Origin of the sequence: Ketobacter alkanivorans, from assembly GCF_002863865.1 — a bacterium.
In the GTDB taxonomy this organism is placed as follows: Bacteria; Pseudomonadota; Gammaproteobacteria; order Pseudomonadales; family Ketobacteraceae; genus Ketobacter; species Ketobacter alkanivorans.
The window spans coordinates 3651343-4112715 of record NZ_CP022684.1; the positions used below are offsets into that span (position 1 = coordinate 3651343).

Genomic DNA, 461373 nt, shown 5'->3' on the forward strand with positions numbered 1-461373 from the left:
CGGTGTCAATGAATGAATCACATGCGTTCCCAGCAAGCGAAACGATGACGACCTCATGGCCTCTGCTCTTTATACCTTGAGCCAAGGTTTCTACAGAACGTTCTGCACCACCAAGATTCCAAGGATAATAATAATTATTAAATATTAAGATTTTCATGCTTTTAACTGCGTTTACCTATTTCTCGAGCAGGAACACCAGCAACTATACAATAGGGGGCGATATCCTTAGTGACCACTGCTCCTGCACCTATCACCGCGCCCGTCCCAACGTGTACCCCTGGAAGAATGACGGCTGATGTTCCTATCCAGACGTCATCATTTATAATAATTGGTTTAGAAATTGACGCCTGATCTTTTATGAGTGCGGAACGTGCAATGCCATGATTGCCTGCTTGTATACTAACTTTGTTTGCAATGCGAACGGCGTTTCCAATAGTGATATTGCCCGATAAAAAACTGAATTCATGAACGGAGCAGTGATCACCTATCGTTACGCAACCCTTAATGACGGTGTAGGGAAAAACTACGCTGTGTTTGCCAAGGCCCTTTAATCCTTTATGCTCAGACGTCAAAGCTATCCTGCTTGTTGCCTGTCTAAATCGAATTATAGAATTCAGGATTCTCATTAAGGATATAAGTTTTCTAAACATTAGTCAGTACCTGCTAAAACATAGCGATGGACTTCGTTTGAAACCTTGTTCTTCAGGTGTGCCATGGGTAATCCAGATACGAACGCTTCTGGCCGGGCTAATGCTAAACTGCTTGCGTAATGAGCAACGGCTACGATGCGTTCCTTGCCCAATTTGGTGACCCTGCTACCGTAGTGAAAGCAGCGGCTGGTATCTCCAAATACCATTGTACCTTTAGGTGCGGTGAGTGTCTTGATGCAAGAGCTGCCTATTGTATCCTCAACTTCTTGATCCGAGACTCGATATCGTTTGGTTGTCCATTTGTAATTAAGTTTCTTTCTGAGCGCTGAAGATTTAGTGGCATCTATAAGAGTCAATGGGCCGTCGTTGATTGACACATCTGTGGCATAAATAAACACCTTAAGTTGAGTGGTATCTAGGTTATCGCAGTGAAAAAGCTGGCTACCTGATGCTTGCTCTGGAGAAAAAGAAGATCTCCAAACACCCAGATTAACTAATAGCGGAACAGCTTGAAAGTATTCAGTAGCGATACTGAGTATGTTCTCATCTAAAGCAAATTTTAGTAGTGGGTGATCTATACCAATTTGATCGTAAGGGACTAGTCCAGTATTAAGATAATCTTTTTCACTGCAGACATTGGGTCCGCAATTTTTGCAGGTGTTAAGTGAAAACTTGATTACTTCATTACAGTTAAAAACGTCGCCATTATCGACAACCAAAAAGCCTTTGTCATGAGGGACTTTAGCTGTATCCGGCTTGATTGCCGTGTGTGCTAGCTTTCGTCTTATTCTGTAGCTAGGGCTGAATGCATTGTAAAGAAGTGAATATAGGTGTCTGATACCTGCGCTTTGTGTCCTAAATATGCTGGCGGGATCTGATATGAATTTTCGTAAAGTTGGTGATGCCATAACGATGATTTCTCTAAATGTGCCCTTGCTTCTTAGCATGATAAAAAGATGCTATCCAATTTCTTGTTTGACAAGAGGTGAAATATTACTGCTTTGAAAATGATCGAACTAATAACGGCTAAACAAACTATGGTAAGCGATTGGTTGGTGTTGAGTATTAGGATTAGAAACCCCATACAGCAGATAATCAGTATGACTATCACGCCTACTATTCTATCGAAATTCGATAGAAAAGCTTGCAAATATTGCTTTGGACCCAAGGTGCTTGTGATTAGATACCCCAAGGCTATTGGCAGGATCAGATAGGATATTCCGCTATATTCTGGGCCTAACGTATACTCAAGAAAAAATGAATATCCAATAGACAGCAAAAGTGACGCAAGCCCATACATTCTAAGTTGTGACGCCGCTTCATTTGAGTTCTTTAGGAAGCCGGATTTATCTTTTGCATCGACATTCCTTAACATTTTGGGGAGATATTGAGTGAGGATGGATTGATGGGCTGTTTTATATAAGATGGATACCTTCAAGCCAATAACCAACCATGCTGCAAATTTTTCTTGTGAGGCCAGATTGGCCATTGGAATGAAAATTTGGGGTATAAGAGTTAAAGTTGCTCCATATATCATGTATGTAGAGTGGGCTAGTATGGGGGGGGGTGACCAATTATCTGTATTACTTGTAACGCGATTTTTTCTAAGTGTAGAAACCTTGTCCGTGGTTAGAACAACATAGCTATATACAAAGCTAAGTAATCGACTTAATGCAAGGCATAATATTGCATTAAAAAGATCGAGTGGAATTACTAATATTAACCCAAAAAAACCTATCTGAGGTATTACGCTGTTAGCAATTGTAGAATGAACAGGCATCAATGTGCCTTTTGTGGCTTCTGCTGTAAACTTTGAGAACGCCCAGGCTGTAACTGTGAGAGCAATTAGAATTGAGACTCCATCGCCATTAATGAGGTGAACTAGTAAGCCTATGACTACAATAAGAATTGATGAGGTAGCAATTTTTTTTAGGAGCGAGAAGAATAGAATGGACCGGCTTTCCACATCTCGGATAGATGGAGCTTCTCGAACGATTATTCCGCTACAGCCCAAGTCAACAAATAACACTACAATTGAGATCAGAAAAATGGTGCTGCCATAATCTGCCATATGATTGAGCGTAAGGCCTCTTGCTAGAATGATCGTGTTGATATACCCAAATGCAACACCAATAATTCTTAGCGCCAGTAAAATATTGGTTTTTGTAAGAACTTGATTAATCAATTTGGTGTTCTCACAGAAAGTTTATAATTGAAAGGGTTTTGCCTGCATGCAATCCACAGAAGGTGCATAGGGATACACCATAGTATGAAGAGAATGGGGGTTTGAGCTATTATCCCTCCAAAATGAAGAGTTAATATAAATCTAACTGCCATACTTAGGGGGTCTTTCTTTAATTGATTTGTATGTGTATTTAAAGATTTATAGAATATTCCTGACAGAAACCCTCCTAATATTACGCCAAAAAAATGATAGTTTAAGTACCATTGGCCGTGGGCAGCTATAGGCCATCCTCCTTCACTTTCCGGTCTGTAATGTTCTTGAAACCAGTGACCTGGATGTATGTATGTAGGTTTTTCTTTCCAAATTGCACGTGGGATAACACCTAAAGTACCGTTTACAAAATCCTCTCCATATCGCATGTTTCCCTGAGTTGCCCAATCCCTGTATACCAAAAGCATGAAGTCAAAATTATTCAGGTTTAGCCCTTTAGTTAAAGATCGGGCCAGTGATGAATATTTTTGGGTAAGATCTGTTTCGGACTGCCCTGTTGCAAGGTTTCTTGCCGCGTGTAGTCCAAGCGGTAAGCTAACAAAGAATATTCCAGCAACTATAAAAGAGAATATTCTCTTCCTGTTTGTAAGACGTAAGCTTAGACCAAAAAAAAGTATAACCATGGGAAAAACAACACCAGATCTGTCCCCTGTAACAAGCGTCAGTAGAATATTTAGGGGGAATATTATTAATGCGAGAGCTAATAATTTTCTATCAAGGTTTGTTTTGTGCAGCAGAATGAGAAGTAACGTAATAGCACTCAGATAATTGCTTAATAGTGGAATGGCTTTCAGGAATTTAAAATCACCAAACAAGGTTCCTTTTATTCGGATTTCAATCATTGCTTGAATGAAACCGCCGGCACTTATAACCGCCTTTGATATCATAAACAAAGAGATGGAAGTGAGTAGGACCGAGGCAATTATTATTGGATACACAGAGTAGTTTCGATTTATGCTTGGGAAAATGGGAAAGCACATCTGGGCTGTTTCACTCTTGATCAAATATCCCGGGATAAATGAAAGCAGCCAAACTACGGTTATAAGACATACTCCTATAAATTCATCATAATAACCGTCGAGAAAAAGTGATTCTGGAAAAGGGGTATCCATCGAAAACGCGATAAAGGCAGGGCGAACCCCGAAATCAAGAAAGAAAAAAAAGAAGTAAAAAAAAGCCGCATCGAAGTGCTCTTTAACGCAGACGCGATAAAAGAGTAGAAAAGCGGCAGCTAAAGACAATACAGACAGTATCATTTATATCAACACGGCTTTTTTCGCAGTTTCACTGTAGATTGCCTCAGCTATGCTATAAATCGGATCGTTTACTATATATTGCTTTAATTCTTCCTTCTTCGGCTTGTCTTTCGCGGTATGATGAGGGTTGTTGCGAGTCATGGTAAATACGATATCTTCTTGGTCTTTGCTCCAAGGAACTAGTTCCAGATTAATATTGTACCGGCTATTAATCTTTGCGATGACTTCGGAAGGGTTGTGAATTACGTCCTCGAATTTAAAAATCAGTATATTCTTAGGCTTCTTTAGTATTAATGAATAGAAGCTGATATACGCTTTTAAGCATAGGCTGGTGGTGAGCCATGCTTGTCTGTTCATGGCACCGGCGATTGCATCTTCAGGCCTCCGAACTAGTATAACGGTAGGGATTGACCTTTCAGCGCTGTAGATAGCTTGCATGGGAATATGAAGATGATGTGCAATAGCAATTTCTGGATTCCAGCTTTTCACGACTTTATATAGGAACGTGTTAGATGATCTTGGAAATCCTTCGATGCAAAGTTGAGTTCCACTCTGAGCAATTCGGTTGTTTTTCCAGAAAGGCCATATTCTCATTAGAAAAAAGGCGATCCGGCTAGATCCAAGTAAGTTTCTGAGTTTGTAGCGTGTTCGATATGCTGAGTCGATTAATTGCATAGGAAGTCAACCGTCGTTTTGTAACTGGGCACTGGTCTGCAACTAACAAGAGATCGAAGAGCGTATAAGTAAAAACCGGTGTAGATGAGTGCTGTATCTTTCAGTGACAAGGACTTGCGCCATGAACGATTTTCTCTTAGATGTATGCCGGATTCTTTTTTGCTGGCTGTTTTTACTACTGTTTTTCTACCGAGCAATGTTGGCTCATAGAATATTGGTTCTTCGGGGATGTTAAGGTAGGCGCAGATTTTTCGTATTGATTGTTTGCTGGACGTATTTGTCGTTAGTGTCTCGTAGGTAAAAAAATAGGCATGATTTTTTCCTATCTCTATATACCTAGAGAGTTGTCGCCAGGCTATATAGGATTCTTTGATTTTCGTGAGGGCTGATATCGTTATCCCACGTCTTTTACGATCATTGAGTATGCTTGCGGTTACATGAAACGGGTTGCGTAAAATAACAACGATTTTCCCTTCAGGGAACATGTTCTTAAAAAAAGGAAAAATTGTTATCGGGTCACCACCAACCTCTTTTATACCCCACATTTTGGGAGCGTATCTTTGTTCGCAAGCCTCGACAAATGACGTAATGTCAATATATAGCAAATCCCTCAGCGAATGGAGTTTAGAGTTGGACAGCTTCTTGCCGCAGCTTTTAATGTAAGTGTCCAACTTAAAGCCATCCAGGCTTTCATTGTTGAGGGCTGTGCCTTTATTTCGCCATTGTTTTATCGAATCACCTTCAATGGAAAAATAGCGGGAACTTAAATCGTCAAAGCCATTTGGGATGTGGGTGGACAGATACTTCAGTTTCAGTTCATATGGGTATACAGGAAGATATTCGGATCCATCGAATAGATTTTGAAGTAGCGTGGTCCCAGACTTTCTTGAGCCATAGAACAACACGGGTGATTCAAACCATGGTGTGTAATTCATCAGTGAGTTTGTTCCTGAACTTCGACTAAATTGCCGTACTTGGTTTCTGTTAGATGATACTTGAAATCGAAATTTTGGTATTTGCTGGACAAAAATCTGTTAGTAACTTGCAGTATAGTATCGCTATCAAAATATTCTGGTGAGTTCTCCCACTTCAACTGCGCATTTTTTACTCTTTGTAGCAGGGTGTTTTTTATGCCAATTGAAATGCAGGCCGTTGATATTATGCCCGCAACATTCTTTAACATATGTTGAAGTATGAAGTTGTTGGATCTAATTTTGTCCTGAAGAATCGGTGTCGAGAAAGTGTTTTTTGATATGGAGAGAATGTGAGACAGTGCTGCCGCCGATCTAAGAATAGAGTCTCCCTTGTCCGCTGAAAACAGTTCATTGATGCATGTGTCATCTACTTCATAACTGGATTGAGAATTGTCTAAATAATTTTTGGCAGTGGACTCGAAGTCTTTTTGCTTAACAAAGTTATAGTATTTAAAGTAATTGCGGTGATGGGTACCCCACTGCTCAACAAGATCGAGGCAGATCACTGGCTTTCCTAGATAGATAGATTCAAAGAATGATGTCGAAAGAAATTGGACTATAAGATCTGCTTTTACTGCACTTTCAATAAATGGAGTACCTATGTCTATCTCAACATTATTAAGTTCTGATAAGGAGCGGTACGCTTCTTGCGATTCGCCAGGGTGGGGCCTGAGAACTACGTCTATATCTGGGTTCGATATCGAAAATTGGTGTGCCGTAGCGATAAATTTATCAAGTGCAGTTTTGTAAAAACCCTGAAAATCGTCTTCTGGCCTAATTCCATATTTTTTGAGAGCCCAGTTGTATTGGTTTTGAGGCATTGTTGCCCAAAGAAAATCAGAAACAAAGAGAACCTTTTTATTGTTTGGAGTATCTCTACTTACAAGTTTGTCTCTGTCAATTAAGCTTAGCTTTGGACATCCTACTATGTAGATTCTGTTTTTAGGTACTCCGGCAACTTCATGTAAGAGTTTGGCGAATTCTTCGCCCCATACCAGATGATACTCTACATCTCTATCATATTCTAAAGAGCAAGTAGTGTTTAGCTTCTCTTCATAAAACCTTGGATCAATTAGTTGTTCGCTATGAAAGTGAACTAATTTAGAGTTGCTGCGGTGTTTCCATGCAAGAGTATTTAACGTACGTTTTGCGTTATATGATGGAGTAACCAGAAGGTCGCACTTTTGCTTCGAGGTTTTGAAGAATGAGCTTGTTCCGTTGCACCATATAGGATCTTGAGGCAGAAGGCTTATCTCAAGATCGAACTTGTTTTCTAAGATAGTTTTCAATATCGTGAGATATGGGAGTTCTCGGGTGGCAAGGTCAATTTGTATATTAATATGGTCTGTCATTTAGTTGGCTAACTCCCAAAGTTTTAGCGTGCGTCGTTCTGTATGCATGCTCGCTTTCCTCGTAAGCTTAGATTAACTTGTTTTTTTAAGTCTAATGCTTGAGGAGCTTTAATGATGAGGTTTCACTTCAAAGAATAGATTCACTATTAGCTACCATTGTGTGTTTCGTCGTTAAGCATCGGGTAGGTTCTGGTTGGTTTTTTGTTTCTCCAATGATAAGTGCTTGGAAAGTATTATTAACAAACCAATTACAAATCCGAAAAGTAAGCCAGAAATTACAATTAGAGTTCTATTGGGTCTGGACTTCTCTTGCGGAACAACTGGTGGATCGAGAGTAGTGAATGCAAATTCATCCTTTATATTGGCCAGCACAATTGTTTGCATTTGGTTTTCGATCAAGCGATAAAATACGCTTTGCATATCTACCAATGGAGTTTGTTCAATGCTCTTTTTCAAGTAGGTGATGCTTTTTTCCGCTTCAGCCTTTTTTTCCTCTCTGATTTTTAGATTTAGGTCTCGTATGATGTTGTGTGTCCATGTTTTCGCTAATTCAGGGTCATAAGATGATACTCGGATGGTTATTAACCCTGTCTCCATGTCTTCAGATACGTTTAAACTGTCAGTGATAAATATTTTATACGCATCCCAGTCTGAAGGCTCCAGACACTCTTGTTCTGGCAGTGGGTGGGAGCGAAATAAAGACATTGCAGATTTTTTAAGCCTGGACAGGCTGGAGGGGGGCTTCCATTGTTGCGTGGTATGGTCCCAAGAGTCTATGAAAAGATGGCGCTTAATGTCGTAATTGTTAATGAAGTTGTTGATGAACTTTCTCGATTTAAGGATTGCTATATACGTTGTGCTTTCATCCGCTCCGTTGCCTAGGTTGATTCCGGCGAGGCTGGCGATGCTTCCTATCTGGCCACCCAAATTAGAAAGGGGGTTGGTTTTGGAGGCCAATGCAGGTGCTAGAACAGAACTGCTTTGATAAACATCAGGCGTATTCAGAGCATAAATGATTGCTATTATAAAAAGTGAGCACGAGCATAGCGCAATAGTCCTTTTGCCGCTCCATAGCAGCTTCGCTAAGACTGAAATGTCGATGTTTGTATTTGAGTCGTTTGAGATCATGTTAGTTGTTTGTATTGTCTAGTTAAAAACTCGCAACCGCAGCTGCGCCAAGGGCGATTTGGTAAAATACTTGGGAGATGCTTGTCCAAAGTGTTAATGGTTTGATGCGATCAGCATCTAGAGGAACGACAACTGTATCCCCGGGTTCCACTTTATAGTTGTTCGCTTTGAACCATCCCGAATGCTCTGGAAGAAAAACACGACCGTTTGCTTTTACTACATAGATTCTTTTCTTGTCTGCTTTTTGCGTGATGCCACCGCTCATTTCAATGTATTTTTCGCTGTCGGCATTTGATTCAAAAATGTGTGATGTTGGGAATTGTACTTCTCCCACAACCGTAACTGCTTGCTTTTTCCTAGGGATCGTCAATGTATCGCCATCTTTTAACTGGATTGGTTGTGCTGCATCGTTTATAGCTGCTTTCAGGTCGATAACCATTCTGCCTAAAGGTCGTACTGCATTTAGACTCTCTAATAAATCTTGAGCTTCGTTTACGGCAATTTTTTCGTGTTCTGTTTGTGTTTCTAGGTTGGCAGCAGCGATTTCACCTTCAAGTTTGTCGCGTAATTCCTTTAAGCGCTGCGCTTCGAGCGCTCTTAGTTCTTCCCGGGTAAAAATTGCAGCCTCTGGGTAGGCCCATTCATTCAGCCCGCCAGCGCGCTCAATCACCTGAGCCAATGTTTCTCCCCTTTTGATTTTATATTGGCCGGGGAATTTCACTTCACCTTCGATAGTGACCGTTTCTTGGTCCATCCAGTTGGGTAGGCGCTTGATATGCAGCTGGTCTTCTTCTTTCAGTGCGGTGCTGCCGCTATTGGCTAGGTCAACGTTAATGTGTTGGATGCTTTGTTCTTCTGTCTCACTGTATGTGATGCGTGTGATCTCTCCGCGCAGCCCATAAGCGTTTTGAGTGAGCCCGCCTGCCAGCATTACCATATCCTTGGCGGACATGCTGGGATTTAGCGGGTATTCACCGGGGAACCGCACATACCCCGATACATTGACAGTTTGTTTGCGCAGCTGTTTGTTTGCTTGTACTTTTAAGCGAGCAACCAGATCTTTAAGTTGATCGCTGCGTGGGGTCTCAAAGTTAAATACATACAACTTGTCGCGTGTTTTTAGCTCTATGTTTTCAGCGCTGGCTGGGTTTTTCAGGGCTTCGCCTAAGCTGAAGGTGAGCACTGTTTTCTCTCTGGTTGGTTGGGTTTCCCGTTCGATCAGTGCCACGTTTAGATCAGGAAACGGCAGCAGCTCTTCAGCGCTATGAATGATATCAGTCACTCTCATGCCTGGATGCCAAGCGAAGCCCCCTGGGCGTTCCACGTGGCCTTCCAGCATAACCACGTCTTCCATTGTTTCCAGAACTGAAAACACTTTGATCATGTCGGCGTCTTGTACCTTGGTGTTTTTGCCGCTTTGTTTGGTTAGGTCGGCATCCACCAGAGTCCGATTGCCTTTGGCATCTATGCGCTCAATGCGTGTTACGGCTGGGTAGGCTGTTGGCGTGTAACTGCCAGCTAGCTCGATAACTTCGGCGGCATATTTCTCTTTTTTCAGCTCATATATGGCGGGGCGCTTTACTTCGCCACTCACGCCGGCCGTTGCGCCTATGGGAGGGATAAAAATAACATCACCGGGCAGTAAGCGAGCGTCTTTGCTGGTATCGCCGTTTAGTAGGAGATCATATAGATCCAAGGAGGTGATGAGTTTGCCTTGTCGTTTCAGCTGGATGTTGCGTAAAGAGCCGATTTTGCTGATGCCGCCTGAAGCAAATAGGGCGTTGGTCATGGTGGACAGAGAGCTGACGGTGTAGGAGCCGGGTTGCAGCGCTTCACCCAGCACAAAGATACGAATTGAGCGGAGTGTGCCCATGGTGACACTGGCTTTGACGCCAATCATCTGTTGTTGCACAGTGTCTGCAAGCAGTGCGCGGGCGTCAGTAAAGCTTATGCCTGCAAGTGTAATGGGGCCGATCTCGGGTAGCTGGATTTGGCCTTCTCGGTTGATGGTCAGGCTGTAACTGTTGTTTTCTTTACCGTAAAGCTGAACCACCAGGTTGTCCCCTGGGCCTAGCACGTAGCTGTCAGGAGGAGGAATGTCGCTGGCGGGGGTGAAAGCATCCGGGGTGCCGCTGAATAGGTCGTAGCCGAATTGTTTTAGCTGTCCTTTTGTAGTGGTGTCGCTGGCTGACTCATTCAATTTATCGGTTTGAATGGTTTTGTTGGCTGCATCTTCCAAGGTGGTGTTATCTTGAGCGGTGGTGCGCGTTACTGTCTGGTTGGGTTGCAGGTTGGGCTGAGCTGGCCCGCTTGCAAGCCCCATCTGATTCAGATCCACGCCGTACTGGCTGGCCAGTGCTCGCTGCTGTTCTGGTGAGAGGCTTTTGAACATCTCAATCTGTTGTGTCGTAGGGGTAAAGCCAAAGGCAAGGCTGCCCCAAAGGGCGCCCAACAGCAGGATTATCGCTAAACGCAGTGTATAAAAGGTTTGCCGCTTGTTCGTTTTCATAGGTTTGCTATTTACCATCTCGCTTCCCAGGCAAAATAGGCTCCGGCACCGCCGATGGTTTCTTTTGCGTAGGTTAGGTCTTCACTTTGATAATCCAGCCCAAAGGTGAGCTGCCAAGGGTTGAATAGGATGCTGTAACGCGCATCTGCCAACCATAAATCAGTTCTAATCTCTCGGCTCAGGGTGTTGCCGCCTCGGTTGGGTTGATCGGTGCCATCCCGGTTCAGTTCCACTTTCGATACCGACCAGCTTATTTGCAGATCATCCCCCACAAACATGTCGTGCGCAAAGGTTAGCATGCGAGTGTCGTTGTCGGTACTGGCACCGATCGCACGATTGCGGTAACGATAACCAGTTTGGTAAATACTGTGCTCGTAGGCATAGTTGGGGCGATCGCTTCCTTCCCCTTTGAAGCCCTCTGCCGTGGTGTCGCTGTATTCAAGATAGAGGCGCTGGTGGAGCTGTTCACTAATTATGCTGGCATCCAGGCCCATTAGCATGGTGAAGCGACTGGGGAGGGCCCCTGATTCATCTTCGCCAACCCACTGGCCGTAAAACCCTACGCCAGTTTGTTCAAATAGTGTGCCACTTAAGCGCCAATCAATGCCGCCGAGCTGGTTGCCTGGTTCGTTGCTCTGGTCGACTCCGTCATCGCCTCGGTTATCGCGACCTAATAATAGATCAACGAATGTACTGAAGCTCTGCGGTCGGCCTTCGCCGCCCCATTGAGCGGTGCGGGTCAGTCCGATTTCAAGCGGTTGTATGGGGCGAAAGCTGAAGCGTGCGCCCCATAGCAGGGCGTTGCTTACGTATCGGTTGCTTTCAAGTTGGGCCATGAAGGTTTCAAAATGCCAGGGGCCGATCCAACTGAGCCAGGGTGTTTCGAACGCTGCGGAATGGTTGCGCTGTAGGCTTAAGCTGGGGGCAGGGCGTGCGTTGGTGCCCAGTATCAGGTTGTTTTGCCAGCCGGGGCCCCACCAGCGCTCTACTGCACCGGCGCTAAAGGCCCAGTTGCCCAGTAGCAGGCTGACATAGGAGCCATCGAGTTTCCCATTGGAATCGCCGTTGGCGTCGTCGGTGTAGGATATTTTCAGGCGGCCAGTAAGGTTTTGGCTCATCCAGTCTGCACTGAGGCTGGTTTGGGCCTGATCTCGTTGGCTGTCGCCGAAGTCAGTAAACAAGTGAGGGCTTTGGCGTAGGTCGCCACGCCACTGCAGGCGTACGTCGTCACTGGTATCTCTGCGTAAGGCGAAACGCACGTAGTTGAGGGACAGTTGTTGCCCTGGGGTGAGTCGCTCAGCCTTGGCCGTGTCCATATCGTGTTTTATGCCGCTCCACATGAGGGGCCAAGTGGTGACTGGGGTACTGATGATGCCAGCATCAGAGAGAACTTGTATATGGTGGCGCAAGGTCTCGTCGCCGGGGTTGATCCATGGCCCGGCGTGAGCAGCGTTGGCCACCATTACGCCCAGCAGTGAACCGGTAAAGGTTGCGACCATGCGTCGGATTCGTTTTTGCTTGTTTCCCTGCACGGTGACGATGATCCATTTCTCCTGTTGGTTCGGGGGCTATTTTGCAGCGCTGATAGGGGGGATGCAAGAACAACTGGATGATTTTTAACAAGGATTTTGACTGCGCCTGACTTTGCCGGTTTGTAGTTGTGATTGAGTTGCATTACTGTTGCTGGCCTATAACAAATCAAGGATTGAGGTTGGTGATGTCATTTTCAATATTTCAAGTGGATGCTTTTGCTTCTCGCCCATTCGAGGGCAACCCTGCAGCTGTTGTGCCTCTTGATCAGTGGTTGCCTGATGATGTGATGCAATCCATTGCTGCCGAGAACAACTTGGCAGAGACGGCGTTTTTCGTACCTGAAGAAGATGGCTTTCGTATACGCTGGTTTACGCCGACAGTGGAGGTGAAGCTCTGTGGCCACGCCACTTTGGCGGCTGCTTTTGTGTTGTATGAAAAGCTCCACTGGGATCAGGCTCAGGTTGTTTTTCAATCGCTGTCTGGGCCGCTGACCGTGGTTAGGAGTGGCGGACTGCTGACGTTGGACTTCCCAGCCCAGCCCGGCACCCTATGTGATGCACCAAGTGCCTTGGTGCGAGGGTTGGGGGTTCAGCCTCGGGAATGTCTGGCGTCAGAAGACTATATAGTGGTATTGGAGACTGAGCAGCAATTGGCCGGTTTAGAGCCTGATATGGTTGCTCTTATGGAGTTGGATCTGCGTGGGGTGGCAGTGACGGCGCCTGGTGAGCATAAAGACTTCGTTGTGCGTTTTTTCGGGCCCCGCTGTGGTATCCCGGAGGATCCGGTGACTGGGTCGGCTTATACTCAATTGGCGCCTTATTGGGCCCAGCGCTTGGGGCGGGATCGAATGGAGGCTCGTCAGATTTCGGCCAGAGGCGGAGATGTTCGTTGCGAGCTGGCAGGAAAGAGGGTCAAGATATCCGGTTCTGCGGTGTTGTTTCTGGAGGGTGAAATACAGACCTAGGTGCTGACTTTGCAGTCACCGATGCTGCCTTCTATAGTTAAAGGCCACGTATTACGGGCCTTGTGACCATTATTCACGCAAAAAATACCGGTTATACGATCTATTGATTTCATTTATGCAGGAGTGGTCATTAGAATGCCCACCATCTGCAGTAAAGCTCGTACTTGCTGCGATACCAAATTCCTAAACGTAGAGGATCAACCATGTCTAACTACTCCACTTTTACTGACGAAGCAGCGTCTGTAATCGCCGCTAACGGCCCTACCTGGGGCGCGATCAATCCTGAGTCGGTAGCTCGTATGCGTCTGCAGAACCGTTTCAAAACCGGTCTGGACATCGCCAAGTACACTGCCAAAATCATGCGCGAAGACATGGCTGCTTACGATGCTGATTCCGCTCAGTACACTCAGTCTCTGGGTTGCTGGCACGGTTTTATCGGTCAGCAGAAGATGATCGCTATCAAGAAGCACCTGGGCAACACTAAGCGTCGTTACCTGTACCTGTCTGGTTGGATGGTTGCTGCTCTGCGTTCTGACTTCGGCCCTCTGCCTGATCAATCCATGCATGAGAAGACGTCTGTTTCTGGCCTGATCGAAGAGCTGTACACCTTCCTGCGCCAAGCTGATGCGCGTGAACTGGGCGGCCTGTTCCGTCAGTTGGACGCTGCTCGTGAAGCGGGTGATTCTGCCAAGGCTGACGAAGTGCTGAGCCAGATCAACGGTTTCGAAACTCACGTTGTGCCTATTATTGCTGATATCGACGCTGGTTTCGGTAACGCAGAAGCCACTTACTTGCTGGCCAAGCAGATGATCGAAGCGGGTGCTTGCTGTATCCAAATCGAAAACCAGGTTTCTGATGAGAAGCAGTGTGGTCACCAGGACGGTAAAGTAACCGTTCCTCACGAAGACTTCCTGGCTAAGATCCGCGCTGTACGTTACGCGTTTATGGAGCTGGGTGTAGACGACGGTGTGATCGTTGCCCGTACTGATTCCTTGGGTGCTGGCCTGACCAAGCAAATCGCTGTAACCAAAGAGCCGGGTGACCTGGGCGACCAGTACAACAGCTTCCTGGATGGTGATTACATCGAAAGCGCCGACGACATTGCTAATGGTGATGTGGTTGTTAAGGCCAACGGTAAATTGTTGAAGCCCAAGCGTCTGCCTTCTAACCTGTTCCAGTTCAAGAAAGGCTCTGGTGTTGATCGTGTTGTTCTGGACTGTATTACTTCTCTGCAAAACGGTGCTGATCTGCTGTGGATCGAAACTGAGAAGCCCCACGTTGGTCAGATCGCTGAAATGGTTAACCGTATTCGTGAGACTGTTCCAAACGCGAAACTGGTTTACAACAACAGCCCATCTTTCAACTGGACTTTGAACTTCCGTCAGCAGGTATTTGATGCGTGGAGTGAAGCTGGTAAGGACGTTTCTGCCTACGATCGTAACAACCTGATGAGCGTTGAGTATGACGAAAGCGAACTGTCTAAAGAAGCCGATGCCAAGATTCAGGCGTTCCAGAAAGATGCCTCACGTGAAGCGGGTATTTTCCACCACCTGATCACTCTGCCGACTTACCACACTGCTGCGCTGTCCACTGACAACCTGGCTAAAGGTTACTTCGGCGATCTGGGTATGCTGGCGTATGTTGAAGGCGTTCAGCGTAAAGAGATCCGTCAGGGCATCGCTTGCGTTAAGCACCAGAACATGGCCGGTTCCGACATGGGCGACGATCACAAAGAGTACTTCTCTGGTGATGCGGCTCTGAAAGCCTCTGGTAAAGACAACACTATGAACCAGTTCTAAGGTTGATGTGTTAAACAGATAAGATTATTTATCTGATAAAAAGGGCCGGTTGGAAACAACCGGCCCTTTTTTTGTGAGTTTTTTGTGCGCTGGTTTTGTACGTTGTAATTGTGCAACAGGTCAAACGCTGGCGATCAGTGCCTTTAGCCGTGCAGCCTGCCTCCAAGCGGGTGCATCCAGCAGGAATAATGGTGAGCTGGGGGAGATGGCTTTCAATTGCAATGCAGCCGCGCGCCGTTGTGCCTGACAGCCGTGTTCCAATACTGCCAGACAGTTGTGCTGGGTGGCCTCTTTTCCTGCCAGGTAGCGGCTACCGGCTTTGAAGGCGCTGCCGTGATTTGTCCACCATGCTACCACTTGCTGTTGATTGGGCCATGGCAGGTCTTCGTCAGGATCGCTGTCTACGGCGTCGTCGTCCGGGTCATCGTTGGGGCCGCCGGTGAGGTCTTCCGGTGGAGCTTGCTCCAAATCGTTCTCTACCAAATCCAGCCCGGTGATGATGCAGAATGCATGTGCTGCCAGGCGGCTTAGGGTCTTATCCTGCATGAGGCGTAACAGCGCGGGTACGCTGGCGGGGTCACCTAGTTCTCCTGCCATGTGTATTAACAGGCGGCGATCGGGGTTCTGGCTGGCCAGGGATGACAAAAACAGGTGTGCTTCTGGCAGGGGCATAAAGGCGGCCAGTAGTGCCAGTGCTGACTTTGTTAGTGGGGATGATAGCGAGCCAGGCTCCAGAGCGATCTGTCGAAGGTACGCCAATGAGCGCTCTCGTTCACCCAGCATTGCGCAGCTGCGAGCGGCCATAAATCGAATGTCGGCACGTTCATGGTTTAGCAGGGCCAGGCAATGGGGCAGTAGATCCAGCATTCCGATTTCACCCACCGCTTGTAGCGCGCATGCAAGCATGCTCGGCTCCTGTTGGGTGATGGCTCGTTCGAATTCGGTGTCGGCGTGAATTTGATGTTGTCGGTACAGGTGCAGCCCCACCTGGCGGAAGAATGTGGAATTGAATGCCAGCAGGTGGGGGATCAGTGGTTGTGTAAAGCTCAGTGGCACCCAGGAAAACGCATCCAGCAGGCCTTTTTGAAGGTCGCTGTCTGTTTCTGCCAGGGCCAGCAGCTGCTTCAGTCGAGGAGTGTTTTTCGATTCCAGGGTCAGAATACAGGTAAGAAACAGAAGCTCTGGGGAGGGCTCTTCCAGTGCCTGCATTACGATCTGAGCCGATGGGTTGGGGCTGACACGGAGTCCGTCCAATAATGCGTCAATCCGCAGATCCAGCAACATGTTGTCCTGCAGGGAGCGACTCGGGCCACTGATCAGGTCCTGCCGTTGTGTATATAGAAAGGCGGCTTCCAAGTACTGTTCGAGCACTTGGGGCAGTTCTTGCGGATGCCTATAAGTATAGGATTGGGCGTTGTTGGTTGGGGCCAGTATCACGGTCACACCTTTATTCGTCGTCGGACATGTCCAGTTCGGCCAATTCGAGGTATTCCTCCACGGAATCCTCAAGCCATTCAATGAAGCTGGGAACCTCTGCTTCTATCTCGTGATGGTATTGCAACAGGGGCCATTCTCCATCTTGAGAGGCTGCGACGGGGTCCAGCAAATATTTGGTTGCGGTGATGAGTGAGGCGCCGATTACCAGGCTGCGGGCGGCAACGTCGTCGCCTGAGTCAAGGGCAGACTGCTTCCAGGCGCTGAGGTCGTGCTCGTTGGTGATACCCAGAAGCTCTTCAAGTGGAACCAGGTCGACGCCGCCATCGATTTCTTTCCAGCCATTGTGGAGCAGCAGAAACGCGCGGTAGGAGGGCGGTAACGCTGTGCCCAGTATGCTTTCCAGTTTCTGGATGCTGGCTTCTGCGGCGGGCTCTCCCAGTTCCTGTTCTGCGTCCAGCTCTATGCTGTCGTAGTAGCGTTGGCGTGCTTGGATACCTTCGGTTATGGCTTTTTCCAGTCGCTGTTTTAATGCTTCCATGGGGTGTCTCACTCAGTGTTAGCAGTCGGCTTCAAACCCGGTTGGGTCGGGGTTCTTTTTAAGTTTTTCTTTGATTTGTCGGCCGCTGGCTTCGTTCACTTCTTTGTCGAGCCAGAGGAAGGGGCCTTGGGCGTTGCCACCCAGTTGCATTTCGTGAACGTGATCGGCCTGCATTTTCTTGGCTTTTGGATCATTGGTTTTGGCGCAATCGTCGTAAAATTGGGCATCCTGCTTGGCGGGGTTGTATTTGTCGTTCCAGCCGGAGGGCGCAGGTTTATTCCAGTCCCTGGCGTATTTGGCGGCCCAGCCGTTCCCGTTTTTTCGGGCCAGGGTGGGCTTGCCGTTGGCGTAGGTGTTGCGTGGTTTCATTTTGTTCTGTTTGGCGAGCGCATCCAGCTTTTTGGCTTTGGCCTGCATCTGTTTCTTTTGGCAATCATCCCAGCCTTCATCGCATTTTAACGTGATGGTGCCGGGTTTGCTTGAGCCCTGATCCAGTCCGGTCATGGTGGCGCCGGTATTGGGCGGCATGCCACTGGCAGCGCAGTTGTTCAGCATGGGCTCACCCAGCAGGTGTACGCTCTTGCCCTGAATTTTAACGGTAATGGAGCCGGGGGTAATAAACTTGGCGGGGCCATGGGTGTTGGCCGAAATCAGTCCGCCACCGGTGCCTTTGCTGGCCATGTCGCCCATGCTTTTGAAGGTGCTGCCACGGATGGCAACGTGGTTGCCTTCGATCTTCACGGTGGTGGAGTAGCCCTTTGGCGACATTCCGGATTTGGCGATGTTAGGTAAGGGCGAGGGCACAAAGGGGGCGGGAGGCCCCGGCATTTTGCAGACATTGGGAATGGTGGCTTTGGCAATGCCCATGCTGCCTTTGGTAACAGGTGTTTTGGGTGGGTGAATAGAGACGCTGGGCATGGCGATGTATCAACCTCGGAATGGCGTGGGGGTGATGTTGGTTTCAACCAGCGCAGCGGCGCGCAGGCCTTGCTCTGAGCTGGCCCAGAGCAGGTTGCGCGTGCCTTGCGCATAACCCCGTTGTGCCGCTTGGGTGGCTAACACCATGAACAGGGCTCCTGATGCTGCCCCCATGTCACCCCAGCAATCTGCCGGGCTGCAATAGCCGGTTGGGTCATCAAAGTACTGGGCCAGTTTCAGGCAGGTAAACCCCCACTCTTCACCTCGATAGCGTTCGCCGTTGATGTCGCAATAGACGGCATTAATAGGCGGTGCTGAGGGCGCAGAGCCCTGTACGGTGGCACGTATGGTGTGGGTCAATCCTTCTCCCAGGTTGATGTCCTGGGTTTTGATCAGTTTGGATTCCCATGCTGTGGCGGTGCTGGATATGGTGGCCATGGGCGTGCTGTTGTTAAAGTGCTGCATGCCTTTCAGGTTTGCCAATAAACAAAAACCGGCACCTTCTCCGGGAACGAACCCGGAGCGGGAGCGATCGCCTGCCAGTTGGCGGTTCTGATCGAGCCATTGCAGGGTGTCTGGATGGAAATAACTGTCGACGCCACCGACGATGCAGGCGTTGTATTTTCCTTGGTTCATGTCGTCCATGACCTGATCCAGCAGGGACAGCACTGCGCTGTGGCCTGCCATGAAGGCGCAGCGGTCGCCTATTTTGACGGGCAGTTCGGTTTCTCTTATCAGGCGTTGGCAGATTTGCTGGGCGTCTTGCTCGCTAAAGCCGGGCCTGGGCTCCGGTAATCCTAGCCATAAAGGGATGGTTGGCGGAGCAGGGGTGTGAGCAAAGGGCAGGGTGGCTTCTTGTAGTGCAGTTTGCGCCATAGCCAGCATGCGCTCATTGCAATTCAGGCGCGCATCCAGCACTGCGTCCATCGAGGCTGCCATGGGATCGCCGAGTAGATCCACCATAAAGGGGTGCTCGCTGCAGCTGCTGATGGCGGCCCGCACGGCGGCGGCAGTGGCCGCTGAATGTAGTCCGAGGGGGGTGCGTGCACCGGTAGCCACTACAAATAAAGGGGTACCCATCATTGGTACCTTTTCTGTCGGATAATGGTTTGATCCAGATAGTCGGCTTCGTTGCGACACAGCAGTGAGGTGGTCCATACCATTTTGAGCTGACGTTGATCCGGTTCAATGATCACGCTGGATAATTGCGCGCGATGCTCCTCTATACGGTTATCGATGTAGGTGGTGAAGGCGAGATAGACCCGTGGCAGTTGAAACTGCAGTTTTCCCTGCGGGGTTAGATGGATCAGCTCAATGGTTTCGCCGCCTCGCAGCGGCTTTTCACTTTGCTGATCTTTGGGAGCGCATTGCAGGCAGCGGCTGTCCCAGTCCAGAGGCAACAATGGGTGCCGCTGTTCTTGCCAGGCTTTATCGTAAGTGCCGGTTAATTCACGCCGAGGGCTCCAGAAGCTGTCGATGGCACCGAAGCCTGCGGGGCCAGCCTTTTTGGGGTCGCCTTTCAAATATTCAAATTGATGCAGGGGCATCCCCTGTTGAGCGGAGAGGGTGTCCAAGGCGCTGGCCACCACGCCGCAGCCAACCGGGTTTCGCGGATCCCATGTATGCTTTTTGGGGTTGGGGTGGCTGTGGTCGTAGCCACCAAAAGCCCGTTCGTAGCGAATGGGGGCCGATAGAATGGGGCGTGGCGTGGAGGGTTTTAACCCCATTATGCCCTGTTCCCAATGGCGCTCACCCAGCACTTTAAGCGCTTTTTGTTGGTCATTGATGCGCAGCGCTACGGCGAATTCCACGCTGGGTTTGCCGCCCGGAGCATGGGCTGTGCCGTTGACCAGGATGTCGGTGGCGGGTTTGCCCGCAACGACATCGGCATCGTATTTGAGGCTGGATTGGCCTGGTTCTCCAAAATATTCCGGCGCCAGCAGGGCCGGTGACTGCTCTTCCGCTAGGGATAGTGTCCCGGTTTCGCTGATGTCGTAAGTGCCTTTAACGGCCACCAGCCATTGGTGCCATCCGTTGATGTCCCGCCCCCAGCTTTTGCCCACTGCGAAAGGCGTTTTGTTGTTCAGCTCCCACATCAGGCATGCCCTGCGGTTGCAGAGTGCAAGTCAGCTGTGACGCGCTGATGGCTTGCCGTGGTGAAGTAGCCGCCCCATTGCAACTCCTGCTGATTCAATGGGTTCAGTTGCGCGCTGTCAGGCGGCAGACGCGATGCTTCAGGCAGCCGCAATTCCACCAGCCCGTTATTATGCAGTAACAGCAGATCCTCCATGATGCTTTGACTTTGATCCAGTATGGTGGCGATGGGTGCGCTGGCGGGCCACAGTCGAAACAGGTGCTCCAGGGCGATGGCCAGCTGAGCGTTTTTGACCTCCACCTGATAGCCGTTGGGGTGCTGATACCAGTGCGGCTGCACCGGCTGAAGGCAGGATGCCACATGGAGATCAATGAGTGAGCTTGTCTCCATGCTGGGGTGTGCCGCTTGCTGTTTGCTGAGTATGGGGGTGTGCAGCTGTCGGTAGCTGATTAGATCCACGCTATCTTCCAGGCTTGGCCCCGTTAACGCCTGACTTAAGAGTTGTTGAGGCAGGGCTGCATCCACTTTGCCGGAGGGATAATTATAATCGGCGTCGGCTATTGGATAGAGTCCGTAATGCTCTGCCAAGGCCATAAATTCGCTGCGCCAATACGCTTTGTTGTGCTCTGCCAAGAACTCGTGGGCCACATAACTGTAGTGGTTTTCACATACGAATCGAAATTCGTTTGCCAGTAACGTGGAAAACGGATGGGCTTCACTTGCCTGTGGCTGGGACAGTAATTGCGCCATCTTGCTGGCGGTGTGTTGTGCTTGCAGCGCTCTTTGTTGCAGTGTGCCGGTTTTACCGGTGTGCGCCAGCAGGTAATCCCGAACCATGCCTCTGATGTTCCAGCCGGGTTTGGTGTTGTAATTCAGATACAGCAGGCCGTTGTCGGTAAGGCGTTTTTGACACAGCACAAAAAGCGCGTCGCGAACGCTGTCAGGCACCCAGGAAAACACGCCATGTACGATGATGAAATCGAACTTGCCTTCCAGGTGATCGTCCGCCTGACAAAAATCCAAGGGAAAAAACCGGATGTTGTCCTGCTTTAGCTGCGTTTGTCGGTGTTGTGCCAGGTCGATTTGTGTTGCCGCGCTATCGATACCATAAAACTCAGACTGAGGGCGGTAGTACGCCATGGGCAACAGGTTGCTGCCATCGCCGCAGCCCAGCTCCAATACCCGATATTGGCGCAGATCTGGCGCGGGCCCGCCGTGCAGGCGTGATGCAAGCGCCAGTCGTTCCGGAGCCGTCCATTCTATGGGCTGACAGCGATAGGGCAGATGATCGTAGGGTGTTTGGTTCATGTCAGTTGATCTGCACGCAGCCGCCTTTGATGCGCTGGGTGCCGGTGGCGTGGGTGGAGACGTAGTTTCCCTTGATCAGAACCTTGCCTGCTCGGGTGAGGGTGATGCTGGCTTCGCCGCAGCGCAGCACGATTTGCTGTTTGGCTTGGATGTGCAGGTGTTGGCCGTCAGCATCCACGTCCAATTGCTGCCCATCCAGCTCGGTGGTCCATTGGGTTGGATCTTGGATGACACCGAGCACGACGGGCTTGGTTACGTCACCCTGATCAAATTGCAGCAACACCTCGGCTCCGAACGGAACCCGCGCAAGGTTCGCTATGGTGCGCGCAGGCAATGCCGCCGTACCTTCCTGACCCGGAAAAATCGTCAGTGGTTGGTGTTGCTGATTATAGCCAACAAACTGTCCAGTAATCACGCCATAGACTGGGCTGCGTAGCAGAGCGATGTCAGGGCTTTCGAATGCTGTCATAAATCATTCCTTCTTATTCAAGTCCTTCTGTTGATGCAGCTTAATTGATGCCCACTTTACTGCCCTTGACAACGACATCGCTGCTGGCTTTGATATTGATCTTGCCGCTGGCTTTGAGTTGAATGTCTTTTCCGCTGATTTGAATGGTGCCATCTTTTTTCATCGACAGGCTGGCTTTGCCTACTTTGATGATGAGTTCATCGTCTGCGGAAATCTGAATTTTTTTCGCTTGATGGCTGCTGGAGTCGCCGACGGAAATGCTGCGGTTTTTGCCCACGTTTTCGGACATGTTGACGGCGACCATCACATTCTTGCTGGCACCAACTTCTTCGGCTTTCACTGCGCCGACGGTCTCATTCATGGCGCCCCCTACCGTGACCTGATACAGGCCGCCCACGGTTAGTTCCTTGGCGGCTCCGACGGTTTCAGCGCTGTTGATGGAGACGGTGGTGGTCTGGTTCTGGCCCACCGAGGTGGACTGATTGCTGGCGACGGTTACCGATTGGTTGCCCTGTACCGTTTCAGTGTGATTACCCTGCACGGATTCAGTCTGGTTGCCGCCAACCGATTTGGTTTCGTTGGCATTGACGGTGACCCCGCGGTTGTTTTGAACGGTCAGGGCCTGATCGTTTTGGACTTCGCCGGTTTCATTGTTGGCGATAACAAAGTTCATGTCTTTGCCAGCCTTGAGGTAGATCTCTTCGGCCCCGCCAGCGTCATCAAAACGCAGCTCATTGGCGTCACCGCTTTGCGTGAGAAAGCCGGACTGGGTCGAGGTGTATTTTGGGCCCTGGTTGTCTTTGTTGTACATGGCACCCACGACAATGGGGCGATCTGGATCTCCGTTAATGAAATCCACCAGTACTTCCTGGCCTTCGCGAGGCACAAAGCTTGCGCCCCAGCCGCTGCCTGCATAGCTTTGCATGACGCGGAGTTTGCAACTGTTGTGATCGCTATCCCATGGAAACTGCACCTTTACCATGCGCTGAGGGTCGGCGTCCGCCGAGGAGCCGGAGGCGCTCAGGGTTACAACCTTCGCTGTTTGCGGGCCTGCCATACGCTGCTTGTAGTGGGGTTTGGCTGGGCGAGGAGGAATGGTCGCCGGGATGCAGGAGAACTGATTCTCATATCGGCTTGGGCTATCGATATTGTTGTTGGCCCGATGACTCACTTCCCATAACAGATAGCGGCCTGACTCCGAGCTTGCGTTATGGGCAATCTCAAAGCGCCCTCCAGGGTGAAAACTAGGGCAGTTGCTGACACCTTCTGCCATATTGTGGCGAGTTTCCTGCTCTTCCATGCGGTTTTGTGTAATGCGCTTGTTGTAGGCGGAATCAAAGTCATGACAGCTGTCGCTGCCGGTTTTAAAGTTGTAGCAGCCAAATCCCACCAAGGTATCAACGGGGGGCGTTTGTGAGAACGATGAGGTTGTTGGCACGCGCTGTTTATAAAAGTTTTTCGGCGTGTCCTGGTTGTAGTCCAGTAGTTGATATGCCTGGGGGTGATAATTCAGAGCCCGGCTCCATTGACGAATCACGGCACCTTCGGTGCCTTCCTGTCTGGATAGCCCCCGCTTCACAACCTTGTATTGGGAGCAGTCCACGAAGCCGTTGGTTTGGTCGGTGAGCACCAGCGTATGGCTGCTTTTAGAAAACGAGAAATAATAGGAAATGCCGTCTTCTGCCAATAGCCTTTCCACAAACTCAAGATCACTTTCATTAAACTGAACGCAATATTCTCGCTTAAGGTAAGTGCCGCTGGTTTTGGTTTCCAGTTCACAAAAAGCACCATAAGCGCCGATGATTTCTTCTGCGATTTCAATGCTGGTTTTGTTTTCGAAAATGCGGTTGTGGTTAGCTTGTGATAGAAACCAAAGGCCGGGCACTACGTGGATCTGGTAGTAACGCACGCCGTTTTCGCTGACATCGTCCAGCACCAGTCGATTCACTCGCCCGTGTCGATAAATGCCTTCTGTTCGGCCCTGATCATGAATGGCGATGGCAACCTTTTGCCCGATTACCGCATCGCAGGAAAGATCCAGCTTCTCCGACAGAAACTTGATACGAAATTCGTAGGGTGTGGAGAGCGCTTCTTTGCCTTCCATCTCCACAGCTACGCAGGACTCGTCAATGAAACTGCCTGACAAGCGAATTAAACGGGTGTCTTGTGTCATATCTCTTTGCACCCGTTTAAGGGTGCTTTCCCTGAGTGCTTGCTAAGGCACTGTTAGCCTAACGGTAACCCATAGTTTCTACGCGCAAGCCTGCGTACTGTCAATGAATTGGACCACACCGAAAGTGTGATTAATTGTTGGGTTTACACGGCCCGATCTGTTCCCAGCCTGTTGCGATGTGTTTAAAAGAGCTGTTCCGGCAGGGTGCCACCATCGGTATGAGGGTTCACCATGTCGTCGTCGACTTCCTGGGCCGGTACGTTCTCTTCTCTGAAGTATTCAAAGATCGCATTGGGTTGCCCTGGCTTGGCTCGTTTGCCCGTTTCTGGATCGATGCGAACGGTGGTAATGCCGTCGGGGATCTTCAGTGGGGTTTGGGGGGAGTCCTTGAGCGCGGTTCGCATGTAGTCAATCCAGATGGGCAGTGCTGCGGTGCCGCCGTATTCGCCCCGGCCCAGATTGCGCGGTTGGTCGAAGCCTACCCACACAGTGGCCACAATGTCGCGGTTGAAGCCGGAGAACCACGCATCCTTCTGATCGTTGGTGGTGCCGGTTTTCCCCGCGATATCAGATCGATTCAGTACGCGGGCCTTCACGCCGGTGCCGCGCTTGATAACGTCTTGCAACATGCTGGTAATCAGAAAATTGATGCGTGCATCCTGCACCCGCTCGGCATAACGTACCGGCTTGTCGTCGCTCTCGCTGTTTGCGCTGTCTGGTGTGTCGTTGGTTTCGGGTTCTGGGCTGGCCTCCTGCGCCAACAGCGTGGCAAAATCGAGGCCTTCGCTATCGGTCGCCGCCTGCTGCGCTTCCCGTTGCTGGATACAGGTCTCATCGCAGATCACCATAGGATTGGCTTCAAATAACGTGGTGCCGGTGTTGTCTTCAATACGCTGAATATACCAAGGTTCCATCAAGTAGCCGCCATTTGCCAGCACCATGTAAGCCGAGGCGATCTCCCAAGGGGTGAGGGCTGCACTGCCCAAAGCCAGGGATAAATTGTTGGGTAATTTGCTGGTATCAAATCCAAACCGGCTGGCGTGTTCAATCGTATGGCGGATGCCGATTTGTCTCAACACTCGAATGGATACAAGGTTTCGTGATTTGTATAGCGCTTGCCGCAGGCGGGTGGGGCCGTAGAAACGACCGCCGGAGTTCTCCGGACGCCAGGTGCTCTCCAGGCTGGAATCCTCGAACACCACCGGGGCATCGTTGATGATGGTGGCGGGCGTTAAACCCTTTTCCAAGGCCGCACTGTAGATAAACGGTTTGAAGCTCGAGCCCGCCTGCCGCCCGCCCTGGATGGCACGATTGAATTTACTGCTTTGGAAGTCAAAGCCGCCCACCAAGGCCAGCAGTGCACCGTTTTTCGGGTCAAAGGAGGTCATGCCACTTTGTGCAATGGGTTTTTGAGCAAGTGACCAGCCTTCTTTCTCCTGGGTTACTCGTACGATCTGGCCAGGTTGAACCACGTCGCTGACCTTTTTGGGCTCGGGGCCACGGTCAACGTTGTCGATGTAACGGCGTGCCCATTTCATGCCATCCAGAGTCAGAGTGATGGTTTCGCCGGTTTTCAGTAATGCGTCGGCGGATTCATCGCTGGCACTGGTGATGATTGCGGGCTGTAGGATGCCAATAGTGCGGAAGCGTCGCAGCTCGGCCAGCAGGTCAGAGTTGGTAACCTCTTCAAGCGGAAAACCCAATTTCGCTTCCTCGCCCCGATACCCGTGGCGGCGATCATAATCGATCAGACCCTTCAGGGTGGCGGTGTTGGCGGCGGTCTGCAGATCTGCCTTCAGTGTTGTGTATACCCGATAGCCATCGGTGTCGGCGCGATCACCGAAGCGCTGAATCATGTCGCGGCGAACCATTTCCGCGAAATAGGGTGCCTCCACTTCTACCGGTATGCCATGCAGTTCAGCAGTCTCTAGCTCGGCGACGGCCGTATCGTGCTGTTGCTGGTCGATATAACGGAGTTCCAGCATTCGCGACAGAATCCAGTTGCGGCGAGAAAGGGCCCGTGCCGGGTTGGTCACCGGGTTATAGGCTGAGGGAGCCTTGGGAAGGCCGGCAATGGTGGCCAGTTGTGCCAGTGTCAGTGCCTGAACGGGGTTGCCGTAATAGACTTGAGCCGCTGCCTGAATGCCGTATGCCCGGTGTCCCAGATAGATCTTATTGATGTAGAGTTCCAGAATTTGCTCTTTACTGAGCTTGCGTTCCATGTCTAGAGAGAGCAGTATCTCATTGAATTTTCTTAAAAAAGTTCTTTCTCTGGAAAGAAAGTAGTTCTTCGCGACCTGCATGGTGATGGTGCTGCCACCGGTCTGGATGGAGCCTGTGGTTACCAGTTCCAGGCTGGCGCGAACCAGCCCTTTGATGTCGACACCATGATGCTTGAAGAAGCGGGCGTCCTCTGCTGCCAGTACGGCGTGAACAAAGTCCTGGGGGATATCCTCATAGAGGATCGGCGAGCGCTTCTTTTCACCAAACTCTGCGATTAGCTTGCCTTCACTGGAATAAATGCGCAAAGGCGTCTGTAATTGTATTTCAAGGATCTGCTCAACTTCAGGCAGTTTTGGGCCGAGGTAAAGTAGCGTTCCGGTGAACACGATGGATCCCGCACTGATGGCCAGCAGTAAAAGCCACAGTGAGACACGTAAAATCGGGTGAGTTTTAAGCATGTTTTAGGTGTAACGTCGGTCAGAGTGAGTGGTCGGATATGGTAATAAAATGTTCAGAGTGTGAATTATACGACGATATTGTAGGCGTGATCTAATTGCGTGTTCTAATATTGTGGTATTTAATGTAAATAGACACATTGTTTTTGTAAGTGTGCATAACTGCACAAAAATTCATAAATAAAGCAGAACTACAAAACAGGACAGGAAGATATGCTGCCCTTCCTCAGTAAGAAGGCTTCAACAGCCAAGTTGGGAATCGATATCAGCTCGACATCGGTCAAATTGCTCGAGCTCAGTCGCAGTGGTAATCGCTACAAGGTCGAGGCCTATGCGGTAGAGCCATTGCCAGCCAACGCCGTAGTCGAAAAGAATATTAATGATGTGGAGGGTGTTGGCGAAGCCATCGCCCGCGTCGTGGCTCGAGCCAAGAGTGGCGTTAAAAACGCTGCGGTGGCTGTTGCTGGCTCTTCGGTGATCACCAAGGTCATCGAAATGGACGGCAAACTCTCCGAAGACGAGATGGAGAGCCAGATCAAGGTTGAGGCCGACCAGTACATTCCCTATCCACTGGATGAAGTTGCCATCGATTTCGAGGTGCAAGGCACGGTCGAAGGCTCTGCTGATCAGGTGGAAGTGCTGCTGGCAGCCTGCCGCAACGAAAACGTCGAGTTGCGGGTAGATGTCCTGGAGATCGCCGGACTTACCGCCAAGGTGATGGATGTTGAGGCCTACGCCATGGAGCGTGCCTTCGGTTTGGTAGCGGATCAGATCGATGGCGGTGAAGAGCAGACGGTAGCGATTGTTGATATCGGCTCTACCATGACCACCCTCAGCGTTCTGCATGATGGCCGCACTATCTACACTCGAGAGCAGTTGTTCGGCGGTAAGCAGCTGACCGAAGAAATTCAACGTCGTTACGGGTTGTCCTTCGAAGAAGCGGGTCTGGCCAAGAAACAAGGCGGTCTACCCGATGACTACGAGACGGAAGTCTTGGAACCCTTCAAGGAAGCCGTTGTACAACAAGTAACCAGATCCTTGCAGTTTTTCTTCTCCTCCAGCCAATATAACGATGTGGATCACATCCTGCTGGCAGGGGGCACAGCCTCAATTCCCGGCCTGGCCGAGATGGTGCAGGATAAAGTAGGCACCACCACTTCCATAGCCAACCCGTTTGTGGACATGGCTCTTTCCTCGAAGGTAAACGCGTCTCTACTCAGCGCCGATGCGCCATCACTGATGATCGCCTGCGGCTTGGCGTTAAGGAGTTTTGACTGATGACAAAGATTAACCTCTTACCCTGGCGCGAAGAGCGGCGCCAGGAGCTGAAACAACAGTTCTTTGTGATTCTGTTCGGCGTGCTCCTGATCGGTGCAGGTTGCGTGTACCTGGTCGACATGAACGTTCAGTCCCAGATTGATTACCAGAACCAGCGTAATCAGTTCATCGTAAACGAAACCAAGAAGCTGGAGCAGCAGATCAAAGAAATTGAAGATCTGAAGAAAAAGCGCGAGTCCCTCGTTGAGCGTATGAAAGTCATCCAGGATCTGCAGGGCAATCGACCTGAAATCGTCAAGGTTTTTGATGAGATGGTTCGGACTGTACCCGATGGCGTATTCTACAAGCAGATCAAATTGACTGATGAAACAATCAGCATGACTGGGTTTGCCGAAAGTAATAACCGGGTATCCAATTTGATGCGAAATCTTGATTCCTCGGAGCTGTTTGACTCTCCGAACCTGTCCAAGGTTCAGGCTGCGTCCAAAGATAAGGCGGTTAATGAGTTTGATCTAACCGTGAAACGTCAGAAACGCGCCACGGATGAGGAGGGCTGATTATGGACATTAAAGAGTTTTTTGAGTCCTTCAATAACCTCGATCCGGAAAATATTGGTGGTTGGCCGCTTCCGATCAAGGTATTTATTTGGGTTGTGGCCTGCGTAGTGGCGGGTTTCTTGGTGTTTCATCTTATGCTGTCGGATTCTTTGATGCAGCTCGACAAGGTCTCCTCTGAAGAGGGAACCTTGATGAAATCCTACGAAGAAAAAGCCTTCAAAGCCTCTAATTTGGATGCTTATAAAGAGCAAATGAAGGAGATGGAAAGCACCTTTGGTGCTTTGCTGAGACAGCTGCCCAGCGATACAGAAGTACCAGGGTTGCTGGAAGATATCAGTCATACGGGTTTGACAGCGGGGCTGACTTTCAACAGTATCCAGCTCGCACCGGAAAGCTCAAAGGAGTTCTATGTAGAGCTGCCTATTGATATTGAAGTAAAAGGTGGTTTTCATGCCTTTGGCTCTTTTGTCAGCGCTGTTGCTGCGTTACCTCGCATCGTGACGCTGCATGACTTCGATATAGCTCCCGCAAAAGAGGGTACCTACGAGCTGGTGATGAAGATTCGCGCCAAAACTTATCGCTATAAGGAAAATTGATATGAGAAGCGTAAGTTTTATTGGAATAGCCTTGATCGGTATTTTGATGGCAGGTTGTGGTGGTGATACCCAGTTCACCGACATTAAGAAAAAAATGGCGGAAGTTAAGAGCCGGCCGAAAGGGCGGATTGAGCCTCCACCGGAATTCAAAGTGTACAAGGCCTTCTCGTACAGTGCTGCGGCCCTGAGAAGCCCGTTTGACAGGCCTCTTGAAGTCGAAATGACTGCTTTGCCGCAAAAGCGCAGCAACGTGAAGCCGGACTTTAATCGCCCTAAAGAAGTGCTCGAGCAGTTTGGTATCGACTCTTTGGGGATGGTGGGAACGCTAAGTCGTCCAGGGGCTTCTTTGTTTGCGCTGGTCAAGGATCCCGATAACGGTTTGCACCGGGTGAAGGAAGGCAATTATTTGGGCCGAAATTTTGGCAAGATCACTGCGATCACTCCCAGTAGGGTAGATGTCATTGAGATAGTATCTGATGGCCAGGATGGTTGGGTTGAGCGTCCACGCACATTAGTGTTGCGTGAAGACTGAAGCGTGGGAGACAATTCATGAAAAGGTTTCAGACTTTCATACAAACGATAACAAGCAAGCAGGTAGCTGCAATGAAATTTAAGTTCTGTTGGGGCGCTGTGTTTGCCCTGCTGTCCACTCCGCTTTTTGCCGCACAATTGACCGGCGTAGAGTCTGCCGCTCTACCTGGGGATGGCATCGAAATCAAACTGAAATTTGACAGTGCGCCACCTGAGCCTTCGGGTTACACCACTGATTCACCGGCGCGGATTGCAATAGATCTGGATGGTGTTAGCAATGGGTTAACTGAAAAGTACATAACCTTGGGCAACGGTAATGTGCGCAGTCTGACTGTAATGGGGGCCGGCACTCGCACCCGCCTTATTGTTAACATGAGTTCACTGGTTGGGTATACAACGACGGTGAGTGGTAACAACCTGTTGTTACGCGTTGGTGATGCCGCGCCGTCGACTACTGCGGGTGCCAAGCCGGTGTCCGGTGTTGAACGGGTAGCGTCAGCGCCCGCGAAGGCTAGGGCTGACGGTGTTCAAGAAATCGATTTTCGTCGTGGCGAGCAGGGTGAAGGGCAAGTAGTAATTACATTGTCTAATCCTAATGCTCCAGTGGACTTGATTGAGGAAGGTGGCAAGATTGTGGCTGAGTTTGTTGGTGTCACCTTGCCAGACCAGCTTCATCGCAGACTGGATGTGATGGACTTTGCTACACCTGTCAAATTGATCGATGCCACCACGGCATCTGGAAACGCCCGCATTGCGGTGACACCTACCGGTGAATACGAGTACATGGCCTACCAAACTGATCAGACTTTCACCATTAGCGTGAAGCCTATCAGTACCGTAGAGCTTGAGCGCAAGCGCAAAGAGAAATTCCAGTACACCGGTGAGAAGCTGTCCTTGAACTTTCAGGATATCGAGGTGCGCTCGGTACTGCAGTTGATTGCCGATTTCACCGAGCTTAACTTGGTTGCCAGTGACACTGTGCGCGGCCGGATCACCTTGCGATTGCAGAATGTTCCCTGGGATCAGGCCCTGGATCTGATTTTGAAGACCAAAGGTCTCGATAAGCGTAAAGTCGGCAACGTTATGCTGGTTGCTCCTGCTGATGAAATAGCGGCGCGAGAAAAGCTCGAGCTGGAAAGTCAGCGTCAGGTTAAAGAACTGGCGCCTTTGCGTACAGAATACCTGACTGTTAATTATGCCAAAGCGGGTGAAGTGGCTGAGCTGGTGACCAATTCAGGCTTCCTCAGTGAGCGTGGAACCATAACGGTGGATGAGCGTACCAACGTTCTGCTGATCCAGGATACCTCCGGCAATATCGATGAAGTTCGCTTTATGTTGGAGCAGTTGGACATTCCTGTACGACAGGTGATGATCGAGGCTCGTATCGTGATTGCCAATACAGATGCGGTAGAGGAGCTTGGTGTTCGCTGGGGCTTGGGCGCATTCAATATCGGCAGTGATCGTCTGTCATATTTGGGTGGTAACGCGAACGGAGCCGAAGGCAATATTGCCAATATCGTGAATGGCGATGATTTTGAGATCGGCACTGGTACGCTGGCTTTGGATTTAGGTACGGTTTCTGATTTGGCAGCAACATCTGCCAGCCGTATTACCTTCGGCTTCTTTGATGCAGATAACGGGCTTATTGATCTTGAGCTGTCCGCCCTTGAGTCGGATGGTCGGGCTGACATCGTTTCCCAGCCGAAGGTCATGACTGCGGATCAGCAAACAGCCAAGATTCAGTCTGGTACAGAGGTTCCTTATCAGGAAGCTTCCTCCAGCGGTGCAACCTCAACTTCATTTAAAGAGGCGGTGCTGTCTCTGGAAGTGACGCCACAGATCACACCGGACGGACGGGTCATTATGGATCTGAAAGTTAACCAGGACTCTGTAGGTGACATATTCAATGGTGTGCCTTCTATCGAAACCAATGAGATCGAAACCAGTGTCATCGTAGACAATGGTCAGACGGTAGTGCTGGGTGGTGTGTTTAGATCTCAGGAAGTCCATGAAGTGGTTAAAACCCCTTTCCTGGGTGATCTCCCTGTGATCGGCCGCCTGTTCCGTCGAACGCTGGAGTCGTCAGAGAAAGCAGAGCTGCTGGTGTTCATCACTCCACGTATTGTGAATGATGTGTTGGCTGCCCAGTAGTCTATGTCAAAACACGGTAATGTGATTCTGGTTGGCCCGATGGGAGCAGGAAAGAGCACCATCGGGCGTCAGCTTGCCCAAGCCCTGAGCTATGAATTCGTCGATTCAGACCACGAAATAGAAGCCCGTACCGGTGCCGATATTCCGTGGATTTTTGACGTGGAAGGCGAAGAAGGCTTTCGCCGCCGCGAGGAAACGGTGATTGATGAGCTGACACAGCGGGACGGCATTGTGCTGGCCACTGGCGGTGGAGCCATAACCCGAGAGGCTAACCGCCGGGCTATTTCTGCCCGCGGTATTGTGGTTTATCTCAAAACATCCATTGAGCAGCAGTTGGCGCGAACCGCAAAGGATCGTAAAAGGCCGCTGTTGCAGCATGCTGAGCCGCGTAAAGTGCTTACCGAGCTGATGAAAACTCGGGAGCCGCTCTATTTGGAAGTGGCAGACCACGTGGTGGACACCGATGCGTCGAATATCAAGGATGTTGCCTTAACCATTTCTGATCTGGTCACCCAGGCCATTTAATTTTTTTCTCCGTCACTGGTTCTATTGTATAGATTACACCCACGTTCTGGTGTGCTGGTGCCTGTTGCCCGTACAATAGCGACCTTTCAGAATATGAGTCTCAGGAGTCTTCATGGAAACTCTCAGCGTTGATCTGGGTGAGCGCAGCTATCCGATTTACATTGGTTCGGGTTTGTTGGATAACCTGTCAGGCCTGATCCCCAAATTGGCGGGCAAACAGGTTTTGGTGGTGACAAACAGCACTATCGCTCCCTTATATCTTGATCGGGTGATGGCGGGCCTGAAGGGCTTGCAGGCCTCCAGTTTGATTTTGCCTGATGGGGAGCAATTCAAAACCCTGGACACATTGAACCAGATATTTACGGCGCTGCTGGAGCGAAAGCACAGTCGTACCACCACCTTGATCGCTCTCGGTGGTGGAGTGATCGGCGATATTACAGGATTTGCCGCAGCAGCCTATCAGCGCGGCGTGGACTTCATCCAGATTCCCACCACCCTGTTATCTCAGGTGGACTCCTCGGTGGGCGGTAAAACTGGCGTGAATCACCCGCTGGGCAAAAATATGATCGGAGCCTTTCATCAACCCAAGGCGGTTATTGCTGATACGGATACCCTGAACACATTGCCTGAAAGAGAGATGTCGGCAGGCTTGGCGGAAGTCATTAAGTATGGCCTGATTCGTGATGTCGCTTTCTTGGAATGGATGGAGGCCAATATGCCGAGCCTGGTGGCTCGCGATGCACAGGCACTCACGTATGCCATCAAGCGCTCCTGTGAGGTGAAGGCCGAAGTCGTGGCCGCGGATGAGCGCGAAGGTGGTTTGCGTGCGATCCTGAACCTAGGACATACCTTTGGGCACGCTATTGAAGCGGCTCAGGGTTACGGTAAGTGGTTGCACGGGGAAGCCGTTGGTGTGGGGATGGTGATGGCTGCGGATTTATCCTCACGATTGGGCTTTATTTCAGAGCCGGACGTAGCGCGCAGTCGAGCGATCATTGCTGCGGCCGGGCTGCCAGTACTTGGGCCTTCAGACATGTCGGTGGATACTTATCTGGATAAGATGGCCGTGGATAAAAAAAATGTGGATGCCCGCATTCGGCTGGTCTTGCTCAAGTCGGTTGGTGATGCGATAGTGACTGCGGAATTTGACCAAGGAATGCTTCGAGCCACCCTGAATGACTGCACTGAATCAGCCTGATATTGAACCGAAACTCGGTGATGACCTGCATGAAGATGAGCCTGCCTTAGGGGCCGCGTCTCCGTTTGACGACGGGGATGTGGAGGGCTTGTTCTTTCCTGGTGGCGGGCGTCAGGAGCTGCTGGATCAAATTGCCCATTTATTGCGCTATGGCCCGAGTTTGTTATTGCTGTATGGCGATCAGGGGGTGGGTAAGCACTACTTGATTGATCGTCTGTTAAGTCAGCTCGATCCTGATTTATTCGATGTGGCGCTGGTACAGGCCGATGTGTTGATGAATCCAGAGGTGTTGCTTGCTGGATTGTCTGGGCCTTGGCACAGCAGAGCCCCATTTAATGTCGCCAGTTTGCAGCCACAGTTGGTAGAGTGTGCCAGTGCGGCGGATGATGCCTCCCGTGTGCTGCTGCTGGTGGTAAGCCACAGCCAGTTTTTGGATGACGGCAGTGTCGAACTGCTTTCTATCATGCTGGCATCTTGTGCGGGGTTGCCGGTCAAGGTGGTGTTGGTGCTGGATGCATCTGACCCAGAAGATGTCATGCAGTTGTCGCCGTTGTTTGATCAGGTGCCCGATCATTTTCGCGCACTGCTCGCGCCATTGACCCGTGATGAAACCGCCGCCTATCTTGCGTATCGACTGCATACGGGCGGTCTCGGTCATGTGCATTTCAGTGAGGCACACGTCGATCAGATTTTTAATCACAGTCTCGGCAATGTCGTGCGAGTTAATCAGATAGCGGCCGAGCTGCTGTTGGCGTCGCTGCCCGCAAAATCCAAATCACGAATCAAAACAGACCTGCCCTGGATGCACCTTGGTGCCTTGGTGTTGGTGGTCGGTCTGCTGCTGTTTTTGGTGTTGAGTAGAGACAACGCAACCGGCCACAGCCCAGCGCTCGATGCGGGCTCCAGCGTGACAACTGACCTTGCCTCCGGGGCGCGGTTAAGCAGTGAGCCTGCCGTCAATCAGAGCCCATTAGCCAATGAACCCTCCGCCATACCAGAGCCGTCTACAAGCAAAACGCAGGCAGAACCGATTAAAGCTGAGCCCGTTGTCAGTGAATCGGTGAAGGCGTCTGAAATTGAGCAGGCTGCTGAACCTGTTTCTAAACCTATAAAGGAAGAAACAGCCGCCTCTGAGGCGAAAACAGCATTAGCTGCAAGCGATAAGCCCCCAGCAAAGGCCGAAGCAGTGAAACAGCCTGAGGCAGTGGTTGTGCCCAAGCCGAAGGAGGCACCCAAGCAGACGCCCAAGTCGGCGGATGCGCGCACTGCGTGGATATTGTCGCTGCCGCCAGAACATTATGCTTTGCAGCTCTTGGGCGCCAAGGAAAAAAGCACCGTAGACAAGTTTCTCGCCATGTATCCCAGTGTCCAGAAGCTTTCCTATTATAAGACTCAACGAAATGGTGCGCCCTGGTTTGTCGTGGTGCAAGCCAGCTTCCCAAACTATGAGGCGGCCAAGGCTGCGGTGGCGAAATTGCCTCAAAAACTGCAGAAACAGGGTCCGTGGATCCGAAAAATCGAAGCAATTCAAAAAGATCTAAAAAACTAGGCAGTCATCGTTAACTTATTCATTTCTGGACTGTTTTTTGCGTGTTTAAGACGACTGAGACAGGTAAATGCCATGTAGAATGGCCCCTGTCCATACGGTTGGGTTTGTTCAAACAGGGGTTCGCATGTAAAATGGCTCTCCATTTTTGCCCGCCTGTACCATTGGGCCTGCGAGAATCACTAATAACCTATTGAATTCACTGGAAAAAGGGCTTTCGCTTGTGATGAGTGTACAGAGTGGTGGGCTCTACCATCCTGACCAGTTTAGAGACAACTGCGGCTTTGGCTTGATTGCCCATATGAAGGGCGAGGCCAGTCATAACCTATTGCAGACTGCGATCGAATCGTTGACCTGCATGACGCACCGTGGCGGTATTGCTGCGGATGGCAAGACCGGCGATGGCTGTGGCTTGCTGCTTAAAATGCCGGAAAGTTTCTTCCGTTCTGTTGCCAAGGAAACCTTTGGCAAACAGCTGACGGCGCATTTTGCTGTGGGCATGACGTTCCTGTCCCAAGACGTCGACAAAGCGGCATTTGCCCGCTCTGCGATGGAGCAGGAAATCACCAAGCAAGGCTTGGAAGTAGTAGGCTGGCGCACTGTTCCTGTGGACAGCAGCGTCTGTGGTCGTATTGCGTTGGAGAGCCTGCCTACCATCGAGCAATTGTTCATCAACAGTGATGGCATATCGGGTCAGGAGCTGAACCGACGATTGTTCTTCGCTCGCCGTCACGCAGAAGTGGCCCTGCAGGAAGACAGAGACTTTTACATTACCAGTCTGTCTGCCTCTGTGGTGTCCTACAAAGGTCTGGTGATGCCGGCGGATCTGCCAGCGTTCTACCTGGATCTTGCCAACAAGGATATGGGAACAGCGATCTGTGTTTTCCACCAGCGCTTCTCAACCAATACCTTGCCACGCTGGCCTTTGGCCCAGCCGTTCCGTTACCTGGCCCACAATGGTGAGATCAATACCATCATGGGTAACCGTAACTGGTCGGTGGCGCGTACCAGCAAATTCAAATCCGATCTGCTGCCTTGCCTGGATGAAATCACCCCGCTGGTAAACCGTACCGGTTCCGACTCTTCCAGCCTGGATAACATGTTGGAGCTGTTGTTGGCGGGTGGCGTGGATATCTATCGTGCCGTGCGCATGATGGTTCCCCCTGCCTGGCAGAACGTAGAAACCATGGACGCGGATCTGCGTGCGTTCTATGAATACAACTCCATGCATATGGAGCCTTGGGATGGCCCTGCCGGTCTGGTTATGACCGATGGCCGTCACGCAATCTGTATGCTGGATCGAAACGGCCTGCGTCCGGCGCGCTGGGTGATCACCAAAAATGATTACATCACACTGGCCTCAGAGATCGGTGTGTATTCCTACAAGCCAGAAGATGTAGTGGCAAAAGGTCGTGTTGGCCCCGGTCAGATTTTAGTGGTAGACACCGAGACTGGCGAGCTGCTGCACACCGCTGATGTGGATAATCGCCTCAAGACCGGTCAGCCCTACAAGCAGTGGCTGAAAGACAACGCCATTCGCATTCAGGATACTCTCACCGATGAGACCCGTTCCATCGAGCAGCTGGATCCTGCAGCCATTAAGACCTACCAGAAACTGTTCCAGATCTCTTTCGAAGAGCGGGATCAGGTAATTCGACCTATGGCCGAGAATGGTCAGGAAGCGGTAGGTTCCATGGGTGACGATACGCCGATGGCAGTGCTGTCAGCCAAAGTGCGCCCCCTGTATGACTTCTTCCGTCAGCAGTTCGCGCAGGTAACCAACCCGCCGATCGACCCGTTACGTGAATCCATCGTCATGTCGCTGGAAACCTGTGTCGGTGCCGAGCGCAACGTATTTGAAGAAACCCCGGAGCACGCCGATCGCGCGATTCTGACGTCGCCTGTGTTATCACACAGCAAGTTCCAGCAGTTGCTTTCCATTGAGCGCAAAGGCTACGCGGTGCAACGCATTTCATTGAACTATGATGCGACTATCAGTCTGCGTCAGGCGGTGCAGAATGTGTGTAAGCAGGCAGAAGAAGCTGCCCGTTCCGGCAAAGTGATTCTGGTGCTGAGCGATCGTGACATTGCCGAGAACAAACTGCCGATTCCTGCGTTGATGGCAACCGGTGCTGTGCATCACCACCTGACCAATAACGCGCTGCGTTGCGATAGCAACATTGTAGTTGAGACGGCCAGCGCCCGAGATCCTCACCATTTTGCCTGTCTGATCGGCTTTGGTGCTACGGCGATCTACCCCTATCTGGCATTTGATGTGATCTGCGATTTGGTGCGTACCGGTGAAGTCCTGATGGACCCCATCGACGCCCAGAAGAATTTCCGCAAGGCCATCGATAAGGGCCTGCTGAAGATCCTGTCCAAGATGGGTATCTCAACCATCGCATCCTATCGTGGTGCGCAGCTGTTTGAAGCCGTGGGTATTGCGAACGAAGTGGCTGATAGCTGTTTCTGTGGAGTGCAAAGTCGCATTCAAGGTGCCGGTTTCGCTGATTTTGAAGCCGATGCCAAGCGCCTTGCTGCCGATGCCTGGAAAGCTCGCAAGCCAATCGAACAGGGCGGCATCCTGAAATTTGTACACGGTGGCGAATACCATGCGTTTAACCCTGACGTAGTGGGCGCGCTGCACAAAGCTGTACAGTCCGGAAATTTCGAAGACTATCGTGAATACGCTGCCCTGACGCAGGATCGTCCGGTGGCGGCGATTCGTGATTTGCTCGGCCTCAAAACCGACGTGAATCCGATCAGTATTGATGATGTTGAGCCCATGGAAAGCATCTTGCCGCGGTTTGATTCTGCCGGCATGTCCCTGGGAGCATTGAGCCCCGAAGCCCATGAAGCCATTGCAATGGCCATGAACCGCTTGGGTGGGCGCAGCAACTCTGGTGAAGGTGGTGAAGATCCAGCGCGCTTTGGCACCGATAAAGTATCGAAAATCAAGCAGGTGGCCTCCGGTCGCTTTGGTGTAACACCGCACTACCTGGTGAACGCTGAAGTATTGCAGATCAAGGTTGCTCAGGGCGCCAAGCCCGGTGAAGGTGGCCAGTTACCCGGCGGTAAGGTGAACGATTTGATTGCTCGCCTGCGTTATTCCGTACCGGGTGTGACCCTGATTTCGCCGCCGCCGCACCACGATATCTACTCCATCGAAGATCTGGCGCAGCTGATCTATGACCTGAAGCAGGTTAACCCCAGCGCACTGGTTTCTGTGAAGCTGGTGTCAGAGCCTGGTGTGGGTACGATTGCTGCTGGTGTAGCCAAGGCGTACGCTGACCTGATCACCATATCCGGTTACGACGGTGGTACCGCCGCCAGTCCTCTCACGTCTATTCGCTATGCGGGTTCCCCTTGGGAGCTGGGCTTGAGTGAAGCCCACCAGGCGCTGCGTGGTAACGATCTGCGTGACAAGATTCGTCTGCAGACCGACGGCGGCCTGAAAAATGGTCTGGATGTGGTGAAAGCCGCCATCCTGGGTGCAGAAAGCTTCGGCTTCGGTACCATTCCGATGATCGCGTTGGGTTGTAAGTATCTGCGTATTTGTCACCTGAACAACTGTGCGACCGGTGTTGCTACCCAGCAAGACAAGTTGCGGGAAGATTACTTCATCGGTGCGCCAGAAATGGTCATGAACTTCTTCAAGTTCGTGGCACTGGAAACCCGTGAGTGGATGGCCCGTCTGGGCGTGAGCAAACTGGAGGACCTGGTGGGTCGCACCGATCTGCTGGATCTGCTGGATGGCGTGACCGAAAAACAGCGTAATCTGGATCTGTCACCCATTCTGTCCAGCTCCCATGTGCCGCAAGATAAGCCCCATACCTGTCAGGTGGACAAGAACGCGCCATTTGATAAAGGTGAGCTGGCGGAGCGCATGGTGAAGGAAACCCTGTCCACCATCGAAGCTAAGTCCGGTGGTGAGTTTGAGTTCCGCATCACCAACTGCGATCGCTCCATCGGTGCCCGCCTGTCTGGTGAGATTGCCAAGCGTCACGGCAATCAGGGTATGGCCGAAGCACCGATCACCATCCGCTTTAACGGCACAGCCGGTCAAAGCTTTGGTGTCTGGAATGCCGGTGGCTTGGACATGTATCTGGAAGGCGATGCCAACGATTACGTGGGCAAAGGCATGACCGGCGGCAAGCTGGTGATTCGTCCGCCCAAAGGCAGCCCTTTCAAGAGCCAGGAAACGTCCATCATCGGCAATACCTGTCTGTATGGTGCGACGGGCGGCAAACTGTTTGCCTCCGGCCAGGCTGGTGAGCGCTTTGGCGTTCGCAACTCCGGTGTTCACGCGGTAGTGGAAGGTGTGGGTGACCATGGTTGCGAATACATGACCGGCGGCTTGGTTACAGTGTTGGGCCGAACCGGCTACAACTTCGGTGCCGGTATGACCGGCGGTTTCGCCTATGTGCTGGATGAAGACAAAACCTTCGTCGACAAGTACAACCACGAACTGGTGGAAATTCAACGCATTAACAGCGAAGAAATGGAAGCCTATCGCAACCACCTGGTGGGTGTGATCGAAGAGTTTGTGGCCGAGACCGGCAGCACCTGGGGTCAGCATATTATTGATAACTTCGATGACTATGTTGGTCAGTTCTGGCTGGTGAAACCAAAAGCCGCCAGCGTGCAGAAACTGCTCAACAGCATCAGACACCGTCCCGAGTAATCACTGTCCCAGTATGATGGATGCGAGTGGGGCTGCGGCCCCATCCATAGAAGAGGTTTAACATGGCAGAACGTTTAAATAACCACTTCCAGTTTCTGGATGTAGCCCGTGGCGATCCCGAAAAGAAGGAGATCGGGGTAAGACGTTCCCAGTACGTTGAGATTTACAATCCATTTGAGCCAGAGCAGGCGTCCAGCCAGGCCCATCGTTGTCTCGAGTGCGGAAATCCCTACTGTGAATGGAAGTGCCCGGTGCACAACTACATTCCTAACTGGCTCAAGCTGATCTCGGAAGGCAACATCCTTGAAGCGGCTGAGTTGAGTCACCAGACCAATACGCTGCCAGAAGTATGTGGCCGCGTGTGCCCGCAGGATCGTCTTTGCGAAGGGGCCTGTACCCTTAACGACGGTTTCGGTGCGGTAACCATCGGTTCGGTAGAGAAATACATCAGCGACACCGCGTTGGCCATGGGCTGGCGCCCGGATATGTCGGGTGTGGTTGCCACTGATAAGAAGGTTGCCATCATTGGCGCTGGGCCTGCCGGTTTGGGGTGCGCTGACATCCTGGTACGCAATGGCGTAAAACCGGTGGTGTTCGATCGCAATCCTGAAATTGGCGGTCTGCTTACCTTCGGTATTCCGGAATTCAAACTGGAAAAGCCGGTCATGCAGCTGCGCCGTGAAGTGTTTGAGGGTATGGGTATTGAGTTCCGCCTGAACACCGAGATCGGCAAGGACATTTCCATCGATGATCTGTTGAGTGAATACGATGCTGTGTTCATGGGAATGGGTACGTACACCTACATGAAAGGCGGCTTCCCCGGTGAAGACCTGGATGGTGTGTACGATGCGTTGCCCTATCTGGTATCCAACGTAAACCGCAACATGGGCTTTGAAAAAGACGCTGCCGAGTTTATCGGTATGAGTGGCAAGAAAGTGGTGGTGCTGGGTGGTGGTGATACCGCCATGGATTGTAATCGCACCGCCATTCGTCAGGGCGCCGAGCAGGTTACCTGTGCTTACCGTCGAGATGAAGCCAATATGCCAGGCTCCCGCCGTGAAGTGGCCAATGCCAGAGAAGAAGGCGTGGAGTTTCTGTTCAACCGTCAGCCTATTGCCATCATCGGTGATACCAAGGTTGAAGGCGTGAAAGTGATTGAAACCCAATTGGGAGAGCCCGATGCTCGCGGTCGTCGCAGCCCTGAGCCGATCCCCGGTTCCGAGCAGATTCTGCCTGCGGATGCCGTGATCATCGCTTTCGGTTTTCGCCCCAGCCCCCAGCCCTGGTTTGATACTGCTGGCGTAAACACCGATGATGGTGGTCGTGTGGTGGCTCCGGAGCAGGGTCAGTTCCAGTTCCAGACTTCCAACCCCAAGATCTTTGCCGGTGGCGACATGGTGCGTGGTTCGGATCTGGTGGTAACCGCTATCTGGGAAGGCCGTAAGGCGGCAGAAGGCATACTGGACTATCTGGACGTATGATCCGGTTATAACCTCTGCGCACAGAACATTGACATCGTTGAAACGGGTGGGGTAATGGCGAGCGAATCGTTGTAAACTTCACCCGTTTTTTCATTTCTACTGATTTTAAAGGCTTAACATGTCCGAGTTGAAGAACGACCGTTTTCTGCGCGCACTTTTGAAACAACCTGTTGATGTCACCCCGGTGTGGATGATGCGTCAGGCGGGACGTTATTTACCGGAATACAAGGCCACTCGAGCCCAGGCTGGCGATTTTATGTCCCTGTGCAAGAACGCTGAATTGGCCTGTGAAGTTACCCTGCAGCCGCTGGAGCGCTTTGAGCTGGATGCCGCTATTCTGTTCTCCGATATTCTGACCATACCCGATGCAATGGGGTTGGGTCTGTACTTCGAGGAGGGAGAGGGCCCCCGTTTCAGGAAAACCGTACGCACCGAGCAGGATGTGGCCGATCTGCCGGTACCGAATGCCGCGTCTGATTTGGATTACGTGATGAATGCGGTGCGCACCATTCGCGCTGCATTGGGTGGGCGGGTGCCGCTAATTGGTTTCTCCGGCAGCCCCTGGACCCTGGCGACCTATATGGTGGAAGGCGGATCCAGCAAGGATTTCCGTACCATCAAGCGCATGATGTACGCCCAGCCGGAAGTACTGCACGCCTTGCTGGATAAGCTGGCGGACAGCGTCATCGATTATTTGAATCAGCAGATTCTGGCGGGTGCCCAGGCGGTGCAGATTTTTGATACCTGGGGTGGTGTGCTCAGCACCCAGCATTATCAGGCGTTCTCATTGAATTACATGAAGAAGATCGTTGCAGGCCTGATTAAGGAGCACGATGGCCGTGCGGTGCCCAGTATTCTGTTCACTAAAAACGGTGGCCAATGGCTGGAATTGATCGCAGAAGCCGGTGCCAATGCGGCAGGCTTGGATTGGACCATTGAAATAGGTGATGCCCGCAAGCGTGTCGGCGATAAACTCACCCTGCAAGGCAATATGGATCCCTCGGTGCTGTATTCGTCACCTGCTGCTATTCGTGCAGAGGTAGCTCGAATTCTGGAAAGCTTTGGCGCAGGGGAAGGTCACGTTTTCAATTTGGGCCACGGCATAGCATTGGATGCCGATCCGGATCATGCCAAGGTGTTTGTGGATGCAGTGCATGAGCTGAGTGCGCAATACCACCGCTAAAGGCAATCGCTTCCGAGTAATTAGTGGTGTCAGGGTAGTAAAGGGCGCGGCTGCATACACCACGGGGTGGATCAGATAAAGCGCCGGACACCAATACGGTCCAGCGCTTTTGCTCAATCAGATATGATTACCGGCCGTGGGCGCGAGCCTGGTAGCGGCCAGTGGTTACCGCACACACCACGCCGTCTTCGTCCTTGATCTCCTGTTCCAGGATGTAGACGGATTTTCCATTCTCTTCAACTTCACGGGTGATGCGCTCGATCTCTTCTTCGCTGATGCGAGACTCCACCGTAACGGCGGTCTTGGCGGGTTTGAGGAATTTAATGTTCATCTCAGTGACAATGGGATAGCATTTGCTGACATCAAAGGCACTGAAGAACAGAGCGCCACCAGGCAGTTCCCCGATGGTGAATAGCGAGCCCGCGTACATAATGCCGATGTGATTGATGTTGGGGGCGAAGGGGATACGCATTTTTACGTAGCCACGCTCTAGCTCTACTACTTCCGCTTCCACGAATTTGGCCAGTGGAATGGTTCCGGTGGTGAGTTCGCTTACTTTGTCTTTATCAAATTGCATCGGTACACCTTGGTTATGTTGGATGAATCAGTTTAGGATAGTTGTCTGATTCATGCGTTTCTCTGAGTCCGTTGCAGGATAATACCAATCCCTTGAGAGGTCGACCACATGGTCATTCGAGCTTTTGCCGCTTTGTTGTGTCTGGTGAATGGGTTGTCAATTGCGGTTCATGCCCAGGCCGATACTGCTGCGATCAACGCCCATCATGGTGTGATCCTGCAATATCACCACATTTCCAATCGTACCCCTGCTTCCACTTCTCTGGCGCCAAAGGTGTTTCGTCAGCATTTAGAGATCCTTCGAGATGAGGGCTACCGGGTGAAGCCTTTGCCGGAGTTGGTGGCAGCACTGCAACAGGGCAAGCCTCTGCCTGATCGCACTGTGGTGATCACCTTTGATGACGCTTACGACGATATCGTTAAGACGGCGGCCCCAATGTTGGCGGAATTTGGGTTTCCGTTCACGGTATTCATCAGTACAGACTTTGTGGATCGCCACCAACCAGGCTATATGAGTTGGGATCAACTGCGGACGCTGCAGCAGAGCGGCGTCACATTAGCCAATCATACCCGCAGCCATTTGCATCTGCTGCGTCAGCCCGAAGGGGTCAGCGACCGGCAATGGCTGGACACTCTGCGGGGTGAGGTAGACGGTGCCGAACAGCGTATTAAAGATGAGACAGGTGAGCACTGGCGTTACTTTGCTTATCCATATGGCGAGGCAGACGATGCTATCGTGAAAGCGATACAGTCCTGGGGGTACGTGGGGTTCGGCCAGCAGTCCGGCGCGGTGGATAAGCGTTTGCTGGCATCCGGCATGGCACCCCGGTTCCCGTTTAATCAGATGTATCAGGATCTGGCTGATTTTCGTCTCAAGGCCAGCAGCTTGCCTTTGCCGGTGTTGGAGGAGCGTGCGCCGGGAGTCGTGTTCGATGTAGCGACAGTGCCGGAGTTGGCATTGACGCTGGCACCCCACCAGCGCACGCTCACCTGCTTTGCCAGTGGCCAGGGTGCTATTAATGCAATCAAGCAGAAGGACGGGCGTTACCTGATTACCGGGAACCGCCCTATTGAAGTGGGGCGATCCCGCTATAACTGCACCCTACCGGTGGCAGGGCAGCCGGGCCGCTTTCATTGGTATTCCCGTATGTGGATTCGCAAACAGAATGACGGCAGTTGGTATCCAGAGCCCTAGGCTTTAGCGATAAACTCCGCCCACACCCCAAAAGGTTTCCATAAGGTATGCAAATCCCGCTGTGCGGTGTTAGCGTCCTCCCGTAAGACTTGCGTGCGATAGCGAAATATGAATGCTGATACCCGCATGTTGGCGGCACAATGTACGAATATCTTTTCCTGTTTGGCTGCATCGATGGCGTCGCAAAAGCGCTTGAAGTCTGCTTCGGTGGGGTTGTCGAAAGCAACCGGGATGTGCAGATACTGCATGCCCTGTTGCTGTACCAATTCCGCTTCGTTGGGTAGCGCGTTTTCTGCTCCGTGAGGTGCCAGGTTGATCACCGTGGTAAAGCCTGCCGCCCGAATTAATGGAAAATGACCGGGGCTGGGCTGGCCCGAAGTCACGATCTGCTCCGAGATGGGGTGATAATTGAAAATGCCCTGGAGACCATCGCGTTCAATGGCGGCACTGTCTTCACCGTTTCGAAACAGGCTTTTCACAAAGCCCAGACTGGTACGAGTGGTGCTGGCGGAATTGAAAAAGCGCAGATCCGTCAGTCCGATCATTTCCCTGATTTTATCCAATGTATTCATGCTGTCCTCCTTGATAGGGTGTTTGCTTGTTCAATCAATGCTGCGGGAAGAAAAAGGAATCGCTTCTTTCTTCTGATTACGCTGCACAGAAATACGCTGGTTCTTGGTGCCCATTACTTTGCGTTGCCACAGGCGTTCGGCTCGCAGCGCAGCGCCATCCAGCGCACGCCAGGCATCCTGCAGCAAAAACTTGGCAGCGGCCACAGAGTCTGGTGAGCGTGCGGAAATTTCTGCGATCAGAGCCTGAGCGTGTTGCATGGGGTCGTCGCTGATGTGGGTAATTAATCCCAGCTCTTGAGCTTGAGCCGAGCTGATGATACGGCCGGTCATGGTGAGTTCTTTGGCTTTATCCAGTGGCATCAGCTCGCGCATCAGCGCCACGCCGCCCATATCGGGCACCAGCCCCCACTTGGCTTCCATCATGGACAGTTGGGCGTCCGGGTGGCAAATGCGGATGTCTGCCCCCAACCCCAGTTGCAGCCCGGCGCCAAAACAATTGCCGTGCATCAGCGCGATCACCGGCACGCCCACGCTGCGCCAGCCGATACTCCACGTCTGGAAATCATTCTGCATCGGGCTCCATAACTGTAAGTAGCTGGTGAAGGCCGTCAGCGGTTTGGAGAGCACACTTTTAAAATCCAGTCCGGCACAGAAAGAGGGGCCGTCCCCCTGCAGAATGACCGCTCGAATATCTTTCATCTTGCGCACTTTCTTTTGGGCGGCGATGACGCCCCGCAGCATGTCCAGATCCATGCCGTTGTGTTTGTCGGCACGGTTGAGGGTGACGGTGGCAATCTGATTGTCGACAGTAACGATAACGCGGTTGCTCATAACGGCTCCTTAAGCAGGTTTAGAACGCTAAAGTACTGGTTCGGAGCGGCATTGTGAACAGCGCGGCGAGGCCTTTTTGTAACCTGAATGAAGAGTCTATGGGCCTGCCTGAACAGCGCCGAACAGAATGTTCATGATTCGCTGCGTCTGTTGTTGGGGGGAAACATCGGCTTCTGTCAGCAGGGTCCGCACGCCGGGCAGGATCAGGGGGAAGAACGTCAGACTGAGCAATGCCATGAAAAAGGAATCGTTGGTGTATTGTTTGAGCGGCTCACACTGACTTTGCGCCCGCTGGAATAGAATGCCGATGGGGCCGTGCAGGCTGAGGAAATTGGCTTTTACATACGCTGAGCGCGCATTGTCGGTATGGTTCTCACCCATCAGCAGTTTGGCAAACAGGGGGTTGCTGTAGGAAACATCGATAAACGTCTGTACCACTTGCTTGAATCCATGCAGGGGATCTTGCTGTTGGCCTGCCGCCACCACCGTTGGCAAAAGACGGGTTTGATAATGCTCAAGCACCGTGTCTGCCACCGCTTCCCATATATCCAGCTTGCTGCCGAAATGATGCCTGAGGGTGCCATGGGTGAGCTGTGCCGCCTGGGCAATCTCACGCACCGATGTGGCCTCATAGCCCTGTTGGGCAAAGCACTCGGTGGCGGCCTCAATGATAGCAATGCGGGTTTGAGCGGCGCTTTCGGCGCTTTGCTTGCCCCGTTTTTTAAGGTTTTCGGTCACGATGGTCGAAGCTTCCCACTCAGGAATCAGAGGAAGGAGTATAGCGATGGAGAACACCTGAATGAACCGGCAATTCGCCTCTATTGCATTATATTATCCATATGGATAATATAATCAACAAACCAAGAACGCTGAGAATGTTGCAATAAGGGGTGACCTAATGACGAATTACCTGTTTCGGGGCGTGGTGCTGTTGATGTTGGCCTGTTCATGGCCCACCCAGGCCCACCTGCGTGATGTGATGGTTTCACAGCAGGAGCAGCAGACCGTGATCGTAGTGGAGCAGGAGCTGCAGGGCTTGCGCCCGGAGATGCTGGATTGGTGGTGGAATAACCTAGGGCGGGACGGCTTCTTTCAGCGCTGGAATCCCCAAGCTCATGTTGCTTTCCAATGGTTGCAGGCCCCGGCTTCCCAGGAGCAACTGGCGGTAGCAGTGGGTGCGGTGCAGGATATAACTCTGAACCTTGGTGGCGTTACCTTGAATAGCCAGCTGCGTTATCTACAGCCAGGGGCGCGTTGCGTTGGTGATGATCATCGCCTGGTGGCGGAGCTGAGCTTCCCTGGCCATGAGGCGCTGGGCACCGGCCTGGTGCGTTACGACTATACCAACAGCGGGCGTGGCGAGGGCTTGTTGCTGCGCACCACCTACAGCATGCCCGACGGACTTGCTGAGCTGTACCCCGATTATGTACAGGCGTTGTCGGCCTACGTGGAAGCGAGCATGGTGAACCTGCAGACCTTTTTAGGGGATGAGTTCCAGGCCCTGTATGTGGAAGACGCGCTGTTGCCCTGGGGCAGTTATGAGATTGTGCCCTCCGGCTGGCTGACCAAAAAAGTCATTGTGAATCAGGAAATCCTGGGCATAACCCCGGACATGCTGGATTGGTGGTGGGATAACATCGACACCACCAATCGCTATAAAGGGTGGCACCCCACCGCCCACGTCAGTTTTGGCTGGCGGGTGCCCCCCAGCCAACCGGATCGACTGGAGTATTCGGTGGGTGCCGTTCAGTTGGTGACGGAATACATCGGGCCCTATAAATCCAATTTGTTGATCACCTGGCTGGATCCTGAATTGGCTGAGGACGTGGTGGAATACCAACACTGGATCGTGGCGAAAACAGATCTGAAGGAATTGAGTGGCATCCTGCCCCAGCGCTTGATCCACGAATATCAAACAAATGAGACCGGTGATGGCATCGTAATGCGTTCCACGTTCACCGTGCCGATCTTCTTTGATTGGATCATGCCGGGCTTTTCCCAAAGTTTGGGGGAGCATGCGATCCAGGAAATGCATTTCCTGCCGAACTTCTTGCCCGCCATGTTCAAGCAGGAATATGAAAAGAACACAGAAGGCTGTGGGCAGTGTCAGGAATAATGCACCGTCGATTGACTGTGGTGACTGGTTGCCCTGATTTCACAAGCAATGCGGAGAGCTTTCTCAGGGGATAGACTGTGCTGAAAGCCAATGCATTTGGGAGTCATCTATGTGGACAAGGACGTCGTTTACCTCAGTATCAGGCCATGTTTGTAATATGTATGTCGCCGAGGGCGGCCGTGGCAGCGTTATTTTCTTGCACGGTTGGGGCGATCATGGCGGGCGTTATCATGCCATTGGTGAGTTATTGCACAAGCATGGCTTTCGCGTCCTGATTCCGGAATTCCCCGGCCATGGTTTGTCTTCAGGCCCGCGGGCGCGGGTAAATGATTTTGATGTGTTAAAGCAGGATCTGCACACCATCATTGCTAAGCAATCAAAACCGGTTTTTCTGGTCGGGCATAGTATGGGCGGGTGTCTCGCCTTCCATTATGCGGTAGAGCATCCCCGGCAATTGGCAGGCGTGGTATTCAACAGTGCAGCCTTGGGGGTGAGTCCGAAAATTGCGAGTTGGAAAAAGTGGCTCACCCGCGCCTTGGGCACTGCGTTCCCGTTTAAGAAGCTGGTGAACCTGAAAGCCGCCTGGATGATGACCTCGTTACCTGCAGAGCAAGCCGCCTATGACGCTGATACACTGCTGTATCACGGTAAATTGGAGTTAGGCACTGGCTTGGCATTAATGCGAGCCAATCAGTGGTGCAGTGCGCATAGGGATGAATTTACACTGCCCATGTTGGCATTGCAGGGGCGCGAAGACGAATTGGTGGATCCGGCGGCGGCAGAGCGATTGTATGAAGCCCAGAATCATCCCGCCTCCAAGTTAAAGCTCTACGATGCGCGGCATGATTTGTTGCACGACTACGTTGCCGAGGACGTAACCCGGCAGATAGTCGAGTGGTTGGAAGCGCAAGTGTCTGCTGCTTGATCACACCCGCTGGATCAGGCTCAGCTCTTCCTCGTTATCCTTTTCGGGCGTTTTCTTTTCGATGCCGTTGGCACCACACTTGATGGTGTCCATGACGGTATTGTCCTGCACCGATTCCAACACCACATCAAACTTCCACAGCCGATGCAGGTGTTTTAATACTTCTTCTGCGGACTCGTTGTCCAGCGGACGGCGATTGTGGCGTACATGGCGCATGGTGAGTGAGCGATCCCCGCGAATATTCACGTTGTACACCTGAATGTTGGGTTCGTTCATGGAGAGATTGTACTGTTTGGAAAGCGCCTCGCGGATGTCCCTATAACCGGGGTCATCGTGGATATTGGTAATGTGCAATTCTTTCTCTTTATCATCATCCAGTATGGAGAAAAACTTGAAATCGCGTATTACCTTGGGCGACATGAATTGCTGAACGAAACTTTCATCTTTAAAGTTTTGCATGGCAAAGGTCAGGGTTTCTTTCCAATCACTGCCTGCGATCTCGGGGAACCAGATCTTATCTTCTTTGGTGGGCTTTTCGCAGATGCGGCGGATGTCCTGCATCATGTTAAAGCCCAGAGCATAAGGGTTGATGCCGCTGTAGAACCGACTGTCGAACGATGGCTGGTACACAACGGAGGTGTGGGACTGCAGGAACTCCATCATGAAGCCATCAGTGACCTTGCCCTCGTCGTATAGCTGATTCAGAAGTGTGTAGTGCCAGAACGTGGCCCAGCCTTCATTCATCACTTGAGTTTGGCGTTGCGGGTAAAAATACTGAGCGATCTTGCGCACAATACGCACCACCTCTCGCTGCCAGGATTCCAGCAGGGGCGCATTTTTTTCAATAAAATACAGCAAATTCTCTTGAGGCTCTTCGGGGAAACGACGGGTAAGATCGGCCCCTTTCTTGCCGCCCATTTGCGGAATAGTCTTCCACAATTCGTTAACCTGCTTCTGCAGGTATTCTTCCCGCTCTCGCTGTCGCTGCTTTTCTTCAGCAGCAGAGATAGGGTAAGGTCGCTTGTAGCGATCCACGCCATAATTCATCAGGGCATGGCATGAATCCAGAATCAGCTCAACCTCATCCACACCATAGCGTTCCTCACACTTCATGATGTAGTTCTTGGCAAATACCAAATAGTCGATGATAGAGGTGGCATCGGTCCAGGTGCGAAACAGGTAGTTGCCTTTAAAGAACGAATTATGGCCATAGCATGCGTGGGCAATTACCAGTGCCTGCATGGTCATGGTGTTTTCTTCCATCAGGTAGGCGATGCAAGGGTCAGAATTGATAACGATCTCATAGGCCAGGCCCATCTGCCCGCGGCGATAATGCTGCTCATTGCTGACAAAATGCTTGCCGTAGGACCAGTGGTTGTAACCGACGGGCATACCCACAGACGAATACGCATCCAGCATTTGCTCGGCTGCGATGATTTCAATTTGATTAGGGTAGGTGTCCAGCCCGAAACCTTCGGCGATACGGCCGATTTCACGGTCGTAATCCTGAATCAGTTCGAAGGTCCAGTCAGACCCGGTAGAGATTGGCGTGCGTTCAGTCATAGGCAATCATCAGTTGTGTTAACTGGCCCTTTTCGTTTCCTTGCGCTGGAACAGTTCGCGGAACACGGGATAGATATCGCCGGGGTCGCTGATCTGTTGCATTGCAAAGTGTTCAACGGTGGCTTCAATGGTTTCATATTCACGCCATAGAGCCTGATGTCGACGCGGGTTAATCTCAATATATGAGTAGTACTGCACCTGGGGCAAGATGTCCTTGATCAGAATCTCACGGCAGGTGGGGGAATCATCGTTCCAGTTGTCGCCGTCTGAGGCTTGGGCTCCGTAGATGTTCCATTCATCTGCAGGGTAGCGTTCCTGCATGATGTCGCGCATCATTTTCAGCGCGCTGGATACGATGGTGCCACCGGTCTCACGGGAGTAGAAGAATTCTTCTTCATCCACCTCTTTAGCACTGGTGTGATGGCGAATAAACACCACTTCAATTTTTTCGTAATTGCGCTTAAGGAACATATAAAGCAGGATGAAAAAGCGCTTGGCCATGTCTTTCATGGCCTGGTTCATGGAGCCGGACACATCCATCAAGCAGAACATTACCGCTTTTGAGGTGGGCTTGGGTTGCTTCAGGTGCAGGTTGTAGCGCAGATCAATGGTATCTACAAAGGGGATCTTCTTGATTCGGCGTCGCAACTTGGCGATCTCTTCTTCCAGCTCCTGCTCTTTGCGTTTGTCACGTAATATGGAATCCTGTTCTTGCAGCGCTTGTAATTGCTGCTCAAATATCCGTAGCCGACGGCGGCTGGATGAGGTGAGAGCAATGCGGCGGCTGGTGGCCTGGCGCATGGATCTGACAACGTTTATTTTGGCAGGGTTGCCTTCGTTTACGACGCCGGCGCGCACAAACTTGAAGGACTCTATCCCCTGTAACTGACGCTTTACCAGGTTTGGCAGCTCCAGATCCTCAAACAAAAAGTCGAGAAACTCATCCTGGCTGATCTGAAACACAAACTCATCGACACCTTCGCCACTGTCACTGGCGTCACCATCACCGCCACCACCACCGCTGCCGCCTTGTGGGCGTTGTACGCGGTCACCGGACACAAATTCCTTGTTGCCGGGGTGTATCATCTCGCGCTTGCCACCTTTACCGTGGTGGAAAAACGGTTCTGAGATGTCTTTGCGCGGAATGGAAATGCTTTCCCCGCTGTTCAGATCTGTGATGCTGCGCTTGGTAACGGCCTCATCCACCGCTTTTTTGATGTGCTTACGGTAGCGGCGCAGGAACCGTTGCCGGTTCACTGTGCTTTTGTTTTTTCCGTTCAGGCGGCGATCAACAATATACGACACTGTTTCACCCTTAGCGGACTTCCCGCGTTACTGGGACTTGCGAACCCGAAGATACCATTCAGACAGCAGGCGCACCTGTTTCTCGGTATAGCCACGTTCCACCATGCGCACCACGAAGTCTTCGTGTTTCTTCTGATCCCCTTGAGAGGCTTTGGGGTTGAAAGAAATCACAGGCAATAAGTCTTCGGTGTTGGAGAACATCTTTTTCTCGATGACTGTGCGCAGTTTTTCATAGCTGAGCCAGGACGGATTTTTTCCCGCGTGATTGGCCCGTGCTCGAAGTACGAAGTTGACTACCTCGTTGCGGAAGTCTTTCGGGTTGCTGATGCCCGCTGGTTTTTCGATTTTTTCCAGCTCATCGTTGAGCGATTTGCGATCGAAGATCTCACCGGTGTCAGGATCGCGATATTCCTGATCCTGAATCCAGAAGTCAGCATAGGTGACATAGCGGTCGAAGATGTTCTGGCCGTATTCAGAGTAGGATTCGAGATAGGCCGTCTGAATTTCTTTGCCGATGAATTCCACGTAACGAGGAGCTAAAAACTCTTTAATGAAGCGCAGGTAGCGCTCTCGGGTTTCTGGCGGGAACTGTTCTTGCTCGATGGAGTTTTCCAGTACGTGTAACAGGTGCACAGGGTTGGCTGCGACCTCGGTATGATCATAGTTGAATACTTTTGACAGTATTTTGAAGGCGAAGCGGGTGGATAATCCATCCATGCCTTCATCAACACCTGCTGCGTCTTTGTACTCTTGATAAGACTTGGCTTTGGGGTCGGTGTCTTTCAGGTTTTCGCCGTCATAGATGCGCATCTTTGAGTAAGTAGACGAGTTCTCTGGTTCTTTGAGACGCGACAGTGCAGAGAACTGCGCCAGCATGCGCAGAGTGTCGGGAGCGCAGTGGGCGTTGGACAGGGAGCTGTTTTGAAGTAGCTTCTCGTATATTTTAATTTCTTCGGTGACACGTAAACAGTAGGGGACTTTTACGATGTAGATACGATCGATAAAGGCCTCATTGTTTTTGTTGTTACGGAATGCTGTCCACTCAGATTCGTTAGAGTGCGCCAGTACAATGCCATCAAAAGGTATGGCACCCATGCCTTCGGTGCTGTTGTAGTTGCCCTCTTGGGTTGCAGTCAGTAACGGGTGCAACACCTTGATGGGGGCTTTGAACATTTCCACAAACTCCAGCAGCCCTTGGTTGGCTTTGCATAGCCCGCCGGAGAAGGCGTAACAGTCGGGATCGCTTTGGGCGAATTCTTCCAGTTTGCGAATATCGACTTTGCCCACCAGGCTGGAAATATCCTGATTGTTTTCGTCGCCGGGTTCGGTTTTGGCAACGGCGATCTGATCCAGTATGGATGGGTAGAGTTTAACAACTTTGAATTGGGAAATGTCGCCATTGAATTCATGCAGGCGTTTTACTGCCCACGGGGACATGATGCCTTTCAAGTAACGGCGCGGGATGCCATATTCCTCTTCAAGAATGGCGGCATCTTCTTCTGGCGCGAACAGGTTTAGAGGCGATTCATTGACTGGGGAATCTTTTATGGCATAAAACGGAATGTGTTCAATCAGATGTTTTAATCGTTCTGCCAGTGAAGATTTGCCACCACCAACTGGGCCCAGCAGGTAAAGAATTTGTTTCTTTTCTTCCAGGCCTTGGGCTGCATGGCGGAAGTAGGAAACGATTTGCTCGATGCATTCCTCCATGCCATAAAATTCGCTGAAGGCTGGATAGCGTCGAATGATTTTGTTGGAGAATATACGGCTAAGTCGAGGGTCTAGAGAAGTGTCGATTAATTCGGGTTGGCCGATAGCTTCCAGCATGCGTTCTGCTGAACTTGCGTACGCCTTAGGATCGTTCTTACAAATCTCCAGGTATTCCTGCAGAGTGTACTCTTCCTGTTGCGTAACTTCGTATCGGTTTTGGTAGTGACTAAACAGGCTCATAGGTCTACCTCTTTCTAACCGGTGATGGTCTTTACAATTTGAGTTTTAGTGACAACTTTGGTTCCAATATATGTTCTAAAAAGGTTTGTGGCATCGGCCAAACCGATCCCAGACAAAATTTCTGCTTACTTATTATATTAGTATGAAAATGTAAAAACGGTTGAAAGAAAAGAACTTATTTTTGTTTTATGGAAAAAGTTTCATTTCTGTAGAGATTGTTCGGATGAGCTAGTGACAGCGGAGAAAATACGCTTTAAGCTTTTTTGGCTTGGGATTTTTTCAGTGGTAAATCCCTTTTTCATATGCTTTTTGATGCCTGCAGGCGTTTTTTTAGAACGTTTTCAGCGATGAAGGGTGTTGGGTAAGGTGGGAGACTGGACAGGGATTAGTGGCCACATTGGCAACGGGTCCATTCACCGCTTTCAAGGCAATAGGCGCTGAGCTTGTTACCCCAGACGCAGCCGGTGTCCAGGCCGATGATGTGATCACTTTGGGTGTTGCCTTCCAATGAAGCCCAGTGGCCAAACAGAATTTTCTTATTTAATGGCTTGCGCTGTTGCCACTTAAACCAGGGGCTGAAACCTTCAGGTGCCCCGGCAAGTGATTCCTTGTATTTAAAATCCATGTTGCCGTTACTGTCGATCAGGCGCATGCGGGTAAAAAAATTGGTGATGGTGCGCCAGCGATCTGGCCCTGTCAGGCCCTCTTCCCAGTGGGCCGGTTCATTTCCATACATATTGTCAAAGAATTCATGCCTTAGGGTGTTGTCCTGCAATACGGATTCCACTTCACGGGCGCAGCGTCTGGCGGTAGCGAGATCCCACGCTGGGTAGACTCCAGCATGGCACAGTACCCAGTCATCGTTTTCATGCATAAGCGGACATTGCAGCAGCCATTGCGCTAAATGCTCTGTCTTGGGAGCATCCAGAATGTCGTGGAAGGTGTCTTTACGCTTGGGCGGCAGGCTGCCGTGGAGCACGGCCAGCAGATGTAAATCATGATTACCCAGAACGGTGATGAGGTTATCCCTCAGGTCATAACAGTGTTGCAGGGTTTTGAGGGAGGCCGGGCCCCGGTTGATGAGATCTCCGGCCAGCCACAGCTGATCCCGATCGGGGTTGAAATTCAGTTTATCCAGCAGACAGATAAAGGCGTCATAGCAACCCTGAAGGTCACCAATGGCGTAAGTCGCCATCAGTGCAGTGCTCGAGGGGAAGCCAGGGTGAAGACCGGGATGGATGCATCAAAGCGCAGGCCGGTGGCATCAACCATCTGATAGCTGCCTTGCATGCTGCCTACCGGGGTTTGCAGTACGGCGCCGCTGCTGTATTCGTAACTTTCCCCAGGCATGATGGTGGGTTGTTCGCCGATCACGCCATCGCCTTTGACTTCCTGCACTTTCTGATTGCCGTCTGTGATGATCCAGTGTCGAGACAGTAGCTGCGCAGGCAATGTGCCGCAGTTTTCAATGGTGACGTGGTAGGTGAACACGTAGCGGCCTTCGTCCTGGCTGGACTGATCCGGTACGAATTCGCTTTTTACCTGCACTTGTATGGCGTTGGGATCCTGTGGGCTGTGCATAATGTGTTTGGCTCCTTAAGCCTGAGGTTCGGGCTGGTCTGTCGCCAGGACGAGATCCGTCAGGCGGGCAAATTGGGCCAGTGAGACTTGCTCTGGGCGTACCTCGGGGCTGATTCCAGCTTGCTCCAGTAATGCGTCATCTGCTACTGATTTTAAGGCATTTCGTACGGTTTTGCGCCGCTGGGTGAAGGCGGTGGTCACTATTTTGTTGAGGCTGCGGGTGCACTGGGTGGTGATTGGCAGGGTTTCATGGGGCACCAGCCGTACGATGGCGGAATCCACCTTGGGGGGTGGGTTGAAGGCGGTGGGAGGCACCAGAAACAGGGGCTCCACGCGACAGTAGTATTGGATCATGATGCCTAGGCGGCCGTATGAGTTCTCTCCGACCCCTGCTGCCAGCCGGTCTACGACTTCTTTTTGCAGCATGAAGTGCATATCGGCAATTTGATTTTGGTAGCTGATCAGGTGGAACAGCAGTGGGGTTGAGATGTTGTAGGGCAGGTTGCCCACAATGCGCATTTGTTCGCCGCCAAGATCGCTGGGGATGCGGTTGTAGTCGAACTTGAGGGCATCTCCCTCGTAGATGTGGAAATTGTTGCGGGTGGCGAAGCTGATGCGCAGGTTGGGAATGAGATCCCGATCCAGTTCCACCACCGCCATCTGGCCCACTTGGTCGACCAGGTGTTCTGTGATCGCGCCCAGACCGGGGCCTATTTCCACCATTAAGTCGTTGTTTTGCGGCGCAATGGCACTGACGATGTGGTCGATGATGCCGGGATCTTCCAGAAAGTTCTGGCCGAATCGCTTGCGGGGTTTGTGCTGGCTGAAGCTGGGTTTTCTGCCCTTAGCCATGGTTGGCTCCTGTGGCGTTTTGAGTGGCACCGAGTGCTGTTTGTGCCATGGCTTGTGCGGTGTGGATGGCTGTGAGCAGGCTGCCGGTGTCGGCCTTGCCGGTTCCGGCGAGGTCCAGGGCGGTGCCGTGATCCACCGAGGTGCGGATGATGGGCAGGCCGAGAGTGATATTGACGGCGTTGCCAAAGCCCATGTGTTTGAGCACTGGCAGCCCTTGATCATGATACATGGCCAGAACAGCATCTGCCTGCTGCAGGTATTTGGGGGTGAACAGGGTGTCGGCGGGCAGGGGGCCCATGAGATCCATGCCTTGCTGTCGCAGCTGTTCGAGTACGGGGATGATGGTGTCGATCTCTTCGTGGCCCAGATGGCCTGATTCCCCGGCGTGGGGGTTGAGGCCGCATACCAGTATCCTGGGTTTAGGAATGCCAAATTGTTGTATCAGGCTGCTGTGGGTGATGTACAGCACCTGCTCCAGGGTCTGACCGGTGATGGCGTCGGCAACGTCCCGCAGGGGCAGATGGGTGGTGGCCAAGGTAACCCGCAGGCCCGGTGTGGCCAGCATCATGACCACTTTTTCCACGCCACAGCGTTGCTGTAAATATTCAGTATGGCCGCTGAAGGCTATACCGGCTTCGTTGATGATGGATTTTTGTACCGGACAGGTGACCATGGCGGCGAAGCGACCATCCCGACAGCCGTCAATGGCGACGTCCAGGGTGTTGAGCACGTAGCGGGCATTGCGGTGATCCAGTTGGCCCGGTTGCGCCGGGTTGTCCAGCTGAACGGGCTGGATGCGCAATCGGCCGGGGGCAGGGGCTGCCTGCCAGTCGGTCATGTCAAGGCTGAGCCCGAGTTGTGCTGCCCGTTGTTGCATCAGGCCTGGATCGGCGATCACCACCCAATGGCTGCAATCCTGTTGGCTGGCCAGCTGCAGAACCAGATCCGGTCCGATGCCAGCAGGTTCGCCAGGGGTGATGGCAATGTCCATGCTAGAGTTTGATCTCGACGTAGGCGTTCTGGCGGGTTTCACGCAGCCAGCCGTCCAGTTCTTCGTCGAAGCGTCGTTTTTGCAGCATTTGGCGGGCGCGACCACGGCGGAATTCCTCGCTCATGTCCTGGCTGCGACGTTCGGTGACCTGTAAGACATGCCAGCCGAAATTGCTGCGAAATGGCTCGGATATGGCGCCTATTTCGGCCTTTTGCATGCGTTCTTCAAATTCAGGCACCATTGAACCGGGGTTGACCCAGCCCAGATCCCCGCCTTGCAGCGCGCTGCCGGGGTCGTCGGAGTAGGTTTTGGCCAGGGTTTCGAACTGATCGGAGTCTTTCTCCAACTGTTCGTGGATATCGTTGATAAGCTTGAGGGTTTCCTGCTCGCTGCGGATTTCGTTGGGTTTTACTAGAATGTGGCGGGTTTTGGTCTGCTGCACAATCTGTTCGGTGCCGCCTCTGAGTTCCAGAACTTTGATGATGTGGAAGCCGCTGGCGCTGCGTATAGGGTTGGATACCTCGCCCTGTTTCATTTCCAATACGGTGTCTGAGAACAGCGTTGGCAGCTGGGCTGCTTTGCGCCAGCCCAGATCGCCGCCGGAGAGGGCGGTTTCACCGCTGGAGTACTGTGCGGCCAGGGCGGCAAAGTCCTGGTTCTGCTGCAGTTTTTGGTAGACCAGCAGGGCGGTTTCTTCGGCAACTTGGGGTGAGGTGCCGTCATCAATGGCAATCAGGATGTGGCCCAGGCGGTAGTCCGGTGCCAGGTTGGTCTTGGCAATTTCAGAGTTGAGGAAGTTGTTTACGTCCTGGTCGGTGATTTGGATGCGACCGCCCACCCGCCGCTGGCGCAGTTGGTTGACGGTGAGCTCACGCCGTACCTGATCCCGCAGTGCTGGCCAGGACATACCCTCGCTGAGGACAGTTTCGCGAAAAGCTTCGGTGGTCATGTTGTTCTGACGGGCGATGTTGGCCAGAGTGTCATTGAGCTGGTTGTCGTTGACGCGGATACCGGCTTTTTCCGCCAATTGCAGTTCTATGCTCTCCATGATCATGCGCTCCAGTACCTGCGACATGAGTACATCCGTGGGGGGCAGCTGGGTGTTTTGCTCTCGCATGCGCATGCGGATGCTGGCGGCGCGTTCCACCAGCTCTGATTCCATGATGATGTCGTCGTCCACCACGGCAACTACCCGGTCCAGCGGGGTAGGAGCTGCCAGCAGGCTCCCGGAGAGGGTCAACATCAGGCCAACCAGCAAGGCGTGGTGAAGGCGAAGGGTGAATCGGTTGCTCATTATGCTCATGTCGGTGTTTGATCCGGTTGATGTTTGCTCAGTGTGTTCGGTTTAGGGTGCACGCTTATCATTGAAAATTGGGTGGTCTGGCTTTTTCGCGTTCACGATAGCCCGAGATGGCGTCGTCCAGCATGCTGTCAACCGAGCCGCCGAAGCCGCCAAGACCTTTCAATTCAAATTGCAGGTAGATGCCTTGTGAGGGCTCTACTACCGCGTTAGCATCATTGGACTCTTTCAAGTAGCGTCGGTTCACCAGGCGCGCGCGCCAGCAGCAGCTTTCGTACTCCAGCCCTACGATGTTGTCGTAGGAGCGCTGTTGAACCAGGTCGAAGCCCCAGCGACCAATGACGCCCCAGCGTTGATTCAGGCTCCACACGAAGGAGACATCGGACTGTTTGATGTCTTCAGATTCGGGGTCTGCGATGATAGCGCCACTGTCATAATAATTGAAATTCAGGTTGAGCAGGTTGCGGTGTTCATCCCGGTAGCGGAATCCGGTGACGGCGCTGTCCAAATTGCTTTCCTGGGTGTCGAGCTGGGTTTCGGCGCGCCATGACCAGTGCCGGTTGATGAGCCAGCTCATGCGGGCCACAAAGGGCGACAGGGTGGTGTCTTCAATTTCGTCGTCTTCGGAGAGTTGCACTTCACGATCCCTGAGGTAAAAGATTTGCCCCAGGCTGACGTTGATTTCTTCTTCGCCAGTGTCTTGGTTGATCAGGCGGGAGGTCAGGCCTACCGAGACTTGGTTGGCGTCGCCAACGCGATCACCGCCGGTGAAGCGGTTTTCCCTGAACAGCTGTTCGTAGCTGAAGCTGGTTTTGGCGGTATCAAACAGGGGGAGGCCGTTTTGATCTCGATAGGCTGAATACAGATAGAAGACCCGTGGCTCAAGGGTTTGCAGAAAGTTGGTTCCGCGAAACTCAAAAGGTCGATCCAGGTAGAGGCCGCTGTCGAGGCTGAAGATGCTGTTTTCCAGATCCGATTCATTTTCATTCAGGTTGACCTGATTCAGATCGTAATAGCGGTAATAGAACGACAGTTTAGGGACCACAAAGCCCCAGGGGCGACGGTAGTTGTAGGCGGCGGATGGCACCAGCCTTACCCGTTCTGCACTGGTGGGGCCATCCACGATATCTTCTGGGTGATCAAAGTAGGTGTACTCAGCACCCATCTGCAACTGCAATCTGCTGTTGTCGATGGGAAACCGGCCCAGGGTGCGTAGCTGAGGCAGCATCCGATAGGGCAGGTCTTCGTCGACAATCAGGTCATCGATGGTTTGGAACTGTTGCAATAATACGCTGCTGGTCCAGGTGTCGCCGTAGTAGCGCAGGTCGGTTTTCTGATCCAGGTGAGTGGCGGAGCTGGTGTTGAGGGTTGTGTCCAGATCAAGAAAATGATCACTGTCCCCGACGCGGGTGTAGTCTACGGTGTTGACCCACTTGTCATAGTGGCCGTTGTGGTGCCATGTGACCAGTGAACGGCTGTCGCCATACTGCTGATCGTCGGGCATGTAGCCCAGGCCCAGGTCGCCGGTGGTGTTGTCGCTCAGGTAGCGCAGTTCACCCTCCAGCATTTCCCCTCGATCTGCCAGGTAGCGTGGGGTAATGGTGGCATCGTAATTCGGTGCCAGGTTGAGGTAGTACGGGGTGGACAGATCAAGCCCGTTCTCGCCGCTGCCAATACTGGGAAACAGAAACCCTGACTGCCGTCGGTCATCAATGGGGAAGGTCCACCAGGGCAGGTATACGACCGGTACGCCGCCCACCTCGATGGTGGCACCCGACACTTCACCCCAGCCGGACTCCTGATCCAGGCGGATCTCCTCGGCTTTGATCATCCAGGCGTTGCCGCTGGGCTCGCAGGTGGTGTAGGTGCTTTGATCCAGTACCAGTACGCGCTCTTCCGGGTTGTAGATGCGGCCGGCGCTGCCGTGGACGTGAATATTGTGGATCACGTATTCGGTATTGCGTACGTCGAGTTTTTTCTCATTAAGGTTGACCTCGGCGCTGTCCCCAAGAATCAACATGCCTTGCTGGCGAATTTTCACGTTGCCCTTTAATGATGATTCCCGTGTGGTGCGGTTGAGGCGTACTTCGTCGCTGTAGAGTTCTCTGTTGGCCTGTTTTAATTCCACGCTGCCGCTGAGCACACTGGTGCCATCGGCGAGGGTATCAAACCGGTCGGCAGATGCATGAACGCGCGCGTTGCCAGGATCGCCCCCGGCAATGGCGGGCGCAAAGTAGATGCCCTCGCAAATGCCCGAAAACGACGGCCTCTGGTGTATCGGCATGGCTGCAATTTCTTCCGCCGTGACCCAGTCCAGATGGCCGTATGGATTGGCGGGGGCTGGGTTGACGGAATCTGACTCAGAGCCTGGGTTTGAGGGGGCGGACTGATCCTGGGCTACAGCGGAGGTTTCATCTGCGTTATCGGCGGCGGCATCGTCTGCAAACACAACGGCTGCATTGGTCACCATCATCGCAAAGGTGACAAAAATTCGTTTCCAATTCATGAACTAAGGTTCGGAATGTGATTAGAGCGCTTGACCCTGTTTTAAGTCTGGTGTGATGATACACGATCACTTGATACGAGTCACAAATTTGCCACTTCCCTATGGATCTACAATCGGATCAACGCCTTGCCGGGCTCACCGCCTGGGCTAATCAACAGCTTTCGACACTGCAGCTTTATCAAGGGCCTTCACTGCCATTGCAGTCTGTGTCCGGTGATGCCAGCTTTCGCCGTTATTTTCGTTGCCGTTTTGAAGGCAAAACGGCGCTTAATACCGGGCTTCAATCACTGATTTGCGTGGATGCCCCGCCTGATAAGGAAAACAACCCCGCCTTTATGCGTGTGGCGCGAGGGTTTGCCGCCGCGGGCGTGCCGGTGCCACAGTTGTTGGCGGTGGATCTGGAGCAGGGTTATATGCTGCTTTCCGACCTGGGCGATTGCCTGTTGAAAACGGTGTTAAACCCGCAGACGGTGGAGCAGTATTTCGGTGTTGCCCTGCGCGAACTTACCCATATTATGCAGGCTGATTTTTCGGCTGACCCACTGCCCCATTTTGACAGCGCCTTGTTGCAGCGTGAAATGGAGCTGTTTCGGGAGTGGTTTTGCGATCGCTTCCTGCAGCTGGATCTCAGCCAGAGCGAGCATGAATTGCTAACCGAGGTGTTCGCCTGGTTGCAGCAGCAGGCGCTGGCTCAGCAACAGGTGCCGGTGCATCGGGACTACCACACCCGCAATCTGATGGTGCTGGAGGATGGACGCCTGGGGGTGATTGATTTTCAGGATGCCGTGCTGGGGCCTGTAACGTACGATCTGTTGTCCCTGCTGCGGGATGAGACCTTCCCAACCTGGGATCAGGCCCAGGTGAAGTGCTGGGTGGCTGGTTTTGCTGCCCAGCTGCGACAGGCTGATCTATGTAGTGTGGATGACGAGCGCTTTTGGTGGGACTTCAATGGCATAGGCGCACAACGCCACCTTAAGGTGGCCGGAATCTTCGCCCGTTTGAAGTATCGCGATCACAAGCAGGGTTATTTGGAGCATACGCCTCAGTCCTTGCAATATATTCTTATGGAAATCAATGAATTAAAAGCGCGCGCGCCGGACTGTATTGGCCGTTTTTATGATTGGTTGCTGGCCCGGGTGGTGCCGCCGCTGCTGGTTAAATTTCCCAACAGCGATGCCCTGTTTACACCGACTGCCTTGGCACCCGTACCGTGAAGGCGATGCTGCTGGCGGCAGGACGCGGAGAGCGGATGGGCGCTCTCACGGCACGCTGCCCCAAGCCTCTTTTGTCGGTGGCAGGTAAACCCCTGCTGCGACACCATCTGGAGCGGATGAGTCAGGCCGGCATCCGTGAGGTGGTGGTGAATGTTTCCTACCTGGCGGATCAAATCGATCAGTATCTGCAGCAGCAAACCGACTTACCGCTTTCCATTCAGGTCAGTCGGGAAGCAGAGCGGCTGGAAACCGGTGGAGGCATCCACAATGCGCTACCCTTATTGGGGGAGGCGCCGTTTCTGCTGATAAACAGCGATGTGTGGAGTGATTATCCTTTGCAGCAGCTGCCAGCGAAACCTGACGGCATGGCGCATCTGATATTGGTGAGCAACCCGCCCCATAACCCGAACGGAGATTTTGGCCTGGACGGGGGCAAGGTGATGGCGCAAGGTGAGCCCCGTTATACCTTCAGCGGCATCAGTGTGCTCAGCCCCGAATTATTTAAAGGCTGTGAACCCGGCTGCTTCCCCTTGGCACCCCTGTTGCGCCAGGCTATGGAGCAGGGCACAGTGCACGGCGAGCACTACTCGGGTTGCTGGGTTGACGTAGGCACGCCGCAACGGTTGCAGGTGGTAGAACAGATTCTTCAGGAGCAAAGGCAGTGACATCCTTTATTTGGATAGGCCCCTTGGTGGGGTTGTTTGTAGGCTATTTTCTGGCCGGTGGCGGTGTTGTCGGTGTGGTGGGATCTTGTCTGGGTGGCTGGTTGGGCCATCAGTTTGACGTCATCATTCAGCTAAGCAGCAGCGTCTACCAGTTTGCGCAGCCTAAACCCAAGGGGCGCGATTCAGCCATTCAGGCTGCTTTTTTTCAGGCCACATTCGTAGCGCTAGGCCGTGTTGCCAAGTGTGATGGTGCGGTATGTGATGCGGAAATCCAATGGACCACTGCGGTGATGAATCGCATGGGGTTGTCGCCGGAGAAAAAGCGGGAAGCTGTTGAGCTGTTTGATCGCGGCAAGACCAGCAACGATATATCCGAAGAGCTGATCGCGCTCAGGAATGCCTGTGGCCGCCGCACCACGTTGCTGCAAATTTTTATGGAGATCCTGGTGCAGGCTGCCTTGGCCGATGGCAAGCTGGATCAACAGGAATGGGCGACTTTGTCGCATATTGCGCAATCCATTCGCTATCGCCTTTCTTTTTTGGAAAAGGTGGTGCGCAGTGCCCAGGCCTATCAGGAATTCAGGGCCGCCGGTTCCCAGCAGCCCTTATCAGAGCGCGATGAGCTGGTGCGTGCTCACGATATTCTGGGTGTAAGCCCGGATGCCACCGTGCAGGAAGTAAAGCGGGCCTATCGTCGCCTTATGAGCCAGCATCACCCAGACAAGCTCATCGCCAAGGGCATGCCAAAGGAAATGCTGGACATGGCTAAAGAGAAGTCGCAGGCCATTCGCGCCGCTTATGAGATCATCACATCCACGCGTAAAAAGTGATGTACTCAGGGTTTGAAGAGCGTTTCTCCCCAACCGCGGATGGCCTTGAGTAGGACCCGTTCGTAGCCAGTGAAGTCCTGGCTGCTGCCGGGAATAACCCGCTGCTGGTAGCCCTGATGTTGCAAGCGGGTTGCGTTCTGCTTGCGGGTTGCGGGGTTGGAGCGGGCATAAAATTCCGGCGCGATGTCCAGCACCGGTATGCGCAGATCCGTCATGTCTTTGGATTCATCAAACCCCTTCAGTTCTGGCAGTGGGGCTGGGTCGATGATCACCAGTCCGCTAATATCCTGCAGAAACAGCGTCTGTGCTTGTTTGGTTACCAGCGTCGCGCTGCTGCCCAGAGCAATGATTACCAATGGCAGAGGGCTTTTCCCTGCTAAGTATTGGGTGGCGCTGCGGACTCTGGAATCCAGTTTTTGCGGCACGTCCTCCGCCTTGATTTCCGCGTCAGAGCCAGCCTTTGAGTCTCCAGGGGGTTCATAGGAAGGCATCATGTCCGGTGGTTCGGTGGCCTCCGTGTCCAGCTCGGCTGCGTCATTCCCCATAGCCTTTCCCTCCGCGTCGGCATCGGTTGTGGCCGTGCGGGGAGGAATTTTCTGGATGGGGCGATAATCGGGCACGGCGATGCTCAGCGTATTCCAGCCTTTTGCCGCCAGCTGCTGGCGTAAGGTGCGCACTACCCCGGGCCAGTCCGGATTCTGAAGGTTGTCATGTAAAATCAAGGCATTAGCGAAAGTCTCGCCGCTGTGATCCGCTCGGTACAGGGCCAGAAAACGATCCTTGCCACTGCCCAGCCACTGGCTTTCCGTTGCCGAATCGGTGCTTGCCAGCAAAGCGGCTACCGACTCATTGCGCAGGGTTTCATTGCGTTCGACCGCAGCCTTTGGCTGATCGGCTGGCTGGCTCTGCGCTGCTGGGGGTGCCTCAGTTTGCGCCAGGCTAGCTGACTCCGGGTACCAGAGCGCGGCGAGCGAACACACCAGTATCGACAGGGTTGGGGCTTTTAATCCGAACATAGGCGTTGTTAATCAGCTTAGGCAAATTCTCAGTTGCCTTCAGTATAGACGGTGAGTGCAGTACAATGCGCGCTTCCTGCAAGCCGACCCGGAACTCTTTTACGGAAACACGCTATGACCGATTACCTGATTGCCCCCTCCATTCTTGCTGCTGACTTTGCCCGTTTAGGCGAAGAAGTGGACTCCGTGCTGGCGGCGGGTGCCGATGTTGTTCACTTTGATGTGATGGACAACCACTACGTACCCAACCTCACCATCGGCCCCATGGTCTGTAAAGCGTTGCGTAATTACGGTGTCACTGCCCCCATCGACGTGCACCTGATGGTGAAACCGGTGGATCGTATTATCGGTGATTTTATCGAAGCCGGAGCCACCTACATTACCTTTCATCCCGAAGGCAGCGAGCACATTGATCGCAGCCTGGCCATGATCAAAGAAGGTGGCTGCAAGGCCGGGCTGGTCTTTAACCCGGCGACCTCACTGGCCCATGTCGAGCACGTCATGGATAAGCTCGATATGATCCTGCTGATGTCCGTTAACCCCGGTTTTGGTGGCCAGAAATTTATTCCCCAAACCCTGGAAAAACTGCGTCAGGCCCGCAAACTCATTGATCAGAGTGGCCTGGATATCAGGCTTGAAATTGACGGTGGTGTGGGTGTGGGCAACATTCGAGAAATTGCCCAGGCCGGTGCCGACACCTTTGTGGCAGGGTCTGCCATTTTCGGTAAAGAAGACTACAAAGCCGTGATCGACGCCATGCGCGCCGAGCTGGCGCAGGCCTGAAATGCTGATCAAGCTGACCGGCCATTTTCAGGGCCACTTGCCGCAACTGATCGCTTTCGATCTGGATGGTACCCTGGTGGACAGCGTGCCGGACATTGCTGCCGCCACTGACCGCATGCTGGTGGCGTTGGGGCACCCGGCCGCCGGTGAGCAGCGCGTGCGCAGCTGGGTGGGTAACGGCGCGGGGCTGCTGGTTAAGCGTGCCTTGGCCGACAGTTATGATCCCGCGGCTGTGGCCGCTGTCAGCGATGCTGAATTCGATCCAGCCATGGCCGCCTTTCGTGAATACTATGCCGAGGAGAACGGCCGCCTGACCCGGTTGTATGCCGGTGTATCGGATGTGCTGAATGCCTTTTACGACCTGGGTGTGCCAATGGCCGTGATCACCAATAAGCCCAAGATCTTCGCCGATCCGTTGCTGGCAGAGCTGGATATCGCCCGCTATTTTGAATTGGTATTGGGCGGTGAATGCCTGCCTCAGAAAAAGCCCCACCCCATGCCACTGGAGCAGGCGTCCCGACAGTTTGGAGTCAGCTCAGCCCGCAGCTTGATGGTTGGAGACAGCCGCAATGATGTGGAAGCAGCCAAGGCCGCCGGGTGGGTAAGCGCGGCCCTGACCTATGGTTATAACCACGGCGAACCGGTGGCCAACAGCGAGCCGGACTGGTTGTTGGATGATTTTCGGGAGTTGATACTGTAGGCATTTGTGAATTTTGAGGGTTGGCAGAATCCTGCGCCTGGTGTAATGTTGGGGAATATTCGAATCAAATCCGTGTGCAAATAAAGTGAACAACATATTTTCGAATCAACCTTCCTCTCTGATCACCGATCTGCGCTGGCGATGGCGTTGGTGATACTCGTCTTCGGCTGGCTGTAACTTAAGCCCGGCCACCCCCATTGGTAACACGTTAAAAACGATTTCTGTAAGTTTTCTGTAACAACAGAACGTTAAGCATATCGGTCACTTGTGTTTTTGGGCACAAGGGGCGCAGCAAGAGCGGAACACTATGACACCGGACACGTTTAAATCATTGGCCGAACAGGGCTACAACCGCATCCCCCTGATGCGAGAGGCGCTGGCGGATCTCGAAACCCCCCTGTCTACCTACAAAAAACTGGCGGGCCAACCCTACACTTACCTGTTTGAATCTGTTCAGGGCGGTGAAAAGTGGGGCCGTTACTCCATCATTGGATTGCCATGCAGCACTCGCGTCATCGTGAGAGATCGCGAAGTGACCGTGCAAGAAGGGGATCGCATCCTCGAGCAAGTAACCGTCGACGATCCCTTGGCGTTCATCGAGTCGTTTCAGGGCCGGTATAACGTGCCCAATATCGAAGGGTTGCCCCGCTTTAACGGCGGTCTGGTGGGATACTTCGGCTATGACATCGTGCGTTATATCGAAAAGCGATTGGATAAACCGGCCAAATCAGATCCCATTGGGACCCCGGATATCATGCTGATGGTGTCTGATGATATTGTCGTGTTTGATAACCTGCGTGGCTCACTCTACGTGATAACGCATGTCGATCCTGCACAAGCGGATGCTTATGATCGTGGTCAGGCGCGGCTGGATGCCATCATCGAGCAGCTCAAGCAACCGTTGCCGCCGCAACCGGCCCCGCAGCGGTTTACCGTGCAGGAAAGTGATTTCAAATCCAGCTTTCCGCAGCCTGCCTTTGAACAAGCGGTGGATGACATCAAGGAATTCATTCTGTCAGGGGACATCATGCAAGTGGTGATCTCCCAGCGTATGAGCATTCCCTACCAGCTTCCGCCGCTGGATCTTTATCGCGCATTGCGCTGCCTAAACCCGTCCCCCTACATGTACTTTCTCGACATGGGCGACTTCCAGATCGCAGGATCTTCGCCGGAGATCTTGGCAAGGGTGGAGGAAGGCGTGGTGACGGTGCGACCTATCGCCGGAACCCGCCGTCGCGGTAAGACTCACGAAGAAGATCTGGCCATGGAGCAGGAACTGCTGGCTGACCCTAAAGAAATCGCCGAGCACCTTATGCTCATCGATCTGGGGCGTAACGATGTGGGGCGTATCGCAGAAATTGGCACCGTGGCCCTTACCGACAAGATGGTGGTGGAGCGCTATTCCCATGTTATGCACATTGTCTCCAATGTCGAAGGTCAGCTTAAACCGGAGCACAGTTGCATCGATGTATTGCGGGCCACTCATCCGGCAGGCACGTTGAGTGGTGCACCAAAAATTCGCGCTATGGAAATTATTCACGACATCGAACCGGTAAAACGGGGTGTCTATGGGGGGGCGGTAGGTTACCTCTCCTGGCACGGCGACATGGACACTGCAATCGCTATTCGCACCGCGGTTATCAAGGATGGTCAGCTGCACATCCAGGCCGGCGCCGGTGTAGTGGCGGATTCAGTGCCCAGACTGGAATGGAAAGAAACCCAAAACAAGGCTCGGGCAGTATTTCGGGCGATGGCCATGGCGGCCAACGGTCTGGTTCCGGTGGAGGAGTAAACCATGTTGCTGATGATTGATAATTACGATTCGTTCACCTACAACCTGGTGCAGTATTTTGGTGAGCTGGGTGCTGATGTAGTGGTAAAACGCAACGACGAAGTCACCCTGCAGGATATTGAAAACCTGGCACCGGAGCGGTTGGTGATTTCACCTGGCCCCTGTTCCCCCAACGAGGCGGGCATCTCCATGGATGCCATCGCCCACTTTGCTGGCAAGCTACCCATTTTGGGCGTGTGTCTGGGCCATCAAAGTATTGGGCAGGTGTTCGGCGGTAAGGTGGTGCGGGCCGATGCCGTAATGCACGGCAAAACCTCACCCATATACCACCGGGATGAAGGAGTCTTCAAGGGCTTGGCTAATCCCTTTGAGGCGACGCGCTATCACTCTTTGGTGGTGGATCGTCAGACCTTGCCCGAGTGTCTTGAGATCACCGCCTGGACCCAAGGGCAGGATGGTTCGATAGACAAGATCATGGGCATGCGTCATCGTGAATTTAAGATCGAGGGGGTTCAGTTTCATCCGGAATCCATCCTCACCGAGCAGGGCCATGATCTGTTGAAAAACTTTCTGCAACTGTAGAACCCGACAGTGCGCCCCGGCTTTCGGGCCGGGGGATCGTGCGGCGAAATGTGCTAGCATGGCCGCGAACCAAATGAAGGATTTACCATGAATATTCAGACCGCACTGAAGGCCATAGTCGAAGGCCAAAACCTGAGCGAGAGCGATATGTCCACCGTCATGGAGCAGATCATGACCGGTCAGGCCACCCCGGCCCAGATCGGCGGATTCTTGGTGGGGCTGCGCATGAAAGGCGAAACCGTCGATGAAATCACCGGTGCCGCCCGAGTTATGCGGGCGCTGGCGACCCCGGTATCGATCAAAGCGGAAAACCTGGTGGATACCTGTGGCACCGGCGGCGATGGATCCAAAACCTTTAACATTTCTACCACTGTGGCGTTCGTTGTGGCGGCCGCTGGCGGCAAAGTGGCCAAGCATGGCAACCGTTCCGTATCCAGCGTCAGTGGCAGTGCCGATGTGCTGGAAGCGGCCGGTGTGCATTTGGGGCTAAGCCCTGAACAGGTGGCCCGCTGCGTAGAAAGCATCGGCGTTGGTTTTATGTTTGCTCCCGCCCATCACAGCGCCATGAAGCATGCCATCGGCCCGCGCAAGGAAATGGCCATACGCACGGTCTTTAATTTATTGGGGCCGCTCACCAACCCCGCCGGTGCCAAGCGCCAGGTGATGGGTGTGTTCGCCAGGCAGTGGGTGCGCCCCATTGCCGAAGTATTGCAGCGCCTGGGTTGTGAGCATGTTTTAGTGGTGCATTCTGCCGATGGTATGGACGAAATCAGTATTGGTGCCGAAACCTTCGTAGCAGAGGCAACGCCTACCGAAATCACAGAATACAGTATTCAGCCTGAGGATTTCGGCATGACTCGGGCTGCCATCTCGACTTTGGCAGTAGACAGTGTGGAAGACAGCCTGGCCATGATCAAAGACGTATTGAGTAAAAAGGATGGGCCAGCAGCAGACATTGTGGCTTTGAATGCCGGCGCTGCCATCTATGTGGCCGGGCTTGCCTCTTCCATAAAAGAAGGTGTGGCGCTGGCCCAGGATGCCGTTGGTAGCGGACTGGCGCACGCCAAGCTGGGGGAGCTTGCGCAATTGAGTAAAGTGCTTCAGCAAGAAAATGCCGGTGAGTAGGTGAATAAAGGTATGAATGATAATAAAGGTGAAACCGCGAGCCACAGCCAGCACAACGATACACCCACTGTATTGAAAAAAATCGTTGCCCGTAAGTGGGAGGAAGTTGCCGAACGCAAACAGCAGCAATCGGAAGCGGCGCTGTTGGATAAGATCAGGCAGGCTGATGCGCCCCGTGGTTTTGTGAAATCCATGCAGGCCTCGTTGGCAGCAGGTCGATCCGCTGTCATCGCCGAAGCCAAAAAGGCATCCCCCAGTAAGGGCGTGATTCGTGAGCACTTCGATCCTGCAGCCATCGCCCGTTCCTATGAAGAGGGTGGAGCCTCTTGCATGAGCGTGCTCACCGACCGTGACTTTTTCCAGGGCCACGAAGATTATCTACAGCAAGCTCGGGCAGCCTGCTCGTTACCGGTTATTCGCAAGGATTTCATTGTCGATCCCTATCAAGTCATGGAAGCCAGAGCCATCAACGCCGACTGCATTTTGTTGATCGCCGCCTGCCTGGCTGATCAACAAATGGCAGAATTGGCCGCAGCAGCCACTGAGCTGGGGATGGATGTGTTGATCGAGGTTCATGACCGTCACGAATTGGAGCGATCACTGCCTTTGAACCAGACCTTGGTGGGCATCAATAATCGAAACCTCCATACGTTTGAACTGAGTCTTGATACTACGTTTGAGTTGTTGCCACACATCCCTCGGCAGCGGATTGTGGTAACAGAAAGCGGTATACTGGGCCATTCTGATGTTGAGCAGATGCGCGAGCATGGCGTAAACGCCTTTCTGGTAGGTGAGACCTTTATGCGGGCAGAGCGGCCAGGGCAAAAACTCCAGGAATTATTCTTTTAACGCCCAGCCTATTAGTTTTATAAGTGGGCGATCTGTGGACGCATTCAGAATAAAAATTTTGGTTATCGGTGTATACTAAGCTATTGGGTTGTTGATTCTGGTCAGTTTCAAGGCAAGTCAATCTGATATGGTCACAGTCAGTAGTTGTGATGCACAATAACGAATGGAATTGAATAACGGGGATAACACATGCAATTAATCGCAATTCTGGGTGTACTGGTAGCCGTCAATCTTGGCATTGTATATGTCGGGTCCGAAGCGGTAGACGAGAGCCAGCCTCAAGTAGAAGGCGTGGTGGAAGTGGAGGCGGTGGAAGCCAGCGCTCCTGAGCAACCCGCGGTGGACGTTAAAAGCGAAGCCGAAGCGCAATAGCCCAGACTGACAAGTCACTAATAGTGCAGTGATATTATGCCAAAAACCGCTGTAATTGGCGCTCTTGGCTATGGTATGTGCGCTGTATGTAGAGTACTTTGAGGGCGTTTTGCAAAGCAGCATCTAATAGGAGAGAGTTATGGGATCGGTTATCGCAATCTTCGGAACATTGATTGCCCTGAACCTTGGGTTCGGTTACTGGTTGTCTGAACAGAACGATATTCAACAGCCAGAAGAAGGCGTGGTTGAGATAGAAGAAGTATCTGTTGAAGAACCCGTTGAGCCACCAGAAGGCCAATAAGTCGCTCCTGTCGTAATCGGCGCGCCTAAAAACCCTGATCGTCGCATCAGGGTTTTTTGTTTTAGTCCCGATCAAATGACCACAAAAGATCGAACGCGTTACTTTTTCCACTGATCACTTCAGCGTACAGGTTTTTTCTGATGCGGTATTTCAAGGTCAGTGTATTAACCGCCTCAAACATGCCCACACCATAGCGAATCATCAAATCTGGCGTAATGTAACCGCTCAGCCCCACTTCACTGCGGTTCTCGGTGGAGCCGGTGCTTAATGTCAGATCCTGGATGCCAAGGGTTTCCCCTGCCTTGCGGGTCAGTGCACCGCTTCTGGCCTCCAAAGCCATGGAAACAGCCGCCTCTGCGGCCACGCTGGAAGAGTCCTGAGTGCTGTCGGTATTGGGCGCCCTGCCAGTGATCAAATAATAAAACTTCTCTTGTTGCGGCATTTCAGGAATCGAGAAGATGGCTATGTCCGGGCTACGGGCGCGCCCGGTTACCCGGATACCCACCACCACATTGTCGCTGATATTGTTACGTGTGGCAGACAAGCGCAGCTGCGGGTTTTCCAGATCATCGATAAAGATCAAATCACCATCAGTAATACTGAGGGACTGTCCGTAGGCCTGATAGGTGCCGTTCTTGAGTCGGATGATGCCCTTTGACTGCAGCAGGTCGGAACGATGCTGGCTGATGGTCATCTGCCCTGTAACGTCGGTTTCCAGCCCATAACCTTTAAAGCGCACATCATCCCCCAATGTCAGATTCAGGTTGCTGGAAATCTGCAATGCTGTGCCGTCTTCTGATTGGCTGCCTTCAATTACCGTATCCGGCGATACGGTAACCGCCTGCTCTGGTAGCGATTTCAAATGAATGCGTGCTTTAGGGATGTGGACATCACCGTTGATCGTGAGGGATGTCGGCGTCAGGTTGAACGCAATATCAGGTTTCAGGTAAACCAATATATTTTCTTCCGGCCGATAGGCCAGGGTTTCAGACTGAAAAGATACCTTGCTCCACCAGTCTTCCTGCTGCCAGTTGAAGGTGCCATTAAGCTGGCCCGGTTTGTCACCCACCAAAAAGCTGCCCTCTAAGTCAGCAATACGCTGCTCGGTGGTGAGGTTGATGCTGATATCGGTAATGGGAAGCGGCAGCATGGCGGTGTGAATTTCCCCCTGCACCAGGCTGGCTTTGCCCGATAACGTTGGTGACGCCAGAGTGCCTCCCAAATTGAAGTCTCCAGACAATGTGCCGTGCAAGTGATCACCTTCATCCACCAACAGCCAATGGGAAAAAGGGGATACGATGAAGTTGTCCACGAGCACTTCACCGGACAGTTGTTCTTCTTGCAGCCTGAGCTTGCCGTTACTGTTGCCGATGCTGGACTGTAACAGCCATTTGAAGGCGAGCGTGTCCTGGGCGAGATTGGCTGATAACTCAGCATGGTTGAGATCCAGCGTCATGGATTGTGCTGTGTTGTGGAATAGAACGATATGACTGTTCTCGCTGGAGGCGCTGGCTTGAATGGTCAGGTTTGGTAACAGCTGAATGATGGCATCAAGGTCTGCTGAACCATGAAGGACCGCATCATTGGGCAGCCAGGGTTGCAGCCAGGCCAAGTTCAGGTTGCTGGCTGCCAACTGCACGGGGGTTGCTGCATCAACGCTGGCGCGCAGGGTTTTTTGAGTACACAGCGTGCTGTCGAGATAGCTGTAGCACAAGGGTGATACGGTTATCTGATCCAGGTTTTTCAGCTCTAATTTAAACGGTTTCTGTAGCTTCCAGGTTTGCGCGGGTTGCAGATAGGTTGTTTGAATACGGCTGCGATTGCATTGAGCTTGCCAGAGATCGGTATCAATCGTGGTGGCACTCAGGGGGAATTCGCCATGACACTGAACACTGAACTGGTTCGCCTGGTTATCTTGTATGCGAACGGAGGCGATATGATGCATTGCATTGCCTTCGATGGTTGCCAGGCCATCCAGAACGACCTGCTCGGCGATGCGTAGATCATCAAATCTTAATTGCAATTGATTGTGTTCACCGATCAACGGCTGAATGTTTACGATCGCCTGTGCGCTGGTCAGGGTGATGTCGTCGTAGGCTATGTGCTCGGCTTGCAGTGTGCCCTTGATCGCCGGGTGTTCCAGCCGGTCGCTAAGCGTGAGCTCTCCCTGCACCGAGCCTGCCAGCTTCGGCGCAATCAAATCGAACTGCTTTATATTCAGCGTGAGCTGCAGGTTGCTTTTTCCATTCAGGTTCAATGTGCCATTGGCTTTCACGTAATTGCGGTCTTGCAGTATTTCTACGTTGTTTACGTGTAGCTGTTCTTCAGCAAACGCCACATCCCCGTTCATTTCCCAGGGGGTGTTGTGCAGAATTCCATTGAGCTGATCCAGCGATGCGGTGATTAACACCGAATGCTCAGATAATTGGCCGCTATGGTGGATGGTTCCGCTTACCTCTCCCTGTATGGAGTCTTCAAAGGGTTGCAGGCTGACCTTACTGAGGTCGGTAACGGCGTTCCATGTTAATTCGGGTTCGAACAGCAGCTCTCCGTGGCTGCGCAGTTTGCCTTCGGGCAGCGTTATGATCAGATCATCCAGCTGCAAGCGTTCCATCGTCAGCAGGGAGCTGCTGCTTAGCTGTAGCGGTGAAGGGAACAGGGGGCTGCTGAGCTTGCCCGACAGCGTTAACGTCAGGCCGTCAAGATCACCTTTGCCTGCAACGTTTGCTTCCAAAGCGGTGATAGTGGTGTCATCGATAGGGTAAATAAACGGCTCTGACAGCTTCAGTTTGAAGTCAACAGGCAGCGTTTCGAGCAGAGGCTGTAAGGTCATATCCAGCTGGCTGGCTAATGGCCCATAGCTTTGCGCCATGATCGACAGTTTATCCAGATCGCCTTGTGCATGCGCGGTCAGTTTGCTCAGCGGGTATAGCTCGGTATCGCATGTTGCGCGAACATCAATGGGGTAGCGCCGCGTGAGCCGGATCATGCCACTGCCTTGCCACGTGCAATATTCATCGCTTGCATTGAGGTTTAGAATATTGATTCGATGATTGATGCCAGAGGCCCTGAACTGGATGCTGCTGGCGTGATACAGCGGATCGCTGGCCATTCGCACATCCAGCTCGCCAACTCTCACCAGATCTACGCTTACGGGGATCGGGATAACAATCTGTGGCAGTTCCAGTGTATCGCTGGGTTCATCCGTATCGATGGCATCGTTCACGATGACGTTTACACGGTCAACTTGAATTGAGCGAACACACAACTCGAACCGTAAGAAGCAACGGGGCTTTATTTGCAGATGAGCACCGGTCAAGGCAACGGATACATCCTCATCGTTGTAACTGAAATCAAATTGCAACCCGTCTGCCAGCGAGCCTTGTATGTGATTGAATTGTACTTCTGGAATCTCCTCAGACACTGTATCTAACAGCAACTGGTGTAATTTGGGGCTGAAGCTCGCCCACATCAATGCACCGGTGACTATCAGAAACAGTGCCAGCAGGGTGCCAAACAGGCGGATGGAAAAAGCTGCAGCGCTTTTCATAGCAGCATTCCCAGATAGATATGCAAGCGCAGGGATTTGTCTTCTTCGGCGGTGACCGGTTTTGCAATGTCGAATGAGAACGTGCCCACAGGTATCGTCCAGCGCAAACCGACACCAGCACCGGAATGGAACGGATCATGACTGGATATAAATGTTCGCCCGGTATCGGCAAAGGTGGCCAGCTGCCACTCTTCATTAAGTCGGTAGCGATACTCCAGGCTGAATACATTCAGGAATTGGCCACCTTGCAATTCGCCGTTTTCATCTTTGGGGGCAAGGGAGTTATATTTATAGCCGCGTACCGTTTGATCGCCACCAGTATAAAAACGCTTGGATAGCGGCACAGAATAGAAATCATCGGTCATGATGCCCCCCAACGCAAAGCGAGTGGAAATGGCATCCTCTGAGGTCAGATCCAGGGTGTAGGATGCGCCGATCTCGCCGGATAAGAACAGGGTGTTGTCCGATAGCACATTGAAACCCAAAGAACTGTCGATCCAATATTTTAAAATAGCGGTTGGATTGTTGCTGCTCCCATAAACAAGACGCTCGATAAAGTGATAGTTGGGCAAAATGTAGGTGATGGTTTCTTCCGGGTTGTTGCCCTGTCGATAGGTTTCGTTTTCAAGGTTCACCCCGACACTGTATTGCCACTGCTTGCGCTGCGAGCGCTTCAGCGCGATACCGGTACTGAGCTGAGCTGATTCGCGATCGGTGGTTTCTTCTCGTTTCCAGCCGGTGTCCCAGCTCAGGTAGCGTTCCAGTGGGTGGGGCCAGGGGATGTGATACTGAACAGTGACCTCCTCGCCGATTTGAGAGACCTGCATATTGCTGTAGATGTTGTCACCGCGAGCGTTTACCTTTGGTCGCGTCCAACCCAGCTTGCCGCGCATGCCGGTGTCTGTTCCGTAACCTATACCCGTGGTGAATTGATCCTTAGGCTGATCTTCCAGTTCGATATTCAGTGTCGCCTGATTCGGTGGCGTTGATTCAACGTCGATTATTGCATTCTTAAAATAACCGCTGCTAAGCAGGTTTTCGTAGATGATGCCTACTTTGTCGGTGTCATACCACTCACCGGCGTGAGTATTCACCAGTTGTCGTGATGTTTTGTCAGACAGGTCACTACCTGATATTTGGATATCATTGATGCGATAGCGTTGCCCCAGTGTCATATGCAGAATGACCACCGCCGTGTGCTGGTCAAGGTTCACCTGCAGCGCGCTTTGAGACCAGTTGGCATCAAGATAACCCTGTTGTCGCAGGGATAGCAGCAGTTCCTTTTTGTAGTTGTCGTACAGCTGGTGTCGCATCGGCTGGCCGACAATAAACGGGGGCGTTTGGATTAATTTGAGTGCTTTTGGTTTTAACCCTGATTCAGGCTGTGGAACATTGATGTCGCTTTTACCCCACACAACCACCGGGCCAGGTTCAATGTGGATATCCAGAGACTGGTTGCCCCAGCTGATCTTAATGCTGGCTTCGTAGTAACCAAACGGCTGCAGGGCATCGCGCACAGAGGAGCGGATGGCTTTGCGTATGCTGTCTTCATCACCCTCTGGAATGGCGTCCCAGTTTGAAAGATGCAAGCTCACGTTTTCTTTCAGCCCGTTATCGACACCCACGACATTGATCTTCAACTTGGCTTCGGCCAGCTTGGGCATAAATATTATTAATATCAACAGGATGCAGTTGACACTGGAGCGCGCGTTACGGTGTCTCAAGGCTGTATACCGGGGATCCGAGAAGGCGAGGGAATGGAGCACATGTTGATGATGAAAATAGCACAGCCCTGTGTTGAATGTTAAGCGGCCATATAAGTGGATAGCCTGGCCAAACGTTGCTTATCTGTCTGCCATTTTAATGTGTGGCCGATAGCATGTACACGGATGTCCTGATTAATACAGGGCTTACAACAACAAAGACAATGAGGTTGGAGCATGAGAGCGGAAAATTGGGGTGGTACCTTGCAGCGTTGGCTGGGGGTAGTGGCATTAACATCGGCCTGTGTGTTAGCCAGTGGTTGCCATGACGAATTGCATGTGAAGGTTAAGACCGGCGGCTGGGTAACCGGTAAGTGGCATGGAGAAACAGAAGAGGGGGCCCGTGTGTTTTTGGGTATTCCTTATGCAAAACCTCCGGTGGGAGAGCTGCGGTTTCAGCCTCCTCAGCCTGCAGAGCGATGGCAGGGTGCGTTGGATGCAAGCGAGTTTGGAGCGTCCTGTATGCAAAACCCTGGCGCATTGTCGGCGGTTGGAGATCTGAGTGAAGATTGTCTGACCCTGAATGTCTTCAGCCCCGAGAGTCCTGCAAAAGGCTCGCTGCCTGTCATGGTGTTCATTCACGGCGGAGCGTTTGTGGCCGGGGGCAGCAACCAGTATGACGGTTGGCGCCTCGCAGAGGAATATGGCGCGGTTGTTGTCTCAATGAACTATCGTCTGGGAGCGCTAGGGTTCTTGTCTCACCCTGAACTGGATCAAGAAATGATGGCCTCTCAGTCTGGCAATATGGGGCTGAAAGATCAGCAATTGGCCTTGAATTGGGTGCAGCAGAATATTCGGGCGTTTGGTGGTGATCCTGACAGGGTCACGCTATTCGGTGAGTCTGCGGGCTCTATGAGCACCTGTGTGCACATGGTGGCACCGGGTAGCCAGGAATTGGCCGATCAATTCATTCTGGAAAGCGGAGTGTGTGTAGGTGGTCTTCCGGTGAACACTAAGGAACAGTCAGATGGAATTGCAGAGGCGATGCTGCAGACTTTCTGTGCTGATGCACCTGACCGTTTGGCCTGTTTGCGGGATGTGCCTGCGGCGGATCTGATGGCCTGGGGCGCGGATGCAGGTATCTTTGGTGCCGGATGGTCTCCAACAGTTGTGCCCGAGAGCGAGATATTACCTGCGCAACCGGTTCAACTTATAGCCAGTGGTCAATACAACATGGGGCCAGTGATTGTTGGCACCAATCGTAATGAGTGGGGCCTGTTTCAGCTGATTGGAGCTGGTGAGACGGTTTCGGACATTGCAGGTTTCAATCAGCTGGTGGATGCGACCTACCCTGCGCCATTGGCGGGAGCCATCAAAGTAGTATACGCCCCTGCTTCAGATCAGCAGGCTAACTATAAATTGGTGGAATTGTTAACCGATCAGGTATTCCGTTGCCCCACCCGTGGTTTTGCTCGTTTGTTACAGGCTGCGGGATCAAATGTCTGGCTATATAGCTTCGACCATTTGCCTGCCTACCATGCCATGGAATTGCCTTATGTTTTCGGAAACCCCAGTGCGACATTGGCACCGGTGTTAAATGAACCCGTGCGTGAGGCGGTACAGGGTTACTGGAGCGGGTTTGCCTACAATGGCACACCGAATCAGGAAGCGTTGCCTGAATGGCCGCAGTACGATGCAGTATCTGATCAAAACATGAGCCTGGCTGAGGTGTCTTCAGTACAGCAGGGCTTGGCACAAACCACCTGCGATTTCTGGAGCAGCTTGGGTATTTAGTGTGGGTGTTGTGTTGAAGAGAGTTTGAAGAAAGCACAAAAAAACCGGCCAATGGGCCGGTTTTTTTGTGGCTCGAAAGCCTGTGTTACTCAGCTGCTGCTACAGCCACCTCAGTGGTGAAGTTCACAACAGGGCAAGACAGTTCACGCTTCAGCAATGGAGTACGTGAGCAGATTTCCACATTATGCTCGCCTGCCAGCAGACGGCTCAGGTGGATTTCGCTACGACGCTTCCAAACTGACCAACCACCACCGTCTACACGGAAGCGATATTCCAGCAGACCCAGGCTCGGGTTGGGGTTGACGCCATCAATGTCGATGGTGACTTCACCGTTGTTAACGGTAACGGCGCTGCTGGAGACGACACCGGCTGTATCAACAGACTCAACGGCAACGGTTACGTCGGCAGTTTCGACGCCCGCAACATTAGTGGTAGGCGCAGGGGCTGCGGCAGTGACGCTAACAGGAATCAGGTCGCCGGCCAGAGACAGGTTGTTGTTACCGGAGCCAGCAATCCAGAAATCACGCATATAAAGAGTGTGCTCGTAAATGCGTGGCAGTGGCACCACTTTCAGTTTCTCTGCCAGACGCGGCATTACCGCAGGCATGAAGAAGTCCAGGGTAGAGTTGATGAAGCCCGGTGGTATCAGAATCATACCGGAGGCATCGGTCTGGCTGATGTAGATAGTTGGCAGCTGCTCGATACCAATGCTCAGGAAGCCGTCTTCAGTGGAGTTGACTTCGAAAGGCACTTCCAGGTTGAACGTTACACCAAAGATAGTGCGGTACTCGCCCCACTCAGCCTTGTACAGATCGAAGGTCAGTTTCACGTCATACCAGGCAAATACACCGGCGGCTCCGTCAGCGGGCATCAACTTGATGTAAGGAGCAGAAGCAGGCTCAATACGCATGCCGATTTGGTCGGCTTCATCGATTTCGGAGTCGCTAGGTGTGTACACAGCAATACCGGCTGGGGTTGCGTTGGCGTAGAAACCTGGGCTGATGTCCATGGTGGTTACACCGGCTTCATGGGCTGCAAACAACGCCTGGTTAATCACGTTAGAGGAAATGGATGCACCGAAGTGGAAGGGCTCGCCATCAGGCGTGGTGGCACCCATGGTTGGGGTGTCGCCTTCAACATACAGTGAGCCTGGAGCACCGGGAATTCCAGCTGGAGGCTCAGGAGCCCAGATGCGGGTGCCCAGATCAACAGATACACCGTTTTCCTTAGAATCCAGGAAGAAAGGCAGTGCACGGATATTCAGAGTTTCACCATCATCCAGCGTTACCAGCTGCAGTGTGATGGGGATATCTTTAATGAAATCAGACACGATAGGAATGATGATCTGTTCCAGAATGTCGATGAACAGGTTTTCGAACAGCGGCGCCAATACCGCAACGATAGCGCTGGTAATGCTGTCGAAGATGTTCAGGATGCCGTTAGTGTTGGTGAAGTCGATATTAGGGAAGGTGTGATTGATTTGCGTGCCGGACAGGTTGATGTCCAGATCCGCGCCAACAATATCAAGCAGCAGGTCGGTGCCCAGATCCACTTCATCAAACTGCAGAGTACCACCGCTGCTGTAAGGAATCAGGAAGCCGATGGTGCCGTTCAGGTTAATACCAAAAATGAAGTTGTCGACGTAAATGTCAGTATCCAGGCGTTCGTTGTCCAACACTACCAGATCGATGTCGATATTGTCGAAATTGAAATCGGTGATTTGCAAGTTCAGGTTAAACAGGCCGAAAGTATTGATCAGCGGGATATTGCCGATACCGCTTACGATGCCTTGGAAGTCAGCACCATTCAGTTCGTTTTCAAGTACGCTGATCAGGAAGTCGAAGCCGCCCTGGTTCAGACGAGCTGAGATGCCAACGAACTCGTTGTCTCCACGGGCAAACTCGGTGGTGTTGGTTTGGCCAAACCCATCGACAGCAACAAAGGTGTTAAATGGCTGGTCGGTAAATGCGGTTTCAAATGAGTTGCCAGCCCCCAATTCGACAGCAACTCCATCCAATGTAACGCTCTCTACACCGCCGGGGTCAGATACGTACCCGGTAATAGTCATGGCGTCACGATCCGTATCGAGAATGTGGATCATGGGGCCTTCGGTGTCGTAATAGAACACAACCTGCTTAATTTGGTTGTAGCCCTTTACGCGGAAAATGTTGCGACCAGAAAACACGTGATCTGCCAGCAGAGCGCCATCAGCGTTGGCGGTCAGATCCGTTACGGTGAACAGGTCAGTCACGTCAACGGTGTTGAGCTGAATTGCCAGATCAGATGGTGCAACGCTGCCGGTGAAGGCGATGGCAAAGTTAAGAGGTTTTTCGGTAGCCACTGAATTGTTGCTGGGAGCCACAATGTTGGCCTGCTCACAGGCAGCCAGCCCCAATACCGCAACTAAAAAGAGTATGCGTTTTATAATATTCACAATGTGTGCCTCGATACTTTAAATTATTGGAATACAAACTTGTTTTCTTGTTATGTGCGTTTTCGCTCTTGTTACTTCCTTTGGCAAATCCGCGACAGGCAATCCCAAACCTGACTTCCAAGGATACCATCATCCCATCCTACTAGAATAATCCGTACAGTAAATAGCCTTTTTGTATATTGATAAACCTATTCATGTATATTCTATGGTGAATGTTAACGAACTGTAACCGAGTCCACTTTGGTTTTATTGAACTCTAAATTCAGAAGCCTTAAAGTTCGGGAAATTTACTAATTTATTAATGTGATACTTTGTTTTGGTTTTGTTGCAATGGGATTGCCTGTCGCAGCGCGGCGATCTTGTTATCATGGAGAACTTCCCGCGCGCGCAGACATCAAGACCGTTCTGATGCGAACAATAACGCCAAGACAGAAGAGGCCACCATGGACAAGCAAACTGAAATAGAAGCCGCTGTATTTCGTCGGCTGATACAGCATCTGGATAACAATAAGCAGGTACAGAACATCGAGCTAATGAACCTGGCGGGTTTTTGCCGTAACTGCCTGGCCAAATGGATGGTGGCCGCTGCTGAGGAGCAGGGTGTGGCGTTGGATTATGATGGTGCCAGGGAGCAGGTGTATGGCATGCCCTATGATCAATGGAAGCAGCAATATCAAATGGAAGCGACCCCAGAGCAGCTTGCTAAATTTAACAGTAAGAATCCGTAAGCGGTGGAAGCCATCATGAATCGCAGACAATTTGTTACCCTGACCGGAGCATCCCTTTTGTCTATTTCAGTTGTTCCTGCCGTGAATGCGGAGCCGGTAAGTAAAGTGTCCGGTTTGACCGTGGCGGATGCTTTACAGGCGTTGGATCAGCTGCAGAAGGCCGAGGTTTCCACGTTGGGAAAATGGAATTTGTTTCAGGTCTACACCCACCTTGCGCAGAGCGTTGAATACTCTATGACAGGCTACCCAGAACAAAAGTCCTGGTTGTTCAAAAGCACTGTCGGCAGTTTGGCTTTTTCTGTGTTCAGCGGAAAGGGATCGATGAATCATGGGCTGGATGAGGCCATACCGGGGGCTCCGGCGCTGTCGGAGGAGGGTGACCCCCTGCAGGCATTGCAGCGTTTGCGACAATCGCTGTTGGATTTTATTGCTTTCGACGGAGACCTGCAGCCTCATTTCGCCTATGGCGAATTAAGCAAGGCTGAGTACGAACAGGCTCATGTTATGCACCTGAACAATCATCTGGATGAGTTCGAACTGGGTTGATACTCCCCTCAGTCTGGGTAGTCCTCTCGGAACACACTGAATTCGTTGATGTTATCCAGCAGAATGTCCACCAGCTTGGGGTCGAATTTAATGCCTGACAGAGCGCGGATCTCTTTTTGGATCTCGTCGATCGGCCACGGCTCTTTATAGCAGCGTTTACTGCCCAGTGCATCGAATACGTCCGCCAGGGCAGTAATGCGTCCAGCTATGTTTATCTGATCACCAGATAAACCGTTGGGATAGCCGGAGCCATCCCAGTTTTCGTGGTGCTCCCTGGCGATGATGGCGGCCATATTCAACAGTGGCTTTTTGGAGTTGGATAACATCTCATAACCGATGTGGGCGTGGGTTTTCATGGTCTCCCATTCGCTGGGTTCGAATTTACCCGGCTTATTGAGGATGTCGTCTGGAATGGCGATTTTTCCGATGTCATGCAGGGGTGAAGCCAGCTTTATATGGTTGGACACGATATCATCCATGCCATATTTTTGTGCCAGCAGCTCCGATATCAGTGCCACACGTTTTACATGCCCTCCCGTTTCTCTTGAGCGTTTTTCTACGGCTTCTCCCAGTCGATAAATCAGTTCACGCTGGGTGGATTCTATCTCCTGGTGCAAATTGCGGTTTTCCAATGCAATGGCAACGTTGTTGGAATAAATCTCCAGCAGGTGCAGCTCAAGTTCGCTCAGGTTGTTGCCGGGGCATACATACAGTAAGTGCTCGTTACCTTGCTTAGTAATAAAGTAACCAAAGAAGCAATTGTTGATGTACATGCTTTTTTGGGCGCTCAGCACTTGATCGAAACCTTTCACTATATCATCGGGAATCGCATGGTTGGAGGACTTGGCCATCATCTCAGCGATATTGCCGGTAGTGGCGATAACTTCATAACTGTCGGCGTTTTTGCCGTGGCTGGCTGCCATGGCTCTCACGGCAGAGGCATAAATTGAATCGTGTTCGATATACAGCAGATTACTGATTTGCTCCAGAACCGCAGAGGCAAACGATTCCATCGAGAAGTTTTGATAGATTGTTGAGGTGGCGGTGATGACCCGTTCCAGCCCACGTCGGCTGCGCTCAATGGTGATGATATCCCGATATGAGCGCAGCGCAGCATACATCAGGGTTTTCATTTTTATGTCGGTGAGTTCGGTTTTGTCTTTGTAATCATTGATGTCGTAATCTTCGATCACTTGGTGCTCGGGGGCCTGCCCGGGCTGCCCGGTTCGTAACACCAGTCGCGTTTGGGTGTTGCGCAGCTCTCGGCGAATCCAGGTCACCAGATCCAGGCCGGCGTGGTCCGTTTCCATAACCACATCCACCAAGGCAAGGGCGATATCATTCCGTGACGACAAAATGGCTTTTGCCTCGGTGGCAGAATAGGCGTGGAGAAAATTCAGCGGGCGTTTGTCGAAGCGAATCTTGCCTAACACCAATTTGGAAACTTTGTGGACTTCCTCTTCATCATCAATGATCAAGATGTTCCACGGTCTAATCGGCGATTCTTCAACGTTTACCGTGGCGGGCGTTGGTTCATCCTCTGCAAACAGCAGGCTGTCGTCCGTCATAGAGCTTCCTTGTTGATTTAGCTGTTGTACTTATTCTAGAAGAATAGTCAGAAAGCAGGAACCAACCAGTCCGCCCGTCTATAATCCTATTAACTTATGAGTGGGAAATTACCAGGGAAATGGGGTCGTTCTTGTGGCAAAGGAAGGCGATTAATCAATGCGTTGGCGTTGTGGTTCTGGGTGCAAGCCTGAATCTGGCCCGAGTTGTGTTGTTCTATGCCATGCCACTTTCGGCTTATGCCGCGCAATCCATTGATTTTTCTGCTTATAACAAATTACAAGCAGCTTACATATATAAGATCGCCAGTTTGGTTAGCTGGCCCCAAGGTATTGAGGCATCTTCGTTCACCATCTGTGTTCTCGATGCGGATGGTGTGCTGAGTGGCGCGCTGAGGCGGGCGACATCGGATCGTACGATCAAAAACATCCCCATATCGGTTATCAGGCTGGGTGTAGATGACTTGAACACATCATCCTTCAGTAGCAAAGATTGCCATATGGTTTATATAAATCAGGATGTTACGGTTGCTGAGGAGGAATACGGTCCGGCATTTGAGGAGTTGGGGCGCGACGTGCTTTGGGTGGCGTCCCCTTTGGTTAACTCTCCATCTGTTTCACTGTTCGATCTAGTGCTGGAGGAAGACAAGATCGTAATTTATATAAACACGGAGCGGATGGCTGCCAGTCACTTTGTGGTTGCCTCGCCCCTACTGTATTTTGCCAAGCCAAGGTGATTGATGCTGAATCTTAATTTCGGACAGAAAATATTTTTCAGTGTGCTTAGCGTGGCGGGCGTCAGTGTGTTGTTAATCTCAATGCCAATGCTTTATAACTCCGCGAATCATTATGGTGAGATCGCCACAGATCATGCCCGTACAGACAGTCTAATGCTGTCCAACATGGTGGCGCCCGCGTTGGTATTCGAGCGCGAGGACATGGTGGAAGGTATTTTGGAAATACTGGACCAGTCACCAGACGTTGTGTCAGCGACAGTGTTTGCGCTGAACCCCCTGGATGGCAGCCTGGTAGAATTCGCAAATTATGGGGACACCTCGGTAACTGCGCATATTGCATTGGACGATATGTTTGGCTCACAAGTACAGCGCTATGATGGCTTTTTGGTTTCGGTGGCACCGATTCTGTCCGAGCAGGAGGTAGTGGGTTATATACGATTGGTGGTTGCGTTAACCAGTGTGCGGGAGCATTTTCAGGAGACACTCATCTATGTGTTGATTGCGGTGGTGGTTTCATTATTCGTAGCTAGTTACTTGGCGATGACATCGCGCCGGGCCATTGTTAAACCCATTAAAGATTTGAATCAGGTGACACAGCTGATTGCTGAAACCAAAGATTACAGTAGCCGGGCTGTGGCGGTATCCGAAGACGAAGTGGGCGATCTTATCCAGTCTTTTAATGCCATGTTGAGTGTTATTGAGGAATATGATTCTGCACGCAAAGAAAAGGAAGCAGAGATCTATCAGCTGAATCAAGATCTTGAGAAAAAGGTGGATGAGCGCACCATTGAATTGCAGAACAGTATGAATGTGCTGAACAAAACCATTTCAGATTTGCGTGAGACACAAAACAAATTGGTTGAGCAGGAGAAAATGGCCTCGTTGGGGAGTCTGGTGGCGGGTGTAGCCCATGAAATCAATACTCCTATTGGAGTGGGTATTACGGCGTCATCGCACCTCAGTCAGTCTGTTGCAGACTTGCAGAATAAGTTCCTGCAAGGCAGCCTGACCAAGCGTGAGTTTTCTGAGTCGGTTGACGAAATGCGGGAAACCGTATTGATGATCGTGAAGAACCTCGAGCGCTCAGCGGCTTTGGTCAAGAGCTTTAAAATGGTGGCCGTAGATCAATCCTCTGATGATCTGCGCAGCTTTAATGTTAAAGAATACTTTGAAAACGTGCTGTTGTCTCTGAAGCCCAAGCTGAAACGTACCCGGCATGTGGTGCTGTTGAATGTGCCCGAGGATCTGATTTTGTACAGCTCACCAGGGGCAATGTCCCAGATCATTACCAACCTGATAATGAACTCACTTATTCATGGCTTTGAATTCATGGAGGCAGGTGAGATTGAGATTAATGCCCAGCAGAATGGGGCGGAATTTATACTGGATTACTACGATAACGGCAAAGGTATCCCCGAGGAAATTCAGGGCAGGATTTTCGACCCGTTTGTGACCACTGCACGTAACAAAGGGGGCAGCGGGTTGGGCACGCATATCCTTTACAACCTGGTTACTCAGGTGCTGGGTGGCGTGGTGGAGTTGAAGCAGGGAAGATCTGCTGGGGTTCATTTCCAAATTCGTTTGCCGATCAATTCTCAGGGAACGATGGAATCAGTAACAAGGGTAGGTGCACAATGATCTTCGTTTCCAATGTGATTAATTTAGATTCTCCGTTGTTTGGTGATGAGGATAATGACACTCCCGCAGAAAAAAAAGACAACGCCAGTTGGAAAGTTCTGGTGGTGGATGATGATGAGGATGTGCTGGCAGTGACCAAATTGGTGTTCTCATCCTTTCGCTATGAAGATCGTCCTGTGGATGTAATGACGGCTACTTCAGTCAAAGCGGCGATGCAGATACTTGAAGAACACGCCGATATAGCCGTAGCTTTTATCGATGTGGTGATGGAGTCAGATCATGCGGGCCTGGATTTGGTGCGCGAAATTCGTGAGGGGCAGCGTAATGATGAAATCCAGTTGATATTGCGAACCGGTCAGCCGGGCTATGCCCCAGAAATGAAAGTGATTTTGGAGTACGGTATTAACGATTATCGTACTAAAACGGAATTGGATAATGTGAAGTTGCTGTCCTGCCTGGTGGCGGGTTTACGCAACCACAAAAACATTGTCGGGGCTCGTCGAGCAGCATCCCGTGAAGCGATTGCTTCTGAATTAAATGAGGCAAAAAGCCTGTTTTTTGCCCAGATGAGCCATGATCTGCGTACGCCGTTGAATAGCATATTGGGGTTCTGTCAGTTATTGGAGCTGACTGATCTGAATGCTGAACAGGCGGAGCAAGTGAAGTTGATCGGCAGCTCTGGAAAGCATTTGTTGGCTCTGGTGAATGATATTCTTGATCTGTCTAAAGGTGAGGCGGGTAAGATCCAGTTGGAGCATATAGGCTTTTCACTTCATGAATTGGTGCGTGAAACGGCAAAGCTTTTAAAGAATCAGGCAAAAGAGGGAGTGGCTTTCGAATGTGATTTGGATGCGTCAGTGCCTGATTGGGTGTTGGGTGATCCTGTAAGGGTGCGTCAAATACTTCATAACCTGTTGAGCAATGCCCTTAAATTCACCAAACAAGGGTTCGTGAAATTGCTTGTAGAGCCTGTTTCGGATCAGCAGGTTCAATTTACGGTTACCGATACCGGAATGGGGATTCCCAGCGATCAGCTCAGTGCGTTGTTTTCAGCCTATGAACAGGCCGATGCGTCGGTCAACCGTTCTCATGGTGGCACTGGTTTGGGTCTATCCATATGCAAGCAGCTCGCGGAACTGATGCAGGGTTCGGTGACGGTTAACAGCGCAGAGGGCAAGGGTTCTACTTTTACGGTGGTGCTCATGCTTCCACCGGCGCCTGAGCATGAGGAGGCTCCCGTGCAGGCTGTTGCTGCCGTACGCAAACACCATTACGCACGCATTCTGGTGGTGGATGACGATAAGGTAAACCGAATGGTTTTGCAGAAAATGCTGGAGCGGCGTGGGTTGGCGGTGCAGTGTGCAAACAGCGGGGAGCAAGCGTTGGAGCTGGCTCATGCCAGCTCGTTCGATATGGTGTTGATGGATTTTCAGATGCCTGGTATTGGTGGGGCCGAAGCCGCCCGCCGCATGCGGCAGATTAAGCGCTATTCAAAGGTGCCCATTGTGGCACTAAGCGGCAGTGGGGAAGAGGATATGGCCATGTGTTTCAGTGTCGGCATGAATGATTTCATGAGTAAACCAGTAGACATGGATGAGCTGGGGGAGATGGTCTACAAATGGTTGGGTTTTCGTACCATGCTGCAATAGGTGGCACGCTTACCCATTTAACCACCCCAATCCTCATCGCCCGTGCAAACGCTCAGTGTCCTTAATCATAGGGTAGTCTTTGATTGCCCCAATGACATTTTCCTCCTTCGCAAACAGAGGTTTAGACAGCATATACTGAGCCAGTAAATGCGAAACAGAGGTAAGGGATCGCATATGGACTCGCTCCCAGCCATGTGATGCATCAAGGCCAAAACAAACCAGTGCTGTGCGGATATCATTACCTGCTTCCAGAGCAGCCGCTGCGTCACTTCTGTAATAGCGAAATACGTCACGGCTGAATTCGATTTCGTTAGATTTGCAGAGATTGATCAGATGCTGGGTTAGATGGCGGTCGAATGGGCCGGTGGAATCCTGCATTGATATGGTTGCGCCAAATTCACAGGTGTTTTGATCCGGGGCAACTGTGCCATTATCTACCGAGACCATCTCGGCCACATCGCCACGTAGAATGTGCGACGCACCTACGCCGACTTCTTCTGATATAGTGAAAAGAAGGTGGCTGTCTAGTTCTGGTTTGAGGTCGGAGCTGATTATTGCTTTAGCAGCAGCGAGAATGCTGGCGACACCCGCTTTATCATCTAAATGCCTGGCGTTAATGAATCCGTTCTCGTGGAAATCCGGTTGTGAATCCACTGATACAAAATCACCAACGCGAACCCCGAGCTCCCAAAGTTCGTCGATGCCAACACTGGGGGTGTCAATGCGAATTTCCAGATTATCCCAGTCCGAGATTTGAGTGTCGACTTCCTTGTTATAGGTATGCCCTGAGGCTTTCAGGGGAAGAATGGTGCCACGGAGAATAGAGCCGTTTTCGCAATGGATCTTCACACGGGCGCCTTCAGCAAAACGTGCATTCCAGTGACCGATTGCAACGACCCGCAAGCGTCCGTTGCGCTTTAGGCCTTTGACCATCGCCCCCAAAGTATCTAGGTGTGCAGCGATTGCTCGACGGGGAAACGCCTGATGTCCCGGAATGGTTGCACGAATTGCTCCGCGTCGGGTTAGTTCATAGGCGATCTCCAACTTGTCAAGTTCGGAGCAAACAAACCGAACGACTTCATCGGTCATGCCGGATGGACTTGGAGTGTTTAGCAATGTGTTTAAAGTTTGCTGCAGATAATCTGTATCAATGGGTATACGCATAATGGTTCTTTATTCATGTTCCTGGGTTTTAGTGTATGGGAATAGCAGATCCACGAAGCGTTCCACTGTGGGCTGTGGTTCATGATTGGCAAGGCCAGGCCTTTCATTGGCTTCGATGATGACATAATCAGGGCCACTGACACTGGGAACCAGAAAGTCGAGGCCTACAACCGGGATCTGCAATACTTTGGCCGCACGTATGGCTGCTGTTTGGATGACTGGATGCAAATGTGGTGTTACATCATGGATGGTGCCACCGGTATGCAAATTGGCTGTCGTCCGTACCTGTATTCGTATGTCTTTGGGAAGTATAGTCTCCATTTCATAGCCAGCCAGACGAACACAGCGTTCGGTTTCTGCGTCAATGGGTATCGTGCTTTCGCCGTGTGTAACAGAGGCTCGATGCTGGCTTAGTTTCTCCACCAATGTTTTAATGCTGTCTTCTCCTGTGCCGACGATGTGCGGTGGTCGGCGTACTGCAGCGGCGACGATGCGGTAGTCGATCACCACCACGCGCAAATCTTCTCCGTCTACGCATTCTTCCAATAATACTTTATCGCAATAATTCGCAGCTTCGTTAATGGCTGCTTGCACTTCAGAAAGCTCTGTCAACCCAACTTTGATACCACGCCCTTGCTCGCCGCGGGCGGGTTTGACCACTACTTTTTGATGAAGGTTAAGAAATGCATCGACCTTGGCTGGATCGTCGCTGGGTATTTGTTCAGGCACGCGCAGGCCTTCACTTTCTAGAACCCGACGGGTGACTGCTTTGTCGTCGCAGCGACTCATTGCAATGGCGCTGGTTAGTTCGCTGAGGGATTCCCTGCAGGTAATGGAGCGGCCTCCCAGCGCAAGTTTGAAAAAGCCACCTTCGGCATCAAGGATTTCAACACTGATGCCCCGGCGTCTTGCTTCCTGAGTAATGATCTGGCCATAGATATTCAGGTTTTCTTCCTGATCTTCGCCGACGAACCAGCGTTCGTTAATAGGGTTTTTCTTCTTAATGCAATAGACGGGCACTTGCCTGAAGCCAATTCGTTCATAAAGGCCAATGGCTCTGGTATTGTTGTGCATCACCGATAGATCCATAAACTCTCGGCCAGCACTATGCAGTTTTTCGATGAGCGCCCGAGTTAGCCATTCACCAATACCCGGTATCTGAGCTTGATGATCCACAACCAGTGCCCATAGGCTGCAACCGTTATCCGGATCATTGAACGCAAGCTTGTGATCCACACCGGTCACTGCTCCTACGATCTCCCCTGTGCTGGAATCCTCTGCAACCAGCATGGTCAAGGCAGGAATCTCCTGCAGCTTGCTATAAAAACCATCGTAGGCAGGCACCATGTTGTGCATCATGTACAAACGATCGATATCGCGTTGGTTATCCTGCTCTGAAAACGGTCTGATGATGACAGCATCAGGTCGCCCTGAGCGTGGTGTGTATTGCTCGAAGTCAAGGCGATAGGTCAGTGATGGGTCAAGGAAAAGTTCTTGAGGAGAATAGGAAAGAATAATATTCGGATCACGCACATAGAGCGCAATATCGCGCTGCCCTTTCTTTTCCCTTCGTATGATTTCGGCGACTGCTTGGGGGTTTTTAAAGGTTTGCCCGAACACCAATCGGCCCCAGCCACAATCCAGCGTGACTTCGTTGCCCATAGGTTGGTCGCTGTCATTTTCAAGTGGATCTCCCCAGTGCTTAAGTGAAGCCATGGTGGAAAGATCCATTGGGTCTACTCGCTTTTTCTTGCCAGCTTTGCTGGTAGGCTTTCCTTCATCGATTTTAGTCATGGTTAAACTCCGTGAGTTTGTAACCACATCTCAAGCATGGCGACTTGCCAAAGCTTTGAGCCTCGTAATGGTGTAATGTGATCCCGGGGAGTATTCATTAGCATGTCTAAGTAGGGGCGTTGAAATAACTCTCGTTGACGCGATGTGTCGTTGTCCAGATAAGTTCGCACAAAATCAAGGTATGGGCCTTCAATGTACTTTAGGGCGGGCACTGGAAAATAACCTTTGGGCCGATCAATCACCTGGTTCGGAATGATCTTACGTGCGACTTCTTTCAGTATGTGTTTGCCACCCTGGCCAACTTTAAGGTTGGCCGGAATGAGACCTGCGAGCTCCACGACTTCATGATCCAGAAAGGGTACTCTGGCCTCCAGGCCCCAGGCCATTGTCATGTTGTCTACGCGTTTTACCGGATCATCCACCAGCATTACGTTTGTGTCGATGTGCAGTGCTTTATCTACAGCGTAGGGCGCTTTGATTGAGCTAAAGTACTGTTCAACAAATTGCCGACTGTAATTGTCTGCAACAAAGCGTGGGTGCACCGATTTGGCGTATTCATCTTCGCTACGATCAAAAAAATACTGACAGTAGGTGTCGACCGGACTTTCGCTGTCCAGCATCGGTGGATACCAATGATACCCTCCAAATACTTCGTCTGCACCTTGCCCACTTTGGACGACTTTCAGGTGCTTGGATACTTCATGTGACAATAAATAGAAGCCCACATTGTCGTAGCTGACCATAGGTTCCGACATGGCTGCGAACGTTTCCGGCAGTGTTTCCAGTAGTCGGTTTGATGGCACGCGAATTTGGTGGTGGTCGGTGTTGTAGTGCTTTGCAATGATGTCCGAGTAGACAAACTCGTCACCCTTTTCACCTCCGGCGGCTTCAAAGCCAACTGAAAAGGTATGCAAGTCGGTTTGACCTTGCTCTGCTAATAAGCCGACGATCAAGCTCGAGTCCAGGCCGCCCGATAACAATACCCCAACGGGTACATCGGCGACGGATCGTCGTGCGACGGATCGTTTCAGCTCGCTTAGCAATTCATCTTGCCAGTCCTGTTCTGTTTTCTGTTCGTCATTGCCTGTGGTTTCTATATTCAGAGACCAGTACGTAGTGTCCTGGATTTCACCTCCGGCAGAAATTTCCCGGACGGTTGCTGGGGGCAGTTTACGTATCCCCATCAGTATGGTGTGTGGTGGTGGCACCACGGCATGCCATTGCATGTAGTGATGCAAAGCAATCGGGTCAATATCGGTATTAATGCCGCCACTGGCTAATAGCGCAGGAATAGACGAGGCAAAGCGAATTCCGCCATCAATTTGTGATAGATATAACGGTTTGATGCCAAAGCGATCGCGAGCGAGGATGACCTTGCCACTGTCTCGGTGATGGATGGCAAAGGCAAACATGCCGTTGAAATGTTTTACACAATCCTTGCCCCAGGCATGGTAGGCCTTCAGAATAACTTCTGAGTCACCGCTGGAAAAGAATTTGTAGCCTTTGGCCTGGAGCTCGGCACGCAGTTCTTTGTAGTTATAGATGCAGCCGTTAAAGGCCAGCGTCAGCCCAAGATCGGGATCGTGCATCGGTTGTTGTGCGTGTTCACTGAGGTCAATGATTTTGAGGCGACGGTGACCGAAAGCCATATTGCCTTGGGCGAAAAATCCACCAGCGTCGGGCCCTCGAGGAATCAGTTTGTTTGCCATGCGTTCGACGGCAGAGAGAGATGGAGAGTGACCGTGAAAACGGATTTCTCCGCAGATACCACACATATATAACCCTCTATTTGCTATTGATCTTCGCTAATACCCGGTTCTAAAGTCGGAAGATTTGTCAGGTATTTTCGCTGTCAGTTTGCAGTCTTGACGGTAAAGGAAAAATTGTTCGTTTGAAGTGGCGTAATCTCAAACTACTTATATCAACCTGTTTCAATATCAGTGGGGGAGTTTAAACAGAATCACGTAATACCGTGATTCTGTGCGGAGCAATAGCGTTGTTTATTGCTCTCATTTGAAAATGTCTTAACCACTTTAACATGATGGGCAGTCCATGCAAACCGGCCTTCGCTGGTATCCGTCGGTGCTTTAGATTGCGCTATCTCCGTATACAACGGTGCAATTTTTATTGGCAGGGAAGTACCACAAGCCGGTTTGCATGGCCTGTCTATATGAGTATCTTAATGTTCTTGCCAGATCTTTTGTTACCGTCGCGCACCCGGACAAAATCAGTGTAATCCATAAAACCATTAACGTTTTCATTGTCTTCTCCTTTGAAAGAAAACAAGATTTTAATGATTCAGCGCTTTGAGGGTATGCGTTTCAATGGAGTCCTGGTTGGTGAGGCCAGCGGTATCGCTACATGATACGTTGGCCCATCCTGTTTCGTTGAGCCAAAAAAAAGGGTCTCATCAGAGACCCTTTTTCATTTAGCTGTGATGCTTATTACTTAACAGCGTCAACTGCTTTTTGGATCGCAGCTTTGGCTTCGTCAACGCCAGCCCAGCCGTCTACTTTCACCCATTTGCCGGGTTCCAGATCTTTGTAGTTTTCAAAGAAATGTTCGATTTGCTTGATCAGCAGCTCGGGCAGGTCGGTGTAGTCTTTCACGTCTTTGTACAGAGCGGTCAGCTTGTCGTGTGGCACGGCCAGGATTTTTGCGTCAGAACCGGCTTCGTCAGACATGTTCAGAACGCCAACTGGACGGGCGCGGATAACGGAGCCTGGTACAACCGGGTAAGGGGTGACCACCAGTACGTCCAGTGGGTCGCCGTCTTCGCCCAGGCTGTTGGGTACATAGCCGTAGTTGGCTGGGTAGAACATGGGGGTGGCCATAAAACGGTCAACAAATACGCAATCGCTGTCTTTGTCGATTTCGTATTTGATGGGGCTGCTGTTAGCAGGGATTTCGATGGCAACGTAGATTTCGTTGGGGATGTCTTTTCCAGCAGGAACGGAATTAAAGCCCATGGTTAAACCTTTAAGTCAGTAGGGTGAATGGATCAGGTTAAAAAAGTGGGCGAATTATACCTGAAGCCAGCCGGTGCGCATAGATCAGCAGGAATTCCTAAATGGTTTTTGCCGGTTCGGTGGAATTGCGTTGGGGGCGGGCGATTCCATACTCGGTAAACAGCCGGGATACCCGTACTACGATGTCGGATTGAAAGGCTTTTTCGTAATGCACATCCAATACATAGGCCTTGGCCCGGACCTGTATGGCTAGCCGTTCGGCTACTACTACTTCGTTGATGGCGAAGGAAACGGGCTTTTTCAGGTAAACAAAGCGGCTGGTGACAATGGCTTCGTGGATCAGGGCCTGGGCTTGTTGCAGGTCTGCGTCCAGTGCTACGTGGAAGTCGCATACCACCATCATGTCCAGCGCGCCGGCGTTTCCGGAAGAGACGACTTCAGTAATGAAGCGGCTGTTAGGGATGGTTACCAGGTTGTCATCCAGTGTGCTCAGGCGCACTGAGCGCAGGCCAATGCTGACGATTTCGCCATAAGTGTCGCCGAAGCTGACTCGATCCCCTACTTGGAAGGGGCGGTCAAACAGCAGTATCAGGCCAGCAATGATGGAGGCAGCCACGTCTTTCAAGGCAAAGCCAACGGCAACCGCGGCGCTGCCTCCTAGTGCCAGCAGCATTTCGCGGGGTGGTTGCAGGATGCCTACGATCATCCAGTAGGCACCGCCGAAATACCATAGAAATGAAATCAGTGTTGAGGTTTGCAGGATCAGAAACCGCTTGGAGGGAATGGTTTCCATGAGTTTCTGGCTTAAGCGGTGCAGCAGGTCGCTGACCAGCCACAGGAAGATGGCCGCAGCCAGCAGCATGAATATCTTGTTCAGGTCCAGCAGGTCGCTGAGGGCTGCCAGTTCTTCCAGGGCTTGATTATCCATTTAGAGTTCCCACTGCAGGTTCTTGCTGATCAGGAAGCCGTTCAGGGTGCCTTGCCAGCTGGGGTGGATGCGGTAGCGTTTGGTGTCATCCCGCCACAGCAGCCCTAGATTCAGGCCCTGTTTGAGGGTGTGACGTACGATTGCTTCAGGAAAATGGGTGACCAACATGATTTCTTCGCTGGAGAGGGATTTGTGGGTCACGATGGCGGAGAAGACGAAACAGAGATCATCTTTCATGTCTTTGAGTGCGTTGCCGGAAGGCTTGCCGGGTACGCCCAATTCAACGGTCTGCTCTTTGCTGCGGGCGGCTGCCAGCCATAGTTGAATGGCCACCTGGGGGATGCCTCCGCTTTGTTCCCAGAGGATGTTAAATACCCGTGAGTCGGCAGCTCGCACGCTGCTGGATTCGCTGCCTGCGGATGCGGAAAGCAGTAGTTCATCGTAGCGGATGCGGCGACGGCTGCCTTGGTGGCGTGACAGTATCAGTTTGCGGATGTCTGCCGGAGACCAGCGCGGCATCCTGAATATGTTGCTAAAGCGTACTTCGCGGTTGAATACGCAGTTGAGGTAGCTCCAGCTGGGCGCGTGCATGACGACGATCCAGAAGATATTGCGAAGATGGGCATTCAGGCATTGATTCAAGGCTCGATAGGCATCCAGGCAGCCTACTTCTGACAGGAACAGGTTGTGAGTGTTGTCCAGTACGATGATCTGGGGTTCCAGGGTTTCATCCATTTTTACCAGTTGTGCGACATCGGTCAGATTGGGAATGCAGAGGTGGCTGCCAACCATGGGCAGGATCGCCGCCGGGTCGGTGGTTTTGGCGGGTATATTCAGCACGCTGATGGGGGTATCGGTCCAGGTCGTGGTGAGGCGGTTGATCAATGCGGTTTTGCCGCTGCCTTGGTCGCCTACCACCAGGAGCACGTTGTCTTCGCTCTTCTCTTTCTGCCAATTCTGCAGGGGTTTCAGCGCATTGCTGATATCGTAGGCTTCGATCCAGGTTTTGTTATTGCGCAGCATCCAGTCTGAATAGCTTTCGTCCGGTAGCGTGTCGTCTTCCTGGGTTGCGTCTTCATCTCGCGCCTCTGCGGCCAGCCGAATCCGTATCAGTTTTACGGAGGTTGAACGATAGGTGTCGAAAATTAATAGCTTTTGGTGCAGATGCACGATGATGTCGCTGACTTGAGCCACGGCGAACAGTGCAGGCCAAACGGGCAGCATCCACCAGCGTTGTGCCTGTTGTGGATCCAGCTTTTTGTTGGTGCCTTTGCCCGCAGCATAAAGAAGGAAACGGGCCACTTGGGTGCTGTAACGCCGCAGCAGCCAGGTCATGGTGCCCCAGACGATGGCAGCGATAATCAGGATGGTAAAGAACATCAGGTAGCCACCGCCGGTGCCTTTCACCAATACCCAGCTCAGAAAACACATTACGAACACCCAGGCGACCCGGTGGGCGTCTGCGGCTTGCTGCTGGGCCATGTGGCTGGATACGAATTGCCCAGAGCGAGTGAAGGTGCGTGATATGACCCATTCCAGGATCACCCGGGCAGCGCGAAAAGCGGCGTACAATGAGCCGATTGGTGCCAGCCAGTTCAGGATGATCCAGCTTTCGGGCAGGGAGCGGCTTATGCCGTTGGCCCCCAGTAAAACCACCACCCAGGGGGCGTTGGGTTTAATGAACCACAACAGGGCGGCATTGAACTGGATCAAGCCCCGGTTTTGCAGGGAGATAAGCAGCTTTTGTTGCGCGAGGGAGAGTAGTTGTGGGGTGAAGGCTGCGAGCTTCAGTAGTGCGGACATAATGGCAATTAATGCCAGTATCTGCAGGAACCAGCTGGAGAGCATTTCGCCACGTTTGTCTTGTTTGATGGCGCGACGGTATTCCCTGATGAAGGGGCGTGTAACGGCGTCTATCAGGTTGGTTGGGGCGCTGCGGATTTCCGTTTTCAATTGTGGCCAGAATTGGCTGGGGTGGCTCATGTCGCGGAAGAAGTTAAGCCAGCCCAGGGACCAGATATGTTGATTGCGCCATTTTCCCGATTCCCGCAGCAATGCCCGGTGCGCTTCTTCTAATGTATCCAGCCAGTCCAGCAGGGCTGGATCTGATTCTGCGTTAATGTGCTCTGGTAGCTCGGGGTTCCAGTTGATGGCGCTTGCTGGATGGGGCACCTGCAGGGTTTCTGTCCAGACCTCGTTGGTACTGATGCCTTGGGGTTTGCTGGCGAGCAGTTGACCCAGCCAGATGCGGGTGGAGCCTCGCCAGTAATTGATCCAGTTGGTGATTTCCTCGTTGACCGCTTGTGCTGCGGGTAGGTCGGTGTGCTCTCCTGACCAGTTGGCGACTTCAGATTGCAGGCCGTTCAGTGTTTGCCATTGGGTGGTCTCCCGAACCAGTGCCAGCCTGGAATTGCGCGGCAGCTGGTATAAATGCAGTAAATGCTGGTTGATGATTTGTTGCTGCGAGCGCAGTTGTTTTTCCAGCCCCAGCCACTGAGCCTGCTGCTCTGGGCAGCCTTCGAAGTCAGGTGGCACCTGCAATAGGGTGGATTCCTGAGCCAGTTGTTTCTCCAGGGACAGCTTGGCTCGCAATAGTTCCAGGCTCATATCCAGGGGGGCATCTACGGTATCGGCCAGCACAAAATCGTCCGGAATCTGACCCTGAATCAGGTTGTCCAGCGCGTTGCGTTTTTGTTCCAGCGCTGCAAGATTGAGACTTTTGCGGGACAGCTGGCTTTGTAGTGCATCGCAATTGGCGGCACCATAGGCGATGGGGCTGGCGGCCAGAAGGCCAAGGCTCAGTATTGCTAAGAGAATTCTGACGTTCATTGTGTTGGGTGAGTGATCCCTGATTCATTTTTATTGTGACTTTATAGCATGCTCCTGCGTCTAAAAGCCAAGACATGCATGACCTTATGATAGACTTCAGAGCCGACGTGAGCAGGTAATTAAATTTATGGCCAGTGAGCAGGAAAACGAAACATTAGCGGGGCGGGACCCAATACAGGATCTGTTACAGCAATCCGCCAAGGATGGGATGGAAACCTATGACCCGGATCAATCCTTGCGTCGGGTGCTGTCACACGCTCGGCAGCAGACCGCTACCCGTGATATTGCCAGTTTTTTTGTGAGCTGGATCTGGATGCTGTTTGCCGGGTTTGGTGCATCCATGTATCAGGCTAATCAGCGCCGACACCCTCCGGCGCGCCCTGTTCGGCCTGCGCCCCGTCAAGCAAAGCCATCGCCTGAATAATATCCAACACCAACAACGGAACAAGGGGATAATCCGTGGACATCGAACTCTGGACTCAGAACATCGTTAACGCTACCGCCAGTTTCTGGAACAAGATAGCGGCATTTCTACCGAATTTGGCGGCTACCATTGTTATTCTTGTGGTGGGAATTGTGTTGGCCAAGCTGTTATCGCGCTGGTCCGGCAAGTTGTTGGCCAAGATCGGCATTGATGCTCTGTGTCAGCGCATCGGTATTACCGAATCCATGGCCAAAGCCGGGATGGAAAAGGCTCCCAGTGATCTGCTGGCCAAGTTTATTTACTTCTTTATTCTACTGGTCGTGACGCTTTCTGCAGCTGAAACCCTGGGCCTGGAACGGATTACCGCCATCCTGGATGATTTCGTGCTGTACCTGCCCAAGGTACTGGGTGCTTTGTTTGTGATTCTGGTGGGCATGTTTATTGCCCATGTTGTGAAGCAAAGCATTCATGCCGCGGTGGACAAAATGGGGATGGATTATGCCTCCTCAGTATCCCGGCTGGCCCAGATCATTATTTTCATCACTACTTTCTCTTTGGCAGTAGGGCAACTGGAGATCGAAACCCAGATGCTCAATATCGTCTTTGCCATCGTGCTGGGGTGTTTGGGGGGTGCTGCCGCTATTTCCCTGGGGCTGGGTACACGGGCTGTTTCCAACAATATTATATCCGGGGTATATGTGCGGGAGCAGTTGCAGCCGGGGGATGAGGTCACCATTGGTGATTTTACTGGCTCGGTGCTGTCGGTGGGCACGGTAAATACCATTTTGGAGAACGCTGAGGGAGAGTGCCTGTCGGTGCCGAATCAGCAGTTGATCAGTCGTAGTTTTAAGTTCCAGTCCTGGTCTGAAGACGAAGGCTGAAGCGGCGTAGCTTCGCCTCTTCCTATCCTGCAGCTATCGTGAACAGACCCGTGTCAAAACGGCCGGTTCGTGCGCAACTCGCTGAAAAGAGCGATGAACAGCTGGTGGCCATTGCCCGCAAGCAATTGCCCCACGTAACCTTGGCCTACGAAGTGCTCATGCGACGTTATCAGGATGCCCTGATGCGCACCTGTACCCGTTATCTGGGTTCGATGCACGATGCTGAAGAGATCGTGCACGAGGTCATGCTGCGGGTATTTCATGGCCTTGCCCGGTTTAAGGGGGAATCCAGCTTCAAAACCTGGTTGTATCGTATTGCCTACAACGAGTCCATGAGCCAGTTACGCAAACGCCGGGATCAGGTGGATTTGGATTCGGTGAGCGAAGACGAGCACCTGTCCACCGATCAGCAAAGAGTGGAACAGGATGTGATGGCGATGCGACTGGATCGATGGATTAGCCTGCTGGATCAGGAAGATAAAACCATCGTCGTGTATCGGGCCATTGCCGAGCTGGAATTCAAGGAAATTGCCGATATTGTGGGCATGAATCTCAGTGCGGTGAAAATGCGTTACCAGCGGGCGCTGGAAAAGCTGAAGCAGCATTACGAATAAGCGCGGTTCTTGTGTAACGACCCTCTTTTAAATAAAAAATGTGACTTTTCCTGAGGTTGCTGCGTCTACCTTCAGACAGCATCGCCGCAGGAGAACCTAACATGTACGACGAAGCTCTATTTACCTGTGTAATGGAAAAACTGCCCCAGCCAGAAGAATCGAAATGGGAGCCGTTTCAGGTAGTTCGCCACTTTATTGATGGAGAAAGCGATGTCTTGTCAGAAGGCTGCTACTACGCATGTCGATCGTCTATTGATCGTTACTATCGCTATCTAAGCCGCCAGGAAGCGACATACTCCGTGTATTGGCGTAATGAAACCAGTTTCGAAGTGCATGAAAATCGTATGTCGAATTGCGCTTGATCAAATTATGCCTTAACTTTTGCAGTAGTCTAAGAAGTTCACATGGCATCAGGAGGTTAAGGTATGGTTTCTTACAGTCGTATATTGTTGGCCGTTCCACATCGTTGGGCGAATGAGGAAACCATTCGACATGCCGTTGAGGTGGCTCGAGCGCATAATGCTCATCTTACCCTGTTCGGCGTGGTTGAGGCTGTGGAAAAAGAGTACGAAAGCTGGCTTACCACCAAGCTGCCGGAAGACCTGGAAAAGAGCATGCGGGATAAACAGACAGCGGCACTGCAGCAGCGCGTGGACGCAATTAAGCCTGAGTATGCCAACGTGGATGCAGCGGTGGCCCAAGGCATTCCATTTGTTGAAATCATAAAGCAAGTGCAGCGTGGTGCTTACGACCTGCTGATTGTTGATGCTGTTTCTACCAAACCCACCCGCAAGCGTTTTATGGGCAGTACTACCAAACATGTGCTGCGCAAGTGTCCGTGTGCTGTTATGTGTTTGCGCGGTAATGATAAGCCTGCGCGGGTGCTGGCTGCGGTGGACGTGTTTGCATCCACCCCTGACTCTCAGGCACTTAATCTCAAGGTGTTGGCTCATGCTGATGCTTTGGCGAAAAAGGAGGGCGCTAAACTGCATGTGGTTTATGCCCAGCAACCTATCGGGGAGCCTATGCTGTCCTCTTGGGGCATAGGCAGTGCGGATATGCTCGACGGTATGGAGGCTGACTTGATTGCCAATGCCGATAGCAAATTACTTAAACTGGTGGAAGACGTCTGCGGCAGCCCCAAAGGAATCGTGTTGCAGACCCTGCTGGGCAATCCAAGGGATGCAGTGCCTTCGTATGTGCAGGAGCAAGACATTGACCTGATCGCCATGGGCACGGTCTGTCGTACCGGTATCAAGGGCTTTTTGATCGGTAACACCGCCGAATCCATCCTGAGTGAAGTTGAATGCTCGGTGTTGGCACTGAAACCGGATGGTTTTGTCAGCACGGTCGAATAACACCCAGGATAGAATCGTTGTATTTTTGAGCGGGATAGGGTGCCTTAAAGGGTGTTCTATCCCGTTTTCTGTCGTAGTTCGCTCCCATAATTGTGAAAAGTACCATTTCATCATTTCGATGTGACCTCACAGCTATTGCCCTCGTCTACCTCTGCAGAGATTCATTTTTTGTTACGAAAAACTGCCTGAGGAACGTCCATGAAAAAGGTATCGGTCTTTAATTGTCGAATACGCCGCAAGCAACGAACCGCTCAATACGGGGATCTGTTTGAACTGGTGCGTGAATACGTTGTGGGAGATGATGACGTGTTATTGCAGGGAAGCTACCAGACTTGCCGGGATGCCATGCAGCGATATTACGGCAGCTTGATCAGCGATCCTGAGCAGTATGTGGTGCAGTGGTGTGATGAATTCGGGTTTATTGTGCATCAGCTGGTTGATGCTGATGTGTACCAGACCAAATTGGCATCGGCCCGATAGGTGGCTGGCCCAGCAGCAAATGGAAACTACCTTCAAGGGTATAAAGGGGAGTTCGGTATCGCTTGTTCCCATTGTCGTGTTCATATTCGAACCCGACGTATGCTGCTGTCCAACCTTGAGTCAGCCTTCTGTCATGACGACTTCAGGCATGAGTCAAGCAACGCCTCGTTGGCAAGAACGAGGCGTATCAGAACGGGGTAAGGCCAATTACCCCGGACTGACTCTTGTTGTGCTTCTGGTTAGCCCAGAAACACTTCCACTTTCCCGGCGTTTTCACGAACTTTGTATACCGGGATGTGGGTATCTTCTTCCAGACACTTGCCTGTCTCCAGGCAGAAGTGATGCTTGTATATTGGGGATGCCACCACGTTGTAGCCTTTCAGATCGCCAACGATGCCACGTGAAATGACGTTGGCCTTGCTGAATGGATCGTGGTTGTCGATCGCGTAGAGGCTGGTTTTACCCTGTTCTGCAACTTTGAATATGGCCACCTGGCGATCAGCGATTTTGGCGCACACGCCGACGTTGGTGAGTAAGTCATCCAGTTCGCACACGGGCACCCAGGACAGTTCTGCTTTTGCGTTCATGCTGCGCTCCTTATTTCAGTACGTTAGGTTGATTACACTGCGACAGTTTCAATGCGCTTCTCTTCATCGCGAGCAGGGCGAATTTGGCCGCGCTCTTTGACAAATACAACGTTGCTGTCTTTTTCATCCGAGTTGACGAAGTGGCGGAAACGCTTCATCTTCTGTGGATCTTCGATAGTGGCTTTCCACTCGCACTGATAGGTTTCAACCAAGTGCTGCATTTGCGCTTCCAGTTCTGCGCCTATGCCCAGGGAATCGTTGATCACCACATCTTGCAGATACTTTAAGCCGCCTTCCAGGTTGTCCATCCATACGGATGTGCGTTGCAGGCGTTCAGCGGTTTTGATGTAGAACATCAAGAAGCGATCGATGTACTTCACCAGGGTTGCATCGTCCAGATCCGAGGCAAACAGATCCGCATGGCGAGGCTTCATGCCGCCGTTGCCGCACAGATACAGGTTCCAGCCTTTCTCTGTTGCGATAACACCGATGTCCTTACTCTGTGCTTCGGCGCATTCGCGGGTGCAGCCTGACACCGCCAGCTTGAATTTATGCGGTGCACGAACGCCGCGATAGCGCTGCTCAACCTGAATGGCCATGCCTACGCTGTCCTGCACGCCATAGCGGCACCAGGTGGAGCCAACACAACTTTTGACGGTACGCATTGCTTTGCCGTAGGCGTGGCCACTTTCGAAGCCCGCGTCGATCAGTTCTTTCCAGATCAGCGGCAGTTCGTGGGCCTGCGCACCAAACAGGTCAATACGTTGCCCGCCGGTGATTTTGGTGTACAAACCATATTTCTTGCCTACTTCACCAATGGCGATCAGGCCTTCCGGTGTGATCTCACCACCGGGCACTCGTGGTACGACAGAATAGGTGCCGTCTTTCTGCATGTTGGCCATGAAGTAATCGTTGGTATCCTGCAGCCCGGCCAAGGCCGGTTCGATAACATGGTCATTCCAGCAGGAGGCGAGAATCGAGGCGGTGGTGGGCTTGCAGATGTCGCAGCCTTTGCCTGTGCCATGCTTGGCGATGAGTTCTTCGAAGGAGCGAATGCCTTCCACGCGCACTAAGTGATACATTTCCTGGCGTGAATATGGAAAGTGTTCGCATAAATCCTTTTTCACCTCAATGCCCAGTTTTTCCAGCTCGGCATTCATGACCTGACCCACCAGAGCAGTACATCCACCACAACTGGTGGCGGCTTTAGTGGCGGATTTCAGTTCGCCCAAATCGGTGATGCCGTTCTGTACGGCGCAGCAGATGTCGCCTTTGCTCACGTTGTTGCAGGAGCAGATTTGTGCGCTGTCAGGCAGTTTATCCACGCCCATGGCGGGAGCAGCAGCTCCGTCGCGTTGAGGCAGAATCAGGGAATCAGGGAACTCCGGCAGTTCAATGTTATTCAACATCATCTGCAACAGGGTGCCATAGTTTTCGGCTTCACCAACCAACACAGCACCCAGTAGGTATTTGCCGTCTTCACTGGTTACTATTTTTTTGTAGACTTTGTTGTGTTCGTCGGTGAAAGAATAGCTTTGAGCACCTTTGGTCATGCCGTGAGCGTCACCGATGCTGGCTACGTCTACGCCCATGAGCTTCAGCTTGGTGCTCATGTCGGCACCGACGAATTCAGAATTAAAGTCACCAGAAATCGCGTCAGCGGCCACTTGGGACATTTGATAGCCCGGCGCTACCAGGCCAAAGATGCGGTTGTTCCATAAAGCACACTCGCCAATGGCGAAGATGTCTTCGTCTGAGGTTTGGCAGAAATTATTGACCGATATACCGCCACGCTCACCCATGGCCAGCTCTGCTTGTCGTGCCAGTTCGTCTTGTGGACGGATACCGGCAGAAAACAGAATCAGATCTGTATCCAGATGGCTGCCATCAGCAAAGTTCATGCGCAGGGTGGTTTCGTCACCGTCGACGATTTCCTGGGTGTTCTTGCCGGTGTGTACTTGCACGCCGAGCTCTTCAATCATGCTGCGCAGCATGCTGCCGCCGCCTTCATCAATCTGCACCGCCATCAAGCGGGGCGCAAATTCAACCACGTGGGTTTCCAATCCGAGATCTTTCAACGCTTTGGCTGCTTCCAGACCGAGCAGACCGCCCCCGACGACCACACCAACGCGACTTTTGGCTGCGGTGGCTTGTATGGCTTCCAGGTCTTCAATGGTTCGATAAACCAAACATTCGGGGCGATCTTTGCCTGGAATAGGTGGAACAAACGGATAGGATCCCGTGGCTAGCACGAGCTTGTCATAAGAGATGATGTCGCCTTTGGCTGACTTCACTTCTTTGTTCTTGCGGTCAATGGCAACGGCTTTGTCACCCAGACGAATATCGATCTGGTTGTCACCGAAGAAGCCGTCTTCTACCAGGGACAGGTCTTCTGCAGTCTTGCCAGAGAAGTATTCTGAAAGATGTACGCGATCGTACGCCGCGCGAGGCTCTTCACAGAATGTAGTGATATGGAAATCGGCTGCTTGCTCTTTAGCTGCAAACTGCTCCAGAAATTTTTGGCCTACCATGCCGTTACCGATAACGACTAATTTTTGCTTGCTCACGATTGGACTCCACTCTATCTAACAACTCACCGTCGGGGCGATACTCCCGACCTGGCCCGATAGTAATTACTCTCGAATCCTATAAAGCAGCTAGTGTGCCAAAGTGATAAATTTATCGATTAATAGTGAAATTGAGGTGTGCAGAGGGCAAAAACAGCTCCAATTGGCAAAAATGCATTATCGTGGTTCGGTGTGCACCATGCATGGCACAATAACGGTGCTTAATGGGTTGTTGGTGCTTTGATAAAAAGCGCACATATGATGCGCACGGTTGGCGTGAGTGGGTTAATGTGGTGCGAAAATTTCAGCTCATAAATAGAGTGGATAAACGTGGGGAAGGGGAGGTTCAAAAATGAAGTTAGGTTGGCTGACGGATTCTCTATTATGCCTGTTATCGGTTCGCGTTTGAGGCCGGAGCGCCCCTATAGCGCCCCTGCATAGTTGCGGTGCATCGTCAGGGGCTGTTAGCGGCAATCAGTGTTTTGATTTCCGAAACGCAGGAGCCGCAGTTGGTGCCGGCTTTTAGGTGTTTACCCACTTCACTGGCGTCAGTCAGTTTGTGCTGCCGGATGGCTTTCAGAATGGTGTTTTCCCCTACGCCAAAGCACGCGCAGATGGTGCGACCACAATCCTCAACACCGGCTGGGCTTTTGCCCGACAGCAGTGCTTTCCGCTCCAGCGTGCCTAGGGTGCTGCTGGTGAACAGGCTGGCGAGCCAGTTACGATCTGCGCTGCTGACGGAGCGGCTTGAACCGGGGCCAATGTAGAGGCAAGTTTTCAGGCCTGCCTCATCCAGCCAGGCGCAACGCAGGCTTTGCTGTTGTGCGTCATGGTATCGAATAGTGGGTTCTTGCTGCGCATGGGCAAGGGTGGCCATCATTTCTTGTGTGGTGTCCAGGGGGTTGTCGCCCGCCAGTTCATAACGATAAAACGCCTGCCCTTTTATCTTTGCGGCGTATTGGCAATCAGGCAGGGGCAGGTTCTCCCTGGAGAGCATGACTGCACTCCATTGGGGGTGCCAGGGTTCGATTCGGCAGGGGGTGTGTTTGGATTCAGGTTGGCCGGATATGGGGTCAACCGCGGGGTTGACCAGCTCACCGATGCGGGCTCCACGGGCCCACTGGTTATTCCAATGCATGGGTACGAATAATTCGCCGCAACGCACGCTGTCGGTGACGTTTATTTTAAGAATGGCTGTGCCCCAGGGTGACTGGATGCGGGCCAGCTGGCCGTTGATTAATAAAAGCCGAGCGGCATCGTTGGGGTGAACTTCGACGAACGGCTCCGGTTTATGGGCGTTCAGTGGGGGAGCCAGTGCGGTGCGGGTCATGGTGTGCCATTGATCCCGAATTCGGCCACTGTTCAGTGCCATGGGCCATTCAGGGGTAACCGGATGGCTCACGCCCTGGCAGCGTACGGCGGTAAAACGTGCTTTGCCGTTATCGGTGCTGAATCTGCCATCCCCGTATAGGCGAGGCGTACCTTGACCCGCGCGGATAGGCCATTGTTGAGGTTGCAGGTCGTCATAGGCCTGATCTGTCAGGTCGGCTAGCTCCCCTAAATCAAACAAGCGCGGGCTGTTACGATTCTGGTGGCTCAGTTTTGCATGTTCTCGAAATACATCGGCGGCGCGCTTATAGGGGAAGTGCTCGCCAAAGCCCATGGCGTGAGCCACATCGGTAAGGATGCGCCAGTCCTGGCGTGCTTCACCGGCCGGGTCCACGCTGCCACGTTGGCGTGACAGGCGGCGCTCGGAGTTGGTGACGGTGCCGTCTTTCTCTCCCCAGCCGGTGGCAGGTAGCAGTACATGTGCATGTTGGGTGGTGTCGGTGCTGGCGATGCAGTCCGATACCACAACCAATTCTGCCCGTTGCAGGGCTCGTACTACCAAGCTGGCGTTGGGCAGGCTGACGGCAGGGTTGGTGCCTATTATCCACAGGGCTTTAACGGTTCCGGCTTCGATGGCATTGAACAGATCGACGGCTTTAAGCCCAGGCTGGCGGGCGAGGTTAGGCGATTTCCAAAACTCACGCAGTTGATCAATGTGCTGATCATTGAACTCCATGTGGGCGGCCAGCTGGTTGGCGAGCCCCCCCACTTCTCGCCCTCCCATGGCGTTAGGTTGTCCGGTGAGTGAGAAGGGGGAGGCGCCGGGCTTGCCCACCCGCCCAGTGGCCAGGTGGCAATTAATGATGGCATTGCCTTTGTCGGTGCCCTGGGAAGATTGGTTAATGCCTTGGGAGAAGCAGGTTACGGTGCGGTCGGTTTCTGCAAACCATTGATAGAAGCGGTTGATATCTGCTGTGGGCAGGTCGCACCGTTGCGCGATCTGGTTCAGGCTGGCTCCATCGTTGCGGGCGCTGTTAATGGCAGCATCGAAGTTGTCGCAGTGTTGTTCTATATAGTGGCTATCGGTTTTCCCTTGTTCATGCAAGAAGCTCAGCAGGCCGTTGAACAGGGCAACGTCGGTGCCGGGTTTGATTGGCAGGTGTAAATCGGCGATCTCGCAGGTGGCGGTGCGGCGTGGATCAATCACCACCACCTTCATGTGGGGCCGCTGCTGTTTAGCGGCTTTAATGCGCTGGAACAGGATGGGATGGCACCAGGCTGTGTTAGAGCCAGTCAGAATAATGAGGTCTGCCAGTTCCAAGTCTTCATAGCAGGCGGGAACGCAGTCTTCCCCGAAGGCGCGCTTGTAGGCGGATACTGCCGAGGACATGCACAGGCGTGAATTGGTGTCGATATTGGCGCTGCCGATAAAGCCTTTCATCAACTTGTTGGCAACGTAGTAATCCTCTGTCAGAAGTTGCCCTGATACATAGAAGGCAACGGAATCGGGGCCGTGTTCTTTGATGATGCGCTTAAATTCGCTGGCAACGTAGTCGGTGGCTTGGGGCCAGCTGGCCCGCAGACCATTGATCATGGGGTGCAGCAGGCGGCCTTCCTGGGTTAGGGTGCGGGCAAGGTTAGTGCCTTTGGAGCACAGTTTGCCAAAGTTGGCAGGGTGCAGGTTGTCGCCTTTTACGCTGTGGCTACCGTTGGTATCGGTATGTATTTCAATGCCGCAGCCTACTCCACAATAAGCACAGGTACTTCTGTTCATCATCGGGTTGTTTGCCATGTTTGAGTGGTCAAGCGGCTGCGGGCAGGTTCTCGGCCTGCGTCGGCCACTGACAGAAATCCTTGCCGAAAATAAGTTGATCGCGAATGGGGTTGATGTTCGTTTGCTGTTGTATCAAATCAAAGAACCAACCGCCATCCTGAGTATCGCCATAAAGAACCGCCCCTACCAGCTTGTTGTCTTTTATTACCAGTTTTTTGTAGTGATCCAGCTCGGTGTCAAAATACGTTATGACCTGATTATCGTCGGTTTCTTTGAATTGACCGGCAGAAAACGCGTGAATTCCGGTTATTTTTAACTGCGTGGCCTGCGCTTTGGGTATGTAGCGGGCGATGCCCATTTCCGCCAGATGGTTTGCGCATACCCGTGCCTGTTCGAAGGTGGGTGCAACCAAGCCGAATAGTTGCCCCCGATGCTGTACGCACTCACCTATAGCGTAAATGGCGGGGTCAAAGGTTTGCATTACATCGTTGACCAGTATGCCTTTTTCGCAATGTAGGCCACAGCTTTTTGCCAGACCGATGTTGGGTGTGACGCCGGTGGCCATTACGACCATATCGACTTGCAGGCTGGAGCCGTCTTTGAACCGTAAGCCGGTTACTTCGCCCAGTTCATTACCTTGAATGGAGTCGGTGGCGGTGTTCATCAAAAAATGGATTCCGCTTGCACGCAAGGATTTCTGTAGCAGGCGGGCGGAAGTCGCGTCCAGTTGTCGATTCAGCAGGGTGTCTGCGGTGTGAACAACGGTTACGTCCATACCTTGTTTACGTAGACCGTTGGCAGCCTCCAGGCCGAGTAAACCACCGCCGATGACCGCTGCCCGTTGTTTCTGTTGGGTAAGTTCCAGCATGGCGTTGACATCTTTAATGTCCCGAAAGGTCAGCACATTTTTAAGGTCGTGGCCTGGCACAGGGATGCGAAATGGCACTGAGCCGGTAGCCAGCACCAGACGGTCATAGGGGATTTGTTTGCCGCTTGCAGTAGAGACGATCCGTTGTTTGCGGTTAATGGCGGTGGCTTGCTCTCCTTTATAGAAGGTGATGCCATGATGCCGGTACCAGTCTTCATCGTTGAGCATGATGTTTTCAATGGTCTTTTCGCCTGCCAGTACAGGGGACAGCATAATGCGGTTGTAGTTACCAATGTGCTCTTCGCCGATGACGCTGATGTCATACTTGTCGGCATTCAGTTTGAGCAGTTCCTCAATGGTGCGGGTGCCAGCCATGCCGTTACCCACAAACACCAGCTTTGGCTTGCTGCATTCAGTAATCGCTTTCATAGGCCAGGCCTCACAACAGTACGATTGAATTAACAGGATATGAGCAAGCCTTGTGCCAGCAGGGGAAGGGCCCCGTTGAGCCGGGGTCTATTTCCTGAAATGCACTCATATGGTGTTTGCAGGCATCAATAGTGTCTGTTGCTGGTGCGTTGTGATGATTTTGCAATTTTTATTAGGCGGCAATATGGTGCGATTTTGGTTGTTGGTCGCACTTATAGTGAACGTTTTTAGGTTGCTGGCTTGCTCTAAGCGCCCAAATAGATGCGGTTTAGCCTTAATTTGTGCACTTTTCCAGTGATGGCATGGCGGTTGCTTCGTGCTGCTCGTCAATTTATCAGGAGTGGATGATGAGTAACGGAAAATTGAATGTGCTGGACTTTAGAGATCCCAGCATTCGTACGTTGCACCTTACATGGGTGGCGTTCTTTATTTCCTTTGTTGTGTGGTTTAGCCATGCGCCTTTGCTGGCAGCCATCAAAGAAACCTTTGATCTGACCCAGCAGCAGGTTAAGGCATTAATGATTTTGAACGTGGCATTGACCATTCCTGCGCGGATCGTTGTGGGCATTTTGGTGGATAAGTTTGGCCCCCGTCATGTGTACAGTGGTTTGTTGATTGCGTCGTCATTCATCTGCTTTTTGTTTGCTTCTTCTACCAGCTACGAAATGCTGGCGCTGAGCCGGTTTCTATTGGGCTTTGTTGGTGCCGGTTTTGTCATTGGTATCCGCCTGGTAAGCGAATGGTTCCCGGCTAAGCAAGTGGGCCTGGCAGAGGGCGTGTACGGTGGTTGGGGTAACTTCGGCTCTGCCGCTGCAGCGATGACCCTGCCAACGTTAGCATTGTTATACGGTGGGCCTGAAGGTTGGCGCTATGCGGTTGCGTCTACCGGTGCAATTGCATTGGTGTACGGTGTATTTTTCTATTTCCGTGCGCGCAATACTCCGAAGGGCTCTACTTATTTCAAACCCAAGAAGTCAGGCGGTTTGGAAGTGTCTTCTAAAAAGGACTTCTATTTCTATCTGCTCATGAACGTACCTATGTATGTGGCGTTGGCGGTACTGACCTGGAAGTTGGGGCCAGATAATTTGAAACTGCTCAATGGCGGCACTTCAATTGCGTTGTGGGTTGGCTTGGTTGCACTGTTTATATTCCAGGTAACACAAATCTATAAAGTGAACAGCCATCTGTTTACCGATCCACAGCCTCAGGATCAGGCTCAGGGCTATAAGTTCAAGCAAGTTGCTGTATTGGATTGGGCCTACTTCGTTACCTTCGGCTCAGAGCTGGCGGTGGTATCTATGCTGCCCCTGTTCTTTATGGATACGTTTGGATTGGATGCAGTGAAAGCGGGTTTGTTGGCATCAGGCTTTGCCTTTATGAACCTGGTAGCACGCCCTGGTGGTGGTTGGATCAGTGACAAATTCGGTCGCAAGAAAACCATGAGCATTTTGATTGCAGGGTTGGCCGTGGGCTATCTGGTTTTAAGTCAGATCGATGGCGGTTGGTGGATATGGGTGGCGGTAGCGGCCACCATGTGTTGCTCCTTCTTTGTGCAAGCCGGTGAAGGTGCAGTGTTTGCCATGGTGCCTTTGGTGCAGCGTCGCATGACTGGGCAGATAGCCGGTATGGCCGGTGCTTACGGTAACGTGGGAGCGGTAACCTTTTTGACGGTACTTTCGTTTGTAGATGCCTCTACGTTCTTTATGGTGATTGCAGGTTGTGCTGCGTTGGTGTTCATTCTGGTGCAGTTTGTGGAAGAACCGGAAGGGCACATGACCGAAGTATTGCCCGATGGTACTGTGCAGCTGATTGAAGTAAGCTGATTCGGTAACAGGTTGTACTGAGTTGATTGTGCGGGCCGCCTGATAGCGGCCCGCTTTGTATTGGGATTTACGTTGTGACGACTACGTCGACGAACTGAACGCTTTCGTGAGTAAACCACCACCATGACGCTGGAACAGATCAAGAATCAGTTGGTAGTTACCGCTGCGCAACACACCACTGCGGGGGTAAAACCGCAAAATGAAGACAGCATGGCGATCCAGATACCAGAAGGCTCGATGTTGTCTCGCAAGGGCATTGTGGTGGCCATCGCTGATGGTGTTAGTGCGGCAGAGGCGGGCAAGGAAGCTTCTGATATCGCTGTCACCAGTTTTATCAATGATTATTATTCTACGCCGGATTCCTGGAGTGTTAAGCAGTCCGCTCACAAAGTTCTGACAGCGCTTAACCGCTGGCTGTACGGCCAAGGCCAGAAATTTCTGAATGCTGAGAAAGGCTATATCACGACCTTTAGTTGCGTGATCTTAAAGTCACGTTCTGCCTATGTGTTTCATGTGGGGGATTCCAGAGTCTGGCGTTTGCGCGATGGCAATCTTGAACAGCTAACCCGCGATCACACTGCGCGCATCTCCTCCTCGCAAAGTTATCTGGCACGAGCCTTGGGTATTGATCTGAATTTGGATGTGGATCTGAAGGTGGTAGACATTCTGCCTGGTGATCTGTTTTTGCTGACGACTGATGGCGTGCACGAATTCATTGATCCGCGCAATATGCGTGATGTTATGCTCGCCGATGCCGCGGAGCTTGAGGTGACCGCTGCTGAATTGGTTCGGCGTGCCCTTGATAATGGCAGCACAGACAATCTGTCCTGTCAGTTGGTGCGAGTGGATAAGTTGGGGCAGGAAACCAATGAGGACGTGCTGCATACCTTGCGCTTGCTGCCCTTTCCGCCTGAGTTGGAAGTGGGGTTGAAACTGGATCAGTGGCGGGTGTTGGCACAGATCCATGCCAGTCAGCGCAGTCAGTTGTATCGAGTGCGGAATGAGGAGTCAGGCCAGCTGGCGGTGATGAAGACGCCATCAGTAAATTATGTGGACGATGTGGCCTACATCGAGCGCTTCATTATGGAAGAGTGGGTGGGGCGCCGCATTGACAGCCCTTATGTGGTGAAAGTTGTTGAGTCAGACAGCAATCGCCATTTTCTGTATTACCTTACCGAAGACCTGCCCGGCCCTTCACTGGCTGCATTGATTGAGAAAGAGGGGCCTCTGGATGTGGGTTGGGTGGTGGATGCTGCCGTTAAACTGGTACAGGGCTTACGCACATTCCATCGTCGCGAAACTCTGCATCAAGACATCAAGCCCGATAATATTGTGATGAAAGGCGATGACCCCGTCATTATTGATTTTGGCTCGGTTTATGTGGCGGGGGTGGATGAAATTGCCACCAGTTTTGATCGGGAGCGGGCTTTGGGTACGCTGGATTACTCTGCGCCGGAGTATCGTTTGCAGCGGCCCCGCTCAGAAAAAAGCGACCAATTTTCGTTGGCGATGGTGCTGTATGAAATGCTGACAGCGCATCATCCATTCGGAGAGCGCTTCCAAAAGGCCAGTACCGTATCGGACTTTCTGGATTTGGTGTACGTTCCTGCGTACAAGCGCAACCCAATGGTGCCGGTGTGGCTGGATGGCGCCCTGCGCAAGGCACTGCAAACCAATGCCGATCTGCGTTACGAATCGCTGTCGGAATTCGTGCATGATTTGAAGCATCCCAACCCCGCGTTTCTTAGTGTGGAGCAGCGCCCTTTGCTGGAACGTGACCCGGCCCGCTTCTGGCGCTGGTGTGCCTTGGGGCTGGTGCTGACCAATTTGGTGACCCTCACCCTGTGGCTGAGATAAGAAACCGTATATACTGGCGCACCCTAGTGTAACCAGTCAGTCAGTGATCATGGAACAATCCTATCGCCTTGTAATCCGTTGCCCAGACCGGGTAGGCATCGTCGCCAAAGTCAGTGAGTTTATCAGTGCTCACCAAGGTTGGTTGACTGAGGCCAGCTATCATTCAGAGCCAGCCAGCTCGGCGCAACAAACCGGCTGGTTCTTTATGCGCAATGAGATCCGTGCAGATTCCCTCAATGTGAGTCTGGATGAATTCAAGAAGCGCTTTGCAGTGCTGGCGGATGAATTCCAAATGAGCTGGTTTGTTACAGACTCCTGCGTGCGCAAGAAAGTGGTGATTCTGGCCAGCCACGCTTCCCACTGTTTGGCGGATCTGTTGTATCGTTGGCACAGTGGTGAACTGCATTGTGATATTGCTGCTGTTATTGCCAACCACGATAACCTGCGCAGCATGGTGGAATGGCACAATATTCCGTTTCATCATGTACCGGCAGACAAAACCGATAAATCACCCCATTTCCATAAAGTGGATGAGCTGTTGCAGCAATATGCAGCACAAACCATTGTCTTGGCCCGTTACATGCAAATTCTGCCGGGGGAGATCTGCAACCGCTACTCAGGCCAGGTGATCAACATCCATCACAGTTTTCTGCCTTCGTTTGTAGGGGCAAACCCGTATTACCAAGCCTATGACCGAGGGGTAAAACTGATCGGTGCCACTTGCCATTATGTAACAGAGGATCTGGATCAGGGCCCTATCATTGAGCAGGATGTCGGGCGCATCAATCATCGCCACAACAAAGAGGATCTGGTGCGGTTGGGTAAAGATGTGGAAAAAATCGTGCTGGCGCGGGGTTTGCGTTACCATTTGGAGGATCGTGTGGTGATTCACGGTAACAAGACCGTTATTTTCGACTAGAATCTAGCATTGCTCCACGTGCATATAATGATAATAAACAGCGACAGTACAGAATAGGAATGTTTCAGCGTGAATCTTGAGATACCTGCAGCCCTGCTAAAAGAGGATGAGGACAGCACTAACCAACGGATTCTGGATAGCGCCCGATCACTATACATTGAATACGGCTTACGCCGCACGACCATGGAAGATGTGGCCAAACAGGCGGGGATGGGCAGGGCTACTCTGTACCGTCGCTTCAGTGAGAAAGACCATCTGTTCAAGGCGGTAATACTGCGTGATTTGCAGCGCCATCTGGTGATCATTGAAAACGCCATCAGAGATATGAATTCTGCATTGGATGGGCTGCTGGAGGCGTTTGTGCAGTTTTGTGGCCTGATCAATGCCAACGAGTTGTTGCAGCGTCTGCTTAAATCCGAGCCTGATCATGTGCTTCCGTACCTCACCACCGACTTCGAAGCCATCATGATGTTCGCTCGACAATACCTTTCCATGCAGCTGCAGCGCGGCCAGAAACTGGGCCACATCAAGGCCAGTGACCCGGCAATTACCGCTGAAATGCTGCTGCGTCTTACCCAGTCGTTGATGCTGAGCCCCAAGGGTGTAATTGATCCTGCCAGCGAAAAGAGTCTGCGTCAGTTTGTTGAAAATTATCTTCGCCCACTTCTAACTCCCTGATTTATATAGTCTAAACTAGATATCAATATCTTGGCAGCCTGATCGGTTTGCCGAGATATTGCTGCGCGCGCGATATGAGCTTGAGTCGGTGGCCGCCAAGAAAAGGCTTGATTTTCGATTCCATAAGACATAATTTGTATTTTGTCTCGGTAATCGGTTTTCGTAATGGCTTTTGAGGAGGGAACAGTGAATCAAGCTGCCCAGGTACAGGAAAAACAACATAAAAACGCCCCGCAACCACTGGGCCCGGAATCCAGCACGTGGCGGGATTTTGGATCATATCTGTTTCACTTGATGCTACCTCAGGCCTTTGTCTTGCAGTCGGCGCATCCAGTTATAGACGCTGCCGTCTCCAAGGATAAAAAATACAAGTACGATCCCTGGGGGCGAGCCAAGGGTTCGGTAAAGCTGTTGTGGCCTGTTGTTTATTCGCGCCCGGAGAAAGCCATTGAGATGGGCCACCGTCTGCGGGAGATGCATCGTCAGATCAAAGGCGTCGATAAAGACGGCAACAAATACCATGCCTTGGATCCCGAGGCCTATTCCTGGGTTCACATCACAGGCTTTGATGCCACGCTGCGGATGTTCGAATATTTCGGTCGTCCGGTCAGTCGTGAAGAGCGGGCGAGGATATTTGATGAATGGAAGCAGATGGGGTCTTTGCTGGGCATTCCCGATCGCAACATTCCCCAAACCGAAGACGAATACTGGAAGCACTTCGACTACATCATTGAGGAACGCCTGATCTGGGGCGAGGTGCTGGACGATCTGATGGATCCCGCTTTCTATGGAAACTATCCACGCCCGGAAGAAATGAAATACCTGCCCATGCCTATTTTCAGGCTGTTGATGGGCACCATGGGGTGGTTGATGCATAAGGTGACTGTGGCGACTTTGCCGCAGAATTTCCGCCGCAAGTTTAATGTCGAATACACTAAATCCGATCAACGCTTCTTTAAGTTGTTTGCTTGGGCTGTGCGTACCTTCTACCCGTTGGTGCCTGAGCGCATGCGTTACATCCCGCTTGCCTGGAAAGCCATTAAGGATTCCCGCAACCATCCGGATGCGTATGAGCATGACTATACCGATACCAATACCAATGAGTTGGTGATCTCGTAATTTTAGTAACTGCAGAGGAATGATGATTATGCCGTATCCTCGGCCTTGGCTTTCAACCTATGAGCGGTTGGGTGTGGATTGGGAGGCGTTGCCACCGGTTCCGGAAATGACGTTGTCGGATTACATCCGGGTTTATGGTCAGGAGTATGCTGATCGCATTGCGTTAGTGTACTTTGGCGTCACCATTTCTTATTCCGAACTGGATCATCTGGCGGATAAGCTGGCCCACGGCTTGCTGGCGACGGGTGCCGGGAAGGGAGATGTGCTGGCGATTCAGTTGCCCAACACGCCGCAGTATGTGTTGGCATTGATTGCCGCTGCCCGTATCGGTATGAAAGTCACCAGTGTGTCGGCGTTATTGACGCCGCCAGAAGTGATTCACCAATGCAACGATGCCAAAGCCAAGGTTTTACTGACTCTGGATGCCATCTTTAACGCAACTCAGGCTGCGTTGGCGGGTAAGATCCCCAGCTTGCAAGCGGTGATCGTCTCCAGTGCGACGGAGATGTTGCCGGGTATGCCGAATGCAACACTCTGCACAACTCAGTTGGGTGATGCTGCGGTGGAGGGATTGGACGCTGTGCTGGCCCGGGCGGACACTGGCCATATACGGGTAGCAGTGGATCTGGATGACGTGCTGTATCTGCAGTATACCGGTGGCACCACGGGTAAACCCAAAGGTGCACAATTGTCATCCCGTAATATCCTTGCCAATAATATTCAGGCCGATGTGTTTTACGGTTACCGCAAAGGTAAGGAAACGGTGGCCTCTGCGTTCCCGTTGTTTCATATCGGTGGTGCGGCAGTGTTGTTTAATGCCTTGTGTACCGCATCGACATTCTTAGTGATTGCAGATCCCCGCAACATTGAACAGTTTTGTCAGGAGATGAAATCATTTCCGCCCACTATTTTGGCGAATGTACCTGCGTTGTTCCAGATGCTGGTGAACGCTCCAGCCTTCCAGCAGTTGGACTGGTCGTCGCTGCGGGTGGCGGTTTCCGGTGCAGCGCCATTCAGTGTTGATGAAATAAAACGTCTGGAAGCGGTGGTAGGAGCGGGAAAATTCTGCGAAGTGTACGGTATGACGGAAACAGCGCCGGTGCAGACTCTGAACCCGGCCAGTGCCTTCAAACCAGGATACGTGGGTATTCCTCTGCCGGGTACCGACTTGCGCATTGTTGATCCCGAAAGCGGTGAGAATCTGCCGTTAGGAGCCCCGGGTGAGGTGGTGGTGTCTGGCCCTCAGGTGATGTCCGGTTATCTGGCCATGCCAGAGGCGAGCGCTGAATCCCTGCGCGAGTACGAAGGCAAGCGCTGGATGCACACGGGGGATATAGGGTTTCTGGATGAAGAGGGCTATCTGAAAATCTGCGATCGGAGTAAGGATATGCTGATCGTTGGTGGCTACAAGGTGTTTTCTGTGGAGCTGGAATCCAAGCTGCAGTCTCTGCCTTTTGTGGAGATGAGTGCGGTAGTAGGGCGGCCGGATCAGGAGCGACCCGGCAACGATGTGGTGCAGGTGTATGTGCAGCGCAATGACGCCGAGCCACGGAACGATGCTAAGCAAAAAGCGGCCATCATTGAGTTTTGTCGCGCCAATATGGCGCCTTACAAAGTGCCCAAGGAAGTGTTCTTTGTCGATGCCATCCCGCTTACTTCCGTGGGCAAGATAGATAAGAAAGCACTGCGGGTAACCTAGTGCTTTCTAGATGCTGAAATGGGTGTTCAGCACCTTATCCACTTTTATCTTTTTCATCTTGGCGATCATGGGAATACCGTTTTTATAAGGGGGATAGGATTCCCCCTGTATCAGCGGTAACAGATAGTCACGACACTTGGGCGTAATATCAAACCCGCACTCGCTGATGAAGTCGCGTGGCATTTTCTGTTCCACGTTGGCTACATCCGCCAGGTTAGCTTGCCCAACGCTCCATGAATATTCTTCGCCAGGGTTGCGCACGATGATGGGCATGATGGCGTTCTTACCTTCAATGGCGAACTCAACTGCAGCCTGCCCCATGGCATAGGCGTGATCTACATCGGTGGCCGAGGCAATGTGGCGGGCCGCCCGTTGCAGGTAGTCTGACAGGGCCCAGTGGTATTTATACCCCAGCTCTTTCTTGATCAGTTGCGCCAGATAGGGGGCTACGCCACCCAGCTGTGTATGCCCAAAGGCATCTTTGCCGCCTGAATCCGCCAGAAAGGTGCCATCCCGACGCTGGGCGCCTTCGGATACCACTATGGCGCAGAAGCCATCCCGTTTTACCGAGTGTTTCACCTTTTCCAGAAAGGCCTCCTGCTCGAATGGAATTTCGGGAAATACGATAATCTGTGGTGCGTCTGCCGATTCCTCCCGTGCCAGAGCGCCGGACGCTGCGATCCAGCCCGCATGACGGCCCATTACTTCCATGATGAATATCTTGGTGGAGGATTCGCACATGGAGGCTACGTCAAGGGCACCTTCACGGATCGAAACGGCTACGTATTTGGCAACCGAGCCAAAGCCGGGGCTGCAGTCGGTGAAGGGGAGGTCGTTGTCGACGGTTTTGGGGATGCCGATGCAGGTGATGGGGTAACCCATTTTTTCGGAGATCTGGGAGACCTTATGAGCTGTGTCCTGAGAGTCGCCGCCGCCATTATAGAAAAAGTAACCAATGTCATGGGCTTTGAATACCTCCACCAGGCGCTCGTACTCGCGCTGGTTTTCTTCAAAGCTGCGTAACTTGTAACGACAGGAACCGAAGGCACCGCCGGGGGTGTGTTTGAGGGCGGCGATGGTGTCATCGCTTTCATGGCTGGTGTCGATCAGGTCTTCAGTCAGGGCGCCGATGATGCCATTATGACCGGCATAGACCTTGCCGATTTTGTCCGGATGCTTGCGTGCGGCTTCAATTACCCCGCAGGCGCTGGCATTGATCACGGCAGTGACGCCACCGGACTGAGCATAGAATGCGTTTTTCGTCGCCATGAATTCTCCCAAGCTAACCTTTTTTGTTTGAGACCTGTGGCCTTTCAGGCCTGCAATAAACGCGGCATGATATAGGAAATGGAAGCTGTTTTCATGTTGTGTTGCTGAGTCATCACGGCTTTTGGCACAATGCACCACTGTTTGTTTGCCCACCGTTCTTGCCCGTCGGGCTTAGGAGTCAATTTGAAGCCGTTGTTTGTGCTGTTCTGGCAGCTGTGTCGTTTCCAGAAAGGGCCGCAGGATGTGCCGTATTCCCAGGCGCTGATGGTGGTTTTGCTGTTGGCCAATGTATCGTTGGGGCTGGGCAGCATGCTGGTGCTGAGTGCGGATTATTTGGTTGAGCAGGCCATGGGGATGCTGCTGGCGCTGGCCGTGTGGATGGCCATGATATGGGGTATTTTAGGGTTTAAGGGCCAGAAAGCGCGTTTTGTACAAACCTGGACAGCTTGTCTGGGTACGGACCTGTTGATGAGCTGCCTGGTTTTACCGCTTCAGGTGTTTATTGTGACCAATCCGCCAGTGGAGGGTGAGGGATCGATATGGCGCTTGGTGATGCTGTTGGTGCTGATTTGGGATATTTTGATCAAGGCTAGAATTTACAGCGTATCTATGGGGTTGGGGCGCTTGCAGGGAAACCTGTTGTCCATCAGCATCTGGCTATTGGTGTTTTTACTGAACTTTTCGTTTCTGCCGCCGGAAGTCATGCAGCAGGCAGAGCAGCAGTCCAGTGCCGGGGTGGATCAGGCTTATTCCGAGCGCCAACATAACACATCTAATTAAGCGCTGAATTGCTAGCGTATACGTCGAATCAGGGTTAACTATGCATCTTCATTTTCTGGGAATCTGTGGCACGTTTATGGGTAGCCTGGCGCTGCTGGCCAAGGCGCAAGGGCACCGGGTGACGGGCTCTGACGCCAATGTTTATCCACCCATGAGCACACAACTGCAGGAGCAGGGCATTGAGCTGATCGAAGGCTATGACCCTGCACAGCTAGAGCCGAGCCCTGATCTGGTGATCATCGGTAATGCCATGTCCCGTGGCAACCCGGCGGTGGAATATGTGCTGGATCGAGGGCTGCCTTATACCTCCGGCCCCCAGTGGCTGCGGGATCATGTGCTACAGGGGCGCTGGGTGATCGCGGTGGCCGGCACTCATGGCAAAACCACTACTTCGTCTATGGTGACCTGGATTCTGGAGCACGCAGGGTTGGAGCCTGGTTATCTGATTGGTGGGGTTCCCATGAACTTTGAGGTGTCGGCCCGTTTGGGTAAAGAGCCTTTTTTTGTGATTGAGGCGGATGAGTACGACTCGGCCTTTTTCGATAAACGTTCCAAGTTTGTTCACTATTTGCCGCGAACTCTGGTGCTTAACAATCTGGAATACGATCACGCGGATATTTTTGAGGACATTAAGGCGATCCAGAAGCAGTTCCATCATGTGGTGCGCACGGTGCCGGGCAACGGGCTGGTAATACATCCCCAGTCGGATGTGTATCTGGCAGAGGTGCTGGCCAGTGGCTGCTGGACGCCGGTTCAGGTGATTGGTGAGCGGGGCTGGCAGGCCCACCTCCTGAAAGAGGATGGCTCCAGCTTTGCGGTGTCTTTTGAAGGTAAAGCCTTTGGCACGGTGAACTGGGGGCTTACCGGCCTGCACAATGTGAACAATGGTTTGGCAGCCCTGGCTGCGGCGCGTCATGCGGGGGTCACGGCGGAGCAGGGCGTGGAGGCTCTGTGTGAATTTGGCGGTGTGAAGCGCCGTATGGAGCGGCTTGGGCAGGTAGGGGGCATCACGGTTTACGATGATTTTGCCCATCACCCGACGGCGATAAAAAGCACCCTGGATGGGTTGCGCAAGCAGGTGGGTAGTGGCCGCATCATAGCGGTGATTGAACCTCGCTCGAACACCATGCGTCTTGGTGTACACAAGCCCCATCTGGCACCCGCTACGGCCCCGGCGGATGAGGTGATCTGGTATCAGCCTTCAGGGATGAACTGGGATCTGGAGCCGGTGGTGCATGCCAGCCCTGTACCTGCGAGGGTTATGGAAGATGTCGATTTGATTGTGGAGGCGTTGGTGCAGGATTGCCAGGCAGGCGATCATGTGGTGATTATGAGTAATGGCGGTTTTGGTGGAATACACCAGAAGCTGCTAACAGGGTTGCGAGCCAAATTTGGTTAGGCTTTTTTGTGGGATGTAAAAAAAGCCGACGTGAGAGTCGGCTTTTTTATTACTGCATGTTATTAGGCTTTTTTGGACTTGCGGCGGGCAGCGCCCAGACCGATCAGACCCAGGCCCAGCAGAGCGATTGAAGTAGGCTCAGGCACTGCAGCAATTTCGAACTGATAACGGTAGCCACCTTCGAATGGGTTGTAGGTAACCAGAGCATCAGGGTTGTTGAAATCCCCACCGATGAAGATGCCAGTAGCGGCTTCAGCTGCTTCATCCAGGTAGTTGATGTCATCAGCAGTCAGAGTGAATGCGCTGGAACCCAGAGAGAAGCCCATCAGGTCGAATTCGTCGCTCAGGTAGAAATCGATACCGTCGATGCCGCCAGTGTTGTTGGTCGCAGCAGTGAAGCTCACGCCGTCACCAAAACCCAGGAATGGGTTGTTGTAAGTTTCGTACAGGCTGTCGCCATAAACGCCGCCAGTTTCGAATTGATATTCAGTGGCATCACCCAGGTCGCTGTTGGCGAAAATGATGGAGCCGTACCAGGAAACCGGGTTCTGCGGTACGCCAATACCGGTCCAGCGGATGTGCCAGCTGGTGGCGGCGCTGCCAGCGTCGCTCCAGATGTAGTAACCGGCAGTGGTCAGGTCACTGTTGGTCAGGCTAGCGGAGGTTACGCCAGTATATTGGGGGGTAGCAAACGCGCTAGCTGACAGCAGAGCCGAGCTAAGGGCGATGGAACCGAGTAATTTGTTCATGGGTAAACTCCAAGTCAATCGTTTCAATTTTCAGAATTCAGGCAGGTCATCGAATTACTTCAGCTGACCGTTCTACTGCTGGATTAGTAAGCAGAAACCGGGCCAACTATGAATAGAGCCCAGAAAACAGGCGCTTAGGCTGGTTATCGACTGCTCGGTTCGAAAGTGATGTAAAATTGTCCGACACAAAAATTGATTAGGATTTGGCCTGTTTTGCCCTGTTGTGTGTGCAAAATGGGTTACCGGGAGCGGTTTGTCACAGTATTATTGTGAGTCGTATCGAAGTAACAGGTGGCGATAGTCATGGCGGATTTGGATGATGATGCTCTGTTCAAGCAGGAGCTTGAGGGTGTTAAGCCGCTGGTGCAGAACCGGGTGTCCACTCGAGCTTCTGGCCAAGGCCCGGCCAGCGCAGGCCCAACGGAGGCCCAATTGGCCCGTCGGGAGGCGGCGGCCAGTGAGTTGAAGCGGGATGAAAATCTACTCACCACTGAATATGTGGAGATGGTGGGGCCTCACGATATTCTGGAATACAAGCGAGATGGCGTTCAGGAGGGGGTTTATCGCAAGCTCCGGTTGGGTAAGTACAGCGTGGACGCCGTGCTGGATCTGCACCGTAAGACGGTGGAGCAGTCTCGTCAGGAGGTATTTGGTTTTATTAAGGACTGCACACGCTTGGGGTTGCGCACCGTGATGATCCTGCATGGCAAGGGGGATCGCAGTCAGCAACCGGCGTTGCTAAAGAGCTACGTCAATAAGTGGTTGCCGAACCTGCCACAGGTTATGGCCTTCCATAGTGCTCAGCGTCAGCATGGCGGCGCAGGGGCTGTTTATATTTTGCTGCGTAAGAATGAGGAGCAAAAGCAAGCCAACCGCGAACGCCATTTACGAGGCCGTTAAGGCTTGGCTTAGAGCATTGAAATTGGCTGGATTTTTCAGGCGCTGCGGCTGGCGGGGTCGTCTGAGATCAGAAACTCGATCAATGTTTCCTGGACGGTGAGCAGTTCGACAGGCTTGGGGATGTGAGCATCCATACCGGCCTCCAAGGCTCGGGTCTTATGTTCTGGCATGGCGTGAGCGGTCAGCGCAATGACCGGAGTGGGCGGTAGGTTCAGTTTTGCTTCATGCTCTCGAATCTTACGGCAGGTGCTGTAGCCGTCCATCACCGGCATTTCGCAATCCATAAATACCAGGTCGAAGTGGTTGGCCCGTTGTGTAAACAGCGTCAGCGCCTGCTCTCCGTTGTCTGCCACTTCACACTTCAGCCCCAGTTTTTTCAGCATCCCCACAATCACCAGCTGATTTACGCTGTTGTCTTCGGCTACCAGTACGGTTTTGCCATTGAAAGCAGTGCTCAGTAGCTGCCCATTGGTGGCCTGCGGCTCGGTGCGGCCTTGCAGCAGGTTCAGTATCGCTTGGCGCAGGGCGTGGGCAGAGGCTGGCTTTTTCATGGCGATATCGATGCCGGCTGCCTCCAGTTCCGGTTGAGACGGGGTGGAATTCATGGCCGTGAGCAGTATGCAATAACAGTTGGCAATGTCACCGGCGGCGTGAATTTGGCGGGCGCATTCAAGGCCGTTCATGCCCGACATGTTCATGTCCATAGTGATAACGTTGAACGGCGCTCCGGCCGCAGTGGCGGCTTTCAGTTTTTCCAGCGCCTGCTCGCCATAGTGCGCCACTTCCGGGTGAGCACCCCAGGCTGCGGTTTGCTCCTGAAGCACATGGGTAAACTCCGGCGAATCATCCACAATCAGTAACTTTAAGGCTCCCAGCGATGTCAGGGGGACAATATGCTGCCTGCTGAACTGAGCATCCGCCGGTTGGCACTGTATGGTGAACCAAAAACAGCTGCCCTCACCCTGGCGGCTCTCAACCCCAATTTGGCCGCCCATCAAATGGGCCAGACGCTTTGATATGCTTAACCCCAGCCCTGTGCCCCCGTATTCACGGGAAACACTGTTGCCTAACTGGTTGAAGGCGCTGAACAGCATTTGTTGTTTTTCCGGCGCGATGCCCACGCCGGTGTCGCGCACTTCAAAACGCAGGGTGAGTTGACCTTCGCAGAGGGGATCCTGCTGCATGACGCGCAGACTGACGTGGCCGGTATTGGTGAATTTAAATGCGTTGCCCAGTAGGTTGATGATGATTTGGCGCAGTCTGGATGGATCTGATTTTATGAGCGCAGGGGTGCCCGGTTCCAGTGAGGACACCAGCTCCAGGTGCTTACGTTCGGCAGTGAGGGAGAAAACCGAGGCGCATTCCAGGCACAGCTGATCCAGATCGAAATCGATTTGCTCGATCTCCATCTTGCCTGCAGTGATTTTGGAGTAATCCAGGATGTCATTGATGATATTAAGCAGCGCCTTGCCAGAGCTGGAGACGACGTTCAAATAATGGCGCTGGTTTGGATCAAGGTGCGTTTCCCTGAGCAGTTCAGTCATACCCAGCACGCCGTTCATGGGGGTGCGAATTTCGTGGCTCATGGTGGCCAAAAACTCACTTTTGGCCTTGCTTTCTGCCTGGGCCTGAATGATTTCCTGGCGGGTTTTCAGTTCATCCAATTCTTTCTGATATTTCAATTCCAGGTAGCGGCTGGCTTCATCGCTGGCGCGCTTCTCACTTATTATGGCGAGCTGTTCGGCTTTGCGTTTGGCGGTGCGCTCCTGATTAATGCGATCAGCCATCGCAAAGGACAACAGGATCACTTCCAGCGCCGAGCCGTATTGCAGCGAGTGTTCGATAAAATGAGAACTGGGAATCACGCCGGCTTTACTGAGGGCAGTGAGGAACAAAGCCCCAAACAGGCATGACCAGGCCAGCAGATAAAAACGGGCAATACGATGACCTTTAAGAAAGAGATACAGGCCGGTATAGGTGCCCAACAGGATGCTGCACACTCCCACCAGCATCACAATGCGAATGGTGCTGTGATATGGCATGAAGAACAGGCTGATCAGCGTCAGACTATAACCGACAATAATGCCCAGTTTGAGCTTGTACAGGGTGGGTGCGGTGGTGGGCATATTCAGCAAAGTGATGGAGAACAGTTTAGAACTGATACCAAACACGGCGATGCTGGCAGGTATGGATACAGCATTCAGCTCCGGCCAGGATGCCCATACAAATTGAAAGCCCAGTCCCTGCATAGAGGCATTAATGGTGGCACAGGCGAGTGCCGCAACGGTGTAATAGAGGTAGGTAATGTGGCGGATACTGATGTAGATAAACAGGTTGTACAGAATCATCACCAGCATGATGCCAAAGTACAGCCCATGGGCCACCAGTGCGGGTTGTTGTTTCTCAAAGAAATGATCCATATCCCATAGAGTGATGGGGGCTTGTAAAGTCCCTTCTGTGTCGATACTCAGATAGAGGGTGATGGTCTCGCCCGGTGGCAGTTGAAAAGGCACGATGAAATTGCGGAAGTCCACCGGGCGTTGCTCAAAATAGAACGTGTCCCCCATGGAATACTGGGCCTGTACGAAGCCATCCTGGGTAACGTAGGCGTTGATCAAATCCAGAACCGGGTAGGCGATTTCCAGGCCCAGTCGCTGGGTATGGTCGGAGTTGTTGGCAATGGGCAGTTTCAGCCAGAGCCGGTCAGGGCTGAACCCAAACGAGGTTGTTTCAGTCTGGGGGGTGATCCACAGCTCATCTGGCAGGGTCATGGCATCGTAGAGTTGAATGCTGTGTTCGCGATCAAGGAACAGTTGTGCGTGCAGGCCCGCAGGCTGGCTGGTGAATTGGTTATGGATTGTGATTTGGCAATAAGCTTGAGTGCTGAGGCCGCACAGCATCAACAGCATCAACAGCATCAGAAATAGCGTCGAATAAGGGGCCTTGCCGTCGTTGGTTGGCGGCGTCCAAGGCGAACACTGCATAATCTGTTTCCGGAATAGATCTCTTAATGTAGAAATATAGCCTATGTAGACGGCCGAAGGGGCGTTTTTGGCGGCAGTGGATGGAGTGCTGCCGTAGAGGTTATCCCGTTGTGTGGGGGGCTCTACGGCAGGCAAGCTTTAGGGGGAAGTTGCTACTGATTGGCGCGATTGTCAATCAGGTCATTTACCACAGATGGGTCGGCCAGGGTTGAGGTATCCCCCAGGGTATCCAGCTCGTTGGCGGCGATCTTGCGAAGAATACGGCGCATGATCTTGCCCGAGCGGGTTTTAGGCAGCCCCGGCGCCCACTGGATCAGATCCGGCTTGGCGATGGCTCCGATTTCCTTGGACACTACATCCAGCAACTCTTTGCGCAGCGCTTCCGAGGGTTGAATGCCCGACATCAGGGTGACATAGGCATACACGCCCTGACCCTTAATGTCGTGAGGGTAGCCCACCACGGCGGCCTCTGCTACGGCTTTGTGCAGCACCAGCGCGCTTTCGATCTCGGCGGTGCCCATGCGGTGGCCGGATACGTTTAATACGTCATCTACCCGGCCGGTGATCCAATAGTAGCCGTCTTCATCACGACGGGCTCCGTCTCCGGTAAAGTAGCTGCCAGGGTAGGTGGAGAAGTAAGTGTCGATGCAGCGTTGATGGTCGCCGTACACGCTGCGAATCTGGCTGGGCCAGCTGCGCTTGATGATCAGGTTGCCTTCGGTGGCACCTTCCAGTTCGTTGCCTTCGCCATCCACCAGTGCCGGTTCGATGCCGAAAAAGGGCAAGGTGGCGGAGCCGGGTTTGAGCGTGAATGCGCCGGGCAGGGGCGCGATCATCACCGAGCCGGTTTCCGTTTGCCACCAGGTATCCACGATGGGGCAGCGAGCCTCGCCTACCACGTTGTAATACCATTCCCAGGCTTCCGGGTTGATGGGCTCACCCACGGTGCCCAGCAGGCGGATGCTGGCGCGGCTGCATTGTTTGACCGGGCCTTCCCCTTGGCTCATCAGTGCGCGGATGGCAGTGGGGGCGGTGTAGAAGGTATTGACCTTATGTTTATCCACCACTTGCCAGCAGCGGGACGCATCCGGATAAGTCGGAACCCCTTCGAACATCACTGTAGTGGCACCGTTGGCCAGCGGGCCGTAGATGATATACGAATGCCCGGTGATCCAGCCCACATCAGCGGTACACCAGAAAATATCCCCTTCACGATAATCCAGAATGTACTTGTGGGTCATGGCAGAGCCGAGCATATAGCCTGCTGTGGTGTGCATCACGCCCTTGGGTTTGCCGGTGGAGCCGGAGGTGTAAAGAATGAACATCGGATCCTCCGAATCCATTTCCTGCGCCGGGCAATCGCTGCTCATCTGGGCGATCAGCTCGTGATACCAGATATCGCGGTTATCGTGCCAGGCAATGTCACCGCCGGTGCGTTTTACCACCAGGCAGGTATGGACATCGGGGCAATGCTCCAGCGCTTTGTCGGCGTTCTCCTTAAGAGGGATGTGGCGGCCGCCCCGTACTCCCTCATCCGCCGTAATCAACACCTGACAGTCCGAATCCAGAATACGGTCTTTCAATGATTCGGGAGAAAACCCACCAAACACCACAGAATGCACCGCACCGACGCGGGTGCAGGCCAGCATGGCGTAGGCGGCTTCCGGGATCATGGGCATATAGATGCAGACTCGGTCGCCTTTCTTCACGCCACGTTGTTTCAGGGCGTTGCTTAAACGGCAGACCTGTTCATGAAGCTCTTTATAGGTGATCTTGGCGTCGTCGTTCGGATCGTCGCCTTCCCAGATAATGGCAACCTGATCGCCCCGTGTAGCCAGGTGGCGATCGATGCAGTTATAGCTGGCGTTGAGTTTGCCATCTTTGAACCACGTGGCCTCGCCCTTGCTGAAATCGTATTCGTTCACTTTGCTCCAAGGCTTGGACCAAGTGAGAAACTGCTCTGCACGGGCAGCCCAGAACTGATCCGGTTGCTCGAGGGATTCCTTATACCAGGCCTGATACTGCTCCAGCGTGAGATTGGCATCTTTGGCGTAGGCGGGATCCACCGGATGATTCTTGATTTCGTACATGGTAGCGAAGCTCCTGTTTTCTTGATCGTAGTATTCCGTATAGCTGCTTGTGCTTAACACAAGATGTAGTGGGCAACGTTACCCCTGTGCCATTTAAATGGCAATTATCCTTTAGTCCAACGCGTAACCTCTGGCGCCGCCAATTTTTTTTGGCAGATGGAATATTAACCAAATAAGGGGGCACTAACTTTTAAGGCCTTATCGGTTGCGGGGGGTATGCGTCGTATACCTTTTTGGCCTGTTACATTTTGTAAAAAAACACAAAATTAATGGTTGTTAAACTTTTAAAGCTGACTAGAATGATTTCGAAACCACAAGATATAGTGGTTGGTGACATGAGGAAAGCGGATATAGCGTGTTTGCCTAGTTTTCGGTTAATGCAGGATGTCAACCGGAAATTGTCGTTAGGAGCAGGCCGAACCGTACCGTGCAGGGGCAGTAAGCATGGCTCATCATAACAAAAGCGATCGATTGTCACGCTGGGTGGTGCATTATGAGACAACAGTCCTGTCTGTTTATTGCTCCGAGCTTTTCGACACATCATGGCCAGAGCCATGTGGAAAGCCGGGTAAATTTGAGTAAATCCTGTAATCGCATAACTGATTCGCCAGGGCCGTTCCGGCACTGACAACACAACATCTAGTAGTTCACTAATTCACGCCCGTAGCCCACAAGGCTGCGCAGGAATCATTTTGTTTGAAATTATAAGAAGGTGGCAATGAGCGCTGTATCTTATCAACCAGTAGAGAAGCAAGCTGAAAAGGAAATTCCCCTGCAGGAGGCATCCCAGGACATCTGGCGGCAGAAATACTGCCTGCAGGACAGTGAAGGTAATCCTGTGGACGCGTCCATTGATCACTCCTTTCAGCGAGTGGCCCGAGCCCTGGCAGACGTAGAAGTCGACGACGCCAAGAAAGCCGAATGGTATGACAAATTTCTGTGGGCTTTGCGCCACGGTGCCATCCCGGCGGGCCGTATCCTGTCCAATGCCGGTGCCCAGGCTTATAAAGCCGACACCTCAACCATTAACTGCACCGTGTCCGGTACAGTTAATGACACCATGTCCGGTATTCTGGAAAAGAACTACGAAGCAGGCCTGACCCTGAAAGCCGGTTGCGGTATCGGCTACGAGTTCTCGACCCTGCGTCCGCGCGGAGCCTACGTGTCCGGCGCGGGTGCCAAAACCTCCGGCCCACTGTCCTTTATGGATATCTTTGACCGCACCTGCTTCACCGTGTCCTCTGCCGGTGGTCGTCGTGGTGCCCAAATGGCGACATTCGACGTGTCCCATCCGGACGTATTGGAATTTATCAAGGCCAAGCGTGAAGACGGTCGGCTGCGTCAGTTCAACCTGTCTCTGCTGATCGGAGAAGAGTTCATCGATTGTGTGGTGAAGGATGAAGAATGGCCGCTGGTGTTCCCCATCAAGGCCAACAGCCCTGATGCCAACAAAATGGATCTGAAAGACAAGACCAAGGTAGTGTGGCGCGAGTGGCCTGCCAATGACGGCTACATCGTCAATGATAAAGGCCTGGTTGCCTGCAAAATCTACGGTTACGAAAAAGCCCGCAAGATCTGGCACGCCATCATGTCCTCTACTTATGATTTTGCCGAGCCTGGTTTCATCCTCATCGACAAGGTGAATGAGATGAACAACAACTGGTTCTGCGAAAACATCCGGGCCACCAACCCCTGTGGCGAGCAGCCTCTGCCTGAGTATGGCAGCTGCCTGCTGGGTTCAGTGAACCTGACCCGTTTTGTGCGTAATCCGTTCACCGAAAAGGCCTTTTTCGATTGGGATGAATACCGCAAAGTAGTGTCCACCTTCACGCGCATGCTGGATAACGTAGTGGAAATCAACGGCTTGCCGCTGGAGCGCCAACGCCACGAGATCACTCACAAGCGTCGTCATGGCATGGGTTTTCTGGGGTTGGGCTCAACCCTCACGATGCTGCGCATGAAATATGGATCGCCTGATTCCGTGGAGTTCACCGAGCAGGTATCCAAAGAAATGGCCGTTACCGGTTGGAAAACCGGCCTGGCGCTTTCAGAAGAGAAAGGCCCAGCGCCCATCATGGAGCAGGAGTTCAAGGTGGATGGCGCGATGCTGCGCAAACGCCCTGAAATGAAAAAGGATGGCTACAAAGTCGGCGACAAGATCAAAGGCAAGGTGCTGCACGCAAAATACAGCCGTTATATGCAACGGGTTGCCGAAGCAGAGCCTGAGCTGGTTGAAAAGCTGTCTCAGGTGGGATCTCGTTTTACCCACCATTCCTCCATCGCGCCGACGGGAACCATCTCTCTGTCCATCGCCAACAACGCCAGTAACGGTATTGAGCCCAGCTTTGCGCACCACTATTCGCGCAACATCATCCGTGAAGGTCGCAAATCCAAAGAGAAGGTCGACGTGTTCTCTTACGAACTGCTGGCCTATCGTGAACTGGTGAACAGTGATGCCCTGCCCTTTACCGACGAGGCAGACAAACAGTTGCCAGAGTACTTCACGGCGACGGATAATGTCTCACCGGAACAGCATGTGGACATCCAGGCAGCGGCGCAGAAATGGGTGGATTCCTCCATTTCCAAAACCATCAACGTGCCCACGGACTTTGAATACGATAAGTTTAAAGACATCTACCTGTACGCTTTCCGTAAAGGTCTGAAAGGCTGTACTACCTTCCGCTTTAACCCGGAAGCCTTCCAGGGCGTGCTGGTGAAAGAAAAGGATATAGAGGCAACCCTGTATCGCTTTACCCTGGAAGACGGCACCGTACTGGAAGTCAAAGGTAACGAAGAGATACTGTACGATGGGGAAGTGCATTCCGCCGCCAACCTGTACGATGCCTTGAAAGAAGGCTACTACGGCAAGCTCTAAATTGCGTGCAAACTCTATTACGTAACAGGAAGACGAGAATTCAGGTAATAAACCATGGCTAAAGAAATCAAATCAAAAATCGTTGGCTACGAAGTGGTTAAAGCCGATCAGCCTCAAGCTGAGCCGGTAAAGCCCGAAAGCAACGTCGTGCATATGCACGAAAGTGTGGAGCGCCCCGAGATGCTGTTGGGCTCTACCTACAAAATCAAAACGCCGTTATCCGATCATGCGTTGTACATCACCATCAACGACATCATCCTTAACGAAGATACTGAGCACGAGCAGCGTCGCCCCTTTGAGATTTTCATCAACTCAAAGAACATGGAAAACTTCCAGTGGGTACTGGCGCTGACTCGGGTAATTTCTGCTGTATTCCGTAAGGGGGGTGATTGCACCTTCCTGGTGGAAGAGCTGAAAGCAGTATTCGATCCTAAAGGGGGTTACTTCAAGCGTGGTGGAAAGTTCATGCCCTCGCTGGTGGCTGAAATCGGCGAAGCCATTGAGAACCACATGCGCATGATCGGTATGATTAAGAGCGATCTGGACGAGCACCAGAAAGCCTTTATTGAGAAGAAAAAGCAGGAGATCACAGCCCAGGCAAAAAAGCCTGAAGCGTCGCACGAGGAAGAGAGCTCCTTTCCAGCCGGAGCCAGCCTGTGCGGCAAGTGTAGTACCAAGGCCGTCATCTACATGGATGGCTGCATGACCTGCTTGAACTGCGGGGATTCCAAGTGCGGCTGATGGATAGCTGCTGAATCCTACGCAAAAGGCCACGGTGAAAACTGTGGCCTTTTGCGTTATATGTCCCTTTAAAAACAATGGATATGCTGTCTCGTATTTAGTCTGAAAAGTCGCAAGCCCCCCATTTTGTCACTGCCTCCCAATGCTTATGACATTGTATGGCCTTTGTTTTGTCGATCAGCTATCTATCGAAAGGTAAAGAACATGCCTACGCGCTGTTTGTATTCCAGATAGCGTTGGCCAAACTCCCGGATCAGGTCTTTCTCTTCGAAACTGACACCAACGAATACGTACAGGGTTAGAAAAGCAGTGAGTACAAACTTGCTGGCAGTCATTTCCGGTACACACCACATGCCGATCAGTGCGCCCAGCATGATGGGGTGGCGGCTGTAGCGATACATCCAGTTTTCTTTGAACTCGGGCGACACATATTCACGATCATTGATGGCAAACCACATTTGGCGCAGACCAAACAGATCCCAATGATTAATGGAGAACGTCGCGGCAAACAGATAGCCCCAACCTAGCGCAAACAATGACCATAAGGCGACCTGTGAGAGCAGGCTTTGTGCTTGCCAAAGCGTTCCTTCAACCGGTTGCCATAGTGCCAGGATGATCATCAGGGTTACGCCGCTGCTCCAAACGTAGGTGCTGCGTTCACTGGCAGGGGTGAACCAGGCGTTAAAGGCACGTTTAAAGAAAGGCCGCGCCATTATGGAATGCTGCAGACCAAACAGGCAGACCAGCAACCCATTGATGATCACAGCAGCGGTGGAGTGGGTGGTTAATGTTACCCAGCTCGCCATGGGGATGATTCCGGCCATGGACAAAATAACAGCCATCAACCCAGAAAAACCGATCAGGTAGGAAATGGTACTGTACAGAATCAGAGCCGCTTTTTGGCTGCTGCCCAGAACTCCGTTAGCAGGGTTCATGTGGTTGGTGTGTTGGTATACGGTCATGGTGTGGCTCCTGTTTAGATTAAGTTTGTTTGTGTACAGATGGCGGGCCTGTTCAGGTTGTCGTGATTTTTTTGTACAAACTGTGATTTGCTGTCAAAATCAAAAGCCCTGTCGCTAGGCTGGCTGCCAAGATTGTTAAGGCGTTCTTCTACCGTTGAGTAAAAGAGGCCGTGTTGTAGTGATTCGACAGGTTCATGCTAGGTTAGACGGGGCGGCAACTATACTTTCAGATCTGTAGTAACTAACTACGTAAACTGTAGTAACCCACTCCTGATTCCGTAGTTAGCGGATTGACTGCATTACTGACTGAAATTTGGGTGAGAAATCTCACATTTTGCGGGTGCACTATAACCACCCCTAAAAAGAAGGGTTATGCAATGCAATACGGACAATTCTGCCCAATATCCAAGGCCGCTGAAGTTCTGGGTGATAAATGGTCTCTTCTTATTGTGCGTGAGCTGCTAATGGGGGCTTCGCGCTTCAATAATCTGTTGCGCGGATTAAGCTCCATTTCACCCACCATGCTAACCAAGCGACTCAATGAGCTTTGTATTGCCGGCATTGTGCTGAAAAAGAAAATACCCGGCCAGAAAGGGTACGAATATTTTTTAACTCAGTCCGGTCAAGAGTTGGTGCCTGTGCTGAAAGCCCTGGGGGTCTGGGGGATGCGTTGGGCTCGAGAGGGTATGCCTGATGCCGATTTGGATGTTGAGCTGTTGATGCTGTATATGGAGCGCAGCGTAGATCCGCGGCAGCTGGTGGGAAACGAGACGGTAATTCGTTTTAAATTCACTGATCTGGAGGAATTTAAGGATTGGTGGGTGGTGGTGAAGAATGAGCAGGTGGATACCTGTGTACATGATCCCGGTAAAGATGTGGATGTGTATTTCACTACGGATTTGCGTACCATGATTCAAGCCTGGATGGGGGACATCAGTTACAAGCAGGCCATAGCGGACAAGCGACTCCTGCTGGTGGGGCAATCTGCGCTCACCAAAAATATCTCACGCTGGTTGCGGCCCTCTATATTTGACGGTATTCCCCCTGCCGATGAGATTCGCCATGACAGTATGATGGGTGCTGGTATTTAAGTTAGAATTCAACGCATTATATAAAGTCAGGAATGCCAGATGCTTAAAATATGGGTGGATGCGGATGCTTGCCCCGTGGTTATTAAAGACATTCTGTTTCGGGCAGCAGAGCGCGCAGGGATCACCACAACCTTGGTGGCCAACCAGTTCCTGCGGGTACCCAAATCACAATATATTCATTTTGTGCAAGTAGAGTCCGGTTTTGATATTGCCGATAATGAGATCGTGCGACGCGTCGAGGCCGGTGACTTGGTGATCACCAGCGATATTCCATTGGCTGCAGAGGCCATTGAAAAGGGCGCGGTTGCGCTCAGCCCTCGCGGCGAGTTGCATACCAAAGAAAACATTGGAGCGCGGCTTAATATGCGTGACTTTCTCGATACCATGCGTTCCAGTGGCTTGGACACAGGCGGCCCGCCGCCGCTGAGTCAAAATGACAGACAGTCCTTTGCTAATCATCTTGATCGAATACTGGCTCAGGCCAAATCCTGACCCTTGCGCATAACGTGACCTTATAAGGAGATTTCTATGACCAGTAAAAATACGCTTGCTGCTGTCTTGTTGGGGGTGTTTGTTTGTATTGGGTTAATAGGTTTAGGTTATGTGTTGGGCAGCTCTGCGATTAAGTTCAAAGAGTATGAGCGCACGGTAACGGTGAAGGGGCTGTCCGAACGGGAGTACGATGCGGACATCGTTATCTGGCCGATTCAGTTTACCGAGGCAAGCAATGAGCTGGGTGCGCTATACAGTGCGCTGGACAACAGCACAGCAAAGATCAAAACGTTTTTGAAGGGAAACGGCATCGCAGTGAAGGACATTACGGCTTCTGCGCCAGCGATAACGGATAAATCCGCTCAGCAATATGGAAATAATGGCACAGTGGAGTTTCGTTATACTGCTCAGCAGACGGTGACGGTGTATTCCAAAGATATCGCCGCTGTACGTGCTGTAATGAGCAAGCTTTCGGAGTTGGGCAAGCAGGGCATTGTTATTACCCGTGGTGATTATCAGGCGCAAACAGAATACCTGTTTACCCGTTTGAATGAGGTCAAACCCGAGATGATCGAAGAGGCCACCAAGCAGGCTCGGGAAGTGGCGATCAAGTTTGCTAATGATTCGCAAAGCAGTCTGGGTAAGATCAAGCAAGCTACCCAGGGTCAATTCAGCATAGCGCCAAGGGACAAGAATAATCCCCACATCAAGAAAGTCAGAGTAGTGTCAACGGTAGAGTATTACCTTTCCGACTGATCAAACTCATCGCAGATACTTATTCTGCCAACGTTTATGCCAATTTTACCTTCCGTGCAGAATACGTACGATCTGGATCACCTTTCATCATGTTGTCTTTGAATTCACAGCGAACGCCTCGAATAATTCAGCAGGCTTATCGATCTTTGCAATGGCAAGTCGTTGCTCATGTGTCATTCAATACAATAAAAAAGGATTCACAATATGATGAAGAACAAGAGTGCAGTGTTGGCGCTGGCCGCACTGTTTTCGGTGGGCTTGCAAGGTTGCAAGATAAAAGACAATCCATACGCATTTGAAGGCCAGGAATGTTATCCCGAACAGGCTGCAACCGGTTATCGCGCTACACCCATAGGCGCGGTAGCCGAATCAATAAGTAGTACCGATTCTATCGTGCCCTGTTTATCAAAAACCGGCTTCGGTTCGGCAGAGCCCACCATGGCTATTAAAAACGATGGCAGTATTTTTTATGGGCCGGCCTTTACCAATGAAGGTAATGGCATCATCCGTTCACGTGATAACGGCGTCAGTTGGGATTTTCTTCCGATCACCTTACCCAATGGTGAAGATCACAGCAGAGTACAGCCGTTTTTGGGTATGGAGCCAGTCACTGAACGCGTGTTTTTTCATTCCTCAAAACTTAACACAGGTGGCCTCGACGAACTGGATTTTGGCTTTGGTTTTAATATGAGCTGGAGTGACGATGACGGTGCCACCTGGGGGTATACCAATGTTGAGATGGCCGCATTCGACTGGGGCAAGGTTTACGCGGGGCCACCGGTTTACAGCGAACCCACAGGCACATCCAACGTGTTGTATTTGTCCGCACCTACGCCGATTTCAACGCCGGCTGTGATTGTTTCGCCGCAGAAGCAGCAGGTTATGCGCTCACTGGATAATGGTGAAAGTTGGGATGAGGTGGGGTTCTTGAGTTTAAAACCATCGGATAACGATTGTCATTTTCTGGAATGGGTCATCATGGGCGCAGGGGTTGTCGATCCGAACGACGGCACCGTGTATATCGGGTTCCGGCGTTGCAACCGATTGGGTATCGGTATCAGTCATGATGAAGGCGTCACCTGGCAGGTGCAGGACATTCCTAACACTAACTTGATTAACTACTACACCGTTTTGGATGTGGGGTTGGTAAATGGAAACTACGTGATGGGTGAGCCGCTTTCTATCGACAGCGATGGCAATCTCTACGCAGTTTATCCTGATGTGGATGATGTTCTGCGTATGACCATTAGCCGTGATGGTGGCCAAAGCTGGTCCGCTCCTGTGGTGGTGTCCGCCCCGAATGTGCGCAGTGTGCGTTATGGCTCGCTTACGGTTAAAACGCCGGGTACGGTTGCCATCGCCTACTATGGCAACATCGGAAAAGCACCCTATCATGCGATGATGGCGGAATCTCTCAATGCCTTTGATGCTAACCCGGTTTTCAGGGGAGCCATCGTGAATAATGTAAATGATCCAGTGTATCCGATCGGGTTTGATCCTGGGTATTTGGGTATGTTTGTTGGTGGGGATCTGAATGAAATTGTACAGGTGCGTTACGCTCCCAATGGTGATGTTTTTGCCACGTTCAATGTCAATATGTGCCCTGACTATATTAATTGTACCTGGGATATAACCGAGAAAGCCCAATCACAACTGCAGGGTGGATTGGGGCGTTTGATTCACCAGTAAGGTGTTCTAGGTTCAGTTTTACCGCGCGTATTTGTTGAGGCCTCAAGGTGGCATTGCTGCCCTGAGGCCTTTTTTGTGGCAGCTTCCCAATCCCCATTGATTGTTGATCGTTAAGTTGGTGGCCAGCCTGCCCATATATATGATTTGACATATATATGAGAATATATATGATTGCGACGTGCCTGTGGCCCGCTTGGGTTACTGATATGGAGGCGTCATTTTGGACCCATTATCGTTTTATAAATGTCTGGCGGATGAAACCCGACTGCGCTGCCTGATGCTGATTGAGCAGGAGGGCGAGCTGTGTGTGTGCGAATTGATGGCCGCGTTGGATGAGATTCAGCCCAAGATCTCTCGCCATTTGGCTCAGCTGAGAAAATGTAACTTGTTACAGGATCGCAGGCAGGGTCAATGGGTGTTCTATCGAATCAACCCTTCCATGCCTGAATGGGCGCAGCAGGTGTTGGCGCAAACCACCCAGGCCAATACAGCGTTCATTAAATCCAATGTTCGCAATCTCTGCTCCATGGGGGGGCGGCCAGAACGGGCCCAAACCTGTTGCTAGAGACTGAATCATGTTCGAAATATTCAAAAGTTTCGCGTCTGTTATTGTTTACGATCTATTGCAGTTGCCCCAAGGCACCAAGCTAGCCGACAGCCTGCATTTCTTTATCGAAGACACCACCAAAATCTTCGCGTTGTTGCTGGTGATGATCTATTTCATTGCTCTGCTGCGGGCCTCATTGCGCGTGGAAAAGGTGAGGGACTTTCTGGCGGGCAGGCACCGTGGCGTGGGCTATGTGCTGGGGTCGGCATTCGGGGCCATCACCCCGTTTTGCTCCTGTTCCAGCATTCCGGTGTTTTTGGGGTTTACTTCCGCAGGCATCCCCGTCGGGATCACCATGGCGTTTCTGTTGACCTCTCCACTGATCAACGAGGTGGCGGTGTTGCTGCTGATGAGTTTGCTGGGCTGGCAGTTTACGGTGTTATATGTGCTGGTGGGTATGGCTGTGGGTATCGTTGGGGGGATCTTTCTGGATCTGATTAAGGCCGAGCGCTGGTTGCAGCCGTTTGCAGCACAAGCCTTACACCATGCTAGAACCGGTCAGGCGGTTGTGGGTGCAATACCCACGCAAACGCTGACCCTGTCGCAGCGTCATGCATTCGCTAAAACGGAAACTCTGGATATTTTCACCCGGGTATGGAAATGGGTGATTGTGGGGGTGGGGCTGGGCGCGGCGCTGCACGGTTTTGTGCCGGCCGGTTGGCTGGAATCCCATCTGGGGGATGGTCAGTGGTGGTCGGTGCCTGCTGCCGTATTGCTGGGCATTCCGTTGTATTCCAATGCCACCGGTGTAATTCCGGTGATGGAAGGGTTGTTGGTGAAGGGGCTGCCGGTGGGTACGACCTTGGCATTCTGCATGAGCACCGTAGCTGCCAGTTTTCCTGAATTCATACTACTGAAGCAAGTCATGCAGTGGCGTTTGCTGGCGATGCTGTTTGTGATGTTGCTGGTGGCGTTTACGGTGGTGGGTTGGGTCTTTAACGGGTTACATTTTTCTATCTAGGAGAACCTGATGAAAAACATCAAAGTGCTGGGCAGTGGGTGCAGTAAGTGCACTAAGACCGCAGACAGTATCGAACACATTGCCTCAGAGCTGGAAGTGGCGGTCACGGTCATCAAAGAGACTCGTCCGGAAGTCATTATGGGCTATGGAGTGATGTCCACACCGGCGGTGGTTGTGGATGAGGTGCTGGTGCACAGTGGTTCGATTCCTCATCGGGCCGAGATTGAATCCTGGCTAACTGCGTAAGCGGTGAGCCATACACGTTAGGATGTAGCAACATGACGATAAGAATTGGTATCAATGGATTTGGCCGGATGGGTCGGTTAACACTGCGAGCGTTGTTTGAAAAGGCTGATGTGATTATCCAGCGCATCAACGATCCGGCGGGGGATGCAGCGACCCTGGCCCACCTGTTGAATTTTGATTCCGTGCACGGTCGTTGGCAGCACGAGGCAACTTACAGTGCGCAGGCCATGATCATTCAGGGCCACAGCATCCCCTGCAGCCGCAATAAAGAGATCAGCGCCACAGACTGGTCGGATTGTGATGTGGTGATCGAAGCCTCGGGCAAGATGAAAACCAAAGCGGTGCTGCAGGGCTATCTGGATCAGGGCGTAAAGCGGGTGGTGGTGACGGCACCGGTGAAAGAAGACGGTGTGCTCAATGTGGTGATGGGGGTGAATGATCAGTTATACGATCCTAAGCAGCACTCCATTGTGACGGCAGCTTCCTGCACCACCAATTGTTTGGCACCGGTGGTGAAAGTGATTCATGAACAGCTCGGCATTGTGCATGGCTCCATGACGACCATCCATAGCATCACCAACACCCAGACTATTCTGGATGCGCCCCATAAAGATTTGCGTCGGGCTCGAGCCTGCGGTATGAGTCTGATTCCCACCAGCACCGGTTCGGCTACCGCTATTACTCACATTTTTCCTGAGCTTAAAGGGAAATTGAATGGTCATGCGGTACGGGTGCCACTGGCCAATGCTTCTCTGACGGATTGTGTGTTCGAAGTAAAGCGTGCAACCACGGAAGAAGAAGTGAACGGGCTTTTAAAACAGGCCGCCGAGAATGAATTAAAAGATATCCTCGGTTATGAGGAGCGCCCACTGGTGTCCATCGATTACAGGACTGACCCGCGTTCCAGTATTATTGATGCGCTGTCCACTATGGTGGTGAATGGTACGCAGGTGAAACTGTATGCGTGGTACGACAATGAGTGGGGGTACGCCAACCGCACCGTCGAGCTGGCGCTGAAAGTAGCGCAGATGGATCGGGTGTAAGCGATGCAGTGGTGGTCGCGCTTGGCGCCTGAGATCCGCCAGTACATGCTGGTGACTGGTAATTATTGGGCATTTACCCTCACAGACGGTGCCCTGCGTATGTTGGTGGTGCTGCACTTTCACGAGTTGGGCTACCAGCCGCTGGAGATCGCGCTTCTGTTCCTGTTCTACGAGTTTTTTGGTGTGGTCACCAATTTGACCGGGGGCTGGCTGGGGGCGCGCTTAGGGCTGAATCGCACCATGAACCTGGGTTTGTTTTTACAGGTGATTGCGCTGGTAATGTTGCTGGTGCCAGCAACCATGCTGACGGTGCCTTGGGTCATGGCTGCGCAGGCGTTGTCCGGTATTGCTAAAGATCTGAACAAGATGAGTGCCAAGAGCGCTATCAAGATGCTGGTGCCTGCAGAGGCGCAGGGTACGCTGTATAAGTGGGTGGCGATTCTTACCGGTTCGAAAAACGCGTTGAAAGGCGTGGGTTTCTTCATGGGGGGAGCCCTGCTCATGGTGTTGGGCTTTCAATGGGCTGTTGCCGTTATGGCGGGCGTGTTGGCACTGATCTGGGTACTGAGCATGTTGTTTCTGCGCCGCGACCTGGGTAAAGCCAAAAGCAAACCTAAGTTTACCCAGATCTTCTCCAAAAGCCGGGCGGTTAATACACTATCGGCAGCGCGCCTGTTTCTGTTTGGCGCCAGAGACATATGGTTTGTCGTGGCGTTGCCGGTATATCTGTCGGTATCATTTAATTGGAGCTTCTGGCAGGTAGGCGGCTTTTTGGCGCTCTGGATCATTGGTTATGGCGTGGTACAGACTCAGGCCCCTCGTCTCACCGGTAACGCCCAGGGGCGTCTTCCCGATGGCAAGGCGGCTGTAGTTTGGGCGTTGGGGTTGTCGGTGATACCGGGGGCGATCGCGCTGTTGCTGTTCTATCAATGGCAGCCTCAGGTGAGTGTGGTTGGGGGGCTGTTGCTGTTTGGCGTTGCGTTTGCCATTAATTCATCGCTGCACAGTTATCTGATTGTCAGTTACGCGGACGAGGATGGGGTTTCGCTGGATGTAGGGTTTTACTACATGGCGAATGCCATGGGGCGCTTGCTGGGTACGCTGCTTTCCGGGTGGCTGTTTCAGGCCTATGGGCTTGAGGTATGTTTGCTTGCCTCTAGTGGGTTTGTATTGGTGGCGATGTTGCTGTCGTTGGGCTTGCCCCGCCATGGAGGCGATTTGAGTTCAGTCGGTTCAAGATAATAACTAATGGAGTAGAAACGAATGCAGATGACAAAAGTAATAAAAAGCAGGCTAGGAATTCTGATGTTGGGAGCCCTCCTGCTATCGGCTTGTGGCCAGGACAGCGCTGAGCCTGTTTTTTATGATGAGAGCCGCTTATATAAGTTGCCATATCAATGGGATGAAAGCCGGTTTGTTATTCAGGGTTACGATGGTCCTTTTGGGCATTATGGTTATGAGTTAGATTTTGTCATGCCGGTCGGTTCCTTGGTGTTGGCTGCTCGTTCAGGTGTGGTGATGAGGGTGAATGACTCTAATAATGGGAGTTGCCCAATACAGAAAAATTGTGCCAATAACTACATTAGCGTTGATCATTTGGATGGAACGTATGCTGACTATCTTCACATCAAGCAAGATGGTGCTTGTGTGATGCCGGGTCAAACAGTGGAGCAAGGTGATGCCATAGCACTATCAGGTAACGTTGGCATCAGTGTTTTGCCTCATTTGCATATAGGTATCTCGACGTTGGACGGGCAGCCACCGACTTTTGTTGACGTGAACCAAAAGGGTACCGGTATTCCTAAGCAAGGCACCCATTACCGTTCAGCCAATGAATTGAATGTTGATTACTGCTTGCTCTTAGATGAGTGAGCCGAGGGCTAATCCAATACGGGGTTAGCCCGAGTTCACAGCTTAAAGTCGATATTATCAATCAGTCGGGCCTTTCCCATGCGAGCGACAGCAAGAATCACAAGATCTTTATTGTCGGGGGTGGCGGGCTCCAGGGTGTCGGCCCGGCAGACGCTGAAGTACTCGGGTTCAAACCCCGCTGCAGCCAGTTTTGCATTGGCTTGTTGGCTTATGGCGTCGTAATCCCTTGCGCCATTACAGATTTGTTCTTTGGCCGCTTGCAGGCACTGATACAGGGTGGCTCCTCGCTGCTTTTCGTCGTCAGTTAGATAGCCATTACGGGAACTCATGGCCAAGCCATTGGCTTCGCGTACGGTTTCCACCCCGATGATCTCAATGCCAAAACACAGTGCGGTGGTCATGCGACGGATCACCGCCAGTTGCTGGAAATCCTTCTTGCCGAACAGAGCTACATCCGGCAGCACGATGTTAAATAGTTTGCTGACCACGGTGGAGACGCCGTCGAAATGACCGGGGCGGGCGGCACCGCAATGGCGGTCAGTAATTTCCGTGACCACGACCTTGGCCCACTTATCCTGATCGCCGGGGTACATTTCAGTCACTGGCGGAGCAAACAGCAGATGGCATCCCGCGGCTTCCAGCTTGGCGGCATCCGCTTCCAATGTGCGTGGATAGCTGTCGAAGTCCTCGCCGGGGCCAAACTGGGTGGGGTTCACAAAGACGCTGGACACCATGATGTCCGCCTGCTTTAGCCCTTCAGTGATCAGGGAGATGTGACCTGCGTGCAAGTTGCCCATGGTGGGCACGAAGCCGATACGTTTGCCCGCCATGCGCTGACGGTGTACTTCGTTGCGTAGCTCTTGAATGGTGTGGACAGTTTTCATCAGGCGAATCCGTGCTCAGGGCCGGGGAAAGTACCGCTTTTAACCGCGGCGACGTAGGCTGCGATGGCACCTTGAATGCTGCCATCGCCTTCTGGCATGAAATTCTTTACGAATTTGGCAGGCTTGCGTGTGGTGGCGCCAAGCATATCGTGCAGCACTAGAACTTGCGCGTCCGAGGAGGGGCCCGCTCCGATGCCGATGACGGGGATGGATACTTTGGTCATGATCAGTTCCATCAGATCCGAGGGGATGCATTCATACAGAAGAATGGCTGCCCCGGCTTCTTCGGCAGCGATGGAATCACGGATCAGGGCATCCCGTTCTGCCGGGTCTCTGCCTTGTACTTTGTAGCCGCCGAATTTGTTAACGGATTGAGGGGTAAGACCAAGATGAATGCAGACAGGAACACCACGCTCAGAGAGTTTTTTTACGCTGTCTTTCAGCCAGGCGCCGCCTTCGAGTTTTACGACATGAGCACCGGCTCGCATCAGCGCGGCACAGCTGTCGAAGGTCTGCTCTTCGGTGGCGTAGGTCATGAATGGCAGGTCGGCCATGATCAGCGCGCCCTGATTGCCTCGGCGTACGCACTGGGTGTGATAAATCATGTCCTGCAGGGTGACGGGCACCGTGCTGTCATGACCCTGCAAGACGTTACCCAGGGAATCACCCACTAACAGTACTTCCACTCCTGCGCTGCTGGCCAGGTTGGAAAAGGTGCTGTCGTAGGCGGTCAGGCAGGTGAATTTGGTGCCTTCCTGCTTGAGCTTGTTGAGTGTGGACAGGGTGATTGCCATGATGAGTGATGCTCCCTCTGTGTTGCTTTGCGCGTGGACGTGGCAGCGAGGCTACCTCTGTGTTCACGGCAGGTTAGTGGCTGGATTGAAGTAATGTCGGCCACTGCGAATGGACTGAATATACTCCACCAGATTTTCATAGTCACGGGTGCTTTCCGCCAAGTTGATGTGGGCGGTATTGACCATCAGTAAAGGTGATTCGTTGTAGCGCAGAAAAAAATCGATGTAGGCTTCGCTGAGCCGGTTGAGGTATTCGTCTGTAATCTCCTGCTCGCAAGGGATGCCGCGCCGGGTGATCCGCTGTTGCAGAATATCGACGGGGGCTTGCAGATAAATCACCAAATCGGGCTTGGGGATGTCGGAAATGACATGCTGATAGACTTTTTCGTAGAGGCTGAATTCGTCGTTGTCCAGGGTCAGGCTGGCAAACAGGCGATCTTTGTGGATCAGAAAGTCCGCTACCCTGACTGGCTGGAAAAGGTCGTTCTGTCGCAATTCGTTCAGTTGCTCTGAGCGCTGTAGCAGAAAGTAAAGCTGGGTTTGCATCGCCCACTGTTTGGGGTTGCTGTAGAAGCGCTCCAAAAAAGGGTTCTCGCTGGCACCTTCCAGCAACAGGTCGTAGCCGAAGGTGTTGGCCAGTTTGCGGGTCAATGTGGTTTTGCCTACGCCGATGGGGCCTTCTACCACAATAAACTTCATGCTCAAGCCTCGGTTGTGTCGTCCGGCAGGGGCCACAGCCCCTGCTTGCTTGTTGCGGCCAGCAGTGCTGCCACGCTGGTGCCATCAGGCAATAGCAGTGCGGCATTCAGGTCCAGCAGCGGCTGCAGTACAAAGTTGCGCTCCCGGGCGCGGGGATGAGGCACTTGTAAGCGCTGTGTGCTGATGACATCATTGTTGAACAGAAGGATATCCAGATCCAGTGTTCGGGGTACCCATTGTTCTGGGCCGCGAATGCGCCCCTGGCCTTGTTCTATGGCCTGCAATTCGTCCAGTACGCTGTGGGCATCCAGTGTGGTGTGGAGCAGGGCTGCGGCATTCACGTAGTCTGGCTGTTGGCCAGGGCCAACCGCGCTGCTGCCATAAAAGGGAGAAACCGCAATCAGTTGCATGTTTGGAATAAGGCGGATGCTGGCAATGGCTTGTCGCAGCTGCTGGGCGGGGGTTTTAAGGTTGCTGCCCAGGCCGATGTAGACCTTGTTCATTACGCGTTTGGTGTGTTGTTACGGCGAGATTTGTTGTAGCGACGGCGACGGGGCTTTTTGCCTCCACCAAGGGATTGGCACATCTTGGTGCGTTCGCTTTGATCCGCTTCCTGGTATTGTGTCCACCATTCGCCCAGACCAGCTTCGGTTTCGCCTGCTTCTTCACGCAGTAACAGCATGTCGTAGGCAGCGCGGAAGCGAGGGTTCTGAATTAAGCCTTCACAGCGTTTGACTGAGCGCATGGCGAGGCGCCCTTGTAGTTCCCAGATCTCGCGCATGGGCAGACCAAAGCGTTTGGGGATCGAGGTGTGCTGTGCTTGCTTGTTGATGACTTTTTGAATGGCTTTTTGCAGTGCCGGGGCTGCATGCATTCCGTCTTCCTGAGCTTTACGCCACTCTTTCTGCAGTGGCCCCCACAGTAACACGGCTAATAAAAATGCAGGTGTTACCGGTTTACCTTCTGCAAGCCGGTTATCGGTATTGCGCAGAGCAATTTCGATCATGCGCTGCATGCCGGGTTCATCGTTACTGTCGGGTGATGAGAGGGGGAAAAGCCAGCGGGCGAGGTCGTATTGCACCAGCAAAGGCCAGACCGCTTGGGCGTGGCCGCTTAAGAACAGTTTTAATACTTCCTCAAACAGTCGGGCGGCGGGGATTAACCCCAGCAGTTCAGACAATTGGATGATGGGGGCTGCGGTGCGAGGTTCGATGGTAAAATCAAGTTTGGCGGCAAACCGCACGGCCCGTAACATCCGTACCGGGTCTTCGCGATAGCGTTGCTCGGGATCACCGATCAGGCGCAGGGTCTGGTGTTGGATATCTTCGTACCCGTTTACAAAATCCAATACCGCACCATCGGTGTGGCGGTAATAGAGGGCGTTGGCGGTAAAGTCACGCCTTATGGCGTCTTCATCCAGGGTGCCGAATACGTTGTCCCGTAGCAGCATGCCCTCTTCGGACTGAGATGAGTGGTTTGCGTTCTCTTCGGCTTTGCCGTGGCTGGCCCGAAACGTGGCGACTTCTATGATTTCGCGGCCAAAGCGCACGTGGGCCAGGCGGAATCGTCTACCTATCAAGCGGCAGTTGCGGGAAAATACGGCCTTGATCTGCTCTGGAGTGGCGCTGGTGGCAATATCAAAGTCTTTAGGGTGCATGCCAATCAGGCCATCACGGATGGAGCCGCCTACCAGATAGGCTTCGTAACCGGCATCAGTCAACCCATCGAGCACGCTGTATACACTGCGGCCAATATCTTCTTCGGGGAAATGGTGCTGGCCACGGGGGATCACCCGGACGCTGGTTTTACCTGCGTTACCGGAGATTAAGCCTTTGATTTTTTTGATAAGCCTTTTGGGCATACTACGGGTTGGCTATCCGTGTTAGTTGAATTTGGGATCGTTCGCGCAGAGATTCTAACACTGAGTACGTAAAGGAATACACTCTATTCAATAGCATGTGGCTAAAAAGCAAAAAGGGAAAGCCTTTCGACTTTCCCTTACGCTTCATGCTTATAATAGTTTTTATAGAAGCTCTATTCTTTTCTGACTGGGCCCGAAGGCCCAGTCTTGTGCCGACTCTTATTGTTGTTTTTTTGCGATCTGTTTTTGTTTTTATTATCGCGTTTCTTATTTTTATTGTTTTACTTTTTTATTGGTGGTTGCGGCAGTAAGAGGGATCTTTCAATCTAAGCCATTTATTATTATTGTTTATATGGCTCACAACCCTGGGGTTGTCCTCTTTCTGTATGCCACTCAAAAAGTGACCACCGAGCTTTATTATTATTGTTGTTATCGCTCTCGACTGTTCAAGGGGGCCATTTATTATTGTTATTAGTTATGTCTGGCTGATCCTTGTTGGTACGCTAGATATATAGCAGGGCGCGTGCCAACTCGGCCGAAAATAAATTATTTGTTAAATAACAGTAGGTTATGATTGTTACCGTCTGTAAGTGGGGTGAAAAGTCAATATTCTGTTACCTGAAAACTGTGTATGTGTTTCCTTTTGTGTGTAGAGCGGTAACACTTGTGTGTGGAGTACCGTCGGTAACACGCACGTTACGCTTGGTAAAATTTGTTAACAATTCAAGGTTTTGAGGGCGGTAAAGCTCGATGCCCTTAGGGGCAAGGCGTTATTTTCATCGAATGGGTGTTTTGTACGGTAACATTCCGTAACATAAGGTCAAAAAATAGACAGTTGTTACCGGTAGAAAAGTGACGGTATTCCGTCTTTAGCGTGCAGCAGGCTTTTTGCGGGGGATGCCAAGTCTTTGACGTCGCTCCCACAGGCACTTACGGCTGATTCCCAGCTTTTGTGCCAGCTCGGTTTCCGTCATTTGCTCCTGGTGTTCCATTACGAAGCGTTGGAAATAGTCTTCCAGCGAGAGGTCTTCTGCAGGATCTGGCACTTCTTCGTGCTTGGTGAGGCTTGTGCGGGGTGTGGGTAGTGTGATGTCGTCGTCCAGCTCGTACTCGGACTCGGGGTGCATGTCCAGCGCCATCAGGTCTGGGGCGATTATTTGGCCATCACACAGGATTACGGCGCGCTCGATCGCGTTTTCCAGCTCCCGAACGTTGCCCGGCCATCGATACAGGTTAATGGCGTCGAGGGCTTCCTTGGAAAAGCTCATCTCTTGCTTGGCCATGCGGCGGGCGGTGCGGATCAGGAGTTCGCGGGCGAGTTTTTCAATGTCATCACCCCGATCCCGCAAGGGGGGCAGCTTCAGCTCCACTACGTGCAGGCGATAATACAGATCCTCCCGAAAGCGCCCCTCTTTTGCCAGGCTTTTCAGGTTACGGTGGGTGGCGGCCACTAGCCGTACATCCACGGTTTTGGATTGCACGGAACCAACCCGGCGCACTTCTTTTTCCTGCAGCAGTCGCAACAGGCGGGCTTGAGCTTCCAGGGGCAGTTCACCTATTTCGTCCAGAAACAGGGTGCCGCCATCGGCAGCCTCTACCAGGCCTTTGCGATTGGCGTTGGCCCCTGTAAATGCGCCTTTCTCGTGACCAAACAGTTCTGATTCGATCAATGTCTCTGGGATGGCGGCGCAGTTTACCGAGATCAGGGGGCCGCCGTGACGATGGCTTTGGTCGTGAACCGCCCGTGCCACCAGTTCTTTACCGGTGCCGGACTCACCCAGTACCAGTACGGTGGAGTCTGTGGGGGCGACTTTCTGGATGTTTTTAAACAATGCCTGCATGGCTTCGCAGGCACCGATCATGCCGGTGAGGGGGAAATCTCTGCTGATTTGTGATTTCAGGGCCTGGTTTTCCCGTTCCAGCGCTTTCTCTTTGAGGATGCGCTCCACGGACATCAGCATTTCGTCGTGGTCGAAGGGTTTGGAGATGTAGTCCACAGCGCCCATTTTCATGGATTCAACAGCGGATTTGAGGCTGGCGTAACTGGTCATCACCAGTACGGGGACGCCTTCGGCTTGTGGAATGATGTCTGTACCCGGAGCACCCGGCAGGCGCAGGTCGGTAATGATCAGGTCGAAGTCTGTGAGCTTGAAGGTGTCTACAGCATCCTGCACTGCACCGGCTTCGCTTATCTGGTAGCCGTTGCGCTCCAAAAGACGACGCAATGCGTTGCGTATAACTGCTTCGTCTTCAACGATCAGGATGTGGCTCATGCTGTTCCTCATGGTCGACAGTGGTGTTGCCTTCGGATAACAGTGTATAGCGAGGCAGAGTAATGGTAACACGGGTTCCGCCATTTTCGGAATCCAGCGGGCTCTGTATCGTAATTTGGCCGTAGTGCTCTTCGATGATGCTGTATACCAAAGACATACCCAGGCCCGTTCCCTTGCCAGGGTCTTTGGTGGTTACGAAGGGTTCGTAAATTCGCTTGAGTACATCCGGTGGGATGCCGCTGCCGTTATCCTCCACCTCTATTACGATGGTGTGGTCTTTCTCATGGCTTAATATTTTAACTTCCCCGTCGATGTTCATGGCATCCCGCGCATTGCTGAGCAGGTTGATGAACACTTGCGTGAGGCGTTGCTGATCGCCTTTAACGCAGTGCGAGGCGTCGGCCAGGTTGGTAAACGCAACCTGCGTCACCTCTTTATTCAGGCTCAGCAGGTCAATGGCTTCTTGGACGCATTCGTGTACGTATACGGGCTCCATGGCGACTTCGGTGGTGCCGCTGTGGCTGAAGCTCACCAGAGATTGCACGATACGAGTAATGCGCTTGGTCTGATCCAGGATTTGGTCGGCGCTTTCCAGGATGGCGGGTGCTTCGCTGTCGTATCGCAGATTTTGTGCCAGGCAGGCGATGCCGGTAATGGGGTTGCCAATTTCATGCGCCACCCCGGCGGCCAGTTTGCCCACAGAGGCCAGGCGTTCGTTGTGAGCCACATGGTGTTCCAGCATTTTGATTTCGGTGGTGTCTTCTACCACAACCACTTGACCGCTGTGGGCTTGTTTGGATTTGCCCAAGCCAATGGCCGCTTTGTGCAGGCTGATCCAGCGTTGTACGCCATCCAGCTCCACTTCGATCTGCTGGTTGCGGGAGTCGACATCAATGAATTGGCTGAACACTTGGTTCCAGGGTTGGGGCAGATGGCTGATCTGAGAGCCGAGGATTTGGTCTGGAGAGATGCGGGTAATGGTTTCCAGTGCGCTGTTCCAGCCCAGCACCTCGCCATCGCTACCCAGCGAGCAAACCCCCACCGGTAGATCTTGCAGGGTTTGACGGTGAAAGCGTCGCAGGCTGTCCAGTTCACCTGCAAGGCCTGTGAGTTTGTCGTGGTACTCTTCCAGTCGGCTTTCGATGAAGTGGATGTCCTGGCCGCTGGTGTCGTTGGTGTGGATGACGTAGGGCACAGAGGTGTTCATGATCTCATGAGCCACCGATGGCCCCAGCAAACCGGACAGGTTGCTTTCCAGCTGATCCCGTAAGCGGCGCAGGGCGTAGGGGCGGGTTTCGTCCAGGCTCATGGCGAGATCGTTCAAGGCCAGTTCGACTTCGCGCCGGGCGGTGCTGGCCCCCAGCGGTTTGGCAAGGCGGCCAACAAATTCGCGGGCCGAGGAAATGGACAGCTCCCAGCGCTGGGGGCGGCGCAAGTTGTCTACGTTGCAGGTCTCTGCGGCCTGTTTTTCGGCAGGGGAGGATTCCGTCAGCATGGAGACGATGCCGAAAATGGTGGAGTTAATGAAGATGGCAAAGGTGGCCACCATATAGCTGTTGTTGGGGGTGGGGAACAGGTCGTTAATTAACAGCGGTGCAGAGATGTGAATTTGTATACCCAGCAGTACTGGCAGCAACAGCCCGAACAGCCACACGCTGATGCCCGCCGCCAGACCCGCCAGGAATCCATCTTTGTTCGCCTTGGGCCACAACAGCACGCCAAACAGCCCTGGCACAAATTGCATGGTTGCAACGAACGCCAGAAATCCCAGTTCAGAGAGGGTGTGCTTGTTTTGCATGACCACGTAAAACAGGTAACTCACCAGCACGATCGCGGTAATCAGTAAGCGCCGCATCCACAGTAGCCACGAGTACAGGTTGGTGCGGCGGTAGAATGGTGCCATAGGCAGCACCAGATGGTTGAGGAACATGGCCGACAGCGACAGGGTGCAGACAATGATTACGCCACTGGCGGCAGACAGGCCCGCCGCAAAACCCAGGATTGCCAGCCATTTGGATTCCATCGCCTGCGGTACCAGCAGAGTGAAATATTCGGGGTTGCTGAATATGTTGAGTTTGGCCGCAGCCCACACAATGATCAGCACCGGCAGGGCAATCAGGAACAGGTAGAGCGGCAACCCCCAGCTGGCGGTCAGGATGGCGCGCGGGTTGAGGTTCTCGGTGAATGCCATATGGAACATGTGGGGCATGGCCACCGATGCCACAAAGAACGCTGCCACCAGTGCTCGCCAAGGGCCTTCCTCAAGCGGCTGGTAAAGGGACACCAGTTGCTCCGGGTGATCCTCCAGCCAATTGTTCAGGCCGCTGGGGCCTCCAAAAACATCGAACAGAATGATACCGCCCACCAGCAGAAAGCCCACCAGTTTTACCAGTGACTCGAAGGCGATGGCCACTACCAGGCCTTCGTGTTTCTCACGAGTGCTGATATGGCGGGCACCAAACAGGATAGCGAACATGATAATCAACACCACAAAAGCGAATGCCAGCATTTCGGGTGAGGTGTCTTCGTTGAGGATGTGGATTGCGTCGGCCACGGCTTGAATCTGCAGCGCCAGCAGCGGCATGATGCCCACCAGCATAGTAATGGTGACCACCGCACCTACGACCGGGCTGCGATAGCGAAACGACAGCAGATCTGCCAGCGAGCCCAGCTGATAGGTTTGGGTTAACTTGAGAATGGGGGCGAGGATGATGGGGGCCAGCATAAAGGCCCCGGAAATGCCCAGATAATAGGCCAGAAAGTTGTAGCCGAAATCGTGGGCGAAGCCTACGGCACCGTAAATGGCCCAGGCACTGGCAAACACACCCAGTGACAGCACATAAGTGGCTGGGTGGCGAACGATGCGGGCAGGAATGTAGCCTTGTTCGGTGAGGTAGGCCACCAGAAAAAACAGCAGCAGATATCCGACACCGATACCAAACAGCTGGGCAACACTAAAATCCATCCAGATCCCGACTCCGAGCAATCCAGAACGTCACCGCAATCAGCAGCCCCCACACAATAAAGGGTCGCCACCAGGCTGTGCCGCTCTCGGCCCACCACTGCATCAGTGAGGGCGACAGCACATAAGCGCCTGCGATGAATATAAGAACCAGCCGATCAATGTACATGACAACAACCAGAGTATGACATCTACAGATGGTACGTTAGGACGCTGGGTGTTGCAAAGACTGTTCGCGAATGGTGCGTTGGTGGGGCACTGATTGCAGGCACCAGTGTTCGGTAGCCCACAGCAGAATCGTTGCTGCGCTGGCACCTTTAAGAGACTGTGGCGGATGCTGCCCCAGAGCATGCAGGCAATAGAGCAGATAGGGTGCAGGGTTGGTGTGGGGAATCGGTTCTGCGTACGTCTGCTTCGACAGCTTCTGACCGGCATGGTTGACGATAACGGGCAGGTGGCTGTAATGGGGGTGCGGTAGCCCCATCACCGTTTGCAGGTGCCAGTGGCTGAAGGTGGATTCCAGTAAATCGCTGCCACGCACAACGTGAGTTATGCCTTGCTCCGCATCGTCCAGCACTACGGCCAGGTGGTAGGCGTATAACCCTTCCTTGCGCTTGATGACGAAATCCCCCCCGTGCTGTTTCAGGTTGCACACCATGGAGCCTTGAAGTGTGTCGTGAAAACGGATGTTGCGGTCGATTACTTGCAGGCGGACTGCGTAGGGTGATGAGGGGGTGGTATGGCACTGACGGCAGGTGCCGGGATAGGTGGTTGAGCCCGAAGCGGCCAGAATCTGAGTGCGTGAGCAGGTGCAATAAAAAGCTTGGTGCGTGTCGATCAGTTGCCGTACGGCGTCTTCATAATGTTGTTGGCGCTGGCTTTGGTAATACACTTCACCATCCCAGTGCAGGCCGTAGTGTTGCAGGGTGTCGAGGATGCTGTCGGCAGCGCCGGACATTTCCCGAGGTGGGTCGATATCCTCCATTCGCACCAGCCAGGTGCCTTGGTTGGCTTTGGCATCAGCATAACTGGCAACCGCAGTCAAAAGCGACCCGATGTGCAGCGGGCCCGTAGGGGAGGGGGCAAATCGCCCGATGTAGTCAGCGGTCATGATAGGCGGTTAGCAAACTGGGCAAAACAAAAAAGGCACGGTGTTAAGACCGTGCCTGTCTTGGTTAAGCAATGGGTGCGATCAGGTGCCCCATTGCTTTTCTTTGATCTCTTGCAGCGTCTTGCAGTCGATGCACAGAGTTGCAGTGGGGCGAGCTTCCAGGCGGCGAATACCAATTTCTATGCCGCAGGCCTCGCACCAACCATATTCTTCTTTCTCGATAGCGCCTAGGGCCTGGTTGATTTTGCGAATCAGTTTGCGTTCACGATCGCGAGTGCGCAGTTCCAGGCTGAATTCTTCTTCCTGGGTGGCGCGGTCGGCTGCGTCCGGCAGGTTGACGGACTCATCTTTCATGTGGTGCACAGTGCGATCCACTTCTTCCATAAGCTCCTGACGCCAGTTAAGCAGGATCTTCTTGAAGTGCTCAAGCTGACCCTTGCTCATGTAGTCTTCGTTTTTGGCGGGCTCATAAGGTTCAAAGTGAGAGCGTGAAAGCTCTACGACGTTTTTCTTTTTTCTTGTTGCCATAAGCGTAATCCTCGCAACTGCTCAATCTTTAATCTATATCAGCAAATCCCAAGATTGGCAAATCCTTGATATTGCTTGACCTTGCGGTATTCCACATTAGGCTTCTCATCCAGTGGGTGCCTGGGCCAATCCGTTACAGTACTCTCATCTTCTATTAATACTGACTATTATCAGCATGGCGAGCCTGATATAACAGCTTGTTATATCGAGCATAGTCGCCCTGGGTTTGAAAGCAAGCGCCCGATCATAACCCCAATTGGCAGGGTATGGAATACTAATGGGGTGTGATCTTTTACCAGTTTTATGAAAAAACGATGACAAGAGGATGGCAGCTTTGCGAAAACTTGCAGACAGGGTGGGGCAGATCACCTCATTCCACGTGATGGCGCTGATGGAGCAGGCCCAACAATTGGAGCAGCAGGGCAAGGATATTATTCATCTGGAGGTGGGTGAGCCCGATTTTCCTACACCGCAGAATGTGGTGGCAGCAGGGGTGCGCGCCATGGAATCCGGCAAGACCCGCTACACCACCGCGTTGGGGTTGCCCGCGCTGCGTGAGGCTATAGCAAGGTTCTACCAAACTCGTTTTGGGGTGGAGGTGCCAGCCAGTCGCATTTTGATCACACCAGGCGCGTCAGGGGGGCTCGGCCTGTTCAGCGGGTTGCTGTTTAACGCGGGGGACGGGGTGTTGCTGACCGATCCGGGCTACCCTTGCAATGACAACTTCCTTCATCTTGTGGGTGCGCAACCCCAGCGTATCGCGGTGGGTGAGGATTCCGGTTATCAGCTTTCCGCCAGCCTGGTTAAAAAACATTGGCAACCGTCTACGCGAGCTGCGTGGGTGGCATCCCCTTCCAATCCTACGGGTACGTTGATACCCATGACTGAAATGGCCGCCATCAAGCAGGAGGTCGATGCTCGCGATGGGGCATTAATGGTGGATGAAATCTATCACTGCCTTTCTTATGAGCAGGCACCTGCAACGGCGTTGGCACTGCCAGATGAGCAGGACAGCCTGTTTGTGATTAATAGTTTTTCTAAATACTTCAATATGACCGGGTGGCGGTTGGGCTGGCTGGTGGCACCGCAACAGCACGTGGCAGCACTGGAGAAGCTGGCCCAGAACTTTTACCTGGCAGCCCCCACCGTGGCCCAGCATGCGGCGCTGGAGGCGTTCAGTGACGAATCCATGGCGCTGTACGAAGAGCGCAGGGGCATCATGGCGCAACGCAGGGATTATCTGTTGGAGCATTTGCCCACGTTGGGTATTCGTATTCCCTGTGTGCCTCAGGGAGCGTTCTATCTGTATTGCGATGTATCGGCTATTACCGATAACAGTTTTGATTTTTGCCAACAACTTATTACCGGGTGTGGTGTGGCGGTCACCCCGGGTATAGATTTTGGCACCCATAAAGCCGAACAGCATATTCGAATCGCCTACAGTGCCAGCTTGGATAGATTGCAGGAAGCAGTGCATCGGATCGCGCAGTTTGTGGGTCAATAATACATCGAGAACAGACTATGAAATTTGATGCACCTTTAATCCAGGGCGTGCTGATCAAGCGCTACAAGCGCTTTCTGGCAGACATTACCCTGGCAGACGGCAGCGAACTGACTGTGCACTGCCCCAATACTGGCTCAATGAAAAATTGCGCTGAGCCGGGGAGCGCTGTTTGGCTTAGCGATAGTGGAAACCCGAAACGAAAATATCGCCACACCTGGGAAATGGTCTCGGTGGGTGATGGCGCCGTTGCAGGCATCAATACTGGCAGAGCCAATGGGCTGGTTAAGGAAGCGATCTTATCTGGGCGCATTGCAGAGCTGGCTGGTTATGACAATCTTCGCAGCGAAGTGAAATACGGAGACGAAAACAGTCGTATTGATCTGTTGCTGGAGAGAGCAGGCGAGCAATGTTACGTGGAAGTGAAGAGCCTGACTTTGGGAGAGGGTGAGGTGGGTTACTTCCCTGATGCTGTAACCGAGCGTGGCCGCAAACATCTGCGCGAGCTGGAAGCGATGGTTGGGCAGGGCCATCGTGCGGTGTTGTTTTTTTGCGTGCAGCACAGCGGGGTGAAAATGGCCAAGCCTGCTGATCATATCGATCCGAAATACGGACAGGCATTACGACAGGCCCACGCTGCCGGGGTTGAGGTAATGGCGTGGCAGTGTGACTTGAGTGAGGCAGAAATCACCATTGCCAGAGCGCTGCCCGTGGATTTATCTTAGTGGCTTCTTAAAACGACTGACTGACTAATAAGAGTAATGAGGAAAACATGACGATCGCATATTGGTGTGTACTGGTGGCTATATGTTTGCCGTATCCTTTTTCCTGGATAGCCAAGGGCAGTAAACGGGGATTTGATAACAACAAGCCGCGGAGCTGGCTGGCAGAACTCGAAGGCCGAGGGGCGCGAGCCAATTGGGCGCAACTCAACACCTTTGAAGCGTTACCGGGTTTCATCGCGGCGGTTATTATTGCGCATCTGGCGGGTGGCCCGCAGTTTTGGATTGATCTATTAGCGGTAAACTTTGTCGCTTTGCGCATTGCTTACGGTTATTTCTATATAGCAGACAAAGCAACCGTACGCTCCATTTGCTGGGTGTTGGCACTGGCCTGTGTTGTGGCAATGTTTGTAGTAAGCGCATAGCTTTTTAACTCAATAAAACTATTCTCCAATTAATGAGAGGCAGAATAACCTGTCTCTCATTACTTACAAAATTGCACTGGCTTTGGTTTTATTGGGCCAGTGCGCTTCGATAATACCCACTTATAAACAATTGATTTTCTTTTTGCTCGAGTAGTATTGGGATTAATGCAGGTGTCTTACGCCTGTCCATCGCTGTTTGAGTGCTCGGTTGTGCATGCAGCGAACACACACCGCTACTAACGGACAATAACAATAATGAAACGTCGTGATTTTTTTAAAGCCGGTGCGGCTGTTGGCGCGGCCGGTGCTATGGCTTCCGCTCCCCAACTCGCTTCAGCGGCAATGACTCCTGAAGAAAAATACCGTTTACAGGTTCCAGAACTGTTTGCTCCTGTATCCAGGCCACCTGCCTATACGCCAGCCATTGTGATCGGCTCCGGTTTTGGTGGCGCTATTTCCGCGCTGCGGCTATCCCAGGCGGGCATACAGACGACCGTACTGGAACGTGGATGCCGTTGGCCAATCGATCCCTGGCGCAAAATCCATCCTAATGATTTCTATCCTGATGGCCGAGCCTATTGGCATCGCACCAGTGCACGTCAACTGACGGGTTTGAATGTTTCTTTCGATGACTTTGGTGGCATTCTGGATGTTACCGAGTATGAAAATATAGATGTATGGCGCGGCGCCTGTGTGGGTGGTGGTTCTAAAGTATTTACCGGCGTGATGATTGAGCCAGCGCAGGAATATTTTGACGCAATATTCGGTGATGTTGTGAATTACGATGAAATGCATCGCGTATATTACCCGCGCGTACGGGAGATGTTGCGACTCAGCTCATTGCCAACGGATCTTTATTACAAACCCTCCTTTGGCCATTCGCGGGTTTGGGATAAGCAGGTTCGGTTGGCGGGCTATGATCCGCAGCCCATTGATGGCATCTGGAACTGGGATGTTGTGCGCAAGGAGTTCCATTATCGCAGCAGGCCTTCGGCATCAATTGGGGAAAGCAATCATGGCAACAGCAATGGTGCCAAATTCGATTTAACCCAGAACTACCTAAAGTATGCGGAAGAAACCGGTTACACCACGATCTACCCTGGTATGCAGGTTAAGAGCCTGGGGCAAGATACCTCTGGCCGCTATCTGGTACAGATTCAGCAGATCGACCCTATGGGCGAAATCATTGACGAGTACACCATCAGTTGTGATTACTTGTTTATGGCGGCGGGCTCCATCGGCACCACTGAGTTGCTGCTGAAGGCCAGAGAGTTGGGTGAATTGCCGGATCTTAATGAATACATTGGTGAAGGTTGGGGTACCAATGGCGATACGGCGGTGGTGCGTACGGTCAGTGAGTTCCAGGGCCTTTACCAGGCCTCACCCTCTGCCAGCATTATTCATGATGCTAATTTTGGTACGCCGATCACCATGGAAAACTGGTACGCCTTGCATGTGCCGGTCAACCTCACTGCCATTGGTTCTTTGGGTATGGGCTTCGATATGACCAATCGCTGTCGATTCCAGTACGACGCTGCAACCGATTCAACAACCTTGCTGTGGCCAAGAGATGGGAACGCTGATGTGGTTGCTGCTACCCGTGAGATGAACAACCGTATCTGTGATGCCAGTCTGACCCTGCCTGGGCTGTTGGGTATCGTGCCAGACGTCAATGATTCCTTTACCGCACATCCATTAGGTGGTGCGATTCTTGGGCAAGCAGCTGACGCTCATGGCCGTCTGCACGGGTATAACCGCCTGTACGTGATGGATGGCGCTATGATCAATGGCAGTACCGGAGCGGTGAATCCCTCCCTGACCATTTCCGCATTGGCAGAGCGCAACATCGAAAACATCCTCAACAATGATTTTTGATGCATCACAACAACAATAACAAGCAAGGTTTAACGATATGTCTATGCAATTTATTTTAAAAGCCGCGTTACCTGCCGTGATGGTGTCATCTTTGTTGGTGTTGCCTGGCTGTGGAGGCGAGCAGCAGCCTCAGGATGATGTGGTGCGCAAAACTTCGGGCAGCCCCAATAAGCAGGGGTTGTGGCGAATGATTGAAGAGTTTGACGGTGAGACGTTCTATTCTACAGTGTTGGTGCGGGGCACGGGCAACTCTGTGACCATGAATGATTGCAGCCGTGCGTTCGAAGTGGATTCCATGACGCTAAGCGGTAACCAATACAGTGGATACAATCATGACTTGGCACCATTGCAGGTTCTCAATAACGACACCATGCGATGGGCCTATACCAATCAGTCGCGCCAGTTTGAAAAAATGGACACCAACCCCCAGTTCAATATGGGGGAGTTCCGAGTCAGTTCGCCGTTGTTGCCCGATGTTGTTGCTTCCAATTTAGTGTGCGTACAGTTCTCGGAAACCGATCAAGGTGAAGTGCTGGTGTTGACAACGCAGGTGTTAGGGCATCCGCTATTGGTGACGATTACGGCTGATGGTGGTTTGAGCGAGGGTAGTTACGGCGTTGAACCTTATGGCAATCAGGATGCAATGGTGATTTTTTCAGGTTCCCATTGGGCCAATACGACCCTTACCGGTTACGATGAAATATCCGATGGTACCTTAACCATCACTTCTCGTGGCAATGTTTGGATTGAAGGGGAAGTGCAGGGCGTGCTCCGTAACGGAACCACGCCCATCAGTGTGACCTTTAATGTGGAAACGCCACGTAACTAATTATTGATCTGGAAGAATGCAATTTGGTCTCCCAGCCTGCGAGCCTGCTCTGCCATGGCTTCGCTGGCTGCGGAGGCCTCTTCAACCAGTGCTGCGTTCTGCTGCGTCATCTCATCCATTTGGCTGACCGCGACATTAACTTGCTCGATGCCTGAGGTCTGCTCTTTGGCAGACAAAGCAAGCTCGGACACCAGTTTGCCAACATCATTGATGGAGCCGATGATTTCATTCAGCATACGACCTGATTCCTGAACCTGTGTGGTGCCGTTTTCAACTTGGGTCACACTTAGATTGATCAGCTCTTTGATTTCCCTCGCCGCATTGGCGGAACGTTGTGCCAAATTGCGGACCTCACCGGCCACCACTGCAAACCCGCGGCCTTGCTCTCCGGCGCGGGCGGCTTCTACTGCAGCATTTAGGGCCAGCAGATTGGTTTGGAATGCGATCTCATCAATGACGCCGATAATGTCGGCAATTTTCTTACTGCTTTCGTTTACGGCATTAATGGCTTCTACCGCCCGTTGTGCCACGGTACCGCTGCGCTCTGCGTTCTTGCGGGTGCTATTGGTGAGTTCCTCTACGCGCATGGTGTTGTCTGCGCTCTGCTTAACGACACTGGTCATTTCCTCCATGCTGGAAGCGGTCTCTTCCAGTGAGGAGGCCTGCTCCTCTGTGCGCTGACTTAGATCGGCGTTTCCGTGAGCAATTTCGTTGGCGCCCTGTAATACGGAGGTGGTGGCAATATTGATCTCGCTGACAATAGACACCAGGCGTTGAATGGTGTTGTTGACGTTGTCTTTCAAGCGACCAAATTCACCTTGATAGTCTTTTTCCACGGTGTGGCGTAGATCCCCGTCGGCCATTTTTTCCATGATGCTGACCATCTCGCCCACTACATCCTCGCAGATATCCAGTACCTGATTGATGCCCTGGCTCATGGCAAGGAAGAAACCGCTGCGACCTTCAGTGGTGGCGCGATGGGACAGGTTGCCTATGGCGGCCGAACGGATCATGTGGTCCAGTTCTTTTTCGATGGCGACTTCTTCGGTGCGATCAGACCATTCCACTACCGTGCCAATGGAGTTGCCTTCATCATCAAACACCGGGCTGGCAAATACAGTCAGGGTACGGCCGCCTAACAAAAAGGTTGAGCTGACCGGTTCTTTCAGATTGCCCAGAAGTCTGCGTTGATGGCTTGGGTCTTTGTGATAGATGTCGATATTGGCACCCATCAGATTCGCGACACTAAAGCGTGGCAGCTCTTTCTTGATGTCATCTTCTGCATGGCTCATCATTTCGAGCACGGCTTTATTGGTGTATACAATGTTCAGGTCGGTATCGGCCACCATAACGTTGGCAGAAACGGAATCCAGTGCCTGCTTGATGCGGGCATTGTCGTTCGCGATACGTCGTTCTTCATCGATTCTAAGCTGTTCTATGCGTTGCAGCTCGTTGTGCTTGCGCAGCTCTTCGGTGCGATCCAACCATTCGATAACGGTACCCAGGCGATGTTTCTGTTCATCAAACACTGGCGTTGCGGTGATGACAATGGTGCGACCTGCAACCAGTACTTCCTGGCTGTGGGTGGTTTTGGCGGCATCCAGAATTTTTCGCTGATGAGATGGATCTTTATGGAATATATCCATATTGCAGCCCATCAGTTTGTCGGCTTCGAAATGCGTCAGGACGGTTTTAAGATCGGGCTCGGCGGTTTTCATCATCTTATTCAGAGATTCATTCATGTAGATGATGTTGTAGTCTTTGTCCGCCAGCATCACGTTGGTATTACACACGTCCAGTGCATTTTTGACCCGCAAGGCCTCGTTGGCAATGAGGCGCGTGTTCTCAAGCTCAAAGTTCAGTTTTATTTTCATGCACTGCATACCTTGCAGAACACGCCCTGGCTCATCGTTTATGTGAATAGGCAGGTTACTATCGAAGTTGCCGCTGCTGAATTGCATGAGCGAGCCAGTGGCGGTTTCCATTGGCTCGATCACACACCGTTGCATGAATTGCTGCAGTGCGACTACGCCTAATACCAGGGTGACCAGATAGGCCCAAGGCAGGGCTTGGCCACTGACGATGAAATCACCACACATGACTGCGGCAAAGGCCGCGATGATCCAGTTCAATTTGGCTTTTAGCGATTGTTGTTGAAAGTAGTTGGTGATTTTTTCCAGGGCGCTGGGTTGTACGTTTTCGCCGGCGTTGAGGCGGGCATAGAGGGTCTCAGCCTCCTGTACCTGTTGCGCACTTGGTGCGTGGCGCACCGACATATATTCGGTTATTTTGCCATCGGACCAAATTGGGGTGACGTTGGCTTCCACCCAGTAATGATCGCCGTTCTTGCAGCGGTTTTTGACCATGCCGCGCCAGGGCTTGCCTGCCTGTACGGTTTCCCATAGATCCTTGAACGCTGCCTGCGGCATATCCGGGTGTCGAATCAGGTTGTGTGCTTGCCCTATCAGCTCGGTTTCGGTGAAGCCACTGATTTCGATAAAGTCCCGATTGATGTAGGTGATCACACCTTTGGGGTTGGTTTTGGATACGATGGTTTGGCCTGGGGCCAGCTTAACCTCTTTTTGAGTCACCGGCATATTGACGCGCATGATCAGTCCTTTTGTGTTTGTCCTGGTGAAGCCTGAAATTCAAGGGCACTTAATTCAGTGTAGAAAAGGATTGGGTGGAAGAAAGTACAAAAGGGTAGGCGGCGCTAAAAAGCGCCTGATTTCGCCAAGTTTTGACGAGCATCAGGGCTTGGGCTGTATTTATAGCAACGAATGATTCTAAGAATGTGGGTTTTAATCGCTATTCCCTTAGGAAACGGCCGAACTCACGTTGGAACTGGATAGGTTGGTCCACCATCGGTGCGTGGCCTGCACGATCGAAGATGACAACCTTGGCGTGAGGGATGTGGTGGGCGATTTCGTGTTGGGCTTCCAGGCTGAAGTAGCGGGACTGGCGGCCCATCATTAAAGTGGTGGGCACCTGTATATTGGCCAGAGCATCTCTGGTGTCGCGTCCGTTCATGAATGCCTGCATGACATTCAGATAGGTCTGCCATTTTTCTACCGGCATCATGTAGCGGGTCAGCAGAGGCTCTGCATAGCGGGCGGCCAGATCAATTATGCGTTGGGACAGGCCTCGATACATGGCTATGCGATAGATCTGTGCAACGGTGTCTCGAAATTGGATGCGAGTTTCTTTGGGTAGCTGCCAGTAGCCAGTTTGATCTCCGGCATTTTTTGCAATCGCCAACAGCTCCGAAAAAGTACGAAACAGGTCTTCCTGCTGTGCTCCGAATATGCCGTTTATTTTGCCGGGGCAGTGGGTGCTGTTTGCTCCGTGTTCGATATTCAGGTATTTGCCGATGCGCTCGAAACCGTGAATTTGGTTGTAGGTGAGGCAGGTATAGGCTCCGGTGGAGACGCCCCCCAGAATCACGTCGTCTAATTGGAAATGATTGAGCAGATCCTGTACGTCATTGGCATAGGTTTCGAATACATCCAGCCCCTCCAGGTTCGCATGGTGGGAGCGCCCGAACCCCCGCAGGTCTGGCAGAAAGAATTCAAATTGACGGCTATAGGGCAATACATTGTGTAGCCAGTGAGCGCCTCGGGAGCCAAATCCGTGCAGCAGTAAGACGGGTTTGCCTCGGCCAACCCGGATCACATTCATTGTTTCACCGTCGCGTAGTGGTACTTGAGCCACGAAGTTCCCCTAGTTTGTTTTCATTATTTTTCGTTTGTGGTGAAAATCTACTCCTTAGAAGATCGTTTTAGAATAATTAAAACGTACAATTTGTGTAAGCGATTAGGATGTAGGCTGCTACGCATGTCTAATTAGGACGATTGTACCGAATTTGGATTATCAGCTTGTTTAGCCCGCTTAATGTAATTAAAGTGAGGGCGTTCTTATCCGGGGTAATGACAACGGGGATGTCATGATGGGGAAATCAGGGATTGCCTTGCTGCTGGTCTGGGGGCTGGCCGGCTGTGATAACACAAAGGATCTGCCGCTTCTGGGGCGTTATGTGGCAAAGAATGTATGCGCATCTGTGTGGCTGGAAGGCTACGATGACGCTGCCGCGATTCAGTACGTCACCAATATTGCAACCTTGATCCAGCCCAGCTGGAATGTGCGGCTGGATGAGCGCGGCCGGGTTGCGGTGAACAATTTCTGGTTCCCCTGGCTTGCTCCCAAATACGCTGCTCCTACCTCGAGTCAGCCCTTGTCTGATTGCCGTAACGACTATGGCACGGTTCTTCCCTCTGCTGAGTTAGCGGCTCCCCTTGAACCCGGTTCTTCTCTGGTGACAGATCTCACCCCAGGTTCTGCCCTGCAGGGCTATCTGGATGCCATGATTACGGTTGGTGCTCCTGAGCACACTACTGCCTTGTTGGTGCTGAAGGGCAACCGGGTGATTGCAGAAGCCTATCGTGATGGTCTGGGGCCGGATGCCCCTTTGAAGGGCTTTTCTATGTCGAAGAGCTTTGCCAATCTGCTGGTGGGGCGTTTGGTGGATAGCGGGGCTGTTGCGGTGAGCGATGCCATGCTGCTGCCGGGGTGGGAGCTGGATCAACGTGCAGCCATCAGCTGGGATCACAGCCTGCGTATGAGTTCAGGGCTGCAATGGCATGAGGCGGCGCTGGGGGAGAATAATGATCAGGGCCAGATGTTTTACAACAGCGTGGATCCCAGTGGCTATGCTGCGACCAAGCCTTACAGTGTCGAGCCCAATACCCGTTTTAATTATTCCAGTGGCGATTTTATGAACCTGGCCACAGCGCTGGTTCAGCATGAGGGCTGGTTTGATCCTGGCTGGGATCTTGGTGGTGCGTTCGCCCTGGAGTATTCACCGGATGGACAATATCCGTTGCTGGGGGAGGGTGTGTATCTCACCACCCGCGGTTGGGCCGAGATGGCGACCCTGTACATGAACGCTGGTCGCCTGGGGGATGCGCAGATTCTGTCCCCGGAATGGGTGGCATACACGCTTGCGTCCAGCGCTACCAATTCTGACTATGGTGCGGGCATTTGGCTTAATCGGAGCCAGAACCTGTTTCCTGATTTACCCGCCGACACCTTTGCCTTTGCCGGTTCTTATGACCGTTTTGTGGTGGCTCTGCCCGCCCATGATGTGGTGGTGGTGCGTGTAGGTTTCAGCGCCCAGCCCGGTGATTTTGACATGCAGCGCTTTGTCTTGAACCTGTTGGAGCTGGTGCCGAATTAGTCTCGACCTGGTTTTAAACCCGTTCAGTACATTTCGGCACGATCCAGTGTTTTCACCCTCAGTACCTCACTGCCGGAGAAGTACTGCTGCCGCAGTTGATTCAGCTGCGGATCATCCTCTGATGTCACACCACCTTGCTGCATTAAGGTTTGCCTGGCTCGGCTGTACTGCTGATATTGATTCATGAAGGCCGGACTGGGTTCGCCGAAGACGAAATCCGGCTGCACCAAAGCCCGCGCTGCCATCTGCTCGGCCACGCTTTTCAGGGTTGCCGGATCGGGGCGTGATGTGGCCAGCGCCGTGAATAGATCCTCGCTGTGCTGCAGTATTTTCTGCGCCTGGGGCTGCACGGTAACGGGTAGGCTATAGATTTGCTCCTGCAGGGATTGCTTGAGCTGGACCGGATCCTGGGTGTTTACCATTTGTTGAACGAATTGGCTGGTGAAGGTTTCCATCTCTTGCCAGTCGCTGAACAGGTTGGCGCTGTCCGGCCCCAGATAGTCATCACGAATCTGCTGCACTCGCTGCAGAGCATCGTTGAGGCTGGCGACACCCTCCATGGGCAGTAACTGTAGGGCGAGGTTGAATTCGATATAGCGATTCAGCAAAGTTTGCAGCTGCTGATGAGCGCGGGGGCCGAGCTGATTGGCGTATTGATCCAGGATCGACTGTTTCCATTCATCGGCCGCTATTGCGCCCTGTTGACGGGCGATGGCATCGAACAGCTCGCGAACTTCCGGGCCGGTAATCAGGTTACCTTTGCTATCAATATCCAGTGTCTGATCAAGGCCCTGGAGGTGCACGCTGCGGGCAGTTTTAGGGCGGTTTGGATTGATGCTGGCGGGTGGGGCTGTATCCAGGTCATCGGCGTGGGCGCTGGTGGTAGCGGTATGCACCGGGGGTGAGGCTTGCTCAGGGGAGGTGTTCCAGAACATTAGCGCCAGAATCAACAGCGTAATGCAAGCTGCTATGGACAGAGACCACTTCATGGTGTTCCTCGAATTTGTTTTTATTGTGGATGCCAAGCTTACTATGGGGACGGGCGGTGACCAAGCCCTGTGGGTGTGGTTGCTAAACCAGGTTGATCAGGGTTTGTTGCTCCGGTTCGCAATGGGATATCTGAGTGTTGGACCAGCCGTTGCGGCCGTTCTCTTTGGACTTGTAGAGCATTTGATCGGCCGCACTCACCAGCTTTTCTGGATCGAGGCTTTTCACCGGAAACACCGTGGCCGCGCCCAAGCTGGCGGTCACGACTTTTTTCACGTGGGAGCCTTCGTGGGGAATGTTTAATTCCAGTATTCGTTGTTGAATCCGTATCAGGGTGTTTTTGATCTGGGTGGCATCGATGTTGGGGTACAGCAGAATAAACTCTTCTCCGCCGTAGCGACCCACCAGTTCAGCAGGGCGGCTGGCTTCTTTCTTAAGGGCTCGTGATATCTGGGTCAGACAGTGATCCCCGGCCATGTGTCCATAGTGGTCGTTGTATTGTTTGAAGTAATCAATATCCAACAGAATCACCGACAGGGGTTTTTTCTCCCGCAGGCAACGGTGCCATTCCATTTTCAGGCGTTCATCAAAGTAACGTCGGTTGGCCAGTCCGGTGAGCGAGTCCTCCCGTGACAGTTTCTCCAAATACTGATTCAGCAGATCTTTCTCGGCTTTGTCGATGTCCAGCAGCAGCCCCTGCAGGAACATAGCGCGCTCCCGGTGCTCAATGATGTAGGCGATGCCCATGCCGATGACGTTGGCGAAGATAAAGAAGGTCTGAAATTCGAATTGGGTGAAGTGAAGATCAAAAGTTCGGCTGATCAGCAGTGTGGCCAGCCCTGCCAGATGACACCAGATGACGGTGTTGAAGAATCGCATCTTGGACATAGCATAAATAATGATCACTACATAAATGTTGATGGCGTGCAGCCCGGCCAGGCCGATGGGGTCGGTAATGGTGGTGGCACTCACCATAATGGCCGTCAGGATCACCATTGAGGTGACGCCGGTATACCAGTGGAAGGCTTTGTCCATATTGGGCAGGCGTGCGCAGACATTGATGAACAGCAGCCCGAAGCCAGTAATCACGTAGGCCCAGGTGAACATCCCCTTGTCTTGACCGGCGAACTGTACGAATACCACGATGCCCATGATCACATACAGCCCAACCAGATATACGGCATTGGACAGCATGTTTTTCAGTGCGAGTTTGCGATAGGAGTGGGCGAAAAACTGTTCCAGAAAGTCAGGGAAACGCAGCAGTCGGAAACCCGAGGCCAGCACGTCCTCGATCTCATGCTTTAAGGCTGGATCGGTAATGAGCAGATTATCTGTGCGGATAATAAGATTGGACATGGATACGGGGTTATTGTTGTTCTCTGAGCTGGGTGGCTTTCTTATTAGGTTTAGCAGATAACTGCGTTAACTGCCTGCTTTATCGCCGGTTCTGCCGACGGAAGGCCGGGCAGAAAATAATCAGAACGAAGATGCGTGACGGAAGTAATGGCTGTGGCGGTGTTCGCTGTCCGGTGCCAGCGCGGGTTGGCTGGCGACGATGAAGTCGTCGTTGGCAGGATTGTTGAGATCCACGATCCGGCGCTTGAAAAATTGCCAGGGTTTGCGGCCGTCTTCCAGTATCAGTAGTTTGGGCTTGAGGCGTGCCTTGTTCTGGCCGATGACCACTGCCAGGCGGTCGTCATTCAGAGTCACAACCGAGCCGGTTGGATAGAGCCCGATAGCCTGGATGAATTCTTCCACCAGATAGGAATCAAAGAGCACATCCCGTTGGCTGAACAGCTCTCGTACCGCATCGGCGGATGAGAGGGGCTCGTCACGGTAATCGTAACTGACCAGGGATTCATAGTAATCCGACAGACCAATGATTTGTGACAGGAAGGGAATATGTCTGCCACTGACGCCACGGGGGAAACCGCTGCCATCGTGACGTTCCAGGTGGTGAGATACCAGTTTCACGATGCGGCTGGTGAACTGATCGCTGGCACGCAGTAATTTCACACCGCGTACCAAAGACCATTTTAACATCTCGTTCACATGGGGCGTGGGTGTGCCCTTGATGCGCAGAATCTCTTGGGGGATGGTGGTGTAGCCGATTTTGCACAGCAGCGAGGCCAGAGCAAGATCCGACATGGCTTCGCGGGTCAGATCCAGATGACGCCCAGTCAGCACTGCCCAGGATGCCACACGAATGCTGTAATTCAGCAGATCTTCACTGTGGGAATCAATACGGGATAGATAGGCGAAGGCGTCCGGGTTACGGATGACGCTGTTCACCAGTTGATTGGATACATCCCGCAGGTCTTCGATGCTCAGGCGGCCATCACCAGCCAGTGCACGTAATGTACGTTTAATTCGATCACGAATGCGCTTGTGTACCTTGCGGGCCTGGCGCATTTCGGTGTTCAGGTTAGTCAGGCGCTTGTAGGGGCGGTCGTTCTGAATGCTGCGAATGCGCAGATTCAGTAGCTCTCGGCCGTTTCTACGTTGTTTCTCTTCGAAGTAATTGGAGACGAAACTGAAATCCTGAGCCGGGGCAACAGTAACCTGGGCGCGTGATTTTTGTACATCTACATACGCCCACTTGCAGAGGTGCTGCATTCTTTCCAGCTGTTCGCGGCTTTCGATATGGAACCCTTGAATCGGAAACGGCGTTTCGCGCCACGGGCGATCAATGCCCGAGACGAACATGCCTATCTGCAATTCATCTGCTATGAGTTTTTGGGTTCTGACTGCCATTTGCGAGCGTCTGCTATATAAAAGGTAGAACGTGTGTTTATTATATAATTTTAATGAATTGTAATCCTCTGGTTACAAAAAATGCAAAGCAGTTCTCGGCCTTTCGTGTTGAATTATGTAACCAACCTAACGATTTAATCGGTCTATAGAGACATTGCGGTGCGTTTGTATCCATCGGTTTGGGGCGCGAAGTCGCTGTCAGCGGGCGTGAGGGGGGGATTTGGTCTCTCTCACATCAGCCCACACACTTTCTAATGAATAGTTTTGGTCTGGGCTGATCCGAGAGAGTGCGCGCATAATAAATACAAACTGTTACATTTACAAGTCACTAAGATCGATAAGTTTCAAAGGCAGCGGTGCCAATAATAACGGTGCCGCCGAGGATGGTCATCCAGCCAGGTTCTTCTGCCAGCACCAGATACGCCAGTAGCGCGCCATAGACCGGTTGCAGGCATCCGATCAGGCCCACGGTTTTGGCTTTCAGGTAGCGCAGGCTGTTGGCAAAAAAACTGTGGGGCAGCGCGGTGAACAGGGCGCCCAGCAGCAGTAGCTTGATCAGATCCGTATTTTCCACATCCAACGGGTGGGTGGTCATAAAGGGTATGACCACCGCTCCCGCTACCACGCCCTGATACAGGATGCTGGTTTCGCCAGTGTAGCCCTTGAGGTAATGACCCTGCATTACGTTGCGCAGAGCAAATAGCGCAGCCGACAGTACTCCCCAGCACACCCCTTGGGTGACGCTGTTCTCGAGGTCGAATTCGGGTACCAGCAGGGTGACGCCAAACAGCATGACAAATGCGCAGATCACATCGGAGATGTGAGGTCTGTGGCCCTTAAATAATGGCTCCAGAAACACAATCAGAATGGGGTAGGTGTACATGGCCACCATGCCCACGGCGATGCCGGCTACCTGCATGGCCTGGAAGTAGGTGGCCCAGTGCAGCCCCAACAGGGCTCCGCCAGCCAACATGATCAGGCCGTCCCTGGGGCGCTGGAGCCGAAGGGGGCGGCGTTGTATCAACAGTAGAATCAGAATCACCGTCACCGCAATAAAGCTGCGCCAGACGGTGATGTCGCTGGCGGGCAGCGATATCAGTTTGGCGAACAGGGCGGTGCCGCCGAATATAAGAATGGCGCTGTGCAGAAACAACAGGCCTTTGCGTTTGTCTTCCACGGAATGCTCGCTGATGGACTTGGATTTTGTGGGCTGAGGTTAGATCAGGCTTACCGGCAGGTAGCTGTCTGATAATGCCTGAAAGCGGGGAATTACCCACAGGGCCAGGCTGACGCCCCAGGCTATCAGGGTGGCCACGATCACTGGCAGGGGGCGTATTGTACGGAACGGACGCTTTAATACAATGCAGTAGAGGGTGGCCAGGATCATGCCGCCCAGTAGCAGGCCGCCGAGGATGTCGGTGGGCCAGTGTACGGTCAGGTAAAGTCGAGATGCCGCGACGGTGGCGACCAGTATGCACAGTCCGCTGAGGATGGCTTTCTGGCGCTTGCCCGGTACGCCCGGCAGGCAGAGGATGGCGAGGGCTCCGAAAAACACCAGGTTCATGGTGGTGTGGCCACTGGGAAAGGCATAGGATTCCGGCGGCATGGCCACCAGTGCCGGTCGTGGCCAGGCAAACCCGTCTTTAAGCCCAAACAGCAGTGTTTGCCCCAGCAGGATGGTGCCCACCCAGAGTGTGGCGCCATACACATTGCGCTGGGCCAATATGGCGATGGTTACCAGCACGCCCCACAGGGTCATGGCATTGCGATAACCCAGTTCGGTGAGGCCGATAAAAAATCCATCCAGCCAGTGATGGCGCAGGCTCAGGGCCCACAGGCTAAAGCGGTGATTGAGATCCACCAACTGATCCAGCTGCATGACCTGGGATACCATAATAAACAGGCCCAAGCAGCTGCAGCCCGTAATCAACGCCAGTTGCAGTTTGTTACGGCGCTGGCGAATGTGATCGTGACACCACCACAGGGCCTGAGCCAGCAACCAGCCGCTGAAAATCATGCCGATCAGAAAGCCCATATGACGCCCCGAAAGGGCGTTTTCCGCTTCCAGACTGGCACCAATCAGGTAGCCGGGCATTAAGTAGAACGGTGCCCAGGCGATGGCGGACAGCATGTTGACGCCGAGAAAGCTGGTGGGCTTCATTTGCATTAGGCCTGCCACCAGGGGCATGACCGGGCGGATGGGGCCTACAAAACGGCCAATCACGATCCCCATCAAACCGTATTTGCGGAAGAAGACTTCGCCTTTTTCGATCCATTCAGGGTGGCTTTTAAACGGAGGCACCCGGCGTATCACTTCGTGGTAGCGGTAGCCCAGCAGAAAGCTGATACCATCACCTGCCACCGCACCGCAGAAGGCTGCCAGCAGCACCCAAATCACCTCTACTTCGGCGCTGCCCGCTGCGGTACCCGCCGCAAACAGCAGTGCCACGCCAGGTACCACAATGCCAACCACCGCCAGGGACTCCAGAAACGCCATCGCAGCGATCGCGATCAGAATCCATTCCTGGTGCTGGCTCAGCCATTGGGTGAGAGACTCAAATGCCACTTCCACGGCCGTGGTCAGTCTCTGGGTTCAAGCTTTAGGCTGGCTTTGTGTACGGCGTTAACGTCTTCACCTTTGTGTTGTAAATCAGCATGATAGGATGAGCGCACCAAGGGGCCGCTGGCTACGTTCGCGAAGCCAAGTGCCTCACCGAACAGACGAAACTCTTCAAATACATCAGGGTGTACAAAGCGGTCGACTGGGGCGTGTTGTTTGCTGGGTTGCAGGTATTGGCCGATGGTCACCATATCCACCTTGTGCTCCCGCAGATCCTGCATCACTTGTTTGACCTCTGCATCGGTCTCCCCCAGGCCCACCATCAGGCCTGATTTGGTGGCGACATGGGGCATGCGCTCTTTATAGAGCTTGAGCAGATCCAGTGACCACTGGTAATCGGAGCCAGGGCGTATGGCCTTGTACAGGCGCGGCACGTTCTCCAGGTTGTGGTTGAACACATCAGGCGGATCGGCTGCCATCAGATCCAGTGCGATTTCCATGCGGCCACGAAAATCAGGTACCAGCACTTCGATTTTGGTGCTGGGCGAGCTTTCGCGAATGGCTCGTATGCACTCACCGAAATGGCCGGCACCACCATCGCGCAAATCATCACGGTCCACCGAGGTCACCACGACGTATTTAAGGTTGAGGGCGGCAACGGATTCCGCCAGATGGGCCGGTTCTTCTGGGTCCAGCGCGTTGGGGCGGCCGTGGGCAACGTCGCAGAAGGGGCAGCGGCGGGTGCAGATGTCGCCCATGATCATAAAGGTGGCGGTGCCGCCGCCAAAGCACTCTGGCAGGTTGGGGCAGGATGCCTCTTCGCATACGGTATGCAGCTTCTGTTTGCGCAGCAGGGTTTTGATACGCTGCACCTCGCCATTGGCGGGCACCCGCACTCGAATCCAGTCCGGTTTCCGGGGAAGATCGGTGGTGGGGATCACCTTCACCGGGATACGGGCAACTTTATCTGCGCCGCGCAGTTTTTCGCCCTGAACGACTTTTTTGCGAGTAGGGTTGTCCGGCTTGCTGTCTGGGGTGGTGGGGGTATGCTGGCTCATACTGCGGTTTCGAATCCTGTGGCGTGATGGCAGCTAGTATATCCCAGCTGCTGCTGTAAATGATGGGCCATTCGTGAGCTGATGTGTCTGAAATCGGGCTGATCGGCGAAGTTGCGCACCTGGGTCATCTCCATACCCTGATAGCCGCAGGGGTTAATGCGCTGGAAGGGCTCCAGATCCATGTCGATATTGAGGGCCAGCCCGTGGAATGAGCGGCCGTGGCGAATGCGCAAGCCAAGCGAGGCGATTTTTTTGCCACCACTGTAGACTCCGGGGGCATCCGGGCGCGGCGCAGACTCAATATTCAGCTCGGCGAGGGTGGCCACGATGGCGTTTTCGATTCGGGATACCAGATCCCTGGCTCCGATGCCCATACGGCGCAGATCAATCATCAAATACCCCACCAGCTGGCCGGGCCCGTGGTAGGTGACTTGACCGCCACGATCCACTTGAATGACCGGGATGTCGCCGGGGGCCAGTACGTGCTCGGCTTTGCCTGCCTGACCCTGGGTGAATACACGGGGGTGCTGCAGCAGCCAGATCTCGTCGGGGGTCTGTTCGTTGCGTTGCTCGGTGAAGTCTTTCATGGCGTGCCAGGTGTCGGTGTAGTCCACCGTGCCCAGATCCCGCAGGATCAGAGTCTCGCCCGCTTCGCCTTTGAGGTCACTCATACCTAGAGGGTCATCGCGATTTCTTCGCGCTCATGCAGTTCAAGAAACACGGCTTCCACCTGTTCTTTTTGGGTGAAATGCACGGCGATGGTAACGGAAACGTATTTGCCGCTGCCACTTTCCCGCAATGAAATGCTGTCGCGATCGAAATCATGGGCGTGTTTGCCGACGATTTCGGTGACGATGTCCACCATGGGGTGTGTGGACAGGCCCATGATTTTCAATTTATGAACACAGGGAAATTCCCATAGGTGCTCCTGAATGCCCATTGTCATTACCTTCGAACTTAATAAGTCTCTATTGTATGACAGGCTTTGTCTGCAAACCATCCTGAGAACGTCTGTGGCAAAGCTGTCTTGAATTGGGGGCTAGATAAGTTAGGTATCAGGCAGTGCCCCGGCCTTGGGCCGGAGCAGCTGGAGCAGAGGCCTAGCTAAACAGGCCTTTTACCATCAACAGAATCCAATGCCAGAGGCGCTTGAACAGGCCGCCTTCTTCGACACTATCCAGGGCGATCAGAGGCTTGGTGGCAATGGTTTCGCCATTCAGTGTCAGTTTGAGCGTGCCGATCTTTTCGCCTGCTGTGATCGGTGCCTGCAATAATTCGGGTACCTCCAGCTCAGCGTTGATGTCACCGGCGGTGCCCCGTGGAATGGTCAGCCAGATGGCTTCTTCTGTGCCCAGCTTCAAGGTGTTGGATTTGCCTTTCCATATTTCGGATTGCAGCAGTTCCTGTTGCGCATCGTAGCTTTTGACGGTTTCGTAGAAGCGGAAACCATAGGTGATCAGCTTTTGGCTCTCGGCGGCGCGCTCTTTCTCTGAGCGGGTGCCCATGACTACCGAGATCAGGCGCATGTCATCTTTTACGGCCGATGAAACCAGACAATAGCCTGCTTCCTCGGTGTGTCCGGTTTTGATGCCATCCACGGCGTCATCCTGCCATAACAGCGAGTTGCGATTGGGCTGGCGGATGTTGTTGTAGGTGAATTCTTTTTCGGAGTAAATGGAATAGTCTTCGGGGTGATCGTTGATGATGGCGCGGGCCAGCAAGGATAGATCGCGGGCGGTGGTGTAGTGATCTTGCGCGGGCCAGCCGGTGGCGTTCTTGAAGTGGGAGTTGGTCATGCCGAGGCTGAAGGCGGTTTGGTTCATCAAGTCGGCAAAGGCGTCTTCGCTGCCGGCGATGTACTCAGCCATGGCGATGCTGGCATCGTTGCCTGACTGGATGATGATGCCCCGCAGCAGGTCTTCGAGTTTAACTTCAGTGCCTTCGCGGATGTACATCTTGGAGCCGCCCTTGCGCCAGGCTTTCTCGCTGATGCGCACCATGTCTTCGTAGCGAATGTTGCCGCTGGCTAATTGCTCGGAGGCAATGTAGGTGGTCATCATCTTGGTCAGGCTGGCGGGAGGCAGTTTCTGATCCGGGTTGTACTCGGTGATGATGTGTCCGGTTTTGGCATCCAATAGAATCCAGGACTTGGCGGCCAGGCTGGGCGGAGCCGGAATCATCGGGGCGGCGGCCCACAGATTCATGGCAGCAAACTGGGAGATAATCAGGGTGGCGATCAGGGCCAGAAGCCCACGGTGTTTTACAAGTGTGAAAGTCATAGTCGCGCTATACAGTTTCTGTTCGAACGTTTATTGAGTAGTCGTTGCCGACGGTCATTTTGAAATCAGGATCGTTTAATCAGGGTCTTTAAATCAGGCAGAGCCGATGGTAACACACTCGTTTTTTTATCGCCTGATCAATAAGGGGTCTGACACTGTACCGTGCAGTTGGTTCTGTACGGTCATGGCGGCCTGTTCGGTTAAAAACGGCCCGACCCTTACGCGATGTACGCCACTGCTGCCCGGTTCGGGGGAGGAGTGAATACCCACGGGCGCGTTGGTGACGGTGATCAATTGCTGTTGCATGGATTTTGCGGTGGAAAGATCGCGGTAGGCGCCCACTTGAATGTAGTATTTTTCGGCAGCCGGAGCCGAGTTTTTAGGCGGTGCATAGGGCACGGCGGTGGCTTCTGATTGTTTGTTGCTGGCGGGCATAGCGCCATCATTTACCGTAATGGCTTCCACCAGCACCCGGGCAGTACCCTGGTTGGCGTAGCCGATTTTGTGGGCAGCAGCGTAGGATAAATCAATGATGCGCCCACCGTGAAAGGGGCCGCGGTCGTTGACCCGTACAATGATCTGTTTGTTGTTATCCAGGTTGGTGACGCGCACGTAACTGGGTAACGGCAGGGTTTTGTGGGCTGCGGTCATGGCGTAGGGATCATAGGGCTCCTGGCTGGAAGTGGGGCGGCCAGAAAACTTTTTGCCATACCAGCTGCCGATACCGGTTTCCCGATAGCCGTGGGCGCTGGGCATTACGTAGTAGGTTTTGCCAAACACTTCATAGGGGGAGTGGTTTCCGTAGCGGGCGCGGGGTTCATGTTTGGGTTGGGCGTCTGGAATGTTGTGCCAGTCGCGCACTTCGCCGGGCGCGCTGTCTTTTTCTTCAAACGGGCCCGCTGTGTAGGGGCTATGACTGCTGCAGGCACTCAATAGCAACAGGGAAACCAGCAGGGTCTGAAAACGCAGTTGGCTGCGACGGTTGAGTCCAATCATGATAATCGTTGTTTCAGCTCTTCACTCAGTTGATACACCGCCATGGCGTACAGCGGACTGTGATTGTAACGGGTAATCACGTAGAAATTCTGCAAACCAATCCAGTATTCCGTACCTTCTGCCCCGGCAAAGCGCATGGCCGTGGCTTTTTCATCGTCGCGATAGTCCGCGTCTGCCAGTAGGCCAGCCTGTTTGATGTCAAGTATAGTCAATTGCGGTTTTTGTGGTTTTGGGCCTTGGCTGATGACGGCATCCAGCGCCGGGTTGTCGTTATCCGTCAGGCTGCGGGCAACGCTGGCCACCGGTTCGCCGCTTTTCCAGCCATGCTGTTTGAAGTAGTTGGCGACGCTGCCAATAGCGTCCACCGGGTTGTTGATCAGATCCCGATGACCGTCGCCGTCAAAATCAACGGCGTAATGGCGGTAACTGCTGGAGATAAACTGCCCGAAACCCATGGCTCCGGCGTAGGAGCCTTTGGCGCTCATCAGGTCGATGCCTGCTTCTTGTTCCAACTGTAGGAAATGCTTCAACTCGCTGCGAAAAAATGGGGCGCGAGGTGGATAGTCAAAGGCAAGTGTGGCCAGTGCATCAATCACCCGATAGTTGCCTTTGTGTTTGCCGTAGCGGGTTTCGACACCAATGATGGCCAGGATCACATAACGGGAGACGCCAAATTCCTTTTCTGCGCGCAGAAATGTGTCTTTGTGCGCTTGATAGAACTCAACGCCTTTGTCGACGCGATCCTGGGTTAGAAATATGGGCCGATACTCTGCCCAGGTTTTGGTTTTTTCTGCTGGGCGGGCGATGGCATCGAGAATGGATTGTGATTTTTCGGCGCTGCCCAGCAGGGTGTTGAGCTTATCCATCGGGTAGCTTTTTTCTGCTTCAATCTCTGCCACCAGTTTTTTTGCTTCTGGATGGCTCAGATAACCAGGTGCGGTGGTTGAGGCAGGCGCTGGTGAGGCTGCAGCGACTTGGCTGAAGATGCCGAGCGTCAGTAGCAGCGTCATGCGGCGCAGTGGTTTGCTCAAAGACTTCGGTGTTCTGTTGGTTTCAGATTGGCTCATCAGTTTACCTGAAATGTTCATGCTGTTAGGTGGAGACCAGTTTACGATGGGTATGAATCGACATCAGGATACCGAAACTGGCCATCAGGGTTACGATCGAGGTGCCGCCGTAGCTCACCATGGGCAGCGGCACGCCAACAACGGGTAAAATGCCGCTGACCATGCCGATGTTAACGAATACATACACGAAGAATGTCATGGTCAGTGAGCCTGCCAGCAGCCGTGAATAGGTGTCCTGTGCGTTCATGGCAATGTACATGCCGCGGGCGACGATGGCGAAGTAGATCATTAACAGAGCGCAGACACCCAGCAGGCCAAATTCTTCAGCCAGCACGGCGATGATGAAATCGGTAGAGCTTTCCGGCAGGAAATCCAGATGCGCCTGGGTGCCGTGGAGCCAGCCTTTGCCCTCCCAGCCTCCCGAGCCGATGGCGGTTTTAGATTGGGTGATATTCCAGCCAGCGCCCCAGCGATCCCGCTCAGGATCCAGGAAGGTCAGCACCCGCTGGCGCTGATAATCATGCATGACCATCCATATACCGCCCGCAGCGGGTATTGCCGCAGCGGCCAGGCCAGCGATGTATTTCCAGCTGAGGCCAGATAGAAACAGCACCAAAAAGCCGGAGCTGGCGATCAGCAGCGAGGTGCCCAGATCCGGTTGTTTGGCAATCAATAGTGTCGGCACCAGAATCAGAATGGCCGACAGCAGCACCGGCTTCCACCCCGGAGGCAGAGCCCGTTCGGACAGATACCAGGCCAGCATCATGGGCACGATGACCTTCATGATCTCGGAGGGTTGAAAGCGCACGCCGGTACCGGGGATCGCCAGCCAGCGCTGAGCCCCTTTGGCTTCGGTGCCGGTAACCAGCACGCCAATCAAAAACAGAAGGCCCAGGCCAAATAGCCAGGGCGTCCAGCGTTTATAGGTGCGGGGTGAAATGAAGGCCATTATCATCATGGCCGCAAAGCCTGCTACGATGCGGACTAATTGCCGCATCAAGGTGTCCATGCTTTGGCCGCTGGCACTGTAGAGTACAAACAATCCCACACTGACCAGAACCAACAGCCCGCCCATAAGGGGAGCGTCCAGGTGAATGGCTTGCATTATGCTGATGCGCTTGGTGACAGGGGAGTGACCACTGCCCAGCTGATGTTGATAGTCGTATCGGCTCATGGTGTCTGCACTGCCTGTGTGGTGGGGACGTCCGCATCCTGTTGCAGTGACTGGAAATAGGCATCCAATACCTGGCGGGCCACGGGCGCGGCCGCTGATCCACCGCCGCCGCCGTTTTCCACCAATACTGCGATCGCAATTTTAGGCTTATCTACCGGGGCAAAGCCCACAAACAGGGCGTGATCCCGATGCCACTCTGCGATCTTTTCAGCATCGTATTCTTCATCCTGTTTGATGCCCAGCACCTGAGCGGTTCCGGTTTTGCCTGCGATGTCGTAACCCTCAAGGCCTTTGGCAATACCGCGGGCGGTGCCTTTGGCGCTGTGCACGACATCGCGCATCGAGTCGGTAATACGCTCCCAGTTTGCTTGATTCTTAAGGGTGATGGGGGCTCCGGCATCCGGTGTAGACAGCGGTATACCGCCGATGGCTTTTACCATGCGGGGCTGCACTTTTTCACCACGATTGGCCAGAATGGCTGTCGACAGGGACAGCTGCAGTGGTGTGGCCAGCATATAGCCCTGGCCGATACCGGTGATCAGGGTTTCGCCGGGAAACCAGGCCATATTGCGATTGGCTTTTTTCCAGAAGCGGGAGGGGAGCAGGCCGCCTTTTTCATTCACCAGATCCACGTTGGTTTTGCTGCCAAAGCCGAATGGCTCCATGAAGTCATGAATATCATCAATGCCCATTTTGAAGGCCAGCTCATAGAAGTAGGTGTCGCAGGATTGCACAATGGCGTCGTGTAAATTAACCACACCGTGCCCCCACTTTTTCCAGTCACGATAAAAACGATCGTCGTTTTCCAGCTTGTAGAAGCCAGGGTCGTAGATGGAATAGTCCCAGGTGGTGGCACCGGTGTTGATGCCCCCCAGACCCACGATGGGCTTGATGGTGGATCCTGGCGGGTAGCGCCCCTGCAGCGCCCGGTTGAACAGGGGGCGTGCCCTGGAGTTCTGCAGGGCATCGTAACTGGCGTGGTCGATCCCGGTTACGAACAGGTTGGAGTTGAAGCCCGGCACGCTGACAAAGGCGAGAATGCCGCCGGTTTCTGGTTCGATTGCCACCACCGCGCCGCGCCTTCCTTCCAGTGCGGCCACTGCGGCCATCTGCGTGGGCAAATCCATAAACAGTTGCAGGTTTTCACCGGGGGTTGGCGCGGTGCGTTCCAATACTTTGGTGATGCGACCACGGGCGTCGGTTTCGATAGTCTGGAAGCCAACCTGACCGTGCAGGCGATCTTCGTAAAAAGCTTCTATACCGGTTTTGCCGATGTGTTCTGTGGCGCTGTAATTGGTTGCGTCGAGTTTTTTCAGTTCGGCTTCGTTAATGCGCCCTACATAGCCGATGGCGTGTGACAACGCCTCCGCTTTTGGATAGTGGCGCACCAGGTTGGCATCCAGGCTGACACCGGGCAGCAAGTGCTGATTCACCGCAATGATGGCGATTTCTGTTTCGCTGAGTTTGAATTTTACCGCGACCGGGGTGAATGGGCGTCGACGTTGGGACAGCCGTTTTTTGAACTCATCCTGACGGCTGTCGGAGATGTCCACCAGACGGGACAGTTTCTGCAGTGTGTCATCAATATCAGGGCATAGCTCTTTGGTGATACTGACGGAGTAGTTGGGTCGATTGTCCGCCAGCAATTGCCCGTTGCGGTCAACAATCAGCCCTCGGGTCGGAGCAATGGGCTCGACGCTGACCCGGTTTTCATCAGACAGGTTGCTGTATTTCTCATATTGCAGTATCTGCAAATACACCATCCGCGAAATCAGAGCCAGAATCAGCAGGATGACCATGAAAACAGACACCACAGCCCGGCGCGCAAACACCCGGGTTTCTCGGTAGTGGTCTTTCAGGGTTATGGGTTTTGGCATGCTGAGCGCCGACTGCCTCTGTTCGTTGTCTGGATGATCGCGATGTAAGCGTTACCTGTGATAGGGATGGCCCTTTAAAATAGACCACGCACGATAGATTTGTTCCGCAATTAAAACACGAACCAGGGGGTGAGGCAGCGTCAGATCCGACAGAGACCAGCTTTCCTGTGCTTTTTGCTTGCATTGGGGAGCCAGCCCTTCAGGGCCGCCGATCAGGATCGACACATGCTGACCACCCTGCAGTAACTGCGCAAGGCGGTCGGCCAGCTTTTCTGTGCTGATGCGTTTGCCGGGCACATCCAGTGTAATGACGTGGTCGCCGCCATGAATTGCCGCCAGCATCAGTTCGCCTTCCTTGTCGGTGATGCGGTCTACGTCGGCGTTCTTGCCCCGTTTGCCAGCCGGGATCTCCACCAGCTCCAGGGTGATATCCTGGTTCAGGCGTTTACTGTATTCCTCATAGCCCTGGGTGACCCAGGCGGGCATTTTGGTGCCCACTGCAATCAGGCGAACGCGCATATCGGTCTTGTCTGCTTGGCCTTGGTGATAAAGGCTTAGTCCTGGCGATCCGGAGACATGCTCCAGAGCTTTTCAAGATCGTAAAAGCGGCGGGTGTCCGGCAGCATGACGTGAACGATGATGTCGCCCAGATCCACCAGCACCCATTCCGCCACATCCTCGCCTTCTACGCCCAAAGGCATCATGCCGTTCTTTTTGACTTGCTCGCGAACGTTGTCGGCAATGGATTTGACGTGGCGGTTGGAGGTTCCACTGGCCACGATCATCAGATCCGCAACGCTGGTGAGGGGTTTGACATCCAATACCACGATGTCTTTGGCTTTCATGTCTTCCAAAGCGTTCATGGTGATGTCTTTCAGAGTTTGAAGGTCAGTCATTGGATCTGTTTTCGTTCCTGTAACCGTAAAGTTTGTTTTGTTGAATATAGGCCCAAACGGCGTCTGGTAACAGAAAACGGGGCGTGATGCCCTCTGCAATCTGTTGCCGTAGCTTGGTGGCGGAGATATCCAGTGCGGTGGTTTCGTGTACGTGGATCTTGCCGGCCGGGCAGGTTTTCAGCTCATCGGCCGGGCATTGCAGTTGTTGCAGCAACTGGTATTCGGTGGTGTCGTCTTCGGGCAGCTTGTTGCCTGGGCGATGGGCTACCCACAGGTGTGCCACGGTGAGAATCGTTTGCCATTCATGCCAGTTACTGAACTGGTTGAAGGCATCCATCCCCATAATAAACACCAGCTGTGCAGCATCGCCGATCTGCTCCCTTACGTGCAGCAAAGTGCTGACGCTGTACGAGGGGTCATTACGGGTGATTTCCCAGTTATCCACTTCAAACCCGGGCACGCCGATGCAGGCCAGCTCCGCCATGGTGAGGCGATGTTTGGCGGTGGTGTCCGGCGATTCCCGATGAGTCGGCACGTGACAAGGCACCAGACGTACAAAGTCCAGTGACAGTCTCGACTTAGCCTCCCACGCCAGGCGCAGATGGCCGGTGTGAATCGGGTCGAAGGTGCCGCCCAGAACGCCGGTGGCGTTAGACGCGGATTTGTCCATCGCCCAGCACTATGTATTTCTGTGAGGTGAGCCCTTCCAGCCCAACCGGGCCGCGAGCGTGGATTTTGTCGGTGGAAATGCCAATTTCGGCACCCAATCCGTATTCAAAACCGTCGGCAAAGCGGGTGGATGCGTTGACCATCACCGAGCTGGAGTCTACTTCGGCGAGGAAGCGGCGGGCCAGCGTGTAGTTTTCGGTGATAATGCTTTCGGTGTGCTGCGAGCTGTACTGGTTGATGTGATCGATTGCCGCATCCAGATCATCCACTACCCGGATCGCCAGAATGGGGGCCAGGTATTCGGTTTGCCAGTCGGCCTCGGTGGCGCTGACGCAATCAATAATGGCGCGGGTTTGCTCGCAGCCACGCAGCTCCACGCCTTTTTCAGCATATAACTGCGCCAGCTTGGGCAGAATCAAATCCGCTACGGCGCTGTGTACCAGCAAGGTTTCCATGGCGTTACACACGCCATAGCGATGGGTTTTGGCATTGATGGCAATGTCGATGGCTTTTTGTGGATCGGCCTCGGCATCAATATAGACATGGCAGATGCCGTCCAGATGCTTGATAACCGGCACGCGGGCATCGTTGCTGATGCGCTCAATCAGGCCTTTGCCGCCACGGGGAACAATTACGTCCACGTAGGCGGGCATGGTGATCAGTTCGCCAACGGCAGCACGGTCGGTGGTTTCCACGACCTGCACAGCGCTATGAGGCAGACCTGCCTGCTCCAGGCCCTGAGCGATGCAGCGGGCGATGGCTTGATTGCTGTTGATGGATTCAGAGCCGCCCCGCAAAATGGTGGCATTGCCCGATTTCAGGCAGAGGCTTGCGGCTTCCACCGTAACGTTTGGGCGCGATTCGTAGATGATGCCAATCACACCCAGAGGTACGCGCATTTTGCCTACCTGTATGCCGCTGGGGCGATAATTCATATCACTGATTTCGCCGACGGGGTCGGGCAGGGCGGCTACTTGCTGTAAGCCTTCGATCATGGTGTCGATGCGTGCGGGGGTCAGCTCCAGACGATCCAGCATAGCTGGCTCCAGTCCATTGTTACGGCCGTTGTCCAGATCGATCTGGTTCGCCGCTGTCAGTGCTTCGCGCTGAGCCTCGATGGCTTCTGCGATGGCGATAAGCGCAGCGTTTTTTACACCGGTGTTGGCTTTCGCCATTTGGCGCGACGCAGCACGGGCCTGTTGACCCAATTGGGTCATATAGGCTTTTACATCCATGGGAATGGTAACCTTGTTTACTGATTGGTTGGGAACAAGAGCGGGATTATACCGCTAAACCAGCATCACTGCTATGCGGGCGCCGATCAGGACGTCAGTGAATAGCGTCCACTGATGCGGGTAAGCTCGCCGCTCTGGCCCAATTTCAGAAATTCAGCCACCAGAAACGGATCCAGATGATGGCCGGACAGGGATTGCAGCTCCTGAAAGGCGGTCTCCACGCTCCAGGCTTCTTTATAGGGGCGGCGGCTGGTGAGGGCGTCGTAGATATCCACAATAGAGACTATGCGAGCACTGAGGGGGATGTCTTTGCCTTGAATGCCATAGGGGTAGCCACTGCCATCAAAGCGCTCGTGATGGGCCACTGCAATGTCGGCTGCGTGCTGGTAAAAGGGGCGGTTGCCCAGCAGCTCTTTGCCTTTGATGGGGTGCGTGCGCATGATCTCCCATTCGGCGTCATTGAGCGGGCCAGGCTTGCGCAGTATCGAGTCCGGGATGCCCAGCTTGCCAACATCGTGCATCATGCTGGAATAGCCGTATTCTTTTGCTGTGCGTTTGTCGATGCCCAGATGCAGTGAAAACGCTTCTACGTAATCTTTCACCCGAGCAATGTGGTTGGCGGTGTCCACATCCTTAAGATCACAGGCTGTGGCCAGCTTGTATATGGTCTCTATATTGGTTTCAAAGATTTCTCGGGTGCGCTCGGATATTTTTTCTTCCAGCAGGGCACTGAATTCGATCAGCTCCTGGTTCAGGCGAAATTGTTCTTGCACCAGTACCCGGTTGCGCAGGTGCGCTTGCACCCGGCTGCGCAATTCCAATTCGCGGAATGGTTTTTGGATGAAGTCACTCACGCCCAGGCTGAGCAGGTCATACAGGACGGGTTTTTCCTGTTCGGTTGTGATCACTACAATCGGTATCTGATCGAATTCGTGATGCGAGCGAATCAAATTGCACAGCTCTTTACCGTCCATCACCGGCATGAACAGATCGGTGATGATAAGGTCAAAGTCGGCGTTGCACTTCAAGAGGTCCCAAGCCTGCTTGCCATTATCGCAAAGCGTGACAATGCAGTTTTCGGCGGGCAATACGGCTTCATAGAATTGTTGTAGGGAAGGGCTGTCTTCTGCGACCAGCACTCGATATTGATAATCGGTCATTCGGGTGGCCATTGAGTAGCGTTGGCTGCCATGGAGCAGGCTGAGGATTCGTTCTCGAATAAAATAAGGGGAGCTGACCCGCTGAATCAGATCAAGGGCACCGGCTTCAAGCGCTCGTTGTCGCTCTTCCATTGCCGGGGCGTTGGATAGCAAAATAACCGGCAGCATCAGGGTGAGTCGATTCTGCTTCAATTGCTTGCACAATTTATAGCCGTTGCTGGAGCCAAAATCTATATTGATCAAAATAAGATCGGGGCTCAGGTTAAGCGCCAGTGTGCGCAACTTGCTTGTGTCGTTACAACCGATAACCTGAGTGGATTCGCCCTTTAGTGCATCATTATAGATGTCGACCAACTGACTATCAGGGTCACAGAGAAGTACAATCTTATCCATCGTTGCCTGCCTGCTGTAATGCGTCCTGCTCTACCGCGCGGTGCTGTAATTGGCATACACACTGTAAGTGTATGCTGGCGGAGGCTAACTGTCAGGCTGAAGGGCAGAATTACTGCCCTATATTACGGATTGGTATTTAGAACCAGGCTGATATGAAGAATCGGATGACGTCGGCGTCGAAGCTATAAGCGGATTCACTGCCGGCCGGTACGCCTTCTTCGCGGGCATCGAGGAAGTTTTCGTAATCCAGGCTGATGATATCCCAGGCCAAAGTGACCGAGGCTTTTTCCAGCCAGTCATTGCTCCAGCCGGTGTCGATTTCATAGGACACTTTTACACCAAAGGTGTTGGTGGTGAAGGCGCTAAGCTCTTTGTCTCTACCCATGTAGTTCTGGAAATCCGCTCTGGGAAACAAGTCAGAGTAGAAGTCGGCATCCCCTTGGGAGTAATAGCGATAGTGTACATCCAGTATCCACTGCTCGTTAAAGGGGTGTACGTAACCCAGATCCATGTTGTAGGCATTGATGCCCCAGGTGTCGTTAAAACGGCGATATTCGAAGGAGAAGGCTGCACGATAAGGCATAAAATACTTGCCCCGCACAGCGTAGGCGTGACTGGTTCGGGTTTCGGGGTATATTTCGGTCAGCCAGCTGTAACCGCCGCTGGGATCATCAGCATCATTTAAATAGCGGAATGAACGATAGGGGTTGTTCAGGTAGCCCTCATCGGTAACCACATGATAGATGAAGTTCATCAACAGGTTTTTGGTGACTACCTGAGTCCAGCTGAACTGGTAGCCCTGCCGTTCTATCTCCTCCTTGAAGGTGGGATCACCGGTTTTTTTAACCACATCGGAACCGTAGGCGAAGCTCAAGCTCAGAGTGCTTAAATCGCCAAAAAAATCCTGGCTGATGCCCAGGCTGTAGGTGTCAGCTTCGTAGTCGTTTTCTGTACTGTTGGAGTAACCTACATTGATGATGGTTTTGTTCAGCAGGTAGTCTGCACCAATGTCGTATTGGGTGCGCTCTTCTGCGTATTCGCTGGCCAGCACCTGAACGTCGATGGAGGCACCTGATATTTGATCCACATAATACTGCGCACTCACCGAAACATCGTCAGTCACGCTTTTGCGCACCAGTACGGCGGGGCCATCAATCTTGACGCCACCACCATCGTAACTGTGATACATCACGTCGGCGCGATCTTCGGGCAGCACGGCAGCCACGCTCACGCCATAGGCTACAAGGGCGAGCAGGCCAGCGCTGCTGCGTAGTAATGTCTTCACGGTGCGCAGATCAATTACAGCCACAACCGCCTCCGCCGCCGCCTTCGGCACCACGGGCACCTTCTCGGGCCTGATACACGTGGTGCATATACCCGGCCTCCACTGGATCAGGGCTGAAACTCATGATTGGATCTGCCAGGTTGTTGCGCTCATAGGGCTTTACCCAGGGCGTAATCGGGCTGCAGCCGCTGCTGATCAGCAGTGCCAGCAACAATAAGGGCATGGTAATGGTATGCATCATTCGCGAATCAATTGTCGAATTTGTTTTTCGTAATCCTGCTCATAGCCGGGTTTGTAGCCACGGTGCAGAAAACGCATATTACCCTTGCGATCCACCATTACGGTGGAAGGCATGGAATCTACTTTATACAGCTCGCTCACTTTGTTTTTTGTGTCGTAGCCAACGGGGAAGCTGACACCGGTTTCTTTCAGCAATTGCTGAGCGTCTTTGGGGTTGGCATCTACGTTCACGCCATAGACAGTAAAGCCGAGCTTTTTATACTTTTGGTAGATGCCTTCAATCAATGGCATTTCTTCACGACAAGGGCCGCACCAGGATGCCCAGAAGTTAATCATGACCACATCGCCTTTCAGGTCAGATAGTTTCAATACCTTTTTACCGGCCATGGGTAGTTTAAAGTCAGGTGCAGGGCCGTTTAGTGTTTCGGTTTTGGCGAACGTCGCAGAACCAATGAGCAGGCCAGGCACAAACAGGGCAGCTGCCATCCAACGGATCAGGTTTCGTTTCGTCATAATGGTTTGCCTCACTACATGGTCAGAAGAAGTAAGTCAGGCTGGTGGTGTACTGCATATTGTGCGCAGAGCCATCACTGCCATCGCTGAGTTCTTTCACTTTATCGGTCATGATGTCCTGAAAGGTCACATGGATTGCCAATGAATCCGTGGCAATCAAGCGCAGCCCCATGCCCAGGTTAATGGCGAACTCTTGTTCACCGAAAAAATCTACGGTTCCGCCACCGGCCAGCACATAAATGGAGGTGTTGAAGGCCCAGTCACGGGTGACAAATACTTCGCCGGGCAGTAGATTAAAGCCCATAGATAGATTGTAGTAGGTGAAATCGCGGTCATCGTCTGTTTTCAGGCTGATGGGGCTGCTCACGTACTCTGCCGGGGTTTTGCCCACCGTGGCCATGCCGTAGTTGGCTTCAAAGAACAGGTCTTCGTTGACATGCCAGGCACCGCGTACGCCGTAGACTTCATGGGTGCCGAAGTGCTCAACGCTCATGAAACCAAAAAAGGCTCCGACTTCGAAATTTTCATCGTCTATTTCAGCGTCTTTAAGCCCTAATCGCACCACGTTCGGGTCAATCACGGGGGGTTCCTGCAGAATGCTTTCTTCTGCGCGAGTTGCCCCGGTGGTCAGCAGCGTCAGGGTCAGGGCGCTTAGAAAAAGGCGGATAAACCGATTGTCCATTCGTCACTCTCTTCGTTCTGTTCTTGGTCAGTGAGGATCACGGTGTTGCGATACTCTGCCCGGGCCATTAGCTGTCGTGTTAGATAAACACGGATGCCCAGCCCGGCATGAAGTGTTTGGTCTGTACGGCTGCTGAGCTGGACTTCTGTGCTGGAATAGCGGGTGGCTTTGGCACCGCCCCCCAGGGTTATATAGGGGGAGTAGCGCCACTGCGGCCAAGGTTGGTGGGTAACGCTCAAATTGAGAAACTGAAAATCCACGCTGGTGCCGAAGGCTTCGCCAATGGTGGCCTCCAGGGAAAGATTGTCGGTGAAGTAATAACCAAGATAAGCGTCGATTGTACGCGCGCCAGAGAAGGTGCCCAGTTTGAATCCAGTCTCCCAGCGGCGATGAACGAATTCGCCTTCGCCTACTGTGGCAATCTGCGTCGGTTCGCCATCTGGATCCAGGGTTTTGGCCATGTCATCCTGGTGAGCCCAGCCGATAAAGCCCTTTTTGGTGCGAACTTTTATCCAGTCCGTGCGGCGTACCATGACTTCCACCCAGTCGCCCCGTTCCACAATCTGGGTTTTAGGGTAGCCACGCCCCGGCCCTGTGTGCAGATCCAGAAAGGCCTCGGCCACTTTCACAGAAGGGTATTCGGTCGCCTGAACGTGACCAATGCCCGCGCAACAGAGGATTAAAATGCTTAATAGAATCCGGACGATCATGTTGGGGGTAGGGTGCCTTCTTTCGTGTTGGGGTTCTTGTTAGGTCGATATAAGGTCTTGTTTTCAAGCCATTCTATAGCATTGCGGTGGGCGCAGCTACCCACCGCAGCGTTTCATCAATTGGCTTCGGGGGCGGCAAACAGATCGTTGTAGTATTGCCCCCCGATATCCAGCCATTCTGCTATTACTCGTAGCTCGGCCGGGGTCAGGTAGTCCTCATGGCTGGCTCCGGGCTCAAAAATATCGAAGAAGCGGCTACTGCTGATCGCCCCTGCGGATGACATATAGGGCCCTTCGGTGGCTGGGCATTGAACGGGCACTTGGACTATTTCGGTGATGGGGTTGCCGTCGATGTCAAAGGTTGGGTTGCCATCTATATCCAGTACGGGTTGTTCCTGAGGCTCGGTGCACACTATGTCCTGGAGGGAGCCTTCGTCGTTGATTTCCTGTTCGACATCAGCAAAGAACAGCTCCTCGTAGGAGCGCATGCGGATGCCGGTATCCACCTGGCTGGTGAGTTCCAGCTGGCCTGCGGGCACTTGAGGGGCTGCCATGTCGTCCACTCGGCTGTGGCAGCGGGTACACACCGCCGGTTGCATGTCGGAGGCAAGGTTGGTGCGCGCGTATTCCCAGAATGGTTGAATGTGGTTCGGGTAATTGATCTCGATACGGCAACGGTAGCTCCAGTTGGCGCAGAACTGGTTAGTGGGCAAGGTGTAGGTATCGGGGTCGTCAATGTAGGCTGGAATGTTTTCGTACCAGGGCAGCAGCGGGTCGCTGGGGTCTTCCATTTCCAGATCTGCGGCGGTGAGGTCGGTCAATGCATCGCCATCATCCAGCCAGTCAAAGGTGAAGCGAGGATCCTGATTCAGGTTCAGCATTTGGCCCGCGGTGGCGCTCAGGGTGGTTTCGATGAAGCTGAACTTGGCTTCTGCCATGGTGGCGTTCAGTACTTCTGCGCTCACAGTATAAGAAAAGGGTGAAGTGATCTCGGTGGTGGCGCCGGTGTAGGTTGTGCCAGCCGTTTCACCAGTGTTGGTGGTGGCTGGTTGTGCATAAAAGCGGCCGTGGGGCTCGGTGCTGGCGTTGGTGTGACAGCCTTTGCATTCCAGCACTTCGCCAGGGCGCACGCTCAGCCAGTTTTGGTGGCGGCGGGTGAGCCGTTTGCCGCTGGCATCGGTGATGCTGAGCATCAAGGGCACGTTGGCCGGTATGCGCACTTTCACCGAGCCATCGGGTTCGATGGGGGCGTAACCCAAAATCTGTTTCATGCGTTGGGCGCCTGCGCGGCCAAAGGCATCGTTATCCGGTTGCTGTATATCGCGATCCGGTTCCGGGTAGCCTTTTATAATCCGCAGGAAGCGGGCAGGTCGGTTGTTTGCAGGGGTTAGAGTGGGGTTAGACCAGGTGGGGTAGGTCGCGCTCACATCACTACCGCCGAAATTTAATGCGCCATCGGTTTCATAGATGTTGCGAATGTGCAGCACGCCTTCGTAGCTTTGACACAGATCGTTGATGGTGGCAGCCGCCAATTTGAAATTGGCGGTGGTGCAGTTTTCCGCCTCAAAGGGTTGCTCATCGGAAAACGTCAGGGGAGCGGTGCGTTCGTAGCCTAAAGCGATATCGGTTATAACTATGCCGGTGCGGGCTGTGATCACGGGCACTTGAGTGTTTTCTGCGTAGTCCAGCATCCAGATACCATAAGCAGGTGTTGCCGGGGTCGCTCCTGGTGCGCTCATGCTGCTGCTATTGCAGGGCAAAACCGTGCCACCATTTCTTACCCGGCACAGGCTCCAGCTGGCCAGCGCTCGATTGGTGCCATCCCACAGGGGATGAAAGTCTGCATAATAGCCACCTGTTGAGTATGTGCTACCGGTGGCAACGCTGGTATCGGTGATGCTTTGCTGGGCCGGGCCACTGCCATTGGTGGTTGCCGTCGGGGTGGTATTGTCGACGTAATTGTCGATATCGATGGTAATAAAATCGCCGCCATAGGCTGCGCTGTCCATCGGGCGAGCCAGCACAAATAACTCACCACTGGGCAGAATGTTGGATTTTATAAATTGGAAGTCAGAAGCGCCGCTACCGGTGGTGTGACTGTGCATGCCGTACATGATTTGGTTGCCGGTGCCATCGGGGTTGACGCGATACAGGTTCATGGCATTGCGATTGAAGTTATCCCAGCGGGTATACAGGATGCTGCCATCGGGCAATATGGCGGGGTAGGCGTCGTGGCTCATGTTAAACGTGATCTGGCGGATGCTGCCGAGGTCTCCTGATGAGGCCATCACATGCAGGTTAAGCGCACGTTGCTGACGATCCTCTTCCAGCCCGGAATAGCCGGGTTTGCCGGTGTCTTGATTGATTGATCGAGTGTACTTCTGCCGGGTGGAAGCAAATACGATGTCCCCCGATGGCAGGTAACGCGGTGTGATTTCATGGTTGACCTTGGAACTGTCGTCAGTGGCGATTACTTTTCGGAAGGAATCCCCCGCGATGTCGTACTCCCATATATCCCAGGTGTATTCAATGTTGTCGTTGTCGTCGGGATCTTCCTGGCGCATGGAAAACAGCAGATAGTCCCCTTCGTAGGACACCTCCAGATCGCGGAAATCGCAGTTACCGGAGCAGATGCGGCTGGACAGTACCGTTTCGGGCGCACTTTGATCGGCGCGGGCTTTCATGATCAGCCTGCCGCCGCCAATAAAACGCAGCGGGTCGCTCAGCTCGTCTTCATCCGCGGTGATCCTGCGCTCGATATAAAATAAGGGCGTACCCGAGGCCAGCGGATCCTGATCCCCTGGATTGCTGCCACCGGGGAGCTTGTCATCGCTGCCGCAGCCGTGAAGCGCCAGCATCGCTGTTAACAGAATTAAAAGTGGCTTTGTTATAACGTCTACCGTTAAATTGAGCCGGTTTGTGGTGTTTAGGAAATAAATACTCATTTTTTTATTCCGTAAAATGCCGCAATAGGATCTGCCACATTGCATGCATATAGAAAATATTCTGCCTGTACCCAAAGTGTGGCACGTTCTTCACTGCCTGAAATTTGGACTGAATCACACTGTTGCCAATCCTTTATTTATGAATTGTCAGTTTGCGATACCGGTCACGCATTACTCACTCCGGTGGTGTTTAAACTGGAACTGTATTATCCGTAAATCTGCGTCACTGGATCTAATAATGGTTGATGGCAAGCGGTGGCACAACAACGCTAGTTCTTTGGAATAGCCCGTTTGTCTAAAGTTCAACCAGATATACAAAACAATGATTATGCTTGAAGAGTGATCTATTTGCGTTGCCGCAGTGTTGGATTAGCCAGGATTAAAGGTGTAGCACCATGTTGAAGAACAAAAGTCTAAAACGTGCAGCAAGAGCCGGAGCCGCCCTTTTGGCGGTGACCATGGCGATGACTGCCACCTTGGCTGAGGCCGGGGCACGAGAGCAGGCCAAGCGCATGTATGATCGGATCGCGGGTGTACCCGCCACGGATGCAGAGCTGGATGCCATGCTCGCGATCATGGATGCCAACGATGATAACATCACCGACAGCGATGCTGACGCCAAAGCAGCCGCTGAGTTGGCACTGGATTCATCCGGTTTCTATAACGTTACCCTCAAGAACATGGTGACGCCCTGGACAAACGAAGAGCAAACCATGTTTGCCGATCTGAACGATTTCACCGCCACGGTGATCGGCTTAGTGCGGGATGGCGACGATTATCGCAAAGTATTGTACGACGATGTGATCTATGTCGGTGCCAGCGGTAGCCTGGCTGCCTACTCCAACGGAAGTAATCAACATTATGTGGATCTGGAAGCCAGCGGTGCCGACATGGGCGACACCAATGTGCTGGAGCGCCGCAGCCAGTCCAGCGTCACCGGTTTGCAGTCATCCGCTACTGCAGGTGTGCTCACCACCAGAGCAGCAGCCAAGGCCTTTTTCGTGGCCGGTACCAACCGGGCCATGTTCCGTTTTACGTTGATGAACTTCATGTGTCGCGATCTGGAGCAAGTGCAGGATACTACGCGTACGCCTGATCGTATTCGCCAGGATGTGTCACGTAGCCCCGGTGGCGATAGCCGAATCTTTCTTAACCGTTGCATCGGTTGTCACGCTGGCATGGATCCATTGGCCCAGGCCTTTGCATATTATGAGTGGAGTGGTGAAGAAGGCACCGAAGATGGCCAGCTGATCTACACCGCTAACCAGGTGCAAGCCAAGTACCATATCAACGCAGATAACTTCCGCTACGGTTATTCCACACCCAACGATCAGTGGGATAACTATTGGCGCGAAGGCCCTAACTCGGCGCTGGGTTGGGATTCCGGCCTGCCGGGCTCAGGCTCCGGTGCCAAATCAATGGGGATGGAGCTAGCCCACTCTGACGCTTTTGCGGAATGCCAGGTTAAAAAGGTATTCCAAACAGTTTGCTTGCACGAGCCCACTACCAGTGCGGATCACTCGCAAGTGTCGTCCATGGTGACCAACTTTGAAGCCAGCAATTACAACATGCAGACTGTGTTTACGGATGCCGCAGTTTACTGCCGTGGTGATTAAGCCCAGAACGTTGTGATGGCCTGACAGGATACTGTGGAGAATTAAAATGACTAAGTTAACTGAACTGAATATGAAAACCTGGCTCAGCTCGATGCTACTGAGCATTGTGATGGTGCTGACCGGTTGTGGTGGTGGTGCCTCAACAGAAACCAATGCCCAATATAATAATGGCCTGGGCGGCGGCGGGGAGCAGGTGTCTGTGGACAGCAATCCCTATAACGGGCCGGTTTGTGGTTCCAGCTATGCCGGTGATCCGGATACACAGGCGGAGGTCTGTCGTTTCAAGCAATATTTCTATGACGAGCTGCGTGTTAAAACCTGCGGTGGTTGCCACAACTCCAGCCAGGCACCCTTGTTCCTGGTGTCGGGAAACGTGGACACAGCCTATAACTCCGCTCGCAGCTTTATCAATCGTACCAATCCTTCTGCATCGGAATTTGTCACCAAAGTAGCCAGCGGCCACAACTGCTGGTTAGACAGCGACCCCGCCTGCGCCTCCGAGATGACCGATTACATTGATCGTTGGCTGAATGGAGTGAACTCCAGCAATACCGAGATCCAATTGACCGCTCCGGTGGAACACAGCATTACGGTTACAAAGCAGCTGCCTGCCGCCGGTGCCGATAACTACGAAACAGCAGTAACGGCCTTTTCTACCTACATCTATCCATTGTTTGCAGATTACAGTTGTGATGGCTGTCACCGTGCGGATTCCCGCACTGCGCAGCAGCCTTATTTTGCCAGCGATGATATTTATGAAGCCTATGATCTTTCCCGCAGCAAGATAGACATCGAGGACGGCTTGCAGGATCGTGCCCTGGCCGACGCATTGTCCCGTTTTGTTGTGCGTCAGCGCAGCGAGTTCCACAACTGTGGCGAAGACTGCATGGCCAATGCGCAGGAAATGTTGAACGCCATCAAATTGTTTGAAGCGCAGATCCCTGCGCCCAATGAAGTCCCGGATAGCTGGGTTACCAGTCGCGCCCTGATATTGGAACGCGATGGTATCCTAGCCAGCGGTGGTGGCCGTGTTGACACCGGTGCCATTGCAGTATGGGAGTTTTCTGAAGGGGGCGGAGCGCTGGTGCTGGATAAGAGCGATGTCACCCCTGCCATGAATCTGGATCTGTACGGTGATTACAACTGGGTTGGTGGTAATGGTATTCAGTTCCTGCCGGGCGGTAAGGCGCAGGCCACAACCACTGCCAGTCGTAAGCTGGCAACGCGAATCAAGGCTAATAGTGCGTACTCGTTGGAGGCCTGGGTGGCTCCGGCCAATGTAACGCAAGAGGGGCCAGCCCGCATCATGACCTATTCTGATGGCAATTCCAGCCGTAACTTCACCCTGGGTCAGACACTCTACAATTACGATTTTCTGCATCGCAGCACCACCACCGATGGCAACGGTGAGCCCGCGCTGTCTACAGCCGATGCCGATGAGCGTTTACAGGCCACCCTGCAGCACGTGGTACTGACCTTTGATCCAGTAAACGGGCGTCGCATCTACGTGAATGGCGTCTTTACCGGTGATGAAGATTCTTCTGATCCCGGCAGCCTCAGCGGTTGGGATGACAGCTTTGTGTTTATCCTGGGCAACGAAGCCTCCGGTGATCACCAGTGGGAAGGTATTGTTCGCTTCGCTGCGGTATACGATCGGGCTCTCAGCCAGGAAGAGATCACCACCAACTTTGATGCCGGTGTTGGTGAAAAGTACTTCCTGCTGTTCAAGCTCGAGCACTGCTCCGACCCGGATGATTCAGCAACCTGTGTGGACCTGACCGGTATTGATGACGGCTTTGACAGCTACGTGGTATTTGAGGCTGCGGTGTTCGACAGTTACAGTTACCTGTTCAGTGAGCCTTACCTGTATCGCCTGCGCGCCAGCGGCACGGCGTCGGATGCAGAGCCTTCCAGTTATAGCGGCGTTGTGCTGGGTGGTATGCGCGTTGGCATTAACGGTAAGGAGCCTGCGGTTGGTCAGGCGTTTGCCAAATTGTCCACCACGCTGGAATCCAGCTTGTATACAGCAGAAGGTGGTCAGGTGTTGTCCAGTATCGGTACCATTCTACCTTTGGAATCAGGCTCTAATTCCGATGAGTTCTTCCTGACCTTTGAACGCATCGGCAGCTATTCTGATGTGAGGGTGGAAGCTGCAGTGTCGCCTGTTGCTCCGGCGGTGTCCGAGCAGGAGCCCGATGTCGGCTTGCGCAACTTTGCCGAGATCAACGCCTCTATGTCCAAGATCACCGGGGTGCCGGTAACCAACAGCAATGTGGTGTCCACCTACACCACTGTAAAACAGCAATTGCCAACGTCTACTTCTGCCGAGTCGTTCCTGTCGGCTCAGCAGATGGGTGTGGCTCAGATGGCAATAGAGTATTGCAGTGAAATGATCGATGACACTGCCATGCGAAATGCCTTCTTCCCTGGTTTTGTCAGTAATTTTGGCATGGGTGTAACCGCCGCCTTCGATACCACACTGGAGCGCGATGCCGTTATTGATCCGCTTTACACCCGTGTGGTGGGCAGCGCGCTGTCATCGCAGCCGAATGAGAATGATATGAAAACTGAATTGGATGATCTGATTGTGTTGTTGGCCACACGCCACGCCGGAGAAACTTCCGTTGAAACACAAAAGATTGTCAAAGCAACCTGTGCCGCCGCGTTAGGCTCGGCCGCCGTACTGGTACAGTGAGGGTAGCAATATGAAGAAGAAACCAAACACGTTGAATCCTGATACCCCGCTGGTTTATCCAGATCACCAACGCCCCAAGTCCCGACGTGACTTTATTCGTCAGGGGATGATGACTGGCGCGGCCAGTGTGCTGGGGCCAGGCATTATGGGGATGTTTGCCAATCCCAATGCGGCCTACGCTGCCCTGTCGGGGGATATTGCCACGATCCGCGATGGTTGCGGCATTTCAGTGCAGGGTGCCGGAAAGATTCCGTTTATCTGCTTTGATCTGGCCGGCGGTGCCAATATTGCGGGCTCCAATGTCTTGGTGGGTCAGCAGGGTGGGCAAGAAGATTTCATCAGCACAGCGGGTTACAACAAAATGGGCCTGCCCGGAGATATGGTGCCCAGCATCATGAACCCGGATACCAGTCTCAGCGATTTTATCGACACCACCATGGGTCTGCTGTTTCATTCCGACAGCGCGTTTGCCCGCGGTATTCGCGAGAAAGCCTCCGTTGGCGCACTGGCCAATGTGGACGGAGCTGTGATTCCTGCCCGCTCCGAAAATGATACAGGTAACAACCCTCACAACCCCATGTACGGTATCTGGCGTGCAGGTGCCGATGGCGAGCTGTTGACCCTGATTGGCTCACGCAGCTCTGATTCTGGTGGTAACTCCATGGCACCGGCCATGATGATTGACTCCAGTGTTCGCCCGACCAAAGTGGATCGCCCAAGCGATGTAACCGGGCTGGTGGACACCGGTAAACTTGTGGGTATGCTGGATCAGGCGGACGTGGTGAGCGTTATGGAGTCCATTTCCCGCATCAGTGAGCAGAAAATGGCGGCCCAGGCCATTAATACAACGGTAACCCGGGAGGAAGTCATTCGTGATTTGATCCGCTGTGGTTATGTGAAAAGTGCCGATCTGGCGGATCGTTACGGCAATCCTGCGACACTGAATCCCGAAGGTGATCCTGATATTGTCGGCCCGGCGGGCATTTTCTCGTCGGGTGAATTCAGCGATGGCGAGTTCCGTAAAACCGCCTCAGTGATGAAACTGGTGGTGAACGGGTTTGCAGGCGCAGGCACCGTTACCATGGGCGGCTTCGACTACCATACGGGTGATCGCTCAACCGGTGAGAACCGCGACTTGCGTGCTGGCCGTTGTATGGGGGCATGCATTGAGTACGCTCACAGAGTCGGCGTGCCGCTGTTTCTGTACGTGTTCAGCGATGGTTCGGTCGCGAGTAACGGCATGATTGATGATTCTGTCGACGGGCGTGGCAAAGGCGTCTGGACCGGAGATAACTCGTCCACCGCTGCTTCGTTCTTTCTGGTATACAGCCCCAATGGACGTGCAAGCATGACCGGCGCGCTCCCTGGCCGCCAGATCGGTTGGTTCCGGGGTGACGGTTCGGTAGAAACCGCGTCCAGCCCTGCGGCCAACAACCCTAACTTGCTGGTTGAGACTGTGGTGCTGAATTACATGGCTCTGCACGGGCAACAGAGCAGTTTTAGTACAGCATTCCCAGGGCATGGGTTGGGTGGCAGCAGTGCCCGCGACGGGCTCACAGTATTCCAGACTCTGCCGGGCATTGTTGGCGGTGTGATGACGTAATGCATTGATAACGTAAGACATATAGAGGAAAAGGCCGGTACAGCGTTACCGGCCTTTTTTTATTTGGGCAGATTGTACGCAGTGCTTATTGGCAAATCTGATCAATTTTTGTGAGCTTTTGGGCTCTGGACTATAAAAGGAGGTACTTTAGTATCTGATACAGATGTGTCATATTGTCTCAAGGCGTAATGGCTTATACGCAATTGGCAGTCACTACATATAACAATTAGAAATCGAAAAGAGGTTATTCCTATGTCTGTACTTCGGTCGTTGTGCTTGTTGGCTTGTCTGAGTGGGGGCCTGGCTCTGCAAGGCTGCTCTTCGATGCTGCCGGAACCGGATTTTGTGGCCGCCGACCCCGAGAGCCTCAATGAATGGATGGTGGAAGGTCAAGTCACCATCAAAAACGCGTCTGGCAGGCAAAAAGCGTATTTTGAGTATCGTCAGATCGATGGTGGATACCAGATGTCACTACGCCCAGAATCGCCGGTAGGCAAGACCAAGGCGGTTATTTCTGGCTATGAGGGTGAGGCTGAGGCCAGCCTTGAGGTGATTGACCCCGAAGCACGAGAACTGGCCCAGGCCGTTCAGGAATCCCTGCCGATGGACAGCATGGGCTTCTGGCTGCGGGCATTGCCTGCTACAGATCGGGCCGAGCTGACCCAGGATGATGACATCGTCAGCGAGATACAGGAGTCCGGCTGGTCGATAGAATACGATAACTACATGCAGGTGAGTAACTATCGCTTGCCTGATCAAATCTCCCTGCAGAAAAAGAAAACCAGCGTCGAGATGGCGCTGGTTCGCGCGGAGACAGGCTTTCTCAGCAGCCCCTGCCCGGCAGACTTTGACATTGAGGCAAGCAAACAGGGAGCAACCCCGGCGCTGACCTCAGCCTATGCCGTCGCCCACGCGGATACTCGTCCTTATGGCGCGGCGGTGAGTGAATTGGTGCCCCGATCAGGCCAAGCTCCTTTGCCTCGCTGGATCGATGATCTGGACTTCTGCACGCAGCTCTTCAAGGTTCATGGGCGCATCCCTGATCCTCGTATCGGTCTGTATGGCCCGGATTCAATGATGTGGCGCATTACGGGGCCGCTCACACCGGCCGGTATGGGGGCAGGGCGTGCATTGCTGTTGCAAACAGCTCACCCTTGGATCACTGCAGGTATTGATGAGCACTCTATTGTTCGCTACGACCCGCTGGAACGTGCCCGCCGAACCTTCATACATATATCGACTATGGTGTACGGCAGCATGCCCCAGGTGATGGCTTCGGCTAATTTGGTGCACGGTATTCACAAAGAGATCAAGGGCAAGATGCCTTACGATGCGGGGTCATTCCACAAGAGTTCTGAGTATCGGGCTAATGAGGTGGCCGCCATGGTATGGGTTTCGGCTACCTTGTGGGATACCCTGGTTCGCATGTATGAAGAGATAGAAGAGCCACTGACCTATGCCGAGAAAGAGCAACTTTATGAGGAGGCCAAACTATTTAATATGCTGTTCGGTATTCCAGAAGAAGCGATGCCCCGTAACTGGAAAGAATTTGCAGATTATAACGAAACCATGTGGTTAAGCCCGCAACTCACCGTTACCGATAACGCCCGCATCCTGAAGGAAGATTTATTCAACCCAGGTTCAATATTCCTGGCGTTTCCGCTGTGGGTGCAGGAGGTGGTGACGGCAGCGAACCTACCACCGAGCATTCGTGAAGGATATGAAATGGATTATGGCCTGTGGGAGCGTATAAACTACGCGTGGATTTTGCCAGCGGCCAAAGTGTATAACTGGGTGCTACCGAAAGGCATGGGTTACAACCCGGTTTACCACGAAGCACAGGCACGCCTAAAAGGAGAAAGAGTGGGTTGGTATCAGCAGAGCCTGATCAAAGCCGCGGGCGTGGAGCGATTGGTGAATTAGTGTGAGGCAGTTTGTTGGCGTCATTCTGTTTGGGCTGATCTTGAACCTTGCGGTTGTAGCGCAGGGGATGGCATTGGGTATCCCGCAGATTCAGCATCTTAGCAAAGACGATTTTTTGTCGAGCGCATTCAGTGGCGGTGAGCCGGGCTGGAAGATGCTGCGGCTTAATCGTGAACTGAAACAACGGGTACAAGCCATTCTCACCCACCGCTACCCTGCCAGTCGGATTCGTTATTGGCATAAAGATCAACGCACGGCGTGGATCATTGATGAGATTGGTAAGGAGCAGCCCATAACAATCGGGGTGGTGGTGGAGCACGATCGAATTGTGCAGCTGAAAATTCTGGTATATCGGGAAGAGCGGGGAGGAGAAGTGCACCAGGAATTCTTTACTCGCCAGTTCATTAACGCTCAGCGACAGAACGATGGAATCTCCCGGCACATCGATGGCATCACCGGTGCAACCTTGTCGGTGGATGCGGTAACCCGTGTAGCAGCGCTGGCGTTGATGTTGCACCATTCGGTGCACACTCAGTTGGCGATCAATCCGTGATACAGAAAATGACATGGTGGCTGAAATGGCATCGCAGGTTGGGTTTGGCGGTTGTGATCCTTATTTTCATGCTGACGGTTTCAGGAATTCTGATCAATCACAGTCAGTCGTTGGGGTGGCACCATGAGCCAGTTTACGCCCATTGGCTGGCCCGTTTATATGGCATTCCCCCAAGCCGCGTCAGTCAGGGCTTTCCTGTCGGTGAGGCTTGGGTGTCTGAGTTGAATGGCACCCTGTACTTAGATGAATCCGAATTAGTGCGTTGCGATAGACCCATGCTGGGTGCCATGCAGCTTAAAGGTTGGGTTGCCGTGGTGTGTGCTGATTCAATGTGGCTGTTTGAACTGGATGGCGAATTGGTGGAACAGATTCGTGGCGTACCATTTGATGCGCGGCGAATGGGTGTAATCCACGAAGGCGATCTAACCAATATTTTTGTCACTACAGCGGCCGGTTTAGCGCAATTTGATGAACTCAGTGGTAGCTGGATTGACCAGCGTCCGGTGCCGAACATTAATTGGCTGCAGCAAGCACCCTTGCCAGAGCAGCTTGCAGATAGGATTAACAGTCAGGCCCCGATTGCGGGTTTGACTCGGGAGCGTGTGCTACTGGATCTTCATAGCGGGCGTATTCTGGGGAAGGTTGGGGTGTGGATAGTTGATGCCGCTGCAGTGGCCATGTTGATACTGGCGTGCAGCGGGTTATTTGCCTGGTTTGGGCGTTATCGTAGACGGGGCAAACGCAACATTACCTAAAGGCAGGTTTATGCTGCGTCCGGTTTGGAATGGCGTTCATGCAGGAAGCGTAATACCTCTGCACGGTAGTGATTGTACTGCGCGTTGTCGGCCAGCTCCAGGCGATGGCGGGGTCGAGGTAAATCTATTTCCAGAATCTCTCCCACGGTGGCTGCCGGGCCGTTGGTCATCATTACAATGCGATCTGAAAGTAACACGGCCTCATCTACATCATGGGTAATCATGATCACGGTGTTGTTCAGCTCTGCTTGTATTTCCATAACGGAATCCTGTAGATGAGCCCGGGTTAGCGCATCCAGCGCACCGAATGGTTCGTCCATCAGTAATACTTTTGGTTTCATGGCCAGAGCGCGGGCAATACCTACCCGTTGCTTCATGCCGCCTGAGATCTCTCCTGGGCGTTTGTGCATTGCGTGATCCATATGCACAAGGTGGAGGTTGTGCTTAATCCATTCGTCCATCTCTTTTTTACTCATGGACTTTTTAAACACCTGCTTTACGGCCAGCTCCACATTTTGATAGGCGGTCAGCCAAGGCAGCAGAGAGTGATTCTGGAACACAACAGCACGCTCGGGGCCAGGCTCGTTTACCTCCGCTCCATCCAGTAGCACGCTGCCTCTGGTCGATACCAGTAAGCCTGCCACAATATTTAGAACAGTGGATTTGCCGCAACCGGAGTGCCCGATCAGGGAGACGAACTCACCTTTGTCTATGTTGAGTGTTACGTCATCCAGTGCTTTGAACGTGCCTTTGGGAGTGTCGAAATCCATGTGCACCTGTTCGATGGTGAGATATCCTCGCATGACTCTTTCCTCGTAATTCGTTTGCGCATTGGCTAATGGATGTTGGCTAGCGGACTATGGCGTCTTTATCCCAAGAGAATGATTTCTGCAGTGACAACATCAGACGATCCAGAATGAAGCCGATAAATCCGATAGTGAACACCGCCACCATAATGCGGCCCAGTGATTGTGAGCTGCCGTTCTGAAATTCATCCCATACAAATTTGCCCAGGCCTGGGTTTTGCGCCAGCATCTCGGCGGCGATCAGCACCATCCAGCCCACACCCAGTGACAGGCGCAGGCCTGTAAAGATCATGGGGATTGAAGAGGGCAGTACAATTTTGATGATTTGGGTGTACCAGTTCAGGCGCAATACTTTCGAAACATTCACCAGATCACTGCTCAATGAGGACACGCCTACGATGGTGTTGATCAGCGTGGGCCATAGGCAACACAGGGTAACGGTGATAGCTGAGTTGACGAATGATTTGGAAAACGCTGGATCTTCGGATGAATAAACTGCGCTTACCACCAGGGTTACGATAGGTAGCCATGCCAGGGGCGAGACGGGTTTAAACAGTTGAATCAGTGGATTCATTGCGGTGTAGATGATTGGGCTTAGTCCGCACAGAATGCCCAAAGGTATTGCAATCAGGCTGGCCAGCAGGAACCCCGCGAATACGGTCTTCAGGCTGGTAAAGATCTGGTCGAAATAGGTTGGCTTACCGGTGTAATCACGGTGCTTTATTACAGCATTCGGGTTTTTGGCCAGTTTCTTGGCGTTACGCTCATCTTGTCTTTCGTAGAACGCGACTTCTTTTACTCGTTCTGCTTTATGTTCTTGCCACAGACCTACGGATTGCTCCCATACGGCAGCAGGGCCTGGCACTTTGCCCAGGCTGGTTTCGATCTGTGATGCAGCCATATGCCATACGCCAAGAAAAACAGCGAAAGCAAACAGTGGTACACCCAGATTGCGGATCAGGTTTTCGAACTGTTCTTTTGGATTTTGCAACGTGAATAACTTCATTATAGACACCAGCCAGGAAAAACCGATTGATTCAAACAGATTCATTACCCGTGCAGCCATTGCGAAAGCCTCCTTTGGTAAAGTTGCCGGGGCGGCATAGTGCTCGCCCCGGTCATGTTGTACTTAGATCTTGTCGGCTTCTTTCAAGCCAATTTTAAACTTGGAGATATATTCGTTAGGTTTGGTGCCGTCGTAAGTAACACCATCGATGAACTCTTTCTGTGGAGGACGGAAGCCGTCTTCGTCCGCCGCAGGGAAGTCGGCTGCCGACATTTTACCTTCAGCGATCAGCAGGTTGGCCGCTTTCATATAAATGTCCGGGCGATAAACTTTCTTGGCGGTTTCCATGTACCAGCTATCCGGTTTGTGATCGGCGATCTGGCCCCAGCGGCGCATTTGCGTCAGATACCAGATCGCGTCGCTGTAGTAGGGGTAAGTTGCGTTGTAGCGGAAGAATACGTTGAAATCAGGCAGCGAGCGCTTGTCGCCCTTTTCGTATTCGAAGGTGCCGGTCATGCTGTTGGCGATAACGTCGTAGTCTGCTCCTACGTAGTTTGATTGAGACAGAATTTTCACCGCTTCTTTGCGGTTTTTGTTGTTGTCTTCATCCAGCCATTTTGCTGCGCGAATCATGGCTTTTACTACAGCAAGGTGTGTGTTTGGGTTTTCGTCAGCCCATTTTTTGCTGACGCCGAATACCTTCTCGGGGTTGTCTTTCCAAATTTCGTAGTCGGTAATGACCGGCACGCCGATGCCTTTAAATACAGCTTGCTGGTTCCAGGGTTCGCCTACGCAATAACCGTAGATAGTGCCAGCTTCAAGGGTGGCAGGCATTTGTGGTGGCGGTGTAACTGACAGCAATGCATCGGCTTGTAGCTGACCTGAGATGTCACCTTTGTGTGGAGCATAAAAGCCCGGATGAATGCCGCCCGCAGCCAGCCAGTAACGTAATTCGTAGTTGTGAGTTGAAACCGGGAATACCATGCCCATATTAAACGGCTTGCCATCGGCTTTGTATTTATCAACGACAGGTTTCAGGTAATCAGCTTTAATCGGGTGAACCGGTTTGCCATTTTCGTGGGGGATGTTCTTTTTCATTTCTTCCCACACAGCATTCGAAACGGTGATACCGTTGCCGTTTAGATCCATGCTGAAGGCAGTAATAATATGCGCTTGGGTACCAAAGCCGATGGTTGCGCCCAGAGGCTGGCCGGCCAGCATGTGTGCGCCATCAAGCTCGCCGGTAATCACGCGATCCAGTAGAATTTTCCAATTGGCTTGGGCTTCCAGTGTGACAAACAGGCCTTCGTCTTCAAAGAAACGCTTTTCGTAGGCGATTGCCAGAGGGGCCATATCGGTGAGCTTGATGAAACCAAATTTGAGATCTTCTTTTTCTAACTCAAGTTCTTCTGCTTGCGCTGGCGTTACCATCATGCCGCTGGCCGCTGCGCCAATCAGTAAGCTTTTGGCTAAGTTTTTCAGGGAGAACACTTTGCGCCATTTCTTTCTGGACTCTTTCATCTTTAACTCCAAATTATGAACGTGGTTCGAATCAACAAGTACCGAAGCTCCTGGCAAGAGGTGTTTCAACTTGCGTGCCAAGTTGCAGAAATAATAAAAATGGAGGGATGACTGCGGTTAAACGCAGTTTTTGTTTTAATTTGAAGCAGAAAAATTCAGGTGTGCACCGAACTAATGCTTGATGGCTTTGGGTGTTGGTGAAATGGTGAAACAAAAATGGGCCATAAATTGGCCCATTTTTTCATTTGTGCTCTGATATGGTTCCAAGCTGCCCCATTAGGGGTGGATTTGGCACTCTACTACCCGAACCATGCTCTTTGCCGAGGGTTTTCTGCCGACGGGTGAAAATCGGGGGATGGCCAACTGTTCTCGGAACTGTTCAGGATGGTGCACGGTCACCTGGCTGAAGCCGCAGTCTTTGAATCCCTGTTCGATTTGGGCTTTACCTTTAAAGTGCAGATTGACATGGGCGCGGGTTGCTAACGAAAGCATACCGGCACCTACCTCAATCAGTGGCAGCCAGTTCTGTTTGGGTTTGGGCACCAGATCGGTAATGTACCAAGCTTTGGGGAAGCTCTTACCCAGTTGTGCCAGCTTGCGCCATACCTGACTGATGTCACTTAGGCGAAAATAGTTTACCAGGCCTTCGGTGATGATAATGGTGGGGCGAGTTGGGTCCAGCACTTCGCTCATGATGTAGTCCAGCCCGTGGGGAGCGCCAGACTCAAACACGTCGCACCCTACAACATGGTGATCCGGCCCAAAGCCTTGATGCTGTTGCAACAAGGCTTTTTTACGCTCTGCCATGTGGGGCAGGTCTGCTTCTACGTATTTCAGGTTCGGGTACTTACGTGACAGCTTGTAACCTCTGGGAGAATAGCCGCAGGCGATTTCCAGTATCTGGGTTACCCCCTCGTGCTTGATCAGCCAGTCAATCCGATGATCAATGATATGGTGTCTTTGCAGCAGCATGTCGTGGACAGTCAATCCCAGCAGGGACTGGCTCAGTTTTTCTGCTGGTTGAGCGGCGCTATACAGCAGGCGTGCTTTAGGCGAGGTAAAGAAATGGGCGGACATGCCGTTTTCATACCAGACGTGTCCGGTGAAGAGGGCTGTAAAACTGATACCGGTAGAATCCATAGTTCCCCCTGGAACCTAATGTTGTTTGCAAGGCAGAGATCAGATCAGGCGAATGTGCTCGTCTTCAATATTAAACGGTACAGCTTTAAGCGCTTGGCCTGCACATGGGCCGGCAATGCAGTCGCCGGTTTCGATCTCAAACAGCGCACCGTGGTTGGCGCATTGAATAAAGCGTTTCTCCATATCAAGAAACTCGTCTGGTTGAAACTCCAGAGGTATGCCGATATGAGGACAGGAGTTGATGTAAACGAAGAGCTGGCCGTCTTTTTTTACGGCAAACACGGATTGGCCGTCGATATCAAAACCGCGTGCGCTCTCTTCTTCGATTTCGCTAACTTTGCACAGGACTGTCATTCGGTTTCCTCTCTGCACTGTTGGTCTGGGACGCTGGCAAAAAGGGTAGAACGATAGCCCTATGGGAGTAAACCCCGCGTATACAAAAAAAGTGAATGGAAGGACTTGCATTCGCAAATGATAACTATTATCATTTGTTCCGTGTTGTGAAGAATGTGTTGGGATTAAGTAGTTCGGTGCTGTGTCATGGCCCCTCTCTCCTCTCTACACCTGTATGGCACTGGATTATGAGCCTGCACATTTAACACGCACAATTCGTGGTGCGATTACCGGGGGGGAAACCCCCCGGTTTTTTATTGCCTTCGTTTTTCGGCATAGTTTTCATAGCCCTGTGTAAGCGGCCTCCTTATAATAGCCAGCTCACTTTTTGCTGCGATTCCAATCATGTTCCACACCAGGCCTGTGGCCTTCCTGTTGTTGCTGTTTGGCCTGTTGCTGCTCAGTATTCTGCTTTCCCTTAGCCTGGGCTCCGTTGAGGTGCCTCTCGGGGAGTTGGTGCAGGTAATCATGAACCGACTGGCCGGTAACCCAGAACAGAGCACGGCTGATCTTGTGATTTGGCAGATTCGCATGCCCCGTGTGTGCCTCAGTGTGCTGGTGGGGGTGTGTCTGGCGTTGTCGGGTGCCATGGTGCAAGGGTTGTTCCGAAACCCGCTGGCCGATCCCAGCTTGATTGGTGTGTCTGGTGGTGCTGCAGTGGGGGCCGCTTTGGCTATCGTGTTGGGCGCCAGTTTTTCTCCGTTCGCTGCCAGTTGGAATCTGCCTGTCTTTGCTTTTCTGGGGGGAACCCTGGTGACGGCATTGGTTTATCGTCTTGGGGTTGGGCCAATGGGAACCTCGGTGGCCACTATGTTGTTGGCCGGTGTAGCGATTAATGCCATGACCAGTGCCTGTATCAGTTATCTGGCCACCACGGCTGAAGATGTCAGGCTGCGCAATCTGGTGTATTGGCTGATGGGCAGTTTTAATGTGGCCTCCTGGGAGAAGGTGCTGTGGGTGGCGCCGTTCACGCTGTTGTCTTTGTTGATGATTCCTAAACTCTGGAAAGGCCTGAATGCCCTGTTGTTAGGTGAATCGGAGGCGCGTCATTTGGGGGTGGTGGTTAAACGTCTGCGGCTGTGGGTGATTCTGCTGGCTGCATTGGCAGTGGGAGTGTCGGTGGCGGCGGTAGGGGTTATTGGATTTGTTGGATTGGTGGTGCCCCATATCGTGCGCTTGATGTTGGGCCCTGATCACCGCTGGCTATTACCAGGGGCTGCGTTGCTGGGGGCCACTCTGTTGAGCCTGGCGGACCTGGCAGCGCGCACGGTGGTGGAACCGCTGGAGTTGCCGGTAGGTGTGCTGACGGCGGTGCTGGGTGCTCCGTTTTTCTTGTTTTTGGTGGTGCAGCGTCGGCGAGGGCAGTTGTATGGGCTCTGACATTGTATTGGCCATGGAGTCGCTGGGCTATTCTGTGGGTAAGCGTGAGCTGTTGCGTGATATCCATATGCAAATCAGTAACGGTGAATGCGTGGCGGTGGTGGGGCCGAACGGGGCGGGTAAGAGTACCTTGTTTCGTTTGTTGTCCGGTGAGTGGGCACCCCACAGCGGCCATATTCTGTTTAATGGTGCTCCTCTGCGGCAATGGTCGCTGGATCAGTTGGCCCGGGTGCGGTCGGTGATGCCTCAGTCCTCTTCTCTTAGTTTTCCCTTTCTGGTGCGGGATGTGATTATGATGGGGCGTATGCCTCATGACAGTGGTCGCGCACAGGATGAGGCCATTGTAGATGAGGTCATGGAGGTGTGTGATGTGCAGCGTCTGGCTCATCGCCATTATACCGACTTGTCTGGTGGCGAGCGGCAGCGGGTACAGTTAGCCAGGGTGCTGGCGCAGATCTGGCAGCCGGTGGATCTGGGACAGCGTTTGCTGCTGCTGGATGAGCCTACTTCGGCACTGGATCTTTCCCATCAACTGGATTTGATGCAGCTGGTGCGGGATGTCTGTGGTAAGGCGGTTACTGTGTTGGTGATCGTGCACGATTTGAATCTTGCCGCGCGGTTTGCTGATCGCGTGATGATGTTGCATAACGGTGCAGCTGTGGCGCTGGGCACCCCGCAGGAGGTGATGCGGCCGGATCTTATTGAATGTGTGTTTAACGTGAAAACCCAGGTTATAGAGCATCCGCTGTACGGATGCCCCTTGGTGGTCAGTTAACGCTGGGTCAGCAGGCGTCTTATCAGGCTGTTGTCTTTATCCCGCTTGCGCACTTCCCTCAGTTTGCTCAGTTCGGCTTCAATGGCTTGCATGGTTTTGTAGCGCAACTGCCACTGCATTTCTTTATCGTTCTCCATGCCTAAAAATGCGCTGCTGTCTATTGGCTTACCGAATGAGAAATAGAATTTCTCTGGCCGTGGCAGGATGGTGGGGCCTATGCCTTTGCACAGTGGCATGATCATGTCGCCGCCCCGCAGGATGTCGTTTTTATCATGCTTGAGCAGCCAGCGCCCCAAGGGGTTCTGCATAACATCGTAGGCATCTACTACGATGTCCAGTGCGTCATCGGCACCCAGGGCTGCCACTGGAATGATGGGGTATTGGTATTTCATGGCCATATGGGCGAACCCAGTGCGGGTTTTCCAGGTGAGTTTGTGCTTTTCTCCCCTGCGTTTGGCCACTTCGCGGCCTCCGCCGGGGTAGACAAGTATGTGCTCGCCCTGTTCCATCAGTTGGGCGCAGTTTTCCCGCGTACCGGCAACGCTGCCGCCACGTTTCAGCATCTTGCCCCAAAGTGGAATTTTGAAATGAAAGTGATCCCCTAACGCTCGCAGTACGATGCCTTTTTCTTCGTACATTTTCTCGTACAGCAGGGGGCCGTCCAGCATGCCATATAAGGTGTGATTGCACACGTACAGTGCCGGTTTCAGTGGATCAACATGGTCCAGTCCCTGAAATTGAGGGTTGAAGTAAAAACGCGTCAAGCGATTGGCTGCTTTTACGGTTCGCAGTGGAGGTGGTGTGAAGCTCGAGGCTTTTGCCAGTGCTTTTACTTCTGCGTTCATGTTGACCTACTTCCTGAAATAGCCAAACAAGGTCACCGTTTGGTGTGGGTGACCTGCGGTGAGTGATCCGTTATGAATCGTGTGCTGCCGTGACCTTGTGATTAAGCGCGACTATCTGACGCGCCATGTTTTCCATCAGGCTCAAACAGATGCGCGGATGGGTTTTGATCATGGTTTCAAATTGGTTGCGAGGCACTACCATCACCAGGCACCGGCTGTCGGCAACCACGCTGGCAGTGCGGGGGCTGTTGGTGAGCAGGGACATGGCTCCGAAAATTTCATCCTCTAGCACTTCGCCTACTTTGATGCCTTTTACGAATACTTCGGCATGGCCTTCCACAATGGAGTACACCGTGTCGGATTCGGTGCCTTCTTTAATGATGGTTTCCCCTGCGGCATAGGTTTGAAAGCCCAGGGAGGCTTTATCGGTAGGGGTATCCAGCGAGGCAATGACCGCGGAATGGCGTGCGCACTCGGCCAGCAGATAATCACCCCACTGGCGTGCTTTGGTGGTGTTTTCCATCGCGGCCTGCCACAGGGCTTCTCGATCGAAGGGGCGCAGAATCACCGGGGATTCTGCGTAAAACTTGGCGCGGGGCATGCCTTCTACGATTTCCAGGCCGATGATATCCCCTTCATCGTAGTGAAAGAGGGTTTTGCCTTCCTGTTCGTGCCCGACCGCGCCCTGTTCGATGACGAAAGCCCGGTTCTGGTTGCTGCCTTCAGCGAACAAGTCATCGAATGTTTCGTAGGTGAGCTGGTCGCCCAATGAGGGGATGCCTTCCAGAGCCGTGCTAAGCAGCTCTTTGCAGTGGTTGTCCGTCTTTTCAAACAGCTCGGTGAAGTTGGACTCTAGAAACATGTATGTGCCCGCTTGTGTCAACAGGTTGAATCAGTAACCGTCAGTCATGGTTACGCCAGTCTATTGATTATGTGGTGAATCAGGGTGGCGAACGCTCGACTGTTTCTAATTTTCAGCATGGGCCGGGGTTGCCAGCTTGGACTGAATCGCTCATTAAAGTGTAGCCAAAGATGGGGGAGGGTGAGAGATTTCTGTATCTGCTCACCCAAATCCTTATTACAGCAAGGGTTTATGCTGCTCCGGCTTGAGGCGGGGGCCAAACTGGGTGACCAGTTGAGCTGCGGCGCGGGTGGCCAGCTGGCCTGCCTGTTGGTAGCCCAGGCCGTGGGTCAGGCCGTAGAGGAAGGCCCCGGCGAACATGTCGCCAGCGCCATTGCTATCAACCGCTTGCACTGCGGTGGCAGGCACTTTCAGGGTGTTGTTGCCATCAAATAGCAGGGCACCCTCGCTGCCCAGGGTGATGGCGAAGCTTTTGGCGATCGATTTGAGGGCTTCGGCGGCCGCTTCTATGGTATCGGTACCAGCCCAGGTGAGGGCTTCTTCCCGGTTGCAGAACAGCAGGTCGACGCCATTCCCCAGCATTTCTGCCAGGCCGTCTTTAAAGAAATTGACCATATTGGGATCGGAGAAGGTGAGGGCGGTTTTGATGCCTGCCTGTTCTGCGATCTGTCGGGCCTTGATGGCGGCAGCGCGACCACTGGGGGAGGTGACCAGATAGCCTTCCAGGTATACGTAATCCGAGGTTTTGATCGCCTCTTCATGCAGCTCTGCCGTGGATACGGTTTCAGAGATGCCCAGGTGGGTGTGCATGGTGCGCTCTGCATCGGGGGTAATCATAACGATACATTTGCCGCTCACGCCGGCTTCTCGCTCATGGTGCAGGTTGGTGTCTACCCCAGCGGCTACCAGATCTTGTACGTAGAAGTCACCGGCGGGATCATTGGCTACTTTGCATGAGTAGAAAGCATTGCCACCAAAGTGACTGACCGCAATGATGGTGTTTGCTGCCGAACCGCCGCTGGCCATTTTTCCGCTGTGACCTGCCAGGGCTTCGTACAGGGCCTGTTGCTGATCTTTATCTACAAGAGTCATCACCCCTTTGTCGATGTTCATTTTGTTCAGAAACTCGTCGTCGATGGCGAATTCCATATCGACCAGAGCATTACCAATGGCGTAGACGTTGTATTTATTCATGGGAATGGCTACCTGTTATCTGGGGCTTCAATTACTTAGGGCGTATACTACCGGCCTTTTCGTTAAAAATCAGGTTTGCAAAAACCGTTCGATCAGTATTCCGAGGTAAGTGACCGGTGTCAGGTAAACGTAGTCAACCCCCGTCAACGAATAAACCCAAAAAGCGACCCGCTGGTAAGGCTGCAAAAAAGCCTGCCGGTGGTGCTAAAAAACCGTCGTCGACTAGGAAGCCTTCTAACAAGAAGGCAGCCCCTAAGCGCAAGCAGCCGGTATCCATCATGCGGCGTGTGTGGCCGCTGCTGTGGAAGTTCGCTTTGGTCGGTGCTTTGCTGCTGGCCATGGGGGTTATTTATCTGGATGCGGTGATTACTGATCATTTCGAGGGTAAGCGCTGGTCGATTCCTGCCAAGGTGTATGGCCGCCCACTGGAATTATACGATGGCATGCCCCTTACCGATGTTCAGCTCGCCTTTGAACTGAGCCTGCTGAACTATCGCCATGTCTTTGAAAGCCCCGGCCCTGGCAGTTTTTCCAGTGGTAATAATCGTTACGAAATTGCCACTCGTGGATTTGATTTTTGGGAGGGGGCGGAGCCTGCCCGGCGTGTAACGTTCAGTATTCGCCAGGGGCGTGTCAGTGGATTGAAAGTGGCGGGGCAGAGCGGTGGTATTGTGAGGATGGAGCCTGCGCTGATTGGTGGCATCTACCCTGCTCATAACGAAGACCGTGTACTTGTGAAGCTGGATCAAGTGCCCAAGCAGTTGTTGCAGGCATTACTGGCGGTGGAAGATCGTGAGTTCTTTGAGCATTTTGGTATCTCGTTCAAGGGTATTGCCCGAGCCCTCTATACCAACCTGGCGTCGGGAGAAGTGCGGCAGGGTGGTAGTACACTGACTCAACAGCTAGTGAAGAACTTCTATCTTACCAGTGAGCGCTCCCTCAGTCGCAAAGCCACCGAGGCGGTGATGGCCGTGTTGCTGGATCTGCATTACGAGAAAGTGGATATTCTTGAAGCCTATTTGAACGAGGTGTATTTGGGGCAGGCGGGTAAGCGGGCGGTACACGGGGTTGGATTGGCCAGCCTTTATTACTTCGGGGTGCCTCTGCGGGAGCTCAATACCGAGCAGATCGCGCTGTTGGTGGGGGTGATTAAGGGCCCTAGCTGGTATGACCCGCGACGTAATCCACAGCGGGCACTGGAACGCCGTAATCAAGTACTGCAAATTATGCTGCAGCAAGGTGTGCTGGATCAGCGCGCTTACGATCAAGTGGTCAATAAACCGTTAGGTGTCATTAAAAAGCCTCTGTATGAAGATGCACGTTATCCTGCGTTTCTGGATTTGATGAAGCGTCAGTTAAGGCAGGATTACCGCGACGAAGATTTACGCACCGAAGGTTTGCGTATCTTCACAACATTAGATCCATGGGTACAGGAAAGCCTTGAGCAGGCCGCGCAACAACAGATTAAGCACCTGCAAAATGGCTACGGAAAATCACTGCAGGAGCTGCAGGTGGCAGGGCTGTTTACCGCCAGCAATACCGGTGAGGTGGTGGCCGTTATCGGTGGGCAGGCAGTGCGCTATGAAGGTTTTAACCGTGCGCTGGACGCGTACCGGCCAATTGGCTCATTGGCCAAGCCTGCGGTGTATCTGGCGGCGCTGGAGCAGGGCTATCACCTTGGCCAATTATTGCAGGATGAACCGCTGGAGCATGTTCTGCCTAACGGCAGCGTTTGGTCACCGCAGAACTTCGAAAAGGAAAGCCACGGTGAAGTGCCGTTGGTGCTGGCGTTAGCGCATTCCTATAACCAAGCCTCTGCACGTTTGGCATTGGATGTCGGCATTCATCGTGTGGTGGATGTAATGCATCGGCTGGGCGTGAATAAAAAGCTGCCGGAACTGCCATCCTTATCGCTGGGGGCGGTTAGCCTGTCGCCCTATGAAATCACCCAAATGTATCAGACCATCGCCACCGAGGGATTTGCAACGCCCCTGCGCACCATCCGTTCTGTACTGACAGCAGATGGGCAACCGCTGCAACGTTATGAGTTGGAAGTGGAACAGCGTTTTTCCAGTGCCGATACCTATCTGCTCACCTACGCCATGCAGGAAACCATGCGATCCGGCACTGGTAAATCCGTTAGCCGTTGGCTCTCACCCGATCTGAAGTTGGCGGGCAAAACCGGAACCAGCGATGATCAGCGTGACAGTTGGTTTGCCGGTTTTAGCGGTAATTACCTGGGTGTGGTGTGGATGGGTATCGATGACAATAAGCCTACGCCTCTGACTGGGGCCACAGGAGCCCTGCCGGTATGGGCCAATACCATGGCATCTTTGCCCCAGATCGCCCTGGAGACGCCGCTACCGGCCGATGTCGATTGGTATTGGATTGATCCTGTGCAACAGGCTCAGACCTCGGCCCACTGCAGCAACGCCTTGTATTTACCATTGCGGCAGGATACCGTGCCAGACCAACGTGTGACCTGCGGCACCGGTGGCCGCGTGTTGAACTGGTTTAAGCGATTAATGCGATAAGTGCAGTTAAAGCAACGAGAGTGTCTAGAGCGATGAACATGATCATACCAAGAATCATATTGTGCATGTTGGTATTGGCCCTGGCTGCCTGTACGGTGCGGACAGTGTCCACCGACATCAGTGACATTGATCTTATTGAAAGTGAATCCAGCCTGCGCACAGGTGTCCCGGCTGCCGATGATTTATTGAATCAAGCAGAAGATGCGCGCCGGGCTGGAGATTACTCGGCTGCAGTGAATCATCTTGAGCGTGGCATTCGTATGGCACCCCGTTCGCCTTCACTCTATCTTGCGCTGGCCAAAACTCGGCTGGCGATGGGGCAATATGGCAGTGCGACACAAATGGCCCAGCGCACGGTTTCATTGCTGCCCGCCAAACCCCGAGGTGCTGAGCAAACTGCCAAAGCGGAGGCGTGGATCGTCATTGCGCAGGCGCGCGAAAAACAAGGTGATTTTGATGGAGCGGAACGCGCCCGCGCAAGTGCGCAGGCGGTTTGGTGAGCCGTTAAGCCTTAGGCTTCTTCTTGTATCCGCCTTTTTTCGCAGGAGGTTGATCGCCGGAGCGAGCTTTGTCCGCAAACGGCTTCTTGTCGCCAAAGGATTTTTTATCGCCAAACTTCTTCTTGTCGCCGAATTTCTTTTTGTCGCCAAAAGCCGGTTTGTCACCGAACTTACCCTTGCCACCACTTTTGGAAGAAGGCTTACCTGAATCTCTTCGTGGTCGGCTGCTGGCTGGGGCGGCGTCAGGGCTTTCTTTGCCAAAGCGCGTAATGCGAATGGGGGTGCCACGTACACGGATTTTCTTCATCTGGCTGAACAGCTCTTTCGGCATGCCGGAGGGCAAGTCCACCGTAGAGAATTCATTGCGCAGGATGATGTCGCCGATGTAGTTGCTTTCGATGCCCGCTTCGTTGGCGATAGCGCCCACGATATCCCGTGGGGTAACACCGCCACTGCGGCCCACTTCAATACGGAAACGTTCCATTTCCACATCCGGGAACTCTTGCAGTTGGCTGGGGGTGATGTCGATAGGCGATTCATCTTCACGCAGTTCGCCGCGCCGACTTTGGCCTCTTTCTCCCCTTTCTCCATCGTTGCGCTCGCGTTTGCTTTCGCGGGCTTGCTTGATCTCTTCTTTGGGCTCCAGAGGATGATCGTTGTGCAGCATGTTGATAAGCGCGGCGGCCAGCAGTTCTGGCTCTATTTCCAAGTCGTGGCAGCATTGCTCTACCACCGATTGAATCAGGGCTGATGGTGTCTTGGCGGCCTCTTGAGCCACCTGCTGCTTGAATCGCTCAACCCGCTGTTGCAACACAACATCGTTGTTGGGGATCTGGGCACGGGTGATCTTCTGTTTGGTGTGGCGCTCAATGGTTTGCAGCAAGCGGTTTTCGCGATGGGTTACAAACAATACGGCTTCACCGCTGCGTCCGGCACGGCCAGTTCGGCCAATGCGGTGTACGTAGGATTCGCTGTCGTGGGGGATGTCGTAGTTCACCACGTGACTGAAGCGATCCACATCCAGGCCTCGAGCCGCCACATCGGTTGCCACCAGAATGTCGAAACGGTTCTTTTTCAGGCCAATGATGGTTTTTTCTCGCTGGCTCTGGCTGATGGCACCGTGAATGGCTTCGGCGCGGTAGCCCCAGGCGTTCACTTTTTCGGCTACTTCGCTGGCACCTTCACGGGTGCGTGTAAACACAATCACCGCGTCCACTTCACGGGTTTCCAGGTAACGGCGCAGGGCCTCCGGCTTTTGGCGGCCATCCACCAGCCAGTAGCTTTGGTCAATGCGCTCAACCGTGGCGGTTTTGGCTTTGATGTTCACATGCTGAGGATTTTTCAGGTACTTATCAGCAATACGTTTGATGGGGGCAGGCATGGTGGCAGAAAACAGGGCGGTCTGCTGCTCACCAGAGCAATGGCTCAAAATGTCTTCTACGTCGTCGATAAAGCCCATGCGCAGCATTTCGTCGGCTTCGTCCAGCACCAGTGTTTTTACTTCACTGATATCCAGGGTGCCGCGACGCAGGTGATCCAGCAGACGTCCGGGTGTGCCAACGACTACTTGCACCCCTTGCTTTAACAAGTTGAGCTGAGGACGGAAATCCTGGCCGCCGTAGATCGGGGCAATACGGAAACCTTTGCGATAGCGGGCATAGCGCTGAAAGGCTTCTGCCACTTGAATAGCCAGCTCACGGGTAGGCGTCATGATCAGCGCTTGCGGCTTTTTGCTGTCGTCATCGAGTTTGGCCAGCAGCGGCAGAGCAAAGGCCGCTGTTTTACCGGTGCCGGTTTGCGCCTGCCCAATAAAGTCCGCACCGCTCATGAACACCGGGATACTGGCTGCCTGGATAGGCGAAGGCGATTCGTAACCCAGCTCGCTCAGGGTTTTCAAAACGAAATCGGGCATACCCAGCTGTTCAAAGCTGGTGGTTTGTTCGGTGTCGGACATGGGGCGCGGCCTGTGTGTGAGCTACTTACTATTAACTATATAGAAGGGATGTAGCAGAATTCAAAGAGGGCGCGATTATACGCGCATTGATCAAGGAACTGAAATGAATTCTGTGCAAAGTTGCGTCAGTTAGTGCTGGTTAAGTGTTAAATTAACCCAATAATCAGTAACTTCGGTGATTTATAGCTGCCACAACGGCAGTCAAGGGCAGGCTATGTAAATCAAGGGGTTGTGTCGATTCAAGGGATTGACAACAATAGGCCTTTACTCGTTATTGGGGCGGTTAGTTGAATCAAGCACAGCATCGACTTGCATTGCCGGAAGGCACAGAGCTGCATTGGTATCGTATTCGGGGGGTGCTGGGGAAGGGTGGGTTTGGGATCACCTACCTGGCGCAGGATACAAATCTGGACCGGCCCGCAGCGATCAAGGAGTTCTTGCCAACGGAATTTGCCACCCGTGATGCCGACCATTCGGTGCATCCCGATTCAGCGCAGCATGAGGAGTTGTATCGCTGGGGGCTGAACCGGTTTATCGAAGAGGCTCGCCTGCTGTCCCGCTTTGAACACCCTAACATCGTGCGTGTTCATACGGTATTCGAAGAGAATAACACCGGTTATATGGTGATGGCTTATGAAGAGGGGCGCAGCCTTAAGGCACTGTTGAATGAGCGCTCGACTTTGGATGAAAGCACATTGCTGGGGTTGCTGTTGCCTGTGCTTGAGGGGTTGGAGCAGGTTCATCAAAAGCAGTTTATCCATCGTGATATCAAGCCGGACAATATTTATGTGCGAGACGATGGCTCGCCCGTATTGCTGGATTTCGGTTCTGCCCGACAGTCGGTGCCCGGTGAAAGCCGTACGCTGACTACGATGGTGTCCCCGGGGTACGCGCCTTTTGAACAATATCACCCCAAGGGCGAGGATCAGGGCCCTTGGACCGACATCTACAGCCTTGGGGCAACGCTGTTTAGAGCTATTAGCGGCGTGAACCCGGTGGATGCGGTAACCCGCAGTCATGCTTTGCTGGGAGGCAAACCAGATCCGCTGCCGGTGCTGAGGCCGGCCGCACACGAGGGATATTCGCCTGCACTACTGGCCGCGGTGAATCACGCATTGTGCTTTCAACCCAATGATCGCCCCCAAACCATTGCCCAGTGGCGGCAGGAGCTGCACTCAGGGGATGCGACCGTGGTGGTGCCCCGCAGCAACAAGGTGCAAGCAGAGATTACCCCAAGCCCCGGCAGCAATAAAAGGCACCCGTTACTATGGTTGGGCGCTTTGGCCCTATTAAGCACCGTGCTGCTTGGGTATGGCTGGATGACGCTGAACTCGGTGCCGGTGGTGTCGCATAAGCAACCGGTTACGGCGGATACCAATGCAATTTCACCCTCGCCATCCCCTGCGCCTAAGGCAGAGTCAACCGAGACAATGTTGGCGCAACATCAAGCAGAGCTGCAGCAGCGTGAGCAACAAGAAATGGAACGTAAGCGCCAGGAGGAGCAAGAGCGCCAAGCAGAAGCAATACGGATAAAGCAGGAGTTGGCGCGGCAGGAAGAGCAAGCCAGGGCACGGGCATTGAAGCAGCAGCAAGAAAAACTGCAGCAAGAAAAGCAAAAAGAAATCGAGCGCAGCATTGAAACTTCAGCCGCCGCCATAGCGCAGCGGCAGGCGCAAAAACAGGATGTGTACCCTTTTGCCGAATGGCCCCAAGCCAAGCCGCTACAGAGTCAGGTGAGCGTGAATGTGGCGGCATCTGATAAGCGCTGGACCAGTGCCGGGGTGATGGTTGAGCGTGGCAGGCAATATCGTATTGTGGCGAATGGGCAATGGCAGCTGGGCGCGTTATGCAAAGCCACCGATGCCACCGGGCAGGGCATGTATACCTTAGCGTGTTGGGATGGTGGCGGCCAGACCGTGGCAGGTTATCCTCACGGAGCACTGATCGCCAAAGTGGGCAAGAACGCGTTGGCTTTTTATGTGGGGCCGGAGTTTGAGTTTACTGCGCCACTGGATGGCCCGTTGTACTTTATGGTAAACGAGGCTGCACCATTCTTTGGTGACAACAGCGGTGCTTTGAGCGTTGTTGTTTCAACAGAGAACTAAGTTGCATAATAAAGCTAACCCTCCTCAGCTGCTGCGCTCCTTAGGCCAGGTTGTTTTTTGTGTCACTCCTAACCCTGGACCATCAAAGCGCGTTGCTTTATAAAAATATAAACCAAATCAAGCGCCGCACCGTATTAATGACATTCCTTGGCTTTGCCGTTACACTCAATTTACTTTGCGCTTTTCTAGTTTGTTTTTCTTTATTAAGGCCAATGGTTTCGCACTGAGAATTGTTAAATTTTTTGGGCACTCTGCTGTTGGCGTATATATCATCGGCTGTTATCAATATTGTAGCCGCTCATATTACTTCTCCTAGACCTCCCATATTTCTCCTCACTCAACTAATCGAGCCCCTTATAGGCCTCGGGAGTCACATGACTGTATCCATCAGAGCAGTACTAACGATTTTTGCATCTACCGTATTAACGACCTCAATTATTCTACCCACCATAGCTGACGCGCAAGAGACCGAGCCTGGCACCGAGCTTTACTTAGACCCCGGTCAGGGCAACTGGGAGCAAGGCAGCGAGGCATACTGCGGCCTCGACCTCAGCAAACTACAAGATGATGATATCGACAAGTATGCGATCTTCCGGCATGGCAAACTTTGCTATCAGAAGGGCAACAACTTCGGCGGACCAATGTTTTCCGGCACCAAGACACTCGGAGCGGTGATGCTTGGTCGGGCCGCCTACCTTACGCGCAACATTCCACGCACTGGCCACGCTACGGGTACCATCTCCCACGACGACCGGGCCCTTGATTGGCTCGATCATGTCAGCTTTCACCCGGATGCCACCCTTTCGCACGTGATGTCGATGGTGGCCCATGATGAAAACCGTTTTGCGCAGCCCCCTGAACCAGTCAGCGACAACCTTGTTATGAACTACGGCGATTGGGACTACGACACTGTCGGCGCGGTGCAGATAAACGAACTGCTCGACGTGACCTACCAGGCCGTGAGGCAGACGCGCTGGTGGCGCGCCGATCCGTGGTCATTTGTTGAGGACGAGATCTTCGATGAGATGGGTATGGACGATTCTAACTTTGACGCTGTACCAACAGGGCTCGCCAGCGGCTGGTGGTCGGATCTACACGACATGGGCAAGCTCGGCACACTGCTGTTGCACGACGGCTGGTACGGCGGTAAGCGCCTGCTGTCGCGGGAGTGGGTCTATCGCATGTCACACCCCGCCTTTGAAAACGCCAATACTGGTTACGGTCACCTCACATGGTTGAACCACCGAGGCAATTCAGATGGCACCGGCGGCACCGGCGATGATCCCGATGCGGGAGAAGATATCCGAAAGTACAAGGGCGATTCCTGCGCGCCAGCAGCCGTATGGCCTGCCAGCTCTTTCCCGCACGGCCTTTCGGAGGCGAACAACTGCAACGCGTACTGTGAAGATGATTTGTACCCGGCGGAGTGTATGGTGGCCGCCTGCGCACAGGACGATGACAAGGATGTGGGTGTGTTCGCTGCGCAAGGCCTGAACGGACAGTACATTGTGATGCATCCTGGTCTCGATATGGTCATTGTTGCGCGTCACTTTAACCCCGATCCCAACAATCCAGATTTTCATGGTATGGCTGAACTTTGGAAGGCGGTTCGCCCTGCTCTTACTGCAATCAACGATGACTTTGGGGGCGACGAAGCAGCGTTCTGCGAGGCATATGGCGCGGGTACTTACGCCCCCGATCTGCCAATGCCCCGTCACCTATAAGTGAACGAATTTAACGTGCTGGCCTCATGATCACCGAGCCCGGCACGCTCACTTCTCCCGAACAGGGTGTTAGATTCGATTGTTGGAACAATGGATGACTGATTGAATTACCTGGTAATGACAGGCAGATCTTGAAGGTTTCGGTGGGAAGCAAATGTTGGAGCAAGTTAGAAATGTCACCCCTAATCTAATGTTTCAACTATGTTCGTGCCGATGATGGATATCCGGGTAATGAGGATGCTTGTGGGTGAGTGGAGAGTGGTGGTGTTCATGAGTGTGAGGTTCAGCGCCATCCCACGCAAAATCATGGGAATGTTGATGGTATTCATCATGAGTGTGGGAGTGGCTGTGCGTTAGAGGGTCATGGGTATGAGTGTGAGATTGCTTCTCCGTCAGATGCAGCCACCAGCCGTGGCTGAGGTCAACGCTATTACCCGCCACGAATCTCTTTGATCAGTTCATTGAAAGCGCTTTGATCATCCAGTTGCTGTGGGATCAACTGGTAACGTACTTCGCCCATGGCACCGGCAACGTTTACGTCCAGAATGCGATCTCCGGTCAGTGTTGCCTTCAGGGGGCCTTGCAGGGGTAGGTCCTGGCCTGTGTAAATGCCAGGTGCCTCCTGTTTAAATTGTTTGATGACCACCATGCCGGGTTTTATTTTAAAAATAACCAAGTGGTTCCAGCCTTCGATGGCATAAATTCGCCCTCGGTCAATGCGCACCACTTTGTCCAGGCTGGATATGGACCAAAGCCCGTCTATTGGCAGTGTTTCACCCGGTTTAACGTCTACAATTGACGGCAGAAATGCCCCCACTTCTGGCACTTGCATCGTTTGGGCAAGGCTTTGGTTTGCGGCCATAACGGCGCTGCTCAAGAGTATTAGAATGGTTAAACGCTTCAACATGTTTGTTCTCCCCAAAGAACTTCGATTTTGCAAACCCTAACCAGTCAGTAGGGCAATTTCAAGCCAACCGCCTATGAGCAGTGGCTTAACGGGGAAAGTTGGGGTTAAATTTCGGTAAAATTGAATGTTTTGGTGCCTTAGAGGGAAGGCAGTGGGCAGGAGCGCTGGCACCTTTCGATGCCAGCGGTGTTCAGTTTACCAGCCTTCTACCCCTGCCATGTCTGGCAGTTCGTGGGCGATGCCTTTGTGACAGTCGATGCAGGTTTTCTCTCCGCTGGCCAGTGCGGTGGAGTGTTGATTTACTGCCCGTTTGCCTTGCTTGGTGAAATCCATGTATTCGAAGTTGTGGCAGTTACGGCATTCCAGTGAGTCGTTGGCTTTGAAGCGTTCCCACTCATGTTCGGCCAGCTCACGGCGCTTGTCTTCGAATTTTTCACGGGTGTTAATGGTGCCAAAGATTTTGCCCCATACCTCTTTGGATGCCTGCATTTTGCGAGCGATCTTGTCTGTCCACTCGTGGGGTACATGGCAATCAGGACAGGTTGCACGTACACCGGATCGGTTATTAAAGTGGATGGTGCCCCTTAGTTCCTGGTACACGTTGTTGCGCATTTCGTGGCAGGAAATGCAGAACTCTTCGGTGTTGGTCAGTTCCAGGCCGGTGTTAAAACCACCCCAGAACATGATACCGGCAATGAAGCCACCTGCAGTCAGGAACGCAAGGCTGAAGTGCTTACTTGGGCGCCACAGAATGCGCCAGTAACCTTTTATCCAATCTATCATGTCAGGCTCCCGTTACTTGCCGGATTCTTTCAGGATCTGATCGATATCCTTGAATTGATTTTCCACCAGAGGGCGGGCGTCGCTTTGTTGAACATGGCACTGATTGCAGAAGTAACGGCGTGGCGATACGTCTGCCAGGAAGTTACCATCACGATCCATGTAATGGGTGACGCTGATCATCGGTGCCTGTGCATCTTCTGCACGCTTGCGGGCGTGGCAGGACAGACACTTGTTCACTTTCAGATCCACCTGGTATCCCTGGATGTTGTGAGGGATCACGGGGGGCTGCATGGGATAGTTCCGGTGCCGCTTTACATCATCTTTCATGGGTTTGGCGGTGACGGGGGCTTCTCCCTGTTGGTTTAACGCCGCGTTACCCCGCAAAGTAGCGATGTTTTCTTCCGCAACGCCTGATAAGGGCGTTGCGAGGGAGCACAGGGCGATGATGGCAAATGCTATTAATCGGTTCATGGTCATGTTCCCCCTCAGGCCTTCACTATTTTCACGGCGCATTTCTTAAAGTCAGTCTGTTTGGATATTGGGTCTGTCGCATCCAGGGTGACTTTGTTGATCAGCTGGCTGGCATCGAACCAAGGTACAAACACCAAGCCTTTGGGTGGCTTGTTGCGGCCACGGGTTTCTACTCGAGTGCGAATTTCACCTCGACGTGACACCACTTTGACTTCGTCGCCACGACGCAGGCCTCGCTCTTCAGCATCATCCGGGTGCATAAAACACATGGCATCCGGGAACGCTTTGTAGAGTTCCGGTACGCGCTGTGTCATGGAGCCTGAGTGCCAGTGTTCCAGTACGCGTCCGGTGGACAGCCACAGGTTGTATTCGTCATCCGGGGATTCTGCCGGTGGCTCGTAGGGCAGGGCGAAGATAACGGCACGGCCATCGGGTTTGCCGTAGAACTCAAAGCCTTTGCCGGGTTTAACGTAGGGATCGGAGCCTTCACGGAAACGCCATTTGGTCTCTTTTCCGTTCACCACTGGCCAGCGCAGGCCTCGTACTTCGTGATACACGTCAAAGTCAGCCAGATCGTGGCCATGGCCGCGACCGAACTTGGCGTATTCTTCAAACAGGCCTTTTTGCAGGTAGAAACCGAAGTGTTCGGATTCATCATTGCTGTGGCCTTCTTTGATGTCGGATACCGGGAACTTGTTTACCGCGCCGTTGGCAAAGAGCACCTCAAATAAGGTTTTGCCTTTGTACTTGGGGTTTTTGTCGAGGACTTCTTTGGGCCAGACTTCGTCGGTTTTGAAGCGTTTGGAGAACTCCACCAATTGCCACAGATCGGAACGGGCCTCGCCCGGAGCCTTGATCATCTGATGCCAGAACTGGGTGCGTCGCTCTGCGTTGCCGTAGGCACCTTCTTTTTCAACCCACATGGCGGTCGGCAGAATCAGGTCAGCTGCCTGGGCTGTTACGGTTGGATAGGCATCGGACACGATGATGAAGTTATCCGGGTTGCGATACCCCGGATACGTTTCTTCGTTCATGTTGGCTGCAGCTTGCAGGTTGTTGTTGACCTGAATCCAGTACACGTTGATTTTGCTGTCTTTCAGCGCGCGGCTTTGTGCCACCGCGTGCAGGCCGGGTTTGGCGTTCAGTATGCCTTCCGGCAATTGCCAGTTTTTCTCTGAAATGGCGCGGTGCTCTGGGTTTGCAACCACCATGTCTGCAGGCAGGCGATGGCTGAAGGTGCCCACTTCGCGAGCGGTTCCGCAGGCCGATGGCTGGCCTGTGAGGGAGAACGGGCTGTTGCCGGGGGTGGAGATTTTCCCGGTGAGCAGGTGGATGTTGTAGATCAGGTTGTTGGCCCAGACGCCGCGGGTATGTTGGTTGAAACCCATGGTCCAGAACGATACGACTTTGGTTTTTGGATTGGCGTACAGTTCTGCCAGGTCATTGAGTTGTTTTTCGGACAGGCCAGACAGTTTGCTGACTTTCTCTGCGGTATAGTCGGACACGAAGGCTTTGTATTCTTCAAAAGTCATCGGGTCAGAGGCGCCAGCTTTGTCGGCGTTTTTCGCTTTGGCTTCCAAGGGGTGTTCGGGGCGCAAGCCGTAACCGATGTCGGTCATGCCGCGACGGAAGTTGGTGTGCTTGCTGACGAAATCCTGGTTCACTTTGCCGTGGGTGATGATGTAGTTGGCGATGTAGTTCAGAATCGCCAGATCCGTTTGTGGCGTGAACACCATGGGCAGGTCGGCCAGATCAAAGCAGCGGTGCTCGTAGGTGGACAATACCGCCACTTTTACATGGGGTGCGCTGAGGCGGCGATCGGTCAAACGGGTCCAAAGGATGGGGTGCATCTCTGCCATGTTGGAGCCCCACAGCACGAAGGCATCGGTGGCTTCGATGTCATCGTAGCAGCCCATGGGTTCATCAATACCAAAGGTACGCATGAATCCACCCACGGCGGAGGCCATACAATGGCGTGCGTTAGGGTCGATGTTGTTGGACAGGAACCCTGCCTTCATCAGCTTAACGGCTGAGTAACCTTCCCACACTGTCCATTGGCCTGAACCGAACATGCCGATGGCGTCCGGGCCTTTGGCTTTGAGGGTGGCTTTGTACTTTTCTTCCATGATGTCGAAGGCTTGATCCCAACTGATGGGGGTGAACTCTCCGTTCTTGTCGAATTTGCCATTTTTCATGCGCAGCAGTGGCTGGGTCAGGCGATCCTTGCCATACATGATTTTCGACAGGAAGTATCCTTTCACGCAGCTCAGGCCGCGGTTCACTTCGCAGGTTATGTCGCCGTGAGTAGCAACGACTCTGCCTTCTTTGGTGGCTACGTTTACGCTGCAGCCTGTACCGCAGAATCGGCAGGGTGCTTTGTTCCAGTTCAGCTCGGTTTTGCTGCTGTCAGATACCAGGTTGCTGGCATTGACTCCGGTGCTTAGCCCTGCTGCAGCGGCGGCTGTGGCTGCAGCCTGGACTTTCAGGAAGGTACGACGGTCGGTAGCCATGGCTAACCTCTCTCCAGTGTTAGTGAGTTCGTGTTGTGATGTTCGTTGGCGGGTTCCTGCTCTATTTGGTGAAACACCATGTTGCAGGACAGCACACCCTTCATCTGGCCGATGGCCGTGGTGATGTCGCTGATTTCGCCTGTGTTGTTGCATTCCAGGGTGAGGACTATTTTTCCTTCCGGGCTGGTTTGATGGATTTCCACGCCGGTCAGGGTCTTTAATGTTTCCAGCAGTGCTTCGAGGTGCTCAGGTTTGGCCTGGACGATAAAGCTGCTGATGTGAAATTCGCTGTTCATGGTTACAGGTTCGCTTCCTTTTGGGCTTGCTGTGAGTGCATGCTGATGCTGCCGTTGGGGCAGGGTGCTATGCAGGCACCGCAGCCGGTGCAGGCTTCATTATTGATTTCGGGCCGTGATAAACCGCCCGCACCAAATCGAAAACGGATGGCTCGAGGTTCGCAGGCATCCTTGCAGTTTTGGCACACTATGCCGTCGAAGGTGAGGCAGTTTTGACCGATGCTGGCAACCTGCAGCCAGGGTTTTTCGGTCAGGTCGAACAATGCTTGCTGACATGATTGAACGCAATCTCCGCAAAAGGTGCATTCCTGGTTAGTAAAATCCAGCTGTGGAAAACCACCGTCACCCTTCACTACGATGTGTTGTGGACAGGCGCTGATGCAGTCTCCGCAACGAGTGCAGCCATCCAGAAACACGCTTTCGCTGATCACCCATGGCAAGCGAATGGGGGCCTGGCCGTTGTTAATCGGTGCTGCTGGCGTGCCTGTTGAAAAATGGCCCCGCAAAAAATGGCGTCTTGAAGCATCCATTGCTTAAGACAACATCTGTGATACCCAGATAAACAGGCCATAGCCTGCGATGGCGGAAATGGCGATCGCGGGTGCCGCCACTATAGTCAGAAACAAAAACAGCATCAGTTCGCTTTTCTTTTCAACTTTGGTTTGATCGAGGGAATTCATGGCGCGGTGCTCCTTCTTTGACTAAGAGTGTAGGCGAAGAAGTATAGGTCAGCTTGATTGAGATCAATAAGTTAGAGCGTGTACCTATTCAGGGGTGCTGAGTGGGTATGAGGTGGGCTCGATGTAGGTATGTAAAAAGAAGCAGAGGCTGCCGGATGAGTTTCCGGCAGCCAGGAATGTGCACAGGTTATGATCAGAGCTGTGGCTAGAGTTGCTGCATGACCTTGTGGGCGATGTTGATGGTTTGCTCCAGTTCTGTGTCCCTGTGGGCGGAGGATACGAAACCGGCTTCATAAGCGCTGGGGGCGAGATACACGCCGTTATCCAGCATCAAATGATAAAACTTTTGGAAACGCTCGAGGTTGCAACGGGTGACTTGCTCAAAGCGATTGATTGCTTTTTCATCGCTGAAAAAGAATCCGAACATGCCACCCACCTGGTTGGTGGTGAACGGGATGCCTGCTGCGTCTGCCGCGCCTTGCAGCCCCTGCATCAGGCTGGCGGCTTTTTGGCTTAGCGATTCGTAGAAGCCTGCAGTGGATACGCCGTCGATCATTGCCAGACCCGCTGCCATGGCCACGGGGTTGCCAGACAAGGTGCCTGCTTGATACACCGGGCCGGTGGGGGCGATGCAATCCATGATCACTTTCTTGCCGCCAAAGGCACCAACCGGCATGCCGCCGCCGATGACTTTGCCCAAGGTGGTCAGATCCGGTTCTATGCCGTAGTAGCCCTGGGCTCCGCTTAACGACACGCGGAAGCCGGTCATCACCTCATCCAGAATCAGCACCGCACCACTTTGATCACACACCTCCCGCAGGCATTCCAGAAACCCGGGCACCGGCGGAATGCAGTTCATGTTGCCGGCCACCGGCTCAACGATGATGCAGGCGATCTCGCCACCGATGGTGTTGAACAGTTCGCGCACCTGATCGCTGTTGTTGTATTCCAATGTCAGGGTGTGTTCAGCCACGCTGGCCGGTACGCCGGGGGAGTTGGGCACTCCCAGCGTCAACGCTCCGGAGCCTGCTTTAACCAGCAGGGAGTCGGCGTGGCCGTGATAGCAGCCTTCGAACTTCACAATTTTGTCGCGTCCTGTGTAACCACGGGCCAGACGAATGGCGGACATGGTGGCTTCTGTGCCGGAGCTGACCATGCGCACCATATCCATGCCGGGGAATATATCGCAGACTTTGTATGCCATCTCGACTTCGATGGCCGTGGGGGCACCGAAACTTAAGCCCCGTTCAGCCGCTTCCTGTACGGCGCGGATGATGGCGGGGTTGCCGTGGCCCAAAATCATGGGGCCCCAGGAGCCAACGTAATCGATGTATTGGCGATCGTCTTCATCTATCAGGTAGGCGCCTTTGCCGGACTTGAAGAAGATGGGGTCACCACCCACGCCCTTGAATGCGCGAACGGGGCTGTTAACGCCTCCGGGTATGTGGTTCTTGGCGGCAGCAAACAGGGTTTCGGATCGGCTCATGGTAGGTTCCTGATGAATAGCGGTGGTCATTGGAATGGTTATGAAAACAGAGCGGCGTACTGCTGGCAATGGTGCTCGGTGTCGTTGCGATCAAACAGATCGTTGATGACCGCCAGCATGGAAAAGCCTGCATCCACCAATTGAGGCGCATTATTCAGGGTTATGCCGCCGATGGCAACGGTGGGCACCGGGCAGCGGGTCAGAAATGGGCGCAGGCTGTTCAGGTCTGCAGGCAGCGCATCGGGTTTGGTGCGAGAGGGGAAAAACCGCCCGAAGGCCAGATAGTTTGCGCCTTCGTCCAGTGCTTTGCGTGCCAGTTCTTCTGATCCATGGCAGGTGGCACCGATGATTTTGTTACGACCCAATTGCTGGCGTGCCTGTATCAAGGATGTGTCCTCCTGACCCAAATGCACACCATCGGCATTTACCTCCAGGCACAGGTCCAGGTCGTCATTGATGATCAGCAGAGCACCGTGGGCGCGGGTCAGCTCCCGTAATTGCCCGGCCGATTGCAGCCGTTGTGAGACAGGGCTGGTTTTATCGCGGTATTGAATGATTCGGGCACCACCAAGCAGAGCTTGCTGCACCTGATGCAGCAGACTGTGGGTGGGGGTAAGCAGCGGATCGGTAATGGCGTACAGGCCACGTAACATGGCGGGCTCCTAAAGGCAGGGGTGCTCAGCGAGCGGGTTTCAGCTGGGGGTTAGCGGCAGTTGGCAGACCAGGACAAGCGATCCGGAATCAGCTGCCCCATCCCCAGGCGTCGAGCGTGGGCAACGGCTTTGGCTGTGTAGGCCTGGGCATCTCTTACGGCACTGGCCATGGAGGCGCCGTGGGCCAGATAGCCCGCGATGGATGAGGCCAGGGTGCAGCCGGTACCATGGAACTCGCCGGGCAGTCGTTTCTGTTGGTATTCCTCCAGAAACTGGCGGTGTCCCCACAGGCGATTGACAATATTAGGGCTGCCTTCGTGGCCGCCGGTGATTAAAACATATTCTGTGCCCTGAGCCATCAGTTGCTGGGCGCAGGCATCCAGTGAATCCGCATCACTGCACAGGGCTTTGGCTTCCAATGTGTTTGGCGTGACAACGCTGGTACAGGGCATTAACAGATCATGGAAGGCATCAATGAGGTTTTCGCGGGCAAGGGTGCCGCCACCGCCGGCAGCCATCACCGGGTCGAATACCACCGGCACCTCCGGGTAATCCTGCAGCAGGGTATGGATGGCCTCGATGATCTCTACGCTGGCGGTCATGCCTATTTTGAAGGCCGCTACGGGCATGTCCTCCAGCACGGCTCGAGCCTGCTCCACCAGAAACGTGGCATCCGCCGGGATGAAATCCTTAACGGTGCTGGTGTCCTGGGCGGTGAGGGCGGTGATGATCGTGCAGGGATGACAGCCCAGACTGGTAAGGGTTTCGATGTCGGCCTGAATGCCTGCGCCACCGCAGGGGTCGTGGCCAGCAAAAACCATAACGATGGGTACGGGAGCGTAGTTCATAGGGCCTTACCACCAATCTGAATGAATGCCGAAGCGCTGTATTTACAGCACTATAGCGCGGAACCCGCCCCACTTCACCTGCCCGCGTGGGGGGAAGGCCGGGGCGCTTTAAAGGGGGTGGTTTATAGAACCAGATGGCAGATTTTGCACGGTAAGGAGGAACGGAAGCCAATCTGGGTGTATAATTCAGCGGCAAATTTTGATCAGGCTAGTTTTTGATCGGTGGTAGCGCAAAGGACACAATATAAGAAATGAATAAGCCAGACGCCATGTTTTCGTTGATGATTAACCCTCGGTTTTGCGATACCGATGCCATGGGCCACATCAACAACACCGTACTTCCGGTATGGTTTTTAGAGGGGAGAGAATCCATTCTGCGGATTTTTAATCCAAATCTGTCCACAGAAGAAGTCAGCCTGGTGCTGGCCAAGATCGAAATCGAATATCTGGAAGAGACCTTTTTCGGCAAGCAGGTGGAAATCCGTACTTATGTATTGCGCATCGGTACCTCGTCGGTGCTGGTGGGGCAGGAAGCCTGGCAGGAGGGCATGCTCAAGGCCACCGGAACCGCCACCATGGTGAATTTCGACAAGCACACCCGTAAATCTGTGCCGATTCCCGCCGATGTGAAAAAGCGCCTGGCAGATCATCTGCTGGAATCGGATCAGTGAGCTTCTGACCATGAGGATCTGCTAGTGAGCACTTACCAAGTCGTCCACAAACCGGAGCAATGTAGCTTTGTGGCAGACTGCGACGGTGCTCAAGCGTTGCTTACCTATCGGTTATTGGCGGATCGTCAGGTGGATTTTAATCACACCTATGTACCCAGAGCGGCCAGGGGCAGCGGAATAGCGGCCAAACTTGTAAATACAGCAGCTGAGTGGGCACGCGAACAAGGCCTGACGATCAAAGCATCCTGCCCGTATGTACACAAGGTTCTGGGCTTAGACTAAAGTCTAACTTACTGTTTTTTCATCAGAATTTAAAATTCCTTCAAATAGGCTAAACTTGATTTTATTGTTTGATAAGTCAGGTCGCCTGCCTATGTTCCCGGTTTTTCGGTGGTTTACAAAAAGCTGCAAATCTTGCATAAATTGTCATGAAACATTTGGTGAAACCAAGCAGGATCAATGTTACACATAGAGAACAATTAAAAGAGCGTAACCACCTGATTTTCACAAAAGTTTTGTAGTACGGGGGAAGGTAGAAGTTATGAAGCGAGCTTTGAAAGCCTGTCTGGAAGCAATGGATCATGCTGAAGACTACCAAGCCTGGTCCGATGCGGCCCGGGAATACGATCGTCTGTCCGGCAATGATGAGTGGCGCGAAGAGGATGCTTCCCCCCATTACGACTATAAAATGATCCGCCTGCGTTATAACGAGCTGCGCACCGCCCGACAGCGTGGTGATGTCAATCAGCTGGTGTTCTACATAAACGAAGGCCTGCACGGAAACCTGGGCCGAATCGCTAACCCCATGCTGTATCAGCAGTGCTATTTTGGCACCAAAAAGCTGATCAGCGATTATCTCGAAGAAGTCTGTATCAGTCTGAAATGGATCTGTGAAACAGATTTTCCCAATTTTTCACTGGTTCAGAAACTGGATTTTTTTGAGCGTACCCATCAGGCATTCGGCGAATCAGCCCTGATGCTGAGTGGCGGTGCCGCTCTGGGGCTGTTCCATCTGGGCGTGCTCAAAGCCATGTGGGAGAACGATCTACTCTCCAGCATCATTTCTGGCTCCAGCGCGGGTTCCATTATGGCGTCGGTGGTGGCAACCCATACCGATGATGAATTGAAAGTGATGCTGGATGCTGAGTACATCTACGCGGAAGCGTTCCGCATGGTGGGCTGGCGTGGCACTTTGCGTGGTAAGGGGCTGCTTGATCCTGCTCAGTTGGAGCTGTGTCTGGAGCGTAACGTTCAGGATCTCACCTTCGAAGAGGCTTTCAAGCGCACGGGGCGTCGCATCAATATTACGGTTTCCCCTGCAGACCCTCACCAGGAGTCGCGCCTGCTGAATGCGGTGACCTCGCCTCACGTGCTGATCCGCAAAGCTTCTCTGGCATCCTGCGCAATCCCTTACGTGTACCCACCCGTAATGTTGTGGGCCAAAAATATTAATGGCGAAAAGGTGCCTTATATTCCTTCTCGTCAATGGGTGGATGGTTCTATTAAGAACGATTTGCCGATTCAGCGTCTGGCTCGTATCTATGGGGTGAATCACTCCATCGTCAGTCAGACCAACCCCCATGTACTGCCATTCCTGTCTCGCGCAGAGGCGTCCCATAAAACCGTCGGCTCATACCTGAAGGATATGGTGATCAGCAATGCTCGATACAATGTGAATCAGGTACTGGATTTTACCAAGAACCGTATCAGTAATCGTGGTTTGGCTCTGCTGGTGGACAAGGCGCACTCTATTGTGTCCCAGCGTTATCAGGGCGACATCAATATCGTCCCGGCTCGTCAGCCCATGAATGCGTTCCGTATATTGTCTAATGCGTCTCCTGAGGATGTGGCCCGGTATATTCGCAGCGGCGAAACCAGTACCTGGCCTAAATTGGAGATGATTCGCAACGCCACCACGATCAGCCGTACCATTGATCAGTGCGTGGGGGTCCTCAAGGTCGAGGAGCAACGCGAATTACAGGAGTACTCCCAGAATCAGGCCAGTGCCTGAGGGACGTTTTTCTTACTGGATCAAATCGACAACGGAAAGATGCAAAAACAGGTTCGATAGTACGTATCGATTTGAACAGTGAGGTAAACGTGCCAAAGAATAAGACCCCCTTGTCCAAGGCGTTGGCAGAGGACGTAGTTCGCCCCCGAGCCACGCCAATGGATGCCTTTCAGTTGGCAAAGAAGCATTGGCTTAACACTCAGAAACTGAACCTGGGTGAACTGGCTGAAGAGCTGGGGGTGAGCCGTGCCACGCTGTTTCGCTGGATTGGCAATAAAGATCTGTTGATGGGCGAAATCATGTGGTCTATCTACAAGCCCACGGTTTACGATGCGCGCCGGGATTGCGCTGGCGAAGGCGTCGAGTACGTTGTGAACGTGTTTCGTCAGGTTAACACTGCGATCATTAACATGACGGCCATGCGCAACTGGTTGCACGCCGACAGCCAGTATGCGATCAGCATTCTCTCGTCTAAAAGCTGTGCTTTCCATTCCCGCATGGTTGAGCTGAACACCGAACTGCTCAAGCAGGAAACCGACAAAGGGCTCATGCATCCCAGCATGAACATCGACAGCCTGTCTTATTTTATGTGTCGTATCGGTGAATCCTGTATTTTCAGCGAAATGATACTGGGGCAGGAACCGGATCTGGATCAGCTGGAAGATGCCTGTAACGCGGTGCGCATTCTGTTGGGCGGGCGTCAATCAGTAACGCCCGCGTAAGTCTGCGACAATTTGCCACATATTATCTCTGAAACGAATCGATATAATTTCTTTGGTTAACAACCATATATCAATCATATTCAGGGATAGAAAAACTATGTTTATAAAGTGTGTCATGTTTTGCGCCGGGGTGTTGATGGCAGCACGAAGCCAGCACCGAGCTTGACCTTGATGCCGGTACGTCACCACTACCGGACAGCACCTGCATGATATGAGCTTGTTCAGTGATGCGGAAATAGTTTGGTGGAATGATGCTGCCTACAGTAGCAACCCGGTTACGTTACAGATGATCGAAGCGGAGGCGAATGTCTGTGTGCTCAGTGAGATTCATGATAACGCAAGGTTCCGGGTGAAGTACTGGTGAGCGTGGCATGCACTTTGCGGAGCTTCATCATGGTCGTAGTTGTGTCACCTGCTAGGGTTCGACCCGCGTCCGTCGCTTGCGGTTGCGGGTTGAGTCGTCTGGATCTTCGTCTTTCGCCTTGCCGATGGCACCGTTCAAAAACGGAAATTTACGGGTGATGCCGCGCACCGATTCCACGCTTTCCGACAGTCCGGAAAAGCGCTTTGATATTGTCCTGATCTCGTCCATATCCTCGTAGATGTGAAATACCACCAGATAGAATTCCATCAACGCCCGGGTGATGGTGGCTATGGTGATGAAGCTCACAGGCCCTGCCACAAATAGATAGAACAAGCCTCGCCACCAGGAGGTCAGAAAGGCCTCAACGATAAAGTAGACTACGCCAATCAGGGTAGAGGCCAGGATCACGCCATACAGCACCGGAAACATCTGCACGGTGATGAACTTGGTAAACGAAAAATCAAATAATGTAGTGAAAAAGCCATGGGCCGTGTTGCTGGCGCGCAGTATCGGGCGGCGGCGTGCTTCTTTCGACATGGTTGAAACCTGATTGCATCGGAATAGGGCTAGTGTAAAGAAGCCGGGAGGCCATTAATAGGACAGCTTCGGCAGTTTATAGGATAACCACACCACGGTGCCGATCCCGGCGATGATGTTGGCCACTGCGATGCCGCCGTACAAGCCCTTCAGGTCGAATAGCCAGGTTCCCAGCCATGCCAGGGGGATGGTCAGCAAAAATAGCCGCAGCACGCTGATCAAGGTGCCATAGAGCGGCATGTGCAGGGCGTTGAGGGTAGAGCAGCTTAGAATCACCAGGCTTTGGCAGGCATAAGAGATGGGTACCAGCAGCAGATACCAGATGATGGCCTGCCGGGTTGCTGTGTCATCGGTAAACAGTGTGGCCACCCAGCCCCCTCCCAGATAGAGCAGTGCGGCGATGCCCAGCTCCCAGAAGAAGGCAAAAGTCAGCACGATGCGCACGGCTTCGCGGATGCGCAGGCTGTTGCGGGCACCGAAATTCTGCCCCACAAAGGGTGTCAGGGCGGAGGACAGTGCGATGATCACCACCAGCGCCAAAGCCTCGATACGGGTGCCAACGCCCAGCCCGGCCACAGCATAATGGCCGTGGCGGGCTGCCATGGCGGTGAGCACGGCAGCCGCTACCGGTGACATCATATTGGTGGCGGTAGCCGGTAGTGCTACCCGTAGAATAGAGGCCCAATGTTCCCGCTTTGGCTCCAGAGCATCCGCGAACCTCATCAGCTTGCGTCGATTCACCAATACAACCAGCACGGCTACCGCCGAGAAGCCCCAGGCAATCACGGTGGCGATGGCGGCTCCCCGTATACCCAGTTCGGGAAACGGGCCAATGCCAAAGATCAAGAGCGGGTCAAGGATGCCATTCACCAGGCCTGCGATGGCCATAACGATGCTTGGTGTGCGGGTATCGCCGGTGGCGCGGATCACGCTGTTGCCCACCATGGGGATCACCAGCAGAAAGAAGCCGCCATACCACAAGGTCATGTATTCCCTGATCAGATGGATGGTGTCGGGGGCGGCCCCTAGCAGTTCGAACAGGGGTGTGATGGTCAGGTTGCCCAGTATCCCAATAGGCATAGCGATAGTGAGCGCTAACGTCAGGGCGTGGGCGGCGGTGGCCCGTGCCTCCGCCAGATCGCCGCGACCAATGCGGGAGGCAATGTGAATGGCCGTGCCGATGCCTATACCCATGGAGATATTCATCAGCACGTTGGATACCGGAAACGTAAAACTGACCGCTGCCAGTTCCTGTGCACCCATCAGGCCGATGAAGTAAGTATCCACTAAATTGAACAGGAGTATGGCGACGATTCCGAATATGGTGGGAATCGTCATGCTGCTTAGCGTGGGTACGATGGGCGCGTTAAGCAGGTCTTTTTGGCGGTGCCTGGACATGAAGATCACATAATTACGCGAGGGCGCTGATTATGTCATAGCCCACTGAGTACTTCACCTGTGGTGGTGATGGGTTAATCAACTATGAAGCTGGTGAACAATATGTCCTGAACGTCAGCGGGCTCCCCTTCGTTTTGCAGGGCGTTTACCACTTCGGTAAGCGCGTTTTCTTTCAGCAGCTGTTTGCCCTCCATGGAGCTGAGGCCTTCTTCTGTCTGAGCGCTGAACAGCATGACCAGATGGTGGCGAATGGCCTGTTGATGGCGATCCACTGCTTCGGCGGTTTGTCCGCCTTTTACTTTAAGAGTCACATCGGCTTTCAAGTAGCCCATTTTGCGTGATTGATAATTAGTCACGAAGGCGGGCGTCAACTCAACGTAAATGACTTCCTCTTTCGGTGCGCCTTCGCCTTCTTCCTCCGCCTGGACATTGGCAGCAAGCAGCGTAAAAGCGAGTAGCAGAATATGTGCGATCCACTTCATGATCCATTCCCCAAAGTAATGTCTAGATAATAATAGACAGGCTTGGGGAAATTTCCCGTGGGGAGGCGGGTCAAATTGGCTTTTTTGCCTGTTCTGGTAGCTGTGTTCCACCATGGGCTGCGTCAGTAGAGCTTAATTTTTATGCAGCTCAACCCGATTGCGCCCATTGTTTTTAGCCAGGTACACCGCTGTGTCTGCGTCGCTGAACAGGTCGTTGAAATTTTGCTGGTTGCCCCCTTCCAGGCATGCCACACCAAAGCTGGCGGATACCCGCAGTTGAGCTGGTTTCAATTCCAGCAGAGCGGCACGAATGGACTCTGCTTTGTCCAGCGCCTGGGCTTGGTTGCAGTGGCTCAGCAGGATGACAAACTCTTCGCCGCCAAAGCGGGCCACGATGTCCTCTTTGCGGCACAGTTTACGCAGCAGCACGCCGGTTTCTTTCAATACCTGATCGCCGGTGGCGTGGCCGTGGGAATCGTTAATGCTTTTGAATTTATCCAGGTCGGCGATGATTAAGGCAACGGGGAATTGGTGGCGCTGGGCCTCGCTGAGCTTTTGCGGGGCCGCCTCAAACAGGTAGTGGCGATTGTGCAGGCTGGTGAGCTGATCGGTCATGGCTAGGTGCTGTAGTTTTTCCTGCTGGTACTGCACTTGTTCAAAGAGACGCTTGGTGCGGATCAGGTTGTTTACTCGCACCATCATTTCATCGTAGCTGGCGCGCTTGTCTAAATAGTCGTTGGCACCGGAGCGGAGGATTTCCACTTTCTTGTTGTCGTCCTCCTGGCCGGAGAGCACCAAAATCGGGTGTTCAAAAGGTTGGCTCTGGTTAAGGCGCACCTCCTGCACCAGCTCCAGTCCGGTCATGCTGCCTTCCAGAATATAATCCACCATCAACAGGTCAAACTTTTGGGTGTCCAACAGATCCAGTGCCGCAGTGCCGCTGGTGACCTGTTGCACGGTGTAGCCGCTGTGCTTCAACTGTTCGCTTACAACCAATGCGGTCGCTTTGTTGTCTTCTACATAGAGGATGTTGCCGTGGATGTGTTCCAGCTTGATTTTTTGGGCCCAGCTGGTGATGTGTTCCAGTAACTTATTGAGTTGGTCTTTGCGGAATAGCTCATTTACCCCGGCTTTCATGGCTTTGCTCAGGGTGTCGCGGTTTTCGTTGGTGGTGAGCATCACCACGTGGGTGTCCTGTTGATTCTTCAGGCTGCGCACGGCTTTTACGAATTCGATGCCGTCCATGTCCTCCAGGTGCATGGCGACGCACACCAGATCACAGCGGGCTCGCTTCAGCATTTCCAGCGCTTCATGGCCTTGGGTCAGGGCCAGAGGTTTGATTTGCTGGGAGGCCATGTGCTGGCTCAGCAGAACGGAAAGGGATTTGGATATGTCGACGATCATTGCCCGCATGGCAAGGGAATCCGTTTAATTATTTCGGTTAAGTGTAGCAGTTGGTGAGTCATCTGATGGAGCATCAGGTGTGCTCTGCAGGCGGACCGGGTTTAACAGAGTCATCAGGGCCGGAGCCAGCAGAAAATCCGCCAGTAGTGCCAGCATGATGCAGAGGGCGGAATACACACCAAAATGGGTGAAATTGTTCAGTTCGGACAGGGTCAGTACCAGAAAGCCGCTGCACAGCACGATACTGGTCACCAGCATGGCGCGGCCAGCGGTATGCAGGGTGCGGCTAATGGCTTCTTTGGTATCGCAGCCCCGTTCCCGGTAGCGACCAAAGTGGTGCATGAAGTGGACGGTATCGTCCACACAGAGGCCGATGGCGATGGAGCCGATCAGGATGGTGAACATATCAAATGGCACACCATTCAGTTGCATCAATGCGATCACCATGGCGATGGGCAGGATGTTGGGGAACATGCTGATCAGACCCAGTTTAAAGTTGCCCAGCAGCACAATCATAATCAGGCTGATCACAATAATGGCGATGACATAGGCTTGCGCGGCGGAATGAATAACCGAGTTCAGGGTGCTGCCCAGCAGGGGAATCAAACCGGTGATGGTAACGCTGTAGCCGGGCCCCAGATGGTCGTGGAAGCGCTGTTCCAGTGTATCCATCAACGGGGCATATAGCAGCGCGTTGATCCAGGGCAGCGTGAGGGTAATGCGGGCTTTGCTGTATTCCCGGTTTACCAGTCGGAACAGATCTTCTGAACCACTTAGCTCCAATAAAAATAGCTCTTGGGCCACCAACGCCCGGTCGTCTGGGATGCGGTAGTAAGCTTCATCGTTGTCGTGCAGGGCGCGGTTGCTTTCTTTGATCAGATCGGTGATCGAAAGTACTTTGTTAACCTCGAATTCCGGAGTGGAGACTGCGCCCAGCTCTGCACACAGTTGCTCCAGTTTGCGCAGAAAGCCAGGATCATAGATGCCGGTTTCTTGCCCGGTATCCACCACTATTTCCAGCGAGATGCTGCCCCCCAGCTCGCGATCGATGGTTTGTATGCTCTGCTTGGCGGGCATGTCGTCGGGTAGCCATTTCAGTGGGTTGTGGCTGAACTCCATCTGGGAGACCAATATGGCAGAGGCGGCAAACAGGGTGATGCAACTGAATACTACGGATTTTGGATAATGGAAGCTGATGTGGGTAGCGCCATCGATCAACCGATTCATAAGGGGAGCGGTGTGGGGTGATGTTCCCAAGGGTTTTGGCTTAATGGGCAGCAGGCGCAGGGCGGTAGGTAACACGATGATGCTGATGAGGAACGCAAACATAACCCCTGCTGCAGTGAAAACACCCAGGTTGGAGATAGGCAGCAGGTCGGCATTGGAAAAAGACGCCATCCCGGCAGCGGTGGTCAGGCTGGTCAAAAACATCGCCAACCCACTGTGTTCAAGGGCGTGTACGATGGCGCTGCGCTTGTCTCCTGTACGGTTGAACTCCGAAAAAAACAGGCTCAGAAAATGGATGGAGTCACCAATGCCCACCACCATCAGAAACGAAGGCAGCATGGCGGTGGGGAGTTGTAGCGGCTGGTGAAACAGCCCCATCAGGCTGACGGTAAGCAGATCACTCAAGATCACCACGATCAGGGGAAACACCACGGCAAAGATGCGGCGGAACAGAACGAACAATAACACGGCGATAGCGGCAATCACCCACAAAGAGAAGGTGCGCATATCGCTCATCATGCTGGTGCGCAGCAGGTCGGTTACCACTGGCGAGCCTGCCACATAAAGCAGCATATCATCACTGCGATGTTGATCCAGTATCGCGTTCAGCGTTTGCAGAAATGCCGCGGTTTGGGCGTCCGCCAACGCCTGCGCCTTGCGTGGATCAAGGGTTTCGTCCGGTTGAATATAATGCAAGCGAACGACGATGGTGGCCATGGTCTGGTCGCGGCTTATAAACAGGCCCCGGTAGAGATTATTACTGTTGATGCGGCGCAGGATTTCCTGGAAATCGTCCTCACTTTTGGGCCAGGGCTCGAACAGGTCTTCCACCATCAGTTCATCGTCGGCACCGTGAACATAGCGGGCGTTGAGCAGTGAATCCACGGATTCCGTGGCGGGCAGCCCCTTATCTACCGCCTCGAACAGAGCTTTGAAACGGTTGGCGAAGGCGGGGGTGAGCACGTCATCTGTTACCGCCCCCACAATCACCAGTTCATCGCGGCCAAACTCCTCACGGAACTGGTCATAGGCCTGGATCGCAGGATGTTGCGGCGACAGAAACCCTTCGGTGGAGGTATCAAAGTAGATGTGGCGCAGTTGCGTGGCCATAACGCCGATCACCAGCAGTAGCAGTAGCAGCGCGCGAAGCGGGTGATCGTACAAATTATGCGCAAGCGCTCCGAACCCCTTTTCCACCCTGCCTTTCCACGCGGTCATGACGCATCCCCATCAATTAACTGTCATATTTTTGTTATCCGGCTCTGATAAAAGATTAAATCAGAAATTCCATGTAAAAACAGGATACACATCGTGCGAAATGACGATCCTTCTACTACTTTTATGACTGACGTGTATGGCCGTATAACAAAAGGAAGTACTGGTGTGAGAAAGGATCTGCTGCGTGGTGATTTGAAGGATGCATCGACCATTGAAACCAACCTGGGGCCCTGTCTGTTAATGGGTGTGGTCTCCTGGTTAATACTCTACTCGCTTTACGGTTTGTTGGCCTAAGCATTAGGCCTAATTGCGACTTTTCAAAATCGTTTGACGTCGATCATCGTATTGGCAATCATTGGGCCTATCATAGAAGCGCATGACTATTGTGCCTTTGGCCATCCGTACGAGTTCTGACCGAGAGTATTACATGAGAACCATCCACAAGTTTGAAGTCCCGATTTCCAAAGAAACCCAGACCATCGATTTGCCTGAAAAGGCCACTATCGTTCACGTGGAATATCTGATGCCCCGGCGCACAATCTATATGTGGGCGGAAGTGCCTGCTGACATGACTGCACCCAAGTCGCCCCGTCAGTTCCGCGTGTTCCTGACCGGTGACGGTATCCCTAACAATGCCAGCTATCTGGGTTCCACCATTGATCAATACCTGCCTGAGGCTTATCACGTCTACGAATTGTTGGCCTGAGGCGATATACTCCACTCATAATCAGCACAAAAGGGGCCAGATCTGGCCCCTTTGTTTGTTACCCTTGCTAAGCTTTACTAACGTATTCATCACTTAATAGGTCAGGACGCCACCCCATGAGCCAACCCCAGACACTCGGCAAATACCAAATTCAGGGATTGCTTGGCAAAGGTGCGATGGGGGTGGTGTATAAAGGCTTTGACCCGAATATTGCCCGTGCAGTAGCCATTAAGACCATCCACGCCTCGTTGCTGGACACCGAGATGGGGCGCGAGTTGCTGGATCGTTTTCGTAATGAGGCCCAGGCGGTAGGGCGTCTCAATCACGCCAACATCGTATCTATTTACGAATTCGACCAGGATCGCGGCACTCCCTATTTCGTCATGGAGTACGTTGAAGGTCACGATCTGAAAACCCTGATTAAAGAGGGTCGCAAGTACAGCCCATCGGAAACCGTGCACATCATCAGCGCCATTTTGAGTGCGTTGGATTACACCCATAAACTGGGCATTGTGCATCGGGATATCAAGCCTGCCAACGTGTTCATTACCCACAATGGTCAGATCAAACTGGCCGACTTTGGTATCGCCAGGGTCGACAATGCCGAACTGACCCAGATGGGCAGCGTGCTGGGAACGCCTTCGTATATGTCGCCGGAGCAGTGCAAAGGCTTGCCAGTGGATGCCCGCAGTGATCTGTTTTCCACCGGCGTCGTATTGTACGAACTGTTGGTGGGCAGAAAGCCCTTCGCCGGGGATAACACCCACGCCATTATGCACAGCGTGTTGTCGGCAGAGCCGGATCGGCCCACTCACAAAGATCAGTCGGTGCCCAAGGCCTTCGATGGGATCATCAAAAAAGCGCTGGCCAAAGATGTACAGCAGCGCTATCAGACAGCGGCTGCGTTTCGGGATGACTTACAAAAAGCGGTGCAGCCTGCGGCCAGTAAAGGCAGCAATAAACTGGTGATTTCTCTGGCTGCCGGGGTGGTGTTGGCTCTGGCGGTTGCCGGTGGCATGTGGTTCAAAACCCAGCGCGACCACAAGATCGTTCAGCCTGGGGTGGATGTCGTTCAAAGTGGCGTGTTGTCTGCCAAAGAACAGGCCAAGGTCGATCGCCTCATGGCCGTGGCGGAGGCCCATTTCAAAGTGGGGCGGCTGGTGTCGCCTCAGGGCAGCAATGCGTTTGAGGCCTATCAGCTGGTGTTGCAAGTGGACCCTCAGGACAGTGACGCGTTGGAAGGAATTAACCGGGTTAAGAACCGGTTCTTCAAACGTGCCCAGTTACTGGCATTGGAGGGGCGGCGTGAAGATGTGCAGAAACATCTTGAGCTGGCAGAGCGGCTGTTCCCCAATGATGATCGCATTATGCTGCTGCGCAATCGGGCTAACGAGCAATAAGGTTGCAGACAGAGGTGGTTGCAAGCAGCAGATGCTTAGCGTGAAGCTGGGCTGAGCACCTCAAAGGCGGCGTCCAGCAGCAGTTGCGAATCATCCCATTCGGCCCGTCCCTGCGCTTTCTTACTGGCCGCGACGTAGATGTCCTTCAGATACACCCTCGCTTCCGACAGTTCCGGCTCGAGAGGGTATTCAGCCTGCATAAAACGCAATACTTCATGGGCGTTGCCAGGGTCTTCCAGTGGCAGCAGCAGCCCTTGATCGGCTCGTTCTTTTAACAATGTCAGTGCGTCGGCAGCGCTCAGGTCTGCCGTCAGGGGGGAGGGCTGCGATGCGGCTTCCGGCTCGGTAGTGGCAGGCGCTTGCGGTGCCGGCTCCGCTTCGACGGTCGGCGCGTTGAATTCTGTTTCATTAACGGCGGATTCACTAAACACTGGCTCGGGGTTAGGCGCGGGCTCGGGGGTTATGGATTGTTGTGTCGGTTCGTTACTGGCGGGGTTGTTGTCTTCTGTGATGACGGTGGCCATCGGGCGTGTGCCCCAGTACCCCAGCACCATGGCCCCCAGTATCAAGGCGCCTGCCAACCACATCCAGTTGGGCGGGTTGAATGAGCGCGACGGCTTGTGATCCATTCTGTTGGATGCTGTTGAGGGGCGGTGTGGCGTGGGTTGCTGATCCTGATTGATCGAGGTGACCACCGATGGCATGGTCATGGCACGGACTTCTTCCGCGCTGGTGATCATGGTCGCATCATGCTCCTCGGCGGCCGCGCTGTCAGACGGATGATCAGCAGGCTCGGCAGAAAATTCGGCAGAATCATCCACAGCGGTTGTGCCTATCAAGGTAGGCACATCGTGCAGGCGCGCCATGTCGCTGGGTTGGCTACCCAGTGACACTTCGGTGGCGTCATCCTGGTGGGCATGCATGCTGGGGGCCACGATGGTGGCTTCTTCGTCCCCTGCAACCAGGGTGTCGGCGTCGGGGCTGGTTATGATCGGCTCCACCGGTTGATCGATGCGCGTTTGGTCGTCGTTATCCAAGGTGGCTTCTATCTCTTTTCTCAGCAGCAGAAATTCGGTGACTGGAATCGGGTGTTCGTATTGTGCCTGATCCAGCCAGCCCATGAAATGGCCACGCCGCATGGGCTCTTTGCCGATGGCGTCCTCCATAAAACGCCGCAGCTCTTCCCGTTGTTTTTTGCCTTTGCGAAAATCATCAAAGTAAGCGGAAAGAACGCGGCTCGACATCCTGTCTTTGCTGCCTCTGCAGAGTTAAATGGTGGTGCCAGGATTGAAGAAGAACTCTCCGGCCTCGTGGCCTGCATAGCGGGCCGGTGCGTATTCGGGAACCTGTTGTACGTTCAGACTACGCGCTTTGCTCTTTACCTTGCTCAGTACTTCGCGGTAAATCGAGTGGCCTTCTATGATGCCGTTGCTGCTGTTCAAAGTTTCCAAGAACGCGCGGGAGAACACCGAGTGTCCGTCACCGCCGCCATCCAGCACCGGGGCAACACCACCGGAGGTCAGAACGGTGCGCGCGCGGGCCTGAGACATGGCCATTATCCATTCTTTCTGCAGCTCTTCGGGCATGGATTCATCCACGCGGGGCATGGCCGCTACGGACAGGGTGCCCGCATAGCAGGAATCAGCCACTACCATCACGTGTTTGGCTTTTAGTGTGTTGAGGATGTCTGATATGGCGCTGTTGGAAATCCAATTACGCGGATTGCCTTGTTCGGCATCCACTGGCAGCCAGAAGCCCTTTTCGGTTTTGTTGTCTATTTCACCGTGGCCTGCGTAATAGATCAGCAGGTTATCCTGATCGGTCAGGGTTTCTCGCAGTTCGTTCAGCGCCGCGAGGATCTCATAACGGGTGGCGTTTTTCAGTATGGTGGTTTTAAACCCGAATTTAGATTCCAGTAATTGTGCGGTTTCGGTGGCATCGTTAACGGCCGTTTTCAGTGCAGGATACTCGCGATATTCGTTGTTACCGATTACCAGGGCATGGTAGTTGCCCAGGTTGATGCCAGACTTGACCGCCAGGCCTTTCTGTTCGGTAGGCTGCGCTGCGGCGGCCACGGTTGAGGTTTGATCCGGTACAAGGCTGAAGTTAAAGGAAACCTTGTTGCCCTGATCGTCGATGGCCTCCATTTTCACGGTTTTGCGGCTGCCGTCGATGGGAACGTTCACCCAGAACAGGTTGTATTCATCAACCGTCTGCTCTTTGCCGTTGACCACAAAGCTCTTCAAGCCGCGGGGTGCCTTGATTTTGCCAACGATTTCTTTTTCTGTCAGGTTGGATTTCACGGGGATAGTGGGCAGCCCGCGCATCAGGGTCATGGGGGGGTCAATGATTTCGATAACCGGCATGCTGTCTGCGCTGGCGATCAGCGTTTCAGATTCCAGCAGGCTGGTGTTGGTGGACGCCATTTGATTGCTGATTTGCTGCAGTTGCTGGCTGGCATCGGCCAGCTGCTTCTGCTGGGTGCTGACTTCAAGTTGGGCTGATTGCAGCTCTGAGCGCAGTTGCTTGATCAGCTCCTGGCTCTGTTGATGAATATCCTTGGACTCTTGGGCGAACAACGCCAGCTCGGCGGATTTCTGGGTTTGTTCGGCGGCAGCCAATGCTTGTTTGCGCTGGGCCAGTTCTGATTGCACGTTAGCCAGTTGGCCTTCGGCAGCGGCTAACTGCTGGCTCTTGTAAGCGACTTCATCTTTCAGGCGGGTCAGCTCCTTCTGGTCGACAGCGCGAACTTCCACGGTAGAGGAGTAGAGCAGGTCGTCGCTTTCCAGACCGGCGGCACTGCGGTACAGGTTCAGCGCCATGGCCTTATCCTGGGCCACTCCCAGGCCTTTTTCATACAGGTTGCCGAGGTTGATCTGGGCACGGGAAAAGTTCTGCTTGGCGGCTTTTTCGTACCAGATCGAGGCCGCCTGATAATCAGGTTTCAGGCCCAGGCCCTTTTCATAAATCTCACCTACGTAGGTCTGGGCTTCAGCATCGCCGGACTGCGCCACAGGCAGCCAGATCTTCAGCGCAGTGGCGTAGTCGGCCCGGTCAAACGCAACGTACTCGCCGCCGCGTATCTCACAATCGCTGGCGGTGGTTTTGACGGGGCGGCGAGCGGTTAAGAATGTGGTCTGGGTGCCCAGCCTTTTGACCTGGCCTGGCAGCAGACAATCGATGATCATGAGGTCATCAGCGTTTTTGGCTTCGCTGGCGGCGGCAGACGCGCCGGGCTGGGTCGCAGGTGCCGATGCACAGGCACTGAGAATGACGCTAAGAAAGCCGATGCAGAAACCGGTTCCGGTTACCTGAAAACGTTTGGGAGCACGCATTGTTCACCTCAATTCAATCCATTATGGGGTTAAGTATACCCTCAGGGGCTCGAGTCTACCTCGTTACTTTGTCACACATACTATCAATAGTTGTATCTAGATTGATCAGCGTCCACCAGAAGGGCCAGCCTGATCGATGATCGGCCCGCTCGATGGACAGATAGCGGGCGTTGGGCTGAGCCTGGCTGAATGCCTCGATCCAGCGCGGCAGAATCTCCTTATCCAGAGCGCCCGCCATGTGGGCTTGCTGGATGCATTCCGGCAGTGGAGGCTGGGTTGCAGGGTCCAGCGACAGGCTGAGGGGGCTGTAGCCGTGGTGCTGAACCCACTCTGCCACCTGCAGGTTGCCCGCCAGGGTCACCACGCCGGTAACATTGGGCAGCCTGGGGGCCAGTAATACCGCCAGGGTACCGCCGCCGCTGTGCCCAATCAAGGTGATGGGGTTATTGCCGGGAAGGCTGCGTTGCAGCGCGCTTGCCATGCTGGCCACGGTTGCTTCGCTGTAGCGGGCCAGAGTCCAGCTCACCGGGCTGCAGGCCGGATCTTGCGTATGATAGTAGCAGGGTCGCCCCAGATAGAGTGCAGGCGATGTATCCTTGCTCATCATCTCTAACAACATGGGGGTGCGGGGTGTAGGGTCCAGGCTGGGGCGGCCTCGGGCATCCACCGCGCGGCCGTCTCCCTCGATGTACACGTGCCAGTGCAGAGGCCTCGGTTGAGGGGCGTTGGCCTGCTGCGCTGCTGGGTTCATCAGAATTCGGTGACGGAAAGTGACCCCATCCTGCACCTCGTTGCTGAATTGCTGATGGTCGATAATGTGCTGGTAGGAGCTGCACGCCGTGAGCAGCCCCAAGCCGAGGATGGCCACGATCATCAGCATGGACTGTGCTGTCTTGATCACTTTATCTGCATTCTTTGTTACAGCCATGTCTATTTAAAGTCAGGTTAGAGCTAGATTCAGAGTTTAGGCGAAGAGGAATGGTATCCCATGAGTGACGGGAATTCAGCGGGCTTGCACGGCAAGTTGCCACAACAGGCGGATTTTATCAGCCGCACATTGCCAATGGCGTTCACCAGCGGCTGGGATGACTGGATGCAGCGCAGCCTGCTGGCCTCTCAGGAGATTCTCGGCAATCAATGGCTTGAGATCTATCTTACTAGCCCCGTTTGGCGGTTTGTGCTCAGTGCCGGGGTGTTTGATCAGCAGGCATGGGCTGGCGTGATGGTGCCCAGTGTGGATAAAGTAGGGCGTTATTATCCACTGCTGCTGGCGCAACCGTTGGCAGCCGATGCCTTGCCCACGGCGCCACTGATTACGTCGGCGGATTGGTTTATGGCGCTGGAGGAGCTGGCGGTTCGCACCTTGCAGGATAATCTGCCGGTGAGTGAGCTGGAACATCAGCTGGGCCTGATACCAGCACTGCAAAGTGAGCACCGGGTCAGTCAGGGCAAGTGGGAAGTGGGCCGCCCTCTTGCCCTGTTCCAGCAACAGGATCTGAACCCTCTGCATACCTACCCCCATCTGCTGCACGAACTGCTGCGCCAGCGGTTTCCTGCTTACAGTCTGTGGAGCAGCGCCGGATCTGAGCGTGTTGCCCCCGCCCATCTCATCAGTGGTTATCTACCGTCTCCACAATGCTACACTTCATTATTAGCAGGGGACTGGGCACAACAGGGGTGGAATACCCCGCTGGATGTGATCACACCATTGGCCTTTTGCAGCAACAACTGTAACAATACACACGACATTCAGAACGAGTAAGAAACTGCATGGTGCAGACCCATTGGCTTAGCAGCGCGGCAACTCATTGTGGCGCAGTTCGAAACATGAATGAGGATGCCTTCCTCAACCGCAACAACGATGGTTTGTGGGTAGTCGCAGACGGAATGGGCGGACACGAAGCCGGTGAGGTAGCCAGTCAGATGATTACGGCTTCCATCGGGCGGGTGGACGTGGCTCAGCCGCTTTCGGAGGTGGTGGATGCCATTGAAGATACGCTGCTGGAAGTGCATCACAAAATCCGTACTTACTCCCGTACCCACTGTGAAGGCCGCACCATGGGCAGCACGGTGGTGTCATTTTTTATGCGCGAGTCTGTAGGCGTTTGCCTGTGGGCTGGCGATTCCCGCCTTTATCGTTATCGTGATCAAGCCCTGCAGCAGGTGTCCGATGATCACAGTCAGGTCAACGAAATGTTGGCCCGAGGCATGATTACCCCGCAGGAAGCGATCAATCATCCGGCCTCCAACGTCATCACGCGTGCAGTAGGTGCCAGTGAAACGCTTTATATCGACGTGACCCTGGTAGAACTGAAACCCAATGATGTGTATCTGCTGTGCAGCGATGGCCTTTACGGCGCGCTCGAAGAGGCAGAGATCGCCAGTCTGTTGGCCAGCGGTGATGTAGAAGCCGCCACCCAGGCGTTGATAGAGCGTTCGTTGCAAGCCGGGGCCCGGGACAACGTCACGGTCATAGCGGTGAAAGTGCAATGATGACGCCAGAAAAAGAACAACGGCTGGCCGCCGAGATGCGTCTGATTGCCCGCCAGTATTGTGACGGGGCTTTCAACAAAATCGAATACCGTCGCCGCAGGCAGGACATTCTGCTGCAATGCGTGGATCAGGATCTTAGCGCCATCCCGGATGAACCGGTCGAGCTGTTGGACAAGGCCCCGGTGGCAAACAAGGCTCCGCCCACGGCGGTGAACTGGTTGCCATATATGATGGTGGGGGTAACGGTGGTAGTGTTGGGAGTGATGGGTTTTTTACTGACTTCAATGATGTGAGCCTGGTGTCATGGATGACCGAATGCAAGTGTGGGTGGGCGATATAACCACCCTGAAAGTCGATGCCATCGTCAATGCGGCCAATAGCCAGTTGGCCGGTGGCGGCGGGGTAGATGGAGCAATTCATCGAGCCGCCGGAGCCGAGCAGTTGCAGGCTGCCTGTCGCATGATCGGGGGGTGTGCAACCGGTCAGGCGGTGATTACCCCCGGCTTTGACTTACCCGCTAAAGCCATCATTCATACCGTTGGCCCTGTTTGGTCCGGTGGTCAGAATAACGAAGCTACTTTATTGCGTTCCTGTTACAGCGAGAGCATGACCATGGCCGTACGGGAGGGCTTTCGTTGCATTGCATTCCCAGCGATAAGTTGTGGTGTGTATGGTTATCCTAAAGAGCAGGCGGTGGCCATTGCAGTGGATGAAGTAGAGCGGTGCCTGGAAACTTACCTCATGTTCAAACGAGTCATTTTTGCCTGTTTCGATCAGTCTATGGCGGATCTCTATAACCGCTTGCTGGCGTAACTCAGGCTACCTGAACGTGTTCCTGATGCAGATGCAGGTACTGCTGTCCCCACAGTTTAATCGGTCGGCGCACGGGGTAATGATCGTAGTTAAGCGGCTTGCTTTTCGGTTGCTCTCGCACCTCCAAACACCATAACCCTTCCGGGAAAAAGGTAAATTCCAAGCGTTTGCCATAATGATGCTGCGCCCGATAGATGCCGCTGGTGTAGGGCTGGGCCAGATCCATTTCATCCAGAATGTGTAACTCAAGATCCAGCAGATAAATATGCAACACCTCGTCGAAAGGGTTGTCATCACTGGTGATCAACACATAGCGTTGCCCTGATGCATACTGGTCCACCAGCTGACGGCCTTTCAGATGGCGTCCGGTTGGGTGGCCTTGTAACAGAACCTGTATGTGGGGCTGGTTGTCCAACCGGTAATGGCTGATGGATGAGAACAGATTGACTTTTTTCATAATCAGTCCGAAATAGCGTGATAGAGTTGGGGTCAATTCATAAGTAAGTTTAAGGGCAATCGAGCGCACTGAAAATTGCACAGTGGAGTTTTAGATTGCGTAAAAATGCCAGTATTTTTGAGGATCATGCAGGAAATGGAAAAAAAGCCCCGAATTCCAGTGGAACTGAAGCGATTTGTTGGCGCCATGCTGGCGATTATTGCCCTGATCGCAGCGGCAGCGGTGGTCGTAGATCTACTTTATGGACAGTGAATGGCCGCTTTCCCCTCTCGTTAGTCCTGAGGGGCGTGCATTTTGTGCGCAAGTGCTAAAATATCCTGCCGGGTAGTGGCACAAGCGCAAGCGGGCAACTAAGCTGCAAGAGACAAACTCTGAATTCCGTTAACGGCCTCGGCCATATAGCGGTTTCCCAATAGCGCGGCGGGAGGATCCTGCCACGGCGTTGCGTCGAGGGATTAAATGCGCATTCTGTGTGTGGAAGGAAACAAAACGTTTCGCTCCATTCTCGAAAAGCAGTTGACCATGGAAGGGCTGAGTTGCCGCTTTCTGGCCAACGGTGCCGAAGGATTGTCAGCGGCCCGCCAGATCGCATTCGATTTTGTCTGTGTGTCCATGTTCCCGGATGACATGCAGGCCACCCACTTTATTGAAGAACTGCGAAAAATCCCCTGCTATGTGCACACACCCGTTGTGCTGTTTACCTCTCAGTACGACGAACAGGTTCTGACAGACGTGCTGAAAGCCGGTGCCACGGAGGTGTTTCATCGCCAGGATCTGGAAACACTGATCACCTTTGTGCGCCGTTATCTTGGCCGTTACGAGCCCCTCGCAGGCAGCGTTATGTATGTGGAGGATTCTCTGGTTCAGCAGCAGGCCGTTTCCCTGATTTTACGCAATGTGGGGCTGGACGTGATGTGTGTCACCAGCGCCGAGGAGGCCTGGGAGCTGTTTCAACAGAACAGTTACGACCTGCTTATCGTGGATGTTGTTCTTACCGGCGACATGAGCGGCATCCGGTTGGTGAATAACGTCCGCCGCTTGTGTGGTGATGCTGGCGATACCCCTATTTTGGCGGTCAGCGCATACGATGAACCGTCCCGGCGTATCGAGTTGCTGAATCGCGGTGCCAACGATTATGTGTGCAAACCGGTACTGCAGGATGAATTAATTGCGCGCATACGAGGCCTTATCGGCCAGAAGCGGCTGTTAGAGCAGGTGCGGCTTGAGCAGGCCAAAACCTTGCATCGATTTGAGTATCTGGATGCCACCACCGATTTACCCAATCGCAAGATGCTGTTGCAAATTCTTGAACAGGAAATGGCTCGTGCGATAAAGCATAATTATTTCAGTGCGTTGCTATATGTCGATCTCAACAGTTTTCGAGCCATCAACGACACCATGGGGCACAGTGTGGGTGATCAGCTGTTGCGTATGGTGGCCCAGCGTTTGAGCCGTATCAAGCGTCGCGAGGACAGCTTGGCGTCGTTGGGCGGCGATGATTTTGCCATGGTGCTGTCGGAGTTGTCGGAAGATCGTCAGGTCGCGGCGGATTATTGCCGTGGTGTTGCGGATCAGATCCAGCGTGCCATGGCTCGGCCCTTTGAAATTGATGGCAAGCTGGTGCACAGCGAAGCCACTGTGGGTATGGTGCTGTTTCCATTGCATCAGACCTCCAGCGTGGATGTGCTGCGTCAGGGTGAAAGCGCATTTGAGCAGGCCCGGCAGGAATCCAGCAGCAGGGTATCGTTCTTTTCCCGCGAGATGCAGCGCCAGGCAGAGCAGCGGTTCACTTTGCAGAATGCCCTCCGTCATGCAGTGCGCCAGCAGAAGCTGGAGATTTACTACCAACCAATATTCGACCCCAATGGACAGTTGCTGAGCTTGGAGGCCCTGTCCCGCTGGCGCCATAACGGTGAGATGATACCGCCTGATCTGTTTATCAGTGTGGCGGAGGAGTGCGGCTTGATTCATGAGCTGGGGGACTGGGTCATCAGTACCGTTGCTGGCCATCTACGGCGTTGGCAGCAGCTGGGGCTGCCAAACAGCTTTGAGGGTGTCGCCATCAATATCAGCCCCTATCAATTGTTGCAGGAGCGTTTCTCGGTGCATTTGCTCAAGCGGCTGGATGAATTGGGGCTACGTTGTGATTTACTCAAGATCGAAATCACAGAAAATGCCCTTATTGCCAATGTGGATCGCACCAGCGTGCAGCTGGCCCGGCTACGTGACTGTGGAATTCGGGTGTCGTTGGACGATTTCGGTATCGGTTACTCCTCGATGTCATATCTGCAGCAGCTGCCGGTGGATCAGCTTAAGATTGATCGTAGCTTTATTTGGAATATGCACAGCAACCCGGCTGCCCTGGCCATTGTGCAGACCATCATCACCATGGGGCAGTCCCTGTCCATGCAGGTGGTGGCAGAGGGGGTGGAAACCCTAGAACAGCAACAACAGCTGGTATCCATGGGGTGTAATGCCTTGCAAGGTTTTTTTCTGCAGATACCGATGACCTTTACCGACACCGAAGCCTTTCTCAAGGCTGGACAGCGTTCCCAAGCGCGGCCGCAAGCCTGATTCCTCTGGTATAATCCCTCTTCGCCTTCAATCTAAATAGGTTAATCAAGCTATGATACTGTTGTTTGCAGCGCTGTCTGCTGTGGTGCTGGTGCTTGCCGGAGTGGCCGCCTGGCTGTGGTACAAAGTGTGGCGGAACACACAACAAGAACAGCAAATGCAAGGCCAATTGCAGCAACAACAGGCCCAAACGGAGCAGAACCGTATCGACTACATTCACGAAAGCCTGAATGTGATTGCGTGCGCGGTACTCGACAAGCAATGCCCCGTGACCGAAGGCTGTATCCGAATGGCAGTGCTGCTGGATAACCTGCCATTGGATTGCGACACCAAGCACCGTTTTTCTGTCGTATTCGAGGTATACAATGCAACTCGACATATCCCGACCCACAGCAGCTGGAAGGCCTTGGGGCGGAAACAGCAACGCAAATTCGAGCAGGAAATGCTGGCGTTGGAACGTGAGCATGACACCGCCGTCATGGAACTGATGGCCTATGTAAAAGGCAATCCGTTTAGCCGTGGCGTTGGTGCCTCCATCAATTAAACGGCGTGCTTAATCATATGGATACAGGGAACCAATAATATAATGCAGCGGCTTGTGCGTATCAGTCTGGTACTGTTGATGAGTGTGGCGCTAACCGGTTGTGGCGTTCGCTTTGTCTACAATCAACTGGACTGGTTGATTCCCTGGTACCTCGACGATTACATCGAACTGGAAAGCGAACAGGAGGCTTTGTTTGAGTCTCGCCTTGCATCCTATCTTGATTGGCACCGTGACGATCAATTGCCGAAGTACGCAGCATTTCTGCATCAGATCGCGGATAAAGCAGAAACCGGGCTTACGGTTCAGGACATTGCACAAATCGAACTGCAAACCGAAGACTTTGCTCAGACCCTGATGGATCGAATGCTGACGGATCTGATCGACTTACTGGCCACTGCCAGCGATAAACAGATTGAGCAACTGTTCAAGCGCCTGAAGCAGGATAACGAAACCTATCGCAAAGAATATATTGATGTCAGCCCGGCAAAACAGCGCAAGGCACGTCTTAAAGAAGTCATTAAGTATGCGGAGCGTTGGACAGGCCGATTGTCCGACGATCAGGTGCTCGCGATCAGCACCTGGGCCGAGCAATTTGAACTTATGGGCCCGGAAATCGAACAAGCGCGTTTAGCATGGCAACAGGAATTCAAACGCATTCTAATGTTGCGTGAAGATCGCGCCGCATACGATGCCGCATTTCGTGAACTGATACGTAATCCAAAGTTCGGGCGCAGCGCAAAATTACAAGAAAAGCTCGAACACAACAGCGAACAGGTGCTCCAGTTGTATCTGGCGTTGGATAAGACACTGTCTCCGTCGCAGCGTAAACATATGGTGGATAAGCTCCGCAGTTACGCCGATGACTTTCTCATTCTCGCGCAGCAAAAATAAGAATATTGTATGACTTTCATTGCGGTTGCTCGCCAGATGGAAGCCCGATCTCTATAATCCGCGTTTTTCGCTGCCGGCCCTGGATATGGGTATTGGTGCGTGCTGCTCGAGAGGTTGTTATGGTGAAGTATCGTTACGGCAATGGATCTGCCTTTCTGTTTAGTGTTTTTCTTTTTGTAAGTATGTTCAGTTCCTGGTGCTGGTCTCAGTCAGTTGAGTCACCATCGCCGAAGCTTTGGAAGCAGGCCCTGGAGAAAACATCCTCTACTGCAGCAGAAATAGAGCTGTTCTCTATCGTTGGCTCCAACACCGTCGGTGAGAAGCTGGCTCCCGCACTGGTTAGTGGATTTCTACGGGAGCAGGGGTTTGAAAATATAGCAATCGTCGCAAATGGGGCAGAGCACAAGCAGAAAGTCGTCGCCCGTATGCGCGCAGGTGATCGGTTCGTTGTCATCGCCGTGCCTGTTGCTGCCCAAGGATCGAGCACTGGATTCAAGGCGTTAAAGGATCGCACTGCAGATCTGGCGGCTTCTTCTCGTCCGATTAAAGTCGATGAACAAGCTGACTTGGCCTTTATGGGCAATATGCTTGGTATTGATAATGAACATATTGTCGCGATTGATGGCTTGGCTATTGTCATTCATCCTGACAACCCGATCACTAAATTGCCACTGCAAACGGTTAACAGCATCTTCACCGGCAAAGTATCCAATTGGTCCCAATTGGGTGGCAGAGCGGGTGCCATTAATGTCCATGCCCGCGACGATAGATCCGGTACATTCGATACCTTCCAGCGATTGGTGTTGAATAAGGATAACCTAACCTCAAAAGCCAAACGTTACGAATCCAATGATGATCTGTCGAAGGCGGTACAGCAGGATGTCAACGCCATTGGCTTTGTCGCATTACCCAGTATTGGCGGCACCAAAGCGCTGGCGGTATCGGATGGTGTAGCCAAGCCGCTGTTGCCATCCGATCTGACGGTTGCCACAGAGGACTATCCTTTGTCACGTCGCTTGTATTTTTACTCTTCGAACCCACAGGGGCGGAAACCGGTGGTCAGCGATTTTCTGGCCTATGTTCGCGGTAATGCGGGTCAATCCATAGTGGCTCAGACCGGCTACGTGGCGCAGGCGCTGTTTGCTATGGCGATAGAACCTGAGGATGGCCGACTGGCCGGTTGGCAGCGCATGAACCTGAATATTCGGTTTGAAGATGGCTCCTCTACACTGGATAACAAGTCGGAGCTTGACGTGCAGCGTTTGGCTGAATATCTGTCAAAAAGCGGCAATGACAAGCGCAAAGTTACCCTGGTGGGCTTTTCCAACCCCGTCACCGGTGGCGCCAGTCAGTCCAGCATTTCCCGTTTACGGGCGCAGAATGTGCGCTGGGCGTTGCGTAATAAGAATATTCGCAACAAATTGTCAGCCTTGGCTGGTAGTGCTGTAACGGTATCTGACCCCGACAGCCTGAATGCCGATCGTAATCGGCGTGTAGAGGTTTGGATTCAGTAAGTCCGGGCTATACTGTAAAGTAATCTTACTCTGCAAGGTATGCCCATGCCGCTGCGTCCAGATCCTTTCAAATCCAACCCCACGCAGTCACCCTGCGTGCGCAACTGTTGCCTTAATGGCGATGACGTGTGCGTGGGCTGCGGTCGTACCCTGGAAGACATTCGCCATTGGACAGCCTTCACCCCAGAGCAGCGCACGCAAGCCCTGAAAGCAGCCAAAAAGCGGGTAGAGGCCTTCGGATCAGGGCCTTTTTAGGGCAATACCCCTTTTGAATTCGTGCAATTAGTGTGCATCGTGGCTATTGTCTACACTTCCTCAGATTGAGGTGGAAATTCGTTCCGTACAGATACTGTTTTTTGTGCTCAAGCCGGTACAATAGCGCGCGACGCTAAAAGGAGACTAGATACATGAATTTAAATCGGTTATGGGTGGTGCTGTTGGCACTGTTCGGGGCTGGGCCTGCGCTGGCTTCAGACAATTTGCATATGATCTCTCATCCGTTGGCCATCACCGCAGTGGTACTGTTTGTTGTTGCCTACGGTTTCGTCATTGCAGAAGAATTCATCCATATGCGCAAATCCAAACCGGTGATCCTGGGGGCAGGCATCATCTGGGTGTTGGTGGCCATTGTAGCGGGTGAGGTAGAAGGCGGCCGCGAAATGCTGGATCACGCGGTGGATCACAATGTAAACGAATACGCTGCATTATTTCTATTCCTGCTGACGGCCATGATTTATATCAATGCCTTGACAGAACGGAACGTCTTTGAAAAATTACGCTCCGTCCTGGTGAAGAAAGGCTTCAGTTTTCGTGCGCTGTTCTGGATAACCGGCTGGTTGGCGTTTTTTATCTCTCCGGTAGCGGATAACCTGACTACCGCCCTGTTGATGGGGGCAGTGGTGCTGGCAGTCGGTGCTGATAACCCGCGTTTCGTCTCCCTGTCATTCGTCAATATCGTCATCGCTGCCAATGCGGGCGGTGCCTTCAGCCCCTTCGGGGATATTACCACCTTGATGGTATGGCAAAGTGATAAGGCGGAGTTCTTTGATTTCTTCAGTCTCTTCCTGCCTGCGGTGGTGAATTTCGTGGTGCCCGCCTTTATCATGAACTTTGCTGTGCCGAAAGTGACACCGGCCCCTATTGAAGAAGAAGTCAGCATGAGAAGAGGGGCTCGCCGTATTTGCGTATTGTTCCTCTGCACCATCGCCACTGCCGTGTGCTTTGAGCAATTCCTGCATCTGCCCCCATTCTTGGGGATGATGACCGGCCTTAGCTATCTGCTGCTGTTCTCCTATTACATCAAAATCACCCAGTATTCCGAAGAAGGCCCCGCTGAGTTCAATATTTTCAACAAGGTGGCGCGTGCGGAATGGGATACCTTGCTGTTCTTCTTCGGCGTAATCTTCTGTGTTGGTGGTTTGGGTACCTTGGGTTATCTGGCAGAAGTGTCGATCATTATGTATGAGGGCTGGGGCGCCACTACGGCGAACATCATTGTAGGGGTTCTGTCCGCCTTGGTGGATAACATTCCGGTGATGTTTGCGGTGTTAACCATGAGCCCTGAAATGGACTTGAATCAGTGGTTGTTGGTGACCTTAACCGCCGGTGTGGGTGGTAGCTTACTGTCTGTGGGCTCGGCCGCCGGTGTGGCGCTGATGGGCCAGTCCAAGGGGCTTTATACCTTCTTCAGCCATCTGAAGTGGAGCTGGGCCATCGCCTTGGGCTATATAGCCAGTATTGCCTGTCACATGGCGCTGTCTGGAATGTTCTAAACGGTATCGCTCGACACTGAACACAAAAAAAGGTGCTGATTAAGCACCTTTTTTTGTGTCTGCCTATGCCTCTGTGCCAGAGCCGTGTGAAGGCTATAGCACTTTGTCTTTAGCCGCTTGTTTCATCACAGCATTAACTATGCTCTCAACACCCTTTCTCAATGTCGCTTGTTCTGTTGTTCGGGTTTTAACCGACCAGCTCAGCTTTTCAGTCTTAACATTAAACAAGTTGGTTTCCAGCAGATACTCTGTCATTTCCACATAGGTTCCGGGTTCGTTTTGTCCGCTGCTGCTGTATACCATATAGGTGTCAAAGTTACGGTAGAGGTTGTCTCCCGGGCCAATCTGTTCAGGCGGTTGGTAAGTTTGGGATTTCTCGATGCCGCGCAGGCTGCTCACCAGCACCGATGTGATGCCATTCTGCGCAACAATGGGGCGTAAGGTTTCACGGTTAACCTTGGTGCCATCTGCCAGCCACTGGTGGGATGCCACTGCCAGAATGCCATTTTTATCCAGCTGCTGTACGAAGTCGTTTTCAAAGGCTTTGCGCACGGTCTCATCTGCCGCCAGTGTGACGATCAGAACTTTACGTTCAGCCGGGGCTGGTGCCATGTAGCCCGGCAGAGTCCAGGATTCTTCTATTTGAGTGGTGGCACAGGCAGTGAGTGAGGCCACTAAAGAAAGTAAAATCAATCGAATAGCAATGTTCATTGGGTTCCAGCCGTTTCATTCCAAGTATGCTCGGGATGGTAGGCGCAGTGGCTCCAATTGTCGAGCCTGGCTTGGTGGCGATGTCATCATTTGTTCATCAAGCTGTCAGAAAAACGCCTACTAAAAACACTAGTCTTCTCCCTAACAGGAGGCTGTCTATGACTACAACCCCGGTTCGCTCTGCTTTCATATCCGATGTGCATTTGGGCACTTCGGCTTGTCAGGCACAATATTTGCTGGACTTCTTGGACAACTGCCAGATGGAGTATTTGTATCTGGTGGGGGACATCATTGACCTGTTGCACATGCGCAAGCGAGTGAATTTTACGCCACTGCATGAGCAGGTGGTGGAAAAGGTGATGTGGCTGGCTCGCAATGGTACACGGGTAATCTACATACCGGGCAACCACGATGCATTGATGCGTCGCTTTTGTGGCCAGATGGTGGCTGGGATCGAGATCCATCGTAACCGGGTGCATTACTGTGCAGATGGGCGCAGATTTTTTGTGAGTCATGGGGATGAGTTTGACAGCGCACTGCATGCTGGAGTGTTCTGGTATGTGGTTGGTGATCTTTCGCACACTTTATTGTTGCGGTTGAATACATTGTTAAACGGTCTGCGACGAATGTTTAAGCTGCCTTATTGGTCATTAGCGGGTTATTTGAAAAAACGTATTGGCAAAGCCAACGAGTTCATTCGTCGCTTTGAAAAAATAGCCGCTCGGCAGGCTCGCGAATTGAAGTATGATGGCTTCATCTGTGGTCATATACATCAAAGTGGTATGCGAAGGATTGATGGGGTTTTGTACTGCAATGACGGTGACTGGGTTGAGCATTGCACTGCATTGATTGAAACAAAACAGGGCCTTTTTGAACTAATGCATTGGGCGGATCACAGGGAAGTGCTGATTCGTGAAACGGAATTGTCAGAAGAATGGGAAGCCATTCCTCAAGCCAACTGAGGTGTAGAATATGGAAAAATCGGTGGTAGCCGCCGTAGCAAAAATGGGGCATGTGGATACGTTTTACTGTTTGCGATTGAATCGACTGATTCGCGATGTTCACCTTCATCGCTTCTTCAGTACGGTTAGCCGCTTGGGTGATGGAGTGCTCTGGTACAGTCTTATGGCGCTGTTTCCTCTGTTCATGGGCGCTCAGGGATTTGTGATCACAGCGTTGATGATATTGATGGCAGCATGGGGCGTTTATCTATACAAACAGATTAAAAAGCGATCCATGCGGCCACGCCCGTTTGTAAGCCATTCCTGTATTCGGCAGGGGGCACGCACTCTGGATCAGTTTAGCTTTCCATCGGGCCACACGATGCATGCAGTGGCCTTTACGATACTTTTGACCTATGCCGTACCGGTGTTGGGCATTGTTCTATTGCCGTTCGCTGTGCTTACTGGTTTGGCGCGGGTGGTGCTGGGTTTGCACTACCCGAGTGATGTATTCATGGGCGCCGTGCTGGGGGCGTTCAACGCAATTCTGTTACTTGGCTTGTTCAGTGCCTTTTTGCAGTAATTAAGCAGTATTTATGCAAAATTATGGCTATCCAAAAGCGGGCAGGTTTATTGATGTAACTCAATGAACGGGAGAGGGAATCTTATTATCCTAACCGCAGATGGATCATGTATCTATCTATCCCGGTGATAAGGGGAGGCCACGGTCTCCCCTTTTTTTTGCCGGATCTATGGCCTTTAGTTGATGCGTCTAATCAATGTGGGTCAGCTGCCGCGAGTAACTTCTTTGGCAACTTCCTCTTTAAATCCCATCAGTATTTGGCGCAGACAATCGGCCCGTTCCAGCTTTTCAGTTTTCTCATATATCTGTGAGCTGTACAGGGCAATCTGTGCCAGTAACTGGCCAAATTGTTTGGGGGATCCACCTAATCCACTGCTGATGGAAACGTGTTGTTTGCCATCCACATCCCAGACCCGAACCAGCTCGTGCGCGTCGGTATTTTGAACTTCCGGAGGTATTGGCAGGGTTTTAGGTTGCTCTGTCATGATATCTCTCGTAGACGGTGTTGGTGTTATTGGTTATAGCGTAGCAGATTGCCGATGAAGCGTTCCAACTGGTTGAGTGACTGGCAAGGCTCGGCCCAACTGCAGTAAGGCTTGTAACGCTTCATTTCGGAGTCGCCACTGCCCCAGCGCAACCGGCTTTCCGGGTTGAGCCAGATCAATTGGCGGGCGCGAGACTGAATGGCCTGCAGCAATTCGGTGCGAGCATCACCGTAGTTGTTTCGTGCATCACCCAGTATTATCACGGTTGTACGGTGATCTACCTGATTCAAACACAGGTTGCTGAAGGTTTGCAGCGATTGGCCATAGTCCGTAGAGCCGCCGCCGATGCGATCCAGTGTAAGGTTGATGGCGGTATCGATGTTCTCATTCTCAAACCATTGCGTAACTTCCTGCAAGTCGGAAGAAAAAGCAAAGGCACGCACGTTAGAGATCACTTCTGTCAGGCTGTACAAAAACATCAGCAGAAAACGGGAATACTGGCTTACAGATCCGCTTACATCACAGATCGCCATTACCTTGGGCTTGTCAACACGCTTGGTTTTCCAGTGGGTTTCCAGTAACACCCCGCTGTATGGAATGTTATGGCGGATGGTGTTACGCACATCCAGTTTGCCACGTTGATAAACTTTGCGGCGGCGGGAATGAGTGGCAACCAGTTTTTTCGCCAGTTTGCGTACCAGGTTTTGGACATCCTTGAATTCGCGAAGATTCTCCAGGCTGGTCTCGCGCATTACCGATTCACGCAGGGCTCGACTTTCTCCACTGGCCTGCAGCAGGTATTGGCGCTCTACATAATGCTTTACTTCCTCTCGCAGACGCTCACGGGCATCCCGCAGGGATCTTGCCAGGGCTTGCTCCTGTAGATCATCAGAGGCCTCTGCTGCCCACATTTCCTGCTCCATGGCTTCCAGCCCCATCGCCATCATCATGCGGCGACCATACAGACCTTTCTGAGTCATGACTTTGATGTCACGCACGTTGGCGACGCTGGCGGCGTTTGCCATTGCGCTGGCCAAAGCTTGGCCGTCGCCCTGCATCAGCATTTGTCCCAGCGGAGATTCTGCCTCGGCCGGGTTATCGGCAGGGTTGCTGGAGGAGAGTGAGATTATTCGTTCAAGTGGGTTTTTCGGAGGTGGTTTCTGTGTGGGTTGTTCAAACTGTTCGAAACTGTTGAAGTGAAAGAACTGATCAAAGCAGCTATCAAAACGTGATTTCTCTTCTTCGCTTTTGGCCAAAGTCAGGCTCAAAGCGGATTTCAACTGGCTTCTTTGTCCATACCCCACAAGGTCCACCGCGTGGATGGCATCCAGGGTTTCCGAGGTGGATATACGCACCCCATTGCCCCGTAGCGCTTTGACGAAATCCACTAAAATACGATCCATTGTAGATTGCCCGTCAGCTTTTGAAGAGTTTGTTGAACAGGCTGCGCATATCATCCTTAACGTTGTTGATATCCTCTTCATGTTTCAACAGAACGTTCAAAGTCGTTTCTACCAATTCAGGAGACAGGCTTTCAGAATGCAGTAATAAGAGTGTGCGGGCCCAGTCGATGGTTTCGCTGATAGCGGGCTGCTTCTTTAAATCCAGTTTGCGAACTTCCTGTACGAAACCCACCAACTGTTGCCGTAACTTGTCATTGATGCCGGGCACACGAGACTGAATAATGCTGCGTTCTAATGTCGCGTCCGGAAACGGAATGAACAGGTGCAGGCAGCGGCGTTTAAGTGCATCGCTTAGCTCTCTTGTATTGTTGCTGGTTAGAAAAACAATGGGATGGCGGCGCGCTTTGATGGTGCCGATCTCGGGGATGGATATCTGGTAATCCGACAGCATCTCCAGCAGAAATGATTCAAATTCGTTGTCGGCTTTGTCGATTTCGTCGATCAGCAATACCGTGCCTTGCTCGGCTTGCAGCGCCTGCAGCAGGGGGCGGGGCTCCAGAAACTGCTCTGAATAAAAGATATCGCCAAACTCATGCAGACGGTCTATGGATTCTGCCAGGCCATGGGCACCTTTTAGTAGGTCGCCGAGCTTATCTTTGAGTACTTGTGTATACAGCAGCTGCTTGCCGTATTTCCATTCATACAGGGCTTTGGCTTCATCCAGGCCTTCATAGCATTGCAGACGAATCAAATCCCAATTTAAAAACTGCGCGGTTGCTTTGGCTAGCTCGGTTTTCCCCACGCCGGGTGGGCCTTCCACCAATACGGGTTTTTCCAGCTGGTGGGCCAGGAACATTGTCATCGCAATGTTGTCGTTACATATGTAGCCGGATTGGGCGAAGCCGGATTTGATTTGTTCAACGCTGAAATCGTTTTTCATTGAGGCGATCTGATCAGTTAAGTGCGAATAATCCTCCACCTTAGCACAAAAGCAGTCAGGCTTGTGTACTCGGTTGAGTAACAAGCCTGTTGTGTTCAGATGTTAGAAACGATGGCTATTGGCTTTCATAGTTCACCAGGTATTCCTCGCTGTAGATAAGCTCTACACGCCGATTATCTCGATGATGGGTGGCGGAGGGCACAGGAGCATCCGCTCCCCAGCTTAGAACTTCAATTTGTTCAGCAGTCACACCTTGTTGGGTTAGCAGCTTGGCAACATAGCGCGCACGCTGTTCAGCCAGATGCTGATTATAGGTCGGATCACCCTGTGGATCAGCATGGCCATTAATGCTTATTTTCAAGTCCGGGTGTGCTGCCAGGAACGCTCCATGCTGCTTCAGGGTGATTTCGGCGTCTTGATCAAGCTGCTTCTGATCAAACCCGAATAAAAATAGGGTTTTGGCGGGGCGCGTGTTGGTATCGTCGTCTGGTAGCTCGGGAATAAGATAGGGTTGCTCCGGCATCTCATTGGTGTCAGCGGCGATGCTGGCCATAGGCTCTTCTAAGGTGAGGTCTAGCAGGGGCGCGTTGGGCTCAGCCATCGAAACCTGCGGTTCGTCTTGAATACTCGGGTCAACCGGTGAGATTGGTTCGTATGCTGAGGTGCTGAGATGATTATTCATGGTTTCAGGCTCGGTCGGCTGAACCTTGTGGCTGCTGCACGCAGTGGCTAATAGGGTTGAAGACAGCAGCAATATGGCGGATTTGAGGGTGAAGTTAGTCATGGTTATCTCCTGAAGTACGTTGTTGGCTTACAGGGTTTATTAAACGCTGCAATCAGGGCGATTCTCGGTAGCAATTAGGGGCAATTCATACCCAATTATGTTGAAAAATGGCACGGGGTTCGCATCGGGCGACAGGGGGCTTGTATCACAATATGGGCTGGTGTACCGGTATCGGATTGATAACGCTTACAGTAAGATAGAGCCCACACCGAAACCAACGTGTGATTAACAGGAGTGGTATGAATACATTAAAAACAGGTTCAATTTTGGCGCTTTCAGTGATTGCATCGGCCTGCAGTTGGGTGGACTTGAACCCGGCTGCTGAAGACGTTCTGATTCTTAAGCCCAGTCAGGCCAAGCAGTGCGAGCAGATGCGTCGCACCACCAGCCAGGTTATGGATAAGATCTGGTTTGTCGGCCGTAATGAGGAGAAAATGGGTGAAGAGCTGGCTACCCTGGCTCGCAACACTGCTGCTGAGTCCGGTGGCAATGCCATTATGGCCGTTTCTAAGATCGCTGAAGGCAAGCAAACCTTTGCGATTTTGAACTGCCCTCATTTGCGTTAAACCGGTACCGATATCAAACCTAATCGGATTCATTCCAGCATGAGCGAGCAGGGTTGTACGTCGGCTCGCTCATGTTGTTATTTCTTTTCGCTATAATAGCGGCCGTTTTAGATCCTCCACTTGGCAAATCGTCTATAAGCCATCCTTCATTAAGTCACCCATCTGTAAGTCTCAGCTAAACTTAAGCGTATATAAGCTACTTTTCGATACGAAGGTTTACCGATCGAATGTACGGTCTTTTCCTGCTTGCCAGGTTGATACTGCTCTGTATGATTTTTGGCTGTGCCGCGACGTTGGCGCGGGCGGATGGCCCCGTCGTGGAAATTCAAGACAAAGACTTTTCTCAACGCTTGGTTAGTGCGGTTGGTTTTATTGAAGACCCTGATGCCAAGTGGACAATTCAAGATGTGTTGAAGCAGCCGGAATCTGCATATGGATATACAGCACGGGATACTTTGCAGTTTGGATACAGCCAATCGGTATATTGGTTACGGATCGATATTCGCAATCGGCTTCTCCATAGTTCTGCGCTTACTCTGCAAGTGCGTTACCCGTTGTTGGACTTTGTTGATTTCTATCATGTTGATCAAGATGGTGTGATTAACCACCAGATGGCGGGAGACCATCGAAGCCTAGAGCAGCGTGAGTATCCAGTGAAGGATTATCTGTACCGCCTGCACCTTAACCCGGGAGAGATTCAAACTGTATATATTCGGGTTCAGTCCACCAGTTCTTTGTCTTTACCGATATATTTGAGTACTGAAACCGGTTTAGTTGCACTCAATAACAAATCGGAGTGGGTGGATGGAGCCTATTACGGCATTGCGCTCTCTATGATGGTATACAACTTGTTGTTGATGCTTGTGGTGCGGGAGCGAATTTATCTTGAGTATGTAGTCTGTGTTGTATTCCAGATCGGTTTTATCGCATCCCTTAACGGATATGCGGGTGTGCTCTTCCCGCAGAATTCATTTATTACCGATAAAGGCATCTATTTTTGCTCGACTGCTATGGCGGTGGCATTTATTCAATTTACGCGGACGTTTCTGCAAACCAAAGAGTTACTGCCGAGACTGGACCGATTTTATCGGTATTACATGTTGGTTCCTGCACTGGCGTTGCTGGCGGAGATGTTAGTGCATCCAACCATTGCTGCAAAAATCAATGTTATGTTGGTGATGGTGACCGTTATTCTGCTGTTTCCTGTTGCGCTTTTTCAGTACATTAAAGGCTATCGGGCGGCCTCCTATTTTGTGTTTGGACAGGGCATGTTCCTATCCTCGGTAATGTTTACCTCGCTCTCATCTCTCAATCTTGTGCCCTTCTATTTTTTGGCGCCGATGGCCATTAAGCTAGGCTCAGCAGCGGAGCTCATGCTGTTTTCCATGAGCCTGGCTGGCCGTATTAGTGAGCTTAAGAAAAGCCATTTTGAAATACAAAGAGAGCAGGAGGTGGCATTGGCCGAGACCAAAGCCAGTGAGCGCTATGTTGAAGAAATCAGTGAGGTGAATAAGGTGCTGGAGCAGGCGCTCCAGGTGCGATCCAAGTTCTTGGCCAATATGAGTCATGAAATTCGCACCCCGATGAACGGCATTTTGGGTATGCTCGAGTTAATCGATAACCCAGAACTGGATTCTGTGCAGCGAAACTATATTGATATTGCGCGCCGCTCAGGCAAGACGCTGTTGGCTTTGATCAATGAGATTCTGGACCTGTCAAAGATTGAATCGGGCAAGTTGGTGTTAGAACAGAATGCATTCAGCTTGAGGGAGCTAATCCAGGATCTTTCCAGTCTTTACAGTCAGCAGGTTAAGAATAAGCACCTGACTATCCGGGTTATGGTGGATTCGTCGGTGCCAGATTACATTGTTGGGGATCGCACACGGTTATGGCAGGTGCTTACGAATCTGATTAGCAATGCAATTAAATTTACTCGGCGAGGTGGTGTCATTATAAAACTGGACACAGTCTACGAAGGAGGGCAGAGGCTGCGCTTTGCCGTAGTGGATACCGGAATTGGTATTGCCAATAGTGAGCAGGAGTCCATTTTCGAAAGCTTTCAACAGGCGGATGGTACAACCACTAGGGAATACGGAGGTACTGGGCTTGGCTTGAGTATAAGCCGTAAGTTGGTGACACTAATGGGAGGTGTATTGAGGCTCGCATCTGAGCCGGGAGAGGGCAGTGAGTTCAGTTTTACATTGCCTTGCTGTATTGCCGATGATGCAGATGTTGCCAAAATAGAAGAGGAAGAGCGCCAGCAAAACGATGTGGATTTCTCTTCTTATCGGGTGCTGATAGTTGAAGACAATGAGGTTAATCAAAAGGTGGCTCAGGGAATCCTGAGTAAGCTAGGTGTGCAACATATTTATCTTGCCTCTAATGGGTTGGAGGCCTTGCAATACTTAAGGGGGGCTATGGTGGATATTGTTTTTATGGATGTGCAAATGCCGGTGATGGATGGATTTGATGCGACCCGGCAAATTCGAAAATTTGATAAGCTGGCACATTTACCTATCGTCGCTATGACGGCTAATGCTATGGATGGGGATCGTAAGCGCTGTTTGGATGCGGGTATGAATGATTACCTGTCCAAACCTATTAAACTTGAGTTAGTACGCCAAAGTATGCTTCGAAATCTAGTTGATGTGGTCAATATAGACGTTGATTCGGCCGCGAATAGCTAAGTAATACCCTTCTCTACTATTGTTGTTTTATTGTTTGGGCAGTATAACGTAGTCAGTGGGTAACTATAGGAAATCAAATGAATTCTTTGATCCAAATGATGGCAGGGTGCCTGCTTGCGGCGTTTGCCTGTGCCGGAATAGGCCAATCCCTGAATGACAGTGTAGAGTTGACTGTAGATCTGCAGAAACAGGCAGTTCAGTCACAGCAGAGCATCAATAAGATAGTTAACGACACGAATGCCATGCTGGAAGAGTATCGCCGTTTGTTGCTGGATGCCGATTATCACCAGGTGTATTTGAATCAGCTTACCCAGGAGTTACATCAGCAGCAATTGGAGCGAGAAAGCCTTCAGCTGCAGATTGAACGAATCCAACTGACCGAAAAACGCTTGGCTCCACTTTTGGCGAGCATGGTGCAAACCCTGGAGCGCTTTGTGGTGCTGGATTTACCGTTCCAGCAGCAAGAGCGTATTGACGCTGTATTACTGCTCCGTGAGCGACTGCATAATTCACAGCTGCCGTTGGTGGATCGATTTCAACTGGTTATGGAAGCATTCCAGGTAGAGCTGGAATACGGCCATACCCTTGAAGCATATCGGGAAAAAATAGATTGGCAGGGGCAAAAGCGCAGTGTCGACTGTTTGCGAGTAGGCAGATTGGCGTTGTATTTTATGACCCAGGATGGCGCTGAGGTTGGTTATTGGAACAGGCAAGAGAAGCAATGGCTGCCGCTGTCATCCGAGTACAGTCGGGTAATACGCGAGGGCGTGGCTGTTGCGAAAAGCCAGCAGGCACCGAAATTACTGACGTTGCCAGTGATGGCCGGAGTCGCGCCATGAGTCTATACAAAAAACTATGCACATTCTCCTTGATATGTGGCTTGGCTTTTATTGCCCCACTTAATAGCGCATCCGTTGTGGCGAGCCCAATGGATGCAGCACCAGACTCACTGCAGGCGTTATTGGAACAGGTTAAACAGCAGCGTCAGCAGGAAAAGAACGAGCTGCTGCAGCGAGAACAGCGTTTCAAGCAGGCGCAGAAGCAGCAGAAAATTCTGCTGGATCAGGCCCGATCGGAAAAACTCAAGCATGAAAGGACGCTGCAGCCATTGCAGCGAGAGCTTGAAATGGGCACCCAGGAGCTGGCCGCCTTGCGCAAAGACCTGCAGGAGAAAAGCCAGAATCTCAGGGATTTGCAAGGCGCTTTCAATCGCATTGCTGGAGAAGTAGCGGCCACCCTGAAGCAATCCATGGTGTCGGCCGAACGCCCGCAGCGAAATGCCGACCTGGCTCGGCTTGCAGCGCTACAAACCTTGCCCGAAATAGGTGATCTGGAGCTACTTTGGTTATCTATGCAGGATGAGATGACGGAGTCTGCACAAATTGCCCAATATAGGGGCGAGTACGTGGATGCCAGTGGTGCTATTACAACGGCGGAGCTGACCAGGGTAGGATTGTTTACCGTATTCAGCCGTGACGGGTTTCTTCGTTATGTACCAGAGAGTAACGAACTGCTTTTACCCGCGAGGCAGCCTTCAGCCCGATATCTTGATGCAGTAACGAATTGGTCAGCGAGTGCTTCTGCCATGAATGTCGCTGTGATTGATCCAACTCGTGGTGCGTTGATCAATCAACTCAGCCACTCACCCTCTGTGGCAGAGCGTGTTGAGCAAGCTGGCTTGATCGGCGTAATCATTCTGGCATTGGGAGGGCTAGGAGCCATAGTGGCGTTGTGGCGTGTATGTTGGCTGAGCTGGGTTTCTTTGAAAGTAAATCTTCAGCTTAAAAGTGTTGGGACACCTTCGGATAAAAATCCGTTGGGCAGGGTTTTAATAAAGGCTGGCGGGTTTTCAACGGATAATGATGAGAACTATCAGTTTAAACTGGATGAGGCGGTGCTTACAGAATTGCCGGCGTTAGAAAGAGGGCAAAATTTCATTAAGTTGCTGGCTGCGGTGGCACCTTTGCTGGGGCTGCTTGGGACGGTAACGGGCATGATCCTCACCTTTCAGTCCATCAGCTTATTTGGTAATGGCGATCCAAAACTAATGGCTGGCGGCATATCCCAGGCCTTGATGACAACGGTGCTTGGGTTGGTTGTGGCTATTCCTTTGCTGTTTAGTCACAGTTTTGTAGTGTCTCTTTCACGCAGCTTAGTGCAGCGTCTGGATGAGCAGAGCGCGGGCTTGTTGGTGCGTCGCCTGGAACAGGTCAGGGCAGGCAGTGGCAGGTCTGGCAATGATTGATCCCTGGCAGGATATTAATGCGTTTGCAGAGCAGGGTGGGCCTGTGATCTGGTTGTTGCTGATTCTGAGTTGCCTGCTTTGGACATTAATTATCGAGCGGCTTTGGTATTTCTGGTTTGGGGTGTCTGGCAATGCAGATGCGCTGAGAGTTCAGTGGCAACAGCGTATCGATCGTCAGTCCTGGTGTGCCCACCGGGTGCGGGATGCGTTCATTGCCGAAGTCAGTATCCGACTGCATACTTTTTTGCCTCTTATTAAAGCCCTTGTTTTGCTTTGCCCTCTTCTTGGATTGTTGGGTACGGTTACCGGGATGGTGACCGTGTTTGATGTAGTCGCAGTTGAAGGTTCCAGCGATGCGCAAGCCATGGCTCGTGGCGTGTTTCGAGCCACTTTACCTACAATGGCCGGCCTGGTGGTATCCATCAGTGGTTTATATATGTCGGCTCAGTTACAGCGTTGGGCCGACAACAGGGTAGCCAGGTTTGCGGATAGCCTGCCCATTGGCAGCGATGATCAAGCAGTGGAGGCGAGCCATGGCTGTGCGTAGACACCGACCAGGAGATCAAGAGACTGAACTGGATTTAACACCCATGTTGGACGTGGTGTTCATCATGTTGATCTTTTTCATAGTTACAACATCATTTGTGAAGGAATCAGGTATCGCCGTAAATACCCCAGAGGCTGAAACGGCTCAGCGACAGGAAAGCGCAAATATACTGATAGCAATACATGAATCCGGGGATATCTGGATCGATGGGAGGCCCATTGATGTACGCGCACTGAAAGCACAGGTTGCCCGTATGCATGCAGAAAACCCGCAGGGAACGGTGGTGGTTCAGTCTGATGAAAAAGCAGATACCGGTGTGCTGGTAAAAGTCATGGATCAGATCCGTTTGGCGGGAATTCAGCAAATTGCCGTTGCCGCACGGCGAGCAGGATCATGATATTGCGATTATTTGTAAGCGGTTTGCTTGCAGTGCTTGTTTCTGTGTTGTTGTTTATCTTTATGATCAGGTTGCTGAGTGGGGAAACGATTCAGCAAAACATCGATCAGGCGGTAACACGCATGCAGTTTGTTGAGCCCCCACCGGATGAAGCAGAGCCCCAAACCACTCCCGAGCAGGCAGTTGCATCTGAACCGTCTTTCGCGGAGGAAAGCATGATGCCTGTTGCAACGTTGCCGCAAACGGTAGCGGCACCCGCACCCAGTGCATTACCGCAGCCGAAAATGAGCAGTAACGCCTTTAATGTGCCAGCACCAAAGTCCAGTTGGAGCGCGCCGCTCAGTGGTGATGCTTTTCAAGCAGGCGAAAAAGGCAAAGGTTTCGTTGAAGTTATACCGTTGGCCACGCGGCGTCCCAATATTCCTGAGGTGGCTTGGGAAAATAAGATAGATGGCTGGGTATTGGTGGCATTTACTTTGAAGCCAGATGGTCGTACTGCCAATGTTCGGGTGCTGGATGCGCGGCCCGGTGGTGTCTATGAAGACAATGTCATTCGTGCTGTTCAGGACTGGCTTTACGATATGAGGAGTATCAAGCACAAGGGCGATATTATTCTTACCCAGAAAATTGAACTTTTCTGGCGTGATTATCCTGATAACACCCCATACCTTGATTAGGATGACTTAATGCGTATTCCAAGCAATGCAGTGCTCCTTACCTTGGTTATTCTACTTTTGGAATCGGTGTCGCCGTCGGCTCTGGCGGAACAGTACCGAAGCAAGCTACTGCTGAATCCAGGTCAATCACTGGATGAGGCTGCCAGTGTTTCCATCGAGCAGTTGGAAGCACAGTTTGGCGATATTCGGCAGGATTATGCGCGCTCCAGTGCCGGTGTTCAGTTGGCGCGACATTATGTTGAGCAGCGTAATTATGATAAGGCGGTTGCCTACTATAAGGAGGCACTTGCTGCACAGGGGTTATCGGATGTTGTTAACCGGGATCTGCACCGAGAGCTGGCGGGTGTTTATCTTGCCATGGGCAGTCCGGATCTTGCGCTGCAAACCTTATCATCTTTGGGGCATCAGCCGCCGCTTAAGGATCCACAAACGCTGCTCACCTACGCTCATATCTATTATGCATTAAATGATTATTTGCAGGTTGCTTCTACCCTTGATCAACTGTTCTCACTGCTAACGCCGGACCAAGAAGCTTTGTATCAGCAAATGATCGCGTTGGCCTATCAGATTCAGGATTACGATCTGTGTGCCTCAGCGTTAGAGCAGCAGTTGAATTATGACATGAGTAAAAGCGACTATTGGTTTCAATTAGTGGCGGTGCTGCTGAAACAAAATAAGGCGCAACAAGCGCTGGCTTATCTTGCATTGGCTGAATTGCAGGGAATGGCGTTCAGTGAACAGAATGTTCTGTTGTTGGGCAGCCTTTATGCATCCCAAGGGAACCCCTATAAAGGTGCTGAGGTGTTGTCTGAGGCAATCTCTCAAGGGGTGGTGAGTGCTACCGGTGAACACTACCGAGTTCTGTTTGAATACTGGCTGCATGCCCAAGAGCAAAAGCGTGCTCTCCAGGCGCTGCAACAAGCAGCGACCCTGACCAGGGATGCTGAGTTGTATCTTTATTGGGCCCAGATGTTGATGCAGAATCAGAACTGGAAGCAGATGCATAATGTCATGATGGATTTCTGCGGTAAGGCTGTACCACCTCTGATGGTGGGGCGTGCGAATCTGATGTTAGGCATCAGTGAGTATAAATTAAATCGCCCTCAGAAAGCCTTTCAGGCATTTGCCAACGCCACACTGGTGGGCGGTGCTAATGATTTGGCTGGGCAATGGTTGGATCGATTGGAGGCAGAAGGCATAATGGGCAATATTCCCGCGCGACCGTCTGGACCTTGTCAGGCAATTGCTGGATAAGAGCGAGCGGCCTTAATTTCCGACCAAAAAGAATAATATGAACATTAGGCTTCTGTTTTGTTTGATTTGTACTGTGCTGCCTGCTTGTGCAGTTACCACGGAGGATTGCGGCCAATTACCGGATGATCAAACGATTGGTAATGCCGGCTGTATGATTGTTCAGGATGGCAAGCTACTGATGATACAGCAAAGAATCAGTGGCCTTTGGGCTCTGCCTGGCGGTACAGCCGAGCCTGGGGAGCGCGCTGTTTGTTCTGCACAGCGAGAAACCTACGAAGAAACCGGTTTCAGGGTTCAGGTGCGTCATAAAATTCGTGAGTTCGGAAATGGTTTCCAGCTTTATTCGTGTGAGCTCGAGCAGCGTAGCTCGGGGGGGCCGTTAGATAAGGTGGAGGTTGCTACTTATAGTTGGTTTGATCAAGTTCAGCGTCAGTCAGTTCCCCTTCGATTTGAACAGCAACGTGCATTGGTTGATCAATTGGTGCTGGAGGAGCAGGCGCGTAAGCAGCCTACTGCTCCATAGTATCAGAGTTGGGCTCAGGATGAGGTTGTCGCCTCTTTGATCACCGCAGGGCCGGTCACGCCTTCAATGGCATCTTGCAACTCCTTGCGTAAGCCCAGTATGAAGGCTACTTCTGCCGCCACAAACAAAGGGCCGATGGCCAGACCCATTATATCGTCGATAAAAGCAGGTTTGCGGCGCTCATAAACGTGACCGACGAACTGAATAATCCAGCCTACGACAAACAGACCAATACCACTTAGCAACCATAGCTCAGTTGATAGTGCCGCCAGGGCGTTGCCGATCCACAGGCTTATAATCAACGCTGCCACCATGGCCATGCCAAAACGTAAATCAAGCTTGATGTAGTAGGTGCTGGCGGCAACAACAACCAACAGTGCCGGTGTCAACGCTATGCCCATGATATTGAGCTCCGGGCGTGCCAGCAGGGTTGCGACTGCCACCACTATCAAAGGTATACCCACAAAGTGAGTGATGATATTGCGCTTGTCGCGGTGGTAGCTGGCGTACTGTGTGAGCTGTTCAGTCAAGCTTCTCATTCTTGGATCCTCTGCTGCTTTGGCCTGGGCATATATTATCACGCTTATGCTAGCCGCAGGGGGGATGCTAAGTCTGTCATCTGGCTGACATTGGTGGCAGGTTTCCGAGCTTCTGCAGCGCATTCAGATCGCAAATTTCAATGCCGCCGTATACCAGTTTAACAATGCCATTTGCTTCGAGATCTTTGAGGATCTGATTTGTGGTTTGGCGAGAGATGGAGAGCATGCGTCCGAGTTGCTCCTGGTGTAAACGAATGGTCGGAGGTGTGTGTGCCGTGCGATTGCCGTAGCCTTCAGCGATCAGTGCCAATCGCCGGATAAGCCTCTGTGGGGCCGGTAAGAGGGCAAAATCTTCAATGGCGTAGAAGGTTAATCTCAGTTTTTGTGTCAGCAGCTGGCCGAAAGAACGCCAATATTCAGGCGTCTCTTGCAGAATTTGTTGCAGTGTTGCTTCCGACACATGCAATAACATGCTGTCGGTTTCGGCGATAGCGTCATGGGTTCGGGGTTGGCTATCGAACAAGGAGACCTCGCCGATCCAATTTGGAGGATCTATAAACGTGAGAATGGCCTCCTTACCATCTTCACTCAGCATGCTGATCCGCAAAGCGCCCTCAATCACGGCATATAAGCCGCAGTTTGGATCGCCGCGAGAGAACAGCGTATTGCCACGGGCAATGGTTTGGGTTTTGCCATTACTGATAAGGGCACGTTGCAACGGTTCAGGAATGGCATTGAACCAGCGGCCTTGTTGCAATATGTCTGTTATTGGTGGAGTTTTATTTGGCATGAGCGCAACTTGAGTGCTGTTAGTAACCTCAGGTTACCTCAGGCAGAAGTCGGTGCCAACAGTGTTCAATCGCGGGAATCCAGCCATGAGTTAAACCGGTTCAATACCACTTGGGCGTTTTCCAATACAGCAGGCAACAGTGCCTTCATTTTATCGGTATCAGCGATGCTGGCGGCGTATTCCATAGCCGCGCATGCTTGTTCCAGTTGAGAGGCTTTCATTTGTCCAGCGCTGCCTTTTATCGTGTGGGCCAGATACTGGCTTTGGCTGGTGTTGTGTTCCTGCACCGCGCAGGATAAGTTGTCCAGGTGCGGTGGCACATGATTCATGAATGATTCCAGAAGCAGTTGCAGCCGATCTTGCCGCTGCTTGACCATAGATAGAGCAGCCACTTCATCCCATATGGATTCGTCACTAGGCTGATGGTCACTATTTGCAGATTCGTCAGGCTGTTCACATTGAAAGGCGCTGTCTTGTGTTTCATCCAAAATCCATAGCTTTAACTTTCGCAGCAGTGCATCTGATGATATGGGCTTGCTTAGGTAGTCGTTCATGCCTGCTTGGATGCATTTTTCGCGATCACCTTTCATTGCGTTGGCAGTCATGGCGATGATAGGAATATTGTTATTATGCTCCCCAGCTGAACCTGCCCGAATGCGACGGGTGGTTTCGTAGCCATCCAATTCTGGCATTTGGCAGTCCATCAGTATTAAAGTGTAGGGTTCTGGTTGTGGTGCAGTTGCCAGAGTTTGAATGGCTTCCAGTCCGTTTCCTGCTACATCTGCATTCAAGCCCAGTTCATTTAGAATCATTTTCGCGACTTCTACATTAATGGAGTTGTCCTCCACCAGAAGAATCCGAGCTTTTTGTGGCCAATCTGGAACGATTGCCTGCTGGTGATTGTCGCGCAGTGCTTTGAGGGAGTGGCGGGTGAGTAGTGGTCTGCGCTCATTACTTTCGCTCTGTTTGGATATCACTGAAAGCGCGATAAATAGATCTTGGGTGGTGACTGGTTTGGGAAAATAGGCGCTAAATCCGAGCTTTTCAAAATAGCGGGCATCACCCCGGTGCGCCATGCTGGTCATCATCACCAATTGCATTTTTACCAGACGTGGATCAGCTTTTAGTTTTTCTGCCAATTGTGCGCCGTTCATCCCTGGCATTCCCATATCCAGAATAGCGATGTCAAAGGGAGGCTGCTGTTCTGGAGTGCGCGTCAGTCTATCCTCACAGCAAGCCAGAGCCTCTGTTCCGCTGCTGGCTTGTGCAACCGTGATCCCCCACAGTTGCAGTTGGTCGTGAAGCACCTCCCGGTTGGTGCTGTTGTCATCTACCACCAATACCTTTAATGAGGTGGTATCCAGCTCTGGTATTACCTGCTTGGCCATGTCGCTGGGCTCAAGCAATATGTGAAACTCAAATCGGCTACCCTGATTTGGCGTGCTGGTAGCGCTAATATCGCCCCCCATTTTGTTCACTAACTGCTTGCAGATAGCCAGGCCCAGTCCGGTACCGCCATACTGGCGAGTAGTGCTGGCATCCACTTGGGTGAAAGGAGAAAACAGATTGGATATCTTGTTGGTTGGAATGCCGATACCCGTATCCTGAACGGATGATTCAAAGCGGAGTTTGTCGTTCTGTTGCGTGATATTGCATCGTACTAAGATTTCACCCTGCGGGGTGAATTTTATGGCGTTGCCAACCAAGTTGGTAAAGATCTGACGGACACGACCGGGATCGCCTTTAACCATGGAAACTTGGATGCCTCTCAGATCCAGTATCAATTCCAACCCCTTTTCCTGGGCCTTCAGTGCCATGGATTCGGAGAAGTCACCGAGCATTGCCCGTAGATCAAAATCCAGTACTTCAATGTCCAGTTTACCTGCATCCACTTTTGAGAAATCAAGAATGTCGTTAATAAGTAGCAGTAATGACTCGGCGCTACTCATGGCTAATTGCAATCGTCGCAATTGGTCGCTATCGAGCTTTGTGCGCTGTAACAAATTCAACATACCCAGCACGCCATTCATGGGGGTACGTATTTCGTGGCTCATTGTCGCCAAAAAGTCACTTTTGGCTTGGGTTGCCGCCTCTGCAGCATCTTTCGCGGCTACCAGGTCTTTTTCGGCTTGGTTTCTTGCCTGTTGGTTCCTGTAGCCTTCAATCAGCTGGCCAATGGTCATCATTAGGGGGTCCAGCCATTTCACCATTTTCTGATTGTAGCCAGAGCCCCGATTAGCCAGGCCAACCATAGCGATGCCTTTGCCGTTGCGTGTGATGGGGATGCCCAAAAATGAATGCAGGGCAGGGTGACCGTTAGGGGAGTCTTCTTTTGGGGTATTTGAAATGACAGGTTGCAATGATGTCAGTGCGCGCTCAAACAGTGGTTCTAGATTACGAAATTCCGTGCCATCCTTGAGCAGGCCTTCATAAAACTCATCAGACTTTTCATCCAGTGCTACGTTTGAGATTGAACGGATTTTTAAAAAGGGTTGGCTTGCTGAATTGTAATGTATCTCGCCCACGAACCCGTATTGGCTGTCGGTAAGGGTGAGGACGTTGCTAAGCAGGTTGTCAAAGGTCTGCAGGTAGTTCTCGTTAGCAATGAAGGTGGATTGGGCGCGCTCAATTGCCCGTAGTAGGGACATTTGATGTTCCAGTTCATTGTGGGTCTGTGCCAGTCGTTGCTCGTTGAGTTTGCGCTCTGTGATGTCTTGTAATGAACCAAACAGTCGGGTGCAGGTTCCATTTTTAAACTCACCCTGGCCAATGCTACATACCCAAACTTCATTGCCGTCAGCGGTGATTATTTTGGATTCCAGCTTCCAGGGTTGTTGCTGGGTGCGACATAGTTCGATCGCCTTTTGCATGGCGTTCTGATGAGCGCCTTCTTCGAAATAACGTATACCATCTTCAGGTGTAGGTTCATATTCCGGGGCAACGCCCTGAATCAGTTTGCACATAGGGGACCAGTACAGGGTGTTCTTTTCCAGGTTGGCTTCCCAGGCTCCAATGCGCGCTTGCTTGCTCATCTGCTCCAACACTTCCTGCTGGTTGGCCAGTTTCTCCTCAGCCTGTTTGCGTTCGGTGATGTCTTCAATAATCGACCATATGTATTCGTGGCCATTGCTTTCCCGCAGCAGTATGCCGTTTAGTACAACAGGAAATCTGCTGCCGTCTTTTCGTATGTATTCCTTTTCATAGGGGCCATAACGACCTGTGCTGTTAAGGCTCTCCAGTTGGGCGGCCTCTTGCTCCTCGTAATCACGGGGCGTGATATCCCAATAATCCAGCGCCAGAAGCTCTTTCTTGGTGTAGCCTGTTGGCCTGCTGAGGGCGTCATTGATTTCGATAAATTTCCCGGTGGAAAACTCATTCAGCGCGATACCGATCGGCGATAATTCAACGAGAGCACGTAACCGCCTATTGTCGATCTGCCGCCGTTGGTACAGGTAGGTCAGGATGAAAAACACCAGGCAGATCAAGCTCCCTATGACTACCAGCGTGGCACGCAGTGCGTTTGCGTTTTTAGCGTGAGCAGGCCAGCCATTTTTAGGCGCAGCGGCTATTTCCCAATGGCCAGCGGGTAACGAGATGGTGGCCAGTACCGGGTTTTGATCAAACAGCTCGGCAGCACCAAAAAAAACAGCGCCTTTCGCGCCAAGCCCGTCCTTGCCACGAATGGATATGGCATAGGGCACCTCTGCATCCAGCAGCCCGTTGCGTTTGAAAAGCAAGTCGGCGTCAATCACTGCAGACACCAGCCCCCAAAATGTGCGCTGACCGTTCTGCTCAACAAACACCGGTATACGCCCAATAATGCCGTTGCCGCCCTGCACAAGTTTAAGAGGCCCTGCTATCACCATATCCTTACTGTCCCGTGCAGACATGGCCGCTTGCCTTTGTACCGGATTTTTACCCAGATTCAGTCCCAGGGCTCCTTCATTTCCCTGCAATGGGTAGATATAGCGAATCACCATATCCGGTGCACCACCGATGTTTTTGAGAAGTGGGCGATCTTGTAGCAGTATGCTGGCATAAGCACCGAAGCGCGACTGTGTGATATCCGGCTCGACGCTGATTATCGCCACCATTCCCTGCACAGTCTGTAGATTGCTGTTGATGTCACCTTCCAAGCGAGCACGCAATACGCTGATTTTACTCAATATTTCGTTGCGCAGATGTTCGTTTTCAGTTTGGTTGTTAAGTCGGTCAATAAACAGACCAGTCGCAATCATGCAGACAGCAGCTATTGTCGGCGCCAGCCATAGGTACTGTCGGGGTTGGAAGTTCAGAACTTAATACCTCAATCCATGGTGTCTATCTATTAGTTATAGTTCATAGAATTGCATTTTTCTGCGGGGGGAAGTGTCATGGCTGTTGGCGATCAGGTATACGATGTATACGCTGGTGGTGCTTGTCTTAATATTAAGCTAAAACAATAAGTTGCTCCCCAGTGAATAATCAGGAGATGAATCCATGGCCAACTGGCTGATAGAGAAGGTGGTGCGCTGGCGCTATGGCATGATTGTCGTGTCCCTGATAGTGGCTGTGGTGTTTGGATGGGGCGCGCAGTATCTGCAGCCGGATACAGACTACAAGGCGTTTTTCAAGGAAACCAACCCGCAATTAATGGCCTTTAATCGTATCGGTAATGCTTATACGCAAACGGATTCAGTTCTATTTGTTGTGCAAGCAACCGAAGCCACAGTCTTTACACCGGAAACCCTGCTGATTATAAGCGAGTTGACTCGTCGAGCTTGGGAGCTGCCGTATTCCCAGCGGGTTGATTCGGTTGTGAACTTTCAGCACACGGATGCCGACGATGATGGGTTGGTGGTGCGTGAATTGGTGGAGGACGCAGTCAATTTGACCTCACAGCAGGCTGATAGTATTCGCCAAATTGCGTTGAATGAGCCTCAGCTGGTGAAAAAACTGATATCAGCAGACGGCAAGGTTGCTGGCGTGAATGTGGTGATCAATCTACCGGTGCATCAGGGAGATTCGCTGCACGAGGTCGGAGAGGCAGCAAGGGCGCTGCGGGCAGAATTTGCGGATCGCTATCCTGATGTGAGAGTGCTGTTGTCGGGTATTGTTGAATATAACTACGCGTCTGAAAAGATCATCGGCGATGAGATGGTTACGCTCATGCCCTTTATGTTGCTGGTGGTGCTGTTGGTGTTGGTGCTGATGTTGCGATCGTTCTGGGGCACATTTGCAACACTGGTGGTTATCCTGTTTTCGATCGCGGTTGCCATGGGGGCCATGGGCTGGATAGGGTGGCCTCTTACTTCTGGTTCTGCTGGTGCGCCGACCATCGTGTTGACCATGGCCGTTGCCGATTGCGTTCACATCCTGGTGACCTATTACCTCTACTTGCGTCAGGGTCACGACAAGTTCAGCGCCATGCGCACCAGTTTGCGTTTGAACTTTCAACCGGTGTTTATTACCAGTCTTACCACTGCGATCGGTTTTCTGAGTATGAATTTCAGTGATTTACCGCCCTTTAATGTGTTAGGTAATGTGGTGGCGATAGGGGTTGTGGCCGCCTTTCTGTTCGCGATTTTTTTTCTGCCAGCACTGATGCTGGTGCTGCCTGCGCGAGTGGGTAACAGTGAAGTGAGGCAGAGTCATGCCATTGATCCGTTTGCCAATTTTGTGGTGCGCCACCGCACTGGCCTGCTTTGGGGTGTGAGCGTCATTACCATTGCGCTAATTGCTTGCATTCCGCGAAATGACATCAACGACAACTTTCTGCGATTTATTAAACAGGGCAACCCAACTCGGGACGCAACGGATTTCATCAGTGAAAACTTAAGCAGCTTTTACAGTGTGGAGTATTCACTGCATAGCCCCTACGAAGGAGGAGTCTATGATCCGAGATTTTTACAACAGGTTCATCAGTTTAGCGAATGGCTGAAACTGCAGCCAGAAGTGGCACAGGTGATGTCCATAACCGACATCTTTACGCGTTTGAATCGGAACATGCATGGCAATGATCCAGCCTGGGAGAAGCTGCCTCAGGAGCGCGAGCTGGCAGCGCAGTATTTGTTGCTTTATGAGATGAGCCTGCCGTTTGGTTTGGATCTTAATAATCAGATTAATTTTGAGAAAACCGCCACGCGCCTTACGGTGAACCTTGTTGAGCAGAATACTGCTGCAATGCTGAGATACGAGAAGAAGTACGCCGATTATTTGCGTGTGCATGCGCCAGATATCCGTTTTGATGCCGGTAGCACTACGCTGTTGTTTTCTCATGCGGGCATCAGCAATGCGATCAGTATGCTTGAAGGGTCTATCCTAGCGTTGATTATCATATCGATAATTTTAATTGTCGCGCTGCGTTCGTTAAAAATTGGTTTGATCAGTATCATTCCTAATTTGATCCCGGCGGGCTTGGCCTTTGGCCTATGGGCTATTTTTGTGGGTGAGGTGGGTATTTCCATTGCCATCGCCATTGGCATGACCCTGGGTATTGTGGTGGACAATACAGTACATTTTCTAAGCAAGTATTTGCGGGTTAGACGTGAACAGGGCGCAACACCAGAGCAAGCGGTACGTTATTCCTTTTCTAACGTGGGGGTGGCGCTGTTGGCCACCAATATAGTGCTTATTGCAGGGTTTCTTGTGCTTTCCATGTCTGGGTTTGTGCTTAATTCCCAAATGGGCATGTTCACTGCGCTCACCTTTGTTATGGCATTACTGGTGGACTTTTTCTACTTGCCAGTGCTTTTGCTGCTGGTGGATAAAGATACAAAATTGGACGCTGACCATTTACATCAGGTAACGGGATCTTGATCTACACTGGTTAGAAAGGAGGTGTATCATGAATTCTGTTGTCCCCGCTGTTGAAGACACAGTTACCGGAAGCTATCTGACTTTCGCACTACTGGATGCCCGCTATGCGTTGGCGGTACGCCATATACGTTATATCACTTCGCTGGCAGCCATCGCTCCCCGTGAGGTACCCGATACTGAGCATCAGAACCATCGAGTATTTCAGTTTCAGGATGCCCAGATCCCGCTTTATCCATTTTGTGATTTGGTTGGCATGAGCTCTCAACAGGAGGACTGTCAGCAGCTGATAGCGTTGTTGGCCCAACGCCGCCAGGATCATATCGACTGGATGGATGCTCTCCATGAGAGTATTTGTGAAGGGGTGGATTTTACCAAAGCAACGGATCCTCACAAATGCGCTTTTGGCATTTGGTACGATCATTATGCTCCCGAGGATGACGAGCTGAAAAAGATAATGATGCTCTTCGATGAACCCCATAAGCGAATTCATGCGCTTGCTGAGAAGCTCTTGGATGTATCGCAACGGCAGGGTCAGGTCGACGTTGCCATACGCATGTTAGAAGAGGAAAAGCACTCGACGCTAAAACAGTTGATGAATCTGTTTGAGCAGGCCAGCGAGCGTCTGCGGGAAATGCAAAAACCGGTTGTAGTCATTCTTAATACCGGTCATCGCACTTTTGCCATTGAACTGGATGGCATTGATGGCATTATTGATTTTGAGTACGGGCACTGGCTGGCGGATACTGATGTGGATAAACGCCCTCACTGCTATGACGGTTTTTTCCAGAAACCGGGCGCAGAATTGTTCGTAAAATTGAACCCATTTAATCTACTTACGGCTTAGTGGGTTGCTTCAATGCCACCAATTCAGGTCGTCCGAACATGGCCCGGGTGAGGGCGCGGGTCATGATGGTTGAAGGAAGGCCCCGGATGCGTCGACTGGCCTCTACGTAGGCTGGCCCATTTCGAATGAGTCCTGGGGTTATGGGTTCTGCCACACTTAATATCTTCCGGCCACTGGCAAAGATCAGCCTCTCTTTTCTTCCGTAGGGTAAGTTAAATTCCTCTCGCAGCCTTGTTGGCAGCGTCGCTGCTGTCGTGATTTTTAGCCAGGCCATGGCGGGTGTTAATGTGAAATGAAGTGGCGCAAACAAGAACGCTGCCAATTCACGGGTGGAGTCCGTCACCACCAGTTGATCCGAGTCCCAAATGCTGCGATTGTACTCTTTGAAGGATTCCCAGTCCGGCGGCAAGATTGCATCAGGTATACCAAACATATACGCGAACAGCTTAGTCTCGTTGTAAAAACGATCTTTTTCCTCCGCTGACAAAGGGCGGCGGAACAATTCGTACATCATCACCGTGGTATCCCACAGCGTGGCGTGAACCCACAGTAAGGCATTGGCCTCGTTGGCCATATAGGGAGTGCCTTCGCCAAAGGCTCCGGCACTGGAATCCATTGTGCCTTGAATGCGGTTGTGTACGTTATGCACAGCACGGGCGTACTTGGTAGCCTGCTCTAAATCACCGTACACAATGGAAAGTACGGTGGTGAAGGTTCTCTTTGCTCGTCCTAGCGGATCTGAGCGGGTTTTGGAATGCTCATCGACGCCACGGGTTACCCAGGGGTGGGCGATCTGGAGCAGCAGGGCGCGGCCGGAGCCATGGGCACCAAACAGCGCATGGCGGGAGAGCTTCCACATCATGGAATCAGGGCCGAACAGCCCAATCCGAGGATCTTTGACTTTGGAGATAGCAAGTTCAAGCTGAGACTCGAACATGTCGCGGGTTACGACGAGTTGTTGCATAAATCAGGTATCCACTACTGCTGACTGACTTATTAGTAGTTTAGACTTTTTTTGACCGCTATACAGGCATTCCGTGACTTGGCCGTTTAGGTTACAGTAAATCTGCAGTATGGACGTGGTATCAATAGGAACGCGGGAACTAATTTACAGCAGGATAGAGGCCCATAGTGACAGATTCCAGTATTTGGTTGCCTCCGGTGACCCTAACCAATAAAGGCAGTGAGCGGCGCGTGGGCGTTGAGTTGGAGTTTGCTGGCCTGGATGCGGGGCAGATCATCGGGTGTGTGCAACAACAGTTTGGCGGAGAGTTGGAGCGGCGCAGCAGCTTCGAGTTTTCGCTGCAAAACACCACGCTGGGGAAGTTTGGTATTGAGTTGGATGCCTCTTATATCAAGGCGGTTGGTGCGTTACTCGAGGAATCCGGTGATCTGGAGGACGAGTTCTCTATCGAAGCCGTGGCCGCTGAGTTACTTACCAAAGCGGCAGAGCAGTTTGTGCCCTGGGAGCTGGTGACGCCACCTGTTTTGCTTTCCGATCTGCCGCAGATTTCACAATTATTTGCCAGTTTGCGGAGCGCAGGGGCATTGGGTACGCGCAACAGTCTGAGGTACGCCTTCGGCTTACACCTGAATCCTGAGCTGCCCGCGACGGATATTGACACGATTCTTTCCTATTTTCGGGCGTTCCTCTGCTTGTACGAATGGATTGCCGAGCAGGATCAGATCGACCTGACCCGAAAGTTAACTAACTACATCAAGCACTTTAGTAAGGATTTTATTCAGAAAGTCATCGATGCCCGTTATCAACCAACCTTAGCGCAATTTATCGATGACTATATTGAGGATAATCCAACCCGCAATCGCAGCATGGATATGTTGCCGCTGTTTGCACACCTGGATGAGGATCGAGTCCGTAGTCGATTGGATGATCCGCGCATCAAGGCACGACCCACTCTGCATTACCGTTTACCGAACTGTGATATCGACAACCTGGATTGGAATTTGGATCAACCTTGGCAAAACTGGTTGCAAGTAGAGCGTTTAGCCAATGATCCTGCTTGGCTGAAACAGTTCTGTGATCAATACCGGCGCTACCTAAAGTCATTTATCACGCCGTTTGATACCGAATGGTTAAAAGAAAGCAGCAAACTGTTACAGGAGCACTAGTTATTCCGGCACAGACATCCGATGTTCATACTCCTGTGGATTCGCCGCTGATTGCGGTAACCGGCCCTCACAAACGTTATCCGTTTGCCTGGTGGGCTACTCGATTTATGTTGCGTTTGGTGGGGCTGCGGGCCATCTACGTGACAGCCCATTCCGGCATGCCCAAGCAGGTCATACACGGCATAATCATTGGTGGTGGCGATGATATCGAACCAGAGCAATATGGAGGCGAGTACCATCCACGGCGGCGTTATGATGTGGAACGGGATCGTTTCGAAGTAGCGATGATTCGGCAGGCATTGGACAGCAATATTCCAATGATTGGGATCTGTCGCGGAGCCCAATTGATTAACGTTGTGTCCGGCGGAACGCTGAACCAGGATATCAGACCGTTGCGGAGGCTTACCCCAAATCGACGCAGTATCCGTCCGATAAAATGGGTGGATCTAGATGCTGATGGTCGCCTGTGTTGCTCGTTGGGTATCAAGTCATTGCGAGTAAACAGCCTGCATGAGCAGGCGATTGAGCGGGTGGGTGATGGGCTTACTGTCGCCGGCCGGGATAGGGATGGTTTTGTGCAGGCAATAGAAGGGCAATATGGATTTTTGTTAGGGTTGCAGTGGCACCCCGAGTATCTTCCTTATCGGGCGGAGCAACGTCATATCTTTCGCCTATTCGAAAAGGCAGTCAGTCGGAATGACAGCCATGTAGTGTTGCATGAGCCCGAGTTACTATGATCAGTTACGGGCTGTTGTTTCTTAGCGCTTTTCTGGCGGCGACCCTACTCCCTTTTTATTCAGAAGTGGTTCTTATTACGCTGCTGCTGGAAGGTAAACCGGTGTTTCCGTTGTGGCTGGCTGCTACGTCGGGCAATACCTTGGGTGCTGCAGTGAATTGGGTGATGGGGCGTTATCTGCTGCATTTTCAGGATCGCAGCTGGTTTCCGTTTAAGCCCGGCAGCCTCAGTAAATCGCAGGCGTGGTTTCAACGCTATGGTAGTTGGAGCTTGTTGTTTGCATGGCTACCAGTGGGCGGAGATGCGCTCACGTTTGTTGCTGGCATTATGCGGGTACGATTGTGGGTTTTGCTTCTGTTGTGTGGTATCGGCAAAGGGTTGCGCTATGGTGTGGTGATCTGGCTTACGGATGTAACAGAGGCTTCGCTCCCGTTGATGGAAGGGGCTGGCTGATAGTCCTCTTGTCCAGGCGGGCGCTCAACATGAATTGTTTAATTTCTGTATGAGCTGCTCAGCCAGAGCGCTGAATTCGATGGGGGTGATCAGAGCCCGGCAGGCTGATATCACTAGTTCGGATTGGTGGTTGTTGCTCATGATGACGGCCATAAGCGGCGTGCCCAAAGGGGGTATTGGTATACCGAACGCGCTGATTGCGTTGAAGCTTTGTGTAGAGAGTGCCTCCAGTTGAATCATTCCCAAGGACGATACAGTACCGCTGCAACGAAAGGCAGGGCGACGTAAGAGTTGTCTGATTACGCGTTTTTCCAGAGCCCGAAGCAGTGGCAAGGGTATCCAGAACATGGCTCGAGATGTTAAGGATTTCACGGCTACAGGCAGCTCCTGGTTTTGTTCCATAAGAAGGCTGAACTTTTTAACCAGGCTGCGTAGTGTTTCGTTATGATCAACATCCAAGCGTATCATGCCGATCAGGTTAGCTGATGTCATTTCTTCGGGAAGGTGGCGACGCAGGTTGACCGGAACCTGTATACGCGCGCTTCTTTTATCAGAGGTTGCACTCAGTTGGCTCAGGGCCAATATGGTTCTCAGTAGGATACGGCTATCCTTGCCAGGAAGAGTGATTCGTTGCCAGATCCGTGAACGATCTGTGTTGATTGGTTGAGGCGGCATAGGGAATGGAACCGGTGCGTTGCGTACAGTTGCAGGCAACGCATCTAGATTGCCTTCTGGCATGTTCTCCAGGGTGATTCTGGAATGGTAGTTAGGTGGCTGCTTTCCGTTCAGGGCTGCAAAAACACTCATGACAAACTCCACCAAACCAACGCCATCGGTCACTGCATGATGAATGCGGAATATCAACCAGGTTTTGCTTCCTACCAGCTGAATCACTTCGGCAACAGGGCCGTCGATAAGATCCAGGGGTGTGTCAATAAAATCCAGATCCTCCGAGTAGTCGCCATTCCATTCGCGTGATATTGAATGCACGGTTGGCAGTGCTCCGTCGGCACTCCAGCGTTTGAATCCCCACTTTCCAGAAAGGCGTAACCGACATACAGGGCTGGTTTCAGAGGCTATGGTGACGGCATCTAGCAGAGATTGATGGTTGATCTGTCCGTAGCCCTCTACGATCAGTTGCGACACCGGTTGGTTGGAGTGGTGTTGGCGATACCCACTGGCAGCGTAGACTAGATCTGACAAAGAGAACCTACGGGTGAAGACAGAGTTGTTGGGCATTTTTATCTCAAACGGTCAATAGGTAGATTGCTTTGCTGTCCATTCAGGTCAAAGCGCAGCGCTCTATGCTAGCTATGTTTCTATTCGGTTCTATTGCCGTATCGTTCAATTAAATTAAGCGATAAAGCCAATGTGCGTGATAAATGGTATAAATGTCTAGGTGGAGAGCGGGTAATGTTGTTCGTATTGGGTTGCAATTGGAGTCAGGTGTTTAATGCAGGTCGGAAAGTCGTTCCAACTCTATATAGGGCTGTTATTGTTAGGATGCTCGTTTGTTGTCAGGGCTGATGAAGTTCTGGTGGCAGTGGCGTCCAATTTCAGTGCGCCAATGAAAGTACTGAAAGCACGTTTTGAGTACGATACCGGTCACCGACTCAAACTTTCATTTGGCTCCTCAGGTAAGCTCTTTGCTCAGATTCAGCATGGTGCTCCATTCCAGGTGTTCTTATCCGCTGATCAAGACAAGCCTGAAACACTGCTGGAGTCAGGTCGAGCTGTTGTAGGAAGTGACTTTACCTATGCTACAGGCGCTTTGGCTTTATGGTCTGCTGCCGAGGGAGGTGAACCTTTTGATATTGATGTTTTGCGCCGCGCTGATCTGGACCATGTGGCCCTGGCCAACCCAAAGCTGGCACCTTATGGCCTCGCGGCTGTGCAAACCTTGCAAGCATTGCAGTTAGATCAAACAACAAAACAGTTTTGGGTTGTGGGAGAGAATATTGCCCAAACCCATCAGTTTGTAAGCAGTGGCAATGCCGAGTATGGGTTCGTTGCGCTCTCCCAGATCAAGCAGCCTGGCAAACCCATAATCGGCCGCTACTGGATAGTGCCATCCAACCTGCATAGCCCGATTCATCAGGATGCAGTGTTGCTGACGCTGGGCCAGAATAGTCAGGCGGCCAAGGAGTTGCTGGCATTTTTACACAGCAAAAGCGCTCAACAGGTGATTGCGTCGTATGGTTATCGCATTGAGGTGCGCAAATGATTTATGTGGTGTTGGTGCTGCTGTTGCTGGGGGTAATGTTTTATCCCCAATATGCGACGCGTAGAATTTTGCGTAAACACAGCCAAAATCGTGATGATTTTCCTGGCACGGGAGGCGAGTTTGCCCGTCATTTGCTGGATCGGTTTTCTGTCCATGGGGTTGGGGTTGAAACAACGAATCAGGGTGATCACTATGACCCGACTGAACGCATGGTACGCTTAACCCCTGAATACTATGATGGTAAATCTTTAACTGCTGTTGTGGTGGCAGCCCATGAAGTGGGGCATGCAATACAACACCACCAGGGCTCCGGTGGCTTGGTGGCCCGATACCGCCTGGCTGTTCTGGCAGGCGTTGCATCAAAAGCTGCGCAGATTGCGTTGATAGCGTTACCGCTGTTAGCCGGCGTTAGTCCGGGCTTGATGCGCGTAGCGCTGGTGATAATGGTGTTGGGTGTTTTAATGTCGACATTGGTGCATTTGATTACCTTGCCGGTGGAGTGGGATGCGAGTTTTAATAAAGCCTTGCCCATATTGCAGAAGGGCAATTATCTTTCTCAGCAGGATATGCTGGCGGCACGCCACATTTTAAGGGCCTGCGCATTAACCTACGTCAGCGCGTCCTTGGCCAGCGTATTGATTGCATTTCGTTGGTTGCGGTGGTTGCGATAAGGCATGGCTTCATCCTGGTTTGTTTACATACTTCAGTGCGCCGATCGTACCTTGTATACCGGTATTACAACCGACTTAGAGCGTCGCACCCGCGAACATAATCAAGGAAAGGCCGGTGCAAAATACACTAAGGCTCGCCGCCCGGTTGAACTGATATATTCTGAATCGGCAGAAGGCCGTTCGGAGGCCTCCAGCAGAGAGGCCCAAATCAAAAAATTATCGCGTGAAGACAAACTGCTGCTGATAAAGCGGCAGTCATAGTCTGGCCTGCAATGACAGTAAATTTGTCCTGTTTACCCGTTACCAATGTTGATACGGCAACGCATAATGAGCGATTGCCTACCGCTAATTGAGGTGTATTTTGAATACAGAGTGGACATACATGACTGCAGCCGACTTGGTGCAGGGTATTAAAAGCGGATCTATAAGCAGCCGAGCGTTGCTGGAGCACAGTATTGCGCGCATGGAGGAAAAGAATAAAAGCATCAATGCCATTGTCAGTACCGATCTGGTAGCGGCTCGCAAGCTTGCAGACGAAGCCGATGAAAAAGCGCAGCAGGGCGTTGATCTGGGCCCTCTCCATGGCTTGCCCATCACGGTGAAAGACACCTATGAAGTGCCGGGCATGACCTGTGTTGCTGGTGCTCCGGAATATCGTTATCACCGACCCACTGCTCCCGCTATTACTGTTAAGCGTTTACAGGATGCCGGAGCCATTATCTATGGTAAAACGAATGTCCCTTACATGGCCTCAGATCTGCAGAGTTTCAATAAAGTGTTTGGAACCACCAACAACCCCTGGAACATTGATCTAACGCCAGGTGGTTCCTCCGGGGGCGCGGCAGCCGCTTTGGCTTCCGGTTTTACCGCTTTGGAGCTGGGCAGCGATCTGGCAGGGTCAATTCGAATTCCTGCCCACTACTGTGGAGTTTACGGCCACAAGCCCACTCAAAACATTATTTCTTTGCAAGGGCACGTGCCTGGTCCTCCGGGCTCTCAACGGGAGCCTTCTGCTCTGGCTGTGGCCGGCCCCATGGCGCGCAGTGCGTCAGATCTCGAGTTAATGCTGGATGTTTTGCTTGGGCCTTCCCCGGATATGGAAGCAGGCTGGAGGGTCAGTTTGCCTGAATGCTCCAAGCAAAATTTGTCCGATTTTAAAGTGCTTCTATGGATGGATGATGAGCTGTGTCCCATCGATCCAGCGCTGCAGGCACTGTATTTGGATGTAGCCGATAAGTTGGAAGCAAAGGGGGTTGTGGTCGAGCGCAGTAACCCACCTGAGTTCTGCCTTGAAGATCTTTATCCCCATTATTTGGGGCAGCTGGGGGCGATGATCGGGGTTCCTCAACCATTGCTGTTACGTCGGGGCATGGCGTTGTTGGGCTTCTTGGCCAGACTGGTTGAATCGTTTATTAATGTGCCCAGGCATTTCTCCCACTTTTTACTTGGGGCCAACATGAGTTATGCGATCCATCAGCAGCGTGAGGAACGTATTGCTCGAATCAGAAAGAAATTCCTGCAGACGTTTGCAGAGTATGATGTGATTTTGATGCCCCCAACGCCCACAACAGCGCATCGTCATGAGCAGCTTGCAAATATGTCCAAGCGCAAGATAGCCGTAGGTCATGAGCAGCGAAGTTATACGGATCTGTTTATGTGGATATCTCCAGTATCTCTATTGGGATTGCCTGCCACCAGTGCACCCGTAGGGATGACGTCCAATAATTTGCCTGCCAACCTGCAGATAGTGGGGGCACCGTTTCAGGATAAGCTCACCATCAGGTTTGCAGAGCTTTTGGCAGAGATAACCGGTGGCTTCAAAGCGCCACCGGGGTTTTGAGGAGGATGCCTGCTAAGCTTTTCTTTTACGTTCTCAGGCACTATTCACTAGAGAGCGTTGCGGGTTGATCTGTTGATAGATTACGTGGGAGATACGAGCGAAATTGGATTCGCTGTGAATATCGATTGGCAACTTGAGCTTGCGTGCGATATCACTGGCAGAAATTATGCCGCGTATTTCCTGTTCCTTTCGATCTACTACCAGACAGTGTTGCTGGCCGCTGTGTTCTAACGAATCAATTACATCTTGAATGGATGCGTCTTGCAGTTCCGACCAAGAGAACGCCTTCAGCGCAGACAGCGGTCGCATAAAGTCAGCTACTTTGAGTTCTGACCGATCGAACCCCTGAGAAATTCGCTTGATCACCTCCTGATTGCTAAGGTCATCCAGACTTACGACGCCTACCACCCGTTCGCCTTTGTCCACCACGATTTTCAAACGTACATGGGCTGTTTTCATCATCGATTCGGCCTGTAGTGCCGATAGGCTTGCGTTTACAATAAGAGCAGGCGATGTATGGAAATCGGTAAAAACTTCCAACGCGGAATCACGGGTAGAAAGTGCGCCCATTGCTACCGGGCGTGCAAGGTGATTGGCATTGTTAGCACGAAATAATTGCAGATGTTTCATTGGTGTTGCCTCACTAATTCGGTTTGAGCAGGCAGCACACCGAACAGTGACGCAACAGCATGCCACCACTCAAGGATGTGATATCTACTCAGAATAATTGAACGTTGGTGTAACGAATTAAAGGTGAGGCTGCGGTGGCCCGCGGATAGGAAACGCGTATACCGGGCTGGTTTTGGTGCTATGGGTAAACCCCTGATGTTGCTTGAGGTTTAATAAGTCGTTGCAGAATTGGAATTGATGGGATGAAACGCCGTCAGAATCATCATTGTCGCCGGTTCTGAAGGTGGAGATCGGATCGTAATCTGTTATGGCCGTTTGCAGGCTCTTTTCTGCATTCAGGCCAGCAGATGCCTTGCCCGCCAGAGCGGTGGAAAGCATGAAAACTGAAACTAGAATTAAGAGGCCGCGCAGCATCATTGTTCTTATGAATCCATGATGGTTAAACCATAATATCGCTCCAAATATAGACCTGATCTCAACTCCGAGCAACGGATGTCGATTGTTGCTTTAGTAATGATTTGTAGCGGGTTATAAGTGTGCGAGCGGGCAAGGGTGTAATTAACAGGTGAGGAGTGGATACAAAATCGGTAATATGTATCACACAACTCAGTAAATCATAATAACGATAATACCCAGAAGGGAAGGGCTATGTACGAATACACAAACTTCTATATCAATGGTCAGTGGGTTTTACCGGAGCAGGAGCAAACGCTGGAAGTTTTGAACCCTGCTACCGAGCAGCCCATGGGTGTGGTCTCCATGGGTACTAAAGCGGATGTGGATAAGGCGGTTGCCGCCGCTAAAGCGGCTTTCCCCGCGTGGTCGCAAACGTCACGGGCGCAGCGCATAAGCTACCTGGAAGCGATTATTCAGGCCTACCAACTTCGCTTGGATGATATCGCTGCCGCCATTTCGCAGGAGATGGGCGCCCCTATGTGGTTGGCGACGGCTGCCCATGCTCCTACGGGGCTCGGACATTTTGTGCAGGCGTTGGAGGTGTTGCAGCAGTACGAGTTTGAGGCGGTGCGTGGCCAGCATCGTTTGCGCAAAGAACCTATCGGTGTGTGTGGCCTTATCACGCCTTGGAACTGGCCTATCAACCAGATCGCATGCAAAGTTGCTCCGGCGATTGCGGCGGGCTGCACAATGGTGCTAAAGCCCAGTGAAGTTGCGCCAATAGATGCGATGATCTTTGCGGAAATTATCCACCAAGCGGGTCTGCCTGCCGGGGTATTCAACTTGGTGAATGGTGATGGTACAGGTGTGGGGGCGGCGCTGACAGGGCATCCCGATGTGGATATGGTGTCGTTCACCGGTAGCACCCGCGCGGGCGTGGCGATCGCAAAAAATGCAGCGGACACCGTTAAACGTGTGGCGCAGGAGCTGGGGGGAAAATCCGCCAATATTATTTTGGATGATGCCAATTTGGAGAGTGCCATTGTGGGTGGTGTTAACAGCTGCTTCATGAATAGTGGCCAAAGCTGTAATGCGCCCACTCGAATGCTGGTGCCAGCCAGTAAGCTTGCTGAGGCCACTGCCATTGCTAAGGCGGCAGGGGAGGCTGTTGTAGCCGGTATGCCGGAAGCAGAGGGCACCAATATCGGCCCGGTTGTGAGCGAGGTTCAGTTCAATAAAATTCAGGCGTTGATCCAGCAAGGTATTGATGAAGGCGCAGAGTTGGTGGTAGGCGGCACCGGCAAACCCGCTGGTTTGGAAACAGGTTACTTTGTGAAACCCACTATTTTCAGTCATGTGAATAATCAGATGACCATTGCCCGTGAAGAAATCTTTGGTCCGGTGTTGTGTATTCTTCCGTACGCTGATGAGGATGACGCTATTGCTATTGCCAATGATACCCCCTATGGGCTTTCTGCTTATGTGTCCGGCAGTCAGGATCGGGCGGTGCGAGTGGCAAATTTGCTGCGGGCGGGTAACGTCCACATCAACGGTGCCGGGGTGGATTTCTCCTGTCCATTCGGGGGCTATAAGCAAAGTGGGAATGGTCGTGAATGGGGCAAAGAAGGCTTCGATGAGTATCTTGAGGTGAAGGCTATTCTGGGCTGCCAGTCGGCTTAATAATCACCGTTTAGCTGTGGGCAGCTGAGTTCTGTCGGGGTGTGCGCTGCAAATTGGCTGCCCACACCCCACCGCTCACCAGTACCAGACACACCAATAATGGGGTGCTCATGAGCTCGTTATAGAGCGCTATGGAAGAGAACCCTGCGATCAGTGGAACCAGTGCCATCATTGATCCCATGGTTGCAGGCCCAATCCGGCGCACCGCTTGTACGTAACACATCATTTGTACGATGGTGGCAAGAAACCCTTGATAAAAGCCTTGCAGGGCAATGTGCTGCCAGTGTTGTATGCTGATGTTTTTCTCCATGCTGAAAATATAAATTGGCAAGTAGACGCACGCAGTCACCATCGCCAGGCTAACGGTGGCCTGCCAAGGAGAGATTTGCCAATATTTTATCAGTACTGAAAAGGTTCCCCAGCATAGAGCTGCGCCCACAAACCAGAGTTGCCCTCCTTTCACTCCATCCTCAGTCAGTATGTCATACCAGAACAAACAGAAAATACCGACACTGATCAGGCTGATGCCAATCCACTTTATAGGGGTGAAGGATTCACTTTTGGAAAAATAACTGATCAGAGAAATAAATAGCGGCAGCAAACCAGGCAGTAAAATGGCAGCGTGGGAGGCGGGTGCCGTTTGAAACCCCTGGAATGCGCAAAGTGCGTAGCCAAGGCCACCAATTAACGCGGCAGCGATCAATCGGTAGTTGAGTAAGTTAAATGGATAGAGGAACAACCAAAAGGGAAGCAGCAGCACAGAACAGGTAAAGTAACGGATGGCTATCACGTCGGCAGGCAGCAGTGGTCCAATTCCACCAAAGCGGGATACTAAAATGAATCCGCTCCAAATCAGCACCGCTACGACTGCAAACAGATAGCCCTGTAACACGTTGTTTATCCGTTGTATGGCTTACCTGTTCAGAATACCTGGCTGAGAGCCGGCCCCACTAAATGGGGAAACAAGTAGGCATTCACATCAATTCTGGGTTTGTAGTGAACAAAAAGTCCACCCAGCGTGGTGAAAACTCTGGCCAACATAATAAACTCTGCAGGAAGTTTGTCCACCGGATCCGACTCGGCTTGCTCAAGCAGGCCTTTTGCCTGAGCCAGAATATCGCTGGAGCTTGGCCACTCCGGCTTATCGCTGCTCATTTCAAAAGCGGTGCGCTGGATCTGTGACAGCAGAGCATCAGCAAAGGCCAGCAAGGTATCGGGCTTGCCACTACGAGTTTCAAACCCCATGCCTTTCAGTTCGGTGGCCATGGTTTTGCGCTCACCCATCAGAGCTGCGCCCAATACCTTGGAATAACCATCGCGGAAGGTCTCGGAGAGCACCATGGTGCAGCCAAAATCCAGCAGTACCAGATCGTTTTCAGGGGTGACCAGCAAGTTGCCGGGGTGTGGGTCTGCCTGAAATATTCCTGCTTGCAGTACCTGACGCAGATACAAGTCCAGAAGTCTGCCCAGCAAGTCGGCAACGCCCTTATCGTCACCTTCCTGTTGGCGTTTATCCAGTTCTGCCATCAGTGGCGTGCCGATTACGAAGTTGCTCACCAACACACGCTTGCTGCAGTGGCTGTGCACAGGGCGCGGCACCTGAACCTGGCTCACATCCAGCAAAAACTCACCGACGGTCGCCATGGAGTTGGCTTCAAAGCGATAATCCAGTTCTTCACGAATAGTTCGTTCGATTTCGTTGGTAATAGTATCCAGATCGGTGGGCGGGAGCATGGATGCGATGCTGTTGGTGAACAGCTTCATCAAGGTCATATCCAGATCAATTACCTGCTCCAGGCCGGGGCGTTGAATTTTTACAGCCACATCCTGGCCGCTATGCAATCGGGCGCGATGCACCTGGCCAATGCTGGCTGCGGCAATGGGCGTGGGGTCAAACTCCTTAAACAGAGCTTCCAGCGAATCGCCCAATTCGCTCTCGATCACTTCGCGCACGGCATCGTATTCAATTGGCGATGCCTGGTCTTGCAGTACACGCAACTCCTCTACCCAGGGCTTGGGTAAAATATCGGCGCGCGCAGATAACAGTTGTCCTACTTTAAGGAATGCTCCGCCTTGATTCAGGGATACGTCACGAAACAATCGGGCGTTGCGGCGATGTAGTTTTGCCAGTGCTGCCGGGGTGTTTTTGCGAGAGATAAAGGCTGACTTTATACCCCACAGGCGGTAACTGCTGGTGATGCGGGTGAGCATCCAGCCGGTCTCCTTCATGCGCTTAACCCGGGCTGGCCACTGCGCCGCTTCAAGGGCTAGGGCATCGTAATCCTCTTTCGCCTGCTCGGCACTCACGCCGACTTTTTTAAGCGTTGAGAGCGCCTGCTCTGCCAATTCACGCCCCTGCCAAAGGGTTTGTTCCAATGCGGAAACGGATGCATTCATTACGTTCAGCCAGGCTTTCAGGCCTTCATTACGGTGGCCTGATTGCAGCGGGGTAGATGTATCCATATATGCTTCCTCGTGAGTCGTGTGCCGACGTGTCATTTTTTGTATTACAAACCAAGTTCTAAAAAAGCCGGCTTTGCCGGCATTAAGTGTTACTGCTAAAGCTGCTCGAGGCAGTCAGGGCATAGCCACACAGGTGGCATATCCTTGGCCTGCAGGGCGCTCAGACCCCGATAGGCGCGCTGACCTCGTTTCAATTCTTTATTGCATTCTACGCACAGACAGGCCTTGTTCACGACCACATCCTGCCAGGCATCCACGCTTTCCAGCAGTTCCTCAGCAGAGGCTTTTTTGGGGTCGCCTTCACCCCGGACACTGGCTGCAACGCGCCGGGCATCCCGGCTCACCTGCCCTACCAGGGCACTGGAATCCGCGACAATATGGTCAACCAATGTGAAGGTGTCTTCCAGCACATTACGGATCAGGTGTGACACAGACATGCGACGCTTTTCTGCCGCCTCTTTCAGTGTGGTCTCCAGATCCTCAGGGACTCGCGCCTGGACCACGCGGTCTTTACGTTCTTCGGCCGCAGCCGGTTTACGGCCACGACGACCGCCAAGCTTGCGGTTGGAATTGTCTGGTTTTTCAGGTGGTTTTGCAGGCAAAAGCGGCTCCAGAGCCAAAATCAATTAATGTAATACAAAATATAACGTTAGATATGATGTCGTCAACGACTTCTGTGTTACAGAACTTGTAGCCACTGCGCCTTCGGGGGATTCCAGTCGTTCAAGTTGCTCAGTTAAGATATTGAAAATTGAGGAAAAAAAGGTTCCGTAGCCGATTCCTGCTGCCACCACGATCAGGCATCCTGCGATCATCCAGTTTGCGAGGTTGTTCTTATAATGTTCCATTCTTTGGATTCCGCATAATGAATCAGCTTTAAAGGCAGAGCCGCCGCTATGGCAGCCCTGCCGGGGTGTTTACTGGGGTATGTTGGCAGTCAGGAATGTCTTCTGGAATCGCTGTCAATTGCCGCTCCGAAGCTTGAGATGTTGTAGTTGCTGGCACGATAGGGCCCGCGCACGAGCGGGATGCAGAATAAGCTCAGATCGACTTAGTGGTCTATGGGGTAATGTGGTTAAAGAGAGGGGTTGGCCGCGCTACCAGCCTAAAGTGGACTGCGCAACCACTGCCTGCTTTCGCAGGATGTCTAACGTGCCAAGTGGGTCCGGTAAGGTGGCCAGTTTGGCTCCCCACTGTCGGTAGAGTGCGTAAGCATTGGTAACTAAACGCTCAGCACAACTCCATTTGCAGTAGGGCGATTCTAAAAATTCACGGCTGCTTAAAACCAGGTTGGCTGCATCATGAGGAAGCCTGTCCTGTTGATAGAGCGCGTGGATTTTTTCGTGGACAAAATGCCAGTAATCAATGATGTGTTGAATATCGCGGCGCGAGGCCAACGGCCCATGACCGGGTACCATGATGCTAGCGTTCAAGGCCAGTAAGCGCTCTAAAGCGGCCACTAGGTTTTCGACCGGCCCGCTCCACATGACGGGTGTTGAGCCGATAAAAGCTATATCACCAGCGTATGCAACGCTTTCGTCGGGCACATACACAATGGCATCACCATTGGTGTGCCCCGGCCCCACTTCATACAACACAATATCCTTGCCGTTGATGCATAAAGTGTGTTCATGCTGAAAAGCCATGGTTGGATCGGTTATGTGCACCCCACCGAACTCATACGGGGCCAGCATGTCAGCCATGTAATGGGAAAAGCAATCTACGGATGCAAACGGAATATGTTTCATCGCTTTGCAGCCAAGCTTAAGTGCGCTCAGGGATCTCGGGTTCATGTGATGCATCTGGTCGATACAAGCTTGAGTCGCGATAATATTTTTATTGCTGAATAACTGATTGCCCCAGCAGTGGTCACCATCAGAGTGAGTATTGATCACTGTGTCGATTGGTGAGCATTCAATGACCGGTTGCATGCCTTTTAACATTTCGCGGGTGAAGTGAAGATCCCAACAGGTATCCACCAATACACTTTTGCCGCCGCAATCAATCAGCCCAATATTGGTTTCACCCCATGACCCATTGGGTACCATCCAGCCATAACAGTTTTCGCTTACTTGATACAGGCCTTCTCGGAATAGAACCGGTTCACCGTGACGTGTGAGTTGTCGACCGGTATCGATCAGTAATTTGGCTTCATTCATTAGGCTTTTCCGTCCTTGGTGGGGCTGTTGATGGTATTGCTTAGCGAGCCGACGCGCTCAATCCAAAGTTCAATGGTATCGCCAGGTTTGAGCCAATGATCATTCTCCATGGCGCAGCCATTGGGTAGTGTGCCTGTGGCGAAGACCTCACCCGGGTGAAGCCTTTCGTCTTTGGATGCATGTATCAGAATGTCGACAATGCTGTGCTGAAAATCCGCCGTAGTTGAATGGCTAACGGTATGGCCGTTGATTCTAACCTCGGCTTGCAGGTTGTTTACGCAAGGCAAGACTTCATCGGCGGTTACAACCGTATCGGACATAGCATTGATAAAATGCTTGGATTTTTGCGGTCCAAAGCCGCTGCGCATTTCTTCCAACTGCACATCTCGCGCACTGAAATCATTCAGCACCATAAAGCCGCCAATGGCATCCATAGCTTGCTCGGGTGTGGCATTAAATAGCGGTTTAACCAGTACGAACGCCAACTCCAATTCGTAATCCAGATAGCCAGTATAAGAGGGCCAATGGATGGGATGGCCTTCGGTCGCCATATTTAGATGATTGCTGAAATAATAGATAGGTTGACGATACCAGATGGCTTTCGGCTTCAGCGCAGGGAACGGGGCTTTGGTTACGCCTTCAAAGGCTTTTATGACGGGTAGTACTTTGGCCATGAAATGCTTAACAAACCCTCGTGCGGCATTCACCGCATGGGTTTCTGACAGCATGAAGTCTCGCAGCGAAAGTGGGATAAAAGGTAAGCAGGCTGGATAGTCGCTGGATATTTCGGCACCTGGTAAGTCGGCTGAAGCAAGGGCAGATTGAAATTTGGGCCTCCATTCGGGCCAATCTCTGAGCAGATCCAACAAAGTCGCCTGCCCCAAACAAAGGCCAGGAAGCAGATCTATGCGGTACCAGCGCTGATTGTGCTCAACAGCCAGATGGGCTTCATCGCCCAGTTTAATGCGTTTGAACTTCAATAGTGATGCTCCTGGACTCGGTTTATTGTTTTTATTGCGCTATCTTTCAGATAGATTAGAAAGGTTAATCTAACCGATTCAAACGGGTTATGAGAAGCCAAATCATACAATATGCTTGCTGCGTTCATAGCGACTAGAGGAATTCTACATCATGACCAACAAGGTAGCCGTGATCACCGGGGCTAACAGTGGTATCGGAAAAGAGACGGCAAAGGCCCTGGCGCAACAGGGGGTTGCTGTTGTGATGGGGTGCCGGGACGCAGACAGGGCGGAGACTGCACGGCAGGAGATCGCGGCTGAAAGCGATAATTCGAACGTGGTGGTGATCCCGTTGGATTTGGCATCGCTGCAATCAGTGCGCGATTTTGTTGCCGAGTTTGGGCGCCAGTACGATCACCTTGATCTGTTGATCAACAACGCGGGGCTGTTTCCCTTCAAAAAGCAAATAACCCAAGATGGCTATGAAACTCAATTTGGCGTGAATCATCTGGGGCACTTTCTGCTGACACACTTACTCATGCCACGGTTGCAGAAGGCAGAGCAGGCGCGGGTGATTAACGTTGCGTCTATGATCCATCACCTGGGTAAGATCGATTTCGACAGTTTTCGTGGCGAAACGCGTTATTCTCCCTTGGGCGCTTATGGGCAGTCAAAGTTGGCCAATGTGTTGTTCACCCGAGAGCTGGCCAAGCGCTGCAAAGGCACTAGTGTGACCGCCTACAGCTTGCACCCCGGCGCAGTGGGAACCAATATTGCCGGTCGAGGCCTTGTGCGCAGGACCCTGTACAAACTACTTGGCGGTTACCTGACACCTGCCCGTGGTGCTAAAACCAGTATCTACTTGGCGACCGCGCCCGGTATTGAATCCACCAGTGGCAGCTACTATGACGAGTATTGCAAAGTGAAACCAGGCTCAAAGCGTTCCCGCGATGCAGCGCTGGCGGAACGCCTGTGGCAAGTGAGCGCGCAGTTGTTAGGGTTGGATGCCGCCTGAATGCAACGCGTATGATGGGCCGTTAGGGTCGCTATTAAATCTTACCTGTGGCGCGGCTTCTGATAAAATGTGCGCCAAATAACCAATTCAGGAATTGAGTCTGCGTGACATCATTACACGACATACCACTTAATACACTGCTGCTCAGTGCCACAGACAAGCTAGGATACACTCAGGCAACCGATGTGCAGCAGGCCGCCATTCCACAAGCGTTGGAGGGCAAGGATTTGCTGGTGTCGGCTCAAACCGGTAGTGGTAAAACAGCCGCGTTCCTGCTGCCTGTGCTGCATAGACTGTTGGCCATTCAATCACCTTATAAGGTCTCCCGCGCCCTGATTTTGTTGCCGACTCGTGAATTGGCCATGCAAACCCAGGAGCATCTGCAGCAACTGGCATCTTTCACTCACATCAAGGCTGGCCTAATCATTGGTGGGGAGTCCTTTAAAGATCAGATTGCCGTTCTGGGTAAAAAGCCTGAAGTGATTATTGCCACGCCCGGTCGATTGGTAGAGCACATTCAGTCTGATTATGATTTAAGTAGTATTGAAATTTTGGTACTTGATGAAGCCGATCGAATGTTGCAGATGGGCTTTGCGGATGACATGAAATTAATCGCTGAACGCTGTAATTCAAAGCGTCAGAATCTGCTGTTCTCTGCCACACTTGATCATGAAAAGCTTGTTCGTATCAGTGAAGGTTTTAATGAGCCTGTCACGATTGAAGTTCACTCACAAAAGCAGGATCACGCTAACATTGTTCAACAGATGGTGTTGGCGGACGATCGAAAGCACAAAGAAAAGCTCACGTTCGCCCTGATCGAAGAAGAACAACCTGCCAAAGCATTTGTGTTCTGCAGCAACCGGGTGGAGTGCGAACAAGTCAGTAGTTTTCTGCGCTATAAAAAATTAAAAGTAAGTTATATCCATGGTGAGTTAAATCAAAGCCTGCGCAAAAAGGTGATGACAGAGTTGCGCCAGGATCGCATTCAGGTATTGGTGGCAACGGATCTTGCCGCTCGCGGGCTGGATATCGCCGGGGTAGATTTGGTGATTAATTTTTCTGTGGCCCGGTCGGGCGATGATTATGCACACCGAATAGGCCGTACTGGCAGGGCAGACAGTAATGGCAAGGCCGTTTCGCTGATATCGGCTTTGGAGTGGAATAAAATGTCCAGCATTGAGCGCTATTTGAAGGTCCGCTTGGAGCGCCGCGTGGTTAAAGAGTTGAAGGCAGAATATACGGGGCCCAAGAAATTGAAGAACTCCGGTAAAGCTGCAGGCAAGAAGAAAAAGAAAAAATAGATGGGCTACTGTTACTGGTGGCGGCGCAACGCCGTAATGTACGCGCAATAAAAAGCCCCGAAGCTTTGCAGCTCGGGGCCGGTATTGGTGGGCCTTCCCAGACTTGAACTGGGGACCTGCCGATTATGAGTCGGATGCTCTAACCAACTGAGCTAAAGGCCCGAAAAACTGGGCGCCATTATACGTATCAACGTTTAATGACGCCACATTTTTGCTTTTAGTTTTCGCTGTCCAGGAAGCTGCGCAAGTGTTCGGAGCGGCTGGGGTGCCGCAGTTTACGCAGTGCTTTGGCTTCGATCTGACGAATCCGTTCACGGGTTACATCAAACTGTTTGCCCACTTCTTCCAAAGTGTGGTCGGTGTTCATGTCGATGCCGAAGCGCATGCTCAGTACCTTGGCTTCACGGGCGGTGAGGCCGGCCAGTACTTCGCGGGTTGCTTCCTGCAGGCCTTCGATAGTTGCCGAATCCACTGGCGAATCAATGGTGGCATCCTCGATAAAGTCACCCAAATGCGAGTCTTCGTCATCACCGATGGGGGTTTCCATGGAGATAGGCTCTTTCGCGATTTTGAGAACTTTACGTACCTTGTCTTCCGGCATCTCCAGGCGCACACCTAATTCTTCAGGGGTGGGCTCGCGGCCCATTTCCTGCAGCATCTGGCGGGATACCCGGTTCAGCTTGTTGATGGTTTCGATCATGTGCACCGGAATACGAATGGTGCGAGCCTGGTCCGCAATGGAGCGGGTGATGGCCTGACGAATCCACCAGGTAGCATAGGTGGAGAACTTGTAACCACGACGGTATTCGAACTTGTCTACCGCTTTCATCAAGCCGATGTTGCCTTCCTGAATCAGATCGAGGAACTGCAATCCACGGTTGGTGTATTTTTTGGCTATGGAGATAACCAGACGCAGGTTGGCCTCTACCATTTCCTTCTTGGCGCGGCGAGCCTTGGCTTCACCGATAGACATGCGGCGATTGACTTCCTTGATCTCAGGAATGGTCAGGCCGATGTGCTCTTGAAGCTGTACCATACGGCGTTGCGCCCGCAGTACGTCAGGGCGCACATTGGCGAGCCCTTCGGAGTAGGCTTTGCCTGCAGCGATGTGAGGGTCGATCCACTCCAGGTCAACTTCATTGCCTGGGAAGCTTTTAATGAACTCTTTCCGTGGCATTTTGGCCAGACGGATACAGTTGTTCATGATAGTGCGTTCGGAGGCGCGGATGGCGACCAGAGTGTCACGAATTTCACTTTCAACCATGTCGAACAGACGGGGTACCAGTTTGAAGGTAACAAAATGGTCTGCCAGTTTGTTCAGGGCGGTTTCGGCGCGTTTGGACTCGCGGCCATGTTTGGCGATGGCGGCTTCCGCTTTTTTGTAAAGGGACTCCAGTTCACCAAACTGCTCTTTCGCTAGCTCCGGGTCGATCTCGTTGCTGACTTCATCTTCGTCATCATCATCGCTATCGTCGTCTTCGTCATCATCATCGCTGTCGCTGGCCGCTTCAGGCTTTTTGTCCTGGATGGGGGTAGGGGCGGCGATGTCGTCAACGTCAGAGATGAATCCAGACAGCACTTCAGACAGTCTGCCTTCTTCGTTCTCGGTAACGCGGCGATATTCAGACAGCACGGCATCAATACAGCCGGGCCAGTAGGCCAGGGCATGCATGACTTCTCGAATGCCTTCTTCGATACGCTTGGCGATCACGATTTCGCCTTCACGGGTCAGCAGTTCGACTGTGCCCATCTCACGCATGTACATGCGCACGGGGTCAGTGGTTCTGCCTGGCTCGCTTTCAACAGAGGCCAGCGCGGCGGCGGCTTCTTCAGCTGCGTCCTCGTCGGTGCTGTTGGCGTTGTCGTTGAGCAACAATTCATCGGTTTCCGGTGCCACTTCGTGGACTGGAATACCCATGTCGTTGATCATGCCGATGATATCTTCGATCTGATCTGGATCGGTGATGTCTGCCGGGAGGTGATCGTTCACCTCGGCGTAGGTCAGGAAGCCTTGCTCCTTTCCCTTGGTAATTAGTTGTTTTAGCTGGGACTTTTGCTGTGCGGTATTGGAGGTCATGAAATGCCCATTCCGTCAGGTGCGCGAAGAACGCGGCATTATACAGGGTAAGGGGTGCCGTTGCTACTGGCAGCCCAATGAGTTTGTCTGGACTTTGTACTAAGTAATGTAAGCTTACATTTCTGGTCTCTGTTTGGTATCTGCATTTTGATTGTTATTTGGACAGTTCCTTTTGTAAGTGTAGTAGCTCTTTGAATCTCGTCTTGTCTTTGACGCCTTCAGAGATGATTTGATCCAGATCTTGTTCTATTTTTTGTAAGTAAAGCCGTCGCAGAGCGTCGCTCAGTTCTGGGCTTTGCTCATCGTTGGGCAGCAGAAACTCGCGGGCTGCCAGTTTGAATATGGTGTCGCCGTCCTCTCGGTTCTGCCAGTGTCCCAGGATGGCTGCTGTGGAGGCATCTGGCTTTTTCTTAATAAATTCAAATAGTTCCAGCAGCATATCCATTCGAGGCAGGCTCAGCTTTTGCAGATCGTCCGGCAGGCTTACGGCAGCTGCTTGGCGTGGGGCGTTCAACAGCATGCGGATGGTGCTGTCTACCAGTGACAGCTCATCTTTGGGGCTGTTCCTTTTAATGGGGGTGCGCCGTTTTGGGGGGCGTTTACCCTTTTTGCCATTGCCTTTAAAGCCGCTTTTCTCAAATTCGCTGTCATCCGGATAGCCGTAGTGCTCCTGTTCAAAGGATTCGGCCGCGTAACCTGAATTGTATCCGGGGTCTTGCTCATAATATGGAGGTGGTTCCTTGGATTCCAACCCCCTGGCTTCAGGATGTTCACGGGGCGGGGCAGGGTCCAGTTGGATGTCGGCCAGCTCAGTGATTTCTCCGAGCCGTTTCAGCATAAGTTGCTGTAGAACGCCGCTTGGCAGTTGCTCCAGGTAAGGTTTGGCCAGGCTTGCCAGGCGAGCCCGGCCGTCCATGGTGCGGGTGTCTACTTCAGCGCCAAGGTGCTTGTAGAAGTATTCTGACAGGGTGTCGCATTCGTTCAGCAGGCCTTCAAAGTAGTCTGTCCCGTTTTTACGCACCAGGGTGTCTGGATCTTCTCCTTCCGGTAGCAGTAGAAACTTGATCTGACGCCCATCTTTGGCGGTTGGGAGCGCGTTTTCCAGTGCACGCCACGCTGCGCGGCGGCCAGCTTCGTCGCCGTCAAAGCAGAAGATCAGCTCGTCGCTGCTGCGGAACAGTTTTTCGATGTGGTCACGGCTGGTGGCGGTGCCCAGGGTTGCCACGGCGTAAGGGATGCCGAATTGGGCCAGGGCGATGACGTCCATGTACCCTTCTACAATGACAAAGCGGCGGATCTTGTTGCTGGCCAGCTTGGCTTCGTAGAGGCCATAGAGCTCTTTGCCTTTATGGAAGACAGGGGTTTCTGGCGAGTTCAGGTATTTGGGCTTGTCGTCGCCCATCACTCGGCCACCGAAGGCGATGACTCGGCCGCGACTGTCGCGGATAGGGAAGATGACCCGATCACGGAAGCGGTCGTAGCGGCGGCCCTGCTCGTTTTCGATCAGTAGGCCGGCTTTAATGAGATTTTTGACTTCGGCATCGCTGTTGCCCAATGCGCTGATCAGGTTGTCCCAGCCTTGAGGGGCATACCCCAGGCGAAACTGTTTTGCGGTCTGGCCGCTGAGTCCGCGGCCTTTGAAATAGCTGATCGGTCGATCTTTGGTTTTGGGGTTGCGCAGTTGCTGCTCGTAGAAGGCTGTGGCGGATTCCAATATTTTATAGAGTGGTTGGTAGTCTTCCCGAGGTTGGTTCTGGCCTTCCTCGCGAGGCACCTCTATGCCCAGGTTTCGAGCCAGGGTTTCCACGGCTTCCACAAACCCGAGCCGGGTGTAATCCATCAGGAAGCCGACGGCATTGCCGCTGGCACCGCAGCCAAAGCAGTAATAGAACTGCTTTTCCGGGCTGACGGTGAACGATGGGGTCTTTTCCTGATGGAACGGGCAGCAGGCCGAATAATTTTTGCCGGTGCGTTTCAGGTGCACGTAGCTGTCGATGAGTTCTACCAGATCGGTTCTGGATAGAACATCATCGATGAACGTTTCGGGGATGCGGCCGGCCATGGGGTAGGGTATTTATCCCAGCAGCTCTTTGACCTTTTTACTGACCGCGCCCATGTCTGCGCGGCCTTGAACTTGGGGTTTCACGATGGCCATCACCTGGCCCATGTCTTTCATGCCCTGGGCGCCGGTGTCGGCGATAGCGGCTTGAATTACGGAGGCTATTTCGGCTTCGTCCATGGCTTGGGGCAGAAAGTCTTTCAGCACGTCGATCTCGGCCAGCTCTATTTGCGCCAAATCGTCGCGCCCACCTTGGGTGAACTGCTCAACGGAGTCTTTGCGCTGCTTGACCATTTTGTCCAGGATGGCGAGCACGCGGGTGTCGTCCAGCTCAATGCGCTCATCCACTTCGATCTGCTTGAGTGCTGCGGTGGCCAGTCGCAGGGTAGACAGGCGTGATTTGTCTTTGGCGCGCATGGCTTCTTTTACGGCATCGTTCAGTTTGGCTTTGATCTCAGACATGATGATTCCCGTTTTGGTCTAATAAAATAAAACAACAATACGCCGGATCGGGTCAAGCCCGCCGGCGTTATGTGTAAGGTATTTGCAGCGTAAAGTGCTTAGAACAGGCGCTTGCGGCGGATCTGTTCGCGAGACACTTTTTTGGCGTGGCGCTTTACCGCGGCAGCTTGCTTACGCTTGCGAACCTGGGTGGGCTTTTCGTAGAACTCGCGACGGCGAACTTCTGCCAAGACACCCGCTTTTTCGCAGGAACGTTTGAAGCGACGCAGGGCTACGTCAAATGGCTCGTTTTCTTTAACCTTTACATTAGGCATTAACAAATCACCTTACTTGTGAACTTATGAATTCTATTGATGGTTTAATTACTAACCATCGCTTTACGGCCGTGGCCATAGGGGTGCCGCATTTTAATGGCATTGATCTGTAAATGCAAAGGCCCTTTCTCCAGTAAAGTAGATTTTTTCGGTTGGCGTCGATTTAGGGGGCTGCTGGCGGTAAACTTCCCGCAGATTCCACGTCTTAGGCGTGTTTAATGAAGCTGATTAGGTAGGTTTGTGCGAATTTTAGGCATTGAAACGTCTTGTGATGAGACTGGCGTTGCGCTTTACGACAGCGAGAAAGGCATTATAGCGGAGGCTTTGTACAGTCAGGTAGAGCTGCATGCAGAGTATGGTGGTGTGGTGCCAGAGCTGGCCTCCCGTGATCATGTGCGTAAACTGTTGCCCTTAATTGAGGAGGTGATGACGCAGGCCAAGTGTACCTCGGCTGAGATTGATGCCATCGCTTATACGTCTGGCCCCGGTTTGGTGGGCGCGTTGATGGTGGGCGCGGCGGTGGCGAAAAGCCTGGCGTTTGCATGGGGAGTGCCCTCGGTGCCTGTACATCATATGGAAGGACATCTGTTAGCGCCATTGCTGGAAGATCCGTCGCCAGAAGCCCCTTTTATTGCGCTGCTGGTCAGTGGTGGTCATACCCAGTTAGTGAACGTGACGTCCATTGGCCACTATGACATCCTCGGCGAATCCTTGGATGATGCCGCTGGAGAAGCCTTTGATAAAACGGCCAAGATGCTGGGGTTGGGCTATCCAGGCGGGCCGGCATTGGCGGTGGCAGCAGAGGGGGGCAACCCCGACCGGTTTCGGTTTCCACGGCCGATGGTGGATAGGCCCGGGCTGGACTTCAGCTTTAGCGGCCTGAAAACCTTCACTCTTAATACTCGTGATGATTGCGCTGCTGCGCCTGGTGGCCTTACTGAGCAGGATGTTGCTGACATCGCCTGGGCTTTTCAGGATGCGGTGGTGGATACCTTGATGTTGAAGTGTCGCAGGGCTTTAAAGGAAACGGGAGCGAAGCGCTTGGTGGTGGCAGGAGGCGTTAGTGCGAACCGTTTACTGCGACAAAAGCTGGCTGAGATGGTGCTTAAGCAGCGGGCCGAAGTATTCTATCCTCAGTTGCGATATTGCACCGACAATGGTGCCATGATCGCCTATGCAGGGTATCAGCGTATGCTGGCAGGGGCAGAGTCTGATCTTAAGGTGCAGGTGCGGGCGCGTTGGCCTCTGTCGGAGTTGCTTAGTTAGGTGCTTGGTCAGTCGCGCTGGCTGGTTTTGCGAAAGCTTTGCTCCTCGCCTTTGACCAGTTGGGTGATGTTATGACGGTGGCGAAACAGTAGCATTAAAGACAGCACTAAGATCGGATGAAATAACTCAGCTTTAAACAGCAGTACAATCAGTGGAGCCAGAAAGAAGGATGTGATCGAGGCCAGTGAGCTGATACGGGTGCTGGCAAACACCAGCAGCCAGAGGCCGCCGATCACCAGCATGGATGGCCAGTGCAAGGTTGCCAAAACGCCAAATGCGGTGGCCACGCCTTTGCCACCGCGAAAATCAAAGTACACAGGGTAAAGGTGGCCGAGGAACGCGCAAAAACCGCACAGAGCAGCGATCGACTCCGGCAACCCAAGTTCGCGGGCAATGATTATGGGGGCCACGCCTTTGGCAACATCGCCGATCAAGGTGAGCGCGGCAGCGAATTTGTTGCCCACTCTGAGCACGTTGGTGGCGCCGGGGTTGTGGGAGCCGGTAGAGCGTGGGTCGGGAAAGCCAAATATACGACACACCAGGATCGCTGCCGAGATAGATCCCAGCAGGTAAGAAAAAATCCACAGTACGATGGCGAGCAGGCTTTCCAGAATCTTGTCTCCCGTAAATGAGAATGACATTGTTTCACTTATATTGAGTGTGCTCAAGTTGCCACATCGCAAGTTGTCACATTCAGAGCATCTTGATAGATTGCCCTCAAACACGCTGAAGTAGGCCGAAGAATGGATATTGTTTATATACGTGACCTGAAAATACAAACCGTTATAGGTATTTTTGACTGGGAGCGAGCCATCAAGCAGACAGTCAGCCTGGATCTTGAGATGGCTACGGATATTCGCAAGGCTGCTGCCAGCGATCATATTCGTGATGCGTTGGATTATAAATCCGTTGCCAAGCGCATAATCAGCTTTGTTGAAGGCAGTGATTTCCAGCTGGTGGAAACCATGGCAGAAACCATAGCGGCCATTGTGCGGGACGAGTTTGGTGTGCCCTGGTTGCGTTTGCGCTTAAGTAAGCCCGGCGCGGTGCGCGGGTCTCAAGATGTGGGAGTCATCATTGAGCGGGGAGAAAAGCCCTGATGGCAAGGGTGTACTTGAGCCTGGGCAGTAATATTGATCGAGAGCGGCATATTCGAGCAGCTTTGGATGCCTTGGCGCACTCCTTTGGTGAGCTGGCGGTGTCGCCGGTCTATGAAAGTGAAGCCGTGGGCTTTGATGGGGATCACTTTTATAATCTTGTGGTGGGTGTCGATACGAATTTAAGTGTTGGCGAATTGCAGCGGTTAATCAAAGAAATAGAAGACGAAAACGGCCGCGAGCGCAGTGGCCCCAAATTCAGTGCCCGAACGCTGGATATTGATATTTTAACCTATGACGACTGCGTTGGTGATGTCGATGGAGTCTCGCTGCCTCGAGCTGAGATTGTGAAAAATGCGTTTGTATTGTTGCCCCTGGTGGATGTGGCCGGTGAAGAGCTGCATCCGCAGTTGCAGGTGACATACTCCCAGCTATGGGCGGAATACGACAAGACCAAACAGGCCTTGTGGCAAGTGTCATTGTTTTGATGGCGTGCCCTGTTAGTTGTACTAAAGGCTGCGGCCGCCATCAACAGCAATATCCTGCCCCGTAATATAGGGGGCGTCTTCTGCCAAAAAAAGAACGGCTTTGGCGATGTCCAGTTCTGTGCCTTCTCTTTGCAACGGTATCCCCGCCAGAATATTCCGCTTTTGCTCTTCGTTGATGTTGTGCTCTCCCTCAGGCCATAGCATGGCACCTGGTGAGATGGCGTTAACGCGCACATCGGGAGCCAGTGCTTTTGCCATTGAGCGGGTCAGCGTTTGCAGGGCTGTTTTTGCCATGCTGTAAGGGATGAAGTCTGCGTTAGCCTGGCTTGCCAGCGCATCGATGATGTTAACGACAGAGCCTTTGCTCTCTTTTAGTAGAGGAGCGAGTTGCTGGGTAAGGAAAAAAGGAGCCTGGGCGTTGCTGGCAAACAGATCGTTCCAGTGTTGTAGAGTGGTCTGGCCCAGCGCAGTGGGGTAGAACGACGAGGCGTTGTTTATCAGCAAGTCCAATCTGTGTTGCCAGCTGCGGGTTTGCTCTGTCAGTTGCTGCCACGCAGATGGGTCCGCCAGATCCGCATGCAGAGCGATGCAGGAGTGTGCTCGATTGTGATTGAGCTTATCTCGCAGGGCTTTGGCTTCAGCACCTGAATGGCGATAGTGCAGAATTATGTCGTAACCTTGCTGGTGTAAATATTCTGCTATGTATGCTCCGATGCGTTTAGCCGAGCCGGTGATAAGGGCAATTTTTTTGTCGTTCATGGTGTTTCTCTGACGTAGCTTTTTTTGATGTCGCCAATGGCGTTTATGCGACGCTTGCGTAATTCTGTGCCCAGCGTTTCACCGCGAAAGCCCAGATTGACCAGTACTTTTGCATGCACAGCGTTCGCTGCCTGGGCGCAATCTCTCAGGTAGTCTGCCTGAGTGTAGTCTCGGGTTTCAAATCCGGTGCGGCCTTTGGCATCTGCTTCGCAAGCCAGAAGAAAGTGTTCCAGGGTCTCTGGGCGGCGAAAAATATCTAACCCTTCAAACAAGCGCATAACTGTGCTGGGCCGCAATTCGAACGCTCGGTGGCTGTGGGTGTGGAAGCGCGCAACCAGGCTGCTGAGGCGCTTTACCGGATTGGGTGCTTTCAATCGTTGGCACACTTTCTTGCTGAGGAGGTCGCTGATGTCCTCATGCCCTGGATGACTGGGTAGCTGCTCTGGTGGCGTCAAGCCCTTACCCAAATCATGGCACAGAAGTGAAAACAGGATGGCAACGGTCTGTTCTTTGTCTATGTTTTTGGGCTGGGCCATGAGGGCTTTAGCTGCTTTTAGCGTCATCATCACGTGAACGCCGGTATCAACTTCCGGGTGGTGTTTGGGGGGTTGTGGAACACCAAACAGCGAGCTCAGTTCCGGAAAAATAACCGCCAGTGCACCGCACTCTTGCAGGGCTTCAAAGTAACGCCAGGGAGAAGGCTCCAGCAGTGCCTTTTCGGTTTCGGTCCAGACACGCTCGGGTGTCAGATGTTGTAATTCGCCGCTGGTGGCAATGTGGCGCATCAGCTTTCGGGTTTCATCTGCAATGGAAAAGCCCTGCTCGTCGAACCGCGCAAGAAAGCGTGCGACCCGCAACACCCGCAGCGGGTCTTCAACAAAAGCATCGGATACATGGCGCAGCTGTCGCGTCTGTAAATCTGTTTGGCCATTGAACGGGTCGATGATGTTGCCGCTGTCATCCTCGGCCATGGCGTTGATGGTCAGGTCGCGGCGGGATAGGTCCTCTTCCAGGGAGACGTCTTTACCAAAAAAACATTCAAAGCCGGTATAGCCCACGCCGGTTTTGCGTTCTGTCCGGGCCAGCGCATATTCCTCGTGTGTTTGCGGGTGGAGGAATACGGGGAAATCTTTGCCGACAGCCTGATAGCCTTGCTCCAGAAGATCTTGTGGCAGCGCACCCACCACTACCCAGTCCCGATCTTTTACTGGAAGATTCAATAGCTTGTCTCGTACGGCGCCGCCCACCAGATACACGTTCATTAAGAGTCTTTCCAATCTGCCTGTTAACCAGTTTGTGAATAATGTCTTAAACGCTGAAAAAATCGTTGACCGCCAATCGAATCAGCACCTATAGTGTAACGCAATCAGTCATAACTTTAGTGTTAATTACGTAATCGAAATGAGCATTCATCTCTTCGCAATCAGCAAGTTCGACTTTGTCGCCCCAGCCGCAGCATACAAACGCTGTGTGCTTGCCTGCGTCCGCGCATGGCGTATGGCAGGGATTGCTGCGGAGGGGATGCGGAATTAATCTATAAACCCTAAACCTGATTTTAAAAGGCCGCAGCGTTCCAGCAACCTGCGGCCTTTTTGTTTTCTGAAAGTTCTGCAGGTTGCCGAGAGTGGTGCGATTTCATCGAGGAGGAAAACAGGAGTGAACCAATCATGTCGGTGCCAGCTGCTTATCTTGCAGTAGTTTTAGTGTGGTCAACTACGCCTTTGGGTGTGCAATGGAGCTCCCAGGGGCTATCGCCTCTTGCGGGTGCATTAAGCCGTATGTTTTTGGCTGCTATCATCGGATGGATAGCGGCACGGCTGTTAAAGGTGGTGGTGCCATGGCATCGGCAGGCGATAAAAACCTATGCGGTTTCTAATATTGGTTTGTTCTTTGGATTAATGAGCGTGTATATCGGTGCCAAATACATATCCAGCGGTATGATTTCTGTGTTGTTTGGCTTGTCACCCATCGCCTCGGCAGTGATGGCGCGGTTTCTGTTGAAGGAGCCGCCCTTTTCTCTGGCCAAATGGATGGCAATATTGACGGGCGTGTCTGGGTTGCTGGTGATTTTCAGTCAGGATGTGGCGTTTACTGAGCGCGCGTACACAGGGTTTGCCCTTGTTGGTGTGGGCATGCTTTGTTTTTCGTTGAGTGGTGTCTTGATTAAGCGTGAGGCCACTACCTTGCATCCGTTGGCGCAAACGGTTGGTTCGCTGACCTTGGCGACGCCGCTGTATCTGCTGGCAGGTATGGTTTTTGGCTTGGAGGTGGATTCACCGCAGCCGCGTGCTATTGCTGCAATTCTGTATTTGACGTTGTTTGGGTCATTTATCGGATTTTTCTGTTACTTCTACATACTCAAGCACATGCAGGCCAGCTCGGTTGCATTGGTTACGCTGATTACGCCGGTAATAGCGATATCGTTGGGTGTGATGTTAAATGGTGAGACGGTAACAGAGAACCTGATTATTGGAACGGCAATGATCTGTACGTGTCTGTTGTTGTTTTATTGGGGCGATCTCTTGCTTGGGCGGATTGGGTTGCGAGTTGGTCGAATCAGTAACTGACGGTTTCGGCAATTGACCTGATGGGTGTGTTGATGTTGTATGGGTTTGCTATCCTGCATCAATGCACCTGTTTTAACTGGCGTGGGCTAATAAACCTGAGTTAAGAGACCCGAACAATATGAGTTTTTACGAAGATAGAATCTTTCCGATCTTTATGGAGTTGGCGACGAAAACGTTTCGTCGCGAAATCGCCGATCTATTGGGCTCTGCTGAGGGGCGCGTGCTTGAGATAGGGGCGGGAACCGGTGCCAATTTAGGGTTTTATTCCGCAGGGGTTTCGGAGGTTGTGGGAATTGAGCCGGTTGCTGCCATGCTGGACAAAGCGCATGGTGTCGTGGCGCGAGCAGGCTACGATTTTCCGATTACCCTGCAGGTAGGCGATGCCCGCGATTTACCGTTCGATGATGCCAGTTTTGACAGTGTGGTGGCGTGCCTGGTGTTCTGCACGATTCCGCAACCGGAAAAGGCCGCTGCAGAAATGCATCGTGTGCTGAAGCCGGGAGGCAAGGTGGTGTTTTATGAGCATGTGGCATCATCGAGGCCTGGGGTTCATGCATGGCAAAAGCGCATTAATCCATTGTGGCGCAAGCTGGCGTGCGGATGTGAAATAACCCGTGATACCCGTCAGCTGTTCGAGCGGGCCGGGTTCAGTTATCAGCAGATCAGCGATTTTGAGCACCCCAAGGTGCCGCCTCTGATGGCTCCTATCATCTCGGGAATTGCGGTCAAATAGCGTGTTGTTACGACAGCATCATGTTGCGTGACAGGTGTTGGGAATTGGCCATGGCTTCCGCTCCCCAGTAAATGGCGCGGATATGGTGGGCCAGCCGCTTTTCGGCTTCTTTCTGTTTTGCGTAGGGTAGGTCGGCGGTCGAGATGCCGAGATTGAACACCAATGTCGAGATGGCCTCGGCGATAAACAGAGGATTGGTGATCTTGCGGTTGCGATGCCGCATTTCCAATTCTATGATTTCCGCCAGCTGATGATTCAGCCCGATCAAGCAGCGTTGTATAGCGCGTCGGATCAGCGGGGAGTTGCCTGTTGCTTCTCGCGCCAATACCCGGAACAGGGCGCCATTATCCCTGAAGTGTTCCATGCAGACGGTAACGCTGCTTTCCACTATATCCTCGCCCTTTTCTTCTAATGCCTTCGCGTCTTGCAGGATTGCCTGCAGTGCGGTCTCGGCCTCTTTAACCAGAGCCAGTCCTAATTCTTCCATGTTTGCGAAGTGACGGTAAAAAGATGCCGGGGCAATGCCCGCTTCCTTTGCCACTTCACGCAGCCCCAGGCTGGAGAACCCTTTATCTTCATTCATTTTTTTTAAGGCGGCCGCCAGAATATTGGTTCTGGTCTGTTGTTTCTGTTCCGCGCGGGTTTTTGGTTCGGTCATAACTAAGCAAATTGATTCAGGTGCGCCATACTGATTGTGATCCGTTAAGGGAAGTTCTCGGATTCGGGGCGCAAAAAGGGAGTCCACATTCAGCTGATTAAGTGTACAAGTGTTTGCTGAAAAAGCAATGACATTCTCTGGTATTGTCTGATTGTTGGATTTAAGTCGGCTGATTTAGCCATTTTTGTGGCAAATATGGCCGCTATTTTCTTGCGTTTTATAAAAACCGGAGTATATTGGCAAACACTTGTTTGCTGAAATATGCGACGCTTTTTGTATACCCCTACGATTGTTTCAGCAGTCCATGTGGGCTAAGGGAATAAATTATGAGGACTTTCAATCAGTTGGCGCGTGAGCCAATGACCAATGTCGACACGGCTTGGTTGCGGATGGATTCGGACGAGAATTTGATGGTGATTAATGGCTTGCTGTTTTTTGATGAGCCAATGAGCCAGGAAGAATTTAAAACTCTGTTAGAAGAGCGTCTGGTCGCCCAGCATAAGCGTTTTCGTCAGCGCCCTGTATGTGAAGGCAATGCCTATTATTGGGAGGAGTTGCCAGAGCTGGATATGGATTACCATCTGACCTCGTTGGTGGTTGATGAAGAGGGTGATCCTGATGAAGCGTTACGACGAACCGTCAGTAAGCTGATTCCGCTACCATTAGAATCCGGAAAGCCCTTGTGGCGGTTTCATTTTGTGTCCGGCTTCAAGTCCGGCAGTGCGGTACTGGTGCGGGTTCATCACAGCTATGCCGACGGTATCGCTTTGATTTCAGTGCTTGATTCTATTGCCGATCATTCGGTGCTCCATAGCTCTCCGGCTGCTCGCTTTAAAACGCCGGAGCGTAAGCCAAAGTCCGATGCGGTTTTGCATCGGCTGGCTTTTTTGTTCACCAGCGTTCTGTTCTATCTAGGTTTTGCCGGCGCCTGGTTGTTTGAAATGTTGCGGGTTACGTTCTGTAGGCCGGATACCAAAACCGCATACAAGCGTGCGTTGTCTCCTAATAAAGAAGTGGGCTGGGCACCGTCGTTGCCGGTTGAACAGGTTAAGCAGGTGGGCAAGGCCATGGACTGCACTATAAACGATGTGATTCTTGGTTGTGTGGCGGGCAGTTTGCGGCGCTACCTTGAGCGCATCGGTGAGCCTGTGGCGGGTGTCTGCGTGCGCGCCACAATCCCTGTTAATTTGCGCCCGTTGGATGAGGCTCTAGACCTGGGCAATCGCTTTGGTTTGGTGTATCTGGAATTGCCGGTAGGTGGGGCTAGCCCCCATGATCGTATCAAGGCGGTTCAGCGCAGCATGAAAAAGCTGAAAAATGGTATGCAGGCTCAGATGAGCTACAACGTTTTGGGGATGCTGGGTTACTTTCCCAGTGTGATTGAGCGCTGGGCGCTCAAGTTTTTCTCCAGTAAGGCTTCCGCCGTTATGACCAATGTGCCTGGGCCGTCGGAACCGGTGGTGTTGATGGGTAGAAAGCTATCCAAGCCCATGTTTTGGGTGCCGCAGTCAGGTGGGATTGGTATCGGCGTCAGTATTTTAAGTTATGACAATAAGGTTGAGTTTGGGTTTGTGGCGGATGCGGCATTGGTGCCAGATCCGCAGGCTATGATTGATGATTTTGTTGATGAATTTAAGTCCATTCAAGCGGAAGTGTTGGGAGCGCTTTCGTTCGAAGGGCAGCTTTCTCAGGCGTAACACCTGGGTCGGTTTTATTAACTTTGGGAATGGCTTAGTCGGTTGGGCTAAGGGAATATTATGAGGTATTGGTTATGGCATATTTTGTAACAGGCGCAACGGGCTTTATTGGCCGCTATTTAGTGGAAAATCTACTTAAGCGGGAAGGTACAATCTATGTGCTGTGTCGTGAATCGTCGCTGGAAAAGGTAGAGGCGCTGCGCAAGAAGGTGGGTGATCTGGATGGCCGTGTTGTACCGGTAACAGGTGATTTGACTCAGCCTCGATTGGGCTTGAGCGATGCGGACCTGGCCAAGTTGGAAGGCAACATAAAGCATTTCTTTCATCTGGCAGCAATCTATGATTTAGCAGCCGGTGAAACCGAGCAGGTGCTTACCAATATCGAGGGCACGCGCAATGCCATGAATGCTGCAGAGGCCATCGGAGCGGGTTGCTTCCACCACACTAGCTCCATTGCGGCAGCGGGCATGTACCCAGGCATATTCCGTGAGGATATGTTTGAAGAGGCCGAAAAGCTTAACGATGCCTATCTTCGCACTAAGCACGAGTCCGAGGGGTTGGTGCGCAAACTATGCAAGGTACCATTCCGTATTTATCGACCCGCGATGGTCGTTGGGCATTCCAAAACCGGTGAAATCGATAAGATCGATGGCCCCTATTATTTCTTTACCCTGATTAAAAAGTTACGACAGCTACTGCCACCGTGGATGCCTGTGGTGGGTATTGAGGGCGGCCGCTTTAACCTGGTTCCCGTGGATTATGTGGCAGATGCGATGGATCATCTTGCTCATCAGGATGGATTGAATGGTAAGTGTTTTCACCTGACCGATGAGACTCATTACAAGATTGGCGAAGTGATCAATATTTTCGCCCGTGCCGGTCACGCTCCGCAAATGACCATGCGGGTTGATACGCGTATGTTCGGCTTTTTGCCGCCGTTTCTGCGTAAAACACTGAGCACCTTGCCACCGGTGCGGCGTATTACCAGTACGATCCTGGAAGATCTAGGTATTCCTCGCTCAGTAATGAAGTTTACAGATTACTACACCAAATTTGACAACCGCGAGGCTCGGGCTGCGCTGGAAGGCTCCGGTATCAGCTGTCCCAAGTTGGACACGTATGCGTGGCGCTTGTGGGATTTCTGGGAGCGCAACCTTGATCCTGATCTGTTTATTGATCGTTCGCTGGAAGGTCGAGTTGCAGATAAGGTGGTCGTGGTGACAGGAGCGTCCTCTGGTATTGGTAAGGCAACGGCGATAAAGCTGGCAGAAGCCGGTGCAATTGTGATTATGGCTGCTCGTAAGCCCACTAAGCTGGAAAAAGCCAAACAGGAAATAGAAGAGAAGGGCGGTAAGGTCTATTCCTATAGCGTGGACATCGCGGATATGGAAGATTGTGACCGTTTCGCCAAGCAGGTGCTGGAAGATTTTGGGCGCGTGGATGTGTTGATTAATAATGCAGGGCGATCTATTCGTCGTTCTATTAATCTATCCTATGATCGTTTCCACGATTTTGAGCGCACCATGCAGCTGAATTATTTCGGTTCTTTGCGCCTGATCATGAATTTCTTGCCGGTGATGGAGCGCAATCGCAGCGGTCATGTCATCAATATTTCATCCATAGGTACGTTGACGATGCCCGCACGTTTTAGTGCGTATGTGGCCTCCAAGTCGGCTCTGGACGCGTTTTCTCGCTGTGCTGCGTCAGAGTTTTCGGATTGCAATGTGCATTTTTCTACCATCAATATGCCCCTGGTGCGTACACCCATGATTGCACCTACCAAGATTTACGAGAACGTGCCTACTATCAGCCCCGAAGAAGCGGCGGATATGGTGGGTGAGGCGATCATATATCGCAGTAAGCGTATTGCGACCAAGCTGGGTGTGTTTGGGCAGGTGGTGCATGCGGTAGCGCCGAAGTTTGCCGAAATTATTATTAATACCGGCTTCCGTATGTTCCCTGATTCTGCAGCGGCGAAGGGTAATAGCGATGAGTCGGCTCCGGCGCCAGTGGTGTCCCCAGAGCAGATGGCGTTTGCTTATCTGATGCGAGGCGTGCATTGGTAATCGGGAGCTGATTGAGAAGAAGGCCGCGCTCATCCAGAACGCGGCCTTTTTTTAGCGTTGGATGCCGGGCAGGTTGTTTTTGGTGCTGAGACGGAATGCGCCGTGATCAAAGGCCAGCAGTTGCCCCTCATCATCACTGACTTGGAATTGAAACGAGCCACTGATCCATTCGCCATTATCCGATTCCACAACGACTTTGCCCGATTGTAAGTGATCGGCGCTGAGGTTGGCGCTTTTACTTTTTACCATGACGTCTTTCAGTGTGTAGTTACCGGGGCCTTTGTAGTCAGCTATGACCATGCGGATTTCGGTGTCACCGTGTACCGATACTATGTCAACGGCGTCGGAAAACAATGACGCCCGTTTTCGCCACCAGGCGCGCTCGGGAATCGCCATCAGGTCTTTCTCTGCCCAGTTTTCGCTGAAGTAAATATCGCTGCGATCGGTGCGCAGCTCAGCCACCGTGAGATGCTTTATTTGCTGCTTTTCCTGTTCCAGGGTTTGTGTGAATGCCTGGTTTGCATTTGGAATAGACATGGAGGCGCTGGCGTATTTCGCCTTTGCAGGGGTAGTGGGTTGCGACTTGGCTGGCTGAGCGGTGGATGCAACAGCGGGTGATTCAGGTACAAAGGGCTTGGCAACAGGGATGACTACAGCGGAGGCTGTGGCGGCCGTTACGATCGCTGCAGGTTTTTTCACTTTGGGTTTGGCAGCCGGTTTGGGATCTGGTTTGGCTGTTTGCTTGGATGGCTTTGCGGTTGTGGTTTTAGTGGTAACCGGTTTACTGGCGGGGGCTGCCGCTGTAGTTGTGCTGGCTGCCGAGGCCAATGTGCTTGTGGCAACCGCAGCAACGGCGACAGTCGCTGTTTTGGCGGCTGTTTTCGGCGCAGCAGGTGCCTTAGCTACTGCTACCGGTGCTTTCACCAGCTTGTTACGCTTGTATTGGCAGGGAGTGCTTTTGCCTGCCCGAGTGCAGCTGCCTTCGCCGTGGGCTTGGTCATGCTCAAACGTGCCTTGATATTGATAGCCCAGAGCGGACACCATTAAGCCCTCTCCATGGCGCATGCCTTCTACAAAGGGGCCTTCGTAGTAACCACCAGTGTTGTAATCAATGCGGCCGTTGCCATCTTGATTGCCATTGCGCCAGTCACCTGAATACACATCACCGTTGGGATAGAAATAACGTCCCTTGCCATGGGGCTTGCCGTCTTCAAACGATCCTTCGTACGTGCCGCCGGATATAAAAGTCAGGGTGCCGTAGCCGTGGGGTTTGCCTTCGTACCAGCCGCCATCGTAATAGGTATTATCGATGTAGGTCTGTCGGCCCTGGCCATGAGGTACCCCGGATTTGAATTCACCTTCGTAGATCGAGCCTGCGGCATAGCGGCGGATACCCTTTCCCTGAGGTTCATCCTTGTGCCAGCTGCCTTCGAATTCGTCACCGTTGGCATATTTCATAACGCCCTCGCCCTGGCGACGGCCATGATCGAATCGGCCCCAATATTGGGCACCATTGGCATATGTCAGGCTGCCATAGCCATGGGGTTGGCTTTTTAACCATTCACCTTCGTAACGGGCGCCATCGGGCCAGACGTGTTGTTTGCTTTCGGTTTGATATTCGGTGATGTTGAGATAGCTTTGCTGGTCAACCGGTTCCGCCTGTGTGTTCATGCAGAATACGAGTAACGCGCCCCAAACCCCTGTCTTGATTCGTATTGTTTTCATATGCAAACGCCTTAAAGGCGAACCCCAAGTGGTTCAAATTAGCCGGTTTACTGAATACCGGATCTTTTTTCTAAATAATTCCAAAATAATGCGCGGGTTTCAATGAGTGAGTTGTAACGCAGCCTATACTTACAGATGTTCGGAGTAAATTAAGAGGACAGCGAAATGTGGCTTGTTCAGGTAATTTGGGGCGTATTGCGCACAGAATGGACCTCTTCCGCCAAGCCCGATCCTCGGCATGGCTCTCGCCGCAGGCTCTGTAAATCCTATCGTCAGCGCCGTCAGCAGGTAAAAAATTTCTGGGTTGTAGCGGGGGTGCTGGTGTTGATTGAGCCGGCATTGCCGTTCGCCGTATTTGTGTCGCTGTTTACCACTTTTGTATCGTTCATGTATTTGGATGAGGCGGAGGAAAGTTCCTGACGGGTTACAAAAAAGCACAGTATATGTGAGTGCTTGCAAACCTGGGAGCGTCTGTGGCTGGATGGTCAGTTATAAGCTGATCCAACTTTGGCTGGATAAAATCTAACCAGGGTCGATCTAAATTCATGGGATTTGTCATAATTCTAACATTGAAAAGGATGATTAAATTTCACTGTAAATTCCGTAGTGAGACCCATTGGGCAAAACCAGCACCAGCCCCGCAGAAGGTCGAGCTACACTAAAGCGGTATGCGGAACAGCAATTTAAACTGATGAGGCTATAAGTGGCAGTTGAGCGTTTTGTTGACAGTAGCGTAATCCGTAAGTTGATTTTGCTGATCGTGATGGCGGTGTTCGCCAGTAACGGTTCGGCTAGCGGCGGCTGGGTTATCGAGCGCGATGATCGAGGCGACAGCCCTTTGCTGAAAGAGCGAAAGGCGATAGCTATGTCGCCGGAGCAGCGTGAACAGCAGGCATTGTCCGCCGCCTATAACCAGGCATTGGAAGCGGAGCAGGCCCGTATCCGGGATCACTGGGCCTCTCCTGAGGTCAGCAGCCAAACCCGCTGGGTGGCGTATTCCGACGATTATTCGTCTAAACGGGTTGTGGATTTCGAAGTCAATCAGATCGAAATCAGTATTGATGGAATCTACACTGGTAGCCGTTTGGATTTTACCGCGATGTCGTCAAAAGTGGGGTCACAACTGGAGTTGACCCTGGGCACTTCGATCAAGGCGGCGGTGGAGCAGGATCCGATTCAAAAAGCGATCAACCAGGCGTATGCCAGCGTGGATAAAGCGCCCGTAGCGGATGATGCGGGTGACGAGTTGGTGTTGAAGGAGTTGTTCACGGCCGCTCGCCCCAGTGCAGTGGATGTGCGTAATGCAGCGGCCACCTTGATGCGCAAAGCCTCCATACGTTATCAGGCGGTCAATGCCAGTTTGGCCTCGGTGCCGGTGAATACGGGAAGGAAGCTGACCTATGTTGTGCCGCTACCGGATAACCGTCTGCGCAAAAAAGTAATGGAATACCGGCCTGAGGTGAGCAAGAACGCTCAGCGTTTCTCATTAAGTTCTGACGTCATGATGGCCATTATTCACACTGAGAGTCATTTCAATCCGCTGGCCCGCTCCCACATCCCGGCGTTTGGTTTGATGCAGATCGTACCGTCGACAGCTGGTCGTGATGCCACCAAAAAACTGTATAAAAAGCCCACCCTGCTCAGTGCGCAGTACTTGTATAACCCCAAGAAGAATATTGAGGTGGGGGCGGCTTATCTGAGCGTGCTTTATTACCAGTATCTGAAGGACATCAAGAACCCGGAGAGCAGACTCTATTACACCTTGGCCGCCTACAATGCAGGTGCTTCTAATGTGGCTCGGGCATTTGTCGGAAAAGCCAGCTTTACGGATGCGGTGGATACCATAAACACCATGACTCCGGATCAAGTACTGGATCGGTTGGTGACCAAGTCACCCCACAAAGAAACCCGCGACTACGTGAAGAAAATTCTCAAGCGCCGGGCGTACTACGCGACACTATGAGGGTGAGAGAGGCGGGGGCAGCATTGCTGGGTCTTGTGTTGGCCGGTTGTGGTGCCGAGCGTCTGGAAGAAGTCAGTGGCGCTGTGGAGCAGCAACGGCTTGCGGTTGCTGCACTCGAGGCCCGTCTTCAAGCATTGGAAAGTGTGCCCGAGCTTTCTTTTATCCTGTCTGAATACCATGTGCAACTGGAAGAGCAGATGTTCCAGCCGTTGCTGAAAAGCAGTGCCCGCCTACAAGCCACTGGGGATAGTGTGCCTCATACATTTTATGTTGATATGTTGCTGCAGGTGGAGGTGCCATCGGAAGGTTTTGTGGCGGTGAATCGTCAGGTGTTTCCGGTGTTTGAAGGCAAAAGCCGGGTGGAGTTGACCCAGGTGTTGCCGATTCACGGTCTTGGTAAAGAGGATATCAAGGTCACCCTGCGGCCGATGAACTGGTATGGCAGTCAGCGCATTCCAGAGGCGCGGGTGACCTATCAAGAGTGAAGTCTGGCGTGCCGCCTTAAGCGGCTTTTCTTAGTACGATCTGATCCACCAGCGGGCGAAATGATACGTTCACGCCCAGATCCACCATGGTCCAGTAATGGCCGCTGATAACCCTGTCAACATGCATCGTCTCCGGTGAGGGCTGGAAGGAGCCAATGTACTTCAAACCGTCCCGTTTGACCTTGCCCAATACACGTTTATGCAGATTCGATGCTGAGAAATCAAAGGGGTCGTAACTTCTGAACGGTGCCATGAAGATGTCGAGCCATTCGCCGTAGAACTCAGGGTCAGGCTTTTTGCCCCCTTCCTGGCGAACGCCGATGGCCAGTAGATGCTTGTCCAGGGTGTCCACTTTGCCTTCTATTGCATCGGCCACCAGTCCGCGCAGCTTTTCAATGGTTTCTTTCGGAATGCGTTTCACCGCGCCAAAATCATACAGAACAATGCTGCCATCCGGGCGGAATGCAAAATTGCCGGGGTGAGGGTCAGAGTGGACTGCGTGCAGATCGTAGATCTGTTTGCCAAAGGTCTCGAAAATTCGATAGCCGATCAGGTTAATGGTGTCTTGACTGTATTGGGGCTGTTTAACCTGCTGGAGCGAGTCACCGGGTACGTAGGAAAGGGTAAGCACCGTTTCTGAAGACAATGATTCGATCAGCTCCGGCATAATGATATAGGGGTGATCCTGGTAGTAATCGCGGAACAGCTTGATGTTCTCGGCCTCGTGTACGTAATCCAGTTCTTCGTACAGCATGCGGCGGATTTCTTCGAAGGTCTGATCGATCACCTCTGGGTTCACCTTCACCAGTCCGGCCAGCTTCAGAGCTCGCTTCAGGTGCTTCAGATCAGAATCGCAGGATTCCTTTACGCCGGGGTATTGGATTTTAACCACACATTCTTCGCCATCTTTGGTGAGCGCTCGGTGCACCTGGCCAATGGACGCTGCTGCGAAGGGGGTTTCATCGAAGTGGGCAAAGAGGTTCTCTGGGGTGTCTCCCAGGGCTTTGATCAGTTGGCGTCGAATCATGGGGTAGGGCATCGGAGGGGACTCTTTTTGCAACACCTCCAGGGCGCTGGCGACTTCCTCCGGCAGCATGTCTTTCACTTGCGAGGCGATCTGCCCCACTTTCATCACGGCTCCTTTCATTTCTCCCAGTGTCTGGGCGATTTGTTTGCCGATGTCCGTGTACAGCTGTTCCTGGCTTTGGGCGTGGCTTTGCTCATCGCGAAACAGCCCCTTAACTTTATGACTTGCCACGTTTTTTGCGATACTGGCAGACATGCCAGCCAGCTTCAAAAAGCGTTTGCCCGGTGTGGTTGCTTTGAAGCGCTTGTCCTCTTTATCCTTTGCCACGAGAATGTAGTCCTCTGTAAACCTGAAATGGCCCCACGACTTTATAATAGTGGTTTATTGGCATGGGTGCGTGAATTTCGTTCAAAGTTCTGGCTGTTTGGGAACCGGCTAAACGGAGTGACTCTACGGTACGCAGAGTCTTATGTAAATAGCTTGTTGACCCTGCCCAGGCGGCGCTTGGATTAATGTTAAAAATCATAACTTTGGTATACTGCGCGGATTGGACGGCCCAAATTTTAAAACTGGCGTATAAATCCATCAGGGATTGATGGGTTGAGGCCTTCAGGCAACACCCTCCTAAAACAATAACAGTTTCCGTCCTGGTTTCATTGCTGATGCGTGCGAGCATCAAAATTCGGAGAGCAGATAGCGTCATGCAGCGTTGGTCGGTTATGGCTGATTGCATTGGCGTGGTTAATGTTCAGGCAAATCCCGTTTGCCTGGTTGGGAATACGTTAAGGCGAGAATTCATGAGTGTCCGAGATTTTCTGAAGAATCTTCTGGTTTCTAAGGAGACAGAAGCAATTGTGGATAAGATACCCAAGCCTGTGGGCTCCTTTGGTTATGATCCCTGGGGTTACAACACTGACGCAGTAAAAATTGCGCTCAGTGTGATGCGCCCGATTTATGAGGATTATTTCCGGGTGGAGGCATTTGGCCTGGAAAATATCCCTGCCAATGGGCGGCTGTTGGTGATTGCCAATCACAGCGGCCAGTTACCCTTTGATGGCAGTTTGGTGGGATACGCTATGGCCACCAGCCCACACACTCCACGGGTCGTGCGTGTTATGGTGGAGCGCTGGTTTCCGACTATTCCTTTTGTTGGCAACATATTCAATGAGATGGGCGCAGTATTGGGTGACCCCATCAACTGCGGCAAGATGTTGCGCAATGAAGAGGCCATTGTAGTGTTCCCTGAGGGGGTGCGTGGTTCGGGCAAAACCTGGGATAAACGCTATAAATTGCAGCGTTTCGGTCTGGGCTTTATGCATTTGGCCATGACCGAGAATACGCCCATTATCCCTGTGGGAATCGTGGGCTGTGAGGAAACCATGCCGACCCCGTTTCATTTGAAACGCTTGGCCCGGCTGTTTGGTATGCCTTACCTGCCGGTGACCACGCCAATCCCTCTGCCTGCCAAGGTGCGCTTGTATTTCGGTGAACCGATGATGTTTGAAGGGCCGGTAAGCAGTGAGGATGATGTGGCGGTTAAAGTGGAGCGGGTTAAAGATGAAATCAACAAGTTGATCCAGCGAGGCTTGCAGGAAAGGAGTGGGTGGTTCGAATGATTCACAAACATAAACCGGAAATTCTGGTGACCGGTGCCGGTGGCTCCTTGGCTCAGTACGTTATTAATGAGCTGAAAAGAGATTACCACATCGTATTGGTGGATTTTCGTCGCAGGGTTCAGTTGGAAGAGGGCATGTCCAGTTATCGCGTAGAGTATAACAAGCGCGGCTTTGAGGACATTTTCCGCAAACATAAAATCGAGGCGGTTATTCATCTGGGGCGTATGGGTCTCTATGAGTCCACCCATCGTAATCGTTACAACCACAATGTATTGGGCACTCAGCGGCTGCTGGATTTGTGTCACAAGTATGAAGTGAAGAAAGTGGTGGTGCTGTCTACGTATTTTGTTTATGGCGCCAGCCCCTACAACCCGGCGTTGTTGACCGAAGAGGCACCCTTGAAGGCCTCCGAACTGACCATGGACCTGGTGGATTCGGTTGAGCTGGAAAACCTGGCCAATATTTATCTGTGGAAGTATCCAGAGCTGAATATCACCATTCTGCGGCCCTGTAATATCGCCGGCCCCGGAGTGTTGAATTCATTGAGCCTGTTGCTGTCCAGTAGCATGGCTCCTGTGTTGATGGGCTTTTCGCCTATGATGCAGTTTATTCATGTCGAAGACATGGCGCACGGCGTTGTGTTGGCGTTCAAACAGAATAAGCCTGGGGTCTATAATGTGGCCGCCGACGATTGGGTTAGCTATCAGGAGGCGGTGACTCAGTGCGGGTGTCGCCGTATGCCCATTCCTTCGATTCCTGAAGGTTTGCCGCGCCTGATTAGTAAACGCATGAACTGGAAAGGCTGGCCGCCTTACCTGGTGAATTACTACAAATACCCCGTCATCATTGATGGCAGTTTGTTTAGTAAAACCTTTGGGTTTAAGCCCCATCGCAGCCTGGATGACATTTTCTCCTACTATCGGGAGAAAAAGGAAATGGGCATTCTATAGAGCGTTTGGTGCAGAGCAGTGAGTGCGATTGGGTGAGTGGTTGCACCCAATCGCGTTTATCGGGGGGGCGAACGATCAGTGAATCATGTTCCAGTCCATGTCTGGCGTGATGTTCAAGCGCTCATCCATGTAGATATTGGATTCCATGGCCAGTAACCGCACATAGCGATCAAAATACAGCAGCTGCTTCAGCAGTAGCGCAAATTCACGGGGGAAATGAATGCCATGGCGTTTGCCGATTCCCACTAAGTCCATCATCACTTTGTTAACTTCATGCTCGCTGACCGAGGCCATGTCACCTGCGCTCAGATCCACGTCGGGCATTACCCGATCCATTCTTGAGTAAAGATCCTCAATGTCCTGAGCCAGACGATCGGTGTTGACTTCTTCATCTGTCATGCCGATGCCCAGCATGGCCTCGGCCATTTCTCGGTAGTTTTCTTGGCCAATTGCATAGATGAACTTGGAGACGGACTCCCAGGTGCTGGGCTTGATACGGCCTACGATGCCGAAATCAATAAAGCCAACGCGGCCATCTTTCAGTACCAGTAGATTGCCTGCATGCACGTCGGCGTGGAATGAATCGCAGAACAGCAGACTGGAGAACCAGGTGTTCATGGCGGTGATCAATGTCGATTCGGAATCGTCCACAATATGCTGGATGCTTTCCAGATCGGTGAAAGGCACGCCGTAGAAACGCTCCATGGTCAGCACGCGCATGGTGGATGCCTGTTCGTACACTTTGGGGGCGGTGGCCTGGGTGTTGCCGGTTTCGTCCAGAAACTTGTGGAAATCCGCAATATTTTTGGCTTCCTGGTAGAAATCGCATTCGGCCAGCATGCCTTTCTGGATTTCATCCACGATAGCGGAAAGGGATGCCATGCTGAGGTTGGGCACAAAATATTCCAGGATGCGCGCACCCACATAGAGGAAGTTCAGATCCGTCAGCAGGATATTCTCCACGCCGGGCTTTTGCACTTTAACCACCACGTCTTCACCGCTGACTAATTTGGCGGCATACACTTGTGCGATGGAGGCTGAGGCCAGCGGTACAGGATCAAATTCGGCAAAGACCGTCTCCAGTGACTTACCCAGTTCCTGCTCCAAAACCCGTTTCATGGTGTAGAAAGGCACCGGGGTGGTTTTGTCCAGACACAACTGGAACTCTGCCACGTAGTCATCGGGGAACACCGACGGTGAGCTGGCGATGAATTGCCCTAATTTTATGTAGGTGGTGCCGAGGCGCTCGAAGGTCTGGCGCAGCAATATAGGAGCAGGGGGGCGTTCACCCATCAGCCAGTCGGCACCGGTCTGTGCCAATATACGAACAGTCTGACCGATTCGGAACGCACCTTTGATGCCGGCGCTGAGCTTGCTGATTCCGGATTTGTTTGTTGCCATGGGTTAACACCTTGAAAAGTCTAAAATTCTTCCTTGATGGACGTCAGTTTCCCTAACTTAATTGGGAAGCGCGTTACCATTTTACACGCATTGTCATCCCGGCGGTATGCCATTGAGTGTTTAATCAGAAGTTGCAGGTGCAAATGGTCGACAGGGTGTATAATTTTACGTAGGCTTATCGCCCTATTTGTTTAAAAGATGCTGATTTGACGGGGGTTTTTCCACCGTATCAACGGCTAGTTCAGTTGTAATAGTTCAGAGGGGGCCGCTTCGGCGGACGCAGTAATCATGATGGCATTACCTAACCCGTTAGGGATGATTGAAAACAATATTCAGGTTCCCAAATCCCTGCAGGATATCACCCGCATTGCGGACAATGAGATAAATCCAGAGTGGCTTGGGCTCACTGAACACGATCGTGATGTGATCTGGAAAGCGGTGAAAGATCTATACCGCACTGGCGCTTATCCCGCGCTGTCAATTTGTATTCGCCGCCATGGCGAAATTCTGCTGAATCGCTCCATCGGTCACGCCAAGGGTAATGGGCCGGGTGAGGTGGGGCTGGAGAAAGTCGTTGCCACACCGGACACGCCGTTCTGCCTGTTCTCCGCATCAAAAGCGATTACCGCTATGCTGATCCATTTGTTGGAGGAGCGTAGTCAGATCAATTTGATGAACCCTGTGAGCTTTTACGTTCCCGAGTTTGCCGCCCACGGTAAAAAGCACATTACCGTTCAACAGATTTTGTCTCATCGTGCAGGCATTGCTTCGTTTAAAAATATTAATCCTGAAGTGTTGTTTAATCATGATGAGATCATGCAGCTGATTTATGATGCAGAGCCCACTGACGTACACGGTCGCGAGTTGGCCTATCATGCGCTTACCGGTGGTTATGTGCTGGGCGAGCTGGTGAACAGAATCACCGGTGAAAGCATTGCTGAGTTCATGCGTAAGAATGTGCAGGAGCCGATGGGCATGCGCAATTTCAATTACGGTGCGCAGGATGATCGATATCCAGAAATAGCCACAAATTATCTGACCGGGTTCCCGGTAGTGTTTCCTGTAAAACAATTTATAAAGCGCGTATTGGGCGCGGATCTGGCTACAGCCATAGAGCTGTCTAATGATCCTCGCTTCTATCAGCAAGTGATTCCTGCCGGTAATATCACCGCAACGGCCGAAGAGTGTTCTCGATTTTTTCAGTGCTTGTTGAGCGGTGGAGAGCATGAAGGCAAGCGTATCTTTCAACCGGTAACCATCGAGCGTGCGGTGCGTGAGGTGAACGCGACCGAGCTGGATCGAACCCTGTTGGTGCCGATGCGCTACAGTGCCGGCATGATGCTGGGCAATTACCCTATAGGCTTGTTTGGGCCTGCTGCGCCGAAAGCCTATGGCCATATCGGGCTGACCAATAATTTCTGCTGGGCTGATCCGGAGCGTATGACCTCAGTGTCTTTGCTGACCTCCGGTAACCCTGTGGTGGGCACTCATGTGCTGCGACTGGTGATGCTGCTCACCACCATTTCCCGGCGTTGCAAAAAAGTGTTTCGCCAATAGGGTCTGTTACGTTAGAGGTTGTTATGGAATTTGTGCGCACACCGGAAAGTCGTTTTGAACGTTTGGCGGATTATCCTTTTGAGGGACATTACTGCGAGCTGACCTCTGATGGAATGCGCATGCATTATCTGGACGAAGGCCCATCCGATGCTGATCCGGTGTTAATGTTGCACGGTGAGCCCAGTTGGAGCTACCTGTATCGCCATATGATTCCCATTGTGGCGGCGGCAGGTCACCGGGTGATTGCTCCTGATCTGATTGGATTCGGTAAGTCTGACAAGCCCACATCGATGGCAGATTATTCTTATCAGGCTCACATGGATTGGATGCTGGCCTTTGTGGAAAGTCTGGATCTGAACAATATCACGCTGGTGTGTCAGGATTGGGGGTCGCTGATTGGGTTGCGTCTGGCGGCAGAACAACAACAGCGCTTTAAAGCCATTGTGGTGGGTAATGGCATGTTACCTACGGGCGAGCAGAAAGTGCCAGCGGCGTTTCAGTTATGGAAGAATTTTGCGCTGTATAGCCCGTGGTTCCCCATTGCCCGCATCATCAATTCCGGTACCTTCAAGACATTGGGGCCAGAAGAGCGAAAAGCCTACGATGCACCATTCCCTTCCGCGAAATATAAGGCCGGTGCGCGAGCGTTTCCGCGTCTGGTTCCAGTTTCCGCCGATGATCCCGCAACCCAGGCGAATAAGGCCGCATGGCGCGTGTTGGAGCAGTGGCAGAAACCCTTTCTGACTACGTTCAGCAATGGTGATCCTATTACCCGTGGTGGTGATACGTTTATGCAGGAGCGCATCCCCGGCGCTAAAGGGCAGCCTCATCAGACTTTAGTGGGCGGCCATTTTTTACAGGAAGATTCCCCCGTCGCGTTCGCCCGCGCCATCAATGATCTGCTGGTGAATCTGCAGCGCTAGCCGCAGAGCCACCGTATTTTACCGCTACGGCTGCATATGTATCAGCGCATGGCGGTGGCTTGCATTTTCTTTGCAGGTATCAACTTCAAGGCGTTGGACAGTTTCACTTCTTTGCCCAAGTGATGCCGATAAATTGCCTGATAGGTGAGGATGTTCTTCACGTAGTTACGGGTTTCGTGGAACGGAATGGTTTCCACCCAAATGTCGCCACTGACGGGCAGGAATTCGGGTTGCCAGGCTTGGGCACGATGAGGCCCGGCGTTGTAGGCTGCAGTGGCCAGAATGATATTGCCGTTGAAGCGTTGCTGCAGTTGGCGCATATAGTGCGTGCCTAGGCGCACATTGGTGTCGGGCGTCAGCATGTCGCGTGTGCTGGGGGAGGGCATGCCCAAGTCGCGGGATAACTGTTGTGCCGTGCGAGGCATAATCTGCATCATGCCCATGGCCCCCACCGGGCTGCGGGCTTGCGCCGAGAAGGCGCTCTCCTGGCGGATCAGAGAAAACACCCAGTCCAGTTCCAGCCCCGATTGACTGGCGTATTTGTTTACTACGGATTCATAGGCAGTAGGAAATCGAATTTCAAGATTGTTGTAGGCGTCGGAGTCGTAGGCTGCGCGTATGGCCGGGTGGTGCCAGCCCCAGATGAATGCCAAATGCGCCATTACGCTGCGCTGTTGTTCATCAGAACGGCGTATCAGATGCTCCCATTCAGAACGAGCCAACGGCTGTTCGTTCATCAGGTGTAGCTCGCGGGCGCGCTGCACGGCGGGTAGAGCGATGAGCTGGTTCAATGCTTCTTCAGTGACCTGGGTGGGCTTTATATTCAGATCGAGGGGCTGCTTCAGGCGTTCACTGGCCAGGAAGCCGTAGTAATTTCTGTGTTTGGAGAGCGCTTGCAGGCGCTGTTCCGGTTGATGCGGCATAAATTTGCTGGCCACCACGGAGGGAGGCAGCAGATCCAGGAACTGATCCTTATTGTACAGAGCTTGGGAAAATCGCTGCTGGAACGAGATGATATCCACATGATACTGATCAATGCGAATCTTGGGCAGGCGCTCAGCGTCGATTGGCCCCAGCTTTTGTTCCGCCCGGGACAGCCAGTAACGCCAGCCTTCTTCGTTGGCTTCCTTTTCGCCCAGCAGTGCCAGCCATAATTTGAGACGAGGCCAATCCTGCTCATACAGAGCATGACGAATACCGAGGGGAATCAGTTCGTCATCTGATCCGTACTGGGCTGCCTGGCTCAGCCAAAACTCTGCATTGTCTTTTTTACGGATGGCCAACACACTGGCAAATTCGTTGGCGACCTTGGCGCGCTCTGCTGCGCTGAAATTGAATGCGCTTTGGTAGGTTGGCCACAGCTTCTGGGCCAGCTCCTCATCTTTTCGAATCAGGCGGGAGAACGCCGTTACCAGCATCGGCCGCGCGTCATCGCCCCATTTCTGATAGCGTTTTATGTATTTCAGTCGGCGAGGATCGCGATACAGATCACGCCATTCCCGTGAAAGAGGCTTTAATTCCTTGGGCAGGTGGTTTTCAAGGTAGCGCGCCAGTTGCAGTTTGCGATTGGCCATCGCCATGGCTGTGCGCTCCCAGGCCAGCGCACCGTCCATTTCGCCGGTGGTTTTCCAGACCTCAAACAATGGATCGCAGGCGCGGTCTTGCGAATCCCCTACCAACCACAGACGACGGGCACCGGCAAAGGCTTCCAGACGATCGCCGACCTTATATTGCGCCCAGTAGTAATAGCAGTCGAACTCGCTCGAATACTGCCCCAGGCGGTATTCCTGCAGAAACGTATCCCAGTCTTTCTGATCTGCCAGGTTTTTTACCCAGCGCCTACGCAGCCAGCTGGCTGTGGGAGAGTCAGAAAATTCGGTAATAAACTCGTCCAGCTCTTCTTTATCCACGGAGCTGATATAACGGCTGTATTCTTTGTATTTGAGATACGGGTAGAGTGGGTAGTCCCGTAGAGTCTCTGCTTCTTCCTGAAAGCGCTTGCGCTGGCCCTTGGTAAGCAGTTTGAGGGTGTTGGTGTAGTGCTGACGCTGGGCCTCCCAGGCGGCCTCCTGATTGGCCTGTAAGGAAAGCGCGTAGTTGGCGTGACACAGGCTGGATGCCATGCACACCCAAAAAAGCACCATCGGTCGGAGCCGTTTAAATTGGTTTGCGTAATTTGCTGCTTTTTGCACTGAGATATACCATCAATACGGTTCGCTCTATTCTATAATCATTAGCAGATAAGGCGAGAAATTTCAGGTGGTTAAGGTTTTTTGCCTAAATCTTTTCTGGAATTGGACAAATATAGTCCGCATTGGTAAGTTTCTGATCTATAGGCGTTGTTTAAATTCTCACAGACCTGTGTTGTGGTCACGCCAATGAACGCTAAACTTAGTAATCACCAACACACTATTTGGGTCATGGATTTAATTGGCCTTTTGAGCGCGAATTTCGGGGATTATGGAAAAAAGAATCAGAGAAAAACGTGTCATACAAAGACACCACTTAAAATACTACCTGAGCGTGTACAATCGCAAGACCGGTAAGTCCATCGGTTATATTGTGAATATTTCTACCGAAGGCCTGCGCTTGGTCAGTCATATTCCACTGCTGACGCACAGCGTCTTTCAGTTTCGCATTAAGCTGCCCCGCGAGATTGAGGGGGCTCGCAATATTGATTTTGATGCGTTGAGCTGCTGGTGTCGGCCGGATGTCAGCCCGGACTGTTTTGATACCGGGTTTAAGTTGATTGATCCGCCGCAGGAGCTGATGTCGTTGATTGAGGGTTTGAGCAGTTACTTCAGCTTTAAACTCGATTGATTCACAGATCCGGTGTTCTTTCGTACAGTGCCAGTTGCCCGCCAGCGGTGTTGCTGTCAAAATCATCCGGTGATATTTAACTCACTGATGCGAATATGATTAAACGATTTGTTCCCCACATGCTTGCCGCGTGCCTGACGCTGGTTGCCGCGTCGTCGGTTTCCGCGCTCCCTGCCGACATTGAGGCGGATCGCCTGGTTCTGGCGGCAGAAGAAAAACTGGGTGCCCAGGATTATGAGGCAGCCCGCGGTTATCTGGATCGCGTTGATGGCTTGAAAGTCACGCCTGTTCCCAAGTTTTATTACCTGTCGGGTCAAATTGCTTTTCACTATGGTGAGCTGAGCAAGGCCAGCGAGCTGCTGTCCCAATACGTGGAGGAGGCCGGGCGCGAAGGCGATGCCTACGAGGACGCACTGCGTAAGATTACTCAGATCGAAGAACAAATGCAGTCTCAGGAGGCGGTGTCCCAGTCTCGTGATCAGTTGCGGGATATCAAGGCAGCCAGCGGCATTGAACGTGAAGATACGGCTGGTCAGGCTTATGATGAGAAGATCCGTAAGCTCTACATCGCACCGAGTTTGAAAGATTCACTGGTTTTGCATATTAATAGCCTGCTCAGCTCCTATGAGTACATGGAAGGCCGCATCAAAAACCGAAAAACCTCTGAGCGGCTCGAGTTCCAGGTGTCGCTACAGGGCACCTCACAGCTCTCAGTCGCCCGCAAGCAGGTTAAACCCGCCAACAGTGGCCAGTCCTCTATATCCACCAGTACCATTGATGCGTTTGGGGTCAATCCATTCGTGTCTTATCGGTGCAGCAGTGCAGCGGATCAGTGCCAGATCAAGCACCCTGTAACCGGGGCTGAGTGGATTGTGATTGCTGCCGATGAAAGCGCAGCCAAAGAGCTTTCCACTGCACTGACTCGCCTAATCAAAGCATTACAAAGATAGTTTTCGCCATCGACTGATCGTTCACGTCATTGGAAAATACTGCAAAACAACTTCTAACTAAGCATCGACTTGGATTTAGGAGCAGTCTTTTGCTGTTTTCCAGAGGTGAATATGGATCTGTCTGTGAAGCCGGAATACCGGCAATTTCGCGAAGAAGTACGTGAATTCCTCAATCAAGCACTAACCGACGACATCCGTGCAGCGGGGCGTTTGGGCACCAGTGTTTTCCACGATAAAGAGCGCGCCATGGCCTGGCAGAAGATTCTGCATGCCAAGGGCTGGGTCGCTCCCCATTGGCCGGTGGCTTATGGCGGGACAGGGTGGGATGTAGTGCAGCGCTCTATTTTTGCCGAAGAATCCCTCCAGGCCGACGCCCCTATGCTGATCCCCATGGGGCTGCAAATGTGTGGCCCTTGCATTATTGGTTGCGGCACACAGGAGCAGAAAGACTACTATCTGCCCCGTATCCTTTCTGGCGAGGATTTCTGGTGCCAGGGTTATTCTGAGCCGGGTGCAGGATCTGATCTGGCTGCGCTGCAGACCAGCGCGGTATCTGACGGTGACGATTACATTGTCAACGGCGCCAAAATCTGGACTACCTACGCCCATTACGCCAATAAGATCTTCTGTCTGGTGCGCACCGATAAAGAGTGCAAGCCGCAGCAGGGCATTACCTTTTTGTTGATGGATATGGATGCACCGGGCGTGACCGTGGAGCCCATCATCGGTCTGGATGGGGTGCGGGAACAGAACACCGTTTACTTTGACAATGTGCGAGTACCTAAAAAGAATCGCATCGGGGAAGAAAACCAGGGTTGGACCGTGGCCAAGTTCCTGCTCACGTTCGAGCGGGGTGGCCAGGAGTATGCCCCCGGCCTGTATCAATATCTCCGCCACATCAAAGCGGCCGCTGAGCAAGAGGGTGATGGCTTTGGCGGGCGTCTGGCTGATGATCCGCATTTCATGCGCCGTGTCAGTGAGGTGGAAATTCAGATCAGCGCTCTGGAATTTACCGAAAACCGTATTAAAGCAGCGCTGGGCAGTGGGCAAAGCCCTGGGGCCGTGGCTTCGATGACCAAAATTGTCGGTACCGAGCTGAGTCAGAAGCTCACCGAGCTTGCGATTGAAGCAGTTGGTGTTGCTGGTTTGCCGTGGCAGTTGGATGCCCTTGAACCTGGCGCAGGCGTCGCGCCTATCGGCCCTGAATATGCTCTTACAGCCATGCCGCGCTATCTCAATACGCGGGCCACCACTATTTACGGTGGTTCCAATGAGATTCAGCGCGGCATTATCGCGAAAATGGTATTGGGCTTGTAGGGTTTAGCGAGAGGAAGCGTATTGTGAATTTTGAGTTATCTGAAGAGCAACAAATGCTGGTGGACAGCATCAGTAAGTTTCTGCACAACGATTATGATTTTGATACCCGCCGTAAAATAGCCGCTACAGAGCTGGGTTACAGTGCAGAAAACTGGAGAATGTTTGCAGAGCTGGGCTGGCTCAGCGTGCCGTTTGCAGAAGAGAACGGTGGCTTTGGCGGTACGGCTGTGGATCTGATGTTAATGATGGAAGCCTTTGGCAAAGCGCTTATCACCGAACCGTTTATTCCCACTGTGATTCTGGGCGGACGTCTGGTGGAAGCCCTGGGTGATGCCGGGCAGAAGCAGTCGCTGCTGGCGGCGGTTATTCAGGGTGAGTTGCAAATGGCATTGGCCTATGAAGAACCTGGCTCCCGCGGCAACCCTGCCTGCTTGGCGACTCAGGCTAAGGCAGTAGGCGCTGATTATGTTCTCACCGGTGAGAAGGTTATGGTGTTGAATGGCCATGCTGCCGACAAACTTCTGGTAACCGCTCGCACCTCGGGCAGCTTGACGCAGCGCGAAGGCGTCAGTCTGTTTGTAATTGATGCTGATGCAGACGGTGTCGACATTACAGGTTACCCGACGATGGAAGGCGGGCGCGCAGCTAATGTCGTTTTAAATGGGGTGAAAGTTGCTGCTGCCCAGCGGCTGGGTGTTGAGGGTCAGGCGTTGGCTGCCGTTGAAACGGTACTGGATGAAGCCACAATTGCCATTGGCTCCGAAGCTGTTGGTGCAATGGAAGTGCTCTATAAAACAACAGTGGAGTACTGCAAAACCCGCAAGCAATTCGGCATGCCTATTGGTAAGTTTCAGGTGTTACAGCATCGTATGGTGGATATGTTTATGGCTCACGAGCTGACCCAATCCACCATGTACATGGCGGGGCTGCGCAATCTTGAAGGTGGTGATGTGGCTCGTAAAGCAGCGTCAGCATTTAAAGTTCAGGTAGGTAAAGCGGGGCGCTACATTGGTCAGCAAGCAGTTCAACTACACGGTGGTATGGGTATGACCGATGAGTTAAACGTTGGCTATTACTTCAAACGTCTGACCGCTATAGACGCGCTACTGGGGAACACGGATTACCATCTAACCCGCTATGGCGCCATTGCTTGAGCTGTAAATATCCGTGATTATATACTAGGGCCTGACTTTCGTAGTCAGGCCTTTTTTACGGTGCTAGGCGGAGTGGGCGTGAACCTGCTTGGATAAAGCCTCAATATTCGCTTCCAGCTCAGCAATCTGTTTGTTCAATTCGATAATACGGGTAATGTCCTTCAGCGGAACCCCAATCAGCTCTTTGCGCAGATTGGCCAGTTTGCGCCTGGCGATAGCCAGCAGATCAAGGTTTTTAACTATATCGCTCTGATCATCAAACACATAGTGTGCCTGCTCGAACAGATCCTGCTGCGGGGAGTGGCCTTCACTTTTCCCAATGAACACACCTTCTTCATTGTAGTAATGATATTCCCGCATATCGTCGGGGTCAGAATCCCACATACTAAACCTCAAAATTCGTTGGGGTAGTATTCTTGTTAGTTGTGTAACAGGGATCTGGCAAGAAACGGAGGGCGCTTAGACAGGAAGGTTCTGTTGATCGCCGCTGTTACTACCAGCGGCGATCAAAACCGGCAAGAATTAGAACTCCAGGCGGGCTCCAGCGGAAATAGTGCTGAGGTCGGTGTCGTCGTAGCTAAGTACTTCTTCATAGTTGATGAAGGCTGAAATGCCGTGTGGCATCACTGCAGACAGGCCAACGCTGACTTCGTACCAGGAGGTGTCCGGGTCATCAGGGGTGATAGAGAACTGATCTTGTGGGCTTTCAACAAATCGACCGACGATAAGGTCTCTGTCGTCTTCCAGTTCGGTTCGCCAGATCGCTTTTGCGTGGGGAACCAGAACGCCCCAGCTAAAGCTTTTGGCGTAGGATGTTTGGCCGCCCATGGTGAAAATCATCGATTTTACATCTTGAGTGTCGAATGATGCGTGCCAAGGTGTGTCGCTTTGTTCACTGAAAGCATCGATCTGGCCGTCCAGATAGTCAAGGCCTGACAGGGGGCCATAGCTCCAGCCACCTTGGTTGAAATCGAATGACCCTGCGACGCTAATGTAGTACATGGAGTTGTCGGTATTCCCAACGGCTTCACCACCGGGGAGTTGACGCACACTATCAAATTCTCCAGTGGAGTAACCGATCGTGGTATCCACCGCAAAATTTTCGCGATACCAGCTGCTGTACAGAAGAATGTGATCGGAAGAGTTATCGGTTTGGTCGTTGTAAGTGTTGTACTTTAATTCAGTTTCAGTGTGGCCGTACGCGATACCGACTAACCATTGCGCGTTGAGTTGCCAGTCCAAGCCTACGGTGTAATGTTCTGTTGTTAGGTCATACCCCATTTCGTAATCGGTATCGTCTTGAGAGCCATCTACCATAGAGCCGCTTAAAAAGGCACTTAGTTTACCTGCAGAAAAAAGCTCGCTACTGGCCATTCCGCCGTAATAGGCTTCAAGCTCTGGGCTCAACAGCGCGGTGCTTTCGTTATTGGCATGTTGCTGCTGACGTCGACCGCTAAGGTGGTTGCCGATATTGCTGATCTGGTCACTGCTGATTTGAACTAGCGAGGTGTGCAGCGCAGGTTCTTCATCGGGAGTAATCTGAGCCTGAGCTTCTTGATATGAAGGATCGTCACTGGTTTCAGAGAAGCATGCGTCGGCGAAAGTTTCAAAGTCGTAATCACCGCCTTCGCTTTGGCTGATTTCCTGGCAAACGTCGTCGATAACACTCTCGAATCCAATCTGATTTTGGTTTGACCATGCTAATTGGCTTAAAAGTGAGCCCAATAGGATGATTGATAGTTCCACTGGATTTAAAATTGTTCGGCTGAAGTGCATGCTTCCCCCCAGGGATGGTGATGTTTTATTGGTCGGGGCATTCTATCGGGTTTTAGATGAGCCTAAAAGAGAACGATTCTGCAATTGGAATGTGTGTATTACGGAGGATTAAGGATATTCGGGGCTCCTGAAACCAACAGGGGCCCCAATGCGTGGAATTAGCTGATCAAAGTAATTAGGAAATAATGATCAACCAACAGAGCAATAAATAGGCACATCAAGTACACAATCGAGTAACCGAATGTTTTCATGGCTATTCCGTTGGAGGGCGCAAATTTCAGCTTCACGGCGTAATACAGGAAGATACCGTTCAGAATCAACGCAGCAGCCAGGTAGATCAACCCACTCATACCGGTGAGATAGGGCAATAATGTGGTCAATGCCAGAAGTACGGTGTAGTGGAGGACGGATGTTTTGGTGTACTCAATGCCGTGGGTTACCGGCAGCATGGGAATGCCGGCTTTGGCGTAGTCATCACGGCGATGAATAGCCAGCGCCCAGAAGTGTGGCGGTGTCCACACAAACACGATCAAAACCAACAGCAGGCTGTGCGGGTCTACGCTATTGGTGACAGCAGTCCAGCCGAGCAGGGGCGGAATAGCACCTGCGAGCCCTCCAATTACAATATTCTGAGGCGTAGCACGCTTCAGGTACATGGTGTAGATAAAGGCATAGCCCACGATACCGAATAGGGTCAGGAACGCCGTTAGTGTATTGATAAAAAAGGAAAGAATAAACATGGAGGCAATGGACAAGATCGCTGCAAAAGCGATAGCCCTGTAAGAGCTGATCTTTCCTTTGGCGATAGGGCGGTTCTCTGTTCGTGCCATGATGCTGTCAATGCGCTGATCCACCACATGGTTGACTGCAGCGGCGGCCCCCATGGCGAAGGCCATACCCAGCGACCCCAGAATCAGCACGTCGAGGGGCACCATGCCTGGCGTCGCCATAAACATGCCAACAATGGCTGTGAGCATCAATAGCATCACCACCCGTGGCTTGGTCAGTTCCAGATAATCACGCCAACTTACGGATTCACTGTATTGGTTGCTAATGACTCTGCTCATTGCGTTGTCCTCCCTGAACGATACAGGTTAAGGTTGAGAAAAATTAATGACATCATCAGGATCGCGGCCACTCCGTTGTGGGCCACCGCCACCATGAGGGGTAGGCCGAGTGCCACGTTGCTGATTCCAAGGCCTATTTGGGCAAACAGAATCACTAGGCCGACTGCCGCCGTCTTTTTAACAATGGCGGACATCTGTTGTTGCATCATTAGCCAGACAAATAGCGCTCCAAGATACAGTGAGGTGATAATGGCACCCACTCTGTGCGCAACGTGAATGGTGATTTTCGCGTCTGCACCCAGGTGGGTAGCAAACTCATAATCTTCCACTCCATGCCCCCAAAACTTGAAGGCATCCTCGAAATTCACATGCTGCTGCCAGCCAGGCTGACAGATGGGTAAATCACTGCATATAGTGGCCGCATAATTGGCGGCAGTCCAGCCGCCGAGGGCGATCTGCAGCGCGAGTATCGCGACACCTGCTAACCCAAAACGGAGAGCCGCTCGCTCGTGAGGAAGGGGTGAGGGGCTTGGCTGCTTTGAACCCGCTGCGGGCCAGTGCAACCTGCTGGCTAATAAAAACAACAGGCATAGGGTGGTAAAGCCACCCAATAAATGGGCCATCACAACGGTGGGAAATAGCCCAAGCGTTACAGTCCACATTCCCAACAGCCCCTGAAATATCACCAGAGCTGCCAACGCCGCGGGTAATTTAATGGGTATGCCGGGATCAAAGCGCCGGGCCTTGATGCTTAAAAAAAGTATGATCAGGATTACCAGGCCCAAGGTGGAGGCGAAATATCGGTGGATCATCTCTGGCCAGGCTTTATGGGCTTCCAGAGGTCGTTCCGGATAGGCGTTGTTGGCGTTATTGATGGCATCCGTTGATTGTGGGATCACCAAATGCCCATAGCATCCTGGCCAATCAGGACACCCCAACCCAGCATCCTTCAGCCGAGTATAAGCACCCAGCGCCACGACAGCACAGGCCAACAGAACGGCGAGGATGGATAGTCTTTTCAACAACATCATTGTTACCCGATTTTTGAAAGCTTGAGCACTTTTTGCAGATCTTTCAGTAGGTCTCTGCCTTTCAGTATCGATTGCTGTTCGTCTGCATAGGTTGGGTAATACATGAAAACAGCTCCCATGGTGTCCACCAGATAAATGTACCCAGCTTGATCAGCTTTCAGGGCGTTGTTATCTGTCTCAGCAAACCAGTTTTGCAACTCGGCAGTATTCGTAAATGCCACGGTAAGATTCGGGAATTCTTTTTTTATAAAATCTTTATAGTCTGCATCCAATTCATGGGCGCTGATAAGCATAGTGGCCACACGGCTCTGATCCGGCCCCAATGCCAAGTGTATCTGCCGCATCTGATACAGGCTGTTGTTGCAGGATTGATCGCAGCTTTCCGGTACCACGTAAACCATCCACCAGGTTTTTTTCAGGGCGGATGGGTCAAGGAGGGTGGCGTGTTCATCGCTTAGCGACAGCGATTCAAAGGCCACAGGCGGCATAACCAGCTGGCCCTTATTGCTGGTGCCAACAGATTGGTACAGCCCGGTTTTATGCAGCACCAATGCAGCCAAAAAAGGGATAACGAATACAGAAAGTGCAATGAGAAGTGTCTTACGGTTGCGGTTGGTAATGTTGCTTTGCGTACTGGTATCCATGTTGAATAACTACTTTTATTTTTGTTTTCTGTGTGTGTTAACGACCAGATAAATTCCCAGTAACGCAATGGCCAGTGAGAACCATTGTACGGCGTAGCCATAGTGTTTCTCAGGACCCATAAAATGGCTGTGCCATTCTCGTACAAATTGTGAGGTCTCATCCGGTGCGAGGCGTAACACAAAAGGGTGTAGTTGATAATCAAACAGCTGGCTTGATTTTTCAAGGTCTATTTTCTGAATTAGAAAAGGCCAGCTGACATCGCTGTAGATATCTTCTTTCAGCACAAAAAAATCAGGGTTGGGTGTGTGCGCATTCCCCTGCAGGGTGATTTCGCCACTCTCCTTTGGTATTAGCGGCGCCACGGAGCGATCAGGCCCTTGCGCGATCCAGCCACGGTTTACCAGTAAGACTTTTCCATCAGTCAGAAATGCACTCAGTACTTCATAGCCGGGTTGGCCGCGGTGGGTTCTGTTATCCAGCAATAAATTGAATTCATTTAGGTATTGGCCCGTGGCGTGGATAGGAAAGTCGGTCATATCAGCGGACATTTCCATATCGGTTAGTGTCGCGATATCCCTGCTGGCTTGTTGGTTTCGAGTTTCAAGTCGCTCTACCATCGTGTTCTTCGCTTCAGCGCGACGTAGTTGCCAAAGCCCCAGGTTTACCAGCAAACTCAGCATCAGTATGGTTGCCACCGTAGGTATAATACCTGGTGCAAACCGGAATGGGCCCAAAGTGATGCCTGATCGGGTTTGTGATACTGATTTGCTCATTGTTATACTGCGCTCACTACTGGCTCAATGGAAATCGCTATGTTGATGAAGGTTGCGGTAATCGCTGTTCTTTTCGTTATTGTTTTCAGTTTGTTCGGTGCCTTGCGATCGTTGGTGCGGAATCAAGAGGGGGACAAGCAGCGAACCGTTAAACTGCTGGCTTATCGAGTCGGCTTTTCGGCTTTGTTGCTGATTTTGCTCGGAATTGCATTCGCCATGGGTTGGATACAACCCCATGGCTTAACAGGCTGAGCCAAGGCGGCTCAGCCTGTTAAGGGATTACAGCCAGTACACGCTGACGAACAGGAACAACCATACAACGTCTACAAAGTGCCAATACCAAGCCGCAGCTTCAAAAGCAAAATGATTGTCGCTGGTAAGATTCCCTTTTAATGCACGTAGGAACATGATGGTCAGCATGGTTGCACCAATGGTAACGTGCATGCCATGGAATCCTGTCAGCATAAAGAACGTTGAACCGTAGATTCCTGCATCCAGCGTCAGCCCCATTTCTGTGTAGGCGTGCATGTACTCTTCAACCTGAAAGAACAGAAAAGCGAAGCCCAGTACAAGAGTCAGGAATAGATTGATCAGTAGCTTATTGCGCTGACCTGCAACCAAGGCGTGATGCGCGATGGTCAGGGTAATACTACTGGTGACCAGTAAAACCGTGTTCAGGAAAGGCAGGCCCCATGCTGGCATGGCTTCAGTGGTGCTGCCATCCGGCGTTACCGTCAAAGGCCACATGGCCTGAAAATTGGGCCACAGTAGCTCATGGGTCATCGCTTCTTCACCAGCACCGCCCAGCCAGGGCACTGCCAGAATCCGAACGTAGAATAATGCCCCGAAGAAAGCCCCGAAGAACATGACCTCCGAGAAGATAAACCACAACATCCCCATACGATAGGATCGGTCCATCTGAGCGCTGTTCATATTGGCCAGACTTTCTTTGATGGTGTCGCGGAACCAGACAAACATCATCGTTACAATACCAAACAGCCCTAAGGACAGAATGTAACCCCCAGAGGACCCTTCATTGTTCACCAAGCCAGAACCGGAGTTTTGCTGGATGAAACTTGCAGCTCCGAAAGCCACCAAAAATAAAGCAACGGCGGTAATGAAAGGCCAGGGGCTTTGTTCTGGCACATAATAATGTGTAGTTTTTTCAGCCATTGTTGATCTCCTTAAGCGATCAATATCTTAATAGTTGGCAGCGAGTCCAGATGCCTTGTTTGTTGATTTCGTAATGTCGTAAAGCCGATAGGAAAGCGTAATGGTGCGCACGCTTTTCGGTATCTCTGGATCAACATAAAAAATCAACGGCATGTCCATTTCTGCGCCGCCATTCAATTCCTGATTGTTAAAACAAAAACATTCTGTCTTTTTGAAATAGGGAGTCGCTTGCGCCGGTGCCACCGAAGGAATGGCTTGGCCAACGATTAAGCGAGAGGTCGGGTTGCGAACATGGAAATCCACTTTATGGATCTCCCCAGGGTGTACCTTCATGCTGAAGGTGTTGGGCTTGAAATCCCAAGACATATCAGGATCTGTATCGGCCAGAAACTGAACGGTAATACTGCGTTCCTGATCAACTACTGCTTCGCTGGCGTCAGCGGCTTCACCTGAGGTTTTTCCATTAAGCCCTGTAATGTCGCAAATGGCGTCATACATGGGTGGCAGCACGCCAACAGCGAACACAAACATACCCACAACGATCAGTGACAATCGTTTGATCAGTTTGCGGTTCGCTTGCTTTATATCGTGCTGCTCACTCATGTTCAGCTATCCCTTGTTTACTATTTCACGACAGGCGGTGTAGTGAAGCTGTGATAGGGCGCGGGTGAAGGTAGAGTCCACTCCAGGCCCTCTGCACCTTCCCAGACCTGATCGCTGACGGCTTCACCTTTTTTGCGGAAGCAGATATCAATCAATATCCACAACAGGATCAGTTGGCTGACCCCGAATCCGAACCCACCAATACTGATCCACCAGTTGAAGTCGGCAAACTGGAGTGAGTAATCAGAGTAGCGTCTGGGCATGCCTGCCAGACCCACGAAGTGCATGGGGAAGAACAGCAGATTCACAAATATCAGTGAGCACCAGAAGTGAAGCTTGGCCAGGCCGATGTTGTACATGCGCCCGGTCCACTTCGGCAGCCAGTAGTAAACGCCGGCAATGATGGAGAATACAGCGCCAGACACCAGTACGTAATGGAAATGCGCCACCACAAAGTAGGTGTCATGATATTGCTGATCCACCGGTGTAATGGCCAGCATCAGCCCGGAGAAGCCACCGATCGTAAACAGAATCACAAAGGCAATGGCGAACAGCATGGGCACTTCAAAGGTCATAGAGCCTTTCCACATCGTAGCCACCCAGTTGAAGACTTTAACCCCGGTAGGCACTGCGATCAGCATCGTCATATACATGTAGAACAGATTGCCAGCCAGTGGCAGACCTACTGTAAACATATGGTGAGCCCAGACCACGAATGACAAAAATGCGATGGATGCTGTTGCGTAGACCATTGAGGCATAACCGAACAATGGTTTGCGGGCAAAGGTGGGGATGATTGCGGACACGATACCAAATGCCGGCAAGATCATGATGTACACCTCTGGGTGCCCGAAGAACCAGAACACGTGCTGGAACAGTACCGGATCACCGCCGCCAGCGGCATCGAAGAAACTGGTGCCGAAGTGTCGGTCAGTCAGCATCATGGTGACAGCGCCAGCCAGTACAGGCATAACGGCAATCAGCAGGAACGCAGTGATTAGCCAGGTCCAGACGAACAATGGCATTTTCATCAGAGTCATGCCGGGAGCGCGCAGGTTGAAGATGGTTACAATCACATTCACTGCACCCATGATGGAAGAAATACCCATCATATGCACTGAGAAAATGAAGAAGTCAGTTGAGGCCGGGCCATATTTGGTGGACAGCGGTGCATAGAACGTCCAGCCAAAATTGGGTGCATCGGAAATCCCCAGGAACGACTGAATAATTGCAATGATCAACAATGAAAATGCAAACGGCAGAATCCAAAAGCTCCAGTTATTGAGTCGCGGTAACGCCATGTCTGGCGCACCAATCATCATGGGAACCATGAGGTTGGCCAAACCGACAAAGCCTGGCATAACCGCACCAAACACCATGATTAGCCCGTGGGTTGTGGTCATCTGATTAAAAAAGTTTGGATCAACCAGCTGCAAGCCAGGATACATCAGCTCTGCGCGGATAATCATGGCCAGTGCGCCACCGGTTAAAAACATGATAAAGCTGAACCACAGATACATTGCACCAATATCTTTGTGATTGGTTGCGTACAGCCAGCGTTTAATGCCCTTCATCGGGCCGTGATGTTCACCCATTTCTAAATCCCCCTATCCTTATTTCGCAACGTCGCGTGGTTGTACAACATCAATGCCGTCTGACGGGGTGTTGCCCCAGGCGTTGCGCTCATAGGTAACAATGGCTGCAATTTCTTTCGGACTCAGCATCGAGCCGAAAGCTGGCATGGCGTTTTTACCGTTATTGACAATATCTATGTGGTCAGCAACGGCACCCAAGGCAACCTTGCTGCCTGCCAATGCCGGAAAGGTGGGAGGTAAACCCTGGCCATTGGCCTGGTGACAGGCCGAGCAGCGGGCCACGTAGTGCTTTTCGCCTTCTGCCATAAGCTCTTCTTTACTGAAGGTTTTATCCAGGCTGTTGGCCGCAGCCAGTGCTTCAGCCTTTTGGGCTTCACGGGCGTCGACCATCCATTTTTCAAAGTCTTCCACAGAGCGTGCTTCCACTACTACTGGCATGAAGGCGTGATCCTTTCCGCACAGTTCAGCGCATTGGCCGCGATATATACCCTCTTTGCCTTCCGGTACCAGTGTCCATAGCTCGTTGATGAAACCGGGGATGGCGTCTTTTTTAATGGCAAAATCAGGTACCCACCAAGAGTGAATAACGTCATCAGAGGTGATCAGGAAGCGAACTTTGCGGCCGGTAGGTATGATCAGTGGCTTGTCTACATCCCTTTTGTACAGCTCATCCCTTTCCGGATAGATGCCGTCTTCCCGATAGCTGTCTTTTGCTGTGTTTTTAGGAAACAGGCCAGAAGCCAGTACTGGGCGGATGATTTCTTCGGAAGGGGTTGAAAGTATGCTGTAGTAATCCAGATCCAGGCCGCCTTGGCCTTCCCAATCCAGATACTCGTAATGCCATTTCCATTGCGATCCGGTTATCTTCACCGTCAGTGCCGAATCATCGGTATCACTCATGGCGATTAACACTTTCGTGGCCGGGATTGCCATTAGAATGAGTATGACAAAGGGCAGCACGGTCCAGGCGATTTCCACTGAAGTGCTTTCGTGGAATTGGGATGCCTCATGCCCTTTGGATTTTCGGTGCATGATCATTGAATAGAACATGGCCCCAAAAACCACTACCCCAATGGCGACACACCACCACAACATGGTGCGGTGCATATCAAAAACTTGCTGGCTGACTTCGGTTACCCCCGGGGTCATGTCCAGTTGCCATTCTGCAAACACCGAAGTGCTGGTTACAGTGGCTAGAGCAAGGCCGATAGATGAACATCGCTTTGCAAATGACTGCATTGTTTACTCCCTGATTCTTATTGTAAGTCAGTCCACTTTCGAGGGTTGGTCGCCAGTGGGCGTAACTTTCTTGGTTTTGTAAACCACGACAATACCGGTCGATGTAACGACAGTATCAGCGTTGCTGGAGTAATCGAAAACAGGGAGAGATGGATAACAGAAATCCGCCCCCTACAATCATCCAGGGAGGACAGTTCAAAGTTGCGTTCAGCCAATGCAATTACTGTTGCATCAGTCTCACACCTGCCAATAAAAGAAACATTGGCGACATCAATGCGAAAGTTGATTTCGGTCACTAACGGACCGGTGGGCGTCACTATAATTCTAAGCCTAGTGACGAGCGATGATAGACACGGTGTTGGTGTTTTGAGCTATCGTCGCCGTCAGTAATTGTGTTTGTTCTGGCAATCCTCTCGAATGCCGAAACCAGGCTGACTCAGAAAATTCCCCCAGTGTAGAGTTTCTTCTGCGCCCCTCTGCTTTTGCCCACGTAAACTCTAAGTTCTCTCCTTTCGGATGTCCAGTCATCATTGAAAAAAAGGTATACTTGTCCTGACTTTAACTGAAATCCTGTGTATACAGTCTGAATCGATTTGTGATGGCTGTTTAAGAGACATAAGCATGAACGCTGAACCAATTTACCGAGTGGTATTTCTTAATCAAAATGAGATCTATGAGATATACGTCAAGAATGTGTATCAAAGTGATCTTTACGGTTTTCTTGAGATAGAGGGGTTCCTGTTTGGTGAGCGTCGGCAGATGGTGGTGGATCCTTCCGAAGAGCGCCTAAAAGCGCAATTTCAGGATGTGGCCCGAACCTATATTCCCATGCATTCGGTTATTCGCGTCGATGAGGTTGAGAAGCAGGGCGTGGGTAAGATTACCGAAGTAAAGGGCGGCAATGTCACTCAGTTTCCCAGCTTTCCCTATGGGCCTGGAAGTGGGGGCGGTGGAAACAAGGCTGGTTGAAACATAATCAATACAGTGTAAAACTTCACCAAAAGCTCCGTTCGTCGTTAAAATAGACACGCTGGCTAGGAAGCGGGTTGCCTAGTTATGGAATAATTTCGTAAATAGGCTATATCTTGCGTGTTGCTTCGCCTTTTGGATAGAGGTGCGGCTAACTATATTAGGAATGGACATCTCTATGAAGAAAGTAAAGCGAAGCAGTCCGATCAGCTCGCGCTATAGCCTGGATAAGCTGGAAAGTATGGTGCTTCGGGATATTTCTCGCCTGGAAGAGCAGTTGGCTCGAGTAGAGGGCGATTCCGGCAACAGCACTCGGTTGTCAACCGCGCGCACTTATCGGGATATGATCGTTGATCGTAAGAAGTTGCTTGCCCAGATTCAGGAGCAGTCGAATGAGTTCCTTGGCGAAGCTATCTGAGCGGAGCGCCTGATTCGATATTATCCCGAGCATAAAATATTACAGACATAAAAAAACCGCCGTTGGCGGTTTTTTTATGTCTGTAATATGGTGGCTATGCCCTGATTTGAACAGGGGACCCCATCATTATGAGTGATGTGCTCTAACCAGCTGAGCTACATAGCCTTTTCGAGGGCGCAAATTCTCGCAATTACGTTCGAATAAGTCAAGAAAAAGTGGCTGAATTAGACGTTGAAACGGAAGTGTACGACGTCGCCATCTTTGACGATGTAGTCCTTGCCTTCCAGTCGCCATTTGCCAGCTTCTTTGGCGCCTTGTTCTCCGTTGTTTTTAACAAAATCTTCATAGGCTACGACTTCGGCCCGGATGAAACCTTTCTCAAAATCGGTATGGATCACGCCGGCAGCCTGGGGAGCGGTTGCACCCACCTTGACGGTCCAGGCGCGCACTTCTTTTGCACCCGCGGTGAAGTAGGTTTGCAGGCCCAGCAGCTGATAGCCAGCACGAATGACCCGGTCTAGCCCCGGTTCTTCCATGCCCAGATCTGCCAGAAAGTCTGCTTTGTCTTCGTCGTCCAGCTCGATGATTTCTTCTTCGATTTTGGCGCAAATCGGAACCACTTGAGCGTTCTCGGATTTTGCCAGTTCAGTCACTTTATCCAGCAGTGGGTTGTTCTCAAAGCCGCCTTCTGCCACGTTGGCAATATACATAGTGGGTTTGATGGTAAGCAAATTCAGGGAGCGTATCTGCTTGAATTCATCATCGCTCAATTGTGCGGAGCGAGCGGGGAGGCCTTCATTAAGCAGTGGCAGTACCTTTTCCAATGCTTTCTGCCGAGCCAGCGCATCTTTGTCGCCACCCTTAGCCAGTTTGGCTGCCCTGAGCATGGCTTTTTCCACGCTATCGAGGTCAGCGAGGGCCAGCTCGGTGTTGATGATCTCGATGTCTGCGAGAGGGTCGATTTTACCCGCAACGTGGATGATGTTGCCGTCTTCAAAGCAGCGCACCACGTGAGCTATGGCGTCGGTTTCGCGGATGTTGGCCAAAAACTGATTACCCAGGCCTTCACCTTTGGAGGCCCCTTCCACCAAACCGGCGATATCCACAAACTCCATGGTGGTGGGAACTGTGCGCTCCGGGTTGACGATCTCTGCCAGTTTGTCTTGGCGAGGATCAGGCACAGGAACAACGCCGGTATTGGGTTCGATGGTGCAGAACGGAAAGTTCTGGGCTTCGATCCCGGCTTTGGTGAGCGCGTTGAACAGGGTTGATTTGCCGACGTTAGGCAAACCGACAATACCGCACTTGATTCCCATAGGAAGATTCCACTCTCTGGTTTTGGTTAGGTCGACGCCGAAAAGCTGTGCAGGCGGTTCATGGCTTTGTTGGCCTGTCCTCCCAGCAGATCTGGAACGATGCGCAAGGCTTCGTCGATGGCGTCGTCGATATATTGTTGTTCTTTGAGCGGGGCTTTGCCCAGCACAAACCCGCTTACTTGATCGGCACTGCCAGGGTGGCCGATACCGATGCGCAGGCGGGAGAAATTCTTGTTGTTACCCAGTTTGCTAATGATGTCACGTAGCCCGTTGTGTCCACCGTGACCGCCACCTTGTTTGAGTTTGGCCACGCCTGGAGGCAGGTCCAGCTCATCGTGGGCAACCAGTATACGTTCAGGTGGGATTTTGAAAAAGTTGGCAAAGGGCGCAACGGCTTGGCCGCTGACATTCATGAAGGTGGTGGGTATCAGGAGTCGGACATCATGGCCGCCGATGCTGGCGCGTCCGCTGAGTGCGTTGTATTTGGTGTCGTTAGAAAGGCTGACATTAAATTGTCTAGCCAGCCTTTCTACGAACCAGGCGCCAGCGTTGTGTCGGGTTTGTTCATATTGTTGGCCTGGATTCCCCAAGCCAACGATGAGATCTATACCGTCTTTCAACTGCTGGGCCCCTGAAGGTTATTCGGCGTCGGCCGCGCCTTCTTCACTTTCTTCATCGGCAGAAGCGCCGCGAGGTGTGTTAACAGAAACCACAGGCAGATCGTGATCTTCACCCAACTGCAGTGCTTTCAATTCAACGCCGCCAGGCAGGCTCAGATCGCTCAGGTGAATGACGGTGCCTACGTCCACTGCGGCCATATCCACTTCGATGTATTCTGGTAGATCTTTGGCCAGACACACGACTTCTACTTCAGACATCTGGTGAGCGATGACGCCACCGTGCTGCTTAACGCCTGCACACTTATCTTCATTGATGAAGTGCAGAGGTACGTTCATTTGCAGTTTGTGGGTGGTGTCTACACGCAGGAAATCAGCGTGAGTCGGGTGTGACTTGGATGGGTGGCGTTGCAGATCCTTCAGAACCACTTGCTCGGCGGTGCCGTCAATTTCCAGAGTCAGAATGTGCGAATAGAACGCTTCGTTCTCTAGAGCTTTGACCATATCCTTGGATTGGATCGAGATCTGTTGTGCTGGCTTGTCAGCACCGTAAACGATACCGGGTATTTTGTTTTCGAGACGACGTAGGCGGCGGCTCGCACCTTTCCCCGAGTCGGCTCGGCTTGTTGCGCTGATGGTAAAATCACCTGACATGGGTGTTCTCCTGTTGAAAGCCTTTCGGGTTTTGCGACCAAACTACCGAAAGGGTGGTTTATGCAATGTTGCCCAGGGTTAATCCTTGGGGGCGAACATTGCGCTTAGGGATTCTTCGTTGTTGATGCGGCGAATACACTCTGCCAGCATCGGTGCCAGACTCAGCTGGCGAATACGGTTGCAGGCGCGACCTGTCTGCGACAGAGGAATGGTGTCGGTGATCACCAGTTCATCCATCTTGGAATTGTTCAGGTTGTCGATTGCGGGGCCGGACAATACAGCGTGTGTGGCATAAGCTACAACCTTGCTGGCGCCGTGATCTTTCAAGGCCTCAGCCGCTTTGCACAAGGTGCCTGCGGTGTCCACCATGTCATCCACCAGAATGCAGGTGCGGCCTTCTACTTCGCCGATAATGTGCATGACCTGGGAGGTGTTGGCTTTGGGGCGGCGTTTGTCGATGATGGCCAGATCACAGTCATTAAGCTGTTTGGCGACGGCGCGGGCTCGAACAACGCCGCCAACGTCGGGGGACACTACCATCAGGTTGTCGTAGTTCTGTTTTTTGATGTCTTCCAGCAATACTGGCGAGCCGTAGACGTTGTCCACCGGGATGTCGAAAAAGCCCTGAATTTGGTCGGCATGCAGGTCAACGGTCAGCAGGCGATCAATGCCTACGGATGTGATCATGTCGGCAACCACTTTGGCTGTGATGGGTACCCTTGCAGAGCGGACTCGGCGATCCTGGCGGGCGTAGCCGAAGTATGGCACGACAGCGGTGATGCGGCCGGCGGAGGCGCGACGCAGTGCATCCGCCATAACCAGCAGTTCCATTACGCTGTCATTAGTCGGGGCGCAAGTAGACTGAATGATGAAGACGTCGCTGCCGCGGACGTTCTCGTTAATTTCAACAGAGATTTCGCCGTCGCTGAATTGGCTGACCTCGGCGTCACCAAGCGGGACGTGGAGGTGCTTCGCCATGTTTTTGGCAAGCTCTGGGGTTGCGTTTCCAGCAAATACGATGAGATTGGACACGCCAGTCACCTTATATATCAGTCTACTGAATTGAATCTTGGGAAATATGGCAGGGCCGCCAGGATTCGAACCTGGGGATGACGGGATCAAAACCCGTTGCCTTACCGCTTGGCGACGGCCCTACAACTTTTGACAGATCTGGTGATCAGTCTGGGCGGCGAATGTTACCAGAAAATCACCAAATGTTTTAGAAGTTTTTTTCCGAATTTAGCCCAGATTGGCTAAGGCTTCGGAATAAAGTGGGGAGTGGTTGCAGCCTTTTGCTATTCTCCAGCTAACATCCTGATTTTCAAGTTGAAATTCAGGCAGTCTGTAGGATAGCGCCAGCTTTCTTTGCTCTGCTTCTTGCTGATCCTTGCAGGATAAGAAAAGGCAGGCACCGCTTCCGGTCACTTTTGCTTCCCCTTCTGTATCCATCAATGACAGGCATCGATCGATGATTGGGAAGCGTTTTCTCAATACCGGTTCGAAGTCATTATGCCCACCCCCGGTCAGGAAGTCGCGTATTTTGATGAGCTTTGAATCCCTTGTCAATTGTTTTTCTTGGAAAAGTTCGGCCGTGCTGGCATGGCAATTTGGGACTGCAATCAGGTACCAGGGCTCGGGTATCGAGACGTCTTCAAATTGTTCGCCGATGCCTTGGGCGAGGGCTGCGCGGCCGTGTACGAAGATGGGGACGTCGGCACCTATGCGCAGACCCAGTTGCGCCAACTGGCTGCGATTGAGCCCGGTTCCCCAGAGATGATTGAGTGCTACGAGGGTGCTGGCAGCATTGGATGACCCGCCCCCCAGGCCTCCTCCCATCGGGAGTTGCTTGTCTACATGAATCACAGCGCCTTGGGGGTGTTTGCAATGTTGTTGCAGGAGCAAGGCTGCTTTGTAGATCAGGTTTTGTTCGGGCGGGATGTCGCTGATGGCCGGTTCTACGGCGATGCTGGGTGTGTCCGTTACCGTAAATGTCAGGGTGTCCCACAGTTCGATGAATTGGAACAGGGTCTGTAGATGGTGGTAGCCATCGGGTCTTCTTCCGGTGATGTGCAGGAACAGGTTCAGTTTGGCGGGTGACCGCACGGTTAGGCTCATATTGGGTCTGCAGGGTCTTCTGATGAATCTTCTGGGCTGGCCAGTGGCAGCCATTCTTTGATGATAAGGGTGACCTTGAGATCTTCTTTGTGGATTTTGATGCGTTGCGGCAGCAGGGTTCCCATGACGTTGGTGTAGCGATCAAACTCCAGCTTCCAGCCTTCCTGTTGCAAGCTTTCCAGTGTGCCCAGTGCGTTGTGTTGTAGGATGCTTTTGCCGTGGGGGGAGGGAATGCCCTTGATCCAGTACAGTAGCTGATGGATGGGGATGGCCCAGCCGGTGTGCTGCGCAATCAGGTGTTCTGGGGATTCCGACAGAAAGGTGCCTTCACTGTTCTCGAGGCGGGCACCGTAAGGGTTGCCGCTGACGATGGTGGAACCCTGACCCAATGGGCCGGACAGGAGTATATAGAAGCTATCGAACGACTGGCTCCAGTCGATGTATGCGCTGCCGCCGTCGTCGCTGGTGCGAACTCCAATTTTGCCTTTGATCTGCCATTCCTGCAGCAGTGTAAGCGCGCGAACATGTGCCACCCAGTTTAGTTTGGGCTGGCCGGGCTGAGGTGTCGCGAGTTCCTGGCTTGGTTGCCAGAGCTGGCAGCCGCCTAGGGTGAGGCTGAGGAGTAATAGGGTCAGCCTGAGCAATGGGTGTGTTACGGGCACGTTTATTCTTCAAATACTGATTAGGGGGTGCTGGGCAAAAAACGGCGCATGACGTCTTTTAGTACCTGGCTGTCCGGGGCTTTTTCCAGCGCATTGCGCCAGATGATAGCAGCTTCTTCCTGTTGACCGGTAACCCAAAGTACTTCCCCCAGATGGGCCGCGATCTCTTGGTCGTCGAAGGCGTCGTATGCTTTGCGCAGAAAGTCCAATGCTACCTGGGTTTCGCCCATGCGGTATTTGACCCAGCCCATGCTGTCGATAATGGCTGGATCTTTGGGGTTTAGGTTGTAGGCTCTTTCGATCAGGTCCCAGGCTTCGTTCAAGCGCTGGTTGCGATCGGCAAAGGTATAGCCGAGGGCGTTCAGTGCGGCGCTGTTGTTGGGTTGCAGTTCCAGCACTTTGCGCAGATCTGCTTCCATGCCGGCAAAGTCGTCTTCCTGTTCCCGCAACATGGCCCGGGTGTATAGCATGTTGGTGTCATCAGGCAGTTCCGCGAGGCCTTGATCCAGGGCGCTGATGGCGTCGACATTGCGCCCAGCCGAGGACAACACCTCGCTTTTCGCCATAATGAACTTTGCTTTTTCTTTGGGTAGGGCTGAGCCTGCTGCGTCCAGGGTGATCAATGCTTGCTCTGTTTTGCCCTGTTCCTGCAGCAGTAGAGCCTGTTGAATCTGGGCGAGGGCGTATTGAGGGCCTACGCTGACCTGTTGGAAATGCAGGCTGGCTTGCTCGTAGTTCTTCTCGCTGGCGGCGATGCGGGCCAGGTAGATGTTTGCTTCGTCGGCGCGATGTTTCATGTCCAGCAGTTGGTTGAAATACTGCTTGGCATCTTCGTGATGTTTGTTCTCCCAGCTGAGCAGGGCCAGTGACAGCACCAGATCGCCATCCAGCGGGAAGTTGCGGGATAGTCGGTAGAATTGCTGTTGCGCGGCTTCCAGTTGGCCTTGTTGCATCAGGTAGCGGGCGTAAGCCACGCCCAGTCGCTTGTCCTCGGGCCATAGGCTGGTTTGTTTGGCCAGGTAACTCATGGCGTCGTCCAATTGATTCAGGGCGATCAGCGATTGTGCCCGCGCCAGGATGGCATTGCCGTAACTGGGGGTGATCTTCAGCGCTCGGTCGTAATCCTTGATGGCTTGCTGATGATTGCCGTTCATGGCTTCCAGGGAGCCTTTGGCGTACCAGAGTTTGTCGTCATCGTAGGTGGCGGTGTATTCCTTCAGTTTGGCGAGTATCTGCTGGCGGGTTTCCTGGTTGGAGGTGCGGGAGGCCTGTAGCAGGTACTCAAAATTCATCTTGCCATTACTGGCCATAAGCAGGTCGATCTGCTGCATGGCTTCATCCAGCTTTCCGAAGCGAATCAGCTCAATGGCGGCAAGCTCTCTGGGTACTGGGTTGGCAGGCTCTATTTCGGTCCATAGTATGGAGGCATCCAGGGTAGCCTGGTGTGCGCCCAGATAGCGGGCAATGAAGGTGGCGCGCTCTATGACCTGAGGGTCTCTGGTTTCGTGGGCTTGTTTCAGATATTTGCCCAGTGCCACATCGGCGCGATTGCGCTTGCCAGCGAATTCAGCCAGCAGCAGCTCAAACAGGGTGTCTCCCTCGAACGAGCGGGTCGGTTGATCGGCCTCGACGCTGGCGGGTTGCGCTGATTGTTGCGGGGCGTGAGAACTCTTGCCAATGCCGACGCTGGCGCAGCCATTTAGAATAAGTACGGAAGCAGTGGAAATGAGTACTAAAAATCGTTTATAAATCATACGTCTGCAGGCAGGCCTGTCGCTTTGTTATCGTCAATAAAAGCAGGAATGCTGCGGCCATGCAAGGAAATTATCCACAGACTGCTCTTCCGTAGAGTATAGATTGCTGGAAGGGATATATGTTCCCTTGTTTGGAAATGATTGAGGTCAATGATCCATCGCAGCCGGATTCGATGCTTGTGTTATAATCCGGCCAGTTTTTGAAGAGGGTGGGGTTAGCGGCCCGGATTTGGGCCCATCCCAGGTATATGGCGTTACTCGCATACGGCATTAATCATCGCACCGCATCGGTAGATCTGCGGGAGAAACTGGCTTTTTCGCCAGACCGAGTTGTCAGCGCGCTGAATGAAGTGCGGGATCACGCACGTCTGCGAGAAGTCGCTATTCTGTCCACCTGTAACCGTACCGAACTGTATTGTTCTGCTGATGCTGAAAATTCCGAATTGTTGCTAAGTTGGTTAGGGCGCTACCACGCTCTGCCTGTTGAGAATATATCCCGTTGTGTCTATGAGTTCTGGAATGAGGCCGCCGTGCGCCACCTGATGCGGGTTGCCAGTGGGCTCGATTCCATGGTGTTGGGTGAGCCCCAGATCCTGGGTCAGCTTAAAACGGCCTATTCTGTGGCGCAGGAGGCGCATACCGTGGGCCCGGAGCTGGGCCGTTTGTTCCAGCATTCCTTTTCTGCTGCCAAGCAGATTCGAACCGAGACCGGTATTGGAACCAACCCCGTTTCGGTGGCGTTTGCGTCGGTTAAGTTGGCCAAGCGGATTTTCTCCGATTTGGGCAAGACCTCGGTTCTATTGATCGGTGCCGGTGAGACGGTGGAGTTGGTGGCCCGTCATCTGGTGGAGCAGGGGGTGAAGAGCATCACCGTGGCCAATCGAACCCTGTCCCGTGCCAATGCCATTGCCGAGGAGTTCAAGGCCCGCGCAATCACACTCAGTGACATCCCCTTGGCACTGCCCCATGCGGACATTGTGATTTCTTCCACCGCCAGCCCTCTGCCCATATTGGGTAAGGGGGCCGTTGAGCACGCACTTAAGATACGTAAGCATAAGCCTATGTTTATGATGGACATTGCCGTGCCCAGGGATATTGAAGAAGAAGTGTCGGAGCTGGCCGATGTTTACCTGTATACGGTGGACGACCTGCAGCAAGTGGTGGAAGAGAACCGCCGACAACGTAAGGATGCTGCCTCCAAGGCGGAGACGTTGGTAGACAGCTGCATGGCGCAATTCATGGATTCCCTGAAAAGCCTGGATGCGGTTGATGCAATTCGAAATTACCGTGACAAGCTGGAAACGTTGCGACAGCTGGAAATGGAAAAAGCCTTGCAGCAGATTCGCAGTGGTACCGATGCGGAAGTGGTCATGCAGCGAATGAGTCGGTCGCTGATCAATAAAGTGATGCATGCCCCCACCACCCAGCTGAAGCAGGCAGCAGAAACCGGCCGTAACGATCAGATTGAATGGGCCCAGCAGCTATTGGGCATCATCGAACCCAACAAGCCGGATTAGCTAGGCTCATCTCACATATTACCTTTTCCTATTGGTTTCTCGGTTTTTAACATGGACGAGCCCTCGTCCGAACAGGATGCTGTTACATGAAAGATTCTTTGCGAATGAAATTGGCCGGCCGCAGTGAGCGCTACGAAGAAGTAGGCATGCTGCTGGGACAGCCAGAGATAATTTCCGATCAAAACAAGTTTCGTAAGCTGTCCCAGGAATACGCCGAACTTGAACCGGTGGTGCAGTGCTATCGTGAATACGATCAGGTGTTGAAAAATATTGATGAGGCGAAGAGCTGGCTTAGTGATCCTGATCTGAAAGAAATGGGTGAAGAAGAGCTTGGCGTAAATGAAGAGAAACGTGATCAATTGGAGTTGGATCTGCAGAAGCTGATGCTGCCCAAAGACCCCTTCGATGGCAGTAACGTGTTTCTGGAGGTGCGTGCCGGTACCGGCGGCGATGAGGCCGCCATTTTTGCCGGTGACTTGTATCGGATGTATTCCCGCTACGCTGAAAATGTCGGTTGGCGGACGGAGGTGGTGAGCCAGAATGAGGGCGAGCATGGTGGTTATAAGGAAATTATCTGTCGTGTGATTGGCGACAATGTTTACTCACGGCTTAAGTTTGAGTCTGGCGCACATCGGGTGCAGCGGGTGCCTGCTACGGAATCCCAGGGTCGTATTCATACATCGGCCTGCACCGTCGCCATTTTGCCAGAGGCGGATGAGGTGACAGACATTGATGTTCGCAGTGAAGATCTGCGGATCGATACCTATCGCTCATCCGGTGCTGGTGGTCAGCACGTTAACACCACAGATTCGGCGGTGCGCATTACGCATTTGCCTTCTGGCGTGGTGGTGGAGTGTCAGGATGAACGCTCCCAGCATAAGAATAAAGCCAAGGCTATGTCGCTGTTGAAGTCTCGTTTGTTGCAGCACGCCCAGGATAAGCAGCATAAGGAAACCAGTGATGCCCGGCGTAATTTGGTAGGCAGTGGTGATCGCTCGGAGCGGATTCGAACTTACAACTATCCACAGGGCAGGGTAACGGATCATCGTATTAACCTGACGCTGTATCGTTTGCCCGAAATTATGCAAGGTGAGCTGGATGATGTGATTCAGCCGCTGGTTAATGAGTATCAGGCGGATCAGCTGGCTGCATTGTCTGAAGAGGCCTGATGGAAACCGTTGCCAGTAGTTTGAAATGGGCCGAATTGGCGCTGGTGCAGGCTTCAGCTGAGCTGCTGGAAAGCTGCAAGGTGGACAGTCAGTGGTTGTTGGCGCACGTGCTGCAGCGTAATGGTGCCTGGTTGCGAGCGTGGCCGGATCACGAGCTGACGGCAGAGCAGTGGCAGCAGTATCAGTTATTGGTTGAGCGGCGTAGCGCGGGTGAGCCGGTGGCCTACCTGACCGGTAGCCAGGGGTTCTGGACGCTTGAGTTGGCGGTTACAGAGGATACCCTGGTGCCACGGCCGGATACCGAGTTGTTGGTAGAGCAGGTGTTGGCGCAGGCAGATGCCGAACTTGCGAGTGTCGAACGTCTTAATATGTTGGATCTTGGTACCGGTAGCGGTGCAATTGCATTGGCGCTTGCCAGCGAGCGCCCCCACTGGAATATCACCGCTACCGATATTCATGGCCCGACCTTGGCGGTGGCCGCACGTAATAGTGAAGCGCTGAATCTACCGATTCAGTTGATCCAAAGTGCCTGGTTCGAGCAGCTGGGGGGTCAGCAATTTCACATCATCGCCTCTAATCCTCCCTATATTGAAGATCAGGATGCCCACCTGCAAGGTGTTGGTGTGCGCTATGAGCCGATTCGTGCTCTTGCCTCTGGGGCTGATGGTTTGGATGATATTCGAATCATCGTGGCGCAGTCGTCAGCTCATCTACATGCTGGTGGCTGGTTATTGTTGGAGCACGGATGTGATCAGGGTGGTGCTGTGCGGGCGCTGATGACTGCCAGCGGCTTTGCGCAAGTTGTCACGGTACAGGATTTGGCTGATCGTGATCGTGTTACCCTCGGACAATGGCCAAGCAATCAGGGAGCCTGTCATGCTTAAGGATGAAGAACTGCTGCGTTACAGCCGTCAGATCATGCTGCCGGAGCTGGATATCGCCGGGCAGGAAAAGCTGCGCTCTGCCACCGTGCTGGTGGTGGGTGTAGGAGGGCTGGGATCCCCTGTTGCAATGTATCTGGCCGCCGCAGGGGTCGGTAAGTTGATCTTGGTGGATCACGATCAGGTGGATCTTAGTAATCTGCAAAGGCAAATCGCACACACCACCGATCGTATCGGTGAGAGCAAGGTAGCATCGGCCCAGCGCACATTGCAGAGCCTGAATCCTCATTGTGACGTGGTGGCGTTGCCCGTCAAACTGGATGAGCAAAATGCTGCCGAGTGGGTGAGTGGGTGCCAGGTTGTGGTTGATTGCAGTGATAACTTTGCAGTGCGTTTTCTGCTGAATCGTCTCAGCGTGAAGTACCGTGTACCCTTGGTGTCAGGGGCTGCAATTCGCCTGGATGGGCAGGTCAGTGTGTATGATCCCCGCAACGCGGCTAGCCCCTGTTATCGTTGTTTGTTTGATGAAACCGGAGAAGAAGATCTGCGCTGTACAACCAATGGTGTATTGGCACCGCTGGTTGGATTGGTGGGCAGCATTCAAGCCACCGAGACCATCAAGGTGCTGTGTGGGTTAGGCCAGCCTTTGACGGGTAAGTTGCTGATCGTGGATGCTCTCACCATGCAGTTTCGTTCCGTTAAACTGAAAAAGAACCCGGCATGCGAAGTGTGTGGAGCCCCGTAGACTGGTGCATCTTGATATCAGGCCACGCCCTGATGGCACTGAAATTCTTGTTTGTCCAAAAGCGATCTAATGTTGTCGCAGCGACCGCTGATCTGTAAATCAAAGCGCTCTTCTGATGCGGGAAAATAAACGCGCCAGGTGCCACTGCTTTGTGGCGTCAGCGTCACCTTTTCGCCTGCTCTTGATATTTTTATTGGGGTGCTGGATGCGACGGTGGGGATGCCCAGCTTGTCGGCTATTTTAATGTAGAGTCCATCTGCTTTACTGGCGGCACCGCTGCAGCCGGCTATCAGGCAGAACGGAAAAGTCTTGGCATCCAAGCCTTTGGCTAAAAGTTGATCGGCTACGGTTTCGCCGTCTACCCGGTCCCCCAGGCCAATGCCAATTTTCATACTCACGCCGTTTGCATGCCCCACCAATGTCAGTGGGTATTTGTCGCCGCCGCTGTAGTCGCTGAGGTCTGGCAGGTTGGAGTATTTCTTGAACGTAACATCCAGCCCACCTTGCAGGGCGGGTGCCACAATGGTTTTGATGTCGTCGTCGTATTCAGAAACGGATATGGTCAGCTTTCGTACGGGCATTGTGGCATCTTCCTTGTTGTCGTTTAGCTAACGTAGCACGGCCCAGCTCTGTGTAATATGCAATATTAACGAGGGTAGGGCGGCAAAGTCGCATTGCGCCGATAATCGGAGTGCTCTCACCCGTGACTTGGCATCAATCTGCTTGCAGGTTAACCTGTCCTCCATCTTATTGAAACCACTACAAGGAATGCTCTTATATGAAAACTCGCGCCGCCGTTGCCTGGGAAGCAGGTAAGCCTCTTACGATTGAAGAAGTTGAACTGCAAGGCCCTAAAGCCGGTGAGGTCATGGTCAAACTTGCTGCTACGGGTGTCTGTCATACCGACGCGTTTACCTTGAGTGGTGCTGACCCGGAAGGCATCTTTCCCTCAATACTGGGTCACGAAGGTGCCGGTGAGGTGGTGGAAGTCGGGCCTGGTGTGACCAGTGTTGCGGTGGGTGATCATGTTATTCCGCTGTATACCCCTGAGTGTGGTAAGTGCAAATTCTGTTTGTCAGGTAAAACCAATCTGTGTCAGGCCATTCGCTCCACTCAAGGGCAGGGCTTGATGCCGGATGGCACCTCGCGTTTCAGTCAGAATGGCAAAACCATTTTCCACTATATGGGAACCTCCACCTTTTCTGAATACACAGTTTTGCCGGAAATTGCTGTTGCCAAAATCAACAAAGCAGCACCGTTGGATAAAGTGTGTCTGTTGGGCTGTGGCATTACCACCGGCATTGGGGCGGTGTTGAATACGGCTAAGGTAGAGCCGGGCTCCACCGTGGCGGTGTTTGGCTTGGGCGGTATTGGCCTGTCGGTGATTCAAGGGGCTGTGATGGCCAAGGCTGAGCGCATTATTGCCATAGATCTTAATGAAGATAAGTTTGAGATGGCCAAGATGTTGGGTGCCACTGACTGTGTGAATCCGAAAAACTACGATCAGCCGATTCAGGATGTGATTGTGGATCTTACCGACGGTGGTGTGGATTATTCATTCGAGTGCATCGGTAACGTGAATGTGATGCGTTCGGCATTGGAATGTTGCCATAAAGGTTGGGGCGAATCGGTCATTATTGGCGTAGCTGGTGCGGGTCAGGAAATTGCCACCCGGCCTTTTCAGCTGGTAACTGGCCGTGTGTGGCGCGGCAGTGCATTCGGCGGTGTGAAAGGGCGTTCGCAGTTGCCTGATTATGTCGATCGTTACATGAAAGGTGAAATCAAAATTGATGAGATGGTGACCTTTACCATGCCGTTGGATGACATTAATCGAGCCTTCGATTTGATGCATGACGGTGAAGCCATTCGGTCGGTAGTGATCTACTGAGGAAGCATCATCATGGACATTATTGAAGACGTTCTCTGCTTTGGCGGGCGTCAATTGCGCGTCAAGCATACCTCCGAGAGTTGCCATTGCGATATGGTGTTCTCTGTGTTTCTTCCGCCTCAGGCTGAGCAGGGCAAGGTACCCGTGGTGTGGTGGCTGTCGGGATTGACCTGTAACGATCAGAACTTTGTTACCAAAGCCGGTGCGCAGCGAGTTGCGGCGGAACTTGGCGTGGCCATCGTAGCGCCTGATACCAGCCCCCGAGGGGATGGCGTTGCCGACGACCCGGATGGGGCCTGGGACTTTGGGTTAGGTGCAGGGTTCTATGTGAATGCAACGCAGGCACCTTATGATCGCCATTACCGGATGTACGATTATGTGCAGGCGGAGCTGCCTGCTTTGCTGGCGAAGCGGTTCCCTTTGGATATCGAGCGGCAAAGTATCATGGGGCATTCCATGGGCGGGCATGGCGCGTTGACGCTGGCATTGCGGCACCCTGATCAGTACCGTTCGGTGTCTGCTTTTGCGCCTATATGTGTGCCCAGTCAGGTGTCTTGGGGGCAGAAGGCTTTTGGCGGATATTTTGGCGGTGATGAGTCTCTATGGTTGGAGCATGACGCTGTGGCTTTGATAGAGAAATCAGGCTTTGATAAGCCAATTCTAGTGGATCAGGGTGCGGCGGACAGTTTTCTGCAAAATCAATTGAAGCCTGAGCTGCTGGAGCAAGCCTGCGAAAGGGCGGGTGTGGCCTTAACCCTGAATCAGCGGGAAGGTTATGACCACAGTTACTTTTTTATTGCGAGTTTTATAGAAGAACATTTTAGGTATCACGGTCGATTTTTAAGTAGATAAATTTTAATCAATTTCAATAATAAAAATAGAGATCAAAGGAGTGAGTATATGAAGAAGCATGGCATGGCTGTCATTTTGGCAGTTGGGGCTTTAGCGGTAACTGCCTGTGTAAAGCAGGTATGGACGACGACGTACGCCAGTTTTGATAACGATTACAGCAGTTCTGGTACGTTGTTGCTCACAGCTGACAGTGTTCTCACTGTTGGTTTCACCGAGATGAGTAGCAATGTTGGCGAACACGATGGTGTGTTTGTGGCCAATTTTGATCGCGATGGGCAATTGCAATGGGAGACCTTAATTCCTGGTTTACAGGGGCATATGTCGCGACTTGCAGGTGGCAGAGTGTTAGCTGTGGATCAGAATGGCAATAGCTTCCTGGCTTGGTCTAATGTTGGGGAGAGTCGTTTCCAGTTGTTTAAAGTCAGCGCTCAAGGCCAGTTGGTTGCCAGTACAGAGGTGCCGACAGTTAACCTGGGGTATGTTGATGATGTCAAGGTAGGGCCTGACGGAGTTGTGTATGTGTCCTCTCGCGAAGGTTCGCGATTGCATGCTTTCGATAATGATGGCGAGCTTCTGTGGGATATTGCCTACGATCTGCCCCCAGCTGAACTTCCATTTTACCTTCACCAGTTTCAGGTGGCTACCTTGCATGTATTGTCGGATGGGAATCTTTTACTCGCTAGTGGGCGATACCTGAAAGTTATTTCGCCGGAGGGTTCGGAGTTAGTCAGTCTTACTCCAGAGGCTCTTGGATTGCAGCGGTTTACTAAGGCGTCGGTGCAGGGAGGCACCGTCTGGACTGTCGGTGTAGATGATGTGAATGAAGGTAGCGAAGGTACGTTATATGGCTTGTCCGCAAATTTGGATAGTTTTTCGAGCACCCCGATTGGATTCGTGAATGGACGGGTTTTCTTGAGTGCGGGGGAGCAAAGGGTTTGTATGGTTCTCGGCCCGGACTACCTCCAGGGGCGGTCGGAAAATTATGAAGTGGAGCAGTATGATCTTTTGGGTGAATGGTTGGTTAGTACTTCTGTCCCGGTGAGCAATTCGGGATATTGGGCGATGCAGGGAGTGAGGGCTGCGACGTCCGGGTGTTATGTGGCTGAATCCTTTTCAGTATCAGGTATTTCGTCCTCAGGGCGTGTTAGCTTCGTGAGTCAGAGCGGAAAAGTGGCTGATGTGGTGAAAGTTGCCGACGCAACTGTGGATGATTTCGCTGTGGATGGAAATTATGTCTATCAGGTGGGAATAACCGGTGAATATGATGGCAGTTTTACCGCAGTTTCGTTAGCAAAGCATCAGCGGTATTAGGCCATTTTATCAAAGCAGGGCCACTAAGCTTGTGGCCCTGCTTCGTAATGTTAAACCAGCTTCTGCGCCAGAATCTGATTCAGCATCTGGGGATTGGCTTTGCCCTTGGAAAGCTTCATGGATTGCCCCACAAAGTAGCCGATCAGCTTTTTGCGTTTGTTATCATCTGCAGCCAGGAACTGTGCCACTTGATCCGGGCTATCGGCAATGACCTGATCCACAATGGCTTCGATCGCGCCGGTGTCGGTTTCCTGTTTCAAGCCTTTTGCTTCGATGATCTGGTCTGCGCTGCCGCCATTGTTCCACAGTTCTTCGAAAATCTGCTTAGCGATTTTGCCACTGATGGTGTTGTCGGCGATGCGTTTCAGCAATCCACCCAGTTGCTCTGCGCTTACGGGGCTGGCGTCAATATCCAGATCGTTTTTGTTCAGTGCGCCCAGTAATTCAACGCTCACCCAATTGGCTGCGAGTTTGGCTTTGGCACCGGATACATCAACAACGGTTTCAAAATAATTGGCCAGTACCCGGTCTGACGCCAGCACGCGGGCATCATAGTCGGACAGTTCAAGTTCGGAAACAAAACGCTCGATTTTTTGCGCGGGCAGCTCCGGTAATTCGGCTCGCACTCGGTCGATTAGCTGCTCGGTGACTTCCAGCGGTAGCAGGTCAGGGTCGGGGAAGTAGCGGTAGTCGTTGGCTTCCTCTTTGCTGCGCATGGCGAAGGTTTTATCTTTCACCGGATCATACAGCACGGTGGCTTGTTGGATCGCCCGGCCTGATTCCAGCTCGTCCATCTGCCATTCGATTTCGGCGTTGATGGCTTTTTCCACAAAGCGGAAGGAGTTTACGTTCTTGATTTCGCGGCGGGTGCCGAATTTTTCTTCCCCTTTCTGGCGCAGAGATACGTTGCAGTCGCAGCGCATGGAGCCTTGGGACATGTTGCCGTCGGAGATGTCAAGGTAGCGGATCAGGGAGTGAATGGCTTTGGCATACGCCACCGCTTCTTTGGCGGATCGCATATCAGGCTCGGAGACGATTTCCAGCAGCGGGGTGCCTGCCCGATTCAGGTCGATGCCGGTCATGCCGTGAAAGTCTTCGTGCAGAGATTTGCCTGCGTCTTCTTCCAGGTGGGCGCGGGTAACGCCAATGCGTTTGGTGGTGCCGTCTTCAAGGGTGATGTCCAAGTGCCCCATGCCAACAATAGGCAGTTCGAACTGGGATATCTGATACCCTTTGGGCAGATCCGGGTAGAAATAGTTTTTACGGGCGAATACGGATTTGGGTGTGATTTCTGCGTCTACACCCAGGCCGAACTTAATCGCCTTCTGCACTACATCACCGTTTAATACTGGTAAAACTCCGGGCATGCCCAGATCAATCAAGGCAGCCTGTGTGTTGGGTTCGGCACCGAACTCGGTGGAGGACCCGGAGAAAATTTTTGACTGGGTGGCAAGTTGCACGTGCACTTCCAACCCGATGACTACTTCCCAGGACATGGCGTGCCTCCTTATGCAAAGGCCGCTGGCATTTGCAGGTGCCAGGCGGTTTCTTGTTGGTAACGGTGAGCCACATTCAGCAAGCGGGCTTCGTCGAAGTAGTTGCCGATGATCTGTAAACCAACCGGCAGGCCGTTGCTGTTGCCAGCCGGAATGGATATGCCCGGTAGCCCTGCCATGTTGACCGAGATGGTGTAGATGTCGGAAAGGTACATGGATACCGGGTCGGCGGCTTTTTCGCCCAGTTTGAAACCGGCGTGAGGCGCTGTGGGCCCCATGATGACATCGACGTTTTTGAAGGCCTCGTCAAAATCGTTTTTGATCAAGCGGCGAACTTTCTGCGCCTTTAGGTAATAGGCATCGTAATAACCCGCAGAAAGTGCATAGGTGCCGATCATGATGCGGCGTTTTACCTCTTCGCCAAAGCCTTCGCCGCGGCTGCGTTTGTAGAGATCTTCCAGGTCCGCTGGGTCGTTGCAGCGATAGCCGAAGCGAACGCCGTCGAAGCGGGACAGGTTGGACGAGGCTTCCGCTGGTGCCACCACGTAGTAAGCGGGGATCGATAAGTGGGTGTTGGGTAGCTCGATATCCACCAGTGTGGCCCCCAGCTTTTCGTATTGAGAGATGGCCTCCTGTACCAGTTTTCCCACTGCGGCATCCAGGCCGTTTTCAAAGAACTGTTTTGGCAGGCCGATGCGCAGGCCGTTCAGGGGTTTGTTCAGGTCGGCGGTATAGTCCGGCACCTCGATGTTGGTGCTGGTGGAATCCTTGGGGTCGAAGCCCGCCATGGCGTTCATCAGCAGGGCAGCGTCTTCGGCGGTTTGCGTCATGGGGCCGCCCTGATCCAGAGAGGAGGCAAAGGCGATCATGCCCCAGCGGGATACCCGGCCATAGGTGGGTTTCAAGCCGGTAATGCCGCACAGGCTGGCCGGTTGTCGAATGGAGCCGCCGGTGTCGGTGCCGGTGGCAGCGGGTGCCAATCGAGCAGCAACGGCAGCGGCGGAGCCGCCGGATGATCCGCCGGGCACGTAATCAGTGTGCCAGGGGTTTTTTACCGCCCCGTAGAAGCTGGTTTCGTTGGAGGAGCCCATGGCGAACTCGTCCATATTGGTTTTGCCCAAGGTCACTACGCCCGCTGTGTTCATTTTTTCAACGACTGTGGCGTTGTAGGGGGCGATAAAGTTATCCAGCATCTTGGAGGCGCAGCTGGTTTTTACCCCTTGAGTGCAAAAGATGTCTTTGTGAGCGATGGGCACGCCGGTCAATGGCGTAGCGTTACCGGCGGCGCGCTGGTCATCCGCCGCTTTCGCCTGGGCCAGAGCCTGCTCTTCGGTGATGCTGATAAAACTGTTCAGTTGCGGATCGTGCCGTTTGATACGATCCAGAAAATGTTGTGTCAGCTCCTGGCTGGACACTTCGCCCGCCGCCAGTGCATCGGACAGGGCTTTCAGGGTTTTGGTATGCATTAATAGGTTACCTGATCAATCAATTGGCTTTTATTCGATCACTTTGGGCACAAGGTACAGGCCCTCTTCGGTGGCCGGGGCGATTTTCTGATATTCGTCACGATGATTGGTCTCGGTCACCACGTCTTCCCGCAGGCGTTGTACCGCGTCGGTGGGGTGTGCCATCGGCTCGATTCCATCGGTGGGAGCGGCCTGAAGTTGCTCGATCAGGCCCAGAATGGAGGAAAGTCGCACCGTGGTGGCTTCGATCTCATTATCGGCCACCTGCAAACGGGCCAGATGGGCAATTTTAATTAGGTCTTCTTTGTCCAATGCCATGGGGGTCTCCGGCAGTGAATTCGGCAAAGGGCGTATGGTACCAGAATTTGGCGGTGGGTCGATCCCGGCGCGGGCTGGAGCGGAATATGAGAGGGATTTGCTAAGTCCATAAAAGATGTGGCAAAAGTGGAACGGTTCGCTTGCCGAACAGTCTCTGCGCTGCTATTGTTCCCGCAATAGTTTAACTAAAGAAACTACAAAAATTCTCAGAACCAGTTAACCGCTCGATGGGTTGTCAATCCTTCTATGTTTAAACGTCTTCGTGGAATGTTCTCCACCGATCTATCGATCGACCTGGGAACAGCCAATACCCTTATTTATGTGAAAGATCGCGGAATTGTCCTGGATGAGCCGTCAGTTGTGGCCATTCGTCAGCAAAACGGTGCCAAAAGTGTGGCCGCTGTGGGAATGGATGCAAAGCGCATGCTGGGGCGAACCCCCGGTAATATCACCGCCATCCGCCCCTTGAAAGATGGAGTAATCGCCGATTTTCATGTGACCGAGAAGATGCTTCAGCATTTTATTCACAAGGTCCACGAAAACAGCTTTATTACGCCCAGCCCCCGTGTGCTGGTGTGTGTGCCTTGTAAATCCACGCAGGTTGAGCGTAAAGCCATCAAGGAATCCGCCCTTGGCGCCGGTGCCCGCGAAGTGTATCTGATTGAGGAAGCCATGGCGGCGGCGATCGGTGCGGGTCTTCCTGTGGAAGAGGCCAGCGGCTCCATGGTGGTGGATATTGGTGGTGGTACCACCGAGATCGCCATTATCTCACTTAACGGTATCGTTTATTCCGATTCAGTGCGTGTAGGGGGTGATAAATTCGATGAAGCCATCGTGACCTACGTGCGTCGTAACTACGGCAGCCTGATCGGAGAAGCCACCGCCGAGCGTATCAAGCAGGAAATCGGCTGCGCCTTCCCTGGTAAGGAATTGCTGGAGATTGACGTGCGCGGACGTAACCTGGCAGAAGGGGTGCCCCGTTCCTTTACACTGAATAGCAGCGAAATCCTTGAAGCCTTGCAAGAGCCTCTCTCCCAGATCGTGTCGGCGGTGAAAAGTGCGCTTGAGCAGTCGCCCCCTGAGCTGGCATCCGATATTGCCGAGCGTGGCCTGGTGCTGACTGGTGGTGGTGCCCTGTTGCGGGATCTGGATATGCTGCTGGCTGAAGAATCCGGTTTGCCGGTGATTGTTGCGGAAGATCCCCTGACCTGTGTGGCCCGCGGTGGTGGCAAGGCAATGGAGATGATGGACAAGAGTGGGTTCGACATGTTCTCGGTGGATTGATCCGCCCCGGCATTGGCATGGTGCAATCTATGCCTGTAAACAGTCTACGAAAGCCGGCCAATGGGTTACACTTGGTCGGCTTTTGTGTTTTAACCCTTTGACTCTGGCTGCAATGTTCTTGATGGCTAATGTGTTTTATCTCTTTCTCCCAGGTAGCGGCTTTGACGCCGGTGAGAGGGTGCTGTCATAAAACCAATTTTTGGGCAGAACACAGCAAATCGCTACCGTTTGATGCTTTTTAGCGTTATTTCGTTTGTTTTGATCTTTCTTGACCATCGTTTTGAGTTCCTCAATCCGGTGCGCTTTACCCTGTCTATCGCCACCGCCCCGATCCAATATGTGGCGGACATTCCGGCGGAACTGCTGTCCTGGTCGGAAAGCAGCGTGCGCTCACGTTCAGATCTGGAGGATGAAAACGCCCGCTTGCAGTCTGAAGTGCTGGTGTTAAAGCGCAGGGTGCAGAAATTGGCTTCTACCGTAGCCGAGAACACCCGACTCAAAGAGCTTATGAATGCATCCGACGTGGTGGACGATCAAGTATTGATCGCTGAGATCATTGGCGTTGATCCCGACCCCTACCGCCATGAGGCCATCGTCAATAAGGGCTCCGGGGACGATGTTTATGTGGGGCAAGCGGTGCTGGATGCCGAAGGTTTGATGGGGCAGGTGATTGAAGTGGGCCTGCTTTCCAGCCGGGTGCTGCTGATTTCTGATATCTCACACGGTATTCCGGTGCATGTGAATCGCAATGGTGTGCGTGCCATCGCCGTTGGATCGGGCAAGCTGGATCAGCTCAATTTGATTCATGTGCCCGATACGGCCGATATCGTGCGGGGTGATCTGTTGGTCAGTTCTGGCCTCGGCGGCCGCTTCCCGAAAGGTTATCCTGTGGGCGTGGTTACAAAAGTGGAGCACGATCCTGGCCAGCCCTTCGCATTGGTGGAGGCAAAGCCCATGGCCAATCTGGATCGATCGCGCCATGTTCTGCTGGTTTTTTCTGAGGAAAATCGAAAGCTTATGCCGTTGTTGTCTGGTCAGGCAGCACCCGCTCAGAAGCCAATCGCAACCGATAATCCAGAGGCGACACCTTCGCCAGAGAAGGAGGGCGTGAATGGACAGTAGAACCGCGTCGGACGGCCTGGGTGTTGTGATATTCAGTCTGGTGGTAGCCGGGGTGTTGACCGCAGTTCCATTGCCGGACTGGGCGAATGTGATGCGGCCGGCCTGGGTGCCATTGGTGTTGATCTATTGGGTTATCGCCATGCCCCATCGGATTGGCGTGATCAGTGGTTGGGGCACTGGCTTGATGTTGGATGCCCTTACCGGAGCAGTGTTGGGGCAGAACGCCTTGGCGCTGGGGTTGGTGGCATACGTTGCCTATGTTTTGCATATGCGGATCAGGGTGTTCCCGCTCTGGCAGCAATGTTTGTCTATTCTTGTGTTGGTGGGCACTTACCAATTAGTGAGTATATTGGTGATGCGTGCTGTCCAAATAACACCTTGGACTTTCTGGTACTGGGTATCAGTGGTGGTATCGGCTTTGGTATGGCCCCTGGTGAGTCTTGCGATGAGTTATTTGAGGGGCAATCGTGTCTATTGATAGAGTTTATTTGGCCTCATCGTCCCCCAGGCGGCGTGAGCTGTTACATCAGATTGGCGTCAACTTCACAGTGATGCACGCGGATGTGGATGAATCGGTGGGCGAGGGCGAGGCACCACTGGATTATGTGTGTCGTTTGGCTCAGGCCAAAGCGGAAGCGGTGTTGGCTAGGCTGCAGGTGGAAGGGTTGCAGTCGTGTCCGGTGTTGGGTGCCGACACCAGCGTTGTCCTTGGGCAGCAGATTCTGGGAAAACCAGAGAACGAAGAGCATGCGGTGGCGATGCTGATGATGCTGTCTGGTAAGACCCATCAAGTGATTACGGCGGTGGCCTTGGCAGAAGAAGAGCAAACCCGAATGGTGCATTCCATTACCGATGTCAGCTTCCGAGAGATAAGCGAACAAGAAGCCCATAATTACTGGTTAAGTGGTGAGCCCGCGGATAAGGCCGGTGGCTATGGTATTCAGGGCTTTGGTGCCATATTGGTCGAGAGGCTGTCAGGCAGTTACAGTGGTGTGGTTGGCCTGCCTCTATATGAGACCGCAAATTTGTTGAAGCAGGCCGATGTGCGCCTGTGGAAACGATCAGAGAAAACAGCGTAATGAGTGAAGAATTACTGGTAAACGTGACCCCGATGGAAACCCGAGTAGCAGTGGTTGAGAACGGGGTTGTGCAGGAACTGTTTTTGGAGCGCACAGCCAAGCGTGGCCTGGTGGGCAGTATATATCAAGGCAAGGTCGCCCGTGTATTGCCCGGCATGCAGGCAGCGTTTATCGATATCGGTCTGGAGCGGGCCGCGTTTTTGCACGCCAAAGATATCTGGCAACCTAATCGGCCGGAGGATAATGGCGACAGTACGCCCAATATTTCGGATCTGGTGGCAGAAGGCCAGCCCATTGTGGTTCAGATCACCAAGGATATGATTGGCACCAAGGGCGCGCGCCTTACGACACATCTTTCCATTCCATCCCGTTACCTGGTTTACATGCCCAACACTGAACACATCGGCATATCCCAGCGCATAGAAGATGAACAGGAGCGGGAAAGGCTGCGCGGCATTATGGACACGGTGCTGCAGGAACGGGAAGACATCCCCAAGAAAGGTTTTATTCTGCGCACGGCTGCCGAAGGTGCAGACGAGGACTCACTGCGGCGCGATGTGGACTTTCTGCGCCGTCTGTGGCGCTCGATCAGTGAAAAAATTGCCCGTGCCAACCCGGTAACGCTGATTCATCGTGACTTGGCTTTGGCCATGCGCACCCTGCGCGATGAGGTGCGGCCGGGGGTAGAGAAAGTGCGCATTGACTCCCGTGAAACTTACGGCAAAGTGATTGAGTTTGTACGCGAGTATATCCCTGATGTGGAAGCGTTAGTGGAGCACTACCCCGGTGAACGGCCGATATTTGATTTGTACAGTGTCGAACTGGAAATCCAGAAAGCACTGGCTCGTCAAGTGCCGCTGAAATCAGGTGGCCACCTGATCGTTGATCAGACAGAAGCCATGTCCACCATTGATGTCAATACAGGCGCATTTGTTGGCCATCGCAATCTAGAAGAAACCATTTTCAAAACCAACCTCGAAGCCACCCAGGCAATTGCACGGCAGCTGCGACTGCGCAATTTGGGGGGGATCATCATTATCGATTTTATCGACATGGAAGATCCTGAGCACCGCCGTCAGGTGTTGCGCATGTTCGAAAAGGCTCTGGAACGGGATCACGCCAAAACCAAAATCACACAGGTGTCTGAATTGGGGTTGGTGGAAATGACCCGCAAGCGTACTCGAGAAAGTCTTGCTCGGGTGATGTGTGAAGATTGCCCCACTTGCAGTGGTCGGGGTATTGTCAAAACGCCGGACACGGTCTGTTATGAGATCTTCCGTGAAATCCTGCGTCAGTTCCGTGCCTATGAAGTTGAATCTTTTTTAGTGATTGCCTCCCAGGCGGTGGTCGATCGATTGTTGGATGAAGAGTCTGCGAACGTTGCTGATCTCGAAATCTTCATCAAGAAAACCATTCGTTTTCAGGTGGAAACGCTGTACTCCCAGGAAGAATTCGATGTGGTGCTTATGTAACAGGAGCAGGTGGTGAAACGCCTTGCTGCCGGTGTCGCCCGGGTTGTGCTCAGCCTTTGTGTCGCGGTTCTCGTACTATGCGCTGTGTTTGTTGGTGTGGCTCGGGAGCTGGTTTACGAGATCGATGATTTCCAACCGCAAATTGTTGAGTTCATCAATCAGCAATCGGGTTTGCAGTTACAGCTGGCTTCAATTTCAGGCAGCTGGAAAGGTTTAGCACCACGTTTCACTTTGCATGATGTTTCTGTTCGCATGGCCACTTCCAGCGGTGAGCCTATGCTGGTTTCATCTATCGAGCTGGAAATTCTGTTACTAAAATCCCTGCTTAGTCTGCAACCGCGGATACGCCTTAGTGTGGATGGCGCACGGGCCACGGCGGTGTTCAAAGATCAGCATTTGGTGATGTCCGGTTTTGAGTCTTTGGCTGAACCGCAGCCCAGGCAGGCGGAAGATCAGGGTGAGTCAGCGTTGGATATTCTATTGGCGCAACCCAGGCTGAGTTTTTCCAATAGCCAGCTGCATGTTGATGGCCTATACGACGTACCGGTGACGCTCAGTGTACATCAGCTTCAAACCGAGGCGGGCCTCAGGCGTCGCTACCTATTAGGAGACTTCACCGCCCATGGTCCCAGTGATATTCACTTTTCTTTGAAAGGTCGGGTCCGTGGGTCTGTGCTGCGCCAGGGTTCTTTGAATGGTGGGCTGTTTGTGAATGTGGATGCGGCGGACTGGTACGCCTGGATACCTCAACAACACCGGGCGTTGCCCCAGGCCTCGTTAGAAAGCCTGCAGGGTGGCGCGCGGTTCTGGTTTAACTTTAAGGCAGGCGTTGCCGAAGAGATCGTCACGGATTTCAAAATCGACGATATCCGTCTCAACAGCAGCAACGATATTAAACCACCTCATATTCAGGATCTGGAAGGCAAAGCGCGATGGGCTTTACTGGCCAATAATGAGTGGCGCTTGGACCTTCAGGATCTGCGCTTGCAGACGGATCGGTTTCTGTGGATGCCCAGCGTTGTTCATCTGGTAGCAGGTGCCCAACCAGACGATACAACCAGATACCGTATTGTGGTGGATGATGTGGATATTGAGCCATGGGTTAATTATTACCTCGGCATCCAGTCTGCGGAAGACAAAGTACACCAGATACTCAGTAAGTTGCGCCCATCAGGCAAACTGCAGGAGGTCGCAGTGGAATTAATGGTGGGCGATAAACAGCTGAAAGATTATCGCTTTGCAGTGACTCTGGCCGGTTTTCAAAACCGCCCCTGGCAGTTTTACCCAGGCTTGCACGATCTTGAAGTGAGGGCCTGGGGTAAGAAAGGAACCACCCTGTTCAGCATTGACGAAGATTATCTGGAGCTGAATTACCCAAGGCTGTTTCGTGATGTCATCACGATCAATAGTGCTCATGCCCAATTGCAGTTGCAGGAATTAGACGATCAGTGGTTTCTGCAGTCTGGTGTCATTAATGCCAGCACCCGCGATGCCCGCGCCGCTACCCAGTTGTCATTGTCGATTCCGAAAGACAAAGCATTGCCTCCTTTTTTACAATTGCAGGCCACTCTTCGTGATGGTGACGGTAAAAACAAATCGTTGTATTTGCCTGCAGGGGTGTTGAGCGAGCCACTGCTGGCATGGCTGGATGATGCGATTATCGATGGCCATCTAATGCGGGGAGATGTTGTTGTGCATGGCCCTGCACGCTTGCATGATACAGAGCCTTTGGGGGTGCTGCTGGGGTTTACCGCTTCGGATGGTGTGTTGCAATTTCTGCCCGACTGGGAAGCGCCGGTACGTAATGGTGTGGCCGATGTGGTGGTGGACCAAGGCGAAGTGGATGCCAGGGTGTTACAGGCAAGCTATTACGGGCAGAGCCTCAAACAGGGCGCGGTGACTCTGCCGAAAATCAAGCAAGATACCCCTCATGTATTGAGTGTACGTGTTCAAACAGAAGGGCCTGCTGCCGAAGGATTCAGCATTCTGACGGGTTCACCGTTGCGCAGCTCCATTGGTGATTTTATAGATGACTTTTCTCTGCAGGGAGACCTTGCCGTTGATTTTGGTCTGGATATTCCCTTGCAAGCGGAGTTCAAAAACCAGATCAGTTCGGTTACCCGCGTTCAGCTTGAGAAAGGCACATTGAATCTGCAAAGCCAGAACATAACGATCAAAGATCTGACTGCCCAAGTAACGTTCGATCTGGCGAAAGGTCTTTCTGCCAAGACGCTGATGGGTAGGTTTCTTGGTGGGCAAGTAAGCGGGGCCATCAAAACCACCAAAAATACCCAGGGGGACACCACAGTATTGCAAATGCGTGGCAACACCAGCGTGGCTGCCTTGAATCAGTGGCGGCCTCTTTCGGTATTACAACCTGTTTCCGGTGCGCTGCGCTATGATGCAATGATCACGATACCGGTCGGCCCTCAGAAGCGCACACACGCGCAACCGCGACTGCAGATTAAGTCTGATTTAAAGGGGGTGCAGGTAGCGCTACCCGCTCCTTTCGGCAAGGTGGCAGCTCAGACGGTTCCCTTCAGCTTTGGGATGGGGTTGGGGGGCGTTCCCGTGCAGTTAGACGTACAATATGGCGACTACTTCAAGCTGTTAACCTCCAGTGGATCGGAAGGCGTCGAACGCAGTGCTTTGCATTTTGGCCCAGGCACAGTATCGCTGCCGGAACACAATATTGTCAGGGTGTCTGGTGTTCTGCCCCGTTTCGATGATGCCGAGTGGAGACCTGTTTTTGATAACATTAATACCACCGCGAACAAGAATAACGAGAACACAGATCCAGGTTTGTTATACCGATTGGATGACTCCACTCTGCGGGTGGATGATCTTACATTGACAGGGTACGCACTGGGCCAGACTGATCTGAAGTTGTTGCGAGGTGATCAGCAATGGCTGGTGTGGATTAACAACAGCATGGCAACCGGTAAACTGACATTCCCTGATTACCTGCTGGGCGTGCCTGAAGATTACGCTAAACAAACCATACCCATCGTTGTTGATCTTGAGCGTCTCCACATCGAAAAAAGTCAGAATGGTGTTGCGGAGGCCGAGCAGGAGCCGGTGCAGTGGCAGCCCGCTGATGTTTCTCCCAAGGCTTTTCCTCCTGTTGACATCACGCTGGGCCAGTTCACGGTTGGGGATGCCAATTTTGGCAGTTGGAAAATCAAGGCTACGCCTGTTACCAATGGCGTGAATATTCCTGACTTCAGTGCCAAAGTCGGTAAAGCTTCTTTAACGGGTAATGCGCAATGGTCGGAATCCATAACCGGTCAACGTAATACCACCGTTCAGGCTACGTTAGGCGCTAAAAACGTGGCCAATATTGTAAAGGCGATGGGTGGCACACCGTTCATCAGCAGTAAAACAGCAGGTGCTACGGGTGAGCTGAAATGGCCTGGTGCGCCTTTCGAATTTGCGCTGGGGAGAACCCAGGGCGATCTTTCCGTCAAGTTGCAAAGTGGCGTGTTTTATAATGTGAATTCCAATGCGGCAGGCAAGTTGTGGGGAGCGTTGAATTTCGAAACCTTATTGCGGCGTCTGCAGCTGGATTTTGATGATATCAGCGAGTCCGAGATGGTTTACGACGAGCTAAGCGGCAACATAGAGCTGGATAAAGGTATTTTGAACATCTCCCGTGTGAAGTTGAATTCACCGGCAATAAAGATGAATGCCAGTGGCAAGATTGATGTGGAGCGCAGTACCTTGGATGTGGGGTTGGATGTGGCGTTACCGGTAACCCGTAACCTCGTGCTTCCGGCTGCCGTGATCGGAGGGGTTCCTGCCGCTGCGACGGCCTACGTAGTAGAAAAAATGTTCGGTGAGCAGTTCGATAAACTTACAACCATTAAGTACGACATCAAGGGCACCTTTGACGAGCCTTTGGTGACGGTAAAGGATTCTTTCAGCATAATTCCCAAGCAAGTAGGTGAAGCTGTGATCAATAAAGACAAGGCCGAGATGCCACCCGCAGTAGAGGTTACACCGTGACCGTAGTGCGGGTGGCGGCTGTGCAAATGGTCAGCACCTTTGATGTAGAGGCTAATTTGCGCAGCGCAGAGCAGCTACTGACCCAGGCTGCAGATCAGGGCGCGTCGATGGCTGTGTTGCCGGAGAACTTTGCCGTGCTGGACAGCGACAACTTAATGCGCTGGGGCGAAGAGGAACGCAAAACCCGATTGTTCAGTCAGTTTCTGTCGCAGCAGGCGCGTAAACTGGGTATGCAGATTGTGGGTGGCACGATTCCTCTGCGTGAGCGGATGGATGGCAGTGGTGTAACCGGAAACCGCGTTACCGCATCATCGTTGTTGTTTGATGAGCAAGGTGAGCTGCAGGCGCGTTACGATAAAATCCACTTATTTGATGTGTCGGTGCAGGATCAGCAGGGTCAATATCTGGAATCCCGCGTGATCGAACCCGGCACTAAAACCGTCGCCACCCCGTCGGCCTGTGGTTTGCTGGGCCTGTCAGTGTGTTATGACCTGCGTTTTCCGGAGCTGTATCAGGCTCTGACTCATGAAGGGTGTGTTGCGTTTACCGTGCCCTCGGCGTTTACCTATCGAACGGGGCAGGCTCATTGGGAAACCTTGCTACGTGCTCGCGCTATCGAGAATCAGGCTTTTGTAATCGCTCCCAATCAGGGAGGTAAGCATTCTGAAAAACGTGAAACCTGGGGCCACAGTATGATTGTCGACCCATGGGGCGCTGTGCTGACACAGCGGGAGAGTGGTGCCGGTATCATCCTGGCGGATCTGGATATGGGCTGGTTGCAGGAAGTGCGATCTGCCATGCCCCTGCCGCAGCATAAACGACTTAAACGGGCGGAGCTTACATGAGCGACTCATTGTTGCAACAGGCACAACAGACTTTATGGCAACCGGTAGCATTGGGCGAAGCCGATTTGATCCGCGTAGTGGAATCCATGCTGGGCAAAGGTGCTGACTTTGCGGATCTGTATTTTGAAAAGACCCTCGCAGAATCCTGGAACCTGGAAGACAGCATCGTAAAAGACGGAAGCTTCAGCGTAGGGGGTGGCGTGGGAGTGCGTGCCCTATGTGGTGATAAAACCGGTTTCTCGTATTCGGATCAGGCAGATCTCCACTCCATTCAACAGGCAGCGGCGGCTGCAGCCAGTATCGCCAGTGGCACCGCGGCTAAGGTGAAGCCGTTGCTTACACCAAGCTGTCAGCAGCTGTACAGCGCCGTGAATCCGTTGGACAGTATTGATCGAAACCAGAAAGTGGCGTTGCTGCAGAAAGCGGATCAGTTGGCGCGCCAGCTCGACCCCTGTGTTGTGGACGTCAGCGTGAGCCTGTCGGGTGCTTGGAAAACCGTATTGGTATTGGCCAGCGATGGCACCTTGGCAGCGGATGTACGGCCCCTGGTGCGTTTCAGCGTGTCGGTGGTGTTGGAGAAAAATGGCCGCAAAGAGCGTGGCAATGGCGGCGGCGGTGGTCGCAGTGGATACGTTCAGTTTGATGATGATACGGTGGCCAGTTACGTAAACGATGCCATAAAAATGGCTCAAGTGAATCTGGAAGCGATTGATGCTCCGGCTGGCGCGATGCCGGTCGTGTTGGGGGCTGGCTGGCCTGGTGTGCTGTTACATGAGGCAGTGGGGCACGGTTTGGAAGGCGATTTTAACCGTAAAGGCAGCTCCAATTATTCGGGCCGTATTGGCACCAGTGTGGCGTCGCCGCTGTGCACCATTGTGGATGATGGCACCTTACCGCACTTGCGCGGCTCGCTTTCTATTGATGATGAAGGCACGCCTACCCAATACACCACCCTGGTAGAGAAAGGCGTGCTTAAGGGCTATATGCAGGACAAGCATAATGCGGGCCTGATGGGGCAGAGCCTCACCGGTAACGGGCGTCGCGAATCCTATGCCCATTTGCCTATGCCGCGCATGACCAACACCTATCTGCTGCCCGGTGAAGACGATCCCCAGGACATTATCCGCTCGGTGAAAAAAGGATTGTATGCCGTAAACTTCGGCGGTGGATCCGTGGATATCACCTCCGGAAAATTCGTGTTTGCCGCCAGTGAAGCGTATCTGATTGAAAACGGCAAAATCACCGCGCCGGTAAAAGGAGCCACCTTGATCGGTAACGGCCCCGAAGCCATGTCCAAGGTATCTATGTTGGGCAATGATTTGGCACTGGATAAAGGCGTGGGCACCTGTGGTAAGGATGGGCAGTCGGTTCCGGTTGGCGTAGGCCAGCCCACGTTGAAAGTGGATGAGTTGGTGGTGGGTGGAACCAACTGAGTTGTATCAAGCCGCTTCTGGCAATTAGCTGTTACCGCTGGCGTCCCGTAGAAAACGGAACAATTTTCGGGCATGGGTGGTACTGGTGTTATCGGGGTTTGTGGTGTTGCCTTGTTGCTCTTTTTTGGCATTGCGCACCAGTTGCCGCAGTTTTTGCGTATCCACCCCGGGGTAACGCTCGATGACCTCGCCGATGGACTTGTTATCCCCACCGATCAGGGTGTCACGCAAGGTTTCCAGTTCATGGAAGGCACGGGTATTGAGTGTGTGGGCATTATCAATCTCACTCAGGCGGGCCTCAATGGCGTCGGTATCGGTTTCACGCAGCACTTTGCCGATGTACTGCTTGTGGCGGCGCAGCCCTTCAAAATTTTTAATACGCTTACCTTCAGCAATGGCCATGGCGAGTTTGTCGCTCAAGGCAAAGCTTTGCAGCTGGTTATCACCCATTTCCAGCAAGCGTTCGCCTATTTTCTTGAGGCGTTCAGCTTCCCGTTTAATGGAAGATTTACTGGGGGGGAGATCGTCTTCGTCAAAAGACTCGGTATCGTCGAATTTGGCCATATCGGGAAGCGTTGCAGTTATACTGTGTAAAAAGCGAATTATACCACAGCTCTAAATCAATCACCGAGGATGTTGATGGATATCCAAGCCGAACTGCACACCTTACAAGACAAAATTCAATTAGCCCTGAAGTTGGCTGAACAAAGCCAGACCACCGCCGAAGTGGGGGCCTATCAGGATCAGGGCTTGTCGGTCAGCGTGCGTCAAGGCGAAGTAGACAAAGTTGAGTTCACCCGTAACCACGGTTTCGGTATCACAGTGTACCGAGGCAACAGCAAAGGCAGCGCGTCGACATCCGACTTTTCTGATGCAGCCATCGAGCGCGCGGTGCAGGCAGCACTGGACATCGCCCATTATACCGCGCCCGATGAGTGTGCGGGTTTGGCAGAGCCCGAGCACATGGCACAACAGATTCTTGACCTGGATTTATACCACCCTTGGGATCTGACGCCGCAAAAGGCCATCACCATGGCCCAAGCGTGTGAGGCCAGTGGTTTGTCGCAAATGAATATAAAAAGCAGCGACGGTGCTCAGGTAGGCAGTTCCAACTCGGTGCGGGCCTATGGCAATAGCCATGGGTTACTGGTGGCCTACCCCCAAAGCCGCCATGGTATCAGTTGTGCCCTGATTGCAGCGCAAGACGATAAAATGGAGCGGGGCGGTTGGTCTTTCAGCCATCGGGTGGCAGATAAACTGCAGGATGGTGCATACGTAGGGCTGAAGGCCGCAGAGCGTGCCACTCGCAAGTTGGGCAGTCGAGCTATACCCACTGGTGAGTTCCCGGTGATGTATGCGCCTGAAATTGCCGGAGGCTTGCTGGGGCATTTCATTGGGGCCATCTCCGGTGGCAGCTTGTATCGACATTCCTCTTTTTTGGAAAACAGTCTGGGGCAGCAGGTGTTTCCTGATTGGATGACGATTTACGAACAGCCGCACTTACTGCAAGGGCCTGCCAGTGCGCCCGTCGATGGTGATGGATTGGCCACTTATAGTAAAAGTTTTGTGGAGCAAGGAGCGCTCAGCAGTTATGTGTTGGGCACCTATGCCGCACGCAAGCTGGGCATGAACAGCACGGCGAATGCAGGTGGTGTGCGTAACCTTCGCTGTACGGCCACTCACAGCCTGGAGGATTTGCTGGGCATCATGGGTACAGGCTTGTTGGTTACCGATGTGATGGGGCAGGGAGTAAACCTGGTCACCGGACATTACTCGCGCGGAGCGGCGGGGTTCTGGGTGGAGAACGGCGTTATTCAGTTTCCGGTGTCTGAAGTGACCGTGGCCGCAAACATGCGGGACATATTTCTCAACCTGCGCGGCGTGGGTGAGGATGTTGATGCACGGGGTAATGTACAGGTTGGATCTATTCTGATTGATGCCATGATGGTGGCTGGTAAATAATATGCCCGGCCAGTAGGGCGGGCGGAAAAAAGAAAGCCCCTCGTAGGAGGGGCTTGGTTTGCATCGTTACCGCATGATCAGAAGGTGGCGACCACTTTCACCGTGTCATCCACGGCACCCGCATCAATGTAGCCGATGGTATCGGGGTTGCGGGATACCAGCTCTTTAACCTCAGCATCGGTTTCCACCACCTTGGGGGGGATACCTTTGCCGGTAAAGATCAGGCGTGACCAGTAAGACTTCATTTGTGACTCATCTTTACCAACGGTGGATTCCAGAAATTTTACCCTGAGCTCGGTGCCTTCGCCGCGATCCAGTGCAATGGCGCTTTGGCCGTTGGAAAATTTCTTGGATTTGCCCAGATACAGCTTGGCGATATCGTCGGCCTGCAGGCTGGAATCGTTTGCCGGGTGAACAATAACAGCAATTTCCGCCAAAGTGATGCTTGATCCCAACATCGCTATCATTAAGACAGCTAACTTTGCAGTGGAAGTGAATATACTATTCATCATGGTACTTTCCTCCCTTAGAAGACGATGTTGGTCGCAACGGCGATAGATTGTGGTTTTGTATTGTCCGTTTTGTTATCAAGTTGATTGAGCTCTACTTTGATCGCTGCGGATGGATGGAAATTATAGCGTACGCCTATACCCATACCCTCAGAGTCCTTTTCACCTGAGAATACGTCTGGTAATCCAGCAAGAATGCCCGCTCTCGCACCATCTAGCGCTGGGACGCCTGTGATTGGGGCGGCATTGGCGAACTTCTCCACTTCGTCGGTTTTAGCGTTGTAATTATACTTCTCATAAGTGCCAAACACGGTGAATTGGTTGATACGGTATCCTGCAGATATATACCATGTGTCCCTGTCTTCCAGCGGTGCGTCATCTATCCTGACTTGTGTGTATTCGGCAACGGCAATGATATTGTCGTAGTCCGCAGAAAAACCGATGCCGGCGAATTGTGCCATGTCTTGGTCATATACAACTTTATCTGCAGTGTCGTCCAGGGTACCGGCCTGGTAGCCGGGTACGGCCAAGGCTAAGCCGGCGTCATAATCTTTGATTCCCTGGCTAAGCGTCGCGAGATCATCTACTGGTATATCAACTCTTGAGGTGAAGTAGGCGATACGGGCAGTAAACCAGTCGTAATTCACGCTCCAAGCACCGCCTACTTGGTTCAATATTCTGATTCTGCTTTCGTTCGTCCCATCGCCATCTAGATCGACGTCAGAATCCGACCTTCCGACCATCACGGTAACGCGAGAACTCCAATCTCCGATCTCGGTTAGATAGTCGAGAGTAATACCGTCCTGATTCTCAAAGCCCAGATCGTATACAGCCTGGGGAGGCCTAATCCAATGGTAAGCGTATCCGATATCCAGAAAATCGGAATACATGAAGTAGGGTACTCTCGAGCGCCCGGCTTTTAGTGAAAGTTCGTCGCTGATTTCGTAAGTGAGGTATGCCCAGGTAACTTTGGCATCGTAATCTTCATTACCTCTACCTACTATTTGACCAGTAATGGATAAGCCGTCGTCCAGGTCACCGCGGAACTGAATGCCATAATTGGTTTCTGGGGAAAAGCTTAAATCTTCATCGTAGCCATACAAACTACCATCTTCTGAGTCGCTAATCATTTGCCCTGCCACAATGTTGGCGAAGCCATCTATCCGGAGTTCCGTTGCCATGGCTGACCCGGCAGCGAGCCCCACAGCAGCAGCCAGCAGGCTGACCTTAAAGGTGTGTTTTTTCATCCTTTGCTCTCCTTGTTTTCGTGCAAATAGCTAAACACCTTTATAAGTTGTAGCTGATATGTAAAAAAATGCACAAAAAAAAGGCTTGCACCACTGATTTGGTGCAAGCCTTTTTGTAAAGCGCTGGAGGCTAGGCGTTACTTAGCGAAGTTTTCGTTCGCAAAATCCCAGTTCACCAGATTCCAGAAGCCTTCCAGGTATTTTGGACGGGCGTTACGGTAATCGATGTAGTAGGCGTGCTCCCACAGGTCAACAGTGATCAGCGGGGTGACACCGTCTTCAGTGATCGGGGTGCCAGCATTGCTGGTGTTGACGATGGCCAGTGAGCCATCAGCCTTTTTAACCAGCCAGGTCCAGCTGGAACCGAAGTTGTTCACGGCTGAATCGTTGAATTTGGCTTTGAAATCGGCAAATGAACCGAAAGCAGCATTGATAGCGTCTGCTACTGCACCAGTGGGTTCGCCGCCGCCATTGGGGCTGAGGCTGTGCCAGTAGAAGGTGTGGTTCCAGATCTGGGCTGCGTTGTTGAATACGCCGCCGGAGGAAGTCTTGATGATGTCTTCCAGGCTTTTGCCTTCGTATTCGGTGCCGGGAACCAGTCCGTTGAGTTTATCAACGTAAGTCTGGTGATGCTTACCGTAATGGAATTCCAGAGTTTCTGCAGAAATGGTCGGTGCCAGCGCGTCTTTTGCGTAAGGCAGTTCAGGCAAAGTGAAGGCCATGTTCATGTCCCCTCTTAAGTTAATGGTTGTCTCTACACACGGTTTAGAGGCAACACTTTAGCAGATTACTAGGGTATTTGTCAGACCTGTTGAGCGGCTAGCGAATTGATTTTTCTATTAAATCCATAGCTTTTGGCTATGAGAGGTGGTGTGGTTAGGTGTAGTAGAGTGTGGCCAGGCCAAGAAATGAGCAAAAGCCCACTACATCGGTCACCGTGGTTAAAATAACCCCGCCCGACAAAGCGGGATCGATGCCCATTTTATCCAATAGCATCGGCAGAGAGGCCCCGGCCATGGCGGCAATCAGCAGGTTGATGATCATCGCGGTGGCAAGTACGGCACCCAGCATGATGTCGTTAAACCAGAGGGTGGCAATGGTGCCCACTACGGCTGACCATAAGATCCCATTGAGAAACCCGACGGCCATCTCTTTGCTGATCAGCCAGCGAACGTTGGCTGATCCTACATGCCCTAAGGCCATGCCGCGAATGACCAAGGTGAGGGTTTGGTTGCCAGCGATGCCACCCATACTGGCGACGATGGGCATGAGCACGGCGAGCGCCACGACTTTTTCCAGTGTGCCTTCGAACAGGCCGATCATGTAGGAGGCGAGAAACGCAGTCAGCAGGTTGATGCCTAACCACACTGCGCGGCGGCGGGTGGTTTTCCATACAGGGGCGAAGGTGTCTTCATCCTCATCCATACCGGCCATGCTCATGAGGGAGTGGTCGGCACCTTCGAGGATAACGTCGACTACGTCATCGATGGTGATTCGGCCCAGCAGCACACCGTTATCATCCACCACCGGTGCGGTGACCAAATCCTCTCGTTCGAATGTCTGCGCTACTTCTCGGGCCGGGGTGGATGCGGGTATGGCTTTGGCATCGGTGTTCATTGCCTCGCGCACACTCATGCCGGGATCTTTGATCAGCAGTTTGGTGAGTGGCAGAATGCCGACAAATTGCCCGGTGCGATTGACTACGTGCAGGTTGTCAGTGGTGTCCGGCAGGGATTCATGGCGGCGCAGGTAACGCAGCACCACATCCAGCGATATGTCCGGGCGAATGGTGATGATGTCGGTGTCCATAAGGCCACCGGCAGTGTCTTCGGGATAGCCCAGGATGGTTTCGATGCGGTAGCGGTTTTGATCATCCAGTGAATCCAGTACCTGCCGCATGACGGTTTTGGGCAGTTCCTGCAACAGGTCGGCGAAGTCATCGGTGTCGAAGCCTTCGACCAGGCTGACAATGTCCTCTGTGTTGCGATGACGCAGAAAATGGGCAGCCAGTTCTTCATTTACGTATTGAAGAACTTCCCCTTCGTCTTCTTTGTCGATGAGCTGCCATAGCAGGTTACGGGCCCGCAACGGTGTGGATTCGATGAGCCTTGCCACTTCAGCCGGTGACATGCCCCGCAGCATGCGCCGAATTTCATCAAAGGCTCCGCTGTGGAGTGCATCCAGAAAGGCATGGAGCTGATCTTGGGTTTCATGGCTGGTTTGTGATTTGGCCACTGATCACCTCCTGTTGCTGGTATGTTAGGGTAGAGGGTATTCCTGAATTGGGTGGGCCATTCTAGCGAGTTGTGGATAAGATGACCAGAAGGAGCTTATTCGTCTTCGTCGAAGCGGTTGTTGATCAGGGTGGCCACGTGATCCCAGGCTTCTTCTGCGTCGGCACCTTTGATGGTGATCTGCAGTTCGGTGCCCTGACTGGCCGCCAGCATGAGAACAGACATGATGCTTTTGGCGTCGGCTTCTTGCCCGCTGCGGTTCAGTATTATTTTGCTTTCGAAGCGGGAGGCTGTGCCCACCAGTTTGGAGGCGGCGCGGGCGTGCAATCCCAGTTTGTTGATGATGGTAATGGATTTTTCCAGTTTCATAGTGGCTCACACAATTACAGCAGCCCTGATTAAAACAGCTTACAAGTCCCGGTGTCTAGCCTGAACATTGCCAAGGCGCGTTTTGAAGTACTGACACAGTTGTTCTGTGACGTACACTGAGCGATGTTGGCCTCCGGTGCAGCCAATGGAAACGGTCATGTAGCTGCGGTTGTTGGCAGCAAAGCGGGGCAGCCAGGTTTCTAGAAATGTGGTGAGGTCGTGCACCATCTCGGTTACCGGTTGATGGCCTTGCAAAAATTCCTGCACGCCTTGATCAAGGCCGCTTTGGCTGCGCAGCTGGCTGATCCAGTGTGGGTTGGGCAGGCAGCGCACATCGAATACCAGGTCGGCATCGGTGGGAATGCCATTTTTGAAACCGAATGACTGGAACAGTATGGCCATGCCATCCTGGTTTTCGGCCACTCGCATTTTGATTTGGTCGCGCAGTTCGTGCAGGGTGAGGTTGCTGGTGTCGATGATCAGGCTGGCGCTTGATGCTACCGGGTTCAGCATTTCCCGTTCGCGCACAATGGCTTCTTTGAGGGTGTTGGTGTCGTTACTGATGGGGTGGCGGCGACGGGTTTCGCTGAAGCGTTTTATCAGTGCTTCATCTCCGGCGTCCAGGTAGATAACCTGACTGTCGATGCCGTCTGCGGTTAGCTCTCGCAATACGTTGGGGAGTTTTTCCAGCTGGGTTACGCTGTTGCGGGCGTCTATGCCAATGGCAACTTCTTCGATGCGGGGGGCAGTGCGCGTTGCCAGCTCGCTCATCAGATCCCGCAACAATGTGACGGGGAGGTTGTCAACGCAGTAGTAGCCGATGTCCTCAAGCACGTGTAATGCAGTGGTTTTTCCTGATCCGGAGCGACCGCTGATTACGACCAGCTTCATGGCATATTACCTTTATACGGGAGTGACGAGGGCATCGTAGATGCTATCGGATGAATGTGCATTGCGCAGTGTGTTGCGGCGTGTTTCATCGTTAAACATGGCGGCGATTTTGGCGAGAACATTAAGATGTTCTTCATGCGCATCTTGCGGCACCAATAACACAAACAGCATGTCCACGGGTTCGTGATCAATGGAGTCGAAATCCACGCCACTTTCGAGTTTGATGAAGGCACCTATAACGTTGTTGCAATGCTGTGCACGGCAATGGGGGATGGCGATGCCTTTGCCCAGGCCTGTGCTGCCAAGCTTTTCCCTTGATATAAGACTGTCGAACAATTCGTTGGGGTCCAGTTCGGGGTACTGCTGGGCAATAAGCCCAGCAGCGGTTTCCAGAACTTTCTTTTTGCTGCCGCCAGGTACGTCTTCAAAAACCCGTTGCGGACTGATGATTTCAGCAAGTTCCATCGTTATCAATTAACCTTATTACAACCTTTGGAGTTAATCGCCTTGTTTACCAGCTCTTGGATTTTTCTTTGTGCTTCAGCACTTGGCGATCAAGTTTGTCGGTCATCATGTCGATGGCCGCATACATGTCTTCGGATTCGGCGTTGGCAAACAGGTCAGCGCCTTTTACATGAATTTTTGCTTCGGCTTTTTGTCGGTTCTTTTCGACACTCAGGATGGCTTGGATGCTGGTGATGTCGTCGGTATGGCGTTCGAGTTTTTGCATTTTATCGGCAACGTAGTCTTTCAGTGCGTCCGTAACGTCTACGTGATGTCCGCTGATATTGATTTGCATAGGCCACTCCTTAATCGTGGTTTGTTTTACTGCAACCCATTGGCTGGCGCGTTTGGGTTTGGTATAGCATCGGCCAGAAGGGCACCGATGATGTTCAACTCTGTATTCTATGACCAGAGGTCAAACCAATCGTTTCCTTTCATTGGAAGGGGGAATCATCATAGCCTCGCGGTATTTGGCGATCGTGCGCCGGGCAACCTTGATGTCCTGTTCCTCCAGTATGTTGGCAATTTTACTGTCGCTCAACGGTTTTTTTGGATTTTCTGCTGCAACCAGCTTCTTGATAATGGCGCGAATGGCGGTGGATGAACATTCGCCCCCCGAGGCAGTGCTGACGTGGCTGGAGAAGAAGTATTTCAGCTCAAATATGCCGCGGGGCGTATGCATGAATTTCTGTGTGGTTACTCGGGAGATGGTGGATTCGTGCATGCCTACGGCTTCGGCAATGTCGTGTAAAACCAATGGCTTCATGGACTCTTCGCCCTCTTCCAGAAAGCCGATCTGATATTCGACGATCTTGGTGGCTACTTTCAGCAGGGTTTCGTTACGGCTTTGTAAACTTTTGATAAACCAGCGGGCTTCCTGCAGGTTGTTTTTGAGGAAGGTGTTGTCGCTGCTGTTGTCGGCCCGCTGTATCAGGGAGGCGTAGCCACTGTTTACTCGCAGGCGGGGGGTGGCCTCCGGGTTCAGTTCTACTCGCCAGCGGCCTTTGTCTTTGCTGACAATGACATCGGGGATGACGTATTGGGTGTCATCGGATTCAATGCTGCTGCCTGGGTAGGGGTTCAGGGCCTGGATCAGCTCGATGGCGGCTTTTAAACGGGTTTCTGATAGCTTGCCCTTGCGCATGATGGTGGCAAAGTCGCGAGAGCCGAGGGCATCCAGAAACATTTCCACGACCAAAATAGCGTCTTCTCGGGTTGGGTCGCCTTTTGGCTCCTGTTTGAGCTGGATCAGCAGGCATTCCCGCAGGTCTCGGGCGGCCACACCGGGGGGATCAAATTGTTGAATGCGGTGCAGTACGGCCAGCACTTCTTCCAGTGAGATGGCGCTGCCGTCGTCGCCTTCTTCGGGTTCCAGTTGGATGCCCATGGCTTCCAGTTCGGCCTGCTGCAGGCGTACCAGGTCTGCCACTACGTCCTGCTGGGCGAGTACGCCGTCGCGGATGTCCTCTACGGATTGGGTGAGATAGCCTTTGGCATTGACGCCTTCAATGATGGCCATGGCGATCATGCGGTCCATGTCGGACATGTTGGTCAGGTTCAGCTGCCACATCAAGGAGTCATAGATTGATTCCGGGGCGCTGTTACGGCTGTCATAGTCGAAGTCATCGTCGTCGAAGCTGGTGCTGCCACCGGAACCTGCGGTGCCGTCGTATAAGGTATCCCAGTCGCTGTCCACGGGCAGCTCGCCGGGCATTTCTTTGCCTTCCAGGTCGACGGGGGCATCTTCGTTGGTGGTTGAGCTGGCTTCACTGCTGTCGCTGGACTGGGAAAAGTCCACGACAGGTTCTTTTTCGTTGGTGGTTTCGGTGCTTTTGTCGCTGGTATTTTGTTCGCTTGTGTCGCCGCTGTCGTTATCCGATCCTGACTCATCCACATCAAGTAGGGGGTTGGACTCCAGTGCTTCCTGAATTTCGGTTTGCAGATCCAGCGTGGAGAGCTGTAGCAAGCGTATGGCCTGCTGCAGCTGGGGCGTCATAGTAAGGTGTTGACCAATTTTGAGCTGTAAGGTTGGTTTCATTGATACCTAATTCAACTTCTTCAACGACCAGTTTTAGTGGGGTGTCACGGCCTTGTTGACGTTTTAGGCAGCCAATTATTGGCCTGTTTTCAACAGCTTAGTTGGGCCGTATTTCAACTGCGATGCTTTAATTGTAAGAGCAGTCAGCCCGCAAAGCAATTTACATGCCTGAAATTACTTAGAACTTTTACATATGAAATTGGTTGCCCAGATAAACCTCGCGTACTTTCTGGTTTTGCAGGATGAGTGAGGGCTCACCTTCGGCGATAATATGGCCCTCACTGACGATAAAGGCTTTCTCGCAAATGTCGAGGGTGTCCCGCACGTTGTGGTCGGTGATCAGTACGCCCAAGCCGCGATCCCGCAGATGGCTGATAATCTGTTTAATATCCGCAACGGAAATGGGGTCGACCCCGGCGAAGGGCTCATCCAGCAGGATGAAGGCGGGGTCGGTGGCCAGTGCCCGTGCGATTTCTACCCGGCGGCGCTCACCACCGGACAGGGCCATACCCTGGGATTCGGCAATGTGGCCAATGTGGAACTCCGCCAGCAGTTCGTCCAGTTTGGCCTGGCGCTGCTTTTTGTTCAGGTCTTTGCGTGTTTCCAGAATCGCCATGATGTTCTCTTTTACCTTGAGGCGGCGAAAGATGGAGGCTTCCTGGGGCAAGTAGCCGATGCCTTTGGCGGCGCGCCCGTGCATGGGCAGGTGGGTGATTTCGGTATCGTCTATCACGATGCGGCCTTTGTCTTGGGGGACTATGCCGATGATCATGTAGAAACAGGTGGTCTTACCGGCACCGTTAGGGCCCAGTAGCCCGACGATCTGGCCACTTTCGATGGTGATGGAGACATCTTCCACCACGGCGCGACCTTTGTAGCTTTTGGCTAGATTGGATGCTGTCAGGCGGCTCATGATGCAGGTATGGCCTTTTCTGTTGGGGCGGGAGCAGGCGCTGTTTGCGGTGCAGGCTCTGCCGCCGATGGCAGAATCATTTCCACTCGGCCTTTTATGTCGCCGGGCTGGTGATCCTGGGTCTGTCCCAGTGCTTGCAAGCGCTGGCTTTGGATTTCGTAAACGATCTCTTCGCCGCGAAAGATGTTTTCGCCTTGCACGATGGAAGCCTTGCGTTTTAGCAGGAGTTTCTGATCGCGCACCATGTAATCGATGTTTTTGGCTTTGGCGATGACTTCCGCCTGGTTGGGCTCGGGTACCTGTGAGAACAGGGCGGGATCACCTTCAGCCATAACGATATCCACTTTGCCGTTTTCGGTTCTGATTTTCAGGGAGTCGGCAGCGATGCGAAGGGTGCCCTGAGTCAATACCACGTTGCCGGTGTAGAGTGCGGTGCCGTCTTTTTCGTCAATTACGGCGGTGTCTGCGACAATTTTCAGCGGCTGTTGGCGATCGCTGTCCAGCGCCTGTGCCACGGGGGCTGCGCTTAGCAGGATCATCCAGCAGGTCAGCTGTTTAAGATTTTTCAGGTTCATAAATACTGGTGACTTTGTGGCGTAACGTAATTCGGTTGTTGGTAAGGTCTGCATCCAGCCCGGTTGCCTCTATATAGACGCCGCTTTGCCTGATCACGACTTTGTCGTCGGTGGTGGCGTAGGATTCCCGCGGATAGAGTATGAGGGTTTCTGTTTCCAGTACGGCGGCTTCCCGCACGCCCTGCTGAACAACGGTAACATTGCCGGAGAGGTTCAATTTGTTGGCTTCGTTATCAGAGGTGGCGCTGGCAGCGCTGGTTTTCCAGGATTCTTGTTGCTGCTCAAAGAAGGTGATGGTGGGTTTGACCATCAGGTTGCGATTGCTGGCAACGTACTGAAGCATGGATTCTGCATCCAGCAGAAACTCTTTGTTGCCGTGTTTGTCGTAGCTGTGCTGCTGCAATTCTATGGCGACCATGTCGGGTTGGTCGTAGGTGGTGCTTGCATGCTGTTTGGGGCTGAACCACTGATCCCATTTCATGTAGGTGTAGGTGCCCACCACGAAAAGTGCTAGAAACAAGCTGCTTAGAATCAGTTGGTTTTGTTGTTTCATCAGCTCAGATAGGGTTCCAGAATGGAATTGAGGTTACCTTGGGCCAGCATCAGCCAGTCACAGAATTCTCGCACCGCTCCGTCGCCACCTTTGGCTTCGGTGATAAGATCTGCGTGTTGTCGCACGATAGGCAAGGCATCGGAGACCGTGACGCCCAGCCCCGCCAGTCGAATGGCGGGCAGGTCGGGTAGGTCGTCGCCCATGTAGGCTACCTGATCTACACTCAGGCCTTCTTGTTGCATGAGTTCCTGCAGTGCGATTTTTTTGTCTTCGCGACCCTGAATCAGTTTGCCGATTTTTAAGTCGCGGGCGCGGCGGTTCACCAGCTCTGAGGTGCGGCCGGTGATGATGGCCACTTCCACACCAGAGTCTCGCAGTAACTTCAGGCCCAGGCCGTCTTTTACGTTGAAGGCTTTGATCTCATCGCCGAGGCTGGTGAAGTAGAGGCGGCCATCGGTCATGATGCCATCAATGTCAAAGGCCACCAGTTTGATGGCTTGGGCTTTGCGTTGCAGCTCTTCGGTCATCATTCTTATACCACTCCTGCGCGCAGCAGGTCGTGCATGTTGAGTGCGCCAACCGGTTTGTTGTTGTCCACTACCATCAGGGCGGTGATTTTGCTTTTGTCCATTATGTTCAGTGCTTCCACCGCCAGTATGTGGGGGTGAATGGTCTTGGGGTTTTTGGACATAACGTCTTCAATCATGGTGGTCTGGATGTCCATGCCCTGATCCAGCATGCGACGCAGATCGCCATCGGTAAAGATGCCCACCAGTTCGTCGTTGTCGTTGAGGATGCCGGTCATTCCCAGGCCTTTGCTGCTCATTTCCAGCAGCGCCCGGCTGATGGTGACGCCTTGTTTGATCAGGGGGATTTTGTCCCCTACATGCATGATGTGTTCAACCAGCAATAACAGGCGGCGACCCAGGCTGCCACCGGGGTGAGACAGTGCAAAGTCATCGGCAGTGAAGCCGCGTGCTTCCAGCAGTGCCACCGCCAGTGCATCTCCCATGACCAATGTGGCGGTGGTGCTTGCAGTGGGCGCCAGGCCCAGGGAGCAGGCCTCTTCTTTGACGCTGATGTCCAGGTGTACGTCGGCCTGTGTGGCCAGCATGGATTTGGCATCGCCAGCCATGCTGATCAGGGGGGCACCTTTGCGCTTGATGAGGGGCACAATGTTCAGGACTTCCTCGGTTTTACCTGAGTTGGAGATACCGATTACGACATCATCGCCGGTGATCATGCCCAGGTCGCCGTGGCTGGCTTCTCCGGGATGAACGAAAAAGGCCGGGGTGCCGGTGCTGGCCAGAGTGGCTGCAATTTTGTTACCCACATGGCCGGACTTGCCCATACCGGTCACAATGACGCGGCCTTTGCATTGCAGAATCAGTTGGCAGGCTTTCTTGAAGTTGTCATCAATGCGTTCTTTGAGCGCCAGGGCCGCACTGGCCTCGATTTCAATAACTCGTTGACCTGATTGGATAAAGTCAAAGTTGTCGTGATTTGTGCTCATTCTCGTCCCAGTGGTGTTCGATGGTTCAAATCGGTTAACTAACTGCGTTATGTTCACAGTGTAAACTAAATGGCCTCAGGCGGTAACGCTCTGCTGATACAGATATCCAAGATAACCGACGTAGGCTGTCAGCAGAATGAGCCCCTCCAGCTTGGATAGCTGGCGTTTCTTGCGGGGCCACCATATAAAGGCCGCCAGCAGCAGAGTGATGGCAGCCATGGTGCCATAATCACGCACCAGGCTTACGGGGGTCACTTCAATGGGGAAGATAACGGCTCCGGCAGACAGTACTGCCAGCAGGTTCAGTATGTTGGAGCCAATTATGTTGCCCAGGGCAATGTCGTGTTGCTTGCGCAGGGCGCTGGCAACGGAGGCCGCCAGCTCCGGCAGGCTGGTGCCGATGGCGACAATGGTCAGCCCGATGATGACTTCGCTGACCTGGAGGGCGGTGGCTACTTCTATGGCTCCCCAAACCAGAATGCGGGATGATCCGATCAGTACTGTTGTGCCCACTATGAACCAAAAGATGGATTGTTTCAGCGGCAGGTCTGGAATGCTTTCTTCTATGTCTGGTGTGATCAGTTCGTCGCTGTGTTCTTTTTTGTAGCGGAACATCAGGTACATGAGCAGTATCAGCATGGCCATCATGGCCAGTCCGTCCTGCATGGAAATGAGGTTGTCGCTGCACAGGAAGCCAACGACAGCAGTGACCGCCAGCAAGGCAGGCAGGTCTTCTTTGAGCAGGCCGGAGGTAACGGGTAAGGCGGCGATCAATGCCGTTACGCCCAACACCAGGCCAATATTGGCGATGTTGGAACCAATGGCATTGCCCAGGGCAAGTTCGGGTGCTTCTTCCAGGGCGGCCATGATGGACACCACGATCTCCGGTGCAGAGGTGCCTAAGGCGACGATGGTGAGCCCGATCATGGCTTTGGACATGCCCAGGCCTTCCGCCAGCCCTACTGCACCGTCTACAAATTTATCCGAGCTCCAGACCAGTAAAACAAGTCCGGCAACAATGGCAAAAAAGGCAAGCAGCATGACTGAAAATCCTCAGATGAAGTCGGCATGCAATGTAATGAGAAAGCGCACACCATGCAAGGGTGAACAGTCGTTTTTCCTTTTACGGACATAGTGATATAGTTCTGCACCTTATTCTAGTGGGATTGCTCCCTAGTGGAACTGGAACGAACCGGGAAACAGCAGCTGCATGGCATCTGATTCAGCACCAATCGATCAAACCGACGCTAAAAACTATGTCGAAATCAGCGATATGACGTTCATGCGCGGTGATCGAACTATTTACAACAATGTAAATATCGATATTCCCAAGGGCAAGGTCACCGCCATCATGGGGCCCAGCGGTACCGGTAAAACCACCTTGTTGCGCCTGATCGGGGGGCAGCTGAAGCCGGACACGGGTAAAATTATTGTCGATGGCCACAATGTTCCGGATCTTGGTCGCAGTGAATTGTTCGATGTGCGCAGTAAGATGGGCATGCTGTTTCAGAGCGGAGCGCTGTTCACGGATTTGTCGGTGTATGAGAACGTTGCTTTCCCCCTGCGGGTGCACACCGACCTGCCCGAAGACATGATTCGCGATATTGTCTTGATGAAATTACAGGCAGTAGGGCTGCGTGGTGCCAAGCATCTGATGCCCAGCGAACTGTCTGGCGGGATGGCACGGCGGGCGGCATTGGCGCGGGCCATTGCGCTGGATCCGGATCTGGTTATGTACGATGAGCCCTTTGCGGGGCAGGATCCCATGGCCATGGGGGTGGTTGTGCAGCTGATACGGCTGTTAAATGATGCGTTGGGCCATACCAGCATTGTGGTGTCCCATGATGTACAGGAGGCTGCCAGCATTGCCGATTACATTTATGTGATTTCCGGCGGTGAGGTGATCGGCCGCGGCAGTGCCGACGAAGTTATGAATTCTGATCTGCCCATGGTACGTCAGTTTATGCAGGGGCTGCCGGATGGGCCGGTTCCTTTCCACTTTCCAGCACCGAGCCTGGAAGACGATTTTCTCAGAGGCAGTTCATTGTGATAGATCGAATTGCAGCATTTGGCCGTTCCGGGCTGGAGATGCTTGAGGCCCTGGGTCGCTCCGGGCTGTTTCTGTTCCACTCGCTGTGGGCGCTGCCGGATCTGCGCACCAATGCGCCGTTATTGGTCAGGCAGATCTATTCGGTGGGTGTGCTCTCCATGGTCATTATATTGGTGTCCGGCCTGTTCATTGGCATGGTGCTGGCCTTGCAGGGCTATAACATTCTCAATCGATACGGCAGTGAGCAGGCGCTGGGTCAAATGGTGGCGCTGACCCTGTTGCGGGAGCTGGGGCCAGTGGTGACCGCGTTGTTGTTTGCCGGGCGGGCGGGGTCTGCGCTGACCGCAGAGATCGGCCTGATGAAGGCAACCGAACAGTTGGCCAGCTTGGAAATGATTGGTGTAGACCCTTTGCGCCGCATCGTATCACCCCGCTTTTGGGCCGGTTTTATCTGTATGCCCACGTTGGCCATTATCTTCTCCAGTGTGGGGGTGATGGGTGCCTATGTGGTGGGAGTGCTGTGGTTGGGCGTAGACGGCGGCTCCTTCTGGTCCAATATGCAGAGCAGTGTGGAGTGGGGTGATGACGTGATGAATGGCTTCATCAAAAGCGTCGTATTCGGCATTGTGGTTACCTGGGTCGCGGTATTCCAGGGCTACGATACAGTGCCCACTTCCGAAGGTATCAGTCGGGCTACCACCCGTACGGTGGTTTATGCCTCCCTGGCGGTACTGGGATTAGACTTTATTTTAACCGCAGTCATGTTTGGAGAACTGTAAAATGCGCATGCGTACCTTGGAGTTGGCGGTTGGTGGATTCATGCTGATTGGCTTGCTGGCAATAATATTTCTGGCTCTGCGGGTGAGTGGCCTGTCGATGAACTCTGCTGAAGAGGTGTATCGCATCTCTGCCAAGTTCGAGAACATTGGCGGTCTGACCGCGCGGGCCAAAGTGACCATGGCGGGCGTCACAATCGGCCGGGTTACTAATATCTATCTGGATCGGGAAGACTTCGTCGGGGTAGTGGAAATGGAAATCTACAAAAATGTGGACAACCTTTCCAGCGACACCAGTGCTGCTATTTTGACCGCTGGGGTGCTGGGCGAGAAGTACATAGGCCTCAGCCAAGGCGCCGAGCTTGAGAACCTGGTGGAAGGCAGCGAAATCTACAACACCCAGTCAGCATTGGTGCTGGAAGATCTGATTGCCAAGTTTCTGGTGGGAAGAGTATCCGATGAGCCCTAGCAGCAATGGGCTGTCCGGCCTTGGTGTAAGCCTGATCCGGGTGAGCGATAATCAATTGGCCATCAGTGGCGACATGCTGTTTGCCTCCGCCACCCGCTTGCGCAGTGAAGGTCAGAAGCTGATTCCCGGTATGGCGGATCGAATCAGTGTCGATTTGTCTCAGGTTGGGCGGGTTGGCAGTGTGGGGATCTCGGTATTGATGTGCTGGTTACGCATGGCCCAGGTGCTGGGTAAGACGCTGGTTTTTGTCAATGCGCCGGACGATATGCTGGACGTAAGCCGGGTCAGCAGTCTGGATACGGTGATTCCCTTTTCTTCCTGATTTTAGCGTCGAATTTGTTTACAATGTCGCCTTTCAAACCCCAACGATCCCGGGTAGTTCTAAATGATCACAGCCGAAGATATTCAACAGCGCCTCGAAAGCGGTATTGAGGGTGCTCAGGCCATGGTACGACTGGACGGCAATAAATGCCTCGTCGCCGTGGCTTCTGCAGCCTTTGAGGGCTTGCGTTCCGTTAAAAAACAACAGTTGGTATATGCCTGCCTGAACGAACTGATTGCCAGTGGCGAACTGCACGCCGTCAGCATGCATACCTACACCCCATCCGAGTGGGAATCCCAGAAAAAGCTGGGTATCCCTGGATTCTGATCTGCACGAGGCCTCAACATGGATAAACTGATTATCACCGGGGGCGGCAGTCTCAACGGTGAAATCCGCATTTCCGGGTCAAAAAACTCTGCCTTGCCTGTGCTGGCAGCGACCCTGCTGTGTGATGAAAAGATGAAGGTCTGCAACCTGCCGCATCTGCAGGACATTACCACCATGATCGAATTGCTCGGTCAGATGGGGGTGGAGCTGATCATTGACGACAAGTTAAATGTGGAAGTGGAAGCCAATACCATCAAGCAGTTGGATGCGCCCTATGCTCTGGTCAAAACCATGCGCGCGTCCATTCTGGTGCTGGGCCCGATGCTGGCTCACTTCGGTGAGGCCCATGTTTCCCTGCCCGGAGGTTGCGCTATCGGCAGTCGCCCGGTGGATCTGCACATTCACGGCCTGCAGGCCATGGGTGCTGACGTTACTGTCGAGGGCGGTTACATCCATGCCTACAGCAAGGGCCGCCTGAAAGGCGCCCGTATCGTGTTGGAAACCGTAACCGTAACCGGCACCGAAAACCTGATGATGGCTGCCGCGCTGGCTGATGGTCAGACCATTCTGGAGAACGCTGCCCGTGAACCGGAAGTGGTGGATCTGGCAGATTGCCTGACGGCCATGGGCGCTGATATCAAGGGTGCAGGCACTGACACCATTATTATTAACGGTGTAGAGCGCCTGCATGCCTGTGAATACACCGTGATTCCTGATCGTATCGAAACGGGCACCTATCTGGTGGCGGGAGCCATCAGCCGTGGCAAGGTGAAGGTCAAGCATACTCGCCCGGATATTCTGGATGCGGTGCTGGCCAAGCTGGAAGACGCGGGCGCGACGGTGATCACAGGAGATGACTGGATCGAGCTGGATATGAAAGGTAATCGCCCCAAAGCGATTAATATTCGTACAGCACCTTATCCTGCTTTTCCCACGGATATGCAGGCCCAGTTCACCGCCTTGAATGCGGTGGCGGAGGGCACTGGCACCATTATAGAAACCATCTTTGAAAACCGGTTTATGCACGTCTCCGAGTTGAATCGTATGGGGGCGGACATCCATCTGGAAGGCAATACCGCCATCATCAAAGGGGTTGAGCGCCTTACCGGTGCGCCGGTTATGGCCACCGATCTGCGGGCTTCAGCCGGGTTGGTTCTGGCCGGGTTGGTGGCCGATGGTGATACCCTGGTGGATCGTATCTACCACATCGACCGTGGCTACGAATGTATTGAAGAGAAACTGCAAATGCTGGGTGCGACCATTCACCGCATACCATCGTAAAGAAAGAGTGCATCATGACAGCAAGAATACGCATTGCCCTGTCCAAGGGGCGCATACTGGATGAAACGCTGCCGCTGCTGAAAACGGCGGGTATCGAGCTGCTGGAAGAGCCTTCCAAAAGCCGCAAGCTGATCTTTCCCACCAGTAACCCCAACGTGGATATCATCATTATTCGCGCCACCGACGTGCCCACCTTTGTGGAGCATGGGGCTGCGGATATTGGTGTGGCGGGTAAAGATGTGTTGATGGAGCATGGTGCTCGTGGCGTATACGAGCCTCTGGATCTGAACATCTCCCGCTGTAAGTTAATGGTGGCCGCTAAAAAAGATGTGGCAGAGCCGGAAGGGCGCCTGCGAGTGGCCACCAAGTTCGTAAACATCACCAAGCAGTATTACGCCGAGAAAGGCGAGCAGGTTGAAATCATCAAGCTGTACGGTTCCATGGAGCTTGCGCCTTTGGTGGGGCTGGCGGACAAAATTGTCGACATCGTCGATACCGGCAACACCTTGCGTGCCAATGGCTTGGAGCCTACGGAGCTGATTGCTACCATCAGCTCGCGGCTGATCGTCAACAAGGCCTCCATGAAAATGAAGCACAGCGTCATTCAGCGCCTGATTGACCAGCTGGCCGAGGCTGTTGAGAATAACCGTTAACCCCTAAACCGCATTAATGCCCGACTATCGTGAGGACTATCCCATGACCCTGGACATCACCCGACTGGACGCCAACCAAGCCGATTTTGAGCAGCGCCTCGACGCCCTGCTGGCCTGGGAGAGTGTATCCGACCATGGGGTGCAGACAGCGGTGCATGAGATCGTCGAAAGCGTGCGTCAGCGTGGCGATGCCGCGGTGCTTGAGCATACCAATCGCTTCGATCACATGGCAATCACGGATCTGGCCGACCTGGTGGTGCCAGACAGCCGATTGCAGGATGCGTTGGATCGCATTCCGGCGGATCAGCGGGTGGCCTTGCAAGTGGCTGCCGAGCGGGTGCGGGCTTATCATGAGCATCAGAAGCAGGATTCCTGGAGCTACACCGAAGCCGACGGCACCCTGCTGGGGCAGAAAGTAACCCCGCTGGATCGGGTTGGGCTCTATGTGCCCGGCGGCAAGGCCAGCTACCCATCCTCGGTGCTGATGAACGCCATTCCCGCCAAAGTGGCCGGTGTCAAAGAGATCGTGATGGTGGTGCCTACGCCCGGCGGTGAAGTGAACGAAATGGTGTTCGCTGCTGCCAAGATTGCCGGCGTGGATAAAGTAATCACCATCGGCGGCGCTCAAGCAGTAGCGGCGTTGGCCTATGGGACGGAAACCGTGCCACGAGTGGATAAAATTGTTGGCCCTGGCAATATCTATGTGGCCACCGCCAAGCGCATGGTGTTTGGGCAGGTGGGCATCGACATGATTGCTGGCCCTTCCGAAATTCTGGTGGTCTGTGATGGGCAAACTAACCCCGACTGGATTGCCATGGATCTGTTTTCCCAGGCGGAGCACGATGAAGATGCCCAGTCCATATTGGTGTCGCCTGATGCCGATTTCATCGAGCGGGTCGCGCAGTCGCTACAAGAGCTGTTGCCGACACTGGAGCGGGAAAGCATCGCGCGCGTGTCGCTGAAGAACCGGGGAGCACTGATCAAGGTGCAGGATTTGGATCAGGCGGTAGAGCTGATCAACCGTATCGCGCCAGAGCATTTGGAGCTGTCGGTGGAAGATCCGCAAACCATGGCTCAGCGAGTGCGTCACGCCGGTGCCATTTTTATGGGGCGCTACACCGCTGAAGCGCTGGGTGATTATTGTGCCGGGCCGAATCACGTACTGCCTACATCCGGTACAGCCCGCTACTCGTCACCGCTGGGTGTTTATGACTTCCAAAAGCGCAGCTCGTTGATTATGTGTACGCCAGAGAAGGCATCCGAGCTGGGTAAAGTCGCTTCGGTGTTGTCGCGTGGTGAAAGCCTCACCGCCCACGCCCGTTCTGCCGAATACCGCATCAAGGATTAAGTGCAACATGGATAAACAAAGTAACGTTATGAGTGATCTGGAGCGTGCTACCCAGGCACGGGTTGAGCAGTGTGTACGTCCTGAGATTCGGGCCCTGTCCGCTTACCATGTGCCGCCTTCCTCCGGAATGGTGAAGCTGGATGCCATGGAAAACCCCTATCGTTGGCCCGGCTCCATGGTGGATCAGTGGCTGGAAGTGCTGCGGGATGTGCAGGTAAACCGCTATCCTGATCCCGCCTGTGCCGAGCTGAAAGAGGATCTCAAGTTGCTGATGGGGGTCGACCCAAGGCATCAGGTGGTTCTGGGTAATGGCTCTGATGAGTTGATCCAAATCATCGCCATGTGTCTGGCTCAGCCCGGCCGTACGATTTTGGCGCCCGAGCCCAGTTTTGTTATGTATCGCATGATTGCCACTTTCTGCGGCATGGCGTATCGCGGCGTGCCCCTGGCCGAGGACTTTGCGCTGGACCTGCCTGCAACCTTGCAGGCCATTGAAGAGACTCAGGCGGCTCTGGTATTTCTGGCTCAGCCCAACAACCCCACTGGTAATCTGTTTGATCTGGATGCCGTGAAGCAAATCTGTGCCGCGACCCCTGGCCTGGTGGTGATTGATGAAGCCTATATGGCGTTCACCGATCGTCATCACCTGAGTTTGATGGACGAATTCGATAATGTGGTTGTGATGCGCACTCTCTCCAAGATGGGGCTGGCGGGCCTGCGTTTGGGCATGCTGTTTGGGCCACCCCAGTGGTTGAGTGAATTCGAAAAAGTGCGCTTGCCATACAATATCAGTGTGCTCACAGAGGCCTCTGCCCGGTTTGCCCTGAATCATTTCGATGTTATGAAAGCTCAAACGTCCGAGCTGCGGCAGAATCGCTCAGAGTTGATGGCGGCATTGCAGAAGCTGTCTTTTGACAAGGTTTGGCCCAGCGAGGCGAACTTCATACTGGTTCGTACCGGCTCTGGGCAAGCGCGCAAGGTGTTCGAGCGCCTGAAAGACGCTGGCGTCTTAATCAAGTGTCTGGATGGAGCCCACCCGCAACTGCAGGACTGCCTGCGCTTGACGGTGGGAACGGCGGATGAGAACCGGCTGTTATTGCAGGCGCTGCATGGGGCCATGAATGATTAAACAGGCTGGCTTGAACTAGCCGGGCTCAGCTCGGCTTCGCCTCCAGTTTTGCTTTGATAAACTGCTCATGAGGCACATAAATCAGCTCTGCTATTTTGCGAATAGTGTGGTCTTCATAGCGATCCACTTCACCATCGGCCCAGGCCACCTTCCACATGTTCAGTACTAACTCGTGCTTTTTTTCCGGGCTGAAATGATCGTTGATCTGGCGAGTCATTTCGAACAGGTCATGGGCATCCCGGTGCCTTGATTTGGCATTGGACAGCAACTCCTGGCATTCCGCCTCAGTCACCTTTAATGAATGCAGGATGGCGTTTCGAATTGTGCTTTCTTCGGTGTCCTGCCAATCGTCATCGGCTGCCATCACTTCCACCAGCAGCGCGGCGGCGGCCAGATCAGGGCTGATGCTTTCGCGTTCGGGGCCGGTTGGTTGTTTGAATAAATCCAGAATTCGCTTAATCATATTGGCCTGTCGATAGGTTGGTTTTAGCCTTGCGGAGTGGGGCGGGCCCCCACTACCACCAGAATATCCAGTGACTGTTCCTGGCGGTTTACTCGTATGGTCACCTTGGCTCCGGGCTTCATATTGGCAATCATTTCCATGGCTGCCCGCGGATCTTCGATCATATTGCCGTTCATGTGGGTGATGATGTCACCGGGGCGAATGCCTGCCTGATGGGCGGGGCCATTCTTGGCAATTCCCATCACCAGCAATCCTTCGATATTCGGGAGGTTGAATGCCTTGGCCAGCGCCGGGTTCAAAACCTGGGGCTCGATGCCTACCCAGCCTCGAATCACCTGGCCATACTGCACTAACTGCTTGACCACATCGGTGGCAGTGCCGATGGGGATGGCAAAGCCAATGCCGAGGGAGCCGCCGGAATTGGAATAAATCGCGGTATTGATTCCGATCAGATCCCCATACGCATTAATCAGGGCTCCGCCGGAGTTGCCTGGATTGATGGCAGCATCGGTCTGGATGAAATCCACAAAAGAGCTGATATCCGATTGATGACGCCCCAAAGCACTGACAATGCCCTTGGTAACGGTCTGGCCCACGCCAAAGGGATTGCCGATGGCCAGCACCACATCACCAACTCGAATATTTTCTGTTTTGGCGAGGTTGATTGCTGGCAGATCCGGCATATCGATGTAAATCAGCGCCAGATCGGTTTCCGGATCGGTGCCCACCACCATTGCATCGATTTCCCGACCGTCGGCCAGGCCTACTTTTATCTGATCGGCCTGTGCGATAACGTGGTTGTTAGTGAGAATATAGCCCGATGGGCTTATGATCACCCCGGAGCCAAGGCTCTGTTGCATGCGCTGACGGCGTGGGGCCTGATTGAGGCCGAAGAAACGGCGGAACACCGGGTCGTCTGCCAGTGGGTGGGCTTTCTCAGTCACCAACTTGCTGGTGGCGATGTTGACCACCGCAGGTTGAGCCTTGCTGACCGCATCGGCGTATGAAATGGGGTCGCTGATGCTGGCAGTGCTTTGAATCGGCGTTTCGGTAATCTGCTTCTCGATCAGCACCACTTCGTGCTGAATCGGTTGCGATGTGCGCTCGATGATGAAAATGTAGCCCAGAGCGATGATCAGTCCGTAGAGCACCGGGCCAATCAGTGGGCGTAGAACTGATTTCATAAGGTGACTGGTAAATCCACAGCAGTTTTTGAAATAATCACGCACAAGCGCAGCACGTTACCACGTAACCAACTGATCCACCACCCTGCCAGCAGCGGAGCACAACATGATAGAACGCCAGGCCCTGTTACAGTATCTGAATTCACTTTTAGAGCCTGAATATTTCAAAGATTACGCGCCCAATGGTCTGCAAGTGCAGGGCAAGCCGGAAATTGCCACCCTGGTCAGTGGCGTCAGCGCCACCCAGGCACTGATTGATCGCGCGGTACAACTGAAAGCCGATGCCATATTCGTGCATCACGGTTACTTCTGGCGGGGGGAAGATCCCTCCATCGTCGGCATGAAGTTCAATCGAATCAAAACGCTATTGGCCCACAATATCAACCTGTTTGCGTACCACCTGCCACTGGATGCTCACCCGGAGCTGGGCAACAACGCCCAGTTAGCTGCGCGGCTGGGTATCATTATGGACAGTGGCCTTGATCCGCTGGAGCGCCGCCCCATCGGCAATGTCGGGCACCTGGCGCAACCACGCAGCGCCAAACAGTTTGCCGATACCATCGAATCAGCCTTGGGGCGCGCCCCGTTATTGGTCGAGGGGGGCGATCATCCAGTATCACGGGTAGCTTGGTGCACCGGTGGCGCACAAGGCTACATAGAAAAAGCCGTTGCTATGGGGGCCGATGCGTTCATCAGTGGCGAGATCTCGGAGCAGACCACCCACGTGGCCCGTGAGTGCGGCATTCATTACTATGCTGCGGGCCATCACGCCACAGAGCGTTATGGTGCCAAATCCGTAGGTGAGCATTTAGCGACAAAATTCCAGCTAAATCATGAGTTTGTGGATATTGACAACCCTGCCTGAATTTTGTTGCCAGAACCGTTATAATGCGCGCCGTTTATTAACTTCAACGATCAATCACAGACGAGTATCAAGATGTCGAACCTAGTGAAGCCTCATGGTAGTGACCAGCTCAAACCCCTACTGCTGGAAGGGAATGCCCTCACTGCGGCCAAAGCCAAAGCCGAATCCTTGCCCCAGATCCAACTCAGCTCCCGCGAAACCGGTGACCTGATCATGCTGGGTATTGGCGGATTTACCCCTCTGGAAGGTTTCATGGGCAAAGCAGACTGGCAGTCTGTGTGCGACAACATGGCACTGACGAACGGTTTGTTCTGGCCCATTCCCATCACCAAATCTGTGGATCAAGCCACCGCCGACAGCATTGAGGTTGGTGCCGAGATCGCGCTGGTGGATGGCGAGTCTGGTGAGCTGATGGGCTCCATGACAGTCACTGAAAAATACAGCATCGACAAAGCCCATGAGTGCCAGAAAGTATTCGGCACCGCAGACATCGAACACCCCGGTGTGAAAATGGTTATGGAGCAGGGCGAAGTGAACCTGGCCGGTACCGTGCAAGTGTTTTCTCAGGGCGAGTTCCCAGAGAAGTACAAAGGTATCTACATGACTCCGGCTGAAACCCGTGCCCTGCTGGAGGAGAAAGGCTGGACCACCGTTGCAGCATTCCAGACCCGTAACCCCATGCACCGTTCCCACGAGCATCTGGCCAAGATCGCCATCGAAATCTGCGACGGTGTCCTGATCCACTCACTCCTGGGCAAACTCAAGCCCGGCGACATCCCTGCAGACGTACGTCAGAATGCCATCGGCACCCTGATCGACCAATACTTTGTTAACGACACCGTAGTCCAGTCCGGTTACCCTCTGGATATGCGTTACGCTGGCCCCCGTGAAGCACTGTTGCACGCTCTGTTCCGTCAGAACTATGGTTGTTCCCACCTGATCGTGGGTCGTGACCACGCTGGTGTAGGTGATTATTACGGCCCCTTCGATGCCCAGCATATCTTTGACGAGATCCCAGGCGATGCACTGATCACTCAGCCTTTGAAGATCGATTGGACTTTCTGGTGCAACAAGTGCGGCACCATGGCTTCCATGCGTACCTGCCCTCACGATGCCGAAGACCGCGTGCTGGTTTCCGGCACCAAGTTGCGTAAGGCGTTGTCTGAAGGTGGTGAAGTGGCCGACAACTTCAGTCGTCCTGAAGTGCTCGAGATCCTGCGTGCCTATTACGCTGGCCTCGAAGACCACGAAAAAGTAGAAGTGAAGTTAACCGGGCACTCCGCTAAGTAAACTTCTTTCGACCACAAAAAAGCCGGTTCAATCGAACCGGCTTTTTTGTGCGCTCTATGTTGAGGCGTGTATTGATGCGGTAGTGATTAACTCACTTGGATGTCAATGCGCCGAGGCTGAGTCTGTTCCTTCTTCTGCACGCCAATAACCAGCAAGCCATGCTCAAAGCGGGCACTGATCCCGTTGCGGTCGGCATCTTCCGGCAGCGTGAATGCCCGGCTGAACTCGCCTACAGCGCGCTCACGATAACGATATTCCACGCCTTCCTCTTCGTTGCGTACTTTCTCGCCGCTGATTTTTAAAATGTTGTCATCCAGCTCCACCTTAACTTGGTCGGGGGTGATGCCCGGTAGCTCCAGGTGAATTTCATAGCCGGCTTTGGATTCACAGATGTCCACCACCGGTTGCCAACGGCGTGGATTGTAACGGCGCAGGCTGTCATTGTGCAGTTGATCCAGTACTTGCCAAGGGTTAAGTGTTGCAATGCTCATTTTGTGTCTCCCAATTTGAACTGGTGGTTCAGATATTGATTCGCTGTCGGGAAATTAAATGGGGTGGTTAAAAGTCGCTTTCAAGAGGGAAAAACTAAATTTTTTGTGCGGTGGATTAGAGGTTGAAAATGGGGGCCAATGCCCCCATCTCATTAAGCTTATGCGCGAGTATCGTGTAAACCGAATTCTTCCGACAGGGTGCCCTGATCCTTGACGCCTTGCTTGGGTGCATAGTCTCTGGGAGGCTCCAGCCCACCGGCCGAGCCAAAATCTGCATCCACTTCCGCGTCCTCAGTAATATTGCCTGTGGTTTCCAGTGAGATAAACTTGGTTTTCTTGTTGGGCAGCTTGTCGACGCTGTCCAGCTTGAAACTCTTGGGCGGTTCTGCAAAGGAGTCCGCAGCCGATTCCAAGTGTTTCTGCACCACCAGATAGTTCTCAGTCAGAGTGTTCACCATCTGTGCGGTTTTGTTGAAATGGGTGTTGACGTTCTCACGATAAGCGGTGAACTCCTCTTGCAGTTCACGCAGCTGCTGCTCCATATTGGATTGCGCCCTCGCCCGGGACATCACAAAAAAGCAGCCCATACCACCAGCTGCAAGGCCAATCAGAAACGCGATGAAAGTTACCAATTGCATAGACTCACTCCAGAGTTTTATTTGTTCTAATTATAGGATACTACAGGGTTATTATGGCACTGGACAGGCTACTTAGCGGCTTACAAGCGTGAATCCAGTCGTTAAAATGTAAGAAAATTATCCCAGCGTGGAGAACCACCATGAATCACTTTCCTGTGGGCGAGTCGCCCGTTGTTATAAACGGGCCTGCCGGAGCCTTGCACGCCATTGCGACCTGTCCGCAAAATGCTGGCGAAGAGGGGGGAAATGTCACGATCGTCTGTCATCCGCACTCCTTGATGGGGGGCACCATGAACAACAAAGTGGTGCATACGGTGGCTCGTGCTCGCCGGGATCTTGGAAACAGAGTGGTGCGTTTCAACTTTCGCGGAGTAGAAAAAAGTGAGGGCGAATACGATCATGGTATTGGTGAGCAGGATGATTTGCTGGCGGTGATTGATTGGGTGCGCCAGGTGCGCCCGCAGGACAGTATCAGGTTGGCCGGGTTTTCCTTTGGCTCGTTTGTGGCGGCCAGCGCCTGTTCCCGTGCCATTGAGCGTGGGGATCCGGTGAGCGATCTGCTGCTGATTGCCCCGGCTGTGGTTAACTACGATTTTGATCGGATCACCGGGTTCCCTTGCCCTTTCGCACTGATTTATGGCGATGAGGATGAGGTTGTGGATTCTTCCGAGATTCGCAGTTGGTACGATCAGGTGCAGAGCCAGAAACAGGTCTACTGCCTGCAAGGTGCAGGGCATTTCTTTCACGGCCGACTTACCGAGGTTAAGACTATTCTGCAGGAGCAGATAGGCTGATTGTTCTATGCTGAAGAAGTTGAGCGGCGTGGACAGCCTAATCGGCCTGCGCTAGAGTGTGCGCCGCTTTAGATATCACTATCGGGACAGATCTGATTTGCCATGACACCCTTGGAAAAGTATCAACAAGACCTGCAGCGGGCGGACTTCAGCTACGACCAGGCCCAGGAATACGCTGTTCAGCAGCTGGATCGGCTCTATCATGATCTGGTGGACCGTTACGAAAATCGGCCGCGATCGCTATGGGCGCGGATTGCTCCCAGCGCCCGCACCCGTCAGAACGAGCCCTGTAAAGGCCTCTATTTTTGGGGTGGGGTAGGGCGTGGCAAGACCTATTTGGTGGATACCTTCTTCGAATGTGTGCCTTTTCGCGCCAAAATGCGCATTCACTTTCATCGCTTTATGCAGCGAGTGCACAACGACCTGAAAGCCCTGCAGGGGGAGAAAAACCCCTTGGATATCGTCGCAGAACAACTCAGCAAAGAGGCCCGAGTGCTGTGTTTTGATGAGTTTTTTGTCACCGATATCACCGATGCGATGATTTTGGGTGGCCTGATGGAAAAGCTGTTTGCCAGCGGGGTCACGTTGGTGGCGACATCCAATATCGTGCCGGATCAGCTCTACCGGGATGGTCTGCAGCGGGCGCGGTTTTTGCCAGCTATTGAATTGATCAACAAATACACCGACATCGTCAACGTCGACAGCGGCGTGGACTACCGCCTGCGTACCCTTGAGCAGGCAGAGATCTACCACAGCCCCCTGGACGAATCAGCGGAATCCAGTTTGCGCTCCAGCTTTGAATCTCTGGCACCGGAACCAGGGCACGAGAGGGAAGCCATTGAAATCAATGGTCGTGCCATCAAAACCCGTAGTGTGGCGGATGATGTGCTCTGGTGCGATTTCATGGCTTTATGTGACGGCCCCCGCAGTCAGAATGATTACATTGAGCTGGCCCGAATTTATCATGCGGTATTGATATCCAATGTGCCGGTGATGGGCAAGGCTCAGGATGACATGGCGCGGCGCTTTGTAAATATGGTGGATGAATTCTACGATCGTAACGTCAAGCTGATCATGTCTGGTGCGGCCCCCATCGACGGCTTGTACTCAGGGGGGCGGCTGGAGTTTGAATTTCAGCGTACCCGCAGTCGCCTGCTGGAGATGCAGAGCCGGGAGTATCTCGCCCGGCCCCACAAACCCTGATTTCAGGCTCATCTATATTATGGTGCGGGGCAAGGATGCTCCACGTTCACCTGATTCAGATCCTTCAAGACCTCTTTGGTCAGCACAACCTCGCTGCTGTTCAGATTCGTCATCAGCTGCTCCATCGACGTTGCCCCAATGATGTTGGAGGTCACGAATGGCTGTTGCGTCACAAACGCCAGGGACATTTGCACTGGATCGAGTCCATGCTTATCGGCCACCGCCATGTACTTCTCAGTGGCGGCAATGGCCTGCGGGTTGGTGTAGCGGGAAAACTGCTTGAACAGCGTCAGTCGGGCGTTATCAGGCCATTGATTATTAAGGTATTTCCCTGAGAGCATGCCAAATGCCAGTGGCGAATAGGCCAGCAGGCCAATGTCCTCCCGGTGCGACACCTCCGCCAATCCTATCTCGTAGGAACGATTTAGAAGGCTGTAAGGGTTTTGAATGGAAACTGGCCGCACCCAGTCGTTCACTTCCGCGTGATGCAAGAACTTCATGGCACCCCAGGGCGTCTCATTGGATAGCCCCACGTGGCGCACCTTGCCTGCTTTCACAAGGTCGTTCAGTACCTCGAGTGTTTCTTCTATAGGTGTGATGTTCTCGCTGTCTTGAAATTTGAACCCCAGGCGGCCGAAGAAGTTAGTGGTTCTGTCCGGCCAGTGAAGCTGGTACAGGTCAATATAATCGGTTTGCAGGCGCTTCAGGCTGCCGTTGATGGCTTCCTCAATACATTGCCGGTTAAAGCGGGTGCCGCCGTTGCGAATATGGGGTAGCCAGTCTCCCGGCCCAGTCACCTTTGTGGCCAGAACCACTTTTTCCCGATTGCCGCGAGCGTGAAGCCAATTTCCGATAATGGTCTCAGTGGAGCCGGAGGTTTCTGCAGCGGTGGGAACGGAGTACATTTCAGCGGTATCGATAAAGTTGACGCCGTAGTCCAGGGCGGCGTCTAATTGCTCAAAGGCCTCATCCTGAGTGTTTTGTTGCCCCCAGGTCATGGTGCCCAGGCAGATTTCGGTCACCTCTATATCGGTTCTGCCTAATCGTTTTTTGCGCATTATTTGAATCCTCTGTTGAGTTGTTGCCTACGGTGGGCATGCTTCAAAATCAAACAGTTATCGCGAGTGTTCAGTCGTAGCGATACTAGCGCGCCCTTATTCAATAAGAAAGCGCGTCCTGCCTCTGGCGAAGTTCAAAAATTCTGTTATAGTTCTCCACCCCGTTACTGTCGTAGCAACAAAGCCGATGAATTGCCCCTCACAGCACCATTGGCCGCACTGCTGAAAACAAAATGAATGCTCATCAAAACAGGGCGTTATCGAAACTGTCTCTAAAATGCTTGTAAAGCAGAGGCGGCTTGGGTAGTATTCGCGCTCTTTAAATGATGGGCAGACCTCGGATTAGAGTGTTCTAGGGCAGATTCAATGAAAACGTTTAGTGCAAAACCAGAATCGGTAGAGCGTGACTGGTACGTTGTGGATGCAACCGATAAGACTTTGGGCCGTCTGGCGACTGAAATCGCTCGACGCCTGCGTGGCAAACACAAGCCAGTTTATACTCCACACGTTGATACCGGCGATTATATCGTCGTGGTGAACGCGGAAAAAATCCGTGTAACCGGTAACAAGCGTACAAATAAAATGTACTATCGCCACACAGAATATCCAGGCGGAATCAAGGAAATCAGCTTCGATAAGCTGATGGACCGTAAGCCGACGATGGCGATCGAAGCCGCTGTGAAGGGCATGATGCCGCGTAACCCGCTGGGTCGCGCGATGTTGGGCAAGCTGAAAGTTTATGCTGGCTCCGAGCATCCTCATGCTGCACAGCAACCTAAAGAACTGGCACTGTAAGGGGCGGAATAGTGGATACTAATTACGGTACAGGCCGTCGTAAAACTGCAGCAGCTCGAGTATTTTTGAAAGCTGGTTCAGGCAATATCTCCATCAATGGTCGCGATCTGGATAAGTATTTTGGTCGTGAAACTGCTCGAATGGTTGTTCGTCAGCCACTAGAGTTGGTGGAAGCTACTGATAAATTTGATGTTTTTGTCACCGTTAAGGGTGGTGGCGGCAGCGGTCAAGCTGGCGCGATTCGTCACGGTATTACCCGCGCCCTGATGGAATATGATGAAACTCTGCGTGCTGCTCTGCGTAAAGCAGGCTTCGTAACCCGTGATGCTCGTGAAGTTGAGCGTAAGAAAGTGGGTCTGCGTAAAGCGCGTAAGCGTCCTCAATTCTCAAAACGTTAATATTTTTTACGTTTTGTGCAGTCAAAAGCGCCCGAAGTTATCTTCGGGCGCTTTTGCGTTCCTGATTCTAAGTTGCCGATCTGTCTAAAGCTTTCCTTGTATCTCCCTTGCAATTTCATTACTATTTGCGCGTTTAAAATTATGGTTAGGGGTTGGTGCGCCCATAAAAAGGCAGCTTGCTTCTTAATGTTATCGGGGAGAGAAACTGAATGAGTACTGAAGGCGTAAATGAGGGGCGGCGACGCTTCCTGATTGGAGCCACTTCAGCAGTAGGTGCAGTGGGTGCCGTTGGTGCTGCCGTACCTTTTGTGAAGTCCTGGAACCCCAGTGCCAAGGCGAAGAATGCCGGAGCACCTGTGGTCGCTGACATCAGCAAGCTGGAAGTGGGTCAGCGTATGACCGTTGAGTGGCGCGGCAAGCCAGTCTGGATTCTGCGTCGTTCCAAAGAGGCAATGGCCAGCCTCGATGCAGTGGAAGACAAGTTGCGCGATCCACAATCCGCCGAATCCAAGCAACCTGAATATGTATCCCCTGATACGCGCTCCCGTCAGGATCACAGTGATATTGTAGTGCTGGTAGGCCTGTGCACGCACTTGGGTTGTTCTCCTCTGTATCGCCCTGAGGTCGCCCCGGCTGACTTGGGTGCAGATTGGAAGGGCGGTTTCTTTTGCCCCTGTCATGGCTCCAAATTCGACTTCTCTGGCCGAGTATTCAAGGCGGTACCCGCACCTCTTAACCTGGAAGTGCCACCTTACTACTACATGAGTGACACTCTGATTAAAATCGGTGAAGACGGGGAGGCTGCCTGATGAGTATGTTTAATAGCGTAATGGGCTGGGTTGACGCCCGCTTCCCTGCGACCAAAATGTTCGAAGATCATATGAGCAAATACTATGCTCCTAAGAACTTTAACATGTGGTATTTCTTCGGCTCGCTGGCCATGCTGGTGCTGGTTAACCAGCTGCTGACCGGCATCTGGCTGACCATGCTGTATAATCCTTCCGGCGAAGGCGCCTTTGCTTCTGTCGAATTGAATATGATGCGTGACGTAGACTATGGCTGGTTGCTGCGTTACCTGCACTCCACAGGCGCGTCCGCCTTCTTCGTAGTGGTCTATCTGCACATGTTCCGAGGCATGATGTACGGTTCATACCGTGCGCCAAGGGAGCTGGTGTGGATCTTTGGTATGACCATCTATCTGGCGCTGATGGCTGAAGGTTTCATGGGCTATCTGCTGCCTTGGGGGCAGATGTCCTACTGGGGTGCCCAGGTAATCATCTCCCTGTTTGGTGCCATCCCTGTGGTGGGTGACGCTCTTACCGAGTGGATTCGGGGCGACTTCCTGATTTCTGGCATTACCCTGAACCGATTCTTCGCACTTCACGTAGTGGCACTGCCTATCGTGATCCTGGCGTTGGTCGTTCTACATATTATTGCTCTGCATGAAGTGGGTTCCAACAACCCAGACGGCATCGAAATCAAAAAGCTGAAAGACGAAAACGGCGTACCTCTGGACGGCATCCCTTTCCACCCTTACTACAGTGTGCATGATCTGGTGGGTGTGGTTGTGTTCCTGTTTGTGTTCCTGACTGTGGTGTTCTTCTTCCCGGATGGCGGCGGCTATTTCCTTGAAAAGCCCAACTTCGAGCCAGCAAACCCCTTGAAGACGCCGGATCATATTGCCCCGGTATGGTATTTCACGCCGTTCTACGCAATCTTGCGAGCCATTCCTGATAAGTTGCTGGGGGTAGTAGCAATGGGTGCGTCGATCGCGGTGCTGTTTGTGTTGCCCTGGCTGGATCGCAGCCCTGTTAAGTCCATCCGCTACAAGGGTTGGATCAGCAAAGTAATGCTGGCGCTGTTCGTAGTGTTCTTTGTGCTGCTGGGCGTGTGTGGTGTTAAAGCGCCGGACGTTCACGTTGAGTTCCTGCCCTTTGAGATGACATATCGAGTTTTGGGTCAGATCGGTACGGCATTCTATTTTGCATACTTCATATTGATGCCGTTCTGGACAACCAAAGAAACCTGCAAACCCGTTCCTGAGCGCGTAAGGATGGCACACTGATGAATAAGTTTATCTCTGTACTAGTATTGCTGTGTTTACCGGTGCTGGCTCAGGCGGCCGGCGGTGGCCACAATGAGTATCTTGTGCATGCGCCAATCAATATGGATGACAAAGTGTCATTGCAGCGCGGTGCACAGATTTTCGTGAACAACTGCATGGGTTGTCATTCTGCCCAGTATATGCGGTATGAGCGGGTATCAACGGATCTGGACATCCCTGCACAGATCATGAAAGATAATCTGATGTTCACCACGGATAAAATTGGTGAGACCATGCTGTCTGCTATTCCGGGTGACCTGGCCAAGAAGTGGTTCGGTACAAACCCGCCTGATCTGACGCTGGTAGCCCGTATTCGTGGTGCTGATTGGGTTTATTCCTACCTCACTAACTTCTATCCCGATGACTCCCGCCCCTGGGGCGTTAACAACCACATCTTCCCCGATGTGGGTATGCCGCATGTGCTGTCCAATATGGAAGCGGAGTTGGGCGAAGATAAGTTTGAAGAGGCAATGGCCGACCTGACCAACTACATGGTCTACATGTCTGAACCTGTTCGAGCTGAGCGTGAGCGGATTGGCGTTTACGTTCTGATTTTCCTGGTGATTCTCTTTATCCCGGTATACTTCCTGAACAGGGAATACTGGAAAGATATTCACTAATCAGGGATGGGATTGGCGTGGGGCGGTTGGCTATCAGGTAGCTTCCGCCCCTTCGCCGTTTATGTTGCAGCCTGTTTGCAACTCACAATTTTGAATACTGCGCTGGAGTGAAATTACATGGGTGTCATTGCTAAACGTTCTTCGATGACTTTTTTCTCCGATGGTAATGATCATTACAGTCACCGAGTCCGCATTGTGTTGGCGGAAAAAGGGGTGGCGGTTGATGTGCTGGATGTGGATCCCGCCGAGAAACCTGAAGATTTAGCAACATTGAATCCATACAACGAGCTGCCCACATTGGTGGATCGCGAGCTTACCTTGTATGAGCCCAACATCATGATGGAATACTTGGATGAGCGTTTTCCTCATCCGCCGCTGTTGCCGGTTTACCCTGTGGAGCGTGCACGCAGTCGTTTGTTGATGCATCGTATTCATCGAGACTGGTGTGAAGCGGTTGACGCGCTAATGAATGGAACTGATAAGGAAGCGGTCTTAACCAAGTACCGTAAGGATTTTGGGGAAAACCTGGTAGCCATTGATGGTATTTTCTCGGAAAAGCCATTTTTCATGAGTGACGATTTCACTCTGGTGGACTGTGTGGTTGCTCCAATTTTGTGGCGTTTGCCCGCCATGGGTATTGAGCTGCAGAAGTCCAAGTGTGGCAATTTGCTTTCTTATGCCGATCGCTTGTTCGCCCGTGAATCGTTCCAGGCCAGCTTGTCTGATGCCGAACGTGAATTGCGCCTCTAGAATAAATACCTTCCGCCTCCGGCATGGCCGGAGGCAATCCCTGCGAGAGTGTTGATGACCCCCAGCCGCCCTTATTTTATTCGTGCAGTCTATGAGTGGATATTGGACAACCAGTTGACTCCTTATTTGCTGGTTAACGCTTCCTATCCCTTGGTTCAAGTGCCGAATGAATTTGTGAGTGAAGGCAAAATTATTCTTAACCTTACACCATCAGCCATTCGCAATTTGCACATGGGTAATGATGAGGTGGAATTTTCTGCCCGATTTGGCGGTAAAGCCCGCAGCTTGCACGTGCCGGTGGGCTCGATTCTTGCCATCTACGCCAAGGAAAATGGCAAGGGTATGTTCTTTGATGAGGATGAGATTCCGCCGCCGGATGGAGCGGGAGGGGAGGATGAAGCCCCAACGAAGCCCTCCGGTAAGCCATCTTTGAAGGTGGTTAAATAGTTTTAATAGGTCTCAGTGCCGAAAATCTGCTGGTCGATTAGATCGCACAGCACATGGATGATGGTCATGTGGCTTTCTTGCACCCTGGGGGTGGATTCGGATGGCACCCGAATTTCAATATCATCGCTTAGCATCAAGCGAGCACAGTCTCCTCCGTCCTTTCCGGTGAGCGCGATCACTTGCATGGCTCTGTCATGGGCTGCCTGCACAGCCTGGACGATGCTGGCTGAATTTCCGCTGCTGCTGATCACCAACAGTATGTCTCCTTCGTGTCCGATCGCGCGAATTTGCTTGGAGAATATTTCGTTGTAGCTGTAGTCGTTGGAAATGGAGGTGATCGTGGATGAATCGGTGGAGAGGGCTATAGCTGGCAGTGCGGGCCGTTCCCGTTCGAATCGATTCAGCATTTTGCTTGATAGTTGCTGTGCGATGTTTGCTGACCCGCCATTGCCGCAAGTGAGGATTTTTCGATCGCTAAGCAGGCACTGAACCATGAGTTCGCTGGCGCTGGCGATGGTCGCTGGCAGCTCTTCCTGGCATCGATGCAGGGTCACCAGGTGATCGTCGAATATGTCAGTAACGCGATCATGCAAATTCATGGTTGGATCCTTGTTCGGCGAGCAATTTAGGTTTGCCATTATAGGGTAATTTTCCACACATTCCGATTCAGTAGAATGCAGAAGGTACCCACTGTACTTGCGGTTGGTTATCCAGCTCTCCGCTGATGCCAACTACATCAAAACGGCAGGGCGGCCAGCGATCGCCGAAATGCTGCTGCAGGAAGTAGCTTGCAGTGCGAATCAGCTTGCGTTGTTTTGAGGGTGTGACGGTATCCAATGGGCTGCCGTGACGGGTTTCTGCCCGGTATCGGACTTCAACAAACACCAGCATCTCCCCATCCTTCATGATCAGGTCGATTTCCCCGGTTTTGCATTGGAAATTGCTTTCGCAAAAGCCAAGTCCGTGGCGAGCGAGGTACTCTTTGGCAAGCTCCTCAGCCTGGTTGCCCGCCTGCTTGCGGGCGGTTAATGGTTTGCCGGTTGTTGAGTTCATGAAGCCCTTTTGGGGTGTTGGAGCTGTTCTTGAGGTCGCTTTCGCTGATTTTTGGGATTAGAGTCGGGCGGCCGCCTTTCATCACTGCCCAGCTTAGTTCTCTGTGGACTTTGTTGTCGATGCCTATGCTCAGGTTTCCGGTGGCACCAAACAGTCCGGCATCAGGTATTTGTGTTAGAAGTTGTAGCCTGGATTGTAATCGGTATGCGTCCACGCCCATAGCGTTCAAACGAAAGTAGCGGTGATCCGCTTTTGGCCAGGCCTTCATAAGGGCTTTTTGTATTGCGTCGGGCTTTTCCAGCAGCCAAGGTATATCGCAAAATTCGATGCCGTTAAGATCACGATCAGCCTTTGGGTCGGTTTTACCGCTGTAAATTTGTGAGCCTGCCAGCACAGGAATCTCTTCGGCATAGTAAAAGTCCAGCAGCGGTCGGATCTGGCGGGCCTGTTCTGGTGTTGATATCAAGTAGATAAAGTCTATGTCCTGGCGTCGTCTGGGGTGGAATTCGATGGGCTTCCCCAGGATTCCTTTTAGCTGTTGGGCCCGCAGCTCACTGTGCTGAACCAGCAGCATTTCCTTGATTGCACCCGCCATTTTGCTTTGGTCGTCGAAGCTGGTAGCGCTGGTGACTTCTCGCTTGTCGGCCTGCCATTGCTGTGCGAATTCCAGGTAGGCTCGTTCCCACCAGGGGTTGTTTTGGAACATAACAGCGGCTTGCTGATATTGCTTTTGCAGTGCATGGGCGGCTAGCTGGCCGGCGTCGTCTTCCGGTGACAGTCCAAACTGATAAAGATTGGCAGGTGATTCAAACTGGCCTTGCTCCTTGTTCAGTGCGATGGTGGTTACCGGCAGCATGGTGGTGCTGGTGAGCAGTGCGCGCAGGTTTTCCTTCTGGAGAGGGCCGATGATGATTTCGGCGCCCTCGGTTACAGCTTGGTCGTAAGTCTGCTGAAAGAGAGTGGTGTTGCTGGTGTCGTACACTTTTATGGTGGGGCCACCTTCGGCTGCATTTGTTTGCGTTGCATAATGAGCGCTCATAAAGCCGTTGAGAATGGCTTGGGCGGCTGCTTTGTATTTGCCTTGCATGGGCAGTAAGAGGGCAATTTGCTTGGGCTGGTTTTCACTCAGCTCGCGGACAATTCGCAGTGCTTCGGGCAGTTGAGCAACGGCTGGATGGCCGGGAAAGCGTTGTTGCCAGTTATCGAGTTGTTTCAATTGCTGATCCAGGTTGTCTTGCAAGCCTTTGTAGATCCAGGCCAGCTCCAGCCAACCTTGAATCTCCGGCACAGCCACTGTGGAGGAAAGTTGTTGTAGCGTATCGTTTGGAATGGCGATCAGGTCGCCCCAGATTCGTTGGTGGTTAGTGGTGCTGGCCTCGTCAGATAGCATCGGGGCAACAAAGATCCGCTCCCGGGCGGCGGACAAATAATTGCCGTTAAACTCCCATACAGTGGCGCGCTTCAAGCTGATCTCGTTCAGGCGCTCAGCACTCAGCTCGTTGGCGGCAGTAAGCAGCCCCATACGGTCTGTGGTCAACAGCTCTTCTGCTTGTAATGGCTCGCCCTGAGCCAAGTAAATGTCGGCAAGAGTCAGCACCAAGGCGGCACGGGTGTCGTTGTCGAGGGTAATCACGTTGACGGATTCCAGCAAGCGCTGGGCTTCACCTGGTTTTTCCTGCTCTAGCAGCAGTTGTGCTGCCTGAATCAACAGCCGCTCTGATTCCGGGCTAGGTGCAGACTGAGCGCGTTCGATGAGGCTTGCGATAACGCTGGCGGGCGTTGTGTCCACTTGAGGGGTGCTTGCACCTGGATCGCCCGGTTGCTGGCACGCGGCAAGAGTTAAGCTCATGAGCAGTGCTGCAAGTATGGTAAGCTTGGTGCGATTCTGTAACTTCATCTGGGTATCAGGCCTGCGCTTTTATGACGACTGGAATATTGTACATTGTGGCAACACCGATCGGTAATCTCAATGATATCACGTTGCGTGCTATTGAGGTGTTAAAGCAGGTTGATGTAATAGCCGCCGAGGACACTCGTCACAGCAAGAAGTTGCTGGATCATTATGGCATCGACACCCGTTTGATGGCGGTGCATGATCATAATGAGCAGGATCGCATTGAAGTGTTGATGCAGTTTTTGCAGGATGGTAAATCCGTAGCCTTGATTTCGGATGCGGGAACGCCTTTGATCAGTGATCCAGGCTTTCGGATTGTGCGAGCAATGCAGAAAGTTGGTTTGGGGGTGGTGTCTATCCCTGGCCCTTGTGCTGCGGTAGCGGCACTGTCCATTGCCGGCTTGCCTACAGATCGTTTTCTGTTTGTGGGATTTCTGCCGCCGAAACAGCAGGCTCGTCGCTCAGCGTTGGAGAAGGTGTTGACCGAGTCAGCGACGCTGGTGTTTTATGAGTCGCCAAAGCGTATAGCTGATTGCGTAGCTGATGTGATTGAGGTGATGGGGGCAGAGCGAGTAATTTCGGTGGCTAAGGAAATCACAAAAGCGTTCGAGACCGTTAAGACAGGGGCCGCTGCGGAAGTATTGGATTGGTTGCTGGAGGATGATCATCACCGTCGTGGTGAGTTTGTACTGCTGGTGCAGGGCGCGGAAACAGAAGCGCCCGGAGACACGGTTGTGGAGCCGTCGGCATTGCGTGCAGTTCAGCTTGCCAATGAATATATGCCCATGAAAAAAGCCTGCGCACTCGTATCCGGGTTAACCGGTGTGCCGAAAAACGCGCTCTATGAAGCAGCATTGCTACAAAACAAAGGTTGATTCCTTAAGCTTTTAGGGTTAATTTCCCATGCTGAAGTCAGCCAGACAGTCGCTCTTTTTGTATTCGTACAGAAAGGGAGGAAAGTCCGGGCTCCATAGGGTACGGTGCCAGGTAACGCCTGGGCGGCGCGAGCCGACGGAAAGTGCAGCAGAAAATATACCGCCTAAGCCAGCTTGCTGGCCGGTAAGGTTGAAATGGTGCGGTAAGAGCGCACCGCACGACTGGTAACAGTTCGTGGCGATGGTAAACCCCACCTGGAGCAAGACCAAATAGGAATCCATTGGCGTGACCCGCGCTGGATTCGGGTAGGTTGCTAGAGGCGTGTGGTGACATGCGTCCCAGAGGAATGACTGTCCAAGACAGAACCCGGCTTATCGGCTGACTTTAATTTTTCTACACCAGCAGCGTGCTTGCGCGTTGCTGGTTCTCTTCTCAAGCAAAGCACCCATCGGTGCTGTTCTAAAGACATCCTGTTTATATCGCTAAATATTATCTCCGCCTAGAAGTGGCATTAACTACCCTTTCTATCCTCCTGTTTTGTATTGTTTTTTTGTGCGTCAATTCCCCGTCATTCTGTGATCTTGTGCTCGTAAGTCATTGTTTTTCCGTAGCAAATTCACATTTTGCCGCCGGTTTTCGGCTTGACAATAGAGCGTGCCGCTCCCTATAGTGTGCATTAGGTGTCACAAAGTGGTTTTTTGTGGGTTTTGGTGGGAAGAAGTGGGATAAGTGGTCGAGTCATTAGGCCACAACTTGATGGGTAAAAAAAGCCGAATCGGGCTCGGAAGGGTTGATCGGCCACATAAATAGGTAACCAAGTGTTTAGAGGACCCAGCGCGCTCAGTCTCGATGCGAAAGGACGGATGGTAATGCCCAGCCGTTTTCGCGATGCGCTGTCCGAGAGTTGTGAAGGCAAAATGATTGTTACCCTGGACTTTGAGGGTCACTGCCTCACCATGCACCCCCTGCCTGACTGGCAGGAAATTGAACAGAAGCTGTTGGCCATGCCGTCCCTGAACCCTGCAACCCGTCGCCTGCAGCGTATGCTGCTGGGTTATGCCACTGAAGTGGAAATGGACAGTAATGGCCGTGTCAGTCTGCCCCCCCTGCTGAGAGAAAAAGTGAAACTGGATAAAAAAGTCATGCTGGTGGGTATGGGTAAAAAGCTGGAGATCTGGCCGGAAGACGCTTGGTCAGAAAGCTTCCAGCAATGGATGGATGAAGGCCCGGTCAGGGCGGAAGAGCTTCCCGAATCTGTACAAAATCTGGTGTTGTGATGAATACGCCAGATTTCAAACACGAAACCGTACTACTCAACGAAGCGGTGGATGCACTGGTGGTGAGCGAGGCAGGTGTTTACGTAGATGGCACATTCGGGCGCGGCGGACACAGTCGCCTGGCGTTGCAGCGTCTATCGCCCGCAGGCAGACTCATCGCTATCGATAAAGATCCTCAGGCATTGGCCGCCGCGCAGGAGCTCGCGCAAGCTGATCAGCGTTTCTCTGTTATTCATGATTCTTTTGCAAACATCGCCACCCATATGGAAGAGCAGAACTTGTCTGGTCAAGTGGATGGAGTGTTGTTGGATTTGGGAGTGTCGTCACCACAGCTGGATGATGCCAGTCGTGGTTTCAGCTTTATGTCCGATGGCCCTTTGGACATGAGGATGAATAATCAATCTGGTCAGACCGCTGCGGAGTGGTTGAACCGAGCAGATGTGGATGATATTGCCGTTGTGCTGAAAGAGTACGGTGAAGAGCGATACGCCAGGCGCATTGCTCGGGCTATTGTAGAGGTCCGTCAGAACAAGCCGTTCGCAACTACATCTGATCTGGTTTCAGTGATTGAAAAAGCTAACCCTTCCCGAGAAAAAGGCAAGCATCCAGCGACCCGATCGTTCCAGGCAATTCGTATTTTTATCAATCGTGAGTTGGATGACCTGGCAGATGTGTTGCAGCAAAGTCTGCAGGTGCTAAAACCAGGCGGTCGACTGGTTGTAATCAGCTTCCATTCGCTGGAAGACCGTATGGTAAAACAATTCATCCAGCGTAAGGAAAAAGGCGAGCCTCTGCCGCGCCATTTGCCGATCAGAGAAGAAATGATCAAGCGCGAAATGCGTAGCTTGGGTAAGGCAATCAAAGCATCGGATGAAGAGGTGCGGCGTAATGCGCGTTCCCGTAGCGCTATTATGCGCGTCGCGGAGAAGGCCTTATGAGTATGGTGCTGGCTGCTTCAACCCGATCCTGGATGTTTGTGATTGTTGCATTGGTTCTGGTGATGGGTTCCTGTTTGGCGGTGATTTACTCAAGTTTTGAAACCCGCCGCCTGGTTGCCACCCACCAAAGATTGCAGCTGGATAACAACGCCATGCAAGTCGAATGGGGCCAGTTGTTGTTGGAACAAAGTACATGGGGATCCTATAACCGAGTTGAGCAGCTGGCTGGTGCAAAACTGAAAATGAGAGTTCCGTCTCCCAATGAAATTGTGATGGTGGAGCCATGAGCGGATCAGCGCAGCAACCTAATTTTGCATGGCGTTACTTCGTAGTGCTGGCTGTGTTTGGTTTGTTAGCCGTTATCGTGTCGGGTCGGCTGATATATCTGCAGATAGAGTCCCAGGCATTCCTGCAGGATCAGGGAGATCGTCGTGTTATTCGGGTAGAAAATATTCCAGCTTATCGTGGCTTGATACAGGACAGAAATGGCGAGCCGCTGGCGGTTAGTACGCCAGTCAAAACGTTGTGGGCCAATCCTCAGGAGTTGATTGACGCGCAGTATGCTTGGAGTTTTCTGGCGAATAAAACCGGTGTAAGCGAATCCAGTCTGCGGGATCGCATATTACGTAATCAGGATAAGCAATTTATTTATCTGCGCCGCCACATGAACCCGGCGAAAGCCGAGGAAATACTGGAAATGAATATTTCTGGCGTGTATGGCATCGAGGAGCATCGCCGCTATTATCCGGCAGGTGAGGTGACCAGTCATTTGGTTGGATTTACCAATATTGATGAGCTGGGCCAGGAAGGGATTGAGCTTTCCTTTGAGGAGTTTTTGAAAGGCGCGGAAGGCAAAAAACGGGTCATCAAAGACTTGCGCCGACGCATTATCAAGGATGTCGGGTTGATCGAGCCTGCTGCTCCTGGCACTGACGTGACGCTGAGTATTGATTTGCGTGCCCAGTATCTTGCTTATCGAGAATTGTTGTCGGCAGTGACTGAATACAAAGCAAGTTCTGGCAGTGCAGTGGCTATTGATATTAAAACTGGTGAGGTGTTGGCGTTAGTAAATCAGCCTTCATATAACCCCAACAATCGCGGCCGTAAGGATGTTCCAAACTTTAGAAATCGCGCCGTAACGGATGTGTTTGAACCAGGCTCAACCGTAAAGCCGTTTACTGTGGCGGCAGCCTTAGACAGTGGAAAGTGGAAGGCCTACAGCAAGGTCGATACCTCTCCCGGATATCTGCGAATTGGTAGTAAATCCATTCGTGATATGAGTAATTACGGCGTCATTGATCTGGGCAAAATTATTTCTAAATCCAGCAACGTGGGAGCCAGTAAATTGGCTCTGTCGTTGGACGACAATTATTTGAGTTCATTCTTTCGCAAGGCGGGGCTCGGTCAGGCGACTGGCGTTGGGTTTCCGGGTGAGAGCGTTGGAATGCTGCCAGCCAAACAAAAGTGGCGGCAGATTGAGGTTGCTACATTGTCTTACGGTTACGGGTTGTCTGTAACAGCTCTGCAGTTGGCTCAGGCCTATGCAATCCTCGGTTCTGGTGGAATAAAGCGCCAGGTAAGTCTTTTGAAGGTAAATGGCGATGTTCCGGGTGAGCGCGTCATGGATGAAACCATAGCACGTCAAGTAGTTAACATGATGGAAGGTGTGGTGGATGTAAAAGGAACCGCAAAAAAAGCCCGTGTGCCAGGCTATCGAGTCGCTGGCAAGACGGGAACAGTGCATAAAGTAGCGGCTTCAGGCTATCAAGATCATCGTTATATCGCACTGTTTGCCGGGGTTGCGCCGGTTGAAGATCCGGCAATTGCTTTGGTGGTTGTCATTGATGATCCCAAGGGCGACATGTATTACGGCGGGCAGGTCGCTGCTCCGGTGTTCTCCCGTGTGATGGCGGGGTTGTTGCGAGTTAAGAATATTCCACCGGATCGGGCAGTGGAAACCTATGTGGGTCTGTCTAAAGATGTGGCGCCCGACTCATGAAGAGCGAAACCAGAGTGGTGCGAGATCTTCAAGGTATCGTTCCATTTTTATCAATAAGAGATGATTGGAAAAATACAGTGGTGACAGGGTTGGCGGTTGACAGTCGTAAAGTGCAGGCAGGCAATTGTTTTATTGCCTACCCTGGCCACGGTAGTGATGGTCGGAACTTTCTGCGTGCTGCTTTCTCTGCCGGAGCGAGCAGTGCGCTAGTCGACGCTGAGGGCTTTGCTATTGATCCGTCGATCGAGCGGCCTGTGATTCCAGTTGATGCATTGCGTTCGCGCTTGGGCCTGATCGCGGCAAATTTTTATGGTGATCCCAGTAGCCAGTTGAAGCTTTTGGCGATAACCGGTACCAACGGAAAAACCAGCGTCAGCCAATTGGTTGCACAGGCACTGGATTACCTTGGTAAGCGTTGCGGCGTAATTGGTACATTAGGGAATGGCTTGGTTGGTAAGCTTGAGCTGACGACAAATACCACTCCTGATGTGGTTGAGTGCAATCGGCTGCTAGCGGAAATGCTTGTTCAGGGTGCAGAGGTTGTTGCGATGGAAGCCTCCTCTCATGGTTTGATTCAAGGGCGCATTGATGGGCTTCATGTCCATACAGCGTTAGTAACCAATATCAGTCGCGATCACCTTGATTATCACGGCACCATGGAGGCCTATGCAGAGGCTAAGGCGTTGCTGGCTTGTCATGTGGGTTTGAAAAATCTGGTTCTAAATCTGGATGATGAACGCGTGGCTGCCATGCGTTCGGTTGCTGCACCCGACACCCGAATATGGTCGTTCTCATTGGATGATTCGAAGGCTGCAACGGTAAAAGCCACCAATGTTGTTTACGGCAAGCAGGGCGTAGATATTTACGTTGAGCATGAAGGGCAGTCAACGGTTGTTCGCAGTAACCTCATAGGTGAGTTTAATAGTTCAAATTTGCTGGCTTCGCTCACTCTGATGTTGTCTGCTGGAGTGGAGCTGCGCTTGGCTGCAGACGCACTTAGTCATTGCAAACCTGTGATAGGACGTATGCAGCGTATATCGTTTGAAGCAGATCAACCAATGGTGATTGTTGATTTTGCACATACGCCAGACGCTCTGGAAAAAGCGTTGATTGCCTTGCGTAAGCATACTCAGGGTCGGATCTGGTGTGTATTTGGGTGTGGTGGCGATCGTGATGCGGGTAAACGTCCACTGATGGCTGCAGTCGCTGCTGAATTGGCGGACAAGGTTATCCTGACAGCGGATAATCCACGCAGTGAAAAATTGAGCACCATCCTTAGCGATATGGTGAAGGGTCTTCCGCCTCAAGTGGCATTTCAGATCGTTGATGATCGTGCTGACGCGGTTGCTGAAGCAATACTCAATGCTGCAGTGGGCGATGTGGTTTTGGTGGCAGGTAAAGGTCACGAGGACTACCAAGAGATACAGGGCGTAAAGTACGCATATAGTGATGTTCAGCAATGCAGGCTCGCACTACATAGACGTTCAGATGTTTGTCGCAAGGGGGAAAGTTAATATGTTTCTTTCCTGTCTGGCGGAGGTCATCGGTGCGGAGTTAGTGGGAGATGACGCACAGTTTAGTCAAGTGTCCACCGATTCTCGCTCAATCTGTCCGGGTGATTTTTTCGTTGCGCTGCAAGGTGAGAACTTTGACGGCCATCAGTACCTTGAAAAAGCAGCCAACGCCGGTGCTATAGGCGCTTTGGTTTCAGTACAAAGTGATTTAAATATCCCGCAAATTGTCGTGGCAGATACAAGGATCGGCCTGGGCAGATTGTCGCAAGCATGGTTGGATCAGTTCTCGCCACGCAAGGTTGCGATAACCGGTAGCTGCGGAAAAACAACAGTAAAAGAAATGGTGGCATCTATATTGTCGCAAGTGGCCCCGACATTATCCACCAAAGGTAATTTTAATAACGATATAGGCGTTCCTCTCACCTTATGTCGTCTGAAGCAAGAGCACAAATTTGCTGTGATTGAAATGGGAGCCAATCATGTTGGTGAGATCGGTTATGTTGCTGATTTGGTGAAGCCTCATGTTGCGTTAGTTAATAATGTTGGCACTGCGCACCTGGAAGGTTTTGGCTCAATAGAAAATATCGCTAGAGCCAAAGCTGAGATCTACAAATCGCTGGCTCCAAATGGGGTTGCGGTAGTGAATCTTGATGATGATTTTGCTGAGTTCTTCATGGGCCAGACAAAGCATTGCCAGCGTTTGACTTTCTCCGTTGATAATCCAGCAGCAGATGTTCGTTTGCTTTCTGCTTCGGTAAATCATTCAGGCCAGTATCGGTTTGATGTGGCTGTTCAGAGTGATGTGGTTGCATTTGATCTTCCGCTAATCGGATTTCATAACGTAACTAATGCGCTGGCGGCAATTGCAATGACTCATGCCTTGGGTTGTACGGCTGAGCAGATGGCCGCTGGCTTGGCAGTGTTAAGAGCGGTTCCAGGCCGTTTGCGGTTGGTTGGCGAGCTTGCTGATCTGTGCGTAATTGATGATACCTATAATGCCAATCCTGAATCCATGCGCTCTGCAATTGATGTCCTCGCCAGTATGGAAAATGATACCTGTCTGGTGCTGGGGGCTATGGCAGAGCTGGGATCTGATTCCGATGCTTTGCATCGAGAAGTGGGAGCCTACGCAGCGCAACGTGGTATCAAAACAATATATGGAGTGGGCGACCAAGCGGCGCTGTATAAAGATGGTTATCTGGCAAGCTCTGGAGCCGGCGCATTTGTGGTGGCAGATGATCATCAGGCCTTAGCAGAAGCTTTGCTTGCAGATCAACGAAATAAAACAATTCTGATTAAGGGCTCGAGAAGCTCTGCTATGGAAAAGGTAATTGAACACATGATCCAATGTCAGGAACCCAAGGGGAGTACTAACTGATGCTGCTCTTGTTGGCTGAATATTTACAGCAGTATGCGTCCGTTTTTAACGTTTTTCAGTATCTGACGTTTCGTGGGATTCTTGGCGTTTTAACAGCTCTTTCCATTGCATTTATTGTTGGGCCGAGGATGATTGAGCGGCTGAGCTATCATCAGATCGGTCAATCTGTTCGCAGTGATGGGCCTCAGAGCCACCTCAGCAAGGCAGGCACACCTACGATGGGTGGGGCTTTGATTCTAGTTGCTATTTTTGTCAGTACTTTGCTGTGGTCAGATCTCAACAATCGTTATGTGTGGGTTGTATTGGGAGTGACCTTGGTGTTTGGCGCAGTAGGTTGGGTGGATGATTATCGCAAAGTAGTGCAGCGAAACTCTAAAGGGTTGCCAGCCAGGTGGAAATACTTCTGGCAGTCTGTTGGAGGATTGGGTGCGGCACTTTTTTTATATTTTACGGTGCCAGAGTGCGTTGAATCAGACGCTATGAATTGTAGTGTTATGGAAACCAAGCTACTGGTTCCATTCTTTAAGAATGTTGCACTGGATATGGGCTGGTTCTATATCGTGCTTACTTATTTTGTCATTGTTGGTACTTCCAATGCAGTCAATCTCACAGACGGCTTGGATGGGTTGGCAATTATGCCCACAGTGTTGGTAGGTGGTGCCTTGGGTGTGTTTGCCTATGTAAGTGGGCATTCGGGCTTCTCTGGATATCTGGGATTTCCCTATATAAAGGGTGCTGGTGAAATGATCGTGGTATGCGGGTCATTGGTCGGCGCGGGTTTGGGGTTCTTGTGGTTTAACACCTATCCGGCACAGGTATTTATGGGTGATGTTGGAGCATTGGCGTTGGGCGCTATTTTGGGAGTGATTGCTGTCATTACCCGACAAGAGATCGTACTGTTTATCATGGGCGGTGTGTTCGTGATGGAAACAGTGTCAGTGATTCTTCAAGTGGCGTCATACAAGCTGACGGGGCGACGTATATTCAGAATGGCACCTATTCACCATCATTTTGAATTAAAAGGTTGGGCAGAACCAAAAGTCATTGTCCGATTTTGGATTATTACAGTCATTTTGGTGTTGATCGGACTATCGACACTGAAGTTGCGATAGCGCAATAGAAGATAAGGAAGAGCAGCGTGGCGAAATTGAAAGCAAAGCATGTAGTGATTGGCCTGGGCAAGTCCGGGCTTTCCTGCGTGCGTTTTCTAAAGCGTCTGGGCTGCGACGTCGTTGTAATAGATACGCGCACACAGCCTCCAGGTAAAGACCAGCTGAAGTGCGAGTTTTCAGATGTGGAGTTATACACCGGAGAACTTGATCAGTTTGATCTGACCAAGGCGCAGGAGCTAGTAATCAGTCCGGGCATATCCATTAGGACACCTGCCATAGCTAAAGCAATTGCCGCTGGTGTCCCATATTCTGGTGATGTGGAGTTGTTTGCTAAGTCGGTGGATGCGCCTGTTATTGCGATTACCGGCTCCAACGGAAAAAGCACAGTAGTGACGATGGTTGGCAAGGCGCTGGAAGCTCTTGGTTACAGCGTCTGTGTTGCTGGCAATATCGGTGTGCCTGTTCTGGATGTCCTGACTGAAGTTGAGAACGTTGATGTCTGGGTGTTGGAGTTGTCGAGTTTCCAGCTGGAGACTACTCATAGTTTGCGTTCGAAAATTGCGGTCAATCTGAATGTCACTGAAGACCATATGGATCGTTACGATTCGTTGGACGATTATGCGATGGCCAAACAGCGAATATATGAGGGTTGTGAGGCTGCGGTCTATTGGTTGAAGGATCATCGATCCAAACCAATTCAAGGTGTGCGTACTTTGCTGCCATTTGGTGGCGATACGAAAGCCCACGGGCGATTTTATGTGAGCGAAGATGACAGCGCAGTGATGGATGGGCAGCGTCGGGTGGTTGGCGTTGACGAGTTGCATATCAAGGGCGCGCATAACCTTCTGAATGTGGCAGCATGTCTGACCATTGTGGCCGAGTTTTCTAAGCAGGATTATCGCAATGCTCTGGTGGCGATCAGGGCTTTTCCTGGATTGCCTCACCGTTGTCAGTGGGTAGGCAGTGTGAGTGGGGCGAGCTGGTTTAATGACTCGAAGGGAACCAATGTTGGCTCTACTGTGGCGGCTATCAAAGGGCTGAGCGATGGCGCGAAAGGTCGCTTAATGTTGATTGCTGGTGGTGATGCTAAGGGCGCTGATTTTACTGAGTTGAAAAGCGCGTTAGAGGGGCGTGTTACCAAAGCAGTGTTGTTTGGGCGTGATGCAAAAATACTCGCTGATGCTTTGCAAGGTGTTGCTGCTCTGAGCATTGTGGAAACAATGCAGCAGGCTGTGGAGATGCTGAAGGGCGAAGTTAAAGACGGTGATGTTGTGTTGTTTTCACCCGCATGCGCTTCATTTGATCAGTTTAAGAATTACGAAGATCGTGGTCGTCAGTTTGTCGCTGCAGTGTGCGCTGAGGAGGGAGCATGATCCTGTCTGATTCGCTAGCAACGCAATCGAATATATTGTCACCTCGGCAATGGCTGATGTTGCTTGCTTCGATGCTGATGTGTATTGGTTTAGTGCTTGTGGCTTCAGCCTCTATGGATATGGCATCTCTTAATTACGGTTCGCCTTTCTTTTTTGTGCAGCGTCACGGAGTCTATTTGGCTGCGGGTATCGTGGTAGGTTGTTTGGTTTACCAGATTCCATTAGCGGTATGGGAGCGTAGCAGTGGAGCGCTTTTGATAGTGGCGTATTTGCTGCTTGCCTTGGTGTTGTTGCCGGGTATTGGCCGCACTGTAAATGGTAGTACTCGCTGGATTCAAATGGGTCCGGTGAATATTCAGGTTTCCGAAATTGTTAAAGTGTGTGCATTGATGTATGTGTCAGGATACTTGGTGCGTCGTGTTGAGGAGGTTCGCAGTACCTTGTGGGGCTTTTTGAAACCGGTCATGGTGCTGTCGGTCATGGTTCTATTGTTATTAAAACAGCCAGACTTCGGTGCGGTTGTGGTGATAATGACATCTGTGTTTGCGATGCTTTTTCTAGCCGGGGTGAAAGTTTCTCACTTTTCGCTGGTTGTTTTTGGCAGCGTCGGTGCGGCGTACGCGTTAGTTGCATCTTCGGAATACAGAATGAAACGAGTAATTGGTTATATCGACCCTTGGGCGGATCAGTACTCGTCAGGATACCAGCTGGTTCAGAGTTTGATTGCATTTGGTCGGGGTGAGTGGACTGGTGTCGGGCTCGGCAATTCAATACAGAAACTTTTCTATCTGCCTGAGGCTCATACCGATTTTGTGTTCGCCGTAATGGCAGAAGAGTTTGGCCTGCTTGGCAATCTGTTGGTGATAGGCCTGTTCCTGGTGTTGGTTGTAGTTGCTTTAAGAATTGGGCGCGAGGCTGAGAAGTTAGGCAAGCTTTTTAATGCTTACTTGGTTTATGGGCTGGCCACTCTGATTGGGCTGCAAGCTATGGTGAATGTCGGTGTTGCCAGCGGGCTACTGCCTACAAAGGGCCTTACCTTACCCTTTATCAGTTATGGTGGCAGCAGCTTGATTGTGATGTGTGTTGTATTAGCGCTCATCATGCGGTCGGATCGGGAAAATCAGATGGGTGATTCGGAAAGCACCCGCTCAGGAAAAGACGATACACGCAGCAGTAAAAATAGCGTAGGTAAGAGGCCAGCCAAGAGAAGTGGCTCCAATGTGAAAAAGGAGCCGGTTCTATGAATGCTAACAGAAAGGTTGGCCGGGTATTGGTGACAGCGGGGGGAACCGGTGGGCATGTTTTTCCTGCATTGGCTGCCGCAAAGCTGTTCCAGCGTCAGGGTGTAGAGGTGCGATGGATCGGCACAAGGCAAGGCATTGAGGCAGATGTTGTGCCCAAGAACGATATTAAGATCGAATACCTGGATGTGGCTGGCGTGCGTGGTCAAGGGGTTCTGCGCCTGCTGTGGGCACCGCTTAAAATCGTCAAAGCTGTGGTCGAGGTTATGTGGATTGTACGCGGCTTTAAACCTGATCTGGTGCTAGGGATGGGTGGTTTTGTTACCGGGCCTACCGGCGTAGGCGTTTGGTTGAGTGGGCGCCCTGTTTTCATTCATGAGCAAAATGCTGTGGCGGGGTTTACCAACAAAGTTCTGGCAAGAATTGCTACACGAGTGTTCCAGGCTTTTCCTGGCGCTTTTCCTGCGAGCCCCAAAGTGGAGCTTACAGGTAACCCAGTGCGGGCAGAAATAGTAGGTATGGGTGAGCCAGTTGCCCGTTATGAACAGCATCAAGGGGCCATTCGGGTTTTGATTCTAGGTGGTAGTCAAGGTGCGGTTGCGCTGAATAAATTGGTGCCAAGTGCATTGGCAGCGATTAAAGCTGAGCTTGAGTTTGTGGTGCGGCATCAGTGTGGTGCAAAGAATATGGAGGCAGCGACCGCCTGTTATCGTGACGCTGGCGTTGATGCAGACGTTGTACCGTTTATTGAGGATATGGCAGATGCGTACAGTTGGGCTGATATTGTGATTTGTCGTTCGGGAGCGCTGACGGTTAGCGAGCTGGCAGCTGCGGGTGTTGCGTCGGTGTTGATTCCCTATCCATTTGCTGTCGATGATCATCAAACACGCAACGGTGAGTATTTAAGCTTTGCTGGTGCAGCGCGTTTGGTGCAGCAAGAAACACTAAGTGAAACGAAATTGGCGGATCTGTTGAAAGAGTTGTTGAGTGATCGAAACGTATTGCAGGATATGGCAAGGAAGGCACGTGCCTTAGCCATGACTGGTGCCACTGAGAAGCTGGTTCAGCGATGTATGGAGGTGGCCTGTGATCAGTAAGAAATCCATATCCCGCATGATTGAGATACCTGAGATGCGTCGTATTCGTACGATCCATTTCGTCGGCATTGGTGGCGCGGGGATGTGCGGTATTGCTGAAGTGCTGTTAAATCAAGGCTACCAGATCACGGGAAGTGACATTCGTGCCAGTGATACCACTGAGCGTTTGGAGCAACTGGGAGCCAAGGTGTTTATTGGCCATCATCAAAATAACATTACTCAGGCCAGCGTGGTGGTGGTTTCTTCCGCAGTGAAGGAAGATAACCCCGAGCTGGTGGCAGCGCATGAGCTGCGAATTCCAGTGGTCCCCCGTGCTGAAATGCTGGGCGAATTGATGCGTTACCGACATGGCATTGCGGTAGCGGGTACTCATGGTAAAACCACCACCACCAGCCTGATTGCCTCCATCATGGCAGAGGGTGAATTGGATCCGACTTTTGTGATTGGTGGGTTGCTCAACAGTGCGGGTACCAACGCTCGGCTAGGTGATAGCCGCTACTTTGTAGCGGAAGCAGATGAGAGTGATGCATCATTCCTGCACCTGCAGCCGATGATATCTGTCGTGACCAATATCGAAGCGGATCACATGGCCACCTACGGAGGTGATTTCAATCGCTTAAAGGATACTTTTATCCAGTTTCTACACAATTTGCCTTTCTATGGTCTGGCTGTGATGTGTATTGATGACTCCGTGATTACCAGCTTGCTGCCGCAGGTAGCGCGTCCAGTGGTGACTTACGGCGTCAGTGCTGAAGCCGATGTGCGTGCAGAAAATATCGTAATGGAAGGCACTCGCTCCAATTTTGATGTTGTGCGCAAGGATCATTCCGGAGTGTTGAATGTTTCGTTGAATATTCCTGGTCATCACAACGTTCTTAATGCGCTTGCCGCCATTGCGGTTGCCACCGATGAAGGTATTTCCGATAAAGCCATCGTTAATGCGCTGGCAAAATTCCAAGGTGTCGGTCGTCGTTTCCAGCTTTGCGACAATATCCCTTGTGGCGATGGTTTTGTAACCCTGGTTGATGATTACGGTCATCACCCAACAGAGGTTGCCGCCACATTGAACGCAGCGCGGGGAGCCTGGCCTGACAGACGAATTGTCATGATGTATCAGCCGCATCGTTACAGTCGTACTCGCGATCTGTACGAGGATTTTGTCAGTGTATTGTCGCAGGTCGATCTGTTGCTGCTGATGGAAGTGTATTCCGCAGGTGAAGATCCTATGCCTGGTGCCGATGGCCGCAGTTTGAGTCGAAGCATTCGCCAGCGTGGTGCGGTTGATCCCATTTTTGTAGAGGATGTACAACACATTCCTCAGATTCTAAAAGACGTGTTGCTGCCAGGGGATGTGTTGATTACCCAAGGGGCAGGAAACGTAGGTGCTATTTCAACCAAACTGGCCGCCAGCCAGTTGAAAGAGGTGTAGTTCTAGCTATGAGCGCATTGGCAACTTTAGGAAAAATTGGTGTGTTGTACGGCGGAGAGTCCGCCGAGCGGGCCATATCGTTGCGCAGTGGGCACGCAGTTCTTGCAGCGTTACAAAAGCTGAATGCCAATGTGGTGGGAATTGATGTGCGCTTCAACGAAGAGTTGTTTAGCCAACTGGCAAATATCGACACAGCCTTTATCGCATTACATGGTCGCGGCGGAGAAGATGGTGTTATTCAGGGGGTGTTGGAAATACTCAGTATTCCTTACACCGGAAGCGGAGTGGCTGCGTCTGCCATTGGCATGGATAAACTGCGAACCAAGTTGATTTGGGCAGGGCTGGGTTTGCCTACGCCCGAGTTCAGATCGGTTACGAGAAACGATGATCTGGCTGGAGTTTTGGATAGTATGGGTGGAGCCATCATGGTGAAGCCCCCGCACGAAGGTTCCAGCATTGGCATGTCTCGGGCGACTACCGAGGCCGAGTTAGTGGCTGCGGTGGATAAAGCTCTGGAGCATGATGATGTGATCTTGCTGGAGCGATGGGTTGAGGGCGCAGAATACACCTGTGCCATATTGGCGAATCAGGCATTACCGGTGATACGGTTGAAAACGCCGAATCAGTTTTATGATTTTGAGGCCAAATACCAGTCCAATACCACTGAATATTTAATTCCATCCGGGCTTAGTGATGAGGATGAGGCCCGATTGCAGCAATTAAGCCTGCAGGCATTTAACGCAGTTGGTTGCAAGGGGTGGGGGCGAGTAGATGCCATGATGGATCAAAATGGAAGTTTCTGGTTGCTTGAAGTTAATACGGTGCCAGGAATGACTGACCACAGTTTGGTACCAATGGCGGCCAAGGCCAAAGGATTGAGCTTTGAAGCGTTGGTTGAAACGATTGCATTGGCAGCCAAAGGTATCGCGTCGTGACAAAAGACATGCCTAAAGCCAAGAAACAAACCAGTACACGTAAACGGTCTGATTCCAAGTCCGATGGTGAAGTGGTTCGATTGGTTTCATGGGTGCTTGGGCTTGTTTTTCTTTGCGGTAGCATTCTTGCCGGTCGAAACGCGTTGCATGGTTGGTTTGCACAATACCCGATTCAGAAAATCAGCGTATTGGGAGAGCTGAAAAATGTCGATCAATCGGTTTTAGAGCAAGCTTTGTCACCGTACATTGCAGATGATTTTTTCACGGTTGATCTGGAAAAGTTAAAAGAAACGGCAGAGTCTTTAACCTGGATAGACTATGCAGATGCAAGAAAAGAATGGCCCAATACGGTGATTGTTTATCTTCAGGAACGCATTCCAGTGGCGAACTGGGGAAAAAGTGAATTTTTAAGTGTAAAAGGTGAAATATTTTCTGCAGAACACGTGCAGCCTGATGTAAATTTGCCTACTTTTATAGGCAAGCCTGATCAAGCTACGGTTATCGCAGAACGTTACAGCAAAATGCAGAGTATTTTGCGTGAGATTGGTCTTTCAGTAAGTGCTCTTGAATTGGAAGATCGAATTTCCTGGAAAGCGCAACTCGACAACGGACTGACCTTGGTCGTGGATGAAAAAGATAGTGTGGAGAAGCTCAAGCGGTTTACCAAACTATATGGATTGTTCACCGAACAACAAAAACTGAAATTGTTTAGAGTCGACTTGCGATACGAAAACGGACTGGCAATCAAGTGGAAGAAAGACGATGGTGACACAGACGCTGCGTAACATGTTTGGCCTGGGGGAATCCCATCCCGTTAGTACACAGGAAAAGTCCAGTGGGGTAGTGAGAAATATGGGTAGCCGTATGATTGTAGGGCTCGATATTGGTACCACAAAAGTGGTCGCCATTGTCGGTCAGCTTAAAGGAGATGGTCATATAGACGTGGTGGGAATAGGGTCCTGTCCGTCTCGTGGCCTGAAGAAGGGCGTAGTAGTGGATATTGAATCCACCGTCCAGTCCATTCAGCGTGCAGTTGAAGAGGCAGAGCTGATGGCTGGTTGTCAGATTCACTCGGTCTATGTCGGTATTGCAGGCAGCCACATTCGCAGCTTGAACAGTCATGGTATTGTTGCCATTCGCGATCGCGAAGTGACCAGGGCCGATCTGGAGCGTGTTATTGACGCCGCCCAAGCGGTGCCTATCCCGGCTGACCAAAAGGTTCTGCATATATTGCCCCAGGAATACATTATTGATTCTCAGGAAGGCATCAAAGAACCCATGGGCATGTCTGGCGTTCGCCTGGAATCGAAGGTGCACCTGGTTACCTGTGCCGTTAATGCTGCCCAGAACATTGAACGTTGCGTGCGTCGGTGCGGATTGGAAGTGGAAGACATCATTCTTGAGCAGCTAGCATCCGCTTACGCCGTTTTAACCGATGATGAGAAGGAATTAGGTGTTTGTATGGTGGATATTGGTGGCGGCACCACTGACATTGCCGTATTCACCGAAGGTTCCATTCGACATACCGCGGTGATTCCTATTGCCGGTGATCAGGTAACCAATGATATTGCGATGGCGTTGCGAACACCCACTGAGCATGCCAACGACATCAAAATTAAATACGCCTGCTGCTTGACTCAGCTGGCAGGGCCCGATGAAACCATAAAAGTAGCCAGTGTGGGGGATCGCCCGCCCCGCGAGTTGTCGCGTCAGGCGCTGGCTGAGGTGGTGGAGCCTCGTTACGACGAGTTGTTTTCGCTGGTTCAGGCTGAGCTGCGTCGTTCCGGTTATGAGGATCTGATTGCCGCAGGCATCGTGCTCACTGGTGGCTCTTCCAAAATGGAAGGTGCGGTAGAGCTGGCGGAAGAAATATTTCATATGCCGGTGCGCTTGGCGTCACCTCAGGCGGTTACCGGTTTGGTGGAGATGGTAAGGAATCCGATGTACTCAACGGGCGTAGGCCTGTTGAAGTATGGACAGAAACAAGTGGCCAGTGGTGCAACGCAGCCTAAAGTTGCGGTAGTGGATCAACCGGGCCTCATGGATAAGATGAAAACCTGGATAAAAGGCAACTTCTAACAAGCGGTTGCAGCAAAAAAACAAACTGAAGATTTAAACATTCTCAACACGAGAAGCCATAGCTGAAAGGAAGGGAGATAAATATGTTCGAATTAGTTGATAACGTTCCTCAGAACGCAGTCATCAAAGTCGTCGGTGTAGGTGGTGGCGGCGGAAACGCGGTCGAGCACATGCTATCCAATCAGGTTGATGGTGTGGAATTCATCTGCGCCAACACGGATGCGCAGGCGTTGAAAAACATGAATGCCAAAACCCTGCTGCAATTGGGTGGTGCGGTAACCAAGGGTCTTGGTGCTGGTGCTAACCCCAACGTGGGACGCGATGCCGCACTGGAAGACCGTGAGCGTATTCGTGAAGTGCTGGAAGGCTCCGACATGGTGTTCATCACCGCTGGCATGGGTGGTGGAACAGGAACCGGTGGCGCGCCCATCGTTGCCGAGATTGCCAAGGAAATGGGTATTCTCACCGTAGCTGTGGTTACCAAGCCATTCCCATTTGAAGGTCGCAAGCGTATGCAGGTGGCTCAGGAAGGGATGAAAGAGCTGACGGAAAACGTCGACTCCTTGATTACCATTCCTAATGAAAAACTGTTGTCGGTACTGGGCCCAAAAACCAGCTTGCTGGATGCCTTCAAGGCCGCCAATGATGTATTGCTGGGAGCAGTGCAGGGTATTGCGGATCTTATCATCCGCCCCGGTATGATTAACGTCGATTTCGCCGACGTTCGCACGGTAATGTCAGAGATGGGTATGGCAATGATGGGAACCGGTTTCGCCTCTGGTGAGAATCGTGCCCGCGAGGCCGCAGAGAAAGCCATTCGCAGTCCGTTGCTGGAAGATGTAAATCTGCAAGGTGCGCGCGGTATTCTGGTGAACATCACTGCGGGAGAGAGCTTGTCTCTGGGAGAGTTCTCAGAGGTGGGTGATACCGTGGAAGAATTTGCATCGGACAACGCCACTGTTGTTGTGGGTACCGTAATCGATCCCTCCATGGGCGATGATTTGAGAGTGACGGTGGTGGCCACCGGCTTGGGTGCGGTAGCGGAACAAGCCAGCCCTGTGCGTGCGGTTGAAAGCGTGACTAAACGGTCTCCCGTTGAGACTGTCTCAGACTATAAGCAGTTTGATAAGCCTGCCGTGGATCGTGTACGTAGGGAGCCAGTAACCGAGGCGCGTCGACGTCCCATGATGGACACCGATGTAAATCGTGAATATTTGGATATTCCTACATTTTTGCGACGTCAGGCGGATTAAATAGGTCAAAAAGCGCACAGAATTGGTCGAAATATTTGGTGATATACACAGATACTGCTAATATTGCGGCAACTTACGGTTTTGTGCCTTTTAATCTCTTAACCCTTTGATTTGTGTGGAGCGACATGATTAGACAACGCACATTGAAAAATACGATCCGTGCGACCGGTATTGGTCTGCATACAGGAGACAAGGTCTATTTGACCTTGCGTCCAGCTCCGGTGAATACCGGAATCGTATTCTGCCGCACAGACCTGGATCCTGTTGTGACTATTCACGCGGACGCCCTTAATGTAGGCGACACCACCCTATCCACCACCCTGGAGAACGGTGATGTCCGTGTTTCTACGGTGGAGCATCTGCTATCAGCTATGGCAGGTCTGGGTATTGATAATGCTTTTGTGGATCTGAGTGCGCCAGAAGTGCCCATAATGGACGGCAGTGCCGGACCATTTGTGTTTCTGCTGCAATCTGCTGGAATCGAAGAGCAGCCTGCGCTTAAGCAGTTTATTCGCATCAAGCGCAAGGTTGTGGTCAAGGATGGAGACAAGTCGGCTACCTTCCTGCCGTTCAATGGCTTCAAAGTTGGCTTTACTATCGATTTTGATCATCCGGTTATCAAAAGCCGCAGCCAGAATATCTCTCTTGATTTCTCCAGCACGTCATTTGTGCGGGAAGTCAGTCGGGCTCGTACGTTCGGTTTCATGCGCGATATAGAATATCTTCGTGAGCGTAACCTGGCGTTAGGCGGAAGCGTTGAGAATGCTATCGTTGTAGACGATTATCGCATTCTGAATGAAGACGGCCTGCGCTATGAGGATGAGTTTGTTAAGCATAAGGTTCTGGATGCGATTGGTGATCTTTACCTGCTTGGCAAGAGTCTGATCGGTGAGTTCCAGGGCTTTAAATCTGGTCATGCGTTGAACAATCAGTTGCTGCGTGAGCTGTTGGTGCAAGAGGATGCATGGGAAATCGTCACCTTTGACGATGAGAAAGTTGCTCCGATTTCTTATGCCAACCCAAGCTGGGCTATTAATTAACCAGCAAAATTGTAATTCCCTTCCTTTCGTCCATATAACCCGGTCATTTGATCGGGTTATATGGAAATTTGCTCATTTTTTGCCATAGTTCTCCAAGGTGTCTGCCAGTTTACGCATGGATGAGGCCAAGTCCCCATCGTTGAGCGTATCGGCTGTTTGTCTGATTAAAGTTTGATTGTGCTCCGATACCGGCGAAGCAGATCGTTTGTAATGCCGATCCAGTTTTTGCTGTGGTGCGGCGATTCGTATGCTTATGGATTGCAATGCTCTGAATTTACTGGATTTTTTCAGTAATGCATGAATCTTTGGTTGCATGAACTTGAGTTGGGTCGCCGATGAGCCTGAGCTGGTTTCGAGAATCAGGGCGCCGTTGCGGTAATTGGCTACTCTGCAGAACTGAGCCAGCTTTGCGGGCAGCGCAGATGCCAAAATGTGATTCAGTTCAACAAGCTGTATAGAATTTTCAGTGAGAGACTTCACTTCTTTGTTGCAAAGCATGAGATCTCTTATATTTTTTATGTTAGTGTCCTGCGCCATTGTTAAAAACTATTCAGTTTGCATTGGATGGATGATGGGATTAGGGCTTAGCCCTCTCAGGATTCTGAAGCAAAAAGCCGGCTAGCTCTAGAGTAGTATGTAATGAACATTATTTTATTTGATCCCAAGACAGGCCAATCACGCACTTTGCGGTTGCGTGCCCCTTTGTTGGCGCTGGTGGCGGCGGTTGTGTTGACGGTAACGGCTGCAGCAGGAATGGGTGCAGGGTATTGGTTTTCTGGAAGTAAGGGCGCTGAACCCGGTGAAATCGCCGCATTCCTCAAGAAAGATATTGCCAATAATGCTGAAAAAGTAATCGAAGCCCGCAAGCAGGCTGAGGATCAGCTGATCGCCATGACCGTCAGAATGGCAGAACTTCAGGCTCGTCTTATGCGCCTGGATGCCCTGGGGGAGCGCTTGGTTGAAGTGGCTAAATTGAAGGGTGGAGAGTTTGAGTTTTCGCAGGCGCCTGCGTTGGGTGGCCCGGAGGAAGGCGAGCTTCAGCTCGAATTGGAGCGGCCCAGTTTTCTCTCGGATCTGGATCGTTTGGCGGCCGATATTGAAGCTCGCGAAGAGCAGTTGCAGGTACTTGAAAGTCTGTTGGCCAATCGTAAGTTACAGAAAGAGGTGTCCATTGCGGGCCGACCGGTGAATTGGGGTTGGCTGTCATCCCGATTTGGTCGTCGCACCGATCCTTTCACTGGGCGTCCGGCTTGGCATGCGGGGATCGATTTTGCAGGTAAGGAAGGATCAGATATCGTTTCGGTTGGCTCAGGTGTCGTGACCTGGGCGGGTGAGCGTTATGGCTATGGCTTGATGGTGGAAGTAAATCACGGTGGTGGTATCACCACCCGCTATGCCCACGCCAAAGAGATTCTGGTGAGCGTGGGGGATATCGTCAAGCAGGGCGAGTCTCTGGCGAAAATGGGCAGTACCGGGCGTTCAACCGGACCCCACGTGCACTTTGAGGTGCGCAAAGATGGCAAGGCAGTTGATCCTGCCCGATACGTTTATCGGAAGCGCAGCTGATCCTCTGATTAATCCCCTGATTGGGGCAAAATATCGTCAAGTTGGCGCATCATTCGGGTGCGCCTTTCATGATTCCCTCACGTAAATGCTTTATCCTTCTAGGAAAATAACGTTAGAATTGTCCCTTTAAATTTATTCCCGTCTGCGCTTGGGATATTCGGCTTTTAGGCCCTCTTTTGATTAAATATTGATAGGTGACTTAAAGGTCCAGAGCCAAGCAGGCTCGGGAACGGCCTCAGTAATAGAAGTGAAAATCTATGTTAGGACCACTGTTTCGCAAGATTTTAGGTAGCAAAAACGATCGCGAACTTAAACGAATGGGCAAGCTGGTTGTTCAGATTAATGCGTTGGAGGAAGAGATCCAGGCGCTGACCGATGAACAGCTAAAGGCTAAGACCCCCGAGTTTCGTTCACGGCTGGAGCAGGGTGAGAGCCTCGATAATCTGTTACCTGAGGCTTTTGCAGTGGGTCGCGAAGCTAGCAAACGTGTCATGGGGATGCGTCACTTCGATAGCCAGATGATAGGTGGTATTACTCTGCATGAAGGTCGTATTGCAGAGATGCGCACCGGTGAGGGTAAGACCCTTACTGCTACTCTGGCGGTGTATCTTAATGCCTTGTCTGGCCGTGGCGTACATGTGGTTACGGTGAACGATTACCTGGCTCAGCGGGACGCGGACTGGATGCGCCCCTTGTATGAGTTTTTGGGCATGAGTGTGGGTGTGATTTTGTCGCAACAGGATGCGGCCACCAAGCGAGCCGCATATGCCAGTGACATCACCTATGGCACCAACAACGAATTTGGTTTTGATTATCTGCGCGATAACATGGCTTTTACCCTGGAAGATCGCGTGCAGGGGCCTCTTAATTTTGCTGTAGTGGATGAGGTGGATTCGATCCTCATTGATGAAGCCCGTACCCCTTTGATCATCTCCGGCCCCAGTGAAGACAGCTCGGAGATGTATAAAAAAATCAATGTGCTGATCCCCAAGCTCAAGCGTGGCTCTGATGAGGGCGAGCTGGATGCCGAGCAAGAAGTTTATCATTACTCCATTGATGAAAAAAATCGTCAAGTAGAACTGACAGAAGAAGGCCATCAGTTTGTAGAAGACTTGCTCACCGAGTACAAGCTGTTGGCAGAGGGTGACAGCCTTTATGCGGCGAATAATCTTAACTTGCTGCATCATGTACACGCTGCCTTAAAAGCACATTGCCTGTTTCAGCGTGATGTGGATTACATCGTACAGAACAACCAGATAGTGATTGTCGACGAGCATACCGGTCGTACCATGGCGGGGCGTCGCTGGTCGGATGGTATTCATCAGGCCATCGAAGCAAAGGAAGGGGTCAAGATTCAAAACGAGAATCAGACTTTGGCTTCCACCACATTCCAGAACTATTTCCGTATATACAACAAGCTGTCGGGCATGACCGGTACAGCGGATACTGAAGCCTTTGAATTCCGCCAGATTTATGGCCTGGATGTTGTGGTGATTCCCACCAACAGGCCGATGGTACGACAGGATCTGAATGATCTTATTTTTATGTCGACCGAGGAGAAATTTGAGGCAATCGTAGAAGATATTAGAGAGGCCATTGAAGCGAAGCGCCCTGTGTTGGTGGGTACGGCCTCGATTGAGACGTCGGAGTATTTGTCGGCGTTTTTGAAGAAGCAGAAAATTGATCACAAGGTATTGAATGCCAAGTTCCACGCTCAGGAAGCGGATATTATCGCTCAGGCGGGTCGTCCGGGTGCACTAACCATCGCCACCAATATGGCGGGCCGGGGAACTGATATTGTTTTAGGCGGTAATTGGCAAGCCGAGGTGGATGCGTTAGATAACCCCACTGAAGAACAGATTGCCAAAATCAAGTCCGACTGGGAGGCGCGTAGCCAGGCCGTGAAGGAGTCCGGTGGCTTGCATATCATCGGTACAGAGCGTCATGAGTCCCGTCGTATTGATAACCAGCTCCGTGGCCGTTCGGGGCGACAGGGCGATCCTGGTTCCACCCGTTTCTTCCTGTCGTTGGAAGATGGTCTGATGCGAATTTTTGCGTCGGATCGGGTTAAAGGGTTGATGCAAACCCTGGGTATGGAGCGGGGCGAGGCTATCGAGCATCGTTGGGTTACCAAGTCTATCGAGAATGCGCAGAAAAAGGTCGAGGGTCGCAACTTTGATATTCGTAAGTCTCTGCTGGAATATGATGATGTTGCGAATGATCAGCGTCGTGTTGTGTACGAGCAGCGTAATGACATTCTCCACGCTGAGGATTTGTCTGAGAACATCAAGGCCATTCGTGTTGATGTGGTGAATGAATTCATCAGTGGTTACATTCCTCCTCAGAGCATGGTAGAGCAGTGGGACGTTGAAGGGCTTGAGCGTGCGATGGAAACGGATTTCAGAATTCGTATGCCGGTGCAGCAGTGGTTGGATGAAGACAAATCGCTGCATGAAGAAACGTTACGTGAAAAGATCATTGGCCTTCTTGAAGAAGCCTATGCCACCAAAGAAGCGAATTTGGGCGATGAAACCCATGTTATGCGTCAGCTTGAGAAGCACGTGATGCTGGCGACCCTGGATCGTTTGTGGAAAGAGCATCTGGCTAACATGGATCATCTGCGTCAGGGTATTCATCTGCGCGGCTATGCCCAGAAAAATCCGAAGCAGGAATACAAACGCGAAGCATTTGAGCTGTTCCAGACCTTCCTGGAAAATGTGAAGTTGGAAGTGGTGCGTGTGCTGTCGACTGTTGAGTTGCGTCGACAGGAAGAAGTGGAAGAACTAGAGCGCCAGCGTCGTGCTGCTGCCGAGCGTGAGCTTACGTTGCAGCATGCGGACGCGGCGTCGGCAACTGCCGACAACGAGCAAGCAGAAAGTGCTGGGAATGCACCGTTCCAGCGGCAGGAACGTAAGGTGGGGCGTAATGAGCCCTGCCCCTGCGGATCAGGTAAAAAGTACAAACACTGTCACGGGCAGGTGGAGTAACATTACCAGGATCGGCAAGAGGGGCTTTGAGCCCCTTTTTTCATGGAATTTTAAAACGCCAATGTTGGCATTGGTGAGTATTGGTGAGTACATCATTGACGAAAGTACATTTGAGTGAGGGCACAACTATGGCGGTAGGAAAAGAAACCTTTGGTGTAATGCATCCAGTTAAGGGGTTTCGTCTGGGCACGGCTCAGGCGCATGTGAAAAAGCCCAATCGCCGTGACTTGGTACTAATGGAGGCCGCAGGCGGCAGTTCTATCGCGGGTACTTTCACCAAGAATGCATTTTGTGCAGCACCGGTCACCCTGTGTAAGGGTAACTTGCAGGCGCTGTCTGGTTATTCCGAGAACCCGATCCTGCTGATTACGAATACCGGTTACGCCAATGCCGGTACAGGTGAAAAAGGTCTGACTAATGCAAAGGCGGTGTGCAGTGCGTTGGCAGAGCAAACCGGATCGGTGCAATCCAATGTGTTTCCTTTTTCCACTGGCGTGATTGGTGAGCCCTTGCCGGTGGAACGTATTGTGAAAGGGTTGCCTGATTGCATTGCATCGTTGAGCGAGCAAGGTTGGGATGATGCTGCCCATGGCATTATGACTACGGATACCCGGCCAAAAGGCGTGTCAGTGCAATTGGAGCTGGCAGGTTCAACCGTTACGATCTCTGGAATATCCAAAGGTGCTGGCATGATCAAACCCAACATGGCGACCATGCTGGGTTATGTGGCGACTGATGCTAAAGTGGCGCCGGAGTTGCTGCAGCGTCTGGCTTCGGAGGCCACTCAGGCATCATTCAATTCGATCACCGTTGACAGCGACACATCCACCAATGACAGCTGCATGCTGGTTGCTACCGGTCAGTCGGGAGCAGAAATAACCGAGCAGAATGCGGATGTGTTTGCCCAATTTAAGGCGGCCTTGATGGATGTATTCCTTCAGCTGGCTCATGCCATCGTCAGGGATGGCGAGGGTGCTACCAAGTTTGTGGCGGTAGAGGTAGGCGGCGCGCTTTCTGTCGACGAGGCCAGAGAAGTGGCTTACACCATCGCCCATTCTCCGTTGGTAAAAACGGCGCTGTTTGCCAGCGACCCCAACTGGGGGCGAATTTTGGCTGCTGTGGGCAGGGCGCCCATCGATAACCTGGATGTGACTGGGGTTTCGGTTGCACTTAATGGTGTGATGATTGCGGAGCAGGGCGCGGTGGCGTCGAGTTATACCGAAGCCGCTGGTGCGGCTGAAATGCAGAAAGAGGAAATCACCATTCAGGTAAAACTGGGGCGCGGAGATGCGTCTGCCACCATTTGGACCACAGATTTCTCCTACGATTACGTTAAGATCAATGCTGACTATCGTTCCTGAATTATGAAGCGAGTGCATGTGGTTGCGGCAGTGATTACCAACGGCGACGAAATACTGATCGCACGCCGCCCGGATCACCTGCATCAGGGGGGAAAGTGGGAGTTTCCCGGTGGCAAGGTGGAGCCGGGTGAGCCGGTCAGTGAAGCCTTGGCACGTGAGCTAAATGAAGAGCTGGGAATCATTGTGGGAGCTTCGGAGCCTCTGATCACGATAGATCATGAATACCCTGATAAGCATGTGCTGCTGGATGTGTGGAAGGTGACGGACTTTACCGGCGACGCCAAAGGTATGGAAGGGCAGGAAGTGCGCTGGGTGACTCAAGACTCGTTGGCTGGGTTTGAGTTTCCGGCAGCCAATGTCCCTATTGTGGCGGCAGCAAGGTTGCCACAGCGTTACGTAATAACTCCTGACTGCCAAATAAAAAGCCCGGCTGATCTGGATGCCTTTGTGCAGAAGATGAAGGCGATGATGGTGTCTGGGCAGCGTTTGTTTCAGCTGCGTTTGAAGCAGCTGGATGCGGCACCATTATCCGAGCTGGTGGGGCGGCTGGTGGAATTAAAGGCGGGTTTCAATGCCTCTGTATTGGTTAACAGCGATATGCCGAATGAGGTGCAGCATGCCTTTGATGGGGTGCATTTAACGTCGGCTGCACTGTACCAGCTTGTCGAGCGACCCGCTGGCCATGATTGGGTTGCCGCTTCCTGCCATTCTCTTGAGGAATTGAGATTGGCCGAGCAATGTAACGTGGATTTCGTCACGCTGTCTCCTTTCAGGCACACCGCCAGCCATCCCAATGCCGAACCCATTGGTGAGACACGTTTTGCAGAATGGGCTTTTGGCGCAAAAATGCCTGTATATGCACTGGGCGGAGTAGGCGCTCAGGATATAAAATTGACCGCTTCTCTTGGTGCTCAAGGTGTGGCCGGAATTCGAGCGTTCTGGCCTGGAGGGTGCGAAGAAACATAGCGTCATAACCTAACGATACGGAGATCATAAATGAAAGGCTGGTATGAACTTGAACGCAGCAGTGACAATCAATACAAATTCGTTTTGAAAGCCGCGAACGCTGAGGTGATTCTGGTAAGTGAGCTTTACACCCAGAAGGCATCAGCGATAAAGGGAATAGAGTCGGTGCGAAAAAACTGTGGATCGGACGACAGCTTTAAGCGTTTGGACGCCTCAAATGGTCAAGCGTATTTTAATATTGTGGCTCAGAATCATGAGGTGATCGGCACCAGCGAGCTGTATTCTTCTGCTCAGATGCGTGACAAAGGCATCGAATCGGTGAAAGCGAACGGCGTCAGTGCAGTTTTGAAAGATTTAAGTTAGCAGGCTGTTCAATCGGAGCCCGTTGTGGGCTCCTTTTTGCTTTGCGCATACAAGCGTTCAGTGGCGGGTTAGTGCAAAGGTTTGTCTTGCGGCTCTTCGTCGTCAAGGCTCCAGTCCGGTTCACCGGGTATAAAGCGCTCGCCGCTGGCCCACTCCCCCAGATCAATCAACTTGCAGCGTTCGCTACAGAAGGGGCGGAACGGGTTGTCTGTTGAGTATTCGATTTCTTTTTCGCAGGTAGGGCATTTTACCTTCATGTTTGTTTCGCCATTTCCAAATAGGTTTTATGCAGTTGATCTACTTTTGCGCGTAGGTGTGGCAGATCCTGATCGTTGCAGATCACGTCGTCGGCTTTGGCCAGGCGTTCATCTCGTGACATTTGCGCGGCAATGATCGCTTTCACACCCTCTTCTGTCGTGTGGTCGCGGGTTACTGTGCGAGCAATTTGCAGCTCTACCGGTACGTCGATCACCAGTATCCGCTTTGCCATTTTGTGCTGACTGCTTTCCAGTAAAAGAGGGGAGGCCAGAATGGTATAGGGTGATTGGCTGGCCTGGATCTGCGTTAGGATTTCCTGCGCAATCAGCGGGTGAGTGAGGCTCTCCAGCCATTTACGCTGGGATGGATCGGCAAACACGATCTCCCTGAGGGCGCGGCGGTCTAGCTCGCCACCTGCGGTGATGAGGTGTTCGCCAAAGTGCTCAGCAATGGCTTGCAAGGCGGGTTTGCCTGGCTCCACTACAACGCGTGATGCCAAGTCAGCATCCACAACGGTGATACCCAATTCCTGAAATCGGTCGGTTGCTGCGGTTTTGCCGCTGCCGATTCCGCCTGTTACTCCGATTACCAACATAGACCACCTCAGATTTGAAGTGGCCTATTGTTGCGATTGATGGGGAGGATGTAAAGGTGGCAGATGGATTCTGCCGTATCAGAACAGGAAGCGTTGGTACTGGCGCAGGATGGCTTCACCCCAGAAGAAAGCGATCCAGCCTGCGGCAGCGAGATAGGGGCCGAAAGGGATGGGAATATTTTTGTCGCGGCCTTTTATCACAATCAGGCTGATGCCAACCACCGCGCCTACCATGGACGATAATACCAGAATCAGTAACAGGTATTGCCAGCCCATCCAGGCACCCAGGGCCGCCAGTAGCTTGAAGTCACCATACCCCATGCCCTCCTTGCCAGTGAGCAGTTTAAACGCCCAATAGAGGCTCCATAGACACATGTAGCCCGCAACAGCGCCGATCACAGCGTCTTCAAGGGAGGCGAACATGCCCTGCATATTCAGCAGCAGGCCCAGCCACATCAGCGGCAGGGTGATTTGATCGGGCAGTAGTTTGTGATCGAAGTCGATCATGGTGAGACAGATTAGCGCCCAGGTGAACGCCAGGGCGGCGGCGGTTTCCCAGCCGAAGCCAAAGTTCCAGGCGGCAAACCCGGAAAGCAGCGCGGTAACCAGCTCGATGATAGGGTAGCGCAATGAAATGGTGTTTTTGCAGCTGCTGCATTTGCCTTTCAGGGCCACATAGCTTGCCAGAGGGACGTTCTCATACCAGCGTATCTTGTGGCCGCAGTGGGGGCAGGTGGAGTCCGGTTTTGCGATATTGAAGGGTGGTTTGGGCAGTGACTCCGGGTGTGCCTCCAGTTCTTTGGGCAGCTTGCCAAACATTTCTTTGATGAAGTCGCGGCAGTTCTCCAGCCATTCCAGTTGCATCATCACCGGTACACGGTAGATCACAACGTTAAAAAAACTGCCGAACATCAGGCCGAATAAAAAAATAACCCCGGTGAAGTACTCGGGGTTATTGGCGAGGTATTGGATTACTTGGTTGGACATATCAGGTTAAGCCGCCTTATACCACCGAGCCCAACTGGAAGATGGGGAGATACATAGCGATGATCAGGCCGCCAACAAGTACGCCGAGCACGGCCATGATCAGTGGCTCCAAGAGGCTGGTGAGGCCATCTACGGCGTTGTCCACCTCATCCTCGTAGTAAGTGGCGACTTTTTCCAGCATGGTATCTAACGCACCGGATTCTTCACCGATGGAAGTCATCTGTACGGCCATGGCAGGGAATACACCAGAGGCCTTCATGGAGAAGTTCAGTTGCGTACCGCTTGAGACGTCGTCGCGTATCTTGTTAACCGCGTTGCGGTAAACAACATTACCGGTGGCACCTGCAACGGAGTCGAGTGCCTCCACCAGGGGAACACCGGCCGCAAAAGTGGTGGCCAGGGTTCTGGCGTAGCGAGCGATAGTGGCTTTAAAGATGATGTCACCGGCCACAGGCAACTTGAGTGCGAGGCGATCCAATGAATCACAGAATGCCTGAGAGCGCTTTTTTGCTTCGGTGAAGGCAATGCCCGTGGCGGCCAATATCAACAATACAGCCCACCACCAGGTTTGAAGCCAATCAGACATATTGATAACCATCTGCGTAAAGGCGGGCAGCTCTGCTCCAAAGCTACCAAACAGATCCTGAAAGGTGGGAACCACCTTAATCAGCAGGATGGCGGTAACAATGGCTGCCACGATCAGTACAGCGACTGGGTATTTGATTGCTTTTTTGATTTTGGCTTTCAGGGCTTCGGTTTTTTCTTTATATATGGCTATGCGGTCCAGCATGGTTTCAAGGGCACCGGACTGCTCACCGGAGCTAACCAAACTGATAAACAAATCATCGAAGTAGGCGGGATGGGATTCCAGTGCGGTGGCCAGGTTGTTACCGCCTTCAATATCACTTTTGATTTTCATCAAAAGCTCTCGCATGGATGCATTATCGTGCCCATCGGCAACGATTTCGAATGACTGCACCAACGGAACCCCGGCTTTCATCATGGTTGCCAGTTGCCGGGTGAATACGGCGATGTCCATGGCGGTGATTTTCTTTTTGCGGGGCCCAAGCATTGAGGTTGCTTTCTTTTTGACCTTGTTGGCCACGATGCCCTGTTTGCGCAGCTCGGCTTTTACCAAGGTAACGTTTTGCCCGGGGATCTCACCCTTTACTTTATTGCCTTTCTTATCCAGGCCCTCCCAGGAAAATGTCTGTACCTTGGGAGCTGCCGCCTTTTTGGCTGCTTTTGGTTGAGCTTGAGTTGCCGTAGCCATTATTAATGCCCTGTTTTAATGCCCGGTTGTTACACGGTTAACTTCTGCCAGACTGGTTAATCCATCTTTTACTTTTTTGAGTCCGCTGGCTCTAAGGTCGTTAAACCCTTCTGCTCTTGCCGCATCGGCGATCTGAATCGCGTTGCCTTCTTCCATTATAATGCGTGAAATGCCATCAGTGACTTTAACTACTTCATATATACCCACTCGACCTTTGTACCCGTTCACACATTTGTCACAACCATGGGGCCCATATATGGTAAATGAGCCTATTTCGCCCTCTTTAAAACCTTCAGCTATAAGAGTTTCTTTCGGCACATCAATGGGCTTCTTGCAGCTTTTGCACAAACGCCTTGCCAGTCGTTGGGCGATGATCAGCGATACCGAGGTGGCGATGTTGAATGCTGGCACGCCCATGTTACGCAAACGCGTCAAGGTTTCCGGTGCGCTATTGGTATGGAGCGTTGATAAAACCAAGTGACCAGTCTGGGCTGCTTTGATGGCAATTTCTGCGGTTTCAAGATCGCGGATCTCGCCCACCATAACAATGTCTGGATCTTGCCGCAGGAATGCTCTTAGTGCGGCACCGAAATCCAGGCCTACTTTAGTGTTTACGTTTACCTGATTGATGCCTTCCAGGTTGATTTCTGCCGGATCTTCCGCGGTTGAGATGTTGCGCTCTGGCGTATTTAGGATATTCAGGCCGGTATAAAGGGATACGGTTTTACCTGATCCTGTCGGCCCGGTCACCAGAATCATACCCTGAGGTTGTTCCAGCGCCTTCATGAACAGGTCTTTTTGGTCCTCTTCGTAGCCGAGCATGTCGATGCCCAGTTTCGCGCTGTCCGGATCGAGGATTCGCAGTACGATCTTTTCGCCAAACAGGGTGGGCAGGCTGTTCACCCGGAAGTCGATAGCACGGGTTTTGGACAGTTTCAGCTTGATCCTGCCATCCTGAGGCAGTCGGCGTTCGGATATGTCCAGTTGTGACATGACTTTCAGGCGGGCCGCCAACTTGGGTGCCAGGTTAACGGGGGGGCGAGCCACTTCACGGAGGATGCCGTCGGCCCGCAGACGAATACGATAGGCCTTCTCATAGGGCTCAAAGTGGATGTCTGACGCCCCCATTTTGATGGCGTCCAACAAAATTTTGTTAACAAAGCGAACAATAGGGGCATCATCCGCTGCTTCTGCAGTAACATCTGGACCCTTATCGTCATCTGTGCCGGCCTCAATGTCCAGGTCATCCAGATCGGTGTCACCCAGGTCGCTGAAGCCAGTATCGGTGCCTTCCAGGTAGCGGTCGATGGCACCATCGAGCTTGTCTTCATCCACCACCACGGCCTCTGTGCTCAGGCCGGTATTGAATTTGATTTCGTCCAGAGCCTGCAGATTGGTGGGGTCGGACACCGCCACATAGAGCCGGGTGCCGCGTTTGAACAGAGGCAGGGCCCGGTGTTTGCGCACCAGCTTTTCGTTAACCAGCTCTTTGGGGTAGGCATCCTGCGACATGGAGTCCAGTTCGATCAGGGGCGTTCCAAATTCGTCGGAAGCCGCCAGAGCAATGGTTCTGGCTGGTACCAAGTTGTTTTGTACCAGATAGGTTACCAGAGGGATTTTCTGCTTATGGGCTGTTTCGGAGGCGCTGCGTATAGCGTCTTCGGCAATTACCCCTTCATTTAACAGTTTTTTTGCCAGGCCACTTAAATTCATAATTAAAGAGTCAAATACCGGATTGATTGCAGAACCAGGTGAAGTATGAGCGTTAATCAATTGTATATATTGATTCTTTTTTAATAGTAGATCAAACACTCAGATCGAACAGCAAACCAAGAAATAAATCGATGGCACCACTGAGCTTTGGGTGACAATTTTTGTCACCATGTGCCCGGTAGCGTCTGTGCGTTTGAGGCCGAATGGCTCCTGATCAAATAATGGACAGCTAAGCTGCTGAAATATCAGGGCCTGATAAATTTCTTGATTCTGGCACGAGCTGTGCTTTTCTTAGATTAGTTGGTTGGCACAGTGCCGATGCCAATTACATCATTGGTTGTACACTAGAACGCTTGGAGAAACACGTATGAAGAAGCAAATGCAACAGGGTTTTACTCTTATTGAATTAATGATCGTGGTTGCGATTATCGGTATTCTGGCTGCTGTGGCGATTCCTCAGTATCAGAACTATATCGCCCGTTCACAGGTTACTCGTGTAATGCAGGAAGCCGGTGCAATCAAGACGGCGGTTGAGGCGTGTATTAACGATGGTCGTCTGGTTGTAGGTACTGGTGCTGGTCAATGTGACCCAGGTGCTACGGGCTCTAACTTGGTGACTGGAGCCACTCAAGTAGGTGCGACTTTGCCAGCTGGGACTGGTGTGCCTCAAGTTACAGCTCCGCTTACTACGACAACTACTATTGTTGCGACTTTTGGTAACAATGCTGCTGCTGTTTTGCAGACTCCTGCAGCCAATGTTACATGGACTCGTGCAGTCGACGGTAGCTGGACCTGTTCATCCACAGCTCCTGCCAATCTGTTGCCTACAGGCTGTCCTGCTCCATAAGCTGATAGTTTAAGCAAGTTAGGAGGGGGCTTTTGGCCCCCTTTTTTTGTGGCGAATTATGAAGCGCCGAATTTAAGGAACTAGGAATGCACTTTGTTGGGAGAGGAGCTATGTATCAGGAAGTATCGAAAGGATTTACTCTGATAGAGCTGATGATAGTTGTGGCCATTATTGGTATTTTGGCTGCGGTAGCGATCCCTCAATATCAGAATTATGTACTGCGCTCACAAGTGAGCCGCGTAATGAGTGAGAGTGGTGCATTGAAGTCTGCATTGGAACATTGTTTGGCGGAAGGCAAGCTTGCGCTGGGCACCGGTGTAAACCAATGTGACCCTGGTGCTAGTGGATCTAATTTGGTGTCAGGCGCGTCTCAAGTGGGTGCAACCTTACCAGTGGGTACAGGGGTTCCCCAAATCACAGACCCCTTGGCGGGAGTAATTACTATAGTTTCTACCTTCGGTAATAACGCCAGTCCGGCCTTGTCCTCCGGGGCTTCAGTACTAACCTGGACACGCTCATTAGATGGCACTTGGACCTGTAGCACAGACGCGCCAACGAATGCACGACCAGCTAATTGCCAATAATCATTGTAGAGCATTGTGTGGCTAGGATAAGCGCATCGACAAATCCACCGCCCGACAATGCTTGGTCAACCCACCAATAGAAATATAATCCACGCCGGTTTCAGCAATCTGCCTTAGGGTCTCATCGGTAACCCCGCCAGATGCTTCCAGCTTCGCGCGGCCTGCTGTCAGTTCCACCGCTTTGCGCATATCCGCCACACTGAAATCATCCAGCATGATAATATCTGCACCCGCCGCCAGGGCCTGTTGCAGTTCGACAAAATCCTCCACTTCAACTTCCACCGGCTTTCCGGGGGCGTTTTGGCGTGCGGTCTGAACCGCTTCGGCAATGCCACCGCAAGCGGCGATATGGTTCTCTTTGATTAAAAACGCATCATACAAACCGACTCTATGGTTAAAACAACCGCCACAGGTTACTGCGTATTTCTGGGCGGTGCGCAACCCCGGCAGGGTTTTACGGGTATCCAGCAGTTTAACCCCGGTGCCTTCTACCATGTCGGCGTACTTGCGGCAGACAGTGGCGGTGCCGGACAGGGTTTGCAGAAAGTTCAGTGCGCAGCGTTCCCCAGTGAGTAGGCTGCGGGCTTTGCCTTCCAACTCGAACAAAACTTGATCGGGTTTTACCCTGTCTCCGTCTTGGGCATGCCAGGTGATAGCAACACTCGGGTCGATCTGACGGAAGACTTCATTGACCCATTCCACGCCGCACAGGGTTGCGTGTTCGCGGGTGATCACGCGAGCTTTGGCCGTATTCCCCGGAGGGATCAGGTCGGCGGTGATGTCGCCGTCACGAACATCTTCTTCAATGGCGAACGCTACGGTGCGCGTCAGGTCTTCTTGTCGGTAATCGGGGGTCATCTTCAGGCTACTTGTTGAAATAATCTTTGGTGAGTTTGAATACCAGCGGGCTCAGGGCCAGCAGGGCGATCAGGTTGGGTATGGCCATCATGGCATTGAGCACATCCGCCAGCAGCCAGACAAAATCCAGGGTCATTATTGTGCCCAGCGGGATGGCGATAATCCAGACAATTCGAAACGGCATGATGGCGGTTGTGCCGAACAGGTATTCCGCGCAGCGTTCGCTGTAGTAGCTCCAGCCTAAGATGGTGGTAAAGGCAAACAGTGCAAGCCCGATGGCCACAACATGGGCACCGTAGCCCTCATTGCTAAGGATGTCGAAGGCCATTTTAGTGAGTTCGGCACCACTTGAGCCTTGTGTCCAGGCACCGCTGATAACGATAACCAAGCCGGTAATGGAGCAGATGATGATGGTGTCGATGAAGGTGCCCAGCATGGCGATCAGCCCTTGCTGCACCGGGTTGTTGGTTTGGGCGGCAGCATGGGCGATGGGGGCGCTGCCCAGGCCTGCTTCGTTAGAGAACACCCCTCGCGCCACGCCAAATCGTATGGCTGCCATAATGGTGGCACCGGCAAATCCGCCTACTGCGGCATGGCCGTTCAGGGCGCTGTCAATAATCAGGATGATGGCATCGGGCACTTCCTGGATGTTCAGCAGTATGAATGTGAGCCCGGTTCCCACATATAGCAGTGCCATGGTCGGCACCAGCTTTGCCGCCACCTGGCCAATCCGTTTGATGCCTCCCAGTAATACCAGAGCGGCGATCACAGCCAGAATGCAGCCGGTGATCACTTTGTCTATTTTATAGGTGCTTAGTAGAGCCTCGGCAACGGAGTTGGATTGTACGGTGTTGCCGATGCCAAAGCCTGCCAGCAGTCCAAACAGGGCAAACAAGGTGCCGAGCCAAGCCCAGTTCTGGCCCATGCCGTTTTTGATGTAATACATGGGGCCGCCGACGTAGAGCCCTTTGTCATCTTTCTCCCGAAAGCGCACTGCCAGTACCGCCTCGCTGTACTTGGTGGCCATTCCCAGCAGAGCAATACACCACATCCAGAACAGCGCACCTGGCCCCCCTAGTGCAATGGCGGTGGCCACCCCAGCAATGTTGCCGGTGCCCACGGTGGCAGACATGGCGGTCATAAGTGCGTTGAATGGCGGGATGTCCCCGGATTCTTTGGAGTGCCTTCCTTTAACCAGAAGCCGAAACGCATAAGGAATTTTGCGCAATGTGACCAGCCTGAGCCCCAAGGTCAGAATGATCCCGGTCAGCGACAGGGCAATCAGCATGGGGGCGCCCCAGAGAATATTGCCACTGAGCCATGAGAGCTGTTCGGTAAGTGTTTGCATCCCGTGTTCCTGAATTGGATTAGTTGAAGGCTTGTTAGCGCACCCGGATAGTTCGGGATTTTACGGCAAAGTGGCAAAATTTACGAATATCAAAGGGTTACCGGTCGGTCAATTTGGCTGTCAAAAAAACGTCTCGAAATGAATAAAAAATAGACAAAAATCTTTGTGATCCATGTCCCAAATGGCTCTTAACCGACAGGTGAGATCACTAATTGTACCTATACTGCTATCAAAGGTGCTGCGTTCTTTAAGAACATGACAAAGTTTGTCAGGTGCCGAGGAAGGAAAGGATGACGCTCGCAGTAAACGGATGTTGAGTGAACTTTGTGTAACGATGTATGCGCATAGATGAGGCTATAAGCCATGAATCAGAAGCCAGAACTCCGATGTGTCAGTGGCAGCAATGTGCCCGCTGCCGCGAGTGGCTCAACTACAATGCAGAATGACAAGCCGCAATCTAACAACGGGTTGCCATCAGTGTTGATGAAGGCCCGTCGCGCTGCTTTGGAAGAGTTGCACCAGTTGCTGGGTGATGTTTTTGATAAGGCTGATGATACTTTCTTCGAATACGCCGAAAAAGCAGGCAATGACAAAGATAAAGATGTCTATATCGAAACTATGCGACAGTTGCGCCTTAATCGCAAAGAGATTGAGCGCAATTTCTATCAGCATCTGAATATCTTATTCAAGAAGTTGCCCCATTCTGGTGAGGCCAGAGACGGTGTGGAATTAGAGGCGGTTTCATCTCTGGAATCGCTTTCGTTGTTGGGCAATGATGATTTGGAAATGAACGTTGCTCTGGACAGCATGGCCGCCAAGGCGAAAGGTAAATTTGCCGATAAGATCTATCAGCTGAATACGCGCATGGAAGCGGTCTTGGTGCATGGGCACATTAAGGTTAGCGACAAGAACAACCCATTCCATCCGCAGCATGTGTGTGAGGCATTTAACGGAGCCTCACAGGTGGTGCAGTGTGATATTAAGAATCGGTTGGTATTGTACAAGTTGTTCGACAAGTTTGTTATTTCTGATTTCGATGTAGTGTTGGATACGGCCAATGCGGTGCTGGCCGATGCCGGTGTTTTGCCGGATTTGAAGGGCACACCCAAGCTGGCGTCTTTGCGCCGTAAATCAGCAGAAACCAAGCCTGAGCAATCCAAGGCAGATGGCCAGGAAAGTGTCGCCAAACAGGCCGCCAATGAATTTTTTGGTCAGCTGCAGATGCTGCTGGCTTCGGTGCGGGGTGTTCCAACCGTTACCGATATGGTGACTGGTCCAATTGGCTCCAGCGCTGTCGATGCCCGCGAAATGACCAACGCGGAATTGTTTGAGATATTGTCTCGCTTGCAACAGGTCCAGCCTCAAGGCGAAGACGTTATCAATGGTAAGATCAGCCTGCCCAAGGTGAATGTGCGTGGTGTTGTTTCCAACATGCTGCGTCAGCGTGAAAGTCAGCAGGGCCCTGAACGAGTGGGTCAAACCGACAGTGACGTAATCAACCTGGTGTCCATGTTGTTTGATTTCATTTTGGATGACGATAACCTGCCGGTGCCGGTTAAAGCGCTGCTGGGGCGTTTGCAGATTCCTTATCTGAAGCTTGCGATTCAGGACTACGGCTTTTTCAGTCGCAGTGGGCATCCAGCCCGAAAGCTGTTGAACGAACTGGCCAGGGCCGGTATTGGCCTGAATGAAGATCCAGATCACCTGCAACGCGACATGGTGTTCAAAAAAATACAGTCTACCGCACAGCGTATTTTGTCAGAATATCAGAAGGATTCCTCGCTGTTTGAGGAGTTGCTGCACGATTTTGGTCAGTTTATGCAGACCGAAGTGCGTCGCTCGCAGATGATCGAGCAGCGCACCAAAGCCGCAGAAGAAGGCAAAGCCAAAGCGCAGTTGGCAGAAAAAACGGCGCTTGAGACAGTGCGCCACCGTCTGGATGGGAAGACAGCGCCCGAGGTGGTTGTGCGTTTGCTTACCGACGGTTGGATGAGTGTGCTCAAACTGGTGTTTTTGAAGTACGGGCCTGAAAGTAACAATTGGCTGGGCGCGGTAAAAACCATTGATCACCTGCTATTGAGCGTTACCCCAACGGCGGATGCGGCGGCGCGGAAAAGACTGTTTAATATTGTGCCTATTCTGTTGAAGAATTTGCGCCAGGGCTTGAACAGCGTGTCTTTTAATCCCTTTGAAATGGGGGAGATGCTGACTGAGCTGGAGCAGCTCCAGATGCAAGTGCTGCGTGGTGAAGCGCCAGGGCAGCTGGACGGAGACCGTAAAGATCCCGCGAAAGATCTGGTAGCCGCCGTAACGGAAGATATGGAGCGCATGGGCGCCTCACCGGTTATTCCGGTTGCCACTAAGGGCGCGGCTCAGCAAACCGCTCGTAACGTGCGGGCCGAGCAAGTGATTGAGCTCGAAGCCCTGGCAGAAAACGACCCTTATCTGCAACAGGCGAAAGGCTTGAACGTGGGGGCGTGGCTGGAGTTTCGCGGTGACAACGGAGCCAAAACCCGCTGCAAGTTGGCTGCCCATATCAAATCAGCCGACAAGATGATTTTTGTGAACCGAACCGGTGTCAAAATTGATGAGAAGTCCACACTGGGCCTGGCTCATGCCCTGAAAAGCGGTGAAGTGCTGGTGCTGGAAGACTCGCAATTATTTGATAGAGCTTTGCAAAATGTGATTGGCAATTTGCGTAAAGTGAAAGAGGCCAACCTGTAAACCGATTTACACCCTTCCTGGCTGCCCTTGTGGCAGCTTTTTTTTGCCTGTAATTTAGTGGCTCTTGTGTCATGAGGGCTTCACGTGAAAATTGAGCAACATTTGCTGGTAGGTGCCAGGCAGGTGCCTTCTCCCAATTACAACTTGCGCCCTGTTGGTATGGAGCCGGATCTGATCGTTATTCACTGTATCAGTCTTCCTCCAGGCTGCTTTGGCGGCCCCCAGGTTGAGCAGTTTTTCCAGAATTGCCTGTGTACTGAGGAGCACCCGTACTTCCAGGAAATTAACGGTCTGCAGGTGTCATCCCATCTGTTGATTCGGCGAGATGGCGAGGTAGTGCAGTTTGTTCCATTTGATAAACGCGCCTGGCATGCAGGCAAATCCTGTTATGACGGGCGTGAAAACTGCAACGACTTTTCCATCGGAATCGAACTGGAAGGCACCGACGACGGCCCTTATGAGCCGGTTCAGTACGATCAATTAAAACGAGTGATTGAATTGTTGTTGGCGGCGTACCCGGCAATCCTGCCGCAGGCGATTGTGGCCCACAGCGATATTGCCCCTGGCCGCAAATCTGACCCCGGCCCCTATTTTGACTGGCAGGTGTTGCGCAAAGCCCTTGGACTGTCATGATTTGTAAACAGTTTTTTCGGGAAAGATAGCAATAATCTGTTAGGCTATTAAATAACAGTATTAAGGAGTGCTAAATGACATTGCTGGCATTGTTGGTTGCGTTATGGGGCGTAAAGGAATCCTACGTGCCCAACTATTTTGCCGAATGCCAGTGGGGCCAGTTCTATATGAAACGGGCTCAGCAGCTGTCTTTTCTTAATAACGCTCATCCCGCCCTGGGTTACGGCTTTTATATTCTTCCCCCTGTATTGCTTGCCTGGTATTTCGCCGAAATGCACGAGCGCTGGTTTTTCTCCTTTCTGGAGGCGGTGGCAGCGGTGATCGTGTTTGTGGCGTGTCTGGATTACCGTAAGGTTGAAGCAGGGCTGATCCCGTTTCTGAAGCGTTGGCGTAACCGTGAGTGGCAGTCAGCCTACGAACATGGCTCTCAGAGTTTTGACTATGGTCGCATGGTCAGCCCGGGCGAGTTGCTGAGCCAGACCATTACCCAGTATTGGGTGCGAGTAAATCAGACCCTGTTTGCGCCTTTGTTTTGGTTTGCCATTTTTGGTCTGGCTGGGTTGGTGTTGTATGCGCTGACATCCCTGCTGGAGCGTGAAACTGATGAGGACTGTCCGGGTTGGAAAAAAATCGGCATCGAATTTTTATACGCGCTGGATGGTGTGCCCGCTCGGGCCATTGCGCTCACCATCGCAGCATTGTGTTTTAACGGCAAAGTGGTCGCCGTTGCCATGCGTCGTTTCCGTGCGACCGATCGGGAAGCGGAAGTGGTGCTTAAGTTAGCGGTAAAGATGGGGTTGGATTTTCAGGATCTGCCCCTGGATGACGAAGAAATGGCCTCAGAAGGCGCTCGCCGCATCCATGCTGCTCAAGATTTGCGCAGTAACGTGTTCGTTTTTTGGTTAGTCGTACTTGCGGTTCTAACCATTATCGCCTGAGACAGAACATCCTCTGCCTCTCGGGTGCCCACAAATGTCATCCCAATCCTATACTGTTGAGAGTGACTTAATTTAATGCAGGGCCACAAGCCCTCGTGACCAGGAGTTTTGTCTATATGGCTCGTGAACGTTTTTATGGTGACAGTGATCCTGTCGAAACCCAGGAGTGGCTGGATGCGCTGGCCTCGGTGCTCGAAAGCGAGGGGCCGGAGCGGGCTAAATACCTCCTCGATAGAATGGGGGAGAAAGCGCGCCAGGCCGGTTTACAGGTCAATGACCTCACCACGCCGTACGTCAATACCATTGCCCCCGAATACCAGGCACAGATGCCGGGCGACCATTTTATGGAGCGCCGTATTCGCTCTTTGATTCGCTGGAATGCATTGGCCATGGTGCAGCGCGCCAACCTCACTGATGATGAGTTGGGCGGTCATATTTCCAGTTTTGCGTCTTCGGCAACGCTCTACGATGTGGGCTTTAACCATTTTTTTCGGGCAGCCAGTGAAACCTTCGGTGGCGATCTGATTTTCTATCAGGGTCACTCAGCACCGGGTATTTATGCGCGCGCTTTTTTAGAAGGCCGTATCAGCGAGAAGCAGATCGAGAACTTCCGTCGCGAAGTGAGTCAGGAGGGGTTGTCCTCTTATCCGCACCCGTGGTTGATGCCTAATTTCTGGCAGTTCCCTACTGTGTCTATGGGGTTAGGTCCGATCCAGGCGATTTATCAAGCCCACTTTATGAAGTACCTGCAAAATCGCGAGTTGATCAAGAAAGATGATCGCAAGGTGTGGGCGTTTTTGGGTGATGGCGAAACCGATGAACCGGAATCCCTGGGCTGTATATCCCTGGCAGGCAGGGAAAAACTCGATAACCTTGTGTTTGTGGTGAACTGTAATTTGCAGCGTCTGGATGGTCCGGTACGTGGTAACGGCAAAATCATTCAAGAGTTGGAAGGCGTTTTTCGTGGTGCCGGCTGGAATGTTATAAAAGTGGTTTGGGGCCGACGCTGGGATCCGTTGCTGGCTCGTGACGGTGAAGGGGTGTTACGCAAACGCATGGAAGAGTGCGTCGATGGCGAATACCAGAGCTTCAAAAACCATGGCGGTGCGTTTACCCGAGAGCATTTCTTCAACAAGTATCCGGAACTGGGTGCGATGGTTGAGCATATGAGTGATGAAGAAATTTATCAGCTCAATCGTGGTGGACACGATCCCTTTAAAGTATTTGCCGCTTACCACGCTGCCATGAATCACAAAGGGCAACCCACTGTGATCCTGGCCAAAACAGTGAAGGGTTATGGCATGGGGTCTGGTGAGGCTGCCAATAAAAGCCATCAGATGAAAACCCTGGATATGGAAAGCTTAAAGGCATTCCGCAACCGTTTCGACATGCCCTTTAACGATGAAGAACTGAAAAAGATTCCTTTCTATCGCCCGGCAGACGACAGTAACGAAATGCGTTATCTGCATGAGCGTCGCAATTCGCTGGGTGGGTATTTGCCTTCCCGCCGTACAGAAAGTGAAAAGCTGGAAATTCCAGAATTGGGTGTGTTTGGACCTTTACTGGAAGGCTCCGGTGGCCGTGAGATGTCCACCACCATGGCGCTGGTGCGGATGATGAATTCTCTTATCAAGCAGAAATCCATCGGTGAGCGTGTTGTGCCTATTGTTCCGGATGAGGCTCGTACCTTTGGTATGGAAGGCATGTTCCGGCAATTGGGAATATATTCTGCGGTGGGTCAGCTGTACAAGCCTGCCGATAGCGAGCAGGTGATGTATTACCGCGAGGATATCAAGGGCCGCATTCTGGAAGAGGGTATTAACGAAGCGGGGGCGATGTCTGCCTGGATTGCGGCGGCTACGTCCTACTCTGTGAACAATCACCCGATGATTCCGTTCTACATTTTCTACTCCATGTTTGGATTCCAGCGCATTGGTGATCTGGCTTGGGCTGCCGGTGATTCTCAGGCGCGTGGTTTCTTGATTGGTGCCACGGCCGGCCGCACCACTTTGAACGGGGAAGGCCTGCAGCATCAGGATGGTCACAGTCATGTGCTGGCGTCCACCATCCCCAATTGCGTGGCCTATGATGTGGCTTACGCCTATGAGCTGGCGGTGGTTCTACACGATGGTTTGCGGCGTATGTATCAAGAGCAGGAAAACGTCTTCTATTACATAACCGTTGAGAACGAAAACTATGAGCATCCTGCCATGCCGAAAGGGGCGGAAGCGGGCATTCTCAAAGGCATGTATTTGCTGAAAGAGGGCGATGGCAACAACAAGTTACGCGTTCAATTGCTGGGTAGCGGTTCTATTCTGCGTGAGGTGGAAGCAGCTGCTGAGTTGTTGCAGGACGTTTATGGGGTGACTTCCGATATCTGGAGTGTTACCAGCTTCACCGAGTTGCGTAATGAAGGGTTGCAGAAGCAGCGCTGGAACATGTTGCATCCGGAAGAAGAGCCGAGGGTGCCCTATGTCACCAAGGCACTGCGGGCTCGTAAGGCGCCGGTGGTGGCCGCTTCTGATTACATCAAAACTCACGCGGATCAGATTCGTCCCTTTGTGCGCAATCATTACACTGCATTGGGTACGGATGGCTTCGGGCGCAGTGATTCCCGTGAACAGCTGCGTCATTTCTTTGAAGTGGATCGTTACTTCATCACGGTGGCTGCATTGAATTCCCTGGCGGACAAAGGCCTGTTGGGCCGCAGCAAGGTGGCCGACGCCTTGCGCCGTTTTGGCATCAAGGCAGAAAAACCCTACCCACCTCATGTGTGATCAAGGAGAACGACCGTGGCAGTGAAAGACGTGTTAGTGCCCGATCTGGGTGGTACAGATGGGGTGGATGTAATTGAATTATCCGTGCAACCTGGTGATCGGGTTGAGAAAGAAGATACCTTGTTGGTTCTCGAATCCGACAAAGCAACAGTGGAAGTGCCATCACCGTTCAGTGGTGTTGTCTCCTCATTTTCTGTATCCATCGGCCAGACCGTGAAAGAAGGCGATGTGGTGGCGCAGATGGAGGTGGAGGAGGCAGGCGCTGCGGCCGCTACCAGCAAGCCCAAAGATAAAGCCCCTGAGCAGCCTGCTGCGATGGCCTCAAGCCAGCCCAGTCGTGCTGCCAGTGAGACGGCGGGTAAAGCGGAAGCCGCAGCTGCCAGCAGCAGTCAGGTGGAAGTGGTGGCGGTGCCGGATATTGGTGGTGCCGAAGATGTCGAGGTGATTGAGGTTTCCGTACAGGAAGGCGATCAGCTTGAAGCGGAACAAACCATGGTGGTGTTGGAATCCGATAAAGCAACCATGGAGGTGCCTTGTCCTACAGCGGGAACCGTGCGTAAGGTGCTGCTTAAAGTGGGCGACAAGGTGTCTCAGGGTGCGTCTGTTCTGGAGTTGCTGGTGGTGGGTAAGGCTGATGTTGCCAGCGCCAAGGCAGATAGCAGGCCCGCCGCTGATCCTGATCCTAAACCGGTCCCTAAATCGGCCCCTAAACCGGCCCCTAAATCAGATATTGTAGATAGAGGCCCGAGCAAGCGGGTTCATGCTGGCCCCGCAGTGCGGCGGTTGGCGCGCGAGCTGGGCGCGGATCTGGCTGAGGTTAAAGCCAGCGGCCCCCGTGCTCGTATCCTTAAAGAAGATGTGCATGCGTACGTTAAAGGCCGTATGCAGGGTAAGTCGGATACCGTCGTTGCAGGTTCGGGTTTGCCGCCGTTGCCAGAGATTGATTTCACTAAATGGGGTGAGGTAGAAACCGTTGAGCTTGGTAAGATCAACAAGCTGAGTGCGGCTAATCTGCATCGTTCCTGGGTGCACATTCCCCATGTGACTCAGTTTGATGAAGCAGATATCACCAGCCTGGAAGCATTCCGTAAAGCTGAATCGGCAGCGCTGAAAGAGCAAGGTGTAAAGTTGACCCTGCTGGCGTTTATGGTGAAGGCCTGTGCGAAGGCGTTGCAGGCGTATCCGCGTTTTAACAGCTCTTTGAATGCACAGGGCACTCATCTGATCTTCAAGCAGTATGTCAACATTGGCATCGCTGTGGATACGCCTAATGGACTGGTGGTGCCGGTGATTCGTGATGCGGATAAAAAGTCGGTGACAGACATTGCCAAGGATATGCAAACGCTCAGTGAAAAGGCGCGCGCCAAAAAACTGTCTCCTGGTGATATGCAGGGTGGTTGTTTCTCTATTTCATCGTTGGGTGGGATCGGTGGAACGGCCTTTACCCCCATCGTGAACTGGCCAGAGGTATCGATTCTTGGAGTGTCGCGTTCGCAGATGAAACCGGTGTACAACGGTAAGGATTTCGAGCCCAGGTTAATGGTGCCGTTGTCTCTTTCCTATGATCACCGGGTGATAGACGGCGCTGAAGCTGCTCGGTTTACTACCTATTTGTCCGAGCTATTGTCTGACATTCGGCGACTGTTGTTGTAAATCATTCGGTTCTGCGGGTAATCCATTGTCGCTGAAGGTTAAGCGGCAATGGATTTTCTGGCGGTAGGGAATTTAGCGCAGCAGCTTTTGAATTCATCTCGCTCTTTAAAGCTGATGGGGCGATCCATAAAACAGTTCTGCCAGGCTAAGGTCAGGTCTTCTGCGTTGCTGTTGGCACTCAAAGTCACGCCTTTATGTTGATAAATCATCCAGGCGATCGCGGTTGCGTAGCGTAGGTTGGTAGCCAGTTCGCTATGGGGTGATTTTGGAAACTCATGTTGTGATGCCATGCCGCGCACGTGGCTGGCGAGTTCGCAGTCCATCGCTAAATAATGATCCCATACGGCCTGATGCATGGCCTCGGTAATGCCGTAAATGCCAATACCATCACTGCGTTGGAGGTGGTGGCCCATTTCCGATTGATGGCAAGCCGTTGCCTGCAAAAGTCGCTCGGCAACCGGAGATTCTTCGCCCAACTGTTTTAATGTGGGTTGGATTACATACTCTAGGAACTCATGACAGTTAATGCCCATGATTCTACTCCTGTCAAAACACCGTCTTTAGCTATACAAAGCAAAGAGCTTGCCAGTTATCATGGCGTGCGTTTTGTATTCGCTTACTATTAAGATCGGCCTGAACCCGGAATGTTTCAATGAAATAAAGGTTGATTAATGTTGCGTTTGGTAATGTTTGGGAATAACGCGAATTGGGTTGTGTGCCCATTTTTGTCAGAAACTGCCTTGGAAAAGAATAACTTTGCAGTGAATGCTTGAAAGCGCCGATGGAAGCCGCCCAGTTACTAAGAACCGTAATGCATGAAGGACAGGCTTATAGCGGCCAATGGGCATAAAAGTTCGTAAAAAAACAGCTTAACTCTTAGGCTTTGATATAGGTAAGGGTTCTTAAATGGGCTTCTTATATGAAAAAGCGTGTTAACCATTCTTTCGCTTTGCTCAGGCTGAATAAGCCTCGTGATTTGCGAAATGCGAAAACTGTTAAGAATTCCAACACTGCAAGGCAGATTGCAGCCGCTGCAGACCGGGTTTTGTCGTCAGTCCGATTCTGATTTTTCCCCATTGTTCAAACAGCCTCAACAGGACGCCTTGTTGCGCGCAGTGATTATATAACTGCGCAGCCTTATTTGATTCCAGCTGCAGGGTGCAGAACAGCGTGTCGCAACTGATGCTGTGTTGATCAAAATGTTCCAGCAATATTGCTTTTAACTTGATGGAGCTTTGCGCCAGGCGCAGGCGGTTTTGTTGCTGCCAGTGCGTGTCCTGCAAGGCGAGGCTTGCTACATAGGCGGCTGGGTGGCTCACTGCCCAAGGGCCCAATACAGAGCGCAGCGTTTGTTGCAGGTGTTCATTGCAGTAAATGAAGCCCAGCCGCATCCCTGCCAGGCCAAAAAATTTTCCCATAGAGCGCAGTACGATCAGATTGGCAGGCAGTGTTGAGTTGCCAGCAAACACCGAAACTTCCGGTGTCGCGTCCATAAAGGCCTCATCCACCAGCAGGGTGCCTTGCAAAGTATTGAGTGTGTCGGCGAGCGCTATCAGCTCATCGCGCTCGTATCTGTTTGTGGTCGGGTTGTTGGGGTTAATGACGACCACAACATCATGTTTTTGCAGCGGTAGTGAAGGCAGATCATCGTACAAGCGGATCTCATGCCCCAGTTTTTGCCACCAGTAGCGGTGTTCTTCATAGCCTTCACGGGGAATCCAGGTGCGGGCCTGTGGGAACAGGGTTGGCAGGGTTTGAATTGCCCACTGGCTGCCAGGAATGGACAGCACCTCTGCGCCGTAATAATGGTGCGCGGCGCTTTCCAGTTCGGCATAGGAGTCAGGCAGTCGCTGCCAGACGGACAGGGGAATGTCTGGTGGTTGCCAGGAATACGGATTGATGCCTGTGGAAAGATCCAGCCACTGCGCCAGGGGAATAGAGAACAGATCGGCGGCGGCGTGCAGGCGACCACCGTGCTGTGGTGCATCCAGGTTTTGCATGATGTTATCCACCTTGTTGCAGAGAAAACTGGATGACGCCATACAGGATGCCCGGTATGACTAAACAAAGCGCTATACAGATGACCAGGCTGCGATCCACCAGCCGATTAGCTGCAATGATGTGGCGCGGGCAAGCGGGCGTGTTGCCACCGTAGTAGGGCTTGTGCAAGAGCGTGCCGTGATAGGTGGCCGGCCCACCCAGTTGTACATTCAAAGCCCCGGCTCCGGCGCACATTACGGGGCCACCGTTGGGGCTGCTCAGTTGATGGCTGTGTTGCCGCCAGCTGGCAAGCGCCTGGTGTCGGTTGCCAGCCAGGGCATAACACAGGGCGCAGATGCGGGCAGGAAAATAGTTCAGTAGATCGTCGAGTTTGGCTGCGGCCCAGCCAAAATGCAGATAGCGCCGGTTGCGATATCCCCACATGGCATCCAGCGTGTTGGCCAAGCGATACAGCACGGCTCCACTGCCCCCCAGTAACGTAAACCAGAACAGTGCTCCGTAAATGCTGTCGTTGCCGTTTTCCAGTACCGATTCGACAGTGGCTCTGGCGCAACCGGCTTCGTCCAGTTGTTGGCATTCGCGGCTCACGATCATGCTGGTGTGCTGGCGGGCCAGGGGCAGGTCTGCTTGCTCTAACGCACGGTGTACCCGCAGACTGTGCTCAAACAGACTTGTGCGGCCTACACACAGATAGAGCAGCAATATATCGAGTGTGATACCCAGCAGCGAAGCCCCTAGCCAGGTTTGTTGCAGCCACCACAACGCCAGCGGCACGGGTGTCACCGCCAGCAGCCAAGCCAGTAGCCCCAGCAATCGCTGCCGGGTTCTGCTCGCCGGATGATTGATGCGCGATTCCAGGCGCCCGGCCAGACGACCAAAGCCCACCAGGGGGTGATACTGCTTGGGCTCCCCCAGTAACTGGTCCAAACCCAGTGCAATCAAAATTTTAATCACTACAATAGGCACGTCTTCGAGCCCGCCGAAAAAAAGGAAGCGATTGTAGCATGACTGCCAAGACTTTGATGGTGCAGGGCACCACCTCCGACGCTGGAAAATCCACTTTAGTGGCAGCGTTGTGTCGGGTTTTCGCCCGTCGTGGTACCAAAGTGGTGCCGTTTAAACCACAGAATATGGCATTGAACAGTGCGGTGACGGCCGACGGTGGTGAAATTGGCCGTGCCCAGGCGTTGCAAGCGGCAGCGGCGTGGCTGGAGCCCATGGTGGACATGAACCCAGTGTTGCTAAAGCCCACCACGGATATTGGGGCGCAGGTCATTATTCACGGTAAGGCTCGTCATCAGATGGATGCTGTTGGCTATCACCAGTACAAAACCATTGCCATGAACGCTGTGCTGGAGAGTTATCAACGGCTGAAGCATCAGTATGAGTTGATTATGGTGGAAGGTGCTGGCAGCCCGGCAGAGATCAATCTGCGGGATCGTGATATCGCCAATATGGGGTTTGCTGAAGCGGTAGACTGCCCCGTGATTTTGGTGGCGGATATTGATCGAGGCGGTGTTTTTGCTCATCTGGTGGGCACGCTGGAACTGCTGAGCGAATCCGAGCAGGCCCGCGTGAAAGGGTTTGTGATCAATCGGTTCAGAGGCGATATCGCCTTGTTGCAAAATGGCTTGGATTGGCTCGAGCAGCGCACAGGCAAACCGGTGCTGGGGGTGTTGCCCTATCTGCATGGCCTACACATTGATGGAGAAGATGGCATTAACCCTGTGGAGATGGCAGATAAGGCGGCGGACTCCCTGAAGGTGGTGGTGCCGGTGTTGCCACGCATAAGTAACCACACCGATTTTGATCCGCTGCGGTTGCACCCTCAGGTGGATTTTCACTATGTGGGGTCAGGGCAGCCGATTCCCCCGGCGGATCTGATTATTCTACCGGGCAGTAAAAACACCATTGCCGATTTACGCTGGCTGAAAGACAACGGCTGGCAACAGGCGCTGCAGAAGCATCTGCGCTACGGTGGCAAGCTGATGGGTATTTGCGGTGGCTTCCAGATGTTGGGCCATCAGCTGTTGGACGAGTTGGGCATTGAGGGCGTGCCTTCACAGGAACAGGGCTTCGGTTGGTTGGACATGGAAACCCGGCTGCAGCCGGAGAAGCATTTGAAGCGTCGACAAGGCGCACTGTTGCCCGGCAACGAGGCTTGTACTGGATATGAGATCCACGCGGGTGTCAGCACTGGAGAGGCCTTGTCCATGCCGTTGGTTCGGTTCGACAATGGCGAAGTGGATGGTGCCCGTTGCACCGATGGGCAAGTAATCGGCACCTATCTGCATGGCATATTTGATTCGCATACAGCGCTGGAGGCTGTTTTGCGCTGGGCGGGTGTACAGCAGGTGGAAGTGTTCGATTATAACGCCGAGCGGGAGCATCACATCGACCGTTTGGCAGACTCTGCCGAACAGCATCTGGATATGGAGGCTATCGACGCAATTTTAGGATGAGTCAGGTCAACGTCAGAGCGATGCCCAGCAGTACGGTGGCCTCAAGTATTTCAATACTGGCTCCTGCGGTGTCACCGGTGGTGCCAGCCAGTCGCTTTAGCATCAGGTGTCGCAACCAGAAAAACGTGCCAGTAACCATCAGCACGACCATCACACCGGAAGTTCCCAGGATCGTAAAGCACAACAACGCCATCAACGCGGCTTGCAGGCAGCCACTTCGTTGAGACAATCCATCTTTAAATGGAGCTGCCAGGCCGTGCTCCCGTACGTAGGGTGTGATTAAAAATAACAGGGGTATGGTGCAACGTGAGAGGGCTGGGGCCAACAGCAGAAAAAAGGCGGATTGCAGCACCAGTACATTCAGGCAGGCCAGTTTAACCAGCATGACCAGAACAATGCTGGTGACCCCCGCCGGGCCACAGCGCGGATCTTTCATAATGGCCAGTGTGCGTTCTTTATCATTGCCCCCCAGCCAGGCATCGGCGCTGTCAGCCAGCCCATCCAGATGCAAGCCGCCGGTGAGCACTACCCACAGGCATAGCAGCAGGGCGGCTACGATCAGAGCATCCAGGTTCGGAGCCAGCTGATACAGCAGCCCGCTGGCCAGCATTAAAATTGCCCCGATGATCAAGCCGACAACGCCATACCAATAGATGGATGCTTTTACATCGGCGTCGTTGTAGTCCGTATTGGATACCGGTAAGCGGGTGAGAAACTGAAGGGCAATTTTCAGCGCGTTCATGAGTCGCCCGTGAAACGATTGATGAAGCTGAGCGCGGCATTGTAGGAACCATCGGCTTCTAGATAAAGTTTGAGCCGGGTGATGCCAGCGTAGGGAACTTCAATACGAAAGCTGTCGGCAGGGGCAATATTCAAAAAGTGAGACAGGCTTGCCCGAATCACTCCACCGTGAACCACCAGTAAGAGATGGATGCTTTCCTGCTCTGCCGGCTGTGCATGAATGATGTGCTCAAGGCGGGCTGTTACCCGTTGCATAAACTCACTGTATGGCTCTGCGCCGGGAGGGGTGGTTTGCTCTGGATCTTGCCACAGCGCCTGCAACAATTGCGGGTGTTGTTCCCAGGCCTGCTTGGGGGTAAGCCCTTCCAGATCGCCAAAGCACAACTCTTTCAAGTCGGGCTCGATGCTGATCGGCAGGTTGCACGTATCAGCCAACTCACGAGCGTACTCCTGGCAGCGACGCATGGGGGAGCTGATAATAGCGTGCCACGTTGTGCCTGAACCCGATGTTTTTGGAGCCATTGCCTGGGCGGTAGCATGACGCATTTGCTGCCAGCCGGTCGCCGACAAGGGATCATCGATAGAGCCCCGGTAGCGCACACCACCTTCAGGTTCGCCGTGGCGTAGCAGGTCTAATGTGATTTTACGGGTCTCGGTGGGTGATCCGAACATGCCTTATTCTTCCAGTTTTTCGGATACCGCCGCTTCCGCGAAGGTCGCCATATTGTTGTGTAGGGCGCACGCCAGTCGCAGCAACGGCACTACGGTCGCAGCACCACTGCCTTCGCCCAGGCGCAGGTTAAGATCCACAATCGGCTCAACCTCTAAGTGCTGAATCACCCGCCGGTGCCCGGGTTCTGCAGAGCAATGGCTGAAGAACAGATAAGGGCGGATCGATGGGTTTATTTGCAGGGCCGCCGCGGCCGCCGCTGTGCAGATAAATCCATCCACGATCACCGCCATGCCCGCTTGTGCGGCGGCGATGTAAGCGCCGGTGAGGGCGGTGATCTCGAAGCCGCCGACGACGCGGGAAATGGCCTGAGCGGAGTTTAATGCTGCGCGGTGATTATCCAGTGCTTGTTGGAGAATCTTCACTTTATGCAGCACACCCTGTTGATTCAAGCCTGTACCTGGGCCGGTAATATCGGCCACTGAATAGCCGGTTAACGCCGCCAGCATGGCGGTAGCCGCGGATGTATTGCCGATGCCCATCTCGCCCCCGATGTACAGCTGCGCTTTGTGTTCCAAGGCGCGTGCTACCGAGTCTTGACCCAGTGTCAGCGCCTGCTGCCATTGCGCCTCGTCCATTGCTGCATGCAATAGGAAGTTGGCGGTCTGTTGGGCGATGGGGGCATGCACTACGCCGGGCAGGTCTGCCGGGTCAGCATGGGTGCCCGTGTTTACTACCTCCAGTGATGCACCCAGCTCTTTGGCCAGTACGCTGATGGCGGCACCGCCGTTAATGAAGTTGCGTTGCATCTCGACGGTGACAGCTTGAGGGAAGGCCGAAATGCCTTCTTCCACAATGCCATGATCCCCTGCAAAAACGGCAATGAAGATCTGCTCAAGTTGCGGTTTGAGCTGCCCTTGGATGGCCGCCAATGCGATGGCAATGTGTTCCAGTCGCCCCAGTGCGCCTGGGGGCTTGGTAAGTTGGCCCTGTCGTTCCGTTGCAGCCAATTCCATCGCGGCGCTAGGTGGTACGGCAGGATTAACCCACCAGTTTTGTGTGCTCATGAAGTCACTGCAGGTTTGAGTTGAAGTGGAAGCCCCGCCACCACCAGGGTGACTTGGTGTGCGCGTGCGGCTAATGCCTGATGTAGCCAACCGCTCTCATCCACAAAGCGACGGGTGAGTTTTCCCATGGGAATAACCCCCATGCCGGTTTCGTTGGATACCAGAATAACATCGCTTTGTTGTTCTGAAAGTTGCTGCAGCAGAGCCTGCTTTTGCTCTTCCAAATGGATGCCGTTATCCAGACACAGCAGATTGGATACCCACAAGGTCAGGCAGTCCACCAGAATCAAGGTGTCCGTTGTATTGTGGCGGGCCAATACCTCGGCCAGCGCGACGGGTTCTTCTTCGGTCAGCCAGTGGTTTGGGCGTCGTGTTTGGTGGTGATCAATGCGGGCGGCCATTTCGCCGTCCAGATCCTGGGCTGTGGCAACGTACACCACTTGTTTGCCGCTGGCGGTGGCGCGCTGCTCCGCCAATGTGCTTTTACCGGAGCGGGCCCCTCCCAGAATCAACTGGATCATGATTCGAATCGCTTCCGATTCCACATGACTTCCTCACCTCCATCGGCGCGTGCCAACACTCGAGCCGCTACAAACAGAAAGTCGGAGAGGCGATTCAGATACTTCAGGCCCCACTCGTTGATTGGCTCCGCTTTGGACAGTGATAGCACCCTTCGCTCAGAGCGTCGGCATACTGTGCGGGCCAGATGGCAGGTGGTGGCTGCGCGATTACCGCCAGGCAGGATGAATTCCTTCAGATAGGGCAGCTCGCTGTTCATGGCGTCGATGTGTTGCTCCAGGCGCTGCACGAAGGCCTCGGTGATGACTTTGTGCCCCGGTACGCAAAGCTCGGCACCGATATCAAAGAGGTCATGCTGTATCTCCAGTAACCAACCCTGCACGGGCTCGGTTACGGTCGCTTCGGACAGAACCATGCCAATCACAGAATTTAGTTCGTCGGTGGTGCCATAGGCCTCTACTCGTAGGCTATCCTTATCTACACGGGAGCCATCCCCAAGTCCGGTCGTGCCTTTGTCACCGGTGCGCGTATATATCTTGGATAGGCGGTTTCCCATTGGTGTTATTCCTTACTGATATAGATTTTGGATGAATCGGCTACAATGTGAGCAGTTTATGAGGAATTGCAGGCGGATTTTGTAAAATAAGTCACTTATTTGGGCTGCAATTTACGACTAAGCTGTAGGTGGGTCAAGTCGACGGTAACGCGATTTGACCTGATTTTGCCACATAGTAGTAATGATATGGAGGCTCGAATGAACAGACTCAGCGTAGACGTAGAGTTGTTGAGGGAATTACTCAATGCGGCGTCCCGCACGGCCCTTACCCATCGCGGCAGTGAACACGAAAGCTACGTGCTTGGTCAGTTAGAAGCAACTGCCAACATGGCGTATGTTCTGGTGGCTGGATCCGGTCATGATGAATTGGAAATGTTGTGTCAGCAATTAGCGTTGGATGCACTGAGCCGTTATTCTGAGTTAAGTGGCGGTATGGGTGGAGCGGTAAGCAAATCCATCACGACCATGAGCACTAGCGTTTGATTTGATCGTATAGAGCCTGGTTTTGGGGGCAGTTCAGGTTGAAGCGTTTCGCCTCACGCAGCAGAAATCCTGTGATGTAATCTATCTCTGTTTCCCGTCCGCAGGTTACGTCCTGCAACATTGATGACCGGTTGTGCCCAGTTCTTGTGGCCACGGTTTTTGCCAGCTCGAATAAGTCAGCTGCAGGCTCCCGCAGTGCATGAGTCATCACCGTTTCAACCTCCTTACACACTTTCTCCATTGTCGCCAGGGCTTCGGCATTGCTCAGCAGAGCCCCGTTGGGGCAATCATACATCACCGTTAACGGGTTGATGGCGCAATTAATGGCGAGCTTTTGCCACAGTTGCCGCAGAATGGCCTGATCCTCTTGCAGGTTCAGCCCAAGCCCGCTCCACTGGGCGCAGAGTTGGTGGGCACAGGCTTGCAGATCGGGTGCAAGGGCACCTACGTATGTCGTACCGCTGCCCCCGTGGATCACTTGGCCGGGGGCCGGGCGGTTGGCGCCTTCGGTGGTGGTGGCCAGCAGGCAAACCGTTTCGGGGCAGTATTGTTGTACGGTCTCCCAAGCGCCCATGCCGTTTTGCATCAATACGATCAGACTGTCGGCACCCAGGCGGTGCTTGAGAGGGCGCAGTGCGGCGTCAGTCTGGTGAGCCTTTACGGTGATGAGCAGATGGGTGATGGGGCGTTGCCCATCGTCACACTCAAAACAAAATGACTGGGTGTGATCCCCTTCTTGCAGCAGGATGCTTGTTGGTGACGGGCTGGCCTTGCGGCCGATAAGCACCACAGGAAACCCCGCCCGCTGTAAATGACAGGCGAACAATGAGCCAATCGCGCCGGGCCCCAGAATGTGCCAAGTGGGTTGCATGATGTTGCCTTGAAATACAGATTGGGTAGAACTTGGTTTATCAATCGCTCTTTTTGGCACTGCGCCAGCGAATCACCATCAGGCGACCGGTCTCACGGGCGGACGGAATCTGCTGCTGGGTTATCGCCAGCATCTTGTCGGCGGCGGGGAAGCCGGTTTCCTGATCCGCAGCGGACATGCACATGGATGCTTTGATGTTTACAAACCCCTTGGATGTTTTCAGGGCTTTCACATTAAGGGCATCGTAGATTCGGCGATAGGTCACCGCGTTCGCCTGCATAATATCAGTCTGGTGGGTGACGATGGCAAATTGTTCGTTGGATAGCCGCGCTACCACGTCAAGAGGGCGCACCAACTGACGCAGGCGGCGAGCGGTGCCCACAATGATCTCACGCATGATGTTCTTGCCTTGCTGCTGGATCAGTTCCTTGTAGTTATCAACGTTGATGATCATAACGCAGGCGGCACCCTGGCGGGACTGGGCGTGTTTAATGGTGGCATCCAGCCGTTCGATGGCAAAATGGCCGTTGCCCATGCCGGTCAAGGGATCAACCAGAGAATGCTTTTTGAAGCGCTGGTTGGATTCCACCAGCAACTGGTTTTCTTGCAGCAGACGGTTATGCAGGGAAGACAATCTATCTGCGGCGTAGATGCGAGGCAGTAACTGCTGGTTCATCACTGACTTGTTAATGAAGTCGTCTACACCCTGATCGAATGCCTGACCCAGGGCCTGATCCCCTTCTTTGGCCGTAAGCAGCATAATGTAGGTAAAGTGGTTGGTGGCTTCATCCACTTGGCGAACCTGCCCGGCCAGTTCCAGGCCGTCCATTTCGGGCATCAACCAGTCGGCGATAAGCACGTTTACCGGGCGCGATTCCAGCATGGCCAGGGCCTGCTGTGCGCTGCTGGCGGTGCGAATGTCTTTAAAGCCAGCGGCTTTTAGTGTGCGGCCGATGACGGCACCTGAAAACTTGGCATCGTCGACGATCATAATAGGGAGATCTGGATTAGGCATATGACCTTTTTCAATCCCGGCTTGTTATTATTTGTGGTGTCTCTTGGCCAGTAAGTGTGGTTCAGAGCACAGGATCTGTCTAATTAATATAGCACTGGATTGGCCTCGACTCTGGAACTATATCACTGATTGGATTTGAATTTTTGGAATCGGACGGGAATGCGGTTAGGATTCAGCATGTTTCCCTTAATGACCAAGGATGCTTGATGCAGGATCGTAAACTTACCTGGCTGGAATCGCTGCGTGCCTATGGCCACCCGCGGGTGGTGTCCATGTTGTTCTTGGGCTTTTCTGCCGGTCTACCGTTTCTGTTGGTGTTTTCTACGCTGTCGGCCTGGTTGCGGGATGCAGAGGTGGATCGCACCACCATCGGTTTTTTCAGCTGGGTGGGCATTATGTTCTCCATCAAGGTGTTCTGGTCGCCAGTGGTGGACAGCAGGGCGTTGCCCTGGTTGAGCCGGTGGCTGGGGCAGCGGCGCAGCTGGATGTTGTTGGCGCAGGTTGGCATCATGCTGGCGCTGATTGGCATGGCCCTGACGGATCCGCGCAGTGAACTGGAGCTGCTAGCCAGGCTGGCGGTGTTGGTGGCCTTTTGTTCTGCCACTCAGGACATCTGCATTGATGCCTACAGAATCGAATCGGCGGGAAGCGAGTTGCAAGCCACCATGGCCGCCAGTTATATATTCGGTTATCGACTGGCTATGTTGGTGGCGGGGGCTGGGGCGTTCTATATCGCTGATTGGTATGACTGGGAGACAGCGTACCTGGCCATGGCGGGTTTTATGCTGGTGGGGGTGGTGTGCACTCTGACGGTGTCGGAACCAGACGTGCAGATTGATAGCGGTACGCGGAAGCTGGAAGGCCGACTGATTCATTGGGCAGAGCGTCTGCCGTCGATTCCTGTGGTGATGCCGCGAGCACGCCTGGAGTGGTTTCTGGCGGCAGTGGTGGCACCTTTTGTGGAGTTTTTTCAGCGAAATGGCGTGTATGCGCTGGTGATTCTGTTCTTTATTGCGGTGTTTCGGATCAGCGACATTACCATGGGGGTGATGGCGAACCCGTTCTATTTGGATTTAGGTTTTGAAAAATCAGAGATCGCCTCTGTTGCCAAGATTTTTGGTTTTTTCATGACCATTGCCGGGTCTATTATCGGGGGCGTGCTGGTTTCCCATTTTGGCTTGTTCCGCCCTTTGATACTGGGTGCGGTCATGGTGGCCAGCACCAATCTGCTGTTTGCGTGGATGGCCGGGCAGGAAAAAGATCTGGCGATGCTGGCGGCGGTGATCAGCGCCGATAACCTGTCTGGGGGGATTTCCAATGTGGTGTTCATTGCTTACTTATCCAGCCTTACCAACAAACACTACACCGCCACCCAATACGCACTGTTCAGTTCTTTGATGACATTGCCGGGTAAGTTCATTGGTGGCTTTTC

At 52.4% G+C, this 461373-nt stretch carries 415 protein-coding genes, 3 tRNA genes, 1 other RNA gene and 3 pseudogenes (2 of these 422 cut by a window edge); 209 read left to right on the top strand and 213 right to left on the bottom strand.

The features are described from left to right. The 11 genes and pseudogenes from Kalk_RS15550 to Kalk_RS15600 form a co-directional block, all read right to left on the bottom strand. On the bottom strand, positions 1–157 hold the 5' end (the start) of the coding sequence (locus Kalk_RS15550; RefSeq protein ID WP_101895122.1) for a glycosyltransferase family 4 protein. It extends 1040 nt beyond the left edge of the window; only the first 157 of its 1197 coding nucleotides appear in the window; it begins with the start codon at positions 155–157; its stop codon lies off the left edge, out of view. 10 nt (positions 158–167) lie between these two features. After that, positions 168–326: pseudogene (locus tag Kalk_RS21805) on the bottom strand (DapH/DapD/GlmU-related protein); the annotation flags it as partial. 323 nt (positions 327–649) lie between these two features. Further along, positions 650–1558 carry a phytanoyl-CoA dioxygenase family protein gene (locus tag Kalk_RS15560; protein ID WP_158643526.1) on the bottom strand — a complete coding sequence of 303 codons (909 nt, stop codon included), beginning with the start codon at positions 1556–1558 and terminating at the stop codon, positions 650–652. A 32-nt stretch (positions 1559–1590) separates the two neighbouring features. Continuing rightward, positions 1591–2835, bottom strand: coding sequence for an MATE family efflux transporter (locus Kalk_RS15565; protein WP_158643527.1), 1245 nt, complete (start codon positions 2833–2835; stop codon positions 1591–1593). Further along, positions 2832–4142: an O-antigen polymerase gene (locus Kalk_RS15570; protein WP_101895125.1), complete on the bottom strand. Its 1311-nt coding sequence runs from the start codon at positions 4140–4142 to the stop codon at positions 2832–2834. The genes Kalk_RS15565 and Kalk_RS15570 overlap by 4 nt, the downstream gene beginning before the upstream one ends. Further along, positions 4143–4631, bottom strand: a complete 489-nt coding sequence (locus Kalk_RS15575) for a hypothetical protein (protein ID WP_158643528.1) — start codon at positions 4629–4631, stop codon at positions 4143–4145. Positions 4632–4807: 176 nt separating this feature from the next. Next, positions 4808–5752 carry a sulfotransferase gene (locus Kalk_RS15580; protein ID WP_101895127.1) on the bottom strand — a complete coding sequence of 315 codons (945 nt, stop codon included), beginning with the start codon at positions 5750–5752 and terminating at the stop codon, positions 4808–4810. After that, entirely contained in the window at positions 5752–7143 is a 1392-nt protein-coding gene (locus Kalk_RS15585; RefSeq protein ID WP_101895128.1) for a glycosyltransferase family protein, read from the bottom strand. The genes Kalk_RS15580 and Kalk_RS15585 overlap by 1 nt, the downstream gene beginning before the upstream one ends. Before the next feature lie 171 nt (positions 7144–7314). Further along, on the bottom strand, positions 7315–8271 hold the full coding sequence (locus Kalk_RS15590; RefSeq protein WP_101895129.1) for a Wzz/FepE/Etk N-terminal domain-containing protein: 957 nt from the start codon (positions 8269–8271) through the stop codon (positions 7315–7317). 22 nt (positions 8272–8293) lie between these two features. Then, positions 8294–10780 (bottom strand): SLBB domain-containing protein, encoded by a 2487-nt coding sequence (locus Kalk_RS15595; protein ID WP_101896353.1) that lies wholly within the window; start codon positions 10778–10780, stop codon positions 8294–8296. An 11-nt stretch (positions 10781–10791) separates the two neighbouring features. Next, on the bottom strand, positions 10792–12279 hold the full coding sequence (locus Kalk_RS15600; RefSeq protein WP_101895130.1) for a capsule assembly Wzi family protein: 1488 nt from the start codon (positions 12277–12279) through the stop codon (positions 10792–10794). 218 nt (positions 12280–12497) lie between these two features. Here Kalk_RS15600 and Kalk_RS15605 point away from each other — a divergent pair, with 218 nt between their 5' ends. Both Kalk_RS15605 and Kalk_RS15610 read left to right on the top strand, forming a co-directional pair. Then, positions 12498–13277, top strand: coding sequence for a PhzF family phenazine biosynthesis protein (locus Kalk_RS15605; RefSeq protein WP_101895131.1), 780 nt, complete (start codon positions 12498–12500; stop codon positions 13275–13277). 203 nt (positions 13278–13480) lie between these two features. After that, a complete protein-coding gene (locus Kalk_RS15610) occupies positions 13481–15076 on the top strand; it encodes an isocitrate lyase (protein WP_101895132.1) in 1596 nt (531 codons plus the stop codon). A gap of 120 nt (positions 15077–15196) precedes the next feature. On the opposite strand, the gene Kalk_RS15615 is transcribed toward Kalk_RS15610, so the two are convergent. The 9 genes from Kalk_RS15615 to Kalk_RS15655 all read right to left on the bottom strand — a co-directional run bounded on the left by Kalk_RS15615 (position 15197) and on the right by Kalk_RS15655 (position 26695). Further along, positions 15197–16513 carry a TIGR02270 family protein gene (locus Kalk_RS15615; protein WP_158643529.1) on the bottom strand — a complete coding sequence of 439 codons (1317 nt, stop codon included), beginning with the start codon at positions 16511–16513 and terminating at the stop codon, positions 15197–15199. Positions 16514–16523: 10 nt separating this feature from the next. Next, entirely contained in the window at positions 16524–17051 is a 528-nt protein-coding gene (locus Kalk_RS15620) for an SMI1/KNR4 family protein (protein WP_101895134.1), read from the bottom strand. Positions 17052–17069: 18 nt separating this feature from the next. Beyond that, a complete protein-coding gene (locus Kalk_RS15625) occupies positions 17070–17969 on the bottom strand; it encodes a PAAR-like domain-containing protein (RefSeq protein ID WP_101895135.1) in 900 nt (299 codons plus the stop codon). Between the two features lie 9 nt (positions 17970–17978). Then, positions 17979–19052 (bottom strand): beta-ketoacyl synthase N-terminal-like domain-containing protein, encoded by a 1074-nt coding sequence (locus Kalk_RS15630; protein ID WP_158643530.1) that lies wholly within the window; start codon positions 19050–19052, stop codon positions 17979–17981. Then, positions 19049–20065, bottom strand: coding sequence for a DUF2169 family type VI secretion system accessory protein (locus tag Kalk_RS15635; RefSeq protein WP_101895137.1), 1017 nt, complete (start codon positions 20063–20065; stop codon positions 19049–19051). Before Kalk_RS15635 ends, Kalk_RS15630 begins: the two co-directional genes overlap by 4 nt. After that, positions 20065–21372: a class I SAM-dependent methyltransferase gene (locus Kalk_RS15640; protein ID WP_101895138.1), complete on the bottom strand. Its 1308-nt coding sequence runs from the start codon at positions 21370–21372 to the stop codon at positions 20065–20067. Before Kalk_RS15640 ends, Kalk_RS15635 begins: the two co-directional genes overlap by 1 nt. A 1-nt stretch (position 21373) precedes the next feature. Further along, positions 21374–21841, bottom strand: a complete 468-nt coding sequence (locus Kalk_RS15645; RefSeq protein ID WP_101895139.1) for a DUF6484 domain-containing protein — start codon at positions 21839–21841, stop codon at positions 21374–21376. 40 nt (positions 21842–21881) lie between these two features. Beyond that, a complete protein-coding gene (locus Kalk_RS15650) occupies positions 21882–24014 on the bottom strand; it encodes a type VI secretion system Vgr family protein (protein WP_101895140.1) in 2133 nt (710 codons plus the stop codon). A 182-nt stretch (positions 24015–24196) separates the two neighbouring features. Then, complete coding sequence (locus Kalk_RS15655) at positions 24197–26695, bottom strand: penicillin-binding protein 1A (protein ID WP_101895141.1); 2499 nt, start codon at positions 26693–26695, stop codon at positions 24197–24199. A gap of 210 nt (positions 26696–26905) precedes the next feature. Between Kalk_RS15655 and Kalk_RS15660 the strand changes: the two genes are divergently transcribed. From Kalk_RS15660 to hemE, 11 genes are all read left to right on the top strand, one after another. Further along, a complete protein-coding gene (locus Kalk_RS15660) occupies positions 26906–27970 on the top strand; it encodes a pilus assembly protein PilM (RefSeq protein ID WP_101895142.1) in 1065 nt (354 codons plus the stop codon). Further along, the gene (locus Kalk_RS15665) at positions 27970–28527 is read left to right on the top strand and encodes a PilN domain-containing protein (RefSeq protein WP_101895143.1); all 558 of its coding nucleotides are present in this window, start codon (positions 27970–27972) and stop codon (positions 28525–28527) included. Before Kalk_RS15660 ends, Kalk_RS15665 begins: the two co-directional genes overlap by 1 nt. A 2-nt stretch (positions 28528–28529) precedes the next feature. Beyond that, a complete protein-coding gene (locus Kalk_RS15670) occupies positions 28530–29123 on the top strand; it encodes a type IV pilus inner membrane component PilO (protein WP_101895144.1) in 594 nt (197 codons plus the stop codon). Position 29124: 1 nt separating this feature from the next. Continuing rightward, positions 29125–29655, top strand: coding sequence for a pilus assembly protein PilP (locus tag Kalk_RS15675; RefSeq protein WP_101895145.1), 531 nt, complete (start codon positions 29125–29127; stop codon positions 29653–29655). 71 nt (positions 29656–29726) lie between these two features. Next, entirely contained in the window at positions 29727–31805 is a 2079-nt protein-coding gene (pilQ, locus tag Kalk_RS15680; protein ID WP_101895146.1) for a type IV pilus secretin PilQ, read from the top strand. A gap of 3 nt (positions 31806–31808) precedes the next feature. Beyond that, complete coding sequence (gene aroK / locus Kalk_RS15685; protein WP_101895147.1) at positions 31809–32330, top strand: shikimate kinase AroK; 522 nt, start codon at positions 31809–31811, stop codon at positions 32328–32330. Positions 32331–32442: 112 nt separating this feature from the next. Continuing rightward, positions 32443–33528 (top strand): 3-dehydroquinate synthase, encoded by a 1086-nt coding sequence (gene aroB / locus Kalk_RS15690; RefSeq protein WP_101895148.1) that lies wholly within the window; start codon positions 32443–32445, stop codon positions 33526–33528. Next, positions 33506–35077, top strand: coding sequence for an SPOR domain-containing protein (locus Kalk_RS15695; protein ID WP_101895149.1), 1572 nt, complete (start codon positions 33506–33508; stop codon positions 35075–35077). The genes aroB and Kalk_RS15695 overlap by 23 nt, the downstream gene beginning before the upstream one ends. Before the next feature lie 223 nt (positions 35078–35300). Next, positions 35301–39758, top strand: coding sequence for a glutamate synthase large subunit (gltB, locus tag Kalk_RS15700; protein WP_101895150.1), 4458 nt, complete (start codon positions 35301–35303; stop codon positions 39756–39758). Between the two features lie 62 nt (positions 39759–39820). Further along, a complete protein-coding gene (locus Kalk_RS15705; protein WP_101895151.1) occupies positions 39821–41239 on the top strand; it encodes an FAD-dependent oxidoreductase in 1419 nt (472 codons plus the stop codon). Between the two features lie 118 nt (positions 41240–41357). Beyond that, positions 41358–42422, top strand: a complete 1065-nt coding sequence (hemE, locus tag Kalk_RS15710) for a uroporphyrinogen decarboxylase (RefSeq protein WP_101895152.1) — start codon at positions 41358–41360, stop codon at positions 42420–42422. A gap of 127 nt (positions 42423–42549) precedes the next feature. Here the strand turns inward: hemE and Kalk_RS15715 are convergent, their stop codons facing one another. Beyond that, positions 42550–42999 carry a PaaI family thioesterase gene (locus Kalk_RS15715; RefSeq protein WP_101895153.1) on the bottom strand — a complete coding sequence of 150 codons (450 nt, stop codon included), beginning with the start codon at positions 42997–42999 and terminating at the stop codon, positions 42550–42552. A gap of 108 nt (positions 43000–43107) precedes the next feature. Here Kalk_RS15715 and Kalk_RS15720 point away from each other — a divergent pair, with 108 nt between their 5' ends. After that, positions 43108–44193 (top strand): polysaccharide deacetylase family protein, encoded by a 1086-nt coding sequence (locus Kalk_RS15720; RefSeq protein ID WP_101895154.1) that lies wholly within the window; start codon positions 43108–43110, stop codon positions 44191–44193. Here Kalk_RS15720 and Kalk_RS15725 read toward each other — a convergent pair. The 3 genes from Kalk_RS15725 to Kalk_RS15735 all read right to left on the bottom strand — a co-directional run bounded on the left by Kalk_RS15725 (position 44190) and on the right by Kalk_RS15735 (position 46334). Then, complete coding sequence (locus Kalk_RS15725; protein ID WP_101895155.1) at positions 44190–44765, bottom strand: protein tyrosine phosphatase family protein; 576 nt, start codon at positions 44763–44765, stop codon at positions 44190–44192. The genes Kalk_RS15720 and Kalk_RS15725 overlap by 4 nt on opposite strands. A gap of 30 nt (positions 44766–44795) precedes the next feature. Then, positions 44796–45596 (bottom strand): crotonase/enoyl-CoA hydratase family protein, encoded by an 801-nt coding sequence (locus Kalk_RS15730; protein ID WP_101895156.1) that lies wholly within the window; start codon positions 45594–45596, stop codon positions 44796–44798. Positions 45597–45692: 96 nt separating this feature from the next. Next, entirely contained in the window at positions 45693–46334 is a 642-nt protein-coding gene (locus Kalk_RS15735; RefSeq protein WP_158643531.1) for a TetR/AcrR family transcriptional regulator, read from the bottom strand. Positions 46335–46494: 160 nt separating this feature from the next. Here Kalk_RS15735 and Kalk_RS15740 point away from each other — a divergent pair, with 160 nt between their 5' ends. Together Kalk_RS15740 and Kalk_RS15745 are read left to right on the top strand one after the other, a co-directional pair. Then, positions 46495–47712 carry a DAPG hydrolase family protein gene (locus tag Kalk_RS15740; protein WP_101895158.1) on the top strand — a complete coding sequence of 406 codons (1218 nt, stop codon included), beginning with the start codon at positions 46495–46497 and terminating at the stop codon, positions 47710–47712. Positions 47713–47821: 109 nt separating this feature from the next. Next, positions 47822–48637 (top strand): alpha/beta hydrolase, encoded by an 816-nt coding sequence (locus Kalk_RS15745; RefSeq protein WP_101895159.1) that lies wholly within the window; start codon positions 47822–47824, stop codon positions 48635–48637. Positions 48638–48721: 84 nt separating this feature from the next. On the opposite strand, the pseudogene Kalk_RS15750 reads toward Kalk_RS15745, so the two are convergent. The 9 genes and pseudogenes from Kalk_RS15750 to Kalk_RS15790 form a co-directional block, all read right to left on the bottom strand. Then, positions 48722–50200: pseudogene (locus Kalk_RS15750) on the bottom strand (SpoVR family protein); the annotation flags it as partial. A gap of 18 nt (positions 50201–50218) precedes the next feature. Continuing rightward, positions 50219–51505 carry a YeaH/YhbH family protein gene (locus Kalk_RS15755; RefSeq protein WP_101895161.1) on the bottom strand — a complete coding sequence of 429 codons (1287 nt, stop codon included), beginning with the start codon at positions 51503–51505 and terminating at the stop codon, positions 50219–50221. Between the two features lie 27 nt (positions 51506–51532). Then, complete coding sequence (locus Kalk_RS15760; protein ID WP_101895162.1) at positions 51533–53455, bottom strand: PrkA family serine protein kinase; 1923 nt, start codon at positions 53453–53455, stop codon at positions 51533–51535. 385 nt (positions 53456–53840) lie between these two features. Next, entirely contained in the window at positions 53841–54650 is an 810-nt protein-coding gene (locus tag Kalk_RS15765) for a symmetrical bis(5'-nucleosyl)-tetraphosphatase (RefSeq protein WP_101895163.1), read from the bottom strand. Beyond that, entirely contained in the window at positions 54650–55036 is a 387-nt protein-coding gene (gene apaG / locus Kalk_RS15770) for a Co2+/Mg2+ efflux protein ApaG (protein WP_101895164.1), read from the bottom strand. Before apaG ends, Kalk_RS15765 begins: the two co-directional genes overlap by 1 nt. Positions 55037–55051: 15 nt before the next feature. Further along, a complete protein-coding gene (rsmA, locus tag Kalk_RS15775; protein WP_101895165.1) occupies positions 55052–55888 on the bottom strand; it encodes a 16S rRNA (adenine(1518)-N(6)/adenine(1519)-N(6))-dimethyltransferase RsmA in 837 nt (278 codons plus the stop codon). Then, positions 55881–56879, bottom strand: a complete 999-nt coding sequence (gene pdxA / locus Kalk_RS15780; RefSeq protein ID WP_101895166.1) for a 4-hydroxythreonine-4-phosphate dehydrogenase PdxA — start codon at positions 56877–56879, stop codon at positions 55881–55883. Before pdxA ends, rsmA begins: the two co-directional genes overlap by 8 nt. A 1-nt stretch (position 56880) precedes the next feature. Next, entirely contained in the window at positions 56881–58182 is a 1302-nt protein-coding gene (locus tag Kalk_RS15785) for a peptidylprolyl isomerase (RefSeq protein ID WP_101895167.1), read from the bottom strand. 58 nt (positions 58183–58240) lie between these two features. Then, positions 58241–60685, bottom strand: a complete 2445-nt coding sequence (locus Kalk_RS15790) for an LPS-assembly protein LptD (RefSeq protein ID WP_101895168.1) — start codon at positions 60683–60685, stop codon at positions 58241–58243. A gap of 101 nt (positions 60686–60786) precedes the next feature. Between Kalk_RS15790 and Kalk_RS15795 the strand changes: the two genes are divergently transcribed. Genes Kalk_RS15795 through djlA form a run of 3 tightly spaced genes read left to right on the top strand, consistent with a single transcriptional unit; the run spans position 60787 to position 63394 of the window. Next, a complete protein-coding gene (locus Kalk_RS15795) occupies positions 60787–61899 on the top strand; it encodes an aminoglycoside phosphotransferase family protein (RefSeq protein WP_101895169.1) in 1113 nt (370 codons plus the stop codon). Beyond that, positions 61896–62564, top strand: a complete 669-nt coding sequence (gene murU / locus Kalk_RS15800; RefSeq protein WP_101895170.1) for an N-acetylmuramate alpha-1-phosphate uridylyltransferase MurU — start codon at positions 61896–61898, stop codon at positions 62562–62564. Before Kalk_RS15795 ends, murU begins: the two co-directional genes overlap by 4 nt. Continuing rightward, positions 62561–63394, top strand: a complete 834-nt coding sequence (gene djlA / locus Kalk_RS15805; protein WP_101895171.1) for a co-chaperone DjlA — start codon at positions 62561–62563, stop codon at positions 63392–63394. Before murU ends, djlA begins: the two co-directional genes overlap by 4 nt. Before the next feature lie 5 nt (positions 63395–63399). Here the strand turns inward: djlA and Kalk_RS15810 are convergent, their stop codons facing one another. Beyond that, positions 63400–64410, bottom strand: coding sequence for a DUF3530 family protein (locus Kalk_RS15810; protein WP_101895172.1), 1011 nt, complete (start codon positions 64408–64410; stop codon positions 63400–63402). Between the two features lie 114 nt (positions 64411–64524). Between Kalk_RS15810 and rpe the strand changes: the two genes are divergently transcribed. From rpe to Kalk_RS21255, 8 genes are all read left to right on the top strand, one after another. Further along, positions 64525–65193: a ribulose-phosphate 3-epimerase gene (gene rpe / locus Kalk_RS15815; protein WP_101895173.1), complete on the top strand. Its 669-nt coding sequence runs from the start codon at positions 64525–64527 to the stop codon at positions 65191–65193. A gap of 1 nt (position 65194) precedes the next feature. Next, on the top strand, positions 65195–65893 hold the full coding sequence (locus Kalk_RS15820; RefSeq protein WP_101895174.1) for a phosphoglycolate phosphatase: 699 nt from the start codon (positions 65195–65197) through the stop codon (positions 65891–65893). A 307-nt stretch (positions 65894–66200) separates the two neighbouring features. Further along, positions 66201–67685: an anthranilate synthase component I gene (trpE, locus tag Kalk_RS15825; protein WP_101895175.1), complete on the top strand. Its 1485-nt coding sequence runs from the start codon at positions 66201–66203 to the stop codon at positions 67683–67685. 3 nt (positions 67686–67688) lie between these two features. Continuing rightward, a complete protein-coding gene (locus Kalk_RS15830; RefSeq protein ID WP_101895176.1) occupies positions 67689–68267 on the top strand; it encodes an anthranilate synthase component II in 579 nt (192 codons plus the stop codon). Between the two features lie 87 nt (positions 68268–68354). Further along, positions 68355–69392 carry an anthranilate phosphoribosyltransferase gene (trpD, locus tag Kalk_RS15835; RefSeq protein ID WP_101895177.1) on the top strand — a complete coding sequence of 346 codons (1038 nt, stop codon included), beginning with the start codon at positions 68355–68357 and terminating at the stop codon, positions 69390–69392. Positions 69393–69404: 12 nt separating this feature from the next. Further along, positions 69405–70241 carry an indole-3-glycerol phosphate synthase TrpC gene (gene trpC, locus Kalk_RS15840; protein ID WP_101895178.1) on the top strand — a complete coding sequence of 279 codons (837 nt, stop codon included), beginning with the start codon at positions 69405–69407 and terminating at the stop codon, positions 70239–70241. A 189-nt stretch (positions 70242–70430) separates the two neighbouring features. Then, positions 70431–70613, top strand: coding sequence for a hypothetical protein (locus Kalk_RS15845; RefSeq protein WP_101895179.1), 183 nt, complete (start codon positions 70431–70433; stop codon positions 70611–70613). A gap of 139 nt (positions 70614–70752) precedes the next feature. Then, on the top strand, positions 70753–70914 hold the full coding sequence (locus tag Kalk_RS21255; RefSeq protein ID WP_158643532.1) for a hypothetical protein: 162 nt from the start codon (positions 70753–70755) through the stop codon (positions 70912–70914). A 61-nt stretch (positions 70915–70975) separates the two neighbouring features. Here Kalk_RS21255 and Kalk_RS15850 read toward each other — a convergent pair whose 3' ends face one another. Both Kalk_RS15850 and Kalk_RS15855 read right to left on the bottom strand, forming a co-directional pair. Beyond that, positions 70976–74464 (bottom strand): translocation/assembly module TamB domain-containing protein, encoded by a 3489-nt coding sequence (locus Kalk_RS15850; protein WP_101895180.1) that lies wholly within the window; start codon positions 74462–74464, stop codon positions 70976–70978. Then, positions 74461–76188 (bottom strand): autotransporter assembly complex protein TamA, encoded by a 1728-nt coding sequence (locus Kalk_RS15855; protein WP_158643533.1) that lies wholly within the window; start codon positions 76186–76188, stop codon positions 74461–74463. The genes Kalk_RS15850 and Kalk_RS15855 overlap by 4 nt, the downstream gene beginning before the upstream one ends. Positions 76189–76404: 216 nt before the next feature. On the opposite strand from Kalk_RS15855, the gene Kalk_RS15860 reads away from it, so the two are divergent. Beyond that, positions 76405–77961 (top strand): carboxylesterase/lipase family protein, encoded by a 1557-nt coding sequence (locus Kalk_RS15860; RefSeq protein ID WP_101895182.1) that lies wholly within the window; start codon positions 76405–76407, stop codon positions 77959–77961. Positions 77962–78046: 85 nt separating this feature from the next. On the opposite strand, the gene Kalk_RS15865 is transcribed toward Kalk_RS15860, so the two are convergent. Continuing rightward, on the bottom strand, positions 78047–80395 hold the full coding sequence (locus Kalk_RS15865; protein WP_101895183.1) for a hypothetical protein: 2349 nt from the start codon (positions 80393–80395) through the stop codon (positions 78047–78049). Positions 80396–80838: 443 nt separating this feature from the next. On the opposite strand from Kalk_RS15865, the gene Kalk_RS15870 reads away from it, so the two are divergent. After that, entirely contained in the window at positions 80839–81123 is a 285-nt protein-coding gene (locus Kalk_RS15870; RefSeq protein WP_101895184.1) for a DUF1244 domain-containing protein, read from the top strand. Between the two features lie 15 nt (positions 81124–81138). Continuing rightward, positions 81139–81669 (top strand): DUF1569 domain-containing protein, encoded by a 531-nt coding sequence (locus Kalk_RS15875; protein ID WP_101895185.1) that lies wholly within the window; start codon positions 81139–81141, stop codon positions 81667–81669. A gap of 8 nt (positions 81670–81677) precedes the next feature. Here Kalk_RS15875 and Kalk_RS15880 read toward each other — a convergent pair whose 3' ends face one another. Continuing rightward, complete coding sequence (locus tag Kalk_RS15880; protein WP_101895186.1) at positions 81678–83237, bottom strand: DUF3369 domain-containing protein; 1560 nt, start codon at positions 83235–83237, stop codon at positions 81678–81680. 131 nt (positions 83238–83368) lie between these two features. Here Kalk_RS15880 and Kalk_RS15885 point away from each other — a divergent pair, with 131 nt between their 5' ends. Genes Kalk_RS15885 through Kalk_RS15895 form a run of 3 tightly spaced genes read left to right on the top strand, consistent with a single transcriptional unit; the run spans position 83369 to position 87258 of the window. Beyond that, positions 83369–83971, top strand: coding sequence for a YfiR family protein (locus tag Kalk_RS15885; RefSeq protein WP_158643534.1), 603 nt, complete (start codon positions 83369–83371; stop codon positions 83969–83971). Between the two features lie 3 nt (positions 83972–83974). Further along, positions 83975–85609, top strand: a complete 1635-nt coding sequence (locus Kalk_RS15890; RefSeq protein ID WP_101895188.1) for an ATP-binding protein — start codon at positions 83975–83977, stop codon at positions 85607–85609. Continuing rightward, entirely contained in the window at positions 85606–87258 is a 1653-nt protein-coding gene (locus Kalk_RS15895; protein WP_101895189.1) for a response regulator, read from the top strand. The genes Kalk_RS15890 and Kalk_RS15895 overlap by 4 nt, the downstream gene beginning before the upstream one ends. 33 nt (positions 87259–87291) lie before the next feature. Here Kalk_RS15895 and Kalk_RS15900 read toward each other — a convergent pair whose 3' ends face one another. The 6 genes from Kalk_RS15900 to Kalk_RS15925 all read right to left on the bottom strand — a co-directional run bounded on the left by Kalk_RS15900 (position 87292) and on the right by Kalk_RS15925 (position 96942). After that, positions 87292–88422, bottom strand: a complete 1131-nt coding sequence (locus Kalk_RS15900; protein WP_101895190.1) for an osmoprotectant NAGGN system M42 family peptidase — start codon at positions 88420–88422, stop codon at positions 87292–87294. A 9-nt stretch (positions 88423–88431) separates the two neighbouring features. Continuing rightward, positions 88432–90216 carry an N-acetylglutaminylglutamine synthetase gene (ngg, locus tag Kalk_RS15905; protein ID WP_101895191.1) on the bottom strand — a complete coding sequence of 595 codons (1785 nt, stop codon included), beginning with the start codon at positions 90214–90216 and terminating at the stop codon, positions 88432–88434. Positions 90217–90218: 2 nt separating this feature from the next. After that, a complete protein-coding gene (locus Kalk_RS15910; protein WP_101895192.1) occupies positions 90219–91991 on the bottom strand; it encodes an N-acetylglutaminylglutamine amidotransferase in 1773 nt (590 codons plus the stop codon). A gap of 669 nt (positions 91992–92660) precedes the next feature. Continuing rightward, complete coding sequence (gene ppa / locus Kalk_RS15915) at positions 92661–93185, bottom strand: inorganic diphosphatase (RefSeq protein ID WP_101895193.1); 525 nt, start codon at positions 93183–93185, stop codon at positions 92661–92663. A 97-nt stretch (positions 93186–93282) separates the two neighbouring features. Further along, positions 93283–94113, bottom strand: a complete 831-nt coding sequence (locus tag Kalk_RS15920) for a mechanosensitive ion channel family protein (protein WP_101895194.1) — start codon at positions 94111–94113, stop codon at positions 93283–93285. Continuing rightward, positions 94114–96942, bottom strand: coding sequence for a P-loop NTPase family protein (locus Kalk_RS15925; protein ID WP_101895195.1), 2829 nt, complete (start codon positions 96940–96942; stop codon positions 94114–94116). 127 nt (positions 96943–97069) lie between these two features. Here Kalk_RS15925 and Kalk_RS15930 point away from each other — a divergent pair, with 127 nt between their 5' ends. The 6 genes from Kalk_RS15930 to Kalk_RS15955 all read left to right on the top strand — a co-directional run bounded on the left by Kalk_RS15930 (position 97070) and on the right by Kalk_RS15955 (position 100699). Continuing rightward, positions 97070–97366, top strand: coding sequence for a hypothetical protein (locus tag Kalk_RS15930; protein WP_101895196.1), 297 nt, complete (start codon positions 97070–97072; stop codon positions 97364–97366). 35 nt (positions 97367–97401) lie between these two features. Then, complete coding sequence (locus Kalk_RS15935; RefSeq protein ID WP_101895197.1) at positions 97402–98247, top strand: mechanosensitive ion channel family protein; 846 nt, start codon at positions 97402–97404, stop codon at positions 98245–98247. Between the two features lie 38 nt (positions 98248–98285). After that, positions 98286–98861, top strand: coding sequence for a sigma-70 family RNA polymerase sigma factor (locus Kalk_RS15940; RefSeq protein WP_199767931.1), 576 nt, complete (start codon positions 98286–98288; stop codon positions 98859–98861). A 101-nt stretch (positions 98862–98962) separates the two neighbouring features. Beyond that, entirely contained in the window at positions 98963–99223 is a 261-nt protein-coding gene (locus Kalk_RS15945; protein ID WP_101895198.1) for a hypothetical protein, read from the top strand. Positions 99224–99286: 63 nt separating this feature from the next. Next, entirely contained in the window at positions 99287–100219 is a 933-nt protein-coding gene (locus Kalk_RS15950; RefSeq protein WP_101895199.1) for a universal stress protein, read from the top strand. A 198-nt stretch (positions 100220–100417) separates the two neighbouring features. Beyond that, a complete protein-coding gene (locus Kalk_RS15955; protein ID WP_101895200.1) occupies positions 100418–100699 on the top strand; it encodes a hypothetical protein in 282 nt (93 codons plus the stop codon). A gap of 239 nt (positions 100700–100938) precedes the next feature. Here the strand turns inward: Kalk_RS15955 and nirD are convergent, their stop codons facing one another. From nirD to Kalk_RS15975, 4 genes are all read right to left on the bottom strand, one after another. Further along, entirely contained in the window at positions 100939–101286 is a 348-nt protein-coding gene (gene nirD / locus Kalk_RS15960) for a nitrite reductase small subunit NirD (protein WP_101895201.1), read from the bottom strand. A gap of 32 nt (positions 101287–101318) precedes the next feature. Next, positions 101319–103853, bottom strand: a complete 2535-nt coding sequence (gene nirB, locus Kalk_RS15965) for a nitrite reductase large subunit NirB (protein ID WP_101895202.1) — start codon at positions 103851–103853, stop codon at positions 101319–101321. Between the two features lie 454 nt (positions 103854–104307). Further along, entirely contained in the window at positions 104308–106959 is a 2652-nt protein-coding gene (locus Kalk_RS15970) for a nitrate reductase (protein WP_324772338.1), read from the bottom strand. A 25-nt stretch (positions 106960–106984) separates the two neighbouring features. Beyond that, positions 106985–108253 (bottom strand): NAD(P)/FAD-dependent oxidoreductase, encoded by a 1269-nt coding sequence (locus Kalk_RS15975; RefSeq protein ID WP_101895204.1) that lies wholly within the window; start codon positions 108251–108253, stop codon positions 106985–106987. A gap of 347 nt (positions 108254–108600) precedes the next feature. On the opposite strand from Kalk_RS15975, the gene Kalk_RS15980 reads away from it, so the two are divergent. The 6 genes from Kalk_RS15980 to Kalk_RS16005 all read left to right on the top strand — a co-directional run bounded on the left by Kalk_RS15980 (position 108601) and on the right by Kalk_RS16005 (position 116348). Further along, positions 108601–110076 (top strand): NarK family nitrate/nitrite MFS transporter, encoded by a 1476-nt coding sequence (locus Kalk_RS15980; RefSeq protein WP_199767932.1) that lies wholly within the window; start codon positions 108601–108603, stop codon positions 110074–110076. A gap of 123 nt (positions 110077–110199) precedes the next feature. Continuing rightward, on the top strand, positions 110200–111933 hold the full coding sequence (locus Kalk_RS15985) for a bifunctional protein-serine/threonine kinase/phosphatase (RefSeq protein WP_199767933.1): 1734 nt from the start codon (positions 110200–110202) through the stop codon (positions 111931–111933). Between the two features lie 49 nt (positions 111934–111982). Then, positions 111983–112852 (top strand): formyltetrahydrofolate deformylase, encoded by an 870-nt coding sequence (gene purU / locus Kalk_RS15990; RefSeq protein WP_101895206.1) that lies wholly within the window; start codon positions 111983–111985, stop codon positions 112850–112852. A gap of 69 nt (positions 112853–112921) precedes the next feature. After that, positions 112922–113530: a TetR/AcrR family transcriptional regulator gene (locus Kalk_RS15995; RefSeq protein ID WP_101895207.1), complete on the top strand. Its 609-nt coding sequence runs from the start codon at positions 112922–112924 to the stop codon at positions 113528–113530. Positions 113531–113716: 186 nt separating this feature from the next. Continuing rightward, positions 113717–114649, top strand: a complete 933-nt coding sequence (locus Kalk_RS16000) for an oxygenase MpaB family protein (RefSeq protein ID WP_233716666.1) — start codon at positions 113717–113719, stop codon at positions 114647–114649. Between the two features lie 28 nt (positions 114650–114677). Next, positions 114678–116348, top strand: a complete 1671-nt coding sequence (locus tag Kalk_RS16005) for a class I adenylate-forming enzyme family protein (protein ID WP_101895209.1) — start codon at positions 114678–114680, stop codon at positions 116346–116348. Between the two features lie 6 nt (positions 116349–116354). Here Kalk_RS16005 and Kalk_RS16010 read toward each other — a convergent pair whose 3' ends face one another. Next, positions 116355–117617 (bottom strand): 6-phosphofructokinase, encoded by a 1263-nt coding sequence (locus tag Kalk_RS16010; protein ID WP_101896356.1) that lies wholly within the window; start codon positions 117615–117617, stop codon positions 116355–116357. Positions 117618–117800: 183 nt separating this feature from the next. On the opposite strand from Kalk_RS16010, the gene Kalk_RS16015 reads away from it, so the two are divergent. Both Kalk_RS16015 and mpl read left to right on the top strand, forming a co-directional pair. Further along, positions 117801–118397 carry a hypothetical protein gene (locus Kalk_RS16015; RefSeq protein ID WP_101895210.1) on the top strand — a complete coding sequence of 199 codons (597 nt, stop codon included), beginning with the start codon at positions 117801–117803 and terminating at the stop codon, positions 118395–118397. Between the two features lie 40 nt (positions 118398–118437). Beyond that, positions 118438–119796, top strand: a complete 1359-nt coding sequence (gene mpl, locus Kalk_RS16020; RefSeq protein WP_101895211.1) for a UDP-N-acetylmuramate:L-alanyl-gamma-D-glutamyl-meso-diaminopimelate ligase — start codon at positions 118438–118440, stop codon at positions 119794–119796. A gap of 62 nt (positions 119797–119858) precedes the next feature. Here the strand turns inward: mpl and Kalk_RS16025 are convergent, their stop codons facing one another. Then, positions 119859–120545 (bottom strand): PEP-CTERM sorting domain-containing protein, encoded by a 687-nt coding sequence (locus Kalk_RS16025; protein WP_101895212.1) that lies wholly within the window; start codon positions 120543–120545, stop codon positions 119859–119861. 303 nt (positions 120546–120848) lie between these two features. Here Kalk_RS16025 and smrA point away from each other — a divergent pair, with 303 nt between their 5' ends. Next, positions 120849–121445: a DNA endonuclease SmrA gene (gene smrA / locus Kalk_RS16030; protein ID WP_101895213.1), complete on the top strand. Its 597-nt coding sequence runs from the start codon at positions 120849–120851 to the stop codon at positions 121443–121445. Between the two features lie 35 nt (positions 121446–121480). Here smrA and Kalk_RS16035 read toward each other — a convergent pair whose 3' ends face one another. Together Kalk_RS16035 and acs are read right to left on the bottom strand one after the other, a co-directional pair. After that, positions 121481–124429 carry a hybrid sensor histidine kinase/response regulator gene (locus Kalk_RS16035; RefSeq protein WP_101895214.1) on the bottom strand — a complete coding sequence of 983 codons (2949 nt, stop codon included), beginning with the start codon at positions 124427–124429 and terminating at the stop codon, positions 121481–121483. Positions 124430–124581: 152 nt separating this feature from the next. Next, positions 124582–126519 (bottom strand): acetate--CoA ligase, encoded by a 1938-nt coding sequence (acs, locus tag Kalk_RS16040; protein ID WP_101895215.1) that lies wholly within the window; start codon positions 126517–126519, stop codon positions 124582–124584. 718 nt (positions 126520–127237) lie between these two features. Between acs and Kalk_RS16045 the strand changes: the two genes are divergently transcribed. Together Kalk_RS16045 and Kalk_RS16050 are read left to right on the top strand one after the other, a co-directional pair. Beyond that, entirely contained in the window at positions 127238–129394 is a 2157-nt protein-coding gene (locus Kalk_RS16045) for an adenosylcobalamin-dependent ribonucleoside-diphosphate reductase (RefSeq protein WP_101895216.1), read from the top strand. 54 nt (positions 129395–129448) lie between these two features. Beyond that, positions 129449–130135, top strand: coding sequence for a TSCPD domain-containing protein (locus Kalk_RS16050; RefSeq protein WP_101895217.1), 687 nt, complete (start codon positions 129449–129451; stop codon positions 130133–130135). Positions 130136–130320: 185 nt separating this feature from the next. Here Kalk_RS16050 and Kalk_RS16055 read toward each other — a convergent pair whose 3' ends face one another. Further along, positions 130321–131097, bottom strand: coding sequence for a methyltransferase family protein (locus Kalk_RS16055; RefSeq protein WP_101895218.1), 777 nt, complete (start codon positions 131095–131097; stop codon positions 130321–130323). Positions 131098–131474: 377 nt separating this feature from the next. Here Kalk_RS16055 and Kalk_RS16060 point away from each other — a divergent pair, with 377 nt between their 5' ends. From Kalk_RS16060 to Kalk_RS16105, 10 genes are all read left to right on the top strand, one after another. Then, positions 131475–132188: a winged helix-turn-helix transcriptional regulator gene (locus Kalk_RS16060; RefSeq protein WP_101895219.1), complete on the top strand. Its 714-nt coding sequence runs from the start codon at positions 131475–131477 to the stop codon at positions 132186–132188. Positions 132189–132227: 39 nt separating this feature from the next. Next, entirely contained in the window at positions 132228–132680 is a 453-nt protein-coding gene (locus Kalk_RS16065) for a YaiI/YqxD family protein (RefSeq protein WP_101895220.1), read from the top strand. A gap of 36 nt (positions 132681–132716) precedes the next feature. Then, positions 132717–133436 (top strand): SIMPL domain-containing protein, encoded by a 720-nt coding sequence (locus Kalk_RS16070; protein WP_101895221.1) that lies wholly within the window; start codon positions 132717–132719, stop codon positions 133434–133436. Between the two features lie 204 nt (positions 133437–133640). After that, positions 133641–135125 (top strand): sialidase family protein, encoded by a 1485-nt coding sequence (locus Kalk_RS16075; protein ID WP_101895222.1) that lies wholly within the window; start codon positions 133641–133643, stop codon positions 135123–135125. A gap of 217 nt (positions 135126–135342) precedes the next feature. After that, positions 135343–135690, top strand: a complete 348-nt coding sequence (locus Kalk_RS16080; RefSeq protein ID WP_324774975.1) for a metalloregulator ArsR/SmtB family transcription factor — start codon at positions 135343–135345, stop codon at positions 135688–135690. 10 nt (positions 135691–135700) lie between these two features. After that, positions 135701–136693, top strand: a complete 993-nt coding sequence (locus Kalk_RS16085; protein ID WP_101895224.1) for a permease — start codon at positions 135701–135703, stop codon at positions 136691–136693. Positions 136694–136702: 9 nt separating this feature from the next. Next, positions 136703–136939: a thioredoxin family protein gene (locus Kalk_RS16090; RefSeq protein ID WP_101895225.1), complete on the top strand. Its 237-nt coding sequence runs from the start codon at positions 136703–136705 to the stop codon at positions 136937–136939. 32 nt (positions 136940–136971) lie between these two features. Beyond that, on the top strand, positions 136972–137982 hold the full coding sequence (locus Kalk_RS16095) for an ArsJ-associated glyceraldehyde-3-phosphate dehydrogenase (RefSeq protein WP_101895226.1): 1011 nt from the start codon (positions 136972–136974) through the stop codon (positions 137980–137982). A 3-nt stretch (positions 137983–137985) separates the two neighbouring features. Then, positions 137986–139224: an organoarsenical effux MFS transporter ArsJ gene (gene arsJ, locus Kalk_RS16100; protein ID WP_101895227.1), complete on the top strand. Its 1239-nt coding sequence runs from the start codon at positions 137986–137988 to the stop codon at positions 139222–139224. A gap of 21 nt (positions 139225–139245) precedes the next feature. Further along, the gene (locus Kalk_RS16105) at positions 139246–139854 is read left to right on the top strand and encodes a M23 family metallopeptidase (protein WP_101895228.1); all 609 of its coding nucleotides are present in this window, start codon (positions 139246–139248) and stop codon (positions 139852–139854) included. Between the two features lie 35 nt (positions 139855–139889). On the opposite strand, the gene panC is transcribed toward Kalk_RS16105, so the two are convergent. The 10 genes from panC to dksA form a co-directional block, all read right to left on the bottom strand. Beyond that, positions 139890–140738, bottom strand: a complete 849-nt coding sequence (panC, locus tag Kalk_RS16110; protein ID WP_101895229.1) for a pantoate--beta-alanine ligase — start codon at positions 140736–140738, stop codon at positions 139890–139892. Beyond that, entirely contained in the window at positions 140738–141535 is a 798-nt protein-coding gene (gene panB, locus Kalk_RS16115; RefSeq protein ID WP_101895230.1) for a 3-methyl-2-oxobutanoate hydroxymethyltransferase, read from the bottom strand. The genes panC and panB overlap by 1 nt, the downstream gene beginning before the upstream one ends. Positions 141536–141595: 60 nt before the next feature. After that, a complete protein-coding gene (locus Kalk_RS16120) occupies positions 141596–142231 on the bottom strand; it encodes a deoxynucleoside kinase (RefSeq protein ID WP_101895231.1) in 636 nt (211 codons plus the stop codon). 2 nt (positions 142232–142233) lie between these two features. Then, positions 142234–142734 carry a 2-amino-4-hydroxy-6-hydroxymethyldihydropteridine diphosphokinase gene (gene folK, locus Kalk_RS16125; RefSeq protein WP_101895232.1) on the bottom strand — a complete coding sequence of 167 codons (501 nt, stop codon included), beginning with the start codon at positions 142732–142734 and terminating at the stop codon, positions 142234–142236. Then, positions 142734–144092 (bottom strand): polynucleotide adenylyltransferase PcnB, encoded by a 1359-nt coding sequence (gene pcnB / locus Kalk_RS16130; protein WP_101895233.1) that lies wholly within the window; start codon positions 144090–144092, stop codon positions 142734–142736. The genes folK (Kalk_RS16125) and pcnB overlap by 1 nt, the downstream gene beginning before the upstream one ends. Positions 144093–144961: 869 nt before the next feature. Next, positions 144962–146365 (bottom strand): sigma-54-dependent transcriptional regulator, encoded by a 1404-nt coding sequence (locus Kalk_RS16140; protein ID WP_101895235.1) that lies wholly within the window; start codon positions 146363–146365, stop codon positions 144962–144964. Continuing rightward, the gene (locus Kalk_RS16145) at positions 146343–149330 is read right to left on the bottom strand and encodes a sensor histidine kinase (protein ID WP_101895236.1); all 2988 of its coding nucleotides are present in this window, start codon (positions 149328–149330) and stop codon (positions 146343–146345) included. The genes Kalk_RS16140 and Kalk_RS16145 overlap by 23 nt, the downstream gene beginning before the upstream one ends. Next, a complete protein-coding gene (locus Kalk_RS21375) occupies positions 149320–149496 on the bottom strand; it encodes a hypothetical protein (RefSeq protein WP_199767935.1) in 177 nt (58 codons plus the stop codon). The genes Kalk_RS16145 and Kalk_RS21375 overlap by 11 nt, the downstream gene beginning before the upstream one ends. A 36-nt stretch (positions 149497–149532) precedes the next feature. Continuing rightward, a complete protein-coding gene (gene gluQRS / locus Kalk_RS16150; protein WP_101895237.1) occupies positions 149533–150438 on the bottom strand; it encodes a tRNA glutamyl-Q(34) synthetase GluQRS in 906 nt (301 codons plus the stop codon). 81 nt (positions 150439–150519) lie between these two features. After that, positions 150520–150966, bottom strand: a complete 447-nt coding sequence (gene dksA, locus Kalk_RS16155) for an RNA polymerase-binding protein DksA (RefSeq protein ID WP_101895238.1) — start codon at positions 150964–150966, stop codon at positions 150520–150522. A gap of 334 nt (positions 150967–151300) precedes the next feature. Between dksA and Kalk_RS16160 the strand changes: the two genes are divergently transcribed. The 5 genes from Kalk_RS16160 to Kalk_RS16180 all read left to right on the top strand — a co-directional run bounded on the left by Kalk_RS16160 (position 151301) and on the right by Kalk_RS16180 (position 156318). Beyond that, a complete protein-coding gene (locus tag Kalk_RS16160; protein WP_101896357.1) occupies positions 151301–152470 on the top strand; it encodes a pyridoxal phosphate-dependent aminotransferase in 1170 nt (389 codons plus the stop codon). Between the two features lie 17 nt (positions 152471–152487). Continuing rightward, positions 152488–153192 carry a DNA/RNA nuclease SfsA gene (sfsA, locus tag Kalk_RS16165; RefSeq protein WP_101895239.1) on the top strand — a complete coding sequence of 235 codons (705 nt, stop codon included), beginning with the start codon at positions 152488–152490 and terminating at the stop codon, positions 153190–153192. 47 nt (positions 153193–153239) lie between these two features. Beyond that, a complete protein-coding gene (locus Kalk_RS16170) occupies positions 153240–153614 on the top strand; it encodes an MAPEG family protein (protein ID WP_101895240.1) in 375 nt (124 codons plus the stop codon). Between the two features lie 255 nt (positions 153615–153869). After that, positions 153870–155489: a GMC oxidoreductase gene (locus tag Kalk_RS16175; RefSeq protein WP_101895241.1), complete on the top strand. Its 1620-nt coding sequence runs from the start codon at positions 153870–153872 to the stop codon at positions 155487–155489. Between the two features lie 37 nt (positions 155490–155526). Beyond that, positions 155527–156318, top strand: coding sequence for a hypothetical protein (locus Kalk_RS16180; protein WP_101895242.1), 792 nt, complete (start codon positions 155527–155529; stop codon positions 156316–156318). On the opposite strand, the gene Kalk_RS16185 is transcribed toward Kalk_RS16180, so the two are convergent. Further along, on the bottom strand, positions 156315–158927 hold the full coding sequence (locus tag Kalk_RS16185; protein WP_101895243.1) for a methyl-accepting chemotaxis protein: 2613 nt from the start codon (positions 158925–158927) through the stop codon (positions 156315–156317). The two genes, Kalk_RS16180 and Kalk_RS16185, sit on opposite strands and share 4 nt — an antisense overlap. 199 nt (positions 158928–159126) lie before the next feature. Continuing rightward, positions 159127–160029, bottom strand: coding sequence for an alpha/beta fold hydrolase (locus Kalk_RS16190; RefSeq protein WP_158643535.1), 903 nt, complete (start codon positions 160027–160029; stop codon positions 159127–159129). A gap of 232 nt (positions 160030–160261) precedes the next feature. On the opposite strand from Kalk_RS16190, the gene Kalk_RS16195 reads away from it, so the two are divergent. After that, positions 160262–161551, top strand: a complete 1290-nt coding sequence (locus tag Kalk_RS16195; RefSeq protein WP_101895245.1) for a serine hydrolase domain-containing protein — start codon at positions 160262–160264, stop codon at positions 161549–161551. 23 nt (positions 161552–161574) lie between these two features. On the opposite strand, the gene Kalk_RS16200 is transcribed toward Kalk_RS16195, so the two are convergent. The 24 genes from Kalk_RS16200 to Kalk_RS16315 form a co-directional block, all read right to left on the bottom strand. Beyond that, entirely contained in the window at positions 161575–162540 is a 966-nt protein-coding gene (locus Kalk_RS16200; protein ID WP_101895246.1) for a lipase secretion chaperone, read from the bottom strand. Positions 162541–162622: 82 nt separating this feature from the next. Beyond that, on the bottom strand, positions 162623–163894 hold the full coding sequence (locus Kalk_RS16205) for a GGDEF domain-containing protein (RefSeq protein ID WP_101895247.1): 1272 nt from the start codon (positions 163892–163894) through the stop codon (positions 162623–162625). A gap of 120 nt (positions 163895–164014) precedes the next feature. Further along, positions 164015–165292, bottom strand: a complete 1278-nt coding sequence (locus Kalk_RS16210; RefSeq protein WP_101895248.1) for an HD-GYP domain-containing protein — start codon at positions 165290–165292, stop codon at positions 164015–164017. Positions 165293–165620: 328 nt separating this feature from the next. Continuing rightward, complete coding sequence (locus Kalk_RS16215; protein WP_101895249.1) at positions 165621–166469, bottom strand: DMT family transporter; 849 nt, start codon at positions 166467–166469, stop codon at positions 165621–165623. Between the two features lie 39 nt (positions 166470–166508). Then, positions 166509–167858: a bifunctional DedA family/phosphatase PAP2 family protein gene (locus Kalk_RS16220; protein WP_158643536.1), complete on the bottom strand. Its 1350-nt coding sequence runs from the start codon at positions 167856–167858 to the stop codon at positions 166509–166511. Positions 167859–167872: 14 nt separating this feature from the next. After that, positions 167873–168910, bottom strand: a complete 1038-nt coding sequence (gene lipA, locus Kalk_RS16225) for a lipoyl synthase (protein WP_101895251.1) — start codon at positions 168908–168910, stop codon at positions 167873–167875. After that, entirely contained in the window at positions 168907–169581 is a 675-nt protein-coding gene (gene lipB, locus Kalk_RS16230) for a lipoyl(octanoyl) transferase LipB (protein ID WP_101895252.1), read from the bottom strand. The genes lipA and lipB overlap by 4 nt, the downstream gene beginning before the upstream one ends. 2 nt (positions 169582–169583) lie before the next feature. Continuing rightward, a complete protein-coding gene (locus Kalk_RS16235; protein ID WP_158643537.1) occupies positions 169584–169850 on the bottom strand; it encodes a YbeD family protein in 267 nt (88 codons plus the stop codon). Positions 169851–170010: 160 nt separating this feature from the next. Beyond that, positions 170011–171189, bottom strand: coding sequence for a D-alanyl-D-alanine carboxypeptidase family protein (locus tag Kalk_RS16240; RefSeq protein WP_101895254.1), 1179 nt, complete (start codon positions 171187–171189; stop codon positions 170011–170013). Positions 171190–171315: 126 nt separating this feature from the next. Beyond that, positions 171316–172185: a septal ring lytic transglycosylase RlpA family protein gene (locus Kalk_RS16245; protein WP_101895255.1), complete on the bottom strand. Its 870-nt coding sequence runs from the start codon at positions 172183–172185 to the stop codon at positions 171316–171318. Then, the gene (gene mltB / locus Kalk_RS16250; protein WP_101896358.1) at positions 172182–173195 is read right to left on the bottom strand and encodes a lytic murein transglycosylase B; all 1014 of its coding nucleotides are present in this window, start codon (positions 173193–173195) and stop codon (positions 172182–172184) included. The genes Kalk_RS16245 and mltB overlap by 4 nt, the downstream gene beginning before the upstream one ends. A gap of 82 nt (positions 173196–173277) precedes the next feature. Next, entirely contained in the window at positions 173278–174426 is a 1149-nt protein-coding gene (rodA, locus tag Kalk_RS16255; RefSeq protein ID WP_101895256.1) for a rod shape-determining protein RodA, read from the bottom strand. Then, positions 174423–176303, bottom strand: coding sequence for a penicillin-binding protein 2 (mrdA, locus tag Kalk_RS16260; RefSeq protein ID WP_101895257.1), 1881 nt, complete (start codon positions 176301–176303; stop codon positions 174423–174425). The genes rodA and mrdA overlap by 4 nt, the downstream gene beginning before the upstream one ends. A gap of 51 nt (positions 176304–176354) precedes the next feature. Beyond that, on the bottom strand, positions 176355–176822 hold the full coding sequence (gene rlmH, locus Kalk_RS16265; protein WP_101895258.1) for a 23S rRNA (pseudouridine(1915)-N(3))-methyltransferase RlmH: 468 nt from the start codon (positions 176820–176822) through the stop codon (positions 176355–176357). 35 nt (positions 176823–176857) lie between these two features. Beyond that, complete coding sequence (gene rsfS, locus Kalk_RS16270; RefSeq protein ID WP_101895259.1) at positions 176858–177199, bottom strand: ribosome silencing factor; 342 nt, start codon at positions 177197–177199, stop codon at positions 176858–176860. Next, positions 177192–177869 carry a nicotinate-nucleotide adenylyltransferase gene (gene nadD / locus Kalk_RS16275; RefSeq protein WP_101895260.1) on the bottom strand — a complete coding sequence of 226 codons (678 nt, stop codon included), beginning with the start codon at positions 177867–177869 and terminating at the stop codon, positions 177192–177194. The genes rsfS and nadD overlap by 8 nt, the downstream gene beginning before the upstream one ends. Beyond that, positions 177850–179103 carry a glutamate-5-semialdehyde dehydrogenase gene (locus tag Kalk_RS16280; RefSeq protein ID WP_101895261.1) on the bottom strand — a complete coding sequence of 418 codons (1254 nt, stop codon included), beginning with the start codon at positions 179101–179103 and terminating at the stop codon, positions 177850–177852. Before Kalk_RS16280 ends, nadD begins: the two co-directional genes overlap by 20 nt. 86 nt (positions 179104–179189) lie before the next feature. Next, entirely contained in the window at positions 179190–180656 is a 1467-nt protein-coding gene (locus Kalk_RS16285; protein WP_101895262.1) for a response regulator, read from the bottom strand. 136 nt (positions 180657–180792) lie between these two features. Continuing rightward, complete coding sequence (locus tag Kalk_RS16290) at positions 180793–181965, bottom strand: DUF3570 domain-containing protein (RefSeq protein WP_233716669.1); 1173 nt, start codon at positions 181963–181965, stop codon at positions 180793–180795. Beyond that, complete coding sequence (locus Kalk_RS16295) at positions 181952–182182, bottom strand: DUF4266 domain-containing protein (protein WP_233716670.1); 231 nt, start codon at positions 182180–182182, stop codon at positions 181952–181954. The genes Kalk_RS16290 and Kalk_RS16295 overlap by 14 nt, the downstream gene beginning before the upstream one ends. Next, positions 182179–182694: a TlpA family protein disulfide reductase gene (locus Kalk_RS16300; RefSeq protein WP_101895263.1), complete on the bottom strand. Its 516-nt coding sequence runs from the start codon at positions 182692–182694 to the stop codon at positions 182179–182181. The genes Kalk_RS16295 and Kalk_RS16300 overlap by 4 nt, the downstream gene beginning before the upstream one ends. Before the next feature lie 22 nt (positions 182695–182716). Then, positions 182717–183376, bottom strand: coding sequence for an outer membrane beta-barrel domain-containing protein (locus Kalk_RS16305; RefSeq protein WP_101895264.1), 660 nt, complete (start codon positions 183374–183376; stop codon positions 182717–182719). Continuing rightward, positions 183346–184005, bottom strand: a complete 660-nt coding sequence (locus Kalk_RS16310) for an outer membrane beta-barrel protein (RefSeq protein ID WP_158643538.1) — start codon at positions 184003–184005, stop codon at positions 183346–183348. Before Kalk_RS16310 ends, Kalk_RS16305 begins: the two co-directional genes overlap by 31 nt. Positions 184006–184202: 197 nt before the next feature. Further along, positions 184203–187031 carry an HzsA-related protein gene (locus Kalk_RS16315; RefSeq protein WP_101895266.1) on the bottom strand — a complete coding sequence of 943 codons (2829 nt, stop codon included), beginning with the start codon at positions 187029–187031 and terminating at the stop codon, positions 184203–184205. A gap of 395 nt (positions 187032–187426) precedes the next feature. Here Kalk_RS16315 and Kalk_RS16320 point away from each other — a divergent pair, with 395 nt between their 5' ends. From Kalk_RS16320 to Kalk_RS16345, 6 genes are all read left to right on the top strand, one after another. Continuing rightward, positions 187427–188647, top strand: a complete 1221-nt coding sequence (locus Kalk_RS16320; RefSeq protein WP_199767938.1) for a hypothetical protein — start codon at positions 187427–187429, stop codon at positions 188645–188647. Between the two features lie 46 nt (positions 188648–188693). Continuing rightward, positions 188694–191342 carry a LamG domain-containing protein gene (locus Kalk_RS16325; RefSeq protein ID WP_101895267.1) on the top strand — a complete coding sequence of 883 codons (2649 nt, stop codon included), beginning with the start codon at positions 188694–188696 and terminating at the stop codon, positions 191340–191342. 10 nt (positions 191343–191352) lie between these two features. Next, positions 191353–192945, top strand: coding sequence for a general secretion pathway protein GspF (locus tag Kalk_RS16330; RefSeq protein WP_101895268.1), 1593 nt, complete (start codon positions 191353–191355; stop codon positions 192943–192945). Positions 192946–193197: 252 nt separating this feature from the next. Further along, the gene (locus Kalk_RS16335) at positions 193198–194868 is read left to right on the top strand and encodes a lipoprotein insertase outer membrane protein LolB (protein WP_101895269.1); all 1671 of its coding nucleotides are present in this window, start codon (positions 193198–193200) and stop codon (positions 194866–194868) included. A gap of 1 nt (position 194869) precedes the next feature. Further along, positions 194870–195421 carry an FMN-binding protein gene (locus Kalk_RS16340; protein ID WP_101895270.1) on the top strand — a complete coding sequence of 184 codons (552 nt, stop codon included), beginning with the start codon at positions 194870–194872 and terminating at the stop codon, positions 195419–195421. Continuing rightward, a complete protein-coding gene (locus Kalk_RS16345) occupies positions 195418–196176 on the top strand; it encodes a PepSY domain-containing protein (protein ID WP_101895271.1) in 759 nt (252 codons plus the stop codon). Before Kalk_RS16340 ends, Kalk_RS16345 begins: the two co-directional genes overlap by 4 nt. A gap of 8 nt (positions 196177–196184) precedes the next feature. Here the strand turns inward: Kalk_RS16345 and Kalk_RS16350 are convergent, their stop codons facing one another. From Kalk_RS16350 to Kalk_RS16370, 5 genes are all read right to left on the bottom strand, one after another. Continuing rightward, complete coding sequence (locus Kalk_RS16350; RefSeq protein ID WP_101895272.1) at positions 196185–196979, bottom strand: ABC transporter ATP-binding protein; 795 nt, start codon at positions 196977–196979, stop codon at positions 196185–196187. 46 nt (positions 196980–197025) lie between these two features. After that, complete coding sequence (locus Kalk_RS16355; RefSeq protein WP_101895273.1) at positions 197026–198048, bottom strand: ABC transporter permease; 1023 nt, start codon at positions 198046–198048, stop codon at positions 197026–197028. Between the two features lie 63 nt (positions 198049–198111). Beyond that, positions 198112–199509 carry a CmpA/NrtA family ABC transporter substrate-binding protein gene (locus tag Kalk_RS16360; protein ID WP_199767939.1) on the bottom strand — a complete coding sequence of 466 codons (1398 nt, stop codon included), beginning with the start codon at positions 199507–199509 and terminating at the stop codon, positions 198112–198114. A 276-nt stretch (positions 199510–199785) separates the two neighbouring features. Continuing rightward, a complete protein-coding gene (locus Kalk_RS16365; protein ID WP_101895274.1) occupies positions 199786–200649 on the bottom strand; it encodes a class I SAM-dependent methyltransferase in 864 nt (287 codons plus the stop codon). 39 nt (positions 200650–200688) lie between these two features. Continuing rightward, positions 200689–201003 (bottom strand): Rieske (2Fe-2S) protein, encoded by a 315-nt coding sequence (locus Kalk_RS16370; RefSeq protein WP_101895275.1) that lies wholly within the window; start codon positions 201001–201003, stop codon positions 200689–200691. Between the two features lie 384 nt (positions 201004–201387). Here Kalk_RS16370 and Kalk_RS16375 point away from each other — a divergent pair, with 384 nt between their 5' ends. Continuing rightward, on the top strand, positions 201388–202422 hold the full coding sequence (locus Kalk_RS16375; RefSeq protein WP_101895276.1) for a FecCD family ABC transporter permease: 1035 nt from the start codon (positions 201388–201390) through the stop codon (positions 202420–202422). Further along, positions 202412–203197: a heme ABC transporter ATP-binding protein gene (locus Kalk_RS16380; RefSeq protein WP_233716672.1), complete on the top strand. Its 786-nt coding sequence runs from the start codon at positions 202412–202414 to the stop codon at positions 203195–203197. Before Kalk_RS16375 ends, Kalk_RS16380 begins: the two co-directional genes overlap by 11 nt. On the opposite strand, the gene Kalk_RS16385 is transcribed toward Kalk_RS16380, so the two are convergent. The 3 genes from Kalk_RS16385 to Kalk_RS16395 form a co-directional block, all read right to left on the bottom strand. Further along, complete coding sequence (locus Kalk_RS16385; RefSeq protein WP_101895277.1) at positions 203194–204042, bottom strand: lysophospholipid acyltransferase family protein; 849 nt, start codon at positions 204040–204042, stop codon at positions 203194–203196. The genes Kalk_RS16380 and Kalk_RS16385 overlap by 4 nt on opposite strands. Before the next feature lie 70 nt (positions 204043–204112). Then, positions 204113–204904: a cyclic nucleotide-binding domain-containing protein gene (locus tag Kalk_RS16390; protein WP_101895278.1), complete on the bottom strand. Its 792-nt coding sequence runs from the start codon at positions 204902–204904 to the stop codon at positions 204113–204115. A gap of 216 nt (positions 204905–205120) precedes the next feature. Further along, positions 205121–206098 (bottom strand): adenosine kinase, encoded by a 978-nt coding sequence (locus tag Kalk_RS16395; RefSeq protein WP_101895279.1) that lies wholly within the window; start codon positions 206096–206098, stop codon positions 205121–205123. A 278-nt stretch (positions 206099–206376) separates the two neighbouring features. On the opposite strand from Kalk_RS16395, the gene mrcB reads away from it, so the two are divergent. Further along, entirely contained in the window at positions 206377–208632 is a 2256-nt protein-coding gene (mrcB, locus tag Kalk_RS16400) for a penicillin-binding protein 1B (RefSeq protein WP_101895280.1), read from the top strand. A 38-nt stretch (positions 208633–208670) separates the two neighbouring features. Next, on the top strand, positions 208671–209132 hold the full coding sequence (locus tag Kalk_RS16405; RefSeq protein ID WP_158643539.1) for a tetratricopeptide repeat protein: 462 nt from the start codon (positions 208671–208673) through the stop codon (positions 209130–209132). A gap of 4 nt (positions 209133–209136) precedes the next feature. Here the strand turns inward: Kalk_RS16405 and Kalk_RS16410 are convergent, their stop codons facing one another. After that, on the bottom strand, positions 209137–211086 hold the full coding sequence (locus tag Kalk_RS16410) for a DEAD/DEAH box helicase (protein ID WP_101895282.1): 1950 nt from the start codon (positions 211084–211086) through the stop codon (positions 209137–209139). Between the two features lie 287 nt (positions 211087–211373). Between Kalk_RS16410 and Kalk_RS16415 the strand changes: the two genes are divergently transcribed. Further along, positions 211374–213191: a protein kinase domain-containing protein gene (locus tag Kalk_RS16415; RefSeq protein ID WP_101895283.1), complete on the top strand. Its 1818-nt coding sequence runs from the start codon at positions 211374–211376 to the stop codon at positions 213189–213191. Between the two features lie 374 nt (positions 213192–213565). Beyond that, the gene (locus Kalk_RS16420) at positions 213566–214915 is read left to right on the top strand and encodes a serine hydrolase domain-containing protein (RefSeq protein ID WP_101895284.1); all 1350 of its coding nucleotides are present in this window, start codon (positions 213566–213568) and stop codon (positions 214913–214915) included. 195 nt (positions 214916–215110) lie between these two features. Here Kalk_RS16420 and Kalk_RS21810 read toward each other — a convergent pair. The 11 genes and pseudogenes from Kalk_RS21810 to thiD form a co-directional block, all read right to left on the bottom strand. After that, positions 215111–215326 (bottom strand): annotated as a pseudogene (locus Kalk_RS21810) (EamA family transporter); the annotation flags it as partial. A gap of 19 nt (positions 215327–215345) precedes the next feature. Beyond that, the gene (locus Kalk_RS16425) at positions 215346–215822 is read right to left on the bottom strand and encodes a hypothetical protein (RefSeq protein ID WP_101895285.1); all 477 of its coding nucleotides are present in this window, start codon (positions 215820–215822) and stop codon (positions 215346–215348) included. A 195-nt stretch (positions 215823–216017) separates the two neighbouring features. Continuing rightward, positions 216018–216605: a cytochrome c3 family protein gene (locus Kalk_RS16430; protein WP_101895286.1), complete on the bottom strand. Its 588-nt coding sequence runs from the start codon at positions 216603–216605 to the stop codon at positions 216018–216020. 12 nt (positions 216606–216617) lie between these two features. Beyond that, the gene (locus Kalk_RS16435; RefSeq protein ID WP_199767940.1) at positions 216618–217076 is read right to left on the bottom strand and encodes a nitrate reductase cytochrome c-type subunit; all 459 of its coding nucleotides are present in this window, start codon (positions 217074–217076) and stop codon (positions 216618–216620) included. Positions 217077–217090: 14 nt separating this feature from the next. Then, positions 217091–219586: a nitrate reductase catalytic subunit NapA gene (gene napA, locus Kalk_RS16440; RefSeq protein ID WP_101895288.1), complete on the bottom strand. Its 2496-nt coding sequence runs from the start codon at positions 219584–219586 to the stop codon at positions 217091–217093. Positions 219587–219588: 2 nt separating this feature from the next. Continuing rightward, complete coding sequence (locus Kalk_RS16445) at positions 219589–219882, bottom strand: chaperone NapD (RefSeq protein WP_101895289.1); 294 nt, start codon at positions 219880–219882, stop codon at positions 219589–219591. Between the two features lie 2 nt (positions 219883–219884). Beyond that, a complete protein-coding gene (gene napF, locus Kalk_RS16450) occupies positions 219885–220412 on the bottom strand; it encodes a ferredoxin-type protein NapF (RefSeq protein ID WP_101895290.1) in 528 nt (175 codons plus the stop codon). 3 nt (positions 220413–220415) lie between these two features. After that, positions 220416–220562: a hypothetical protein gene (locus Kalk_RS16455; protein ID WP_101895291.1), complete on the bottom strand. Its 147-nt coding sequence runs from the start codon at positions 220560–220562 to the stop codon at positions 220416–220418. A 205-nt stretch (positions 220563–220767) separates the two neighbouring features. After that, positions 220768–222048 (bottom strand): glutamate-1-semialdehyde 2,1-aminomutase, encoded by a 1281-nt coding sequence (hemL, locus tag Kalk_RS16460; protein ID WP_101895292.1) that lies wholly within the window; start codon positions 222046–222048, stop codon positions 220768–220770. Positions 222049–222086: 38 nt separating this feature from the next. Next, the gene (thiE, locus tag Kalk_RS16465; RefSeq protein WP_101895293.1) at positions 222087–222701 is read right to left on the bottom strand and encodes a thiamine phosphate synthase; all 615 of its coding nucleotides are present in this window, start codon (positions 222699–222701) and stop codon (positions 222087–222089) included. A 50-nt stretch (positions 222702–222751) separates the two neighbouring features. Next, a complete protein-coding gene (thiD, locus tag Kalk_RS16470) occupies positions 222752–223549 on the bottom strand; it encodes a bifunctional hydroxymethylpyrimidine kinase/phosphomethylpyrimidine kinase (protein ID WP_101895294.1) in 798 nt (265 codons plus the stop codon). 251 nt (positions 223550–223800) lie between these two features. On the opposite strand from thiD, the gene Kalk_RS16480 reads away from it, so the two are divergent. The 5 genes from Kalk_RS16480 to Kalk_RS21260 all read left to right on the top strand — a co-directional run bounded on the left by Kalk_RS16480 (position 223801) and on the right by Kalk_RS21260 (position 227317). Beyond that, positions 223801–224220, top strand: a complete 420-nt coding sequence (locus tag Kalk_RS16480; protein WP_199767941.1) for an acyl-CoA thioesterase — start codon at positions 223801–223803, stop codon at positions 224218–224220. A 24-nt stretch (positions 224221–224244) separates the two neighbouring features. Continuing rightward, the gene (locus tag Kalk_RS16485) at positions 224245–224502 is read left to right on the top strand and encodes a GNAT family N-acetyltransferase (protein ID WP_199767942.1); all 258 of its coding nucleotides are present in this window, start codon (positions 224245–224247) and stop codon (positions 224500–224502) included. A 259-nt stretch (positions 224503–224761) separates the two neighbouring features. Next, the gene (locus Kalk_RS16490) at positions 224762–226231 is read left to right on the top strand and encodes a DUF3336 domain-containing protein (protein WP_101895297.1); all 1470 of its coding nucleotides are present in this window, start codon (positions 224762–224764) and stop codon (positions 226229–226231) included. An 89-nt stretch (positions 226232–226320) separates the two neighbouring features. Further along, complete coding sequence (locus Kalk_RS16495) at positions 226321–226953, top strand: QsdR family transcriptional regulator (RefSeq protein WP_233716674.1); 633 nt, start codon at positions 226321–226323, stop codon at positions 226951–226953. A gap of 211 nt (positions 226954–227164) precedes the next feature. Further along, complete coding sequence (locus Kalk_RS21260; protein ID WP_158643540.1) at positions 227165–227317, top strand: hypothetical protein; 153 nt, start codon at positions 227165–227167, stop codon at positions 227315–227317. Between the two features lie 51 nt (positions 227318–227368). Here Kalk_RS21260 and Kalk_RS16500 read toward each other — a convergent pair whose 3' ends face one another. From Kalk_RS16500 to Kalk_RS16520, 5 genes are all read right to left on the bottom strand, one after another. Beyond that, complete coding sequence (locus Kalk_RS16500) at positions 227369–227854, bottom strand: DUF4282 domain-containing protein (RefSeq protein WP_101895298.1); 486 nt, start codon at positions 227852–227854, stop codon at positions 227369–227371. A gap of 54 nt (positions 227855–227908) precedes the next feature. After that, positions 227909–229252 (bottom strand): MATE family efflux transporter, encoded by a 1344-nt coding sequence (locus Kalk_RS16505; protein WP_101895299.1) that lies wholly within the window; start codon positions 229250–229252, stop codon positions 227909–227911. Between the two features lie 74 nt (positions 229253–229326). Further along, positions 229327–229734: a flagellar basal body-associated FliL family protein gene (locus tag Kalk_RS16510; RefSeq protein ID WP_158643541.1), complete on the bottom strand. Its 408-nt coding sequence runs from the start codon at positions 229732–229734 to the stop codon at positions 229327–229329. Positions 229735–229866: 132 nt separating this feature from the next. Further along, on the bottom strand, positions 229867–231147 hold the full coding sequence (locus Kalk_RS16515) for a diguanylate cyclase (protein ID WP_101895301.1): 1281 nt from the start codon (positions 231145–231147) through the stop codon (positions 229867–229869). Between the two features lie 15 nt (positions 231148–231162). Further along, the gene (locus Kalk_RS16520; RefSeq protein ID WP_101895302.1) at positions 231163–233583 is read right to left on the bottom strand and encodes an efflux RND transporter permease subunit; all 2421 of its coding nucleotides are present in this window, start codon (positions 233581–233583) and stop codon (positions 231163–231165) included. A gap of 165 nt (positions 233584–233748) precedes the next feature. Here Kalk_RS16520 and Kalk_RS21615 point away from each other — a divergent pair, with 165 nt between their 5' ends. The 3 genes from Kalk_RS21615 (at position 233749) to Kalk_RS16530 (ending at position 235689) form a co-directional block, all read left to right on the top strand. Further along, complete coding sequence (locus Kalk_RS21615; RefSeq protein ID WP_267892396.1) at positions 233749–233877, top strand: hypothetical protein; 129 nt, start codon at positions 233749–233751, stop codon at positions 233875–233877. 133 nt (positions 233878–234010) lie between these two features. After that, complete coding sequence (locus Kalk_RS16525; protein WP_101896366.1) at positions 234011–234289, top strand: DUF7352 domain-containing protein; 279 nt, start codon at positions 234011–234013, stop codon at positions 234287–234289. Between the two features lie 116 nt (positions 234290–234405). Continuing rightward, the gene (locus Kalk_RS16530) at positions 234406–235689 is read left to right on the top strand and encodes a serine/threonine protein kinase (RefSeq protein ID WP_101895303.1); all 1284 of its coding nucleotides are present in this window, start codon (positions 234406–234408) and stop codon (positions 235687–235689) included. A gap of 35 nt (positions 235690–235724) precedes the next feature. Here Kalk_RS16530 and Kalk_RS16535 read toward each other — a convergent pair whose 3' ends face one another. The 3 genes from Kalk_RS16535 to Kalk_RS16545 are packed head-to-tail and all read right to left on the bottom strand — an operon-like array spanning position 235725 to position 239925. Beyond that, entirely contained in the window at positions 235725–236933 is a 1209-nt protein-coding gene (locus Kalk_RS16535; protein ID WP_101895304.1) for a hypothetical protein, read from the bottom strand. Positions 236934–236957: 24 nt separating this feature from the next. Continuing rightward, on the bottom strand, positions 236958–239024 hold the full coding sequence (locus Kalk_RS16540) for a caspase family protein (RefSeq protein ID WP_101895305.1): 2067 nt from the start codon (positions 239022–239024) through the stop codon (positions 236958–236960). Between the two features lie 55 nt (positions 239025–239079). Beyond that, the gene (locus tag Kalk_RS16545) at positions 239080–239925 is read right to left on the bottom strand and encodes an alpha/beta fold hydrolase (RefSeq protein WP_158643542.1); all 846 of its coding nucleotides are present in this window, start codon (positions 239923–239925) and stop codon (positions 239080–239082) included. A gap of 87 nt (positions 239926–240012) precedes the next feature. On the opposite strand from Kalk_RS16545, the gene tagF reads away from it, so the two are divergent. The 4 genes from tagF to Kalk_RS16565 are packed head-to-tail and all read left to right on the top strand — an operon-like array spanning position 240013 to position 242330. Continuing rightward, a complete protein-coding gene (tagF, locus tag Kalk_RS16550) occupies positions 240013–240786 on the top strand; it encodes a type VI secretion system-associated protein TagF (RefSeq protein ID WP_101895307.1) in 774 nt (257 codons plus the stop codon). Between the two features lie 8 nt (positions 240787–240794). Further along, positions 240795–241517, top strand: a complete 723-nt coding sequence (locus tag Kalk_RS16555; protein WP_101895308.1) for a PP2C family protein-serine/threonine phosphatase — start codon at positions 240795–240797, stop codon at positions 241515–241517. After that, positions 241514–241810 (top strand): hypothetical protein, encoded by a 297-nt coding sequence (locus Kalk_RS16560; protein ID WP_101895309.1) that lies wholly within the window; start codon positions 241514–241516, stop codon positions 241808–241810. The genes Kalk_RS16555 and Kalk_RS16560 overlap by 4 nt, the downstream gene beginning before the upstream one ends. A gap of 10 nt (positions 241811–241820) precedes the next feature. Next, positions 241821–242330 (top strand): O-acetyl-ADP-ribose deacetylase, encoded by a 510-nt coding sequence (locus tag Kalk_RS16565; RefSeq protein ID WP_101895310.1) that lies wholly within the window; start codon positions 241821–241823, stop codon positions 242328–242330. Between the two features lies 1 nt (position 242331). On the opposite strand, the gene Kalk_RS16570 is transcribed toward Kalk_RS16565, so the two are convergent. Continuing rightward, on the bottom strand, positions 242332–242787 hold the full coding sequence (locus tag Kalk_RS16570) for a hypothetical protein (protein ID WP_101895311.1): 456 nt from the start codon (positions 242785–242787) through the stop codon (positions 242332–242334). A 459-nt stretch (positions 242788–243246) separates the two neighbouring features. Between Kalk_RS16570 and Kalk_RS16575 the strand changes: the two genes are divergently transcribed. From Kalk_RS16575 to nhaD, 6 genes are all read left to right on the top strand, one after another. Beyond that, positions 243247–245361, top strand: coding sequence for an EAL domain-containing response regulator (locus Kalk_RS16575; RefSeq protein WP_101895312.1), 2115 nt, complete (start codon positions 243247–243249; stop codon positions 245359–245361). Positions 245362–245413: 52 nt separating this feature from the next. After that, positions 245414–245905: a DUF2489 domain-containing protein gene (locus tag Kalk_RS16580; RefSeq protein WP_101895313.1), complete on the top strand. Its 492-nt coding sequence runs from the start codon at positions 245414–245416 to the stop codon at positions 245903–245905. Positions 245906–245947: 42 nt separating this feature from the next. Further along, positions 245948–246796 carry a DUF6279 family lipoprotein gene (locus tag Kalk_RS16585; protein WP_101895314.1) on the top strand — a complete coding sequence of 283 codons (849 nt, stop codon included), beginning with the start codon at positions 245948–245950 and terminating at the stop codon, positions 246794–246796. Between the two features lie 119 nt (positions 246797–246915). Continuing rightward, positions 246916–248310 carry a substrate-binding domain-containing protein gene (locus Kalk_RS16590; protein WP_158643543.1) on the top strand — a complete coding sequence of 465 codons (1395 nt, stop codon included), beginning with the start codon at positions 246916–246918 and terminating at the stop codon, positions 248308–248310. A 45-nt stretch (positions 248311–248355) separates the two neighbouring features. Continuing rightward, complete coding sequence (locus tag Kalk_RS16595; RefSeq protein WP_199767943.1) at positions 248356–248565, top strand: DUF1289 domain-containing protein; 210 nt, start codon at positions 248356–248358, stop codon at positions 248563–248565. 152 nt (positions 248566–248717) lie between these two features. Further along, positions 248718–250082, top strand: a complete 1365-nt coding sequence (nhaD, locus tag Kalk_RS16600; protein WP_101895317.1) for a sodium:proton antiporter NhaD — start codon at positions 248718–248720, stop codon at positions 250080–250082. A gap of 93 nt (positions 250083–250175) precedes the next feature. Here the strand turns inward: nhaD and Kalk_RS16605 are convergent, their stop codons facing one another. Then, the gene (locus Kalk_RS16605) at positions 250176–250793 is read right to left on the bottom strand and encodes a hypothetical protein (protein ID WP_101895318.1); all 618 of its coding nucleotides are present in this window, start codon (positions 250791–250793) and stop codon (positions 250176–250178) included. A 158-nt stretch (positions 250794–250951) separates the two neighbouring features. Between Kalk_RS16605 and Kalk_RS16610 the strand changes: the two genes are divergently transcribed. Beyond that, on the top strand, positions 250952–251755 hold the full coding sequence (locus Kalk_RS16610) for a UDP-2,3-diacylglucosamine diphosphatase (protein WP_101895319.1): 804 nt from the start codon (positions 250952–250954) through the stop codon (positions 251753–251755). A gap of 10 nt (positions 251756–251765) precedes the next feature. Beyond that, positions 251766–252317: a phosphatase PAP2 family protein gene (locus tag Kalk_RS16615; RefSeq protein ID WP_101895320.1), complete on the top strand. Its 552-nt coding sequence runs from the start codon at positions 251766–251768 to the stop codon at positions 252315–252317. Between the two features lie 203 nt (positions 252318–252520). Here the strand turns inward: Kalk_RS16615 and Kalk_RS16620 are convergent, their stop codons facing one another. From Kalk_RS16620 to Kalk_RS16635, 4 genes are all read right to left on the bottom strand, one after another. Continuing rightward, positions 252521–252802, bottom strand: coding sequence for a DUF5076 domain-containing protein (locus Kalk_RS16620; protein WP_101895321.1), 282 nt, complete (start codon positions 252800–252802; stop codon positions 252521–252523). 26 nt (positions 252803–252828) lie between these two features. Further along, positions 252829–254205 carry a vWA domain-containing protein gene (locus Kalk_RS16625; protein WP_158643544.1) on the bottom strand — a complete coding sequence of 459 codons (1377 nt, stop codon included), beginning with the start codon at positions 254203–254205 and terminating at the stop codon, positions 252829–252831. A gap of 13 nt (positions 254206–254218) precedes the next feature. After that, positions 254219–255145: an AAA family ATPase gene (locus tag Kalk_RS16630; protein WP_101895323.1), complete on the bottom strand. Its 927-nt coding sequence runs from the start codon at positions 255143–255145 to the stop codon at positions 254219–254221. A gap of 115 nt (positions 255146–255260) precedes the next feature. Continuing rightward, entirely contained in the window at positions 255261–255929 is a 669-nt protein-coding gene (locus tag Kalk_RS16635; RefSeq protein WP_101895324.1) for an OmpA family protein, read from the bottom strand. Positions 255930–256168: 239 nt separating this feature from the next. Here Kalk_RS16635 and Kalk_RS16640 point away from each other — a divergent pair, with 239 nt between their 5' ends. The 9 genes from Kalk_RS16640 (at position 256169) to Kalk_RS16680 (ending at position 264825) form a co-directional block, all read left to right on the top strand. Beyond that, positions 256169–256495, top strand: coding sequence for a DUF4156 domain-containing protein (locus tag Kalk_RS16640; protein WP_101895325.1), 327 nt, complete (start codon positions 256169–256171; stop codon positions 256493–256495). 227 nt (positions 256496–256722) lie between these two features. Next, complete coding sequence (locus tag Kalk_RS16645; RefSeq protein WP_101895326.1) at positions 256723–259182, top strand: hybrid sensor histidine kinase/response regulator; 2460 nt, start codon at positions 256723–256725, stop codon at positions 259180–259182. 77 nt (positions 259183–259259) lie between these two features. Then, positions 259260–260021: a DUF3450 domain-containing protein gene (locus tag Kalk_RS16650; protein ID WP_101895327.1), complete on the top strand. Its 762-nt coding sequence runs from the start codon at positions 259260–259262 to the stop codon at positions 260019–260021. Continuing rightward, positions 260018–261427, top strand: coding sequence for a MotA/TolQ/ExbB proton channel family protein (locus Kalk_RS16655; RefSeq protein WP_158643545.1), 1410 nt, complete (start codon positions 260018–260020; stop codon positions 261425–261427). The genes Kalk_RS16650 and Kalk_RS16655 overlap by 4 nt, the downstream gene beginning before the upstream one ends. After that, positions 261405–261974, top strand: coding sequence for a MotA/TolQ/ExbB proton channel family protein (locus Kalk_RS16660; protein WP_199767944.1), 570 nt, complete (start codon positions 261405–261407; stop codon positions 261972–261974). Before Kalk_RS16655 ends, Kalk_RS16660 begins: the two co-directional genes overlap by 23 nt. After that, a complete protein-coding gene (locus Kalk_RS16665) occupies positions 261961–262371 on the top strand; it encodes an ExbD/TolR family protein (protein WP_101895330.1) in 411 nt (136 codons plus the stop codon). The genes Kalk_RS16660 and Kalk_RS16665 overlap by 14 nt, the downstream gene beginning before the upstream one ends. Continuing rightward, entirely contained in the window at positions 262368–263048 is a 681-nt protein-coding gene (locus tag Kalk_RS16670; protein ID WP_101895331.1) for an energy transducer TonB, read from the top strand. Before Kalk_RS16665 ends, Kalk_RS16670 begins: the two co-directional genes overlap by 4 nt. Before the next feature lie 9 nt (positions 263049–263057). Further along, the gene (locus tag Kalk_RS21265; RefSeq protein ID WP_158643546.1) at positions 263058–264302 is read left to right on the top strand and encodes a tetratricopeptide repeat protein; all 1245 of its coding nucleotides are present in this window, start codon (positions 263058–263060) and stop codon (positions 264300–264302) included. Between the two features lie 37 nt (positions 264303–264339). Beyond that, a complete protein-coding gene (locus Kalk_RS16680) occupies positions 264340–264825 on the top strand; it encodes an NUDIX domain-containing protein (protein WP_101895333.1) in 486 nt (161 codons plus the stop codon). A gap of 14 nt (positions 264826–264839) precedes the next feature. On the opposite strand, the gene Kalk_RS16685 is transcribed toward Kalk_RS16680, so the two are convergent. The 3 genes from Kalk_RS16685 to Kalk_RS16695 form a co-directional block, all read right to left on the bottom strand. Then, positions 264840–265364, bottom strand: a complete 525-nt coding sequence (locus Kalk_RS16685) for an Mpo1 family 2-hydroxy fatty acid dioxygenase (protein ID WP_101895334.1) — start codon at positions 265362–265364, stop codon at positions 264840–264842. Between the two features lie 76 nt (positions 265365–265440). Continuing rightward, positions 265441–266154: a Crp/Fnr family transcriptional regulator gene (locus tag Kalk_RS16690; RefSeq protein WP_101895335.1), complete on the bottom strand. Its 714-nt coding sequence runs from the start codon at positions 266152–266154 to the stop codon at positions 265441–265443. Between the two features lie 65 nt (positions 266155–266219). Then, complete coding sequence (locus Kalk_RS16695; RefSeq protein ID WP_101895336.1) at positions 266220–270392, bottom strand: response regulator; 4173 nt, start codon at positions 270390–270392, stop codon at positions 266220–266222. Positions 270393–270633: 241 nt separating this feature from the next. On the opposite strand from Kalk_RS16695, the gene Kalk_RS16700 reads away from it, so the two are divergent. Further along, positions 270634–272952 carry an efflux RND transporter permease subunit gene (locus Kalk_RS16700; RefSeq protein ID WP_101895337.1) on the top strand — a complete coding sequence of 773 codons (2319 nt, stop codon included), beginning with the start codon at positions 270634–270636 and terminating at the stop codon, positions 272950–272952. Positions 272953–272980: 28 nt separating this feature from the next. After that, the gene (locus Kalk_RS16705) at positions 272981–273796 is read left to right on the top strand and encodes a CZB domain-containing protein (RefSeq protein ID WP_101895338.1); all 816 of its coding nucleotides are present in this window, start codon (positions 272981–272983) and stop codon (positions 273794–273796) included. Here the strand turns inward: Kalk_RS16705 and Kalk_RS16710 are convergent. Then, positions 273786–274760 (bottom strand): oxygenase MpaB family protein, encoded by a 975-nt coding sequence (locus Kalk_RS16710; protein ID WP_101895339.1) that lies wholly within the window; start codon positions 274758–274760, stop codon positions 273786–273788. The two genes, Kalk_RS16705 and Kalk_RS16710, sit on opposite strands and share 11 nt — an antisense overlap. Before the next feature lie 167 nt (positions 274761–274927). Between Kalk_RS16710 and Kalk_RS16715 the strand changes: the two genes are divergently transcribed. From Kalk_RS16715 to Kalk_RS16725, 3 genes are read left to right on the top strand one after another with little or no spacing between them, the layout of a single operon-like run. Continuing rightward, on the top strand, positions 274928–275926 hold the full coding sequence (locus tag Kalk_RS16715; protein ID WP_158643547.1) for an amidoligase family protein: 999 nt from the start codon (positions 274928–274930) through the stop codon (positions 275924–275926). Continuing rightward, on the top strand, positions 275887–276663 hold the full coding sequence (locus Kalk_RS16720) for a gamma-glutamyl-gamma-aminobutyrate hydrolase family protein (protein WP_101895341.1): 777 nt from the start codon (positions 275887–275889) through the stop codon (positions 276661–276663). Before Kalk_RS16715 ends, Kalk_RS16720 begins: the two co-directional genes overlap by 40 nt. Continuing rightward, positions 276660–277115 carry a YqaA family protein gene (locus Kalk_RS16725; protein ID WP_101895342.1) on the top strand — a complete coding sequence of 152 codons (456 nt, stop codon included), beginning with the start codon at positions 276660–276662 and terminating at the stop codon, positions 277113–277115. Before Kalk_RS16720 ends, Kalk_RS16725 begins: the two co-directional genes overlap by 4 nt. A 24-nt stretch (positions 277116–277139) precedes the next feature. Here the strand turns inward: Kalk_RS16725 and Kalk_RS16730 are convergent, their stop codons facing one another. Beyond that, on the bottom strand, positions 277140–278354 hold the full coding sequence (locus tag Kalk_RS16730; RefSeq protein WP_101895343.1) for a hypothetical protein: 1215 nt from the start codon (positions 278352–278354) through the stop codon (positions 277140–277142). 214 nt (positions 278355–278568) lie between these two features. On the opposite strand from Kalk_RS16730, the gene modA reads away from it, so the two are divergent. The 4 genes from modA to Kalk_RS16750 all read left to right on the top strand — a co-directional run bounded on the left by modA (position 278569) and on the right by Kalk_RS16750 (position 281850). Continuing rightward, positions 278569–279339 carry a molybdate ABC transporter substrate-binding protein gene (modA, locus tag Kalk_RS16735; RefSeq protein WP_101895344.1) on the top strand — a complete coding sequence of 257 codons (771 nt, stop codon included), beginning with the start codon at positions 278569–278571 and terminating at the stop codon, positions 279337–279339. After that, positions 279336–280010 (top strand): zinc metallopeptidase, encoded by a 675-nt coding sequence (locus tag Kalk_RS16740; protein WP_101895345.1) that lies wholly within the window; start codon positions 279336–279338, stop codon positions 280008–280010. Before modA ends, Kalk_RS16740 begins: the two co-directional genes overlap by 4 nt. 3 nt (positions 280011–280013) lie before the next feature. Then, positions 280014–280271 (top strand): GIY-YIG nuclease family protein, encoded by a 258-nt coding sequence (locus tag Kalk_RS16745; protein ID WP_101895346.1) that lies wholly within the window; start codon positions 280014–280016, stop codon positions 280269–280271. Positions 280272–280392: 121 nt separating this feature from the next. After that, positions 280393–281850, top strand: coding sequence for an amidase family protein (locus Kalk_RS16750; protein WP_233716676.1), 1458 nt, complete (start codon positions 280393–280395; stop codon positions 281848–281850). A 33-nt stretch (positions 281851–281883) separates the two neighbouring features. Here Kalk_RS16750 and Kalk_RS16755 read toward each other — a convergent pair whose 3' ends face one another. Together Kalk_RS16755 and Kalk_RS16760 are read right to left on the bottom strand one after the other, a co-directional pair. Beyond that, a complete protein-coding gene (locus tag Kalk_RS16755) occupies positions 281884–282480 on the bottom strand; it encodes a CBS domain-containing protein (RefSeq protein ID WP_101895348.1) in 597 nt (198 codons plus the stop codon). 117 nt (positions 282481–282597) lie between these two features. Then, positions 282598–282858, bottom strand: a complete 261-nt coding sequence (locus tag Kalk_RS16760) for a hypothetical protein (RefSeq protein WP_158643548.1) — start codon at positions 282856–282858, stop codon at positions 282598–282600. Positions 282859–283128: 270 nt separating this feature from the next. Here Kalk_RS16760 and Kalk_RS16765 point away from each other — a divergent pair, with 270 nt between their 5' ends. After that, positions 283129–284556, top strand: a complete 1428-nt coding sequence (locus Kalk_RS16765; protein WP_101895350.1) for an aldehyde dehydrogenase family protein — start codon at positions 283129–283131, stop codon at positions 284554–284556. A 10-nt stretch (positions 284557–284566) separates the two neighbouring features. Here Kalk_RS16765 and Kalk_RS16770 read toward each other — a convergent pair whose 3' ends face one another. The 5 genes from Kalk_RS16770 to Kalk_RS16790 all read right to left on the bottom strand — a co-directional run bounded on the left by Kalk_RS16770 (position 284567) and on the right by Kalk_RS16790 (position 290158). Next, positions 284567–285448, bottom strand: coding sequence for a DMT family transporter (locus tag Kalk_RS16770; RefSeq protein WP_233716678.1), 882 nt, complete (start codon positions 285446–285448; stop codon positions 284567–284569). Between the two features lie 29 nt (positions 285449–285477). Continuing rightward, a complete protein-coding gene (locus Kalk_RS16775; protein ID WP_158643549.1) occupies positions 285478–287019 on the bottom strand; it encodes an ABC1 kinase family protein in 1542 nt (513 codons plus the stop codon). 95 nt (positions 287020–287114) lie between these two features. Beyond that, the gene (locus Kalk_RS16780; protein ID WP_101895353.1) at positions 287115–287621 is read right to left on the bottom strand and encodes a ribbon-helix-helix protein, CopG family; all 507 of its coding nucleotides are present in this window, start codon (positions 287619–287621) and stop codon (positions 287115–287117) included. A 495-nt stretch (positions 287622–288116) separates the two neighbouring features. Continuing rightward, a complete protein-coding gene (locus tag Kalk_RS16785; protein ID WP_101895354.1) occupies positions 288117–289178 on the bottom strand; it encodes an MBL fold metallo-hydrolase in 1062 nt (353 codons plus the stop codon). After that, complete coding sequence (locus Kalk_RS16790; RefSeq protein WP_101895355.1) at positions 289178–290158, bottom strand: fumarylacetoacetate hydrolase family protein; 981 nt, start codon at positions 290156–290158, stop codon at positions 289178–289180. The genes Kalk_RS16785 and Kalk_RS16790 overlap by 1 nt, the downstream gene beginning before the upstream one ends. Before the next feature lie 151 nt (positions 290159–290309). Here Kalk_RS16790 and Kalk_RS16795 point away from each other — a divergent pair, with 151 nt between their 5' ends. Continuing rightward, the gene (locus Kalk_RS16795; RefSeq protein ID WP_101895356.1) at positions 290310–291152 is read left to right on the top strand and encodes an SDR family oxidoreductase; all 843 of its coding nucleotides are present in this window, start codon (positions 290310–290312) and stop codon (positions 291150–291152) included. A gap of 104 nt (positions 291153–291256) precedes the next feature. Continuing rightward, a complete protein-coding gene (locus Kalk_RS16800) occupies positions 291257–292453 on the top strand; it encodes a DEAD/DEAH box helicase (protein WP_101895357.1) in 1197 nt (398 codons plus the stop codon). An 85-nt stretch (positions 292454–292538) separates the two neighbouring features. Here the strand turns inward: Kalk_RS16800 and Kalk_RS16805 are convergent. The 5 genes from Kalk_RS16805 to rpsU form a co-directional block, all read right to left on the bottom strand. After that, positions 292539–292615, bottom strand: a tRNA-Ile gene (locus Kalk_RS16805). Positions 292616–292670: 55 nt separating this feature from the next. Continuing rightward, a complete protein-coding gene (rpoD, locus tag Kalk_RS16810; RefSeq protein WP_101895358.1) occupies positions 292671–294530 on the bottom strand; it encodes an RNA polymerase sigma factor RpoD in 1860 nt (619 codons plus the stop codon). A 154-nt stretch (positions 294531–294684) separates the two neighbouring features. Beyond that, complete coding sequence (gene dnaG / locus Kalk_RS16815; RefSeq protein WP_101895359.1) at positions 294685–296592, bottom strand: DNA primase; 1908 nt, start codon at positions 296590–296592, stop codon at positions 294685–294687. A gap of 12 nt (positions 296593–296604) precedes the next feature. Next, on the bottom strand, positions 296605–297051 hold the full coding sequence (locus Kalk_RS16820; RefSeq protein ID WP_199767945.1) for a GatB/YqeY domain-containing protein: 447 nt from the start codon (positions 297049–297051) through the stop codon (positions 296605–296607). Positions 297052–297149: 98 nt separating this feature from the next. After that, entirely contained in the window at positions 297150–297365 is a 216-nt protein-coding gene (gene rpsU / locus Kalk_RS16825; protein WP_101895361.1) for a 30S ribosomal protein S21, read from the bottom strand. Between the two features lie 240 nt (positions 297366–297605). Here rpsU and tsaD point away from each other — a divergent pair, with 240 nt between their 5' ends. Then, positions 297606–298631 carry a tRNA (adenosine(37)-N6)-threonylcarbamoyltransferase complex transferase subunit TsaD gene (tsaD, locus tag Kalk_RS16830; protein WP_101895362.1) on the top strand — a complete coding sequence of 342 codons (1026 nt, stop codon included), beginning with the start codon at positions 297606–297608 and terminating at the stop codon, positions 298629–298631. Between the two features lie 8 nt (positions 298632–298639). Here the strand turns inward: tsaD and plsY are convergent, their stop codons facing one another. Continuing rightward, the gene (gene plsY, locus Kalk_RS16835) at positions 298640–299272 is read right to left on the bottom strand and encodes a glycerol-3-phosphate 1-O-acyltransferase PlsY (protein ID WP_101895363.1); all 633 of its coding nucleotides are present in this window, start codon (positions 299270–299272) and stop codon (positions 298640–298642) included. A 102-nt stretch (positions 299273–299374) separates the two neighbouring features. Between plsY and folB the strand changes: the two genes are divergently transcribed. Together folB and folK (Kalk_RS16845) are read left to right on the top strand one after the other, a co-directional pair. Further along, entirely contained in the window at positions 299375–299731 is a 357-nt protein-coding gene (gene folB, locus Kalk_RS16840) for a dihydroneopterin aldolase (RefSeq protein WP_101895364.1), read from the top strand. Beyond that, entirely contained in the window at positions 299731–300216 is a 486-nt protein-coding gene (gene folK, locus Kalk_RS16845; RefSeq protein ID WP_101895365.1) for a 2-amino-4-hydroxy-6-hydroxymethyldihydropteridine diphosphokinase, read from the top strand. The genes folB and folK (Kalk_RS16845) overlap by 1 nt, the downstream gene beginning before the upstream one ends. A gap of 21 nt (positions 300217–300237) precedes the next feature. On the opposite strand, the gene Kalk_RS16850 is transcribed toward folK (Kalk_RS16845), so the two are convergent. Beyond that, complete coding sequence (locus tag Kalk_RS16850; protein ID WP_101895366.1) at positions 300238–300975, bottom strand: pteridine reductase; 738 nt, start codon at positions 300973–300975, stop codon at positions 300238–300240. Then, on the bottom strand, positions 300972–302237 hold the full coding sequence (locus Kalk_RS16855; RefSeq protein ID WP_101895367.1) for a multifunctional CCA addition/repair protein: 1266 nt from the start codon (positions 302235–302237) through the stop codon (positions 300972–300974). Before Kalk_RS16855 ends, Kalk_RS16850 begins: the two co-directional genes overlap by 4 nt. Before the next feature lie 405 nt (positions 302238–302642). On the opposite strand from Kalk_RS16855, the gene Kalk_RS16860 reads away from it, so the two are divergent. Then, on the top strand, positions 302643–303542 hold the full coding sequence (locus Kalk_RS16860; RefSeq protein WP_101895368.1) for a DMT family transporter: 900 nt from the start codon (positions 302643–302645) through the stop codon (positions 303540–303542). A gap of 118 nt (positions 303543–303660) precedes the next feature. Then, positions 303661–304275: a class I SAM-dependent methyltransferase gene (locus Kalk_RS16865; RefSeq protein ID WP_101895369.1), complete on the top strand. Its 615-nt coding sequence runs from the start codon at positions 303661–303663 to the stop codon at positions 304273–304275. Positions 304276–304282: 7 nt separating this feature from the next. Here Kalk_RS16865 and fabR read toward each other — a convergent pair whose 3' ends face one another. Continuing rightward, positions 304283–304933 carry an HTH-type transcriptional repressor FabR gene (gene fabR / locus Kalk_RS16870; protein ID WP_101895370.1) on the bottom strand — a complete coding sequence of 217 codons (651 nt, stop codon included), beginning with the start codon at positions 304931–304933 and terminating at the stop codon, positions 304283–304285. Positions 304934–305259: 326 nt separating this feature from the next. Between fabR and Kalk_RS16875 the strand changes: the two genes are divergently transcribed. Then, positions 305260–306630, top strand: a complete 1371-nt coding sequence (locus Kalk_RS16875; protein WP_101895371.1) for a wax ester/triacylglycerol synthase family O-acyltransferase — start codon at positions 305260–305262, stop codon at positions 306628–306630. Between the two features lie 74 nt (positions 306631–306704). Then, the gene (locus Kalk_RS16880; protein ID WP_101895372.1) at positions 306705–308696 is read left to right on the top strand and encodes an SDR family oxidoreductase; all 1992 of its coding nucleotides are present in this window, start codon (positions 306705–306707) and stop codon (positions 308694–308696) included. A gap of 51 nt (positions 308697–308747) precedes the next feature. Here the strand turns inward: Kalk_RS16880 and Kalk_RS16885 are convergent, their stop codons facing one another. Then, positions 308748–310421 carry an MORN repeat-containing protein gene (locus tag Kalk_RS16885; protein ID WP_101895373.1) on the bottom strand — a complete coding sequence of 558 codons (1674 nt, stop codon included), beginning with the start codon at positions 310419–310421 and terminating at the stop codon, positions 308748–308750. Positions 310422–310586: 165 nt separating this feature from the next. Between Kalk_RS16885 and Kalk_RS16890 the strand changes: the two genes are divergently transcribed. The 3 genes from Kalk_RS16890 to Kalk_RS16900 all read left to right on the top strand — a co-directional run bounded on the left by Kalk_RS16890 (position 310587) and on the right by Kalk_RS16900 (position 312869). Beyond that, the gene (locus Kalk_RS16890; RefSeq protein WP_101895374.1) at positions 310587–310841 is read left to right on the top strand and encodes a hypothetical protein; all 255 of its coding nucleotides are present in this window, start codon (positions 310587–310589) and stop codon (positions 310839–310841) included. Between the two features lie 283 nt (positions 310842–311124). Next, complete coding sequence (locus Kalk_RS16895; RefSeq protein WP_101895375.1) at positions 311125–312384, top strand: transglycosylase SLT domain-containing protein; 1260 nt, start codon at positions 311125–311127, stop codon at positions 312382–312384. Next, positions 312381–312869, top strand: a complete 489-nt coding sequence (locus Kalk_RS16900; protein WP_101895376.1) for a hypothetical protein — start codon at positions 312381–312383, stop codon at positions 312867–312869. Before Kalk_RS16895 ends, Kalk_RS16900 begins: the two co-directional genes overlap by 4 nt. 16 nt (positions 312870–312885) lie before the next feature. Here Kalk_RS16900 and Kalk_RS16905 read toward each other — a convergent pair whose 3' ends face one another. Further along, positions 312886–314223 carry an ABC1 kinase family protein gene (locus Kalk_RS16905; RefSeq protein ID WP_233716680.1) on the bottom strand — a complete coding sequence of 446 codons (1338 nt, stop codon included), beginning with the start codon at positions 314221–314223 and terminating at the stop codon, positions 312886–312888. A 470-nt stretch (positions 314224–314693) separates the two neighbouring features. Here Kalk_RS16905 and Kalk_RS16910 point away from each other — a divergent pair, with 470 nt between their 5' ends. Both Kalk_RS16910 and Kalk_RS16915 read left to right on the top strand, forming a co-directional pair. Then, on the top strand, positions 314694–315512 hold the full coding sequence (locus tag Kalk_RS16910; RefSeq protein ID WP_101896369.1) for a lysophospholipid acyltransferase family protein: 819 nt from the start codon (positions 314694–314696) through the stop codon (positions 315510–315512). Further along, positions 315509–316462, top strand: coding sequence for an SDR family oxidoreductase (locus tag Kalk_RS16915; RefSeq protein WP_199767946.1), 954 nt, complete (start codon positions 315509–315511; stop codon positions 316460–316462). Before Kalk_RS16910 ends, Kalk_RS16915 begins: the two co-directional genes overlap by 4 nt. A 75-nt stretch (positions 316463–316537) precedes the next feature. On the opposite strand, the gene Kalk_RS16920 is transcribed toward Kalk_RS16915, so the two are convergent. After that, complete coding sequence (locus tag Kalk_RS16920; protein WP_199767947.1) at positions 316538–317863, bottom strand: ABC1 kinase family protein; 1326 nt, start codon at positions 317861–317863, stop codon at positions 316538–316540. 288 nt (positions 317864–318151) lie between these two features. On the opposite strand from Kalk_RS16920, the gene Kalk_RS16925 reads away from it, so the two are divergent. Together Kalk_RS16925 and Kalk_RS16930 are read left to right on the top strand one after the other, a co-directional pair. Continuing rightward, positions 318152–319420, top strand: coding sequence for a serine hydrolase domain-containing protein (locus Kalk_RS16925; RefSeq protein ID WP_233716682.1), 1269 nt, complete (start codon positions 318152–318154; stop codon positions 319418–319420). Between the two features lie 23 nt (positions 319421–319443). Continuing rightward, positions 319444–320343, top strand: a complete 900-nt coding sequence (locus tag Kalk_RS16930) for a haloalkane dehalogenase (RefSeq protein WP_101895377.1) — start codon at positions 319444–319446, stop codon at positions 320341–320343. 41 nt (positions 320344–320384) lie between these two features. Here Kalk_RS16930 and Kalk_RS16935 read toward each other — a convergent pair whose 3' ends face one another. Continuing rightward, entirely contained in the window at positions 320385–322466 is a 2082-nt protein-coding gene (locus Kalk_RS16935; protein ID WP_158643550.1) for a transglycosylase SLT domain-containing protein, read from the bottom strand. Positions 322467–322803: 337 nt separating this feature from the next. On the opposite strand from Kalk_RS16935, the gene Kalk_RS16940 reads away from it, so the two are divergent. The 4 genes from Kalk_RS16940 to Kalk_RS16955 all read left to right on the top strand — a co-directional run bounded on the left by Kalk_RS16940 (position 322804) and on the right by Kalk_RS16955 (position 326584). Beyond that, on the top strand, positions 322804–323163 hold the full coding sequence (locus Kalk_RS16940; RefSeq protein WP_101895379.1) for a PilZ domain-containing protein: 360 nt from the start codon (positions 322804–322806) through the stop codon (positions 323161–323163). Between the two features lie 95 nt (positions 323164–323258). Beyond that, positions 323259–324113 (top strand): hypothetical protein, encoded by an 855-nt coding sequence (locus Kalk_RS16945; protein WP_101895380.1) that lies wholly within the window; start codon positions 323259–323261, stop codon positions 324111–324113. A 111-nt stretch (positions 324114–324224) separates the two neighbouring features. Continuing rightward, positions 324225–325430 (top strand): acyl-CoA dehydrogenase family protein, encoded by a 1206-nt coding sequence (locus Kalk_RS16950; RefSeq protein ID WP_101895381.1) that lies wholly within the window; start codon positions 324225–324227, stop codon positions 325428–325430. Positions 325431–325453: 23 nt separating this feature from the next. Beyond that, positions 325454–326584, top strand: coding sequence for an acyl-CoA dehydrogenase family protein (locus Kalk_RS16955; RefSeq protein ID WP_101895382.1), 1131 nt, complete (start codon positions 325454–325456; stop codon positions 326582–326584). A gap of 63 nt (positions 326585–326647) precedes the next feature. On the opposite strand, the gene Kalk_RS16960 is transcribed toward Kalk_RS16955, so the two are convergent. The 6 genes from Kalk_RS16960 to Kalk_RS16985 all read right to left on the bottom strand — a co-directional run bounded on the left by Kalk_RS16960 (position 326648) and on the right by Kalk_RS16985 (position 331876). Beyond that, entirely contained in the window at positions 326648–326968 is a 321-nt protein-coding gene (locus tag Kalk_RS16960; RefSeq protein WP_101895383.1) for a hypothetical protein, read from the bottom strand. Between the two features lie 138 nt (positions 326969–327106). Next, entirely contained in the window at positions 327107–328360 is a 1254-nt protein-coding gene (locus Kalk_RS16965) for an autotransporter outer membrane beta-barrel domain-containing protein (protein ID WP_101895384.1), read from the bottom strand. A gap of 158 nt (positions 328361–328518) precedes the next feature. Then, complete coding sequence (gene cyoE / locus Kalk_RS16970) at positions 328519–329427, bottom strand: heme o synthase (protein WP_101895385.1); 909 nt, start codon at positions 329425–329427, stop codon at positions 328519–328521. Next, positions 329424–330455 carry a COX15/CtaA family protein gene (locus tag Kalk_RS16975; protein WP_233716683.1) on the bottom strand — a complete coding sequence of 344 codons (1032 nt, stop codon included), beginning with the start codon at positions 330453–330455 and terminating at the stop codon, positions 329424–329426. The genes cyoE and Kalk_RS16975 overlap by 4 nt, the downstream gene beginning before the upstream one ends. Positions 330456–330460: 5 nt before the next feature. Then, a complete protein-coding gene (locus Kalk_RS16980) occupies positions 330461–331102 on the bottom strand; it encodes an SCO family protein (protein WP_101895386.1) in 642 nt (213 codons plus the stop codon). A gap of 15 nt (positions 331103–331117) precedes the next feature. Beyond that, entirely contained in the window at positions 331118–331876 is a 759-nt protein-coding gene (locus Kalk_RS16985) for an SURF1 family protein (protein ID WP_101895387.1), read from the bottom strand. Positions 331877–331915: 39 nt separating this feature from the next. Between Kalk_RS16985 and Kalk_RS16990 the strand changes: the two genes are divergently transcribed. Continuing rightward, on the top strand, positions 331916–332128 hold the full coding sequence (locus Kalk_RS16990) for a twin transmembrane helix small protein (protein WP_158643551.1): 213 nt from the start codon (positions 331916–331918) through the stop codon (positions 332126–332128). A gap of 27 nt (positions 332129–332155) precedes the next feature. Here the strand turns inward: Kalk_RS16990 and Kalk_RS16995 are convergent, their stop codons facing one another. The 4 genes from Kalk_RS16995 to coxB are packed head-to-tail and all read right to left on the bottom strand — an operon-like array spanning position 332156 to position 336486. Further along, a complete protein-coding gene (locus tag Kalk_RS16995; RefSeq protein ID WP_101895389.1) occupies positions 332156–333049 on the bottom strand; it encodes a cytochrome c oxidase subunit 3 in 894 nt (297 codons plus the stop codon). 27 nt (positions 333050–333076) lie between these two features. Beyond that, positions 333077–333652: a cytochrome c oxidase assembly protein gene (locus tag Kalk_RS17000; protein ID WP_101895390.1), complete on the bottom strand. Its 576-nt coding sequence runs from the start codon at positions 333650–333652 to the stop codon at positions 333077–333079. Between the two features lie 20 nt (positions 333653–333672). Then, positions 333673–335247: a cytochrome c oxidase subunit I gene (gene ctaD, locus Kalk_RS17005; protein ID WP_101895391.1), complete on the bottom strand. Its 1575-nt coding sequence runs from the start codon at positions 335245–335247 to the stop codon at positions 333673–333675. A gap of 18 nt (positions 335248–335265) precedes the next feature. After that, positions 335266–336486 carry a cytochrome c oxidase subunit II gene (gene coxB / locus Kalk_RS17010; protein ID WP_101895392.1) on the bottom strand — a complete coding sequence of 407 codons (1221 nt, stop codon included), beginning with the start codon at positions 336484–336486 and terminating at the stop codon, positions 335266–335268. A 621-nt stretch (positions 336487–337107) separates the two neighbouring features. Here coxB and Kalk_RS17015 point away from each other — a divergent pair. Together Kalk_RS17015 and Kalk_RS17020 are read left to right on the top strand one after the other, a co-directional pair. Then, positions 337108–337455, top strand: coding sequence for a DUF1820 family protein (locus tag Kalk_RS17015; RefSeq protein WP_101895393.1), 348 nt, complete (start codon positions 337108–337110; stop codon positions 337453–337455). A 178-nt stretch (positions 337456–337633) separates the two neighbouring features. Next, positions 337634–337873: a hypothetical protein gene (locus tag Kalk_RS17020; protein ID WP_101895394.1), complete on the top strand. Its 240-nt coding sequence runs from the start codon at positions 337634–337636 to the stop codon at positions 337871–337873. A gap of 88 nt (positions 337874–337961) precedes the next feature. Here Kalk_RS17020 and Kalk_RS17025 read toward each other — a convergent pair. The 9 genes from Kalk_RS17025 to Kalk_RS17065 form a co-directional block, all read right to left on the bottom strand. Further along, positions 337962–338038 (bottom strand) — tRNA-Met (locus tag Kalk_RS17025). A gap of 59 nt (positions 338039–338097) precedes the next feature. Continuing rightward, the gene (ychF, locus tag Kalk_RS17030) at positions 338098–339189 is read right to left on the bottom strand and encodes a redox-regulated ATPase YchF (RefSeq protein ID WP_101895395.1); all 1092 of its coding nucleotides are present in this window, start codon (positions 339187–339189) and stop codon (positions 338098–338100) included. Between the two features lie 26 nt (positions 339190–339215). Then, positions 339216–339809 carry an aminoacyl-tRNA hydrolase gene (pth, locus tag Kalk_RS17035; RefSeq protein ID WP_101895396.1) on the bottom strand — a complete coding sequence of 198 codons (594 nt, stop codon included), beginning with the start codon at positions 339807–339809 and terminating at the stop codon, positions 339216–339218. Between the two features lie 18 nt (positions 339810–339827). Next, on the bottom strand, positions 339828–340460 hold the full coding sequence (locus Kalk_RS17040) for a 50S ribosomal protein L25/general stress protein Ctc (protein ID WP_101895397.1): 633 nt from the start codon (positions 340458–340460) through the stop codon (positions 339828–339830). A gap of 78 nt (positions 340461–340538) precedes the next feature. Further along, positions 340539–341492: a ribose-phosphate diphosphokinase gene (locus tag Kalk_RS17045; RefSeq protein WP_101895398.1), complete on the bottom strand. Its 954-nt coding sequence runs from the start codon at positions 341490–341492 to the stop codon at positions 340539–340541. Positions 341493–341539: 47 nt separating this feature from the next. Then, positions 341540–341614, bottom strand: a tRNA-Gln gene (locus Kalk_RS17050). A gap of 85 nt (positions 341615–341699) precedes the next feature. Beyond that, the gene (ispE, locus tag Kalk_RS17055; protein ID WP_101895399.1) at positions 341700–342575 is read right to left on the bottom strand and encodes a 4-(cytidine 5'-diphospho)-2-C-methyl-D-erythritol kinase; all 876 of its coding nucleotides are present in this window, start codon (positions 342573–342575) and stop codon (positions 341700–341702) included. Further along, positions 342572–343237, bottom strand: a complete 666-nt coding sequence (gene lolB / locus Kalk_RS17060) for a lipoprotein insertase outer membrane protein LolB (protein WP_158643552.1) — start codon at positions 343235–343237, stop codon at positions 342572–342574. The genes ispE and lolB overlap by 4 nt, the downstream gene beginning before the upstream one ends. Before the next feature lie 20 nt (positions 343238–343257). Beyond that, positions 343258–344991, bottom strand: a complete 1734-nt coding sequence (locus tag Kalk_RS17065; RefSeq protein WP_101895401.1) for a tetratricopeptide repeat protein — start codon at positions 344989–344991, stop codon at positions 343258–343260. Positions 344992–345239: 248 nt separating this feature from the next. Here Kalk_RS17065 and hemA point away from each other — a divergent pair, with 248 nt between their 5' ends. The 4 genes from hemA to Kalk_RS17085 all read left to right on the top strand — a co-directional run bounded on the left by hemA (position 345240) and on the right by Kalk_RS17085 (position 349303). Next, on the top strand, positions 345240–346508 hold the full coding sequence (gene hemA / locus Kalk_RS17070) for a glutamyl-tRNA reductase (protein WP_101895402.1): 1269 nt from the start codon (positions 345240–345242) through the stop codon (positions 346506–346508). 86 nt (positions 346509–346594) lie between these two features. Beyond that, complete coding sequence (prfA, locus tag Kalk_RS17075) at positions 346595–347677, top strand: peptide chain release factor 1 (RefSeq protein ID WP_101895403.1); 1083 nt, start codon at positions 346595–346597, stop codon at positions 347675–347677. After that, positions 347677–348561, top strand: a complete 885-nt coding sequence (gene prmC, locus Kalk_RS17080) for a peptide chain release factor N(5)-glutamine methyltransferase (protein WP_101895404.1) — start codon at positions 347677–347679, stop codon at positions 348559–348561. The genes prfA and prmC overlap by 1 nt, the downstream gene beginning before the upstream one ends. Then, positions 348554–349303, top strand: a complete 750-nt coding sequence (locus tag Kalk_RS17085; protein ID WP_101895405.1) for a HesA/MoeB/ThiF family protein — start codon at positions 348554–348556, stop codon at positions 349301–349303. Before prmC ends, Kalk_RS17085 begins: the two co-directional genes overlap by 8 nt. Positions 349304–349320: 17 nt before the next feature. Here Kalk_RS17085 and Kalk_RS17090 read toward each other — a convergent pair whose 3' ends face one another. Continuing rightward, positions 349321–349884 (bottom strand): hypothetical protein, encoded by a 564-nt coding sequence (locus Kalk_RS17090; protein WP_101895406.1) that lies wholly within the window; start codon positions 349882–349884, stop codon positions 349321–349323. Between the two features lie 197 nt (positions 349885–350081). Between Kalk_RS17090 and Kalk_RS17095 the strand changes: the two genes are divergently transcribed. From Kalk_RS17095 to Kalk_RS17105, 3 genes are read left to right on the top strand one after another with little or no spacing between them, the layout of a single operon-like run. Continuing rightward, positions 350082–351191 (top strand): S-(hydroxymethyl)glutathione dehydrogenase/class III alcohol dehydrogenase, encoded by a 1110-nt coding sequence (locus Kalk_RS17095; RefSeq protein ID WP_101895407.1) that lies wholly within the window; start codon positions 350082–350084, stop codon positions 351189–351191. 12 nt (positions 351192–351203) lie between these two features. Then, positions 351204–352043 carry an S-formylglutathione hydrolase gene (gene fghA / locus Kalk_RS17100; RefSeq protein WP_101895408.1) on the top strand — a complete coding sequence of 280 codons (840 nt, stop codon included), beginning with the start codon at positions 351204–351206 and terminating at the stop codon, positions 352041–352043. 48 nt (positions 352044–352091) lie between these two features. Continuing rightward, positions 352092–353354 (top strand): NHL repeat-containing protein, encoded by a 1263-nt coding sequence (locus tag Kalk_RS17105; RefSeq protein ID WP_101895409.1) that lies wholly within the window; start codon positions 352092–352094, stop codon positions 353352–353354. 50 nt (positions 353355–353404) lie between these two features. Here Kalk_RS17105 and gatB read toward each other — a convergent pair whose 3' ends face one another. The 3 genes from gatB to gatC are packed head-to-tail and all read right to left on the bottom strand — an operon-like array spanning position 353405 to position 356634. Next, positions 353405–354850, bottom strand: a complete 1446-nt coding sequence (gene gatB, locus Kalk_RS17110) for an Asp-tRNA(Asn)/Glu-tRNA(Gln) amidotransferase subunit GatB (protein ID WP_101895410.1) — start codon at positions 354848–354850, stop codon at positions 353405–353407. A gap of 11 nt (positions 354851–354861) precedes the next feature. Further along, positions 354862–356316 (bottom strand): Asp-tRNA(Asn)/Glu-tRNA(Gln) amidotransferase subunit GatA, encoded by a 1455-nt coding sequence (gene gatA / locus Kalk_RS17115; protein ID WP_101895411.1) that lies wholly within the window; start codon positions 356314–356316, stop codon positions 354862–354864. A 30-nt stretch (positions 356317–356346) separates the two neighbouring features. Beyond that, positions 356347–356634 carry an Asp-tRNA(Asn)/Glu-tRNA(Gln) amidotransferase subunit GatC gene (gene gatC, locus Kalk_RS17120; RefSeq protein ID WP_101895412.1) on the bottom strand — a complete coding sequence of 96 codons (288 nt, stop codon included), beginning with the start codon at positions 356632–356634 and terminating at the stop codon, positions 356347–356349. A gap of 246 nt (positions 356635–356880) precedes the next feature. Between gatC and Kalk_RS17125 the strand changes: the two genes are divergently transcribed. The 8 genes from Kalk_RS17125 to tldD all read left to right on the top strand — a co-directional run bounded on the left by Kalk_RS17125 (position 356881) and on the right by tldD (position 367874). Then, entirely contained in the window at positions 356881–357918 is a 1038-nt protein-coding gene (locus Kalk_RS17125; RefSeq protein WP_101895413.1) for a rod shape-determining protein, read from the top strand. 195 nt (positions 357919–358113) lie between these two features. Beyond that, positions 358114–359040, top strand: coding sequence for a rod shape-determining protein MreC (gene mreC, locus Kalk_RS17130; protein ID WP_267892444.1), 927 nt, complete (start codon positions 358114–358116; stop codon positions 359038–359040). Then, positions 359030–359518, top strand: coding sequence for a rod shape-determining protein MreD (gene mreD / locus Kalk_RS17135; protein ID WP_101895415.1), 489 nt, complete (start codon positions 359030–359032; stop codon positions 359516–359518). Before mreC ends, mreD begins: the two co-directional genes overlap by 11 nt. Beyond that, positions 359514–360119, top strand: a complete 606-nt coding sequence (locus Kalk_RS17140; RefSeq protein ID WP_199768097.1) for a Maf family protein — start codon at positions 359514–359516, stop codon at positions 360117–360119. The genes mreD and Kalk_RS17140 overlap by 5 nt, the downstream gene beginning before the upstream one ends. Further along, positions 360119–361591: a ribonuclease G gene (rng, locus tag Kalk_RS17145; RefSeq protein WP_101895417.1), complete on the top strand. Its 1473-nt coding sequence runs from the start codon at positions 360119–360121 to the stop codon at positions 361589–361591. Before Kalk_RS17140 ends, rng begins: the two co-directional genes overlap by 1 nt. A 12-nt stretch (positions 361592–361603) precedes the next feature. Then, complete coding sequence (locus Kalk_RS17150; RefSeq protein WP_158643553.1) at positions 361604–365596, top strand: YhdP family protein; 3993 nt, start codon at positions 361604–361606, stop codon at positions 365594–365596. Then, positions 365593–366441: a carbon-nitrogen hydrolase family protein gene (locus tag Kalk_RS17155; protein WP_101895419.1), complete on the top strand. Its 849-nt coding sequence runs from the start codon at positions 365593–365595 to the stop codon at positions 366439–366441. Before Kalk_RS17150 ends, Kalk_RS17155 begins: the two co-directional genes overlap by 4 nt. Next, positions 366438–367874 (top strand): metalloprotease TldD, encoded by a 1437-nt coding sequence (gene tldD, locus Kalk_RS17160; protein ID WP_101895420.1) that lies wholly within the window; start codon positions 366438–366440, stop codon positions 367872–367874. Before Kalk_RS17155 ends, tldD begins: the two co-directional genes overlap by 4 nt. 24 nt (positions 367875–367898) lie before the next feature. On the opposite strand, the gene yjgA is transcribed toward tldD, so the two are convergent. Beyond that, positions 367899–368438 (bottom strand): ribosome biogenesis factor YjgA, encoded by a 540-nt coding sequence (gene yjgA / locus Kalk_RS17165; RefSeq protein ID WP_101895421.1) that lies wholly within the window; start codon positions 368436–368438, stop codon positions 367899–367901. Positions 368439–368507: 69 nt separating this feature from the next. On the opposite strand from yjgA, the gene pmbA reads away from it, so the two are divergent. After that, positions 368508–369836, top strand: coding sequence for a metalloprotease PmbA (gene pmbA / locus Kalk_RS17170; RefSeq protein WP_101895422.1), 1329 nt, complete (start codon positions 368508–368510; stop codon positions 369834–369836). 77 nt (positions 369837–369913) lie between these two features. Here the strand turns inward: pmbA and Kalk_RS17175 are convergent, their stop codons facing one another. The 15 genes from Kalk_RS17175 to Kalk_RS17245 form a co-directional block, all read right to left on the bottom strand. Further along, on the bottom strand, positions 369914–370348 hold the full coding sequence (locus Kalk_RS17175) for a type 2 periplasmic-binding domain-containing protein (protein ID WP_233716687.1): 435 nt from the start codon (positions 370346–370348) through the stop codon (positions 369914–369916). Positions 370349–370362: 14 nt separating this feature from the next. Further along, on the bottom strand, positions 370363–371592 hold the full coding sequence (locus Kalk_RS17180; protein ID WP_101895423.1) for a porin: 1230 nt from the start codon (positions 371590–371592) through the stop codon (positions 370363–370365). A 137-nt stretch (positions 371593–371729) separates the two neighbouring features. Further along, entirely contained in the window at positions 371730–372314 is a 585-nt protein-coding gene (sodB, locus tag Kalk_RS17185; RefSeq protein WP_101896374.1) for a superoxide dismutase [Fe], read from the bottom strand. A 154-nt stretch (positions 372315–372468) separates the two neighbouring features. Next, positions 372469–373827 carry a magnesium transporter gene (gene mgtE / locus Kalk_RS17190; protein WP_101895424.1) on the bottom strand — a complete coding sequence of 453 codons (1359 nt, stop codon included), beginning with the start codon at positions 373825–373827 and terminating at the stop codon, positions 372469–372471. A 95-nt stretch (positions 373828–373922) separates the two neighbouring features. Continuing rightward, positions 373923–374195 carry an HPr family phosphocarrier protein gene (locus Kalk_RS17195; protein WP_101895425.1) on the bottom strand — a complete coding sequence of 91 codons (273 nt, stop codon included), beginning with the start codon at positions 374193–374195 and terminating at the stop codon, positions 373923–373925. Between the two features lie 39 nt (positions 374196–374234). Beyond that, positions 374235–375086, bottom strand: a complete 852-nt coding sequence (gene rapZ / locus Kalk_RS17200; protein ID WP_101895426.1) for an RNase adapter RapZ — start codon at positions 375084–375086, stop codon at positions 374235–374237. 12 nt (positions 375087–375098) lie between these two features. Further along, positions 375099–375551, bottom strand: a complete 453-nt coding sequence (gene ptsN / locus Kalk_RS17205) for a PTS IIA-like nitrogen regulatory protein PtsN (RefSeq protein ID WP_101895427.1) — start codon at positions 375549–375551, stop codon at positions 375099–375101. A gap of 46 nt (positions 375552–375597) precedes the next feature. Then, the gene (gene hpf / locus Kalk_RS17210; protein WP_101895428.1) at positions 375598–375885 is read right to left on the bottom strand and encodes a ribosome hibernation-promoting factor, HPF/YfiA family; all 288 of its coding nucleotides are present in this window, start codon (positions 375883–375885) and stop codon (positions 375598–375600) included. A gap of 120 nt (positions 375886–376005) precedes the next feature. Further along, positions 376006–377628 (bottom strand): RNA polymerase factor sigma-54, encoded by a 1623-nt coding sequence (locus Kalk_RS17215; protein WP_101895429.1) that lies wholly within the window; start codon positions 377626–377628, stop codon positions 376006–376008. 187 nt (positions 377629–377815) lie between these two features. Next, positions 377816–378541 carry an LPS export ABC transporter ATP-binding protein gene (gene lptB / locus Kalk_RS17220; RefSeq protein WP_101895430.1) on the bottom strand — a complete coding sequence of 242 codons (726 nt, stop codon included), beginning with the start codon at positions 378539–378541 and terminating at the stop codon, positions 377816–377818. Then, positions 378538–379116 carry a lipopolysaccharide transport periplasmic protein LptA gene (lptA, locus tag Kalk_RS17225; RefSeq protein WP_158643554.1) on the bottom strand — a complete coding sequence of 193 codons (579 nt, stop codon included), beginning with the start codon at positions 379114–379116 and terminating at the stop codon, positions 378538–378540. The genes lptB and lptA overlap by 4 nt, the downstream gene beginning before the upstream one ends. Further along, a complete protein-coding gene (gene lptC, locus Kalk_RS17230; protein WP_101895432.1) occupies positions 379097–379669 on the bottom strand; it encodes an LPS export ABC transporter periplasmic protein LptC in 573 nt (190 codons plus the stop codon). The genes lptA and lptC overlap by 20 nt, the downstream gene beginning before the upstream one ends. Continuing rightward, on the bottom strand, positions 379669–380199 hold the full coding sequence (locus Kalk_RS17235) for a KdsC family phosphatase (protein WP_199767950.1): 531 nt from the start codon (positions 380197–380199) through the stop codon (positions 379669–379671). The genes lptC and Kalk_RS17235 overlap by 1 nt, the downstream gene beginning before the upstream one ends. 2 nt (positions 380200–380201) lie before the next feature. Continuing rightward, entirely contained in the window at positions 380202–381182 is a 981-nt protein-coding gene (locus Kalk_RS17240) for a KpsF/GutQ family sugar-phosphate isomerase (protein WP_101895433.1), read from the bottom strand. A gap of 75 nt (positions 381183–381257) precedes the next feature. Then, positions 381258–382223 carry a calcium/sodium antiporter gene (locus Kalk_RS17245; RefSeq protein ID WP_101895434.1) on the bottom strand — a complete coding sequence of 322 codons (966 nt, stop codon included), beginning with the start codon at positions 382221–382223 and terminating at the stop codon, positions 381258–381260. Positions 382224–382392: 169 nt separating this feature from the next. Here Kalk_RS17245 and Kalk_RS17250 point away from each other — a divergent pair, with 169 nt between their 5' ends. The 9 genes from Kalk_RS17250 (at position 382393) to hisC (ending at position 389537) form a co-directional block, all read left to right on the top strand. Then, entirely contained in the window at positions 382393–383232 is an 840-nt protein-coding gene (locus tag Kalk_RS17250; protein WP_101895435.1) for an ATP-binding cassette domain-containing protein, read from the top strand. After that, a complete protein-coding gene (gene mlaE, locus Kalk_RS17255; RefSeq protein ID WP_101895436.1) occupies positions 383229–384011 on the top strand; it encodes a lipid asymmetry maintenance ABC transporter permease subunit MlaE in 783 nt (260 codons plus the stop codon). The genes Kalk_RS17250 and mlaE overlap by 4 nt, the downstream gene beginning before the upstream one ends. A 1-nt stretch (position 384012) precedes the next feature. Continuing rightward, entirely contained in the window at positions 384013–384477 is a 465-nt protein-coding gene (gene mlaD / locus Kalk_RS17260; RefSeq protein ID WP_101895437.1) for an outer membrane lipid asymmetry maintenance protein MlaD, read from the top strand. Beyond that, positions 384467–384799, top strand: a complete 333-nt coding sequence (locus Kalk_RS17265; protein ID WP_101895438.1) for an STAS domain-containing protein — start codon at positions 384467–384469, stop codon at positions 384797–384799. The genes mlaD and Kalk_RS17265 overlap by 11 nt, the downstream gene beginning before the upstream one ends. Before the next feature lie 63 nt (positions 384800–384862). Further along, positions 384863–385126, top strand: a complete 264-nt coding sequence (locus Kalk_RS17270) for a BolA family protein (RefSeq protein ID WP_101895439.1) — start codon at positions 384863–384865, stop codon at positions 385124–385126. A gap of 18 nt (positions 385127–385144) precedes the next feature. Next, entirely contained in the window at positions 385145–386407 is a 1263-nt protein-coding gene (gene murA, locus Kalk_RS17275; protein WP_101895440.1) for a UDP-N-acetylglucosamine 1-carboxyvinyltransferase, read from the top strand. 14 nt (positions 386408–386421) lie between these two features. Continuing rightward, positions 386422–387060, top strand: a complete 639-nt coding sequence (hisG, locus tag Kalk_RS17280) for an ATP phosphoribosyltransferase (RefSeq protein WP_101895441.1) — start codon at positions 386422–386424, stop codon at positions 387058–387060. A 43-nt stretch (positions 387061–387103) separates the two neighbouring features. Then, positions 387104–388408 (top strand): histidinol dehydrogenase, encoded by a 1305-nt coding sequence (gene hisD / locus Kalk_RS17285; RefSeq protein WP_101896376.1) that lies wholly within the window; start codon positions 387104–387106, stop codon positions 388406–388408. Between the two features lie 7 nt (positions 388409–388415). Further along, entirely contained in the window at positions 388416–389537 is a 1122-nt protein-coding gene (hisC, locus tag Kalk_RS17290; protein ID WP_233716689.1) for a histidinol-phosphate transaminase, read from the top strand. A gap of 25 nt (positions 389538–389562) precedes the next feature. Here hisC and Kalk_RS17295 read toward each other — a convergent pair whose 3' ends face one another. Both Kalk_RS17295 and Kalk_RS17300 read right to left on the bottom strand, forming a co-directional pair. Further along, complete coding sequence (locus Kalk_RS17295) at positions 389563–390000, bottom strand: tellurite resistance TerB family protein (RefSeq protein ID WP_101895442.1); 438 nt, start codon at positions 389998–390000, stop codon at positions 389563–389565. A 23-nt stretch (positions 390001–390023) separates the two neighbouring features. Continuing rightward, positions 390024–391184 carry a trypsin-like peptidase domain-containing protein gene (locus Kalk_RS17300; protein ID WP_101895443.1) on the bottom strand — a complete coding sequence of 387 codons (1161 nt, stop codon included), beginning with the start codon at positions 391182–391184 and terminating at the stop codon, positions 390024–390026. Between the two features lie 106 nt (positions 391185–391290). On the opposite strand from Kalk_RS17300, the gene Kalk_RS17305 reads away from it, so the two are divergent. Continuing rightward, positions 391291–392049 (top strand): Nif3-like dinuclear metal center hexameric protein, encoded by a 759-nt coding sequence (locus Kalk_RS17305; RefSeq protein WP_101895444.1) that lies wholly within the window; start codon positions 391291–391293, stop codon positions 392047–392049. Positions 392050–392121: 72 nt separating this feature from the next. Continuing rightward, positions 392122–393339, top strand: a complete 1218-nt coding sequence (sat, locus tag Kalk_RS17310; protein WP_101895445.1) for a sulfate adenylyltransferase — start codon at positions 392122–392124, stop codon at positions 393337–393339. An 86-nt stretch (positions 393340–393425) separates the two neighbouring features. Here the strand turns inward: sat and Kalk_RS17315 are convergent, their stop codons facing one another. Both Kalk_RS17315 and Kalk_RS17320 read right to left on the bottom strand, forming a co-directional pair. Then, positions 393426–393830 (bottom strand): Hsp20/alpha crystallin family protein, encoded by a 405-nt coding sequence (locus Kalk_RS17315; protein ID WP_101895446.1) that lies wholly within the window; start codon positions 393828–393830, stop codon positions 393426–393428. A 158-nt stretch (positions 393831–393988) separates the two neighbouring features. After that, positions 393989–394468, bottom strand: a complete 480-nt coding sequence (locus Kalk_RS17320; RefSeq protein ID WP_101895447.1) for a YhcB family protein — start codon at positions 394466–394468, stop codon at positions 393989–393991. Positions 394469–394608: 140 nt separating this feature from the next. Here Kalk_RS17320 and Kalk_RS17325 point away from each other — a divergent pair, with 140 nt between their 5' ends. After that, entirely contained in the window at positions 394609–395262 is a 654-nt protein-coding gene (locus tag Kalk_RS17325) for an alpha/beta hydrolase (RefSeq protein ID WP_101895448.1), read from the top strand. Positions 395263–395364: 102 nt separating this feature from the next. Then, positions 395365–396465 carry a cell division protein ZapE gene (gene zapE, locus Kalk_RS17330; RefSeq protein WP_101895449.1) on the top strand — a complete coding sequence of 367 codons (1101 nt, stop codon included), beginning with the start codon at positions 395365–395367 and terminating at the stop codon, positions 396463–396465. A gap of 17 nt (positions 396466–396482) precedes the next feature. Here the strand turns inward: zapE and Kalk_RS17335 are convergent, their stop codons facing one another. Further along, positions 396483–397523 carry an NADP(H)-dependent aldo-keto reductase gene (locus Kalk_RS17335; RefSeq protein ID WP_101895450.1) on the bottom strand — a complete coding sequence of 347 codons (1041 nt, stop codon included), beginning with the start codon at positions 397521–397523 and terminating at the stop codon, positions 396483–396485. A gap of 366 nt (positions 397524–397889) precedes the next feature. Here Kalk_RS17335 and rplM point away from each other — a divergent pair, with 366 nt between their 5' ends. The 7 genes from rplM to Kalk_RS17370 all read left to right on the top strand — a co-directional run bounded on the left by rplM (position 397890) and on the right by Kalk_RS17370 (position 402637). Then, positions 397890–398318 (top strand): 50S ribosomal protein L13, encoded by a 429-nt coding sequence (rplM, locus tag Kalk_RS17340; protein WP_101895451.1) that lies wholly within the window; start codon positions 397890–397892, stop codon positions 398316–398318. A gap of 8 nt (positions 398319–398326) precedes the next feature. Beyond that, positions 398327–398716, top strand: coding sequence for a 30S ribosomal protein S9 (gene rpsI, locus Kalk_RS17345; protein ID WP_101895452.1), 390 nt, complete (start codon positions 398327–398329; stop codon positions 398714–398716). A 209-nt stretch (positions 398717–398925) separates the two neighbouring features. After that, entirely contained in the window at positions 398926–399525 is a 600-nt protein-coding gene (gene petA, locus Kalk_RS17350) for a ubiquinol-cytochrome c reductase iron-sulfur subunit (protein ID WP_101895453.1), read from the top strand. A gap of 5 nt (positions 399526–399530) precedes the next feature. Further along, on the top strand, positions 399531–400781 hold the full coding sequence (locus Kalk_RS17355) for a cytochrome b (RefSeq protein ID WP_101896378.1): 1251 nt from the start codon (positions 399531–399533) through the stop codon (positions 400779–400781). Next, positions 400781–401440, top strand: coding sequence for a cytochrome c1 (locus Kalk_RS17360; protein ID WP_101895454.1), 660 nt, complete (start codon positions 400781–400783; stop codon positions 401438–401440). Before Kalk_RS17355 ends, Kalk_RS17360 begins: the two co-directional genes overlap by 1 nt. A 126-nt stretch (positions 401441–401566) precedes the next feature. Then, on the top strand, positions 401567–402190 hold the full coding sequence (locus Kalk_RS17365) for a glutathione S-transferase N-terminal domain-containing protein (RefSeq protein ID WP_407656832.1): 624 nt from the start codon (positions 401567–401569) through the stop codon (positions 402188–402190). A 54-nt stretch (positions 402191–402244) separates the two neighbouring features. Next, positions 402245–402637 carry a ClpXP protease specificity-enhancing factor gene (locus Kalk_RS17370; RefSeq protein ID WP_101895456.1) on the top strand — a complete coding sequence of 131 codons (393 nt, stop codon included), beginning with the start codon at positions 402245–402247 and terminating at the stop codon, positions 402635–402637. Between the two features lie 2 nt (positions 402638–402639). On the opposite strand, the gene Kalk_RS17375 is transcribed toward Kalk_RS17370, so the two are convergent. The 3 genes from Kalk_RS17375 to Kalk_RS17385 form a co-directional block, all read right to left on the bottom strand. After that, entirely contained in the window at positions 402640–403236 is a 597-nt protein-coding gene (locus Kalk_RS17375) for a phosphoheptose isomerase (protein ID WP_101895457.1), read from the bottom strand. Positions 403237–403303: 67 nt separating this feature from the next. After that, positions 403304–403690 (bottom strand): YraN family protein, encoded by a 387-nt coding sequence (locus Kalk_RS17380; protein ID WP_101895458.1) that lies wholly within the window; start codon positions 403688–403690, stop codon positions 403304–403306. Continuing rightward, the gene (locus Kalk_RS17385) at positions 403632–405587 is read right to left on the bottom strand and encodes a penicillin-binding protein activator (RefSeq protein ID WP_101895459.1); all 1956 of its coding nucleotides are present in this window, start codon (positions 405585–405587) and stop codon (positions 403632–403634) included. The genes Kalk_RS17380 and Kalk_RS17385 overlap by 59 nt, the downstream gene beginning before the upstream one ends. 47 nt (positions 405588–405634) lie before the next feature. On the opposite strand from Kalk_RS17385, the gene rsmI reads away from it, so the two are divergent. The 18 genes from rsmI (at position 405635) to lpxC (ending at position 425125) form a co-directional block, all read left to right on the top strand. Continuing rightward, on the top strand, positions 405635–406459 hold the full coding sequence (gene rsmI / locus Kalk_RS17390; protein WP_233716691.1) for a 16S rRNA (cytidine(1402)-2'-O)-methyltransferase: 825 nt from the start codon (positions 405635–405637) through the stop codon (positions 406457–406459). A gap of 33 nt (positions 406460–406492) precedes the next feature. Further along, positions 406493–406850, top strand: an RNA gene (gene rnpB, locus Kalk_RS17395) — RNase P RNA component class A. Positions 406851–407278: 428 nt separating this feature from the next. Continuing rightward, positions 407279–407737: a division/cell wall cluster transcriptional repressor MraZ gene (gene mraZ, locus Kalk_RS17400; RefSeq protein ID WP_101895461.1), complete on the top strand. Its 459-nt coding sequence runs from the start codon at positions 407279–407281 to the stop codon at positions 407735–407737. Beyond that, positions 407737–408675 (top strand): 16S rRNA (cytosine(1402)-N(4))-methyltransferase RsmH, encoded by a 939-nt coding sequence (rsmH, locus tag Kalk_RS17405; protein WP_101895462.1) that lies wholly within the window; start codon positions 407737–407739, stop codon positions 408673–408675. Before mraZ ends, rsmH begins: the two co-directional genes overlap by 1 nt. Beyond that, the gene (ftsL, locus tag Kalk_RS17410) at positions 408672–408962 is read left to right on the top strand and encodes a cell division protein FtsL (protein ID WP_233716695.1); all 291 of its coding nucleotides are present in this window, start codon (positions 408672–408674) and stop codon (positions 408960–408962) included. The genes rsmH and ftsL overlap by 4 nt, the downstream gene beginning before the upstream one ends. Next, positions 408959–410674: a peptidoglycan D,D-transpeptidase FtsI family protein gene (locus tag Kalk_RS17415; RefSeq protein ID WP_101895463.1), complete on the top strand. Its 1716-nt coding sequence runs from the start codon at positions 408959–408961 to the stop codon at positions 410672–410674. Before ftsL ends, Kalk_RS17415 begins: the two co-directional genes overlap by 4 nt. Continuing rightward, positions 410671–412188, top strand: coding sequence for a UDP-N-acetylmuramoyl-L-alanyl-D-glutamate--2,6-diaminopimelate ligase (locus Kalk_RS17420; RefSeq protein WP_101895464.1), 1518 nt, complete (start codon positions 410671–410673; stop codon positions 412186–412188). Before Kalk_RS17415 ends, Kalk_RS17420 begins: the two co-directional genes overlap by 4 nt. Before the next feature lies 1 nt (position 412189). Further along, the gene (locus Kalk_RS17425) at positions 412190–413566 is read left to right on the top strand and encodes a UDP-N-acetylmuramoyl-tripeptide--D-alanyl-D-alanine ligase (RefSeq protein WP_158643555.1); all 1377 of its coding nucleotides are present in this window, start codon (positions 412190–412192) and stop codon (positions 413564–413566) included. After that, positions 413566–414678 carry a phospho-N-acetylmuramoyl-pentapeptide-transferase gene (mraY, locus tag Kalk_RS17430; RefSeq protein ID WP_101895466.1) on the top strand — a complete coding sequence of 371 codons (1113 nt, stop codon included), beginning with the start codon at positions 413566–413568 and terminating at the stop codon, positions 414676–414678. The genes Kalk_RS17425 and mraY overlap by 1 nt, the downstream gene beginning before the upstream one ends. A gap of 26 nt (positions 414679–414704) precedes the next feature. Further along, positions 414705–416051, top strand: a complete 1347-nt coding sequence (gene murD, locus Kalk_RS17435; RefSeq protein WP_158643556.1) for a UDP-N-acetylmuramoyl-L-alanine--D-glutamate ligase — start codon at positions 414705–414707, stop codon at positions 416049–416051. Beyond that, positions 416048–417295 carry a putative lipid II flippase FtsW gene (gene ftsW / locus Kalk_RS17440; RefSeq protein WP_101895468.1) on the top strand — a complete coding sequence of 416 codons (1248 nt, stop codon included), beginning with the start codon at positions 416048–416050 and terminating at the stop codon, positions 417293–417295. The genes murD and ftsW overlap by 4 nt, the downstream gene beginning before the upstream one ends. Then, positions 417292–418389: an undecaprenyldiphospho-muramoylpentapeptide beta-N-acetylglucosaminyltransferase gene (gene murG / locus Kalk_RS17445; RefSeq protein WP_101895469.1), complete on the top strand. Its 1098-nt coding sequence runs from the start codon at positions 417292–417294 to the stop codon at positions 418387–418389. Before ftsW ends, murG begins: the two co-directional genes overlap by 4 nt. Continuing rightward, positions 418382–419818: a UDP-N-acetylmuramate--L-alanine ligase gene (gene murC / locus Kalk_RS17450; protein ID WP_407656834.1), complete on the top strand. Its 1437-nt coding sequence runs from the start codon at positions 418382–418384 to the stop codon at positions 419816–419818. The genes murG and murC overlap by 8 nt, the downstream gene beginning before the upstream one ends. An 8-nt stretch (positions 419819–419826) precedes the next feature. Then, the gene (locus Kalk_RS17455; RefSeq protein ID WP_101895470.1) at positions 419827–420753 is read left to right on the top strand and encodes a D-alanine--D-alanine ligase; all 927 of its coding nucleotides are present in this window, start codon (positions 419827–419829) and stop codon (positions 420751–420753) included. Then, complete coding sequence (locus tag Kalk_RS17460; RefSeq protein WP_101895471.1) at positions 420750–421538, top strand: cell division protein FtsQ/DivIB; 789 nt, start codon at positions 420750–420752, stop codon at positions 421536–421538. Before Kalk_RS17455 ends, Kalk_RS17460 begins: the two co-directional genes overlap by 4 nt. 67 nt (positions 421539–421605) lie before the next feature. Further along, the gene (gene ftsA / locus Kalk_RS17465; protein ID WP_101896381.1) at positions 421606–422832 is read left to right on the top strand and encodes a cell division protein FtsA; all 1227 of its coding nucleotides are present in this window, start codon (positions 421606–421608) and stop codon (positions 422830–422832) included. Positions 422833–422915: 83 nt separating this feature from the next. After that, positions 422916–424085, top strand: coding sequence for a cell division protein FtsZ (gene ftsZ / locus Kalk_RS17470; protein WP_101895472.1), 1170 nt, complete (start codon positions 422916–422918; stop codon positions 424083–424085). 125 nt (positions 424086–424210) lie between these two features. After that, complete coding sequence (gene lpxC, locus Kalk_RS17475; protein WP_101895473.1) at positions 424211–425125, top strand: UDP-3-O-acyl-N-acetylglucosamine deacetylase; 915 nt, start codon at positions 424211–424213, stop codon at positions 425123–425125. Positions 425126–425197: 72 nt separating this feature from the next. Here lpxC and Kalk_RS17480 read toward each other — a convergent pair whose 3' ends face one another. Next, positions 425198–425623 carry a DUF721 domain-containing protein gene (locus tag Kalk_RS17480; RefSeq protein ID WP_158643557.1) on the bottom strand — a complete coding sequence of 142 codons (426 nt, stop codon included), beginning with the start codon at positions 425621–425623 and terminating at the stop codon, positions 425198–425200. A 141-nt stretch (positions 425624–425764) separates the two neighbouring features. Here Kalk_RS17480 and Kalk_RS17485 point away from each other — a divergent pair, with 141 nt between their 5' ends. The 5 genes from Kalk_RS17485 to Kalk_RS17505 all read left to right on the top strand — a co-directional run bounded on the left by Kalk_RS17485 (position 425765) and on the right by Kalk_RS17505 (position 432368). Next, positions 425765–426691: a M23 family metallopeptidase gene (locus tag Kalk_RS17485; protein WP_101895475.1), complete on the top strand. Its 927-nt coding sequence runs from the start codon at positions 425765–425767 to the stop codon at positions 426689–426691. A 257-nt stretch (positions 426692–426948) separates the two neighbouring features. Next, positions 426949–429678, top strand: coding sequence for a preprotein translocase subunit SecA (gene secA / locus Kalk_RS17490; protein WP_101895476.1), 2730 nt, complete (start codon positions 426949–426951; stop codon positions 429676–429678). A gap of 128 nt (positions 429679–429806) precedes the next feature. Next, positions 429807–431039: a bifunctional glutamate N-acetyltransferase/amino-acid acetyltransferase ArgJ gene (gene argJ, locus Kalk_RS17495; protein WP_101895477.1), complete on the top strand. Its 1233-nt coding sequence runs from the start codon at positions 429807–429809 to the stop codon at positions 431037–431039. Positions 431040–431042: 3 nt separating this feature from the next. Continuing rightward, the gene (locus Kalk_RS17500; protein WP_101895478.1) at positions 431043–432005 is read left to right on the top strand and encodes a Nudix family hydrolase; all 963 of its coding nucleotides are present in this window, start codon (positions 431043–431045) and stop codon (positions 432003–432005) included. Between the two features lie 30 nt (positions 432006–432035). Continuing rightward, positions 432036–432368 carry a YegP family protein gene (locus tag Kalk_RS17505; RefSeq protein WP_101895479.1) on the top strand — a complete coding sequence of 111 codons (333 nt, stop codon included), beginning with the start codon at positions 432036–432038 and terminating at the stop codon, positions 432366–432368. 68 nt (positions 432369–432436) lie between these two features. Here Kalk_RS17505 and yacG read toward each other — a convergent pair whose 3' ends face one another. The 5 genes from yacG to pilB all read right to left on the bottom strand — a co-directional run bounded on the left by yacG (position 432437) and on the right by pilB (position 437194). Beyond that, on the bottom strand, positions 432437–432625 hold the full coding sequence (gene yacG, locus Kalk_RS17510; protein WP_101895480.1) for a DNA gyrase inhibitor YacG: 189 nt from the start codon (positions 432623–432625) through the stop codon (positions 432437–432439). Further along, complete coding sequence (coaE, locus tag Kalk_RS17515) at positions 432622–433221, bottom strand: dephospho-CoA kinase (RefSeq protein WP_101895481.1); 600 nt, start codon at positions 433219–433221, stop codon at positions 432622–432624. Before coaE ends, yacG begins: the two co-directional genes overlap by 4 nt. Before the next feature lie 78 nt (positions 433222–433299). After that, positions 433300–434208: a prepilin peptidase gene (locus Kalk_RS17520; protein ID WP_101895482.1), complete on the bottom strand. Its 909-nt coding sequence runs from the start codon at positions 434206–434208 to the stop codon at positions 433300–433302. Positions 434209–434224: 16 nt separating this feature from the next. Further along, the gene (locus Kalk_RS17525) at positions 434225–435481 is read right to left on the bottom strand and encodes a type II secretion system F family protein (RefSeq protein ID WP_101895483.1); all 1257 of its coding nucleotides are present in this window, start codon (positions 435479–435481) and stop codon (positions 434225–434227) included. Between the two features lie 15 nt (positions 435482–435496). Beyond that, positions 435497–437194: a type IV-A pilus assembly ATPase PilB gene (gene pilB / locus Kalk_RS17530; RefSeq protein ID WP_101895484.1), complete on the bottom strand. Its 1698-nt coding sequence runs from the start codon at positions 437192–437194 to the stop codon at positions 435497–435499. Between the two features lie 367 nt (positions 437195–437561). Between pilB and Kalk_RS17535 the strand changes: the two genes are divergently transcribed. Both Kalk_RS17535 and Kalk_RS17540 read left to right on the top strand, forming a co-directional pair. After that, on the top strand, positions 437562–438041 hold the full coding sequence (locus Kalk_RS17535; protein WP_101895485.1) for a pilin: 480 nt from the start codon (positions 437562–437564) through the stop codon (positions 438039–438041). 110 nt (positions 438042–438151) lie between these two features. Further along, a complete protein-coding gene (locus Kalk_RS17540; RefSeq protein ID WP_101896382.1) occupies positions 438152–438625 on the top strand; it encodes a pilin in 474 nt (157 codons plus the stop codon). 21 nt (positions 438626–438646) lie between these two features. On the opposite strand, the gene nadC is transcribed toward Kalk_RS17540, so the two are convergent. Both nadC and Kalk_RS17550 read right to left on the bottom strand, forming a co-directional pair. Continuing rightward, on the bottom strand, positions 438647–439483 hold the full coding sequence (gene nadC / locus Kalk_RS17545; RefSeq protein WP_101895486.1) for a carboxylating nicotinate-nucleotide diphosphorylase: 837 nt from the start codon (positions 439481–439483) through the stop codon (positions 438647–438649). 7 nt (positions 439484–439490) lie between these two features. Further along, entirely contained in the window at positions 439491–440831 is a 1341-nt protein-coding gene (locus tag Kalk_RS17550; RefSeq protein ID WP_101895487.1) for an alanine/glycine:cation symporter family protein, read from the bottom strand. A gap of 363 nt (positions 440832–441194) precedes the next feature. Here Kalk_RS17550 and Kalk_RS17555 point away from each other — a divergent pair, with 363 nt between their 5' ends. From Kalk_RS17555 to aceF, 5 genes are all read left to right on the top strand, one after another. Then, positions 441195–443555, top strand: a complete 2361-nt coding sequence (locus Kalk_RS17555) for a DUF1631 domain-containing protein (RefSeq protein ID WP_101895488.1) — start codon at positions 441195–441197, stop codon at positions 443553–443555. Positions 443556–443639: 84 nt separating this feature from the next. Beyond that, a complete protein-coding gene (gene ampD / locus Kalk_RS17560) occupies positions 443640–444188 on the top strand; it encodes a 1,6-anhydro-N-acetylmuramyl-L-alanine amidase AmpD (RefSeq protein ID WP_101895489.1) in 549 nt (182 codons plus the stop codon). A gap of 74 nt (positions 444189–444262) precedes the next feature. Further along, a complete protein-coding gene (locus Kalk_RS17565) occupies positions 444263–445126 on the top strand; it encodes a hypothetical protein (protein WP_101895490.1) in 864 nt (287 codons plus the stop codon). A gap of 116 nt (positions 445127–445242) precedes the next feature. Continuing rightward, positions 445243–447903 carry a pyruvate dehydrogenase (acetyl-transferring), homodimeric type gene (gene aceE, locus Kalk_RS17570; RefSeq protein ID WP_101895491.1) on the top strand — a complete coding sequence of 887 codons (2661 nt, stop codon included), beginning with the start codon at positions 445243–445245 and terminating at the stop codon, positions 447901–447903. Positions 447904–447918: 15 nt separating this feature from the next. After that, entirely contained in the window at positions 447919–449556 is a 1638-nt protein-coding gene (gene aceF / locus Kalk_RS17575) for a dihydrolipoyllysine-residue acetyltransferase (RefSeq protein WP_101895492.1), read from the top strand. A gap of 38 nt (positions 449557–449594) precedes the next feature. Here aceF and Kalk_RS17580 read toward each other — a convergent pair whose 3' ends face one another. The 3 genes from Kalk_RS17580 to cbiB all read right to left on the bottom strand — a co-directional run bounded on the left by Kalk_RS17580 (position 449595) and on the right by cbiB (position 452523). Further along, complete coding sequence (locus tag Kalk_RS17580; RefSeq protein ID WP_199767952.1) at positions 449595–450089, bottom strand: hypothetical protein; 495 nt, start codon at positions 450087–450089, stop codon at positions 449595–449597. Positions 450090–450551: 462 nt separating this feature from the next. Continuing rightward, positions 450552–451598, bottom strand: coding sequence for a threonine-phosphate decarboxylase CobD (gene cobD, locus Kalk_RS17585; protein WP_101895493.1), 1047 nt, complete (start codon positions 451596–451598; stop codon positions 450552–450554). Beyond that, positions 451561–452523 carry an adenosylcobinamide-phosphate synthase CbiB gene (gene cbiB / locus Kalk_RS17590; protein WP_101895494.1) on the bottom strand — a complete coding sequence of 321 codons (963 nt, stop codon included), beginning with the start codon at positions 452521–452523 and terminating at the stop codon, positions 451561–451563. The genes cobD and cbiB overlap by 38 nt, the downstream gene beginning before the upstream one ends. A gap of 38 nt (positions 452524–452561) precedes the next feature. Here cbiB and Kalk_RS17595 point away from each other — a divergent pair, with 38 nt between their 5' ends. Next, the gene (locus Kalk_RS17595) at positions 452562–454019 is read left to right on the top strand and encodes a cobyric acid synthase (protein WP_101895495.1); all 1458 of its coding nucleotides are present in this window, start codon (positions 452562–452564) and stop codon (positions 454017–454019) included. 1 nt (position 454020) lies between these two features. On the opposite strand, the gene Kalk_RS17600 is transcribed toward Kalk_RS17595, so the two are convergent. Genes Kalk_RS17600 through Kalk_RS17620 form a run of 5 tightly spaced genes read right to left on the bottom strand, consistent with a single transcriptional unit; the run spans position 454021 to position 457572 of the window. Further along, positions 454021–454761: an adenosylcobinamide-GDP ribazoletransferase gene (locus tag Kalk_RS17600; protein WP_101895496.1), complete on the bottom strand. Its 741-nt coding sequence runs from the start codon at positions 454759–454761 to the stop codon at positions 454021–454023. Further along, on the bottom strand, positions 454758–455432 hold the full coding sequence (locus tag Kalk_RS17605; RefSeq protein ID WP_101895497.1) for a histidine phosphatase family protein: 675 nt from the start codon (positions 455430–455432) through the stop codon (positions 454758–454760). The genes Kalk_RS17600 and Kalk_RS17605 overlap by 4 nt, the downstream gene beginning before the upstream one ends. Positions 455433–455435: 3 nt before the next feature. Beyond that, complete coding sequence (cobT, locus tag Kalk_RS17610; protein ID WP_101895498.1) at positions 455436–456497, bottom strand: nicotinate-nucleotide--dimethylbenzimidazole phosphoribosyltransferase; 1062 nt, start codon at positions 456495–456497, stop codon at positions 455436–455438. Further along, the gene (cobU, locus tag Kalk_RS17615; RefSeq protein WP_101895499.1) at positions 456494–457018 is read right to left on the bottom strand and encodes a bifunctional adenosylcobinamide kinase/adenosylcobinamide-phosphate guanylyltransferase; all 525 of its coding nucleotides are present in this window, start codon (positions 457016–457018) and stop codon (positions 456494–456496) included. The genes cobT and cobU overlap by 4 nt, the downstream gene beginning before the upstream one ends. Further along, positions 457015–457572 carry a cob(I)yrinic acid a,c-diamide adenosyltransferase gene (locus Kalk_RS17620; RefSeq protein ID WP_101895500.1) on the bottom strand — a complete coding sequence of 186 codons (558 nt, stop codon included), beginning with the start codon at positions 457570–457572 and terminating at the stop codon, positions 457015–457017. Before Kalk_RS17620 ends, cobU begins: the two co-directional genes overlap by 4 nt. A 198-nt stretch (positions 457573–457770) precedes the next feature. Between Kalk_RS17620 and Kalk_RS17625 the strand changes: the two genes are divergently transcribed. Continuing rightward, the gene (locus tag Kalk_RS17625; RefSeq protein WP_101895501.1) at positions 457771–458055 is read left to right on the top strand and encodes a hypothetical protein; all 285 of its coding nucleotides are present in this window, start codon (positions 457771–457773) and stop codon (positions 458053–458055) included. On the opposite strand, the gene Kalk_RS17630 is transcribed toward Kalk_RS17625, so the two are convergent. Together Kalk_RS17630 and Kalk_RS17635 are read right to left on the bottom strand one after the other, a co-directional pair. Next, positions 458045–458926 carry a ketopantoate reductase family protein gene (locus Kalk_RS17630; RefSeq protein WP_101895502.1) on the bottom strand — a complete coding sequence of 294 codons (882 nt, stop codon included), beginning with the start codon at positions 458924–458926 and terminating at the stop codon, positions 458045–458047. The two genes, Kalk_RS17625 and Kalk_RS17630, sit on opposite strands and share 11 nt — an antisense overlap. Before the next feature lie 40 nt (positions 458927–458966). Continuing rightward, positions 458967–459941, bottom strand: coding sequence for a GGDEF domain-containing response regulator (locus tag Kalk_RS17635; protein WP_101895503.1), 975 nt, complete (start codon positions 459939–459941; stop codon positions 458967–458969). A 206-nt stretch (positions 459942–460147) separates the two neighbouring features. Between Kalk_RS17635 and Kalk_RS17640 the strand changes: the two genes are divergently transcribed. After that, on the top strand, positions 460148–461373 hold the 5' portion of the coding sequence (locus tag Kalk_RS17640; protein WP_101895504.1) for an AmpG family muropeptide MFS transporter. Its footprint extends 127 nt past the window's final position; the window shows 1226 of its 1353 coding nt (coding positions 1–1226); it begins with the start codon at positions 460148–460150; its stop codon lies beyond the right edge, outside the window.

Bases quoted from the DNA above. Each gene is read 5' to 3' on its own strand.
- lipA (WP_101895251.1), bottom strand. From the start codon at position 168,910: ATGAGCCAGCATACCCCCACCACCCCAGACAGCAAGCCGGACAACCCT.
- Kalk_RS17520 (WP_101895482.1), bottom strand. From the start codon at position 434,208: ATGTCCAACCAAGTAATCCAATACCTCGCCAATAACCCCGAGTACTTC.
- Kalk_RS17370 (WP_101895456.1), top strand. From the start codon at position 402,245: ATGACCCCCAGCCGCCCTTATTTTATTCGTGCAGTCTATGAGTGGATA.
- Kalk_RS16320 (WP_199767938.1), top strand. From the start codon at position 187,427: ATGTTGAAGAACAAAAGTCTAAAACGTGCAGCAAGAGCCGGAGCCGCC.
- Kalk_RS17355 (WP_101896378.1), top strand. From the start codon at position 399,531: ATGTTTAATAGCGTAATGGGCTGGGTTGACGCCCGCTTCCCTGCGACC.
- Kalk_RS16315 (WP_101895266.1), bottom strand. From the start codon at position 187,031: ATGAGTATTTATTTCCTAAACACCACAAACCGGCTCAATTTAACGGTA.
- Kalk_RS16615 (WP_101895320.1), top strand. From the start codon at position 251,766: ATGGAAAAATCGGTGGTAGCCGCCGTAGCAAAAATGGGGCATGTGGAT.
- gatC (WP_101895412.1), bottom strand. From the start codon at position 356,634: ATGGCATTGGACAAAGAAGACCTAATTAAAATTGCCCATCTGGCCCGT.
- Kalk_RS16975 (WP_233716683.1), bottom strand. From the start codon at position 330,455: ATGTTGTTGAAAAGACTATCCATCCTCGCCGTTCTGTTGGCCTGTGCT.
- Kalk_RS16605 (WP_101895318.1), bottom strand. From the start codon at position 250,793: ATGAACATTGCTATTCGATTGATTTTACTTTCTTTAGTGGCCTCACTC.
- Kalk_RS16565 (WP_101895310.1), top strand. From the start codon at position 241,821: ATGGATGACCGAATGCAAGTGTGGGTGGGCGATATAACCACCCTGAAA.
- Kalk_RS16925 (WP_233716682.1), top strand. From the start codon at position 318,152: ATGATGGCATTACCTAACCCGTTAGGGATGATTGAAAACAATATTCAG.
- Kalk_RS16095 (WP_101895226.1), top strand. From the start codon at position 136,972: ATGACGATAAGAATTGGTATCAATGGATTTGGCCGGATGGGTCGGTTA.
- Kalk_RS16640 (WP_101895325.1), top strand. From the start codon at position 256,169: ATGAATACATTAAAAACAGGTTCAATTTTGGCGCTTTCAGTGATTGCA.
- hisG (WP_101895441.1), top strand. From the start codon at position 386,422: ATGACAGCAAGAATACGCATTGCCCTGTCCAAGGGGCGCATACTGGAT.
- Kalk_RS16960 (WP_101895383.1), bottom strand. From the start codon at position 326,968: ATGTGGGATTCTGACCCCGACGATATGCGGGAATATCATTACTACAAT.
- Kalk_RS16785 (WP_101895354.1), bottom strand. From the start codon at position 289,178: ATGAATGAAGCCAAATTACTGATCGATACCGGTCGACAACTCACACGT.
- Kalk_RS16145 (WP_101895236.1), bottom strand. From the start codon at position 149,330: ATGGATTTTAGTGTTGCCCAGCTGTTTGGTATCGGTGTCGGATATCTG.
- Kalk_RS15785 (WP_101895167.1), bottom strand. From the start codon at position 58,182: ATGAGCATAATGAGCAACCGATTCACCCTTCGCCTTCACCACGCCTTG.
- Kalk_RS17375 (WP_101895457.1), bottom strand. From the start codon at position 403,236: ATGAATTTGCATGATCGCGTTACTGACATATTCGACGATCACCTGGTG.
- Kalk_RS17420 (WP_101895464.1), top strand. From the start codon at position 410,671: ATGAAGAGCGAAACCAGAGTGGTGCGAGATCTTCAAGGTATCGTTCCA.
- mreD (WP_101895415.1), top strand. From the start codon at position 359,030: ATGGACAGTAGAACCGCGTCGGACGGCCTGGGTGTTGTGATATTCAGT.
- Kalk_RS16435 (WP_199767940.1), bottom strand. From the start codon at position 217,076: ATGAACCGATTAATAGCATTTGCCATCATCGCCCTGTGCTCCCTCGCA.
- lptA (WP_158643554.1), bottom strand. From the start codon at position 379,116: ATGAACCTGAAAAATCTTAAACAGCTGACCTGCTGGATGATCCTGCTA.
- Kalk_RS15570 (WP_101895125.1), bottom strand. From the start codon at position 4,142: ATGATACTGTCTGTATTGTCTTTAGCTGCCGCTTTTCTACTCTTTTAT.
- Kalk_RS17020 (WP_101895394.1), top strand. From the start codon at position 337,634: ATGAAGAAAGTAAAGCGAAGCAGTCCGATCAGCTCGCGCTATAGCCTG.
- nadC (WP_101895486.1), bottom strand. From the start codon at position 439,483: ATGACCCCCGATTACCGACAAGAAGACCTGACGCGCACCGTAGCGTTC.
- Kalk_RS16885 (WP_101895373.1), bottom strand. From the start codon at position 310,421: ATGAAAACAATACGAATCAAGACAGGGGTTTGGGGCGCGTTACTCGTA.
- Kalk_RS15620 (WP_101895134.1), bottom strand. From the start codon at position 17,051: ATGGAAGCATTAAAACAGCGACTGGAAAAAGCCATAACCGAAGGTATC.
- Kalk_RS16685 (WP_101895334.1), bottom strand. From the start codon at position 265,364: ATGAGAAGCTTGACTGAACAGCTCACACAGTACGCCAGCTACCACCGC.
- Kalk_RS17505 (WP_101895479.1), top strand. From the start codon at position 432,036: ATGAAAGGCTGGTATGAACTTGAACGCAGCAGTGACAATCAATACAAA.
- Kalk_RS17305 (WP_101895444.1), top strand. From the start codon at position 391,291: ATGATAGAACGCCAGGCCCTGTTACAGTATCTGAATTCACTTTTAGAG.
- lptB (WP_101895430.1), bottom strand. From the start codon at position 378,541: ATGAGCCGCCTGACAGCATCCAATCTAGCCAAAAGCTACAAAGGTCGC.
- Kalk_RS16385 (WP_101895277.1), bottom strand. From the start codon at position 204,042: ATGAACGCAGAAGTAAAAGCACTGGCAAAAGCCTCGAGCTTCACACCA.
- mrcB (WP_101895280.1), top strand. From the start codon at position 206,377: ATGCGGCGTGTGTGGCCGCTGCTGTGGAAGTTCGCTTTGGTCGGTGCT.
- cyoE (WP_101895385.1), bottom strand. From the start codon at position 329,427: ATGAGCAGAGTCATTAGCAACCAATACAGTGAATCCGTAAGTTGGCGT.
- Kalk_RS15980 (WP_199767932.1), top strand. From the start codon at position 108,601: ATGAGTAACGGAAAATTGAATGTGCTGGACTTTAGAGATCCCAGCATT.
- Kalk_RS16105 (WP_101895228.1), top strand. From the start codon at position 139,246: ATGCAGATGACAAAAGTAATAAAAAGCAGGCTAGGAATTCTGATGTTG.
- Kalk_RS15595 (WP_101896353.1), bottom strand. From the start codon at position 10,780: ATGAAAACGAACAAGCGGCAAACCTTTTATACACTGCGTTTAGCGATA.
- Kalk_RS16710 (WP_101895339.1), bottom strand. From the start codon at position 274,760: ATGCAACAACTCGTCGTAACCCGCGACATGTTCGAGTCTCAGCTTGAA.
- secA (WP_101895476.1), top strand. From the start codon at position 426,949: ATGTTAGGACCACTGTTTCGCAAGATTTTAGGTAGCAAAAACGATCGC.
- Kalk_RS15945 (WP_101895198.1), top strand. From the start codon at position 98,963: ATGTACGACGAAGCTCTATTTACCTGTGTAATGGAAAAACTGCCCCAG.
- hemL (WP_101895292.1), bottom strand. From the start codon at position 222,048: ATGAGCCGATCCGAAACCCTGTTTGCTGCCGCCAAGAACCACATACCC.
- Kalk_RS17525 (WP_101895483.1), bottom strand. From the start codon at position 435,481: ATGGCTACGGCAACTCAAGCTCAACCAAAAGCAGCCAAAAAGGCGGCA.
- Kalk_RS15880 (WP_101895186.1), bottom strand. From the start codon at position 83,237: ATGACGGACGACAGCCTGCTGTTTGCAGAGGATGAACCAACGCCCGCC.
- Kalk_RS16575 (WP_101895312.1), top strand. From the start codon at position 243,247: ATGCGCATTCTGTGTGTGGAAGGAAACAAAACGTTTCGCTCCATTCTC.
- Kalk_RS16980 (WP_101895386.1), bottom strand. From the start codon at position 331,102: ATGGATACCAGTACGCAAAGCAACATTACCAACCGCAACCGTAAGACA.
- gatA (WP_101895411.1), bottom strand. From the start codon at position 356,316: ATGCATACCAAAACCCTGAAAGCCCTGTCCGATGCACTGGCGGCGGGC.
- napA (WP_101895288.1), bottom strand. From the start codon at position 219,586: ATGGCTACCGACCGTCGTACCTTCCTGAAAGTCCAGGCTGCAGCCACA.
- pilB (WP_101895484.1), bottom strand. From the start codon at position 437,194: ATGAATTTAAGTGGCCTGGCAAAAAAACTGTTAAATGAAGGGGTAATT.
- Kalk_RS15820 (WP_101895174.1), top strand. From the start codon at position 65,195: ATGCTGATCAAGCTGACCGGCCATTTTCAGGGCCACTTGCCGCAACTG.
- Kalk_RS16610 (WP_101895319.1), top strand. From the start codon at position 250,952: ATGACTACAACCCCGGTTCGCTCTGCTTTCATATCCGATGTGCATTTG.
- ptsN (WP_101895427.1), bottom strand. From the start codon at position 375,551: ATGGAACTTGCTGAAATCATCAGTCCGCAACGGGTTTTTGAAGACGTA.
- Kalk_RS17625 (WP_101895501.1), top strand. From the start codon at position 457,771: ATGAACAGACTCAGCGTAGACGTAGAGTTGTTGAGGGAATTACTCAAT.
- Kalk_RS16620 (WP_101895321.1), bottom strand. From the start codon at position 252,802: ATGACAGAGCAACCTAAAACCCTGCCAATACCTCCGGAAGTTCAAAAT.
- Kalk_RS15970 (WP_324772338.1), bottom strand. From the start codon at position 106,959: ATGATGAACAGAAGTACCTGTGCTTATTGTGGAGTAGGCTGCGGCATT.
- dnaG (WP_101895359.1), bottom strand. From the start codon at position 296,592: ATGGCCGGCCGCATCCCCGAAACGTTCATCGATGATGTTCTATCCAGA.
- Kalk_RS15860 (WP_101895182.1), top strand. From the start codon at position 76,405: ATGAGAGCGGAAAATTGGGGTGGTACCTTGCAGCGTTGGCTGGGGGTA.
- Kalk_RS15605 (WP_101895131.1), top strand. From the start codon at position 12,498: ATGTCATTTTCAATATTTCAAGTGGATGCTTTTGCTTCTCGCCCATTC.
- napF (WP_101895290.1), bottom strand. From the start codon at position 220,412: ATGGATGCTTCAAGACGCCATTTTTTGCGGGGCCATTTTTCAACAGGC.
- Kalk_RS16365 (WP_101895274.1), bottom strand. From the start codon at position 200,649: ATGGATTCTACCGGTATCAGTTTTACAGCCCTCTTCACCGGACACGTC.
- Kalk_RS15765 (WP_101895163.1), bottom strand. From the start codon at position 54,650: ATGGCGACTTACGCCATTGGTGACCTTCAGGGTTGCTATGACGCCTTT.
- Kalk_RS17540 (WP_101896382.1), top strand. From the start codon at position 438,152: ATGTATCAGGAAGTATCGAAAGGATTTACTCTGATAGAGCTGATGATA.
- Kalk_RS17595 (WP_101895495.1), top strand. From the start codon at position 452,562: ATGACTGCCAAGACTTTGATGGTGCAGGGCACCACCTCCGACGCTGGA.
- Kalk_RS15795 (WP_101895169.1), top strand. From the start codon at position 60,787: ATGGATCTACAATCGGATCAACGCCTTGCCGGGCTCACCGCCTGGGCT.
- Kalk_RS16185 (WP_101895243.1), bottom strand. From the start codon at position 158,927: ATGCGCGTCAATATGCCGGTGACTCAAAAAGAGGTTAAGCTGGCCCCA.
- ngg (WP_101895191.1), bottom strand. From the start codon at position 90,216: ATGACTAAAATCGATGAAGGAAAGCCTACCAGCAAAGCTGGCAAGAAA.
- cobT (WP_101895498.1), bottom strand. From the start codon at position 456,497: ATGAGCACACAAAACTGGTGGGTTAATCCTGCCGTACCACCTAGCGCC.
- lpxC (WP_101895473.1), top strand. From the start codon at position 424,211: ATGATTAGACAACGCACATTGAAAAATACGATCCGTGCGACCGGTATT.
- Kalk_RS16540 (WP_101895305.1), bottom strand. From the start codon at position 239,024: ATGCGTGCTCCCAAACGTTTTCAGGTAACCGGAACCGGTTTCTGCATC.
- Kalk_RS16505 (WP_101895299.1), bottom strand. From the start codon at position 229,252: ATGTCCAGGCACCGCCAAAAAGACCTGCTTAACGCGCCCATCGTACCC.
- Kalk_RS15600 (WP_101895130.1), bottom strand. From the start codon at position 12,279: ATGGTCGCAACCTTTACCGGTTCACTGCTGGGCGTAATGGTGGCCAAC.
- Kalk_RS16910 (WP_101896369.1), top strand. From the start codon at position 314,694: ATGAGTGTCCGAGATTTTCTGAAGAATCTTCTGGTTTCTAAGGAGACA.
- Kalk_RS15930 (WP_101895196.1), top strand. From the start codon at position 97,070: ATGGCCAGTGAGCAGGAAAACGAAACATTAGCGGGGCGGGACCCAATA.
- Kalk_RS16140 (WP_101895235.1), bottom strand. From the start codon at position 146,365: ATGAGCCACATCCTGATCGTTGAAGACGAAGCAGTTATACGCAACGCA.
- yacG (WP_101895480.1), bottom strand. From the start codon at position 432,625: ATGAAGGTAAAATGCCCTACCTGCGAAAAAGAAATCGAATACTCAACA.
- lipB (WP_101895252.1), bottom strand. From the start codon at position 169,581: ATGAGTGACCTCAAAGGCGAAGCGGGCGAGACTCTGATCCTGCGGGAT.
- Kalk_RS17315 (WP_101895446.1), bottom strand. From the start codon at position 393,830: ATGAGCATTGCAACACTTAACCCTTGGCAAGTACTGGATCAACTGCAC.
- Kalk_RS16865 (WP_101895369.1), top strand. From the start codon at position 303,661: ATGAGTTTTTACGAAGATAGAATCTTTCCGATCTTTATGGAGTTGGCG.
- Kalk_RS17600 (WP_101895496.1), bottom strand. From the start codon at position 454,761: ATGAACGCGCTGAAAATTGCCCTTCAGTTTCTCACCCGCTTACCGGTA.
- Kalk_RS16965 (WP_101895384.1), bottom strand. From the start codon at position 328,360: ATGCACTTCAGCCGAACAATTTTAAATCCAGTGGAACTATCAATCATC.
- sfsA (WP_101895239.1), top strand. From the start codon at position 152,488: ATGAAATTTGATGCACCTTTAATCCAGGGCGTGCTGATCAAGCGCTAC.
- Kalk_RS16055 (WP_101895218.1), bottom strand. From the start codon at position 131,097: ATGACCGTATACCAACACACCAACCACATGAACCCTGCTAACGGAGTT.
- Kalk_RS15580 (WP_101895127.1), bottom strand. From the start codon at position 5,752: ATGAATTACACACCATGGTTTGAATCACCCGTGTTGTTCTATGGCTCA.
- ctaD (WP_101895391.1), bottom strand. From the start codon at position 335,247: ATGGGTGAACATCACGGCCCGATGAAGGGCATTAAACGCTGGCTGTAC.
- purU (WP_101895206.1), top strand. From the start codon at position 111,983: ATGGAACAATCCTATCGCCTTGTAATCCGTTGCCCAGACCGGGTAGGC.
- folK (WP_101895365.1), top strand. From the start codon at position 299,731: ATGGCAAGGGTGTACTTGAGCCTGGGCAGTAATATTGATCGAGAGCGG.
- Kalk_RS15660 (WP_101895142.1), top strand. From the start codon at position 26,906: ATGCTGCCCTTCCTCAGTAAGAAGGCTTCAACAGCCAAGTTGGGAATC.
- Kalk_RS15705 (WP_101895151.1), top strand. From the start codon at position 39,821: ATGGCAGAACGTTTAAATAACCACTTCCAGTTTCTGGATGTAGCCCGT.
- Kalk_RS15955 (WP_101895200.1), top strand. From the start codon at position 100,418: ATGAAAAAGGTATCGGTCTTTAATTGTCGAATACGCCGCAAGCAACGA.
- pilQ (WP_101895146.1), top strand. From the start codon at position 29,727: ATGAAATTTAAGTTCTGTTGGGGCGCTGTGTTTGCCCTGCTGTCCACT.
- Kalk_RS15920 (WP_101895194.1), bottom strand. From the start codon at position 94,113: ATGGATAATCAAGCCCTGGAAGAACTGGCAGCCCTCAGCGACCTGCTG.
- Kalk_RS16535 (WP_101895304.1), bottom strand. From the start codon at position 236,933: ATGTCGAGCCGCGTTCTTTCCGCTTACTTTGATGATTTTCGCAAAGGC.
- Kalk_RS15870 (WP_101895184.1), top strand. From the start codon at position 80,839: ATGGACAAGCAAACTGAAATAGAAGCCGCTGTATTTCGTCGGCTGATA.
- ftsA (WP_101896381.1), top strand. From the start codon at position 421,606: ATGGGTAGCCGTATGATTGTAGGGCTCGATATTGGTACCACAAAAGTG.
- Kalk_RS16335 (WP_101895269.1), top strand. From the start codon at position 193,198: ATGTCTGTACTTCGGTCGTTGTGCTTGTTGGCTTGTCTGAGTGGGGGC.
- Kalk_RS17565 (WP_101895490.1), top strand. From the start codon at position 444,263: ATGACATTGCTGGCATTGTTGGTTGCGTTATGGGGCGTAAAGGAATCC.
- Kalk_RS17635 (WP_101895503.1), bottom strand. From the start codon at position 459,941: ATGCCTAATCCAGATCTCCCTATTATGATCGTCGACGATGCCAAGTTT.
- Kalk_RS16120 (WP_101895231.1), bottom strand. From the start codon at position 142,231: ATGAAGTTTATTGTGGTAGAAGGCCCCATCGGCGTAGGCAAAACCACA.
- Kalk_RS17015 (WP_101895393.1), top strand. From the start codon at position 337,108: ATGAACGCTGAACCAATTTACCGAGTGGTATTTCTTAATCAAAATGAG.
- rpoD (WP_101895358.1), bottom strand. From the start codon at position 294,530: ATGACCTCCAATACCGCACAGCAAAAGTCCCAGCTAAAACAACTAATT.
- Kalk_RS16880 (WP_101895372.1), top strand. From the start codon at position 306,705: ATGGCATATTTTGTAACAGGCGCAACGGGCTTTATTGGCCGCTATTTA.
- Kalk_RS17175 (WP_233716687.1), bottom strand. From the start codon at position 370,348: ATGATGAATAGTATATTCACTTCCACTGCAAAGTTAGCTGTCTTAATG.
- Kalk_RS17270 (WP_101895439.1), top strand. From the start codon at position 384,863: ATGATCACAGCCGAAGATATTCAACAGCGCCTCGAAAGCGGTATTGAG.
- cobD (WP_101895493.1), bottom strand. From the start codon at position 451,598: ATGGCGTCATCCAGTTTTCTCTGCAACAAGGTGGATAACATCATGCAA.
- rpsU (WP_101895361.1), bottom strand. From the start codon at position 297,365: ATGCCTAATGTAAAGGTTAAAGAAAACGAGCCATTTGACGTAGCCCTG.
- Kalk_RS16580 (WP_101895313.1), top strand. From the start codon at position 245,414: ATGATACTGTTGTTTGCAGCGCTGTCTGCTGTGGTGCTGGTGCTTGCC.
- Kalk_RS17480 (WP_158643557.1), bottom strand. From the start codon at position 425,623: ATGCTTTGCAACAAAGAAGTGAAGTCTCTCACTGAAAATTCTATACAG.
- murA (WP_101895440.1), top strand. From the start codon at position 385,145: ATGGATAAACTGATTATCACCGGGGGCGGCAGTCTCAACGGTGAAATC.
- Kalk_RS17180 (WP_101895423.1), bottom strand. From the start codon at position 371,592: ATGAAAAAACACACCTTTAAGGTCAGCCTGCTGGCTGCTGCTGTGGGG.
- Kalk_RS16010 (WP_101896356.1), bottom strand. From the start codon at position 117,617: ATGGCGACGAAAAACGCATTCTATGCTCAGTCCGGTGGCGTCACTGCC.
- Kalk_RS17425 (WP_158643555.1), top strand. From the start codon at position 412,190: ATGTTTCTTTCCTGTCTGGCGGAGGTCATCGGTGCGGAGTTAGTGGGA.
- Kalk_RS16240 (WP_101895254.1), bottom strand. From the start codon at position 171,189: ATGACTTTCACACTTGTAAAACACCGTGGGCTTCTGGCCCTGATCGCC.
- Kalk_RS16590 (WP_158643543.1), top strand. From the start codon at position 246,916: ATGGTGAAGTATCGTTACGGCAATGGATCTGCCTTTCTGTTTAGTGTT.
- Kalk_RS15760 (WP_101895162.1), bottom strand. From the start codon at position 53,455: ATGAGCCTGTTTAGTCACTACCAAAACCGATACGAAGTTACGCAACAG.
- Kalk_RS16430 (WP_101895286.1), bottom strand. From the start codon at position 216,605: ATGATAGATTGGATAAAAGGTTACTGGCGCATTCTGTGGCGCCCAAGT.
- Kalk_RS16560 (WP_101895309.1), top strand. From the start codon at position 241,514: ATGATGACGCCAGAAAAAGAACAACGGCTGGCCGCCGAGATGCGTCTG.
- Kalk_RS17620 (WP_101895500.1), bottom strand. From the start codon at position 457,572: ATGGGAAACCGCCTATCCAAGATATATACGCGCACCGGTGACAAAGGC.
- rplM (WP_101895451.1), top strand. From the start codon at position 397,890: ATGAAAACGTTTAGTGCAAAACCAGAATCGGTAGAGCGTGACTGGTAC.
- sodB (WP_101896374.1), bottom strand. From the start codon at position 372,314: ATGGCCTTCACTTTGCCTGAACTGCCTTACGCAAAAGACGCGCTGGCA.
- Kalk_RS16205 (WP_101895247.1), bottom strand. From the start codon at position 163,894: ATGTCCAATCTTATTATCCGCACAGATAATCTGCTCATTACCGATCCA.
- Kalk_RS16750 (WP_233716676.1), top strand. From the start codon at position 280,393: ATGACTGCAGCCGACTTGGTGCAGGGTATTAAAAGCGGATCTATAAGC.
- acs (WP_101895215.1), bottom strand. From the start codon at position 126,519: ATGTACGAAATCAAGAATCATCCGGTGGATCCCGCCTACGCCAAAGAT.
- yjgA (WP_101895421.1), bottom strand. From the start codon at position 368,438: ATGGCCAAATTCGACGATACCGAGTCTTTTGACGAAGACGATCTCCCC.
- Kalk_RS15925 (WP_101895195.1), bottom strand. From the start codon at position 96,942: ATGAACGTCAGAATTCTCTTAGCAATACTGAGCCTTGGCCTTCTGGCC.
- Kalk_RS16380 (WP_233716672.1), top strand. From the start codon at position 202,412: ATGGGCTCTGACATTGTATTGGCCATGGAGTCGCTGGGCTATTCTGTG.
- Kalk_RS15670 (WP_101895144.1), top strand. From the start codon at position 28,530: ATGGACATTAAAGAGTTTTTTGAGTCCTTCAATAACCTCGATCCGGAA.
- aceE (WP_101895491.1), top strand. From the start codon at position 445,243: ATGGCTCGTGAACGTTTTTATGGTGACAGTGATCCTGTCGAAACCCAG.
- Kalk_RS17455 (WP_101895470.1), top strand. From the start codon at position 419,827: ATGAGCGCATTGGCAACTTTAGGAAAAATTGGTGTGTTGTACGGCGGA.
- Kalk_RS17415 (WP_101895463.1), top strand. From the start codon at position 408,959: ATGAGCGGATCAGCGCAGCAACCTAATTTTGCATGGCGTTACTTCGTA.
- Kalk_RS17105 (WP_101895409.1), top strand. From the start codon at position 352,092: ATGAAGAAGCATGGCATGGCTGTCATTTTGGCAGTTGGGGCTTTAGCG.
- Kalk_RS21255 (WP_158643532.1), top strand. From the start codon at position 70,753: ATGGGATCGGTTATCGCAATCTTCGGAACATTGATTGCCCTGAACCTT.
- rodA (WP_101895256.1), bottom strand. From the start codon at position 174,426: ATGAGCCGATACGACTATCAACATCAGCTGGGCAGTGGTCACTCCCCT.
- Kalk_RS15720 (WP_101895154.1), top strand. From the start codon at position 43,108: ATGGTCATTCGAGCTTTTGCCGCTTTGTTGTGTCTGGTGAATGGGTTG.
- Kalk_RS16370 (WP_101895275.1), bottom strand. From the start codon at position 201,003: ATGACAGTCCTGTGCAAAGTTAGCGAAATCGAAGAAGAGAGCGCACGC.
- Kalk_RS17250 (WP_101895435.1), top strand. From the start codon at position 382,393: ATGGCATCTGATTCAGCACCAATCGATCAAACCGACGCTAAAAACTAT.
- Kalk_RS16490 (WP_101895297.1), top strand. From the start codon at position 224,762: ATGAAGCGAGCTTTGAAAGCCTGTCTGGAAGCAATGGATCATGCTGAA.
- Kalk_RS17555 (WP_101895488.1), top strand. From the start codon at position 441,195: ATGAATCAGAAGCCAGAACTCCGATGTGTCAGTGGCAGCAATGTGCCC.
- Kalk_RS17320 (WP_101895447.1), bottom strand. From the start codon at position 394,468: ATGCAATTGGTAACTTTCATCGCGTTTCTGATTGGCCTTGCAGCTGGT.
- Kalk_RS17335 (WP_101895450.1), bottom strand. From the start codon at position 397,523: ATGCGCAAAAAACGATTAGGCAGAACCGATATAGAGGTGACCGAAATC.
- Kalk_RS16755 (WP_101895348.1), bottom strand. From the start codon at position 282,480: ATGAAACATCTGCAATTATTTCGTGCTAACAATGCCAATCACCTTGCA.
- Kalk_RS16695 (WP_101895336.1), bottom strand. From the start codon at position 270,392: ATGATTGCGACTGGTCTGTTTATTGACCGACTTAACAACCAAACTGAA.
- Kalk_RS15625 (WP_101895135.1), bottom strand. From the start codon at position 17,969: ATGCCCAGCGTCTCTATTCACCCACCCAAAACACCTGTTACCAAAGGC.
- Kalk_RS15715 (WP_101895153.1), bottom strand. From the start codon at position 42,999: ATGCAATTTGATAAAGACAAAGTAAGCGAACTCACCACCGGAACCATT.
- Kalk_RS21260 (WP_158643540.1), top strand. From the start codon at position 227,165: ATGAGCTTGTTCAGTGATGCGGAAATAGTTTGGTGGAATGATGCTGCC.
- prfA (WP_101895403.1), top strand. From the start codon at position 346,595: ATGAAAGATTCTTTGCGAATGAAATTGGCCGGCCGCAGTGAGCGCTAC.
- Kalk_RS15900 (WP_101895190.1), bottom strand. From the start codon at position 88,422: ATGCGTATACCCATTGATACAGATTATCTGCAGCAAACTTTAAACACA.
- Kalk_RS16555 (WP_101895308.1), top strand. From the start codon at position 240,795: ATGGTGCAGACCCATTGGCTTAGCAGCGCGGCAACTCATTGTGGCGCA.
- Kalk_RS15830 (WP_101895176.1), top strand. From the start codon at position 67,689: ATGTTGCTGATGATTGATAATTACGATTCGTTCACCTACAACCTGGTG.
- ispE (WP_101895399.1), bottom strand. From the start codon at position 342,575: ATGAGCCTAACCGTGCGGTCACCCGCCAAACTGAACCTGTTCCTGCAC.
- rapZ (WP_101895426.1), bottom strand. From the start codon at position 375,086: ATGAAGCTGGTCGTAATCAGCGGTCGCTCCGGATCAGGAAAAACCACT.
- Kalk_RS15975 (WP_101895204.1), bottom strand. From the start codon at position 108,253: ATGAAAGCGATTACTGAATGCAGCAAGCCAAAGCTGGTGTTTGTGGGT.
- Kalk_RS16985 (WP_101895387.1), bottom strand. From the start codon at position 331,876: ATGAGCAAATCAGTATCACAAACCCGATCAGGCATCACTTTGGGCCCA.
- tldD (WP_101895420.1), top strand. From the start codon at position 366,438: ATGAGCGACTCATTGTTGCAACAGGCACAACAGACTTTATGGCAACCG.
- rlmH (WP_101895258.1), bottom strand. From the start codon at position 176,822: ATGCGCGTTCGCCTGATTGCAGTGGGCACCAAAATGCCCGCCTGGGTC.
- Kalk_RS15675 (WP_101895145.1), top strand. From the start codon at position 29,125: ATGAGAAGCGTAAGTTTTATTGGAATAGCCTTGATCGGTATTTTGATG.
- sat (WP_101895445.1), top strand. From the start codon at position 392,122: ATGTCGAACCTAGTGAAGCCTCATGGTAGTGACCAGCTCAAACCCCTA.
- Kalk_RS17485 (WP_101895475.1), top strand. From the start codon at position 425,765: ATGAACATTATTTTATTTGATCCCAAGACAGGCCAATCACGCACTTTG.
- gluQRS (WP_101895237.1), bottom strand. From the start codon at position 150,438: ATGACCGCTGACTACATCGGGCGATTTGCCCCCTCCCCTACGGGCCCG.
- nadD (WP_101895260.1), bottom strand. From the start codon at position 177,869: ATGGACAAATCCGCGTCTAACGCCACCGGCGTTCTGGGCGGCACCTTC.
- Kalk_RS16900 (WP_101895376.1), top strand. From the start codon at position 312,381: ATGAGGGTGAGAGAGGCGGGGGCAGCATTGCTGGGTCTTGTGTTGGCC.
- argJ (WP_101895477.1), top strand. From the start codon at position 429,807: ATGGCGGTAGGAAAAGAAACCTTTGGTGTAATGCATCCAGTTAAGGGG.
- folB (WP_101895364.1), top strand. From the start codon at position 299,375: ATGGATATTGTTTATATACGTGACCTGAAAATACAAACCGTTATAGGT.
- Kalk_RS15875 (WP_101895185.1), top strand. From the start codon at position 81,139: ATGAATCGCAGACAATTTGTTACCCTGACCGGAGCATCCCTTTTGTCT.
- mraY (WP_101895466.1), top strand. From the start codon at position 413,566: ATGCTGCTCTTGTTGGCTGAATATTTACAGCAGTATGCGTCCGTTTTT.
- Kalk_RS16325 (WP_101895267.1), top strand. From the start codon at position 188,694: ATGACTAAGTTAACTGAACTGAATATGAAAACCTGGCTCAGCTCGATG.
- folK (WP_101895232.1), bottom strand. From the start codon at position 142,734: ATGAACAAGGTCTACATCGGCCTGGGCAGCAACCTTAAAACCCCCGCC.
- Kalk_RS16890 (WP_101895374.1), top strand. From the start codon at position 310,587: ATGTGGCTTGTTCAGGTAATTTGGGGCGTATTGCGCACAGAATGGACC.
- Kalk_RS17380 (WP_101895458.1), bottom strand. From the start codon at position 403,690: ATGAACTCAACAACCGGCAAACCATTAACCGCCCGCAAGCAGGCGGGC.
- Kalk_RS16390 (WP_101895278.1), bottom strand. From the start codon at position 204,904: ATGTTTCTAGAGTCCAACTTCACCGAGCTGTTTGAAAAGACGGACAAC.
- Kalk_RS16355 (WP_101895273.1), bottom strand. From the start codon at position 198,048: ATGGCTGCACGGGTAATGAATCTGTTTGAATCAATCGGTTTTTCCTGG.
- trpD (WP_101895177.1), top strand. From the start codon at position 68,355: ATGAATATTCAGACCGCACTGAAGGCCATAGTCGAAGGCCAAAACCTG.
- Kalk_RS16405 (WP_158643539.1), top strand. From the start codon at position 208,671: ATGATCATACCAAGAATCATATTGTGCATGTTGGTATTGGCCCTGGCT.
- Kalk_RS17095 (WP_101895407.1), top strand. From the start codon at position 350,082: ATGAAAACTCGCGCCGCCGTTGCCTGGGAAGCAGGTAAGCCTCTTACG.
- arsJ (WP_101895227.1), top strand. From the start codon at position 137,986: ATGCAGTGGTGGTCGCGCTTGGCGCCTGAGATCCGCCAGTACATGCTG.
- zapE (WP_101895449.1), top strand. From the start codon at position 395,365: ATGACACCCTTGGAAAAGTATCAACAAGACCTGCAGCGGGCGGACTTC.
- Kalk_RS16210 (WP_101895248.1), bottom strand. From the start codon at position 165,292: ATGGCAGTCAGAACCCAAAAACTCATAGCAGATGAATTGCAGATAGGC.
- Kalk_RS16875 (WP_101895371.1), top strand. From the start codon at position 305,260: ATGAGGACTTTCAATCAGTTGGCGCGTGAGCCAATGACCAATGTCGAC.
- Kalk_RS16595 (WP_199767943.1), top strand. From the start codon at position 248,356: ATGCCGCTGCGTCCAGATCCTTTCAAATCCAACCCCACGCAGTCACCC.
- Kalk_RS15725 (WP_101895155.1), bottom strand. From the start codon at position 44,765: ATGAATACATTGGATAAAATCAGGGAAATGATCGGACTGACGGATCTG.
- Kalk_RS17215 (WP_101895429.1), bottom strand. From the start codon at position 377,628: ATGAAACCAACCTTACAGCTCAAAATTGGTCAACACCTTACTATGACG.
- Kalk_RS17085 (WP_101895405.1), top strand. From the start codon at position 348,554: ATGCTTAAGGATGAAGAACTGCTGCGTTACAGCCGTCAGATCATGCTG.
- cobU (WP_101895499.1), bottom strand. From the start codon at position 457,018: ATGATCCAGTTGATTCTGGGAGGGGCCCGCTCCGGTAAAAGCACATTG.
- Kalk_RS16175 (WP_101895241.1), top strand. From the start codon at position 153,870: ATGAAACGTCGTGATTTTTTTAAAGCCGGTGCGGCTGTTGGCGCGGCC.
- dksA (WP_101895238.1), bottom strand. From the start codon at position 150,966: ATGGCAACAAGAAAAAAGAAAAACGTCGTAGAGCTTTCACGCTCTCAC.
- thiD (WP_101895294.1), bottom strand. From the start codon at position 223,549: ATGAACTACGCTCCCGTACCCATCGTTATGGTTTTTGCTGGCCACGAC.
- smrA (WP_101895213.1), top strand. From the start codon at position 120,849: ATGGCGGATTTGGATGATGATGCTCTGTTCAAGCAGGAGCTTGAGGGT.
- rsmH (WP_101895462.1), top strand. From the start codon at position 407,737: ATGAATACGCCAGATTTCAAACACGAAACCGTACTACTCAACGAAGCG.
- Kalk_RS17325 (WP_101895448.1), top strand. From the start codon at position 394,609: ATGAATCACTTTCCTGTGGGCGAGTCGCCCGTTGTTATAAACGGGCCT.
- Kalk_RS15695 (WP_101895149.1), top strand. From the start codon at position 33,506: ATGACTGCACTGAATCAGCCTGATATTGAACCGAAACTCGGTGATGAC.
- gatB (WP_101895410.1), bottom strand. From the start codon at position 354,850: ATGTCCTGGGAAGTAGTCATCGGGTTGGAAGTGCACGTGCAACTTGCC.
- rng (WP_101895417.1), top strand. From the start codon at position 360,119: ATGAGTGAAGAATTACTGGTAAACGTGACCCCGATGGAAACCCGAGTA.
- Kalk_RS17360 (WP_101895454.1), top strand. From the start codon at position 400,781: ATGAATAAGTTTATCTCTGTACTAGTATTGCTGTGTTTACCGGTGCTG.
- Kalk_RS15630 (WP_158643530.1), bottom strand. From the start codon at position 19,052: ATGATGGGTACCCCTTTATTTGTAGTGGCTACCGGTGCACGCACCCCC.
- Kalk_RS16650 (WP_101895327.1), top strand. From the start codon at position 259,260: ATGAATTCTTTGATCCAAATGATGGCAGGGTGCCTGCTTGCGGCGTTT.
- Kalk_RS15985 (WP_199767933.1), top strand. From the start codon at position 110,200: ATGACGCTGGAACAGATCAAGAATCAGTTGGTAGTTACCGCTGCGCAA.
- Kalk_RS16705 (WP_101895338.1), top strand. From the start codon at position 272,981: ATGAATTCTGTTGTCCCCGCTGTTGAAGACACAGTTACCGGAAGCTAT.
- Kalk_RS16725 (WP_101895342.1), top strand. From the start codon at position 276,660: ATGATCAGTTACGGGCTGTTGTTTCTTAGCGCTTTTCTGGCGGCGACC.
- Kalk_RS16855 (WP_101895367.1), bottom strand. From the start codon at position 302,237: ATGAACGTGTATCTGGTGGGCGGCGCCGTACGAGACAAGCTATTGAAT.
- Kalk_RS15850 (WP_101895180.1), bottom strand. From the start codon at position 74,464: ATGAAAAGCGCTGCAGCTTTTTCCATCCGCCTGTTTGGCACCCTGCTG.
- ychF (WP_101895395.1), bottom strand. From the start codon at position 339,189: ATGGGAATCAAGTGCGGTATTGTCGGTTTGCCTAACGTCGGCAAATCA.
- Kalk_RS15730 (WP_101895156.1), bottom strand. From the start codon at position 45,596: ATGAGCAACCGCGTTATCGTTACTGTCGACAATCAGATTGCCACCGTC.
- Kalk_RS15665 (WP_101895143.1), top strand. From the start codon at position 27,970: ATGACAAAGATTAACCTCTTACCCTGGCGCGAAGAGCGGCGCCAGGAG.
- Kalk_RS16005 (WP_101895209.1), top strand. From the start codon at position 114,678: ATGCCGTATCCTCGGCCTTGGCTTTCAACCTATGAGCGGTTGGGTGTG.
- hisC (WP_233716689.1), top strand. From the start codon at position 388,416: ATGGATAAACAAAGTAACGTTATGAGTGATCTGGAGCGTGCTACCCAG.
- Kalk_RS16480 (WP_199767941.1), top strand. From the start codon at position 223,801: ATGAATAAGCCAGACGCCATGTTTTCGTTGATGATTAACCCTCGGTTT.
- Kalk_RS16065 (WP_101895220.1), top strand. From the start codon at position 132,228: ATGCTTAAAATATGGGTGGATGCGGATGCTTGCCCCGTGGTTATTAAA.
- Kalk_RS16060 (WP_101895219.1), top strand. From the start codon at position 131,475: ATGCAATACGGACAATTCTGCCCAATATCCAAGGCCGCTGAAGTTCTG.
- coaE (WP_101895481.1), bottom strand. From the start codon at position 433,221: ATGTTGGTAATCGGAGTAACAGGCGGAATCGGCAGCGGCAAAACCGCA.
- aroB (WP_101895148.1), top strand. From the start codon at position 32,443: ATGGAAACTCTCAGCGTTGATCTGGGTGAGCGCAGCTATCCGATTTAC.
- Kalk_RS15890 (WP_101895188.1), top strand. From the start codon at position 83,975: ATGCTGAATCTTAATTTCGGACAGAAAATATTTTTCAGTGTGCTTAGC.
- pmbA (WP_101895422.1), top strand. From the start codon at position 368,508: ATGTTGATGGATATCCAAGCCGAACTGCACACCTTACAAGACAAAATT.
- thiE (WP_101895293.1), bottom strand. From the start codon at position 222,701: ATGTTACGTGGCCTGTACGCCATTACCGATCCGCTGCTTACCCCCACC.
- Kalk_RS16045 (WP_101895216.1), top strand. From the start codon at position 127,238: ATGAGCGCTGTATCTTATCAACCAGTAGAGAAGCAAGCTGAAAAGGAA.
- petA (WP_101895453.1), top strand. From the start codon at position 398,926: ATGAGTACTGAAGGCGTAAATGAGGGGCGGCGACGCTTCCTGATTGGA.
- murG (WP_101895469.1), top strand. From the start codon at position 417,292: ATGAATGCTAACAGAAAGGTTGGCCGGGTATTGGTGACAGCGGGGGGA.
- apaG (WP_101895164.1), bottom strand. From the start codon at position 55,036: ATGCACAGCCCACAGGATCCCAACGCCATACAAGTGCAGGTAAAAAGC.
- Kalk_RS16680 (WP_101895333.1), top strand. From the start codon at position 264,340: ATGAACATTAGGCTTCTGTTTTGTTTGATTTGTACTGTGCTGCCTGCT.
- Kalk_RS16075 (WP_101895222.1), top strand. From the start codon at position 133,641: ATGATGAAGAACAAGAGTGCAGTGTTGGCGCTGGCCGCACTGTTTTCG.
- Kalk_RS16515 (WP_101895301.1), bottom strand. From the start codon at position 231,147: ATGCGGGCAATGATCGTCGACATATCCAAATCCCTTTCCGTTCTGCTG.
- Kalk_RS16635 (WP_101895324.1), bottom strand. From the start codon at position 255,929: ATGACTAACTTCACCCTCAAATCCGCCATATTGCTGCTGTCTTCAACC.
- prmC (WP_101895404.1), top strand. From the start codon at position 347,677: ATGGAAACCGTTGCCAGTAGTTTGAAATGGGCCGAATTGGCGCTGGTG.
- aroK (WP_101895147.1), top strand. From the start codon at position 31,809: ATGTCAAAACACGGTAATGTGATTCTGGTTGGCCCGATGGGAGCAGGA.
- panC (WP_101895229.1), bottom strand. From the start codon at position 140,738: ATGAAAACTGTCCACACCATTCAAGAGCTACGCAACGAAGTACACCGT.
- Kalk_RS16090 (WP_101895225.1), top strand. From the start codon at position 136,703: ATGAAAAACATCAAAGTGCTGGGCAGTGGGTGCAGTAAGTGCACTAAG.
- Kalk_RS17090 (WP_101895406.1), bottom strand. From the start codon at position 349,884: ATGCCCGTACGAAAGCTGACCATATCCGTTTCTGAATACGACGACGAC.
- Kalk_RS16940 (WP_101895379.1), top strand. From the start codon at position 322,804: ATGGAAAAAAGAATCAGAGAAAAACGTGTCATACAAAGACACCACTTA.
- plsY (WP_101895363.1), bottom strand. From the start codon at position 299,272: ATGTCATTCTCATTTACGGGAGACAAGATTCTGGAAAGCCTGCTCGCC.
- Kalk_RS16990 (WP_158643551.1), top strand. From the start codon at position 331,916: ATGTTGATGAAGGTTGCGGTAATCGCTGTTCTTTTCGTTATTGTTTTC.
- Kalk_RS16025 (WP_101895212.1), bottom strand. From the start codon at position 120,545: ATGAACAAATTACTCGGTTCCATCGCCCTTAGCTCGGCTCTGCTGTCA.
- ftsW (WP_101895468.1), top strand. From the start codon at position 416,048: ATGATCCTGTCTGATTCGCTAGCAACGCAATCGAATATATTGTCACCT.
- Kalk_RS17300 (WP_101895443.1), bottom strand. From the start codon at position 391,184: ATGAAATCAGTTCTACGCCCACTGATTGGCCCGGTGCTCTACGGACTG.
- Kalk_RS15640 (WP_101895138.1), bottom strand. From the start codon at position 21,372: ATGAACCAAACACCCTACGATCATCTGCCCTATCGCTGTCAGCCCATA.
- mpl (WP_101895211.1), top strand. From the start codon at position 118,438: ATGCATCTTCATTTTCTGGGAATCTGTGGCACGTTTATGGGTAGCCTG.
- Kalk_RS16410 (WP_101895282.1), bottom strand. From the start codon at position 211,086: ATGTCCGACACCGAACAAACCACCAGCTTTGAACAGCTGGGTATGCCC.
- Kalk_RS16285 (WP_101895262.1), bottom strand. From the start codon at position 180,656: ATGGATAAGATTGTACTTCTCTGTGACCCTGATAGTCAGTTGGTCGAC.
- Kalk_RS16200 (WP_101895246.1), bottom strand. From the start codon at position 162,540: ATGAAGTGGTCTCTGTCCATAGCAGCTTGCATTACGCTGTTGATTCTG.
- Kalk_RS16625 (WP_158643544.1), bottom strand. From the start codon at position 254,205: ATGGATCGTATTTTAGTGGATTTCGTCAAAGCGCTACGGGGCAATGGG.
- hpf (WP_101895428.1), bottom strand. From the start codon at position 375,885: ATGCAAATCAATATCAGCGGACATCACGTAGACGTTACGGACGCACTG.
- Kalk_RS17265 (WP_101895438.1), top strand. From the start codon at position 384,467: ATGAGCCCTAGCAGCAATGGGCTGTCCGGCCTTGGTGTAAGCCTGATC.
- Kalk_RS16850 (WP_101895366.1), bottom strand. From the start codon at position 300,975: ATGAACGACAAAAAAATTGCCCTTATCACCGGCTCGGCTAAACGCATC.
- Kalk_RS17065 (WP_101895401.1), bottom strand. From the start codon at position 344,991: ATGATTTATAAACGATTTTTAGTACTCATTTCCACTGCTTCCGTACTT.
- Kalk_RS16915 (WP_199767946.1), top strand. From the start codon at position 315,509: ATGATTCACAAACATAAACCGGAAATTCTGGTGACCGGTGCCGGTGGC.
- Kalk_RS17605 (WP_101895497.1), bottom strand. From the start codon at position 455,432: ATGTTCGGATCACCCACCGAGACCCGTAAAATCACATTAGACCTGCTA.
- ftsL (WP_233716695.1), top strand. From the start codon at position 408,672: ATGAGTATGGTGCTGGCTGCTTCAACCCGATCCTGGATGTTTGTGATT.
- coxB (WP_101895392.1), bottom strand. From the start codon at position 336,486: ATGCAGTCATTTGCAAAGCGATGTTCATCTATCGGCCTTGCTCTAGCC.
- Kalk_RS16420 (WP_101895284.1), top strand. From the start codon at position 213,566: ATGACTGTATCCATCAGAGCAGTACTAACGATTTTTGCATCTACCGTA.
- Kalk_RS16655 (WP_158643545.1), top strand. From the start codon at position 260,018: ATGAGTCTATACAAAAAACTATGCACATTCTCCTTGATATGTGGCTTG.
- Kalk_RS15585 (WP_101895128.1), bottom strand. From the start codon at position 7,143: ATGACAGACCATATTAATATACAAATTGACCTTGCCACCCGAGAACTC.
- Kalk_RS15910 (WP_101895192.1), bottom strand. From the start codon at position 91,991: ATGTGTGGTATCTGCGGAGAAATCCGTTTTCACGGTCACTCTCCATCT.
- Kalk_RS17235 (WP_199767950.1), bottom strand. From the start codon at position 380,199: ATGATGACCGAAGAGCTGCAACGCAAAGCCCAAGCCATCAAACTGGTG.
- Kalk_RS16795 (WP_101895356.1), top strand. From the start codon at position 290,310: ATGACCAACAAGGTAGCCGTGATCACCGGGGCTAACAGTGGTATCGGA.
- trpE (WP_101895175.1), top strand. From the start codon at position 66,201: ATGACACCGGACACGTTTAAATCATTGGCCGAACAGGGCTACAACCGC.
- Kalk_RS16510 (WP_158643541.1), bottom strand. From the start codon at position 229,734: ATGAAGTGGATCGCACATATTCTGCTACTCGCTTTTACGCTGCTTGCT.
- Kalk_RS16665 (WP_101895330.1), top strand. From the start codon at position 261,961: ATGGCTGTGCGTAGACACCGACCAGGAGATCAAGAGACTGAACTGGAT.
- Kalk_RS16690 (WP_101895335.1), bottom strand. From the start codon at position 266,154: ATGCCAAATAAAACTCCACCAATAACAGACATATTGCAACAAGGCCGC.
- Kalk_RS16070 (WP_101895221.1), top strand. From the start codon at position 132,717: ATGACCAGTAAAAATACGCTTGCTGCTGTCTTGTTGGGGGTGTTTGTT.
- Kalk_RS16330 (WP_101895268.1), top strand. From the start codon at position 191,353: ATGAAGAAGAAACCAAACACGTTGAATCCTGATACCCCGCTGGTTTAT.
- Kalk_RS16300 (WP_101895263.1), bottom strand. From the start codon at position 182,694: ATGACGAAACGAAACCTGATCCGTTGGATGGCAGCTGCCCTGTTTGTG.
- Kalk_RS16645 (WP_101895326.1), top strand. From the start codon at position 256,723: ATGTACGGTCTTTTCCTGCTTGCCAGGTTGATACTGCTCTGTATGATT.
- Kalk_RS15560 (WP_158643526.1), bottom strand. From the start codon at position 1,558: ATGGCATCACCAACTTTACGAAAATTCATATCAGATCCCGCCAGCATA.
- Kalk_RS16235 (WP_158643537.1), bottom strand. From the start codon at position 169,850: ATGGGCATTCAGGAGCACCTATGGGAATTTCCCTGTGTTCATAAATTG.
- Kalk_RS16360 (WP_199767939.1), bottom strand. From the start codon at position 199,509: ATGAAAGAGTCCAGAAAGAAATGGCGCAAAGTGTTCTCCCTGAAAAAC.
- Kalk_RS16930 (WP_101895377.1), top strand. From the start codon at position 319,444: ATGGAATTTGTGCGCACACCGGAAAGTCGTTTTGAACGTTTGGCGGAT.
- Kalk_RS16500 (WP_101895298.1), bottom strand. From the start codon at position 227,854: ATGTCGAAAGAAGCACGCCGCCGCCCGATACTGCGCGCCAGCAACACG.
- Kalk_RS15650 (WP_101895140.1), bottom strand. From the start codon at position 24,014: ATGACACAAGACACCCGTTTAATTCGCTTGTCAGGCAGTTTCATTGAC.
- Kalk_RS16630 (WP_101895323.1), bottom strand. From the start codon at position 255,145: ATGAAAAACGATTTCAGCGTTGAACAAATCAAATCCGGCTTCGCCCAA.
- Kalk_RS15845 (WP_101895179.1), top strand. From the start codon at position 70,431: ATGCAATTAATCGCAATTCTGGGTGTACTGGTAGCCGTCAATCTTGGC.
- Kalk_RS15655 (WP_101895141.1), bottom strand. From the start codon at position 26,695: ATGCTTAAAACTCACCCGATTTTACGTGTCTCACTGTGGCTTTTACTG.
- Kalk_RS16585 (WP_101895314.1), top strand. From the start codon at position 245,948: ATGCAGCGGCTTGTGCGTATCAGTCTGGTACTGTTGATGAGTGTGGCG.
- nirD (WP_101895201.1), bottom strand. From the start codon at position 101,286: ATGAACGCAAAAGCAGAACTGTCCTGGGTGCCCGTGTGCGAACTGGAT.
- mrdA (WP_101895257.1), bottom strand. From the start codon at position 176,303: ATGCCAAAACCCATAACCCTGAAAGACCACTACCGAGAAACCCGGGTG.
- Kalk_RS16775 (WP_158643549.1), bottom strand. From the start codon at position 287,019: ATGGATACATCTACCCCGCTGCAATCAGGCCACCGTAATGAAGGCCTG.
- Kalk_RS16525 (WP_101896366.1), top strand. From the start codon at position 234,011: ATGAGAACCATCCACAAGTTTGAAGTCCCGATTTCCAAAGAAACCCAG.
- Kalk_RS16860 (WP_101895368.1), top strand. From the start codon at position 302,643: ATGTCGGTGCCAGCTGCTTATCTTGCAGTAGTTTTAGTGTGGTCAACT.
- rpe (WP_101895173.1), top strand. From the start codon at position 64,525: ATGACCGATTACCTGATTGCCCCCTCCATTCTTGCTGCTGACTTTGCC.
- lptC (WP_101895432.1), bottom strand. From the start codon at position 379,669: ATGAAACAACAAAACCAACTGATTCTAAGCAGCTTGTTTCTAGCACTT.
- rsmA (WP_101895165.1), bottom strand. From the start codon at position 55,888: ATGGCTAAGGGCAGAAAACCCAGCTTCAGCCAGCACAAACCCCGCAAG.
- Kalk_RS16760 (WP_158643548.1), bottom strand. From the start codon at position 282,858: ATGCTTTCCACCGCTCTGGCGGGCAAGGCATCTGCTGGCCTGAATGCA.
- Kalk_RS16195 (WP_101895245.1), top strand. From the start codon at position 160,262: ATGATGGGGAAATCAGGGATTGCCTTGCTGCTGGTCTGGGGGCTGGCC.
- mltB (WP_101896358.1), bottom strand. From the start codon at position 173,195: ATGACGCTGCTACTGACGCTCGGCATCTTCAGCCAAGTCGCTGCAGCC.
- Kalk_RS16295 (WP_233716670.1), bottom strand. From the start codon at position 182,182: ATGATGCATACCATTACCATGCCCTTATTGTTGCTGGCACTGCTGATC.
- hisD (WP_101896376.1), top strand. From the start codon at position 387,104: ATGACCCTGGACATCACCCGACTGGACGCCAACCAAGCCGATTTTGAG.
- Kalk_RS16740 (WP_101895345.1), top strand. From the start codon at position 279,336: ATGATTTATGTGGTGTTGGTGCTGCTGTTGCTGGGGGTAATGTTTTAT.
- fghA (WP_101895408.1), top strand. From the start codon at position 351,204: ATGGACATTATTGAAGACGTTCTCTGCTTTGGCGGGCGTCAATTGCGC.
- Kalk_RS17385 (WP_101895459.1), bottom strand. From the start codon at position 405,587: ATGAAGTTACAGAATCGCACCAAGCTTACCATACTTGCAGCACTGCTC.
- Kalk_RS17245 (WP_101895434.1), bottom strand. From the start codon at position 382,223: ATGCTGCTTGCCTTTTTTGCCATTGTTGCCGGACTTGTTTTACTGGTC.
- Kalk_RS15895 (WP_101895189.1), top strand. From the start codon at position 85,606: ATGATCTTCGTTTCCAATGTGATTAATTTAGATTCTCCGTTGTTTGGT.
- Kalk_RS15745 (WP_101895159.1), top strand. From the start codon at position 47,822: ATGTGGACAAGGACGTCGTTTACCTCAGTATCAGGCCATGTTTGTAAT.
- Kalk_RS16935 (WP_158643550.1), bottom strand. From the start codon at position 322,466: ATGGCATCCAGCCTGTGTCACGCCAACTACGCGCTTTCCTTACAGGCC.
- Kalk_RS15635 (WP_101895137.1), bottom strand. From the start codon at position 20,065: ATGTGGGAGCTGAACAACAAAACGCCTTTCGCAGTGGGCAAAAGCTGG.
- ppa (WP_101895193.1), bottom strand. From the start codon at position 93,185: ATGGGCTTTAATTCCGTTCCTGCTGGAAAAGACATCCCCAACGAAATC.
- Kalk_RS16085 (WP_101895224.1), top strand. From the start codon at position 135,701: ATGTTCGAAATATTCAAAAGTTTCGCGTCTGTTATTGTTTACGATCTA.
- Kalk_RS16375 (WP_101895276.1), top strand. From the start codon at position 201,388: ATGTTCCACACCAGGCCTGTGGCCTTCCTGTTGTTGCTGTTTGGCCTG.
- Kalk_RS16305 (WP_101895264.1), bottom strand. From the start codon at position 183,376: ATGGACAATCGGTTTATCCGCCTTTTTCTAAGCGCCCTGACCCTGACG.
- Kalk_RS16520 (WP_101895302.1), bottom strand. From the start codon at position 233,583: ATGACCGCGTGGAAAGGCAGGGTGGAAAAGGGGTTCGGAGCGCTTGCG.
- Kalk_RS21265 (WP_158643546.1), top strand. From the start codon at position 263,058: ATGCGTATTCCAAGCAATGCAGTGCTCCTTACCTTGGTTATTCTACTT.
- Kalk_RS16920 (WP_199767947.1), bottom strand. From the start codon at position 317,863: ATGGCAACAAACAAATCCGGAATCAGCAAGCTCAGCGCCGGCATCAAA.
- ftsZ (WP_101895472.1), top strand. From the start codon at position 422,916: ATGTTCGAATTAGTTGATAACGTTCCTCAGAACGCAGTCATCAAAGTC.
- Kalk_RS17240 (WP_101895433.1), bottom strand. From the start codon at position 381,182: ATGAGCACAAATCACGACAACTTTGACTTTATCCAATCAGGTCAACGA.
- Kalk_RS16245 (WP_101895255.1), bottom strand. From the start codon at position 172,185: ATGATTGGACTCAACCGTCGCAGCCAACTGCGTTTTCAGACCCTGCTG.
- nhaD (WP_101895317.1), top strand. From the start codon at position 248,718: ATGAATTTAAATCGGTTATGGGTGGTGCTGTTGGCACTGTTCGGGGCT.
- hemE (WP_101895152.1), top strand. From the start codon at position 41,358: ATGTCCGAGTTGAAGAACGACCGTTTTCTGCGCGCACTTTTGAAACAA.
- Kalk_RS16180 (WP_101895242.1), top strand. From the start codon at position 155,527: ATGTCTATGCAATTTATTTTAAAAGCCGCGTTACCTGCCGTGATGGTG.
- Kalk_RS21375 (WP_199767935.1), bottom strand. From the start codon at position 149,496: ATGTACATTGATCGGCTGGTTCTTATATTCATCGCAGGCGCTTATGTG.
- Kalk_RS16530 (WP_101895303.1), top strand. From the start codon at position 234,406: ATGAGCCAACCCCAGACACTCGGCAAATACCAAATTCAGGGATTGCTT.
- Kalk_RS16395 (WP_101895279.1), bottom strand. From the start codon at position 206,098: ATGAATAAATACAACGTCTACGCCATTGGTAATGCTCTGGTCGATATG.
- Kalk_RS15950 (WP_101895199.1), top strand. From the start codon at position 99,287: ATGGTTTCTTACAGTCGTATATTGTTGGCCGTTCCACATCGTTGGGCG.
- Kalk_RS16350 (WP_101895272.1), bottom strand. From the start codon at position 196,979: ATGCGAGGATATCTCACCATCGAACAGGTGCACATGGATTTCGACACT.
- Kalk_RS17500 (WP_101895478.1), top strand. From the start codon at position 431,043: ATGAAGCGAGTGCATGTGGTTGCGGCAGTGATTACCAACGGCGACGAA.
- Kalk_RS15790 (WP_101895168.1), bottom strand. From the start codon at position 60,685: ATGAATTGGAAACGAATTTTTGTCACCTTTGCGATGATGGTGACCAAT.
- Kalk_RS15740 (WP_101895158.1), top strand. From the start codon at position 46,495: ATGACGAATTACCTGTTTCGGGGCGTGGTGCTGTTGATGTTGGCCTGT.
- Kalk_RS17550 (WP_101895487.1), bottom strand. From the start codon at position 440,831: ATGCAAACACTTACCGAACAGCTCTCATGGCTCAGTGGCAATATTCTC.
- hemA (WP_101895402.1), top strand. From the start codon at position 345,240: ATGGCGTTACTCGCATACGGCATTAATCATCGCACCGCATCGGTAGAT.
- Kalk_RS16950 (WP_101895381.1), top strand. From the start codon at position 324,225: ATGGATCTGTCTGTGAAGCCGGAATACCGGCAATTTCGCGAAGAAGTA.
- Kalk_RS17195 (WP_101895425.1), bottom strand. From the start codon at position 374,195: ATGAAACTGGAAAAATCCATTACCATCATCAACAAACTGGGATTGCAC.
- Kalk_RS16945 (WP_101895380.1), top strand. From the start codon at position 323,259: ATGATTAAACGATTTGTTCCCCACATGCTTGCCGCGTGCCTGACGCTG.
- Kalk_RS17630 (WP_101895502.1), bottom strand. From the start codon at position 458,926: ATGCAACCCACTTGGCACATTCTGGGGCCCGGCGCGATTGGCTCATTG.
- gltB (WP_101895150.1), top strand. From the start codon at position 35,301: ATGAGTGTACAGAGTGGTGGGCTCTACCATCCTGACCAGTTTAGAGAC.
- Kalk_RS17580 (WP_199767952.1), bottom strand. From the start codon at position 450,089: ATGGGCATTAACTGTCATGAGTTCCTAGAGTATGTAATCCAACCCACA.
- pcnB (WP_101895233.1), bottom strand. From the start codon at position 144,092: ATGCCCAAAAGGCTTATCAAAAAAATCAAAGGCTTAATCTCCGGTAAC.
- fabR (WP_101895370.1), bottom strand. From the start codon at position 304,933: ATGACCGAACCAAAAACCCGCGCGGAACAGAAACAACAGACCAGAACC.
- Kalk_RS16280 (WP_101895261.1), bottom strand. From the start codon at position 179,103: ATGGATGTAAAAGCCTATATGACCCAATTGGGTCAACAGGCCCGTGCT.
- Kalk_RS16720 (WP_101895341.1), top strand. From the start codon at position 275,887: ATGGTTAAAAGAAAGCAGCAAACTGTTACAGGAGCACTAGTTATTCCG.
- Kalk_RS15590 (WP_101895129.1), bottom strand. From the start codon at position 8,271: ATGATCTCAAACGACTCAAATACAAACATCGACATTTCAGTCTTAGCG.
- Kalk_RS16670 (WP_101895331.1), top strand. From the start codon at position 262,368: ATGATATTGCGATTATTTGTAAGCGGTTTGCTTGCAGTGCTTGTTTCT.
- Kalk_RS16425 (WP_101895285.1), bottom strand. From the start codon at position 215,822: ATGTTGAAGCGTTTAACCATTCTAATACTCTTGAGCAGCGCCGTTATG.
- Kalk_RS16050 (WP_101895217.1), top strand. From the start codon at position 129,449: ATGGCTAAAGAAATCAAATCAAAAATCGTTGGCTACGAAGTGGTTAAA.
- Kalk_RS17535 (WP_101895485.1), top strand. From the start codon at position 437,562: ATGAAGAAGCAAATGCAACAGGGTTTTACTCTTATTGAATTAATGATC.
- Kalk_RS16570 (WP_101895311.1), bottom strand. From the start codon at position 242,787: ATGAAAAAAGTCAATCTGTTCTCATCCATCAGCCATTACCGGTTGGAC.
- mlaD (WP_101895437.1), top strand. From the start codon at position 384,013: ATGCGCATGCGTACCTTGGAGTTGGCGGTTGGTGGATTCATGCTGATT.
- Kalk_RS17000 (WP_101895390.1), bottom strand. From the start codon at position 333,652: ATGAGTGAGCAGCACGATATAAAGCAAGCGAACCGCAAACTGATCAAA.
- Kalk_RS16170 (WP_101895240.1), top strand. From the start codon at position 153,240: ATGACGATCGCATATTGGTGTGTACTGGTGGCTATATGTTTGCCGTAT.
- Kalk_RS16035 (WP_101895214.1), bottom strand. From the start codon at position 124,429: ATGCAGTGTTCGCCTTGGACGCCGCCAACCAACGACGGCAAGGCCCCT.
- pdxA (WP_101895166.1), bottom strand. From the start codon at position 56,879: ATGGACATTGCCATCACCCCTGGCGAACCTGCTGGCATCGGACCGGAT.
- Kalk_RS16445 (WP_101895289.1), bottom strand. From the start codon at position 219,882: ATGAACAGCGAATTTCACATCAGCAGCTTTATCGTCCAGGCCAAACCT.
- Kalk_RS15645 (WP_101895139.1), bottom strand. From the start codon at position 21,841: ATGACAGCATTCGAAAGCCCTGACATCGCTCTGCTACGCAGCCCAGTC.
- tagF (WP_101895307.1), top strand. From the start codon at position 240,013: ATGAGTGACGGGAATTCAGCGGGCTTGCACGGCAAGTTGCCACAACAG.
- Kalk_RS17040 (WP_101895397.1), bottom strand. From the start codon at position 340,460: ATGTCAGGTGATTTTACCATCAGCGCAACAAGCCGAGCCGACTCGGGG.
- Kalk_RS16820 (WP_199767945.1), bottom strand. From the start codon at position 297,051: ATGTCTGAGATCAAAGCCAAACTGAACGATGCCGTAAAAGAAGCCATG.
- modA (WP_101895344.1), top strand. From the start codon at position 278,569: ATGCAGGTCGGAAAGTCGTTCCAACTCTATATAGGGCTGTTATTGTTA.
- trpC (WP_101895178.1), top strand. From the start codon at position 69,405: ATGAATGATAATAAAGGTGAAACCGCGAGCCACAGCCAGCACAACGAT.
- Kalk_RS16765 (WP_101895350.1), top strand. From the start codon at position 283,129: ATGTACGAATACACAAACTTCTATATCAATGGTCAGTGGGTTTTACCG.
- Kalk_RS16730 (WP_101895343.1), bottom strand. From the start codon at position 278,354: ATGCCCAACAACTCTGTCTTCACCCGTAGGTTCTCTTTGTCAGATCTA.
- Kalk_RS16995 (WP_101895389.1), bottom strand. From the start codon at position 333,049: ATGGCTGAAAAAACTACACATTATTATGTGCCAGAACAAAGCCCCTGG.
- Kalk_RS17125 (WP_101895413.1), top strand. From the start codon at position 356,881: ATGTTTAAACGTCTTCGTGGAATGTTCTCCACCGATCTATCGATCGAC.
- Kalk_RS15810 (WP_101895172.1), bottom strand. From the start codon at position 64,410: ATGTTCGGATTAAAAGCCCCAACCCTGTCGATACTGGTGTGTTCGCTC.
- Kalk_RS16455 (WP_101895291.1), bottom strand. From the start codon at position 220,562: ATGAATTCCCTCGATCAAACCAAAGTTGAAAAGAAAAGCGAACTGATG.
- Kalk_RS16745 (WP_101895346.1), top strand. From the start codon at position 280,014: ATGGCTTCATCCTGGTTTGTTTACATACTTCAGTGCGCCGATCGTACC.
- Kalk_RS17295 (WP_101895442.1), bottom strand. From the start codon at position 390,000: ATGATTAAGCGAATTCTGGATTTATTCAAACAACCAACCGGCCCCGAA.
- rsfS (WP_101895259.1), bottom strand. From the start codon at position 177,199: ATGACTGACCTTCAAACTCTGAAAGACATCACCATGAACGCTTTGGAA.
- Kalk_RS16700 (WP_101895337.1), top strand. From the start codon at position 270,634: ATGGCCAACTGGCTGATAGAGAAGGTGGTGCGCTGGCGCTATGGCATG.
- Kalk_RS15610 (WP_101895132.1), top strand. From the start codon at position 13,481: ATGTCTAACTACTCCACTTTTACTGACGAAGCAGCGTCTGTAATCGCC.